Here is a 461,373-nt window from a genome sequence, read left to right as displayed (position 1 = left end):
GCATCTGCACGCCTCTCTGGCTAATGGTAGGCATAAAATTGTTTTGATCTTTTGCCCTGCAAAGATAGGGGTTAGGCAGGGCAACAAAAAAACCTTACAGCGCGCTGCTGTAAGGTTTTTAAATATTTTATCTTAACCAGAACTAGTTGTTGGCTACGGTGCCGGTCAGGTGCAGTTCTTTGTCCTGATCCACGCCTTTGAACTTCACCCAGATGGTTTTGTTCTGCTGGCCTAAACCGTTAGCACTGTAGTTGGCTGTGATTTTACCTTTTTTACCAGGAAGGATAGGCTCCTGTGTCCACTTCGGCGTTGTGCAACCACAGCTGGCACGTGCTGCTTCAATCAGGACCGGTTCTTTGGAAATGTTGGTGAATTCGAAATCAACAGTTACCGGTTTGTTCAGTGCTGTTTTACCGAAATCAACAGTTTCCTTTGCAAATTTTACTTTCGTGTCTGCCGGATTCGGCTGAGACTGTGCCCACAAAGCTGTAGTAATCAACAAGCTGGCGAATAGGGACAAGATGAATTTTTTCATTTTCATATGATGGTTTTAGCGCGACTGGTTAAAAAATATAAATTTCTTTCCGACCGTGAACAAATTTACGGCCAAAAAGTAATTGTTACCTTGTAATTTATTAAAATCTTATTAAAAAAAATCAGATTATTTTAAATGCGGTGCAGCGAGCCATTTTTCAACTGTATAATTAACCTTACTTTTGTACTTTAACCAAGAGGCATGATAGAAAATAAAGCACTATCTATGAATATAGAAAGCCGGTTGTCATTCGAAGAATTCCGCAAGGAGGTATTAAATGACTACAGGCTGGCCTGCGAAAGCAGGGAAGTGAGTCTGCTGGCCCGCAGGGAAGTTCTCACGGGCAAGGCTAAGTTTGGCATCTTCGGGGATGGTAAAGAAGTGGCGCAGGTGGCGATGTCAAAGTACTTCAAGCCCGGCGACTTCCGCTCCGGTTATTATCGCGACCAGACTGTTGCATTTGCCACTGGGATCGCTACTCCCGAACAATTCTTTTCCCAATTATACGCTGATCCCGATCAGCAGCACGAACCCTTCTCCGGCGGCCGCCAGATGAACTCGCATTTTGCAACGCCCAACCTCGGCGAGGATGGTAACTGGCTCAACCTTATGGAGATGAAGAACTCCGCGACAGACATGGCGCCTACGGCCGGACAAATGCCCCGTGCGGTAGGACTGGCATACGCCTCCAAAATGTTCCGCGAAGTGGAAGCGCTGCACGATCTCAAACACCTCTCCGACAACGGCAACGAAATCTGTTTCGCTACTATCGGTGACGCCTCTACGTCAGAAGGTCATTTCTGGGAAACCATCAATGCTGCCGGCGTACTGCAGGTGCCGCTCGCCGTTTTTGTCTGGGACGACGGCTACGGTATCTCCGTACCCCGCAAATACCAAACGACCAAAAACTCCATCAGCGCCGCACTGGAAGGCTTCCGCAAAACGGAAGGCACCAACGGCTTTGATATCTATAACGTGAAAGGATGGGACTACGCCGGCATGTGCGAAGTATTTGAAGCAGCTATCCGCAAAATACGGGAAACACACATCCCTGCGCTCTTCCACGTGGAAGAAATCACCCAGCCCCAGGGCCACTCTACCAGCGGTTCCCACGAACGCTATAAAAGCAAGGAACGCCTGTCCTGGGAAAAGGAATTCGACTGTAACCTGAAAATGCGCTCCTGGATCCTCGAAAACGCCCTGTGCGACGAGGAAACACTGGTGCAGATAGAAGCAAACGCTAAAACCACCGCGCAGGACGCACGCAAGGCTGCCTGGGAAAAATATATCACACCCATCAAGCAGGAAGTACAGCGCTTTGTTCAACTGGCAACGCCGGTGTCGGCAACACCCGGTGTCAACGCTGAACTGGTAGCCCGGCAGATACAGGAGCTGCAGGCTAACCGCGAACCACAGCGCAGGGACATCCTGAAAGCCGCTGTCACCATCCTGGTAAGGCACCGGCAGCTGAAAGCCGAACCTGCCATACAGGCTTTGCAGCAGTACTACGATCAGTACCTGCAGGCTGAAAAAGAAAACTACAGTTCCCACCTGCACGCTACCGGCGCCAACTCAGTGCACAACGTGCCGGTAGTACCGGCGGAATATAACGACGACGCCACTACGCTCAACGGCTACGAAGTGCTGAATAAATATTTCGACCAGCTGATCACCAACAACCCGAAGGTGTTTGCTTTCGGAGAAGATGTAGGCAAAATCGGCGACGTAAACCAGGCCTTTGCCGGATTACAACAGAAACACGGCCAGCTGCGTATAACGGATACGGGTATACGTGAATTGACGATCATGGGACAAGGCATCGGCATGGCGCTGCGCGGACTGCGTCCTATCGCCGAGATCCAGTACCTCGATTACCTGCTCTACGGTTTACAGCCGCTGAGCGACGACGTAGCTTCGCTGCAATACCGCACCAAAGGCATACAACACTGCCCGATCATCGTGCGTACCCGTGGCCACCGCCTGGAAGGCATCTGGCACAGCGGTTCCCCGATGGGCATGATCATCAACTCTCTCAGAGGGCTGAACGTGTGCGTGCCGCGCAACATGGTACAGGCAGCCGGTATGTACAATACGCTGCTGCAGGCCAATGAACCTGCGCTGGTGATCGAATCACTGAACGGTTACCGCCTGAAAGAAAAGCTGCCTTCCAACCTCGACACTTTCACCGTGCCTATGGGCATACCGGAAGTGCTGAAGGAAGGTGCCGATGTAACGCTGGTGACTTACGGCTCCATGACCCGCATCGTGGAAGAGGCGATAGTAACGCTGGAGGAACTGGGTATTTCCTGTGAACTGATAGATGTACAAACATTATTGCCTTTCGATATTCACCACAGTATTGTGGAGTCGCTGAAGAAAACGAACCGCATCGCCTTCATCGATGAAGACGTGCCGGGTGGCGGCACTGCCTTTATGTTCCAGCAGGTGATGGAACAGCAGGGCGGCTATCGCTGGCTGGATGTGGCGCCGCGCACACTGAGCGCGCAGGCACATCGTCCGGCTTATGGCTCTGATGGCGATTACTTCTCCAAACCCAACGTGGAAGATGTAGTGAAAATGGTCATGGAGATGATGGAAGAATAGCAAACAGACTTGCACATAATAGGCGAAGCCACCGTACATGCATCCAATCTGCATATGCGGTGGCTTCTGTGTTTAATGTAGTCAAGCAGTTATTGCAAGCTTAGTTTTGCTGTTATTATGGCGCAGCAAAGGTGTGGCATTTTTTCAAAGTGCAGAAGAAGCGCGGCCTGAGTTAATAATTATTTAATTCATCATGTATATTTAACGAACAAACAGAAATATATGAAAAACATCGTTGTACTGGACGGCTATGCTTTAAACCCCGGCGACCTGGACTGGGCGCCGCTGCAGGCTTTGGGAAAAGTGACCATCTACGACCGCACGCCGGCCGGCCAGGTGGCGGAACGGGCGAAAGACGCCCATATACTGCTGACCAACAAGGCGATTGTCAGCGCGGAAACCATCAATAGCCTGCCTTCTCTCGAATATATCGGGGTCATGGCTACAGGGTATAACGTGGTGGACGTTCCGGCCGCCACGGCCCGGAAAATACCGGTAACAAACGTTCCCGCTTACAGTACTGCTTCAGTGGCGCAGCTTACTTTTGCATTAATACTGGAATTGTGTCATCAGACCGGTTTGCACGCAGAGAGCGTAAGAGCCGGTGAATGGGCTTCCAGCGTGGATTTCAGTTATTGGAAGACACCACTGACCGAACTGGACGGCCGTACGCTCGGCATCGTAGGGTTTGGACAGATAGGGCAGGCGGCAGCAAAGATCGCGCTGGCCTTCGGAATGAAGGTGATCGTCTCCCATAAACATCCTGAAAGGGATAAAATGGAAGGGGTGACTTTCGTGGACCTGGCCACCTGTTTCCGGGAGGCGGACATCGTATCGCTGCATTGCCCCCTGAACCAGGACAACCGGGAGTTTGTGAATGCAGACCTGTTGAAAACCATGAAAAAAACGGCCTTTCTGATCAATACCAGCCGGGGACCGCTGATCCATGAGGCAGATCTGGTGGCAGCTTTAAAGAACGGCGTGATAGCGGGAGCAGGGCTGGATGTGCTTTCCTCCGAACCGCCGGCAGCTGACAATCCGCTGGTACAGGCGCCGGGCACTGTTATTACACCACATATCGCGTGGGCAACACAATCGGCACGAGGCCGGCTGATGCGCGTGGCTATAGAGAATGTTCAACAACACTTGCATGGGAAAGGTCAAAATAATATCAATAAAATACAATAAAATATTATTTTGATATTTCTATCATGTGTTTGTATATTTAAGTAATCCTCTTATAAATAACCATTATTTTTTGTCTGACCAATGAATATGCTGAACTACTCCCGTAACTTGAACAGAATGGCCACTGGTTTTAGTATAATTTTGAAAACGTATATTTTACCCTTATAGAATTAAAATATATATAAACAAGTCGGTACCTTCCGCGGCCGACCGCGTTTTATATGAAGGGGGGAGTCGCTACATTCAGAAGTCACCTTCAAAATTCAACCGAAATATGAAATCACGTATTCTATTGGTAGAGGACGATGAATTTTTTGCCAAAGTGCTCAAGCGGCAGCTGGAGCGTGCCAATTTTGAAGTAACACATGCTGCCGACGGACAGGCCGGTTGGGAGAAATTCCAGGAAACAATTTTTGATTTATGCATCCTGGACGTGGTGATGCCCAGGAAAGACGGTTTTACACTGGCGGGAGAAATACGGGCTACGGATTTTAACATCCCCATCGTATTCACTTCCTCCCGCTACATGGAGCAGGACAGACTGCAGGGATTCGATATCGGGGCGGATGACTACCTGGTAAAACCTTTCAATACGGATGAACTGATCAGCCGTATTAAAGTGTATATTAAACGCAGCCGTCTGCTTCGGAGCGAGAAGCGGATTGTCTATACTGTAGGTAACCTTGTGTTTGATTATTCCCAGCTTCAGCTGCGGCATAAAGACAATGAGGCGGAGAATCACGTACGGATTGCTCCCAAAGAGGCGGAATTACTGCGCTATCTGTGTGAAAACTCTAACAAAAAACTGAAGCGGGAGCATATCCTGGCAAGCGTCTGGGGAGCAGACGGTTACCTGGCGCAAAGGGTAATGGACGTTTACCTGAGTCGTTTACGCCGGCATATTGCCATGGACCCCTCTATCCGGATAGAGACCTTTCACGGGAAAGGTCTGATGCTGGTCATCAATGAGATGGACCGCACCCACATTATTGAGAAGGCCTGAGGCCTGATTGTTTTTTAAACCTGAAACAGAAACGTCCCGGTGTTTGCCGGGACGTTCTTTTTTTATGGAAATAACCTTTATTTCAGATTGTAGAACACCTGCTGTACGTCATCGTCCTGTTCCAGCCGGTCAACCAGTTCCAGCACCTCTTTGGCCTGTTCTTCACTCAGTTCCACGGTGGTGGTGGGGATGCGTTTCAGCTCAGAGCTGATTACTTCCAGCCCTTTGTCCTCCAGCGCTTTGGCCATATTGCCAAACTCGGCGAAAGCCGCGCGGATAATGATATTGCCTTCGCTGTCTTCCCCGATTTCTTCCAGGCCGAAGTCAATCAGTTCCAGTTCCAGCTCTTCGAGGTCCTGGCCGGCGTTTTTTACTTTGAATTCACCAACACGGTTGAACAGGAAACCTACGGAGCCGCTGTTACCCAGGCTGCCGCCACCTTTGGTGAAGTGCATGCGCAGGTTGGCCACGGTACGGGTGGTATTATCAGTAGCAGTATCGATCATCACTGCTACGCCGTGAGGGGCGTAACCTTCGTATACCACTTCCTCGTAATCAGTCTTGTCTTTACCCATGGCACGTTTGATAGCCGCTTCCACACGATCTTTGGGCATGTTGGCGCTTTTCGCGTTCAATATGCAGCGGCGCAGTGCAGGGTTATTGTCGGGGTCAGGACCACCATTTTTAACTGCGATAGCGATTTCTTTACCGACTCTTGTGAATGCTTTGGCCATCCTGTCCCAGCGGGCAAACATGGTTGACTTTCTTACTTCAAATATCCTTCCCATAATGGGTTATAAATTAATTATTTGTGAATGATAACAATTGGAGGTGATGACACCTCAAAAGGCTAATAAAGATGCAAATTTAGAGAACTTTCGGTGAAAACAGCGCCCTTTTAAACAGAAAACCGCCCGGAAAGATCGCCGGGCGGTTACTGTGAATATGTTTCAGTGACGACGGGGTCACGATTGTCAGCAGGGGACTATTTTTCGCTCTGCCCGATCTTACTGTGTTTCTTGCTGTAGGTAAAGTAAATAATGAAGCCGAGGCCCATCCAGATCGCCAGTCGTAACCATGTGTCCCAGGGCAGTGCGCCCATCATTACCACGCAGATAATGATGCCCATGATCGGAACGAAGGGTACCAGCGGTGTTCTGAATGGTCTGGGGGCATCCGGTTGTTTTTTGCGCATGATGATGATACCAACGCAAACCAGCACAAAGGCGAAGAGGGTGCCGATGCTCACCATTTCACCCACCACGTGTACCGGCACGAAAGCGGAGAACAGGCTCACGAAAACCATGAACAGGAGGTTGGATTTATACGGTGTACGGTATTTCGGATGTACTTCAGAGAAAGCTTTGGGCAGCAGGCCGTCCTGTGACATGGAGTAGAACACGCGGGACTGGCCCATGAGCATCACCAGGATCACGGAAGTATAACCGGCCAGGATAGCGAGGATGATTGCCTGTTGCAGCCAGCCGTAAGGTGTTTTCGCAATGGCGATCGCTACCGGTGCGGCGCTGTCTTTAAATTCTTTATAGTTGGCCAGGCCGGTCATCACGTGGGCAAACAGTACGTACAATATCGTACAGATTATAAGTGAGCCCAGGATACCGATAGGCATGTCTTTCTGGGGTCTTTTGGCTTCCTGCGCGGCAGTAGACACCGCGTCAAAACCGATGAACGCGAAGAACACCACAGCAGCGCCGCGCAATACGCCGGAGATGCCGAAGTGGCCGAAGCCTTCATTTTCAGGAACATAAGGAGTATAGTTGGCAGGGTCCACATGGTTCCAGCCCACTGCGATAAATACCAGTACCACGGTTACTTTCAGCGCCACCAGCAAAGCGTTGGTAAAGGCCGACTCCCGGGTGCCGCGGATCAGCAGCATGGACAACGCGCCTACGATCAGGATGGCGGGGAAGTTCATGTAGCCGTGCACGGTAGTGCCATCCACCAGGGTAACGGTTTCAAACGGGGAGGCTGTTAGCTGTGCCGGCAGGTGTATGTTGAAATGATGCAGGAATTTGACGAGGTACTGCGACCAGCTGATAGCCACGGTAGCCGCGCCCAGTGCGTATTCCAGTACGAGGTCCCATCCGATGATCCAGGCCATGAATTCACCCATGGTAGCATAGGAGTAAGTATAAGCACTTCCGGCGATAGGGATCATGGAGGCAAATTCGGCATAGCATAAACCTGCGAAAGCGCAACCGATAGCGCCTACGAGGAAAGAAATGGTAACGGCGGGACCGGCATTGTTGGCTGCTGCCAGACCAGTCAGGGAAAACAGACCTGCGCCGATGATAGCGCCTATACCCAGAGCAATCAGGTTCGTTGCGGATAAAGATCGTTTCAGTCCTTTCTCTGACTCGCTCGCCTCGTTCATGAGCTGACTTAAAGACTTGGTTCTGGAAAATAGAAGACCCATACAAAAGAAAAGTTGTGGTTGATGTTTTAAGGTAGTTTAGTTCTGTTGTGTTGTATGTCGATCCGTCAAATATAATATCTAAAATCTAGAACGGATACTTTTATTTTAGCCTGAAACGCTTATTTGTACCGGCAGAACCTTATTTTTGGGAAATTTTCCGGTTACAACAATTATTAAATTTTTTAAAGAAGAAAAATCCTGGCGTTGCATGAAGAAATCATCAAATAAGCTTACGCTGTTCATTTTTATTGCCATGTTGGTAGGCATCAGTACGGGTTACGCGGTATGGCTGGCTTATACTCCTGCTGAAGACGTGTTGAAGACCGGAGCGGCTGCGGCTACGCCAGGCACCCCTGAGGTGTTTGCTGACCGTATTTCTATCCTCACGGATATATTCCTGCGAATGGTGAAAATGATTATCGCCCCACTGGTATTTTCCACCCTCGTGGTAGGCGTGGCCAAAATGGGCGATATCAAGGCAGTAGGCCGCGTTGGCGGCAAAACCATGCTGTGGTTTATCAGTGCAACCTTTGTATCATTATTCCTGGGCCTGGTGCTGGTAAATATTATGAAGCCCGGCCTGTCTCTTAACCTTCCCCTGCCTGATACGCATGCCAGTTCCGGCATAGCCAAGGCTGATATGACGCTGAGAGGCTTTTTCCGTCACGTGGTGCCGGACAGTGTGATAGAGGCAATGGCCAAAAATGAAATTCTGCAGATCGTGGTGTTTGCGATTTTCTTTGGAGTGGCCGCGGCTGCCGTTGGCGAAAAAGCACAACCCGTTGTAAAGCTGATGGACAGCGTAGCGCATATCATGCTGAAAGTGACCGGCTTTGTTATGAACTTCGCGCCGTTTGCGGTATTTGGCGCCATGGCCGCCATTATCGCTACCAAAGGGCTTTCCGTGCTGCTGGTATATGGTAAATTTATCGTTCAGTTTTATCTGGGCCTCTTCAGCTTATGGCTGGTACTGGCATTGGTAGGATGGCTGATCCTCGGCAAACGCGTGTTCCGTTTGCTGGGCGGCATTAAAGATCCGTTGCTGCTGGCTTTCGGCACCGCGAGCAGCGAAGCGGCGTATCCGCGTACCATGGAGGAACTGGAGCGCTTCGGCTGCGACAATCGTATTGTTAGTTTTGTATTACCCCTGGGCTACTCCTTTAACCTGGACGGCTCTATGATGTATATGACGTTTGCCAGCCTGTTCATTGCACAGGCTTATGGCATGCACCTTGGCGTGGACCAGCAGATTACCATGCTGCTGGTGTTAATGATCACCAGTAAAGGGATTGCCGGCGTACCAAGGGCTTCCCTCGTGGTAATTGCCGGTACCCTGTCCATGTTCCATATCCCCGAAGCAGGCCTTTTACTGCTGCTGGGAGTAGACCACCTGCTGGACATGGGCCGCTCTGCCACCAACGTAATTGGTAATGCAATGGCCACCGCAGTGGTATCCAAATGGGAGAATAAGCTGGGCACTGGCGATAGCGACGGAATGTTAGTTAACAAATAGATAACAGTTTTATTCTTATTTTACCGATTCTGAACAGAATTTACTTAGCATGGACCAGATTTTAGAGTTTTTTAAACACCTCATTAATCCCTCGTGGATTATTGAACATGGTGGCCTGTACCTGTTACTGGCGATTATTTTTGCGGAGACCGGTTTATTTATTGGCTTTTTTCTCCCCGGCGATTCCCTGCTCTTTGTGGCAGGTATTTACAGTGAAGATCTCTGCCGGAGTTTCTTTGATATGCCGTTTTTTTTCGTGATGCTGCTGATTGCGCTGGCCGGTGTGCTGGGCAATATGGTGGGTTTTTGGTTCGGTAAAAAATCCGGCCCGCTGTTGTTTAAAAAGAAAGACACCTTCTTTTTCAAAAAGAAACACTTGCACCAGGCACATGATTTCTTCGTAAAATATGGCGGCGGCGCCATTTTCCTGGCCCGTTTCCTCCCCATTATCCGCACTTTTGCCCCTATCGTGGCAGGTATGGTGCAGATGGACAGAAAGAAATTCATGCTGTTTAACATCATCGGTTCCTTTGCCTGGGTGTTTTCCATGATGCTGGCCGGTCATTACCTGGACAAGCTTTTCCCCAACCTGAAAAACCACCTTGAGCTGATCATCCTTGTGATCATCCTGATCACCACCTTACCGGTGATCATCAAAATCGTTTTCGGAAAAGTGAAACACCACCCGGACCACGATCAGCCGGAAGTGACCAACACATCAGATACCACCTTGTAATAATTTTTTTTGAAAATGGGCTATTCATTAGCCCATTTTTTATTTTACAGTTATTTCTTTTATCAACCAAAAGTCCACATGAAAACTGATAGCCGCCCCGCTTCTATCTTTAACGTTGCCGTGATCGTAGCGTCACTGGGTTATTTTGTAGATATCTATGACCTGCTCCTCTTTACGATTGTACGTGTTCCCAGCCTGAAGGACCTGGGCCTGCCGCAGAGCGAAATTGACGCGGGCGCCGGTTTGCTGCTGATCAACGTTCAGATGCTGGGCCTGCTGATCGGAGGCATTGTCTGGGGCATTATCGGTGACAAAAAGGGGCGTCTGAGCGTGTTGTTCGGTTCTATCCTCATTTACTCCGTCGCCAATATCGCCAATGGATTTGTTCATGGCATCAACGGATATATCCTGTGGCGTTTTGTGGCCGGGTTCGGGCTGGCGGGCGAATTGGGGGCAGGTATCACCCTGGTGTCAGAGATCCTGTCTAAGGAAAAGCGGGGGTATGGTACCATGATAGTGGCCACGGTCGGTGTTTCCGGCGCTATAGCGGCCAATCTGATCGCCAAACTGGTGGGCGACTGGCGGATTTGTTATTTTATAGGAGGCGGCCTGGGGCTGTGTTTGCTGATACTGCGGGTGAGCGTGATGGAGTCGCACATGTTCAATGCTGTACGTACTTCCACGGCGGCCAGGGGTAGTTTTTTTGCTTTATTCACCAGCCGGGAGCGGTTTCTTAAGTACCTGAAATGTATTTTGTTAGGAACGCCGACCTGGTTTGTGGTAGGAATCCTGATTGTTTTTTCCAACAAGTTTGCGAAGGAAATGAATGTGGCCGGCGATATCAATCCTGGTGATGCGGTGGCTTTCTGTTATGCGGGGATCACCGTGGGGGACTTTGCCTCCGGTGTGCTCAGCCAGCTGTGGAGAAGCAGGCGTAAGGTCATGCTGGTGTTCCTGGTGCTGACAGGCGCTATGGTGGCTGTATACCTGAATATGTTCGGTGCGGCCACCTGGGTGTTTTATGCCGTTTGTTTTATCCTTGGCTTCAGTGTTGGCTTCTGGGCCATTTTTGTCACCATTGCCGCAGAGAGTTTTGGCACCAACCTGCGGGCTACGGTGGCCACGACGGTGCCTAATTTTGCACGGGGCATGTTACCGCTGATATCCCTGCTGTTTGTGCAGGTACAGCATTCTTTTTCTTTTCTGCAGAGTGGCGCTATCGTAGCCGTGATATGCATCGGCATAGCGATGATAGCGGCGTGGAAGATTGAAGAGACGTTTGGTAAGGACCTGAATTATCTGGAAGAGATTTAGTGGTAGGCTTCCAGCATTTTGTCCAGCAGCTTATTGAGCTGACTGAGTTCTTTTTCGTTCAGTGCTTTGAAGGTGTCATTCAGTTGACCGATTTCCGTGTCAATGGCACTGAGCAGTTCCAGGCCTTTGGCGGTGATTTTTACGTCTACCGCTCTTCTGTCCAGTTCACAGCTTTTACGTTCCACGAGGTCCGTTTTCCGCAGTCTTTCCACGAGGCGCGACACATCACTCATTTTGTCGAGCATGCGGTCTTTCAATACGTTGATGCTGGCGGCTTTGGGGTGTTGTCCGCGGAGAATGCGCAGTATATTGTACTGCTGCATGGTGATGTCGTAACGTTTGAAAAACTGCTGATGACGGGAGGTGATCCAGTTGCCCACGAAGATGAGGCTCACAAGTCCCCGCTGATTTTCATCTCCGAAATTTTTTTGTGTAATGAGTTTTTCAAGATTTGACATACGCTGTTGCTATGAGTTAGCGAAATGGTGCCCGTATTTGTTTTGGAAGTATTTCATTTGTACCAGTTTATGCAGGCTCTGGATCAAAATTACGAATCTTTTTTAACACTGGTTAACATTAGCAATTACGAATTACGGATTACGAATTACGAATTGAGGGTTCTCTTATAGACGGTTATTTAGTAACCTTTCCAAAAGAGAACCCTCAATTCGTAATTCGTAATCCGTAATTCGTAATTAATTAAGCAGTGGCAGACTGCATTTTATCCAGGACGTCCATTACTTCTTTCACGTGTTGGGCGGAAGTATCGAGCAGTGCTTTTTCGTCGGCATTGAGTTGCAGTTCCAGGATTTTTTCGATACCGTTTTTGCCCAGTACCACGGGAACGCCAAGGTAGATGTCTTTCAGGCCGTATTGACCGGTGAGCCAGGCGCAAACGGGGAAGATGCGTTTTTCATCTTTCACGATAGCTTCCACCATTTGGGCGGCTGCAGCGCCGGGAGCGTACCAGGCGGAAGTGCCGAGGAGGTTGACGATTTCGCCGCCGCCTACTTTGGTGCGCTGGATGATGGCATCGAGTTTATCGGCGGCCACCAGTTCAGTTACCGGGATACCGCTGACAGTGGTATAGCGGGGGAGGGGCACCATGGTGTCGCCATGGCCGCCCATAAGGATAGCCTGAATATCTTTAGGGGAACATCCGATTTCGTCTGCCAGGAAGGCGCGGTAGCGGGCGGTATCGAGGATACCGGCCATGCCGAATACTTTACTGCTGTCTTTTTTGGCAGTCAGGTAAGCGCAGTAGGTCATCACGTCCAACGGGTTGCTGACAACGATGATGATAGCGTTTGGAGAGTGTTTGGTAATATTTTCAGTAACCGATTTAACGATGTTTGCGTTGGTGGAAATCAGGTCATCGCGGCTCATACCGGGTTTGCGGGGGAGACCGGAGGTGATGACTACCACATCGCTGTTGGCGGTTTTGGCGTAATCGTTGGTAACGCCGGTCACCTTAGTGCTGTAATAATCAATGGGTGCTTGTTGCCAGGTGTCGAGGGCCTTGCCTTCAGCTGTTCCTTCCTTAATATCCAATAAAACCACTTCCTGCAGAAAATCTCTATGGGCCAGCACATTGGCGCAGGTAGCGCCCACATTTCCAGCTCCTACTACTGTAACTTTCATCTTGTCGATAGCTTTAAAAGTGAAGAATGATTATAATAAACAAATGTAATGATTCGGGATCAGATCCGGCCGCAGTACTATTTCCATTTTATGGGAGTGTAGCCGAGGTAGTGCACCAGTGAATCCAGTTTCACCGTGCCTTCAAACCCTTTGATAAACTGTTGTTTTTTATCATACAGGTAAAGTCCCGGGAAGTAGTGGAGGTCGTAGAAGTACATGATCTGGCGGGTGGGTTCGCTGGCCATTATAATATTGGGGTATTTTTTGATGTTATAATGATCATAGTATTCCTTCATCTGCTCTACTTTAAAGGGCGTTATCATCAGGATCTGTGTTTTTTTGAACTTTTCCATGTTTTTCAACATATCTTCCGTCAGTTGTTTACAGTGGTCACAGTCCACGCTGAAAACAAAAATCATGGTTTTTTCGTTTTTGCGGAGGTCATTTTTGGTGATGGTATGGCCGTCCGGCAGTGTCAGCGGGAATGCGGGGATGATGGGATACTGTAAATAGGCCGGTTTGGAGGGAGTGGTATTCTGAGCCTTCAGGAACATTGGTACACAACACAATACAAATAATAAAAACTGACGCATACTACTGTTGATTTGCTTGATTTAAAATTCAATTTAGCCCTTTAATGTCATTTATTGGAGAAAAAAGACGAAAATTGGGTCGAAAAGAGACGAATCTGCCTAATTTTAGGAATTTGTTGTTCGTTCATATGCAAAAATTTCTACTTTTGCAATCCGTATAAATTTTTAACTTAAAATCAGTAACCTATTTATGGCTACCACCGCAGATATCAGAACAGGATTAATCATCAAGCTGGATAACAGTTTGTATTCTGTTGTAGAGTTTGGTCAAAACAAAACCGCCCGTGCAGCTGCAAAAGTTTGGGCTAAATTGAAGGGCGTTGACAATAGCCGTTCTATAGAGCACACCTGGAACTCCGGTGATACCATTTTCCCGGTTCGTATCGAGAAGAAAGCATTCCAGTTTTTATATAAGGATGACACCGGTTACAATTTCATGGACAATGAGACATTTGAACAGATTGCCATGCCGGAACAGTCCATCGATGCTCCCCAGTTCCTGAAGGAAGGTCAGGAAGTAATGGTTCAGATCAACACTGAAACAGAACAGTACATGGCGGTGGAACTGCCTGACAAGATCGTGGTACTGGTCACTTACTCTGAGCCTGGTGTGAAAGGTGACACTGCCACCCGTACACTGAAACCTGCTACTGTGGAAACTGGTGCAACCGTGATGGTGCCGCTGTTTGTGGAAGAAGGCGAACTGATCCGTGTGAATGCAAAAACCGGCGAATACATCGAAAGAGTAAAGGCGTAATTCATTCCCAGAAAATTATTTATTGGCTGCCGGGCTGCCCTTTGGGTGGCCCCGGTTGTCCGGTAAAGGACCATAACGTTCATAAATTATAAACCAAAAACTGTCTACATGGACTTTAAACAGATTCAGGAACTGGTAAAAATGATCAACAAATCAAATATCAGTGAACTGAGCATTGAGCAGGACAAGTTCAAGATTACAATAAAACAGAAAGACAACGAAGTACAGCAGGTAATCGCTGTGCCTGCGGCCGCAGCGCCGATCCAGGCGGTGGCAGCTGCAGCTCCGGCAGCCGCTCCGGTACAGGCAGCAGCAGCACCCGCACCAGCTGCCGCGCCATCTGCGCCTAAAGCAGATAACCTGATCACTATCAAATCCCCGATGATCGGTACCTTCTACCGTTCAGCAGGACCTGATAAAGCTCCTTTCATCAATGTAGGCGATGAAGTAACTGCCGGCAAGGTAGTATGCATCATTGAAGCGATGAAGTTATTCAACGAAATCGAAAGTGAAGTGAGCGGTAAGATCGTCAAAGTACTTGTTGACGATGCCACTCCGGTAGAATACGATCAACCTTTGTTTTTAGTAGAACCGTAATAACAGCCATTAGTGCTTAGCAGTTAGCCTTTAGCCTCTGACATATTTTTTACAGGGTTAAAGGCTAACTACTGGGAACTAATGGCTGAATTGCTACTTAGCTATTATAATCACTTATAAGGAAAACAATGTTTAAAAAAATATTGATTGCCAACCGTGGCGAGATTGCCCTTCGGATTATCCGTACCTGTAAGGAAATGGGTATCAAAACGGTAGCAGTTTATTCTACTGCAGATAAAGACAGCCTGCATGTGAAGTTTGCGGATGAAGCTGTGTGTATTGGTAAACCACAGAGCAGCGAATCTTACCTGAACATCCCTCACCTCATGGCTGCTGCCGAGATCACCAATGCAGACGCTATCCACCCGGGCTACGGCTTCCTGGCGGAGAATGCGCGTTTTGCTGAGATCTGCGGCGAACATGGTATCAAATTCATCGGCCCTACCCCGGAAATGATCCGCAAAATGGGTGACAAGATGACTGCGAAAGAAACCATGATCGCAGCCGGCGTACCGGTTATCCCGGGATCTGACGGCCTGCTCCAGAGCGTCGAAGAAGCTAAAACCCTCGCTAAAAAAATGGGTCTCCCCGTGATCCTGAAAGCTACTGCCGGCGGCGGTGGTAAAGGTATGCGTGTGGTTTGGGACGAGAGCGAACTGGAGAACGCCTATAACATGGCTAAAAATGAAGCCCGCGCTGCTTTCAATAACGACGGCATCTACATGGAGAAATTCGTGGAAGAGCCCCGCCACATTGAAATCCAGGTTGCAGGTGACCAATATGGCAAAGTATGCCACCTGTCTGAAAGGGACTGCTCTATTCAACGCCGTCACCAGAAACTGGTGGAGGAATCTCCTTCTCCTTTCATGACGCCGGAACTGCGCGAAAAAATGGGCGAAGCCGCCATCAAGGCTGCCAGCGCCATTAACTACGAAAGCGTGGGCACCATCGAATTCCTGGTAGACAAACACCGCAACTTCTATTTCATGGAAATGAACACCCGTATCCAGGTGGAACACGGTGTGACGGAAGAAGTGATCAACTTTGACCTGGTAAAGGAACAAATCAAGATCGCGGCGGGAATTCCTATCTCCGGTAAAAACTATACGCCACAGATGCACGCCATCGAATGCCGTATCAACGCGGAAGATCCGTACAACGATTTCCGCCCTTCTCCGGGCAAAATCACGACCCTGCATATCCCGGGCGGCCACGGCGTACGCGTGGATTCCCATATCTATGCCGGTTATGTGATCCCTCCGTATTACGACTCCATGGTCGCTAAAATCATCACCATGGCGCAAACCCGCGAGGAAGCCATCAATACCATGGAGCGCGCACTGAGCGAATTCGTGATTGAAGGCGTTAAAACAACTATTCCTTTCCACCAGCAGCTGATGCGTAACGAAGACTTCCGTAAAGGCAACTTTACGACCAAGTTCACCGAAACCTTCAAACTGGTATAAGAAAGTGCACTGTATTGGAAAAGCTCCGGAGATGTCTCCGGAGCTTTTCTGTTTTATGGCCGGTACTCATACCGGATGGCGCCGCGATGATAGAAGATGCCCAGTATATTGGTGTTGGGCTGCATTTCGGTCGCCAGCCCATAAGTATCATAGCTGATGGCATTTCCCGGGTTGTTGGTGTTATAGTCCCTGTCCACAAACTGCCATACAGGATGCAGCCGGTGGAAGTTGGGCTTGTTGTCGTACACCGGATAAGTGATCGATGTGTCCGGAATAGCATGGGGATAAGGTATTTCTACCCGGATAGTCACTATTTTCCAGGCGTTGCCGGTATTGTTGTAGGAGTAGTTGACGGTTGTCCGGAAGCGGGGAATGTCCGGTACCAGGTCTGTCGTTACCGTTTGGGTGATACGGCTGTAGCTGTCGTAGTTATAGCTGGTGGTACGGACGCCCTGCCCGGTGATACGCAGCGGGGTGACGGTTGTGTCGAAGGTGCCGAAGACGAATGTGGTGTCGCTGATGATACGGCCGGCAGCGTTGAGCACGTAACGGTGTGCCATTTCAAACATATTCAGGCCGTTATCATAGGCGCCTACGCTGGCGATAAGCCGGTGCTGGTTGTCATAGCGGAACAACCACATAGGATAACCGGTGGACACACTGGAGGGGGTGATGCTGACAGGGTTGCCCAGCTGGTTGTAGGCGACGCGGGAGGAATCGCTGTATAGCGGGTCCAGTTCTTTGAGCTGAATAATCCGTGCGGTGGGGTGCCCGGGCGGAACGATAATGGGCCCGGGTTTGAGGCAGGCCGGCAGTAACAGGACGGCGATGATGGCGCAGTACAATGCGCAGGGGCGTTGGTTCATGGGTATATTGATTTTGGTGAGGAAAAACTTCCTGTGGCAGGTGTACGGGCTAATGGGGCAGGAGGGGTAACGGTCGGGGATATACTTTAATATACGCAGAAATACCAGAAAAACAAAGCCCCGGATAAAAATCCGGGGCTAATCATACACCAAAACAATCTTACGGTTTTATCGCAAGAAAAGCAGTTCTCTGTACTTAGGCAGTGCCCATCTTTTATCATCTACCAGGAACTCCAGTTTATCGGAGTGGTAGCGGATAATATCGAAGTACGGTTTAATTTTTTCGCAGTATTCGATCGCTTTCTGGCGGCTGTCGGTCAACTTGTTGGTCACTTTACGTTGCTCGATCATGGCCTGAACGTTTTCGCTGATCACATTGATGTGTTCAGAAATTTTGGCAGCGATCTGTGTTTGTGCTTTGAAGGCAGCTTCACCCATGCCAATTTCTTTCAGTCCGCGGATATTGCTGATCAGGTCGTTGAGATAGCTGATCGCAGCGGGTAAAATAGTGTTGGTGGCCAGGTCTCCGATTACACGGGCTTCGATCTGTACTTTCTTCACGTAGTCTTCCAGCAGGATCTCGTGACGGGCGTGTAATTCTTTTTCGGTATAAACACCGGTTTCGGTATACAGCTGGGCGGCTTTAGGAGTGATCATCGCATCCAGCGCTTTAGGCGTGGTTTTGATGTTCTGCAGACCTCTTCTTTCGGCTTCTTTTTCCCATTCTTCGCTGTAGCCGTCGCCTTCGAACAATATTTTTTCCGAATCTACAATATATTTCCGAAGAGTTTGCATGATGGCAATCTCTTTTTTCTCACCTTTTTCGATCAGGCCGTCCACTTCCACTTTAAAGTCGGTCAGGGTTTTGGCCACGATGGTGTTCAGAACGGTCATAGCGGAAGCGCAGTTAGCGGTAGAACCTACGGCGCGGAACTCGAACTTGTTGCCGGTGAACGCAAAAGGAGAAGTACGGTTACGGTCGGTGTTGTCCAGCATCAGTTCAGGAATGTGACGGTGCAGGTCCAGTTTGAGGATGGCTTCGTCTTGTTCGTCGAACTTATTGCTTACGCGGGATTTTACTTCCTGCAGTACATCATAGAGATATTTACCGGAGAACACGGAGATGATAGCCGGAGGCGCTTCGTTGGCACCCAGGCGGAAGTCGTTGCTGGCAGAAGCGATAGCAGCTCTCAGCAGGTCGGCGTAGTCATGTACCGCTTTGATGGTGTTCACGAAGAACGTGAGGAACATCAGGTTGGTTTTCGGGGTTTTGCCCGGAGCCAGCAGGTTTACACCGGTATCGGTGGCCATGCTCCAGTTGTTGTGTTTACCGGAACCGTTGATACCCGCAAATGGTTTTTCGTGCAGCAGCACTTTCAGTTTGTGGCGTTTGGCCACTTTATTCATGATGTCCATCAGCAGGGAGTTGTGGTCCACAGCGATGTTCACTTCTTCAAAGATAGGAGCGCATTCGAACTGGGAAGGAGCTACTTCATTGTGGCGTGTTCTCAAAGGAATGCCCAGTTTGTAAGCCTCTTCTTCGAAATCGCGCATGTAAGCATATACGCGCTCAGGGATAGAGCCAAAGTAGTGGTCTTCCAGCTGCTGGCCTTTGGAAGGAGCATGACCTACAACGGTGCGGCCGGTCATGATCAGGTCAGGACGGGCATTGGCCAGGTTTTCGTCAACGAGGAAGTATTCCTGTTCCCAACCGAGGGTAGGCGTTACTTTGGTAACGTTTTTATCGAAATAGTTACATACGTCTACAGCGGCTTTGTCGATGGCAGCCAGTGCTTTCAGCAGCGGAGCTTTATAATCGAGAGATTCGCCGGTGTAGGATACGAATATGGTAGGGATGCAGAGTGTTTTACCATAACCCTGTTCCAGGATGAAGGCAGGGGAGGAAGGGTCCCAGGCAGTGTAGCCGCGGGCTTCAAAAGTAGCTCTCAGGCCGCCGTTGGGGAAGCTGGAGGCATCAGGCTCCTGCTGTACCAGCGCATCGCCGTCAAAAGTTTCCAGTGCAGAGCCGTCGCTTTTCAGGGTGAAAAAGGAGTCATGCTTTTCTGCAGTGGTGCCGGTCAGGGGTTGGAACCAGTGAGTGTAGTGCGTCACTCCTTTTTTCATGGCCCAGGCTTTCATGCCGGAAGCAATTTGCTCCGCCATTTTGCGTTCCAGTTTGGTGCCATTTTTAATGGAGTTCATCAGGCTTTTATAAGCCTCATCACTCAGGTATTCCCTTACAATTCTTCCGGCAAAAACATTGCTGCCAAATACCTCGGTTATTTTGCCGTTGTGTTCGGTGAGTTTGGTGTCTACGCCAGCTAATCCTTCCAGCGCGGTGAAACGTAACGATTGCATGCTGTAATAATTTTAACACAAAAGAACGGCAAGCGCGTTGTAAATGCAAATAAATTGTTCAGTTTAACCAAAAAATTACATTTCGTGGTTTGTAAAGGTGTTTTTTTTAAGAAATGAATAAAAAAAAGAGCTCGTTAAGGTCTGAAACTGATAAATTAAAAAATTAATAATATGAAATGACGGATTCGGCCATTTCTCTACTTTAGGCAAATCGTATGTAAAAGAAGCTGCACAGGGAGTAGAGAGGCGTTATAGGAGCGGATTGCGCCGCATACAGACAACAGGGAGAAAGCGGCGCCGGTAACGCAGCACAGGTGCTGTTCCCCGCCGGCAGTGGAAGGTGCCGATAAGAGGGGACGCCGCGAAAAAGAGGCTGGCAGGAGTGCTGCGTTCCGCCTTCCGGTCCTCTGCTATCATTTTTAAGGCCGCCGCATCACCCCATTTCTTGGCATTTGCCATAAAATCTTGTAGGTTTGCATCTTCTTTTTAATTACTCGTTTTTTTATACTTAAACTACATGCAAACCACCGTAGAAATTGCTGAACAGCTGGGCCTTACTGCTGACGAGTTTGAACGTATTGAATCTATCTTAGGGCGTAATCCCAACTTTACCGAATTGAGTATGTACTCCGTTATGTGGAGTGAGCACTGCTCTTACAAAAACTCAATCGTATGGCTGAAGTCATTACCACGCGAAGGTGACCGCCTCCTCGTGAAGGCAGGTGAGGAAAACGCCGGCCTGGTAGATATCGGTGATGGATACGCAGTTGTATTTAAAATAGAATCCCATAACCACCCTTCTGCCATTGAGCCCTTCCAGGGCGCTGCTACCGGCGTTGGTGGTATCCACCGTGATATCTTCACCATGGGCGCCCGTCCTATCGCGGCACTGAACTCCCTGCGCTTCGGCAATATCAACGATAAAAAAACACAGCACCTGGTAAAAGGTATCGTACACGGTATCGGTCACTACGGTAACTGCTTCGGTGTCCCCACCGTAGGCGGCGAAACTTATTTTGAAGACTGTTATGGTACCAACCCGCTGGTAAACGCCATGAGCGTGGGTATCGTAAAAGTAGGACAGACCGTTTCTGCTACTTCCCACGGCGAAGGCAACCCCGTTTTCATCGTAGGCTCTGCTACCGGTAAAGACGGTATCGGCGGCGCTTCCTTTGCTTCCGCCAACATCACGGAAGACAGCGCGGAAGACCTGCCGGCTGTACAGGTAGGCGACCCCTTCCAGGAAAAGAAACTGCTGGAAGCCTGCCTCGAAGTCATCAAAACCAATGCTATCATAGGCATGCAGGATATGGGCGCTGCCGGTATCACCTGCTCCACTGCCGAAATGAGCGCTAAAGGCGAACACGGTATGAACATCTGGCTGGATAAAGTACCTACCCGCCAGGAAAACATGAAAGGATGGGAAATGCTGCTGAGCGAAAGCCAGGAACGTATGCTCATCGTAGTGAAAAAAGGCCAGGAAAAACCTATCCTCGACATCTTCGAAAAATGGGACCTGCACTGCGTTCAGATCGGTGAAGTTACCAAAGACACTAACCTGAAATTCTATATGAACGGTGAACTGGAAGCTGACGTGCCTGCTGAAAGCCTCGTGCTCGGCGGAGGCGCTCCTCAATATCACCGCGCTTATACTGAGCCTGCCTACTTCCAGAAAATCAAAGCGTTCGATATCCAGAACGTTCCCGATACTGAACATCCCCGCTTCGCGGCCGAAAGGATCCTCGCATTACCTAACATCGCTTCCAAACGCTGGATCTACAACCAGTACGACAGCATGGTAGGTACTGCCAACGCCACTACCAACGCTCCGAGCGACGCTCCGATCGTACTGGTAAAAGGCACCAGGAAGGCGCTGGCCATGACCACCGATTGTAACAGCCGCTACGTATTCGCCGATCCTCACAAAGGCGGCCAGATCGCTGTTGCAGAAGCTGCCCGCAACATCGTTTGCTCCGGCGGTGAACCACTGGCCATCACCAACTGCCTCAACTTCGGTAACCCTTACGATCCGGAAGTATACTACCAGTTCGTACACGCCGTACAAGGTATGGGCGAAGCCTGCCGTAAATTCAATACCCCCGTTACCGGCGGTAACGTGAGCTTCTACAACCAGTCACCCGACGGCGCGGTATACCCTACCCCAACCATCGGTATGGTGGGCCTGCTCGACAGCCTCGATCAGCGTATCACCCTCGACTTCAAAGAAGCCGGCGACCTGGTATACCTGCTGGGCCGCAGCCGCAACGATATCAACAGTTCCGAATACCTGCACAAAATCATCGGTATCGAATACAGCCCTGCTCCGCACTTCGATCTCGAAGAAGAACTGCAACTGCAGAAAGCTGTCGCTAAACTGAACAAAGCCGGCCTGCTCCAGTCCGCGCACGATGTCAGCGAAGGCGGCCTGTTCGTAACCATGATGGAAAGCGCCATGCCTAAAGGCCTGGGCTTTGAACTGCAGCTGAACGACAAATTCCGTAAAGACGCCTACCTCTTCGGTGAAAGCCAAAGCCGCGTAGTGATCTCCATCAAACCGGAAGACAAAGAGAAATTCGAAGCTGTCATGCATGGCCTGATCGACGCGACCGACGTTTCCGTTCGTTACGTGAAAATAGGCACCGTAACCGGCGATCACGTGAAAGTAGGTGAGGAAGACTGGGGTAAAGTAAGCGACTGGAAACAGATCTACGATACTTCTGTGGAAGAACACCTGAGATAGTTCACGCGAAAGGCGTCACGCAAAGGCGCAAAGCAGCAAAGAACGCAAAGTTTTAATAAGATTAGTAAGAAAGCAAAGGAGCGAAGATCAAATCGAATTGGTCTTCGCTCCTTTGCTTTCTTTGTTTTCTTATTTATTTTCTTTGCGTTCTTTGCTGCTTTGCGCCTTTGCGTGACGCCTTTGCGTGACTAGAAGTTATACCGGAAACCCAAATTAAACCGGGCGCCGCTGCCTTTGATATAGGAATCCGTTCTCACCCGCGCCTGCGACATTACCGGGTAATAATCGGCATTCAGCAGGTTATCCACTCCCAAACGGATGGATGCGGCAGAGTTGAACCGGTAAGCAGTATACAGGTTGACGAGTGAGAAATCACCTACCGGTCCGGCGCCCAGATCATACTCTTTGGTGTTGGGGTTCGGATCGAAGCGTTTCCGTACGCCGGAGTAGATATAATACACGCCAAGGTCCCACTGTTTCAGCGGAGAATAATTCACGTTGACTGTCATCTTATCCGGTGTGATGCGGGTGGTCGGCAGCCATGTCTTCACCCCGTTGACCTCTTTTTTACCTTCCACATGGGTATAGGCTGCATTGGCAGAGAGGTTGGGGAGGAACTGATAACCTGCTGTAATCTCAAAACCCTGTACACGCTCGGGCGCTCTCTCCGGCACGGCCACGCCGTTAACGTCTTTCAGGCTGGTACCGAGATTGGAGGTGCTGATAAAATAAGAACCTGAAGCGTTGAATTTACCGATGTTACTGTTGAAGCCCGCCTCGTAGTTATTGGTAATAATCGCTTTGGTCTCGATGGTCTTGATACTGGTGGAACCGTTGCTGACAGCCTTGGCCAGCCGCAGGGTACGGCCCAGGTCGTACAGGGAGAAGCTCTGGGAATAGCTGACAAACGGGTTGAACGCCGGGAACCGGGTATAACGCAGGCCGGCATTGAACACCAGGGCTTCGTAAGGCAGGTTGCCGCCCTTTACGAAGACACCGCCGGCATAGTTGCCGAATTTGATGGTGGTATAGTCGGGGATATCGAGCCGGATATTTTCGTAACGCAGGCCAGCTTTCACCAGGAAGTCTTTGAACAGGTAGGTTTTCAGTTGTGCATAAGGCGCCAGGTTCTTCATGTTCATCTGCGGCACGAAAGGACGGCCGTCTGTCAGCGGCTGCGCTGTTTTATCGTTCAGCACGTCGATGCCCCAGGTAACGTCGCCGTGCAGGTTCGGATGGAAGTTGAACAGCGTGTTGAAATTCACGCGGGCGCCCATTTTTTTGGAAGTAATGGCGGAATTGCCCGGTGGCGCGTAGAAATCTGAATATTCGAAGACAGTGTAAAAGTCCTGGTAGTACAGGTTTACGTTCAGCGATGTGTTGCGGAAGATGTTTTTGCTGGTAAAATTCACATAGGCGTTGTGGTTATAGGGCGTGCCTTGCTTGTCGCCTGGATTGGTGCCAATAACGCCAATGATGGGGCGTTGCCCGAATTTACCGCCGGAGTCAACATAGCTGCTGTTCTGCATGGTACGGTAATAGTTGTACATCACTTCCAGCCGGTTGTTGTCATTGAAGTTGTATCCCAGTTTGGCGAACAGGTTTACGTTTTCGTTCTGGCTGAGTGACTGGAAGGGGGCAATTACTTCGCCTTTGGCGTCTTTGTTGACACCGGTTTGCTCATAGGTGCCTGCCACTACGTAGTCGAATTTGTTCAGGCGGCCGCTGAACTGCTGCGCCACGCGTGCGCCCAGGCTGTTGGCCGCACTGGTGAGCGAGCCGCCGGCACTAATGTCGGTGCTGCCGCTGAAACGTTTATTGGGGTTGGCTTTGATGGTGATGAAGTTGATGATGCCGCCGTCGGCGCCGTTGCCATAAATGGCCGTGGAGCCTTTGATCACTTCCACTCTTTCAATGACAGACACGTCGATGCTGCGCATGTCTTTATCGCCGTTGCGCAGCGGTGTGGATTGCGGGATACCGTCAATCATGATCAGCATACCGCGGCCACGCAGGGTTTGTCCTTTGTTGGTAGAAGTATTGGTCCCCAGCGTAAGGCCCGGCACGTTCATGCTCAGCAGCTGGTTGATGTCGGTGGTGATGGCGCTTTGTTCCCGTAGTTGTTTGCCGGTGATGATGGTGATGGAAGAAGGGACGGTGCCGAGCGTTTCCCGGTTACGGCTGGCGGTGACCACTACTTCGTTCAGCCCTACGTCAGACGGTTGTATGGTGAGGGCAAGCGTGGTAATGCTGTCGGTGATGGTCACCGGTTGTTCCAGCGTATTGTAGCCGGTGCCGGTGGCAATCAGTTTGTAGCTGCCGGGTTTTATGTTATGGATGCTAAAGGTGCCGTCGGGGCCGGACAGTGCATGTTTCTGCGTTCCTGCCAGGTATATGCGCAGCATGGGAACGGCTGTTTGCGCTGTATCGCGGATAGTGCCGGTCAGTTTTTGTGCAGTTGTCTGTAGCGTAACCAGGAGTGCTATAAAACACAATACCAGGTATGGTTTCATTTTCAAAGCTGATGTTTTTTAATGATGTACTTCCGGCGGTACCATATCAGGAAACCGGATATGGACAGGATGCCGGGTGTGAGGCCCAGAAGGGCATATGGTATTTTAACGGGGATACCGCCATAGTTGCCGAAATGCAGGGGCGCCATGGCAGCGTTGAATTTGTCGCCGAGGGGGGCGTTGCTGAAATTGACTGTCTTTTTTATCTGCCCGTTGACATCGAAATGCACGGAAGAGCTGTAACGGCCCCAGATGGGCGCTTCGTGGGCATGACCCAGGATGCGCACCGGGTCGCCGGCTTTTTTAGGCGGACGGATGCCCATGGCTTCAAATCCGGGGATCTGCGCCGCGGCTTTGCCCAGCAGCGATTCATAGTCAATAGGAATGGGGGCGCCCACATTTGGAAAGGGACCGGTTGTTTTCCGGTTTTCCAGTACTTTCAGTTGCATCATGAAGCCGGTGAAGGCGATGAGGAGGTTGAACAACAACGCCCACACACCCACAATACGATGGAGGTTGCGCCAGCGCCGCGTTCGGCTGCCCCATTCGGGTTTCAGGCGGAAGGTGAGCACTTTGTAGATGGATTTCCGGTATACCCAGATGCCGGAAAGGAGGGAGATAAACAACAGGATGCTCACTACCAGCATCACTTTAGCGCCTGTTTTCCCGCTCAGCAGGGAGAAGTGCAGGTAAATCAGAAAACCCGAAAAATAGCCGGTATTGGTGTGTTGGTGAATGACTTCCCCGGTATAAGGGTTCAGGAAGATATACACTTTATGATCAGGGCCATATTCAGCTCTGACGATAGCTGGTTCTTCCGGTGTCTGCGGCAGCCGGGAGAAGAAGAGGTAAGGGGTGCCGGTTTTGAGTGACTTACCCGCTTGTTGCAGCAGTTCAAACAACGGTTTACGTTGCTGGCCCGGTGCAATGTGGTAAGTTTCATGATGCAGGGCTTCGTCTATTTCCTCGCTGAATACCAGCAGGGTGCCTGTTATGCTGGCAAAGAGCAGCATAATGCCTACGAGGAGGCCGGTGATGCGGTGAACAGTGAAAAGCTGTTTGTGCCAGTATTGTTTCAATTTCCTTATTAGTTTTTTACCTGCTGCCTGGTGCTGATTGATAGGGGGTGGGCACGAAAGTGCTATGTCCCGGCGGTTGACAGTCGTCTGTTATCTGTTGCACCAGCTATTTGCAGTCATGGCTGCAAAGGTACTGCTGTACTGCCGGAAGCGTTTACGCAATCGGGAAAATTATTGGAGAGCAGGGACTAAAACGGGGATTTTGACAGTTAGCTGATTTATTGTTGCAGTCTCATACTTTAACAACCTGTTAACAAAATACCACATTGGTGTTATATGATACTGGGAAAACTAGTCTATTTTTGAAATGTAGCAATGATACAACGCTAAATACAAAAAAAGATATTTATATAAAATAATTGGAATCACTTGGTTATTCCAAATTCTATGAAGACCATATATTCTACCATGTCCTGATGAAAATTTAGTGAAATTTTACACCTAGTGAAAGAACGATTTGAGTAAGGGCTGAGGAAACTCAGCCCTTTTGAATTTTGATATTTTCGGATTTTTTGATGTAATGATTTTTTGATTTCGCGCTGTTACAAATGAATAAATGCAAAGGCCTTCTTGAGTCACAAGAAGGCCTTTGCCATAAAAAACTAAATAAAATCTCAAAATCCGTAAATTCCAAAATCCGTAAATGGTTTTACACCATTGGAATTTCTGCCACCTGGTACACTTTCTCGTCGAGTTTCGCTTTGGTTTCGCTGAAAGCTTTCAGTGTCAGTTCAATATCCTCGTCTGTGTGAGCAGCGGTCGGGATGAGGCGGTAGATGATCTGGCCTTTTGGAATAACGGGGTATACCACGATAGAGCAGAAGATGTTGTAGTTTTCGCGGAGGTCCAGGCACATGGCGGTGGCTTCCGGAATATCACCCTGCAGGTAGATCGGGGTAACGGGGGAGTTGGTTTTACCGATGTTGAAGCCGCGGGCTTTGAGGCCGCTCTGCAGTTTATTTACGTTTTCCCACAGTTTTGCTTTCATTTCCGGGTATTTGCGCATCAGTTCCACTCTTTTCAGGTGGCCGATAACGATCGGCAGCGGAATAGATTTGGCAAATATCTGGGAGCGCATGTTATAGCGCAGGTAGTTGATGATGGCTTTTTCGCCGCTGATGAAAGCGCCGATGGAAGCACCGGATTTAGCGAAGGTGTTGAACAGGAGGTCGATTTTATCCTGAACACCTTGTTCCTCGCCGGTACCGGCACCGGTTTTACCCATGGTACCGAAGCCGTGGGCGTCGTCTACCAGCAGGCGGAATTCAAATTTATCTTTCAGGGCGGCGATTTCTTTCAGTTTACCCTGATCGCCGGCCATGCCGAAAACGCCTTCTGTAACAACGAGGATACCGCCGCCTTGTGCGTTGGCCAGTTCAGTAGCGCGTCTCAGTTGTTTTTCACAATCTTCGATGTCGTTGTGTTTGAACACATAACGTTTGCCGGGGTGGAGGCGTAAGCCGTCCAGGATGCTGGCGTGGCATTCTGCGTCGTACACAATAACGTCCCTGCGGCCGCAAACAGCGTCGATAGCACTCATAATGCCCTGGTAGCCGTAGTTCAGCAGGGTGGTATCTTCTTTACCCATGTAATCGGACAGTTCGCGCTCGAGCTGCTCGTGATAGTTGGTGTTGCCGCTCATCATGCGGGCGCCCATAGGCGCTGCCAGGCCGAAGTCGGCTGCTGCCTTTGCGTCGGTAGCCCGTACTTCCGGATGATTGGCCAGCCCCAGGTAGTTGTTGAGGCTCCAAACTATTTTTTCATTGCCCCGGAATTTCATGCGGGGGCCTATTTCTCCTTCCAGTTTAGGGAATGCGAAATAGCCATGGGCTCTGTCTGAATGCTCCCCAATGGGGCCCATGTGTTTCAGCAGTTTCTCGAAAATATCCATACGCTATATTATGTAATAGTTAAATGCTTTGGTAAAAAGAGGACACAAAGGTATTAAAATATTGCTTTTTCTAAACTTCGATTACTTTTGCCAGCGTCATTTTTAATGCAACAATGTTGCCGGACTCTGCCGGCAAAAGTACATTTATCTTATAAAAAGCAATAATATCTAATGAAAAGGATTTCCCTGCTTGCCTTTACTCTGGTGATCGCCACTATCGGCGCCCGGGCGCAGAAGGCCACATCACCAAAACCTTTCAATCATCTGGCGGCAGCCAAAAACAGCAAAACAGCGGCCAGACCTAAACTGATCGTAGGCATGGTCGTAGACCAGATGCGCTGGGACTACCTGTACCGCTACAGCAACAGGTACAGCGCCGGCGGCTTCAAAAGGTTGCTGCATGACGGGTTCTCCTGTGAAAACACACTGATCAACTATACCCCCACCATCACGGCCTGCGGCCATACCTGCGTGTATACCGGCTCCGTGCCTGCGATACACGGCATCATCGGCAACACCTGGTACAGCCCGGAAATAGGCCGTACCATGTATTGTGCGGAAGATACCACCATGACCACCGTTGGCAGCGCCTCCGCCGCCGGTAAAATGAGCCCGCGCAATATGCTGGTGACCACCATCGGCGATGAACTGCGCCTGTCCAACCAGTTCCAGAGCAAAGTAGTGGGCGTGGCCATCAAAGACCGCGGCGCCATACTGCCCGCAGGCCACAGCGCCAACGCCGCTTTCTGGTACGACGGCAGCACCGGCAACTGGGTGACCAGTTCCTACTATATGAACGAACTGCCTGCCTGGGCCCAACAGTTCAATAGCGAAAAATGGCCGCAGCAATACCTGTCCAAACCATGGACTACGCTGTATCCCATCTCCAGCTATACCCTCAGCACCGCAGATGAAAAAGCGTACGAAGGCAAGTATAAAAACAGCACCACCGGCACTTCTTTCCCGCATGACCTGAGCGGTATCGCGAATGGCGCCATCGCCGCTTCCCCCTTCGGTAACACCATGACGCTGGAGTTTGCCAAAAAGACCATGGAGGCCTATAACATGGGTAAAGGCAGCGTGACCGACTTCCTCGCCATCAGCCTGTCTTCCCCGGATTATGTAGGTCACCAGTTCGGGCCCAACTCCATTGAAGCAGAAGATACCTACCTGCGCCTGGACCACGACCTGGCTACTTTCTTCCAGTACCTGGACGCCAACATCGGCAAGGGACAGTACCTCTTCTTTATCACTGCCGACCACGGCGTAGCGCATGTACCGGGATTCCTGGAAGAAAACAAGCTGCCCGGCGGTACCTGGGACGACCGCGCCGCCATGAAAGACCTGAACGATAAGCTGGCCGCGAAATTCGGGGTGAAAGATGTAATCAGGGCGGTGGACAACTACCAGCTGTGGCTGAACCACGACGTGCTGGAGGCTTCCGGCAAAAATTACAACGATATTCAGCAGTTCATCATCGCCACCCTGCAAAAATCACCTGCTGTGGCCAAGGCTTTCCCGATCAAAGACCTGATGGTGACGGTGTTGCCTGAGCCTATGCGTACCATGATGACCAACGGTTACAATACCAAACGCAGCGGCGATATCCAGATCGTACTGTCCCCCGCTTATATCGATGGCGGCAAAACCGGCACCACACACGGTTTATGGTATCCTTACGACGCACACATCCCGCTGGTATGGATGGGATGGGGCGTGAAGCCGGGAAAAACCAACCGTACCGTGGGGATGACGGACATTGCGCCTACACTGGCCGCCCTGTTGCGTATCCAGATGCCAAGCGGTAACGTAGGACAAGTGATCCAGGAGATTACTCATTAAAAGTTTATTCCTTATATTGCTCATGGAAGTACGGATGGTAGCTCCTTTTGGCGGCCCATCTGTACTATGTAATTCTTTACCATATGGAATTCAACTTGTTGCAATATGAGGTGGCGTCCCGTGTCGCCACGATCACGCTGAACCGGCCTGACAAGCGGAATGCGCTGAACGGCCAGCTGGTAGCGGAGCTCCGGCAGGCATTTGCCCGGGCTGCCACGGCGGACGACGTGAAAGTGATTGTTTTAAAAGGCCATGGAGAAGCTTTCTGCGCCGGGGCAGATCTGGAATACCTGCAGCAGTTGCAGCAAAATACCTATGATGAAAACCTCGCTGACTCGCGGGAGCTGATGCAGCTGTTCCACGAGATCTACCAGCTCGATAAAGTAGTGATAGCGCAGGTAGAAGGCCATGCCGTAGCCGGTGGATGTGGCCTGGTGACCGTCTGTGACCTGAGTTACGCCGTGCCCGAAGCCATGATGGGCTATACCGAAGTGAAAATAGGCTTTATCCCTGCCCTGGTGGCTGTTTTCCTCGTCCGGAAAATAGGAGAGGGAAGGGCCCGGGAGTTGTTGCTCACCGGCCGGCTGGTGACCGCCGAAAAAGCCGCCCGCGACGGCCTGATCACTGCCGTTGTGCCCGCCGGGGAAATCAGGGACCATGTGGCCAAAGTGGCTGCCAGCCTGTGTAACGACGCATCCGGCAACTCCCTGAAAGTGACAAAAAAATTGATTGGCACAGTGTTGGACTTACCTATACAAGACGGGCTGGAGCATGCAGCTGAATTAAATGCCGCCACCCGTGGACATGAAGACTGTAAACGCGGGATAGCTGCGTTTCTGCATAAAGAAAAGCTGGTATGGTAATCTGTACCGGCTGTCAACCACTCACCAACACCACGACTATGTCATACCGGTTGTTTTTAACATATTTCCTGCTCTGTATCACCAGCCCTATACTGGCACAACGCGTCATTTCCGACGCCAGGATCGTTTACAAGATAGACCTGCCGCCCGAGCGCGCCCAAATGGATGCCATGCAGGAGGGGAGCACCCTCACCCAGTACATGCGGGGACAGTTGAGCAGGATAGACATGGACTTCAACATCGTCAAATACACCTACCTGATCAACAGCAAGGAGGAAACACTGACCACGCTGATAGACCAGCATGGCAACAAGTACCTGATCCGTGCCAGCAAGGCGCAGTACGAAAAGGAGCTGAAGCAGTATGAAAACGTACAGTTCAAGGACCAGCCCGGGACCCGGGAGATAGCGGGTTATACCTGTAAAAAGACGATCGGTACCATGCCGGACGGGGTGACTACCTTCGAGGTGTATTACACACCCGACCTGGTGCCCGAAAACAGGCATTATAACCGCCGTTTTGCCAATCTGAAAGGGATACCCCTGGAATTCGAGATCGTGACCAAAACCGGCTCCAAAATGCGTGTCGTGGCCACCAAGGTGGAATTGTATCCCATCCCCGCCTCTTATTTCGATGTACCAAAGACCGGTTATAAGGTAGTAAGCCCGGAAGAGCTGAAGACTATGCAGTAATATGATTGCCGGGGCGCCCGGCCCTGCGGGGCTGCGGGGATGTTCCGGCTGGCGCAGGCTGATCGGCCAGGGCGTCGTTGTCTCCCGGAAAATAATAAAAGTAAAAAGGCCTATCAAGAAGTCGTTAAACTTGTTGATAGGCCCGTATTTGTATTGAAGAAACGTTAAGGTCAGCCTTTCTTAAGCGGCAGAATAATCTGCAGTTTCTGAAAGTTCATGTTGCTGGGCTGCTGTATGGGTTGTACAGTGTAAGGCACAACATAGGTCATGTTACCTTTGGTATAGGTCATGACAGACTGAAAATTAATCACATTGGTATTGGTGAACTTAAAATTCGAATTGTAGCTGCCTGTGAATCTGTAACCGGCGTCCAGGGCCAGGTTGGTTTTGGGCATGGCGGTATTCAACACGAAATGGACGTTATCGGTCTTTTTCGCCTTTTCTTTTTCATTATCGGTCGGCAAAAGGGTATTTGCCACTGCACTGATGGCAAACAGAGCCATAGCGCCTGCTAACAAACAGGACAATGAAAAAGTCTTTGATATGTGGATTTTCGTTTTCATTGTAACACAAATATACAATATTATTGGATCTGTTATATAACAAATCCTTAACGCAATTTACAACAAATTCTTAATAAAATGTTAAAAAGTTTATAAACGGTTTTAAATGCTGCGATTTGGTGGATACAGAAATGTCTTATATTTACATTAATGAGTAAAGATTTTTCTTTTTTAAACGAGGATTTTGATGATCTGAGAGACTTGTTGCAGCAGTTTGAAAATCTGAGGGCGGGCAAATCTCACTCTTTTCTGGACGAGGACTCATTTGAGCAGATCATAGACTACTATGACGAGCAGGACGAAATGCCGACCGCATTACAAGCCGCCGAAATAGCCATAGCGCAGTTCCCCTATTCCTCTACACTCCTTCTGAAAAAGGCCAACTTACTGATAGAAACCAAAAAGTACAAAGAAGCCCTTCATTTACTGGACAAAGCCGCTTTACTGGACCGCAACGATATCAATCTGTATATCCTGCAGACCGACGTATACCTGGCGCTGAACCAGCATCAGAAGGCGGCGGACGTGCTGAATGAGCAAATTGACCAGTTTGAGGGGGAGGACAAAACGGAATTACTGCTGGAACTGGCCGATGTATATGATGACTGGGAAGAGTTTGAGAAAGTGTTCGACTGCCTGAAAATGGCGCTGGAGCACGAGCCCAACAACGAGGAAGCGTTGCACAAGATCTGTTTCTGGACGGAATTTACCGGCAGAAACGAGGAGAGTATCCGTTTGCATACCTGGATCATCGATGAGCATCCGTTTAACCAGCTGGCCTGGTTTAACCTCGGAACTGCCTATCAGGGCCTGAAACTGTATGAAAAAGCCATCGATGCTTATCAGTATGCAGTAGCTATCGACGAGAAATTTGATTACGCCTACCGTAACATGGGCGACGCCTATATCCGCCTGCGCAAGTACGCCGACGCAATAGAGGTATTGCAGAAGCACCTGGAGATTGCCAAACCGGAGGACGTGATCTATGAGGCCATCGGCCACTGTTATGAGCGGCAACGCAAGTATACCCAGGCCCGTTATTACTACCGGAAGGCCTCCCACCTGAGCCCCAACGACGATAAGCTGTATTACAAAATCGCCGTGGCCTACATGATGGAGGAGAACTGGGACAATGCCGCCAAATCACTGCTCAACGCACTGAAAATAAACAAACAGAGCGCAGAATACAACATGAGCCTCGGTGAATGTTATCTGCAGCTGGGCAAGGAAAAAGACGCGCTGCTTTATTTCGTAAACGCGGTGCGTATCCGTCCGAAGAGCATACAGCCCTGGCAGGAGCTGGTAAAAGGCTTGTATGTGTTTGGTTTTCTGGAGGAAGCGCTTGAGCAACTGGCCGCTGCTGAAGAAAAAGCCGGCCGTAAACCGGTATTCCAATATTACCGGGCCGCCATCCTGATAGCCCAGGGTAAGACAAAAGAAGGATTGCTGCACCTGGAAACCGCGCTGCAGCAGGCTCCCAAGGTCCTCAAAAAGCTGGTGGAGCTGGACCCAGCCATTTTACAACATGTGAGTGTGGTAGACCTGATCGCTCAATACCGCAGGAAACGTTAACCAATGTTATTTACTTTTAAAATAAAGTATAGTCTTCTTATTTTTGCGCCGGCTTTTTAAATTGTCATGGACATAAGCCATTGTATTTCCGGTTACTAAAATTGCAGCTAAACTATCCCGACTTGCCAGGTGAAAAATAGTGTATGTTTTACTGACCAATAAGAAGATAAAAATATTTCAAATGAATTTTAATCTGACACAAATCCCGGAAAGGACGCAGAAACCCCGCACCCATGGGCTTACCATGGTGATGGACAAGGGGCTTAGTTTGGAAGAAGCAAGAAATTTTTTATCGGCGTCGGGACCTCACGTGGATATCCTGAAGCTCGGCTTTGGTACTGCGTTTGTCACGCCCAACCTGCGCGCAAAAATTGAGCTTTACCAGTCGGCCAACATTCCGGTATATTTTGGCGGTACTTTGTTTGAAGCATTTCTGATCCGTAACCAGTTTGATGAATACGTGAAGCTGGTGAAGGATTACGGTATCAGTTACATGGAAGTGTCTGATGGCTCTATCATCATCCCGCATGCTGAAAAATGCGGCTACATCGAAAAACTGTCCAAAATTGGTCTGGTATTGAGTGAAGTAGGCTCCAAAGATGCGGAACACATTATCCCTCCCTATAAATGGATCGAATTAATGAGAGCGGAACTGTCTGCCGGCGCTACCTACGTGATCGCAGAAGCCCGCGAAAGCGGTAACGTAGGCATCTACCGCGGCACCGGTGAAGTACGCGAAGGCCTGGTTCAGGAAATCCTGACCCAGATCCCCGCCGAAAAAATCATCTGGGAAGCGCCACAGAAAGCACAGCAGCTGTACTTCCTCGAGCTGGTAGGCTGCAACGCCAACCTCGGCAACCTCGCTCCGCATGAAGTGATCTCCCTCGAAGCGATGCGCGTTGGCCTGAGAGGCGATACCTTCCACCTGTTTCTCGACAAAGAATAATTATTCCGTAAAGGAATGATATATTGGGACCTGATTATTTACAATGCAACAAAACATTCTAAATAATCAGGTCCTTTTCTGTTTTAAATCATCACGCATGAAAACGTACGGTCTTATTGGTTATCCGCTCAGTCACTCTTTCTCCAAAGGTTTTTTTACCCGGAAATTTGAAGAGGAAAATATTGCCGGATGTCAGTATGAAACCTTCCCGATACCCGCCATCACCGAACTGCCGGCACTGCTGGCGCAGCACCCGGACCTGTGCGGACTGAACGTCACCATTCCTTACAAGGAACAGGTGATCCCTTATCTCGATGAACTGAGCGATGCAGCCGCCAACATCGGTGCAGTCAACTGTATCCGCCTGAAAGACGGAAAAAAGAAAGGCTTTAACACGGACGTAATCGGGTTCCGTCATTCCCTGCAGCCCCTGCTGCAACCGCATCATAACCGGGCCCTCGTACTGGGCACCGGCGGCGCCGCCAAAGCGGTCATGTATGCCCTGCAGGAAATGGACATCCCCTACACAGTGGCCAGCCGCACGCCCGGTAATGATACCGTAGCTTACAAATCGCTGGACCAGGCCGCCATGGAGGCCCACACACTCATCGTCAATACCACGCCGCTGGGTATGTATCCTAACGTGGACGCCTGTCCGGATATTCCATACGCCTTCATCTCTTCCCGCCACCTGTTGTACGACCTGGTATACAATCCGGCGGAAACCCTGTTCCTTCAAAAAGGCGCTGCACAGGGAGCCGTTATCAAAAATGGTCATGAGATGCTGATATTGCAGGCAGAAGCGTCGTGGGATATCTGGAATGAATAGTGCCCGCAGGCTCGCGGGGTTCACGCAAAGCACGCAAAGCACGCAAAGGAGCAAAGAGCGCAAAGATTATATAAGCGAGCAGAGAAAGCAAAGGAGCGGAGATCAAATTTGATCTCCGCTCCTTTGCTTTCTTATTTAAACTTAAAAAAATCTTTGCGCTCTTTGCTCCTTTGCGTGCTTTGCGAGAACTACTGCGAGAACTACCGCGTGAACCTCCGCGAGCGTTATACAGGTTTAATCATATAATACATGCACGTAGTCACGAAATCGCGTACATAGGGAATAGCCGCCACGGGCTTCCACTGTTCGCGGGCGCTGACATTGAACTTGTATTTGTAAATGGGATTGATCAGGTAAAACCGGCGCCGGGTGATTTTATAGCCCTGGCGTTTGACGATCCGCTCAAACCGCTCGATGGAGATACCGGTAGACTTCACATCCATCAATTCCGACACGATATCGTTTTCTTCGCCGAACATCCGCAGTATGCCTCGATAAACCGGCGTGGGCAGCAGGTGGATATAAGGCACCATGCTCAGGAATTTATTATGACAGATCTGCTGGTGGCCGCCGTGCGGCATATACCAGGGTGGAAAGCCAAAGTACACCTGTCCGCGCGGCGTAAGCAGCTGCTTCAGGTGTCCCACAATTTTCTCCTGGTCCGGTATATGTTCAATGGCATCTTTGAGGATGATCACATCGAAAGCGTTACGGAACTCGCCCAGAAAATCAACGTCATAAATATTTTTGGTGATCAGCTTCAGTTGTCCGTTCGTTTCGTATTTCCCCAGGAAACTTCTGGCCAGTTCTATTCTGGCAGGCGCCAGGTCTACTCCCACACAGTGGCAGCCTTTTTCCAGCAACGGCGTCAGCACGCCGCCTTCGCCACAGCCCACTTCCATGACGCGCAGGCCTTCCAGCTGCGGAAACTCCTGCTGGATAAACGGCACTACGTAATCGCGGGAGTTGTCTACCTGCTGCTGATAACGGAGCGTTGCATTCTTATGGTGTTCTAATGACATGTTAGCAAAATTGCGTGAATTTATGCAAAAGCTTCTAGCTTTTAGTAGTTATTTGTTATAATATTTTACTATATAACCAGTAGTTATACAGGATATGGTCCGCTAAACGTGATTTAGCTATCTTTGCGGGATGCAAACAACCGATAAGACGAAATACCAGGAAGGAGCTGTAATACTGGTTAATAAACCGTTGACATGGACTTCCTTTGATGTAGTACGCAAAATAAGAAATTTAACCAAAGCGAAAATAGGTCATGCCGGCACGCTGGACCCGCTGGCTACCGGGCTGCTGATCTGCTGCACCGGTAAAATGACCAAAAAAATAAACGAATACCAGGCTCAGGAGAAAGAATATACCGGCACTTTTACCCTTGGCGCTACCACGCCTACCTTCGATATGGAATCGGAGCCGGAAAACTTCAAAGAGATCACCGGCATTGATGAAGCTGCCCTCAAAGCCGCTACGGAAGGTTTTTTAGGTGAAATTATGCAGCTGCCGCCCATTCACTCGGCTATCAAACAAAATGGCAAACCTATCTACCTGCTGGCCAGGAAAGGCGTGGATGTGAAAGTGGAACCCCGTAAGATCACCATCTCCGGGTTTGAGATCACCAAAATAGAACTGCCTGTGGTACATTTCCGCGTGGTATGCAGCACGGGCACGTATATACGCTCGCTTGCCAACGATTATGGCGCTGCTTTGGGCTGTGGTGCCTATCTGAGCAGTTTGTGCCGCACCCGTATCGGGGCATTCAGGCTGGAAGATGCGGTGGACATGGAAACTTTTATATCAGCCAACAGCGCTCCTAAAACGGATAACCAATAGCGATATTCCAGATAATATTGTCTCTGCGCCATTTGCCGTCTCCCAGGTTCCATTCGCTGAGATACCAGCCGTTGTTGCTGTCGGCATAATAAGGCACTTTCACCGGAATGCCCCAGTCGAGCCGGATCAGGAAGAAGGAGAAATCCAGTCTCAGGCCGGCGCCGGTACCGATGGCCAGATCGTGATAGAGCTGGTCGAAGCGGAATTCGGAGCCGGGCCTTGTCAGGTCCTTCTTGATCATCCAGATATTACCCATATCAAGGAAGGTGGCGCCTTTGAGATTGATGGTGCCGCCAAACATCCGCAACAGGTCGAAACGGTATTCCACGTTGCCTTCCAGTTTCATATCACCGGTCTGGTCCGGGAAAATCTGGGCGCTGGCGGAAGTGTCTTTATAGGAGCCGGGACCCAGCGTACGCAGGCGGAATGCGCGGATACTGTTAGGGCCACCGGACGTGAACTGTCTTACATAAGGCAGTACTGATGAGGTGCTGTAAGGGATGCCCACTCCCGCATATATCCTTGTCGCCAGCCCGCTATGAACGCCCAGCCGCCAGTAGTGGCGGTAGTCGGCCTCCATCTTCACAAAATTGGAAATATTTACTTTGGTGAGGGACTCGATATTGGATTTCCTGCCGGTAGCCATATCTACCAGGCTGTTGATACCGTTCAGCCACAACCCCGATTCTTCAATGTTTGCGCGGAAATAACTGTAATGCCGCTGATGCAGCAGGTCATTGTTGCTGTAAATAAACGAAACGCTTTCCCCGCCTATCAGCGCCGGCTCGAAGCTGCGCTTCAGGTATGGGTTGGGGTCTACTGTCTGCGCCTTGAAATTAGGATCGAGGTTGACTCCCACATAATTGAGGGTAAACGGTTTCACAATCCAGCGTTTGTATAAGCTTTCGTTCCAGTCGTAGCCATAGGAGAGGTTGATGCTGGTGATGTCGAACCGCTCGATACGCGACAGGTAGTTGGCGCCGAAGGTGAGCCTGGTTTTTACATTGGAGCGGGCGGCCTGCCGGATGTTGAACGGCAGTGCGAAGCGGGGCCAGGTAAAGCCCATCTCACCGCCAAATTCTCTTGATTGCAGCACCCAGCCTTCTACCTGTTTATTCACCAGTTCGATACCGGTGTTGAGGCTCATGCTCAGCTGGGTAGCGCTTTTAGCGAGATTGATATGCCGGTAGTTGAGACTGACGCCGGAGCCCAGCGTATAGTCGGAGCTGTTGCTCACCTCGAAATTGACGCCCAGTTCCTGCCGGCGGCGGGGGGTAAGGAAGAGGTAAGCGTCCAGTCCGTGTGCGGTGTCTTTGTTTTCCTTGTATTGGAGGGTGACGAACTGCCACACGCCGAGGTCATAGAGTTTGTTGACCGTATTGTTATACTGCTGCAGCGAATAGGTTTCCCCGGGTCTGAGCAGGATGGATTTAGACAGTGTTTTGGGTTTCAGAACGTCCTGGTGGGAGCGGATCGTGATGTATTTACGGTTGTCCTGCCGCAGGGTGGAATCGTTGGGATTGCCGTTCAGCGGGAAGTCCGGGTACGCATATATTTTACTGATATGATAGCGTTGCCAGGTGGCATTGGTGGAATCTTCCGGGTTTTTGATCCTTACTTCCACGTCCATCGTGGGTTTTTCGCGGCCTTTGTTTTCCGTGAAGATGTTCACAAACCCTTCGAAGGGATTGAGGGAGTTGCGGAACAGCGCTTTGTTGAGGGTATCGACTTCGAACTCAATGGCGTCGCGGCCGAATTTATAGTAACCGGCGTCACGGATGATGCGGGTGAGCCGTTCTCTTTCGGACGACAGGGTGGCTGATTTGTAAGCCACGCCTTTTTTCAGGAGAGACAGGTTCTGGTTGGCCTGCACTACAGCGAGGATGTTGGAATCGGGCACCTCGTAGGTGATTTTATCCAGTACGAAATTGCGGCCGGTGTTTACTTTATAGGTGACGCTGGTTTTGCGGCGTTTTTCGCTGGCATCGGCTTCCACGGTGGCATAGAAAAAACCCTGGTTATGCAGGTAGCTGGTCATGCGGGAAATGGACTCCCTTGTTTTAGCGGAGTCGTAGACCACCGGCTCTTCCATGTTTCTTTTAGAGAGCACCATGTTCCAGAACCAGCTGGATTTTTTCTCGTTATATTTTTGATTGTACAGCCATACCTTAATGCGGGTAGCCAGCAGTTTTTTGTTGGGCTGCTGGGTCATCAGTGACTTGGAAGAGAGGGAGCTGCGGATATCCTGTTTTTCGGAGTTGAGGATGTCCCCATTTACATCTACCGTGCTGCTGACGTACAAGGTCTGGTTCTGTTGCAGGTATTTGGTGTTGGAACATGCGCCCAAAGCCAGTATGCCCACCAGTAGCAGCAAATATCTCAGCAAAGAAATTCTCGAATTGGGTGGCGGCTGCATCACGGGCGAAAACGTTATAATATTTTAAATGGTAATACTGAACCCTACCTCCTGCCAGCCTGTTTCTTGGCTGATTAAAAGAAATCGTGTAGGTTTGGCCTCATGTTGTCAAAGGCGCAAATTAAATATATTCAATCATTACAGCACAAAAAAAACCGTCAAAAATCCAGCCAGTATATTGCGGAGGGGGATAAGATCGTACAGGAACTACTACAGGCGGGCATGCCCGTGAAAGCGGTATATGCTACCAGTGCATGGCTGCTTCAGCACCGGGAGGCGGTGGGCCGGTTACCGGCGGATGCTGTAAAGGAAGTGGATAATGCAGTCCTGAAACAACTGTCGGCGCTGACCACGCCCAACAATGCCATGGCCCTGCTGGATATGCCGGCAGCGGATACCGGCCTTCCGCCGGAAGGAGCGGTGGTACTGGCACTTGAAGCCATCCAGGACCCGGGCAACATGGGTACGCTGATTCGTATAGCCGACTGGTTTGGTATCCGTCAGCTGATCGTGTCGCCGGATTGTGTGGATGTTTACAATCCCAAAACCATACAGGCCACCATGGGCAGCATCGCCCGGGTACAGGTGAAGGAAATGGATATCCTGCAGCTGCTGGAAGAAAGCACACTGCCTTCCTATGCAGCCACCCTGCATGGGGAAGACATCACCCGTTTTACCACCCTCCGGGAAGGGATCATCCTGATCGGTAACGAAGGGAGGGGACTGTCAGACGAAGTCATTGCCCATGCCACCCACCGGATCACCATCCCGCGCCTCGGCGGGGCGGAATCCCTGAATGCCGCCGTAGCCGCCGGCGTTATCTGTGGCAGATTATTGATTTAATAGTAAGTGATGCCCCGATATCTTTTTTTGTGTTTGTTGATACTTTGCTTTGCCTGCCAACGTCCCGCACCGCGACAGGTAACTCCTGCTTTTTACTACTGGAAACAGACATGGACCGGCAATGCCGGCGAGATGCAATACCTGCGTGGACTGCCGGCTAAAAGACTGTACGTTAAAATGTTTGATACCGACAGGGACCCGGCAACGGGCCAGCCGGTGCCGGTCGCCATACTGCGGGAACAGGCGCCGCTGCCCGATAGTGTCGGCATCGTTCCGGTGGTATTTATCGTGAACGAAGTATGGGAGAAGCCGGATACGGCACTGGCCTTCAACATTAACCGGCTGCTGGAGCAGTTGTGCCGCGATATTCCCGCCGGCCGTATCCCGGAAGTGCAGATAGACTGCGACTGGACCCGCAGTTCCCGCGACGCTTACTTCGCTTTCCTGCAACAGCTGCGGAAACAATCTTTTTTCCGCCATCGTACACTTTCCGCCACCATCCGGATGCACCAGGTGAAGTTTGTGACCGCCAGCGGGGTGCCGCCGGTGGATAAAGGCCTGCTCATGTGTTATAATATGGGCGATCTCCGGAAAATGGGCAGCCATAACTCCATCCTCGATGAAAACACTATGAAATCTTATATCGGCAGTGACAGGGTATCCGCATATCCGGTACCTTTGGATATCGCTTTGCCGCTGTTTGACTGGTCGGTATTATTCCGGGATGGCCGTTATGCCGGTATTCTCCGCAGCATAGACGATGCCGTTCTGCAGGACTCCGTCCTGTTTGCGCGTTCCGGCAATCTCTATACGGTGCGGAAAGACAGTATGGTAAACGGTTACCTGCTAAAGGCCGGGAACGTGGTACGCCGCGAAACCAGCGATCCCGCGGTGCTGGAAAAGGTATCCCGCATGGTATCCCGGCAACGGCAAGACTATAACCCGGTCGTTATTTTTTATCATTTGGATTCAGTAACCCTTCATAATTATCCGTTGGATGAACTACAAAAAATTTATCGTTTTTTCCATTAGCTTTTGTGCTGTACTGTTCGGCAATGTGATCTATACCCTGTCCTGCGGACCGGATGCAGATCCTTACGATTATTACATCTCCTTCTTTAATCCTTATCAGTCAGGAAAGGGATATGAGCCGTTTTATTATACGGGCATGAGCCCTTTTTATGATGAAGCCACATCGCCTTCGGAACTGGAAGAGAATATCAGCGACTGGCAGCGTTTTACCGGTGATAAGGTAAAAGCTGCCGATATCCGGGAGTACGTTTACACCTATACGAAAGACCAGATGTCGGCTGTGGTCACCCGCAGTACGGCTGTTTTGCCCGACAGTATACGCAGCAACGCCTTTGCAAAGTTCCTGCAGGAAGAACGCAACCAGGATGCTGCCCGTTACCTGTTGTTCGCGAAAAGCTGCGAGCCGTCTGTGAACGTGGCGGACCGCTGGACGCCGCCTGACCGCGACAAGTCCGTGATGGACGCGTTGGAAAAGGAAGCGGCTGAGCTTTACGACAAAACCGGCAACAAGGAACTCCGCGAACGTTATGCATTCCAGCAGGTAAGGCTGCTGCACTACAGCGGCCGGTATGAAGATGCCTCCGCTACGTTTGATAAGTTGTTTAAGAAACCCGGTTCTTCGCTGATGTATTACAAAGCATTGGCCCTGAAAGCAGGAGCAGTGCAGCATATGGGCGATTCTGTCCAGGGGGCTTACCTGTTTTCCCGTGTGTTTGACAAAGCGCCTGCTCTGCGTGTCAGCTGTTATACCAGCATGAAATGGGGCAACGCACCCGAGGAAGCCGTTTACCATCTTTGTAAAGATAACCGGGAGAAGGCCATGGTAGCGGCTATCTACGGCATGAGAAAGGATGAGATCACACTGGAGCCGCTGAAGAAAGTATATGATTTCGATCCGGCGTCCCCGGCATTGACCGTGTTAATGGGCCGTGAGATCAGTAAGCTGGAGTCCCGTTTCCTCGACAGGGTTGTTTCGACTTCTACTGATTCTGCAGCTATGGCCGGCATCGTGGCGCTGCCGCCGGAAATGGCCACCATCGCCAATACGCAGATACGGCCGATGATCGGCTGGATGAACAGCGTGATCGAAAAAGGAAAGGTAAAGGACCTGGCTTTCTGGCAGGTGAACTCCGCCTATCTCTCTTATATGTGCCGCGACTATGACGTGGCGAGGGCACAGCTGGACAAGGTTACCAGCAAAGAGCCGGCTATCCGCAACCAGTGGGAGGTGGTCAACCTGCTGATCAATATCAATCAGCATAAAACTATCGATAAAGCGCTGGAAGATAAATTACTGGGCACCTTTAAATGGCTGGATGGCCAGCTGGGAGCCACACCGCGGCCGGAAGAATGGTGGCAAAGCGGCCGTGACAGATTTTTCAGTAAAACGTACCGTAATCTGTTAGGGGCTATCCTGGCGCCGAAATACCATCAGCAGAAAGACTTTGCGAAAGAAGCGCTGATCCGTGGCCGTTGTGACAGCCTGCATGTATATGATTATTTCCTTTCCGGCCAATCCGCCACTGAGCAGATCCGCGATGAGATGAACACCGCGCAGCTGTTGCAATTGCACGACTTCATGAAGTCCTCCGGTAAAACGCCCTATGAAACTTACCTCGCGGGCTTCTTCCCGAAAGAAGTAGATATGAACGCCAGTATCGCGGAGAGCTACCTGCGCGTGCATGACTTTAAAAATGCGCAGCAATGGTTTAAAAAGGCAGATAATATGGCCTCTTCTTTCCTGGTGTTTAAAGAGCTCTTCCAGGACTTCGGACCAGACAGCGCAGAGAGAGGCTACACGAAAGCGATCACACAGTTGCAGTTCTGCGACAGGATGCTGGCATTGCAGGACAAGATGAAAGTAACACCGGTAGATGCGAAGGTATACTATGAATATGCTACGGGGTTGTTTAACATCAGTTATTACGGCAGAACGTGGAATTTTGTAAGAAGATTCCGTCCTTCTACCCAATGGTATACTGCGGCATGTGAAAAAGATCCTTCCGAACGGCAGTATTTTGGTACCTATGCCGCGGAAAGTTATTATCTGAAAGCGGCACAGGCAGCCACAGATCCGGAGTTCAGGGCAAAATGTTTCTTTATGGCAGCGCGTTGCTACCAGAAACATGTGCCGCCGATGGATGACAGTGGCAAGTTCTACGGAGCGTTGGTACGTAATCGTTACTTCCCCGTGTTGAAAAGCAATTATTCCCAGACACGCCTGTACCAGGAGGTATACGGGCAATGCAGTTACCTGCGTGATTACATTAAAAGCGGGAAATAAAGTTATTTGAACTGGATCGCTTTTACCGGTGTGATCCTCCGGATAATCAGTGATGGGATCAGCAATACCAGCAGGCAGATGGCGAGGGTGCCCAGGTTGATCAGCAGTATCTCATGCCATCTGATATCGATAGCGGCCACCGACATGTAGTAGGACTCTTCCGGGAGTTTGAAGATGCCGGTGGCCTTTTGCAGAAAGGCCAGCCCGAGTCCGAAAAAGTCGCCGATAAGCACGCCCATGAGGATGATGTAACCCGCCTGGAAAACGAATACTTTCTGGATCTGCCAGTCGCGCATGCCCAATGCTTTGAGGATGCCCACCATATTGGTGCGTTCCAGTATCAGGATGAGGATGGCGGTGATCATGTTGATAACAGCCACGATGGTCATGATCACGATGATGATCAGTTCATTCTGGTTCTGTAGCTGCAGCCAGTCAAAGATGTTGGGGTATATATCGCGGATGGTGCGGGTAAACAGTTGATCTGGCAGTATGTTGTTGTCGATGATACGGGCGGTGGTGTCCATCAGGTGGTAGTCTGCCAGCATAATCTCATAACCGCCTACCTGTGTGGGTTCCCAGTCATTGAGGCGGCGAACGAGGTTCAGATCGCCGATAATGTAGGTTTTATCATATTCTTCGATACCTGTTTTAAAGATCCCTGACACCTGCAGTTTGCGGGCGCGGGGCGGGAGCCCGCCACCCTGGATGAAGTAGATGATCACTTTATCATCGACTTTCAATTGCAGGTCCTGCGCCATATTGGTGGAAATCATGATTTCCGGCGCGTAGCTGGTATCATTAAAGCGGGGAGGGCGGCCGCTCTGCATGAAACGCTGTAATTGAGGCCAGTCGTAGCTTTTATCTATTCCTTTGAAGATGATGCCGTTGATTTCCTTTTCAGACTTGATGATGGCAGATTTGGTGGCATAGGGGTTTACCGACTTCACACCGGGCACTCTTTTGATGCTGTCCATCAGGGTGAGGGTGGAAGTAAAGGGTATTTCTTCCGTCAGGGGACCGGCGTTGGGCTGGTATTGATTGACGTGAAGGTGGCCCCAGAAGCTGAAAATTTTGTCCTGAATGACCTGCTGAAAGCCGTTGACCAGCGCTGTTGCCAGAATCATGACCGCCACGCTGACTGCGGTGGCAGCAACAGCGATGTTGATGATGAATTTCGAAAAAGAGGAGGCTTTGTTGAAAGCAATCCTTCTGGCAATAAAAGCAGATAATTCCATTGAACTGAATTCGATTAGGACAAATGTAGGAAATCAAAAATCAAATCTCTAAATAAGCAAATAATCGTAACTTGAATACAACCAAATAGCCAGTATGCGTACAGCAGCTTTTCTTTTATGGGTGGTCCTGGCCGCCTGTCTGTTTACCGGCAGGGTGATGGCACAGGCCAATGTCATTACGCCGGACCATGTTTACCACAACAATATCAAATCCGTCAAGTTCAACCAGCTGGGAGATCCCCTGAGCATGCCCATGTATACCATTGGTACCGGGGAGAAGCTGGAGCTGTCTTTTGACGATATGGACAATGATGTGAAAAACTACTACTATTCTTTTGTGATGTGCAACGCAGACTGGACGCCGGCGCAGGTAAACCAGTTCGATTATATGCGCGGTTTCTCCGAAACGAGGATCCTCAACTATAAGATGTCGGCGGTGGCATTGCAGCGGTATACGCATTACAGTGTGCAGCTGCCGGGCACCGGCAGTTACCCGATCAAGTCGGGCAACTATCTGCTGAAGGTATACCTTGACAGTGATACCAGCCAGCTGGCTTTTACCCGGCGGATGTATGTGGTGGAATCGAAGGCCGGTATTGCCGGGTTTATCCAGCAGCCGGTGTCGCCGAAACTGTTCCGCACGCACCAGAAGATAAATTTCGAGATCAATACCGGCTCGTTGAACATCCAGAACCCTTTTGACCAGATCAAGGTGGTGATCCTGCAAAACTACCGCTGGGACAATGCCATTACTAATCTGAAGCCCCAGTTTATCAACGGCAACGTGATCAAGTACAATGCGGAGCTGGATTGTGTAATTCCCGCCGGGAAGGAGTTTCGATGGATAGACCTGCGGAGCCTGCGTTTACAGACAGAAAGGGTCCGGCATTCCGAGTACCACGCCAACAGTACCGATGTATATGCTGTTACGGATTTTGAGCGGGCGGATAAGCTGTATCAGTTCATCAAGGATGTTAACGGCAAGTATTACCTCGCCACGCTGGATGACTATGATCCCAACTTTGAGGGAGATTATGCTTCTGTGCATTTCACTTTTGCAGCGCCTGAGCCTTACGCCGGCTACGACATGTATATTTTCGGGGAGATGACCGATTATGAGTTGAACAACAACAGCAGGCTGACTTATAATGCCGCCAGCCGCGCTTATGAAGGCACACTGTTTCTGAAGCAGGGTTATTACAACTATATTTACGGACTGGTGGATAAAACGGTGACTAACGGTAAATTCAATACGGAGTTAACAGAAGGCAACTGGTGGGAGACAGAAAACAACTATACGATCCTGTTGTATTTCCGTCCGCTGGGCGGCCGTGCAGACGAGCTGGTGTCCAGCATTACGCTGAATTCGATCCTGAACCGCAAATAGGCGTTTGCGATAAGATAAAAGCAAAGACCTGATGAATTGTTCATCAGGTCTTTTGCATTTTTAACAATAAAACACCTATTATATATAACAACAAAACAACCATGTTTGGGTCACACGCCTACGGTTTGCCGTAGTTTCACGATGTTGGCGGCGCCGCGTTTGATGATGATGCGGGTACCTCTTTCGTAGGTGAAATAGCGGTAGAACCAGTTGATGAACACCACCAGTTTGTTACGGAAGCCGAGGAGGCTCATAAGGTGTACGATCATCCATACGATCCAGGCGAAGTATCCGCTGAGGCGCATGTTGGCAAATTCGGCCACAGCCCTGTTACGGCCGATGGTGGCCATACTGCCGAGGTCTTTGTAATAGAAGCCTTTGAGTGTTTTTTTCTCCAGCAGCAGGCGGATGTTGTGCGCCAGGTTTTTACCCTGCTGAATGGCTACCTGGGCCACCATGGGATATCCTTTCGGGAAGCGCTGATCATTGGTCATCTGGGCGATGTCGCCGATGGCAAATACGTTGTCGTATCCTTTCAGCTGGTTGAACTCATTGACGATGATGCGGCCGTTGGGCAGGAGGATATCCTGGGGCAGGCCTGTCACCGGTACGCCTTTTACGCCGGCAGACCAGAGCAGGGATTGTGACTGTATCGTTTCTCCGTTGCTGAGGGTGATGGTGTGGCCATCGTATTCTTTTACGCCGGTGTTGACCATCACTCTTACGCCCAGTTCCTGCAACGCTTTCATGGTGCGCTCGGATGTTTTTTCGCTGAAAGATGCCAGTAGTTTAGGACCTGCTTCTATCAGGTAAACATTCATGAGGGATTGGGGCAGATCGGGATAGTCTTTAGGCATGATATATTTCCGCAGTTCAGCGAAGGCGCCTGCCAGTTCCACACCGGTAGGACCGCCGCCGACCATGACGAAGTTGAGCTTCGGCTTTATTTCTTCCGGGTTCTTCAGCAGCAGGCTTTCTTCGAACTGTTTCACCACATAGTTTCTGATCTGTACCGCTTCGATGAGGGACTTCATGCCGATAGCGTTGTCTTCGATGGCTTTGTTGCCGAAGAAGTTAGTGTTGCTGCCGGTGGCGAACACAAGATAGTCATAGTGAATTTCCCCGATACCTGTTTCCAGTATGTTTTCTGCAGTTCTGATACCGGTCACTTCCGCCATGCGAAAGACCAGGTTTTTCTGTTTTCTGAAAATACCTCTGAGCGGGAAAGCGATGCTGTCCGGTTCCAGGCCGGCGGTAGATACCTGGTAAAGCAGCGGTTGAAAAAGGTGATAATTGTTTCTGTCGAGCAGTACGATCTGTACCGGAGCATGTTTCAGTTGCTTGGCCAGGTTGATACCGCCAAATCCTCCTCCTACAATAACTACGCGCGGTTGGGCAGACTCCGGAATGTTAGGCTGGATCATAATTCATCTGTTTATTTTGTGTTGGATATGGCATACCTCGTTATAACATTCTGATACTACCGGCAGTTCAAACGCCGTACCAGTAGTAATCTTTATCAAAGTTACAAAACTTTCAGAAAAAAATGAAAACTAAGAACATGATAAATATCAGGTTTGGAAAAATTTAACGCGGCTGTTTTTTTAATGTAGTCGTTACCGTAAAAATGGCTTGCTGACGTATGCAGGTGCTTACGGCTAAGGCTGTATTAAGAGGGATAGAAAATAGAAGAACGCTACGATTTGGCGGGCCTTACCGGGGGATGCCTCATGTAGGGGCAGTGGGCTATGGCGGAGCTGGCAGGTCATGGCTCCGCGGTTTGCCGGAGGTTATGATAATGAATTCAGCTGCCGTACAAGAATTTTGACTAAAGGGTTGATGCATCATAAATTCAGCTGCCGTACAGGAATTTTGACTAAAGGGATTGATGCATCGTGAATTCAGCTGCCGTACAGGGATTTGAACAACAACGTAGCCCAGGGCGTGAGCCCTGGGGCCATAAAATGTTTATCACGAAGCCAGGAATGCATTATATATCAGCGCCGCTGCGACAGCGCCTGCAACGGGCCCTGCGATGGGTATCCAGGCATAGGCCCAATCGCTGCTGCCTTTGCCTGAGATAGGCAGTATGGCGTGCATAATGCGTGGGCCGAGGTCCCTTGCGGGGTTGATGGCGTAGCCGGTAGGGCCGCCGAGGGAGAGGCCGATGGCGAGTACAACGAAAGCTACGGGCAGGGCATCGAGGGAGCCGATGCCGGTAGCGGGTTTGGGGATATAGAACACTGCCAGTATAAAAACGAGGGTGGCAATAAATTCTGTGAGGAAGTTATAGCCGGGTGTTCGTATAGCCGGGATGGTGCAGAACACGCCCAGTTTGCTGGCGGCGTCTGTGGTGGCGTCGAAGTGTTTTTTGTAGCAGAGCCAGACGAGGAGGGCGCCGAGCATGGCGCCCAGCATCTGGGCGGCGATGTAGGCGGGCACGAGTGTCCAGCTGAAGGAGCCTTTCACCGCCAGGGCGATGGTGACGGCGGGGTTGAGGTGTGCGCCGCTGTATTGCCCGGCGCAGAATACGCCGACAAATACGGCCATGGCCCATCCCATGGTGATGACGATCCATCCGCCCTGGTTGCCTTTGGACTGGTTGAGTACTACGTTGGCGACTACGCCGTCGCCGAGGGCGATAATAAAAGCTGTTCCGATAATTTCGGCTAAAAATGGTGACATGTGTGGAATTTTTTAGTCTTCTTCTGTCCAGGCCTGGGCCGCTTTGATAGCGCGTTTCCAGTCCTTGCAGAGTTGTTGGCGTTGTGATGTTTCCATAGATGGTTCGAACGTGGCGTCTACTTTCCACTGGCGGGCGATAGACGGGATGCTGTCCCAGAACCCTACGGCGAGTCCGGCGAGGTAGGCAGCGCCCAGCGCGGTGGTTTCAGTGATGTGCGGGCGTACCACGCTTACCTGCAGCAGGTCGGACTGGAACTGCATGAGCAGGTTATTGCTGGTGGCGCCGCCGTCGACGCGCAGTTCGCTGATAGGCATACCGGCGTCGCCTTCCATCGCTTTGAGCACGTCCATGGTCTGAAAGGCGATACTGTCGAGTGCGGCGCGGGCGATGTGGGCGGCGCTGGTACCGCGGGTGATGCCCACCATGGTACCGCGGGCATGCTGGTTCCAGTAGGGGGCGCCCAGTCCGGCGAATGCCGGCACGAAATATACGCCGTCGCTGTGGGGTACGGTGGCGGCCAGTTTCTCCACGTCGGCAGAGTGGCGGATGATACCGAGGCCGTCGCGCAGCCACTGTACTACGGCGCCGCCGATGAAGATGCTGCCTTCGAGGGCGTAGGTGGTTTTGCCGTTGATCTGCCAGGCTACGGTGGTGAGCAGGTTGTTTTTGGACGGGATGGGTTTGTCGCCGGTATTGAGTACCATAAAACAGCCGGTGCCGTAGGTATTTTTCAGCATGCCGGGCTCGGTGCACATTTGTCCGAAGAGGGCTGCCTGCTGGTCGCCGGCGATGCCGGCAATAGGAATACGGTAGGGGGTGAGTGTTGCTTCCGAGTAGCCGTACACTTCGCTGGAAGGTTTTACTTCGGGCAGCATGGAGGCGGGGATATCGAAGAGGGAGAGCAGTTCGTCATCCCATTTCATGTCGTGGATATTAAACAACAATGTGCGGGAGGCGTTGCTCACATCGGTGATATGCAGCTGTCCGTTGGAGAAGTTCCAGGTGAGCCAGCTGTCTACCGTGCCGAAGGCCAGTTCGCCGGCGGCTGCTTTTTCCCGGGCGCCGGGCACGTTGTCCAGTATCCATTTTATTTTGGTAGCGGAAAAATAGGCGTCTATCCGCAGACCGGTTTTGTCTTTGATGAGTTGTTCTTTGCCTGCTTTGATAAGGCTGTCGCAGTAGGCGGCGGTGCGGCGGTCCTGCCATACGATGGCATTGTGAATGGGCTTACCGGTTTTACGGTCCCATACGATAGTGGTTTCGCGCTGGTTGGTGATGCCGATGGCAGCGATGTTATCGCCGGTAATGCGGGCTTTGAGCAGTACTTCCGCGGCCACGCTGGCCTGGGATGTCCAGATCTCCATGGCGTCATGTTCCACCCATCCGGGTTGGGGGAATATCTGTTTGAATTCTTTTTGTGCGGTCGCTTTGATGCTGCCGTCGTGGTCGAAGATAATGGCGCGGGAGCTGGTGGTGCCCTGGTCCAGCGCAAGAATGTATTTCCCCATCCGGTTAATGGTTTTAGTGGTTAACAATTTACAAAAAAAATCCCCGGCGCAAGAACTGCACCGGGGATACACCATCTAAAAAATATCTTTGAAATTACATTTTCTTGGCGTCTTCCAGGAACTTGGCGAGGCCGATGTCCGTTAAAGGATGTTTCAGCAGGCCGAGGATGGAATCTAACGGGCAGGTACATACGTCAGCGCCTACTTCCGCGCATTTAACGATGTGGAGCGCGCTGCGGATGGAAGCTGCAAGGATCTCCGTTTTGAAGCCCTGCAGGCTGTAAATCTGCGCGATCTGTGCAATCAGCTCAACGCCATCCCAGTTGCTGTCATCGATACGACCGATGAAAGGAGATACGTAGGCAGCACCGGCTTTGGCAGCCAGGATCGCCTGACCGGCAGAGAACACCAGAGTGCAGTTGGTACGGATACCGTTCTCAGAAAACCATTTGATGGCTTTTACGCCTTCTTTGATCATCGGAACTTTCACCACGATGTTAGGGTGAATAGCGGCCAGTTTCTTTCCTTCTTCCACGATAGATTTGAAATCGGTAGAAAATACTTCCGCGCTCACATCTCCGTCCACGATTTCGCAGATGTCTGCATAATGTTTCAGGATAGCGGCTTCCCCTTTGATGCCTTCCTTGGCCATCAGCGACGGGTTGGTGGTTACACCATCCAGCACGCCGAGATCATGAGCTTCTCTTATCTGATCGAGATTGGCTGTATCGATAAAGAATTTCATACTATTAAGAATTAGTTTGTAAGGACTTGGTTTGCGTCATTTTTGTGGAGTACACTGTCATTAGTGAAGAGGTGAGCAAATAGTAACCAGATGACTACTGACGAGCGACTAATGACCTTTAAAAAAGAAAAAAGGCAAGTTACTTATATCGCACCGCTTCAACCACCTACCCTTGCTACATTCCTGTCCTGGGGAGTTCAGCAGGAGCTGGTCGTATAAGACTTGCCGGTTGCAAAGGTAATGCAATCCGCTGAAAATCCAAATTTTGTAAAAGAAATCTCAAAAAAAATGTTGGATCAGCTCTGCTGGTGTATGATTTTCCGGTAAAAAAATCAACCAAATATGTATTCACTTCATTTGTTATACTTGAATTTTTGTGTATCTTGTTGACGTTTTAATCCCCGACAGTAAGCTGAACATGTGACAGCCCCTGTCTTATCTTTCATTCAAAACTATATTCTTATGGACAACGCCAGTAATGCGGCCGTTCTAGCCCTGATGCTCCCCTTCATTATTTTCTGTCTCGCCTTCGCCGTCTTTTCCATTATCTGTATGTGGAAAGTATACAGGAAAGCGGGTTTTGAAGGCTGGGAGTCCATCATCCCCATCTACAACACCATCATCATGCTGAGAATTATCGGCAAACCATGGTGGTGGCTGCTGCTGTTCTGTATTCCTGTTGTGAACATCATTTTCGCGATCATGGCAATGGACCTGCTCAGCAAAAGTTTCGGAAAAGGCACCGGCTTCACCTTCGGGCTGATTTTCCTGAACTTCATCTTCCTCGCTATCCTGGCATTCGACCGTACCATTGTGTACCAGGGTCCGGCTGGCGACCCCAACGGCCCCCGGCCACAGCAGGACATTAATGCTATCGGTAAAAACCTCGTATAATTTTTTAACCGTTTTATATTTTAACCTATGGATACAATTAACCAAAACAAAAGTTCCGATCTGCTCTCTGATCTGCACGAAACCGCTAACCTGGAGCACGCCTCCAAAGGCCAGCGTTTTGCCAATCTGCTGATCGACGCCATTATCGTGGGCGTAGCCCAGAACATTCTTGCCGCTGTACTGACACTCGGAATGATGGAGTCTGTCATACTCAGCCTGGTCATCAACCTCGCTTATTACACTGTAATGGAAGGCTATGCCGGTGGCCGTACCGTCGGTAAAATGGTAACCGGCACGCACGTAGTGAGCACTAACGGTGTACCGCTGACCACCGGCCGTATCATGCTCCGCACCGTTTGCAGATGGGTGCCTTTTGAACCTTTCAGCATGCTGTTTGGCGATGCCCCTGGCATGACACCTGGACAGACACTGCTGTAGTAAAAGGCAAATAGTCTGTGCAATAATTTTTCTTTAAAACAACAAGGCCGAAGCAATCTGCTTCGGCCTTGTTGTTATTGATCACGTACATCAGTTGTCGCGCGTAGTGTAGTAGTTGTAATCATTCAGTACCGTTTCCAGGAAATTGGTATTGGGCAGTTCGGATTCAATATGAAGCACCTCCTTTACCCGGAAAGCCACTTTGGCCGCCAGCACCTCATCTCCGGCTTTTAGCGCCTTGTCAAGCAGGTCTTTCACCTTGTTCATGTCCCGGTCGGATAACCGCATGATCTGCGGAAACTGCGGCTGGTAGTCGGAAGCAGACATATCCCGGAAAATGGTTTCTTCAATGCTGCCCTTACGTTTGGTGTTGATCACAATGGTGCCGGCCACCAGGTCGCCCAGGCGCTGATTGTAAGGTGTGCGGGCCATCGTCACGATCGGCAGGATCACCGGAATAAAAAACAACCCGGCCATCAACGGGGATTCTATCATCCGGAATATCCACCGGATCATATGCTGGCTCACGGTAGGCTGGTTTCCCGTGAGGCTCACCGCTTTTATGTGTAATATCTTTTTTCCCGGGGAATAACCACCCATGATGCTCTCCATGACCAGGAAATACAACATGACAGGTAGCATCGCCAGTATAATCAGTACCGTCCGGGCGTCGCTGTTTATCGCAAGGGAAGAAATTACCATCATGGCCGCCAGAACATATACCCCCCGGATCGCAAAATCAATGAGCCAGGCCAGAAAACGCGTCATCGCCTCCGCCGTTTCAAATTCGAGGTCAATGTTAAAGGAAGTTGGTATTTTTATGTTGCTCATACTCAAATTTACATATTAGTTTATATATTGTTAAACGATTTAGTATGTTTGCCCGATACTCCCCTGTGCTGTAGGAAGATATCCGGATTTTTAATGGGAATTTGACTCACTATGAGAGAATCATTGTTTATCAAGAAAAATTTGCCCCGCTGGAAACAAATCCAGGAGGAGCCAACCGAGGACCCCGACGAAATGGCGGAAAGATTTGTTTCCTTGCTGGATGATCTCTCTTATGCCAAAACATTCTATAGCTTTAGTAAAGTCACCCGATATATCAACGGACTGGCGGCTGGTATTTATCAGCGTATCTACCAGAACCGCAAAGAAGAAGTAGGCCGTTTTCAGCTGTTCTTCCGGTATGAACTGCCGCTGTTGTTCCGTCAATATCACCGGCTGCTGTTGTTTACCCTCTGCTTCTTCCTGCTGTTCTGTATTATGGGCGCTTTTTCATCGGCCCATGATGAAACCTTTGTCAGAGGTTTTCTGGGAGATGAATATGTGAATATGACAGAACGGAACATTGCCAACAATGATCCGTTTGGCGTATATAAACAAGGCAATCCGCTGCTGATGTTTCTGCAGATAGCGGTCAACAATATACGGGTATCCCTGATGTGTTATGTAGGCGGTATCTTCCTGGGCGCCGGCTCTTTATACCTGTTACTGCACAATGGCATTATGCTCGGCGTATTCCAGTATATCTTCTTTTCCCATGGCCTCGGCTTCAAATCCATACTGGTGATATGGATACACGGAACACTGGAGATTTCGAGCATCGTTATCTCCGGTTGCGCCGGTATCATCCTCGGGAAAAGCCTGTTATTTCCCGGTACGCGCAAACGGCTGGACTCCCTGCGTAAAGGCGCGAAAGACGGTATCAAGATCATGGTAACGCTGATCCCCATTTTCGTGGTAGCGGCTTTCCTCGAAGGCTTCGTGACCCGGTACACCGAAATGCCTTTATGGCTTAGCCTTTTTATACTCGCCGCCTCACTGTTGTTCATGGTCGGTTACTTCGTCGTATACCCGATCCGTTTACACCGCAAAGGATATCGTTTAAGCGAGACGGGCAAAGTGATTGCCCCGTTGCCTTCAAAGCAGTTAAGTTAATATGATGAGAAGAATTTGCAGAAAATATGGCCGGCGACTGCTGTTGTTATGCCTGCTAAGTGCGCCGCTGACGGCGATTTCTCAGGATGCACCGCCGGCGGCAACAGAGGCGGTGCCGCTGCTGCCGCCGGCAGATACTGCCCCGGCGGTACCCGTGGCCGAAGATGCTGCCGTTGAAGAAACACCGGCAGAAGCTGTTCCCCTGACAGATGAATACGGCAAAGAGATAGAACTGCCTTCGTTTGACAAACGTACGGTAAACGCAAGCATTATCGAGAAGCTGAAAGCAGATAAAAACATGCACTACCGCGATAAGCCCGCGAAAGAGGCTAACTCCAAAAGCGCGGAACGATTTACCGCTTTTATCGCGATGGTGCTTTATGTCCTCTGGAAGTTCAGCTGGGTGATCCTTGCCCTCCTGTTGGCGGGCCTGGGATATCTGTTGTACCGTTTTATGAAAAACAACGGCCTGAGTATCTTCCGAAAACCCAAACTGATCGATGGCCTGGAAGAAATACAGGAAGAAGACCTGCAGAGCGCGGGAGAGTATGAAGAAAAGATCCGCGCTGCCATCGCAGCCGGAGAAATCAGGCAGGCCATCCGCTGGTGGTACCTGTACACGCTTTTCCAGCTGGCCAACCGTCAGCTGATCACGCCCGGCAGGGAAAAAACAAACAACGACTATCTCCGCAGTATGCGTAATACGCCTTACTATAAAACGTTTTCCACATTAACACTGGATTATGAATACATCTGGTACGGTGGATTTGATATCAGTGAAGACAACTTCAGGACCATGGACCAGCAGTTCAGGGATTTTAATCACCAATTAGGCAAAGCTTCGTGAAAAACAGGACCACCTATATCATCATCGGCGTTGTATTACTGCTGCTAATACTACTGGCTGTCATCAGCCAAAATGGCTCCCTGCGCGATGACAAGCTGTCCACCAAAATGGCTGCATCCTCTTTCTCCAGCAAAGATAAAAAGGCAGGCGGCGCTTACGTAGCTTTCAAAACATTGCCGGAACTATTTATCCGCCGCTCCGTACAGGTAGTGACCAAGCCCTTCGCCAGAACTTTCGCCAAAGAGCCGGAACTGCGTTATGCGGGCAACAACTACATCCTGGTGGCCAATGAACTGTTCACCACGGAAAAAGATGTGGAGGCCATGATGGATTATGTGTCCATCGGCAACTACCTGTTTTTGAGCGTCAACAGGATCGACCCGTTGCTGGCGAAGAAACTGGAATGCAAAATAGAGAATGGTTCCAACTACCAGCCAGGCACTCCTCATAAAGTGCAGGGATATAAAGACGAAACCGTGCCGCTGGACACAAGTTACAGCTACAGCGGGATGATCGCTACCAGCTATTTTTCAGGTATCGATACCGCCTATACGAAAGTGCTGGGCACCAATTTTAAAGGCAAACCCAATTTTATCCGGGTAGTGCGCGGGCGTGGTTGCTTTTTTATTTCGCTCAACCCTTACACTTTCACCAACTACTTCCTGCTGGAAAAAAATAACATAGCAGCGTTGGAAACACAGATGTCCTACATGCCGGACAATGCGTATAATATTTACTGGGACGACTTTTACAGTCACCAGTTCAGCGCACAGTCGGGCGACTTCAGCGAATGGCAGGTGCTGATGCGCTATCCTTCCATGCGATGGGCGCTATGGCTGGCGGTATTGCTACTACTGCTCTACGTGATCTTCGAAGGAAAAAGAAGGCAGCGGATCATCCCGGAGAAACCAATGCTGGCCAATAATTCCCTGGAGTTCGTGGATGCCATCGGACAGTTGTATTACCAGCAGCACGACAACTTCAACCTGGCGCATAAAATGACACTGCACCTGCTTGAATATATCCGTACCCGTTATTACCTGAATACAAACCATCTCAACCCGCAGTTCATAGAAGCACTGTCCAAAAAAGCGGCTATGCCGGAAAATGACATACGGGAACTGATGGATATGATCCACCGCATACAGCTGGCCGGCGCGGTAAGCGACGAACAACTCAAACATTTTTACGAACGCATTCAACATTTTTATTTAAATACGAAATAATGGACATCAATACCTTTCAACCCAGGACTGATTTTACCACCCTGCATGAAGGCGTGGAAGCTATCAGAGCACAGATTGGTCAAGTAATTGTGGGACAGCACCAGATGGTGGACCTGCTGATAGCAGGCCTGCTCACGCAAGGGCATGTACTGATTGAAGGGGTGCCGGGCGTGGCCAAAACACTGACCGCCAAATTGCTGGCGCAGTGTATCGACGCTGATTTTTCCAGGATACAGTTTACCCCCGACCTGATGCCGGCGGATGTGCTGGGCACATCTGTATTCAACCCTCAGACACGGGAGTTTGAATACAAAAAAGGACCTGTTTTCAGCAACCTCGTACTGATAGATGAAATTAACCGCGCCCCGGCCAAAACGCAGTCGGCGCTTTTTGAGGTGATGGAAGAAAGACAGATCACCAACGATGGTACGACTTATCAGCTGGACCGTCCGTTTATGGTGATCGCCACCCAGAACCCGATAGAACAGGAAGGTACCTACCGGTTGCCGGAAGCGCAGCTGGACCGCTTTCTTTTCAAAGTGGAAGTGAAGTATCCCGATCTAAAAGAAGAAGTAGCGGTACTGCAAAGTGTACAGCGGCTGAACGGCGCCACCGACCTGTCTGCAGTAGTCGCCAAAGTGGTGACTGCTACGCAGGTGATCGGATTCCAGAACCTGGTGCGCCAGGTGAGAATTGAAGAAAAGCTGTTGCATTATATCGCTTCTATTATCCAGGAAACCCGCATGAATGCATCGCTCTATCTCGGTGCATCACCGCGTGCGTCCATTGCCGTGATGAACTGCGCCAAAGCGATGGCCGCTATGCGCAACCGGGATTTTGTTGTTCCTGACGATATCGTGGAAATGATCCCGCACGTGCTGCGGCACCGTATTATGCTGACACCGGAAAAAGAAATGGAAGGTATCCGTACTGATGATGTGATCGCACAGATTATCAAGATGGTAGAGGTTCCCAGATAAGCTGATTATATATGTCTTCAACTGTAAAAAACAACTTGTATCAGCAGCTGTTTTTCAGCAATCGCCTGTACCTGGGGCTGGGGGCCAACATCCTGTTGTTCATCATCTCCTTTTTTGTACCGGGGCTGTTCAATGTTGCCATAGTAATTTTTGCGGTACTGCTGGCATTGTTGCTGCTCGATATCATATTGCTGGTGTTAAGGCCGGCCAATATCCTCGAAGCGGCACGTACAGCCAGCGCGCGTTTCAGCAACGGCGATGAAAACGAGGTAACCGTTACCTGTACCAGCCGTTATCCTTTTCCCGTGTTTGTTACACTGCTGGAAGAGCTGCCGTTTCAGTTCCAGGACCGTAATTTCTCTATGAAGGCAAAGCTCAATGCCGGAGAGCAATACGTGTTTAAGTATCAGCTGCGCCCGGTGGAGAGAGGAGTGTACCAGTTTGGTTATACGTACATTTTTGTACAGAGTGCGCTGGGTATCGTCAACCGCCGTTTTGTTTTTAATACCGAACAGGACATACAGGTATACCCCAGCTTTCAGCAGCTGCGGCATTTCTCGCTGTATTCGTATATGAACCGGCTCAATGAAATAGGCGTGCATAAACGCCGGGTCATCGGGCACAGTATGGAGTTTGATCACATCAAACCTTACACGAAGGGAGATGATGTGCGGATGCTCAACTGGAAAGCGACAGCCCGTTCCGGTAACCTGATGGTGAATAATTATGTGGAAGAAAAATCGCAGCAGGTGTATTGTGTGATTGACAAGGGGCGTAGCATGAAGATGCCTTTTGACGGGCTTACTTTGCTGGATTATGCAATCAACGCATCATTGGTGTTTAGTAATGTGGCGTTGGGCAAAGGCGATAAAGCGGGCCTGGCGGCTTTTAATGAAAATACCGTAGAGGTATTGCCGGCGAGCAACAAGAAAGTGCAGCTCAACAAGATACTGGAGCAGCTGTATGCGCAGGAAACGCAGTGGAAAGAGAGCGATTTTGAAGCGCTGAGCGTGCAGTTGCGCAGTCATTTGTCCCATCGTTCCCTGTTGATGTTGTTCACGAATTTTGAATCGATGTCCAGCCTGCAGCGGCAGTTGCCTTTTCTGCGGCGGCTGGCGAAATATCACCTGGTGCTGGTTATTTTCTTTGAGAATACAGAGCTGAAGCGGATAACGGAGCAGCCGGCGGCAGATGTGGAGGCTATTTACAAGCAGACTATCGCGCAGAAGTTTGCCTACGATAAAAAACTGATCGTGAAGGAGCTGGCCAAATACGGTATCATGTCTTTACTGAGTACGCCGGAGCACCTTACGCTGAATGTGGTGAATAAATACCTTGAGTTGAAGGCGCGTACGCTGATTTAATTTTATTGACGCCGGCCCCGGGACCCTGGCCGGTTTGCCGGAGGTGGCAGGTCGGGGTCGGGCATTATTTTAATGGGCACTTCCGAACGGATATAGAGGTCCGGGTTGGGTTTGTACCATGCTTCCATGAGCACTGCCTTTGCAGTATCTTTTTGTTCCACCAGTACATCTTGTCCGATAACAGCGCCGGCAGAAGTCCGGAACCGCAGCTGTACGGTATCCAGCGGCAATACGCGCCCGCTGCTGAATTTCCCTTCTACGTTCATGTAATAGCGGATGTTGCGTTTGATGCTGTCCGTATAATGATTGAAGCGCATACCTACCAGGTAGGGGAGCGTGATGGTGTTTGAAAGCGGCGTATTCCCTTCCCCGTTAACGGTGATGGTTATACGATAATGGTCTTTTGCCAGTTGAAGACGGTTGAAATAGAGGACGCCGTTCTGAATATTGCCGTTGGAGGAGCTGACCTGTATTTTATTCCAGCGGAGGTTTCCGCGTAACATGCCGGTCGTCTGGCGGCTGCTGCTGTCGGTGTACACGAGTTCCAATCCGAGGGGGACGCGATCGTACAGTTCTGCCACGGCGGTGGTATCGTACCATACGTTGACACGGGCAAGTCTGGTCTGCTGGGCGTGTGCCAGCAGGCCAGACAGTAATGATATGGACAGCAGCAGGTGTTTTTTCAAAGCTTATTGTTTATCGCACCGCCATTTGACGGGCTACGTATTTGCCCAGAATATCAAACTCCAGGTTGACCAGATGTCCCGGATGCATGAATTGTACGTTGGTGAATGCGAACGTATACGGTATGATGGCCACGGAAAATTCTTTTTCGGTGATATCGAACACGGTGAGGCTGATGCCGTTCATGCAGATGCTTCCTTTTTCCACGATCAGGCCAGCGTTGGCGGTGGGGTAGGTGAAGCGGTACAGCCAGCTGCCGTTCTGTTCTTCGCGGGCGACGCAGGTACCGGTGCCATCTACGTGGCCCTGTACCAGGTGGCCGTCGATGCGGCCGTTGAACACCATGGCCCTTTCGAGGTTCACCCTGGCGCCCGGTACGAGCAGCGACAGATTGGTTTTTTGCAGTGTTTCCGCTACGGCTACGGTCTCGTAGGTATCGCCCTGTATGTTGGTAACGGTCAGGCATACGCCGTTGTGCGAAACGCTCTGATCTATTTTCAGTTCACCGGCAATAGACGACTTGATATTGATGATGAGATTACCGCCGTCTTTGCGGGTGGATATAACTTCTCCTGTTGTTTCAATGATTCCTGTGAACATGCAGCTAATTTAAGAAAAAAACTATACCCTCGGTTTCCAGGGAATTTCTTCCACGCCCAGCTTGTGGCCGGTCCAGCGGGCCAGTACAAAGAGGTAATCGCTCAGGCGGTTGATGTATTTGAGCACCAGCGGTTCGATGAACATGTCCTGTTCCTGCATGCCTACGCAGAGTCTTTCCGTGCGGCGGCATACGCAGCGGGCGATGTGGCAGGTAGATACGGCTACATGTCCGCCCGGGAGAATGAAGTGTTTCATGGGAGGCAGTTCTTCATTCATTTTATCGATGCTGGATTCCAGCAGCCGGATATCCGCCTCGTGGAGATCGGGGATGCGCATTTTTGTTTCCTTGTCGGGATCGCAGGCCAGTGCTGCGCCGACGGTGAACAGGCGGTCCTGTATCTCCTTCAGGAGGGTTTTGGTGTCCGGATCTGCCGTATAATCGCTGACCAGCCCGATATAGGAGTTCAGTTCGTCTACGGTGCCGTAGGCATCGATGCGGAGATCGCTTTTGGGTACTTTGGTGCCGCCGATCAGGGAGGTTTTGCCTTTATCCCCTGTTTTGGTGTATATTTTAAGAGACATCTTTTTTCTGCAAAATACGAATTACGCAGCGGTCATGACTTGAGAAGGGCTTCTTTTTTCTCATTGACCCTGTCAGACTCGATGACACCATCCCTCAGCCGGATGATTCTCCTGGCGTGGTCTGCGATGTCTTCCTCGTGGGTTACCAGCACTACCGTGTTGCCGGAGGCGTGGATGCTGCCGAATATTTCCATGATTTCGATGGAGGTTTTCGTATCGAGGTTACCGGTAGGTTCGTCGGCCAGGATCAGGGAGGGGTCGTTGACAAGGGCGCGGGCAATGGCCACACGCTGGCACTGACCACCGGAGAGTTCGTTGGGTTTGTGTTTGTAACGGTCGCCCAGTTTCACCCTTTCCAGCATCATGCGTGCTTTCTCTTCTCTTTCTTTTTTGCCGATGCCGGCGTAGATAAGAGGTACTGCCACGTTTTCGAGGGCGGTGAGGCGGGGCATGAGGTTGAACTGCTGGAAAACGAAGCCGATTTCTTTGCCGCGGACGCCGGCGAGCGCGTTGTCTTCCATTTTGCTCACATCGTGGCCGCTCAGGATATATTTACCGCTGGTAGGGGTGTCCAGGCATCCGAGAATGTTCATGAGGGTGGATTTGCCGGAGCCGGAAGGTCCCATCAGGGCTACATACTCGTTTTTAAAGATGTCCAGGGATACCCCCTTGAGTACAGGTAGCTCATTTTTACCTAAAAAATAGCTTTTTTTGATGTCTTCCAGGTGGATAACGGACTTTTGCATGTGGTTATTTCTTTATGACTTTTGGTACCTCAAAGTATTCAGAGGTGGCCGCAGGTGCGTTTTGAAGGCCTTCTTCCCGGGTGATGGTGGTAATTACCTTGTCTTCCCGGAAAACGTTATAGTCAGCGGTTAGGTGCAACAACGGTTTTACATGGGTAGTATCCAGTTCATTCAGTTTCTCCACAAAGGTGATCATTCGCTGCAGATCGCCGCGGATGGCGGTTTTCTCCTGCTCGTTGAATTCCAGTCTGGCGAGATCAGCTAACTGTTGTACCAGGGCGTCGTTCACTTCCATAATCAAATTAAATCAAAAAATAATAAAATGTAATGACCAAAAAGGATGGTATCTCAAAAATAGGGATAAACGGAGAGCTTTCAACTGCCTGCCATCGCCTTTTTGCTCATTTTATGATATTTTTTTTACAGACAGGCCGACAAGGGAATATTAAAAGCTAACCGCTTATTCTTTAAATTGCGCCCTGTTATGGCTACAGAAAAAGAAATTGTGGTGAGTGGCATACGCCCCACCGGTTATTTGCATTTAGGCAATTATTTTGGCGCGATCCGTAATTATATCCGGATGCAGGAAGAGTTTGACTGCTACTTCTTTGTGGCAGACTGGCATTCGCTGACGACCCATCCGAACCCGAAAGACCTGCAAGCCAATGTGATGCGGGTACTGGCAGAGAACATTGCTTCCGGCCTGGACCCGGAAAAAGTGACCCTGTACGCACAAAGCCACGTACCGGAGATAGCGGAGCTCTACCTGCTCATGAATATGCTGGCTTATAAAGGTGAACTGGAAAAAGTACCAACCTTTAAAGACAAGGTAAGATTACAGCCGGAGAACGTTAACGCCGGCCTGTTGACCTACCCGGTCCTGATGAGCGTGGACATCCTGATCCAGCGCGCCGTGAAAGTGCCGGTGGGCAAAGACCAGGGCCAGCACCTGGAAATGGCCCGCAACTTTGCACAACGTTTTAATAACCGTTATGGCAACCTGTTCCCCGAGCCGGTGGCCTTTAACTATGGCGATAACCTCGTGCGTATCCTGAGCCTCGATGGCAAAGGCGGTAAAATGAGCAAGAGCGAAAACGAAATGTCCACCCTCTACCTGTCTGACAGCGATGAGCAGATCCGTCAGAAGCTGAAAAAGGCGAAAACCGACAGTGGTAGCGGTGTTCCGGGCGAACCGATGCCGGAATCCGTGTCCAACCTGATAGAGATCATGAAACTGGTATCGACACCCGATACCGTTCAGTTTTATACCGATGCCTTTAACGCCGGCACGATTCGTTATGGCGATATGAAAACGCAGCTGGGAGAAGATATGGTGAAATTCATCACTCCTATCCGCGAAAAGGCCAAAGGTTTGCAGGAAGATCCTACCTATCTGCGTAAGATCATGAAGGAAGGTGCTGAAAAAGCGCGGGCAAATGCGGCACAAACTTTGCAACAGGCGAGAAACCTTATGGGTTTAAACTATTTTGAGTAACCACAGCTGTCAGCAATTTTTCAGTATTCACGACCTTTTCATTAGCATGGCAAAACAAAATAAAATCAAACATATCGCGATCGCCGGCAATATCGGCGCGGGTAAAACCACCCTCACCGAAATGCTCTGCCGCCATTATAAATGGCATCCGCAGTATGAAGATGTAGAGCACAACCCTTATCTGAATGATTTCTATGAAGATATGCCCCGCTGGTCTTTCAACCTGCAGGTGTACTTTCTGAACGGCAGGCTGAAACAACTGCTCGAGATCCAGAACGGAAAAGAGACCGTGATACAGGACCGCACCATCTACGAGGATGCGCATATCTTTGCGCCCAATCTGTATGAGATGGGGCTGATGACCAAAAGAGATTTTGACAACTATTTCAACTTTTTCCAGACGCTGAAGAGCATGGTGAAGCCGCCGGACCTGCTGATTTACCTGCAGGCTTCCGTGCCTACGCTGGTAGCGCAGATACAGAAACGGGGAAGGGAATATGAGGAGAATATCCGGCTCGACTATCTCAAACGGCTAAACGAATATTATAACAACTGGATTGAGAAATATGAAGAAGGACCGCTGCTGGTGATTGATATCGATAAAAATAAATTCCCGGAGAGCGATGAAGATCTCGGGGAGATTATTTCAAAGATCGATTCCCAGTTGTACGGACTTTTCTGATCCGGTAACGATACTTTGCAGAACCCCGTCAGGCCATGGCCTGACGGGGTTTCGCTTTTTCATAAAAAAATTTCCGGCGTTAAGAAGTAATTAACATTCTTCATTTTTCCCCGTTGTATGTTTGCCGTACCAGAATTGTTTGTTAAACCCTCATCATGAAACCAATGTTACTGACCATTGTTTGTGTGCCATACTTTCTCGTAACGTATGCACAATCTTTTTGGACGCCTGCGGGGAAAGACGCCGCGGCAGGCAGCTACAGCCGCCGTTTTCAGCAGGTGGCGTCTGCGGCTTATCATCCGGCCGGGTTGTCCTGCCTGCGCACTTTTGCCGCAGGTATTTACGCCGAGCAACGTTTTTTATTAAAAGAGATACCATTCTACCAGGCCATGGCAGCCATTCCGGTGGGCGCCGGCGCTTTCGGCGTGCAGCTGGCGCGTTTGGGCAGCAGCGCTTATTACCGGCAGCAAGTGGGCCTGTCCTATGGGATACGGCTGGGGACCAAAGTGGGGCTGGGGCTGCAGGGTAGTTCTTTGACGGAAGTAACGTCCGGGTACGGCAGCCACAGCGGTCTGGCCGTTACCGGGGGACTGCTGTGGCATGCCGGGGAGCAATGGCATACGGGCATCCGCATCAGCCACTTCCGGCCCGGAACGACAGTATATAGCGCAGGTATCGGATTTGAAGCATCATCCGCTTTTTTGCTCAGCGCCGAAATAGGAAAAGCCGGCCATGAAACCGCCTGGCTGAGCGCAACAGCCAGCTACCGGATTGCTCCGCCGCTGGCATTGCAATGGGGATTCGCCACCGGTGCACCCTTTCAGCATGCCGGTATCACCATTCATTGGCACATGCTGCAGATCATGTTCGCAGCGGGCTTTCATCCGCAACTGGGCATCACCCCTTCAACCACTATCATATGGCAGCGGGATGGTGCCGAATAACCGCGGTGTTACTGCTGCTGTGTGGTAGCTGGGAGAAGGCGGCCGCCAGGCAGGAAACGGAACTGCCCGTCGTCATGGAAAACGCACTGGAAAATGCCACAGCGGTATCAGATGTTCCTTCAGACGATGATGAAAACTGGCAACAGCTGGAGGATTTCAGGCGGCACAGGATACAGCTGAATACCGCTGACGAGGCAACGCTGCAATCGTTAGGCATACTGACAGACATACAGATCGGTGAACTGCTGGCCTACCGCCGCCTGTTGGGAAACCTGGTCAGTATCTACGAACTGCAGGCCGTGCCGGGGTTTGAACCTGCGCTGATACAACAGCTGTTGCCCTACGTAAAAGTAGGGAACGACCTGATGCCGCACTATACCCTGCGTGATTATCTGCATAAGGGCGGGCATACGCTGTTGCTGCGGTACGGCCGGCAGCCGGAGAAGTCACGCGGATACCAGCGTACAGGTGCTGCGGCGACCACTTACCAGGGAAGTCCGGACAAGGTGCTGCTGCGTTACCGGTACAGCTTTCCGCGGTACGTCAGCTGGGGCGTTACCATGGAAAAAGATGCCGGCGAGCCCTGGAGCGGTTTTCCGCGGCAACGGGGATTTGACTATTACAGCGCGCATGTGTTTGTTCGTAATACTGCATGGCTGAAGACGATCGCACTGGGAGATTATACGGTGAACTTCGGCCAGGGGCTGCTGCAATGGCAGGCGCAGGCCTATGGAAAGGGCGCTGCTCCTATGCAGATAAAAAGGGAGGGCGATATTTTGCGGCCGCACACCTCCGCAGGAGAAAACAATTTTTTCCGCGGGATAGCCGCTGCCTGGGAGCAGGGGCCGTGGCAGGCCACGGCTTTTGTTTCATGGCGGCGGCTGGATGGCACGCTGGCATCTTCCGTTGATGAGGAAGACAGGAATACCACGGCTTTGCAGCGTAGCGGTTATCACCGCACGGTGGCGGAGCTGTCCCGTAAAGGCGCCGTACAGCAGTGGAGCAGTGGCGCCAATATCCGCTATCAACGCCATCGCTGGCAGGTAGGGGCCAATATGGTGGCTCACCGGCTTGATCCTTCGCTGCAAAGGGAACTGAGACCATACAGCAGTTTCGATTTTACCGGCGGACAGTTGACCGGTATCAGTATAGATTATGCCGCCTACTGCAGAAATGTTCATTTGTTTGGAGAACTGGCGGCCAGTGATAACGGGAAGCCTGCTTTTGTGCAGGGAGCACTGGCCAGCGTAGCACCCATGGTGGATGTGGCGATGGCGTACCGTTATTACGACAAAGCCTATCAGTCATTTTATGCCGCCGGCTTCGGCGACGGTTCCCGGACGGCGAATGAACAGGGCTGGTATACCGGCATCAGCCTGTTACTCAGCAGGCGGTGGAAGATAGAGGGGTATGCCGACTTCTTTCATTTTCCCTGGTTGAAATACCGCGCCGATGCGCCGTCGGGCGGGCGTGATTTTTCCGCGCAGGCGGTGTATACGCCTGATAAACGCAGCAAGTGGCTGCTGCGTGTCACTCAGGCTACACACGCTGAAAACAGCCGGCTGCCCGGCAATGCTCTGGATGTTTTATCGGATGTAACGTCAACGAATATACGTACACAGGCGGATATAGCCTGCGGCCGGAACTGGCAGTTGCGCATAAGGGGCGAACACAGTATTTATGCTGCCGATAGTGGAAGAAAAACGGGCTGGATGGGGTACCTGGAGGCAGCCTGGCATCCGCGCGCCTGCCCGCTGGCGCTGAATGCCCGGCTGGCCCGGTTCGGCACCGCAGATTATAACTCACGCATATATGCCTATGAACGCAGCGTATTATATGACAACGCCGTATCGCTGTTGTATGGTAATGGTTGGCAGTACTACCTGAATATAAAATGGAAGGTAAACCGTCGTTTGGCTTGCTGGCTGCGGGTGCACCAGGCGATTTATCCCGGGCAGCAGACGATCGGAACCGGGCCTGAAATGGTGGACGGCAACAGAAAAACGCTGTTCCAGTTCCAACTGCTCCGGTCATGGTAAGTATTACGGAATCCCGTATTAAATTTATTCAATTTAAATATTTGATTATTAGGTTGTTATGTGCTTTGTGTCTTTTGCTGTTAAAAAAATGTTAAGCGCAAAGGAGCTAGAAAGGTTTTTTTTTATAACTTGGGGATGTTCAACCAAAATCTAAATCCTAAAAAACTAATCAAACCAATGAGCCGCTTTTACCTTAAAAAAGCTGTGCCCTCTAACGGTGGCTATTCCAACGTGTTATTTTTATTTGCTTATTTGCTTGTTTGCTTGTGACCACATTGAAGTGTTTTTGCTTGTCACACCGTAACGTTTAATCAGCGCCCGATCAGGAGAACTATATGCCGGTAGTGGTATATACAATCGTATTGTATATATCAGGATTAGGACAACGATATATAAAATGCCGGACGTAGGTCCGCTTTCTTTTTCAACCAAAATTTGAATCTTTTTATGAAAAAGGTTTTACTCCTTTTTGCCATGCCTATGGCAATTGTTAGTCTGGCCTACGCGCAGGAGCGGCAGGTATCAGGCACAGTAAAGGGCAGCGACGGAAGCCCGGTACTAATGGCGACCATACAGATTAAAGGGACGACCACCGGTACCACCACTGACAAACAGGGAAATTTCCACCTCACCGTTAAAGACGCGAATACAGTACTGGTCGTAAGAAGCGTGGGCTTCCTTACCCGCGAAGTAACGGTAGGAGAGAATACTACATTAAACATCACACTGCCGGTAGATACCAAAGCACTGCAGGAAGTAGTGGTAACGGCGCTGGGTATACGCCAGGAGAAAAAGGCCCTCGGCTATGCCGCACAGGATGTAAAAGGGGAAGAACTGGTCAGAACAGCTCCTTCCAACCCACTCAGTTCCCTCTCAGGTAAAGTGGCGGGCGCCAGCATCGTTACTTCTTCCGGTACGCCCGGCGCTCCGGTGAGAGTGCAGCTTCGTGGTGCTACTACCATCATGGGCAGCAACCAACCCCTGTTTGTAATTGATGGTTTACCGGTAGATAACAGCGAATCCAACACATCCAGTGATGGCGCCGGTACTGCGGGCGTACTCCAATCCAACAGGATGGTGGACATCAACCCCGACGACATCGAAAATATCACTATCCTGAAGGGACCGGCCGCTGCCGCTTTATACGGTAGTATGGCGTCTAACGGCGCGGTGATCATCACCACAAAGAAAGGAAAGAGAAACCCTGACGGCAGGTCTTTTAATATCTCCTATGGTATTACCATGAACTTTGACAGAGTAAGCCAGCTGCCGGACAGACAAAACAAATACGCACAGGGCTACGGCGACCTTTCTCACCCCGGTGATGCCGGTGGTCCCAAAGCCTACTCGTTCGGACCGGCCATCGATACCCTGGTGTTTGACGGCAAGCCGTACCTGTGGGACAGAAACGGTATGCTGGTTGGCAAAAGCCAGAACCCCGGCGGAAAACCGGCGATCGCTTACGACCCCTATGATTTCTTTCAGACTGGCATAGGCACACAAAACAACCTGGCCATCAGCGGAGGCACGACCAACCTGACTTACCGCGTGTCTGCCTCTATCTATAATCAGAAGGGTATGATCCCGCTCACTGATTTTAAAAAGAATACCATCGCTTTCTCCACAGACTATAAGTTCTCCGATAAATTCTCTGTGTTCTCTACCATGAACTACGTGAACTCCGGCGGCAAACGTGCGCAGCAGGGTAGTAACCTGAGTGGTATCATGCTGGGCCTCCTGAGGACAACACCTACTTTCGATAACTCCAACGGCGTAACGGATCCCACCGATCCGGCAGCTTACCTCCTGGGCGACAACAGCGGCGATCAGCGCAGCTACCGCGGCAGAGGTATCTATGATAACCCTTATTGGACGGTAAATATGAACCCCTACAAAGATAACGTGCAACGTTTCTTCGGCACTGTAGGCGCTGTTTATAAACCATTTGAATGGTTGAGCATCACGGAAAGATTCGGTGGAGACTACTCACTGGACAACCGTAAACAGATCTATTCCAAAGGATCCGGCGGTTTCCCTGACGGTCAGTACTTCGAAGACCAGCTGAGCACCCTGGTGATCAACAACGACCTGTTTGCCACCTTCACCAAGAAATCAGGTAAGTTTGACTACTCCTTCCTCGTTGGTCAGAACGTGTATGACTACAAAACCAAATATCTGCACACACAAGGTGACGGCCTGAGTGGTAACGATTTTCAGGGCATCACCAACACCGGTAGCAATACTTTGTCTATCAGCAATTCCCAGCAGCGCAGGGTTGCGTTTTATGGTAAAGCAAACGTTGCATTCAACAACTACCTGTTCCTTGAGCTGACTGGCCGTTATGAAGGTAACAGTACCTTGCCCACACAGAACCAGTTCTTCTTCTATCCTTCCGGTAGCCTGGGCTACGTATTTACCGAAGGACTGGGTATCAAAAGCAATATTCTTTCCTATGGTAAAGTGCGCGTGGCTTTCTCCAGCGTAGGTCGCGGCCTGAATCCATACAGCCTGCAGACATACTACGGGCGTACTGCTCCCGGCGATGGCTGGACCAACGGTATCGTTTTCCCGTATAACGGCCTCGTAGGATATTCCAAAAGCGGCACACTGGGTAACCGCAATCTGACTGCGGAAAAAACCAACCAGTTTGAGACCGGCGCGGAATTGCGCTTCTTTGATAACAGGGTTACACTGGATTATACCTACTATAACGGTAAAAGTAAAGGCCTGCTGAACCAGGTAAGCATCGCTCCCAGCAGCGGTTACAGCTCTGCGTTCCTGAATGCTGCTTCTATGCAGAACCATGGCCATGAAGTAACACTGGGCGTGTCCCCCATTCGCAGTAAAGACCTGGACTGGACCATCACCTTCAACTACTCTCAAAACAGGAACAAGGTACTGGCGCTGGCTGAGGGTATTGACCGCTTCGACTTCAACGGCTTCACCGGTATTTTCGTTTCCGCCATTGTAGGTAAACAATACGGTTCCCTTTATGGCACCGGTTATGTGAAAGATGCGCAGGGACGCCTGGTGATCAACGACGAGGGTACGCCCGGCGACGGTTCCTATGGCTACCCGATCGTATACGATCCATTGCAATACCTGGGTGATGTAAACCCCAAATGGTCCGGCTCTGTAGGCAATACGCTCAATTACAAAGGTGTTATCCTCAGCTTCCTTATTGAAACCAAACAGGGGCAGAATATCTGGAATGGTACCTGGGGCGCTATGACCAACTTCGGTACCAGCGCCAATACGCTGGCAAGAGGTAGCCAGACCGTGTTTGAAGGTGTGAAAGGACACCTGGACGGCAACAACAACGTAGTGACCAAAGGAGAGAAAAACGATATTAAAGCAGACCTCAATGCAGACTACTACAGCGGTGTAGGCAGCGGCTTCGTGGTAAACGAACCGTTTGTTCAGGACGCCAGCTGGGTAAGGCTGCGTGAAATATCTGTCGGCTACAGACTGGCAGGCTCCAAAGTTTTCAAAAAACAAAAGCCCTGGTTCAATGCGGTAACGCTGACGGCTATCGGAAGAAACCTCTGGCTGCATACCAAATATACTGGTGTAGATCCGGAAACAAGCCTGTTTGGTACGCAGGAAGCGCAAGGGTTTGACTACTTCAACAACCCTGGCTCCAAAACCTATGGTTTCAGTGCAAAATTTGAGTTCTAATTGAAAAATCGAAAAACAGAAGTTATGACTATTCTTAATAAAACACTTGTCGCTGCCGGTTTCGCTGCCCTGCTTACTTTGGGTACCGGTTGTAAAAAGTACCTGGATGTGAATACGGACCCGGACAGACCTGTAGATGCTCCTCCTGCAGCGATCCTTACCGGCGCCGAAGTTACTGCCGGCTTTGTGCTGGGAGGCGCTGACGTTGCCCTCACCGCCAGCCTGCTGTCCAACCAGGTAGATGGTACCAGCCAGCAGTTCAGAAACTATCAGCTGTACCAGATCGTGGCGGATAACCTTTCCAACTGCTGGGGCAGTATTTATCAGGGTACGCTGAATGACCTGGTGGAACTTCGTAAAATGTCAGAACCTAAAAAATGGTATTTCTACAGCGGCGCCAGCAAGGTGTTGACTGCCTATGTATTGGGTACTGCTACAGACCTGTGGGGAGATGTGCCTTACAGCGATGCTTTTCAGGGCCTGGATGCCAAATTCAAGGCTAAATATGACAAACAGGAAGATATTTATAAAACGATCGACGGCCTGCTGACTTCGGCGATCGCTGACCTGAAACAGCCGCAGCTGGGACCGCTGCCGGGAGCCAATGACGTGATCTTTGGCGGAGATGCCGATCTTTGGATCAAGTTTGCCAACTCTTTCCGGATGAGGACAATGATCCACCTGACCAAGAAAGATCCGGCCGGTTATGCCCAGAAAGCCATTGACGCTTCCAATGCAGCCGGTGGCATCATTACCAAAGTGGAAGAGCAGGCGGCGGTAGCTTTCCTGAACGATCCCACCAGGGCCAATCCGATACAGCAGTTCAATGCGCAGCGTACCGGTTACGTTACCTACGACCAGTCGTTTATGATCCAGCAGATGACTGCTTTGGATGATCCGAGAGTAGATGCTTATCTGAACGGAGGTTTCTACGACTCCAAAAACTCACCGGTGTATTTCATCACTGTGTACGAGCTGGATTTCATCCTGGCAGAAGCACATGCCCGCCTGGGGCATGATGCGCAGGCGCAGAGCTTCTATGAAGCAGGGGTGAAAGCCTCCTTTGCTTCCGTGAAACTGGATGCCACCGACTATCTGACCAAACCGGAAGTGAAATATAATCCGGCCGCCAGCGCCACAGATAAACTGAAGCTCATCATGACGCAGAAATATTACGCGATGTACCTGCAGTCAGAAAACTTCACTGACTGGCGCCGTACAGGCTTCCCGGTGCTGACTTCCAAAAACCCGGGCAAGGAAATTCCCAGACGTTATCCTTACCCGCAGACAGAGTTGTCTTATAACAAAGCAAACGTGCCTACCGGTATTTCACTCACTACCAGAATGTGGTGGGACCAGTAAAAAAGGCCATTTAACCGCTTTCCATAAAAAAAGAGGGCTCATTGAGCCCTCTTTTTCTATTTTTGTAGGGCTAAATCATACAGATATGGAAAATCAGCACGAAGAGCAGAATCAGCTTAACATCGAGTTAAACGAAGAGATTGCAGAAGGGCAATATGCCAACCTCGCTATAATTACCCATTCCAATGCCGAATTTGTAGTGGATTTCGTCAACGTGATGCCAGGTCTGCCAAAGGCCAAAGTCAAGTCCCGCATCATTCTCACCCCTCAGCATGCCAAGCGCTTCATGAAAGCATTACAGGATAATATCAAAAAATATGAATCTGTTCACGGCACCATCCAGGACCAGGAACCGGTTTCTGTACCCATGAACTTTGGTGGTCCCACCGCTCAAGCCTGATTGTACCATGGAACATATTTATTCTTATCATCATTTGACGGAATTCACCCGCGAAGTATTCATTCGCATGGGCTGTTCCCTGGAACATGCTATGCTGGCCAGTGAAGTGCTGGTTGCGGCTGACCTTCGCGGAATTGATTCCCATGGCGTCGCCCGGCTGTCTGGTTATGTGCGCTTATGGGAAGCCAAAAGGATCAACGCCCGTCCGGACATCCGCATCGTACATGAAACGCCCAGCACCGCGGTGGTGGATGGAGACGCAGGCCTCGGCCTGGTAGTGGCGCCTTTTGCCATGGAAGTCGCCATCCGGAAAGCAGCAACAGCAGGCACCGGCTGGGTAAGCGTTAAAAATTCCAACCATTTCGGTATCGCGGGTTACCACGCTATGAAAGCGTTGGACCACGACATGATCGGAATGGCCATGACCAACGCCAGTCCGCTGGTAGCGCCCACCTTTGCGAAAGAAAGAATGCTGGGCACCAATCCTATTGCAGTGGCCATCCCGGCCAAAGAGCAACCGCCGTTCGTAGCAGATTTCGCGACAACGACCGCGGCTAACGGGAAACTGGAAATCCTGCAGCGCAAAAACCTGGAAGCACCCTATGGCTGGATCCAGGATAAAGATGGCAATCCCAGCACCAACCCGCATGAACTCAAGGACGGCGGGGCATTGCTGCCGCTGGGGGGCGACCGTGACCACGGAAGTCACAAAGGGTATTGTTTGGGAGCAATAGTTGATATATTTTCGGCCGTCCTTTCAGGGGCCAATTACGGACCATGGGCGCCTCCTTTTGTGAGCTTCCTGCCGCTGGCCCCCGATCCGGTAGGAGAAGGCCTGGGACATTTCTTCGGCGCCATGCGCGTAGACGCGTTCCGCCCGGCCGATGAGTTTAAATCCCATATGGACACGTGGATCAACCGCTTCAGAGCGGCAGTGCCCGTGGAAGGAAAAGAAGTGCTCATCCCCGGCGATCCGGAAAGGGAAATGCAACACGACCGGCTGCAGAACGGAATTCCCGTACTGGCGCCGGTAGTAAAGGATATGCAGGAGGTAGCTGCTAAATTCAAATTGAACTTTTAAATTTCTATCATTCATATAAACCGCCGGGAAGCAGGCCTGCAGGCTCATCTCCCGGTAACAGGCAAAAACAATATATTCAGATGAAAGTGTTAAAATTTGGTGGAACCTCCGTGGGAAAACCAGAGCGCATGCATTCAGTAGCGCAACTGATCACAGCAGATAATGATCAGAAAATTGTGGTACTGTCTGCCCTGTCAGGCACCACGAACGCACTCGTGGAAATCAGCCAGTCCTTGTCAGAAGGTAAAAAAGCACAGGCGAAGCAGCAGATAGACAAGCTGGAAAGCCATTACAGGTCTTTTTGCGATGAGCTGGTGAAGCAGGAGGCTGGTCGTGCCAGCGCTAAAGCCATCGTCGATGAACACTTCGAATTTCTGAACATCATCCTGAAGATATCTTTTAACGAAGCCTTGAATAAAGATATCCTCGCACAGGGTGAACTGTTGTCAACCCGCCTGTTTTGCGTATACCTCGAAGAAGCCGGTGTGGCCGCCGTATTGCTGCCGGCGCTCGATTTCATGAGCATCGACGAATACGAAGAACCGGAAATCCCTAAAATTAAAATCAAACTGGGCAACCTGATCAACCAGCATAAAGGACAATCCGTTTTCATCACACAGGGCTATATCTGCCGCAATGCAAAAGGCGAAGTAGACAACCTGAAACGTGGTGGCAGCGATTATTCCGCCTCCCTGATCGGCGCTGCTATCCAGGCAGAAGAAATTCAGATCTGGACAGACATCGACGGTATGCACAATAACGATCCGCGCGTAGTGAAAAAAACCTTCCCGATCGAGCAACTGTCCTTCGACGAAGCAGCCGAGCTGGCTTACTTCGGCGCTAAAATTCTGCACCCGGCTTCTATCTGGCCTGCCCAGCATTTTAATATCCCGGTAAAGCTGCTCAATACCATGCAGCCCGAAGCAAAAGGCACTATTATCACTGAAATGCCGAATGGCAACGGTGCAAAAGCCATCGCAGCAAAAGACGGCATCATTGCCATCAAGATCAAATCCAGCCGCATGCTGCTGGCTTACGGCTTCCTCCGGAAAATATTCGAAGTATTCGAGAAATACCGCACCCCGATCGATATGATCACCACTTCCGAAGTGGCCGTATCCCTGACGATCGACAGCCAGACGCACCTGGACCAGATCCTGAAGGAGCTGCAGCCGTTTGGCACCGTAGAACTGGACCACCACCAGAGCATCGTTTCCATCGTAGGCAACGAGGTGGCTGCTACGCCTTCTATCATCACCAAACTGTTTGATGCCATGGAAGGCATTCCTTTACGGATGATCTCCTACGGCGGCAGCAGGCATAATATTTCCATCCTGGTCAACGGCCAGTTCAAGGAAAAAACACTGCAGGTGCTGAATAAAGGGCTGTTTGGTCTGGAGTAGACCGATGCATCTCAACATTACTGTATAAAAAGGGGCGTGCCATCCGGTACGCCCCTTTCGTTTATACTTTTCTCAACCGCTGATCAAACACAAACGGCTGGGTGTCCGTAATCGTGATACGACCGGCATCCGGATGCTGCGGATTGATGAGATAGTTATTTTCTTCGGCGATCACTACGGAAGGGATCCTCAGCACGGCATAGCGTGCTGTGTCTACCCACTCGTCGCCGATGGCCTGCAGGGCCGGAAATGGCGCCAGTGATTGCCAGCCGGAGGGAAGATCTTTTTTGGTAAGGACTTTAATGGCGATATCGTCGGGGATGTGAATGGTGGCGATACAAAAGTCCTGAATGATATTTTTTAGCGGAATGTGCACCAGTACTTCCAGCGCTGACAGCGCCCTGCTGCCGGCTGTATATACCATCGAATGCCCCGGACTGTTCCAACGGCCGCCGTACAAACGGGAGCCAGTGCCTGTCAGGTCATTGATATAGGCACATTTGCTGATCCTGTAAACATCCATGATCGTTACGCGAATATTCCGTGTTCAATGCGTCCCAGTTCGTCTTCAATCAGCTGGAAGCCGAAAGTGGTGTCTAACAGGGAAATAGGAAGTTGATAGTTGAAGGCGGGAAGCGGCGTGCGCATCCACTCTTTGAAGTTTTCCAGGCTGCCGAAAACTTCCGTCCCCCGCTGATACAGCCGGGAGAGGAGGATAGCCCGCTCGGAGGTGTCGGCAGACAGTTTGGCGTCGTCTGCATAACGTTGCAGCGTTCTTTCTGAAATATGCAGCACCTGCGCCAGCTCTGCCAGTGAAAAGGAAAGCTGACGGCTCAGGTTTAGTAAGGCTCTTTTTAACACTCCACTGCGGGAGAGTTCAATAAAATCGTAATATCCACTGCCCGAAACGTAGGCTGCGCCCGGGTCTTCCACAATCATCAGGGTGTTTTCCTGCACCTGATATTTTCTTGCATGTTTCATAATTCCCGACATTTGACACAAAAATACAACAATTTGTCGTGATTTGCATTTTTTTCGCCTTTCTTCAAAAAAACTTAACGTTGGAATTTTTTATCCTCGAAATACCCGATTTTTTTCATTTGATTGATTTCCAGGGTGATAACACCGTATTCGGAGATGGCTTTTCCCTGTAGTATATAAAAGCCGCCCTTCTGAAAAGGATATTGACGCAGGCTGTCCGGGAAATGGACGGTATCAATGAAATTTCCTTCACGGTCGAGAAAGGTGCCAAAGCACATCGGCTCTCCCCGGGCTGTTCGCATGGGCTTGGTCGTAACAAGATAGCCCAGCGTAATGACCGGCTGATTAATATACCGGTGGAACTCACAGGCAGGGATATACGCCGACTGGTCATGGTCCAGCACTTCAAAGGGGGATGCCAGCGGAAAACCCAGGAGGTCTATTTCATCAAAAGCGTCTTCATGCTGATGATAGGCCAGTTCCGGCAGTTCACAGCTAACAGTTGCCGGTTTAAACAACGACAGGTTGTGAACGCCGGCAGCGCTTTGCTGTCGTACCAACAGGCTGCTTTTCCACAGCAGTTCCTTTTTGGTTTGACCGGTAAACTGGAAGCAGCCAATGCGGATCAGCAATTCCAGTTGTTCCGCTCCCGGGGAGATACGGTTGCAGAAATCTTCCAGGTGCAGATAAGGTCCGCACTGACGGCGTTCTTCCAGTATTCTTTCTGCGAGTGCCTGTTCGAGTCCTTCCACATGTATCAGGCCTACATATACCTCCTGTCCTTTGATATTGGTGGGATAGTCGCTGTTATTAATACAGGGCGGATGGATATGGACGCCGGTTTTTTTCAGTTCCCTGAAATACAGTTCCCGGTTATAAAAACCGCCGAAGTTATTAATCACCGCTACCATAAATTCCGCAGGGAAATAAGTTTTCAGATAGAGGCTCTGATAGCTCTCTACGGCAAAGCTGGCGGAATGGGCTTTGGAAAAGGAGAAGTTGGCAAAACTGGCGATCTGCCGCCATACCTCCACGGATACTTCATACGGTCGCCCCAGTTGTGCGCAGTTGCTGAAAAAACGTTCCTGTATCTTTTCAAAGTCTTTCGAACCTCTGTATTTGCCTGCCATGGCGCGCCGCAGTGAGTCTGCATCGGCCAGTTCCATGTTGGCGTACTCATGTGCCACTTTGATCACATCTTCCTGGTACACCATAATGCCGAAGGTATCGCTGAGCAGTTCCCGGATAACAGGGTGAAGATACGTTACAGTAGCGGGGTTGCGGTAACTATGGATGTATTGTTTCATCATCCCTGATTGCGCCACGCCCGGCCGGATAATAGAGCTGGCGGCCACCAGGGTGAGGTAGTTGTCACATTCCAGTTTTTGCAGCAGCTGTCGCATAGCGGGTGATTCTATATAGAAACAGCCGATGGTGTTCACCTTTCTCAGATTTTCTTTCACCTTTTCATCCACCGTAAATGCCTTTACCTGGTGGATGTCGATCTCCACCTGCTTGTTTTTCCGGATGATGTCAATGGCGTCGCGGATATGTCCCAGGCCGCGCTGGCTGAGGATGTCGAACTTATACAGGCCGATGCGGTCTGCCTGGTGCATGTCCAGTTGAGCGGTGCTGAATCCTTTGGGAGGCAGGTAGGTCGTGCAGTACTGATGGATAGGCGCATCGCTGATGAGGATGCCGCCGGCGTGAATGCTGAGGTGGTTGGGAAAAGATTTTTCCTGGTCCATCAGTCGGCTGAAATGCTGTATACTGCGCTGGATATGGTCTTCCTTCAGTTGTATGTTGAAGCCGTTCTCCAGTATCTGATCGATTTCTTTTTTAGGGAGGCCGTATACTTTGCCCATTTCCCGGATGACAGCATTGGTTTGAAACGTGGTGACGGTGCCCAGCAATGCGGTGTGGGCATCGCCGTATTTGTCAAACACATACCGGATGATAGCGTCACGGTCGCGCCAGGAAAAATCGATATCGAAATCCGGGGGCGACGTGCGGTAGGGGTTGAGGAAACGTTCAAAAAAGAGGTTGAGCTCTATCGGGTCCACATCCGTTATTTTGAGGCAGTAGGCGATGATGGAATTAGCGCCGCTGCCGCGTCCCACGTAGAAAAACTGCCGTTCCTGTGCATAGCGGATAATATCCCAGGTGATCAGGAAGTAAGCTTCAAATTCCTGTTGGGCGATGATGTCCAGCTCTTTCTCAATACGCCGTGCTGCTTCCGCATGATCTTTTCCGTAGCGGTATTCCATGCCCTGGTAAGCGAGTTGCCGCAGCAACGCCCGGTCTTCCTCTACGTTGCGCAGGAAAGATTTCCGGTTGCGGGGCGTATGCAGTTCCATGTCCACCTCGCAGGTTTCGAGGATGCGCAGGGTGTTGGCCACGATATGCGGATGCTGTTCGAAGTGCTCCACCATTTTGGCCGGATGAATGAACTGATCGAGGATAGTGCCGGTGGTATGCGGTTCCAGCCGGGAGATCAGGATATTCTGATCGATGGCGCGGAGCACGCGGTGCAGTTCGTAGTGATCATTGTCCTGGAAGGTAACGGGATGCATTACCACCAGCTGATGGCTGATGCTGGCGGTGTCCACGCGGAAGAGTTTATTGAGGTCGCGGGGTTTGATACCCAGCAGTTCGTGTGGTTGCAGTTGTGCCGGCGCCACGGCGCCCCAGTCGTACACCGCCCAGGTGCCGGGCAGGGCGGGGGCCCGGTCGGGAAACGGTGTTTCTTTGCTCAGGTGTTCAGAGAGAAAGCGGTTGATCTGATACCAGCCTTCCTGGTTACGCGCCAGCAGCAGGTATCTGAAAGTGGACTGGTTGCGGCATTCCAGGCCGAGTACAGGTTTTATCAGATGCTGGCGGCAAAGTTCCGCAAATTCCCAGGCATCGGAGGTGATGTTGATATTGGTGAGGGCCAGCGTGGTGATGCCCAGCTGTGCGGCTTTCCGTACCAGCATTTCAGCGGGCATGGTACCGTAGCGCAGGCTGAAGAATGTTTTGCAGTTCAGGTACATGTTATCCTTTATAATACGGCATGATATCTTTTTTCGGTGCGGGGTATTTTCTTTTGCCGGGAGGCACCACGTTGGTGCCTTTTAGCAGCATGTCCCAGCCGAAACGGTTTTTGATTTGATCGATGGCCTGATAGAGGGAGATCATCTCCTGGCTGTCATCGAAGAGACTGATCTGATGGTTGCCCTGTACGAGGTGGCTGAAACGTACGCCGATGAGGCGTACCAACAGGCGGCGGTCGTACAGTTTTTTAAACAGGTCTTTTACTTTTTCCAGCAGCACATGATCGGAGCAGCTGTAGGGGATGGTCATCTGTTTGGTGACTGTTTCAAAGTCGGAGTACCGTATTTTGACGGTCACGCAGCCCGTCAGTTTATTTTGCTGCCGCAGTTCAAAAGCTATTTTTTCCGTCATCCGTACCAGTTCCGCGTGCAGGAATTCCATGTCGATGGTGTCTGCGGGGAAGGTGCTTTCCGTGGAAATGGATTTTTGTTCATAGTAGGGTACCACGGGGGAATCGTCGATGCCGTTGGCTTTGCGCCAGAGGGAGAGGCCGTTTTTGCCCATCCAGGCTTCCAGCAGGGAAGGGGGCACTTCGCTGAGTATTTTCACGGTTTCCACGCCGCGTCGCCGGAGCTGTGCTGCGGTTTCTTTTCCAACCATGGGTATTTTTTCGATGGGCATGGGAGCAAGGAAATTTTTTTCGGCGCCGAAGGGGATTTCCAGTTGCCCGTTGGGTTTTGCTTCATCGGTAGCTACTTTGGACACCAGTTTGTTGGATGCGAGCCCGAAGGAGATGGGCAGGCCGGACTCTTTGATGATGGCTTTCCGCAGTTCCGTGTTCCATTTGAGGGAGCCGAAGAATTTATCCATGCCGGAGAGGTCGAGATAAAATTCATCGATGGAAGATTTTTCATACAGTGGTGCTTTGTCAGCGATGATACTGGTCACTTCGCGGGATTTTTCGCTGTAGCGGTCCATGTCGCCGCTGCGGACGATGGCATGGGGGCACAGGCGGAGGGCAGTTTTCATAGGCATCGCTGAGTGGATGCCGTAGCGGCGGGCTTCATAGCTGCAGGCCGCTACCACGGCGCGGTCGCTGCTACCGCCTATCAGCAGGGGTTTGCCTTTCAGCTGGCTGTCATGCAGGCATTCCACCGACACAAAAAAACAATCCAGATCGAAATGTGCGATGGCTCGCTGTTGTAATGTAATCATGCTGCCCTGTTTTAGTGCCGTTGTGCGGTCTTCCCGTTATTCACCGGAGCGATCTTCCTTCCTGGTTCAGGTGTCGTTGTGTGGTCTTCCCGTTATTCACCGGTTCTGTTTATAAAAGTGGTCCTTCTCTCTGCTCATAAGCGATAAGCGGATGGCAGGCCGGGCGAAGGGTCAGCACGGATAGTGATCAGCAGGGCCTGCCAGCCGTAATCACTTTGATCTGTTGTAAAGATACTAATTTATTTAGTTTTACTAAAATTATTAGCAATTTTTTATTCAGATTTTATTCCCGTTTTCAATTTTCCTAACTTTGATACAACATATCCGGGGGCCCATCTGTAGTAGATAAGAGAATGGAAATGAAGGTATAAGTAAAGCGTGAATGTTCATCTTTAAACCGTCATCTCATGAAACAGACCAATGCTTCGAAGGAAATCTTTATCCTGGCTCTGTTGCTCTTGCCCATGGCCTATCTGGCCATTATCTGGAACTACCTGCCAGCGATTATTCCCACCGATCAGGATGTATCTGAGCAGACGGAAGGCCGTAATGCATTTCTGTTACTGATGATTTTCCTTTTTGTGACCAATGCGCTGATTTACGCGTTGTTCCGTTTTATTCCCAGAACGGCGGAGGGCAGCCCGGCGCAGGCCAGCGTGGAGCAGCGGGAGTTTTACCGCATCCGTTTCATGATACATACTTACCTGGCGATTTTTACCTGTCTTTTTATTTTTATGGCGAGCCGGGGAGAGCCTTTTGCAATGGAGCGCTGGGCTTTTGTGGGAGTTGGTTTGCTGATTACGGCGATAGGATTATATTTGTGGAAGTTGCAGCTGGAACCGAATCACTACGTGGGCGTCCGTACGCCGTGGACACTGCAAAGCAAGGAGATCTGGAGGGAGACCCACCGTATGGCCGGTACGCTCTGGGTGAGCGCCGGGGTGGTGATGATGATCGCGGGTTTTTTCCTGTCGCTCGTTACCGGGGTGTTCCTGATCTTTTTTGCAGCGATCGTGCTGGCAGCGTTGCCTTACATTTATTCGTTCCGGTTATATAACAAGGACAAAGGATAAGTTTATTCATAGTGGTCAATCATAACAAAAGAAAATGGCGGTCAGCTGACCGCCATTTTTCATGCTGATAAGTTTGTGCTTAGAACCAGGCAGCACCCAGCGCCTGACGGAAAGGCCATGGAATAAGGGCCAGTATCAGGATAAATGCGATCCCGTAGAATATAAGGGCCAGCTTGTGTTTCTGGGCATCGGAAGTAGCTTTCTTTACTTTGGATTTGCCGATGTGCACCAGGGCAATGGCAATCACAGCCATCAGAGTATGTTCCACCGTGAAAAAGCGGAGCGCAGAATTTTTCATGGCGGCGCCCATGTCGGCCAGGCCGGCTTTTGCTTTCTCGCTAAATACAAAATATAACAGCAGTCCCACCAGCAGCTGAATATCGCAGAAGATCATGAAAAACAGTCCTGCTTTATTGTCGGCTGCCGTGAATGGTGTTTTTCCGGAAACGCCTTTGAATGCGCGGATCACTGCCCAAAGCCCAGCCAATACGATTGCCCATCTCAGAATAGAATGTAGATGTACCATAACAAGTTGATTTTACCGGGCAAAAATAAGCGAAGCGTCTTGAATATATTTGGGATTTTATAAAATTATTTGCTAATTTTGTTAGCAAGGTACTAAATTATTTAGGTTATGTCCGTAGTATGCCAGAATTTAAAATATCTGCGTAAGCAAAAAGGCTGGACGCAACAGGAGTTTGCAGACAAACTGGGTATCAAGCGTTCCCTGCTGGGTGCCTATGAAGAGGAACGTGCAGAGCCCCGTACGGAAGTGCTGGAACAGGTCAGCGACATGTTCCGGGTTTCCATTGACGACCTGCTCCGCCGGGACCTGGGCTCCCAGAAAGACAGTTTCCTGGAGAAACGCCGTCAGCAGAAGCTGGGCAATGCCCGTCAGGCTATCCAGTTTGTGCCGGTAAAAGCCGCTGCCGGTTACCTGGCCGGTTATAACGACGACGAGTTTATCGAGGAACTGAATACGTTTACCCTGCCGATGCTGGGCGCCGGCGACTACCGGGCTTTCGAGATCGCCGGGGACTCCATGCTGCCCGTTCCTTCCGGTTCCGTGATCGTATGTCACAAGGTGGAAGGCTGGGAGGAGATTAAAAACAACGAGACCTATGTGGTCGTGACTTCCCGCGAAGGAATCGTGTTCAAAAGGGTGCTGAAAAGCAACCGCGCCAAATCAAGGATCACACTGGTGTCTGATAACCCCCAGTTTGAACCGTACCCGGTGGAAATGGAAGAGGTACTGGAACTGTGGCAGTCTGATGCCGTTATCAGTAAATCCAGCCAGCAGAGCCGTATGAGTGTTAACCACCTGGCCGATATGGTCAGCCACCTCCAGGACCAGGTTAGCCTGCTGAAAAAGAAAATCAAGGACTAGAGAAGGGTACTGTCTGCAACAGGGCTGCGCTGGCCGCGATAATAGCGGACGGTATGTGTGGATGTGCCTGGTGGGCTTCTGCTGGTGTCCCTGCTGGTAAATGTCTGCCATTTGCCGGTGATGCCAGGTTGTTGCTGGTTCACTATTCGCCGGTCCGCCATCTGCCCATCCACTGTTCGCCCGTCCACTGTTCGCCAGTCCGCCATCTGCCGGCCCACCAGCTGCTGGTCTGCTGTTTACCGGTCCTGCGTTTCCTGGCAGCCCCTGTCTGTCGTTTGGCTATTTATCTGCCACTGGTTACACACCGGGGTCGGGAGGAGGATTTCTTCGAAAAAGGGGCCTCTGAAGTAAAGTGTATAAGCGATTCATTTCCGGGTATTTAAGCATTGTATAAAAAGGAGTGGAAGAAAAAAAAGACAACAGGCCGGTTTGGTTTTTGTTTTTATAAAATGTTGTCTTATCTTTGCATTCCTAAAAAATAAGAGGCAAAAATTATGTTGATCATTGATTCTAAAGATTGCGAAAACATAGACAAGGCGCTTAAAAAATATAAAAAGAAATTTGAGAAAGCACGCATCCTGCTGCAACTCAGATCACGCCAGTCTTTTACTAAACCATCTGTAAAACGCCGTACGCAGGTGTTGAAAGCTGTTTACAAACAACAGCTGGCCAGTGGTAAATTGGAAGCTTAGTCTGTTGTAGCCATCACAGGCTTATCAACTCGAAATATTTGATGATTGTAAGGTTATTTAATAACTTTACAATCATCAATCTTTTTGCGTTGAACGAAGTATTATATTCCTTAGCCGAGCGATTCATCTCCTATATTCAGCTCGAAAAGCGATACTCAGAGCATACCTGCACCGCCTATCGCAATGACCTCCTTCAATTCTTCGATTACACTACGGCCGCCTACGGTCCTGTGACCATAGGGGACATTACGCACATCATGGTGCGCAGCTGGCTGGCGGGCCTTATGGAAGATGCCATGACCGCCAAGAGCGTTAACCGCAAGATCTCCACCCTGAAATCTTTTTTCAAATTCTGTATCCGCCAGGAGCTGCTGCAGCAGACACCTATGGCCAAAGTAGTGGCGCCGAAAATCAGCCGCCGCCTGCCCGGATTTATCGACGAGAAAGGGATGAAGGCGCTGGAAGATAACCGCAGCCCTGTTTCCGTGACCACCCCCTTTATCTTTTCCGATGACTTTGAAGGAGCCACCCACCGGCTGATCTTTGAGATCTTTTATCAGACCGGTATCCGTTTGTCGGAGCTGATCTCCCTGCAGGAGTTCCGGGTAGACAAGGGCAACCTGTCTATCAAAGTGATGGGGAAAGGAGGGAAGGAGCGTATTATCCCGATCAGCAGCCAGCTGTGTGCGCAGATCACCACCTATATGGAGCAGAAGCGGCGGGAGCTGGAGGCGTTTGAGCCGGCGGTGCTGCTGGTGCATCCACACAGCGGCCAGCGGTTGTACCCCAAGTATGTATACCTGATGGTGCGCAAATACCTGACGGACCATGAAATCACTACCTACAGGAAAAAAAGCCCGCACTTGCTGCGGCATACTTTCGCTACGCATCTTACCAATAACGGGGCCGACCTGAAAGCGGTCAAGGACCTGTTAGGCCACGCCAGTCTTACGTCTACGCAGATCTACACCCACACTACCATCGAGCAGTTGAAGAAGGTTTACCAGCAGGCGCACCCCAAGGCGTAGCGCATTATTTTTTCATTTTAACAAAATATTACGCGTCAGAACAGCATTGCATTACAAAAGTGAGTATATTTAATACAGAAGTTCTTTCACAACCAAGAGAATGCCTATGACCATGGTTTACACACTATAACCTAGATTGTTAAATATTTAAAAAATTAGTGCTATGAACGTTCAAATTCAAACTGTGCATTTTGATGCTGATTCAAAACTGATTGATCACGTGAATAAGAAACTGCAGAAACTGAACACTTTTTATGACCGTATTGTCAGTGTGGATGTATTTTTAAAATTGGATAATTTAGCGCATCAGGTTAAAGATAAAATTGCCGAAATAAGAGTACGAATTCCCCGTCAGGACCTCTTTGTCAAGCATGAATCCAAATCCTTCGAAGAGTCCTTTGATCTTGCCTTTGATTCCTTAGTCAACCAGGTGAAACGCCAAAAGGAAAAGAAATTTCAATAATTTTTTAAAATAATTTTGGAAATATTAATCTCTTTGCTACCTTTGCCATCCCGATTCAAAAAGAGGGTCGGTAAAGGTAGCAAAGTTCTTTATGGTAGGGCGTTTTCAGGGAGACAGATAAAATTTTAAATATTTGTAACAAACTGAAAAAAAGATTTTGAGATTTGAAAAAATCGCTTAATTTTGCGCTCTCTTTCAACGAGTTACTTTTTTGAAAGAATGTTTTTTGAAAGATGCCAGCATAGCTCAGTTGGCCAGAGCTACTGATTTGTAATCAGTGGGTCGGGGGTTCGAATCCCTCTGCTGGCTCATCAAATTTTGATATTTAGCTATTTTTAAATTTTTAAATTTCAAAATAACCAAATTTCGAAATTTCAAAAACGGGCAGGTTCCAGAGCGGCCAAATGGGGCGGACTGTAAATCCGCTGTCTTTCGACTTCATAGGTTCGAATCCTATCCTGCCCACCAAAACGGCTTGTTCCGCTTTTGCCCTAGCAGAGGCGGAACAATGTTGTTGAGTGGAAGGTGAGAACAAATTCTCGGTTGACAGACAAAGTAATTCCCGGCGCCTGTGATACAACAGCCTTTTATGTTCTTTAATTTATTCAGGAAGATTCATACAGCGTTATTACCTTGCTGTGTTGGATTTGTCCGGTATGCGGGAGTAGCTCAGTTGGTAGAGCGACAGCCTTCCAAGCTGTAGGTCGCGGGTTCGAACCTCGTCTCCCGCTCGCATATCATTTCAAGCTGTTGTAGCTCAGGGGTAGAGCACTTCCTTGGTAAGGAAGAGGTCGAGAGTTCAATTCTCTTCAACAGCTCTTTTGAATTTTAGAAGAGAAGCATCGCGGTCGCAGTGATATCACTTCGCCACTACATACACTCCATAAAATTCGGATTTCGGATTCGAATTTGTTAATTCTGCACTCCGAAATAAACTTAGCGTTGTAGCTCAATGGAAGAGCATCCCACAAATTTTACTTTATCGGGAAGGACATGAGTTCAATTCTCATCAGCGGTACAAGTTTGTAAAAAGCCGTGTTTTAAAAACAACTATCAATACAATCTTTACAAACCATCTAAAAAGAAAATACAATGGCAAAAGAAACCTTTAAGCGGGATAAACCCCACGTAAACATTGGTACCATCGGCCACGTGGACCACGGTAAAACTACCTTGACTGCTGCCATTACCACAATTTTGGCAAACAAGGGTCTGGCAGAGAAAAGAGGCTATGATGAGATCGATGCTGCTCCTGAAGAAAAAGAAAGAGGTATCACTATCAATACAGCTCACGTAGAGTATCAGACAGCTAACCGTCACTATGCTCACGTTGACTGCCCTGGTCACGCTGACTATGTGAAAAACATGATCACCGGTGCTGCCCAGATGGACGGTGCTATCCTGGTGGTTGCCGCTACAGACGGTCCTATGCCACAAACCAGAGAGCACATCCTGCTGGCTCGCCAGGTAGGTGTACCTCGTATCGTAGTGTTCATGAACAAAGTTGACCTGGTTGACGACGCTGAACTGCTGGAACTGGTTGAGATTGAAATCCGTGACCTGCTGAGCTCTAACGGCTTCGACGGTGACAACGTTCCTGTAATCCAGGGTTCTGCTACCGGCGCACTGGCTGGTGACGAAAAATGGGTTGGCGCTATCGAGCAACTGATGGAAGCTGTTGACACTTACATTCCGCTGCCTCCTCGTCCGGTTGATCAGGACTTCCTGATGTCCGTAGAAGACGTATTCTCTATCACAGGTCGTGGTACCGTTGCTACAGGTCGTATCGAACGCGGTCGTATCAAAGTTGGTGAGAACGTTGAAATCGTAGGTCTGCAGGAAGAACCCCTGAAATCTACTTGTACAGGTGTTGAAATGTTCAAAAAACTCCTGGACGAAGGTGAAGCTGGTGACAACGCTGGTCTGCTGCTGCGCGGTATTGAGAAAAACCAGATCCGTCGTGGTATGGTTATCTGCAAACCCGGCTCTATCACTCCGCACACTGAATTCAAATGCGAAGTTTACGTACTGAGCAAAGAAGAAGGTGGCCGTCACACTCCGTTCTTCAACAAATACCGTCCTCAGTTCTACTTCCGTACAACTGACGTAACCGGTGAAGTTGAACTGCCTGCAGGTGTTGAAATGGTAATGCCTGGTGATAACGTTACCCTGACTGTAAAACTGATCCAGCCGATCGCGATGGACAAAGGTCTGAAATTCGCTATCCGTGAAGGTGGTCGTACAGTAGGTGCCGGTCAGGTTACTGAAATTATCAAATAAGTATTTCCAAAATACTAAAAGCCATTAGCTTCGGCTATTAAATGTCAGGATTTATTATTATATTTGCTGACTGCTGAAAGCTCAAAGCTAATGGCTTTATACACGGGTATGGTGCAACGGTAGCATACGGGTCTCCAAAACCTTTGATCTGGGTTCGAATCCTAGTACCCGTGCCAAGGTTAATTAAATGGTTGAATTGTTATTATTAAAAAATAGAACAATTCAACCATTTTTAGGCTTTAATCAATTGACCATAAATCGTTAACTTTACAGAATGAATAAGATCAGAAACTACTTCCGTGAGTCTTATCATGAGTTGGTCTACAAAGTATCCTGGCCTACCTGGCAGGAACTGCAGTCCTCTACCATGATAGTGCTGATAGCAACACTCTTTGTTACAGCACTGGTTTGGGGTATGGACGCCGCTTCCAATTTTGTGTTAGCACACTATTACGAAATATTCAAAAAATAAATAAATGGATGCAACCAATATTCCTGCGCAGGAAACAAAGTGGTATGTACTCCGCGTTGTTAGTGGCAAGGAAAAAAAAGTGAAGGAATACCTGGATATTGAAGTGCGCCGATCTGATTGGGGTAACGTAATCACACAGGTATTTCTCCCGGTGGAAAAAGTATATAAAGTGCAGGCCGGTAAAAAAGTAATGCGTGAGAAAAACTTCTATCCCGGTTATGTGATGATTGAAGCCATCGATGGTAAAATGACCGACGAAGTGATCCAGGCCATCCGTAACGTGTCTGGCGTTATTCACTTCCTGGGCAAGGAAAAACCCATTGCACTCCGTAAAGCCGAAGTCAACAAAATGTTAGGTAAAGTAGACGAACTGAGCGATCAGGGACTCACCATGAGCGAACCTTTCATCGTCGGCGAAACCATCAAGATCATCGACGGACCGTTCAACGATTTCAACGGTGTCATCGAAGAAGTGATCGAAGACAAAAAGAAACTGAAAGTAACCGTGAAAATCTTTGGCCGCGCCACCCCTGTGGAACTGAACTTCATGCAGGTGGAAAAATTAGCCTAGTTACGGTATCAAATAATTACAAAAAGCGCTCCGCACTCCGGAGCGCTTTTTTATTTTGATAGTTGTTTATTTTTGATATTTTTAGAGGGATGGCTTTCTGAGCCACGTCTAATATTATATACCCATTGTCAAAGGCCAATATCCCGAAACCCAATCATAAAATAACAAAATGAGAAAATTGCTTTGCGGCGTGGCCGGCTGCCTCTTCCTGCTGTCTGCCTCCGGGGAATGGGTGAACGGGATGTCGCGGCAGTTGGACGAAGTGGAGAGGAGGGCACGGGCCGCTGAGGGTGACAGACCCGGACAACCGCCGGGTTATTGCAGGAGGTGCTGGAGGCCAATACGCAGCTGAAGCAGCGCATTGCCGATGAGCAGGCTTTTGCGGCAAAATATATTAAGACGGGGAAGATGTTCCGGAAGTCACTTTTTTATAAAGTGGGGTTTTAGCTGTACTTTTGCATTTCTCCGGATTATAAGGTTTTTTAACGGGAATGCAATGGATTTGTAAAAAAAAGGTGACTGGTAGCAAAAAGAATGCCCAAATTCAAATACTTTTTGGCATTTTGATATTATTATTTACCTTTGCATCCCCTTTAAAAGGTTATTTCAGTTCCTTTTAGTTTTGGGAGTTCTCTGTACGGCAGAGGACGTTTTAACCAAATTAAACACATAAGAAATGGCAAAAGAGATCGCAACGTACGTGAAATTGCAGGTGAAAGGCGGCCAGGCCAACCCTGCACCTCCGATTGGTCCTGCACTGGGTTCCAAAGGTGTGAACATCATGGAGTTCTGCAAACAGTTCAATGCCCGCACCCAGGATAAAATGGGTAAAGTATTGCCTGTATTGCTGACTGTTTACACTGACAAATCATTTGACTTTGTAATTAAGACTCCTCCGGCACCGGTACAGCTGCTGGAAGCTGCTAAAATTCAAGGTGGTTCTAAAGAGCCTAACCGTAACAAGGTGGGTAAAGTGACCTGGGCACAGGTGGAAGCTATCGCGCAGGATAAAATGCCTGACCTGAACTGCTTCACACTGAACAGCGCTATGAAAATGGTAGCTGGTACTGCCCGTAGCATGGGTATTACTGTTGAAGGTAAAGCTCCCTGGGAAAACTAATTGGTTCACCCTGTTAAGGCAGGAACTTTAAATCATTTTGACAATGGCAACTAAAAAGAGAAAAGTAGCGCAGGCTAAAGTTGATAAAAACAAGGCGTATTCGCTGAAAGAAGCCTCTGCACTGGTAAAGGATATCAACTGCACTAAATTCGACAGTTCTGTCGATATACATATCCGCTTAGGCGTTGATCCTAAGAAAGCTGACCAGGCTATCCGTGGTTCCGTAACGCTTCCCCACGGTACTGGTAAAACAAAGAAAGTTTTAGTGCTCTGCACACCTGACAAAGAAGCTGCCGCTAAAGAAGCTGGTGCTGATTTCGTTGGTTTGGACGAGTTTATCCAGAAGATTGAAGCTGGCTGGACTGAGATCGATGTGATCATCGCTACTCCGGCTGTAATGCCTAAAATCGGTAAACTGGGTAAAATCCTGGGTCCCCGCAACCTGATGCCGAACCCGAAAACCGGTACTGTTACCAACGACGTAGCTGCTGCTGTGAACGAGGTGAAAGGTGGTAAAATTACCTTCAAGGTAGATAAAGCTGGTATCATCCACGCTTCTATCGGTCGCGTATCTTTTGCTGCTGATAAAATCGAACAGAACTCTCAGGAGCTGATCAATGCTATCATCAAGCTGAAACCGGCTACTGCAAAAGGCACTTACCTGAAAGGTCTGTCCATGGCTTCTACTATGAGCCCTGGTATCGCCATCGACACTAAATCTGTTCAAAACTAATTGATCACGCGTGTGTAGCCTTATCTGCAAGGAGGGGCTTGCTACAAACGGTAAAATATGAATAAAGATCAAAAAAATGAAGTGATCGAACTGCTGAAAAGTAAGTTCTCTCAATATAACAACTTCTACATCACTAACACCGAATCATTAACGGTAGCGCAGGTTAACGACCTGAGGAAGACTTGCTTTGACAAGCAGGTGGAAATGAAGGTGGCTAAAAACACCCTGATCCGCAAAGCACTGGAATCTCTGGACAGCGAGAAATATGCAGGTATTTTTGATGCACTGCACGGTGTAACTGCCCTGATGTTCTCTGACAGCCCGAAAGAGCCGGCCCTGATCATCTCCAGCTTCCGTAAAGCAAACGCTAAACTGGAAAAACCAGTACTGAAAGCAGCGTTCGTAGCTGACGAAATCTTCATCGGCGACAACCAGCTGACTGCCCTGACCAACATCAAGACCAAAAACGAGCTCATTGGCGAAGTTATCGGTCTGCTGCAATCTCCTGCAAAACGCGTTATCGCTGCTTTGCTGGAAAAAGGCAAGAAAGAAGGCGCAGTGGAAGAAGCTCCTGCTGCAGAATAATTGGAATTTGTGGATTTACGGATTTAGAAATTTTGGAATTTATTCCTCCGTTTAAATCAAAAAATCCGAAAATCAGAAAATTCCTACATAACAATGGCTTCCAAGTCACAATATAATTAACAAACATTACAAACATTACATTAAAACATTATAAAATGGCAGACGTAAAAGCATTAGCCGAACAATTAGTAGGTTTAACTGTTAAGGAAGTACAAGAACTCGCAGACGTACTGAAAAACGAGTACGGCATTGAACCAGCAGCTGCTGCTGTTGTAGTTTCCGGCGGTGGCGACGGCGCTCCTGCTGCTGAAGAAAAAACTGCTTTCAACGTAGTTCTGAAATCCGCAGGTGCATCCAAACTGAACGTTGTTAAGGTTGTAAAAGACCTGACCGGTCTGGGTCTGAAAGAAGCGAAAGAACTGGTTGACGGCGCTCCTAAATCTGTGAAAGAAGGCGTTAGCAAAGCAGAAGCTGAAGATCTGAAAGCTAAGCTGACTGAAGCAGGTGCTGAAGTTGAAATTCAGTAATTCTTTGCTTAGTATACATCTTTTAAAGGTCAAAAGTGCCCATGGTACTTTTGGCCTTATTCCCTTTGGGAAAGTGTCTTTTTCAGAGAGTCAAAACGGGGAATCACCCAGGGTGACTTTGACCATGTGCAGAAGGCATCGTTAAAATCAGGATGGATATTGGCAAAGAAATCTTAATTTCCCTAATTCTTACAAAGTCATATAACTGCTAACTTCGAATATGTCTCTAAAAAAAGCCCAAACAAGCGAAAGAGTAAATTTTGGAAAGATCAAACAAGTTACTGAGACACCGGATCTGTTGGCTATCCAAATCCAATCTTTCAAGGATTTCTTCCAATTAGAAACCACACCAGACAAACGAAATAACGAAGGCCTTTTTAAAGTATTTAAGGAGAACTTCCCGATTACAGATACCCGCAATATCTTCAATCTGGAGTTCCTTGATTATTTCGTAGACCCTCCGCGCTATACCATTGAGGAGTGTATTGAACGTGGGCTTACCTATTCCGTACCGTTGAAGGCGAAACTGCGCCTCAGCTGTAATGATGAGGAGCATGTGGATTTCCAGACTATTGTGCAGGACGTGTTCTTAGGTAACATTCCCTACATGACCCCAAGAGGTACTTTCGTTATTAATGGTGCTGAGCGCGTAGTTGTATCCCAGCTGCACCGCTCTCCTGGTGTATTCTTTGGTCAATCTGTTCACCCGAACGGAACCAAGATCTACTCTGCAAGAGTGATCCCGTTCAAAGGGGCCTGGATGGAGTTTGCAACCGACATCAACAACGTGATGTATGCTTACATTGACCGTAAGAAGAAATTCCCTGTTACCACCCTGCTGCGTGCCATCGGTTATGAAACCGATAAGGACATCCTGCAGCTGTTTGGTATGGCTGATGAAGTAAAAGCAGACAAGAAAAGTCTTGATAAATACGCCGGCAAAAAGCTGGCTGCCCGTGTTTTAAGAAGCTGGGTGGAAGACTTCGTGGATGAGGACACCGGTGAAGTGGTAAGTATCGAGCGTAACGAGATTATGCTCGAGCGTGACAGCATCCTGGACGAAGCGAACATTGAGACCATCGTTGATATGGGTCTGAAGAGCGTATTCGTACAGAAAGAAGAGGTGAGCGGCGATTTCTCCATCATCTACAACACATTAAACAAGGATACATCCAACTCCGAGCTGGAAGCCGTTCAGCATATCTACCGCCAGCTGCGCGGTGCCGATGCGCCGGATGATGAAACAGCAAGGGGTATCATCGATAAATTATTCTTCTCCGACAAACGTTATGACCTCGGAGACGTAGGCCGTTACAAAATCAACCGGAAACTGGGTCTGTCTACCCCGCTGGACATGAAAGTGCTGACGAAAGACGACATCATTTCCATCATCAAATACCTGGTACAGCTCACCAACGGTAAAGCTGAGATCGACGATATCGATCACCTGAGCAACCGTCGTGTACGTACCGTGGGCGAACAGCTGTACGCTCAGTTCGGCGTAGGTCTGGCCCGTATGGCCCGTACCATCCGCGAACGTATGAACGTACGCGACAACGAGGTGTTTACGCCGGTAGACCTGATCAATGCGAGGACCCTGTCTTCCGTGATCAACTCCTTCTTCGGTACCTCCCAGCTGTCACAGTTCCTCGACCAAACCAACCCGCTGTCTGAGATCACGCACAAGCGCCGTATCTCCGCTCTCGGTCCCGGTGGTCTGAGCCGTGAAAGAGCAGGCTTTGAGGTGCGTGACGTTCACTACAGCCACTACGGCCGTCTGTGTACCATCGAAACACCGGAAGGCCCGAACATCGGTCTGATTTCCACCCTTTGCGTACACGCGAAGGTGAACGAAATGGGCTTCATCGAAACTCCTTACCGTAAAGTAAACGCGGGCAAGGTAGACATGGTGAAAGTAGAGTTCCTGAGCGCTGAAGAAGAAGATACCGTGAAGATCGCACAGGCCAACGCTCCGCTCGATGACAAAGGCAACTTCCTCAACGATAAAGTAAAATCCCGCGAAACCGGCGACTTCCCGATCCTGGACAAACAGGAAGTGGAGTTCATGGACGTAGCGCCTAACCAGATCGTAGGTCTGAGTGCTTCTTTGATTCCGTTCCTCGAACATGATGACGCCAACCGTGCGTTGATGGGATCAAACATGCAACGTCAGGCTGTGCCGCTGCTGAACCCGGAAGTACCTATCGTGGGCACCGGCCTCGAAGCAAAGGCTGCACGCGACTCCCGCCTGCAGATCACCGCAGAAGGCAAAGGCGTGATCGAATTCGTGGACGCCAAGGAAATCCATGTTCGTTACGAGCGTGACGAGCTGCAGAAACTGGTGAGCTTCGAAGACGACCTGGTGATCTATAACCTGACCAAATTCGTTAAAACGAACCAGAGCACCTGTATCAACCTCAGACCTTGCGTGAAGAAAGGCCAGCGCGTGGAAATAGGCGACTTCCTCACGGAAGGTTACGCAACCCGCGGTGGTGAACTGGCGCTGGGCCGTAACATGAAAGTGGCGTTCATGCCTTGGAAAGGTTACAACTTTGAGGATGCGATCGTAATCTCTGAGCGTGTGGCACGTGAAGACCTCTTTACCTCCATCCACATCGACGAATACGAACTGGAAGTACGTGACACCAAACTGGGTGAAGAAGAACTGACCCCGGATATCCCGAACGTGAGCGAAGAGGCTACCAAAGACCTCGACCAGAACGGTATCATCCGTGTGGGCGCCCACATCAAGGAAGGTGACATCCTGATCGGTAAAATCACACCGCGTGGTGAATCTGATCCTTCTCCAGAAGAAAAACTCCTCAGAGCGATCTTCGGTGACAAGGCATCCGATGCGAAAGACGCTTCCCTGAAAGCACCTCCGTCCACAGAAGGCGTGGTGATCGACAAGAAGCTGTTCAGCCGCGCTAAGAAAGATAAAAACTCCAAGACCCGTGAAAAAGCGGCGATTGAGAAACTGGAGAAAATACACCAGAAAAATACAGAGGACCTGCTGGAAGTGCTGATGGGCAAACTGCTGGTATTGCTGAAAGACAAGGTGTCCCAGGGCGTTACCAACACTTACGGTGAAGTGCTGATCTCCAAAGGTTCCAAGTTCTCCCAGAAAAACCTGGTGAACGTTGATTTCATGAACGTGAACCCGCTGGGCTGGACTACCGACGAGGTGACCAACGACCAGATCAACACCCTGCTGCACAACTACAACATCAAGTACAACGAAGAGCTGGGCCGTTACAAACGTGAGAAATTCAACATCTCCATCGGTGACGAACTGCCTGCCGGCGTACTGAAACTGGCGAAGGTTTACCTGGCCAGCAAACGTAAGCTGAAAGTAGGGGATAAGATGGCGGGCCGCCACGGTAACAAGGGTATCGTTGCCAAGATCGTGCGTGACGAAGACATGCCGTTCCTGGAAGACGGTACACCGCTGGACATCGTACTGAACCCGCTGGGCGTACCTTCCCGTATGAACCTCGGACAGATCTACGAAACCGTACTGGGCTGGGCCGGTCTGAAATTGGGCGTACGTTTCGCTACCCCGATCTTTGACGGTGCTACTACCGAAGAAATAGCCAAATATATCAACGACGCAGGACTGCCGAGCTTTGGCCACACTTATCTGTATGATGGTGAAACCGGCGACCGCTTCCACCAGAAAGCAACCGTGGGTGTGATCTACATGCTCAAACTGAGCCACATGGTGGACGACAAAATGCACGCCCGTTCTATCGGACCGTACAGCCTCATCACGCAACAGCCGCTGGGTGGTAAAGCCCAGTTTGGTGGTCAGCGTTTTGGTGAGATGGAGGTGTGGGCACTGGAAGCTTACGGTGCAGCCAACATTCTGCAGGAACTGCTTACCATCAAATCCGATGATATCGTTGGCCGTGCCAAAGCATATGAATCTATCGTGAAAGGTGACAACATCCCGAAAGCCGGTGTGCCTGAATCCTTCAACGTATTGATCCATGAGCTGCGTGGCCTGGGTCTGGATCTGAAATTTGACTAAGAGCTTTTAGCTACCAGCCATTAGCTTCCGGGCTAATGGCTGATAGCTTGGATATTTCGCAGGAATAAAATTTTTGTCGCTGGCTTAACACCAACGGCTAACAGCTAAAAGCTAATAACAGATGGCTATCAAAAAAGAAAATCGTCCTAAATCTAATTTTAACAGCATCACCATCAGTCTGGCTTCTCCCGATGTAATTCTGGAGCGTTCATACGGTGAGGTGCTGAAACCTGAAACCATCAACTACCGTACTTACAAGCCGGAACGTGATGGTTTGTTCTGCGAAAGAATATTCGGGCCTGTAAAGGATTACGAATGCTATTGCGGAAAATATAAACGTATCCGTTATAAGGGTATCGTGTGCGACCGCTGCGGTGTGGAAGTAACGGAGAAAAAAGTACGTCGTGAAAGAATGGGTCACATCCGTCTGGTAGTGCCCGTTGTACATATATGGTATTTCAAATCCCTCCCTAACAAGATCGGTTACCTGCTGGGAATGTCTTCCAAAAAGCTGGAAACCATCGTTTACTACGAAAGATACGTGGTAATCCAGGCGGGTGCGAAACAGGAGAAAGGAATGAACTACGGTGATCTGCTCACAGAAGAAGAATACCTGGACATCCTGGATACCCTGCCTAAAGACAATCAGCTGTTGCCGGATGAAGATCCCAACAAGTTCATTGCCAAAATGGGTGCCGAAGCAGTGGAAATGATGCTGGCCCGTATTGACCTGGACAGCCTCTCTTACCAGCTGCGTAACCAGGCCGCTACTGAAACTTCCCAGCAACGTAAAGCGGAAGCGCTGAAACGTCTGAGCGTAGTGGAAGCTTTCCGTGACGCCAACAGCCGCGTGGAAAACCGTCCTGAATGGATGGTGATGCAATATATCCCTGTAGTACCGCCTGAACTGCGTCCGTTAGTGCCGCTGGATGGTGGCCGTTTCGCGTCTTCCGACCTGAACGATCTGTACCGCAGGGTGATCATTCGTAACAACCGTCTGAAACGTCTGATCGAAATTAAAGCACCGGAAGTGATCCTGCGTAACGAAAAACGTATGCTGCAGGAAGCGGTGGATTCCCTGTTCGACAACTCCCGTAAATCCAATGCGGTGAAAGCGGAAGGTGGTCGTGCGCTGAAATCCCTCTCCGACGTGCTGAAAGGTAAACAAGGCCGTTTCCGTCAGAACCTCCTCGGTAAACGTGTGGACTACTCCGGTCGTTCCGTTATCGTGGTAGGCCCTGAGCTGAAACTGCACGAGTGCGGTCTGCCGAAAGACATGGCTGCCGAACTGTTCAAACCGTTTATTATCCGTAAACTGATAGAAAGAGGCATCGTGAAAACCGTGAAATCAGCGAAAAAGCTGGTAGACCGGAAAGAAGCGGTGGTTTGGGACATCCTGGAAAACGTGCTGAAAGGTCACCCGGTATTGTTAAACCGTGCTCCGACCCTGCACCGTCTGTCTATCCAGGCATTCCAGCCTAAACTGGTGGAAGGTAAAGCGATCCAGCTGCACCCGCTCGTGTGTTCTGCGTTCAACGCCGACTTCGACGGTGACCAGATGGCGGTACACGTGCCGCTGAGCAACGCTGCTATCCTGGAAGCCCAACTGCTGATGCTGTCTTCCCACAACATCCTCAACCCGCAGAACGGTACGCCGATCACCCTGCCTTCCCAGGACATGGTGCTCGGTCTGTATTACATTACCAAGGGTAAGAAAACCATGGGTGATGTAGTGGTAAGAGGTGAAGGCAAAGCATTCTATTCTGCTGAAGAGGTGATCATCGCCCTGAACGAAGACAGAATCGACCTGCACGCTCACATCCGTGTGAAAACCACGGTGAGAACGGCTGAAGGCAACCTGGAAAACAAACTCGTGGAAACAACTGTAGGCCGCGTACTGTTCAACCAGTTTGTACCGAAAGAAGCAGGTTATGTAAATGCGCTGCTGACCAAGAAATCACTGCGTGAAATCATCGGTGATATCATCAAATACACAGATATTCCCAAAACAGCCAAATTCCTGGACGACATCAAACAATTAGGTTTCCGCATGGCGTTCCGCGGTGGTCTGTCATTTAACATCAATGACCTGATCATCCCGGAAGTTAAGCAGGAAATGATTGATGCTGCTGCCGGTGAGGTGGACGAAGTTTGGGATAACTATAACATGGGGCTGATCACCAACAACGAACGTTACAACCAGATCATCGATATCTGGTCCCGCGTGGATACCAAGGTGACAGAAACCCTGATCCGTGAGCTGGCGACAGACAAACAGGGCTTCAACTCTGTATATATGATGCTGGACTCCGGTGCGCGTGGTTCCAAACAGCAGATCAAACAGCTGGCAGGTATCAGGGGTCTGATGGCCAAGCCGCGTAAGAGTGGTTCTACCGGTTCCGAGATCATCGAAAACCCGGTATTGTCCAACTTTAAAGATGGTCTGAACGTATTGGAATACTTCATCTCTACCCACGGTGCCCGTAAGGGTCTTGCGGATACGGCGCTGAAAACGGCGGATGCGGGTTACCTGACCCGTCGTCTGGTAGACGTTGCCCAGGACGTGGTGATCAACGAAGAGGATTGCGGCACCCTGCGTGGTATTGCTACCGCTGCGTTGAAAGACAACGAAGAGGTGATCGAAACACTGTACGACCGTATCCTTGGCCGTACTTCCCTGCACGACGTATTCGATCCTCATACCGAGGAGCTGATGGTAGCTGCGGGTGAAGAAATCACCGAGGACATCGCTCATAGAATTGAATCCAGCGCTATTGAAACCGTAGAGATCCGTTCCGTACTGACTTGCGAAAGCCGTCGTGGCGTGTGCGTGAAATGTTACGGTAAAAACCTCGCTACCGGTTACACCGCACAGCGTGGTGATGCAGTGGGTATCATCGCTGCACAGTCCATCGGTGAGCCTGGTACACAGCTGACACTGCGTACGTTCCACGTGGGTGGTGTTGCAGGTTCCACTTCCGTTGAATCCGGCCTCCAGGCTAAATTTGACGGTACTATCCAGTTCGATGGCCTGCGTACTACCACTTACGAAAACAACGAAGGTGAAAAAGTACAGGTGGTTATCGGCCGTACCGGTGAGTTGCGTATCATGGACGTGAAAAACGACCGTCTGCTGGTAACCAACAACATTCCTTACGGTTCCACCCTGCTGGTGAAAGACGGACAGAAAGTGGCCAAAGGCGACCAGATTTGTACCTGGGACCCCTTCAACGCCGTTATCGTGTCTGAAATCCCGGGTAACATCCGTTTCGACAGCATCGTGGAAGGTATCACCTACCGTGAAGAGGCGGACGAACAAACCGGTCACCGCGAGAAAGTGGTTATCGAAACCAAAGACAAGAACAAGATCCCGTCTATCTATGTAGATGGCAATAAAGAAGTAAAATCCTACAACCTGCCGGTAGGTTCCCACATCGTGATCTCTGAAGGTGATCATGTGAGAGCTGGTCAGGTAATCGTAAAAATACCACGCATTATCGGTAAACTGCGGGACATCACCGGTGGTCTGCCACGTGTAACCGAGCTGTTTGAAGCACGTAACCCGAGCAACCCTGCCATCGTTTCTGAAATCGACGGTGTGGTAGCCTTTGGTAACATCAAACGCGGTAACCGTGAGATCATCATCGAAAGCCGTGAAGGTCAGATCAAGAAATACCTGGTGCCTTTGACCCGTCACATCCTGGTACAGGACGGTGACTTCGTGAAGGCCGGTACTTCCCTGTCTGACGGTTCTACTACTCCTGCAGACATCCTGGCGATTAAAGGTCCGTTTGCCGTACAGGAATACCTGGTAAATGAAATCCAGGAAGTATACCGTTTACAGGGTGTAAAGATCAACGACAAACACATCGAGGTGATTGTTCGCCAGATGATGCGCAAAGTGAACATCGAGGATCCCGGAGATACCCGCTTCCTGGAAGGCGATACCGAAGACAGGTTCGACTTCTTCGAAGAGAACGACATGATCTTTGATAAGAAAGTGGTAACAGAAGCTGGTGACTCCACCACCCTGAAAGCCGGTCAGATCGTGACCCTGCGTCAGGTACGTGAAGAGAACTCCCTGCTGCGCCGCGCCGATAAGAAACTGGTAGAATTCCGTGATGCACAACCGGCTACTTCCAGCCCGCTGCTCCAGGGTATTACCAAAGCGTCTCTCGGCACCCGTAGCTGGATCTCCGCTGCGTCCTTCCAGGAAACCACGAAAGTACTGTCTCAGGCAGCGATCAACGGTAAGATCGACGATATGACCGGTCTGAAGGAAAATATCGTTACAGGTCACCTGATCCCGGCTGGTACCGGTCTGCGTGAATTCGAAAACATGATCGTAGGTTCCAAAGAAGAATACGACATCCTGGCCTCTTCCAAAGAAGTGTTCCAGTTTGACGAAGAAGAATAAACTGTGATGGCCATGATGATTACTGATTTCGCCGATTGTGCGAAGACGGGTAATGGCTGATCAGTTGGAAGTTTAAAAGAGGACGCCCTCATTGATGAAAATCGATGAGGGCGTCCTCTTTTTTGCCTGTGGTGCCGGCAGACTATATCACCTGAAGGCAACAGCTGATAAAAGCAGGCAGGCTCCGTGAAATCAGTAATAATCATGGCCATCATAGTTCTTTTTAGTACTTTACAGCCGGTTTTAAAAACGATCCGGAAATTCATGAAAAAACTGCTTATTGTAGTATTGGGATGGCTGATGGTGATGACAGCCTGTAAAAAGAACAGCGATTCTGCCATTCCTGTGACCTCTTCCAGCTTTATGTTTTTTAACGGTGTGCCGGACGTTACGTATGATATCTGGCTGGATTCCACACTTATTATGAAAGACCTGACTTTCGGCCAAAGTACGCCCTACCGGGAAATGCGGGCCCAGCTGTATACGATCTATCTGATAGATCATAATCGCCCGAAGGATACCATAAGGGTAGGGCAGATCAACCTGCGCAACAAGCGGCTTTTCTCTGCTTATATAGCGGTTGATTCGGCCAACAATGGGCAGAGAGTAGTGACGGCTGCTGAAGATGACCTGACGGCGCCGCCGGCGGAGCATATGAAGCTCCGGATAGTGAATCTCAGCTGGGCTTTCCGGCCCAACGGCCAGTCGTCCAGCATGGACCTGTTTTCAAAGACCACGCCTGTATTCAGGGGCATGGGATTCTCTGCAGTGACTGAGTTTGCCACATTGCCCGGAGACAGTACCTATCCGTTTAATTTCCGGCGTAATGATGATACTACCAAAGTGCCCAATCAGTTTCCCTTTAAATCGCAGAGCGGGAAAATCTATACCGTGGTGATGCTGGGGAATGCATTGACGTCGACCCTATTTAAGACTTTTACAATCACTCATAATTGACACATCTGGCTGTAACGCGCCGGGCTGTAGCAAAAAGCTTCGTTAAAAATGGGAATCCGGATTTGAAAATCCGGTAAAAGCTTTATTTTAGCCCTTCAATTTTAAAACCTTAAAAGGAGTAATCTACCTATTAACATGCGCACTTGTAAACAATTCGTATCAAAAGCATTCTTAGCGGCATTAGCAGCCGGTTTATTTATGGCCTGCAACGGCAACAAAGCTGGCAACAACAACAATGCGCCTGCTAACACTCCCGCCGCGGGTACGAACGCTCCCGCAACAGGTTTCAAAATTGCTTATGTGGACCTGGACTCCCTGGAAGCACATTTCGAATACTTCAAACAAAAGAAATCGGAACTGGAGCAGAAACAACAAGGTATGGAAAACCAGCTGAAAGCGAAGGCAAGAGCTTTACAGGCGGAATACCAGGACCTGCAGCGTAAAGCATCCACGCTGACCCAGGAGCAGGGCGAGGCAGCACAACGCAGTCTGATGGCTAAACAGCAGCAACTGGAGCAGGAAGCACAGAATATGCGTGCAGACTATGCCCAGAGCGAAACCAAGTTCAACGAAGAGCTGCAGAAAAGGCTGGACGATTTTCTGAAATCCTTTAATTCAGACAAACGTTATGCGTATATCTTCTCTTTCCGTACCGGGCAGAGCAACATTCTGTATGCAGATCCGGCTTATGATGTGACAGCAGATGTGATCAAAGGCATGAACGATAAAGGCGCTGAAGCACCTGCCGCCAAATAAAGAAAATAACAGGCAAACATTAAAAATTTTGTCTACCTTATAGTCCCGGTTTCCCAAAAGAGCCGGGACTTTTTAATTTTTACCGTTATATGGACATCAACCAAAACAATTCATTCAAGCCCACGCTGGGCTTATTAGATGCTACAATGATCGTTGCCGGTTCCATGATAGGTTCCGGTATTTTTATTGTCACTGCAGAGATAGCCCGCAGTGTGGGCGGCGCCGGATGGGTGACCGCCATGTGGGTACTGGCTGGTGTGGTAACGCTCATTGCGGCGCTCAGTTACGGCGAATTATCCGGGATGTTTCCCAAAGCAGGCGGGCAATACGTATACCTGCGCGAGGCCTACAACCCCTTTATCGCTTTTTTATTTGGCTGGACGCAGTTCGGTGTTATCCAGACAGGCACCATCGCCGCGGTGGCCGTGGCTTTCGCCAAATTTACCGCTTACCTCATACCGGGCTTCAGCGAGAAAAATATCCTCCTGTCGTTCAATGTGGAGCTGAAACCGTTCTTCCAGGTGTCCGCAGCACAGGTAGTGGCCATCATCTCCATTATCCTGCTCACCTACATTAATACACGTGGCGTAAAACACGGAAAGGCGATACAGACCGTATTTACCCTTGCCAAACTGTTGTCCCTGTTTGGGTTGATTATTTTTGGCTTCCTGCTGGGCGCTAAAGCAGATATCTGGAATGCCAACTGGCAGGACCCGTGGAACCATTTTTCCATGGAGGCAGTGAATGGGGATACCATTGTTAAATCCTTATCGGGGCTGGCTTTCTTCGGCGCAGTGGCCGTATCCATGAAGGGATCGTTATTTTCCAGCGATGCTTGGAATAACGTGACTTTTATTGCCGCAGAGATTAAGAACCCGGCCCGCAACATCGGCCGTTCGCTGTTTCTGGGCACCCTGATCGTGACCATTATCTATGTGAGCTGTAACCTGATGTACCTGGCGGTATTGCCGCTGCACGACATCGCTTTCGCAGCCAACGACAGGGTGGGGGTGGCCGCCGCAGAGAAAATCTTCGGGGGCATTGGTTCCGGCATTATCGCAGTGATGATCATGATTTCCACCTTTGGCTGTAACAACGGCCTGATCCTGTCCGGCGCCCGTATCTATTACACCATGGCGCAGGACGGACTGTTTTTCCGTAAGGCAGGCGAGCTGAACAAACATGCAGTACCCGCCCGCGGACTGTGGATACAATGTTTCTGGGCATCGCTGCTGTGTCTGACCGGCCGGTATAACGACCTGCTGGCGCTGGTGATCTTCGGTGTACTGATCTTTTACGTGCTGACCATCCTGGGCATTTTTGTGCTGAGAAGGAAACGTCCGGACCTGGAAAGGCCTTACAAAGCCATCGGTTACCCGGTGCTGCCGATGATCTATGTGTTGGTAGCGCTTTCACTGGCCACACTGCTGCTGATTTTCGAATCTAACTATACTTTACCGGGCCTGGGCATCATTTTACTGGGTATTCCCCTCTATTTTCTGGCAATGCGGAGCAAGGGAAAAGCGCTCTCCTAGCTAAAAAGGACAATAAAAAAGAAAATTTAACACAAACGTTGTATAAGATTTCGGGGCCACTGCGGTTTTATTAGCAGTGGCCCCTCTTAATTTGCATAAGACAAACGGAGGACTAGTGAAGGAGAACCCTACTGGATCGCAGAAAACCCTATAGCAGAAAAGCTAAAATAAAAATCGGCATTGCCACATCACAACGGAGTAAACGCTGCATGCAGCATCAGTTTTTTATTGAACTAAAATGTATGCCCTGAGTATTTGTTAGAATAGTTGTTAGATAAGTTGTATGTCATTTTATGGACCCTCAAATTATATAAGCCATCGGAGTATTATATATTTCTACATCTAAAGAAATTACCAGAAAAATATTTATTGCCAACAATGGTGTTCTATGGACATCATCATCATAGAGTATGAAAAAATATCAGGCGATAGAAAGGTATCTCAACCCCAAGATAACCATTAAAAGCCTACACGATTTGCATTCTCGAACATTCACATGACAATCTTTTACAACAAGCGTATGGTTTCTACCATGCGCTTCTTTTTTATTTTGATATTTAGTCATTTGATTATTTGATTATTGGAGGGTATTGGCGTGGTTTAAAATATTCAAATGATTAAATAATCAAATAATCAAATGATGGTTATTTTTGCAGCATGTTTACAACCACCTCCAACAGTATATTTGACCGGAGCATACAGGATTATCACCGGTACAACGATGTGCATCAGGCCATCAGCAATCCCTATGAAAAAAGCAGTATTGAACACCTGCTGTATATGAAAAACTGGATCGACACGGTACAATGGCACCTGGAAGACATCATCCGTGATCCGCAGATAAATCCTGCAGAGGCGCTGCACATCAAGCGTTGGATTGACCGGTCTAACCAGGAGCGCACCGATGTGGTGGAATATATTGACAGTTACTTCCTGGAGCAGTACAAAAACGTAAAGCCGGCTGCAGACGCGGAGATCAATACCGAAAGCCCTGCATGGGCCATCGACCGTTTGTCTATTCTGGCACTGAAAATATATCACATGCAGGAAGAAGCTACCCGTGCAGACGCTACGCCGGAGCACCGTGAAGCTTGTCAGCGTAAGCTCGACATCCTGCTGGAGCAACGCACCGATCTGAGTACTGCCATCGAAACGCTGCTGGCAGACATCGCGGCGGGCAAAAAGTACATGAAAGTGTACAAGCAGATGAAGATGTATAACGATCCTTCACTGAACCCTGTATTATACAAAGGGGAAAAATAAACGGATTCTTGGCAATTACTACCACTATACTGGTCACCCGTTTTTCCGCCCTCGGGGACGTGGCGATGACCGTGCCGGTCATGAAGCAGGTGCTGGACGAAAATCCGCAGGTGCAGATCGTTTTTGTGACAAACAGGAACTGGGGCGCCCTGTGCGCCGGTATTCCGCGGCTGGTATTTTTCCCGGCCGATGTAAAAGGCGAACATAAAGGCGTGCCCGGGCTGTACCGTTTATTCCGCAGCATCAGCCGTCAGTACCGGATTGACGCTGTGGCGGACCTGCACAATGTGCTGCGGTCCAGGATCGTGCGTACCTTTTTCCGGCTGACAGGCAAGCGGGTAGCTGCTATCGATAAAGGCCGCGCCGGTAAAAAAGCGCTTACCCGCCGGGAAAACAAGGTTTTAGAACCGCAAACCAGCACTATTGAGCGGTATGCGATCGTTTTCCGGCAGCTGGGCCTGCATTGTACCATGGGAACGCGGCCGGTTTTTGCACCGCAGCCTCTTCCGGAGCGGGTATTGGCGGTTACCGGCCCTAAAAACACCCAGCGGTGGATCGGGCTGGCTCCTTTTGCCACCTACCGGGAGAAAATGTATCCGCTGTCCAAAATGGAGATGACACTGGCGGCGCTGGCCGCGTCCGGCAACTGCCGGGTATTGCTTTTTGGCGGAGGACAAAAGGAAGTAGGACAGCTGAATGAGCTGGCCGCGCGTTATCCGCAGGCGCTCTCTGTAGCTGGCCGCTTCCCGCTGGAAGAAGAGCTGGCGCTGATCAGTCAATTGGACGGGATGATCAGCATGGATTCGGCCAATATGCACCTGGCTTCCCTGTATGGGGTGCCGGTGGTATCTGTATGGGGCGCTACCCATCCGTATGCCGGTTTTATGGGCTACGGGCAGTCGGAGCAGCGGGCGGTGCAAATCACCGATCTGGGCTGCCGGCCGTGTTCTGTTTTCGGGAATAAGCCCTGTTTCCGGGGCGATCATGCCTGTATGGAATGGATCAAACCGGAACAGATAACAGAAAAAGTAATAAGTGTTATCCGTTGAAATGCTTCACCATAGCTGGTTTAGGTGGATATTTGAAAAATATTGCAAGTTTTTTTTGCAGAAAAAAAAAAAGTTATACTTTTGCCATCCCAAACAACAAGGTGATTGCCCAATAGTATAATGGTAGTACGACAGATTTTGGTTCTGTTTGTCTAGGTTCGAATCCTGGTTGGGCAACAAGAAACGCGAAAAGCCGGAGAAATTTTCTCCGGCTTTTTTGTTGTGCTACCCCAGGGGGAACCAGTAAGAAAATTACCTAGTTTTACAGCTCCAAAAACGAGGATGCATGAATTTCTACACACGCAAATGGGTAAAACCAGAAGATCTCAATGCGCACGGTACTTTATTCGGAGGCAGTTTGCTGCGGTGGATCGATGAAGAAGCGGCCATCTATTCTATTATTCAGCTGGGCACCAACCGGTGTGTGACCAAGTACATGTCGGAGATCAATTTTATCAATTCCGCCCGGCAGGGGGACATTGTGGAATTGGGCATCAAGGCGGTGCATTTTGGCCGCACGTCGCTGACGCTGACCTGCGAGGTACGGAATAAGATCACCCAGAAGAGTATCCTGACGATCGATAAGATTGTATTTGTGAGTGTGGATGAAAGCGGGACACCAACGCCGCATGGTAAAACTGCCATTACCTATACCGATGAACGGTTAAGGGAAGAATAGGATTTACAGGTTTCATTTAATAAAAATGCAGCAGCGGGAGGACCACTGCTGCATTATCTTTTTTAGATAGTATAAAAAAGAGGGTGGGTAAACTACAACGGACCAGGCCGGTTAAATATTCGCTCGCGGAGTTCTGCGTGAGGCAGGCAGGTTTTTCAATCCATCTTCTTTCATGATCACTGCAAATGAACTCTGTGAAGCAAAAGTACTTACCAGTAGCGGATCTTCGGCATTTGTAGCATCTACATGGCTACTACAACCCCATTTTTTACCCATCTACAAAACCTCTACAAGTTGTATTTTTGGCGGATGAACCATAGCCTAAAGACGAGAGGAATAATCGCGTTTGTAACCCTGTTTTCCCTACTGACAGCCAGTAGTTTTGCACAAACCGTGCAGGATTCCCTGAAGCGGGTACTGCAACAGCCGGGGTTAACACCGGAAGAGCAGGTGATGACACGGATCAGGATGGGACGGGCGCTGGTAGACGGCAGCCGGAAAGACGCCATTGCCAGCACGCGCACAGCGCTGGAGATGAGCCGCTCCCTGAAAGACAAAAAGTACGAAGCACTGGCGCATTCCGCGCTGGTATCGCTGGAGTACACCGCAGAAGACACCGCGCTGGCATCGCATCACCTGGACAGCGCCTTCCGGTTGGCCCGCGAATCGGGCGACCAGCTGACACTGTCCAGCATATGGTACCGTAAAGGATGGCTGGAAAGCCGTACCGGCAAACCGCATGAAGCGGTGAAGAGCTTCCAGGAGTCGCTGAAGCTGGGCAAAGCCTTTCCCGGCAACATTTACGAGACCAATGTATATTATAACCTTGCGGCTATCTATGCCGACTGGAACGATACGGAAACACAGTACCGTTACGCGAAGGCCTGTCTGGCTTCCGCTATGTCCCGTTCAGACCCTGACGATATCTGCAACGGCTACCAGGCGATGGCCACCAGTTTTGAATACCAGTTCAACGGAGACACCACTAAACGGGAGCTGCTGGATTCCGCGCTTTACTACAACCGTAAAGCCATCGGCGTTTATGAAGCCAATGCGCAGCGTATCAGCTTTCGCAGCATGATCGCCCTGCTGGCGCTGAATACGGCCAACCTGTACGACCAGTTTTTTCCACGTACCTACCGGGACACGGCGCAGCATTACCTGAACATTGCCTTGAAGATTGGTAAGGAAACCGACCAACAGGAGGTAGTGGCCAGCAGTTATGGCATGATGAGCACCTTTGCCATGAATGACGGGAATTACAACCAGGCATCCGAACTGTTGCTGGCCGGACTGATTGCTTTAAAAACCTATCCGGCGCCCGACAACCGGCTGATGGCCCGCCTGATGGAAGCCTTGTCCGATGTGGCGGAGAGAAAGGGCGACTTGCCTAAGGCGCTTGAATATGCCCGGGAATACAGCCACTATTACGCCAAGGCTTTTGACGCCGATCGTATGGCGATCGCCAAAAAGCTGGAAGCCCAGTACCAGGCCCGGCAACGGGAGCAGGAGCTGGTGACGCTCCAGGAGAAAGCGGCGTTTAACCGTAAACTTAATATTGTATATATCGGGTTGATTGTCGCCTGTCTGGTGGCGTTGCTCTACCTTTTCCGGTCCTATCACTTCCGTTTGCAGACCACTATCCAGCAACAGCAGCTGCTGGAAAAGGAAAAACAGGACGGGGTGTTGCAGATACGCCTGAAAGAAGAAGAGGCGATGCGCCTGCAGCTGGAAAAGCAGGAAGCCGAATTGCAGGCCCGCCTGCAGGCGGAAGAAGCGGCACGTTTGCAGGCAGAACAGGAGCTGATACAAACGCAGAAGGAGCAGTTGCAGAAAGACCTGCTGGCTGGTACCTTGCAGGTGGAGCAGAAAAATGAGCTGCTCGAAACGCTGCAGGAAAAGCTGCGCGACAAGGCGGTACAGCCCGACCTGGTGAAGCAGATCTCCCGGATGATCGAAACGCATAAACGGATGGATAAAAACTTTGAGACCACGCGGACAGAGTTTGAAAACATTCATCCCGAGTTTTTCCGGAAGCTGCAGGAGAAGGCCAACAACAGCCTTACAAAGCTGGATTTAAAGCACTGTTCGTATATCTCCATCGGTTTGTCCACCAAAGAAATTGCGTCCCACCTGGGCGTAGCGCCGAAGAGCATCCTGATGTCGCGGTACCGTATTAAACAGAAGCTGGGACTGGCCAAAGAAGAGGGGCTGGATGCGTGGCTGATGGCCTGGAGAGAAAATAACCCGCTGAGTGAAGACGCAGCGGGTTAAAGGAATTGGGGCCGGATGAAATGTTCGGGCTAAGTTTATTGTTGCAGGAAAACGAACCGGTTCTCAAAGAACTTTCCGATGACCGGTATCGGTTTCTGCACACCGCTGTTGGCATTGATAATACCAAATACCAGGAATATCAGCGGCAGCAGGCTCAGTACAGAGAACACCGCGGACAGCGCGGGGATAATGCTCAACAGGATGCCGGCTGCTATAGACCAGATAAGTCCTGCTACCGCAAGGCCGAGTGCCTGTTCCAGATGGTAGTTAACAAAATTGTCCCTGTTCTCCTTGCTCTTTACATAGGCGATAATCCATCCGATGATCGTAATGTAAGCGACGATAGCCCATTGTTTTGTCTTCATAAGTTGCGCTGATGTTGATGATTAAAAAATGATAAAAGGATAAAATGGAATCAGCACAAAGGTAGGCGGCCATAAAGCCGTTCCTGCTTTTGTAGATACTACAGTGGGTCTACAGGGGGTAAAAGAGCACATCTACAAAAGATCTACAGTTTTTGTAATTAATTGATAATCAATTATATAACCGTAGTGCATAGTATGCACTTGTTTGCCGGGCGGCGCCGTCAACAGGATCTCCGCAGTGCCGGAATTTGCGAGCAGCCTTGCGGTATCTTTCGGTAACCCCGGCATATTTGCCGGTACAGCCGTGAGCGGCATGGTGATAGCGACACATTGTGTGGCTTATACACCATGGGTGGGGATGGCTTTCAGCGTGGCCGCCATCATGCGGGTATGGTTACTGGCCTCTCTCCGCACTGTGTAGCGGGACCGCTATGCGTGGCACAATGATTGTGCCCCTGCCGGTATGAAAAAATCCATTCTTTCCACATTCATAAGGGCCATTGGCCTTGGAGTAGTATCTGGTATGCGCAGCGCCATGGGACCTGCGTTTGCGAGCCAGTATGCCAACCGTTACCCTTCACGGCAGCTGAAAGGCAGCCCGCTGGGATTTATGCAGCGGGATACGGTGATGCGTGGTTTGCAGACCATAGCTGCCGGTGAGATGGTGGTAGACAAGGTGCCCGGCGTTAAAGACCGTATTATTCCCGGTGCGCTCGCCGGGCGGGCCGTAGCAGGGGGACTGGCAGGTGCTACTATGTACCAGGCCCATGGCGACAAAGCCTGGCGGGGCGCGCTGGTAGGCGCTGCGGCTGCGGTGGCTGCCTCTTACGCCTGTTTTTACCTGCGCAAATATGCCGGAAAAAAATATAAAATGAAAGACGGCTTCGCCGGCGGCGTGGAAGACCTGCTGGCGGTGAGCATCGGCGCCGGTGCTACGGCCGGAAAATAATTATTCGTATATCCTTTTACGTTATATGATGTCCCGGTATCGCCGGGGCAACCGTACTGTATCCTGCACACGAATACAGGACCCCGGCCCTGCTGCCCCGGACGGCAGCGGGGCTTTTTGATTTTAATTTATATATTTGGCATATTCCTTTCGAATGCAAACTTGAACCAACTGAACCAATCGGAAAATTACTCCTGGGAGCAACTGCAACTTGATCCGGCCGCCTTTGAACAGTTTTTTAAAAGCACGGCTGCGGCGTTGTGTGTCTACGCCCTCCGTATCGTAAAAGACAAACAGGCGGCGGAAGATATTGTACAGGATTTTTTTTCACGCTTGTGGCAGAAACGCGGCCAGCTCCATATCCAGGCGCCTCCCCAACGCTATGCCTACCGGGCCATACATAACGCCTGTCTTAATTATTTAAGGGACAACCCTGTTGTTTCGGACATCACCTTGCCGGAGCACATCCCGGTCGATGAAGAAGCTATTGAACGGGAGCTCCGTTTACAGCAGCGGGTACAGCAGCTGGAGCGGGTGGTGGCCGGGCTGCCACAGCAATGCAGGACGGTATTCGAAAAAGTATGCCTGGAGCAAAAGAAATACAAAGTGGTAGCCGAAGAGCTGGGGATATCAGTGTTTACCGTCAGGAACCAGGTGGCCAAGGCATATGAGATATTAAGGAATAATATTCTTTTAGAACTGATTTGCTTGCTGGTGTTGGATTTGGCAGGAAGATGAAAAAAAAACTTTAAAAAAATCCCTAACTGGCGTAGTACATTTTAAACCTATTCGTGTCATCATAACAACGGCCCTTCATCCATGGAAGAAACAGACATCCACATATTATCCGGCATACTGAGCGGCGAACTTCAACGGGAAGATCCTGCCGTGCAGTCGTGGTTGCAGGAAGATCCTGCAAGGGGCCTGCTGCTGGAGGAACCGGAGCAACTACGGAAAGTGATGGAGGAGTGGCGTTTACAGCAATCTTTCGATACCCATCGTATGTGGGCGGGTATTGCACAGGAGGCGGGGCCCGCCGTGGTCAGGCATCGTAACATCCGGATATGGTGGCGTGCCGCCGCAGCGGTGCTGTTGCTGGCCGCAGGAGCTTACTGGTTCCTGCAGCGGACAAAGCAACCTGTATCGCCTGCAGATACGCTGGCTGCCGCCAAACAGAAGCCTGCCGGTAATTTTGCGATACTGCAGGCGGGGGATGAAACGGTGTCATTGCATGGTAAAGACAGCAGCTTTGTGCTGGGGGGCAACCAGGTGAATGTACATAATGGCCATATGCAGGTAGCGGCAGACAAACCAGTGAACTATATCCTGCGTACGCCCCGTGGCGCCAATTACCAGGTACAACTGCCCGATGGCTCCAAAGTGTGGCTGAACGCAGCATCCAGCATTGCCTATCCTTCTGTTTTTACCGGCAGTGAGCGGCGGGTGACGGTAACCGGCGAAGTGTATTTTGAAGTGGCAGCCCTGGCGCAACAACCATTTGTGGTGCAGGCAGGCATACAGGAGATCACCGTGCTCGGAACGGCGTTTGGCATCCGCCAGTATGAAAAAGAACAACAAGGGCTTACTACGCTGGTCAATGGTAAGGTAAAAATACAGGCCGCCGGAAAAGACCAGGTACTGCAACCGGGAGAACAGGCCATTGTAAGCGGCAGCCAGTTGCAGGTGGTACAGGTGGACACGGAAGAATTTACCTCGTGGAAAGACGGCTGGATACGTTTCCGCAACAAACCATTAACATCCATACTACAAACAATTTCAAGGTGGTATGATATAGATATACAGGCAGATGACCAACAACTGAGAGGACAATATTTTACTTGTTATATTAATAAAGAACAGGGACTGGGAGAATGCATCCAGTCATTGAACAACAGCACCAACCAATTTTTGTTTTCGTTGCAGGGATCAACCATAATAGTGACAAAAAAATAGTCTGCGGGTATTTACAGCTCAGCTGATTTTTAAATTAACCAAAATTAATAGTGATGAAACTAAAGGGGATACCTATGCCTTTCCTGAAAGGCTGGTCACTACGTTTTCATGCCGTATTGCTTTGTTCCTGTATGACTGTCTTCGCAGGAACAATAACTGTCAGTGCCCAGTCGGCCAAAGCCACCATTACTTTGTCTGTCAAAGACAGAACAGTAAAAGCTGTGCTGAAAGAAATTCAGCAAAAAACCGCTTATGAATTTTTTTACAGTGACACGGAAGTAGACCTGAACAGGCAAATATCTGTCAACCTGCAGCAAGCCTCCCTGCAGGAAGCTTTGCAGACGGTATTGGGAAAACAATACAACTGGCGCATACAGGGAAAATACGTGTATATCACTTCCCCGCAACCTTCTAAAAACAGCCATCCCGGTAGTTCGCAGGAGCCCTCCGGCGATGACCGGCTGGTGAGCGGTACCGTTACCACCATATCCGGCGCACCGCTGACAGGTGTGACCATCCGGGTAAAAGGCACCGGCAACGGCGCTGTCACCGATGGTAATGGCCGTTTTCAGTTGTATGCGGGCAACGGCCGGCAGCTGGAGTTTTCTTTCATCGGTTACGACAGCAGGAAGATAAAAACCGACACGGTAGGAGGCCCGCTGACAGTGGCTTTATCTGAAACGCCCCGTGCGCTGAACCAGGTAGTGGTGACCGGTTACAGCAACAAACGTATGGGAGAGCTGACAGGTGCAGTATCGCAGGTAACTTCAGAAGAATTACAGACGACGACCACGCAATCTGTCTTCGATAATCTGCAGGGGAAAGTAGCGGGTATGAACGTCTCACTTAGCGGCAGTAACAGTGGTGGTAACACTTCTTCCACCATCGTTATCCGCGGTAAGGGGTCTATGGGATATAATACCACACAGCCGCTGGTGGTGATTGATGGTATTATCCAGGAATATATCAGTGACAAAGATCCGCTCAGTAATATTTCTCCGACAGATATAGCTTCCGTTACCGTATTGAAAGATGCGGCTTCCGCAGCCTTGTATGGTTCCAGGGCTGCCAACGGCGTACTGGTGATCACCACCAAACGCGGCGGCGCCGGTGGTGGCGGCACGAAAGTAGGGGCTAATGTTACCTACGGTCTGAATAGGGCGTCGCTGGGAAAATTCAGGGTGATGAACAGCCAGGAGCGTTTCGATCTGCAGCAGCAGATTTACCGCAATCAGTATATGGATGCCAATCCTGGCGCCAGCGAAACGGCCATCAATGATTATGTCCATGCTATGGTTCCGGACAGCGTGTTGAAATATAACACCGACTGGCGCGATCTGTTTCTGCGGACAGGCCAGACACAGAATTATAATGTGTGGATATCCGGTGGCGACCAGCGGGTAAAATATTACGCCTCCGGCGATTATTTCAATGAAGTCGCTCCCCTGATAACAGACAGCTACCGAAAATATAACTTCCGTTTTAACGTGGATTTCCAGGCCACAGAAAGATTATCGCTTTCCACCAATGCGAGCATTTCCCATTCCAATGGTAAGTCAGGCGGCTTTTATACGCCTTACGGCGATGCGTTTAACATCATGCCGTGGGATACGCCCTTTTATACAGACGGTACGCCCAAGATCGGCGGCCCGGATGAAAAGGGCTGGTACAGCGGCGCCAACTTCAACCCTGTGTATGGTAAAGGGCACAGCGACGCTACCACGAAAGCGATTATCGGCGCTTTCGATCTGAACCTGCGTTACAAGCTGACCGACTGGCTGAGCTTTAGCTCGCGCAACCGGTACAGCTACATCAACATGGACAGAGAGCGTTATTCGGACCCTTTGGACCCTACCAGCTTTTTCAATACCCGTGGCGGCTATTACTCCCTTGCTCCCGGCAATACCAATAATATCATCACTACCGAGATGTTGCAGGTAGAAAAGTCTTTCAACCGGCATCATATTTCCGGTTTGGCAGCATTTGAATTCAACAAGGTGATTGCCAAAAACGACAATGTTTCTGTAAACGGGCTGAAGCCCGGCATACGGGCCATCAGCGCGGGAGATCCTGCTACTTTGGTGTTCAGGAATGACATTACCGAAACAGCCTACCTGTCCCTGTTCTCTGAACTAAACTATAGCTATGACGGAAAATATTTTGCCACAGCCAGCTTCAGAAGGGATGGCTCTTCCAAGTTCGGGCAGAACAACAAGTATGGTAATTTTTATGCCTTCAGCGGCGCCTGGCAGTTGAGCAGAGAGAATTTTCTGCGTAACGCCAAAAAACTTGATCTGCTGAAACTCCGCTTCAGCTATGGCGTTTCCGGGAACGACCTGCCATTGGGGGCTTATCAGTACCTCACGCTGTACCGCTATATTGACGCCACAGAGATATATGACCGCCAGAGCGGTACCCTGCAAAAGTCACAGGGTAACCCCGATCTGCATTGGGAGATGCAGTATACCACCAACATCGGCATTGATGCGGGCTTCTGGGACAGGGTGAACGTTTCGGTGGACTTGTATAACAAGCTGAATAAAGGACTGCTGCTGAGCGTTACACCGCCAGCTACCAGCGGCGGTAACACCTATTATCAGAACATGGGCCGCATCCGTAACCAGGGTATTGAAGTGACCATGAACACCCGGCAGTTTAAAAATACGGCCGTGAAATGGTCTACCGATCTCACTTTTGCCTACAATAACAACAAGGTATTGGAACTGCAGCCGGGCGCCAGATTGTTGTATGACGGCCAGTATAGCGGTTCAGCCAAGATCGTGGGCAGCCCGATGAACAGTTATTATATGCCGGTATACGCCGGCGTGGACCCTAATACCGGCGAGTCCCGCTTTGAAGTGCTGGAAAAAGATGCCAATGGTAATTATACCGGAAAGGTGGATTACACCAATAACCCCGGCGCTGCCACGCTGCAGGTTTTGGGCAACAGCAATCCCAAATACATTGCCGGTATGACGAATAACCTCAGTTATAAAAACTTTACCCTGAGCGTGATGCTCAGTTATTTCGGCGGTTTAAAAATGCTGAACCGCACCCGTGCGGACCAGGACCTCGATGGGGCTGATATTCAATCCAACAACGCAGCGCCGGCGCCCGGACAGGTAAGGTGGCAGCGCCCCGGCGACATTGCCAGCCTGCCGAAGGCTGGTAATAAAGTAGATAGCTATTTCCCTACGTCGAGATATGTGGAAGACGGAAGTTTCCTGCGACTGAAAAATGTGCGGTTGGGTTATGCGCTCGCTGAAAATGTTGTAAAGAAAATGGGCGTATCCAAAGTCAATGTTTTTCTTTCCGGAGATAACCTGGCTACCTGGACGAAGTTTACCGGGACAGACCCCGAGAACAATTTCGGGGAAGAGAATTCGGGCAAGATACCTTTTGCCAGGCGCTTCCTCGCAGGTATACAAGTGACATTTTAATCTAACACAGTAAAAACAAACGGCTATGAATATAAAATGGTTAAGCATCATTGGTGTTACGGCACTCATGCTGATCTGTTCCTGCAAAAGTGCACTGGACCTCAAGCCTAAGACCGATCTGGACGCCGGAACAGCGTTGACCGGTTATGAAAACCTGAAAGCGGCATTGAACGGCGTGTATTCGTTGGTAAACGATTTCAAATACCTGCCGCGTTATATGAACCTGGTAGAGTTAAGCACAGATAATACAGAGGTCATGAAGGCCGGCAATAATGCTACTACTGCCGGTATCGAGTGTTATTCGTTTAAACGTACAGCCTCCATGCTGGACATAGGTGCATGGAATGCCGCTTATAAAGCCATTTACCACGCTAATATGGTGATCAATGCTATCGCGGACGATGCTGCGCCCAACATGCTGCAGTTAAAGGGGGAGGCCCTTTTTCTCCGCGCTATGCTGCACATGCAGCTGGTACAGGTTTTCGGTAAACCGTATGCACAAAATGCGGGCGCTCATCCCGGTATCCCGTATGTGTTTTCCACGGATGCTGCCTTGCGCCCTTCCAGGAACACTGTAAAAGAAGTGTACTCGCTTGCGGCGGCGGACTATGAAAAGGCCGCCGGTATGATTGCTGAAACGAAATCCAATGCCTACGCTGGTAAAGCCGCTTGCTGGGCTGCGCTGGCTGATCTGTATCTGAATGCGGGCGATGCTGCCAAAGCGATCAGTTATGCGGATAAAGTCATTAACAGTAACCAATACACGCTGATGACAGGTAGTAACTACCTTACTTATTTCAGTACCGATCATAGCAGCGCGGCAGATAAAGAAACCATCTTTACCATTAAAAACCTGGACAGCCAGGGTAAAGGATTTTACGGTCTGGGCTATAGCTACACCCAGACGAAGTACGCGGCGGTTTCGGCGCCTCTGCTGAGCTTACTCACGGAAACAGCCGGCGACGTGCGGCTGGCGTTTTACACGAAGTTGTCTACCCCGGGCGGCGACCGGTATTTCACCAACAAGTTTGTGCAGAATGGCAATCCGGCGGTGAGTTCCCCGGTGATGTACCGTTTGACAGATATGTACCTGGTCCGGGCGGAAGCTAATGCTAAAACCAATCCGCAGGCATCGCTGGATGACGTGAACCTGTTGCGTAAGCGTGCAGGCATTACCGGTAGTGGGCTGTACCAGCTGTCGGATCTTCACGGCAGGGCAAGTGTTTTACAGGTAGTGCTGGACGAAGCACGGATAGAGTGTGCCTTTGAGAACGGCCGCCGCCGGGCAGCGTTGCTGCGCAACGGTTTGCCGATGGTCCGCGATTACGCCGGCAGCACTGTGCCGGGAAGCCATGTCAATATTGCCGCCACCGACAACAGCGTAATTTACCCGCTTCCCGCAACGGAGATTACGGTCAATCCTAACCTCACCCAAAATCCATTTTAATCCGTTATATGAAAAAGATCACCACTACTATCATCGGCTGTCTTGCGCTTACCGCCTTCGCTTATGCGCAGCAGAAAAAGCCATTTGTGCTGAACGGCACAGTTACCGGTCAGCCTGACGGTAAGCTCTATATATCGTATGAAGACGTTGCCGATAACAGGAAATTTGATTCGCTGACAGTCAAAAACGGCAGCTTTACCCTGAAAGGAGAGATCGCAGGAGCAGCAGTGGCATATGTGCGGTCTGCAAACAGGGAGGATAGTCCCGCCACGTTTGTGCTGATGCCCGGTACCCAGCAGTTCACCGCCGCAGGGGACAAGCTGAGCCTCGGCATCGTCACCGGTAACAATGCCAATGAAGGCGTTTTGGAGCTACAGCAGGAGAAAGCGTCCATCCAGCAGAAATATCAATCCAAACTGGATTCCATGCGGAATGAGAAAGATCATGAAGCGGCAGCGGCCATCCGGGAGCGGCTGGCGCCATTCTTTGAAGGCAACGACCAGGCCGACTACCACTATTTCCGGAAGTACCCGACGTCTGTGCTGACAGCCTACCTGTTGCGGTTTCATGTGGCAGATCTTTCCCTTGAAGCGTTGCAGGGATATTACGACAAACTCGGCGCCACCACCCAAAAGACCAGCTTTGCCCAATACATTGCAGACGAAATCAAACAGCTCCGCCAGGGTTCACCAGGGTCAACAGCCGCTGATTTTACCGCAAAGGATATAGCCGGTAAAGACCTGTCGCTGCATGACTATAAAGGAAAGTATGTGCTGCTCGATTTCTGGGCCAGCTGGTGTGTGCCTTGCAGGAAAGGCAATCCTCACCTCAAAACGCTGTATAGCCGCTACCAACCGAAAGGTTGGGAGATCATCGGCATCGCTGACGACGACAGGAATGAGAACGCCTGGAAGACAGCAGTAGCCAAAGACGATCTGCCGTGGAAGCATGTGCGGAGAGGGCTGGACATGTCCAGGTTAAAAAACAACCCGAAGGATATTTCATTGAAATACGGTATTCATTCACTGCCTACCAAAATCCTGATCAACCCCGAAGGCGTGATCATAGGGCGTTACGGCAGCGAAGGCGATGAGCTGGACAAGAAACTGAAAGAGATATACGGAGAGTAAGTTAAAAACCAACCATCCCGTAAAGGCTGAGCGGCAGGGCCGTTCAGCCTTTTTTTCAAGAAAATTTTTGTGATAGTTGTTTTTTATGAAAAAAAATTTACTTTTGCGACCCATTAGTGATTGCCCAATAGTATAATGGTAGTACGACAGATTTTGGTTCTGTTTGTCTAGGTTCGAATCCTGGTTGGGCAACGGAAAAACAAAGAAGCCGCTCAGAGAGCGGCTTCTTTGTTTTTGCACATCCCTTCAGGCATGCCGTGAAAAATAAATTGTTCGCAAATGAACACCCCCGCGTTAAAACCGGACAAAGAGAATTTCTTAATTTATTGATTTTTAGTTGTTTAAGTCGATGGCATTTTATTAGCGCGCTTGGAGTGTCTTTCAAAAAATATTCCCCATGCTTCGTAATTATCTGAAAACCGCCTGGCGCAATGTTGTTAATAATAAAGTGTACAGCGCGCTGAATATTGTAGGTCTGGGTATCGGTATGGCCGTGGGTTTGCTGATCATCCTGTGGGTAGCAAACGAATATTCGTATGACCGGTTTTTACCGGGTCATGAACAGTTGTACCAGGTGATGAAAAACAACCCTGATAACAACGGGGGTATCAGGACGGTCAGTACCGTATCTCTTCCGCTGACGGATGTATTACGGAAAGATATTCCCGGTATCCGGTATGTGGCCGTAACGGACTGGTCTATCAATCACGGGCTGGTGGCAGGTGATAAAAAGCTGTATCTCCGCGGCAGCGGTGTAAGTGAAGATTACCTGCGTATGTTCCGCTTTTCGATGCTGGAGGGCGATGCCGGCAGCGCATTACAGGGCCCCAATTCCATTGTGTTGTGCGCTTCTACGGCCAGGGCATTGTTTGGGACCACAGATGTGGTAAATAAACTTGTTCGTATCGATAACCAACATGACCTGAAAGTGACGGGCGTGGTACAGGACGTACCCGCCAATTCCACCCTGCAGTTTAAATACCTGATACCTTATTCCTACCTGATACAGACGCAGCCCTGGCTGCAGGCGGCGCGTAACGACTGGGGCGATAACTCTTCCCAGGCCTTTGTAGCGCTGGAGCCGGGCGTATCTTTCGAAAAAGTGTCGGCGCAGATAAAAGATATTATCCATCGTTATGATGCCAAAAGGAAAGAGGAAATTTTCCTGCATCCGATGGACAGGTGGCGGCTTTACAGCGATTTTGAGAACGGAAAAGCGAGCGGCGGTTTTATCACCTATGTGCAGATGTTTACGCTGATAGGCGTATTGGTGTTACTGATTGCCTGTATCAATTTTGTGAATCTGTCGACCGCGCGTTCGGAAAAGCGTGCCAGGGAAGTGGGCGTGCGTAAGGCCATTGGTTCGGGGCGGCGTGACCTGGTGATGCAGTTTTTGCTGGAGTCGCTAATGCTGACGGGACTGGCCGCTGTGTTGAGCATTGGTATGCTGCAATTGGCATTGCCGCTCTTTAACAGGGTGATCGACGGTAGCCTGCACGTTCCTTACGATAAGTTGTCTGCCTGGGGCATACTGTTGTTATTTATTGTAGTTACGGCTGTTATGGCAGGGAGCAGGCCTGCTTTTTATTTATCGTCTTTTGAACCGGTGAAGGTGCTGAAAGGTGGTCAACAGGCGGGCAAATCGGCGGTGCTGCCCCGCAAGGTGATGGTAGTGGCGCAGTTTGCGGCCTCTGTAGCTTTGATCATTAGTACCATCATTATTTATCAGCAGATTCAATATGCAAAGAAACGACCGGCGGGATATAACGCTTCCGGTTTGTTATACACTTATATCAGTGAAGATATGAAACGGAACTATCACGCGTTGCGGCAGGAATTACTGCAGAGCGGCGTGGTGGAAAGCGTGGTAAGGGCATCCAATCCGGTCACTTCCATCTGGTCGCGTACGGTGGTGGAAGAGTGGCAGGGGCGCCGGGAAAATCAGCCGCTGATGGTGTCAGAAATTGCGGTATCGGCAGGTTATTTCTCTGCGATGGGTATGCACCTCAAGGAAGGGCGTGATTTTTATCCGTTACCGGCTAATGATTCAGGGTATGTGATCATCAATGAAGCGGCCGTTAAGCGTATGGGGCTTACAGCGCCTGTGGCCGGCCAGCATATCCGCTGGAGAGGAGGGGAGCCTGCTGTTATCGCGGGCGTGATAAAAGATGCTGTGATGGAGTCGCCGTTCAAGCCTGTGGAACCGGCGGTATTCGCTCATCGTGATGATGATGCTATTACCCTGTTATACCGGCTGACAGACAAAGTGGACATGCATACGGCGCTGGCGAAGATCGCCCCGGTTTTTAATAAATATAACCCGGGTTACGCTTATGACTATACGTTTGCGGCTGACAGCTATAATAAGAAGTTTAAGCTGGAGGCCTTGTCTGGTCAGCTGGCGGCTATTTTTGCGGTGCTGGCCGTTTTTATTTCGTGCCTGGGTTTGTTTGGCCTGGCGGCTTATGTGGCTGCACAGCGGACCCGTGAGATCGCCATCCGTAAAGTAATGGGGGCCTCTATTGTACAACTGTGGCTGATGTTATCGAAGGATTTTGTCACGCTGGTGTTTATTGGTTGTTGCATCGCGGTGCCGGTATCCTTTTACAGCCTGCAGCACTGGCTGGATAAGTATGCCTATCGTATCCATATCGGTCCGGGTGTGTTTATGGTGGCGGCAGGAGCTGCGCTGCTCATTACTATCTGCACTATCAGCTATCAGACTATCCGTGCAGCGCTGGCCAACCCGATGCACAGTCTGAAAGCGGAATAATTATGGAATTGGTTTCGTCAGCTTTATGCTGGGCAGATGTTTTCGGATGATGTCCACCAGTTCTCTTCTTGTAAAAGGTTTTAGCAGGAAGTCAGTAGCGCCGGCGGCCATAAACTCTTCCTGCTCCTGCAGAAATGTTTCTCCGGAGGAAACGATCGCGGGAATGTGGCGGGTGGCATCGTCGGTGGCCCGCAGCGCCAGCAGGAAATTTTTGCCATCCATGACGGGCATTTTACCGTCGGTGATGATCAGGTCGGGGGTGATCATCTTCAGCAGTTCCAGCGCTTCTACGCCGTTTTCCGCAAAGTAGGGCGTGGCGCCCATGCTTTTAATGGCTGCGCGGAAAGAGGCCTGGTTGAGTTTATCATCTTCCAGCACGAGGATAATATAATCCTGGTATATTTCGTCCACCGGTTCAGGGTGAACGTTCTCCTGTATTTTAAAGCCTGCTTTCAGCGGAAGGACCAGCAGGAAGCTGGTCGTACCGCTTGAATTGGTGGCGGTGATGGTACCGTTGATTTTCTCTACCAGTTGTTTGGTGATGGATAACCCAAGGCCTGTGCTTTCCACCATATGCTCCTTGCCGGCGTGCGACACGAAAGGAAGAAAGATGTCATGCAGCTGCTCCGGGTCCAGCGAACTCACATTGTGTGTTTCCAGGTGGATATGATCGCCGGCCTTTAACACGTTGAACCGCACAACGGAATTTTTGACGGCGTATTTCAGTGCGTTGGACGCCAGGTTGTTGATGATTTTGCTGAGGATGGTGCTGTCGGAAAGAATGTATTCCGGCAGTTGTGCGTCGTAGTTGAGCACGACGTTGATTTTCCGCGATGATGCAATGGGGCGCAGCATCAGGATACATTCGTTCATGCATTCCCGTAAGCTGAAGCTTTCATTTTTCACTTCGTTGAACTGATGTTCTTCTATCTTGGCAAGGTCGAGTTGATTGTTGATAATTTCCCTGATGAGCAGCGACGCCACCTGCAAATGCTCTGTTTCTTTACGGATAGCGGCTACCAGCGCTTTGTCTGCCGGATGTACCGCCTTTTCCAGTTTTGCTACATTTTCGTTGAGCCCTTCCGCGATACCCATGATCGATGTCAGCGGTGTCCTGATTTCATGGTTGGTTTCCCGCAGGTACCTGGTTTTGGCTTCGGATGCCTTTTTCTGTTCCGCCATCATGGTACGTACCTGTTTGATATAGAAATAAAGCATGATGCCATTCAACGCGGTGCCGGTAAGCACTACTATCAGCCGGATGGCCAGCATACTGCTTTTGCTGAAGGCGATGGGGGTAACCAGATGATAGGAATAGTTGACCTCGAGCAATACTACCATTAATCCCACATAAGCCCAGAAAAGGTTCCGCAGTTTCCGGCTGGTTATCAGCAGGTCGGAGGCGCCCATCAGGAAAGCGGCGAGCAGGTGTATTTCTGATACAGGCCCCAGCACGATACCGTAGAATACCAGTGCCGCGTCGAGCACTATAAAAAATATCAGGATAACGTTATCCACGCCGATGCGGCGATGCAGGAACGGCAGGCAAAAAAACAGCACTCCCACAAACAGTTCGAGGTAGAAGGCCGGTGCAAAATCGATCAGGTAAAACACGGCCATGCCAAGGGTGAGTGACAGGACGGCCAGCAGGAGACAGATCGTATTAAAAAAGGATACTGGTTTATCCGAATAGGCAGCAATTTTCATAGTCGTTTTTCATTATTCAGGGATGGCATGGATAATGTATTCCCGAAATTAGTTTTTTCTATTTTAGGAATACTAATCCTTATGGTTATTTTTGTTCAGATACTTACAATACCTGTATCCTGAATGCCGGTATAAATGAATGTTCCTTTTTTCCATTGACATGATACCCGAAAGCAACACTATCAGTTACAGTTACCCGGCGCCATCGGCCTTTATTGCAGGGGGCGAATCCCGCCTGCTGCTGGCGGGTTACAGTGAATTAGAAAAATCGTCCGGTCCGGCTTTCTTCGAAGGCAGCCTGGAACAACCTTATATCACCGCCCGTTGCCTGATCGCTTTATCCAATGTGGTGCGGTCGTCATTTACCTTGTCACCGGCGCAGGCCGGCCTGATGAAAGACCCGATTGTGACGGCAGGTGCGGAGAAATTGCGTTTTGAAGGCTTTTCGCAATGTGCCGGCGTGTATGCGCGGGTGGATGTGCTGCCGGGCGGCCATCGTGGTACTTTCCCTGCCAACGGCACGGTGAACGTGGATTTTAATCAGCCGATGATCAATGCGCTGCATGCTGTGGGGAGAAGTGATACCATGCAGCTGACAGTGAATGCCACAGCGATCAGCGTACAAAGCCAGCCGGAGGAGCGTATTACAGAGAAGAAGGTGCCTTTGCCGGTGAAATGGATCAAAGGCCTGACGACGGTGCAGCTGTTCCTGGCGGCATCGGAGAAAGTGCATACGTTGAATAAAGTGCAGCTGCGGCAGCTGTTTCAGGGCATCCCGGCGGGTACCGTGAAGGCAGATTATTACCTGGCCGTGCGGGGCAACAGGCCCGCTTTTTCGCCGGTGAAAACAGCGAATGCCGTTTGTGTGGGCGGTATACACCGGCTGCGTTTACTGGAGCCACTGCTGCCACTGGCAGAAGCGCTGCAGGTGTTTGTGCATCCCGACATGCAGAGCACTACATGGCAACTGTATTTTGGTAACGTACGCTTCAGTCTTAGCCTGTCGCGCGAAGCCTGGCGCGGTTTTTCCGGTGAAGGCGCCGCGCTGGACGCGCTGGTGGCAGACGTGCCTGAACGGCTGATCAGCGCTATGGATAAATATGGTCATGTGAACCAGGAGTTCAACGCCACGTTGCTGGCGGTGGAGGAACAAGCCGGCTTTGAACAGATAGACCAGCTGACGGCCCGCCTCGCAGCGATGGGTTTACTCGGGTTTGACCTTGACGACAATGTCTACTTTTACCGCCGTCTGCCTTTTAAGCTCAACAGGATCATGAGCCTGAACCCGCGCATGAAAGATGCGGAGCAGCTGCTGGCAGAAGACAAGGTGGGCATCGTTTCACAAAAAGAAAACAAAACGGAAGCGCGGGTTGCCGGCAGCGGTGTTACCCACACCGTGGTGATAGAAGACGATCTGGCCCGCTGTACCTGCACGTGGTTTGCCAAACACCAGGGAGAACGCGGTCCGTGTAAACATATTCTTGCTGTACGAAAAAAAATAAACTGACACTTAACCCAAAATGATTGTATGACTCATCTGGAAGAACTGGAACAGCTGTTAACCGCAGAACGGGAACAGGACATTGTGCCGTTCCTGCAACGATTAACCCCCGAAGAAAGAAAAACGCTTACACCAGGGCTGGCCAAACTGGTGACATATTACTCAGAATTTGTGTCTCCGCGCCCGAACACAATGACGTCGCGTATGACCGTCCTGCAGGCGAAGATGTTGACGATCGCCACTTTTGTATGTTATGATAAAGCCGCTTTCCAGCGCACGAATTTTTCTTTTACGCTTTTCCGGGAACGTTTGCCGGAGAAAATCATTTCCTGGTACATGCCCGGCTGGTTCAATGAATGGATGCAGGAGATGGCGGAAAAGGACGCATTGCCCGGAGACCTGGACTACTGGCAGCTGCTGGACCTCCAGGCGAGAGGAGCGCTCACGCTGACACCTGCTATGGTAGTAAGCCGGCTCCCTATGGCGATCAACGGTAAGCACCGGCTATACGAACCGGCCAGGTTGTTTGAAGCGCCGGCTACCCTGTCGGAACATTTCTGGTACCTGTTCGAATATCCGTCAAACATACATTTCAGCGATAATTGGACCAACAGTAAGAAAACAGGAGATACGGAACCCAACTGGAAAGGTTTTATCCTGCAGTATACCGGTGATGGTACCATCGATCGCCTGCGGGTGCTGGAAGAATGCCTGAAGGCGGTGAACCGGAATTTCAATAAACTGCAGGTGGGCTGGTTTGTGGATATGCTAACGTTACTGAAACCATCCCAGGCAGAGTTGGAGCAGCTGCAGCCCCTGTTGTTGCAGGCACTGAACTCGCCGCAGTCCAAAGCAGTGGGCACTGCGCTGGGTTACCTGAAAGCCCTGGCCGGCAATAAGGAGTTTAACCATCAGGCTTTGCTTGATCATCTGCCGCAGGTGATGGCCGCCGATAAAAAGAACATTATTACTACCACGCTGCAAATACTGGAAAAAGCAGTTAAAGTGCGTCCGGAGATTAAACAGCGGGCTTCCCTGGAGCTGTGTGCCGCTTTCCTCTCAAAGGATGAGGACCTGCAGGCGAAAGCCGCCAAACTGATAATGCAGTGGGCGGATAAGCATGATGCTGCCTTACGGGAGCAACTTTCACAATACAGCAGCAGTATGCTCGCCAGTACCCGGAATACATTCAAAGACCTGTTGGCAGAAGAACAGGCAGACGTGCCAGCAGAAGCGCCGGAAGTTACAGAGCGGCTGCCTTTGACCGGAGAACATAACCGGATTGTTACCGGGGACCTGGTATTTTTTGCCAGCCAGGTATTTGAAAATAATGCCACCTGGCATTTTGATCTGCTGCCGGCCATGCTGTTGGCAGCGCAGGATAACATCACCACCGAAACACTGTTGCAGCTGGAACCGGCTTTGCAACGGGCGGCTACCATACTGAAACGCCCATCCGGTAACACGGGGTTGCTGGATATGACACTGGCTGTCTTCTTCCTGAATTACGGTAAATGGATGGCGGATAACGATGCCGCCTATACGGCCCGGCTGAATGAAGTGAAACAATCACAGCACTGGTGGCGTGGCCGTCATGAGTTGCCGGAGCTGGAGCACTGGAAGACGTCCCGCACGGAGAGCGCAGTATATGCGCCACACCGGAGACTACTGATACTGGCACTGAAAAAGGTCCGTGAGAAAGACCCGTTGCCGCTGCTTTCAACGCCCACGCATGAACCGGGGTGGATAGCTCCGGAGGTGCTGGTACAACGATTGGGCTTGTACCAGTCGGCCGGCGTATCACCGGACGGGCTGGACCTGCAGATAGCGATAGCACGTTGTGCGCTGCAGGATACTGCCGCTGCCCTGGCATTGGTGGCGCAATGGCCTGCCGGCGAATATCGGCAGTTACTGACTTTCCTGCTGGACACCGCTGCCATGCCGCAGGGCCCCTTCACCATGGAAGACGCCTGGATGCAGGCGGGGCTTACCAAAGCGCCCCGGACGATCTATGACGCTTTTGCCGGGTTTTCGTATAACCGCTTGCCGATAGCGCTGCTGAACGGAGACTTTGAATGGAAGACAGGCGGCAAGCCGTATTTGGCATATGGCAAGTATAACGCCGAGAAAAGGGATTACGACCGGTATATGTCAGAAGAGCTGGTGATGGATATCACTTTCCCTGAAGGGGAAATCCTGAAAGGGAAGTTGCCGTTATTGCAGGAATACCTGAACGGAGTGGGTGAGTATTTCTCCGTTTCCATTACGGATGTAGCCAGGCTGCTGCTGCTTACGCCCAATCATCCGGATGTGTTGCTGGCGCGGGTCATGAGATCCTGTCAGCGTTCTTCGGGATATTACGAGGTGAATGAAACAGGCATCGTGTTAAACACGCTGAAAACCCTGCACAGCCTGGACATACCGCCTTCAGAAATGATGTACCTCTGCATTGCGCTGAGTATGTTGCATGCCGATAAAACAGTCAAAGGATATGCCGCCGAATACTGGAGCAGCCGTATTCCTGACCGTATCAGCAGTGAGAAGCTGGGACAGACCATTGGTCTGCAGCAGCGGGTGGGCTGGGCGCCGATGAAACGCTTTACCGACCTGGTAGCTACGCAAACGCAAATCAGCCGGCAGCAGAACGAGGCGTTGGAAACACTGCTGACAGCCTGTCTTGCCGTGTTTACCGAAACACCGGTAAAAGACCTTAAAAAGCTGCTGGAAGTGTATGGCGAAGTGCTGGCGATCAACAACAGCAGTATCAGCAATACTGCTGTTATACAGCTGCTGACTGCATGGCAGGGCAGCAGTACCGTGAAAAAAACAGCGCAGCAGCTGTTAAAACGGGTAGTGCAGGCATAGCCGTTTTTTCTGTGTACTTTTGGAAAAATATCAGATGTCCGTGTCCAAAAAACTGGTTGTTATCGTAGCAATGGAGGGTACCGCCCTGCTGGACATTGCGGGGCCCTGCGATGTTTTCTCGCAGGCCAATAAAATACTCCGCAACGACGCGCAGCAACCGGGGGATGGTTATGAGATACTGCTGGCTTCGGCAGTAGAAGATCATCACCTGAAAACGCAGAGCGGCGTGGAGCTGGTATGCCCGGTAACGATCGAAGAACTGGACCGCCCTATCGATACGCTGCTGATTGCCGGGCTGGGCACAGAATTTCTGCAATACAACCTGCACCATTTTTACGAATGGCTGAATAAAGTATATCCCCGCCTGCGCCGTATAGGCTCCGTCTGTATCGGCGCTTACGCGCTGGCGCGGGCAGGGATACTGCGTGGTCGCCGCGCCACTACCCACTGGCAATACACGCAGGATTTCCAGGACCGGCATCCTGAGGTACAGCTGGACACCAACCCGTTTTATACACGTGACGGGAACGTATATACGTCCGGTGGCCTGGCTTCCGGTATCGACCTGGCTTTTGCCCTGCTGGAAGAAGATTATGGCCGGGACCTGGCAGCCCAGGTCGCCAAAAGGATGGTCATCTACCTGAAAAGGCCAGGGTACCAAACGCAGTTCGGAGAGCTGCTGGACCACCACCGGCTGGCCAATACGCTCGCCGGTAAATTGCGGCCCTGGATGACACAAGAGCTGCATCAGGACCTGAGCGTGGAGCGCCTGGCCGCACAGGCCAATATGAGCCCCCGTAACTTCGCCCGCGTTTTCCTCCGTGAGTCTGGCCTCACTCCCGCCAAATTTGTGGAAAAGCTACGGGTGGAAACCGCCCGCAAGTATCTCGAAGAAAGCGACCTCAGTATAGAACAGATCGCCGAAAAATGCGGCCTCGGCGGGATGGTCTCCATGCGCCGCGTCTTCCTCCGCCATATCTCCGTTTCCCCGAGCGACTACCGCCGCAATTTCCGCACCTCCCTGCACGCTTGAGTTGGCAGAAATTGTATATTTTTCGTCATTTGAGACAGATGACGGTTGGAGTACTTTTGTACTGTAACCAAAATTATTCAAGCGATGAAAATAGCTATCAACGGATTCGGCCGTATCGGAAGAATGACCCTCAGAGCTTTACAGCATAAAGACAATGTGGAGGTAGTAGCCATCAATGACCTGATGGGCGCAGACATCCTCGCTCACCTTTTCAAATATGACACCGCCCACGGAAAGTTTCCCGGCACGGTTTCCCATACCAGCCAACAACTGATCGTTAACGGAAAAGAGATCCTGCTTACCAGCGAAAAAGACCCTGCTAACCTGCCCTGGGGGCAACTGGGGGTAGATATGGTGATAGAATCCACCGGGAGATTTACCAGCAAAGACCAGGCGCAGGCACATATCCGCGCAGGCGCCCGCCGCGTACTGATCACAGCACCTGCCTCCGGTGGCGTGAAAACCATCGTAGCCGGTGTAAATGAAGATATTATCGAGCCGACAGATGAAATACTGTCTACCGCTTCCTGCACCACTAACAGTATCGCCCCTCCGTTGTTTTTGCTGGACAAGGCATTTGGTATTGAATCCGGTTTTATGACCACGGTACATGCTTTCACTATGGACCAGATGCTGCAGGACGGTCCGCATAAAGATTTCAGAAGGGCCCGTGCAGCCACACAGTCTATTATTCCCACCACCACCGGTGCGGCCAAAGCGATCGGCGATGTGTTGCCGGCGCTGAAAGGTAAGCTGGACGGCGTTTCTTACCGGGTACCGGTAATTGACGGCTCTATCGCGGAATTGTCACTGGTGCTGAAGCAACCGGCTACGGCGGCGGAAATCAACGCCCTGCTGAAACACCATGCGGCAACGGACCTGAAAGGTGTCCTCGAATACACAGAAGAACCTTTTGTATCTGCGGATATCGTGGGGAATACCCACTCTTCCATTGTAGACGGCAGCATGACGAAAGTCATCGGCAACCTGGTCAAAGTAGTGGCCTGGTACGACAATGAAGCCGGTATTTCCAACCGCATCGCGGAACTGGTGACAGCGGAGATCTTTGATACCGCTGTTATTTAGGGATTTTTTGATTTACGATTTTTTGATTTCGTGGATCAAGGAGCATATAAAAAAGGAGACCAAAGCGATCATCTATTCGCTTTGGTCTCCTTTTTTATTATCCGCAAAATCAAAAAATCGTAAATCAAAAAATCCTTAAATAGATTACTGGTAGTTGTAATTGTCCCAGTAAGGTATTACGCCGCGTTGATTGGCCGGTACCCAGAAGATCGGGGAAGTAGCGTTGTTTTCGTTGGCTACTTTCGCGAAGTTGTCCGGGTTGTTGGTCAGCTCCACGGTAGGGTAGTGCACCCTTTCCGGCATTGGTTTCCATACGGAAGAATGCCAGGTGAAAGGCTCCAGTTTCGGGTGGCGGGTCCTTCTCAGTTCTGCCCACAGTTCATATGGCTGCAACAGGTTGAGGTGGATGTATTTCTGTTGCATCAGGATCTCCATTTTGTCTTCCAGTGTAGCCGCTGCCGTGAATTTGGTTTTGATGTTTTCGCCCCATGCGCTGACGATGGCGTCGGTAGGTTTGGATGGATACAATACGGAATCCAGCGTACCCCTGGCGTAGGTGCTGAGCTGGTTGAGATAGTACCAGAAATTGGTGCTATGCATTACTTCGTCCTTGATATGATCGCCAGCTGTTTTGCCGGTATTACCCAGGTTTTTCAGTGCGATCTCTGCGAGCAGCAGGTCCAGTTCACCCAGCGTGGCCATATACACCGGCATATTTTCATTGCGGTGCAGCGTGATATGGCTGTACATGGATTTAGCATTATTGGCCAGAGAAGAATTGATATTATCTGCAAAAGCGTAGTAACGCTGGCCGCTGCTGTAGAGTGCCTGCTGTTGTTCGATATCGCCGGACACGCCACGATAGTCTTTGAATTTGGTGGGCATGGCCAGTACCGGCAGGCGTGGATCATCAATACCGGGTTGATAGGAAGAGTCGCCGTAATTCAACCGTTTCATGATGATATTGGGAATGAAAGACGCATAGGTGTTTTCATACAGGCCCCGTTGCCAGGTGCCGCCACCGAAAACATCGATCTTATACCACATGGTCCATGTGAGGTCGGTGGTGGGCAAGGGTTTGCTCAGTGCGTCCTGGATCAGTGGTTTGGCATATGCTTCATCCACGCCGGCGATGCGGACCAGCATTTTCAGGCGGGTGAAGTTGATGAAGGCCACCCATTTGCTGATATCTCCCTTGAATGCAAAGTCTTGTTGCTGGAAGACTGTTTTAGCGGCGGGTGACATTTGGGTGAAAGCAGTTGGCAGGGTGTTTACCAGTCCGCCCAGGTCTGCAATGATAGATTGATATACCTGTTTGGGATCGTCATACTTCGGGAAGAGATATTGTGTTCCGCCTTTTACGCCCTGGAAAGCGTCGAAGTAGGGGATGGAGTTGAACAGGTCCACCAGTTTGCCGCATTGGTACAATTTTACGAAGGTGGCCAGTTTCAGGTATACGTCGCCATCCTGTTTCAGTTGCCCGGTACGCAGTTCTACGGAGTCTTTAATGACTTCATAGTTTTTGAGCCGGGTGTAGCTGTTCTGGAAGAAGGACTGGCCGGAGATCGGGTAATCATCGAAGCCGTTGCCGCTTACCAGGTCGTTGTAGCTGCTGAACCAGTCGTAGCGGTAGGAGATATACCGTTGCGCCACCTGACTGTAGCCGGTGATGCTGGTACCGCCGTTGAGGAGGTAATACCATTCACCATAGTCCTGGACAAACAGTTTGTTGTTGGTGATCATCTGTGTGAACAACCCGGGTATGACGTCGGTAACGGTGGCGTTCAGTTTGTCCGGGTCATAGAATCTTTTCTCCACATCTTTTTTACAGGCGCTGAAGGTAGCGGAGAGCGCCATCACGGCTATATATAAATATGATTTTTTCATGTTGTAGTTTTTTATTCGTTAGAAAGCTACGTTCAGCCCCAGGGAGAAAGTACGCAGTGTCGGGTAAATGGTGTTTTCCACATAGGTGTCCGCACCCAATGCGCCTTCCGGATCGATGTTGGGGATGGATTTATAGAGGTAGAACAGGTTACGTGCTGCTGCGGTGATGGTGAGTTTTTGCAGTTTCATGCGTCTTGCCACATCGCGGGGCACGTCGTAGGAGAGGGCCACTTCCCTTACTTTGATATAGTTGTTTTTGTACAGACGGTCCGGAGGGAATGAGGTGGCCAGGTCGTTGGCGTAGCTCATATAGTAGCTGCTGGCGTTGGTCATCTGTGTGTTAGGCACATATTTGCCGTTCGCGTCCTGCATTACACCGGGGAGAATGAGGCCGTCGTGGTATACGCGGCCGTTCTGGGCGCCGGCAGGAGCGGGCTGGTTATGTTGCCAGGGCACCATGTTGCCGCCTGCATCGTAATAGTAGGCCAGGCCGCCGTGTGCCTCATCTCTGTATTGCAGTGTGCTTTCCAGTTGACCTACACCGGTAAGACGGTTGTTGGTATAGGAGAAGATGGTACCGCCGGATTTGTAATCGAGGCCGATGCGGAGGTTAAAGTCCCTGTAACGGAAATCGGAGAGGATACCGCCGTAGAATTTAGGCATGATGTTACCGGCAGCAATAGATTTCTGATTGTTGAGGGAATACATACCGTTGGAACCTACGATTTTGTTACCGGCATCATCGCGCAGGTAGTCGTACATGATGATTTCGCCGTAGGGACGTCCTTCGTCGGCATGTACAGAGGCTGCGGAGCCGTTGATCAGGTTAGAGATGGGATTGTTGGTAACGCCGGGATAGAGGCGTACTACTTTAGAACCCTGGCTGGCTGCGTTTACGGTGATGTCCCATCTGTAGTTTTTGCCGAGGAGCGGGGTACCGGTGAGGCCCAGTTCGAGACCCCAGGCTTTCACGTCGCCCACGTTGATTTTAAGCCCTGTAGAGCTGGAAGCGGAAGATATCGGCAGATTGAAGATCTGGTTATAACGGTGATTGCTATACGCAGAGAAGTCAATAGTGAGGCGGTTGTCTTTAAAGAAGGAGTTGTTGATACCGATTTCAAACTCTCTTTTGCGTTCCGGTTTCAGTGCGCCGGGAAGGATGGCTTCCGGCGGCGTGATAGAGAGCGCGGTGGTGTTGGACAACCGGGTGAAGCTGTACAGGTTGTTGGCGAAATACCGGTTGGTACCGTTACCTACGTCGGCCCAGGACAGGCGTACGGTACCGCTGTTCATGCCGGGGATGGAGAAACGTTCGGTGTAGTTCCAGTTAAGGGCTACGCCGGGATAGAAGTATTTATTGTTTGCCGGGGGCAGGGTAGAGTTCCAGTCCATACGGCCCTGGACCTCGAGGGTGAGTTCACTTTTCCAGGACAGGGAGGCAGAAGCCAGCCAGCTGTACAGTACGTCGTTGCCGCGGTTAAAGCTTCTGATCTGATACAGGTTGGCGGCAGAAGGTGTACCGGATTCGTTGTTGAAAGAGTACAGGTCTGCAAAGTTGAGGCCGCCGATGGTATTGCTGCCGAGATAGTCGGAAGAGCGCAGGCGGTAAGCGCCGCCGGTGTAGGCAAACAGGTGGAGCCTGTCCTGCATAAAGGAGCGGTTATAGTTGAGCAGCGCCTGGTAAGTTTGCACCGTTGAATTTTCTTTCGCAATACCGAAGGAGCCGTTGGCTACGCTGGGTAGTATCCTGGTCACACTTCTTTCGGTGGTGTAGGTGGTGTTGTCGTAGTCAAGACCGGCCTGTCCCACGAGGAAGAGGTGAGGGGTAAAGTTCAGCGTTACCTTGGCGGAGGTGATCATGTGGATTTTATCATCCTTCAGGGAATTTTTGGAGCGGTCCCACATAAATCCTCCGAGGTTGGAGAATGCGGTGGGGACGCCGGCATTGGAGAGGTCCCGTTTGTACCCTGTCTGATCGGTGTAGAAAGGATAGATCAGGCCATAATCGTAATCCAGCGGCAGGCCCCATGCAACGGAGCCGTCGTTGGGACCGCGGCGGTTCAAGCTGGTGATGTTGTAGATATTGGAGATCACTTCAAAGCTGGCGAGGTTGGAAGCTTTGATGTTACCATTAAAGCTGAAGGTGTTTCTTTTCTGCCAGGAGTTATCGCCGTTGATATCTTTATAATAGTAGTTGGTATAGGAAGCACGCACATTACCTTTCTCGTTGCTGCCGGAGATAGCCACGTTGCCGGTGGTGGAGTGGCCGGGATTGAAGAGCGACAGGAAGTTATTGGTATGGGGAGAATTCTTTACCATGGAGCTGTCGTAGAACATGGCGTTGGCGCCGTCGAATTTAGGACCGAAGCTGAAGCGTTTGTTGGGGATGGTCCTGATTTTCTGTCCGTTGACCGTAGCATACACCGTATCGTAGATGTTATCACCGAGGCCGTACTGGTCCTGCAGTTTCAGGTAAGATACCGGTCGTTCTGTGGTATACTGGATGGAGCCGGTCATGCCCATGCCGGTGGCATTGCGGCCGCTTTTGGTGGTGATGAGCACTACGCCGTTGGCCGCGTCGCTGCCATACAGTACGGTGGCTTTGGCGCCTTTCAGGATCACCATGGATTCGATATCGGAGGGGTTGATATCGTTGATGCCTGCGCCATAGTCGAAACCCTGGCCTACGGGGCCGCCGATGGAGGTTTTACGGTCGCTGAGGATAACACCGTCCACCACGAACATCGGGCGGATGTTCTGGTCGGGGTTCATACTGGCGGCGCCGCGGATATTGATTTTGATACCACCCTGGGGGCCGGAGGCGCCCATATTCACGCCCACGCCGGCAGCTTTACCGTAGAGGGAGAGGAAGGGGTTCATGGTGGTACCGGCTTTGGTCAGTTCTTCGCCCTGTATGCTGCTGATGGCGTAGCCCAGCGTTCCTTTGGGGCGTTTGATACCGAGGGCGGTCACCACCATTTCATTGAGGCCGCTGGAGGCGGCGTGCAGCACTACGTTGACGGTGTTGGAGCTGCCGACGGTGATGGTGGCGGGCTGGAAACCGATAGAGGAGAACACCAGTACCACATTGCCTTGTGGTACTTCGATGGAGAAGCGTCCGGCAGCATCCGTTGCGCCTCCGGTTTTAGTCCCTTTTACGAGGTAGGTAACGCCGGGGATAGGGGTGCCGGTGCTGTCCTTTACCACGCCGGTTATTTTCCGCTTATCCTGTGTAACCTCAGCCACATTGATTTCACGTTCTTCTTTCCTGGTTTCTTTTTCTTTCAGGGCGATCACTTTTCCGATGATTTCGTAGGAGAAAGGTTGATCCCGGAAGATGGCTGCCAGTGTATGTTCGAGGGTAGCGTTTTGTACCTGTATGTCTACCGGTTTGCTTTTTTTCAACATGATGTCTTCGTACCAGAAACTGTACCCTGACTGTTTTTTGATGTCTTCGAAGACGCTCAGGAGGGTGGCATGTTTCCGGGATAGTGTGATCTGTTGTGACATAGACCGCGCGCTGATTTGCAGGCAGGCCACCGTCAACAGCAGGGTGACTATTTTAAGTCGCATGATCAGTCTTTTTTTGAAGGTGAGATGTGCACCGGATGTGCCTGTACGGTCAGGCGTGATTAGGCGTAGCCCTGGCACACAAAAGGGCCGTGCATGACGTTGATATTTCATACATTTGGGATGTTTGAGTTGATAAAATTTTGATACTGCGTAGTGTCATACCAGCTTAGACATTTTACCGGGGGCGGGTGAGAGCGCTCCTGGTTTTTTTATGCTATGCCGGCACAGATCTTTTAGGGACCTTTGTGCATGTCGTACAATTTGATTTTGGTTGTGTGTTTAATTGATACTAAAGTTGTTTTACTACATGACGATTAATTTCTCTTCTTCCAGTTTGAAATGAATTTTACTGATTTCGAGCAGGCGTAAAAGTGCCGACAGATCTGCTGTTCTGGGAATGTCGCCGGTGAAGGTACGGGTGGGCACTTCTCCTTTAAATACCACTTCAATATTGTACCAGCGTTCCACCTGCCGCATGATGGTGCGGATATCGGCGCTTCTGAAAGATATCAGGCCGTTTTTCCACGCTACAGCGAGGTCGGTGTCTGCATGGTCAATGACTTCCATGGTACCGTTTTGATTGATGAGTGATTGTTGCCCCGGTTTAAGGAGATGATGTGCCGTTTGCCGGCTTACCCTGACGGATCCCTGTAAAAGAGTTGTTCTGATGCTATTTTCGTTGTTGTAGGCCATGATGTTAAAGCTGGTGCCGAGTACGGCTACCGCTGTTTCGCCGGTGTTGACAAAGAACGGTTGGGCGGCGTTGGGCTGTATTTCGAAGTAGGCTTCTCCGGAAAGCGACACCTGTCTTGTTGGCCCGGCGAAGGAGGTGGGGTATTGCAGCGAGGAGGCTGCGTTGAGCCATACCCGTGATCCATCCGGTAATACAAGACTGTACTGACCGCCTTTGGGGGTACGGAGCGTGTTCCAGCTGACCGCTGTTTCGGACGAGGCGGCCTGTGGTTTATATACCAGTTGACCGGCTTTCGTTTGCAGGCTTACGTGCCCTTGTTGCGCTATCTGCCCGTTCATGTTACTGTCCAGCTCAATGGTTTTGCCGTTGGCGAGGGTGAGGATGGCTTTGTCTGATCCGGGTAGAAACACTTTATGCTGCGTTGTTGCAACGGGCGCCGGTTTTTTGCGCTGGCGCGTCCAGAGAGCGCCGCCGCCGGCCAGTACCAGCAGCAGGATAGCTGCTGCAGCCCTGTAGTTGCGATAAAACGTTTTAACCAACGGGCGTTTAGTAGTTTTTGCAGAGAGGATACGAGCCAGCATGTCATCCGACCGGGTACCGAAAACCTTTGTTTCCGTTTCGGCGGATTGTATCCATGCTTCTTCTATCATCCATTCGAGCTGTGCGTCCTGGTCATCTGAGCCGAGAAATGCGCTCAGCTCTTCCAGTTCAGCGGAAGTGGCGGTACGGGTGGTATACTGGCTTAACAGGTATTTTAATCTGTTGTTGTCCATCTGCAAAAGTGAATCTATCTATATAGACAGCAGGGGGAGGTAAAAAGAGGTAATGGGGTAAAAAAAATTTTTTGGCCAGGGGTGGTGGGCGTCTGCCGAAGGAAAAAAAGCGCAGGGGATAAATAGCGATGGCATCTCCCGAAGGGCAAAAAGCGCTGGTGAGCAAATGGCGATGGTATCTCCCGAAGGGGAAAAATTATTGCGGCAGGAACAACAGCAGGAGGAGGTTTGTTTCCGGGTGGGTAAGCGCGTAGCTGCGGATAGCCCGGAGGGCCAGGACCATATGTTTTTTCACGGTTTCCCGGGAGATCGCCATCCGCTCTGCTATTTCGGCTTGTCGCAGTCCTTCATCGCGGCTGAGCAGGTATACCCGTTGCCGCTGTGCCGGCAGTTCAGCGATGGCCTGATCGATGATACGGCGATAGCGGGCGTCCATGGTCTCTTCGAACGGGTTGCCGGTATCGGCGGCGATGGTCATTTCCCATTGCTGTTTATGTTCCAGTTCGCGGCCCAGTTTTTTAAGGAAAGAGAACGTATAGTTTTTGGCTACGGTGTAGAGGTAAGGGTGGAAGTGACTGACGTGACTGAGTTTGTCGCGCTTTTCCCAGATGCGGATAAACACTTCCTGTACAATTTCTTCCGCCATGGAGAGGGAGCCGGTCAGTTGATATACGAAAGCGCCCAGTCGCTGATGATAGGCATGAAACAACTGCGCAAACGCAGCCTCATCGCCTTGCGATACTAATAATAGTAAATCGTGTTCACTATTTAATCGTTGATGCTCCAAGTGAATATCTGTAAACGCTCTGTATTTTGGTTGACTTGCATGATAAATATAGACAATTACGAATTACCAACATCGAAATGAGAAAAAATGCACATAAAAAAGCGAAGATCATACAGGGATTGGCTGTCTGACCTCCGCTTTTGGTTAACGGGTTGTTATTTTTTCTCTTCGTGATATTCCTGTTCGGTGTTGATAGACCATATGTTGGCTTTGTCGGTGATGCCGGCGGCGATGTTGTCTACCGCCACCATGGCAGTCAGCATGGAGTGGTCTGAGTTATTGTATTTATGCATGCCGTTACGGCCTACGAGGAAGAGGTTGCCGAAGGTGTCGAGGTAATGGCGTACTTCATCGAACCGGGTATAGGTGCCGAAGTAGGCGGGGTATGTTTTCTCCATGCGGAGTACGGTGGCGTCGAGCACGTCTTCCTTGCGGGCGAGTCCTATTTTGCAGAGTTCGTGTATGGCGGTCTCCCTGATGTCGTTATCTGTCAGTTCCCAGAAATCATCGCCTTTGTTACAGAAGTATTCCATGCCTACCCAGGTAGTGTCCGGGTCTTTTACCATGAAGGGGCTCCAGTTGTTGAACAGTTGCAGCCTGCCTACTTTCACATCTTTTTCCTGGATATAGATCCAGGTGTCTTTGAGGGTGATGGGCTGGTGTGTGCGTGTTTTCGCATCTTCGAAGCTCAGGTTTTTCAGCAGGATGCCGATGGTGATGAAGTCGCGGTATTGAAGGCCGGCGGCTATTTCGCGGACATGGGCCGGCACATCGGCTTTCAGGCCGGCTACCAGTTCCTGTACCGGCATGGTGGAGAAGAAGTAATCGCCTTCCAGTACGGTCGTTTCGCCGGTTGTTTTGTCCAGTGCTTCGATGGCGGTGATGCGGTTGCCCTCTGTGCGGATGCCTACCACATCGTGTTGCATCAACAGGGTGGCGCCCTGTGTTGTCACCTGCCGGGCTACTTCTTCCCAGAGCTGGCCGGGGCCATGTTTGGGGTAGAGGAACTGTTCGATCAGGCTGGTCTCCACATTTTTCTGTTTGATGTCTTTGGGTTTGCTGGCATTCCAGGCGGCTTTGGCCGCATGTGCGATCGCTTTACCGATGGAGATGCCTTTAATGCGTTGTGCTCCCCATTCGGCGGATATTTCATTACAGGGAACGCCCCATACTTTTTCGGTATAGTGTTTAAAAAACAGCAGGTAGAGTGTTTTGCCGAAGCGGTTGATCATAAAATCTTCCAGCGATTTTTCCGGTTTTTTAGGAAAAAGCTGTGCATAGAGGTAGGAGATCATGATCCGGATGGTGGTTATGATACCCAGCTTACGCAGCGTATCGACAGACAGTTGCACGGGGTAGGTAAAGAATTTTTTCAGGAAGTAGATGCGGGACAGGCGTTTTCTGACCAGCATCACAAGATCTGGGTTTTCAGCCACGAGGGTATCGGTATCGCTGTGAGGCTGTGGTGCTTTTATTTCCCTTGTTTTTTGCTGGTAGCTGATGGTGAATATTTCGGCAGCTTCCTTGTCCAGTGGCATGACTGTCATCCACCAGTCCATCACCCGGTCGGACTTTGAGAAGAACCGGTGGCCGCCGATATCGATACGGTTTCCTTTATAGTTGACCGTTTTGGAGATGCCGCCGATATCTGTGCTTTTTTCCAGGATGATGGGCATTATATCTGTGCGTTGAAGAAGTTCATAGGCAGCAGTAAGGCCGGCGGGCCCTGCACCGATGATAATCGCTTTCTTTTGCATGAGATAACATCGATTGATGGTGAAGAGTTATTTGAGGGGTAGTAAGTAGCGCGTCTTGTTACACCGGAGTGTTTTGGGGTATCGGCGAAAGCGGGGGCGCACCCCGGACATGCAAAAGAATAGTGGAGGCTAAAGCTGGCATAATATAATGGTTTATCACAGGCTGTTCCTCTGTTTACGGACAGCCTGGTTTTTTGAGGGTTTTATTACAGGGTCACGCGGCAGCGCTTAATTTGCCACGTATACAATTATAAAAAACAGTACTGAAATAGCGGTTCAGCAACGGTAATGGTTCTTAGAATTTCCACTTGTAGAAGTTGACCGGCGTGTCTTTGCCTTCGCTGATGGTAACGTAACCATCGTTACCGGGAGTGATGGTGATGCCTTCGCCTTGTTTCTCCACGGTATAGGGGAGCCGTTGTGCGGGGCGTGCCATGGCCTGTTCCACCGTTTCGTTGGTGTTACGGTGCCAGTAGTAAACGTCTGTCAGGGTTTTGATCACAATATGGCGGCCGTCTTTCGAAATATCGCCGGAGGTGACCCAGGTATAAGGGAGGGTGATGAGTTGTTCCAGCGTGGCGTTGTCGCCGTCTTTAAACAGCAGGTGATCGGTTTTATAGAGGCTGACATTACCTTCTCTTTTGCTGACGATATAGATCTTTTTGCCGATGGGATCGATGAGGAGTGTTTCCGCATCTCTCGGTCCGTCAGGATATTCGAGGGTGAGCACGTCCGGACGGATATGCAGCGATTTGCCCGGAATTTTTGCGGGTTCCCGGAAGCGGTAGATGCGGATATGTTTGCGTTTGCCGCCGTTGTCGCCGATATCCCCCACATACACGTAATGTTTGCCTTTTGCGGGCCCTATGCCTTCCGCAATTTCTTCCATATCGCGGTTGGTAACATCGTCCAGTTTGACCGTACAGGCGAGACGGGCCTGCGGGTCCAGCAGGAAGACATCCGGCTTGTTGCCGCTGTCGTTGTGCGTCCAGTAATAGCCGGGCATCGTACTGCTGGAGGCAATACCGGAAGCTTCCGTGATCTTGCCGGAAGTGACATAGCCTAAGATAACAGGTTTAACCGTGGTATTGTCTTTGGTAGCCTGTGCAAGAGCGCCGGAGCATACGCCGGTCAGCAACAGGGCAGTCAGCATAACTGGTAATCGCATAGGGCAATTTACTAAAAAACAGGATGTCGCGGTGGGAGGCTGTTCTAAAGGTACCTCCGGAGGAGGCTATACCGCGGCAGGGCTTGTGGCGGGCTTTCGTTGCAGAAATTTGAAAAAAAATTTGGTAATTAATGGAAATGTTATACCTTCGCGTTCCCGAATTGATAATGCCCGATAGTATAATGGTAGTACGACAGACTCTGACTCTGTTTGTCTTGGTTCGAATCCAGGTCGGGCAACAAAAAAGCCGAAGCACAAGCTTCGGCTTTTTTTATGGTGTTATGCGAACACCAATGGTACTAACCGGTCCCTATCTCCGGCATAAGAGCATACCCGTGCTGATATGTTTACTTTTTAACCGCGCCTAATACATCCTTTACCAGCACCTGGTTTGCCTGGTCCGTTACATCGTTATAATAACCGGCGGTCATCACTATTTCCAGGTCCAGCGAAGGTATCATGACGATGGTTTGGCCGCCGTTACCTTCCGCCTGCGCTATATTTACCTGTTGACCGGCGACTTGCTGTTTGGTGCACCAGAACTGGAAGCCGTAGCCGACGTTCTTTTCGTCGGAATCGACAGTCCATCTGGTGGATTGGGTAATCCATCCGGCGGGGATCAGTTGTTGCCCTTTCCATTGTCCCTGCTGCATATAGAGGCGTCCTACGCGCGCCATATCGATGGGGCGCATACGTAGCCCTGAAGGCATCCAGTATATGCCATCCGTACGGGCGCTCCAGAGGAATGTTGTAATGCCCAGCGGCTGGAAAAGATAGCGGCCGGCGAAATCCCGTATACTCATGCCCGTAGTTTTTTCAACAATTTGTCCGAGCAGGTGGGTGTTGCCGCCGTTGTAGTTAAAGACGGTGCCTGGTTTCGCTGCGCTTTTACATTGCAATACGAAACCGGTAGGGTCCTGTGCCTCCAGCATTTGCCGCTCGCTATTGGCGGGATCATCATAGGAAACCCGTTCGTTCCATTCGAGCCCCGAATTCATTGTCAGTAAGTGCCGGACGGTGATATTGGCTTTGTCGCCGGTGGCATACTGCCGGTAGGCCGGGAAGTAGTCGAAAATTTTATCGTCGATGCTTTTGATCTTCCCTTGTGCCAGCGCAATGCCCACGCAGGCGGATACAATGCTTTTGGTCACGCTCCGGCAGTCATGCAGGCTGTCGCGTGTATGCGGTATTTTCCCTACCGGCGTGGGGAAAACTGCATCTTCGCCGGCAAAGTATTGTTCGTAGATGAGCTTGTTTTTTCGAAGGATAATAAGGCTGTGGATATTGTATTGGCCACTACTGATTTGATTTTCCAGTGCGATGATTTTCTGCTTGTCGATATTGGCTTCCTCGAAAGTACCTGTTTCCTGGTCGGGTGTTTCAGGGACGGGCTTGTCATCATTGTTATGGCAGGCGTATAACAGGAAGGCTAAAAGAATGGGAATAGCGTTTCTCATAATAATAGATTTTTCAATGGTGAGATAAGCATGTCATTATACGACGGAGAGCTATCTGCTTACCCCTATGAGAAACGGGGAATTATTACAAAGTTGTGAGCATGGAAAGATGGTATTAGGCGGAAGCCATTATTTCTTTTCGTCCTGTAGACATAATCCCGCTTTGGTAGTGGGTGCTTCACTGGTTAACGTGAGAAGAGCTGGCTGATATTATGTGAACCTGGATTGCGATGTAGTTTCCCATTTTGTTTTTTTTCGGGATTTTTTCGATAAAAAAACTGATTTCTATTTTAATGATCTGTGTAAGTGCATCTTATTTTGAACAAAAAGTTCTTATTTTTGATAGTATCATTTGATACTATCAAATGATACTATCAAAACTGAAATATGAATCCTCCATATGATATTACTGATAACATTCTGAAATTAATTGCCTCAATTTCAGAAAAAATAGGCGCCATTAACGCCACTCATTTGCAAAAGGTACCGGCAACGTTACGTAAGGCGAATAGGATCAGAACAATACAATCTTCTCTTGAAATAGAGGGAAATACCCTTTCAGAGGAGCAGGTAACGGCTATTTTAAATAATAAACGGGTGCTGGCGCCGCAAAAAGATATACTTGAAGTAATGAATGCCATCAAACTATATGATAGTTTGCCGGAGTTTAAGTCTGCAAGTTTACCATCATTTTTAAAAGCGCACCGGATATTAATGTCGGGACTGGTGACTTCTGCGGGTCAGCTGAGAAGTAAAGAAGTAGGTATTGTGAAAGGGTCTCAGATAACTCATCTGGCGCCTCGGGGAACGATGGTGAAATCGCTGGTGAATGACTTATTTGCCTACCTGAAAAAAAGTAAAGAACTAGCCTTAATTAAAAGCTGTGTTTTTCACTATGAGATAGAATTTATTCACCCCTTTATAGATGGCAATGGCAGAATGGGCCGTTTTTGGCAGACTGTTATTTTGAAAGAGCAATATCCGGTGTTTGAATTTCTGCCTGTGGAGCATATTGTTAAAAGCAGGCAAGCCGATTATTACAAAGCACTTGGTATCGCTGATAAAACGGGAAAATCCACCGTGTTCATTGAATTCATGCTGTCTGTTATAGAAGAAGCTCTTGATGAATTGTCGGAAGTCAAACCTGCCAAATTGACTATAAATGACCGGATTGCAGGCTTTCAAAGGATTATAGGTGATACTGCCTTTACGAGAAAAGATTATATGAAACAATACCCTGAACTATCTGCAGCGACAGCCAGTCGGGACCTGAAGGCGGCCGTTGATGAAGGAATTTTGAAAAAGCAAGGTGAAAAAGCCACTGCGACTTACAAGTTTACTTAGACGTCTATCGATCACCGGAAAACACTAAGACCATTTCAATCCTTAAGTTCTGCCGCTGCGGCGATGAATATTTTATCGTGGAATGTGGTTGCATGAATTCCGCCGGGTTTTATGCGGCGGACATTGAAGCGATCGTTACTGCGGTGACGGCTTATTTCGCGGATAAACAATAAAAAGGCAGGCCGTCCAGCGGCCCGCCTGCGATATACTATATTACGGGCTCAAGTTCATTTAGTTCATCTGTTGTAAAGACTTCCGATCTGATATAAAATCGCACACCCAGCGGGATCTCCAGCGAGAAACTGCTGCCTCTTCCGGGTGTGACATCCAGGATTAAACGGGTATGTTTCCAGTATTCGAACTGGTCGCGGTGCATATAAAACCGGCAGCCCTCTACTTCTCCGAGACATACGTCACTGCTGCCGGTAATAAATTCACCTGCGCTAAAGCACATAGGCTGGCTCCCGTCGCAACAGCCACCGCTCTGATGGAACATCAGCGGCCCGTGGCTGCGTTGTAGTTGATGGATCAATGCGACAGCCTTTTCGGTGGCAATAACACGGGCTACGCTCATCTTCGTATATTGTTACAGGTGGACATGATGTCGGCTATCAAAAGAAACCCAGCTTGTTCTTGCTGTAAGAGATCAGCATGTTTTTAGTCTGCCGGTAATGGGCCAGCATCATCTTATGGTTTTCCCTGCCAAACCCTGATTTCTTATAACCGCCAAAAGGAGCGTGGGCGGGGTAGGCATGATAACAGTTGACCCAGACGCGCCCTGCCTGAATGGCTCTCGGCACCTGGTACAGCTCATGCGCATCGCGGGTCCATACGCCGGCGCCAAGGCCGTACAACGTATCGTTGGCAATGGCGATAGCTTCTTCGGTGGTGCGGAATGTCGTTACGCAGCTGACAGGCCCGAATATCTCTTCCTGGAAAACGCGCATTTTATTGGTGCCCTTAAAGAGCGTAGGCTGGATATAATAACCGTGTTCCAGCCCGCTGTTCTGATGAAAGGCTTCACCGCCGCAGAGCACCTGTGCGCCTTCTTTTTTGCCGATCTCGAGGTAACTGAGGATTTTATTGTACTGATCTTCGGAAGCCTGCGCGCCCATCATCACAGTGCCATCCAGCGGATTGCCCATTTTGATGCCTTTGGTGCGGCTGATGACTTTGTCCATGAACTTGTCATAGATATTTTCATGCACCAGGATACGGCTGGGGCAGGTACACACTTCACCCTGGTTAAGTGCAAACATCACCGCGCCTTCCACGGCTTTGTCGAAAAATTCATCGTCGGCATCGGCCACGGACTCAAAGAAAATATTGGGGCTTTTGCCGCCCAGTTCCATGGTGACCGGTATCAGGTTTTCTGAGGCGTACTGCATAATCAGCCGGCCGGTAGTGGTTTCACCGGTAAAAGCCACTTTCTGTATGCGGGGAGAGGATGCCAGCGGTTTACCCGCTTCTGGGCCAAAACCGGTGACGATGTTCAGTACCCCGGGAGGCAGCAGGTCACCGATCAGTTCCATGAGGCACATGATGCTGGTAGGCGTCTGCTCTGCGGGTTTTACTACTACGCAGCAGCCGGCAGCCAGTGCCGGCGCTATTTTCCAGGCGGCCATCAGCAGGGGGAAGTTCCAGGGAATGATCTGGCCTACCACACCGATGGGCTCGTGGATGTTGATGCAGACAGTCGTTTCGTCATGCTCGCTGATACTGCCTTCTTCGCTGCGGATGACACCGGCAAAATACCGGAAATGGTCCACTACAAGGGGGAGATCGGCGGCACGGGTTTCCCGGAGGGCTTTCCCGTTGTCGATAGTCTCGATGATGGCCAGGTATTCCAGGTTGTCTTCAATCACCTGCGCGATCTTTATCAGCAGGTTGCTGCGATAGGTAGGCGATGTCCTGCTCCAGCTCACAAATGCTTCATGAGCGGCGTCAATGGCTTTTTCCACGTCCTTTGCATTGCCCCGGGCGGCCTGCGTAAACGCTTTGCCGTCAATAGGTGATATATTGTCAAAATATTCGCCCCTGTCGGGCTTTACCCATTTCCCTCCTATATAATGATCATATCTGGCTTTGAATTCCGGTCTTTGCGCTACGGTAGATGCCGGCGCGGCGGTAGTGGTGGAATCTTTCATAACGGAACGGTTTACGTGAAACAATAGGCTAATATGCTAAACCTGCCGGGGATGACCGGAAACTTTCGTACTTATCTATAGCACAATCGTACCTGTCTTTTCCGGCCGACGGAAAATTTCAGTAAATTGTAGGTAGTAAAATATGATGGTGATGCCGGCGAAAAAGTATTTAAACCCAATCGATTTTACCCATCCGAAATTCCTGCAGCAACAGGTAGAGAACCGGCGTATCTATAACCTGAAAAACTGTGAGCTGAATATCTTCGAGAGCTATCAGCAAGCGTACCAGGTACCCTTGTCTTTCGGCGACTTCGTGATCACCAGCATGGTGCAGGGCAAAAAGATCATGCACCTGCCGGAGCAACCGGCGTTTGAATACGTTCCCGGTGAATCCGTGATCGTGCCGGCCAATGAAACCATGACCATCGATTTCCCGGAAGCTACGCCCGATAACCCCACCCAGTGCATCGCCCTTACTGTGGATGATGCCTATATCCGTAACACTCTCCAGTATCTGAATGAACATTATAACAGCGACCACGCAGAGAAAAGCGAATGGCGCCTGCATTTCAGTAAATATCATTTTGATAACGACGCGGACGTAGCGGACACCATCAATAAGCTGGTGCGCATCTGTCACGGCTCCAACCCGGGGAAAGATATCTATGCAGACCTCAGCATGAAGGAACTACTGATACGGATACTGCAAAGTCAGCAGCTCCGGCGGATTTCAGATGAGTATACCGTCAGCAGTAACAACAGCCGCCTGCATTTTGTACTGCATTACATACAGGAGCACCTGACGGAAAAAATAGCAGTAGACACCCTCTGCAAAAAAGCTTACCTCAGCCGCAACATCTTCTTTAAATGGTTTAAAGAGCAGTTTGGCATCACCCCACTTGAATACATCAACAGGGAAAGGATCAAGCTGGCCAAGCAACTGCTGGCCGACAACGGCAACAGCGTCAGCCAGGTAAGTATGCGCTGCGGCTTCAATGACACCAACTATTTCGTACGCCTCTTCAAAAACGCAGAAGGTATCACCCCCGGCGCTTATCAGCTCATCTGCCGGAAATAAAACAGGTATCCTGTTTATTTTTTATCTGCCGTGAGTTTCTCCCGGTAGACAGCTTTGAGTTCCGCCAGCTGTTTATCATAGTCTTCCCTGCCGGCAAAGGCCGACGGGTTGTACGGGTCGCCATCCTTATGTTTTTCATGCAGATTGAACTGACTGGCGTGTGCAGCCAGCCACAGATCGAAGTTGACTTTAGGCATGGTATCCAGCGTGTAGGCGTAGTCTTTCGCGATGGCCGGATAAGCTTTTACAGCTGCAAACTTCCCGTCGATAATGATAGTGGGCATATTGGCCAGCAGTACCTTGTAGGAGCGGTTATCATCTTTTACGTCGAAAATAAAACTGCAGGAACCCATGGTGTGCCCCGGATGATGCAGCATCACCAGCTGCATGTCTCCCAGGCGGATGGTGTCTTTATCATGCAATACGCGGTCCACGCTCACCGGCCGGAAGGTGCTGCCATATTTCCCCATCTCATAGTCTGTTTTCCCACCTGATTTGCATACGCTCTCGTCGCCGGCATCTACCATGAACCGGGCGCCCGTTTTTTCCTGTATGGCAGCCATAGCGCCCATGTGATCATAGTGGGCCTGCATGGTCAGCAGTATTTTGATGTCCCGGAACCGGAACCCTAATGCTTCAATATTGTTTTTAATCGTTTTTTCCGAGGCTGCCAGGCCGGTGTTGATCAGGATGTTCCCGGCATTGGTGGTGATGAGGTAACTGGCCAGGTCGTAGGTGCCTACATAATAGAGGTTCCCGGCAATGCGGAAAGGTTGCTGCGGCCGGTTCCACCCGGGATTTACCCGCGTGGGTTCTTTTACCTGCTGCGCATAGGTGGTACTCAGCATGCAAAGTCCTGTCATCAGTAAAAACAGGTTTCTTACAAACTTATGTTGCATAGATGGAATGGGTTATGGGAATTGAATTCCAAAAATAACCGTTAATGCTTACCCCGGAAAATCTTTCATGTTTTTTCTGAAAATTTTTCCGGATTCCTTGCTGTCTGTCGCCGCCCAGTTGGCCATGGCCCAGAGTACGTCCCGCAGCGCCCTTCCGGATTTGGTAAGGCTGTAGGTGACATGCGGCGGCACTACCGGTTCCGCTTTGCGGTTCACCAATCCGTCTGTTTCCAGCTGCTTCAGTTGCTGGATCAATACCTTCTCGGTAATGGCGGACACGGCTCTCCTTAGTTCCCCATAGCGTTTGGGCCCGGATAACAGCTGGAACAAAATAATGGGTTTCCAGTAACCGCCGATTTTTTCCATTACGTAGGTAACAGGGCAATGCTGGTATGCCTGCTGTTTGTTGGCCTGTATTACAGAGCTTTCTTTGATGGCTGTCATGGTACATACTTTAGGGTAAGTACTGGTAAAAAAGTATGTACAAATTTACCTTTGTTATCACAAATAAAAAAACAACGACTATGAAAATTACCATCATCGGATCATTAGGAAATGTCAGCAGGCCGTTAGCCGCTACTTTGATAAACAAAGGCCATCAGGTGACGCTTATCACACAGGATGCCCGTAAAGCGGAACAGATAGCCGCAATGGGCGCTGTAGCTGCGGTCGGCTCCGTAACAGACAGCGCATTTTTAACAACTGCCTTTACAGGCGCAGACGCCGCATATACAATGATTCCTCCGCTGGCGGCCGCGGAGAACTACTATGGGGAAGTAGCCGCCATCGCCACCGGTTACAGGCAGGCTTTGGCTGCAGCGGGTGTGAAATATGTGGTGAATCTCAGCAGTATCGGTGCGGAACAGCCCTCGGGTAATGGTTTGTCCAGTGCTTTTTACCAGGTGGAAGATATCCTCAACCAATTGCCCGATACACCTATCGTGCATCTGCGCGCCGGTATGTTTTACACCAATTTTTACGGAAACCTGGAGATGATCCTGCAGCAGCAGATAGTTGGAAATAACTTCCCGGGAGATATCCCGCTGGGGCTGGTGCATCCGCATGATATTGCAGATACCGCCGCGGCGCTGCTGGCAGCACCGGTATTTACAGGCAAGTCTTTCCGGTATATTACCAGCGATGAGCAAACCGGCGCCGGGATAGCGGATATCTTCAGCCGGGTAACAGGGCAACCCGTTTCATGGGTCCCTTTCCCTGATGAGGCGTTACAACAGGGCGCCATGCAGAATGGATTTTCCGCCCATATGGCTTCGCTGCTGATGCAGGTGGGCGTCAGCATCCGGGAAGGCCGGTTGTTTACGGCGTATGAGAAAAACAAGGAAATTGCCGGCAGGAGAAAGTTTGACGCTTTTGCCGCAGAGATGATGAAAGCTGTCGTGAATAGCTGATGCCGGGCCAAAGCCGCCGGTATTACTGGTATAGCGATGCCGGCGGCTTTTATTATTTAATAACGGTCACCGTTCCCGTTTTTCGGATGACGTCCGGGAATTCGAAGCTTTCGTATTCGATGGTCCACAGGTAACCGGCTGTCGCTGCGACGCCACCTCCCGGCAGCACGCCGTTCCAGCCTTCACGGGGATTGGTGGTGCTAAAGATCAGTTGTCCCCATCTGTTATACACCTGGAAGAGGAACCTTTTGGTGACGCAGTAGACCACCGGCCTGAAAACGTCATTCTTCCCGTCTCCATTGGGAGAGAAAGCGGTAGGCAGGTACACGTCGCAGCCACAGTATTTTTCGGTGATGCGGATATCGTCGGAGGCTTTACAACCCCATTCATTTTTCACGGTGACTTTATAATTGCCTGATGTGCTCACCGGCAGCCCCGCTGCCGCGGTGAAGGGACCGTCCTGCCAGCTAAAGGCTATGGCGTCGGTACTGTAACGGGGCCGGAGCATGAACTGTATCCCACGGCAGATGAGGGTGTCCCTGCCCAGTGCTACAGTCGGTAACGCCCTCACGATGGCTGGTTGGGGGCTGTAACTTCCACTACGCCACAAGCGCCGTCGATGGCGTATTTCACGGGGTACGCGCCTGACCTGTTCCAGGTGACGGCCAGTTTATTTTGTGTGCCCTGTATGTCGGGTTGTCCTGCGATCTGCCACCGGATAGCGCTGCCTGTGTAATTTTTTACTTCGACCTCCAGCGGTTCACCCGGGCATACGCCATCGTTGAAGGTGATCTCTCCCGGGTCTGTGGCAGCAAGGACGTTGATGGTATGACTGACGGGTTGTGCTGCGATACAGTAGCCTGTGCTCTTCAGGGTAACTGTTTGTATACCCGCCTGGTGCCAGGTGATTTCGGGAGAAGCGGTGGTGCCGCCGGTAATGGCGCCGTTGCCTGTGGTCCAGCTGTAGGTATCTGCCTGTACGCTGTTGTCGGCCCTGACTTGTACGGGGGTGCCCATACATACCTCGGGGGCGAGGGTAAAACCAATGTTTTTTTCTTCCAGGATGGACACTTCATGGCTAACGGGTTCTTTCGATATGCAGTCACCGGTGACTTTCAGGGTCACGGTCTGTTTGCCACCGGTAGTAAAGGTTATTTCGGGCGCAGCGGTATTATTGCCGGCGATAGTGCCATTGGCGGCGCTCCACTGATAAGCGTTGATAACGCCGGCGCCGGAAGCCTGTACTTTTACCGGCAGGCCAACACATACCGCCGCATCCGGTACGGTGAAATCGAAGCGGCTTCTTTCCTGCACGGTAACCTGCGTTTTTGCGGTGGTGGTGCAACCATCCGAAAACTGAGCGGTGAGCACATAGTCGCCCGTATGTTGTGTGGTGGCGCTACCCGTGATCTGTGCGTTCAGCCCGTTGTAGCTGTTGCCATCGGGTCCCTGCCAGGTGACCGTTGAAGGGGTGGCCGCAGTTGAAGCCTGCATTTTCAGGGGTTCGCCGTTGCATACTTTGATAGCGCCGGCTGCCGTCACCACCGGAGGGTCTTTCAGCCGGAGCACGGCTGCCGCGGAAACGGCTTCTTTAGCACAGGGGGCGGCACTCCCTTCTTTAAGCTGCACCCTGTATTGCCCGGCATCGGTAGCCTTGAAACTGCTCAGTATAAATACCTCTCCCCGGGCATTGGGGATATCTTTCCATTGTCCGTCTGTTTCGTCCAGTTTCTGCCAGGCAAACACCGGGTTGCTCAGGGAGATGCCGGTGCGGTCGGCTGTAAAGGACACCGTGCCGCCGGTGCAGGTGGCAGCAGGACTGTTATTGCCGTTGATTTTCACCGGGAGTACCGGTTTACAGGTGCTTAGCAGGATGTCGTCCACAGCGAGGTCATTACCGCACCCGCCGGGAGCGTCGTTCAGCAGCACTATCTGTATGTTCTGTACATTCTCCGGCAGGGTGAAGATCATTCCATATTCTTTCCATTTGCCTTTAGGGTCAGGGTCTGCCGCGATATACCTTTCTGAGAGTTGTCCGAGAATATGACCGTTTTCATCCTCTATGCGAAACCGGATACGGGAAGGAACCGGCGTGGTGTTGGCGCCGCATGACACGAGCGGGGAAATAACGGAGCAGGCGCTGACGGAGAGCGCATATTGCAGTCCGCCGCAAAGGCCGGTAATTTTCTTCCGGTAAAATTCTCCCGGGAGAAAAGAGCCGTTGATAACCATCATACGGCCACCGGGTTTGCCGCTGTGGTCAGTCATCTGCTTCCAGGTTGGAGCTCCCTGTGCCAGCTGCGGGTTGCTGACCACGGTATAATAGCCGTCCTGCAGCGGAGCGGTAGTGGAGAACTGGTAAGCGCCATTGCCCAGGCCGGGTAAAGGTGCGCCGAACCCGGTCCCTGTTCCGAAATCTTCGCGGAAAATTTCCCTGCTGTCGGAATCGCAGGTGCCGCGCCTCAGCCGGCATGCCATGTCTTCTCCATCGGTCCGGCCGTTATGATCATCATCAATACCGTTGCCGCATACTTCAATGTCTCTGTCGTTTCCGCCTTCTCCTTCCATGGCAATGCCCCATACATCCCGCATGCTGCCTTTTATCGAATTACTGATCACGTAGGTGGTAGCATCTTCCAGGTCTATCAGCGCCAGCTCTTTTGCGGTGCTGATCAGGTAACAAATGCCGTATTGGTTCGTACCGATACTAAATACGCTGCCCCGCACGTTCAGCGGTCCTACCAGCCGTTGGGAAATGATCCTGTTCCTGTCGGCCGACAGGGTGATCTCTACCAGCGTATTGCCACTCGTGACCATGTACAGTTTACCGTCACTGAAACACAGATCACCGCCGGGGGAAGCGATCATATTTCCTATAAAAGAGGTAGTGCGGGTTTTCATGTTGATTCTATACAGCATGTTGCCGTTGCCTGCTACGTACAGGTCTCCGTTTCTGTCGCTGACGAGGGAATTGCCAACGCCAAAGGAAGGAGTGACGGTCACAGTGCTGCTGCTGCCGGTGGCAGGGTTTACTTCGTAGAGCGATCCCCCGTATACTGCGTAAAATTTTCCGTCGGGCGTAATAGCAAGATCGGTGAATGTTGCCGGTATGGTGGCCAGCTTCTTATAGGAGTAGTCTCCCATATTCACATAACCCAGTTCATAGCCATTAACTACATATAGTTTGTCCTGTGAATAACTGCGGCAACAGAGTAACAGCAGCAGTGTGAACAGGGGTAAGCAACGCAATGGTGGAACTTTCATCTGGTACGGGTATTGTCGGTATGCCGGCAAAATTAGAGAAATGGCTGGTTCTTTTCAATGACATAGCACCATCGTTGTTGGGTTACATGATAAGTATCGTCACTTTTCTTTCTGTGATGCATCTTTTTTATATCTTGCCCGAAAATTATTACCTATGGGATTTTTTTCAGCACTGCTGGGCAATGCAGGGACCGTCAGCCAACAGGACCTGGTAAAGGACTATGGCAAATTACTCACTGACACGGAAGTGATTGAATTGGGGTTTAAGCTGATCCGGGACACATTTATTTTTACGAATAAGCGGTTGATCCTGGTAGATAAACAAGGTATTACCGGCAGCAAGACGGAATATAAGAGCGTGTCCTATAAGAGCATCAGCAGGTTCAGCGTGGAAACAGCCGGTACCTTTGACCTCGATGCCGAGCTGAAGATCTGGGTGAGCAGCGAGGCTACGCCCAGTATCGTAAAGACATTCAATAAATCGGTGAACGTGTACGAAGTACAGAAAGTACTGGCACATCATGTGTTAGGATAAAAAGTAAATCATCTCCTGATAAAAAATCCGGCTGTTCATACCAGCCGGATTTTTTTGTTGCCCGTTGTTTTTGGGGGATATGGTTGTTTCATGTCCCTTATAAGCATGAAGGTGTCTGCAACAGGCAGCGCTAAAATTTTTTTGGATGACTTGCCTATGAAAGAGGGCACAGCTATCTGATACGTTGTACACTGTGCCAAGCAGAAAGGGGCGCTTTTTCCAGGGCGGCCTGTTTATCCTGTTATCCCCGGGCGGGCTGGCAAATGCCGATAAAAAAATATAATTTGGCCGCTTACCCGGCATTATATTCTTAAAACCAGCCCATGTCAACGGAAGAAGATCATCATGACCTGCAATGGGAGCGACTGCGAAGCGGCGACAAACAGGCACTGTTTGCGCTGTATAACAGTCATTATCCCCACCTGTTGCGCTTTGGGCTGAAACTATGCGGCAACGACGAGCTGGTAAAAGACTGTATCACCCAGTTGTTTCTGCAGCTGTGGAGCAAACAGGCCCAACTGAGGCCGGTGACCAACGTGCCCGCCTACCTGTTTACCGCCCTGAAACGGCAGCTGCTCGACCAGCTGGACTATCAGTCACGTATGCACGATGCCCTCAGCCGGATGACCAGCAAAGAGGCCGAAAACGAATTGTCCTATGAAGAGATCATCATCCGGGTGCAGCAGGACGACGAGATAAAACAACGCCTGCGCGAAGCCATGAAATCCCTCACGCCCCGGCAGATCGAGCTGGTACGCCTCAAATTCTTTGAAGGGCTCAGTTATGAAGAGATTGCCGCCCGGACCTCCCAAACCGTGAAAACGGCCTACAACACCATTTATGACGCCATCAGGACCCTCCGGAAAAAACTTTCCTGAAAAAAAATGCTTTTCGTCTAGGAAAAACGGCAGCTCCTGCCGTCTGTATAAAAAAGGGTTAACTGCATGAACTTCCAGGATTACGAGGCAATCGATTTTGCCTGTGATGCATCTTTCCAGCGTTATTGCCGGGAGGAACATGAAGCGGACATGGCTTTCTGGGCGGAATGGGCCCGGCAGCATCCCGAAAAAACAGCCGTATTGGCCGAGGCGCGTCAGCTGGTAGCGTTGTTGTCTGCCCGCCAGGGTGGGCGTACCGAACAGCTGAAGCAGCTGCAGGATGGGCTGACGCAATATGAGCGGCTGCAACAGGCGCTGGAGGGGACTTTACCTGTTCCTGCCGATGAGCTGCCGTCTTCCGGCCCCCGCCGGCTGTATGGGCGCTATGCCGCCGTAGTGGCCGGCGCGTTGCTTCTTGCCGCCGGAGGGTATTTCCTGAGCCGGCAGCCACGTACCACGCCTGCCGTTACTGAAATGGCCGCAGCCACCATCATTACCGCCGGCGACGAGCCCCGTAAATCGGTGGTGCTGCCCGATGGCTCCTCACTCGTGCTGCGAAAAAACAGCCGCGTAGAACTGGCAGAAGGGTTCAACCGCGAAAACCGGGAACTGACGCTGACCGGCGAAGCCTTTTTTGATGTGGCACAGGATGTCCGCAAACCTTTTTTGGTACATACCAGCGCGTTCGATATCAAAGTGCTGGGCACCGTGTTTAACGTCAGCGCCTATACGGGACATCCCACGATGGAAGCAGCCCTGTTCCGCGGAAAAGTAGAGATCACCTGTATGCAGGAACCTGCGCGGAAGATAGTGCTGCAGCCCAACCAGAAACTGACGGTGGCAACGCCGGAAACAGGCAAAACCGCCGCTGCGCCCGTACTGAAGGTAGTGCCGCTGGATGCCGACCCCGTCAATCATAAAGCCCGGGAAATAGCGTGGGTACGCAACCGGCTGGAGATAGAGAACGAACCGCTGGAAGATATTGCGGTGAAACTGGAAAAGTGGTATGGCATCCGGATCGCCTTTGCCGACGATGCCGTGAAACAATACCGTTATTCCGGCACGTTTGAGAGTGAAACCGTACTAAAAGCACTGGACGCGCTGCAGCTGTCCTATCCCTTCAATTTCAAAATGGTAAACGACACAATTATTATCAGTAAATAAATATCAACCAGTAACAACCAAAATAAGAAGGGGAGGTGTTCGCACCACCTCCCCGGAATTAGGCCAGATAATGTCCTGAACGATCATTAACTAAACCAACATCAAAGGTATGGTAAAACTTGTATTCCTGAAATGGAAAGGGAAGGCTGTTCCCGCCGGCAAACTGCTGCTCACTATGAAATTGACCATCTTACTTTTTTTAACCTGTCTGCAGGTGCAGGCGGTATGCCTGGCACAGGAAACGATCACCCTGCAGGTGAGGGAAACCAGTATCAAACAGTTCCTGAAGACACTGGAACATCAGACTTCCTACCGGTTTGTTTTTCATGACAAAACACTGCCTGAAAACAGCAAAGTGTCTGTTTCCGCCAAAGGCGCCACGCTGGATGCCGTGCTGACACAGGCGCTGGCTGGCACCAACCTGGCCTGGTCCCAACGGGAAGACGGGCTGGTAGTACTCTACGCCGCAGATGCCACCCACCGGCCGGCCGCAGACATTACCATCCGCGGAAAGGTGAGGGGGATCGACAACCTTCCCCTGCCGGGCGTTACGGTGAGGGCCGTAGGCTCCAACGCCGGCGCGCTTACCGCTGCCGACGGCAGTTACACGCTTACCGCTCCCGACCAGGTGCGCGTGTTGCAGTTCTCCCTCGTAGGCTATACCACCCGCCAGGTGGATATCAACGGCCGCCGCGAAATCAACATCACCCTCGAAGAAGATGTGAAAACACTGAACGCGGTAACGGTTACCGGTTATACGAATTATGCCCGCGATAAATCCACCGCCTCCGCAGGCATCGTGGGCAGCGATAAGATCACACAGGTGCCTATGGCCAGCTTTGAACAGATATTACAGGGCCGCGTACCAGGTATGGTGATATCCGCAGGCTCCGGTCAGCCGGGAGCGGCGGCCACCGTCACTGTCCGCGGCGTGGGCACCATCAACGGCAGCTCCTCCGTGCTCTACGTTATGGACGGTATCCCCATCGAAGCGGGACAGTTTCAGGGCATCAACCCCGAAGACATTGCTTCCGTGACCGTGCTTAAAGACGCCTCCGCAAAAGCGCTGTACGGCTCCCGTGGCTCCAACGGCGTGATCGTGATCACCACCAAAAAAGGACAGGCAGGCAAACTGTCGTTTTCCTATAAATCACAGTACGGCTTCTCCAATATGACCACCCCGAAGTTCAAAATGATGAACTCCGTGGAACACCTGCAGTATGAAGAAGAGATAGGGCTGGAAACCGGTTCCAACGTAGGCCCCGGCTGGGAGTTCTCTCCCAAAAATCCGGACTACGCCACTAAAACCCCCGAAGAGAAAAGACTGGCCGATCACATCCTCGACAGCCTGCGTAATACCAACACCGACTGGCGTAAAATATTCCTGCGTACCGGTAAGTTCCAGGAACATCAGCTGAGCGCCAGCGGCGGCAATGACAATATCCGCTTCTACAGCTCGGTGAACTATTTCGATCAGCAGGGGATCGCGTTGGGCACCGGCCTGAAACGTTACAGCCTGAAGAACAATGTGGACTTCAGCGCAGGCCGGTTGACCGGTAACGTGAACGTCGGCCTCGCCTATTCCGAATCTTCCTATCTGCCGGTAGAAGCTTCCAGCAGCGGCACTAACCCGCTGGCAGCCGTATATTACGCACTGCCCTACGAATATCCGTACCTGCCCGACGGCACGCTGGTCACCAACTGGAACGACGATGTATATCCCGTTTATGACCTGCGCGAAGGCAGTAACGCCCTGGAAGCACTACTCAATACCAGCACGAAAGACAACCAGCTGAAAAGTATCATCGGTACCTCGCTGAACTTTACCATCGCCAAAGGGCTGGTGGCGAAAACCAGGCTGGGGCTCGATTTCCGGGAGACTACCACAGAAAAGTGGGTGAACCCCGATTCCTATTCCGGCTACAAAGTAGATAACGGAGAGAAAGGCAGCTTCGGCGAAGGCTCCACGCGCAACTTTACGCTGGTGACCACTTCCGGCCTGACATACACTAAAAACATCGCTGACCGCCACGACTTCGAAGTGTCCGGTTATTTTGAATTCACCAAAAACAACTACCGCGCTTTCAACTATACCGGTTTTGACCTGGACGGCCGCCTGCCGGCAACACCGGCGGCCATTACGCCCGGATCGCCCTTTGGGCCGGTGGTGGGCGGCAGCCGCACCCGCAGTGCGCTGGCTTCCTACATCGCCGTAGGCCGTTATACTTTCGACGAGAAATATACCCTTAACGCCTCCTTCCGCTATGATGGTGCGTCTACCGTGCCGCCCTCCAACCGGTGGCACGGTTTCTATTCCCTCGGTATCGGGTGGGAAGTGAAAAAAGAGAACTTCCTCAAAGACGTGAGCTTTGTGGATAACCTGCGCTTCCGCGCCAGCTACGGTACTTCCGCCAACCCGTTTTCCACGCTCGGGCCCTTCGCCTATTTCCGTACCTATGGTACTGACCAGTATGCAGGCCGTCCGGCAATTGTGCCCTCACAACCCGGTAACCCCGGTTATGACTGGGAATACGCCAAAGAGCTGAACATCGGTTTCGACCTGGGCATCTGGAACAACCGTATCCGCGTGGTGACTGACGTGTACAATAAAATCACCAACAACCTGTTCATCGAACAACCACTGTCCATCACTTCCGGCTTCAGCAGCATGTTCCTCAACTCCGGCGCCATGCGCAACCGCGGCATCGAAATGGACGTGCAGGCAGATATCATCCGCGGGAAAGACTTCACCTGGAACGTAGGCTTCAATTTCGCTTACAATAAAAACGTGATCACCGACCTGGGCGGCGCCAGCGAGTTCACGCAGGGCGATTCAAAAATTGTACGCGTAGGCCTGCCTTACGGCTCCCACTACGCGCCAAAATGGGCCGGCGTAGATCCGCAGACCGGCGACCCGCTGTATTATGACCGTACCGGCAAGACCACCAGCGATTATAATGAAACAGCCCTGAGCGTCGCTGAATTCGGCACCTATATCCCGCCTTTCACCGGTGGTTTTAATACCGGCATCACCTATAAAGGGATTTACCTGAATGCGCTGTTCACCTTTGCAGATAAAACCATGCGTTATCTCAACGAAGATTATTACAACGAGAACCCGGCATTTGCCAGCAGCAACCAGTCCGTACGCATGTTGTACAACCGCTGGAAGAAACCCGGCGACAACGCCATCCTGCCACGGTTCGACGCCAAGCGCGGTTACTCTTCCCGCGACATTCAGGACGCCTCCTATCTCCGCCTGAGAAATGTGAGCATCGGGTACAATTTCCCGAAAGCGTTGTTGTCGCATCTGAAATTCATCCAGGGCGTACAGGTGTTTGCACAGGGGCAGAACCTCCTCACCTTCACCAAATGGAAAAGCTTCGATCCGGAAAACAACAACGGCGAAGGACGTTTCGACTACCCCGCCGCACGGACTTACACCTTTGGCCTGAATGTTAACTTTTAAATCCTGCTGTTCATGATCCGTTATATTCAACATACCGTTAAATACCTGGCGCTGATGCTGCCGGTATGCCTGCTTTCGTGCAACAAACAACTGGACCTGTCGCCTACCGACAATATCATTGACCCCGGAAGAACGTTCCGCAATGTGGCCGACCTGAACGGCGGCTTGCTGGGCGCTTATACCCGGTTGACCTACAATACCATCTACAACGTGTCGCTGGTCACCGACGAGTGTATGCTGCCCAGTGAAAACGGTACCGGCGGCGGTGTTGCGTCTTACCGCTGGCAGATAGACCCCAGCAATGGCACCATCACATCTTCTTTCAACGAATACTATATCACTATCGACCGTGCCAACCGTGTGCTGGCGGCCCTGCCGCAGGTACCGGCCAAAGGTGATGAGATAGCGCAGCGCGACCAGTACCACGGTGAGCTGCTGGCGCTGAGGGCTTATTGCCATTTCCAGCTCCTGCAGAGCTACGCACAGGACTATACGCCCAATGCGCTGGGCGTGCCCTATATGGATATTTCCAAAATCAGTTCACCTGCCCGGAATACCTTTGCGGAAGTAACAACACGTATCGAAGATGATCTCAAAGCAGCGAAGAAGCTGATCCCTGCTTCATTTGACGATAATACGCATATCACCCTCGCTGCCGTTGCTGCTATCCAGGCACGGGTAGCCCTGTACGGAAAAAAATGGACCGATGCGGTGACCTATGCCACAGAGGCTATCCAGGCGATGCCGCTGGCGGCGCGGAACAAGTTTCCCGCCATCTGGAAAGACACGGATGAATCTGAAGTGATCTGGAAACTGAAGCAGATGGCCGGTACCAACGACGATCTGATTGGCGGTGTTTATTTCAAAAAGCGTGTAGCCTTGTACGTGCCCTCTTTTGAGCTGATCAAACTGTTTGATAAAGTGAACGATATACGTTACCCTGCGTACATTGAGTTTGATGACAGCCGTGGCGCCGGTAAATCCGCTTACCTGGTGAACAAGTATGCCGGCAGCGACGGTAACCCCGGCCTGGCGGACCTGAAGCTGTTCCGTACCGGTGAGATGTACCTGGTCCGTGCAGAGGCAGCCGCCGAACTGGGACAGCTGGCCAATGCCGCCGCTGACCTGAACAACCTGCGCGCCGCCCGTATCGAAGGATACACGCCGCAGCCGTTCGCCGATAAAGACGCGCTGATCACCGCCATATACACCGAACGTTTTAAAGAACTGGCTTTTGAAGGCCATCGTTTGTTTGACCTGCGCCGGCGTTCCCTGCCGGTAACCCGTGAACCGGAAGATGCCGTCAATGCGCTGGGCGCCGTGCTGCTGAAGCCCGGTCAGCGCGGTTATGTGTTTCCCATACCGGACGCCGAAACCAAAGCCAATAAAAACATGGAGCAGAATAAACCTTATTAATTACGAATTACGAATTACGAATTACGAATTACGAATTTGAGGGTATCCACTAATTTAAAAACGATCAGTAAATGAATGGGGTAAGAATATTGGGCTTAATAGGCATCATAGCGCCGTATTTCAGCAGTTGCGGGGATGCGGCAAATGCTTCGGAAAACATTTCCGGCCGTCCGGCTTCCATTGGTATTGTCGGTGATACGGCCGATGTGGTGAAGCCCGTAACAGGAGGCGTAGCGCTGATAGGTGGCGGTGGTAATGTAGACGGCGCTTTTAAGTGGATGATAGCCCGCAGCGGCGGTGGCGACGTAGTGGTGCTCACAGCTTCCAACAACGGAGGTTACAATGTGGATATCGATTCCCTGGGAGAGGTGAACTCCGTGGAGACGCTGAACATCACCAGCCGGGAACTGGCGGACAACGATACTGTGGCGCAAATCATCCGTAATGCTGAAATGCTGTTTATCGCCGGCGGGGACCAGTCCCGGTATATGAACAACTGGCGGGGCACCAAAACGGCCGCCGCGATCAATTACCTGCTGACGGAGAAGAAGGCGCCGGTGGGAGGCACCAGTGCTGGCTGCGCCGTCCTTAGCGGCTTGTACTACAGCGGGGAAGGCGGTAGCGCCGTGTCTGACAGCGTGCTGGCCAATCCCTATGACACACTGGTGAAAGTATATAACAATGATTTCCTGCAGGCGCCGTACCTGTCCAGGGTGATCAGCGACCAGCATTATATGAAGCGCGGACGCCAGGGCCGGCATGTGACTTTTATGAGCCGCATTATCACCGACTACGGCATTTTCCCCGTGGGCATCGCCCCTGATGAGAAGACCGCCGTGTGTATCGATGAAAACGGCATCGCCAAAGTTTTTGGTGTCAGCAAAGCTTATTTTATCTTAACAGATAGTCTCAAAAAACCTGAACTTTGTGTGAAAGGGCAGCCGCTGCAATGGAACTGTAACGGGGAAGCGCTCAAAGTATACGAAATACCCGCTTCCGCTACCGGCAATGGCAGCTTCCGGGTATCGGACTTCGATACGGCGGCGGCCAGCGGCGGCACCTGGTACTGGTGGTGGGTAGACAACGGTGTATTGAAGACGAAGCAGGTCCCGTGATGGTCATGATTATTACAGATGCTCCTGGTGAACGGGGATGAAAGCGATTGGATGATTTTATAAAATAAGATGTCAGATGAAAAGAAGTTTTTGCTATTTGTTACTGTCCTGCTGCCTGATGATGACCTGGAATACCGTATCAGCGCAGAAAAAAGCCGGTCAGTATGTACTGGTGATACATGGAGGTGCGGGCACGATCCTGAAAAAGAATATGTCGCCTGCCATGGAGGAAGCTTATAAGGCGTCCCTGAAGCGTGCGCTGGAAAAGGGCTATGGCGTACTGCAATCCGGCGGCAGCAGTCTCGATGCCGTGGAAGCCACTGTGCGCGTGCTGGAAGACGACTCTCTTTTTAACGCCGGTAAAGGCGCGGTGTTTACCCATGAAGGCCGCAACGAGCTGGATGCCGCGATTATGAGCGGTAAAACGGGAGCGGCCGGCGCCGTAGCGGGCATAACGGTAGTGAAAAACCCGATCAGCGCCGCCCGTGCCGTGATGGAGAAATCCGAGCATGTGATGATGATAGGCCCGGGCGCGGAGAAATTCGCCAAAGAAGCCGGACTGGAAATCGTGGACCCTTCTTATTTCCGGACCGAGTCCCGCTGGAAAGGCCTGCAGAAAGCAATACAGGAAGACTCGCTGGCGACTGCGCGGTCCAACGCCTATACGAATCCCGCGAAGCTCGGCATTATCAACAAGGACAATAAATTCGGCACCGTAGGGGCGGTAGCGCTGGACAAGCAGGGCAACCTGGCGGCTGCCACCTCTACCGGCGGTATGACCAACAAAAAGTACGGCCGTGTGGGAGACTCCCCGATTATCGGCGCCGGCACCTATGCCAATAATAACACTGTGGCAGTGTCCTGCACCGGCTGGGGGGAGTATTATATCCGTAACGTGGTAGCTTACGACCTGTCCGCCCTGATGGAATACAAAGGGTTGTCTGTACAGGATGCCGGCAAAACGGTGATCAAAAAAGTAGGCGATATGGGTGGCGATGGCGGTCTGATTGCGCTGGACAAAAACGGCCATATGGCCATGCCTTTTAACACAGAAGGGATGTACCGCGGCGCTGTTACCCAGGATGGCAAAATTGAAATTTATATCTATAAATAGACAGACGATTTTGTCCTAAGATAGTTCCTGTTTGAAGGGCTGGCCATCGGGTCAGCCCTTTTGTTTTTCATTTCCCAGCGGACCCTCCCCAGGGAAGTTGTCTTGTTAATCCAGCATTAGTATCCGCTAAATTTCAGGTATTGTGGATAAGTGGACTAGCCTACCTTACCAAAGCCATCTTTATCAATGGGAATGCTGTTCACAATCATTTGCAGATGCAGGATCTGTTAGACAAAATATACAGGGACAATGATCAACTTGCTTTTCGCCAGCTGTTTTTGCAGTATAGCGACCGGCTGATCGTGTTTGCCGCATCGCTGTTACCTTCCCGGGAAGAAGCAGAAGAAGCGGTGTCCGATGTTTTTGTGAAGATATGGCAGAACCGCGCCGGCCTTGCCACAGTGCGTAACCTCAACACTTATCTCTACACGGCTGTCCGTAACACTGCCTGTAATTACCGCATCCGCGCCGGCAGAATGCCGGAGATGCTCACAGGCGAGCATATACAGGTAACTGTCAACGCCATGGCTGCCTCCCCGGAAGATATGCTGATCAGCAAGGAGAACCTGCGGAAGATAGAATCAGCCATCAACCTGCTGCCCGCCCGCTGTAAACTTATATTTCGCCTGGTAAAAGAAGACGGTCTCAAATACAGGGAGGTGGCTGAGATCCTCGAAGTATCCATTAATACCGTGAACACCCAAATGGCGATCGCCCTGAAAAAGCTCGGCGAGGTGATCGATATCCGTCAGCATTTCGGCTGGATGGAATAAATAAATAAAAAAATAAAAAATTTCTCCCCGCTTCATAGTATTTCTCCAAAATACTGTCTTATCTGTTACATCACCGTAATATCAATTTAATGGAACAACACGAAAGGCTTTGGGAACTGATGGCCAAACGGACGGCAGGCGCCCTGTCGCCGGCTGAGGAGGTGGAGCTGGAAGTCCTGCTGGAAGCCTCCCCGGAGGTAGCCCGGCAACAGGCGTTGTTGGACAAGATATTCCTGCAAAGCACCGGCAAGCCCACGCCGGAACGGAAAGAAATGCTGTTGGACCGCATCATGGGGGATATCGCCGCCGGCGGAAGCCAGGAAGCGCTGCCGGAAGTGACGGAAGACAGTCTGCCGGTACGCCGGGGCCGCTGGCGGGTCATGGCCGCCGCATCGCTGGTGTTGCTGCTGGGCGCCGCCATGGCGTTATACCTGCGTAGCAGCACCGCTACCAACGCCGTGGTATGGAGTACGGTACAGACACGGCCCGGTTCCAAAACCCGCATCACCCTCCCGGATGGTACCCTGGTGATGCTCAATGCCGGCAGCACGCTATCTTATCCCAGCAATTTTGCCAAGTCGGGCAGGGTGGTGAAACTGACGGGAGAAGGGTATTTTGATGTGACCAGGATGCCCAACGATCCTTTTGTGATCCACACCCATACGGTAGATATAAAGGTGCTGGGCACCACCTTCAACGTGCGGGCTTATGCGGATGAATCACATACTGAAACAGCACTGATCAGCGGCGCGGTGGAGGTGACCGTGAAAGACGGCGGCAAACAGCATATCACTCTGAGCCCTAAACAGAAACTACTGGTGGCCAACGCTATCGCCGATACGGTGAAGCCGGCAACGGTAGCCCGTCCGGACGACCTGAAGTCGCTGATCGTGCTGGAAAGCATTGAAAAAGAACGTGGCGGTGCCGAGATAGCAGAAACAGCCTGGGTGGAAAACAGGTTTGTATACCGCAACGAAACTTTTTTACAACTGATAAAAAGAATGGAAAGATGGTATGGGATTACCATCGAATGTCATAATCAATCTTTATTACAGACCTCTTTTACCGGTAATGTACAGGGGGAATCGCTGGACCAGCTGCTAGGCATGTTAAAACAGACCAAACAATTCGAATATAACATCACCGCAGGAAAAGTCTTTATTCATTAATCAAAGTCTAAATCGATAGTTATGAAAGTACCATCAGGATTTACCTGATATCACCTGTAACATCTTTTAAAAAAAACGGGAAATGCGCGCACATTCCCCGTTGTCAAGTAGCAGGAGACCTTTACGCTTGAAGGTTTCAGGGACTCCTATTGTATCAACTCAACAAATCCAAGGTATGAAAAAATTTACTAAGTCGGGACCTCCCCCCGTATGGGCGAAGGTCCAGCAGATGTTATTGATTATGAAATTCACCACGTTGTTGCTATTGCTGGTAGCGCAGGTTTCTGCCAGTGTTTATTCCCAGAAAAAGATCAATATCCGGGCAGAGGCCACCCTGCTGGATAAAATGCTGATCATGCTGGAGAAAAAATCCAATTACCGTTTTTTCTTCAACAATGATGAGTTGAAAGACATAGCCCCGCTATCTGTTGATATGAGCGGCGTGACGGTGACGGAAGTGCTGGACCGCCTGCTGCCACCTCTCCGCCTGCACTACAAAGTACTGGACAATAACGTGGTGGTGGTGAGCCGCGCCGGTAACGAGATCCGCGACAAACATATCAAAGGAAAGGTGGTCAACGCCAAAGGGGAACCGCTGCCCGGCGTAACGGTAAAAGTCTCCGGCGCTAATGCCGGCGCTGTTACCAACGCTAACGGCGAATATGAGCTGAATGCCCCGGACAACGCCACACTGGTGTTCTCCTTTATCGGGCACATCCAGCAGACCGTCGCCGTGGAAGGCCGTACCACCCTTAACATCACCTTACAGGAAGATACCCAGGGCCTCAACGAGGTGGTGGTGGTAGGTTACGGTACCCAGAAAAAAGGGGACCTCACCGGCGCCGTAGCCACGCTGGATGGTAAAAAGCTGGAGAGCCGTCCGCTGGTGAACCTGGCGCAGGGGCTGCAGGGCATGGTGCCCAACCTCAACGTGAACCTGAACAACGGCGCTCCCGGCAAAGGCGCCACCTTCAACGTACGCGGTAACACCTCTATCAACGGCGGTGGCCCGCTGGTACTGGTAGATGGCGTACAGATGGATCCCAACCTCATCAATCCGGCTGACGTGGCCAATGTGACCGTATTAAAAGACGCCGCATCCGCCGCTATCTACGGGGTAAGAGGCGCTTACGGCGTGATCCTCATCACCACCAAAAAGCCCGGTAAAGATGCGCCGCTGCGGCTCAACTACTCCACCTCCTATACCATCACCCGCCCCACCCGTATGCCGAAATACCTCAATTCGGTAGACTATATCCGTATGCACCGCGAGGCAGACCGCACCGGCCAGCTTTCTGGCGGTAACGCAGCCTCTGAACCCTTTACCACAGAAGATTCTACCCGGTCGGTCGCCTATTTCAAAGACCCGGCCAACAACCTGCCGGTGTATGTGGACCCGGCCAACCCCTCCAAGTACCGCTATGTAGGCAATACCGACTGGATCAAAGAACTGTACCCCGGATGGGCCCCCATGATGGACCATAACGTGTCTATCTCCGGCGGCCAGGGTAAAACCGGCTACGTCGCCTCTCTCGGTTACTTCGATCAGAAAGGGTTGCTGAAAGTGGCCAATGAAGATTTTAAAAGATATAACGCCAGCCTGAAGCTGAACACTGAAGCTACTTCCTGGCTGGAACTGAATATGAAAATGATGCTCAACCGCACCGAGAGCAATAAACCCACTCCTGCCAGCCATGGCGGCCTTTCATCCGGCTGGATCTCCGGTGACCTCCGCCCGATCATGCCTGTATACCACCCCGACGGCCACTTCTCCGGACAGGGCTCGTTTACCAACATCGTGGCCCTCGCCACCCTTAACGGCCGCACCAAAGAAACGGCCAATGATCTCTGGCTCACCGGCGGCTTCGTGCTGAAACCCCTGAAAAACCTGCGTATCGTAGGCGATTACACCTGGAACAGCTACGGGCTGAACAACCAGCAGCATTATAAAGAATACCAGGAATACGGCGCCAACGGCATACTGCTGGGCACTTTCCCCTGGAGTAAACCCAGCAGCGTAAAGGAAAGCAATAACAACGACTATTATACGGCGCTGAATGCCTACGCGGAATACTCCCGCCAGTTTGGACAACATTTCCTGAAAGCCATGGTGGGCTACAACCAGGAAAAGAAACAGGTGAAAGGGTTTAATGTAAAAGTGAAAAACCTTATCGATCAGACCATGCCGGCTATCAACCTCAACAACGATAACAGCCCGCTGGCCGACGGCCGCCAGTACAGCTGGGCGCTGGCAGGTTCTTTCTTCCGCCTGAACTATGATTATGCCAACAAATACCTGCTGGAAGTCAACGGCCGCTATGATGGCACCTCCCGTTTCCCGGCCAGCAGCCGCTATGTGTTCCTGCCCTCCGTATCTGCCGGCTGGCGCGTATCGGAAGAAGGATTTTTCAAACCATTGCTGGAGGTGATCAACGACCTGAAGCTGCGCGCGTCTTACGGTACGCTGGGCAACCAGGCGCTGAATCCTGACCAGAACGCGAATACTGATATTTACCCCTACATCCCCACGATGCCAGGCGGTAAAGTGGATTATATCTTCGACGATCAGAAAGGCGTGTACGTAGGCGTTCCCGGCCTGGTAAGCCAGAACTTCACCTGGGAAAAAGTAAGCACCCGCAACTTCGGTATTGATGTCACCCTGCTGAAAAACCGCCTCAGTGCTACGTTTGACTGGTACATCCGCGATACCAAAGACATGTTGCTGAACGGTTATCCGCTGCCCGGCATCCTCGGTACCTCCGCTCCGAAAGTGAACACCGGTGAAATGCGTACCAAAGGCTGGGAGCTGGGCGTTAACTGGAGAGATAAAATCAATGACGATCTTTCCTATGAAGTTAACCTCGCGTTATCCGACTATTCCGCTACCATCACCCGCTATGACCTCAATCCCACCAAAACACTGGGCAGCAATTCCTATTATGTAGGCCAGAAGCTGGACGAGATATGGGGATATGTGACCGACGGCTTCTTCCAGTCAGATGCAGAAGCAGCGTCCGCAGACCAGTCCAACCTGTGGAACGGCAAATGGCTGGCCGGCGATATCCGGTTCAAAGACCTGAACGACGACAAAAAAATCACCAGGGGCCAGAATACCGCCGTAGATCCGGGCGACCGCCGCGTGATCGGTAACAAAACACCTCGTTACCAGTTCGGCCTGAACCTCTCCGTACAGTATAAAAACTTCGACTTCAATATCCTCATCCAGGGCGTCGGCAAACGGGACGTGATGCTCGACGGCAACACTTTCTGGGGCTTCAAAAGCGAATGGGACGTACCGATGGTATACCAGCTGGATTACTGGACGCCTGAAAATCCCAACGCTTATTACCCCCGTCAGCGTTTCGGTGGCGGCGGCAATTTCCAGGCGCAAACCAAATACCTGCAGAACGCCGCTTATGCCCGTATGAAAAACCTGTCTGTCGGGTATACTTTGCCCGCTTCTGCTATGCGCGCCATGCGGATGCAGAAACTGCGTGTATACGTGTCTGCTCAGAACCTGTTCGAAGTCACTAAACTGCATAAAGCCTACGATCCGGAAATATTTGAGGCGAAAGATTATCCACTCAACAGGGCCATTTCTTTCGGTTTGCAACTGGGCTTATAATCCATCCAAAACATGATAATGATGAAAAGAAAAAATATCATATATGCGTTAACGTTATCAGTCATGGCAGTAACCGGCTGTAAGCGTGATTCTTTCCTCGACCTTAACCCGGACGACGCTTTCAGCGATCCGACCTTTTTTAAGAATGAGTCTGACCTGAAATTGTACTGCAACGGTTTTTACAGTACGCTGCCGGTCATGGATAACAACTCCGACAATAACTCCGATAATATGGTGCCGCGCAGTAAGGACCCGTTTTTGTCCGGTCAGTACATCGTGCCTATTGTAAAAGATGATGATAGCGGGGAGTGGAGCTGGAAGAACGAGAGAAGTGTGAACTACTTCCTGGCCCGTTATCAGCGTGCCCAGGCAGGAGATGAGGTGAAAAACAAATATGCCGCCGAGGCACGTTTCTTCCGTGCGTTGTATTTCTGGCAGAAAGTGAAACGTTATGGCGATGTGCCCTGGTTCTCCACAGACCTGAATGAAAATTCACCGGAGCTGAACCTGCCGCGGACGCCGCATAAGCAGGTGATGGACTCCGTGCTGGCCGACCTTAATTTTGCTGTGGCCAATCTGCCGGTACCGGGCAGCGCGGAGAAAGGCCGCCTGCATAAATATGCGGCCGCCGCGCTGAAAGCGCGTATCTGCCTGTGGGAGGGCACCTACCGCAAGTATCACAACCTGGGAGATGACCAGCCCATGATAAGGGAAGCTGCCAACGCAGCCCAGCTGGTGATCACCGGCGGAGGGTACGACCTGTATAGCACCGGCCATCCCACGACCGACTATTACAACCTGTTTATTCAGGAAGAACTGCAGGGCAACAAAGAAGCGATTATGCCCAAACGTTTTATCAAAGACGTGTTCATGCACAACCTCACCCGTCAGCTGGGAGAGGGCAACACCGGTTTCAGTAAGAGCTTTGTGCGTTCTTTCCTGTGCACCGATGGCCTGCCTGCGTCGCTCAGTCCCTCTTATAAAGGAGATGATTCCATCCAGGCGGAGATCACCAACCGTGATCCCCGTTTCGGGCAGCTGATCGCCACGCCGGGTTTTGTGTTCCAGGTAGACGCCAGCGGGAATAAGGATATTATCACCCTGCCGCGTATAGGCACCAGCGTTACAAGCACCGGTTATCAGCGCGTGAAGGGCCGTTCTTCCAGCCTCGAACAGTGGAATGCCAACCAGTCTACGCTGGACCTGTTCATTTTCCGTTACGCAGAGGTGTTGCTGGTATACGCCGAAGCCAAGGCAGAGCTCAACGAGTGCGATCAGAGCGTGATCGACCAGACGATCAGCCGTTTGCGGGCGAGAGTGGGAATGCCGGCCATGCAAATTGCTGCGTTGAGAAAAGACCCGGAATCCGACTTCCCGGGACTGCCGGTGCTGCTGGACGAAATACGCCGTGAGAGAAGGATAGAGCTGGCCGCCGAAGGTTTCCGTTTTGACGACCTGCTACGCTGGAATGCCGGTAAACTCATTGAAGACCCCGAATCCATCCTCGGTATGAAACTGCGGCCCGAAGTAAAAGCCCAGTATCCTAACCAGGGACAGGTGAAAGACATCGTACTGGACGCCAACGGCTACATCCGGGTGTATCCGGATATCAACAACAGGATATGGAACGAGAAAATGTACCTGTATCCTATCCCTACACAGGAGCTGACGCTGAATCCCAGGCTGTTGCCGCAGAATAAAGGCTGGTAATCAATTACGAATTACGAATTACGAATTTGGGGCATGTATGAACAAACGGTTTGTTCGTACATGCCCCAAATAGTTTTTATCACTTTGGTATTTGTGTGTAGTTATCTAGATAAGTATTTTAATGTCCCGATGTTGTTTTTCAGGGGAGTGTTTTATATTTTAAGCGTCTTGTAAGAAGTTGCCAGGAAAGCAACCTCAATTCGTAATCCGTAATCCGTAATTCGTAATTGCCTGTGTTATTTAATTATGAAATCCAGTCGCGGCGGGCCTGAACGGGAAGCGATGAAAGCGGCTGCCACTGGCGGATTTACAGCAGCAACCAAAATTTCACGTACCATCGGATTTTCCGATAGCCATTACAGTGACAGTATCGCCATATTATATTTGTGACCAAAATCTATCTGGATGACCGCCCACGAGCTACATACGGACAACGACCTGTTCCGGGCGATTGCCAACGGAGATGAGAAGGCGTTTGAGACGCTTTTTCATCAGTATCGTAACAAAGTATACACCATCGCCTGGAAGATCACCGGCTCAGAAGCGGTGGCGGAGGAGATCGTATTGGACGTATTTTTAAAAGTATGGTTGAAGAGGGCGCAGCTGCCGGAGTTGCAATACTTTACCGCCTGGCTGTTCACCATTACCCGTAACCGCGTATTTAAAACACTGAAGCAGCTGGCACAGCAGGCTACCAGTCACGCTATCTCCGACCAGGAAGAGTGGTTGTTGCCGGCCGTGGCCTCTTCCAGCGAGCGGCTGCTGGAGAAGGAATACCGGCAGATACTCCATGATGCCGTATCCCGGCTGTCGCCGCAGCAACAGAAAGTTTACCAACTGATCAAAGAACATGGCATGAAGCGGGAAGAGGCGGCCAGGGTGCTGAACCTGTCGCCTGAAACCGTGAAGCGCCATTTGGCGGAGGCGATGCACTTCATTCGTACCTATTGCAGCTATCATCTGGGCACCTACGCCACCCTGCTTCTTATTAAGGAATTGTTATGAAGCATATTTTTTCTGTTTTCCACTGACCCATTTTTCTTTTTCAGGGATTTCTTTTGATATACCCGGCATAAATCCGGCTTACCGCATGTCCCGTTTTGAATCATTATTCCGCAAATCGCTGGAAAATACCAGCACCGAAGCAGAGCGACAGGAGCTTATGCAACTGATTGCCCGGTCACAACACGACGGGGAGCTGTTGCAGCTGCTGGATGAAGTGATCGCCGGCTCCGGCGACGAACGGGCGCTGCCTGATCAGCGGGCGAAGGAGATACTGGCCCTCATCGTACAGGCCGGTGGGCAGCCGCAGGTGAGGGGCAGGGCCGTGCGTATGCGCTGGTGGGCAGCCGCGGCCTCGCTGCTGTTGCTGGCAGGCGCCGCAGGATATTTGCTCCGCCGTCCGTCAGTACCTGTCACCGCTACGTTGACGCCGCAGACGATGGAGGAGATACGTCCCGCATCGCAAAGCGCCATCCTCACCCTCGACGACGGCAGCCAGGTGATGCTCGACAGCCTGCACCAGGGCAGTATCCGTAACGCTGCCGGCGCCGCTATTCATCTTGGAGAGAATACACTGGCTTATAGTGGCAGCAAAGCCGGAGCCGCGGCTTACAACACCTTGTCCACGCCGCGTGGAAAACTATTTCACCTTGTTTTGCCGGACGGTACGGAAGTATGGCTCAACGCCGCCAGTTCACTGCGTTACCCGGTCAGCTTTAACGCCGCCGAGCGCACGGTGGAACTGAACGGCGAAGCCTATTTTGAAGTGAAACAGGCCGCCACAAGACCTTTCCGGGTAAAGACAGGGCCACAGGGCGAAGTCAGGGTACTGGGCACCGGTTTTAACGTGAACGCCTATACTAACGAGCCGGCCGTTACCACTACGTTGTTGCACGGCAGCGTGCAGGTGGTGGCAGCAGAACGGCCAACGCTGTTAAAGCCTGGACAGCAGGCGGCTGTAACGGGGGCGGACGTTAAAATACAAACGGCCGATACCAGCCAGGTGACCGCCTGGAAAGAAGGCCTGTTCCAGTTCGACAACGCCGGCATTCAGCAGGTGATGAACCAACTGGAACGGTGGTACGATATCACCGTAGTTTACGAAAAAGGCGTCCCGGACATCCGCTTCGGCGGTAAGATGGAGCGTGACCTGGACCTGCGCAGCGTATTGAGAATACTGGAAATATCTAACGTACATTATCGCCTGGAGGAACGAAAACTAATCATCACTCAATAACAAAAAAGATTGTCATACCAGCCATTACTGCGCCCCGGGAGCGCAGCGGGGCATCGTATGCCTGTAATGATCCTTTAAATACTGAAACACCATCATGATGTCCAATCAGCTTTACGCAACAAGACCTTCTCTTCTGCCGGACAATACCACCCGGCAGGACAGCAGCCGGACAGCCGGCCGCCGCACGCTGTGGCCATGCATGCTGCTATTGTCTGCCATCCTGTGCCTGCAGGTGCAGGCCCGCACGCTGGGCCAGTCCGTCACCCTGACGGGTAAAAATCTCTCTTTTAAAGAGATTTTCCAGGCGCTGGAAAAACAAACCGGTTACGTCGTGTTTTACAACACCGCCATGTTAAGCCATACAAAACCGGTGACCATCACCGTGAAGAACATGCACATCACGGAGTTCCTGCGTACCGTGATGGCCGACCAGCCGATCGATTTTGAGATCAGCGCCAAAACCATTACTATTAAAGAGAAAGCGAAGCCCGCTGCAGCAGCAGCGCCGGCACAACCAGACAAGGAGCCGGCCCAGGACCCGCCTGTAAAAGGGAAGGTGCTGGACAACGAAGGCAATCCCCTTCCCGGCGCTACCGTGGCTGTTGCCGGGAGTGCTCATGGCGTGCAGACCAACGAGAAAGGGGAATTCAGCATCGCGGCAGGGAAAAATGCCACACTGCTGATCACCTATATCGGCTTCGAAAGAAAAGTGGTAGTGCTCGCCCGGGAACAACAGCCGCTGAGCATACGACTGACGCTGGCTAAAAAGGATATCAATGAAGTAGTGGTGATCGGCTACGGTGCAGTAGCTAAAAAAGATCTGACAGGCGCCGTTTCCATTGTGCGCCCCGCGGATATTGAAGGCATCCCCGCCACCCGGGTAGACCAGATGCTGCAAGGCCGCATTGCCGGTGCGGAAATCGTTTCCACCGACGGAGAGCCCGGCGCCGCTACGTCCGTGCGCATCCGCGGCACCCGCTCCATCACCGCCAGCAACGAACCGCTGTATATTGTGGACGGCCTGATGGATGGCATCACCAGCCTCAATGAACTGAACCCTTCCGATATCGCGTCCATCAACGTACTGAAAGACGCGTCCTCTACGGCCATCTACGGCTCCCGCGGCAGCAATGGTGTGATCATCATTACCACCAAATCCGGCGCCAACAGGGCAGGGAAGACCAATTTCACTTTCCGCTCCGATCTCGGCAGCTCCGTACTGCCCCGTTACCTGGACCTCATGAATGCCACAGAATTTGCCCAGCTGCAAAACGACCGTTTTTATTTCAGTAACTCCGCCAATCCCACAAAGCCGCTGGAAGAGTATCCCTATCCCAACCCGTTGTCATTGGGAGAAGGCACTAACTGGACAAAAGAGATCACCCGCACGGCTCCATACCAGAACTATACATTGTCGGCCAACGGCGGCGACAAAGCCACGCAGTATTACTTCTCCGCCAACTACAATAACAACCAGGGTATCATCAAAAACAGCGGCCTGCAACGTTACCAGGTGCGCCTCAACCTGGACAGGACCATCAGCCGTTATGTGAAAGCGGGCGTGCGTTTCAACTATTCGCAGATAGCGCGTAAACTCAATAACGCCGACGTAGGCACGAGTACGTTATGGTACCGCTCTACCATCTTCCTGTCGCCCACCATGCCGGCCTATAAGCCGGACGGCAGCTTCAACGACTGGAACACCCAGTGGTACAGCGGCACCCTCTTCGATTCACCGCTGGCCAATGTGGAGCTCAAACAAAACGATGCCCTGGAAAAAAGCCTGAGCTCCATGGGATACATCGAAATCACCCCGGTGAAAAATATCCTGGTCAGGTCCACTGTTTCATATACTGACTACAGTAAGAATGACAACCAGTTCATTCCTTCCACCATGCCGTCCCGTGCGAACGCCAACACCGGCGCTTATGCATACAAGCGCAGCTACTACGATAACAACATCCTGAACGAGAACACCATTACCTATAAAAACAGCTGGAACAAAAGGCACAACTTCGATGCGATGTATGGTTTTACCGTGCAGAAGAAAAAGTTCAATAACATGACCGCCAGCGGCAACGGTTATTTTATCGATGACGTAGGCACGAACGATATGGGCGCCCTGCCCTCCAAAGAAACGATCAATATCGGTTCCTCGCTGGAAAACCTGGGCCGTATGTCGCACCTGGCGCGTATCAACTACAACTATCGCAACAGGTACTATTTGACTGCTACCGGACGGGCTGACGGCGCTTCCAACTTCTCGCAGCACAATAAATGGGCGTACTTCCCATCTGCCGCCGTGAAATGGAATATCGCCAACGAAACGTTCATGCGCCGTTTCCGGGATATCAGCGAGTTGTCCGTCCGCCTGAGCGCCGGCACTTCCGGTAATGACGCTATCTCCCGGTATCAGTCACTTTCCCGCCTTAATTCCACTTCTTCGGGTTACCTGTTCGGCGGTATACAGCCGGTGGCCTATTATCCGGCACGTATCGAAAATGAAGGGCTTACCTGGGAAAAAACGACATCCTATAACGCAGGATTGGATTTGTCATTCCTCAACAAGCGGATAGACATCTCCCTGGAAGTATATAAGAGCAATACCTCCGACCTCCTGCTGACCGTGCAGCTGCCTACACATACCGGTTTTGGTTCGAGGCTGGCCAATATCGGAAAGACGTCCAACAAAGGCATTGAGTTGACAGTCAACACAGAAAATATCCGGCGGAAAAATTTCTCCTGGTCTACCACCTTTACCATCGCTCACAACAGGCAACTGGTAGAAGATATCGGCGGACTGGACAGGGTGTCTGTGTATGACAACCCTTATGGCGCCCAGTATATGATGTATGGTTATGTGAAAGGGCAGCCGCTGAATGCCTTGTGGGGCATGGAGTATGCCGGTGTATGGAAAAGCCAGGCAGAGATAGAGCAGGATAAAAAAGACAGGCAATACGCTTCGTCGGCGGTAAGTTATTATTCGCCCGGCCGTCAGCGTTACGTCGATCAGAACCATGACGGTATCCTCGACAACAACGACCTGGTATACCTGGGGAATGCCGATCCTGATTTCTATGGCGGTATTCAGAATACGATAAGGATTAAAAAACTGATGGTCTCTTTTTATTTTAACTACAGTGTGGGCGGACAGATTTATAATCCTACGGAATTGTTCATGGGCACCGGTACCTACCTGAGTAACCAGTACCGTTACATGGTAAATGCGTGGCATCCTGTGCGGAATCCCAATTCCGATTACCCGCGCGCCGATTCCAAAGACGATATTCCCAACGACCGGTTTGTGCATTCCGCTACCTTCCTGCGGTTCAAAAATTTCTCCATTGCCTATCCTTTTGACCTTAGCAGGATTACGGGTAAGCGGCTGCAGTCCGTCTCCCTGTCACTGGGGGGCAACAATCTGGTGCTGTGGAAGCACTACAACGGCTACGACCCTGAGGTGTCCACACAGAGCGGTGGTTCTACCATGCGCCGTATGGACAACGGTGCGTATCCGTCCAGCCGCACCATCACTTTCGGTGCAGAACTAAAATTTTAAAGTATTGGGTATGAAAAGAAAACTGAATTATATCGTTGCCTTACTGTTGTTGGCCGGAGCTACCGCGTTGACCGGTTGCAGCAAGCTGTTGGAAGAAGAGCCTGGCAGCTTCGTGAGCCCCGGTGATTTTTTCAAAAACGAAAACCAGTGTATTGCTGCGCTGAACGGATGTTACATGCCGCTCAACAGTATCTATATTTCCGATCTGATCATTCCGCTGGAAGGTTCTACCGACCTGGCTTTCCTCAATTCTTCGCAGCTGGATGCCAAATTCGAAATATCACCTGCCAATCCGGGTATGGGAGATAACATCTGGACTGCCTGCTATAATGGTGTGATGTATTGCAACGCCGCTATCGAGGGCATTGACAACGCTACTATTCCGGCAGACAGAAAGCCGCCGCTGAAAGCAGAAGCCGTGGCACTACGGGCTTTGTACTATTACATCCTTACCAGCACGTTCAACGATGTGCCTTATTATACACAGAACGTTAACAGTCTGACCGCCCTCAACGAAGTGATGAAGCTGGGCAGGATGAGTGCTGTGGAGACAAGGGACAAGCTGATCAAAGAACTGCAGGAATATGCGCCCAAACTGCCGCAGGTCCGTACTTCCGAAGTGCCGCAGAACCGCATTTCCGCCGCGATGGCGTATATGCTGATCGGTAAGATGGCGCTGTGGAACAAGCAGTACCCGGTATGCGTGGAGGCGATGGAGGCCATCCGCCAGGTGTATGGCCAGCTGGCGCAGTATCCTTTGGAGGACACCTGGTTCCGCAATAAAAACACAGCGGAATCCATTTTTGAGGTGCAGTACACCTGGTCGGCCACCGGCCTGAAAAAGACGACCAACGTAGCAGCATTCTTCACGCCCACCAAGGCTTCCGGCACCAGCACCTATGACGGGGTGAACATCCCGGAGCTGGGTTCCAAAGCCAATCCCTTTAACTCTGTAACGCCGACCGAATATTTCATGCAACTCTATGATTATGCCGATCCGCGCAGGGAGATGATCCTGGCTTACAGCTACAACGGTGCGTACTTCAAGCGCCCCATGCAGAACAACGGTACCGGTAAAGCATGGATGGGACCTAAATTCTGGTGTCCTGCTATGGACAACATCGCCGATGGCAATAACCAGAAAGTGTTCCGTTATGCAGACGCGTTGCTGATGCTGGCGGAAGCCGCCAACGAGACCGGTGATGCGGGGCTCGCACTCCAATGCCTCAACGAAGTAAAAAGCCGTGCGTATGATGCGTTAAAGCTGCCGGCTTATCCGGGCAAGACGGAGTTCTTCGAAGAGGTGAAAAAAGAGCGTGCCCGTGAGCTGATGGGCGAATACGGCCGTAAATGGGACCTCGTGAGGTGGGGCGTTTTCTTCCGGGCTGTCAGTGAAACAGCCGGCGCAGAGTATGAAGTGATCAAAAATAACCTGCGGCCTTACCATGAATATTACCCGATACCGGACAAGGAAGTAGTACGTTCCGGTGGTATTTTGACTAATCCAGCTTATAAATAATTGTTTATCATGAATCGTTTTTTAATATCGCTGTTTTTCTGCCTGTACATAGCCGGTGCGCAGGCGCAGGCGCCGCTTCGCGTGTTGAGTTACAACATACTGGAAGGAATGGTGACCGACACTACCAAAGGGAAGGAAGTCTTTGTGCAATGGGTGAAACAATTCAACCCGGATATTGTGGCCTTGCAGGAATGTAATAAGTTCACCCAGAAGACGCTGGAGGAGCTGGCCGCTACCTGGGGACATCCCTATGCCGTAATTGTAAAAGAGAACGGTTTTCCTACCGGACTCACTTCGCGGTATCCCATCACCAATATCAACAAGGTGACGGAGAACATGACCCATGGCTTTATTATGGCCAATGTACTGGATTATAACATCGTGGTATTGCATCTTAACCCGCATAGGTTCCGCAAACGCCGCGAGGAGATCTCCGGTATACTGGCGAACATTGCCCAAAAGAAAGACAAACGTGGCTGGATACTGATGGGTGATTTTAATTCCAACACCCCGCTGGACATGGCGCGGCTGGACACTAACCGCATCAAGGCAGCCCATCTCAATGCTGTGAAGAAAAATCCTAAAATTGAAAACCTGGACGATGGCAGTATCGACTTCAAGGTACAGCAGCACCTGCTGGATGCCGGTTTTGTGGATGCTCTTTACGAATACGACCGGGCGGAGCGCGCTACCGGCGGTAAGGACACCATCCGGAGTAAGTCGCGCATAGACTATATCTATCTCAGTAAAGACCTGGCGAAGAAGGTAAAGACCTGTCATTTTATTTATGATGATTTCACGGCCAGATACTCCGACCACCGGCCGGTTTACATGGAACTGAAAAAATAGATGCTGCTATGAAAAAATATTTATTCAACTATTACACCCTCATCGCAGCAGGTATCTTACTGATGGTGGCAGCTTGCCGTAAAACGGAAGACTACCGCTTCAGCACACCGCTGGCAATTGATGCCCGCATCATCCGGCTGGGCGCCGCCGCCGATACTACCCGCTTTATCGTATATGCCGATGGCGACTGGAACCTGGAGCTGGCGGCCGAAACGCCGTGGCTGCAGTTGCAGACCACCAGCGGCCACGGTAAGAGTGATGCCCTCGTGGAGGTAACAGACAACAGCGGTCAGCTGCCCCGCGCTGCCAAACTGGTGGTGAAAGGCGGTGGCAAATCAGATACTATCGTGCTGCAGCAAAAGGGACTTACCCCTGCGCTGGCCATTATGGATGAAACAGCGCAGACCATCGCCAACGGCGGTACGTATAAATCTGTCATCAACACCAATGTGCCGCTGGATTTGATGACAGTGGGGTACGGGTACGACTCTACGGGAACGGTCAACTGGTTGTCCGGCCTCCAGGTGAAAGACGGTTACCTGTTCTTTAAGGTAGACACCAACCAGCTGCCTGTGGCCCGGACGGTGATGCTCCGCCTCAGTTACCTCGATGCGCTGGGCACTACCACCAAAGACAGCATCGTTATCAAACAGCAGCCGGGGATGAGCTATGAAGGAGCCGTGCAGAAAGACTTCGCCTATGTGAAACAGTCGCTGGCCAATGGGCTTGTCAGCGAGAATATCTTTGTGGAAGGTATTGTGATCAGTGATAAAGGTCATCCTAATATGGCACAGAACCTCAATAAGCCTACCGACAAACATAGTCTCGATAAAACTGAAAACAGTATAGCCGTATACGTGCAAAGCGTGGATGGCAGCAGCGGCCTGTACTTTAAGACGAAGACGGCGGGTGATAATATCTTCAACTTCAACGACCGGGTGAAGATATGGCTGAAAGGCGTTACCGTGCAGCAGCTGCAGAACCCGTCCCGGACGATTGTTTCCGGTATTGATGTACATCACATTATGAAGAAGGATGCCGGTACCGGCTTGTTACAGCCGAGGGAGAAGTATATGTCCGCATTAACAGACAATGATCTCTATACCTATGTGAAACTGAAAGACGTGGAGATTTCCGTTCCCAGCGGCGCCTTTACCAATATCAACGAGGGCTATGCGGCCCGTATGGACTGTTATCCGCTCAATATCCGCGATATACAGGGCAGCAGCATGTATATGCTTACCAACCTGGATGTGCTGTACCGCCGCGATGGCAGAAGGGTGCCGCAGGGTTCCGGGACTGTTGCCGGTATCGTGGTCCATGAAACGTATGACCGTTACGGTGGTAACATCGGAAAGTACGCTATCCGTCATCTGAAACGGGAAGACATTGCGCTCAACGAAGACAGGGCCAATGGTTTCTCGCAGGTGCTGGTGGAATGGAGCCGGTTTAAAACCGAATACGCTGCCACGCCCACAGAAACACAGAACCCGCTGACACCGGATGCAGGCAGCGGCCGTATTTACCAGAGCGGGAAAAAATACCTTGACTTCACCAGTAGTGGGATTACCCCTACCACGGACTACAACGGCCTGCTGCAGGAGCCGACCACCAACAAAGGGGCCGTCAGCAACGGAGGCTGGGGTTGTAAAGGCTGGTGGAACGCTGCCACTAATGCAGGGGAGTCCTGGATGATAGAAGTATCTACAAAAGGTATCAGTTCGCCGTTGTCACTGCAGGTAGAGGGGAACAGCGACATTGGCGGGCCGCGTAATTTTGTGGCCGAATGGTCGGCGGACAACGCTGCCTGGAACGGTCTTGGTAACTTTACTTTCCAGGATGTGGCCAACTGGTCCAACACCTTGCTGACGCAGGTAGCAGGGCAGAAGGTGCTGAATTTCCAGCTGCCGCAGGCGGCGTCCGGTCAGGATAAGTTATACATCCGGTTGCGGGTGGCCAATAAAACCGCTGGCACTACGAATGCTGCTACAGGCGGATCGATAACGGCGACGGCTACGTGCCGGTTGTCGCATGTGTCGCTGAAGTATAACAAGTAGGATATTATTATCTGCTGATAAAGGAGACTACGGACGAAGTAGTCTCCTTTATTATTTATCTGCCGGTAACTTTGTATCTTTAGATGGTTAGCGTAATCGTGAAGTAACATGCCCAAAAATAAACTGGACACATTCAAAAACTACCTTGGATACGACGGGAAAAAAGTCAATGTGGAAAAAGCCCTTGGGAGAGAAAATGTAACCTGTGATAGGTACACCTATGATTCGGTGAAAAACACAGTGGCTTTACGTAAGGGTGTTATAATATCCGGATGGCACGTTCCTAAGTAAAAGTTAAGCGAATCAACCATGATATTCCCTACCTTCGCGCCATGAACGAAGAACAACTGATTTCCTGGGTGAGAAAATGTATGCAGCCTATTGGTCCTATCAGCACGCGGCCAATTATGCAGGGACAGGCTATCTATCTGGAAGGTGTTCTCTTCGCTTGTGTGGCGGGAGAGCAGCTTTGGTTCCGGACTGACGACGAAAGCGACCTGGTATGGGACGCGGCCGGCAGCGAATGGTTGCGGGGGACGAAAAAAGATGGTTCAGCTACCTATGAACCATACCGCAGCGCACCGGAATCGGCCTATACGGACGAGAAAGAAATGCGCAAATGGGCCAAGCAGGGCATGGCCGCCGGCAGACGGGCGAAGAAAAATTAATCGTTAAAGCGGGAGGTTGTAGCTCATCTTTACCTTGTCCATCACCACATGAGTATAGAAATGTTTCAGGTTCGGATTGTCCATGAGATGTTTTTTGGAGAACGACTCAAAATGGGCCATGTCCCGCGTATGAACGATGAGCACAAAATCGTAGGTGCCCGTCACATAATAGCATTGCGCCACTTCGGCGCAATTTTTCATGGCAGCTTTGAATTTATCTATGGACTTAGAGCTGCCTTCGTGCAATACCACATCCACCACGCAGCTAATGCCTACGCCTGCGGCCAGTGGTGAGATAACCGCCACTTCCGCTTCGATGACCTTTTCATTCCGCAGCCTGGTGAGGCGCCGTTGCACGGCGCTCTGGCTCAGGTTTACCTGCTCGCTGAGCTGTTCCGTAGTGAGTCGGTTGTTTTGCTGCAACAGGCGGAGCAGCGCTTTGTCATATTCATCAAGTTGGAACATAATTTACCCGTTTAAAACAGGAAAATAGGTAAAATATACCGGTTATAGTGTGATAACGGATAATTTAGTCGCAATAGCGCCGGTAATTTTGTGGTATAGCAAACAACAATATACCATGACGTCCGCATTATCTGTTCCAACGCCACTCAATACGGTGTTTTCTCCGGAAGAAATTCAACGCTTCAGGAAAGAGACTGCCGGTACCCGCCATGTCATCCACCTCAACAACGCAGGGGCCGGGCTGATGCCCGATGTGGTGACGCAGGCGCAGCTGGACCATATTTCCCTGGAATCCCGCATCGGAGGGTATGAAGCCTCGGCGTTGCAGGCTGAAGCGGTAAAAGCTTTCTACCAGCAATGCGCCCTGCTGCTGAACTGTAAACCTTCCAATATCGCCTTTACGGCCAGCGCTACCGATTCCTATACGCGGGCGTTGTCGGCCATCCCCTTTGAAAAAGATGATGTGATACTGACGGACCGCGACGATTTCGTTTCCAACCAGATCCAGTTTCTTTCTCTTCAGAAACGGATAGGCGTCAGGATCGTACACATCAACAATGCTGCCGTCGGTGGGGTGGACCTGAACGATCTGAAGGAAAAGCTGTATCACTACCGGCCCAAACTACTGGCGATTACACATATTCCCACCAATTCAGGACTGGTGCAACCGGTGCATGAGATCGCCGCTGTTTACAGTGACTATGTAAAAGCGCATCCGGGTAAAACGTGGTACATCCTCGACGCCTGCCAGAGCGCCGGACAGATGAAACTGGATGTAAAGGCGCTGCAATGCGATTTTTTAAGCATGACCTGCCGGAAATTTCTGCGAGGCCCCCGCGGTACCGGCGCACTATACATTGCAGACCGTGCGCTGGAAGCAGGGTTGGAGCCGATGTACATCGATATGCGCGGAGCCGAATGGACAACGAAAGACACCTATCAGCAGCAGCCCGATGCAAAGCGCTTTGAGGATTGGGAGTTTGCCTATGCCACAGTCATCGGTACCAAAGCCGCCATTGAATATTGCCTGCAGATAGGGGAGGAACGTATCTGGCAACAGGTACGGCTGATGGCCGCTATCACAAGGGAAAAGCTGGCGGCGATTGACAAGGTCGCCGTACTGGACCGCGGACCGGAAAAAGGGGGACTGGTAACTTTTCATGTAGCCGGTAGTGACCCGGTGCACATCGTAAGCGGACTGTCAAAAAGAAAGATCAACGTCGTGCCCAGCTACCGCGCATTCGGCCTGCTGGACTTCGATGATAAAGGTGTGAAATGGGCTGTACGAGCTTCGCCACATTATTATAATACCGTGGAAGAAATAGATGCGTTCATCGCATCGCTGAGAGAAATTATCTGAATACAAAGCCGGGCATCTTGCTGACAAAAGATGCCCGGCTTTTCTATTAACATCCTGGCAGCGAAAAAAGTACACGTCTTGGGTAAAATCAGATGAATAACCTACACTATTTTTCTTCATATTTGTTATGAGATTCAACCGAAATTTAATGACCTTGCGCAAACAGAACCAAGAAACCCGTGAATCCCGAAAGGCGCTGTAAATTCCAAGCAGAACTGTATTTCCACTGACTGACAAAAGCTGATCCTTGTACTGACAGGCGTTATGAAATTCTAAAGACGACTACTTATCCACAGATCTTTCGCTGACTAATGCCGACGAGAAAAGACGATGTTGCGGCTATTTTAATGCAAACGATTGCATTTCAAATGGTTAACGGCCGACGCGCTGCTGCAGATTATCACAGTAGCAGGTGCTTTTTCTGCATTTTTAATGCAAACGATTGCAATATTAAACAGTTATTTATCAATTCTAAAAACAGTACGCATGTACGAAACACTACCAGTACCACGATAAAAACAATACAACACTGATATCAACCAAAACAGTTTAATGACCGGCAGCGTGATAACCGCTCCCTGCCCGGGAGGCCTATGCCCATATGCAAGGTCTGCCTAAATAAATTTCACATGAAAAACAGCATTCCCTTCCTCCTGTGTTGCACATGGATATCATTACTGCTACTCCTGCCAGGAAAAACGCCCGCGCAGCACAAGCAGACGTCCGGCGCCGTCACGGAAAAAATCCGAAAAGAAGTCCGCGGACTGGTGACCGATACCTCCGGCGCACCTATGCCCGGCGTTACCGTGCTGGTGAAAAACAGCCCGAACATCGGAACCACCACCGACATGAACGGCCGCTACATTCTCGCCGTACCGGACAACACTACCGTCATCGTCTATACGATGGTAGGGTATACGCCACAGGAATTGCCACTCAACGCCCGCGGTGTCATCAACGTACAACTGAAAACATCTTCCAGTCAGCTGAATGAAACCGTCGTGGTAGCCTATGGCAAACAGAAAAAGGCGTCCGTCATCGGTTCCATCACCACCATCAATCCGGGTGAACTGAAAGTGCCCTCCAGCAATCTCACCACCGCACTGGCAGGCCGCCTCGCCGGCGTCATCGCTTATCAGCGCAGCGGCGAGCCCGGCATGGACAACGCAGAATTTTTCATCCGCGGCGCCACCACCTTCGGCTACAAAAAAAGTCCGCTCATCCTCATCGATGGTATCGAATACGATGTCACAGAACTGGCCCGCCTTACGACAGACGATATCGCCAGTTTCTCCATCATGAAAGACGCAACGGCCAACGCCCTTTACGGCGCCAGGGGCGCCAACGGCGTCATCCTCGTCACCACCAAGGAAGGGAAAGAAGGGAAGGCCAGATTTAACCTGCGCCTCGAAAACTCTATCTCCGCACCTACCCGCGATGTGGAGCTGGCAGACCCCATCACTTATATGGAACTGAACAACGAAGCAGTGCTCACCCGCAACCCGCTGGCGCCGGTTACCTACCCGCAAAGTAAAATAGACAACACTAAAGCCGGTACAAACAGAGACGTATTTCCTACCACCAACTGGAAAGAAATGCTCTTTAAAAAACAGACGGTCAACAAACGCGCTAACTTCAACCTCAGCGGCGGCGGACAAATAGCGACCTACTTTGTCTCCGGCGGCTATACGAAAGACAACGGTATCCTCAACGTAGACGGCCGTAATAACTTTAACAACAACATCGACCTCACTACCTATACGCTGCGCTCCAACGTCAACATACGGGTGACGAAATCTACTTCCGCCATGGTCCGTCTCCATGGCACCTTCGACGAATACAAAGGTCCCATCGACGGCGGTGAAAAACTTTATCAGAAAATGATCTGGTCCAACCAGGTACTCTTCCCCGCTTACTACCCGGCCGACGACGCCCACCAGTTCGTTGCCCACCCGCTGTTTGGTAACTTCAACAACGGCGAATACCTTAATCCCTACGCCGACATGGTGAAAGGGTATAAACAATATTCCCGCTCCCTGATGCTGGCACAGTTCGAACTAAAACAAGACCTGTCTTCTTTCATCACCAAAGGACTGTCTGTCCGCGCCATGATGAATACCAACCGCCAGGCTTACTTCGATGTGTCCCGCCAGTACACGCCCTTCTGGTATGCCGCCAATAACTACGATAAACTCAGCAACACCTATGTATTGCGCGACATCAACCCTGACCAGGGTACAGATTACCTGAACTATGTACCCGGTAAAAGGACCGTGGCGTCTACCTTCTACCTGGAATCTGCGGTTGACTATAACCGGACTTTTGATAAACATGGCCTCGCTGGTATGCTCATCTTCATTGCCCGCAACAACCTCCAGACCATCGACGATATTTCCAACCCCAGTGTCAACCTGCTGCAGAAATCACTGCCGTCCCGCAACCTGGGCTTGTCCGGCCGCGTTACCTATTCTTACGACAACCGCTTCTTCGGGGAATTTAACTTCGGCTATAACGGCTCCGAACGTTTTTATAAAACGGAACGCTACGGCTTCTTCCCCTCCGCAGGAGCAGCCTGGTTCGTTTCCAACGAAAAATTCTTCCAGCCGCTGGAAAAGGTCATCACCAAACTCAAGGTCAGAGCCAATTATGGCCTTGTAGGCAATGACGCGATCGGCAATGAAGACGACCGCTTCTTTTACCTCTCCAACGTCAACATGAACGACAGTAAACGTGGCGCTACCTTTGGCGTAAACGGCGGCTATAACCGCCCGGGCATCTCCATCGGCCGGTATGACAACCAGGCTATCACCTGGGAAACGGCCAGGAACTCCACTTTCGGGCTGGAGATCAGCCTGTTCAACAAACTGGACATCATCGCGGAGTATTTCACGGAACAACGTTACAATATCCTCATGGACAGGGCCTCCACGCCCAAAACCATGGGCCTTCAGGCTACGCCCAAAGCCAATGTGGGCAAGGCGCAGTCCAATGCTTTCGACTTCACCGCTGATTTTAATACCAACATCGGCAGGGAATTTTTCCTGACCATGCGCGGTAACTTCACCTTCGCCCGCAACAAGTTCAAAGCGTACGAAGAACCGCGTTACGACGAGTGGTACCGCTACCATGTAGGCTACCCGATTTCCCAACGCTGGGGATATATCGCGGAACGTCTCTTTATCGATGATGAAGAAGTAAGAAGCTCCCCACAACAAGCTTTCGGCAATTTCAAAACCATGGGCGGCGATATCAAATTCCGCGATGTGAACGGCGACGGGCAAATTACGCCCAGCGATATGGTGCCCATCGGTTACCCGACCACGCCGGAAATCATCTACGGCTTCGGCTTCAGCGCTAAATACAAAGGCGTGGACTTCTCCGCTTTCTTCCAGGGCTCTGCGCGGTCGTCTTTCTGGATTGATGTAAACGCTACCTCTCCTTTCATCGATGTGGACGACAACAGCGCTGTCACCTCTGAAACACAGCTGCTGAAAGCATATGCAGACAGCCACTGGTCGGAGGAGGACCGCAACCTGTACGCCCTCTGGCCCCGCCTCAGCCCTGTGCTCAATACCAACAGCACCCAAAGCAGCACCTGGTTCATGCGCAACGGCGCCTTCCTCCGCCTCAAACAGGTGGAACTGGGGTACACGGTGCCACAGCACCTTATAAAACGTATCCATATGTCTAACCTGCGGGTGTATGCCAATGCCACCAACCTGGTCACTTTCTCAAAGTTCAGGCTGTGGGACATCGAAATGGGCGGCAAGGGCCTTGGGTATCCCATCCAGCGGGTAGTCAACTTTGGTTTGATGGTGGGCTTCTGATAACGACTAAAAATATAATCATGAGATATAAAATAATGATCGCGCTGGTATGGACAGGTGTTTTGTGTTCCTGCAGCAAATATCTCGATGTGGTGCCGGACAACGTGCCTACGATCGACAATGCTTTTACCCTGCGCTCTTCCGCAGAGAAATACCTGTTCACCTGTTTCTCCTATATGCCCCGGAACGGGCATTTCAACGATAACGTAGCTTTCAACGGGGCTGATGAAGTATGGTATGATGACCCCATCCGCGATGTGGACCCTACCAATTTCAATATCGCCAGAGGACTGCAAAGCATGACCAGTCCGCTGGCCAACTACTGGAGCGGCACCGCCCGCGGTACTTCACTTTTTACAGGCATCCGCGACTGTAACACTTTCCTTGCCAATATCGGTAAGGTGAGAGAGTTACGGCCGTACGAGCGGGAGCGGTGGACCGCAGAGGTAAAATTCCTGAAAGCCTATTACCATTTCTTCCTGCTCCGCTGCTACGGACCTATCCCCCTGATCAAAGAAAACCTGCCGGTATCGGCAGGCTCCGAAGAAGTACAGGTATACCGTCAACCGATAGATACCTGTATCAACTACATTGTGCAATTGCTGGATGAAGCTGCGGGCAACGAGTTCCTGCCGGCTAAACTGGAAGGCACCGAGAACACCGAACTCGGAAGGATCACCAAATGCATCGCACTGGCGCTGAAAGCCAAAGTGCTGGTAACCGCCGCCAGTCCCTTCTTCAACGGCAACCCCGATTACAGCCGTATGGTGGACAACCGTGGTGTACAGTTGTTTCCCGCCAGCTACAGCGCCGAAAAATGGGCCAGGGCGGCGCAGGCCTGTAAGGAAGCGATCGAGCTTTGTCACGCGAATGGTTACACGCTGTATCACTTCCCCGGTAACTTCGGCTATAAGATCAACGACACGTTACAGACGCAGCTGGATATCCGTGCAGCCATGACCGATAAACAGAACAATACAGAGGTGATCTGGCCCAATACCAACAGCACCGCCGGCGATATACAACGCTGGTCTATGCCGCTGATCGCCAATGGCGCCAGCACTTCCGGTCCTAAAGGCATCATCGCGCCCACGCTGAAAATGATAGAAATGTTTTACAGCAAAAACGGGGTGCCCATTACCGAAGACAGGACCTGGGATTACAGTAAACGTTATACCCTGCGTACCGCTGCTGCTGCCGATAAATATTACATCCGCACCGGTGAGCAGACCGTGGAGCTGCATTATGACCGTGAACCGCGTTTCTACGCTGACGTAGCCTTTGACCGCGCTGTATGGTTTGGCAACTGGATACTGAACTACAACAAAGACAGCGCCCTGTATTTCGTGAAAGCCCGCGCTACGGAAATCGCCTCCAGAAGAGGTATCAGCAACTACTCCGTGACCGGCTACTGGGTGAAGAAAACGGTCAACATAGAAAGCAGCGCAGCTACCGATGGTAACATCACCAGTGGGCTGGTTGCTTATCCGTGGCCCGAAATGCGGCTCGCTGATCTTTACCTGCTGTATTCGGAAGCGCTTAATGAAGTAGACGGTCCGGGCGCAGCTACCACGCAGTGGATCAACCTCGTACGGGCGAGGGCAGGACTCAGATCCATAGAAGAATCCTGGACCAACTTCTCCAAAAATCCGGTGAAATATACCACCAAAGAAGGCCTGCGAGAGATTATCCAGCAGGAGAGGGGCATAGAGTTGTGTTTCGAAGGCCAGCGTTTCTGGGACCTGAGGCGGTGGAAGACCGCCCATGTGGCGCTCAACAACCCGATCAAAGGCTGGGACATCACACAGAATGCCGCGCCCTCCTATTACAAGGAAGTCCTGTTGTTCAACCAGCGCTTCGGCATGCGTGATTACCTGTGGCCAATAGAAAACGGGGAGATGATCATCAACAAAAACCTGGTACAGAATCCCGGGTGGTAAAATTTTTCATGATGCTAAAACTTACTGAAATGAAACGTTTTCATATTCTCTTGTGTATTATGCTGGCTACCCTCAGTGCCTGTAAACAGGACCATATAGGACCAATTTCCGGCGATAAAACGCCTCCTAATCCGATCAGGAACCCCACCGCTGTGGCTATGGCGGGAGCGGCGGAAATTTCCTATTCCCTTCCGGACGATCAAAACCTCTCCTATGTGCGGGCTGAATTTGAGATCAATGGCGTAAAGAAAGAGGCGAAATCTTCCTATTTCAGAAGATCGGTGCGGGTGGAAGGTTTCGGTGATACCGCGGAACATACCGTAACGCTTTATGCCGTTAGCCGCGCAGAGGTGGCTTCTTCGCCTGTGCAGATCAAGGTGAAACCACTGCCGCCGGCTATCTGGAAAGTATATAAATCGCTGGAGGTGGCGGAGGCTTTCGGCGGACTGCAGGTGAAATTCAGCAATGAAGATAAGGGCAAGATTGTGATCGTTACGCTGCTTTATGATCCTGCCGCCAGGGAGTGGCGTAATGTGAATAACTTTTATTACGGGCTCGACTCCGGCAAATTCACCGTGCGCGGGCTGCAGCCGGTGAAGCAGCAGTTCGGCATCTATATCAGAGACCGCTGGGACAATAAAAGCGATACCCTCCGGTTTGAACTGACACCTATATACGAAGAAGAGCTGGACAAGTCGAAGTTCGCCAGCGCTATGAAGAAAAAGTATCCCATACCGCAGGTGGCGCCATTGCCGAAAACGCCCGGCGTACAGATCGTAGAGCCGGGCAACCTGTCATCCTGGCCCATTGATAACATGTGGAACGGCATCATTGGCAACGAAGGGTATCATACCACGGAAAACAAAGATGTGCCTGTCTGGATACCGATAGACCTTGGCGTAAAGGCGGTGATCAGCCGCTACAAGATCTGGCAGCGGCAGGCGGCCTATATCTACAACCATGGCAATCCGCATGAATGGGAATTGTGGGGCACCAATACCCCCACAGATGTGAACAGCTGGGTGAAGCTGGACCATCAGGTCATGGAGAAGCCTTCCGGCTTGCCACTGGGCCAGAATTCCAACGAAGACATCGATGCTGCCGCGGCGGGGCAGGAGTATGAACTGCCGATCGGTGCGCCGGCGGTACGGTACATTGCCTGGAAACACATCGATAGCTGGGCGGCTGTTGACGGTATTATCGGGCATCTTCACATCAGTGAAATCGCTATCTGGGGACAAATCAAAAAATAATCAAAACAGTTATCATGAAAAATATAAAAGCCCGGTGGCTGCTGCCGGCGATGGTATTGCTACTGACAGCCTGCAGTAAAATGGACGATACCTATAGGCAGTTCCTGGACGGAGGGGAGATTATCTATACCGGTAAGGTGGATTTCCTGGAAGTATTCCCGGGAAAGAACAGGGTATTGTTATCCTGGTACCTGGTATCCGACCCCAAGATCACGATGTGCCGCGTATACTGGAACCAGCGGAGGGATTCAACGGAAGTGGCCGTAAAACGTACAGGCGGTACCGATACAATCCGGCTGATACTGGATAAGCTGCCGGAAAATATATACACTTTCCAGGTGTATACCTACGACAATGCGGGGCATTCGTCCGTAAAGGAAGAGGCGATAGGTAACGCTTACGGCGACGCCTATATCTCCACGCTGTCTAACCGGCCCGTGCGGGCGGCCAAATATGACGCGGCTAAAAACGAAGCGACCATCTGGTGGTTTGGTGTGAATAATCAGGTACAATATGTGGAGGTATTATATACTAATTCCGCCGGTATGGAAACGAAAGTGGTGCAGCGAGCTGACAGTGTACCGGAAAACCCGCGCGATCCGCTGGAGTTCCGCGCCTCACTGAAACTGCCGGATTACAAGGCAGGCACATCCTTCCGCTTCAGGACCGCCTATAAACCGGTGAAGATAGCGATCGACACATTTTATACTGCTTATGAAACGCGGGCGGTGCAATAATGAAGGCTCCATAGGCCTGATTGCCGGATTGGTGTTCGCGTGTTTCGTGTTGCATGTTCCATGTTCAGTGTTCGCGTTTTTTGTGTCCCGTGTCCCGTGTTCCGTGTTTCGTGTTGCCTGTTCGTGTTGCCTGTTGCATGTTGCATGTTCCGTGTGCCGTGTTCCATGTTGCCTGTTGCATGTTCCATGTTCCGCGTTCCGCGTTCCATGTTGCATGTTCCGCGTCACGCGTATTCCACGTCACGCGTATTCGGCGTCACGCGTATTCGGCGTCACGCGTATTCGGCGTCACGCGTATTCGACGTCACGCGTATTCGACGTTACGCATTTAGATTCCCCGGGCTCACGCCCGGGGCTACGATGTCATTCGGGTCTGTTATCCGCAATATGGTAGTCTATAGGCCTCCATACAAGTCGAGCTGCAAAAAATGCCTGGATAACATCGTAGCCCAGGGCGTGAGCCCTGGGTTTCATGGGTTTCATGGGTTTCATGGGTTTCATGGGTTTCATGGATTTCGTGGGTTTCATGGATTTCGTGGATTTCATGGATTTCGTGGGATTTCGCGGTATTTCACGGGGTTTCTTGAATTTCACAAGATTTCACGGTATTTCACGCGTTTCACAGCGTTTTTACAGCAAAAAAATTGTAACCGGAAATGTGTATTTTGGCAGAACATGACGACGCACCCGTCGTATAGCTTTTCCCGTTATAAAATACAGTCACTGATACAGAGAAAAACAATCCACTATATGAAAACAATGATGGCAGGCCTGTTGACACTGCTGGTGTTCAACACAGGAATGGCTACAGCACAGAAAAAATCCGCCGCTGCGGACCTGACACATTTTCCCAAGGGAAGTACGCCGAAAGAAATCGGTAAAAGAGTGGCGGAGCGTTTTGTCGCCTCGCCGCACCCTAACTTCGGAAAGCCTACGTCGCCGAAGAAAATCACCTATCCGGAAGTTTGCACGTGGTATGGTGCGCTAACGTTTGCACAAGAAAGCGGCGACAAGGCGCTGACCGACAAGCTGGCTCAGCGTTTTGAGCCTTTCTTTACCACAGAAGCCGCGTTGGTGCCGGCTGCCGACCATGTAGACCACACCGTTTTCGGCGCGGTACCACTGGAGCTGTATATACAGACAAAAGACAAACGTTACCTGGACATGGGAAAAGCCATTGCTGACAAGCAGTGGGGCACACCGGAAGGTCCGCACGTAAAGCCGCAATCCCAGGGATATGCCGACCGGGGGCTGACCTGGCAAACGCGTATGTGGATTGACGATATGTTTATGATTACCGCTGTGCAGTCGCAGGCTTACCGTGCAACCGGCGATAAGGCATACATTGACCGTGCCGCAAAGGAGATGGTCGTTTATCTGGATTCCTTACAGCAGCCTAACGGCCTTTTTTATCATGCGCCGGACGTGCCTTATTTCTGGGGCCGCGGCGACGGCTGGATGGCGGCAGGTATGAGCGAACTGCTGCGTTCCCTGTCCAAAGACAATCCCGACCGGGAGCGTATCATGAAAGGATACAAAATCATGATGGCATCCCTGCTGAAGTACCAGGCGCCGGATGGCATGTGGCGCCAGTTGATCGATGATCCGGAAGCATGGCCGGAGACTTCCGCTACAGGTATGTTTACTTTCGCCATGATCACCGGTGTAAAGAACGGCTGGCTGGATGCGGCCACTTATGGCCCTGCGGCGCGCAAGGCCTGGCTGGCGCTGGTGAAGTATATCGATGACAACGCGGATGTACGGGAGGTATGTGAAGGCACCAATAAAAAGAATGACCGGCAGTATTATCTCGACCGCGGCCGTATTACCGGTGACATGCACGGACAAGCGCCCGTGTTGTGGTGTGCCACGGCATTGCTGAGAAAATAGAAATTTTGAAATTATTGATTTACGGATGTTGGAATTTATTTGACCATCTGGCTATTTTAAAATGCTCAATAGTCAAATAAATTCCAACATCCGTAAATCAATAAATTCGTAAATGCGCCGCTTCATCAGTGATCTCGTCTTCCTCCTCTTCCTCCCGTTCCTGCTGCTTTTCCGCCGCCTCTGCTGCGGTATCCCTTCTGTCTTCTTCCTCCATTAATTCGTCTATTTCAAGATCGTCTTCTTCTTCGTTCAGAATATCTTCAGAAGCATCTGTACTGCGTGACTGCTCATCCTGGTTGCCCCGCTGAGGCACCGGTTCCTGTTGATGATTGATGACTTCGTCCGGTTGAATATCATCTTCACGCAGGGGTCCTATGGGTGTGTGCTGCGTAGTCATATCGGATCGTTTTTACTGGTAACCCCCCAAAAGACACGCCGTATTTTCGCAACGATTTTTGCTATTAATTCTAACTATGTATATAATAATTTATAATTATAACTAATACGAATTTAATTATTAAATAATAATATTTGTTACTAATTTATACGGTCGAATGAATGGCCATTGTATGAGAAACCTGGCTTTTTCTTAGCCATATAAATTGTATTCCACGGTATGATTTATATAAAAGAAAAGATATGAACATAACAGATGCTGAATTGGTTTTACGGCTCCGGAACAACGACGTGAGCGCTTTTGACAGCCTATATCGGAACTATCATCAGGCCGTATACCGCAATATCCTCAAGTTTGTAAAAGATGCTGCCGTTGCGGAAGACATCTTACAGGAAGTGTTTGCCAGGTTGTGGGAGAAACGCCAGGAGATACAGGCGGAGCAGTCGGTAGGCGGCTGGCTGTTTGTGATCAGCTTCAACCTCTCGGTCAGCTGGGTGCGCAAAAAACTCAAAGAGCAGGCGCTGCATAAAAACCTGCTGGACCTCGGGCCGGAAGATCATATGATGATTGACCGGAAAAACATGGACGAGGAACAGTACAGCCTGCTTGAGCAGGCCATCGCCCAGTTATCTCCCAAAAAAAGAACGATTGTTACCCGCTGCAAGCTGGAAGGCAAAACCTATGATGAAGTCGCCAGCGAACTCAATATTTCCCGCAACACCGTTAAAGAACATCTCTCTGCCGCTATGGTCAAATTAAATGACTATATGCTCCGCAATGGTGACCATAAATACATCGTTCTTTTCCTTTTTTTCTTTACCTGTCACAACGCTTCCAATTAAGTTTCTGATAAGAAATGAATTAGGATAAAATAAATATGTTTTTTCTCCGGGAATTACCCCCCCACTTTTTATCAACCTGCGTATTTAAATTAAACCGTCACGATAGTGCACAACAGAAAGGAATACCTCAGACAACTGCTACATACGGAGAACTGGTCTGCCACAGAGCAGGAATGGATGCTACAGTACCTGGAAGAAAACGATCTGTCTGACCTGGAAGCGGTAGCCAAAGAGTACTTTCAGGCGGAAGGCCCTGAAATAAAGAATTTACTGGACGAACGGTTATCAGCCCGACTGCTGAAAAAAATACATCGCCGTGCAGGCATTTCGCAGCCGGGTATCTTCGCCCTATACGGAAGAAAAATAGCTGCTGCTGCAGCCGTAGTACTACTCGCCGGCGCATCCTGGTACCTGCTGGTACGCCAGCAGGTGAAACAACTGGTGATGAGCAGCGGCAACCAACATAAAACAGTGACATTGCCCGACGGATCTATGGTATACCTGGAAAAAAGTTCCAGCATCACCTATCCCGAAAACTTCGGAAAAAAAAACAGAACGCTGCAACTCAACGGTGAAGCCTTCTTCGACGTAAAACAGAACAGTAAACATCCGTTTGTGATATCCTCAGCCCTGATCAACACCACCGTACTGGGCACCTCTTTCAACATGGAAGCCCGTAACAACGGTGTCGCGAAAGTAGTGGTGGTATCCGGCAGCGTACAGGTAAATACCCGTACCGGTGAAACCAGTCCGCAGCATCAACTGGTGCTCGGCGCCAACAAGAGCGCAGTTTACCATGCCGCTTCCCGGGGACTGGAATTGATAGACGCTACAGACGATGCACGCTTTTTCCGGCAGAAACAGAGCGGAAAATTTACCTATAAAGGACAGCCATTGTCCGCAGTGCTCAACGACCTGCAACGCTTTTACAACGTGCCGGTCAGCGCCGACAAAAAAATGGAACGCTGTAGCTTCTTTGGCGACTTTAATACCACCGATGATCTGCAGGAAACACTCACAATCATTGCCGTGACCTTGAACGCCAGCATTAAAAAGGATGCTAACGGAAACGGATATGTTATAGTTGATGGCAATTGCCACTAATAACCGATTAAAGAAGAAAATACCGTTAACCAAAATCAAATGCAAGATGGAATACTTGTTTTGTAGCTGAAGACCTGACTTACTTAGAGAAATAAAAGTTGTATTGCTGGTAAGCTATCCTGTGTAACTTTTAGCCTGGAAATGGTTCTCATCCCTGGTTATCTGCCATTGATGGAATACGCCTGTATTCTTTCAACAGGGCCCCTATTGCCAATACATTCCCGATATTTTTTCATTTCACAACCAAACTAAATTGCTATTATGAATCATATCGCTTCTTTCTCGTCTGGTTAATAATAATTGTCTTATAGACACTAAAAAATGAACTGCACAGCAGAAGGCCCTTTATTGCCCGGTTTTCCAGCAAAGCCGGATAGGGATTCCTATTACCCGGAATGAAACAAACATTTATTCAATATGCATAGTAAAACCCGATACTACATTTGTTGTCTGACGCTCTTCCTGTCGCTGTTCCACCTGCAGGCGGGCGCCGTGGATCTCCAGGATGCGCTCGACAAAAAAATAACCCTCCACCTGCACGATGTGGTACTGAAAGATGCACTGGAGAAAATCAGCAACCTCGCGGAAGTATCTTTTGTATACGTAGGCAGCGAAGTACTGAATGCCAACAAAATCAGCATCTCCGCCCGTAATGAAAAAGTCGGTGATCTGCTGCACAAAATATTAACGCCCTACGCCCTGTCCTATAGCGTTATCTACGATCGTATCGTCATTAAACACGACGCCTCCCGGAAAGTACCTGCCCTCGCTACTGTCAGTACTACACGGCAGGTCACGCCGCGCTTCACGGACGTGAAAGGTGTGGTAACCTCTGAAAAGAAAGAACCGTTGCCTGGTGTGACCATCATCGTGAAAGGATCTTCCAGGGGTACCACCACCAACGCGAAAGGTGAATTTGAAATCCGCAGAGTGCCCGGCGACGCTGTACTGGTGTTCAACTTCACCGGGTATAAAATGGAAGAAGTTCACTCCAGCGAATTCAAAAGCGGCAACCTCACCATCGTTATGAAAGAAAAACCCACCCGCCTCCAGGAAGTGGTGGTCACCGGCTTTCAAAGCATCGATAAAAGTAAATTCTCCGGAGCGGCTACCCGCCTCAAAGGCGACGATGTAAAAATTGACGGGATAACAGATGTCAGCCGTATGCTCGAAGGCCGCGTAGCCGGTGTCGCCATACAGAACGTGTCCGGTACCTTCGGCACCGCGCCGAAAGTAAGGGTGCGCGGCGCTACTTCCATCAACGGCGACAACAAACCGCTCTGGGTGGTAGACGGCGTGGTGCTGGAAGATGTGGTGAACATCTCCAACGATCAGCTGTCCAGCGGAGATCCCACCACTTTGCTGGGTTCGGCGGTGGCCGGCCTCAACGCCAATGATATTGAAAGTTTTGATATCCTGAAAGACGCCGCCGCTACCGCATTGTACGGCGCCCGCGCGATGAACGGCGTCGTGGTGATCACCACCAAAAAAGGTCGTGCAGGCAAACCCGTTATTGCCTACAGCGGCAACTTCAGCACCCAGCTGAAACCGAACTATAACAATTTCAATATCATGAACTCCGGCCAGCAGATGTCTGTGCTGGCGGAGTTGGAACGTAAAGGCATCCTCACTTCGGATATCCTTTCCCGTGGTGATATCGGCGTTTTCGGCAAACTTTACGAATCACTGGATGCAGACGGTGACGGCAATTTCCCCGTGCAGAACGATCCTGCCGCCATGAAAGCCTTCCTGCTGCGCTATGCCAACGCCAATACCGATTGGTTTGGCCTGCTGTTCCGCAACAACTTTGTTCAGGAACATTCGCTCAGCATCTCTTCCGGTACCGATAAATCACAGTCCTATTTCTCCACCAGCTTCTACAGTGACAATGGCTGGACACTCGCCGATAAAGTAAACCGCTATACCCTCAATTACCGTAATACCTATAAATTCTCTGACCGGCTGACCGCCGGTTTCTCCGCTTTGGCATCTGTGCGTCAGCAAAAAGCGCCGGGAGCACTAACCCGCAGCAGTAATCCGGTGGAAGGACAATATGACCGTGACTTTGACATCAACCCGTTCAGCTACTCGCTCAATACCAGCCGTACCCTCACCGCCTATGATCAGAATGGCCACCTCGAGTACTTCCGGAGAAACTTCGCACCGTTCAACATCATCAACGAGCTGCGCAACAACTCCCTCAACCTGAACATGATGGACCTGCGCCTCCAGGGCGATCTCGGCTGGAGGCTCACCCGTAACATCCGTTACGAATTTACCGGCGCCATCCGCTATGTAAAATCCTCCCGCGAACACCAGATCACGGAGAACGCCAACATGGCCAACGCATACCGCGCCGCCGGCAACGCCACCATTGCGCGGAACAACAAATTCCTCTACCGCAATCCTGATGATCCGGACGCGCAGCCCGTCATCGTACTGCCCGCCGGCGGTTTCTACAACCGCACGGAAGACCAGCTGATGAACTTCGATTTCCGTAACGGCCTTACCTATGCCGACACGTTTGCACAGAAGCATAACATCAACCTGCTGGTAGGACAACAGGTGAAGTATGCCGACCGGCAGAACGCATCCAACACAGGCTACGGCTATCAGTACGAAAACGGAGGAACACCGTTTGTCGATTACCGTATCCTCAAGCAGACCATCGAGTCCAATTTCCCTTACTACGGCATGGGCCGCGACTATGACCGCTTCGCGGCCTTTTATGCTTCCGGCACCTATGCCTACAACAACAAATACAACCTCACCGCTACCGGTCGTTACGACGGCTCCAACAGGCTGGGACAATCCCGCAAAGCCCGCTGGCTGCCCACCTGGAGCGTGGCCGGTTCGTGGAACATGGAGCAGGAACCCTTCCTGCAGAAAGTGAACTGGCTCAACTACCTCACGCTGCGCGCCAGCTACGGTCTGACCGCCAGCATGGGCCCCGCTACCAATTCCAATATCGTTTTCCAGACTATCAACACCCGCAGGCCGCACCTCAATGAAGTGGAATCTGTGATCGCCCTCGCGCACCTGCAAAATGATGATCTCACCTGGGAAAAGCTCTATACTACCAACCTCGGACTGGACGGCGGTTTTTTCAACAACCGGCTCAATATCTCACTGGATTTCTACACCCGCAAGAGCTTCGATCTTATCAGTATTATCAAAACATCCGGCATAGGTGGCGAAATGTACAAAGCGGCCAACTATGCCGATATGACTTCCAAAGGAGTGGAACTGCTGATCGGAGGGGATGTGGTGCGTAAAAAGGACTGGGGTTGGAAAGCCAACATCACCTTCGGTTACAATACCAATAAGATCACCAATGCCAAGAACATCCCGGCCATTTTTGATCTGGTAGTAGCGGAAGGCGGCAACAAAGAAGGATACCCGGTGCATAGCCTGTTTTCCTTACAGTACAAAGGCCTTTCTCCGAAAACAGGCATGCCCTCCTTCATCAACCAGGATGGTGTGGTAAGTCCCGATGTTAACCTGCAGGACCTCAAAACAGCCCAACTGGTGTATGAAGGACCGGTAGATCCCCCGGTGACCGGCGGTTTCTCCAATACTTTCCGCTATAAAGCCCTTTCACTCAATGTCTTCTTTACCTATCAATGGGGAAACAAAATCCGCTTGTACCCGGCTTTTAAAACCGCCTATTCCGATCTGGATGCCATGCCCAAAGAGTTTTACGACCGCTGGGTAATGCCGGGAGATGAAGGGACCACCCGCGTGCCTTCCATCCTGGATGCCTATGAGCAAACACTGATCCGGGGCGCTTATCCGTACAACAACTACAACTATTCCACTGAACGGGTGGCTAAAGGTGATTTTATCCGGTTGAAAACCGTATCACTGACTTATCAGCTGCCCGTTTCCCTCATCCGCCGTGTTGGTTTCAACAGCATGTCGGTGAGCGGCGCCGCTATCAACCCCTGGCTCATCTATGCCGATAAGAACCTGCATGGCCAGGACCCGGAATTTTTTAACTCCGGCGGCGTAGCCCAGCCTATTCAGAAGCAATTCACCCTGTCAATAAAAGTTGGTATTTAAAAATGGACCTATGGAACTGAGATATATAACTGTTTCGACTACACGTTTTATAAGACCCTTTGTGACAGCTGCGCTGACGGTAGGCCTGCTCTCACTGGGCGGCTGCCGCAAGTACCTTGAGCAGGTGCCTGACAGCACCTGGACAGACCTCAGCACGCCCGACAAGGTATCTAAACTGCTGGGGACCGCTTACCCGCAGTCGTCCTATGTCACCATGTGCGAAGCGATGACAGACAACGTGTCCGACAAAGGCGCCGGTGTCATCAGCCGCCCCAACCAGGACGCATACTTCTTCCGGGATATCCAGTCCATCGAACAGGATTCTCCCGAAGCTTACTGGACGGCCTGTTATGTGGCCATTGCCGCTGCCAACCAGGCATTGCAGGCCTGCGATAAAGCCTCCGATAAAAAAGCGTACACCACACAACGGGGAGAGGCGCTGGTAGCCCGTGCCTATGCACACTTCATGCTGGTGAACATCTTCTCCCGGATGTACGATGCAGCTACCGCTGCCAATGATCCCGGCATCCCTTATGTGACCGTTCCGGAAACCGTGGTGATCAAACAGTACGAGCGCAAGACCGTGGCCTATGTGTATGATATGGTGGAGAAAGACCTGCTGGAAGGCCTGCCGTTGATCAGCGATGATGCATACAAAGTACCGCGTTACCATTTCAACCGCAGCGCTGCCTATGCTTTCGCTACCCGTTTCTATCTCTACAAAAAAGACTATGCGAAGGTGGTGCAATATGCCGACATGGCCTTTGCCAACAACGATGTGGCCAACAATATGCGCGGCTGGAACACTTCTTACAGCAGCCTGTCACCCGAACAGATCTTCGACCTTTACGCCAACGCCAAAGAGAACGCCAACCTGTTACTCGTGGAAACACAGTCCCTCTATGGCCGCAGCGTGGGCCAGTACCGCTATGACCTGGACTATGCCAAACAGATACAGATTCTCGGGTACAACGTAACCGGCGGCCGCTGGGCTTACCCGGTGTATTACACCGGCTCCCAGAACTATTTCGTGCCCAAGCTGACGGAATACTTTGTGAAGTCTTCTGTTAATGCAACTATCGGACAGCCTTATGTAATGGTGCCTTTGTTCACCACCGAAGAGGTGTTGTTCAACCGGGCGGAAGCCAATGCCCACCTGGGAAAGACGGCTGCCACACTGAAAGATCTTAACCTCTTTGCCAGCAAGCGTATCCGGAACTACGATCCGGCTGTTCACACCATCACCACTTCCTCCATCCGGAGCTTCTACGGTATCAGCAATGAAAAGGACGGCCTGGTTCATACCATTCTCGACTTCAAAAGAGCAGAGTACCTGCAGGAAGGTATGCGCTGGTTTGACCTGCAGCGCTATAAAATGACGGTGGTGCATACCACCCGTGAAGGAGAGGTGCTGGAGCTGAAGCCCGGAGATAAGCAATGGTTGTTCCAGATACCTCAATCCGCCACCACCTCCGGCATCGCATTAAATCCAAGATAATAATCAACCAAACCAAAATCGCTGCATATGAAACTTTTTCTTCTCGCTTTGTCCTTTCTGCTGCTGATGTCATGCAGCAAGAAGGATGACCTGGGCAAGGTAGACGACATCCCCGGACTGGGAGGCGACACCTGGGTGAAAGGCCCGCTGGACCGTTGGCTTTTTGATACGCTTACCGTACCCTATAATATCGCCGTAAAATACAAATGGGACCAGTTTGAATTTGAACTGAATAAAACGTTGGTGCCTCCCCGTGAGGACAAGATCATCCCGGTGATGAGCGCTATTAAAAAAGTATGGATGAGCACTTATATCGCGGAAGCCGGTGAGTTGTTCTTCCGCCGCTACTGCCCGAAGTATTTTATCCTCAGCGGTAGCGCCAGCTGGAACGAAAACGGCACCATCACGCTGGGTACCGCGGAAGGCGGCCGCAAAGTAGTGCTGTACCTCGTCAACGATTTCGTTACCCGCGACATGCCCAATTATAAACCCGGCGACTCTGCCAACGTAAAACAGATGTTCCATGTCATTGAACATGAATTTGGCCATATCCTGCACCAGACAGTGATGTACCCGGTGGAGTTCAAACGCATATCCGCCGGTCTGTATACGGCCAACTGGAACAATATCGATGATATGTCCGCCCGCAGGGACGGCTTTGTAACACCTTATGCCATGTCCGGTTACGATGAAGATTTTGTGGAGATGATATCTACCATGCTCGTAGAAGGCAGGGCCGGATTCGACAAGATCGTGAACAGCATACCTCCGGGATACAGTATCAACGGTACGCCGCAGGCAGAAGCCAAAGCGCGGCTCCGCCGCAAGGAAGCCATGGTGGTCAGCTACTACCAGACCGTATGGCACATCGATTTTTACAGCCTGCAATCCCGCACCAGAAGAGAAATCAACAAGCTATTGTATTAACCACTTGGGTATGAGAAAGAAACTTTTGTACTTATTACTGGTCCTTGCAGGGTTCTGTTCCTGCAGGAAAGAATCGGACCCGCTGTTTAGCAAATCGCCGGATGAGCGTCTCAACGACACCTTACAGCGATATCAGCAGATACTGACCCACGCACCTTACGGCTGGAAAGCCATGGTGTATCCGGGCGGCTCTCCCAAGTCGGTGTACAGCTTTTATTTCCGGTTCAACGACTCGAACCGGGTACAGATGTACAGCGACTTTGAAGCTTCTTCCACTGTCACTGCCAAAGAAAGCAGCTGGCGGCTTAAAGCATTACAGCAGCCGAGCCTACTGTTCGATACCTACTCTTACCTGCACGTGCTCTGTGATCCCGATGCGGGCGAGAACGGCGGCGAATACGGCAGAGGGCTGGGATCGGACTTCGAGTTTGCCATCAACGGCATGACCGGCGACACGATGGTACTGACCGGCCGTTTCAACAGGAGCCGGGCCATATTGGTAAAGGCCACTCAGCAGGAACAGGCAGATTATTACCAGCAGCATATCAACCGTAGCATCGACAGCGTTCGGAACATACTTACCTATTTCCATAAGCTGACCACCGGTACGGGGCGCTACGATGTGGATGTCAATACGCTGACCCACCGCATCACCTTTACCTGGGTGGCAGGCGGACAGGTAAAAACCGCAACTACCGGTTACTACTATACGGCTAAAGGCATTGCCCTGTCGCCGGCGTTTTCCGATGGTACCACTACTATCAGCCACTTCGATAACATCAGGTTTGAAGACGGCGCCGTTAAAGGCACCATCAACGGGCAGCCTGCCAGTATCTCCGAAACAGTAAGGCCGCTGGCCATAGACGCGGCTGCGCCCAGGCGCTGGTACCAGTATGCGCTTAATCAGCGCCGTTACTGGATTGCTGAAAGAGGCTTCCATGTCAACGGGGTGGATGACGCTTACGGGCTGCATACGCTGCCGGATTACATCGCAGCCACTTTCTGGCCTGAAGCAGCCGGTCCGGGTTCCGGTATCGATGCCTTTGGCATCATCGTGCCGGACGAAGGCCAGCCCACGCTGATGTATGGCGTACTGCACGCTACCCCCACCTTCACCAGTGATGGCCGTGTGATCTTCAACGACGGGGGCATGTTTGGCGACCCGCCGCCGGACCCTACGCCGTTGTTGCGTACGCGTGCGCTGATGGCGGAACAGACAGGTTTCTTCCTTGTACAGACAGGCGCCACCACCTATGACATGGTCAGCGCCAAAGACGGTAAATCATGGATCACCTGGGTGTTCTGATAAAAGATTAACCCCTTCTGAAAACCAGCAAATGTTTTTCTATATGAGAAATTATACGCTTTCGTTTATTCACAAAACCATCCTCGTGGCCGGAATGCTGCTGATGTTGAGCAGTCGTCTGCTGGCGCAGACCGATATCAACATCGGCACCGGGACCACGGGGAACAGCGATATCGGGTATCCCTGTCCGTTACAGGACTATTTCGAAGGCAACAGGGCACAGTACCTGTTTACCGCAGCGGAGCTCTCCGCTGCCGGTATGGCCCCGGGATATATTACCGGTATCAAGTTCGTCGTTAAAAACCTGAATACTGCCGATGTGATCGAAAGATACGGGATCAGCATCGGCGGCACTACCGTGAGCTCCCTCGATGAAACCTCCTGGGTGCCCGGCACCACCGTGGTACGCACCCCGGCGGACTATACCATCCTCAGTGGTGTGAACAACTTTCCCTTCAGCAATAACTTTTTCTGGAACGGAACAGACAACATTGTGGTGGAAGTGTGCAGCGGCGCTACGGTCACCGATCCCGGTACCTTCTATTCCAACAATCCCGAAGTGGCCTTCACCACCGGATTGGCGTTTAACGGCTCGCATACCTATCGCGCCGATAACGAAAATAACCTCTGCGGTACCATAGAAACCGACAACACCGGTACGATGACCACCCGTCCGAACATTACCTTCTCCTGGATACCTGCCACGCCCTGTACCGGTACACCCACCGCAGGCACCGCAGTTTCCAGTATGAGCACCGTATGTCTGAACGGTACCTTTGATCTGCGGCTGACCGGCGCCACCGTGGCTTCCGGGCTGACTTATCAATGGCAGCAGTCTGCCAACAATACTACCTGGACCAACATCGCAGGAGCCACCAAGAGCATGCTGACTACTACGCAGTCTGCCTCCACCTGGTACCGTTGCATCGTTACCTGTACTACCAGCACACAGTCCGCTACCTCTGCCAGCGTAAACGTAACATCGCCCACCCTGGTGTCCGGTACGTTTACCATCAATAAGGGAGCGCCTACGGGAGGTACCAACTTTGCTTCCTTCAACGATGCTTACAACTATCTCAAATGCGGTATCAGCGGTCCCGTGACATTTAACGTGGTGGCTAACAGCGGCCCCTATACGGAGCAGCTGTTACTGAAGCCCGTACCCGGCGCTTCTGCCACCAATACCATTACCTTTAACGGTAACGGTGACACGCTGCAGTTCGCCGGCACCTCTGCCAACAGGGGAGTAATCCAGCTGGATAACGCCGACTATTTCACCTTTAACAACCTGGTGATAAAAGCTACCGGCACCGGTTCTTCCGGTTATGGCTGGGGCGTTTTCCTGACCAACGACGCAGATTTTAATACCATTAAGAACTCCACTATCCTGGTGGATTCAACATCTACCAGCAGTACCGCCTATGCCGGTATCGTGATCAGCAGCTCCTACTCATCACCTACCACCTCCGGTGATGCCAGGTGCGACAACAATACTTTCACCTCCAACAAAATTGTGGGTGGCTATTATGGTATTGTGCTCACCGGAAGCAGTACTATGGCCAATATGAGCAATAAGATCACCAACAATACGATCACAGAATTCTACAACTCCGGGGTGAACGCCAGCGGATCATTTAACACGTTAGTAGAGAATAATATCATCAGCAGGCCGGCCCGTGCTACGGTGTCGACCTTCTATGGTATTAATTTCTCTAACCTGAATACCAAAGCCAATATTACCCGCAACCGCATCAGTAATCCCTTTGGCGGCGCGCCCACCAGCGTGAGCGCCAGCTATGGTATTTATTTTTCCGGTACGGACGCGTTGTCTCAACTGGAAAATGTGGTGTCCAACAACCTGATCTATAACTTCACCGGCAGGGGAGATGCTTACGGTATCTACAACTCCAGCTCCGACAACGTATGGTATTTCCATAATACCATTGCGCTGGACGGTACTTCTACCAGCACCACCACCTATACGGCGCGTGGTTTCTATCAGACCTCCAAAGCGGATGGTATTGAATTTGTCAACAACCTCATCGCGGTTACCCGTGGTGGCGGCGGCAGCAAATACGCTGTATATTTCGGTGCCACCACCGGTACTATCCATGCCAATAATAACCTGTATTATATGGCCGCACCCGGCGGCACCAGCTTTACCGGTTATTATAATGCTAACCGCGGCTCACTGCTTGACTGGAAGACCGCTTCCCTGCAGGATACTGCTTCGCTGGCCTCCAACCCGTTGTTTGCAGGCGTGGCTTCCGGTAACTACCAGCCTACCAGCGCTTCTGTGGATAACAAAGGGCTGCCGGCGGGCATCACTGTCGATATTAACAGCAATACCCGCAGCACCACCACACCGGACATCGGCGCCTATGAGTTTACGCCCGGTCCGTGTACAGCGCCCCCCACGCCCGGCGAGGCTACCGTGAGCACCACACCGGTATGTATCAACCGTAAGGTGTCACTCAGCCTGATCAACAACAGCATCGGCCTGGGACAGAGCTACCAGTGGCAAACAGCCAGTGCAGCAGGAGGCCCCTATTCCAACATCGGCAACCCGATGACCAATCCGGATACCACGATAACATCGACGGCTACCCTGTATTACCGCGTGGCAGTCACCTGCAGCGGCAACACAGCCTACAGTGCGCCGGTACTGCTCACCGTGAACCCGGCTTTCCCTGGTGGTACCTATACCATCAACAAGGGAGCACCGTCCGGCGCCACTAACTTTGTCAGCTTTAACGCTGCCAAAGCGGCGATGGAATGCGGTATAGCAGGCCCGGTGGTATTCAACGTAGTAGCCGGCTCCGGCCCTTACGCCGAACAGCTGGTCCTCGATTCCATCGCTGGTATGTCCGCTGTCAATACCGTTACTTTTAACGGTAATGGCAACACGATCAAGTTCGCATCGGATGATGATAATGAAAGAGCCGTGATCAAACTGCGTGGCGCGGACTATTTCACTTTCGATAATCTTGTGATCGACGCCCGTGGCGGTTCTTATGGCTACGGCGTACAACTGCTGGCCAATGCGGACAAGAACAGGATTACCCATAGCCGCATCCTGACGGATAATACCTCTTCCAGCTCCAGCGTGGCCGGCGTAGTGATCAACGGCGCAGATGCCAGCACCAGCAGCGGTACCAACAACCTTTGCGACAGTAACCTGGTACGCGGCAATAAGATCGACGGCGGTTATTACGGCGTGATCATCTACGGCGCTTCAACGGGCTCTCCGGCGGGCAACCGTATTGACAGCAACGCCATCAGCGAGTTCTATTCCTACGGCGTGTACCTGTCCAATGCGGAAAATACCATCGTAGACCAAAACGACATCTTCCGCACCGCACGCAGCAGCGTGTCTTACTCCAACTATGGCGTTAGCGTGAGCAGCAAAGGTGATGGCAACATTGTCAGCAACAACCGTATCCACGGTCTCTTTAACGGCGCCACCGGCACGACCAACTCCTTCTATGGTATTGAGTTCACCAGCGCCGACGCTACGGCTGCCAACCCGGCGAAGATCATCAACAACGTGATCTATGATATCCGCGGCAATGGTACCCAGCGTGGATTCTATAACTACAGCAGCGACTTTACGCTGTATTACCATAATACAGTCGCACTGAACGATGCCGTTAATACCGGCAGCGCAGAAGCCACCGGTATTTACCAGTCCAGCACGGTGGCCGGCGTTCAGTTCCTCGATAATATTCTCGATATCAGCCGCGCAGGCGGTGGCAGCAGGACAGGTATCTCTATTGCCGCTTCTGCAGAGTTCAAATCCGATTACAACGATATCTTCGTGAAGAGCAGCCGTTCTACCGCCTATACCGGTAACAACGGCACCAACTACGCTACACTGGCCGACTGGCGTGCAGGGGCCAAACTGGATAGTAACTCCCTCGCTGTAGAGCCGGTATTTGCGGACCCTTCCGCCGGTAATTTCGCGCCGGTAATTTCTCCGCTGGATAACAGCGGCCGCCCGGCAGGTGTTACCAAAGATATCCTGGGTGTTACCCGCAGCACCACCACGCCGGATATGGGTGCTTTTGAAATCAACATCCCGGAATGTACTTCTCCGCCGGTAGCCGGCAACGCTACGGTAGACCCGACTACGCCGATTTGTATGGGCACCGCCATCAAGCTGGACCTCGTGGGCAACAGCAAGGGCGGTCATCAGACCTATCAGTGGCAGGTATCCGCCAATGCTGCGGGTCCATGGAAATATGTGAGCGACACCCAGTATGTGAGCGTTTACAATACCATCGCCGGCGCCGAGAAATACTACCGTTGCGCCGTGGTGTGCAGCAACAGGGACACAGTATACTCCACGCCCGTGAAAGTGAACCTGAATGATCCGTTACTGGCAGGCACTTACACCATCAACCCGGCGCAGCCTTCCAGTACCACCAACTTCCAGTCCTTCGCCGCTGCCGTATCCAAACTGGAATGCGGTATCGCAGGACCGGTGCTGTTCCTCGCTGCCAACGGTACATATACCGAACAGCTGACCATGCGGCATATCCCCGGCGCCTCCGCCGTGAACAGGGTGACCTTCAGCAGCGCCTCCGGTAATGCGGCAGACGTGGTCCTTACCTATGCAGGTACTTCCGCACGGAACTACGTGCTGAAGCTCGACAGCGTGGATTATGTGACCTGGAGAAAGATCACCTTCAAACCAACCGGCACTACATATGCAAGGGCAGTAGAGTTTGCGAAGAAAGCTTCCTTCGACAGCCTGCAGCTTTGTGCCATTACATTGCCGGTAACAACTTCTTCCGGCACCAACAGCGCCGGCGTATACGCCAATAACTGTCTTGGCCAGGGTAACGTGATCACCGGTAATACCATCACCGAAGGTGGTAACGGCGTGTACTGGCTGAACAGCTACGGCGACAATATGTCTCCCGGCGTGACTGTCGACAGCAATACCATTACCCGTTCCTATAGTTACGGTATCTATGCCGAGTATGTCAACAGGCTGGTGGCACAAAAGAACACCATCACCCTGAGCGGCACCCTGGCGGGTACTGCGTACGGTATCTATGCGGATGATTGCGATACCGCCATTGCCCTTGTGGGGAATAAAGTCAATATCAATAATACCGGTTCCAAAGGATATGCGATCTACCTTACTTACTGCCAGCCGGGAGCAGGTGCTCCGGGCCGCGTGACCGGCAACGAGATCTACGCCCGCACCGCCAATACCGGTGAGCTGAGAGGTATTACGCTGACATATTCCAACCGGATAAGTGTGAACAACAACGTGGTGAGCATTCATACCACCGCCAGCAATTCGTATGGTGTTTACAGTGAGTCCGGCAATAACCTCAATTATCTCAACAACAGTATTCTCAATACCTCCACCAGCAGCGGCAACAACTATGCAGCTTATTTCTCGCATACGTCGTCTTCTGCATCACCGGTGAAAGTGAGAAATAACATCTTCGCCGCCGATACCGGCCGTACGATGTACGTAGCCAATCCGAACTTCCTGAACAGCGATTACAACACGCTGTATACAAGAGGTTCTGTGTTGGTAAGACAAAATACACCGGGCACCTCTTACGGCACACTGGCGGCTTACCGTACCGGTAGCGGTCTGGATGCCAATTCACTGGTGTATAAACCCGCCTTTGTTAGTCCGGCTGACCTGCATCCGGTGCTCACCGATCCGGAAGTATGGGCTATCCATGGCCGTGGCGTACAGGTAGCGGGCAACGATAAAGACATCGACGGTAAACCGAGGCCGGTAACATTGCAGGAAGGCGTGCCGGACATGGGCGCCTATGAGTTCCTGCCTACCTCCGTACCGCCGGCATTACCTGCTTTCCCGGCAGCTCCGGCAGCAGGTGTTACCCAGACGTTCATGTTTGGTACCGATACCGTGACGAAGGTCACCTGGAACGATGCCACCTTGCCCTCCAATATGACCGTGCGCCGTTATTCAGGTGTGAAACCACCGAATATCGCCCCGGGAACAGACTTCATGTATTTCTATACAGACGTGGACGTTACCCCGGCCAGCGGCGTGTACAACTTCAATATCCAGCAGTTCTACCTGGACCCATGGCAGGGATATATCAAGCGGCAGAAAGATATCCGGCTGGCGATGACCGACAGCACGGACAAATGGAAGACAGATTCGCTCAGCAAGGTGAACGACATCACCAACGTGATCACCGACAGCACCCTGCATTATTTCGATAAGTTCACCGGCCTGAATGGCGGCACTTCTGCACCGCAGCAGCTGCAGCCGGCAGACAGCTCCAACAGAGGCACCCGCTTCTGGGTGGGCTACGGCCATCACCAGTTCTTCACCGGTGACAACAGCCAGCAGATGGTACTGTACCTGAATGCGAAAGATTCCTCTAACGTAACCGTCAGAGTGAATGGTACCGCGTGGGAACGTACCTATCATATTCCGGCCAATAAAACCATCACCACGGAAACGCTGCCCAAAGGCGGTATGAACGATGCCCGTCTGCTGGAAGAAGGCTGGTCCGACAGAGGTATCAGCATCGAAAGCGACGTGCCCATTGTAGCCTATGCGCATATTTATGGCAGCGCCTCTTCCGGCGCCTCCATGCTGCTGCCGGTAGGTACTTATGGTTACGATTATTATGCCCTCACCTCCAGGCAGAATTATTCTACAGATACCTACTCCTGGTTCTATGTGGTGGCGGATTATGACAATACCACCCTGGAAATCACGCCGAGCGTGCCTACGTTGTCCGGCAGACCTGCCAACCAGACGTTTACCGTGACGCTGAACAAAGGTGAGGTGTACCAGGTACTGGGCGCACTGCAAGCCGGTTCTGACGGATACGACGTGTCCGGCTCCCATGTACGCTCCATCGTCAACAGCGACGGTAAATGCTTCCCGGTAGCTTTCTTCTCCGGCAGCAGCCGCACAGGCATCGGATGCGGTAACAGCACCGGTTCTTCCGGCGATAACCTGATCCAGCAGAATTTCCCGTCACAGGCGTGGGGTAAAAAATACCTGACAGCGCCGACTTCCATCGACGATGACGCTGCCAGCTTTATGACCAACATCTTCCGCGTGCTGGTAAAAGACCCGGCCACGGTAGTGAAACGAAACGGCATAACGTTGACAGGCCTGATCAACAACCGCTTCTACCAGTTTGAAAGCAATACCGCTGACTACATCGAAGCCAATCAGCCGGTGATGGTAGCGCAGTATATGTCATCCAGCGGCTCCTGTGACAATACAAACGGCGACGGGGATCCGGAAATGATCTATGTCAGCCCGCTGGAACAAGGTATCAAACAAGTCGGTTTGTACCGCAACACCGTTGAGTCTATCAACACCAACTATCTTACCCTCATCATACCAACAGGCGGATTGAGTTCTTTACGGATCGACGGCAGCAACGTGTTTGACCATACTTATCCGCATCCTAACTACCAGGGTTACACGGTGGTGATAAAACGGTGGGATGCTGACGCCGCACAATGTAATGTTGTCGCCGACTCGGCCTTCACCGCTATCACCTACGGTCTTGGCAGCGTGGAAAGCTACGGTTACAATGCCGGAACACTCGTAAAGAACCTCAATATCCTGCCGGCTTTCAGCAACGTGCTGAACCCGTCAAGCGGCAGCAACAACACTTACACCTGCGTGAAAACGCCGTTCCGTTTCTCCATGCTGATACCGGTGAAACCTACCAAACTCACGTGGAAGCTGAGCGCCGTGAAGAACCTGACACCTGCGGTGGACGTGGTCCAGAACAACCCGGTGCCGAAAGATTCGCTGATCGCCAACGAACGCACTTACTACCGTTTCGTGCTGCCGGATGAATATGTGTTCTCTGCGCCGGGCACTTACCACGTGCCGATCCAGATCTCACATCCGGACATCGAAAGCTGTAATAACACTTTTGAGGCCATTCTTACCATGAAGGTAATACCTGCGCCGGTGGTGAACTTCACCAGCAACTACTCCGGTTGTGTGGGCGACGTGGCCCAGTTCACGGGCAGCGCCACTACGAGCAATAACGTGGGCATCAGCACCTGGAACTGGAATTTTGGGGATACTACCTACGCTTACCGGAAGGATACCACCAAACAGTTTAAATATCCCGGCATCCATAAAGTGAAGCTCAGCATTGTTGCTGCGGAAGGGTGTATCGGCGATACCACGAAAGATGTGGAAGTGTATACGCCGGGCGTAGCCGCAGTGGTGAAAGACTCCCTGACGGTGTGCAGCGGCAGCGACGCTTCGCTGGCCGTGAAAGATCCGGAGGCAGGCGTACTGTACAACTGGTACGACGCTCCTGCAGGGGGTAACCTGCTGTTTACCGGCAACGTATACACGATCACCGCCGTCACTGTCAGCGGCACCTACTATCTCGAAGCCATCAACCATGGCTGTCCGGGCGCTACCCGTGCCAAAGTGGTCGTACATGTGCTGCCATTGCTGACGACGCCTGTCGTGAAAGTGGATACTGTGGGCGTAAACCTGATCCGCTTTAAATGGGCTGCGGTGCCTAATGCTACCAGCTACGAAGTGTCCACTGACGGAGGCCTTACCTGGACGCAGCCGTCTTCCGGCAGAGAAGGACTGGAGCATGTGATCAGCGGCCTGCAGCCTTCCCAGAGCGTGAAGCTCCTTGTGAAGGTGAGAGGTTGCGAAGACAAAATCTCCGATCCGGCCGAAGGCAAAACCCTGCCGGATGGTATCTACATCCCCAATACGTTCACGCCGAACAACGATGGCAAGAATGACGTGCTGAAAGTATATGGCTATATCATCAACAAATTACACATCGCCATATTCGATCAGTGGGGAGAAAAAGTGTTTGAGTCCAACAGCCAGGATATGGGATGGGACGGTACTTACAAAGGCAAAACCTTGCCTTCAGGGGTATACATCTATGTATGTCACCTTGTACTGAAAGACGGTTCCACCCTGGAGAAGAAAGGAGTGATCAACCTGATCCGATAACCCGAAAATGTAAGGTGATGAAGTACTTGCTTGCTTTCATAATTACAGCTGCGTTGCTGCATGGGGCGTTTCCCCGTGCAGCAGCTACCAGCTGCCGGCAGGGAATAGACAGCCTGGTCAACAGCGCCCGGTCTATCACTGCCTATCCTAACCCGGCCTCTGTGTCCGTGCGCGTGAAATCTGTGAAAAACCTGCGTGAGCTGGTGATCTATGCGCTGGACGGCAGGCAGGTGAAGAGAATAGCCGCGCCGGGGAAAGACAACCTGGTGCAGGTTTCAGGACTGGGACAAGGTCCTTATATGTTGCGGGCCTTATTTGAAGATGGGACAAGGACCTCAAAGATGATCATCAAACAATAATCATTTCAAGATGAAAAATTGTACAAGATGTTTACCAAAATAACCAATCATCCTGGTAGCCAACGGCTACAGCGATGTCTCATGGCCATATCTGTGTTAGTGTTGCAGTTCGTAGCCTTTAGTTCGCACGCCCAGAATCTTTCCAACAAAGGGAAAGACTTCTGGGTTGGCTACGGACATCACCAGTTCATGGAGCCGGGAGGCGGTAATTCACAGGAGATGATCCTGTACCTGAGCGCCGAACAGGCCGCTACGGTAACAGTGAGTATCACCGGCACCGCCTGGACCCGGACCTATACCATTCCCGCCAATACGGTCATAGCAACAGACCTGATCCCAAAAACAGGCGCCAACGACGCCCGTTTGTATTCACCGCCGCCTTCGTTCGGCGGCACCGGCGGTGAAGGTACCTTCACCAATAAATCGATCCATATTCACAGTAATGTGCCGATCGTAGCCTATGCACACATCTTCGGCAGCGCCTCTTCCGGCGCCACCATGCTGATGCCGGAAGAAACGTGGGGCTATTCCTATATCTCGGTTAACAGTCAGCAGGATTATGCCTCTGACTGTTTTTCCTGGATGTTTGTGGTAGCCAACCAAAACAATACCGTAGTGGAAATCACCCCTTCGGTATTGACCCGTAACGGCCGTGCGCCGGGCGTTCCGTTTACCGTTACCCTCAACCGCGGCGATATCTACCAGCTGGTAGGCGGTGCGCTGTCAGGTTCCAAAGGACGGGAGCTCACCGGTACGACCGTTAAGTCTATCGGTAATTCCGCCGGGGAATGTTATCCCGTGGCCGTTTTCTCCGGCAGCAGCCGTACGTCGCAGTCGTGTACCAACAGCGGCGGCAGCGGTGATAACAATATCCAGCAGGTGTTCCCTTTCCAGGCATGGGGTAAACGTTACCTGACGGCGCCCTATTCTCATTCCAATACGCCTACCTCCAACCAGACATCCATGTATAAGGTGGTGGTGAAAGATCCCGCTACCGTGGTGAAAAAGAATGGCGCGGTCATGGGCCCGTTGATTGCCAACTCTTACTATGAGTACAACAGTAATACCGCTGATTATATCGAAGCCGATAAACCTATACTGGTAGCCCAATATATGCCGTCTTCCGGTTCCTGCGGCAACAGTGATCCGCTGGGAGATCCGGAGATGGTGTACCTCAGCCCGATAGAACAGGCTGTTAAAAGAACAGGTTTTTACCGTAACAACCGGGAGTTTATTACGGTCAACTACCTCACGCTGATTATCCCCACCGGCGGTATCGGATCGTTGTTGATCGACGGTAGCCCGGTGTTCAATACCTCCTATCTGCACCCCAACCTCTCCGGTTATTCTGTGGTGGTGAAACGCTGGAGCGCGGCGCAGGCACAATGTATTGTGACCAGCGATTCCGCCTTTACCGCCACCACCTACGGTCTTGGCAGCGTAGAAAGTTATGGCTACAACGCCGGTACGCTGATCAATAACCTGAACGCAGTGGGTTCTATTCACAACGAGTACGATACATCTAAAGCCACCAATGATTTTACCTGTACACAAACACCGGTGCAACTGTCTATCCTGATGGCTTACAAGCCCACCAAAATGGTGTGGAAACTGAGCCTGCTGGGAGCGGCCATTACACCCAATACAGATGTGACCGTAAATGCGCCGGTGCCCGCCGCCACCGTGGTGATCAACGGCATCACATACTATAAATACACCTTGCCCGGATCCTATAAATTCACCAATACCGGGGAATTTGATATTACGGTAATGTCTACCCATCCTTCCATTGAGAACTGTACCAATACAGAAAAGGTGGGATATACCATTTCCGTGAAGCCTAAGCCCCGTGCGATATCCAGCTATGCCTATTCGGGTTGTACGCTGGACAGCGCCATCTTCAAAGGACAAAACAATCAGCCCGATTATAAGATCGACCGCTGGAAATGGGAGTTCCCCGGCCCGGCGCTGGACAGCGGCATCGAAGTGCACCATGCTTTCCAGCCGGGACAGGCCAACGTGAAACTGACGGTGATCTCCACCGATGGTTGCGTGGGCGACACCTCTTTCCAGGTGAAGGCTGTAGCCAAACCGGTGGCTGATTTCACGAGCGATGTGCCGTCGCTGTGCGAAGGCGCGCCCGTGAAGCTGACAGATAATTCCACCTACGGTGGGACAACCCCGCTGAAAGAATGGTACTGGGACTTTGGCAACGATTCTGTAAAGAAAGCCACTACCAACGCGCCGGAGTCTATGACATATGGCGGCCATAAATCCTATACCGTTAAGCATATGGTAAAGGTGAGCGATCTGTGTATCAGTGACACCGTTACCAAAACCATTACGGTATACGCGAAGCCATATGCCGCATTTACTTTCCCCGGCGATTGCCTGCCGGTAAATGGTGTGGTGCAGTTTACCAGTACCGCCACGGTACCCGATGCGCAAACGCTGGCCGGCCACAGCTGGGATTTTGGCGACGCAGGCGCTACGCCCGCCAATCCTAACACTTCGCTGCTGGCGTCGCCTACGCATGCCTATACGAAGTTTGGCACCTATACGATCAAATACAAGGTAACTACCGATAAAGGCTGTACGAAAGATACGACCGTCACTGCCAGCTTCAAGCTGAAACCACAACTGGCATATGCACCGGTAAACGGGGTATGCGTAAACGTGAAAGGAAGTATCAAAGTGGCCAATGCGACCGTACAGAACGGGGTAACCGGCAAGGGCTACTACAAAGGCCCGGCGACCGATTCTTCCGGTAATTTCACGCCTTCCGTGGCGGGAGCAGGCACGCATAAAATCTGGTATGTGTTCAATACCAGCACGGGCTGTGCGGACTCCGTGGCGGCAGACGTGGTGGTATATCCTAAACCCACGGCCACCTTTACCGCTACGGCCAATGTCTGCCTTGGCCAGCCAGCCCTGATCACTGACCAGTCCACCATTACCGGTGGCGTCATCAGTACCTGGAAATGGGACGATGGTAAAGGGCAGCAGACACAGGTCAATAACAACACACCGTTTAACGTGGTGTATACCGCCGAGGGCAGTTACACTGTGAAACTGGTGGCTGTCAGCGATCATCAGTGCCTGAGTGATACCGCCTCCATGACGGTGGGCGTGCATCCGCTGCCTGAAGTGAACTTCCGGTTGCCGGCGGCGATATGTATGCCGGAAGGCAGTGCGCAGTTCACCAACCTGAGCACAATTACTGATAAGTCAACGCTTACATGGCAGTGGAACTTTGGAGATGGCAGCGCTACCTCCGCGCTGAAAGACCCGCTGCATAACTATACCGCCTATGGTCCGTTTGATGTAGTATTGACCGCCACATCCTCCTTCGGTTGCAGCGCCAGCGCCACCAAGCGCATGGAAGCCTTCTTCGGCCAGCCGGTCGCTTCTTTCAAAGTATCTCCGGACACCTTATGTCAGGGAACAGACAACACGTTCACCGACCAGAGTACCGACGCTAAAAGCAATATCACCACCTGGGCATGGGAGTTTGGCGATGGTTCTGTTTCCAGTGCGCAGAACCCGGTGAAGAAATATACCGAGCCCGGTGAATACGGCGTAAAACTGAAAGTGACCAACGCCGCGGGCTGCACGTCAGCACCGTTCACCAGCAAAGTGGTGGTGTACCTGCAACCCGTGATCGATGCCGGACAGTCTTTTGTAGTGCCGCAGGGAACGGTGATCACTTTCAGGCCTACGGCCAATGATTCCGTGAACCTGAAGTTCCGGTGGGAACCAGCGGCCGATTTCCCGAACCCGACGCTGCTGTCGCCCTCTATCCCGGCTATGCACGACCAGGTATACACGCTGACTGCTACCGGTAAACACAACTGTACTGCTAAAGACCAGCTGTCTGTCAAAGTGCTGAAACCGGTGCTGCCGCCGAATGCGTTCTCTCCCAACGGCGATAATATCAATGATAAATGGGTGATCTATAACCTGAGCGACTATCCGGACAGCAAAGTGGAGGTCTTCAACCGCTATGGCCAACGGGTGTACCAGTCCACCGGTTATCCACAGCCATGGGACGGCAGCTTTAAAGGCAACCCGCTGCCGGTCGGCACCTACTATTACGTCATCACCCTGCGTAACGGGTTTGCGCCGCTGTCAGGGTATGTAGCCATCATCCGATAACGAACATTATTCACATAAAACACGGACACAAAATGAGAATAAAAATTGCAACATGGCTCATGTCAGTGACAGCCCTCTTCGCCTGCTCCAGGGCGATGGCCCAGGCTGACCCGCATTTCTCGCAGTACTATACCTATCCGTCGTGGCTCAACCCGGCGCTGACCGGCGCTTTTGACGGAGACTACCGGATAGCTGCGATATACCGCACGCAATGGGGAAATATCAGCCCGTTTAAAACATACGGTATCACGGCCGAAGTGCCGACCGCCAAAAATATCAACTTCGGCGCCAGTGTGCTGAACCAGGCTGCCGGTGATGGCGGGTACAACTATACCACCGGTTATATAAGCGCCGCTTACACCGGTGTGAAGCTGGACGCCGCGCATTATCACCAGCTCAACTTCGGGCTGCAGCTGGGGTTTATCCAGCGCCGTTTCGATCCTTCCAAGCTCACCTTCGGTGAGCAGTGGAACCCGGTAACCGGTTATAACCCCGGTAACCCGGTGACGGACGTGCTCACCCGGACATCCTCGCTTTCTTTTGATGCCGGCGCCGGCGCACTCTATTACGACGCCACGCCCGGTAAGAAGTTCAATATCTACGGCGGTTTTTCCGTAATACATCTCACCCGCCCGCAGGACCAGTTCGCTGCTGCCGGTGATGCCCGTTTCCCGATGCGCTTTAATGTGCATGGTGGTGTGAAGCTAACGTTGTCGGATATCCTGAGTATTACGCCCAACTTCCTGTTTATGGCACAGGGACCGGCACAGGAGAAAATGATCGGCGCCTATGGACAGCTGAAAGCGGCGCCCGAAACGGATTTTCTGCTGGGCCTGAACTATCGCTTAAAAGATGCCTTCACCACCCATGCCGGTTTTATTTACAAGAGCATGATGCTGGGTGTGAGCTATGATATCAATACCTCAGACCTGAGCAAGATGGCCCGCGGTTCCAACAGCTTCGAAGTGTCGCTCACTTTTATCGGACGGAGGAAAGTGAAGACACCGGAAGTGGAATTTGTATGCCCGCGTTTGTAATTCATCTCTACATGTAACAGACATCTCATGAAAAAAATATTATTTACCGCATCCGTTTTACTGGCCGCTATGACACTACAGGCGCAGTTTACCTACGATTACCTGAAAGCGGCCGATCAATACTATAAAAAGGAAGACTATAGTTCGGCGGTGCAGTATTATGAAAAATACCTCGGCACCCGGAACAAATCTTTCCGGCAGGACTCCTATAAACCTTATGCGGCGGTGAATGCCAGCCGTAGAACGACGGTGCCGGTAAGCAGCGCGCAGCAGGCGGTATACAAACTGGCGGAGAGCTACCGCAACCTGCATAACTACGAGAAGGCGGCGCCGCATTACGAAGCGGCGCTCGAAGCCGACGCGAAAAATTTCCCGCTGGCAGCCTATTATTATGCTGTTTCCCTCCGTGCCCTCGGTAAATATGAAGACGCAGAGAAAGCGTTCCGCAATTTTCTGCAGGGCTACGGCTCCAAAGATGGTTACAGTGCAGCTGCCGAACGGGAAGTGAATAACCTCGCATTTGTCAATGCTCAATTGAAACGGTCTGACCTTTCCCTCTATGAAATACGCAAAGCGCCGGCGGCACTGAATACCACCGGCGCCAGCTACGCGCCGCTATGGACGGCCGATGGTGCGTTGCTGTTTACCTCCACCCGTCCGGACCCTGCCAAAAACAAAGGTTTCGTCAACAGGGTGTACACCGCCGATTATACAGACGGACAGGCTGCCAATATTAAACTGCTGCCGGTGGCTCAGCCTGAATCCCTGCACCAGGGAGCTGTCAGCATCACGCCCGACGGGCAGCAGTTGTTTCTTACCCGCTGGCAGATAGATCATGGTAAAAAAGTTACTTCCCTCTGGGTGTCCCGTAAAAGCGGCGACGGCTGGAGCGAGCCGGTAGCGCTGGATGCGGTGATCAATGTGCCGGGCAGCAATACACAGCAGCCTTTTGTATTGCCTGACGGCAAACACCTGCTGTATTCCAGCGACCGCCCCGGCGGCCAGGGAGGGTTTGACCTGTGGTACGCCACCCTGGATGAAACCGGCAAGCCTGTGAGCACCGCTAATCTCGGTGAGGTGATCAATACGGCGGATAATGAACAGGCGCCCTACTATCATGCGGCTACCCGCACGCTGGTGTTTTCTACCGATGGAAGGACCGGCATGGGCGGCTATGATTTCTTTAGCAGCAAAGGAGAGCCGGGCAACTTTCAGGCGCCGGTGAATATGGGCTATCCGGTCAACTCCGTTAAAGATGACATTTATTTCGCCAGCAGGAGCAACAACCGTAATCTGCTCGACGATGTGCTGCTGGGTACAGACAGGGCGGCGGAATGTTGCCTCGAACTTTTCTTCCTGCATAAAACCCGTCCTGCGCGGCAGCTGAGCGGTGTTGTAGTGGCGTGTAACAGTAACACGCCTGTAGCGGGAGCAGAAGTGCGTATCATCGATACCGTTAGCCACCAGGTGGTCACCACCCGCAGCACCGGCGCCGATGGCAGCTATGCCTTTACGCTGGATGAATATCAACCGCTGGTAGCCATTGCTAACGCCGTGGGTTATACGCAGGGAACGCAACATATCGACCTGCCGCAAAATGAAGATACCGCCGCTATTACCGCGCCGGCGCTGTGCCTTACCCCAATTGTGACGCCACCGTCGCCGGTAACGCTTGAAAATGTGTACTACGACTATGATAAAGCCACGTTGAAACCCGAATCCTCTGCGTCGCTGGATAAACTGGTAACACTACTGCAGGAGAACCCCGAAATGGAGATTGAACTGGCGGCCCATACCGACAGCAAAGGTGGCAAACGCTACAACCAAAGGTTGTCTGAAGCACGCGCCAAAAGTTGCGTAGACTATCTCGTGGAAAAAGGAATCGAGGCGCGCCGCCTCACCTACAAAGGTTATGGCGCCACCATGCCGATAGCGCCGAATACGCTGCCGGATGGATCTGACAACCCGGAAGGAAGACAGCAGAACAGAAGGACCATCTTCACGATACTGAAGAAATAGGAGCGGGCCTGTTTTTAACCTAAAACATTGAGTCATGAAAAAGTTTGTGTTAACTGGTCTGATAGGATTGATGGCGATGTGGGTGCAGGCACAGCAACAGCCGCACTACACACAGTATATCATGAATCCTTTCATCATCAATCCTGCTGTGGCAGGAATAGAAAACTACTGGGACCTGCGCCTGAGCCACCGGCATCAATGGGCGGGATTGAATGGTGCGCCGGTGACCACCTACCTGACGGTGCACGGGCCGTTGCGCAAATCGGATTACAGCAGTGCTTCGCCTACAGGTTTTGAGATGCAGGGAGAAAACCCGCGGGGCAAAGCCTACTGGCGCGACTATACGACACCTCCGCCGCACCCCGGCGCAGGCCTGACCATCCTGAATGACAAGGCCGGCCCGCTCAACCGCTTCGCCATCAGCGCCGCTTATGCGCATCATATCAACCTGTCGCCCACGATGAGCCTGAGTGCCGGTTTGTCGCTCGGTATGCAGCAGGTGAGCCTCGATGCCGGCAAGGTAGGTTTCCTGGACCCTAACGATCCCGCCATCAACGGCACGGGTATCCTGAACCGCTGGCGCCCGGACATCGGCGCTGGCCTGTGGCTGTATGCCGCTGATTTCTTTGCGGGGGCTTCCGCACAGAATATCATCCCGCAGAAAATCGGTTTCGATAACGGCAAGCTGGCGGGCGACAGCCTGTACCAGGGGAAGCTGGTGCCACACCTCTTCTTCACGACAGGTTACCGCTTATGGATCAACGATGATATCAACGTGCTGCCTTCTGTGATGGTGAAGTTCATTACGGCTATGCCGGTAAGCGTGGATGTTAATGCGCGCATGATGTTCCGCGACCGTTTCTGGGCCGGGGCGTCATATCGCCTGCATGACGGCGTGGCGGGCATGTTCGGGGTGAACATCAATTCCACTTTCAATATCGGTTACTCGTATGACTATACGGCGTCGACGCTGAACACTGTCAGCAAGGGATCGCATGAGATCATGATCGGATTCCTGCTGGGAAACAAATACGGGGACACCTGTCCGCGGAATGTATGGTAGAAATATCAATCAAAATAAACACTTAAACTCAAATTGTAATGATGAAACAAGTATTGCGCTGCATGCCCTATGCACTTATTCTTTCTGTTGTAGTATGCTTCATGTCCTGCTCTAAAGACGGTCCGCAGGGGCCTGCCGGTCCTGCCGGTTCCAATGGCACACAGGGCCCGCAGGGCCCTAAAGGTGATCCGGGCGATCCGGGATCTGCCAACGTTATTTATTCCGGCTGGCTGGATGTTCGTTTTCAGGGCGCGCAGACAGTGACCAATCCTGATGGCACGGTAGACACGGTGTTGTACGCTGCCGCTATCAATGCACCTAAACTGGATTCTGCCGTATTGGCCAATGCGCTGGTGAACGTGTATATCAATCTCGGGACGGCTTCCCAGCAGAGCATCGTGCTGTTGCCCTACACCGATGAGTTTGGCACGCTGATCCGTTACGTGGCTGCTTCCAAATCCATCAATCTTATTTCCAATGGTAATCCCAGTACCCAGACAACTACCGCTGGTAAACGTTATCAGTACCGTTACGTGATCGTGCCGGGTGGCGTGTCTGCCCGTTCCGCCGGCAGTCTGGACTGGAAAAATTATAGCCAGGTTCGGCAGGCGCTGAACCTGCAAGACTAGGTTATTTACTCATAGCCTCCAGCATATAGAAACTATGGTCTCCCTGTCGAGGGAGACCGTTTCCTGAACCTATTTTTTTAACGCTTGAAACCTGTGTATGAACAAGTATTCTGATTTTACCGACCACGAGTTGATTCGCCTGTACGTAGACGGCGATAACCATGCGTTCACCACGCTGGTACATCGTCATAAAAACAGATTATATACCACTATCGTGCTGCTGGTACGCAACCGCGATCTGGCAGAAGATATTTTTCAGGAAGTATTCATCAAGATTGTCAACGCCCTGCATAGCGGGCAATATGCCGACAACAACCGTTTCCTGGCCTGGGCGGTACGGATTGCCCACAACTGCTGTATCAGCCATTTCCGTAAAGCCAGCGCCTGGGGTAAAACGATGGTAGCTCCCTATAATGATGAGATGGGTGACAGCCTGGACCTGATGGAACACAGCGCCGAACATCACCTGATCACGCATGAGACCAACCAGGAGATCGGCGCTATGCTGGACCAGCTGCCGCCGGTGCAGCGCGAAGCGGTGATCTTGCGATATTATGCAGACCTGAGTTACAAAGAGATGGCCCAAACGATTGGTATCAGTATCAATACCGCCTTAGGCAGGGTACGTTACGCGATCATGAACCTGCGGAAACAGATGTTGGTGGAAGGGGAGTAATTGTCCAAATACAGATATATATAAGAGAAAGCTAGTTCAAAATATTGATGAGGTTAACCACTACTTTGATCATCATGTCCATCTCGTCCGCTTTACTTTCTGCAATCATTAATGTCAATGCTACGAGTGCATTGTCTGCAATACGCTTTGAACCATCGGGCTTGTAAAGCAGATTGTTTTTCTCCATAAACCATATGAAGAGAAAAGCAGCAATCCGTTTGTTGCCATCTGAAAAAGAATGGTTTTTAATTACAAAATATAACAGGTGCGCTGCTTTTTCTTCAATGCTGGGATATAGTTCCTTGCCATCGAAGGTTTGATAGATGGTAGTCAGTGAGCTGCGAAATGAATCATCTTTCTCGTTACCAAATAAACTGCTGCCTCCAAACTTGTCTTTCAGGCCGTGAATCGCTTCCATGGCGGTTGAGTAGGTGATCTGAAAGATAGCATTAGTAGTAGTTTCCGCTATAGCGAGTTGTTGATGGTCGTATTTGTCTAATACGTCCAATGCATAGGCATAGTCAGTTAAGACCCTCAACAGACCGGTTGCTTCGTCAGCTTGCAGGGGCTGACTTTCCATTACGTTCCCCAATAGCCGGATGGTGTTTTTGAGCGACGTCAGTTGCTCGCTCTGTTCTTTCAGCCGTTGCTCGTTCAAGGCATAGCCTTGTACCAGATAATCTTTAAGCACCTTGTTGGCCCAGATCCTGAATTGGGTGCCTCGACGTGATTTAACACGATAACCTACTGAAATGACGACGTCAAGAGAGTAAAAATTGGTTTGTTTGGTTACTTGTCGGGTGCCTTCCGCTCGTGTAATCAATGATTCTTTGATTGTAGCGGTTTTTTCTAATTCTTCCTCCTTGTAAATGTTGTTGATGTGAAGGCTAATGTTTTGTTTAGTTTGTTGAAATAACTCAACCATCTGAACCTGAGTAAGCCATATTGTGTCATCTTCCAGTTTGACATCAATAGACGTTTGTCCATCCTGTGTTTGATAGATAAGCATATGTTTGTTGTTTAATGACGAAAGATGAACCATGTGCTTATTTTTTATGAACATGAGTTATATGGTGCATTTCTGCAAAGTAATTTTGTTTTGACAAATCGACCATATTTTACTCTGCTTTTAGCAACATGTTTACTTTTGTTGTATTTAATTTATTGGTTTTTAATTTCTTATGCGAGCTGTCAAGGATTACTTGACAGCTCGATTTGAAAGTTTTCCTGCGTTTACGTTTTTACCAGCGGACAAACATTATCCGGTTGTTTTTGTTAATATTCCGCAATATCCGTCAATCCATTTCCTTAAATGTTAACCACTTGTAAATGATCGAAAACCGATCCAGGTGATCCTCCGGGGATCATTTTTTTGAAAATTGCAGTATTGTGTAAAAAGGCCGGAATGTAGTGCCACAGTGAATTTATACCGCCCCATAACAGTCCATGACAGCCCGGCCCGCTGATTTATCTACTTTAGTAAAAAACAGATACAAAAATTCCACATGGCTGTAATCGCAGGTATTATATTCCACTTCATAGGCGGCTTCGCCTCGGGCAGTTTCTACATGCCCTTCAAGAAAGTAAAAGGCTGGCAATGGGAATCGTATTGGCTCGCCGGCGGCCTGTTCTCCTGGCTGATAGCACCCCCGTTAGCGGCATGGCTCACCCTGCCGGGGTTCGCTGAACTGATAGCGCAGGCGTCCTGGAGCACACTGGGAGCCACCTATATGTTCGGGCTCCTCTGGGGCATCGGCGGCCTCACCTATGGGCTGGGCATCCGTTACCTGGGCATGTCGCTCGGTAACTCGGTGATGCTGGGCTGCTGCTCGCTGTTCGGCGCACTGGTGCCGGCAATATACTATAACATAGCGCCTGCGGCCGGGAAAACATCGTTGTCGGACATGATCGGCAGTACCTGGGGGCAGGTGGTATTGGCAGGCATGCTGGTATGCCTCGTGGGCATCTGTATCTGCGGCAAAGCAGGCATGATGAAGGAAAAGGAACTGCCGGAAGAAGAAAAGAAAAAAGCGGTGGCAGAGTTTAATGTGATAAAGGGACTGATAGTAGGCGTCATCTCGGGCATTCTCAGTTCCTGCTTTGTATACGGCATAGAGGCGGGAAAGAGCATGGCGGAGATGGCGGTGGCACGCGGACTTGAACCTTTATACCAGAACAACGTTACCTATGTGGTGCTCCTTTGGGGCGGCCTTACCACCAACCTGGTATGGTGCCTGCTGCTGAATGTACGCAACCGCTCCTATAAGGATTATACGGATAAAAAGACCCCGCTGGCGGCCAACTACTTTTTCTCTGCGCTGGCGGGGGTGACCTGGTTCCTGCAGTTTTTCTTTTATGGCATGGGTGAAAGCAAACTGGGCAACGGCGCCAGCTCCTGGATACTGCACATGGCTTTTATCATCCTGATCGCTAACCTGTGGGGACTGGTACTGAAAGAGTGGAAAGGCGTCAGCACAAAAGCCAAAGCTACCATCATCGCCGGTAATCTCACTATCCTCCTTTCTGTATTAATCGTTGGTTACGGAAATTCTCTTAAATAAATATTTGTATGTCGCTGGAAAGAACACAGTTTAAAAATGTCAGTTATTTATGGGATGAAGCTACAGCGGCGGCTATGGCCGGCGATGAGGTAGCGCTGCTGATATACCGCTCCAATCTGCTGGGCGCCGATCTGCGCCTCACCAATTACGGCGGCGGCAACACTTCCTGTAAAGCCGTGGTGCCGGACCCGCTCACCGGCAGCAAAACGGAAGTCATGTGGGTGAAGGGCTCCGGCGGCGACCTCGGCACCCTGAAACGCAACGGCCTCGCGGCGTTATATACTGACCGCCTCCGCAACCTGGAGAACGTATACCGCGGCATCGCCTTTGAAGACGAGATGGTGGAGCTGTTCAACCTCTGTTTGTATGATCCTGCCTCCCGGCCTCCATCCATCGATACCCCGCTGCATGCGTTCCTGCCCTTCAAACATATCGACCACCTGCACCCCGATGCGGTGATTGCGATCGCTGCCGCGAAAAACGGGCAACAGATCACGCAGGAACTGTTCGGAGGCGCCATCGGATGGGTGCCCTGGCAGCGCCCTGGCTTCGACCTGGGACTGCAGCTACGGAAATGCCTGCACGACAACCCGGGGATCCGGGGCATCATTCTCGGCTCCCACGGCCTCTTTACCTGGGGCGATACGGCGTATGAATGTTACCTGAACACACTGGAGGTGATCGACAAAGCGGCGGATTATATCGATGCGAAAGTAGCGCAGCAACCTGCCGTATTCGGTGGCCGCGCGATACCGGAACTGCCGGCGGAACAACGCCACAGCCAGGCCGCCGCACTGGCTCCGGTATTGAGAGGCTTCGCGTCTTCTTACCAGTCGATGGTCGGCCATTTTACGGACGCGCCGGACGTGATGGAATTCATCAACGCGAAAGACCTGCACCGCCTGGCGCCCATGGGCACCAGTTGCCCCGACCATTTCCTGCGGACGAAAATCTCCCCCCTCGTGCTGGACCTCGCCCCGGAGGAGGACCTCCATGACCTGCCGGCCATAAAGAACAGGATAGCTCCCCTGTTTGAAGCCTACCGTCGCATGTACGCGGAATATTATCAGCAGTGCAAACATGATAACAGCCCCGCTATGCGCGATCCCAACCCGGTCGTGATACTGTGGCCCGGCGTCGGCATGTTCTCCTTCGCCAAAGACAAACAGACAGCCCGCGTGGCCGCTGAATTTTATATCAACGCTATCCATGTAATGCGTGGATCTGAAGCAATTTCTGAGTATATTTCGTTACCAAGGCAGGAAGCTTTCAATATAGAATACTGGTTGCTGGAAGAAGCCAAACTGCAACGGATGCCGAAGCCCAAAGCGCTCAGCGGCCGTGTGGCTCTGGTGACCGGCAGCGCCGGCGGCATCGGTAAAGCCATCGCCCGCAAGTTTGTGGCGGAAGGCGCCGTGGTAGTGATCAGCGATAACGATGAAGCCCGCCTGCAGAACGCAGGCCGCGAATTTGAACAGCAGGTCGGTAAAGACGCATTTGCGGCCGCACTGCTCGACGTTACCCGCCCGGCCACCATCCATCAGGCTTTCGCTCAGGCGGCCCTCAGCTTCGGCGGGGTAGACCTGATCGTAAACTGCGCAGGCCTCTCTATCTCCAAACCGCTGGAAGCCCATACGGAGGCGGACTGGGACCTACTCTACGACGTGCTCGTAAAAGGACAGTTCCTCGTTACCCAGGCAGGCGTGGAAGTGATGAGAAAACAACAGCTCGGCGGCGACGTGATCAACATCGTCAGCAAAAACGCCCTCATGAGCGGCCCGGATAATGCCGCCTATGGCTCGGCTAAAGCAGCGCAACTGCACCTTAGCAGGCTCAACGCAGCAGAACTGGGGAAAGATCGTATACGCGTCAACGTTGTCAACCCGGATGCGGTCATCTCCGATAGTAAAATATGGGAAGGCGCCTGGGCGGAAGGCCGCGCCAAAGCATACGGCATCACCGTAGCCGAACTGCCCGCCTTCTATGCCAAACGTACCCTGCTGAATGAGATCATCCTGCCGGAAGATATCGCCAACGCGTGCTTCGCCCTGGCCGGAGGCCTCCTTCACAAGTCCACCGGCAACGTACTCAACGTGGATGGCGGTATCGCCGCCGCTTTTGTCAGATAACAAAAAACCGTTTGTATGCAGATAGACCAACATCGGATCACGGCCTGTAACGAGCCCCTCACGGCGGCGCACCAACGCCGGCTTCAATTTCTCCGGCAGGAAATACCACATACGGAAGAGATCATCGGTAAACTGACCGCTTTCCAGGTAGCTATCCCCAGCTGGGCGCTGGGCACCGGCGGCACCCGCTTCGGCCGCTTCCCCGGCGGCGGGGAGCCCCGCTCGCTGGAAGAAAAACTGGAAGACATCGGCCTCCTGCACGCGCTCAACCGCGGCAGCGGCGCGGTATCCCTGCATATCCCCTGGGACATTCCCTCCAATGCGGCACATATACGCGCCGTAGCCTCCCAGCTGGGACTGCAGTTCGATGCCATGAATTCCAATACCTTCCAGGACCAGCCCGGCCAGGAACACAGCTATAAATTCGGCTCTCTCTCCCATACGGACAAGGCTACACGTCAACAGGCGATAGCCCATAACCTGGAAGTAATGCATTATGGCCGGGAACTGGGCTCCAAAGCACTCACCATCTGGCTGAGCGATGGCTCCTGCTTCCCCGGCCAGCTGAATTTCCGCCGCGCTTTCGACCATGCGCTGGAAAGCTTTGGCGAAATTTACCACGCATTGCCGGATGACTGGAAACTATTCATCGAATACAAAGCTTTTGAACCTAACTTTTATTCCACTACCGTGGGCGACTGGGGCCAGTCGCTGCTGTATGCTTCCAGGCTGGGGCCTAAAGCCTTTACCCTCGTAGACCTGGGGCATCATCTGCCCAACGCCAACATCGAACAGATCGTAGCGCTGCTGCTCCGCGAAGGCAAACTGGGCGGCTTCCATTTCAACGATTCCAAATATGGGGACGACGACCTTACCGTTGGCTGCATCCGCCCTTATCAGCTGTTTCTCATCTTCAACGAACTGATAGACGGTATGGACGCCCGCCACATGGAACACGCCACCGGCCTGGGCTGGATGATCGATGCCAGTCATAATGTGAAAGACCCGCTGGAAGACCTGCTGCAATCCGTGGAGGCCATCCGCATCGCTTATGCACAGGCGCTGCTGGTAGACCGCGACCGGCTCACGGCCGCACAAAACAACAACGATACCGTACTGGCGCAGGAAATACTGCAACATGCTTTCCGTACGGATGTGCGCCCCCTCATAGCAGAAGCCCGCCTCCGCACCGGTGGCGCGCTGGACCCGCTGGCGGTTTTCAGAAAAGAAAAAGTACGCGATCAGCTGGTCGGTGAGAGAGGTAAAACCACCATCGCTACCGGGCTGTAATCACAGCCCGACGCCTAAATAAATTCCACATGCCCGTTCCCGTTATAGCTGTTTTTGATATAGGCAAAACGAATAAAAAACTGTTGCTGCTCAATGAACAATACCATATTGTCTTTGAGCAGCAAACCTGTATGCAGGAGACTACCGATGATACAGGCGATCCCTGCGAAGACCTGCCGCTGCTGATAAATAATATGCGTCAACAGCTGGCTGCTGTGCTGACGATGACGGACGTTGAAATAAAAGCCGTCAATGTGTCCGCCTATGGCGCCAGTCTTGTATATATCGATGAAAATGGCGAGCCCGCCGGCCCGCTGTACAATTACCTGAAGCCATACCCGGAAGAGCTGTCGGCCCGCTTCTACAGCTCCTCCGGCCACCGGGAGCAGTTCTCCCACCAGACAGCCTCGCCGGCCCTCGGCAGCCTCAATGCCGGTCTGCAGCTCTATCGCGTAAAGCACCAGTTGCCCTCACTGTATAACCGTACCCGTTATGTGCTGCATCTGCCGCAGTTCCTGAGCTACCTGTTTTCCCACGAGCCGTTTTCGGAGATGACCAGCATAGGTTGCCATACCGGTCTCTGGGACTTTGCCGGACAACAGTATCATCCGTGGGTAAGCCGGGAAGGGTGGCTCGGCAAGTTGCCGCCGATAGCGCCCACCCATCACACTACGCAGGTACAGCTGGGGGATAAAACCGTACAGGCAGGCATCGGCATACATGACAGCTCCGCTGCACTGGTCCCTTACCTGCTGCAGTTCCGGGAGCCTTTTATATTGCTGTCTACCGGCACCTGGTGCATCAGTATGAATCCGTTTAACCACGAACCGCTCACCACGGAAGAGCTGCAGCAGGACTGTCTGTGTTATCTCCGTTATGACGGCCGCCCGGTGAAGTCGTCGCGTTTGTTTGCCGGGCATGCCCACGAAATGGCGGTGCAGCAGATCGCGGCATTTTTCGGGGAAGACCCGCAGCATTTTAAAGAACTGCCGTACGATCCGCAGATAGCCGCACGGTTAGCATCCTCACCGGAATTTAGTATTTTGGCGCTGTCGCGTTATGAAAACAGCAGCACCGCCTATCACCACCTGGTCCTATCGCTGGTGAAACAGCAATACCACGCCACGCGGTTGGTGATGGGCCATACGGCGGTGCGGCGGCTGTTCGTGGACGGCGGCTTTGCCCGTAATAACATCTACATGCACCTCCTGGCCAAAGCCTTCCCGGAGATGGAAGTGTACGCCGCCACAGTATCCCAGGCCTCCGCTGTGGGCGCCGCGCTGGTGATACACGACAGCTGGAATACCGGACCGGTGCCCGTTCACCTGGTACAACTGAAACGCTACGCCGAAACTTTGTAAGCTATGAAAGCACCAAGACTAATAGACCTGATTGTGATAGATGAGTACTCGGCCACACCGAAATACCTGCAGCTGGCCAACTCTATCCTGAAAGGGCTGGAGAACGGGCAGATCCAACCTGCAGACGTGTTGCCTTCTATCAATGAACTGAGCTTTGAACTCGACATCTCACGGGATACGGCGGAGAAAGGATACCGCTATCTTAAAAAAGCCGGCGTGCTGGGCTCTGTGCCCGGTAAAGGATATTTTATCCCGGATAGTGAAGTGCCCGCCATCCCGCGTATATTCCTGCTGTTCAATAAACTGAGCGCACACAAAAAAATTGTGTACGATGCGTTTATGGCAGCGCTCGGAAACCAGGTGGTAGTGGACTTTTATATTTACAACAATGACTACACGTTGTTTAAAAAGCTGCTGACCAATAAAAGGGAAGATTATTCTTATTATGTCATCATCCCCCATTTTACAGAAAGAGGGGAGAAGGCGCACGCGATCATCAACACATTACCCAAAGACAAACTGGTGATCCTGGATAAAAAAGTAGATGGCATCACCGGCGATTTTGGCGCGGTGTATGAAAATTTTGAAGAAGATATCTATAATGCCCTGCGGGAGGCGCGTCCGGCGTTAAGCAAATATCATACGCTGAAGATCATCTTCCCGGATGATTGTTATATCCCGTCGGAACTGCTGACCGGCTTTACCCGCTTTTGCCAGGATTACGCCTTCTCTTACAAGATCCTGCACGACGCTGCCGACGAACCAATTGATGCGGGTGAAGTGTATATAACACTGATGGAAGACGACCTGGTAAAGCTGATAGAAAGGATCAATGCCTTATCGTTGACCGTAGGTGAACAGGTGGGCGTTATTTCCTACAACGAAACACCGCTGAAAAGAATCATCCTGAATGGCATCACCACTATCTCCACTGATTTCCAGAAGATGGGAGAACTGGCTGCCCGCGTGGTGCTGGAACGTTCGGTGGCGCATATGGAAGTGCCTTTCCGGCTCCGTTTAAGGGCTTCTCTATGATATTATAGTTTGCGTGTATATACGTAATCGAAGAATGCGTATTTACAGATCGCTTTTTATGTTGCTGAAGCTGTAATTTCGTATCGCAGTTTCCGGAAAACGCATACAGTTCACTTTACCCCAAAACCCCAAAACTACAAGGTACGCCTGTGCAATACCTCGTTGTGCTTAAACCCCAACATCATGAAAAAGTTAGCAGCAAGTCTGGCCGGCGCTATCGGTTCGCGCTACCTGAAAAACAGGAACCAGCTTATTTTCGTCGAATACGGCGGGTTCATCTCCACTATTGATCTCTCTCCTGCCGCCGCTACCATCGTATCCCAGGGGACCGTCGATATAAAAGGCACCTGGTCGTTTGACTGTGAAAGCGGTACCAATGTCGCCATGGGCGGCCCTGCCGATATCTGGTGGGAGCAGATTGACAGCGTTAAAAGGCAGATGGTGCCGCAAGGAACTGCCCGCATTGTCAATCTCGGCATAACGGATTTTAACCTCGTAACGGCAGCTTCCCTGCAATCCTACACCTACACCAGTACGCCCATCATCGGAAATAACGACGCCTCCAATAAGTTAGTCAACGGTGATGTCTTTTGCGTGAAAACCAAAGAAGGCAACTACTGCAAGTTAAAAGTGATCGCTTACGGTTACAATCTCAAGGTGCAGTGGGTGACCTACAAACTGAATCCCATCTACAAACGTATCGGCAGCGGCTATAACCAGCCGGAAGATATTGCGGTAACAGCCAATGAACAAACGGCTTACGTGACTGAACGTACCGGCAATATATTAAGAGTGAGCCTTGCCGCGGCCAACCGCGCATCAGCCACCGTAGTATGTTCCGGGCTGAATGCACCACAGCAGCTGTGGCTGGATGAAGCGCATATGCAGGCTTATGTGGTGGAATATGCCAATCCCGGTAACCTCGTACGCGTAGACTTGAATACCGGCGTCAAAACCGTGTTGTTCAGTGGTTTGCAATTTGCAGTAGGCATAACGCTCACCGCCGATCTTTCCGCTGCCTATGTCACAGAACAAGGCATCGGCGGTATTAGCCGCATCATATTGGCTACCCGCGCCAAAACACTCATCGCCGGCGGTTTAACCGCCCCCTTCTTCCTGACCTGGGCCGATAACACCGAAAGCAGGCTGCTGGTGGCTGAACGCGACCCGGCTAACCGGATCACTGCGGTAGATGTCACCAAAACAGCCGGCAACACGAACGTATTTATCGGGGGTACTGCTGCAAGGCCTTCCAGCATTGCGGTGATACAGCCCGGTAACTACTGCGTGTGCTGCAACGATGAAGTAGACCAGTACACCCTGACCGCCACCACCGGCAACTGGTTGTACAAAGGCATCGGTTACGTGCCCTGGAACCTCATTACTGCTGCAGGGAAGGCCGATACTACTTCACAACCCGCCTACCCGTTCCAGTTCCCGAAAGACTCTCCTTTCGGTGGTACCCTGCCGGTGAACATCGATCACTACAACGCCTGGAACAACAGCGTACGCTACTACAAAGTACTGATAGATGGCAGTCCGCGGTTTGATTCCTGGAATGATCTCCGCCTTAACCCGGTGAACGGACATTACGATATCATCGAGCTGCAAAAGCCTGATATCAGTGGTTTTTACAATATTCACAATCCGGCGTTGGTGTATTACAATCCGGATCTGGGTTGTTTGCTCAACAGCCTGTCTGTTCCCAACGGTGCGCATACGCTCCGGCTGGAGTTCTATGACGCCGCGCATGTGCTGCTGTCTTCCATGAGTAACGCGCTGCTGGTGAATAACGATCAGTGTGTGGCCAGCATGGATATACCACTGTTGAATACTACGCCGGCCGATCCGAATTGCGGTTACCTGAAATACACCAATACGGCGGATATCGTGAAGCTGCACTGGACAGCTTCGCACCCGCAGGGATTTGCCACCTGGTCTTTTGGTATCATCAAAGGGGCTCACGGTTATTTTGGCAGCTCCGGAGCTTTATTCCCGGCTACATCGCATACAGAAACCTTCACCAAAAGTGTGGCGGATATGCTGGGCGCCTGCCCGGGCGTAGCGGCATTTGCGGAGTCGCTGTATGTAGCGTCAACAGTGATTAATGGCGTGGGTCGCCAAAGCCAGTATGATGCTTCGGCATCTATTGCTTTCTGCCTGGCACCGTGACTATTTGATTTACGGATTTTGGAATTTTTTGATGTTGGAATTTATTCACGAAGATCATATTTTGTTATACAATGCCGGTCTCCGCTGCATTTTAAATGTCAAAATCAAAAAATTCCAAAATCCGTAAATCAATTTCCTATGGCCGGTAAATTTTCATATTGAACCCTTGCTATGACAGATTCATCGTCGGGCTTGGCTTTCCGGACGGAATTGACCGGCCAGTATTCCAGCTTTTCTGCGGGGTACTCGTGCTGAATGATATTACGTATATCTGTTTCCGTTAGATCTTTTTTAACCCATTGCAGCGCCAGGTCGTCCGGTAACATCAGCGGCATTCTGCCGGCATTGTCGCCCCCGTTATGTATCTGTTTCATGACGGGGTTGGCGGCCCGGGTAAGCAGGGTGAAGGTGGGGATGCGTTCCGGTTTATCCACGTCCCAGGAGTTGGAGTAGGCCCATAATCCGGCGATGAAGAAAATGTCCTCCTCGCGGGAATGGATAAAGTAAGGCACTTTATTTTTCCAGCCGGGTATCTGCCTGTATTCGAAGAAACCGGTGACAGGCACCAGGCAGCGCTGGTGACGGATAGCGTTCCACATGGTGCCGCTTTCCGGTACTTTTTCGCTGCGGGCGTTCAGATACATCTGCCGTTGCCGTTTTACCTTTTCTGCCGTGTCCAGCAGTTTGGGGATAGGCCCCCAGGTAAACCGGTCCAGCTGCAGCCCGTCGTTATCAACAACAACAGGCCACTGCGGAAAAGACATGCCTATTTTATGATAGGTGGCGGTAAAATCGAAATTCGGGTTGACGCCGGTCTGCAGCAGCGGTACCCGCTTCAGTATCTTTTGCAGGTTGGCATTCAGCGCAATATCGTAACACATTATTTTAATAGCTTTCGATTGCGGGTAAAGGTACTTTTATTTCTTCATCTCCATATTTCAGGGAGAGATATAATTCTCCGTATTGCAGCCCGTATTCGATCCGGATATGGTCTGTGGGCCAGGTGGTGTATTGGCTGATATAATGTTTTACATGCTGTATCAGTTGCAGATCGGGCATCTGGCGTTCCGGGTCTATCTGCGCGGCATATATTTTATAACCTGCCGGCTGTGCCGCCGCCTGGTACAGTTTCTCTTTTTCTTCCGGGTGACTGGTCTGGTAGATATACTTGCGCCGGTCGAACCGGATATGCTGGAAATGCGCGTTGGCGCTGACAATGTCTTTATATGGCGTGATCAGGAAGACCTCCCGGATATGGGGATCGGCAGGGGAGAAGCCCACAGCACAGGACTGGCGCACAAAAAAGCCATATCCTTCCTGTAGCAGCGCGGATAACAGCGCCGCAGAAAATATCATTAACGGAGGATGCATAACAGTCGGCATTTCACTATTTACGCATGTCCATGATCACCGCCGTTACAATACCCCATACCTGGAAATCCGCGTCTTCCGTGATGACCATCGGTTTGTGAAACGGATTCTCCGGATGGAGCACCCAGTTACGTCCCGCTTTTACCAGCCGTTTGATGGTAAACTCCCCGTTGAGCGTACCGGCGATAATATCACCGGTAGAAGGCCGGACGGACCGGTCCACCACGGCCAGCGAGCCGTCCGGGATATGCGCTTCGCTCATGCTGTCGCCTTTGACCCGTACAACAAAGGCATTGCGGGCGTCGGTGGATATAATACGGGAGAGATCAATGTTTTCCTGTTCGTTCAGGGCAGGTGAGGGAAGACCCGCGGAAATACCGGTATCAAAATATGGCAGGGTCATGTTAGGCTCACTCCACTTCAATGCTTCCATACAACTATCGCTTTAAATGAATACTAATATTATTAGCAAATAAAAGCTAAATAATTTAGTTTAAAAAATACATTAACAGATCGTTTGCAAAGGCGCGAATGCCCGTTGGATGCTAACTGCCGGCAAATCAACCGGATGGGGAAAGTGGCCGCTAAAACAGGCGCACCGGGAAATTTTTAGCCTGAATACAGATGGCAGCCGGCTGCGGCGGCATAACAGAATATGGAAATTTTTTCTATATTTGCGTATAATTTGAACGGAGGAACAGATTTTTAAGTTCCCGGATTAACCAACATAGCCCCAGCCCACAGCTATCATCCCGCTTACATTCAGTTATTCCGTCGATATTTTTATGAACCCGCATCAGGGAGATATCTTTGTGTGCCACATCGCTGTGCCGCCATGGTTGTCTGTTCCCGGATGCACATTTGTTAACAACTTAATACGATCCACCTATGGCTTACATAATGGTAGATGTAGAATCAGACGGCCCCATCCCCGGAGATTATTCCATGATCTCTTTCGGCGCCGTACTGGTGAACGAAGCCCTGGATACCACGTTCTACGGGCAGTTAAAACCCATTTCTGAGAATTATATTCCCGAAGCACTGGCCGTATCCGGTCATACAAGGGAAGAGACCCTGCAATTCAATGACCCCAAAAAAGTGATGTCAGATTTTGCCGCCTGGCTGCGCAGGAACTGCCAGGACAGGCCCATCTTCATCAGCGACAATAACGGCTTTGACTGGATGTTTGTCTGTTGGTACTTTCATCATTTCACGGGCAGCAACCCCTTCGGCTTCAGCTCCCAGAACCTCGGCAGCCTCTATAAAGGACTGATGAACGATACCTTTAAAAACTTCAAACATCTGCGGAAGACCCGGCACACGCATCATCCCGTGGACGACGCCCGCGGCAACGCAGAAGCCCTGCTGACACTCAAAAAAGAATATGGCCTGAAAATTAAATGGTGATTAACAAAAAAATAAGTTTGATTTCCCGATTTACTTATTATTTTTGTACCCGACATTATGATTAGCAACGTACATATCCATCATCACCATCATTCTTACCGGACAGGTAGGCTGGGATGATAATGTGTATACAACCATATTAGATTCATCATCAGGGGCTTACCACACGGTAAGCCCCTTTTTTATTTTAGCACATCATGAAACTAAAGATCGCCATCCAGAAATCCGGCCGCCTGCACGATGATTCCATCAAATTGCTGAAGGAATGCGGCATCGACATTAACAATGGTGTTAACAAACTGAAAACGGAAGCCAGCAACTTCCCACTGGAAGTGTTTTTCCTCCGTGATGATGATATCCCGCAGTATATAGAAGACGGCGTGGCGGATATTGGTATCGTCGGCGAAAACGTAGTGCTGGAGAAGAAAAAACAGGTCAACATCGTTGAGAAACTGGGCTTCGGCAAATGCCGCCTGTCCATGGCGGTGCCCAAATCCTTTGAGTACACTACGGTAAAAGACCTGGAGAACACCCGCATCGCTACCAGCTACCCCGTGATCGTACAGGAGTTCCTGCAACGCAACGATATCAAAGCCGAGATCCACGAGATCAGCGGATCGGTGGAAATAGCCCCCGGCATCGGCCTTGCAGACGCTATCTGCGACCTCGTCAGCAGCGGTTCCACCCTCTTTATGAACGGCCTCAAAGAAGTAGAGACCGTCCTTAAGTCTGAAGCGGTGCTCGCTGCCTGTCACAATCTGCAGCCGGAGCAACAGCTGTTGCTCGACAAGCTGGTGTTCCGCATCCAGGCGGTGAAAAGAGCCAAGAACACCAAATACATCCTGCTCAACGCGCCCAATGAAAAACTCAACGAGATCATCGGCCTGCTGCCGGGCATGAAAAGCCCTACAGTATTGCCTTTGGCGCAGGAAGGATGGAGCTCTGTTCACTCCGTGCTCAACGAAAATGATTTCTGGGACATCATCGAAAACCTGAAAGCCGCCGGCGCACAAGGTATTCTCGTGGTGCCCATCGAAAAAATGGTGATCTGATAAAAAGCGACGACAAACATGCAAACAATAAAATTTCCCGATAAAGCTGCCTGGAACACTTTGCTGCAACGCCCGGTGATGGATACCACCGCACTGGAAGCCAAAGTGGAAGCTATTCTCCGCGATGTGCAGGAGAACGGTGACCAGGCAGTGAAAAAATATGCAGCCGAGTTTGACAAGGTGGAACTGACCGATTTTGCGGTAAAACCGGCGGCGTTCGCCGCAGCAGAGGCCGCGCTGGAACCGGCGCTGAAAGCGGCGATCCAACAGGCAGCCCAAAATATCATCACCTTTCACAAAGCACAACAGGAGAAAACACAGATCATAGAGACCATGCCCGGTGTACAGTGCTGGCGCAAGCCGGTCGGCATCGAAAAAGTGGGACTGTATATCCCCGGCGGCTCCGCACCGCTGTTCTCCACCATCCTTATGCTGGGTATCCCCGCTACTATCGCGGGCTGTAAGGAGATCGTCCTCTGTACGCCGTCCTTACATCCGGCTATCCTGTATACGGCTCAACTGGTGGGCATCTCCCGGGTGTTTACCATCGGCGGGGTACAGGCTATCGGCGCGATGGCTTATGGTACGGAAACGGTGCCCAGGGTATTTAAAATCTTCGGTCCGGGCAACCAGTACGTGACCTGCGCCAAACAGCTGGTCAACAAAAGAGGCGTGGCCATCGATATGCCGGCAGGCCCTTCTGAAGTGGCGGTGCTGGCAGATGAGAGCTGCGTGCCTGCTTTCGTGGCGGCCGATCTGCTCTCCCAGGCGGAACACGGCCCGGACAGCCAGGTGGTACTGGTCACCACCAGCGAAAAAGTGCTGGCCGATGTGGAAAAAGCCTTACAGGCACAGCTGGACAAGCTGCCCCGTAAGTCTATTGCCACCGCAGCCCTGGACAATAGCAAAATGATACTGGTACAGGATATTGATACGGCTATGGAGATGCTCAACGCGTATGCGCCGGAACATCTTATCCTGGCCTGCCGTAACGAGCTCAACGTGGCGGATAAAGTCACCAACGCAGGCTCCGTATTCCTTGGCAACTATACACCGGAAAGCGCGGGGGACTACGCCTCCGGCACGAACCATACCCTGCCGACCAACGGTTATGCTACCGCATATAGCGGCGTATCTTTGGACAGTTTCGTAAAGAAAATTACCTTCCAGCAGATAACACCGCAGGGCCTTCAGCAAATCGGTCCCACTATCGAAGCCATGGCCGCGGCAGAAGGACTGGATGCGCACAGGAACGCCGTCACTGTCAGACTAAATAACTAAGTACCCAAATATCAAAATATCAAAATGTTTAATCTGGAATCCCTGCTCAGGGAAAATATAAAAAGACTGGTGCCATACTCTTCCGCCAGGGACGAATTCAAAGGACAGGCGTCCGTGTTCCTGGATGCCAATGAAAACGCTTTCGGATCGCCGCTGCCGGTGAATTATAACCGCTACCCCGATCCGATGCAGTGGCCGCTGAAATACAAACTGGCCGACATCAAAGGCGTACCGCCGCAGAATATCTTCCTCGGCAATGGCAGCGACGAACCTATCGATCTGCTGTACCGCGCTTTCTGCAATCCCGGCGGCCGTGATAACGTGGTGCTGTGCCCGCCTACCTACGGTATGTACGAAGTGAGCGCCCACATCAATGATGTGACCATCCGTAAAGTAAGCCTCACACCTGAGTTCCAGCTGGACATCGAAGGACTGCAACAGGCCATCGATGAAAATACCAAGCTGGTGTTTATCTGCTCTCCCAACAATCCTACCGGCAACTCCATCAACCGGTCAGATATAGAACTGCTGCTGAATAACTTCGACGGCATCGTGGTGATCGATGAAGCGTATATCAACTTCTCCCGCCAGAAATCCTTTATACAGGAGCTGACCGAATATCCTAACCTTGTGGTGCTGCAAACCCTGTCCAAAGCATGGGGACTGGCAGGCCTGCGCGTAGGCATGGCTTTCGCCGGTGAAGATATCATCAGCGTTTTCAACAAGGTAAAACCGCCTTACAATATCAGTCAGGCTACGCAGGAACTGGCGCTGCAGGCGCTGGACAACGTGGCGCGCGTGAATGAATGGATCCGCGAGGTAGTGGTAGAGCGCGACCTGCTCTCCGCCGGCCTGGAGCAACTGCCGCAGGTCCTCAAAGTATATCCCAGCGACGCCAACTTCATCCTGGTACAGACCACTGACGCCAAAGGCATCTATCAGTACCTGACAGAACACGGCATCGTGGTACGCGACCGCTCCAAAGTAGAGCTCTGCATGGGCTGCCTCCGCATCACCGTGGGCACGCCGGCAGAAAACGTACAACTGCTCGACGCCTTAAAATCTTTTAACCTGAAAACTGAAACACCGGTATCTGCATGAAACGAGTGCTCTTTATAGACCGCGACGGTACCCTGATCAAAGAAGTGCCGCCTACCTACCAGATCGATAGTCTGGATAAAGTGGAGTTTTATCCCAAAGTATTTGTAAACATGGCCCGCATCGCGGCGGAGCTGGACTACGAGCTGGTGATGGTCACCAACCAGGACGGGCTGGGTACCGCCTCCTTCCCGGAAGATACGTTCTGGCCTGCACAGAATATGATCATGAAAGCGTTCGAAAACGAGGGCGTGACGTTCAGCGAAATTTTCATTGACCGCAGTTTCCCCGCCGACAACGCGCCAACACGCAAGCCCGGTACCGGCATGCTCACCCGCTTCTTCTCCGATGGTTACGACCTGGCCAATTCTTTCGTGATCGGCGACCGCATCACCGATGTGCAGCTGGCCAAGAACCTCGGCGCCAGGGCTATCTGGCTCAACGAGGGCAATAACCTCGGCGGCGCAGAGATCAGCGATACCGTACAGGCGCTGGAGTCCGTGATAGCACTGGAGTCTACCGACTGGAACCGTATCTATGAATTCCTGAAGCTGGGGCTTAGAACGGTAACGCATGTACGAAAAACAAACGAAACCGATATCACCATCAGCCTCAACCTGGATGGCAGTGGTAAAGCCAGCGTACACACCGGTCTCGGTTTCTTTGACCACATGCTGGACCAGATCGCCCGTCACGGCTCCATCGACCTTGACATCACCGCCAAAGGCGACCTGCATATTGACGAACATCATACCATTGAAGATACCGGTATCGCCCTCGGTGAAGCTATCGCCAGAGCGCTGGGAGATAAACGCGGCATCGAGCGGTATGGCTTCTGCCTGCCAATGGACGACTGCCTGGCACAGGTAGGCATCGACTTTGGCGGCCGTAACTGGCTGGTATGGGACGCGGAATTCAAACGCGAGAAAATAGGAGAGATGCCCACCGAGATGTTCTTCCACTTCTTTAAGTCCTTCTCCGACGGGGCTAAAGCCAACCTGAACATCAAAGCGGAAGGCGAAAACGAACATCATAAGATAGAAGCGATCTTTAAATGTTTCGCCAAAGCGATCCGGATGGCGGTAAAACGTAATCCGTATAATATGCAGCTGCCAAGCACCAAGGGGTTATTATAGCGAGTGGTTTTTCTCGCAGAGACGCAAAGATTTTTGATCACGTTTAAGATAGATTAAGAACGCAAAGAGGAGCGGAGATCACATCAGATGATCCCATTTTATTACAGTATACATTATATAATAATATTATATATTTGTATTGTGTGAATATTATGTAATCTTCGCTCCTCTTTGCGTTCTTAATTTTTCTAAGAACAATGGGTAAAAAACTTAGCGCCTTTGCGAGAAACTCCGCGAAAAAAAATTTGCATTTGTTATAAAAATGTTCCAATTTTGTCTCGCTATGAAAAATATCATGACAAATAAACATTGGTGGTGGCACGGAATCAATTCCTGATCTGTGTTACAGTGCCATGTTTCGTCTGAAATATACTTGGAAAGGCTCGCTGTTACACAGCGGGCCTTTCGGCTTTTCAGGCACATCCTTTTTCTAACAAACAGCAAACACTTTCACCCTGAATATCATGCGTACCATTCAAGTAAAAACAAGATCCAAACAGATGCTGGCGGACATCTTCACGCCAGTGGGCATCTATCTGCGGTTGCGCGACAAGTTCCCCGGCTCTATCCTCCTGGAAAGTACGGACTACCGCGCCAGCGAAAACAGCTATTCCTATATCTGTATCAAGCCTATTGCGGGCATAGAAGTTACCTCCACCAGCCACTTCGAATTTAAATATCCCAATCTGCCGGTGGAAAAAAAGGAGCTGAAAGACACCCAGAAGGTACTGGACGAATTACAGAAGTTCCTCGGCAGCTTCACCTTCAACGGCAACCACCCCGTACCGCTTGCCCAGACACTCTTTGGATACAGCACGTTTGACTCGGTACAGTTCTTTGAAACCATCGAATTCGATAAAAATAAAAAAGGCGGTAACGCACAGATACCCCTGATGCGGTACCGGTTTTACCAATATGTGATCGCCATCAACCACTTCAAAGATGAACTTTACCTCTGCGAAAACCAGATAGAAGGCCTTGACAGTGAGTTTGACCTGGTAGAATCACTCATCCGCCACAAGGACTCTCCCGGTTATCCTTTCGCCACCACCGGGGAAGAAACCAGTAACATGACGGACGCGGAATATATGCAGATGGTGGAACAGGGCAAACAACACTGTTTTCGCGGAGATGTCTTCCAGGTGGTCCTTTCCCGCGCCTTTAAAAGGTCTTTCACCGGTGATGAATTCAACGTATACCGCGCCCTCCGCTCTATCAATCCCTCCCCTTATCTCTTCTTCTTCGATTACGGCGATTATAAATTAATGGGTTCTTCTCCGGAAGCACAAATAGTGATCAAGGACGGCACTGCCGCTATCCATCCGATTGCAGGCACTTTCCGCCGTACCGGCGATGACCGGCAGGATAAAATACTGGCCGATAAACTGCTGCAGGACCCGAAAGAAAATGCTGAACACGTGATGCTGGTAGACCTTGCCCGCAATGACCTCAGCAGAAACGCCACCAATGTGGAAGTGACCAATTACCGCCAGGTACAGTACTACTCTCACGTGATCCACCTGGTGAGCGAAGTGAAGGGGAAAGTAGACCCTGCCATCAATCCTTTTGCGTTGCTGGCCTCTTCCTTTCCGGCAGGCACCCTCTCCGGAGCGCCCAAGTACCGCGCCATGGAGATCATTGATGCGCTGGAACCTACGCCGCGAGGCTTCTATGGCGGCTGTATCGGTTGGGTGGGCTTTAACGGCAACTTCAACCACGCTATTATGATCCGCTCCATCCTCAGTAAAATGAACACGCTTTACTATCAGGCCGGCGCCGGCGTAGTGGCTAAATCAGTGGCTTCTTCAGAACTGGAGGAAGTAGGCAATAAACTCAATGCATTAAAACAAGCCATCCTGCTGGCACAAAAAATCTGACATGAACATCCTCGTTTTCGATAATTACGACTCTTTTACCTATAACCTCGTTCACCTCGTGGAAAAGCTGGTCAACGGCAAAGTGACTGTTGTCCGTAACGATGAAATACCCCTCGAAAAAGTGAACGGCTACGATAAGATCATCCTGTCGCCCGGTCCCGGTATCCCGGAAGAAGCCGGCCTGCTGCTACCGCTGATCAAAGAATATGCGCCGTCCAAATCCATCTTCGGCGTATGCCTCGGCTTACAGGCCATCGGCCAGGCTTTCGGCGGCTCGCTCATCAACCTCCGGGAAGTGTACCACGGCGTGGCCACCAACGTGAAAATCATCTCCGATGAAGGCCGCCTCTTCAAAGGCATGCCCCGCGATATACAGGCCGGCCGTTATCACTCCTGGGTGATCGACAAAGCCACCCTCCCTGCAGACTTTACCCTGACGGCAGAAGACGAGGAAGGCTTTATCATGGCCCTTCAGCATAACAAATACGATGTAAGCGGCGTACAGTTCCACCCGGAAAGTGTACTCACGCCACAGGGAGAACAGATACTGAAAAACTGGCTGGCGTTATAATACCACCGCCGTTTTCCAACTTCTCTTTGCTCATTTTAAATACATCATCCTGGTATGAAAAAGATACTTAACTACCTGTTCGAACATAAAACCTTTACCCGCGAAGGGGCTAAAGATATCCTGATCAACATCTCCAAAGGCATGTACAACGAGAGTGAACTCGCTGCCTTCATGACCGTGTTCCTCATGCGCAGCATCACCATCGATGAACTGCTGGGCTTCCGCGACGCCCTGCTGGAGCTGTGCATCCCGGTAAAACTGAACGGTTACGACGTGCTGGACATCGTGGGCACCGGCGGAGATGCAAAAAATACCTTTAATATTTCTACCTTGTCGTGCTTTATCGTGGCCGGCGCAGGTGGTAAAGTGGCCAAACACGGCAACTATGGCGTGTCTTCCATCAGCGGCGCCTCCAACCTCATGGAGCTGGTAGGCTATAAGTTCAAGGCCGACGACGCCAAACTCCGCACAGAGCTGGAAGAAGCAGGCCTCTGTTTCCTGCACGCGCCCCTGTTCCACCCGGCACTTAAAAATGTGGCCGGTATCCGCCGCTCACTCGGCATCCGCACGTTCTTTAACATGCTTGGCCCGCTGGTAAACCCGGCTTTCGCCCAGCACCAGCTGATCGGCGTATACAGCCTCGAAATGGCCCGCGTGTACAACTACCTGTTCCAGCAGACCGACAAAAAATTTGTCATCGTGCACAGCCTCGACGGTTATGATGAGATTTCACTCACCGCCGACACCAAAGTCATCACCAATGACGGAGAACAGGACTGGACACCGGAACAGCTCGGCAAACGCAAAGTACATCCGGAAGATATCTACGGGGGTAACTCCGTAGAAGAAGCCGCGAAGATCTTTATGAAAATACTCAAAGGCGAAGGCACCTGGGCACAGAACTCCGTAGTGCTGGCCAACGCCGCCATGGGCCTCTACAGCCTCGGTAAACACGGCTCTTACAACGACGCTTTTGCCGCCGCCGTAGAATCCCTTGAATCCGGTAATGCCCATAAAGCATTCAAAAAACTGATTGAATTACAATAAGGCTGATGAAAAACATACTAGCAGAAATAGTCGCCCATAAACAGGTGGAAGTAGCGGCCCGCAAACAACAACGCAGCGCAGAAGAACTGCAGCAGACCTCCGTGTTCGACCGTGAACCGTTGTCGCTCCGCAGCTTCCTGCAGAACCCGGAAAAAACCGGCATCATCGCGGAATTCAAACGGCGCTCTCCTTCCAAAGGGCTGATCAACGGCGAAGTAACGGTACAGCAGGTCACCACGGCCTATACCCGCTACGGCGCTTCCGGCCTCTCCGTACTGACGGACGAGAAATATTTCGGCGGTTCTTCCGACGATCTGCAACAGGCACGCAGCTTCAACCAGATCCCCATCCTGCGCAAGGATTTTGTGATCGATGAATACCAGATCCTCGAAGCCAAAGCCATCGGCGCCGATGTGATACTGCTCATCGCAGAATGCCTCGACGCTGCACAGGTAGCGCACCTCTCCCGGTTCGCACACAACCTCGGCCTCGAAGTGCTGCTGGAGGTACACAGCGAAGCACAGCTGGAGAAAGTAACGGACCATACCCACCTCGTGGGCGTGAACAACCGCGACCTGATCACTTTCCAGGTGGACTTCAACCGCTCCTGCGAACTGGCGCCGAAAATTCCGGCCGATAAAATCAAAGTGGCGGAAAGCGGTATCAACGACCCGGCAGCCATCGTCACACTGAAAGCCGCCGGCTTCCAGGGCTTCCTGATCGGAGAACACTTCATGAAACAGGAAGACCCTGCCCGCGCCTTCGAAAATTTTGTACAGACATTAAACGACCTGCAGGCTAAATAATCTCATCATGCGTATTAAAGTGTGCGGTATCACCAGGGCGGCGGATTTACAGGGACTGACTGACAACCAGGTGGATTACGCCGGGTTTATCTTCTACGAGAAATCACCCCGTTTCGCCGCCAACAGGATAGACGCCCGTACCGTGCGGGAAACCACCGGTATCCGTAAAGTAGGCGTGTTCGTGAACGCCACGGCGGAACAGATACAGCGTACCGTGGCAGACTATGCGCTGGACATGGTGCAGCTGCACGGCGATGAATCACCGGCCTTCTGCGCGGCCATCCGGGAGACCGTGCCGGTAATCAAAGCTTTTCGTATAGGCGACAACGCAGACTGGCAAACACTGCTGACGCCTTATGTACCGGTAACGGATTATTTCCTCTTCGATACCGCTTCCGTAAAGGGGTATGGCGGCACCGGAGAGCGGTTCAACTGGGAACTGCTGCAGCAATACCCGTTCGATCACCCTTTCCTGCTCAGCGGCGGCATCACCCCGGAAGATGCGGACATCATCCGTGAACTGGAGCTGCCTGCGCTTTTTGCAGTAGACATCAACAGCAAATTTGAAGACGCTCCCGGCATTAAGAATATGGAGAAAGTGACGCTGTTCATTGACGGAATACATAAAATAACTAAATAACTAAATTCAAAAATATTTTCCATGGACATTGCAATTGACACCAGCAAATCCAGGTATCACATAGACAAGAACGGCTATTACGGCAGATTTGGCGGCGCCTATGTTCCTGAAATGCTGTTCCCCAATGTGGACGAACTGCAACACAAGTATATGGAAGTGCTCCGTGATCCTGCCTTTCAGCAGGAGTTCGAAGCCCTGCTGCGTGATTATGTAGGCCGCCCTTCACCGCTGTACTTCGCCAAACGCCTCTCTGAAAAATACCAGGCGAAGATTTTCCTTAAAAGGGAAGACCTGAACCATACCGGCGCACACAAGATAAACAACACCATCGGGCAGATCCTGCTGGCAAAGCGGCTCGGCAAAAAACGTATCATCGCTGAAACCGGCGCCGGTCAGCATGGAGTGGCCACCGCCACCGTATGTGCGCTGATGGGCATGGAATGCGTGGTGTACATGGGAAGCGTCGACATCGAAAGACAGGCGCCCAACGTATCCCGCATGAAGATGCTGGGCGCCACCGTAGTGGCAGCCACCAGCGGCAGTCAGACCTTAAAAGACGCTACCAACGAAGCGATCCGTGACTGGATCAACAACCCGGTAGACACGCATTATATCCTCGGCACCGCCGCCGGACCACACCCTTATCCTGATATGGTAGCCCGCCTCCAGTCAGTGATCAGCGAAGAGATCCGCAAGCAGCTGCAGGAAAAAACCGGCAGCGGGCTTCCTGATTATGTGGTGGCCTGCATCGGTGGCGGCAGTAACGCCGCCGGCGCTTTCTTCCATTACCTCGATGAAGAAGAAGTGAAACTGGTAGCCGTAGAAGCCGGTGGTAAAGGAGTACATAGCGGTCACTCTGCCGCTACCACCCAGCTGGGCAAAATAGGTATTATCCACGCCTCCAAAACACTGCTCATGCAAACGGAAGACGGCCAGATCACAGAGCCGTATTCTATCTCCGCCGGACTGGATTATCCTGGCATCGGGCCCATGCATGCGCACCTGTACGAAACAGGCCGCGCCATGTTCCTCGACGCCACCGACGATGAAGCCCTGGCCGCTGCCTATGAGCTGTGCAAACTGGAAGGTATTATCCCCGCCATGGAATCAGCCCATGCGCTGGCCAAACTGAAAGACCTGCCATTCAACCCCGACGATGTGGTGGTGGTATGCCTGTCAGGCCGCGGTGATAAAGACCTGAATACCTATATCCGTCACATGAATAAATAATCTGGAGTATGCAAAACCGTATTGACCAATTGTTTGCAGCCAAACAACACGGTGTTCTGAATATATATTGTACCGCCGGGTATCCGGAGCTGAACGATACCCTGCCGGTGATGACAGCCCTGCAGCAACACGGGGCAGACCTCATCGAGCTGGGCATGCCTTTTTCCGACCCGCTGGCCGACGGCCCTGTTATCCAGGACAGCGGTACCCGTGCGTTGAAAAATGGCATGAGCGTGCACAAACTCTTTGAACAGCTGGCCGGCTTCCGGGACCGTATACACGTCCCCGTTATCCTGATGGGGTACTTCAACCCGGTATTGCTGTACGGCGTGGAAGCCTTCGTGAAGAAATGTGCGGAAGTAGGCGTCGATGGCGTTATCCTGCCCGATCTGCCCATGGCGGAATACGTGGCGGAGTACAAAACCATCTTCGAAGAAAACAACGTAAACCTCATCTTCCTGGTGACCCCGGAAACCAGCGATGAGCGTATTCGCCAGCTGGACAGCCTGAGCAAAGGTTTCCTGTATGCCGTGTCTTCTTCTTCTACTACCGGAAAAGACAAAGACATGTCGCACCAGCAGGCTTATTTCGAAAGACTGCAGCAGCTGAAGCTGCAAAACCCGGTGCTCATCGGTTTTGGCATTAAAGACAAAGCCACCTTCGACGCCGCCTGCCGTTATACCAACGGCGCTATTATCGGCACCGCGTTTATCAAAGCGTTGGGAGAAGGCAAGGATATTGACGATACAGTTCGTAATTTTATAGGATCCATTAAATAGAATTACGAATTACGAATTACGAATTACGAATTTGGCGGCTGCTGAAGCCTCCATGCGGATTCGAAGTTCTTCATTCGTAATTCGTAATTCCTAATTCGTAATTATGAAAACAGCTATCATAAAATACAATGCCGGGAATATCCGCTCCGTACAGTTTGCGCTGGAGCGTTTGGGCGTAAACGGTATTGTGACGGATAATCCGGAAGAGATCCTGTCGGCCGACAGGGTGATTTTCCCTGGGGTAGGCGAAGCCAGTACTGCCATGCGGTACCTGCAGGAGCGTAACCTCGACAAGCTGATTGCCGGCCTGCAACAGCCGGTGCTGGGCATCTGCCTGGGTATGCAGTTGCTGTGCCGCCACTCGGAAGAGAACGATACGCCGTGCATCGGTGTATTTGATGTGGAAGTGAAACGTTTCACTTCTCCGGTAGAAAACCTGCTGAAGATACCACAGATAGGATGGAATAACATTACCGGTCTGCACAGCGTGATGTTTGAGCATGTGCCGGAAAACAGCTACATGTACTTCGTGCACAGTTATTATGCAGCGCTGGGCGCAGACACGGTGGCCATCACCAATTATGTGATCAACTACAGTGCTGCGTTGCAGAAAGATAATTTTTATGCGGTGCAGTTCCACCCCGAAAAATCGGCGGAACACGGCGCCCGTATCATCGAAAACTTTTTGAACTTATAAAATGCAAATCAGAAGGATCAGTGTGGATGACGCCCTGTTACGCATACGCAGAGATGTGTTGTATCCCAACGCAACGCTGGAGGCAGTAACGGTAGACCATGACGCCGACGGCCTGCATTTCGGCGTGTTCGACGGCGGACAGCTGGTGACGGTGGTGTCGCTGTTTCCCGGAAAAGGAGAGGCGCAGTTCCGCAAGCTGGCCACATTGCCGGCAGCGCAGGGCAAAGGGTATGGAAAAGCCATACTGGCACACCTGGCAGACATCTGCCGGAAAGAAAATATCCAGCTCCTCTGGTGCAACGCCCGTGAAACGGCAGTATCTTTTTACCACCGCCTCGGGTACACCACCCGGGGCAATTATTTTGTAAAAGACGGCATCAATTTCATCCGTATGGAACTATCATTGGAAAAGCCTGCAGCCAAACGTTTTGAGGTAATCCCTGCCATCGATATTATCGATGGCAAATGTGTGCGCCTCACGCAGGGCGATTACAGCCAGCAGAAAGTGTATAACGAACATCCGCTGGAAGTGGCGAAAGAATTTGAGGCGCTGGGCGTTCGCCGCCTGCACCTGGTAGACCTCGACGGCGCCAAAAAAGGTGCTGTGGTGAACTGGAAAGTGCTGGAAAATATCGCCGGTAAAACATCGCTGGTAACAGATTTTGGCGGCGGCATCAAAACGGACAAAGACCTGGAGATCGTATATGAGTGCGGCGCCGCGCTGGCGACCATCGGCAGCGTGGCCGTGAAATCGCCTGAGCTGTTTTTCAGCTGGGTGGAACGTTACGGGGCAGATAAAATTTTCCTCGGCGCCGATGTAAAAGAAGAAAAAATAGCGGTGGGCGGATGGTTGGAAACGACCGGCCTGTCTGTATTTGATTTTCTGGAGTCTAATATAGACCGTGGTGTGCAAAACATCTTCTGTACAGACATCGCGAAAGACGGTCTGCTGGCCGGCCCTTCCATCGACCTGTATAAAAAGATCATCAGCGGGTTCCCGGGCATCAACTTTGTGGCCAGCGGTGGCGTCAGCAACATCGGTGATGTGGCCGCCCTGCAGGAGATAGGTTGCCACGGCGTGATCATCGGCAAAGCTATCTACGAAGGCAAAATTTCAACAGCGGAATTAAAATCATTCCTCTAAAATTATTAACGTATGCTGACCAAACGTATCATACCCTGTCTGGATATCAAAGACGGCCGTACCGTGAAAGGTATCAATTTTGAAAATATCCGGGATGCAGGCGATCCCATTGAGCTGGGCGCTTTATATGCCTCGCAGGGAGCGGATGAACTGGTGTTCCTGGATATAACGGCAACGAACGAACGAAGAAAGACGCTGGCCGAACTGGTCACCCGTATTGCGCGGCATGTCAATATCCCGTTTACCGTAGGCGGCGGTATTGCCGAAGTGGAAGATGTGTATGCTCTCCTGCAATCCGGCGCCGACAAGATTTCTGTGAATACTGCTGCTTTTAAAAATCCGGAGCTGGTAGACACGCTGGCGCGCGAATTTGGCAGTCAGTGTATTGTGCTGGCTATTGACACGCGTTTCGAAGACGGTGACTGGTATGTGTATCTGAACGGCGGTCGTGTAAAAACGGACCGCAAGGCGTTTGACTGGGCCAAAGAGGCGGTAGACCGCGGCGCGGGAGAGATCCTGCTCACCTCTATGAACAACGACGGTACCAAGCAGGGCTTTGCGCTGGACATCACGGCGCAGCTGTCACAAAACCTGCATGTACCGGTGATTGCTTCCGGAGGTGCAGGCACCATGCAACACTTCGTGGACGTATTCGAAAACGCACAGGCAGATGCAGCGCTGGCCGCCAGCATCTTCCACTATAAAGAAATTGAAATTCCGGCGCTTAAAACTTTCCTGTACGAGAAAGGCGTGAACGTCCGGTTCTAACCACAGCTGAAATTGCTTATCATGCAGATAGATTTTGAAAAATCGGCCGATGGCCTGGTACCGGCCATCATCCAGGATGCCGCCACCGGCAAAGTGCTTATGCTCGGATATATGAACCGTGAAGCACTGGACAAAACACTGGCTGACAACAAAGTCACCTTCTACAGCCGTTCCAAAAAACGCCTGTGGACAAAAGGGGAGGAGAGTGGTAACTTCCTCCTGTTGCAGGACCTCCGGGTGGACTGTGACTCTGATACCATCCTTATCAAGGCTAACCCGGTAGGCCCGGTATGCCACACCGGCGCTGATACCTGCTGGAATGAAGTGAATACCAGCAACGATTTCCTGGCACGCCTCGAAAGCATCATCACCGACCGGAAAAACAACCCTTCCGATAAATCCTACACCTCCCAGCTGTTTGCCAGAGGCATCAACAAAGTGGCGCAGAAAGTAGGCGAGGAAGCGGTGGAAGTGGTGATTGAAGCCAAAGATGATAACGATGAACTGTTTCTCAACGAATCCGCCGATCTGCTGTATCACTACCTGGTCCTCCTGCAGGCCAAAGGTTTTACGCTGGCAGACGTTATAAAGGTGTTAAAAGAAAGACATAAGTAATTACGAATTAGGAATTACGAATTACGAATTTGGAGTTTGCCGGTAGTTATGAACGTTTTATACATGTTTATTTTGTATAGACACTCTTGCTGCCAGCAAACTCCAAATTCGTAATTCGTAATTCGTAATTCGTAATTGTTTATATTCGTCCTGAGTAACTAATTAAAATAAATTATAATGAAAGGAATTTTCCTGTTAGCGGCAGGTGCTTTATTATCTGCCGGAGTTTATGCCCAGCAGGTGTCCGGAACGGTGAAAGGAGCAAATGGCAAAAAGCTGTATCTGTTTGATGACCAGGATAACAATCCGGATGACTCCCTGACCATACAAAATGAGCAGTTTACATTTAAGGTAAAAGCAGGCAAGGAGCCTTCGGTATATGCGCTGATTCTGCAGGATGTGAATTATCCCATGTTGTTCGTGTCCGGTGGAGACCCGATCCATTTTACGACCACCACGGCCACTTTCCCGCTGGCTTCTGCCGTGAAAGGCAACGAAAACACGGTTGCCATGCAGGCCTATCAGAAAGCTTTCGATCCGTTGATCAAACGCGCGCAGGACCTGAACCAGGAAGCACGCGAAATCAACCCGGAAGACGAACCGACGAAAAATGCTTTCCGTAAAAAGGCAGACCAGTTCAGCAAGGATATCGTGAAAACCGGCACTGATTTTATCAAGGCGCATCCTAAAAGCATTGCCAGCATCTGGCTGATGATGAACGAGCTGCGTTCCCGTGTAGAGCCCGCTGAGTTCCAGCAGCTGTTTGACTCGCTCGACAAATCTGTCCGCGAAAGCGCTTACGGGAACAGTGTTACCGCCTACATAAAAAGCCTGAAAGCGAATGCAGTGAATATTCCCGCGGATGATTTCTCCCAGGAAGATGCTAAAGGTAACCCGGTAAAACTGTCTTCTTTCAGGGGAAAATATGTGCTTGTGGATTTCTGGGCCAGCTGGTGCGGTCCGTGCAGACAGGAAAATCCAAATGTGGTAAAAGCGTTTAACAAGTATAAAAGCAAGAATTTCACTATCCTCGGCGTATCGCTGGATAATGACCGGGACCGCTGGCTACGGGCCGTTCAGCAGGATGGGCTCGCCTGGACCCAGGTATCCGATCTGAAAGGCTGGGGCAACGAAGTAGCGGTGCAGTATGGTATTCAGTCCATCCCGGCCAATATGCTGATTGGCCCCGACGGCACCATCCTGGCGCGTAACCTGCGCGGAGAGGAACTGGAACAGAAACTCCAGGAAATCCTGAAATAGCCGCTTATCAAAATCAGGTTGACAATACGCGGCTGATTCACCAAATTTGTTATTCGTTAAAAAATTAAAAACCAATGAAGAAATATTTTGTAGGGATCGCCCTACTGATGCCAGCTGTAGCGTTGTTTGCCCAGGATAAAAAGGCAGGAGCTGCAGGCAAACCGTTCACTATCCAGGGAACCATTTCTCAACAGGAGAAACCCGCTGTTATCTTCCTCAGAATGCGCAAAGGCGGCGAATGGCTGACGGACAGCGCGCAGGTGAAAGAAGGTAAGTTCACCCTGAACGGTACTTTGGAAGAACCCCTGCTGGCCAGCCTGATGCTGGTACAACGCAGTGGTGAAAAACCAGTTTCCATGGGCCGCGATATGCTCGCCGTATTCCTGGACAAAGGCAACATTGTGGTAACCACCACCGACTCCATCAGCAAGGCTACCGTTAGCGGTTCCCGCGCTCATGAAGATTATAAACAACTTCAGGAGCAACTGAAAGATGTAAACGAGAAAGGCACCGCGCTGCAACAACAGTACCGCGAACTGGCCAAAAACAAAGATGAAGAGGGTATCAAAAAGCTGGAATCCGCTTTCGATGCACTGGACGCAGAAGAGAAAAAAATCGAAAACGAGTTCTTCACTAAAAACGCGGGTTCTCCCATCGCACTGTATGTGCTGAACCAGGTGGCCGGTTATGACATCAAACCTGAACAGGTAACACCGCTCTACAAAAAGCTGAGCAAGGAAGCGAAAAACTCTCCCTCCGGTAAAGAGTTCGCCAAACGCCTCGAATCAGCCCGTAAAACAGCCGTAGGCCAGTCTGCACTGGAATTCGCGCAGGCAGATGCCAACGGTAAAAATATCAGTCTGTCTTCCTTCCGCGGAAAATATGTGCTGGTAGACTTCTGGGCCAGCTGGTGCGGTCCCTGCCGCGCTGAAAACCCTAATGTGGTAAAAGCATATGGCAAATTCAAAGACAAAGGTTTTGAAATCCTGGGCGTTTCCCTCGATGATAAAAAAGATAAATGGCTGGCCGCTGTAGAAGCCGACAAGCTCACCTGGGCACACGTTTCCGACCTGAAAGGCTGGAAAAATGCCGCTGCTGAACTGTACGGCGTACGCGCCATCCCGCAGAACGTGCTGATCGATCCCAAAGGAAAGATCGTTGCTAAAAACCTGCGCGGCGAAGACCTCGAAAAGAAATTAGCAGAGGTGCTGCCTTAGTCAATCCGAAGGTTTAAAACAATATATACCGGGCTGGCCTCATGAGGTCAGCCCTTTTCATTTACCGTTGTTGCGCATGCACAGCGCTTACCGCGCCGGCGCGCGCTGTACGTGTCCCGCTGCCCGCCTGCCACAACGCTGGCCCTCTGCCCCGCACCCTGCCTTCCTTCTCACTCAGTACTGTATCGGCTGCGTTTCACCCTGCCTTCCTTCTCACTCAGTACTGCATCGGCTGCGTTTTTACCCTGCCTTCCTTCTCACTCAGTACTGTATCGGCTGCGTTTCACCCTGCCTTCCTTCTCACTCACTACTGCATCGCCTGCGTTTCACCCTGCCTTTACCCCGTGCCCTTCATTGCATTTTTTTCTTATCATGACTATAATTTTATCTGTTGATAATTAACGCTTTGTGCTTAAATCCCTCCTTTCCGCCTAAAAATATATTTTTAATTACGAAACTTTCGTAGATTTACGAAACATTCGTAGTTGATTAAATAGGCACTATATGGAAAAACTCACACAGCAGGAAGAAGCGGCCATGCTGGCGATATGGAAAACAGAGAAAGGGTTTGTGAAGGATTTTCTGGAAAATCATCCGGCCCCGGCGCCGCCCTATACCACGCTGGCATCTACCATCAAAAATTTAGAGAAAAAAGGATATGTGGAAAGCCGGAAGGTAGGTAACGTATATGAATATACGCCGGTGATCGCGGAAGCAACTTACAAAAACAAATTCATGAATGGTTTTGTGAAGGACTACTTCGAGAACTCCTACAAAGAGCTGGTTTCGTTTTTTGCGAAGGAGAAAAAGATCAGCCCGGAAGAGCTGAAAGAGATCATTAAGATGATTGAAAATGGTAAATAACCCAAACCCGGAACAATGATACCTGCCATACTGATTTATCTGCTCAAGGCCAATGTGGCGCTTGCCTTGTTTTTCCTGGCTTACCGGCTGGGGCTGCGGCGACTGACCTTTTACACGCTCAATCGCGTATTCCTGTTGTGCGGCATCGTCTGTTCTTCCCTGTTCCCGCTGGTGTCTGTCAACACGTTTGTGGAGCGGCATGAAACGCTTGCCGGCGGTATCGCTTACCTGCCGGACCTCACCGCACTAACGGCGCCGGCCGAACGATTTACCATGTGGACTGTCCTTGTGTACGTCTTCTGGGCAGGGGTGGCGGTCATGACCATACGCTTCGCCATTCAGCTGCTGTCGCTGTGGAGGATACACCTGCGTTCCACCCCGGCCAATGTGGACGGCGTTCCTGTAAGGGCTTTGCAACAGCAGGTAAACCCGTTCTCGTTTTTCCGCCATATTTATATCAACCCTTCCCTGCATCTGCCGGAAGAACGGCAGGGCATCCTCAGCCACGAGAAAGTACATGTGCGGCAGTGGCACAGCGCAGATGTGGTGCTGGGAGAAGTGAATAACATCTTCTACTGGTTTAACCCCGGCGCATGGCTTATGAAAACGGCCATCCGGGAAAACCTGGAGTTTATTACTGACCGCCATCTGCTGAAGGAAGGCGTGGACAAAACCGCTTATCAATACAGTCTTATAAAAGTTAGTGGGATCCCATATGCGACGGCCATCGCAAACAATTTCAATTTCTCACATTTAAAAAACAGGATCATTATGATGAACAGGAAAAAATCATCCACCTTCCAGCTGGTGCGCTATGTGGCACTCGGCGCAGTGGTGGGAGGCCTGGTATTATCGCTCAACTACAGCAGGGCTTCCGTTGGTCCGCAGGTGGTGAAGGCTGTCCGCGACTCTCAACCGGTAGTGGCGGCTGTTCCCATGGGAGTAACGCCGGTGAAAGAGGGTGACGAAATGAAGGTTACCACGCCCGATGCGCAAAGCGCTCCCACAGCCCAACCCGCTGCAGCCGCTGAAAATGCGGCTCCCAAAGCCAACCGCCAGCCCGCGCCGGCGCCGCAACCTAACGCAGCCCCGGCGCCACAGGCAAAACCTGCCATAGCGGTAAGGACCGGCGGTGAACAACCGCTTTATCTGCTCAACGACAGGGTGATCTCCCAGGAGGAAATGAACAGCCTCAACCCGGATGACATAGAGTCCGTCAGCGTATTCAAAGGCGGCGGCATTACTGATGACGTCATTGCCCAGTATGGCGAAAAAGCCCGCAATGGTATTGTGGCAATTTATACCCGCACCTGGGCAGACACCGGGAAAAAACGTTTCGGCGCAGCTTCCACAACAACTGTTGCCGGTACGGGCACTGCTTCTTCCGGCAGTACCTCCACTTTCACTGCTACCAGCCAGGATGGCCGCGTACGCACAGCAAACGCCACAACGAATGTGAAAGTAAACGCCAATGCTAATACCAATATCAACACCAATACGAACGTCAGCACCAACACCAATCCGAATGTAAATGTTAAAGTTGTTGCTGAAGGTAATCCGGTAGCGAATATTACCTCTGAAAACACTGTTACCATCAATGTTGATAAGATCATCGTCCGGGACAAGAAAAGCGCGCAAAATACCGGAAAACAATAGTAAACAATGCACTGCGCATATTGAACACAAAAAGCCACGGTCCGCCACCGTGGCATTTTTGTTGAAAGACAACTTTCTCCGGAACTTAACGTTATACTAGAGCACCCGGATAAAATTGTTGTCTATGTTACAGAAAGGCGATAAAGCACCCGATTTTACCCTCGCGGCATCTCCCGACAAAACGGTATCACTTTCAGAACTCCGTGGTAAGAATGTGATACTGGCATTTTACCCGGCCGACTGGAGCCCGGTGTGTACCGACCAGATGGCGCTGTACAACGAAACTCTCCGTTTTTTTGAGCGCCATAATGCAGTACTGCTGGGTATCTCCGTAGACGGAAAATGGTGTCACCAGGCTTTTGCAAAGGACAGGAACCTGCATTTTGACCTGCTGGCCGATTTTGAGCCGAAAGGAGCTGTCTCCCGGCAATATGGCGTGTATAAAGATGGTGAGAGCCAGCGCGCGCTGTTTGTTATAGACGATCAGGGTGTAATACAATGGAGCTATCTGTCGCCCATCGGGGAAAACCCGGGCGCGGATGGTATCCTGCAGGCACTTGAAACAGTGAACGCAACGGCCTGATGCCGCTCTTTCGTCATTTGTAACTGAAACATATGCTTACACCTCCCATTACCAGCCGGGACCATGTCACCGGTAACCAGCAAGGCTCCACGGAGATTGTGGAGTATGGCGATTTTCAATGTCCTTATTGTGGGGAAGCTTTCGGAGTAGTCCGCGGTTTGCTGCAGGCGCTCGGCGATGTAAAGTTTGTCTTCCGCCACTTTCCACTGTCAGAATCGCACGAATTTGCCATGGACGCTGCTATAGCGGCCGAAGCAGCCGCCCGGCAACAACAGTTCTGGCCCATGCACGACGCCCTGTACCAGCATCAGCAGGAACTTTCCGATGAGTTGTTCACCGAACTGGCGCAACAACTGCAGCTCGACCTGGAGCGGTTCCGGGAAGACATGCAGGACAACTCGCTGGTCAGCAAAGTGGAAGCTGATTTTGAAAGCGGCATCCGCAGCGGCGTAAATGGCACGCCCACCTTTTTTATCAATGGAAAGCGGTTTAACGGTGATTACCGGAACCTACTGGCCGTGGTTCGCCACTGACCGCACACAACGGAAACCGAGATTTGCAAGCCCCGATTCCGGCGTTGTCTTCATTCTGGCAGACACCCGGTAGCCCCGGCAGTATTCATCGCTGCACATGTAGGAACCACCACGGATGACATGTTTCTGTTGTCCCGGATCTTCCGGATCATATCCTTTGGCCGGCCCGGCAGGGTTGGCAGTACCATTCCCCACCTGCGCGTAGTAGTTGACATCGTACAGGTCGGACACCCATTCCCATACGTTTCCCGCCATATCGTACAGCTGATAACCGTTAGGCCTATACGATTTTACCGGCGCTGTGGCGGTGAAACCGTCCGTGGTAGTGGTATCGTAAGGGAAATGACCGTTCCAGGTATTGGCCTTCGCCACCCCGGTGGTGAGCGCTTCGCTGCCCCAGGGATATAACTGGTTGGAAAGACCGCCCCTGGCGGCATATTCCCACTCTGCCTCCGTAGGCAGCCGCTTGCCAGCCCATTGCGCATAAGCCTGCGCATCCAGGTAGGAGACCTGGGTCACCGGATGATCTTCCCGGCCTTTGATATCACTGCCCGGCCCCTCCGGATGCCGCCAGCTGGCGCCGGCAATAAAACTCCACCATTGAGACACATCATTCAGCGGCACCCGGTGATGGGGCGGCGTGAATACCAGCGCCCCCGCCGCCAGCATACTACTGTCAGGCTCCGGAGAGCCCGGAGGCAGACTGGCCATCAGCTCTTCCTTTGAAATCGGCTTCTCGGCAGTGGTGACATAACCGGTGGCGGCCACAAAAGCAGCAAACTCACGGTTAGTGACCTCATGTTCGTCCATCCAGAAACTGTCTACCCTGACGGTATGCTTAGGATACTCGTCCGGCATGCCCGTACTGTCATCTGCGCCCATACTGAAACTGCCGCCCGGTATCAATACCATCCGGTTCAAAGTATCCGGTCCCCCGGTGGCAGCAATAACCGTGTCCTGCTGAACGGGCGCTTTACCGCCGTCCCCGCAGGCCGTAAAGGCCGCCATTATGCTGAGATATATCAAATGCCTGGTCATCTGCACAAAATAAGGCTTTCCCGCAAAGAAGCAAAAGCTTCCCACGGAGTTCTCGCGGAGTTCTCGCAAAGCACGCAAAGGAGCAAAGAGCGCAAAGATTTTTTTAAGATTAATAAGAAAGCAAAGGAGCGGAGAGCAAAAGGAGACCAAATTTGATCTCCTTTTGCTCTCCGCTCCTTTGCTTTCTCTGCTCGCTTATGTAACCTTTGCGCTCTTTGCTCCTTTGCGTGCTTTGCGAGAACTCGGCGGGGGCCGTTAACAATAAAATAATCACTTTTTTACGCAAAGTGTCGTAAACTGCAGGTTGATCTGATGCAGCCTGGCTGCACCATTTATTCAGCTATTAGATATGCTACAATCAGCCATCCCTTTCACCCGGAAGGATTTCGGGGATGATTTCCTGTGGGGCGTCACCATTTCTGCCTTTCAAAATGAAGGCGCACACGACCTCGACGGCAAAGGCGCCTCCATCTGGGACACCTTTTCCCGCCGCAAAGGAAAAATCCGCGATAAAACCCATGCACAGGTGGCGTGCGATTTCTATAACCGTTATACACAGGATATTCTGCTGGCGAAAATGCTGGGATTTAATGTGTTCCGCTTCTCCCTGTCCTGGGCGAGGATCATCCCCGGCGGTACCGGCGCCGTCAACCAGGCGGGTATCGACTTCTACCATCGCGTGATAGACGCCTGCCTGGAACTGGGCCTGGAACCCTATGTGACGCTGTATCACTGGGACCTGCCACAGGCGCTGGAAAACAAAGGCGGTTGGTGCCACCGCGGCGTGGTATTCGCTTTCGAAAACTATGTGCGGGTATGTGCAAAAGCATTCGGCAACAAAGTGAAAAACTGGATCATCCTGAACGAACCTTTTGGCTTTACGGCGCTAGGGTATATGCTGGGCGTACATGCGCCCGGCAAAATCGGGATGTCCTGGTTTCTGCCGGCCGTGCATCACGCAGTGATGGCACAGGCGGAAGGCGGCCGCGTGATACGCGAAGAAGTGGCCGGCGCCAATATCGGTACGGCCCTGTCCTGTTCACAGGTCATCCCGTTTACCAACAACGAAAAAGACCTGCAGGCGGCCCGCAAAGCAGATGCCCTCTTTAACCGGCTGTTCCTGGAACCCTCGCTGGGCATGGGTTACCCGGTAGATGACTTCCCGCTGTTAAAACGTATTGAGCGACGCTATGCGCTGTGGCGCGATTGGGATAAACTGGCGTTTGACTTCGATTTTATCGGGGTACAGAACTATTTTCCGCTCGTGGTAAAATACAATGCTTTTATGCCGGTGGTCAACATATCGGAGGTGAAACCACGGGCGCGCAATGTGCCCACTACTGCGCTGGGATGGGAAATCAACGGCAACGGGCTGTATGAAGTGCTCAAACAGTTTGCTGCCTATGACGGCGTGAAGAAACTGATTGTGACGGAAGGCGGCGCCGCCTTCCCCGATCTGCGCGCGGAAGATGGCTCCATTCATGACACGGACCGCATCCAATATTTCAGTGAATATCTTGAAGGCGTCCTCAAAGCCAAAAAGGAAGGAATCCCGGTAGATGGCTACTTCGCCTGGACCCTCACAGATAATTTCGAATGGGCCGAAGGGTACCGCGCCCGCTTCGGCCTGGTGCATATCGATTTTGAAACACAGCACCGCACCATCAAAAGCTCCGGTTACTGGTTCCGCGAATTGTTAAATTTAACCACTTGATTATTTGGGTATTTGATTATTTGGTTATTTCTAAATTTCAAAATTCCAAAATCTCAAAATCCGTAAATCAAATAAAAAAATAACCAAATAAAAAAAATAACCAAATATCATTGGTTTAGACGCTTGAGGAACCAGATATCCCGCAGGCTGAAGTTAAAGACTGCATTGACGTAATTTTCCTTGATCAGCCCATTGGCGGTAGTGCCCCGCTGCCCGGCCTCCAGTCCTACATAATAGCGCAATTGTCCCGTTTTGCTGGGTAAGGAAAGCCCCAGCGTGCCGGAGATATCCTTTATTGTCGTGTTTTTGATCACGAGCGGCGACTCGTTGTAGCTGAAGCCTGCCTGCAGGATCAATCCCTCTATGGGCCGGTTGTAATACTGTTTGTTGATAGCGTATTCGACGCCGGTGGAAAAACGCTGCCCATCCTGGTAGTAATAGTTCAGTCCTTTGTTGCCAAGGCCGTTCCATTGCTGGCGCCGGTAGTCGGCCACCCAGGTAATGGTGTTGTTGGTGAGGGAGATACCACCGCCGAATTCCGCTGGCAGGGTAAAGTAGCCCGGCGCCAGCTGTTCTGTGTAGTAAGGCGTGTTGTCCTGGTTGACGATGTTGAGCTTTTGTTGCAGCTTCATCTTCGTTTCGAAGCGGTAGGTGGCGCCCAGGCCCAGCTGCCAGTCTTTGGACAGTTTGGTGACATACTGTGCGCCTGCCGTGAAATTGGGTTTGAAGGTGTACTGGTTGTGTTGCGTGGCGAGGGAGTCGGAACCCACGGTCTGACTGATATTGACAGGACCGAACAGGAATCCGGTGGAAACGCCGACGGAAAAATGTTCGTTGAGCTGAAAACCATTGGAGATATAGGCCCGGTTCAGGCCGCCGGTACCGGTGGTGGTGGCGGTGATAGGGTTGCCTGTGCCGGTGATGAACTTGTTGTTGAGCAGTTTGTAGTCTACCGTGCTGAAAGGGGTGACGCCGGCGCCGATGCCCCACCAGCGGGCCGCTTTGAAGCCGAGTGCCAGCCGTTTAAAATTGAGGTCGGCGGCTGTCTGCGAGATATTGCTGCCGGAGTAGGTGAGGTATTGCCCCTTCAGCGAGGCGTCGAACATGAAGTTCTGTGTGGGTAAAGCGCTGTAGGAGGCCGGATTCAGCTCGTTCAGGTAGCCGCTGTTGCGGCGGCCTATGCCGGTGCTGCCGAGCCCGAAATTGCGGCTGTAATCCCTTGTTTCGAGATCGCCGATGCCATAGGCGGAATAAATAGAGTTGATGCCGTGTTGTGCTTCCGCGGCGGTGGCGAGCAGCAACAGCGCGGCGGCACCGGTATATATTTTTTTGCGCATAGTCATGTCCGTTATTTATACAGCAGGTAGTAGACCTGTATTTTGATTTTCTTTTTGGGTACCTGCTGGTCGTTGATCACCAGTCTGTCTAAACTGTTTCTTCCGGAGCCGCCGGGCGTTGTCAGCAGCAGGCCCCGGAGGGCGGTGCCGTCGGCGGTGAGCTGTGTATTGCAGTAGTTGGTGATGTCGTAGGTGTAGTATGTGTTTTCGTTGTACATGTTGTCTACCGTCAGGTTGCCATAGGAGAGGGTATCGGTGACGGTATTGGTTTTGTCTACCTGGCACAGGGCGAGATTGGCCGGTATCTGGCTGCTGCCGCTAAAAGTGCCGGTTGCAGGGTAAACGGTAAGGATCACTTTCATGATTTTAAAAAACTGCCCCAGCTGTGACATGTTTTTGAGATAAGGAAGATCGATGCGGGTCCCCACGCCGGTCAGCGACTGCGTGAAAGACATATTGCCGGTAGCGGAGGAAGGCAGTTCCTTTACAGTGCCCTGCAGCTGTTCAAGGGGCGTGCCGCTGCGGTTGACGCTGATCTGGTTGAACTGCAGTTCGCTGGCGTTCATCTTAAAATCCACATATTTCGCGGTAGGTACGATCTCGTTGATATGATAATACAGGCGCATCGTCAGCGAAGTGTCCTGGGCCATGAAAGCCATCAGGGAAGCGCTTCCCGGGCCGGGCGCCACTTTCAGGCCGCGGAAGAAATCCAGGAAGTTGGGCCCTGCGGAGACCTCCGGTTTTTTATCGCGCAGCAGGGTGAAGAGCTGGCTGCCGAGTGCGTCGGACAGAGGGATGCGCACGGTTTTATCCGTCTTCGGGCGGATGATGCCGGTGAAGGTGCCCAAGGGCGTGCTTTCGGTGGCGAAGTTACTGTTGTTGTAGAGGTTGTAAAATGTTTTGGCGAACTGGATGGTTTGTGTCACCCGGTATACCTGCAGGCTTAGTGGTTGCAGGGAATCGCCGGCAATGTAGCCGGTGGGGCGCAGCAGGAGCCGCAATGAATCGAAGCCGGAGCCGTTGACAGGTATGTCCGTTCCTGTTGGCTGTATAAGCTGGAAGTAAGAGCCGGCGGTGACGGCGCCCAGGTAGGGGTCTGATTTGGCGCCTACCAGCAGCATGCCGGTGCCGGAGGTAGGCACTGAATCATACCGGATGGTTTTCATGGCTACCGACAGGGTGTCGGTAAGGATATAATCGGTTTGCTGGTCGTCTATCACATTATCATAGGAGAAGCCGGCTTTCTGGCAGGCTGCCATACCGGTCAGCAATAACAATAGCAGCCAGTTGCTTATGCTGCTTTGCCGCTTAGCGCCTTTGCGGGAAACAAAATACGTTAAAGCCAAAGGCCTTATGTTCCTTTGTTCCCTTCTTATTCCTTTGTGTGAAAAAAAATCGTGGTTCATGGTGCGCAATTTTAGACACGATCGATACTTGCCGTTGCTGTAATATGCCAATGGGCATTATTTATCGATGAAACTATTATTCTGTTCTTTGTGCCGCCCAAAGGGCTTGTATTGCGGCTAAATGCAAAAGATTACTGCTGGCAGATGAAAAAGCGGTATCCGTCAGTTAAAAAGAGGGGAATGTCTATTTCCTGTTTGCCGGAATGCTTCCACGGATAATTTTGGCAACAGTAAAACGAACATGCGAATGCGTTATTTAAAAGGTTACAGTTTATTATTGGTCGCTTCCCTGGTGGCCTGTTCCAAGGACTCCTCCACGACTACTAAAGTGGGCAACTGGATCAAACGTTCTGAGTTTGAAGGCGTAGGCAGAAGCGCTGCCGCTTCCTTTGTGATAGATAATAAAGCTTATGTTGGCACCGGTTACGATGGTGAAAACAGGCTGCAGGATTTCTGGGTGTTTGATGTGACCCTGAACCAGTGGACGCAGAAAGCGCCGTTCCCCGGCGTAGGCCGCAGTGGCGCGGTCGGTATGGCCATGGCCGGAAAAGGATACATCGGTACGGGGTATGATGGCCTTAACAAGCTGAATGATTTTTACCAGTACGATCCCGTTGCTAATACCTGGGCCCGTAAAGCGGATTTTGCCGGTACGGCGCGGTATGGCGCCGTCGCTTTTGCACTGAACGATAAAGGATATATCGCCACAGGGTATGACGGCAACTGGCTGAAAGACAACTGGCGCTACGATCCGGTGGCCAATGCATGGACACAGGTACAAAGCCTTACCAGCGGTAAAAGACAGGATGCCAACGTTTTTGTGATCAATAATAAGGCTTACCTGTGCATGGGTGTCGCTAATGGCAGCTATGTGTCGGATTTCTATTCGTTTGACGGCACTTCCGAAACGTGGACGCAGCTGCGTGCTATCGATAATGTGACCGATCAGAGCTTCGACGACGACTATAATTTCAAAGGCAGCGGCGCCGCGTCTTTCGCGATGCGCGGCCTGGGATACGTGGTGTCCGGTACCAAAACAAGCCTGTCGTCTGCCGTATGGGAGTACAACCCGGGTACGGACCTGTGGGTACAGAAAACGGATTTTGAAGGGGCGGCGCGCAACGGAGCTACCGGCTTCGCGGTGAAAGACAGGGGCTTTGTGGTGCTGGGTACCAGCTCCAGCCAGCCATTCGATAATATGTTTGAATTTGACCCAACGGCGGAATATAACCAGTATGACTAAACGAAAATTAATCTGGGCCGTTCCGGTGGCGCTACTGCTGTTGCTGGCAGCATACCGGCGTCATCTGTATTCTTCGCAGGATGCAGATATGGTGCAGCTGACAGTCGTTCCCTTTGAAACGGCTGGTGGCTGGGGCTACCGGGTAATGGTGGACCATCGTTCCTTCATCTGCCAGGATGTGATTCCCGGTATCGCGGGCAACAGGCCCTTCCGCACAAAAGAAGATGCGCAAAAGGTAGGGCAGGCAGTGGTGGAAAAACTGATGGCGCGCCAAAGACCAACGATGACACTAACGGAATTAATAAAGATGCAGGTGGCTGGCGTGCAATAAGAATGTTGTCTGTTCAGAGGCGTAATCCCGCCTGGTTTTAAGTGATCTTAGGACCGGGTGGGATTCCCTATGGGTGCAATTTTAAGAAGATTTTAAGAAGCTGTTTTTCTCATTCCAATTTTAACAATCCGTTATACCAGGATTAACAAACTTTAACACACGCTATACCGGATACCGTTGTATGTTTATCGCATCAATTACAATGATGCTCCATTTCAAACGTATATTAAAGAATCGCCCGGTCGTCGTCTCCCTGCACATATTGGGATGGGTATGTTTTTTATTCTTTCCTTTTTTTATTTACCGCATCCAGATCCTGCATAAAACTTTTTTTGTCAAGGAGCTGATTGACAACCTCTTTCTGATCGCCATTTTCTACCTGAATATCTATGTGCTGATACCACGTTATTTCAACCGGCAGAAGATTGTACAGTACCTCTGCACCGTGATATTGCTGGTGGTGTTTATTACCGCACAGCAGGCGGCGCTTGACTTTTATTTTTTCCGCAACTTCATCGGCCGTGGCCCGATGATGACCGTGCGGATGGATAAAGCCAAATTGGCCAATGATGTAACAACCAGGGCGTTTCCTTCGTTTAACCAACGTTACGACATGAGAGAGGAGGAAGGAGTGCGGTTAACTGCCAGCGCAATGGCCACACCGCTGGGTAGTACCAAAGTACATATCGCCACCATGGCCAAACCGGTGGTGACTACCATGCCAATGCCGCCGCCACGCTGGTTCCGGGTCATCGAAGACAAAGTCTCTTTCTGGGATTACCTGTTGTTCCCGGAAGTACTTCGCCGCTCTGGTTTTTTTGCGTTGCTGATGCTGTTTATGAGCGGATTCATCAAAATTGCCGTGGAGTGGTTTGAAAGTGAAAAACAACGGGAAGCGTTGAAAGTGGAAAAACTGAATGCAGAACTGAAATTCCTGAAGTCGCAAATAAATCCGCATTTTCTTTTTAATTGTCTGAATACTATCTATTCACTGGCACATAAACAATCAGGACAAACAGAACATGCGATCCTGAAGTTGTCAACCATTATGCGGTATATGATCTACGAATCCAACGAGGATAAAGTACAACTGGAACAGGAACTGAAATATCTACAGGACTACATCGATATACAACGGTTGCGGCTGTCACAGGACATTGACATCTCCTGTCATTTAAAAGGCCAGGCGTCGGGCTTCCTGATAGAACCTATGCTGCTGGTGCCTTTTGTGGAGAATGCTTTTAAGCACGGCGTCAGCTACGCAGAGGAATCCTTTATCAACATCGATATCACTATTACCGAAAATATGATCAGATTAATTGTCAGAAACAGCCTCTTTAAAGAGCGGGTATCCGAAAGAGGCGGTATCGGGTTACAGAACGTATTGAAAAGACTGGACATGCTCTATCACGGAGACCATGAAATCACTATCACGGAAACAGACAACCAGTTTATTGTGGATCTTAAAATAGTATTGAAAAAATGATAAAGTGTATCGCTGTGGATGACGAGCCGCTGGCACTGGAAATACTGGAGGACTATATCCGCAAAGTACCTTTCCTTCAGCTGGCCGGTAAGTTTGAAAACGCCGCCAATGCCCTGCGCTTTATCCAGGAAGAACCGGTGGACCTGGTGTTTCTGGATATAAAAATGCCGGATATTACCGGCATACAGTTCCTGAAGTCCCTGAAGTATCCGCCGATGGTCATCTTTACCACCGCGTATGGTGAATATGCGCTCGACGGCTTTAACCTCGATGTAGTGGATTATCTGTTGAAACCCGTTCCGTTCGAACGTTTCCTGAAAGCGGCCGCCAAAGCCGGAGAGACGTTTACGGCCAACCAGCAGAAGGCGGCTCCCTCCGATACGGCCACCTTTGCCAACGACTACATCTTTATCAAAACGGAATATAAAATCATCAAGATCAATCTTGAAGACATTCTTTTCATCGAAGCACTCAAAGACTATACGAAAATTTATACTCCCAATCTGCCCGTGCTGACGCTGCGCAGCCTCAAGTCATTCGAAACCCGCCTGCCGGCCGATAAGTTTATCCGCGTGCACCGCTCTTACCTGGTGTCACTCAATAAAATCAATTCGGTGGAAAAAAATACGGTGATGATCGCCAACCAGTCCATCCCCATCAGCGACGGCTACCGCGACCGGTTTTATGACCTCATCAACAGGAACTCTTGATCATTTGGTTATTTTGATATTTGGTTATTGGGTTTATTTAGGGAAAGGGACATTTAGTGATAATATATAAATACCTAAATAGTTAAATATAAAAATAGCTAAATGTCAAAATAGCTAAATTTTTCGGAACTTTGGTGGCACCATTATAAAAGCCATCAAAAACCACCCACATTGGAAAGAATTTATTTTGATAATGCAGCAACCACCTCTCTTGACCCGGTGGTATTGGATGCCATGCTGCCTTATATGACGGAAAAGTTTGGAAACCCTTCATCTATCTACTCCTATGGAAGAGAAACCAGGCTGGGTATAGAAAATGCGCGTAAATCAGTGGCCAAAATCCTGAACGCGCACCCGGGAGAAATCTTTTTTACTTCCGGCGGTACCGAAAGCAGCAACACGGCTATCAATGCTGCGGTGAATGATCTGGGATGCAAACACATCATCTCTTCCCCGATAGAGCATCATGCTACCCTGCACACCGTGGAGTACCTGCATCACCATCGTGGTGTCGGGCTGTCTTTTGTCAAAATACTGCCATCCGGCCATATTGACATGGACCATCTCCGCGAACTGTTGCAAAATGCCGGCGGCAAATGCCTGGTAACGCTGATGCACGCCAACAACGAAATCGGCAACCTGCTGGACCTGAACGCCGTAGGCACGCTGTGCAAAGAATTTGACGCTATCTTCCATTCAGATACTGTACAAACCGTAGGGCACTATCCGTTCGACCTGCGTAATACGCCTGTCCATTTCATCACCGGTGCAGGACACAAGTTCCATGGCCCTAAAGGCGTGGGCATCCTGTACATCAATGAAAACGTGAAAATAAACCCTTACATCCAGGGTGGCAGCCAGGAACGCAACATGCGCGCCGGCACGGAAAACCTCTACGGTATCATCGGGTTTGCCAAAGCGCTGGAACTGGCCACTGAACACCAGGCAGAGCACAGCGCCTACATCAATGACCTGCGTCTGTACATGGCGGCCGAACTGGAAAAGAATATTCCGGGTGTTACCTTCAACGGCGACCTGAAAGGCCGCAGCCTGTACACGGTGCTGAATGTATCTTTCCCGAAATCAGAGAAGAGCGAAATGATCCTGTTCAACCTGGATATCAACGGTATCTGCGCTTCCGGCGGCAGCGCCTGCACTTCCGGGGCCAGTGCGGGCTCTCATGTGATCCGCGCCATCAATAGCAATCCTAACCAGATCGCGGTGCGTTTCTCCTTCTCCAAAAACAATACAAGAACAGAAGTAGATAGGGTGATTGCCAAGTTGAAGGAGTTGATTTAGAGATTTTTTGATTTACGATTTTTAAATTTCGAGAATAAAAAAGGAGACCAAAGCGGATAAAACTCGCTTTGGTCTCCTTTTTTATCAATCTATGAAATCAAAAAATCGTAAATCAAAAAATCGTAAATCAAAAAATCTCTACATGAATTCTTTGATGTCCTGCATGATCCTTTTGGCGATGTTATCTGCCGTGGTCTCATTCTGGCTTTCCGCGTAGATACGGATAATAGGTTCCGTATTGGAGGTGCGCAGGTGTACCCAGTCCTTGTCGAATTCGATCTTCAGGCCGTCTTCCGTGTTTACCGGTTGATTTTTGTATTTGCCTTTGATTTTTTCGAAGATGGTTTTTACATCCACCCCTTTGTCCAGCTCGATTTTATTTTTGGAGATGAAATAGTCGGGGTAGCTGTTACGCAGTGCTTTGATGCTTTTTTTGCTGTGTGCGAGGTGGGTCAGGAAAAGACCGATGCCGATAAGTGCATCGCGGCCGTAGTGCAGGTCCGGCACGATAATGCCGCCGTTGCCTTCACCGCCGATGACAGCGTTGGTCGCTTTCATTTTTCTCACCACGTTTACTTCTCCTACGGCAGAAGGATTGTACTCACCGCCGTTTTTCAGCGTCACATCTTTCAAAGCCTGTGTGGAAGACATGTTGGAAACGGTGTTGCCTTTGCGTTTGCTGAGTACATAGTCGGCCACCGCTACGAGGGTATATTCTTCACCGAACATGCTGCCGTCTTCACAAACGAAGCAGAGGCGGTCTACGTCCGGATCTACAGCGATGCCCAGGTCGGCGTTGGATTTATTCACTTCGTTGGACAGTGCGGTCAGGTTTTCCGGCAGCGGTTCAGGGTTATGGCTGAATTTGCCGGTCACTTCCGGGAACAGCACTTCTACTTCGTTGACGCCCAGCGCTTTCAGCAACGGGGGAACGAACAGTGCGCCGGTGGAGTTAACGGCGTCCACCACCACTTTGAAATTACGCTCCCTGATAGCGGCCACATCCACCAAAGGATAGTTCACTATAAGGTCTACATGTTTTTGCAGGTAAGAATCGTCCTGTGTGTAGGAACCGAGTTTGTTCACGTCCACAAAGGTGAAGTCTTCACGTGCTGCAATGTCGAGCAGGATTGCGCCGTCTTCGCCGGAGATGAATTCGCCTTCTGCATTCAGCAGTTTCAGGGCGTTCCATTCTTTCGGATTATGGCTGGCGGTAAGGATGATACCACCGGCGGCATTTTCCATTTTTACAGCAATTTCTACTGTTGGCGTAGTAGACAGGCCCAGATCAACTACATCGATTCCCAGGCTGTTGAGCGTGGATACTACCAGGTTTTTCACCATTTCGCCGGAAATACGGCCATCACGGCCTATTACCACTTTGCGGTTGTCGGTCTGGGAGGAGAGCCAGGTCCCGTATGCTGCAGTAAATTTCACCACATCAAGGGGAGAGAGTCCTTCACCGGGTTTGCCGCCTATGGTTCCGCGAATACCGGATATTGATTTGATCAGTGCCACGAGATTCAATTTTTTAAGGAAGGCAAATATAAAAAAAACCGTTCCAGATTTCCTAATTATCAAAAGATGAGGAGCCTTACCGGCAGATCGACCATTTTCCCCATTCAGTTTTCATTATATTTGCAGCTACGCTTTTAAAAAAACAGCTATACGTTGCATGCAATATTATTGGAAGAATATACCCCGGTATATTCGTTATGTGCTTGTTCAAACGCTCTATCTCTTCCTGCTGATGGTGTTGTTCAGGCTCGTATTTTACCTGTTCTTCTTTAAAACCACCATTACCGACAATGCGACGATCGCAAAAGCGTGGTATCTGGGCACCAAGTTCGATCTCCGGCTGGCGCTCATCCTGGTGATCCCTGTCGCCCTCACGGCGGTGATCGCCCGTAACGGCTTCTTTACGTCGAAGGTTATACGTAAAGCAGTGGCCGTCTACCTCTTCATCGTTTTTACCGCCCTCACCTTATTATATATCCTTGATCTGGGACACTACGACTATCTCGGCATCCGCCTGGACCCTTCCATCCTGCGCTTCCTTGCCAAAGGGGAACGGGCAGACAACGCCCGGATGGTATGGCAAAGCTACCCGGTGGTACGGGGCTTCCTCGGCCTTTTCGTGTTCCTGTTCCTCGTTTTCCGGTTGCAACGCCGCACCTGGAACCGCTTTGCAGCGCAGCCGCCGGTATACCTGCGCAACTGGCCCTTTACCGCCTGGGTGATCGGACTGACACTGTTCGTTGCCGCCGGTATCTATGGCAACTTCGCCTATTTCCCGCTGCGCTGGAGCCAGGCCATGTTCACCCGCGACAACGGTGTCACCAGCCTCGGACTCAACCCCATCCTGTATTTTGCCTCCAATTTCTCCGTAGAGGGAGATACCTACGATATTAACCGCACCAAAACCTTTTACCCGTATATCGCCCATTACCTCAAAGTAGATAAGGCCGATACGGAAAAACTGGACTTTGTGCGCACCGTGCCCGGCGATCCGGCCAAACCGAAGCTCAACGTGGTACTGGTGATGCTGGAATCCACCGGCGCCGCCCCCACCAGCATGTACGGCAATCCCATGCAGGCCACGCCGAATATGCAACGGCTGGCCGACAGCGGCGTGCTCTTCAAAAATTTCTACGTGCCGGCCATCAGCACGGCCAAAACCGTTTTCGGCGTCACCACCGGCCTGCCGGACATCACCGCCGTGAAAACAGCCAGCCGCCATCCTAAAATGCTGGACCAGCGTATTATCATGGACCAGTTCAAAGGCTACGAAAAACTGTACCTCCTCGGCGGCAATACCAACTGGGCCAATATCCGTGCGGTATTCACCAACAACGTGGAAGGGATCAGCATCCATGAAGAAGGGATGTACAAATCCGCTAAAGCCGATGTGTGGGGCATCTCCGATTATGACCTGATCACCGAGGCCAGCGAAATCTTCAAAGCGAACAACGACCAGAAAAAGCCGTTCGTGGCTTTCCTCCAGCTGGCAGACAACCACCCGCCGTATACCACCACCAGCGGCGCCGGCGACTTCAAAAAAGTAACGGAGAAAGACATCGACATGGAGAAATTCAAAAAATCCGGCTTCGTGTCCATCGATCAGTTCAACGCCCTGCGGTATGAAGACTATAACGTGGGCCACCTGATAAATATGGCCCGCAAAGACGGTTACCTCGATAATACCATCTTCATGTTCTTCGGCGACCATAACTGTATCCTTAACCCGTACTCATTTATGCCGCTGCCGGAATATGAACTGGCTACCGGCGGCGTACATGTGACGGCCTTTATGTACAGCCCTGCCCACGTGAAGCCGCAGGTGGTGAATACGCCCGGCAGCCTGCTGGACGTATACCCGACCATGGCCAGCCTGGTGGGCCTGCCATATAAGAACTATACGCTCGGCCTCAATCTGTTCGACAGCACGCGGACAGACAGCAAATACGCGTTCATCACGTATCTGCGCAACCAGCAGCCGTATTACGGCCTGATAGGGGACCAGTACCTCTACGAGGTCAACCTGGTCACCGACGCCACCGCCCTGTACGACCTGAAGGGCGATCCGCTGAAGAACATACAGGCTCAGCAGTCAGACACTGCAAAAAATCTGGATAATTTAACACGGGGCTTCTACGAAAGCACGCGATATTTGATGTTTAATAACAAAAAGTAATATTTGCCGCTGGCACGATTGCATTATGGACATAGATATAGACAAAAGCTGGTTTAAAGATTGGTTTAATTCTCCTTACTACCACCTGCTCTACAACAACCGCGACGAGCAGGAGGCTGCCGCATTTATCGATAAACTGCTGGCCTATCTCCAGCCGCCCGCTCACGCAGCTATGCTGGACGTGGCCTGTGGCAGGGGACGTCATGCCAAATACCTGGCAGACAAAGGGTATGATGTGACCGGCATAGATCTCTCCATAGAAAGCATTAACATCGCCAAGAAACTGGAAAATGAACACCTGAGCTTCTTCCAGCACGATATGCGGTTGCCTTTCCGGGTCAACTATTTCGATGTGGTGTTCAATTTCTTCACCAGCTTCGGCTACTTCGAATCACAGCGCGACAATGACAACGCCCTGCGGACACTGACCAACGCGCTGCGCCCCGGCGGAAAACTCGTGCTGGATTATCTCAACAGCCCCTACGTGGAACAACACCTGGTGTACGACGAGGTGAAAGAAAAGGAGAACGTGGTGTTTGACATCCGGCGCGAAGTGAAAAATCATAAATTCCTCAAAAAAATCAATATTCTCGATAAAACCCTCATGAGAAGGGCCACTTTCGCGGAGAGCGTGAATGCTTTCACCCGTGCGGATTTTGAGCGGATGTTCGCCAAACAGGGCCTCGTGATCACGGAAATATTCGGAGACTATCATTTTAACAGCTATGACGAGCAGCGTTCGCCGCGTATGGTCCTCATTGCTCAAAAACCTTAGCCATGCTTGAAAGTATCCTGAAACAGGACCTTCGTTTATTCCTGCATATCAACGGGCAATGGTATAATGCTGTACTGGACGTGGTCCTGCCCTTTGTGCGGGAACCGTATGTATGGGCGCCGCTGTACCTGTTCCTGGCGCTGTTTGTCACCATTAACTACGGCTGGAAAGGATTTTTCTGGATCCTGTTTTTCCTGCTGTGTTTTGCGCTGGCAGACCAGAGCAGCCTGTATATCAAACAGGCCTTCGGCCGGGTCCGGCCCTGCCGCGATCCTATCGTATCGCACTACGCGCGGGTACTGGTCGTGTATTGCCCCATGAGCGGCAGCTTTACCTCTAACCATGCCGCGAACCATTTTGCGTTGGCGACGTTTTGTTTCTTAACTTTAAAATCAGCATTTGGCCGGTACGCCCTGTTATTTTTCCTGTGGGCGGCTGTTATCGGCTACGCACAGGTATATGTGGGCGTACACTATCCGCTCGACGTAGTGGGAGGGGGCCTGCTGGGTACCCTGATCGGGCTGCTGAGCGGTAGTTTTTTCCAGCGCCGCATAAGACTGGAGCCTGAACATACATCATGAACTGGACATATCTGATACTCATACTGTTGGCTACGCTCGCCGGTGGGGTTATTCCCATGACGATCAGGCGTATCAACGCCAATTTTACCATTTACCTGCTGGCTTTCACCGGGGCTTTCCTCTTTGGTGTGACCATTATGCACCTGCTGCCGGAAGTGTACCATGAACTGGGCCATAGCGCAGGTATTTACGTGGTACTGGGCTTCTTCCTGCAGGTGTTCCTGCAACAGCTGTCGCACGGTATGGAACACGGGCACACCCACTTACCGGGCGAGCACCATCACCATATTGCCGTAACGCCGCTGCTGCTGGGACTCTCTATCCATGCTTTTATGGAAGGCATCCCGCTGGGCTTTCAATACGAAGACCAGTCGGCGCTCCCCTCCCTGATCATCGGGGTGGCCGCCCATAAGGTACCGGAAGCGCTGACGCTGATCACCGTCATGATCCACGCCCATAAATCAAAAACACAACTCTGGCAGATACTCACCGCCTTCGCCGTGGTAACGCCGCTGGCAGCCATGCTGGCCTGGTGGATGGGTAACCGCTTCGATATCGTATCCCACTATTTACTGTACGTGGTGGCATTGGTGATAGGTGCATTCCTGCACATTTCCACGACCATTTTTTATGAAAGTGGTACCAAACACCATGAACTGAGTGGTAAAAAAGTACTGGCCATCGCAACAGGGCTGGTACTGGCATTTCTTACGTTGATATTTGAATAATTTTTTATTTTTAGACTTTAAATCATGGAAGTCGTCGTCATTATCCTCATCCTTATTTTAGTTAACGGCATTTTCGCAATGTCGGAAACGGCGTTGGTCTCGGCCCGCAAGAGCCGACTGGAACAACAAGCCAATAAAGGGGATGAAAAAGCAAAGGCCGCACTGAAGCTGGCCAACCATCCGGACACCTTTCTTTCTACCGTTCAGATCGGGCTCACGCTCATCGGTATCCTGATCGGTATCTATTCCGGTGGCACTATGAAAGACGAGGTAATGGCCTGGCTCAACCAGTTTCCCGCAGTAGCCGCCTATAGCAGCATTCTCTCCACCGTTATCGTCGTTATCGTTATCACTTACTTTTTACTGGTACTGGGAGAACTGGTGCCTAAAAGACTGGGCGCCGCCCGGCCCGAAGGTATCGCCAAAAGAATGGCCAAACCCATGCAGGTCGTTTCCTGGCTCACCTTCCCCTTCATCTGGCTGTTAACCGCCTCCACCAACGTGTTGGTAAAGATCTTCAACCTGCATCCGGAAGGAGCGCATGTGACAGAAGAAGAAATCAAAGCGATCATCAGCGAAGGCACTACCTCCGGCGCTATTGAAGAAACCGAACAGGAAATCATTGAGCGGGTATTCCACCTGGGCGACCGTAACATCACCTCGCTGATGACCTACCGTAACGATATCACCTGGCTGGACATCAACGAACCACCGGCCGCGTACCAGGAGAAAATTCATGAGAGCCTGCACAACGTATACCCGGTATGCGAAGGGCAGATAGACAGCATCAAAGGCATCGTGTCCATCAAAGACCTGTATGCCGTAAGCGGCAAATCCACGCCGCTGGCGCAGATTATCCGTAAACCGCTGTTCGTTCCTGAAAACAATACCGCCTACCAGGTGCTGGAGAAATTTAAGGAAACACACGTGCACGCCGCGTTTATCGTAGATGAATATGGCACGTTTCTGGGTATGATCACGCTCAACGATATTCTCGAAGCCATCGTGGGCGACATGCCGGAAACGGAAGAAACAGACGATTATGAAATGGTGATCCGCGACGACGGCTCCTGGCTGGTAGACGCACAGATACCGTTTTATGATTTCCTGGCAGAATTTGATAAGGAAGACTGGATGACGGAATTTGAGCAGGACTTTGATACCCTGGCCGGATTTATCCTGCACCACCTGGAACATATTCCCAAAACAGGAGAGAAGTTCCTCTGGCGCGGTTTTGAATTCGAGATAGTGGATATGGACGCTCACCGCATAGATAAAGTGCTGGTGACGCCGCCTGCGCCAACTGAAGAAGAGTAACACCAACTGTCCCCCAAAGAAGTATTTGTCACATGCGTACTTACCCGTAATTCGTGAATGTCCGGGTGGATTTATTTGATTAAATCCATCTTTGTACTATTTTTGAGCACTTTTTCACATAAATAAATAAATAATATAATATAAAATGGTTGTATTAGGAAGTAAGTCGCTGACCCTCGATGAGGTGTACAGAGTGCTTTACGCCGGCGAAGAGCTGAGCCTGGAAGCAGCGGCATTACAGCAGGTGGAAGCCAGCTTTTTGTTTCTGAAAAAATTTTCTGCCAAAAAGCTGATTTATGGTATCAACACTGGTTTTGGTCCGATGGCCCAATATCGCATCAGCGACAGCGATACTTTTCAGCTGCAATATAACCTGATCCGCAGTCACAGCACCGGCGCCGGCAAACCGCTTTCCCCGGTGATCACCAAAGCGCTGATGATTGCGCGTTTGAGCAGCTTCATGCAGGCGCATTCCGGTATTCATCCGGAGGTGGCTATCCTGCTGAAAGACCTCATCAACAAAAACGTATACCCCTGTGTGTTTGAACATGGCGGCGTAGGCGCCAGCGGCGACCTCGTACAGCTGGCCCACCTGGCGCTGGTACTGATCGGCGAAGGAGAAGTGTGGTATGAAGATAAAATGCAACCTACCGCGGAAGTCTTTGCCCGCCTCGGTTTGAAACCCATCGGCATTCATGTGCGCGAAGGGCTGGCCATCATCAACGGCACTTCCGCCATGACCGGCGCAGGCCTGGTAAACCTGATACAGGCCCGGCAGCTGCTCGGATGGGCGGTAACCCTCTCGGCCATGATCAACGAAATCGTGGAAGCGTTCGACGACCACCTGTCTGCCGAACTGAACGCCGTGAAAATGCACGTAGGCCAGAACACCGTAGCAGCTAAAATGCGGGAGGTGCTGCAGGGCAGCAAAATGGTAAGGCACCGTCCGGACCACCTCTACAAAGAACTGGAAGAAGAAATCTTTAAAGATAAAGTACAGGAATACTATTCCCTGCGTTGCGTGCCCCAGATCCTGGGCCCTGTGTATGATACCCTCATACAGGCAGAGAAAGTAGTGATACACGAACTTAATTCCGTGAGCGATAACCCGGTGGTGGACCACGAGCTGGAAAACGTGTTCCATGGCGGCAACTTCCACGGCGATTACATCTCCCTGGAGATGGACAAGCTGAAGATAGCCACCACCCGTTTGTCTATGCTGGCAGAGCGGCAGCTCAACTACCTGCTGAACGAGAAGCTGAACCACAAGTTCCCGCCGTTTATGAACCTTGGCAAACTGGGCTTCAACTTCGGCATGCAGGGCGCACAGTTCACTGCTACCTCTACCGTGGCGGAAAACCAGACGCTGTCCTTCCCGATGTATGTGCACAGCATTCCGAATAACAACGATAACCAGGACATTGTGAGCATGGGCTGTAACTCCGCGCTGATGGCCAATAAGGTGATCGCCAATACCTTTGAGGTACTGGCTATCCACACGCTGACCATCATGCAGGCGGTGGATTACCTGCAGTGCCAGGACAGGCTGGCAGGCTTCTCCCATAAGGTGTACCAGGAAGTAAGAGCAATTTATCCTAAATTTATTGAGGACAGTCCGATGTACAAGGACCTCGGCAAGATTAAGGAGTACCTGTTGTGTAATGAGCCGGTAAAAATGTTCTGATTTCCCCCTCAGGAAGGAAAAACAAATGTGGCTGGTCGTAATTCGTAATCCGTAATTCGTAATTTCATGAAGAGTGCCTTGATTACAGGAGGCTCCCGCGGTATAGGCAGGGCAGTATGTATTAAAATGGCAGAATTGGGATATCATGTCCTGATCAATTATAAAGGCAATGAAGCCGCCGCACAGGACACCCTGGAGGCGGTGAAGGCCAAAGGCAGCAGTGGCGAACTGTTGCAGTTCAATGTGGGAGATGCCGCCGAAGTGCAGACCGTACTGGGCGGATGGATAGAGCAAAACAAAGACCAGCATCACATTGAAGTACTGGTGAACAATGCAGGCGTCCGGGAAGACTCCCTGATGTTCTGGATGGCCGAAGCACAATGGAATAATGTATTGAATATCAGCCTGAACGGCTTCTATCACGTCACCAAACAGGTGCTGAATGCGATGCTGTTGAAGCGTTATGGCCGTATTATCAACATGGTGTCACTCTCCGGTATTAAAGGGCTTCCGGGGCAAACCAACTACTCCGCCGCCAAGGCAGGTGTGATTGGCGCTACCAAAGCGCTGGCGCAGGAAGTGGCCAAAAGGGGCGTTACCGTGAATGCCATTGCGCCCGGCTTTATCAAAACAGATATGACCGCTGAGCTGAACGAAAAGGAGCTGGCCGCACAGGTGCCCATGAACCGCTTCGGCACCCCCGAAGAGGTGGCGGAAGCCGTAGCCTTCCTGTCGTCCAAAGCCGCCGGTTACATCACAGGAGAGGTGCTCAACATCAACGGCGGTCTCCATACTTAAAAGCAGTTTATACATGAACCGAGTCGTGATCACTGGAATGGGAATCTACTCCTGCATTGGTAAAGATATGCAGGAGGTAAGGGATTCATTGTATAAGGGCAAATCCGGTATTGTACTGGACCAGGAGCGTAAGGCATTCGGCTACCGTTCCGGCCTGACCGGCTACCTGGAGCGCCCTGAACTGAAAGGGCTGCTGGACCGCCGCGCCAGGCTGATGATGCCCGAACAGGCAGAATTTGCGTATATGGCCACCCGTGAGGCACTTGCCCAGGCGGGAATGGACCAGGACTATATCGACCAAACCCCGGTGGGCCTGTTGTACGGCAACGACAGCTCGGCCAAACCGGTAGTGGAGGCGAATGATATCATGCGCGAGAAGAAAGACACCATGCTGGTAGGTTCCGGCTCGGTGTTCCAGACCATGAACTCCACCGTGAACATGAACCTGGCTACTATTTTTAAGCTGCGGGGCGTTAACTTCACCGTGAGCGCAGCCTGCGCCAGCGGTTCCCATGCTATCGGCCTCGGCTATATGTTTATCCGCAACGGCATGCAGGACGCGGTAATCTGTGGCGGCGCACAGGAAGTGAATGTGTACGCCATGGGTAATTTCGACGCCATCGCCGCGTTCTCCGTCCGCGAAAACGACCCCACCCGTGCTTCCCGGCCTTTCGACCGCGACCGCGACGGCCTGGTGCCCAGCGGCGGCGCCGCTACCGTGATCCTGGAAAGCCTGGAATCCGCCCAGCGCAGAGGCGCTACCATCCTCGGCGAAGTAATGGGCTACGGGTTCTCCTCCAATGGCAGCCATATCTCCAACCCCACTGTGGACGGACCCGTGCGTTCCCTGCAAATCGCCCTGCAGGATGCCGGCCTGAAAGCAGCCGATATCGGTTATATCAACGCGCACGCAACGTCCACTCCGGCCGGAGACGCCAGTGAGGCCAGCGCCATCTACCAGGTGTTTGGCGCCTCCAATCCCTACGTCAGCTCCACCAAATCCATGACAGGCCATGAATGCTGGATGGCCGGCGCCAGCGAAATTGTTTACTCCATGCTGATGATGCAAAACGATTTTATCGCCCCCAACATCAATCTGGAAAACCCGGACGGGGATGCGGCCAAACTGAATATCGCTACTAAGACAATTGATAAAAAATTTAATATATTTTTGTCCAACTCTTTCGGCTTTGGAGGTACCAACTCGTCCCTCATTGTCAGGAAATGGACCGGAATATAGGATTTGGATATTTTGTTATTGAATTATTTGATGATGTAAATGGGGCCGTACGGCTGAAAATGACCAAATAACGAAATAACCAAATAGCCAAATTCTGTAAATGTTTTAACTTTGAAGGATAAAATCAGGATTGGGTAAGATTAACCGCTATAAATTATTTTAAAACGACCTATATCTGATTCGCACATTTATGGATATCAAGGAAATAATAACTGTTACGAACAAGTTTCTGGTGGAGGAGTTTGAAGCGAACCCCACGGACATTAAACCTGAAGCTAACCTCAAATCTACGCTGGATCTCGACAGCCTGGATTATATTGACATGGTGGTGGTGATAGAAGATAATTTCGGTTTTAAAGTAAAACCGGAAGACTTCCAGTCTATCGTTACCTTCCAGGATTTCTACGATTATGTAACGGCTCGTGTTCAACAAAAAGAACTGGTATAATGCCATCCTGGCAGGGAAAGTCGAAGGGAAATAAGCTGGGTTACAGTATTTTTATTTTCATATTACGGTATGGAGGTGTTTACCCTGCTTATTTTCTGTTGAGATTTGTCGCTTTTTATTACTTTTTATTTTCCTGGAGCTCTTCCAAACCCATCTATCAATACTTTCATACCAAAATAGGCTATGGCAGGTGGAAGTCCTTACGCAGCCTGTACCGTAACTATTACATATTCGGTCAGACGCTGATCGACAAGATCGTCGTGATGGCGGATATGGCCAACAAGTTTACCTTCGATTTTGACGGTGAACATCACCTGCGCGGGATGGTGGCCGGAGGGCGCGGCGGTATTATGCTGAGCGCCCACCTGGGCAACTGGGAAGTGGCCGGACACCTGTTTAAACGGCTGCAGACCCGTATCAATATTGTCATGTTCGATGGGGAGCACCAGCGTATCAAGGAATACCTGTCTTCCGTGACCGGAGACCGGAATGTGAACATCATCGTGATCAAGGACGACCTGTCGCATATCTACGCCATCAACGAAGCCCTGAGCAACCAGGAGCTGGTATGTATGCACGCAGACCGTTTCCTGCCGGGCAATAAAACAGTGACGGCCCCGCTGCTGGGCCATGATGCCCGCTTCCCTATGGGCCCTTTCCTGCTGGCCGCCACTTTCCGGGTACCCGTGTGCGTGGTGTTTGCTTTCAAGGAAACGGCCACCCATTATCATTTTTATGCAACGGAGCCACGCACCTACCATGGCCGCCGTCAGCAGGGTATCGAAACAGCCGTGGCAGACTTCACGGTTTTACTGGAGGAAAAAATCCACCGTTACCCGGAACAATGGTTCAACTATTATGATTTTTGGGAATAATCCGTGTTTTTACGCTTAATAATGTCGCGGAATTCAATTTATTTCGTGTTTTGTCTATAAATAATAACTTGTGCAGATGTTCATTCATTCAGACGATATTACTGCTTACATCCCCCAGCGCACACCGATTGTCATGATCAGTGGCATCCTGGAAGTGGACGGCCCGAAAACCCGTACCGCCCTGCATATAGCACCCGATAACGTATTTGTGGAAAACGGAGTGCTCATGCCTCCGGGCCTCATGGAAAATATAGCCCAGACCGCCGCCGCACGCATCGGCTACATCGCCAAACAGGAAAACAGCCCCGTTCCGCTGGGCTTTATCGGTGCGGTGAATAACCTGGAAATATTAGAACTGCCACCCGCCGGGCAGACCATCGAAACCACCACGGAGATAGGAGGAGAAGTATTTAATGCGACCATGGTGACCGGGAAAGTGATGTACGACGGCAGAGTGATGGCACAATGTGAAATGAAAATTTTCATCAACCCCCTTAATAAATAAAATAAGTTATGATCCGTAAAGTTTTTACCCTGACCATCCTTATCTGTAGCTGCTTTATCGGGACAATGCACGCCCAGAAACTGAAAAACTTTCTGGAAAATACAGAGACGCCGTTTACCTGGCTGGGGGTGGATTTCACTCAGGCACGCCTGCTGGGTGACGCTGCCGCCAGCGACATCAACCGCCACTTCGCCGGTATCAACGACGTCATCAGAAATGAGCCCAAAAAATACGATGTGAAAGGCGCTTTCCACCGCTCCAGCGTAGAGTTCGACCTCAGTGAAACCAATGCGCGGAACGCTGGCATCAACGTCGACCAAATGAAGTCGGAAAATAGCGCTGACTACAATCGCTTAAAGCCGGAAGACATCACCAAACTGGTGAAAGGCTACAAATTCGGCGATAAAAAAGGCATCGGCGTGCTGTTTGTCATGGAAGCGATGAGCAAAACAGAGAAAGAAGCCGCCATGTACGTTACCGTAGTGGATATGGACACCCGCAACGTGCTGATGACAGAACGCATGACCGGTAAGGCACAGGGCTTTGGCTTCCGCAATTACTGGGCTTACACCGTGCACAAAGTGCTGGAACACATCGACTATAAAAAACTGAAAGAAAAATACGCCGACGCGAAAGATCCTGTGGAAGAAGTGCCGGTAGCACCTAAGAAAGACACTAAAACGGCCGTGGCTAAAGAAGAAAAAGCCAAAAAAACGCCGAAGAAGAAAGGATAAACCATTTAGAGATTTTTTGATTTACGACTTTTTGATTTCGGGATTGATAAGAGAGAAGAACAAAGTGATTTTTTATTCGCTTTTTATAAGCCCGAAATCAAAAAATTGTAAATCAAAAAATCCGAAAATAGCTTGATATGGACGCCATAACCGAATGCACCGAATTTCCGGTGAAGTTTAATGAAGTGGATTCACTGAGCATAGTCTGGCATGGCCACTATGTGCGGTATTTTGAAGACGGGAGAGAGGCTTTCGGTGAAAAGTATGCTTTACGTTACCTGGATATTTTTAATGCCGGATTTACAGCGCCGGTGGTGAATATACAGTGCGACTATAAACGTCCGTTGCGTTATGGCGACCGTGTAAAGGTGGAAACTACCTTCGTGGACGACCTCGCGGCAAAGATCAGATTTGAGTACGTGCTTTCCAATCCCGCTACCGGTGAAATCATCGCCAAAGGCTCCTCCGTGCAGGTTTTCCTGGACAAAGAGACCGAGCTGCTGCAGCTGACCACCCCGGCATTCTTCAGCGATTGGAAAAAAAGATACTTGTATAACCACCTATAGATAATGGATGATGGTCTTTGTAGTTGCAGATAATATTGTTGGACCGCTGGGTGTAAATACGGATGAAAATTTTGAGCAGGTCATCCGTGGCAACAGCGGCATCCGTTTACAGGACCGTGAAGACTATGGCCCTGCACCTTTTCATGGCGCTATGATACCCCATGAGCTGCTGGAGAAAGCTATTCAGGGGCTTCACCTGGAAGATTATACGAAATTTGAACAGCTGGTGATCGCTTCCGTTACGGAAGCGTTGTCACATACAGCCATCCGGCTGTCGGACCCCCGTACAGGGCTGATTATTTCCACTACCAAAGGCAATATAGAACTGCTGGAACAGCAGGAAGAAGGGATAACGCCGCCGCACGGGCAGCTGCAACCTGCCGCAACGGCGCGTAAAATAGCGGCCCGCCTGGGCGCCGTCAATACGCCGCTCGTAATCAGCAGCGCCTGCATATCCGGACTGGTGGCTATATTAACCGGTCAACGGCTGATCGCTTCGGGGCAATACGACCATGTGGTGGTTACCGGCGCCGATGTGCTCACCCGTTTTGTGTTGTCCGGTTTCCAGTCGTTCCAGGCAGTGAGCGCAGTACCCTGCCGGCCTTTCGATGCCAACCGCACCGGCGTTTCGCTGGGAGAGGCGGCTGCCACCATGGTCCTCAGCAAAGATCCGCACAACGCGGACATCCTGTTGGGCGCCGGTGCTATCAGCAACGACGCCAACCATATTTCCGGTCCTTCCCGTACCGGCCTGGAGCTGGCATCGGCTATGCAACTGGCCCTCAGCGGCAGCGGCCTCCAACCGGAAGATATCGGGTTTGTATCGGCACACGGCACCGCCACGCTCTACAACGATGAAATGGAAGCCAAAGCGCTGCATCACGCAGGACTGGCAGCAGTGCCGGTCAACAGCCTCAAAGGTTACTACGGCCATACCCTCGGCGCCGCCGGGCTGGTGGAAGCCATTATCAGTGTAAAAGCCATGAAAACAGGCGTTATACTGCCCACCAAAGGATACGAAACACCCGGTGTGAGTATGCCTGTCAACGTTAGCAATACCCTGCGCCACCAACCCTCCCGCCACTTCCTCAAAACAGTGTCCGGGTTCGGCGGTTGCAACGCAGCCATGATATTCAGCAATTACGAATTACGAATTACGAATTACGAATGAGGGACTGTTTGTGCTGATTAGTAGCCAACTGATCCTTCAATGATAGTTTGTAGTTCTTAATTCGATAGATTGTATTTCATAACTCATAAATTCGTAATTCGTAATTCGTAATTTTTATATGTTTAACAAGGAAACGAAAACAGCATTACAGGCAAAAGAAGCAGCATTATGGCTGGCCTTCGCACCGATAGCTTTTCAGGCTACAAGGGCGTTGCGCGACATGGGCATTCTGAAAGCAGTGAGTGACAGCGGATCTGCGGGCATCACCATTGAGGAGATAATGGAAAAAACCAATATGAATCGCTACGCAGTAAGAGTATTGCTGGAAGCCGGTTTAGGAATGGAACTGGTGATCGTGAACGATAAAAAATATACGCTGACCAAAACAGGCTACTTTATCCTGCACGATCAGCTGACCCGCATCAACATGGACTTTACCCAGGATATCTGCTATAAAGGCATGTATCACCTGGAAGACAGCCTGCGCAACGGTAAACCGGAAGGGCTGAAAGAACTGGGCCCCTGGGACACCATCTATCCCGGCCTGTCGCTGCTGCCGCCGGCCGTAGGTAAAAGCTGGTTCGACTTCGATCACTACTATTCCGACCTCGCCACCCCCGGCGCGCTGGACATCGTTTTCGAAAATAAACCCAAACGCCTGCTCGATATCGGCGGTAACACCGGTAAATGGGCGCTGGCCTGCACTGCCAAAGATCCGGAAGTGGAAGTGACCATCTTCGATATCCCCGGCCAGGCCAACATCGCGCAGCAAAAGATGAAAGACGCCGGCGTGGCCGACCGCGTGCATTTTCATATTGCCAACATCCTGCATGAAGAGATCCCCTTCCCTAAAGGCTTTGACGCCATCTGGATGAGCCAGTTCCTCGACTGCTTCTCCGAAGCGGAAATCGTATCCATCCTTTCCCGCTGCCGCGAAGCGCTCAACGACAACGGCACCATCTACATCCTGGAACCGTTCTGGAACCGCCAGCAGTTTAAATCAGCAGCTTTCTGCCTCCAGCAGACATCCCTGTATTTCACCGCTATGGCCAATGGTAACAGCCAGATGTACCATACCGACGACTTCTTTAAGTGCATCACCGATGCTGGACTGGTAGTGGCGGAAGAAAACGATAAGATGGGGCTCAACTATACACTGCTTAAAGTTAAAAAACCATAAAAAACAATTTTCGATTTTTTGATTTTGGGATTTTTGATCTCAGAATCCCAAAATCGGAAATCCCCAAATTTCTAAATCGTAAATGTTTTAACCGTATGAAAACTGAACAAGTAGATGTTTTAGTGATAGGTGCGGGACCTGCCGGTACAGTAGCGGCGTCTATTATCCACCAGGCAGGTTATAAGGTGAAAATCGTGGAGAAGATGAAATTTCCCCGGTTCGTAATCGGTGAGAGTCTGCTGCCCCGCAGTATGGACGCGCTGAACGAAGCCGGTTTCATCGATGCCATCAAAGCCAAAGGTTTTCAGGAAAAATTCGGCGCCAAGTTCGTCAAGGGCGATGCGCTCTGCGATTTTACTTTCAAAGAGCAATATACACCGGGCTGGACCTGGACCTGGCAGGTGACAAGGGCCGATTTCGATAAAACACTGGCAGATACCGTGGAAAGTATGGGCGTACCGGTAGCATATGAAACTACGGTAACGGATATACGTTTCAATGGCTCTGATTCCGTTACTACGATAGAAGATAAAGACGGGAACAAATCTACCATAGAAGCCCGCTTTATCGTGGATGGGAGCGGCTATGGCCGGGTAATCCCCCGCTTGTTCAACCTGGAAAAAAATTCCAGCCTTCAGCCCCGTAAAGCACTCTTCTCCCATACGGTAGACACACGCCGCTCTATGGCCGATGAACCTAACCGTATCACGGCGGTGGTGCATAAAAAAGGCGTCTGGATCTGGATCATTCCGTTTTCCACCGGCGTTACCTCCCTTGGTTTCGTTGGCGATCCGGAATTTTTTGCCCAGTACCCCGGTACCGATGAGGAAGTATACCGCGCCCTGCTGGAAGCAGAACCATATACCCGCGAGCGTTTCCGGGATGTGGAACTGGTATTTGAACCCAGGGTACTCCAGTCCTGGTCCGCCACCACCGATAAGTTTTACGGAGATGGTTTTGTGCTGACCGGCAACGTAACAGAATTTTTGGACCCGATTTTCTCTTCTGGCGTAACTTTGGCCTGCGTTTCCAGCCAAACGGCTGCTAAACTGGTGATCAAAAAGCTGCGCGGAGAGGATGTGGACTGGGAAAAAGAATATATGGAACCCACCCTGCAGGGGGTAAACACCTTCCGTTCCTATGTAATGGCATGGTACGAAGGCACGCTGGATACCATTTTCTTCAAGAAAGACGCAGACCCGGTGATCAAGGGACAGATCTGTTCCGTACTGGCAGGATATGTCTGGGATATGAGCAACCCGTTTGTGAAAAACCACGACACGGCGCTGAAGCGGCTGGCCAGGACCATAGAATTAACAGAAAAATTAAAAAGCAGTTCAGAGATTGAATAGCGCGGAAGCATATATTACAGGAAGTTGTATTATCAGGGACCACGGCATCTGGTTGAACGGTACATTGCTGTGGGAAGCAGACCGGAGCATGGACTTACAGGAGTGGCTGCGGGCGGGATATGACCGGTTTTCCGGGCAGTATCCCAAGTTCCATAAAATGGACGCCCTCAGCAAACTGGGGTGGCTGGCAGCGGAAGTACTGCTCAAACATGCGCCTGTACAGGCGCTGCCGCCGGAAGCAGTGGGAATGGTGTTGTCTAACCGCAGTGGCAGCCTCGATACGGACATCCGGTACTATGCCACCGTGAAGGAGATCGCCAGTCCGGCCCTCTTTGTATACACCCTCCCCAATATCGTAATGGGGGAAATCTGCATCCGGCACGGTTTTAAAGGGGAGAATACCTTCTTCGTGTCTGAAAATTTTGATCCGGAGCTGATGAGCAGCTACCCTGCGCAGCTGCTCCACACCACGCCGCTACAGGCTTGCCTCTGCGGCTGGGTGGAAGTAATGGGCGACGATTACGAAGTGGCCCTGTTCCTGTTGGAAGGCCAGCCTAAAGACATGTCCAGGCCATTAACAGCTGAGGCGCTAAATGAACTTTATCTAAATAACAAAATATCAAAATAACAAAATACCAAAATTGCGATGGAACAGCTGATGGCAGATCTGAAAAAACAGATCATCGAACAATTGAATTTGCAGGAAGTAACACCGGAAAGCATCGGCAACGATGAACCGTTGTTTAAAGAAGGGCTGGGTCTCGATTCTATCGATGCGCTGGAACTGATCGTATTGCTGCAACAGCATTATAACATCCGTATTGCTAACCCTGAACAGGGACCGGAGATATTTTACTCCATCCGTTCCATGGCGGAATTTATTGTTGCTCAAAAAGCCAAAGCATGAGTGAAAAGGTGTGGATAGCGGGTGGCGGTGTCATCAGCGGCATAGGCCTGAACTTACGGGAGAGCCTGCAGGCTTTCCGTGAGATGCAACCGGGCATGGGCGCCATGAAATACCTGTCATCCGTGCACCGTAGCACTTTTCCCGTAGCGGAAGTGAAAGCTGATAACGACACGCTGGCCGATATGGCCGGGCTGCCGGAAAATATCAGCCGCACGGCCCTGCTTAGCCTGATTGCCGCCAGGGAAGCATGGCAATCGTCCGGTTTGGGCGATATCTCCCGTTACCGTGTCGGGCTCGTGTCCGGCAACACGGTAGGAGGCATGGACAAAACGGAAGACTTTTTCGCGGAATACCTGGCAGACAACCGCAAAGGGCGTCTGCGACAGGTGATGCACCACGAATGCGGCAGCATCACCGAAATAGTGGCCGATGCCCTGGGCATCCGGCACCATGTGTCTACCATCAGCACCGCCTGTTCATCCGGCGCTAATGCCCTGATGTACGGCTATCGCCTTATACGCAACAATATCGTGGACGTAGTGATCGCCGGTGGCACAGACTCCCTGACCCGCTTTACGCTCAACGGTTTTAACACCCTCATGATCCTGGACCAGCAACCTTGCCGTCCCTTCGACGAAACCCGCACCGGGCTTAATCTGGGCGAAGGCGCCGGTTACGTGGTGCTGGTGTCCGACAGCCTGGCCGCCCAGCTGCAGCCATGGTGCCGCCTCAGCGGCTTCGCCAACGCCAACGACGCCTATCACCAGACAGCCTCATCGCCCGACGGTACAGGCAACTACCTGGCCATGAAAGGCGCACTGGACATGAGCGGACTGCAGCCACAGCAGATAGGGTACATCAATCTGCATGGTACGGGTACCGGTAACAACGATGTGTCGGAAGGCATAGCCATCAACCGCATCTTTGCGCCGCATTTTCCGGCCATGAGCTCCACCAAATCGTTCACAGGGCATACCCTGGGCGCCAGCGGCGGTATTGAAGCGGTATTGTCGGCCGTAGCGGTGAAAGAAGGGATCATCTATCCCAACGCACGTTTTGAGCACCAGATGAAGGAACTGCCGTTTGCACCGGCCACCACCTGGTCTGAAGGAAATGACCTTCGCCATGTGATGTCCAATTCCTTCGGTTTTGGCGGTAACTGTTCCAGCCTGGTTTTTTCCAGCTTTTAGTGATTAAATGAGATTATGTTGAGCATCTATATAAACGGCGCCGGTTGTATTTCTCCGCAGGAAACTGCGGCAGGAGGACCTATGCTGGCCAATCTGCGCGAATATGAGCAGGTAAAGCTGGCAACGGTAGACCCGGACTATAAACAGTGGATCGACGTGAAACAGATCCGCCGCATGAGCCGTGTGGTAAAAATGGGTGTTGGCGCAGCTAACCTCAGCCTGCAGGCAGCAGGCATCACCATGCCGGACGCCATCGTAACGGGCACGGCCTACGGCTGTCTCGACGACACCGGCGTATTCCTCACCAAAATGGTGAATCAACAGGAAGAAATGCTGACGCCTACCGCTTTTATCCAGAGCACACATAATACGGTAGGCGGACAGATAGCGCTGCTGCTGGGCTGCAACGCTTACAACAATACTTTCGTACACCGTGGGTTCTCTTTTGAAAACGCCCTGCTGGACACCATCATGATGCTCCGCGAAGGCAGCGCACAACAGATACTGGTCGGCGGACTGGATGAACTGACGCAACATAGTTACCAGATACTGTCCCGCTTCGGGATCTATAAAAAAGAACCCGTGAAAACCATGGAGCTGCTGAACAGCCCCACCCGCGGCACCATAGCCGGAGAAGGCGCTGCTTTCTTCACCCTGGGCACACAGCCGGGAGCCAACACCGCTGCGGAGCTCACCGGTATCAGCACCCTGTACAAACCCATGTGGGAAGGGGAAGTGATCGGCCATATCATGAAGTTCCTCGAAGACAATAACTGTACCCCCAACGATATCGACCTGCTGATCACCGGCAGGAACGGCGACATCGACCAGGATGAAATTTATGAGGAAATAGTGGAAGCGCTGTTTCCCGAACATCCGGAAGCGAGCTTCAAACACCTCTGCGGAGAATATCCTACAGCCGCCGGTTTCGGCATGTGGCTGGCCAACGGCATCCTGGCAGACCAGGCAGTGCCCGACGCAGCCATGTTTTACGGCCAGGCGCCCCGCAGCATCAAAAAAATATTATTGTATAACCATCACCAGGGTACGCATCATTCCCTCGTTCTGCTCTCCCATGTTGAATAACCGGACTGCAAATATCATCATCATTGCGGCCATCGCCGTACTGCTGGGCATCAGATTGTCCGGCCTGTACCCGTCTTTGTCGCTCTGGTGGCTGGCAGCGCCGCCGCTGTTACTGTTGCCTTTTTATATCAGGGGCGCCATGAACATCCGCTCCGGCTTCTTCATTAAAACCGTCTGCGCAGCATCTACCTCCGAAAACGTGGTGGCGCTCTCCTTCGACGACGGGCCGGAGGCTACGCATACCCCGCTGATCCTCGATATCCTCGATAAACACCAGGTGAAAGCAGCTTTCTTCTGCATCGGGAAAAACATAGAAGGCAATGCGCACTTACTGCAACGGATACACGCAGAAGGACATATGATCGGTAACCATACCTATTCCCATGATTTCTGGTTCGATATGCATACCAGCAGTTCTATGGGAAAGGATATGGAAAAGATGGACACCGTTACCATCAACGCCACCGGGCTGCAACCGCGCCTGTTCCGCCCGCCATACGGCGTCACCAATCCCAACCTGGCAAGGGCCATTAAAAAAAACAACTACGTGCCGGTGGGCTGGAGCATCCGCTCTATGGACACCGTGGCCACAGATGAAAATAAATTACTGCAGAAAATTATGTCGGAACTGCACCCCGGTGCAGTGATCCTTTTGCATGACACCTGCAGCATCACCGCCAGTATCCTGCCCCGGCTGATCAGCGCCATCAAAGCGGAAGGCTACCGGCTGGAAAGGATGGATAAAATGTTAAAAGTGCCAGCTTATGTGTAAATGGATGATGATATACCTGATTTCCCTGCTATCGCTGCAATTGCAGGCGCAGTCCGGCTTTAAACCGGTGACCGACCTGCAGGGCGTGAAAAGGGAATTCGCGAAAGCCGCGCAGCAGACACAGAGCATACAATGCGATTTTGTGCAGGAAAAGAACCTGAGCATGCTTTCCGATAAAATTGTATCGAAAGGGAAGTTCTGGTTCAAGCGGGATAATAAAGTCCGCATGGAATACCAGCAGCCGTCCTATTACCTGCTGGTCATGAACGGAAAAGACATCCGCATCAAAGACAACCAGAAGGAAAGCAAAGTGTCCGGTAAGAACAACAAGCTGTTTGAACAGATCAATAAAATCACGGTCGACTGTGTACGCGGTACAGTGCTGGACAATGCGGACTTTACCACCAAAGCGTTTGAAAACGCGCAGCACTACCGCCTGGAAATGGTGCCCGTCAACAAAGCCATGGCCGGTTATTTCAGGATGATCACCCTGCTGGTGGATAAAAAAGATTTTACCGTAGCGAGCATCACGATGGCAGAGCCTTCCGGTGATGACACCAACATCAGCTTTTTACACAAACAAGTGAATGCGAATATTCCGGATGCGGTATTTATGGTTAAATAGTGTGCTGTTTTGCGTTTTGCTGACCAGCTGTACGTCCGTTTATAAGGGGTTGCAGCGCACGGAAGGCAAGGTGGACTGCATACAGCAGTTCAGTCCGGCTTTCGACGCTACACTGTACAGCACGCAGGTCAATATCCTGAAGCATCACCTGAGCGGACTGCTGTTTTTCAAGCAGATGCCCGACAGTAGCCTCCGGGTGGTGTTTGCCAATGAGATGGGATTCAAATTTTTCGATTTTGAATTTGACAAACAGGGAAATTTTACGAAACATTACCTGTTGCCCAAAATGGATAAAAAAGCGGTGGTGACGACGTTGCGCCAGGATTTTGAACTGGTGCTGCTGCGGCCGGACCTGCGTCAGGCGCATGTGGCTACGGACGGCCGGTACCGTTATACCGTAGTGCCTACAGCTAAAGGCAATAACTACTACATCACGGATACCGCCTGTACGCAATTGGTACGTATCGAAAAATCGTCTGAACGTAAACCGGTGGTGAAAGTGTGGATGGAGCATTACACACAGGGAACACCGGATACGGTCCGCATCGAGCATCAGAACTTCCGGTTCAATATCTCGCTGCAGAAGACCCATAGATAATTACGAATTACGAATTGATCAGAGCGGATAAAACAATATCAAAATATCAAAATATCAATACCAAAATATCAAAATGCTGAAAGGGAACTTTTATAACATAACCACCATCGCAAATGAAGAGGGTCAGGTAAACCTCACGCTGGAACTGAATGCGGCGCATCCTATTTTCGGTGGTCACTTTCCGGAACAGCCGGTAGTGCCCGGCGTATGTATGATGCAGATCATCACGGAAACGCTGGAAGATGCGGTGCAACAGAAAGTAGTGCTGCAAAAAGCCGGTCTGATGAAATTCCTGAATATGATAGATCCGGTACAACAGCCGCAGGTGGATGTAAACCTGACGTATAAAGCGGAAGAGAACGGAGGATGGAAAGTGAATGCTACCCTGAAAAAGGAAGCGACCACATTTATGAAATTTCAGGGAGTATTTAAATAAGTGACAACCAACAGTACACATAACGAACATTTTGAGCGTCACCGCGCTGCCGTGCTCATACCTACCTACAACAACGCCACTACGCTGGAAGAGGTAGTAAAGGGCGCACTGTCCTATACCTCCCACGTAATTGTCGTTAATGACGGCGCCACAGACCATACCAGCGCCATCCTCGAGAAATATCCCGCCATTCATAAAGTATCGTATAACCCTAACCGTGGTAAAGGCATTGCCCTCCGACGCGGTTTTGAATATGCGCTGGCACAGGGATATGACTATGTGATCACCATGGATGCGGACGGACAGCACTTTGCTTCCGATCTGCCCGGTATGCTGGAGAAAATCAGCACACATCCGGATACGCTGGTAATAGGCGCCCGTAATCTGAACGAAGAAAACATGCCAGGCAAAAACACTTTTGCCAACAAGTTTTCCAACTTCTGGTTTTATGTGGAAACAGGTCTGAAAGGGCCCGACACCCAGTCGGGCTACCGGTTGTACCCTCTGCGCCGCATGGGCCGTACCCGCTGGTGGTGCAGCAAATATGAATTTGAAATAGAAGTGCTGGTGCGCAGTGCCTGGAAAGGCGTAAAAATAGACTGGACGCCGGTGAAGGTATATTATCCCCCCGCAGAGGAGAGGATATCCCACTTCAGGCCGTTCCGGGATTTTTCGCGTATCAGCGTATTAAATACCGTACTGGTACTCATTACCTTCCTGTATATCAAGCCGCGCGACCTTTTCCTGTGGATGCTTAAAAAGGAAAACTGGAAGAAGTTCTGGAAGGAAGAGATATTAAAGTCCGATGAATCCAATGCGCGCAAAGCCGCTGCCATTGGTTTGGGCGTATTCATGGGCATAGTGCCCATTTGGGGATTCCAGCTGCTGGTGGCTTTCCTGCTGTCCGTTAAACTAAAGCTCAATAAAGCGCTGGTGTTCCTGGCGGCCCATGTGAGCACGCCGCCCTTAACACCCTTCGTGATCTTCTTCAGTTTCCTGGCAGGGAAAGTATGGATGGGAAGGTCCGCCAAAGACCTGTTGTTTGATAAACAGATTAGTGTGGCAGCAGTAAGAGACAACCTGCTGCAGTATGTTTTCGGCGCCATTACACTGGCCATTGCCGGCGGACTGGCTGCCTGGGCGATCAGTTATATATTATTGGCCATATTCAGAAAAAACAAATAAAATAGTTACGGATTACCTGTTACTACTGGCTCCCCCAATCGTAATTCGTAATTCGTAATTCGTAATTGAATCACATATGAGCAGTCTTTTCGTAGCGATCTATAACTTTTTTGACCGGCACAAACTTGCGTTATGGTGTTGCACCATCGTCAGCTTCGTACTGGTCGGTTTTTTAGCATCGCGTATCAGGCTGGAAGAAGATATTACCAAAATACTGCCGCAGGACAGGAAGCTGGATAAGCTGCAACAGGTTTTCCAGGATTCCAGATTTGCGGATAAACTGGTAGTGACGCTGTCACAAAAAGACACCACCAAAGCGCCCGTACCGGATAGCCTTACCGCCTGCGCCGCCTCCCTGGTGGCTTCCGCCGGTAACCAGCTGTCGCCCTACATCCGGGAGATACAGGGACAGACAGAAGACGCACAGGTCATGGGGATGATGGACCTCATTCAGCAGAACCTGCCTGTTTTCCTGGAGGCCGGCGACTATACGAAAATTGACAGCCTGCTGGCGCCGGAACAGCTGCAACGTTCCCTGCAGTATGACTATAATACGCTGATTTCTCCTGCCGGACTGGTGCTGAAGCGGGTGATACAAGCCGACCCGGTAGGCATTTCCTGGATAGGCATCAAAAAATTGCAGCACCTTCAGTACGATGATCATTTTGAGTTGTACGATAATTATGTGATGACGAAAGATCATCGTCACCTGATGTTGTTTATTACACCGGCTAACCCTCCCGGCGCTACGAAAATCAATGCTAAATTCCTGGCAGGGCTGGATCTCATCAAAGACAGCCTGTCCCGCCAGTATCCCGATGTCAGCGTCAGCTATTTCGGCGGTACGGCCGTTTCGGCGGGCAACGCCACCCAGCTGCGGCAGGACACGCTGCTCACACAAGGTATAACCGTGGTGCTGCTGGTAGCGCTGATAGGGCTGTTCTTCCGGAAGAAACGCGCACCGGTATTGGTGATGCTGCCGGTAATCTTCGGTGGGCTCTTTTCACTGGCCTGCATCTACCTGGTCAAAGGACATATTTCCGTAATGGCATTGGGTGCCGGCGCGGTGGTGCTGGGTATTGCCGTCAATTATTCCCTGCATGTGTTCAATCACTACCGCCATACCCACGACATCCGGGAAGTGATTGCCGACCTGGCCACGCCTATGACGCTGGGCAGCTTTACCACCATTGGCGGTTTCCTGTGTTTGCAGTTTGTGCATTCGCCCATGCTGCGCGATGTGGGGCTGTTTGCCGCGCTCAGCCTTGTAGGCGCCGCCTTGTTTTCTCTTATCTTTTTACCGCACTGGATCGTGCTGGGCAAACGCGACGGCAAACCAGCGGAACATCATGACAACTGGCTGGACCGCTTCTCCGCCCTCAGGCCGGAGCGTAACAAATACCTGGTAGGCGCTATCTTCCTGCTGACCATCGTGTTTTTCTTTACCGCCCGTAACGTGTCTTTCGAAAGTGACATGATGCGCATGAACTTCATGTCGCCGGAGCTGAAAGCTGCAGAAGCGCACCTGAACGCTATCAACGCCTATACTGCGCAATCAGTGTATGTGGTGTCTGAAGGGGATAACCTGGAAACGGCGCTGCAGCATACTGAACAACTGACGCCCGCTATCAGCAGGTTACAGGCGGAAGGCGTAGTGAAAAAATACGCCGGCGTACAAACGTTGCTGCTGTCGGAGAAGGAACAGCAGGCGCGCATTGATCGCTGGAAACACTACTGGACGCCTGAAAAAAAAGCGCAGCTGCTTTCCTGGCTCCGGACGCATGGGGCTGAAGTGGGTTTCAGCGCTACTGCTTTCGATAAGTTCGCCGCGTTGCTGAATACTTCCTACCAGCCCATGGCAAAAGCTGATGTAGATACTTTCCGCAAAGGCACCCTGGGGGATTTTATCATAGAGAAGAACGGGCGCACCGGGATCGTAACGTTGCTGAAAGTGGACCCTGCCCGTAAGAAAGAAGTATACGCCGCCCTTGACCAGCACGCACATACGACCGTACTGGATAAACAGTACGCTGCCAACCGGCTGGTGGAAGTGATCAAAGATGAATTTAACAGTATAGCCTGGATGACCTCTACGCTGGTGTTCCTGGCGCTGCTATTGTCATACGGCCGCATAGAACTGGCGCTGATCACCTTTATCCCGATGGCTATCAGCTGGGTGTGGATATTGGGCATCATGGGATTGTTCGGTATTAAGTTTAATATTGTTAACATCATCCTTTCCACTTTTATCTTTGGTTTGGGGGATGATTACAGCATATTTATGATGGACGGGCTGTTGCAGGAATACAAGACCGGCAAAAAAACGCTGTCGTCTTTCAAGTCCTCTATCTTCCTGTCGGCCATCACCACTATCCTGGGCCTGGGCGTACTGATCTTCGCGCAGCACCCGTCTCTGAAGTCTATTGCGCTGATCTCCATCATTGGTATCGGAACGGTGGTATTGATTTCGCAGGTAATGATACCGGTGTTGTTCAACTGGCTGATCACCAACCGTGTAAAAAAAGGATATGCCCCCTGGACTTTTAAAGGCTGGACGCTGTCTGTTTTTTCTTTCACCTACTTTACCACCGGCTGCCTGATCATGACGCTGCTGGGCAATATCCTGATCCGCCTTAATCCGTTCAACAAAGAGAAAGGGAAACTGGTGTATCACCGTATCCTTTCTGCCTATACGCACAGCGTGCTGTATATCATGACCAACGTGAAAAAGCGGATCATCAATCCGGCCAATGAGCAATTACAGAAGCCGGCGGTGATCATCAGCAACCACCAGTCTTTCCTCGATATTCTCGTGTCTACCATGCTGCATCCCAGGGTGATCCTGCTGACGAACCAGTGGGTGTGGCGCTCGCCGGTATTCGGCGCCGTAGTGCGGCTGGCGGACTATTACCCGGTGGCCGACGGAGCGGAAGGGGCTATCGACAAACTGAGAGCGCGTGTGCAAGAAGGATATTCCATCGTGGTATACCCGGAAGGTACCCGTTCCCCTGACCCGGTGATTAAACGTTTCCATAAAGGAGCTTTCTATATTGCAGAACAACTGGGCCTGGACATTCTGCCAATGGTTATCCACGGTACCGCCTATACGATGTCTAAAGGAGATTTTCTCCTGAAAGACGGGCATGTGACGGTGAAATACCTTCCGCGTATCACGCAGGACGATAAAAGCTGGGGAGATGGCTACAGCGCCCGCACGAAATCCATCAGCCGTTATTTTAAACAGGAGTACGAAAATTTACGGCAGGAGATTGAAGTGCCATCTTATTTCCGCGAGCAGCTGAAATACAATTTCATCTATAAAGGGCCTGTGCTGGAGTGGTACATGAAGGTGAAGACCAGCCTGGAGCGTAACTACGAGGTGTTTAATCAGCTGCTGCCACAGGAAGGCCGTATCCTTGACATCGGCTGCGGATATGGTTTTATGAGCTATATGCTGGCCTATGTGGCGCCAGGCCGCGATATTACCGGCATCGACTACGATGAAGAGAAAATCGCCACCGCCGCACATTGTTACGCGAAACCAAAGAACCTGCAGTTTATCCACGGCGATATCGCTGATACGCCGTTCGAAAAATACGATGCTTTCATCCTGAGTGATGTGCTGCATTACCTGCAGCCGGACGAGCAGGAGCAGCTGTTGCAGCAGTGCATAGCACGGCTTACCCCTGATGGCGTGATCGTGGTAAGGGACGGTGATGCTGATAAATCCAAACGTCACGAGGGCACAAGATTTACTGAATTTTTATCAACCCGGGTAATAGGATTTAATAAAACGAAGAACAAGGAACTATCGTTCTTTTCGGCTGCGCATGTGCGTGGCCTGGTAGGCAAATATGGCGCTGTAGCAGAAGAAATAGACAACACCCGTTATACATCCAACGTAATATTTGTTATTAAAAAATCACCCCAAAAAAATTATGCAGAACTATGATGTGATCATTATCGGCAGTGGTCTTGGCGGACTGGTATGTGGAGCCATCCTCAGCCGGAATGGTTATAAAGTACGCATATACGAAAAGAACCGTCAACCCGGCGGTTGCCTCCAGACTTTTTCCCGTGATAAGGTCATCTTTGATTCCGGCGTGCATTATATCGGCGGGCTGGGAGCAGGAGAGAACCTGAACAAGGTATTTTCCTATCTGGGCATTATGGACAAGCTGAAGCTGAAACGGATGGACCCTGAGGGCTTCGATCATATTAACTTTGGCGCAGAAGAAAAGGTATATCGTATCGCGGAGGGCCGGGACCGTTTTATCCGAACGCTGGTGGCTGATTTCCCGGGAGAAACAGATGCGCTGCATGCCTATTGTGACAAGATCAGCGAGGTATGCAGCAAGTTCCCGCTGTATAACCTGCGGCTCGGCGATTATGAAGAGAAGCGCAGCGTACTGACCCTGAATGCTGCCAGCGTCATTGAAAGTTTTACAGGTAACCCCCGTTTGCGACAGGTGCTGGCCGGTAATAACCTGTTATACGCCGGCGTGAAGGAGAAAACGCCCTTCTACGTACATGCGTTGGTGTTAAACAGTTACATGCAGAGCTCCTGGAAATGCGTGGATGGCGGCTCACAGATTGCGCGGCTGTTATGCCGGCGCATCACGGAGAACGGCGGAGCGGTGATCCGTAATACGGAGGTGAAGAAGATCGTGGGCCAGGGCGACCGGGTAGATCACCTGATACTGGAGAACGGGGAGAAAGTGACGGCAGATCATTATATATCCAACCTGCATCCGGCGCAAACTACGGCCATTACGGAAAGCGATGCCATACGCGGCGCCTACCGCAGCCGTATGCAGAACCTGGAGAATTCCGCCGGTGGTTTTGTATTGAACGTTGTCCTGAAGCCTGGTACTTTCCCTTATATCAATCACAATTACTATCACCACGCCACAGACGACGCCTGGGCGGGGATTAACTATACACCGGACCAGTGGCCGCAGACCTATGCTATTTATGTGTCTGCCGGCTCCCGGCATGAAACCTATGCTGATAGCCTCTCGGTGATGACGTATATGCGTTACGATGAGCTGGCGCCGTGGCAGCATACCTTTAATACAGAAAGGCAGGAAGCCAGCCGTGGTGCCGACTATGAAGCGTTTAAAGTCCGGAAAGCCGAACAACTCATCGACGCCGTGGAGAAGAAATTTCCCGGCTTCCGTAACTGTGTGCAGTCGTATTACGTGGCCACCCCGCTTTCCTACCGGGATTATATCGGTACCGGCGACGGCAGCATGTACGGCATCATGAAAGACAGTACAGACCCGCTACGGACCATGGTTTCGGCCCGCACCCGGTTGTCTAATTTGTATCTTACCGGACAAAACCTGAACTTGCATGGAATTCTGGGGGTCACCATCAGCAGTGTGATCACCTCGGCAGAACTATTGGGAATGGAATTCCTGGTAGAAGAAATTAATCAGTCAATACTCAAATAAAAGTGGAAAAGAAAAAAAGAAGCGGATGGCGGAGACTGGGGCGGGTGCTGTTGTTTACAGTGGGCGCCTTCCTGTTGTTGTTTGTCGCGCTGGCGATATACCTGGTGTCTGTCAGCCGTATGACACCGCCGGAGATCGCCGATAAATCGGCTTTACAGCTGCAACGCAAAGCGCTGGACAGCACCTCCTGGACTATCGGCAACAATTGGTTCCGCAAGAGCAACAGCGGATTGTACGAGATGTATGTGGAGGGAGCGCCTTTTGAAAGAGGGGTGATCAATGGCAAGCTGTCCGGAGAACTGATCCGTCACCAGGAAGATGTTTTTGTGGAGCAGATCAAAAAGATGATCCCTTCTCCCTTTTACCTTCGTTTTCTGCGTTACTTTACCGGCTGGTTCAACAGGAACCTGAGCGATCATGTGGACGAGGAGTTTAAGGAAGAGATCTATGGCGAGTCATTCTCCGCTGCCAGCGGTTACGACTGGGTAGGCAGCAATTATGAAAGGCTGATGAACTACCACGGTGCGCACGATATTGGTCATGCGCTGCAAGGGATGATGCTGGTGGGTTGCACCTCTTTCGGCACCTGGAATGACAATTCCGCCGACAGTAACCTGATCATCGGCCGCAACTTTGACTTCTACATGGGCGATAAGTTCGCCGAAGATAAAATGGTGGTGTTTTATCACCCTGATAAAGGCCATAACTTCATGTTCGTTACCTGGGGCGGTTTTACCGGCGTAGTGTCCGGCATGAATGATAAAGGGCTGACCGTTACCATCAATGCTGCCAAAACCAGCGTACCTACCGGGGCAGCCACACCTGTGTCGCTGGTGGCCAGGGAAATACTGCAATATGCCCGCAATATCCGCGAAGCGTGGGCTATCGCGCAGAAAAGGAAGATGTTCGTGTCTGAATCTTTCCTGATCGGATCAGCAGAAGATAACAAGGCTGTCCTGATTGAAAAGACACCGGAAGGCATGGACCTCTACGATCCAAAGAAGAATTTTATCACCTGCACCAACCACTTCCAGGGAGACTCACTGGGCAGCCTGGAATCCAACAAATTGCAGATCAGGGAGAGCGCTTCAGCATACCGTTATGAACGCCTTAACGAACTGCTGAAAGCGAATGGTCCCAATACCGTACAGAAGACCATCAGCATTCTGCGCGACCGCAAAGGGCTGCATGGCGCAGATATCGGTCTGGGTAATGAAAAAGCGATCAACCAGTTCATTGCGCACCATGGCATTGTGTTTGAGCCGAAGAAGAAAATGGTATGGGTGTCTGCAGCGCCGTGGCAGCTGGGGCAGTTTGTAGCATACGACCTGAATAAGATCTTCAGCATGCATGGCCTGGACAGTGATCATGAAGTGTATGACAGCGTACAGAGCGTACCTGCCGACAGCTTCCTGCTGACCAGGGAATACACGTCATTCCAGGTGTTCCGCCAGTTGAAAGCGCAGCTGATGGATGGCGGCGACGTCGATACCAAGGCGCTGGTGGTATCTAACCCGGAGTATTATCACACGTACGTGCTGGCAGGTGATTACGACTTCAAAAAAGGTAACTTCGCAGCAGCGAAGCAATATTATGAGACAGCGCTCACCAAGGTGATAGCCACCAAAGGCGAGGAAAGGCATATACGCCAGCAGCTGGAAAAATGTAATGCTAAACTGTCCGGGAAATGATTGTCGGTATAGGAACAGATATCACTGATGTAGCGCGTATCGCTGCGAGACTGGCCAAAGGCGCCGGTTTCCGCGACCTCGTGTTTACGCCAGGGGAGATCGCCTACTGCGAGCAGCAGGCGTCGCCGCAGGAGAGTTATGCTGCGCGCTTTGCCGCCAAAGAAGCCTTTCTGAAAGCGCTGGGCACCGGATGGGGCAACGGTGGCGTGAACTTCAACGAGATAGAGATACGCAACGACGCCGCCGGAAAACCGGAGCTGTTTCTGTTGACAGACAATCCCCGGTATACCTCGCTGGGCGTAAAAAAAATATGGGTGTCATTGTCGCATGAAAAAAATGCGGCTGTGGCAATGGTAATTCTTGAAAGCTGAATATCGTAACATATGTACATTCCCGATATAGAACTACAGTCGAAGACCGCCATCCGGGCATTCCAGGAGAAAGAAGTGATGCGGCTGCTCGGTTATCTGCGTGAGTTCTCTCCCTTCTACAGGTCGTGGTTCAAACAACATGATATACATCCGGAGAAAGTCCGCTCGCTGGAAGACTTCAGCCTGATTCCGCCGGTGACCAAGCAGGACCTGCAGGAGCATAACTGGGAGTTCCTGTGTGTAGATAAAAGCCATATCGCGGAATATACCACCACTTCCGGCACTTTAGGCCGTCCGGTGATCATTGCGCTGACAGAGAAAGATTTGCAGCGTCTCAGCTATAACGAATACATCTCTTTCTGCTGCGCCGATGGTACCGACAGCGATATCTTCCAGCTTATGCTGACACTGGACCGTCAGTTTATGGCCGGTATGGCGTATTACAACGGTATCCGTAAACTGGGCGCCGGCGTGCTGCGTGTAGGCCCGGGCGTGCCCAGCATGCAGTGGGAGAACATCCAGCGTATCAAACCAACGACGATCGTCGGTGTACCTTCTTTCATCGTGAAGCTGATCGCCTACGCCAAAGAACATCATATCAATATCAACGAAACCTCCGTCCGCAAAGCAGTGTGCATCGGTGAAAATATCCGTAACACCGATTTTTCACTGAACGTGCTGGGCAAAAAAATAACCGAACAGTGGAATATCCAGCTGTATTCCACCTACGCATCCACCGAAATGCAGACAGCGTTCACCGAATGCAAAGCCGGTAAAGGCGGACATCATCATCCTGAATTACTCTATGTGGAACTGCTGGACGAAAACAACCAGCCCGTCGCGCCCGGACAGGAAGGAGAGGTGACCATCACCACGCTGGGCGTGGAAGGCATGCCACTGCTGCGCTATAAAACCGGCGATATCTGCCAGTACCACGAGGAAACATGCAGCTGCGGAAGACATACGCTGCGCCTGTCTCCCGTCATCGGCAGGAAAAAACAAATGATCAAATACAAAGGCACCACCCTGTATCCGCCTGCCCTCTTCGACCTGCTCAATGACATGGAAGAAGTAAGGGAGTTCGTGGTGGAAGTATACGCCAACGAACTCGGCACCGACGAGATCGTACTGCATGTATGGCCTACCGAAGAATCGGAAGAGATGGACCGTAAGATCAAATCCTACCTGCAGGCTAAACTGCGTGTAATACCACAGGTGAAATATTGCGGTCAGCAGGATATCATGCGGATGCAGTTTCCGGAGAACAGCCGGAAACCGGTGAAGTTTGTGGATAATAGGAGTTAGAAAGCTTCTAAACCATGCTTTGCCCGATATTTATCGAGCACCTGGTTTTGATTCAGGGTATCAATTTCATCGTTAGTGAATTGTTGCCCGGTATCTTCACAAACATAATAGTGATAGGTAATATCAAAAAGCTCCTTTCGGAATTCTAATGTCATCGGTTCTTTTTGGAGTTTTGCGTGCCCTCCTGTAAATGGACTTTGCATGGTTATCAATTTGTTTTATCGCCGTGATATTTTTGCAGGCGCTCAGGAGCGAAGTGGTGTAGTATGCCTGCCCTGCATGGCAGTCCGTTAAATGTCTGCGAGAAACAATTACTTTGTAGACGACAGTAGCTCCCTGGCAGGAACAGTTTTGACAGTGCCGTCTTTATCACCTATGACAAGCTCTTCATTATTAGCTGCACTTTTTTCCACTAACTTTCGCAAGGCTATTTTCATACCTTTCATCACTTTGCTAGATAGCTCTTGAAGTTCTTTTTCTTTAGCTGTCATGGTGATTGCTTTGTTTTAGAATGACCTCCCAAATATCGTTATTTTTTATCACTTTCTCTTTGTTCTCGTTACCACTACCAATTTCTTCCGGCTCTGCATTTTCGTTTTTGACAACTATCCAATTATCAGATATCGGGATGTATAAATAAATGAGATTATATATGCCCCTATAATACCTGCGTTCAATCACCTCATCAGGGATATTGTGTCCTCCCTTTTTTACTCTGCTGGCAACCCGTCGTTTAGCCAGTTCCGGTGAACTCAGCCAGAAATACAACAGCGTCACCCGATACCCTTCCGCCTTTGCTTTTTTTATCAAAGACTGATAGCTCCGGGTGGCCAATGTTGTCTCAAACGCAAAGTCGGCCTTTTCTTCCAGCAGCTGATGTATTCTTTTCAGCATCAGTCTCCCTGCCTCCACGGCCACACTTTCGGGGTTAAACGGGGATAACCCTGCAGCGATATTGTCTGCATTCACAAATTCCCGGCAATGCAGTATTTCCGGGAGGATGGTATAGCTGGCAGTGGTTTTACCGGCGCCATTGCAACCTGCTATGATATAAAGATTCGGCATAATTCATCATTTAAAACGCCATCACCGCATTTGCTTTCGGATTGTCCAGCTTGGTACTTTGTCTTTTTCCGTCTACGATCACATGTATCATATTGATCTGCGAGGGATGTTGCTGGTATAACAGGTCATTCATCACGGTTACTTTTTTGGGTGCGGGGATATTATCGGCGGAAAGGAAGCTCCAGACGGCATCTTCTTCTATCTTGTAGCCCAGGAAGTGCAGGGGGATTTTTTTCCCGTCGAGGGTAACCTGCAGATGTTTGGAGAGATAGTCCGCCATTATTTTTTCCACCTGTTGGCGGTTAGCGGGTTTGATAATGTCGAAAGAGGTGTTGTATTGAGCTTTCAGTGTGTTTTCCAGGTCGTCGGCGAAAATGCGGCAGCTGACTTCCAGCTCCTTTTTGGCAGTGTTGTGCGTAATCTCTGTCACACTCACGTAGAACGGGTGCAGAAGGGCCATCCAGGCCACTGTCCACCATTTACATAATAATAAACCCACTAGACTAATTTTATTGGGAAAATTAATTTTTACTTTCTATAATTACCAAATTTAGACAAAAGAAGGGCAATGGACCTGATGTATTTTGAGCTGGGGTGGCAGCATATTCTCAACTGGGAAGGTTATGATCATATACTTTTTGTGATTGCCCTGAGTGCTGTTTATGTGGTGAACGAATGGAAAAAGCTGCTGGTCCTGGTGACCGCCTTCACCATCGGACATTCTATTACACTGGCGTTGAGTGCGTTACATATTATCAAAGTGTCCAGCTCGCTGGTGGAATTCCTGATCCCGGTAACGATCTGTATTACCGCGCTGTCCAACATCTTCAGGAGAAGCGAAGCGCCGCAGCATCTGCAGCTGAACTATTTCTACGCGTTATTTTTCGGGCTGATACACGGACTGGGGTTCTCCAACTACCTGAAAAGTCTGCTGGGCAGCCAGGCCAACATCGTAAAGCCATTGCTGGGATTCAATATCGGACTGGAATTTGGCCAGCTCCTGATCGTAGGCGTGGTGATGCTGATATCTGCCATCATCGTTAATATCGGACGGGTAAGCCGTCGTGACTGGAACATGTTTTTATCATCTGCCACCTTTGGCGTCGCCTTCCTGATGGTGATCCAGGGCGTGCGGGAGCTGTTGACATAAAATCTGAAATCTAAATCCTCTATGAGAAAAAATCTTTATCTCCTCGGTATCTTATGCAGCACTGCAATAGCGCTGCATGCACAGAACCCGGGGTCTAACCATGGTAACCGCTTTGAGCAACTGGGCACCATGCTCCAGTCGCCCAACATGTACCGCTCCGCTTCCGGCGCGCCCGGTCCCAAATACTGGCAGCAGCGGGCCGACTATGAGATCAGTGCAGAACTGGATGATAATAAACAGCGGCTCACCGGCGCTGAGACAGTCACCTATTTCAATAACTCTCCGGACCCGCTGACCTACATCTGGCTGCAGCTGGACGAGAACGAGCACGATCCGAAAAGCGACAACCGCAGCTTCGACGGCAGCAAAATATCAGACAAAATGAGCCTGCGGGATATCCGCGGCATCCTGCCGCCTACCGGCGACCTGGGCGTGAAAATCGTGAAAGTGACCGATGCCGGCGGCAAACCGCTGCCCTACACCATCAATCAGACCATGATGCGTATCGACCTGCCTAAAACACTGATGCCAGGCGAGAAATACCGCTTCAAAGTGGATTGGTGGTACAACCTGTCCGACCGTATGGTGACCGGCGGCCGCGGTGGGTACGAATATTTCCCGGAAGATAAAAACTACCTGTATACCATCACCCAATGGTATCCCCGGCTGGCGGTGTATTCCGACTTCCAGGGATGGCAAAACAAACAGTTCACCGGCAGAGGCGAATTCGCCCTTACCTTTGGTAACTTTAAAGTACGCCTGACCGTACCTTCCGACCATATCGTAGGCGCCACCGGCGAATGCCAGAACTATAAAGAAGTACTTTCTCCCGCTCAATACCAGCGCTGGCAACAGGCGCAGAGCAGCAAGGAACCCATCGAAGTAGTAACGCTCGATGAAGCAAAGAAAGCCCTGCAAAACAAATCCGGCAGCCGTAAAACATGGGTATATGAAGCGCAGAACGTGCGCGACTTTGCCCTTGTTTCCTCCCGCCGCCTCGTATGGGACGCGATGGCTGCCAACGTGGAAGGCAATAAGGTAATGGCAATGTCCTACTACGGTCCGGAAGCCTACCCGCTCTACCGCCGCTATTCCACCAAAGTGGTAGCGCATACCGTAAAATCCTACTCCAGCCATACCATCCCGTACCCTTACCCGGTGGCGATCTCCGTAGAAGCGGCCAACGGTATGGAATACCCGATGATCTGCTTCAACTACGGCCGTGCGGATAAAGACGGCACCTATTCTGAATCTACTAAAAACGGCATGATCGGCGTTATCATCCATGAAGTAGGCCACAACTTCTTCCCGATGATCGTTAACTCCGACGAACGCCAGTGGTCCTGGATGGATGAAGGCCTTAATACTTTCTACCAGTTCATGGCCGAACAGGAATGGGATAACAATTTCCCCTCTTCCCGCGGCCCCGCGCATAAGATCGTGGACTATATGAAAATGCCGAAAGATCAGCTGGAACCTATCATGACCAACTCGGAAAATATTATCCAGTTTGGACCGAATGCTTACGCTAAACCTGCCACCGCACTCAATATCCTCCGGGAAACCGTGATGGGCCGCGAACTGTTCGACTTCGCCTTCCGTGAATATGCGCGCCGCTGGGCCTTTAAACACCCAACACCGGCCGATTTCTTCCGTACCATGGAAGACGCTTCGGCTGTTGACCTGGACTGGTTCTGGCGTGGATGGTTCTTCTCCATCGAACCGGTGGATATCTCCATCGATAACGTAAAATGGTATAACCTCAATACGAAAAACCCGGCAGCCAACAGCCAGGAAGCGAAAGCTGCCTATGACCGGAATATGGACCATGTGGCCCGTCAACGCAATAAGGCGGCAGGCGTTAAATTTGCGGTAGACCAGGATACCAGCCTGCAGGATTTTTACAGTAAATGGGACCGCTTTGAAGTGGCGCCGGAAGACAAAGCGGCCTACGATCAGTTCTACAGCAACCTGACACCGGCAGAAAAAGAAATGTATGACAGCAAAAAGAACTTCTATGAAGTGACGCTTTCCAACGCAGGCGGACTGGTAATGCCGGTAATCCTCGAATGGACATTTGCCGACGGTACAAAGGAAACAGACCGTATCTCCGCCTATATCTGGCGCAAGAACGAAAATCAGGTGACCAAGGTGTTTGCTAAAGATAAAAAAGTGGTAGCCCTTAAACTGGACCCGCTCCGCGAAACAGCCGATATTGATGAAAGCAACAACAGCTGGCCACGGGAAGCAGCGCCCTCCCGGTTCGACATGTTCAGGGAAGGTGGTGCAGTGAGAGGAGCCTCCTCCGGCGATAACCCGATGAAAAAAGCCCTTAATAAATAACGTTGATGAAACACACGCTCACCCTCTTACTGTTATTTTGCTCTCTGCAGACGCTCCGCGCAGGTAATGCGGACACCGTCAGTATTCCCAGCGCCGCTATGCACCGCAGCTACAAATGCGTAGTCGTAACGCCGGAGTCCTACAAGGAAGGCAACCGGCGATATCCCGTGGTGTACCTGCTGCATGGTTACAGCGGTAACTATGCCAACTGGGTCACCAAAGTGCCGTCCATCAAAGAACTGGCGGATACCTACCAATGCATGATCGTATGCCCCGACGGCGCTTTCATGAGCTGGTACCTCGACAGTCCCCTTGACAGCTCCATGCGCTTTGAAACCTATGTAGGGAAAGAAATACCGGCGTATATAGACCAGCACTACCAGACATTGCCCGACCCGCGCCACCGCGCTATTACCGGGCTCAGCATGGGAGGCCATGGCGCGCTGTACCTGGCGATGCGGCACCCGGAAGTGTTCGGCGCTGCCGGCAGCATGAGCGGAGGAGTGGATTTCAGACCGTTCCCCAAAAGCTGGGAAATAGTAAAGCTGCTGGGAGACCCGGGTAAAGACGGCACTAACTGGACCGCCTATACGGTAATGGCACAGGCCGATAAGCTCAAGCCAGGCACCCTGCCCATGGTCATCGACTGCGGTGTGAAGGACTTTTTTATCGACGTAAACCGCGCCTTACATCAGAAACTGCTCGAAAAAGGCATCGACCACGATTATACTGAACGGCCAGGCCAGCATGACTGGAACTACTGGAGTAATTCCATCCACTATCACCTGTTGTTCTTCCACCGTTTCTTCCAATAATCACCACAAACGCATAATCACCACAAAGGCATAAAAATGAAGCCGTCCCGGGAACGGGGCGGCTTTTTTAACTTGCTAATATGTCCTGTTGATCTATGAAAATTTGATGGTGGTTTTTTTTGAAAAAAGCGGCCGTAAGCAGGACTGCAAGCGGCCGGATTATTTTCATGTGACCTAAGTTGAATGCTAAGCGAAATCAGTTGCTTTGTACAGACCCGGATAGATTCGGGCGACAATGACTTTGGCATAGGTCTGTTTGTTGTTGATGACGTAGTACGCTCTGTACACCGGATAGCAATGAATCGCAACAGCTCAGTTATAGGTACCCATGTTTCATTACGTGTTATTATCAGAACTATTTTCGTTATTCGCCAGGAAGTCGTGCGGATATCAGAATAGTACCATCAGGAATGAAATTTTTTTAATGTGTGATGTGTACACATTGCAAGGCAAAGAACAGCAGGCATACCGTTAAATGTTAAGTACCCGGCCTCTGGTGAAGAGGCGCTCCCTGCATAGCTCCCCCGGCATCGTAGCCAGGGCGTGGGCCCCGGGATTCCATGGGATGCCCCGACAAAAACGCCAAAAAAAAGCCGGTCCTCGATAGGACCGGCATTTTTTTTTTATGCACGCGATTCAAAATAAGTATTTGTCAGGCTCAGTGCGGTATATCCCACCAAAGCCTCACACCGCCGTTGTCTACGGCGCCGGGGCCCAGCAGCTTGATGGCTTTTTCCACTTCCGCTTTGTTGGAAGTGTACTCTGTAGAGGGGAATGGGATCCTTCTGATCTGTATATCGGTATTGATAGTACCATTGCTGTAGTTGGTAACTACCGGGAAAAGTTTAGGATAGCCGGTTCTGCGGTATTCGCTCCAGGCTTCCTGCCCTTCAGGGTAGATAGCAATCCATTTCTGGGTAATAATACGCTCCATTTTCACTGCCTTGCTGGCGGCATCATCCCATTTGATGGTGATGCTGGTCATGGCAGGATGGTTATTGACTGCGTTACGCGGGTCTACGTAATCAATCGGTTTGGCAGTATTGTTTGCCACATAATTGTTAACCGCAACAGGATCTGCATCCCACTGGCTAAAGGAAGCACGTATGCCTTTTTCGTACAGTTCACCGGGAGTGCCGCCGGTGTTGGCCCAGCCGTTGAGGGCTGCTTCTGCGCGAAGGAACCATACTTCTGCCGCAGTCATCAGCTGAAGCGGAGTAGTCGCTTTAAAGGTCTTGGTTTCCGCGGTAGCCGGAACAGAATAACCGTTATAAGCCGGTTTGGCTTCCACCAGGCTGCCGATACGAATACCTTTATATTTTCCGGGATAAGCAGTGGCATGATCGAAATATTTCGGCAGACGCGGATCATTATACCCTACCAGGAAAGACTCCATGGAAGCGTTCATGGCGTTGTCGGTCCAGGCCGTCACAATGGTGAACAACGGGTGTTTCAGCCCGAAACCAGATACGTTCGCATTATCTTTGGTGATCTCCATAACACCGCCATTAGCCGGGTTCAGGGCCTTTTCGGCTTCAGCCTGCGCTTTGGCAGCAGCTACGCCGGAGATACGGATAGCAAGGCGCAAACGCAGCGAGTTGGCAAACTTGATCCACTGTTTGTAATCACCACCGTACAACATATCGAATTTGGCGAAGAGGGATACGCCCGGATGCTGGGTCACATAAGTGTTCAGCGTGGTTACGGCTGTATCCAGCTCTTTAAAGAAGCGGTTATATACGTCCTCCTGCTTGTCATAGGAAGAAGTGGTGCCACCGCTGCCGTAGCTGCTGTATGGAATAGGACCGTAGATATCGGTTACCCGGTGCATCGCTTCTACTTTCAGGATCAGCGCTATTGCCCAGAACTCAGGTGCAGACACCGGCGCGCCTCTTCTCCTCACTTCATAAATAGGCGCCATCACGTTGTTGTACGCCAGGTTAAAAGGTGCAGCGTTCCAGCCGTCTACCAGGGAGTAGGTCATGTTGTTAACGTTACCGCGGAAGTTGTTCGGCGGCATCATATAACCGGAATACACGTCGCCCATCAGGTTTTGTTGCAGCTGATAGTCGGCTGTGGTATTATTGAAGTTGAAGTAGATAGAGGACTGTATCTGCGGGAAGAAACCACCGATATAGTTGAAGTCGGCCTTCAGGTCTTCTTCGGTCAAACCGGTATTGTCCGTGTTATAATCCTCGAAGTTTTTGGTACAGGCGTTAAGGCCCAGGATACCAGCCGCCAGCGCGATGATGGCTAACGGCTTATATAGTTTGAATCTTAATTTTTTCATCTGTGTTGAATTAAAGGTGAACATGATTAGAAACCAACATTCAGGTTAAAGCCAAAGCTGCGGGTGGCCGGTAAGCCGAACATATCCACACCGGAAAGACCGTTATTGGTAGCCATAGCGATTTCCGGATCATACGGCGCTTTTTTGGAGATATACCAGAGATTTCTGCCCACCAGGGAGAAACGGAGGCTCTTTACAAAACCATTGCCCAGCACCCTGGAAGGAATACCATAACCGAGCGACAGTTCCCTTAATCTTACCACGCTGGCATCGTACATATATTCACCGCTCACACCGTCACGGCCACCGATAGTACCAAACCATTTTTCAGCATCTACTTTGGTAACAGGTTGTTTGGTAGTTTCAGACACGCCGTTAACGATTACACCGCCTGCTTTACGGGCTTCACCGGTACGGGCGGATACACCGTATTTGTCCATCACGGCTTCGGTCATAGACATTACCTTGCCGCCAAATTTACCGTCAACCAGGAAGCTCAGGCTGAAGTTTTTGTAGGAGAAGCGGTTGCTCCAGCCAGCCTGCCATTTGGGGTTAGGATTGCCGACGAATACGAGGTCGGAAGTTACCAGCGGCGTACCGTCAGCACCGATGATCACACGGCCGCTTTCGTCTCTCTTCAGCGCTTTACCAAAGATGTCGCCATAAGAACCGCCTTTCTCAATGATAGAAGCGAAAGTGTTGGAACCGGCAGGCGTCAGGATAAACTGGTCAATGTTATCCGCCAGCTCCACTACCTTGTTTTTGTTCTGGGAATAGTTCACGGTAGTATTCCAGGTGAAGTCTTTAGACTGGAAAACGTTGTAACCCAATACTACTTCGAAACCGCTGTTCTGGATATTGCCGGCGTTGATGAAACGGAAGCTGTAACCTGTTCCCGGCGGTACGGCGATCTGGAAATACTGGTTGGTGGTATTGGTTTTATAGTAGGTAAAGTCGAAGTTCAGCCTGTTGTTCAGCAAACGCCATTCTGTACCGATCTCCAGTGACTTGGTCCTTTCCGGTTTCAGGTCGGTGAAAGGCGCCTGGTTGTTGAACAGGAAAGTTCCACCCACCTGGCCCAGCCTGTTGAGCGGGTTGGTTACATACAGGGGAACGGAGTTGCCTACTACAGCGTAAGAGCCGCGGAGTTTAGCATAGCTAACCGGCTCCGGCATGTTAAACAATTGATGGAGCATGAAGGAAAGGCCGGCAGAGGGATAAAAGTAGGAGCCATTTGGCGTAAACGCCAGGTTGGAAGACCAGTCATTACGTCCGCTGAGGTCCAGGAACACCAGGTCTTTAAAAGAGAGGTTTACGTTGCCGAATACGGCCTGCAGCTGGCTGTGGTTTTCCGGGGCAGTCTGGATCAGGCTGCCGGCAGTCATGTTCTGCAGCGTAAATTTATTGGCTACATAGAGATCACCGAGGTAGCTGTCGGCAGTCATGCCTTTGGTACGGGTATCGTTAACGCTGGTACCTACCAGTGCGTTCAGTTTGAAATTAGTACCGAGGTTGCGGTTCAGGTTCAGGATCAGATCACCGTAGAACTGGGTGGTGGTGAGATCGCTCATGATGTAACGACCGTTAGCGCCTGCCAGTACCGGGTTGGTGCCTGCATAGAACTGACCGTCGTAAGTATCGTTGGTACGGTCCATGTTACCGCGGGCCTGCAGGTACAACCAGTCATTGAAATCGTATTTGGCGCTGACATTGAAGAGCGTTCTGTTACGTACGGCCTGGCTGTTGTTTCTGTTAACGATCCAGTAAGGGTTCTGTTGTACGTCTTCATTGAAAGGCCAGTTCTGCAAGTTGATCTGGCGGACAGGATCGAACTTGTTATAAGTTTTATATGGTGACAGGTCGCGGCCTCTTGGGAATAAATAAAGACCGGTGAGCGGGTTGAAGTATAAACCGGTTACAGGACCATTATCTGTTTTCTGTGTGATGATGTTCACGTTACCATCCAGGGTCAGCTTATCGTTGAGGAACTTGGCCGTTTCCCGGAAAGAGAAGTTGTGGCGGTTGAGGTCATTGCCAGGCATCACCGCTTTGGCATTGGTATTGGCATAGGAGAAATAAGACTGCGCTTTTTCTGTGCCTGCAGTGAAGTTGATGGCGTTGATCCAGGTGTTGCCGCTGCGGAAGAAATCAGACACATTATCCTGTGCGTTGTTGATTTCCGGGCCCCAGCTTTGTGTAGCACCGTCTTTAGTAGCGCCGTAGGAGTTCTGCAGCTCGGGTTTATAGGCAACTTTATCGAGTGTAAAACCGCTGGAGAATTCTACTTTGGCGTTGCCTGCTTTACCTTTTTTAGTGGTGATGAGAATAACACCGTTAGCGGCCTGGCTGCCGTACAGTGCGGCTGCAGAAGCGCCTTTCAGTACGGATACGCTTTCGATATCATCAGGGTTCATGTTGGAGATACCGTCGCCACCATCACGGCCAGGGGTGAAGGTAGAGGTACCATCGCCACCCCAGGTGCTGTTAGGCTGCTGGGTAGTGTAGTTGGTCATGGGGATACCATCGATCACGTACAGCGGCTGGTTGGTGCTTTGAGCGGATTTGTTGCCACGCAGGGTTACTTTAACGGAACCACCTACGCCGGAACCGCTTCTGCTCACGGTGATACCGGCAGCTTTACCGGAGATGGAGTTCATAACGTTCGCATCTTTGGCGGTAGTCAGTTCTTCATTGCCCAGCCGTTGTGTAGAGTAGGTCAGGGACTTGGCGGCTTTTTTCACACCGAGCGCGGTCACCACCAGTTCATTCAGTCCTTTTACGTTTTCGTCCAGTCGTACATCAACAGTAGCGCTGCTGCCTACGGTTACTTCATGTGAACCGAAGCCGATGGAGGAAAATACCAATACGTCGCCGGCCTTGGCATTAAGGTGGTATTGGCCGTTGGCATTGGTTTGTGCGCCTTTGGTAGTTCCTTTTACCTGAACGGAAACACCGGGCAATGGCGCACCTTTGGTATCACGCACCGTACCACTGATTTCCTTTTCCTGTAAAATGCTACGGAATGAAGCTGTGGGCGTATAAGTATAGCCGGCAGCCTTCGCATATGCATTGTCTGCTAATATGGAAGTGAGCGCCATTCCGGTTACAGCACACACTTTCATAAGGCGTAGGTTTTTTTTCATACTTGCCTTTTTTTTGGTTAATAATTGGTATTTAAATGTTGTGGATAAGATCTGACCTATGTATCGCGTGCCTGCTGATACAATACGCTGTCACGTGCTGCCTGGAAAAAATACACTCCCCATTAGCATGGCGAAAGCCATCCTTTACCACCTTTTTTTATTGAATTGACGTGGTTTGTTAGCACAGGTATCCCCTTCGGAACCGCAACACACTTTTTCGTGCTGATTCCGTTATAATTTTTCGTGCCTGTTCTTCTTACATGAAATTTTTATTTTGAATGATATTACCTCGCTGATGTTTTCATTTGGATGACGCATTATAAGCGCTACAGGAAGGATGTCGTACGTTAATTGAAATGGTACTACTGTAAATGAAAAAAAATTACGAATTACGAATTGAGGGCCTGCTTACAGCAAGGTCACTTAATAACCTTTCCATAAACAAGCCCTCAATTCGTAATTCGTAATTATTTGGTGTCCCACCATAACCGCGTGCCGCCATTATCGCCCGCGCTCAGCATCTTCCTGGCGCGGCCCAGCGCCTGCGGGTTGGTGACTTCTTCTATCTGGGGGAACGGCAGGCGGCGGATGAATTTCTCCGTGCTGATCGTATTGTTGCTGTTATTGATTACCACCGGAAATAGTTTCGGATAACCCGTTCTGCGGAATTCCGTCCAGGCTTCCTGTCCCTCGGGGAACATGGCGATCCACTTCTGGGTAATGATTCGCTCCAGCTTTTCTTCCTGTGTGGCCTGCTCCTCCCACTTAATGGTAATCCTGCTGAGATGTTTGCTGCCCGCTGGTACATTGTTTTCCTTATTGTTGGGGTCTACATAAGGCTTCGGCCGGCTGCTGTCATTTTTCAGATAGTCGTCAACGTTAGTGATGCTGTATTGGTCAAAAGAAGTGCTGACGCCTTTTTCGTAATTATAGACCGCGCTGCCGGCGCCCTCCCAGCCGTTCAGCGCCGCTTCTGCCTTGAGAAACCAGGCTTCTGCCGCCGCCATGAACTGGATCCTGTTTTCCAGGCGTGCCAGCTTGGAATAACCGGTATACTGCTCTTTCAAAGAAATACGGATACCGTTGCGGATACCATGATAGATGTCCTGCCCTTCGTCGGTATGCACAAAATAATGCGGCAGGCGGGGATCGTTGTATCCCGTGAGTATCGATTCCATGGGAGCGCTCATGCGCAGGTCGGCCCAGGTGTAACACATGATGTTGAGCGGATGGGTGACCGGCGAAATGTCCACTGCGAAATTCTCTTTCGCCTCCTGCAACAACCCCAGCGGATGTTTCAGCGCCGCTTCCCCTTCTTTTCTGGCTTTGGCTGCATCTGCGCCGTTGATGCGGATTGCCAGCCGCAACCGCAGGGTGTTGGCAAACTTTATCCATTTGATATAGTCGCCTTTATATACCAGGTCAAACGCCTGAAAACGCTGCGGGTTGCCACGGTTCACATAATCGGTCAGCAGGTTGATGGCGGTGTCCAGGTCATGGAAAAAAGTATAGTAGGCCTGCTGCTGGGAATCGTACTCAAAAACATTGTCGTTGTTGATCTCCCCGAAATGTTTGTAAATAATAGGCCCGAAGATATCACTGATACGGTGCATGGCCTCTACTTTCATGATGGTGGCCCAGGCGTAGAAATCAGGATACTTGTCCCCGGCCTTTTGCTGTGTAAACACACAGGGCTTCATCACCCAGCGATACGCCTCGTTCCACGGATGAACGTTCCAGTAGTAGAGCAGGCCGTAGTTCATATTGTTGATATTGCCTTCAAAAGGCGTAGGCGACATCATATACCCCGAAAAAATATCAGCGTTGAGATTCTGCTGCAGCTGCGCTGTGGGCGGATCATTATAGCGCAACAGGTACAGCTGCGCCTGTGTGATAGGAGCGCCCATCAGCTGAAAATCACCTTTCAGGTCACTCTCGGAAAAATCATATGGATTTTTGTTGATATCGGTGAATTTTCCGGTACAGCCACTGCCCAACGCGAGGGAGGCTATCGCCAGCAGCATGCTATGGATCCGTTTACGCATGATAGTTAGATTTTAGAATCCGAATTTTAAGTTGATGCCCATACTCCGTAAGGGCGGTAATCCGAATACATCCACGCCCTGAAGACCGTTGCCGGAACCCATGGAGACTTCCGGGTCAAAAGGAGCGTCGAGCTTAAAGAAAAAGAGGTTCCTGCCGATAATGCCTGCCCGCATACTGCGCAGCCATTTCCATTTTAGCGGGACCAGGTAGCTGAGGCTTAGCTCCCGCAGCCGGATGTTGGTGGCATTGTACATATACATTTCTCCGATGCCGGAGCGGCCGCCGATAATGGTGTAGTAGTTGGCGGCGTCTACTTTCCCGGTGTAAGGGGTGCCGTCCGCCAGCACGGCATTGAGCGCCACACCGCCGTTGTCGCGGGCTTTGGCGGTCACTTCGCTCACGCCGTAATAATCCAGCACTGCCTGTGTAACGCTCATGACTTTACCACCGAAACGGCCGTCTACCAGGAAGCTCAAAGTGAAATTGCGGTAGTAGAAGCTGTTGTTCCATCCGAGCATGAAGTCAGGATTGGGGTTGCCCACTTTCTTGAAAGTGCCTGTGGTAGAAAGCTTCCCGTTTTCGTCCACAATCACCTGGCCTTTGTCATTTCGCTTCAGTTCTTTGTTGGAATAGATATCGCCCCAGGAACCGCCTTCCTGGATAAAGGAGCCAAACATATTAACGCCAAAGTCGGTAAGCGTAAACATATTGCTGGTATCGGCGCCGGCGATTTTCTTATTGCTCAGCTGCAATACAATGTTGCGGTTGGTGGAGAAGTTGATGGTGCTGGTCCAGGTGAACCCCTTGGCCTGTACGGGTGTCGCGCTTATGGATGCTTCCAGCCCCTTGTTCTGGATATTGCCCATATTGAGGTAATAGGTCATGAATCCGGAACCGGGAGGCGCGGGCACTTCCATGTATTGTTTGTAGTTATTGTTTTTGTAGACGGTGATGTCCGCATTGAGCCTGTTGTTGAACAGGTGTACTTCCAGTCCGGCCTCGAAAGAGCGGTTGTCTTCCGGTTCCAGGTGTATGCCGGGGTAGGGGGTGCGGAGGTTGAGCAGTACCCTGCTTACGCCGGCGGTGGTCTGCATGGTAAACGGCGCCGGATTGGAGGCGTAGCTGGCGATGTCGTTGCCTACTTTGGCGTAGGAGATGCGTGTGCGCAGGAGGTTAAAGACTTTCGGCAGCTTAAACATATCGGTCCATATGGCCGACAGTCCCAGTGAGTAATAAAAGTAGCCTTTCGCGAGGGTAGGTGTAAAGGCGAAGGTGCTGGACCAGTCATTGCGTCCGGTAAGGTCGAGGAACAGGAAGTTTTTGATGCCCAGCTGGGCATTGCCGAAAATGGCCTGTAATTGTTTTTGTTCCACGCTGTGCTGCGCGTCCAGCGATTTTTCGGCGATGTTGGACAGGGAGAATTTATTGGGATAAATAAGGCCGGGTTCTGCATTGGGATTGGCGCCATTGAAAGCGCGTTCGTGCGCTTTGATGTCGGTGATGCTGGCGCCCACATTACCGGCAAGATGCAGCCACTGGTTCACTTTTCCGCTGGCATTGACCATCAGATCGGCATATAGCTGGGTGTTGAATTCTTTTTCGAGAATATAGCGGCCGTTGGAATCTGACAGTACGCGCTGGGTGCCGGCGTAGGCTTCCAGTTCGTACTGGTCCAGCGATTTGTCGAAGCTGGCGCGTCCCTTGAAGGAAAGCCAGTTGTTGAGCTGATAATTAAGCGCCAGGGAGGCCATGCCCCGGTAGCGGTTGTCCAGCCGGCGGTTGCGTTGCAACGCCCACATGGGATTCTGCTGATCGTCCTGGCCTATCCATTCTTTATCGTGCCGGATGTTCCACCAGTTCTGCATGTAGAGGCTCCGGGCGGTGTCGTAATATTCGAACTGGTTTTTATAGGCGTTGAAATCGAGGCCGCGGGGAAGACATACAGGCCGGAGATAGGGCTGTAGTACAGCCCGGACGAGAGGCGGTTGACAGACGACTGTGCCAGGAAAGAAGCGTTGGCGTCCATCACCAGCTTATTATTGAGCAGGCGGAGCGTCTCCCGGAAATTGATCGTATGCCGGTTGAATTTGCCGGTGGGCAGGATGCCTTTATTGGTAGTATTGGAGTAGGAGAAATAGGTTTGTGCCGTTTCTGTACCGCCGCTGAAGGAAATGGTATTGATCCAGGTAGCGCCGGTGTTATAGAAGTCTTTTACATGATCAGGGGCTTTTACCGGGGCGCCCCAACTGCCCAGGGAGCCGGGTTTGGGTTTGTTGACAGAATCGTAGGGCGCTTCTGTTTGTCCGTAGCGGTATTGAAGGCTGGGTAACATAGAAGGCTTTTCGATGGTGAAGTCGGATGCTACGGCTATGTGGCTTCTGCCAGGTTTCCCTTTTTTGGTGGTGATAAGGATAACGCCGTTGGCCGCCTGGCTGCCGTATAATGCGGCGGCGGAAGCGCCTTTGAGGATACTGACACTTTCTATATCGTCGGAGTTGATGTTGGAGATGCCGTCGCCACCGTCGCGGCCGCCGCCGCCGATAGTGTTGTTGGCCTGTCCCCATACGTCCTGTGGTTGCGACGGGGTATAATTGGCATATGGTACGCCGTCAACGATGTACAGGGGCTGGTTTTCGCGGGTGGATTTATTGCCGCGCAATACTACCCTGACGGTGCCGCCGATACCGGAGGCGTTGCGGGTAATGGATACCCCGGCAGCTTTACCGGAGATGCAGTTCATGAAATTGGCGTCTTTGACGAGGGAGAGGTCGTCGCCATCCAGCTGCTGGGTGGAGTAGGGCAGTTCCCTCGATTTTTTCTGTATGCCGAGGGCAGTGACAACCAGTTCCCCGAGTGCCTTGATGTTTTCGTGAAGTGTAATATTGATTTGGCTGTTGGTGCCTACGGTGACTTCGCGTGTCAGATATCCCACGTAACTGAATAACAATACGTCGCCGGGGTTGGCACTAATGCTGAACCCGGCGTCGGCGTCTGTTTGTGTTCCTTTGCTGCTGTTCCTGATTTGAACGGTTACTCCCTGAAGCGGCGTGCCTTTATTATCGCGTACGGTACCGGTGATTTCTCTTTCCAGTGAAACGTGCTTTAACAGGTCGACGGTTGACGTGCCGCCTGTTTCAATGTCGGCTCCTACAATGATTTTGTTGCTGATGCGGGTAAACTTCAATCCGGTTTGTGCTGATAACAACGCCAGAACTTCATCTATAGGTGTTTTGGTGCAGTTGAGCGTAACCTTTTTCTTCAGGTTAAGATCAGTTTTGTCGTAGTGGAAGTTCAGCCCGGTTTTTACCGATATTTCGGTCATCACGTCTTCCAGGTTTTTGTTTTTAGCCTGGATACTGACAACAATTGTCGATGGCGGCTGCTGTATTTCCTCGGCAAACGCGCTACTCAGGGTGTTCAAGCTACCGGCCAGCAGCAGTGTCAGCATTAACCCCATGGATATAAACCATGTTATGGGGTAAGGCTTTACCCTCATATGAGTCTATTTTTTATTTACAAGATAAACGGTGTCTTTTTTAATGGTATATGATAAGGATTTAGCGATACAGATAATGTCCATTACTTCGGATAAGCTTTCATTTCTGAAATTGCCGGTATAATTCCATGCTGTTTTGCTGCTTTCATTGATGATGGTCACACCGTAACGGTTCTCGATACCGGTCATGAGCTCAATATAAGGTGCGTCTTTGAATACAAGATAACCTTGCTTCCAGCCGGTAATTTCTTCCGGTTTGGCAAAAGATGTTTTGACGATGCTCAGCAGCTGGCGATCGTAGCTGATTTGTTCGCTCGGGAGCAGCACAAAAGAGCGGGCGGACTGGCTGTTCTGCAGCGGGTCTATTTTCACTTTGCCGGTGAGCAGGGCTACCGTGACTTTATTTTCAGTACTATAGGCGCGGATGTTAAAGGTGGTGCCTAATGCGGTGGTGGCCAGTTCGGTGGTGCGTACCACAAAATGTCGGTTGGCGTCGGGCGCTGCATTAAAGAAAGCTTCCCCTTCGTCGAGGTACACGCTTCTTTCGGTGGCGCTGAATTTCTCAGGATAACGCAGCTTACTGTTGGCATTGAGGGCCACGGTACTGCCGTCTTCCAGTGTGATATTTTCCTGGTGTCCTTTGAGCGTCGTAATTTCCACGAAGCCGTCTTTCACCACGCGGTTACTGCCGGTGGCCGGGTGATGGGCCAGCGGTGCGTTGGCGGGAGTGGCCGTATGTCGGTTGCTGTTAAACCAGAACAGGCCTGCCGCCACGATAATGGCAGCAGCAGCGGCAGCTGATAGCAGCCAGGGCCGCAGGCGGCGCACCCGGGGCGCCGGCGTGATCTGTTCCCGGATACGCAGTTTCACCTCTTCCAGCTCCAGATCGAGCGCCTGCTCGTCTGCGATGGTTGACTGGTGACTGTTGATCTGTTCAAACCACTGTTCTATGATTTTCGCTTCCTCCGGTGAGCAGTCCCCCTGTTGATATCGCTCCAGCAATATTTTTATCTGTTCTGTGTCCACCTGATAGCGTTTTTGGATGATAGTAAGTCGTGGTAACGTGGAATTAGTACCATGGCAATACAGGAATATTTTGCAAAAATTAACGGTTGGCAGTGAAAATAACCGAAATGACAAGCAATATAACGTCGGTTTGCGCATAGCTGGCCCGTAATATCTTGAGGGCTTTGGTGATCTGGTTCTTCACCGTTTGCTGGGAAAGTCCCAGATGGTTGGAAATCTGTTCTATAGAGAGATTTTCAAACCTGCTCAGCATGAAAATTTCCTTCATTTTTTCCGGCAAATGGTTGATTGCTTCAAACAGCTCCTGCGATCTGGCTTTGTAATCCACCGTGTCTTCCACAGAATGCGGCTGTGCGTCAAAGTGTTCAATCAATTGCTGCAGGTATTTCCGGTAGGTGGCGTTTTTCCGGTAAATATCGATGATCTTGTGCCGGGCCGCCTGGTAGAGGTAGGATTTAAGCGATTCTTTCAGTACAAGGGAATGACGTTTCTCCCACAGGGAAATAAACAGGTCCTGCAGCACGTCCTTACTGATCTCCCCCGCATCCAGCTTGCTGTATATAAAGAGATACAACATTTTACTGTAGCGGTCATAGATGGCATTGAAGGCAGCACTGTCGTCGCTTTTGAGCAGCGACACTAACTGGTTATCTGAATAACTGCTCAACATTGAATTACAGTAGCAATTAGATGTTTTGGTTGAATTACTACCGTTGAAAGTAAGAAGAAATTTCCATTTAGGGATTTTTTGATTTGCGGATTTTGGGATTTATCGAACAATTTTATCTAGCAGCTATCATTCGATGGATCCCAAAATCCGTAAATCAAAAAATCCCTAAATATTTTATGCTTCCTTCAGCCGCAGCTCGTTCTTGTATTCCTTGGGTGTTTTTCCCACAATCTCTTTAAAAAACCGGTTAAAATTGGACAGGTTCTTGAATCCGCAGGAGTAAGCGATTTCTGCAATAGACCAGTCCTCTTCGGTCAAACGCTTGCAGGCATGACCTATCCGTACTTCGTTCAGGAACTGTACAAAAGATTTTTTGGTGCGGTTCTTAAAGAAACGGCAGAAAGACTGCGGCGAGAGGTTCGTGATGCTGGCCACATCCTGCAGGGATATCTCCTTGGAGAAGTTGTTCATCACATATTTAAATACCTCGTCTATTTTATGGTTGTCTTTTACGTTGTAGGCGTGGGAATACCCTGTGCTGGCCAGATAGTAGCAGTCGCGCGTTTCTGACAGCGTTTTCAGGATGCTGAGCAGCGAAATAATCCTGTCCAGCCCCTCTTTTTTGGGAAGGGACAGTATTTCCGGTTTCAGTTTGTCATACGTGGGCCCTATAATTTTCATCCCGCGCTGCGCGCGATGAAACAGCTCGCTCAGCGCTTTGGTTTCCGGGAGACCGTAAAACTTCTCACCAAAAATATCTTTAGGAAAATAAATCACCACAGAACGGGCCTTCAGGTTCTCATCGCCCTTATAGTACTCTTCCTCATTATACCAAACGTGGGGATGTGCGGCCCCAGAAACACCATATCGCCCTCCTCAAAGCTCTCGATGCTGTCCCCAACAATCCTCTTCCCGTGGCTCTCCGTAACAAACACCAGTTCGCACTCCGGGTGGAAGTGGAAAGGCGTGTTAAAATACGGATCACATCGTTCTATGATGGTGATCTGATTATCGGCAAAAGCCCCAACTTTAATAAGAATGGGTTTCATTCAAGTATTAATTTTTAAACGAGTGTTATCCTGGCAATTCCCTTGTTTAGTATTGCCATTGTCCTATGAATGTTGCCAAATTATTAAAAATTGGTTAAAAAAATATCATTATTGCGAAAATGACCCTTAAATGTCATATACCTGCCGCTTATCCCTGTTTATAAGATTTAGCAAGTTTTTTGGAATAATTGGCGCAAGAATGTAAATTTCAGCTTTCATTTTGTAAATTACGCTGGGCTAAATCGATATAGCATTTGTTGTCTATGAAAGGAATCTCTATTAAAGATATCGCAAAACAGGCAGGGGTTTCTCCTACGACTGTCTCGTTTGTGCTAAACGGCAAAGCGAAAGAGAAGCGGATCAGCGAGCAGGTAAGCAAAAAAATCCAGAAAATAGCTTCCCGGCTCAAGTACAAACCAAATCAGCTGGCACGCGGCCTTCGCACAGGAAAAACCAAAACCATCGGCCTCATTGTGGAAGATATTGCCAATAACTTCTTCGCCAGCCTTGCGAAAGTAATGGAAGACGAAGCGGACAAGCACGGCTATAAAGTGCTGTACGGCAGTACGGAAGACAATACCGAAAAAGCGAAAGGACTCCTGGAAGTACTCAAGTACCGCCAGGTAGACGCCTATATCGTAACGCCTACCAAAAACCTGGACAAGGACATAGAACAACTCAAGGCCACTTCCAAACCGGTAGTGCTCATGGACCGCTATTTCCCGCATGTGAGCTCCCACTACGTGGTGGTCGACAACTACCAGGGCGCCTACAACGTCACCAGCCACCTGGCCAACCAGGGCTATAAAAAAATCGCGATCGTCACCATCACCTCCGACCAGATACAGATGAAAGACCGTCTCGATGGATTTACAGCGGCTCTCAAAGATCATCATCTCCCTTTTAATAAAAGCCTCGTTAAAAAAATACCGTTTGAACTGGAACGCGAAGCTTTCAACACGGAAATCAAAAAATTCCTCACCTCCATCAAAGGCCTCGATGCGGTATTCTTCGCTACCAACTACCTCGGTATCTACGGCATCGAAAGCATCCGCTCCCTCGGCTGGGAAATAGGACCGCAGATCGGCGTGGCCAGCTTCGACGACCACGACCTCTTCCGCCTCCACAGCCCGTCTATCACCTGCGTGGCGCAACCGATTACAGAAATAGGCAAAAACATCGTGGAAGTGCTGATGCAGGAACTCAATCACCCATCCGCTACTCCCCGCCAGATTGTACTGGAACCTGCCTTGATCGTCAGGGCTTCTTCCGATCCCGGTAAAAAATAACCCACCCATCCTCATCATATCTTCCTGTTCCTGTGATACTTGCGGGAACAAAAAGCCGTGTCCTGTTGTTATCTGATACAGTTCCGGTTTTGTGGCACCTCACCCCCTCTGCCGGAACACTTTCAACCAAAACCATCCCCGGTTTATTTCTTCACTTTTATCGCATTAAACATGATCAGAAACGCTACTCATGTGCTGTTGTTCGCGTTATTGTTGCTGGCCACTCCCGTGGTTTGGGCGCAACAGGCCATTACCGGTAAGGTAACAGACGATACCGGTCAACCCCTCTCAGGTGTGAACATCCTCGTGAAAGGCACCTCAAAAGGAACCACTACCAACGCGGAAGGAAACTTCTCCCTGTCTGTGGCCCCGGGCAGTACGCTGGTGTTTCGTTATCTTGGCTTCCTCCCCGGGAAGTACCCGTAGGCAACGAATCCCAGCTGACCATCACCCTAAAAACAGACGAAAAAAGCCTGGGAGAAGTGGTGGTGACCGCACTCGGTATCAGGAAAGAAAAGAAAGCGCTGGGCTACTCGGTGTCTGAAGTAAAAGGAGAGGAGCTCACACAGGCACGCAGCACCAATATCGCCAATACCCTCTCCGGTAAAGTGGCCGGCCTCAACGTCACCTCCACCGCCACCGGGCCCGCAGGCTCCAGCCGTATTATCCTCCGCGGCAATACCTCCATCGATAAAAACAGGAACAACCAACCCCTTATCGTGGTAGATGGGATTCCTATCAATAATGACAACCTCGGCTCTGCCGGTGAATATGGCGGTACAGACGCCGGCGACGGTATCTCCAGCATCAACCCCGACGATATCGCTACCATCTCCGTGCTGAAAGGCGGCACCGCCGCCGCTCTGTACGGCTCCCGCGCTTCCAACGGGGTAATACTGATCACCACCAAAGGCGGCGCCAGCCGTAAAGGCGTAGGCGTGGAGTTCAGCAGCAACATCGTCATCGATCGCCCGGTTGTGGAAAACCTCGACTGGCAATATGACTACGGTATGGGCCTCAACGGCCTCAAACCACAAACAGCCGCAGAAGCCCGGGCAGCCGGACTTTTCAGCTGGGGCGCCCCGCTGGACGGCTCCTCCGTGATCCAGTACGACGGGATCAGCAGGCCCTATAACGCCGTGAAAAACAATTTCAAAAAATTCTACCGCAGCGGTTACACCTTCACCAACTCCATCGCCGCCAGCGGAGGCAACGAAAAGGTGACCTGGCGCTTCGGGGCCACCGATATGAAAAACGAAGCCACGTTGCCCAATTCCGGTATCCGCCGCGACAACCTGTCGCTCAACGTATCAGCATGGCTCGGAAAAAAACTGCATCTCAACGTATACGCCAAATATATCCGCGAACGCACCACCAACAGGCCCCGCGTATCCGACTCCCCCGGTAACGCCAACTTCGCCCTCTACCTGTTGCCCACCTCCCTCGCCGTACAAACGCTGAAAGACAGTAAACTGAATGCCGATGGCAACGAATTCCGGTGGAACGCCAATGAGTACATCACCAACCCCTGGTTCTCGGTCTACGACTTTGAACAGGCCGATAAAAAAGACCGCTTCATCAACTCCGCGGAACTGCGTTACGATATCCTCGACTGGCTCTATGTCAAAGGCCGCATCGGCGCAGACATGTTCTTCCGCGACAACAAAGCGGTCACCCCTAACGGTACCGCCTATATCCCCGGCGGCCAGATCAATGACCAGACACGCCAGAACTTCTACGAACTGAATGCCGATGTGATGGTGGGCGTGGAAAAAGGGTTCTCCGAAACATGGCGTATCTCCGGTTTTGTAGGCGCCAACGTGATGCGGAACAAAAATGATAAACTGTACCTGACCGGCAATACCTTCAATATCCCGTATTTCTACGATCAGAGCAACCTGCAGACGAAAACCGTTACCAACGATATTTTCGAAAAGAGGATCAATTCGCTGTATGCCTCCGCTGAACTGTCTTTTAAAAGTTACCTCTACCTGACGCTCACCGGCCGCAACGACTGGTTCTCTACGCTGCCGGTCAACAGCAACAGCATCTTCTACCCGTCCGCCGGTCTCAGCTTTGTGCTCTCCGACGCAGTGACCATGCCCAAATGGATCAACTACGCCAAGCTGCGTACCTCCTGGGCACAGGTGGGCGGCGATACAGACCCTTACCGCCTCCGGCTGGCCTACCAGGTGCAGAACCCGCTGGTACTGGGCACTACCAGCCTCCCGGTTGCAGACGTAAAGAAAGCGCAGGATGGCAGCTATGCAGTACCCAACGCTAATCTTAAACCCTACGTCAATACCAGCTATGAAGCCGGCTTTGAAGCCCGCTTCTTCGACAACCGGCTGTCTGTTGACTTCTCCTGGTATACCCGCAAAACAAAGGATGATATCGTGCAAACCACTATCTCCAACGCTTCAGGGTACAACACCGCCTTCATCAACGTTGGTAAAGTAAGCAACAAGGGAATAGAGCTGATGATAACAGGTACGCCTGTACGTAGCAAAAATTTCACCTGGGATATTACACCCAACTTCGCGTACAACAAGAGCGAAGTAATTCAGCTCGACGGTAAGCTGAACGCACTGAAAGTATCTGACGTGCGTACTTTTAACGTTACCATCCAGCAGGTGCCGCACCAGCCTTTTGGCGTTATCCAGGGATACAGCTTCCAGCGCGATGACCAGGGCAACATTCTCTTTAACGCCGCCGGTAAGCCTTTGCAGGGGCCGCTGACGATCTTCGGAACAGGCGTGGCGCCGTATACGCTGGGCGTGACCAATACTTTTACCTATAAAGCTTTCTCGCTGGGCGTGCTGATAGATTCCCGCTGGGGCAACAAGCTGTACTCCGGCACCAACGACTACGGGTACTATTTCGGTTTGCAGAAAGCGACGCTCGACGGCCGCTCCGGTGGGGTGACTATCAAAGCACAGGACCCCAACGATCCCACCAAGTATACAGACAAAGTGGTGGATGCACAGGATTATTACCAGAACATCGCATTCAACATTGCGGAGCCGTTTATCTACAGCGGCGCTTTTGTAAAGCTGCGCCAGGTGATACTGACTTACAGCCTGCCTTCAGCCACCCTGAACAAAACACCGTTCACCGGGGCATCACTTTCCTTTGTGGCGAGAAACCTCTGGATCATCTATAAAGATGTGCCCAATGTGGACCCCGAATCCACCTACAGCAACGGCGCTGGCCAGGGGGCTGAACTGTTGGGCTATCCGCAGTCCAGAAGTTTTGGTTTGAACCTGAATGTAAAATTCTAAATCGCTTTGATCATGGTTAAATCAATATATACATATGGAACAGCAGTATTGCTGCTATGGCTGTCGCTGGTTTCCTGCACCAAAAACTTTGAGAAAATCAATACCGACCCGACGGCCGCCCCGGTGGTGGCGCCGGGCATCCTGCTCACGAGAGGGCTGCTGTATGTCTCCGGCGGCGAGTTCGAAGCATGGCGGGCCAACCTTATCTACTGCGGTCCTATGGTACAGCATCTTTCCTCCACCAGCCTCACTTACGTGGGAGACAAATACCTGTATAACGATGGTTACAGCGGGTCGGCGTTCAACTCGTTTTATCCCAACGGCGTGAAAATTCTTACCACGCTGATAGAACAGACAAAGACAGATCCGTCACAGGCAAATTTCACAGCCATGGCCAAGATCGCCCGGGTGATCATGTTACAGCGGCTGACGGACCTGTACGGCAATGTGCCTTACGTGGCTGCCGGCAGGGGATTTATCGATCAGAACTTTACGCCCGCCTACGACGCGCAGGATGCTATCTATGCCGGTTTTGCGGCGGAACTGCAGGAGGCTGCGGGCATGCTCGACGCCGGTAAGCCCACCCCGGGCAATGCCGATATTTCCGGCTACGGCGGCGTGCCGGGCCAGTGGAAGAAGCTGGCCTATTCGCTGCTGTTGCGGGTGGGGCTGCGGCTCTCCAAAAAAACAGACCCTTCGGCGGGCAGGGGATGGGTACAGAAAGCGCTGGCTGGTGGCGTGTTTACGGCCAACGCCGATGCGTTTTATATTCAGCATGCCGCCGGTGATTATGATAATCCCAACAGTCACGTGATCGGAGTGTACCCCGGCAGCAGGGCCGAAACCGGGAAAGACAACCAGGGCATTAAACTGTCGAAGTTCTTTGTGGACTTGCTGAAAACCAAAGCAGATCCGCGGTTGCGGATCATTTCCGAATTGCCTAAAGCCGATTCCACCCCCGGCGGTTCCAATGACCCGGCGGTGCAGAAAGGGCTGCCCAACGGGTTTGACAACACTTCAGACCCGGTGTACGGCATCGGCTCCACCGGCGATGCCAACCTGGCGCATTATTCACAGCCGCGGCAGGTCATCGCGCAACCCAATTCCCCGAACATCTTCATCACCTATTCCGAAGTACAGCTGATGCTGGCCGAAGCTGCGGCCCGTGGCTGGATCGCCGGCGACCCCGTGGCTTATTTTACCACCGGTGTAAAGTCCGGCATCTGGCAATGGACGCTGTATTCCTCCTCCATATCGTATGACGATGCAGCAGCCACCGCGTATGCCACCGCGCAGGCGGCGCCGCTGGCGGGAACGCTGGCCGCGAAGCTGGAGGCGATCAATACCCAGTATTATATCACCACTTTCCTGAATGAATACGAAGCTTATGCCAACTGGCGCCGCAGCGGTTACCCGGTACTGAAGCCGGTGAACTACAAGAATAATGAAACCAACGGCCGGATACCGCGCCGGTTGCGTTATCCGAGGAACGATTATGATGTAAACCGCACGAACGTGGAGGCAGCTAATACCGCACAGGGCCCGGATATTTTTATGACGCCGGTGTGGTGGGACAAACCCTGACCGTCTATTCAAAAACAGTAATAAAAAACGCCATGACAAAACACATCCTGTTTTCAGCCATTTTTGTATTAGCCTGCCTGTCGCTTCCGGCGCAGGATTCCCTGGGGCTTTCCCGGACTGTCAGCTTCCGGAATGCGGTAGACAATAATTTAGGCGTCAGGTTCGGCACTGCGCTAAGTTTTCATCCAAAGGACAATACCGTTGGCACTCCTTATCTGTATGCCGATTGGGGCCGTTTGCGGATCGATTCGATGGACAATAAGCCGGTGGCCCGTTCGGTGGTATACGACGCCAATCTGGACCTGGAAAAAAATATGGTGATCGTGAAAGGCGGCGATGGAAGGGCCTATGCACCGGAAGTGAATAATGTGCAGGCGCTCCATTTCAGTAAAGGGGAGGAGCAGCATGCCTTTGTGGCCCTGCAGATCGACGGGATGCAGAAGTTTGTGGAGCAGCTGGCTGCGGGCAGGTACCGGTTGGTGAAAGATGCCAAAGTGGTATTCCATCCGGCCGATTTTGTAGACAAAGGGATGGTGCAGAGCGGCAAAAACTACGATGAGTACAAGAAATCGTACACGTATTACCTGGTGAAAGACCAGGCGCCGATGAAGGTGGTGCTGCGTAAAAAGCAATTCCTGGAGGCGTTGCAGCAGGACCCGGCAGCGCAGGCGGCGGCCAGGAAGTTCCTCTCCGAATATAAGGGAGCTTTCGATGAAACAGCCGCCAGGCTGGCGATTGAGGCGGTGAATAAATAACCGGAGGATACCTTTCCCAATATATTAGCCCTGGCATAAGTTTCCGGGGCTAATATGGGTATCAAACATTTTCCAAGCCCACAGAAGTTTTCAGCCCGGCGGTTGTCAGGACTGATAGTATTTTCTTTCTTAGCTATATTATTTTATTGGATTTAACGACTTGTTAACCAAACATCAAAAAATTGTTAAATCTTTTTTGCACTTCTCATAATTATCCCTAAGTTTGAAACCAATATTTCTGTTGAGAAAACTTGTTGTGAAATGAAAATGAAGGATGCACGGGCGAACAGGTTTTTTTTTGGAACGAATTGCTAAAACGTTTTACTACTGTAGCAATACGGGGAACAGTGAACAATGAATTGCCAATGGAGTAAGTCCATCTTAAATGCGGAAAACGGAAACTATGTTTTGCCTGCCTATTGTGCTGCGTTCTGCAGACAGTTGCTGGTAAAAAGTTTACCATGCACTTATGTAATTGCCATGTGACTGATCACTTTGTTATAATTAAAACCAAAAGGAAGCTATGCGAAGATCATTTCTTCTCACCACGTTGCTTTTCTTATGCTGCTGCTTTGCTGCATGGGCGCAGGATAAAAAAGCTGTTACGGGAACCGTAAAAGATGAAAAAGGAACGCCTTTGCCGGGTGTAACGGTAAAGGAAAAAGGAACCGCCAACGGCGCCATGTCGGGTGCTGATGGTACCTTTAAAGTACAGGTGGCTTCCGATGCTACACTGGTCCTCTCTTACATCGGTTTTATGAATCAGGAGGTGCCGGTAAACGGGCAAACCACCCTGACCATCGTCTTGAAAGAAGACAACAAAAATCTGAACGAAGTAGTGGTTACCGCCATGGGTATGAAACGTGAACAACGTAAACTCGGCTATGCGGTAACAGAATTGAAAGGTGCGGACGTGGCCAAAACCAACTCCATCAACCCGGTGTCTGCCCTGCAGGGTAAAGTGGCCGGCCTTGATATCTCCGCTGCTGCCGGTGGCCCTGCCGCAGCTCCCCGTATCGTGCTGCGCGGCGCCAAATCACTGAACGGTAAAGATCAGCCGATCTTCATCGTGGATGGTGTGATCTTCGAAAACGATGAAAGTGCTGCCGACGTAAACTTCGGTAACGTACTGAAAAATCTCAACCCGGACGATTACGAGTCAGTAACTGTGCTGAAAGGCGCTGCTGCTACCGCTCTTTATGGTTCCCGCGCTATTAACGGCGCCATCCTCATTACCACCAAAAAAGGTAATGCAAGAAAAGGAATAGGCGTTACCGTTAGCCAGACCGCCCAGATCGAAAAAGTATACCGTGGCGCTATCGACCTGCAAAATGGTTACGGCCAGGGTATCGACGGTACCTACGACAACACTGCCGGCGGTTACAGCTTCGGTCCTAAAATGGACGGCAGAATGGTGCAGCTGCCCAACGGCACAAGCGTACCCTTTACGCCTAAACCCAACAACGCCAAAGATCTTTACCAAACCGGTAAATACTTTAACACCAACGTGGCCATGGAAGGCGGTAACGACAAAGGAACTTTCCGCTTGTCTTACTCCCACCTGGACAATAACTCCGTTTCTCCGAACAACAGCTTCGGCAGAAACACTTTCGCTTTCCGTGGTTCTTCCCAGATCTCCAGAGTGCTGAGCGCAGACGCGGGCGTAACCTATGCCACTTCCAAAACACTGAACCCCGACCGTCAGGGTGGTGACTATACCAACTACAACATCGGCCGTAAATGGGTATATGTGTTTCCGCGTAACTACGATCCTTCTATCTGGAGCAAACCGGAAAACTACCTCGGGCCCAACGGTGGCCGTGCCAACCTGAGCACCAACCCGGGCGCTGACTATTTCTATCAGCAGGCTTACAACAGCTGGACCCGTAAAGAGTCCCTGATCACCGGTAACTTCTCCCTCACCGCAGAAGCTACAAGCTGGCTGAAATTCGTTGGTAAAGCCAACTTCAGCAGCGAACAGTCTACCGATGAACGTAAAGAAGTTGGTACTGCCGCCTTCTTTAAAGGTTCGGATGGTTTCTACTCTGTAGCAGGCGTGAACAAGTCCCAGTACACCTTCACCGGTATGGCGATCATCACACCGAAACTCGGTAAGAAATTCGATGGTAACCTGAACCTGGGTGCTGAAACATGGAACAGCGGTATCGGTAAACAATACAACAACTACTCCCAGGGTGGTCTCCGTATCCCCTTCCTGTATGACATCTCCAATAGCGTGGGCGCACCAATTGTAAAGAATGATCCGCTGCTCCGCAAACGTATCAACTCCGTATTTTTCGCGGCTAGCCTCGCGTATAATAACGAATTGTTCCTGGACGTGACCGGCCGTAACGACTGGTCTTCTGCCCTGACTTATCCTAAAGGCAGCAAAGGAACTACCACCAACTCTTATTTCTATCCTTCCGTAAGTGCTGCGTGGGAATTCACCCAGACACTGAAAGAAGAAATGCCTTCCTGGATCAGCTACGGTAAACTGCGCGCCTCTTATGCGATGGTGGGTGGTGACCTCGATCCTTATCAGATCAACACCGGCTATTATACCACCGGTCTGTTCCAGGGCTCTTCTACCGGCGAGAACCTGCCGCTGGTAAACATCTTCAACTCAGACATCCTGCCGAATATGGCCCTGAAACCTTCCATCTCCAAAAGCTGGGAGCTGGGTGCCAATGTTCGCTTCTTCAACAACCGTCTGGGCTTTGACTTCGCCTGGTACCGCACCAATATCACCAACCAGATCATCAATCTGCCGACGCCGATTGAATCCGGTGTTACTTCCCGTTACATCAACGCGGGTAGCATGATCAACAGAGGTATCGAACTGTCTATCAACGGTACGCCTATCCAGAATAAAAACTTTACCTGGGACGTAACGCTGAACGGCAGCCGCAATAAAAACAAAATCGTAAGCCTCACACCGGGTGTTGACCAGCTGCAGCTGAACGAAGACCAGGGCGTAAAAGCCATTGCTTCTGTAGGCGGTAGCTACGGTAACCTGGTAACTGACTACGGTTATACCCGCGACGCCAACGGCAAACCGATCATCACCCTCGGCGGCAGCGACTTCCCTTACAAATTTGTACGCGGTAACGCAGTAGTAGGTAACATCATGCCTGACTTCAACCTGGGCCTGCAGAATAACTTCACCTACAAAAACTGGAGCCTCGGCGTATTGATCCAGGCACGTATCGGTGGTGACTTCTTCTCTGCTTCCCATCAGTATGGTACCGGTCGTGGTACTACTGCCAACACCATGTATGGTCGTGATTCCGAACACGGCGGTATCACCTTTACCGATGGTTCCGGCGTTACCCGCAATGACGGTATGATCCCCGATGCGGTGTTCCAGAAAGGTACCACCATCTCCAAAGATGGCCAGAATATCGTGCTGGATGGTATGACTTACCAGCAGGCGTATGAAAAAGGTTACGTATCCCCGCTGACACCCTTCCAATATTATGGTATGATTGGCGACTGGGGTATCGGTATCCGCGAGGCTTCCGTATTCGATGCTTCTTATGTAGCGCTGCGTGAAGTATCTCTCGGCTACTCCCTGCCTACAGACCTGGTACAACGCTGGAGACTGAACAGCCTGCGTGTATCGCTCGTAGGCCGTAACCTGGGTTACCTGTTCAACAATCTGCCGGACCACATCAACCCGGAAGCAGTACGTAACAACAAAACATCTGCCTTCTCTGAGTATGGCGCTGTACCGTTTGTACGTAACATGGGCCTGACTGTACAGGTAGGATTCTAATAACCGTTTAACAATTGAGTAACATGAAACATGTAAATAAATGGGGTTTGGGCGTAGCAGTAGCAGGTATGATGCTGACCGCCTGTACCAAAAACTTTGAAGATATCAACCAAAACCCGCAGGTAAGTGAAGACGTACCACCGGAAATGTTGATCACCCAGTCTGCCAAAAGCATTGTAGACCGCGATTTTGACTGGTTCTATGACGGCTACACCTACCAGCTGCAATGGATGCAGTTTGGTGTGGCGGCTCCGGGATCGTCTCCCACCGGTCTTTTCAGCCCAACCAACACCAACGACTTCTATAATGCCTTTTACAAAAGCATTGGCCGCAACCTTGTGGAAATAGAAGCGGTAGTGTCCAGGAAAGCCGAAGCAGAACGCGCACAGTATGGTAACGTACTGGCGATCGCTAAAATACTGAAGGTGTACAGCGCCTGGAGAGCTTCTGACGCCAACGGCAGTATGCCGTACACCAACGCATTCCAGGCCCGGTCCGATGCCAACTTTACGCCTACTTATGATACGCAGGAAAAGCTGTTCCCCATCTGGGAAGCCGAGCTGAAAGCCGCTATCACTACCCTGCAAAGCGGTCTCTCCGGACAGGCCTCTCCGGGTAACGCCGACATCTTTTACAAAGGTGATGTCAAAAGTTGGGTGAAAGCTGCCAATGTGCTCCGTATCAAACTGGCGATGCGTCAGCTGAAAAGATCAGCAGACAAAGCAACCGCTATCATTAAGGACGCAATGACCGTTACCGACGGCCTCTTCGTAAGCAATGCCGAGGAATGGAAGTTCCTTTCTGCTGACGAAAACTTTGCCCGCGCCGGTAACTGGGCAATGGACAACAATCCGCTGTCTGCCAGCAAAAATATGCTGGACTACATGTACAATAACAATGATCCCCGCCTGGGTATCTTCTACGAAAAAAACAGCTATACCAAAGAACTGGTGGACAGCCTTATCAAAGGAGGTGTTTTTCCGGCTACCGCTACATATAATGAACGCCGTTACTTTGGTCTGCCGGCCAGCCCCGACAGAAGAAAAGCGCCGGCGGATGCCGAGGTATTCAAGGTAAAACGTTATACCATGACTTTCATGGTGGACGGCGAGTCGCAGAAAGTGACCCGTACGCTGGACACCGTGTCCGCTGTACAACGCCGTTTGTTTGACCTCGATGCTGAAAATGGCAACCAGAACGGCGCCCGCTATACGCAGCCGATCCTGAGTTATGCTGAACAGTGCTTCATGCTGGCTGAACTGGCTGTAAGAGGTATCATCACCGGTACTGCGGAAACCTACTATAAAAATGGTGTGGAAGCTTCTATCAAAGCGTATGACGATATGGGCCGCGAAGCTAAAATCCGCGACTATGCGCCGCTGGACGCTGCTGCTATCGCCGCCTACCTGGAAAAACCGAATGTTGCCTTTACCGGTACCAACGACGTGCTGCTGGAAAAAATCAACATCCAGAACTTCCTGAACCTGTTCAAATCTCCCTGGGAAGCCTGGGGCGCCTGGAAAAGAGCCGGTATCCCCAAAGTGGGCGGTATCCTGCCTTTTGAACCGATGCAGGTAGCCGGCCAGACCGTGGCGATCCCCCGCCGCTGGGCACTGCCGCAGCCAACCATCGCCAACCAGACCAACTGGAGAAACGCTATCAACGAAATGCAGCAAACCGGTGAATACGGCAACGCCGATAACGATTTCACCGGCCGCGTATGGTGGGATAAAAAATAGCCTGGCAACAAATTCGCATACATAGCTGACTTTGCTGAAATACATAAAAGCGGCTGTTCCTCTTAGGAACAGCCGCTTTTTGCTTTCCGTCCTGAAAGAAATACAACTCCGCTCCGGATGTAGTAGTATTATGACTACGGTATTGAAGAACTACTACAAATGTGTTGGCTGTGAAGCGGTAAATTTACGTGATTGGTTAGTTTTGAGCCAACTTACCAGAGCGTCAGTGAACCATATCTTTTGGGGGCTATTGTAGTTGTTCGTAACGATGTTTAATGCTGTTTCCGAAGATACCGGATAATAACTTTTCATTTTTTGAAATCACTATCCATCATACTATCATTCAATAAAGCATGACGGATAGTGAAATCGCTATATGGTTACCCGTCGGCGAAAGCCGTATGGGTAATGTTAACCCTAATTTGGCAAGCATAGGACCAGATATGGCAGCTCCGGGGTGGTAGCCGGATGCTGCTACTATCACTTATCAGATATAAAAGCGGCTGGCTGTGTCCACAGTTCAGCACTATCTTTTAATTGATCATCTCTTTGATCTCGTTCAGTTTCAGCAAAGCTTCCACAGGGGTCAGCCTGTTGATGTCCACCGTACCCAGCTTCTCCCGTATCTGCTGGAACGTATCGCTATGCGCGTCAAAAATATTGAGCTGCAGTTTTTGCGTGGGCGTCGTAATATTTTTGATATTTTTCTGTAAGGATGTGTCGATATGTTTTTCCTCCAGGTTGGCCAGTACTTCATTGGCGCGGTTGATCAGTTCCGGCGGCATACCGGCCATACGGGCCACATGGATACCGAAGCTGTGGCGGCTGCCACCTGGCGCCAGCTTACGCAGGAAAATGATCTTGTTACCGGATTCCATATTGGTGATATGGAAGTTTTTCACCCGGGCATGTTTGTTTTCCAGCTCATTGAGTTCGTGATAGTGCGTGGCAAACAGCGTTTTCGGGCGGTGGTCGGTCATATCATGCAGGTATTCCACGATGCTCCATGCGATGGAAATGCCGTCGTAGGTGCTGGTGCCGCGGCCGATCTCGTCCAGTATCACGAGGCTGCGGGGCGTAATGGTATTGATAATGCTGGCGGTTTCGTTCATTTCCACCATAAAGGTAGATTCGCCGCCGCTCAGGTTATCGGAAGCGCCTACACGCGTAAATATTTTGTCGGTCAGCCCGATCTCGGCACTGGTGGCGGGTACGAAGCTACCCATATGCGCCATCAGGGTGATGAGGGCGGTTTGCCGCAGCAGCGCCGATTTACCGCTCATGTTGGGACCGGTCAGGATGATGATCTGCTGATCGTCTTTATTGAGCTGGATATCGTTGGCCACATAGCTTTCGCCGGCTGGCAGGCCTCTTTCTATCACCGGGTGGCGGCCTTCGCGGATGTCCAGCTGGTAACCGTCGGTGATGACCGGCCGGCGGTATTTATATTGCAGCGCGTTGTTGGCGAAGCAAAGAAGGCAGTCGAGCTGCGCAAATACCTGCGCGTCCTGCTGCACCGGTTCTATAAATGGTTGCAGCGCTGCCAGCAGTTCGTCGAACAGCCGTGTTTCCAGCGCCAGTATTTTATCTTCGGCGCCCACGATTTTTTCTTCATACTCTTTCAGCTCCGGCGTAATATAACGTTCGGCGTTGGCCAGCGTTTGTTTACGTATCCAGGTATCGGGTACTTTGTTCTTGTGGGTGTTGGTCACTTCCAGGTAATAGCCGAAAACGTTGTTGAACGCTATTTTCAGGGAAGGGATGCCGGTGGCTTCTGATTCTTTCTGCTGTATCTGCAGGAGGTAGTCTTTGCCTTTGGTGGCGATGCCGCGCAGCTCGTCCAGTTCCTTATTGACGCCATCACGGATAACGCCGCCCTTGTTGACCAGCACCGGCGGATTCTCCATCACTTCATTGAGGATCCTGGTGAGGATAGGCGCGCAGGCGTCCAGTTTTTCGTTGAGGCGTAACAGGTAGTCGTTTCCGCTTTTCCCCAGCAGCTCCTGTACGGCCTGTACCTGTTCGAGGGAGCGGGCCAGCTGCATTACTTCCCGTGGGTTGATTTTACGCAGCGGGATTTTGGATACCAGCCTTTCCAGGTCGCCGGTAAGTTTGAGGTGATGCACCAGTTGCTGGGCCAGTTCCGTTTCTTTGATGAAGAAGGTGAGCGTGTCCAGCCGTTGGTTGATCTGGGCGATGTCGCGGAGGGGAAATACCAGCCAGCGTTTGAGCAGGCGGGCGCCCATGGGGGTGACGGTGTTGTCCAGCACTTTAAGCAGGGTGTGACCGTTTTCCACGCTGCTGTGCAGCAGTTCCAGGTTACGCACGGTGAAGCGGTCCATCCAGAGGAAGTCCTCCTGGCTGATGCGCTGTATGCGGGTGATATGTTGCAGGTGCGGATGTTCGGTGTCTTTCAGATAGTGCATGGTAGCGCCGGCCGCGATGATGGCGGCGTCCATGCCTTCTACGCCAAACCCTTTGAGGGAGTGGGTCTGAAAATGTTTCAGCAGGATGTCTTCTGCGTAACTGGTGGTAAAGATCCACTCGTCGAGGTTATACGTATAAAAGCGGCTGCCGAAGGTAGCTTTGAAATGTTTCTGTTGCTGGCGGGCAAACACTACTTCTGCCGGGCGGAAGCTCTGCAGGAGCTTGTCCACATACTCGGTGCTGCCTTCGGCGATGATGAATTCGCCGGTGGAGATATCGAGAAAGGAAACGCCGGTGATGTCTTTGCCGAAGTGAACGGCTGCTAGGAAGTTGTTGCTGGCGTTCTCCAGTAGTTTGTCATTCACCGCTACGCCGGGCGTTACCATTTCTGTCACCCCGCGTTTTACAATGCCTTTAACGGTTTTAGGGTCTTCCAGCTGGTCGCAGACGGCCACACGATGACCGGCTTTTACCAGTTTGTGCAGATAGGTGTCCAGCGAGTGATGGGGAAAACCTGCGAGGTCAACGTAAGAAGCAGATCCATTGGCTCTTTTGGTTAACACAATGCCCAGTACCCTTGAGGCAATCACTGCGTCTTCGTTGAAGGTTTCGTAAAAGTCGCCCACGCGGAATAATAGTACTGCATCCGGGTATTTGTCTTTGATAGCCTTATGCTGTAGCATCAGTGGCGTTTCTTCTGATTTACTTTTTGCCATGGCGCAAATATATAAAACTCATCCGATCCGGTTATCTTTGCAGATCATGAGAAAGTTAAGCATGGATGAACTGGGCCGTAAAACGGTGGACGAGTTCAAGGCAGCAGATAAGACGCCTGTGGTACTGGTGCTGGACAATGTGCGCAGTATGCACAATGTGGGATCGGTTTTCCGTACGGCAGACGCGTTCCTGTTACAGGGCATTGTGTTGTGTGGCTATACGCCGGTGCCTCCGCACCGGGATATTAACAAAACAGCGCTCGGCGCCACCGAAACGGTGGACTGGCAATATTTCCCTACTACCCTGGAGGCCGTAGAGGCCCTGAAAAACGCCGGCTACCTCATTATGACCATCGAACAGGCCGCCGGCAGCGTGATGCTCGACGCTTTCACCCCTCCGGCCGGTCAGCCATTGGCCCTCGTGTTCGGCAACGAGGTGAGCGGTGTGGACGCCGGTGTCATGAAAATGGCCGACGGCTGCATCGAAATCCCCCAGTCAGGCATGAAACACTCCCTGAACATTTCCGTGAGCACCGGTATCGTAGTTTGGGATATCTTTGTAAAACTGAAAGCCGCCGCTGGCCGGTAAAATTATATTTAAGAGCTGATGGCTCAACTGTTTACATATGATTACTACTATTAACAAGTATCTGTCGCTGGTAAAGTTCAGTCACACCATCTTTGCCATGCCGTTTGCACTGACCGGTTATTTTATGGCTACCACCAAAGGAGGAGGCAGTTTTAGCTGGACAACCTTCGGGCTGGTGGTGCTGTGCATGGTATTTGCCCGCAGCGCCGCCATGGCGTTCAACCGCTGGCTGGACATGGACATTGACAAGCTGAACCCCCGGACGGCCAAAAGGGAAATCCCGGCGGGCATTATCTCTCCGCAGAATGCCATGTTTTTCATCCTGATCAACGTGATGCTGTTCATCCTAACGACCTGGTTCATCAACCGCATCTGTTTTTTCCTGTCGCCCATAGCACTGATAGTGGTGCTGGGATATAGCTATACCAAACGTTTTACGGCCATGTGCCATATGGTGCTGGGCGTAGGGCTGTCGCTGGCGCCGATAGGGGCATACCTGGCGGTAACGGGCGAGTTTGCCCTGCTGCCGGTGCTGGTATCCGTGCTGGTGCTGTGCTGGGTATCCGGTTTCGATATTATCTATTCACTGCAGGATGAAGATTTTGACAAGTCGCAGCAGCTGAACTCCATCCCGGCATGGCTGGGACTTTCCGGCGCCCTGCGTTTTTCCGAGCTGCTGCATGTGATATCCGCTGCACTGGTGATCACCATCGGCATATACGGACACTATCACTGGCTGTTCTGGATAGGCGCCGCCGTATTCATCGCCATGCTGATATCCCAGCACCTGCTGGTAAAACCGCACGACCTCAGCAAGGTCAATGTGATGTTTATGACCACCAATGGTATTGCCAGCGTGGTGTTTGCCGTTTTTGTGATTGCAGACATGCTGATCATTTAGGGATTTTTTGATTTACGGATTTTTTGATTTTGGGGATAACCAGCGTATCCACATATCAGAATAAATCAATCAGAAAGTCGCACTGATCAACAATTTCAAAATAACTAATTCAAATCAAAAAATCCGTAAATCAAAAAATCCCTAAATGGTATGGCGCGTGTAATGGCTATCGATTATGGAAAAAAAAGGACCGGACTGGCCGTGACAGATCCGCTGCAGCTGATTGCCAGCGGACTTACCACTATCCCTACCCATGAATTGATCCCTTATCTGAAAAAATATTTTGCCGCCGAAGAAGTGGAGGCGATTATCATCGGGGAGCCCAAAAACCTGGATGGTAACGCTACCCATGCCACGCCGCTGGTGGAAGAGTGCGTCCGCATCCTCCGGAAAAATTTCCCCCAGGTGCCGGTGAAAAAGGTGGATGAACGCTTTACCTCCAAAATTGCTTTCCAGAGTATGATAGACAGCGGGCTGAAGAAAAAGGACCGCCAGAATAAAGGCCTGGTGGATGAAATCAGCGCCACCATTATCTTACAGGAGTACCTGCAAAATAAAATATAGACATTTATTTATTTTTTCATTTAAATATTTTGATATTTAACTGCGGAAACCCGTTCAAATAACTAAATATCAAAATATCAAAATCTCAAAATAGCCAAATGTCGTACCTTTGCAGATCAATAAAAAACAGCACAAGATCATGATATTGCCAATTGTTGCATACGGGCACCCGGTACTGAGAAAAGTAGCAGATGATATTACGCCCGATTATCCCCAGTTGAAGGAACTTATCGCCAATATGTGGGAAACAATGTACGGCTCCAACGGAGTAGGCATTGCGGCCCCTCAGGTCAACAAATCCATCCGCCTGTTTGTGGTAGACAGCAAACAGATCATCGACAACCTGGAAGACGACGAGAAAAGCGAATATCCGGGAGATGAAGGGATCAAAGAAGTGTTTATCAACGCGCACATCGTGGAAACCGGCGGTAAGGAATGGGCCTACAACGAAGGTTGCCTGAGCATTCCCAAAGTACGGGAAGACGTATACCGCGACGAGACCGTGACCCTTTCCTATGTAAATGAGAATTTCGAACCGCAGCAGAAAACCTTTACCGGCGTGACTGCGCGCGTGATCCTGCATGAATATGACCACATCGATGGCAAACTGTTTATCGATCACCTCAAGCCGCTGAAACGCAGGATGTTGAAAAGCAAACTCGATGATATCACCAAAGGAAAGATAAGGGTAGACTACAAAATGACGTTTCCTAAATAGGAAATAATTTTGTAATGTAAAGAAAACCCTTTATTTTGGTATTGTAAAGATTAACCATCCGTATCCATTTTGGGAACTACCTTATCATATACTGAAATAGAACTCATTCAGGGACTGCAAGCCAGGGATGAAAAGTTATTCAGTTATTTATATGACCACTACTCACCGGCGTTGTATGGGGTGGCGCTCAAAATAGTTACGGATGATGCTTCCGCGGGAGATGTGCTCCAGGAAGTATTTATAAAGATCTGGAAAAATATAGACCGATACGATCCCTCCAAAGGCCGCCTTTTTACCTGGATGCTCAATATTGCCAGGAATACCGCTATCGACAGTTTAAGGTCAAAAGCCCACAAACTTGACCAGAAAGTACAAGACGTAACCAGCGCCAATCTGATGTATGAGCCACAACTGGCCGTACACCTGTCCGTGGACCATCTCGGGTTAACAAAGGTGATTGAGGGCCTTCCAAAAGATCAGCGTGTTATCATCGATCTGGCCTATTTCAAAGGATGCACACAGGAAGAAATCGCCAAAACCCTTGATATCCCCCTGGGAACGGTGAAGACCAGAATGCGCAATGCGATTATGCAGTTGAGAATCCTATTAAAACAATTATAGCACACAGTGGATGTACAACGTTACATATCATCCGGTATCCTGGAGAGTTATGTGTTTGGGCTGCTTCCCGAAGCAGAACATAACGAGGTGGAAACAATCGTAGCACAGTATCCTCAGGTAAAAGCCGCTGTCCAGGAGTTACAGCTGGACAGGGAACGGTTTGTACAGTTGTACGCCATGGCGCCGCCAGCCGGTATCAAAGACCGCCTGCTGGATATCATCCGGGAAGAAGAAACACCCGCAGGCCATGCGTTGTTACCGGAAGAACTGCGTACACCGGCCGCGGCCAACGGTTCCCGTGAAACACCGGTGAAACGGCTCAACGGCAACAGCCGTAAATCCGGTACCGAAAGAGTCTGGAAATACATCGCTGCTGCTATTATCCTGTTGTTCCTCGGAAGCGTTATACTCAACTTCTTTTTCTTCAGCCGCTCTACAGATTATAAGAGCCGCTACCAGTCGCTGGTAGCCGCCAAAGAAAAACTGGACGCTGAAAAGGAGAGCCAGTCGCTCACCGCCAGCCGCGAAATGGAGAAAGAGCTGGACATGCTGAAAGACCCGGCCTTTAAATGGATCAAGCTGGAAGGCTTCGGCGCCAACGCCGGACAAATAGTGACGGTTTGCTGGAACCCCGTGTCCCACGCCGTTTTCCTCATTGCACAGTCTTTACCGCTGCCTCCGGCCGGTAAACAATATCAGTTATGGGCTATTCATAACAAAAAGCTGGTGGACGCCGGCGTGTTCCATGGCGGAGCACAGGTAACACAGAAAATCCAGCCGATGAAGCCGGCGGAAGCGGCAGAAGGCTTTGCCATCACTCTCGAGAACGAAGGCGGCAGCACACAGCCTACTATGGACCAGCTGCAGCTCTCAGCCAAAATACAGAAATAGTAACAGGTAACTACGGGTTGTAATTGATTAATCCGTAAATTGCCCCCGATACCTCGGAAAACCATTAGTTACACGCTCGGCACAGTTTACTCAGATTAGCAAGGTAGTTTATATTGATTTTTTTTCAGCTGCGGATGGCGCTACCTATGATGTCATGGAATGAATTCAACCAAATATAACGATCAACCAAACCTGGCTGTCTGTCTTGGATTATCATGTAACATATACAGAAGCAGAACTGGTACATGGCCTTCATGCCCGCGACCAGAAAGTATTCAGTTTCCTCTATGATCACTATTCGCCCGCTCTCTATGGCGTGATCGTAAAGGTGCTGAACGACCCCACGCAGGCTATTGACGTACTGCAGGACGTATTCCTGAAAATATGGCGTCATGCGGACCAGTACGACGAAGACAAAGGCCGCCTGTTTACCTGGATGCTGAATATCGCCCGCAATACCGCGATCGATGTACTGCGCTCCAAAGCCTACAAACTCGAACAGAAAATCCAAAATATTACGGACGACGTACATCTGAACGGTGGCCCGCTAACCGTGTACCAATCCGTAGATTACCTAGGTTTCTCCAAAGTCCTGGACAAGCTGACCAAAGAACAACGTACCCTTATCGACCTGGCTTATTATAAAGGCTGTACCCAGGAAGAAATTTCCCGGGCGCTCGATATTCCGCTGGGTACCGTGAAAACCAGACTGCGTAATGCCATCATCCAGTTAAGGAGCATTTTGAACAAATAAACCTTTTGCGTGGACGCCCAATTCATCATATCGTCCGGACTGATAGAATTGTATACTGCCGGCCTGGTCTCCGAAAAGGAAGGCCTGGAGCTGGAGGCTGCCATGCAACAATTCCCCGAAGTGGCAGCAGCAGTGGCCGCCTGCCAGCGCAACCTGGAAGAATATGTAAAGCTCCAGTCCGTATCCCCGCCGAAAAGCATTAAAATACGCCTGCTCAACCTCATTCATACAGATCCCCTCATACAGGATACAGCAACCACTGCTGATAACCTGCAATTCACTAAAACCTCCCCCATGGAACAAACCAACGTCCTGTCCGTTCCGGAAACCAAAGGTGTTTCCTGGAAATGGATCGCTGTTGCAGCCGCCGTACTGCTTATTGGCAGCGTCATCCTCAACTTTTTTTATTTCAACCGGTGGAAGGAATTCCGGGAGTACAAAGACAAATACCAGTCGCTGCTCCTCTCACAGAACTCCATCATCTCCAAAACCAATGAGTACAAGACCAGACTGGAACAACTCCAGGAATCCATGCAGGTCATGGAAGATCCGAAAGTCATGAAAGTGACCATGCCGGGTACTGCGTCCTTCCCGACGGCCATCGCAACGGTCTTCTGGAACCAGGACAACAAACAGGTATACCTGAAGGTCAACAACCTGCCGGAACCGGCCGCCGACAAACAATATCAGCTGTGGGCCATCGTAGACGGCAAACCGGTAGATATGGGCGTGTTCGAAATGGGCGATACAGCAAGCCTGCTGCAGAAAATGAAGATCACCGGCAAAGCACAAATGTTTGCCGTAACCCTGGAAAAGAAAGGCGGCGCCGCTTCTCCAACCATGGAGCAGATGTACGTAGCCGGCAAAATCCCGGGCTGATAATAACATCAACAGCCGGCAGCCCCCGCTGCCGGCCCGTATACACCACTGATCCCGGCGGAGATGACAGGGCCTTCGGCACCCCTGTTGTCTCCGCTGTTTTTTTAACGAATTCCTAACACCGGAAAGCTTACAGCTTTTCCCTAAATTGCAGCATGTCACATTTTTGGAAAAGTATAGCCGCAACCGTTGTTGCGGGATTCCTGCAACTAACACACCTGGCCGCTCAGGATACAGCCAGGTACAAAGGAATGACTGTTAACCTGGACGAAGTGATCGTAGAAGCGAAACGTATAGGCTTCGACGTTAATAGTTTTATCAAACGGGTGGAGGAAGACACCACCTTTTACCGTGCCTTTAAAAACCTGCACATAGTAGGGTTTCAGGCCGACAATGACATCCGTATCCTCGATAAAAAAGGCGGCGTACAGGCCTCCCTTAAAAGCAAAACCCGCCAGCATGTGAAAGGCCGCTGCCGTAACATGGAAGTGCTCGACCAGCAGGTGACCGGCGACTTCTACACCCGCAAGGGAGATTACAACTACTATACGGCGGAACTGTACGGCAACCTGTTCTTTACCACCGGCACCGTATGCGAAGGCAGCAGCGGCGAAAAAACCAGCGCCGGCGGCGCCATGGCCCGCCATAAAGCCCAGCTCAAACAACTCATCTTCAACCCCGGCAAACCCGTAAAAGGCGTGCCCATCGTAGGTCCGAAAGTGGCCATCTTTGATCACGATGTAATGCGGTTTTACGACTTTTCCATCAGCGCGGAAACTTATGTGGACGGCACCCCCTGCTATGTGTTTTCCGCCAAAGCCAAACCGGACCTCGGACGCATAGACCGCGGCGACGTGGTGGTAGACGAGCTGATCACCTGGTTCAACAAGGAGAATTTTGAAATAGTAGGCCGTAAATACGCCCTGTCCTACAAAACGATGCTGTTTGATTTTAATGTGAAGATGAACGTGCAGATGACCAAACAGTTCGGCCTGCTGATACCCGCACTGGTAACCTACAACGGTACCTGGGACGTGGCCTTCAAAAAGCGGGAAACAGCCGCTTTTGTCGCTAAATTCTATGATTTTAAAGCAGCGGAATAATTAATACAACACCGTCACCGTACCGGTCTTATGCACCGGTATACGGGTATATACTTCACGGTAATCCACAATCCAGACATAGGTGCCCAGGTCTGCCTGCAGGCCTTTCACGCGGCCTGTCCAGCCTATCTGCGGGTCTGTCGTGTAAAACACCCGCTCGCCCCACCGGTTGTAAATGCTGAGGGTATATTGCTCTATCGGGCACCGGTACCGCGGCCGGAAATAGTCGTTACGCCCATCGCCGTTAGGGGTAAACGCATTGGGGAAATGCACGGTGCACTCACAATCATGATAATCCACCCTTACTGAATCCACACTCTTGCCACAGGCATTCCAGGCGGTCAGGGAATAGATGCCCGGCTGCCTCGCCACGAACTGCGGAATACTGGTGCTGTCCTGCCACTTGAAAGGCGCACCGCCGGCGCCCACTACCGGTATCTGGTATACTTCATTACGGCACAACAGGGTGTCCGGCCCCAGGTTGACCCGCAATGTATCATTGAATGACACGTGGATAGTGTCCGACGATTCGCATCGCCCGATCTGCGCATGCACAAAATAGTTGCCCGGTTTGGTCACATAATAGGTAGCCTGGTCGGAGCCGTCCTGCCAGCGGTATAATCCGTTGCCGAAATCGGCGGTCAATACCAGAAAATTGCCTTTACAGATAGTAGTATCGTTGCCCAGGTTGAGTTTGCGCAGCCGGTTGAAATTCACGAAAATAGTGTCTACCACATTGCAGATATGGTTGATCTCTACCAACGCCCAGATATTGGCTTCATAGTTCACGCTGATAGAGGGTGTGGTGGCGCCGTTGCTCCATTTCCAGGCGGTAGCCTCCGGAACGGAAGGCGCCAGGGTAATGGATTCGCCCGGACAGAGCAGCGTATCGGGGCCCAGGCTGAAAGGGTAGGGCGGACCGGTAAAAGTGATGGTGATGGCATCTGTTATTTCGGCGCAGCCTTTGGGGAATACCCGCACGCTGTAAGTGCCGGTGGTCCGTACATCCTGCACGGGATCGGTGTTGCCGGTGTTCCAGAGATAGGTGCAGTTCTGCGCGGTGGCGTCGAGCTGCAGCTGCTCGCCGGAGCATAACACCAGGTCAGGGCCCAGCTCTATCTTCGGTATCGGTGTATAAAACACGTTGACGGAATCGGGAACAAGGCAGCCATTGATCTTTACTTTATAGGTGGCGGAGGTGTCTACCAGGATGTCCGGCGACGTGGAGCTGTCCTGCCACAGGTAAGTGGCGCCGGGTATCACAGGCGCGCTGAGGGTCATGGTACCGCCTTCACAAAGTGTCACGTCCTGGGGGCCCAAGTCGAAGATTACCGGTGTAACGATGGTGACAGGCTGTGTGGTAATATCCCGTACACCGCTGCGCCACGCGACCAGTGTGATGGTGTAGGTGCCTGTTTGCTGATAAACGTGAAAAGCGCCGCGTATTTTATCGGAAGAGTCTTTTTCTGCTGAAGGGGGATCTCCAAAATACCATTTCACAGAGTCGATGCCTGCCGGTTGCCGGATAACAAGGAACACACTGTCCTGCACACAAGTGGATGATACTGTAAAAGGGGTGACTGCGCTGGATTTCAGGGCGACCGGCAACAGGGCCAGCAGTAGTAAAAGGATGCGAGATAAACGGCGTGTTTGGAGGCTTCTCATGTTTGTTGACATGGTAATGGCCGCTAAGATAATCGAAATATATAAATAAATAGTAATAATTTAGCATGAAATAAAAAGCCTCCGGAGATCGGTGTCTGCGGAGGCTTTTACTATTTTAATCTTCCCATTTTTGTTGTTTGCCTTCTTCTTCCTGCAGGGGCCTTGCGGTAGTATACCGGCTCCATTTTTCCAGCACCTGGGTAAAGTCCGGTGGGAGCGGGCTTTCGAAGTACATCTGCTTGCGGGTGCGGGGGTGGATGAAGCCCAGTTGCTGGGCGTGGAGCGCATGCCGGGGCATGATCTCGAAGCAGTTTTCCACAAACTGTTTGTATTTGGCGAAGATGGTGCCTTTCAGGATGCGGTTGCCGCCGTAGGTATCGTCATTAAAAAGGGAGTGCCCGATATGTTGCATGTGTACGCGGATCTGGTGGGTACGGCCTGTTTCGAGGCGGCACTCTACCTTGGTAACGTAGTTGAAACGCTCCAGCACGCGGTAATGGGTAATGGCTTCCTTGCCATACTCGCCGTCGGGATAGGCGTCCATGATCTTGCGCAGGCGCTGGTGACGGCCAACGTGGGCTACCACAGTGCCTTCATCTTCCTCGAAGTCACCCCATACGAGCGCAATATAACGACGGTGAACGGTATGGTCGAAAAACTGTTTGGCCAGGTCGGTCATCGCTTTCTCTGATTTGGCCACTACCAGCAGGCCGGAAGTGTTTTTGTCGATACGGTGTACCAGCCCGAAGCGCGGGATCTCCGGCGTGGTCGCCTGTGTTTTGTCACCCAGGTACCAGGAAAGGCCGTTGACCAGCGTGCCGGTATAATTGCCGCAACCGGGGTGTACGACCATACCGGCGGGCTTATCGATAATCAGCACATCTTCGTCTTCGTAAACAATATTGAGGGGTATCTCCTCGGGCACCACTTCGGTGCTTTCGGGGTTTTTGTTGGAAAATACGACGATCCTGTCCAGCGGTCTGATCTTATAGTTGGCTTTAACAGGTTTGTCATTGACCAACACCATCTCCGTGTCCAGTGCATTCTGGACCTTATTGCGGGTAGCGCCTTCGATACGGGCGGTCAGGAATTTGTCGATACGGACAGGTTCCTGGCCTTTGTCCACCACCATATTGATCTTCTCATACAGTTCCTCACTGCCCTCCCCGTTTTCGAGCTCGTCTTCCAGTTCCAGCAATTCTTCTGCCATTACAGTAAATTTTGGCAAAGGTAAAATAAAATACCCGTCCTGCCCGCCCTGATACGCCTTAGCGCTTTGTTTTATATCTTTGCACCCGGGATTTTTCTCTTTAAACACGGACCACGGTGGTCCGGAAAAAAGCATAGGAGTGTAGCACTTTTCAGTATGGAAAAGCAGGAGATCATCGTCAGAGACCTTGGCAAAATAGATTATCAGGAAGCCTGGGACTACCAGGAACAACTATTGAAGGACAACGTACAACGGAAGGCCCAGGCGCCGGACCAATGGCCCAAACCAACCACCAATTACCTCCTTTTCTGTGAGCACCTGCCCGTATATACCCTCGGAAAAAGCGGCCATATGGAAAACCTGCTGCTCAGCCAGGAAGAGCTGGCGCAACAGGGGATCGGCTTTGTGCCTACCAACCGCGGCGGCGATATCACCTTCCACGGCCCCGGCCAGATTGTAGGGTATCCCATCCTCGACCTCGAAAATTTTTTCACAGATATCGGAAAATACCTGCGCTGCCTCGAAGAGGTGGTGATCCGCACCCTGGCCGAATACGGCGTTACCGGCGACCGGTCGCCCGGGGAAACCGGCGTGTGGCTGGACCCGCAGGATAAAACCAAAGCCCGTAAGATCTGCGCCATGGGCGTGCGCTGCAGCCGCTGGGTGACCATGCACGGTTTTGCGCTCAATGTGAATACGCCCATGAACTACTTCAATAACATCATTCCCTGCGGTATCGCCGACAAACAGGTGGCTTCCCTGGACCAGGAAGTCGGCCGCGAAGTACCGGTGGCTGAAGTGAAAGAGAAGCTGAAAAAACACTTTGCGGAGGTATTTGGCGCCATACTTATTTAGGGATTTTTTGATTTACGATTTTGAAATTTCAGCGACTATAACCCAGGCCGCTATTGAGAATAAAGCAAGAAGACCGAAGCGATTTTATACTCGCTTCGGTCTTCTTGCTTTATCAATTTATGAAATCTCAAAATCGTAAATCAAAAAATCTCTATATCTACATGCGGTAGTTCAGCGGAATATAAAAATTCCATTTTTCCTTCAGACGGCCGTCTTCAAACAGTTCAAAGTTGAACCAGCCGGCGTGCATGAAAATAGCCTTCTCCAGTATGAGGGACGGTCCTTTTACATGCTCTATCTCAAACAGGAAAGCGCCGTTAGGCTCATAAAATTTGACAGAATATTTTTTCTGCGGCGCATCATTCAGTTTGATGTTGATGTTACCGTCGGCGGTGGTGTAAATATAGTTGGAAGGGTGCCATACCACTTTCGGTTCTTTGTTTTCCTCGGAGGCGGGTTTGTTGGGATTGCGGGTGGCATCCTTGATATCCGCGTACTGCAGCTTCATGTCTGCCCTGATAGTGCTGTCGGGCAGGGCCAGCACGGTTTTGCTGTACATAAACCGGCCGTTGTTAAACAGGATGAAGAGGCGGTAATAGTTGGTGCCGGGCAATGGTTTATTGTCCAGGTATGCATTCCGGGTTTGAGTGGGATAGCTCGCGTAACCGATGGTATTAAAGTTCAGCACGCTGTCCAGTGAGCGCTGAATGCCGATCTCTTTCACCTCCATGAATCCGGATATCCAGTCCAGCTGGATTTTACCGGTTTTAATGGTGGCGGTGAATTCAGGCAATACCGGGGCAGTATTTCCTGCCCTTTACCTGTGAGTGCTATCGATATAAAAAGTCCAATGGCGAATGTTAAACGCGCGACCTGCTTCATACTTAAAATCCGTGATCTCTTAAAGTTGGCAAAAATACACTACCGTCCAAATATAATGAACAGTTTTTATAGGGAGAGAACGCCCGGAGGCAGGGAAAGATTGCCCTGTAGCCCGCCGGTATGTATTAATAATACTTTGCTATTGTCAGGAAAGTAGCGCTGATGGATTAATTCACGGAAAGCACGGACCAGTTTCCCGGTATAAATGATGTCGGTCGGGATGCCTGTTTCTGCAAAAAAGGTATTGATAAAATCTATAAGGTCCGGTTTCACTTTTGCGTAGCCGCCTCCATGAAAATCATGCAATAGCTGCCAGTGGCTTGTTGGGCCGGGATGCAGCAGGGCTTTCACTTCTGCTTCCAGGTAGCCTGCGCCTTTAAGCACAGGGATGCCGATGACGGTTTGTGCCGCAGCGGCGCTGTTGATAAGGCCGGCCAGGGTAGTGCCGGTCCCCACGGCGCAGAGGATATGGGTAAAATGCCCGGTGGGGAACAGGGAGAGGATCTCTTCGCAGCCACGGGCGCCGGCGGCGTTGTGCCCGCCTTCCGGTATGATGTAGGTGCCCGGGCGGTTTTCAAAGGAGATGCGGTGATGGCGGTAGGCTTCCCGGCTGACGAACTCCAGCTGCATACCCTTGTCCACAGCGGTCTGCAGCGTATGACTCAGCACAGCGGGCTGCTCGCCCCGGATGATACCCGTGCAGTGCAGTCCGGCTTCGCGGCAGGCTGCGGCAGTAGCCGCAATATGATTGGAGAAGGCGCCGCCAAAAGTCAGGATGTGTTGTTTCCCTTCGCTACGGGCCGCTTCCAGGTTGTATTTGAGCTTAAACCATTTGTTGCCGGAAATTTCCGTGTCCAGCTTATCAAGTCGTAACATCGCCGCTTCCTGGCGCGCAGGCAGCCAGGAAGCAGTGATGTTATCTAATGTGATATTGCTGGTGTTCATTGTCTCAAATTGGCCCGTTCGAATTGTCTGCGGCCCGGGCGCTGAATGCGCACCATTAGCCTTTTAACAATGCAGCCCGGTGCATGAGTACCGGGAACCGAAACGCCGGTGGTTATTCGTTCGTCAGAAAGCCGCCTTTGCCGCGGTACAGCTTCACAGGTTTGTCCAGTTTCACTTTCAGCACAGTAACATATTTATCCTGCACACTTTCCGGTACATCGATGTAAACGAGGCCGGGCACGGGGCTCCAGGATATTTTACCGACTACTTTGTGATTCAGTTTAGTGCCGTTGCCTACTACGCTGATCTCTTCAATTTTGTTGCTCAGTCCTTTGATCACGGTCTGTCCGCTGGTTTTGCCGGGCAGGAAGAGATACAGGGTGGCAGAGTCTTTGGAGAGGGTGGTAGGGCCATAGAAGTGTCCCAGGGGCAGGCCGGCGATGGTATTGAACACGGCTTCGCCGTTCTTTTTATTCCAGGCGCCCAGTTCTTTCAGAACGTTCACCTGTTCTGCCGGGATAGTACCGTCGGCTTTGGGGCCGATGTCGAGCAGGAGGTTGCCGCCGTTGGCTACAGCGTCTACGAAGATGGTGATGATCTCGAACGGTGTTTTCCAGTTGGTGTCCTGTGGCTGCCATCCCCAGTTATTGTTGATGGTCATGCAGAGTTCCCACCAGTGGTAGTGGGGGCGGGTCACCGGGAAGTTTTGTTCGGGGGTATCGTAGTCGCCATAACCCTGTAAGCGCCCGTTGATAATGGTGTTGGGATTATGGGTGGTGAGCATTTTACGCATTTTGGCGGCTTCCCATTCTTCTGCAGAGTGCTCCCAGTCGCCATCAAACCACCAGAGGTCGGGGTTGAATTTGGTCATGACTTCTTCCATCTGGCCTTCATAGAATTTCAGGAAACGTTGCCAGCGGGCGGGTTGTGTCTTGATATCATAGCGGTTGCTGTCTTTGAGGAACTGGGGATAATCAGGATAACTCCAGTCGATCAGCGAAAAATAGGCACCACATTTGATACTGTCGCGCCGCAAAGCGGTGTACAGGGGCGTGAGCACATCCCGTTTGGCAGGGGTGCTGTTAACCACGTCGAGCTTGCTGTATTTGCTGTCCCACAGCGCCACGCCGTCGTGGTGTTTGGTGGTAACGACCGCGTAACGGGCGCCGGATTCTTTGATGAGATCGGCCCACTCCTGCGGGTTGTAATTACTGGCAGTAAAGCCTTTCAGCTGCTGCATGTAATCGGGGTAGGAGATTTTTTTGTTGTGGAATGACCAGGATTCATCGATTCCTTTCACTGAGTAAATGCCCCAGTGGATGAAGATGCCGAGTTTGGCGTCGGCAAACCATTGCATTTTGTTTTTGATGTCGTCCGGATTGGTTTTCTGTTGCGCATTGGCAGTCATACAAAGCTGCATGGCACAGGCGCCCAGCACAAGTAATCTTTTCATCGTTCCGTTTAAATTAATTATTAATATATGTGTTGTCCACAAAAAGAAAGCGTGAAAATAGGTTTAATGATTATATTTAGCGCCGATATTTTCAGGCAAAACATTGAAAATTCTAAAATAATATCAGAAAAATGCAACCGACTTTATTGATTTTAGCGGCCGGTATGGCCAGTCGATATGGCAGTTTGAAGCAAATCCAGGCTTTCGGGCCCAGCGGTGAGACTATCATTGACTACTCTATTTACGATGCTATCCGTGCCGGCTTTGGCAAGATCGTATTTATTATCCGGGAGAATTTTGCCTCAGAGTTCAGAGAGATTTTTGAACCTAAGCTCAAAGGCCGTGTAGCAACGGATTACGTATTCCAGAACATGGATTCATTCACCGGCGGTTACCAGATCCCGGCAGAACGTACCAAACCCTGGGGCACTGCGCACGCCATCCTGTGTGCGAAAGACGCCATCAATGAGCCTTTTGCCGTGATCAATGCGGATGACTTTTACGGAGCGGATGCTTTCGTGAAAATGGCTGCATTTCTGAAGGGCGAGGCTAAAGCGGACATCTACAGCGTAGTAGGTTACGAGCTGGGCAAAACAGTAAGCGAGCACGGTTCCGTGTCCCGCGGCGTTTGCGCAGTGGACGGCGCCGGTTTCCTCTCTGCCATCAATGAAAGAACAAAGATTTATACTGACAATGGCCAGATCGTTTATGAAGAAGCCGATGGCAGCAAACACCCGCTGGGTGCTGATACGCCGGTTTCCATGAACTTCTGGGGCTTCCATCCCAGCGTATTTGACATGAGCCAGTCGCTGTTCAACGAGTTCCTGGAGAAAAACGGCACCAACCCGAAATCGGAGTTCTTTATTCCGATTGTGGCTGACGAATTTATCCGTCGTGGTATCGGCAAGGTAAAAGTATTGCCTACCACAGCGAAATGGTTTGGGGTTACTTACAAGGAAGATGCACCCGGTGTTCAGGCCAGTCTGTCGGAATTGGTTAAAAACGGAGCATATCCCGACAATTTATGGAAATAACACCCAACAAATTAATCCTTCAGGCTTTTGGACTGGAGCCTGAAGGATTAAACGTCCGAAGATTCGGATCAGGACACATCAACAACACTTTTCTGCTCGAAAAGAAGGAGGACGGCAGCAAATATGTTTTACAGAGAATCAATGTAAACGTATTTAAGGAACCCGGGGTAATAGCCGCCAACCAGCGAATGGCAGCCGATTATCTCGCAGCACATCATCCGGGGTATCTGTTCATTACGCCCATACCCACAGTCAGCGGGGAAGAGCTCTTTGTAATGGACAACGAATACTGGCGAATGATTCCGTTTATTGCCGGGTCCGTGACGGTAGATCAGGCAGATAACCCAAAGCAGGCATATGAAGCCGCCAAACAGTTTGGCCGCCTTGCCAGTTACCTTTCGGGCATCGACCTGAAGCCGTTTAAAGCTTCGATTCCGAACTTTCACAACCTTACCCTCCGTTACGCCGCTTTCCAGGAAGCTATCCGTAACGCCAGGGAAGACAGGAAGGCAGCAGCAGAAGAGCTGATTGACGAATTCCTCCGCTACTCCGACATCGCAGTCACCTACGAACAGCTGAAAACAAATCCCGAATTCAGGGACCATCTGATGCACCATGATACCAAAATCAACAATGTGCTGCTCAACAAAGACACATATGAAGGTATCTGCGTCTGTGACCTGGATACACTGATGCCGGGAAAAATCATCTCAGACCTCGGAGACATGGTACGCACCTACGTCTGCCCCGTTTCCGAAGAAGAACCGGATGTCAGCCAGATCGTTATCCGCGAGGCGTACTTCGAAGCCCTCATGCAGGGATACCTCGAAGAAATCGGCGGCACTTTAACCAAAGTGGAAAAAGAACAGCTCTTTTTTGCAGGAAAGTTCATGATCTACATGCAGGGGATCCGGTTCCTCACCGACTATCTCAATGGCGATGTGTATTACCCGATCAGGTACGCCCTGCACAATTTTGACCGCGCTCACAACCAGCTCGTACTGCTGAAGCGCCTCATCGAAAAACAAGACACTTTGCAGGCTATTATCAACAAATGCCTCCATGTCAGTGAACAGGTTTAGACTAGTGAACAATTAAATGAAATCTTTAAAAATCCCGGTACAGCCCTGTACCGGGATTTTTTTTGCCCATTATCCCGCTTTTCCCTGCTTTCGGGCTGACCGGAATTGTTAGTATTTGGTAACCGGTTCCGGTGGTTTGTTAGAAACGAATCAATATTCGACTTCTTTTTTTGAATATTTTCAAAAACATATAAAGGGATTAATTTTTGACGAAATATTTAGCCCTTTGTTGTTTTTTATTTTTTTCACGAATACATTTGTACTGATAGAAACAATTATCGCCTCCTTATGTGGGAAAATAAAGACAATATAAAACTTAATCACATCGTACCTCAGCTCAACTGGGCTATCACGAAGGTCGTGATTATCGTCGTTGTCATTATTAGCCACCATTTCGGAGGATAGGTACACGTGCATAATCAAAATCGATATAACGCCTTCCTCCGCAAAGAGGAAGGCTTTTTTTTTGACCACTGACTACATTTTGACGCTAATAATTCAATTTTATGTATAGCTATTACAACAACGACACCATTCTCTATCTCGACGGTGAGTATCTGAAAGCAACAGCAGCCACCACAGACCTCTTCGGTCAATCCCTCCACTACGGCTATGCCGTGTTTGAAGGCATCCGCGCTTATAAAACGGCCAGCGGAGAAGTAAAAATCTTTAAAGCCAAGGAACACTTCGACCGCCTGAAGCGCTCCTGCGAACTGATCCACATCCCTTACAACTTTGACAACGATGAGCTGATCGCCGCGAGTTACAAGGTGCTGGAGATGAACAACATGGAGGAAGCCTATATCCGCCCGCTGGTGTTCTGTCCGCCTAACATGACCCTGAAAGCAGCGAGCCAGTCCAATATACTCATCTGCGCATGGGAATGGGGCGCTTACCTCGGCGAAAAGCTCCTGCGCATCATGACTTCCTCTTTTGAAAGGCCGAACCCGAAAGCGTTCCAGATAGAATCCAAATCGGCCGGCCTGTATGTAAACTCGATACTCGCCTCCCAGGAAGCCAAACAAAAAGGATACGACGAAGCGCTGCTGCTGGATATGAATGGAAACGTTGCGGAAGGCCCGGGTGCTAACATCTTCTTTGAAAAAGACGGCAAAATCTTCACTCCTCCTCCCGGTAACATTCTCCCCGGCATTACCCGCGCCACTGTTATCGAACTTTGCCAGGAACTGCAAATCCCGCTCGAAGAAAAACTGTTCACCATCGATGAATTAAAACAGGCAGACGCCGCTTTCTTCTGCGGTACCGCTGCAGAGGTAGTAGGCCTCGAATCTATCGACGGACAAGCTTTCGCCAAACCATGGGCTTCTTCTCTCGGAAAAGTATTACAACAGGCATATAAAGCGAAAGTGCTCGAAAAAACCTTTCAACGCGAAGCACAATTAGCATAGCCTTTAGCTGTTAGTATTTTAGCTGTCAGTGCTAAATGCTGGCAGCTAAAAGCTAAAAGCTTCCCTTGGACCTTGTAAAACGAAAAATAGAGAATCATCTACAGTAAAGGATTTGAGCGTTCCAAAGGCAGATTTGAAGACCGGTTTACCGGAAATATTTGGTTTGAATTTGCCGGCCTCACCGGGTATTTTGTGAAGGATTTTTAAAATGGGGTTACTATCAAACAGTTGGTAATCCGGGAAATATTAACAGCAATGGAATTAAATAAATACAGCAAGACGATTACTCAGGACCCTACGCAGCCCGCTGCGCAGGCACAGCTCTATGCTATCGGCCTTACAGAAACAGACCTGGCAAAAGCACAGGTCGGTATCGCCTCCATGGGCTATGATGGCAATCCGTGCAATATGCACCTCAATGACCTCGCACAACAAGTGAAAAAAAGCGTCTGGGGCAGCGACCTGGTCGGCCTTACTTTTCACACGATCGGGGTCAGCGACGGTATGAGCAACGGTACCCCCGGTATGCGCTATTCCCTGGTAAGCCGTGACCTGATCGCTGATTCCATTGAAACCGTTTGTGGCGCACAATACTACGATGCCCTCATCACCGTGCCCGGCTGCGATAAAAATATGCCCGGCTCCCTGATGGCCATGGGCCGCCTCAACCGCCCCGCTATCATGGTATACGGCGGTTCTATCGCGCCCGGCAAATACAAAGGCCAGGACCTCAACATCATCTCCGCCTTCGAAGCGCTTGGTCAGAAAATGGCCGGCAAACTCGATGAAGGCGACTTTAAAGGCATCGTACAAAACTCCTGCCCCGGCGCCGGCGCCTGTGGCGGTATGTACACGGCCAATACCATGTCTTCCGCTATCGAAGCACTCGGTATGAGCCTGCCCTACAGCTCATCCAGCCCCGCACTCAGCAAGGAAAAACAGGAAGAATGCGCCAGCGTTGGCAAATACATCCGCCTGCTCCTTGAAAAAGATATTAAACCCAGAGACATCATGACCAAAGAGGCTTTTGAAAATGCCCTCACCGTGATCATGGCCCTGGGCGGCAGCACCAACGCAGTGCTGCACTTTATCGCCATCGCAAAATCTGTGGGCGTGCCGCTGACACTGGAAGATTTCCAGCAGTCCAGCAACAAAACCCCGCTGATTGCAGACCTGAAGCCCAGCGGTAAGTATCTCATGGAAGACCTCCACAACATCGGCGGCGTTCCCTTAGTGATGAAATACCTGCTGAAACAAGGCTATCTGCACGGTCATTGCCTGACCGTGACCGGCAAAACACTCGCTGAAAACCTGGAAAACGTTCCGGATATCGACTTCAGCAACCAGGATATAATCGTTCCCATGGAGAAGCCGCTGAAAGCCAACGGCCATATCCAGATATTATACGGCAACCTCGCTGAAAAAGGCTCCGTTGCCAAAATCACCGGTAAGGAAGGCGAACAGTTCAGAGGACCTGCCCGCGTGTTCGACGGTGAATTTGAACTCATCGCCGGCATCCAGTCCGGACGAGTGAAACAAGGCGATGTAGTGGTGATCCGCCAGGTAGGCCCGAAAGGCGCCCCCGGCATGCCGGAAATGCTGAAACCTACCAGCGCCATCATGGGCGTGGGCCTGGGTAAAAGCGTGGCACTGATCACCGATGGCCGCTTCTCCGGTGGTACCCACGGTTTCGTGGTAGGACATATCACCCCCGAAGCTTTCGAAGGCGGTAACATCGCTCTGGTAGAAGACGGTGACATGATCGAGATAGATGCAGTGAACAATACCATCAATATGGAGGTGAGCAACGAAGAGCTGGCAGCCCGCAGGGCCCGGTGGACCGCTCCCGCCCTGAAGGTATCCAATGGAATCTTATTTAAGTACGCAAAACTTGTTAAAAATGCAACAGAAGGATGTGTTACCGATGAAAGCTGAGAAAGCCGATAAGCGGTTGTCTGCAAAGCCTGTTATCTCCGGCTCAGAAGCTGTGATCCGTTCCCTCATCGCAGAAGGTGTGGACACCATCTTCGGTTATCCCGGCGGGGCCATCATGCCTATCTATGATGCCCTGTATGATTTCCAGGACAAAGTACATCACATACTGGTAAGGCATGAACAGGGTGCTACACATGCGGCCCAGGGTTATGCCCGCAGCTCCGGCAAAGTAGGAGTGGCTTTCGCCACCTCCGGCCCGGGCGCTACCAACCTGGTCACCGGCCTTGCAGACGCTTATATGGACAGCACTCCCATGGTGTGCATCACCGGCCAGGTGGCTGCCTCCCTGCTGGGCACAGACGCTTTTCAGGAAACAGACGTGATCGGTATCACCATGCCCATCACTAAATGGAATATACAGGTGACCCGCCAGGAAGACATTCCCGCGGCTATCGCCAAAGCTTTTTATATCGCCCGCAGTGGCCGTCCAGGCCCCGTTCTGGTGGATATCACCAAAAACGCGCAGGTAGGCGAATGTGAATATGAGTATGTACCGTGCACGCATATACGTAGTTATCAGCCGGTGCCTGAACTCAGACAGGACGCGGTAAAAGAAGCTGCTGCGCTGATCAATGCAGCGAAGAAGCCGTATCTGCTGGTGGGACACGGCGTACTGCTGTCCGGCGCTGAAAAAGAACTGATAGCGCTGGCGGAAAAAGCACAGATCCCCATGGCCTCTACACTGCTCGGCTTATCTGCTGTTCCGGTAGATCATCCGCTGTATGTAGGTTTGCTGGGAATGCACGGCAACTACGCTCCAAACATCCTCACGGGTGAATGCGATACCGTTATCGCGGTAGGCATGCGTTTCGATGACCGTGTAACGGGGGATGTGAGCACTTATGTGGCCAACGCAAAAGTTATCCACATCGAAATCGATGCCGCTGAAATCAATAAGATCATCAAAGCGGACGTAGCACTGCATGCTGACGCCAAAACCGCCTTGCAGGCGCTGCTGAAAGAAGTACAGCCCGCCAGGCATGAAGAATGGCTTGCCGAGTTCAGGGCTGCCGACAAAAAGGAATACGACAAAGTTCAGCATAATGAACTGTATCCTGAAACCGGTGAACTGAAAATGGCAGAAGTGGTACGCCTCATCTCCGAAAAAACAAAAGGAGAAGCCGTACTGGTAACAGACGTAGGACAGCATCAGATGATCGCTTCCCGTTACTACCGCTTCAAAAATCCAAATACCAACATCACTTCCGGAGGCATGGGTACCATGGGCTTCTCGCTGCCGGCAGCCATGGGCGCTAAAATGGGCACGCCGGAAAAAGAAGTGGTGGCCGTGATCGGTGATGGCTGCTTCCAGATGACCCTCCAGGAACTGGGCACCATCTACCAATCCAAAATAGGTGTGAAGATCGTGATCCTGAACAACAACTTCCTTGGCATGGTACGCCAGTGGCAGCAACTGTTCTTCGATAAACGTTATTCTTCCACTGAAATGGTCAACCCTGATTTCGTTCAGATTGCCAAAGGATTTTTTATCCCGGGCAAAAAAGTTACCGCCAGAGAAGATATCTCCGCTGCTATTGATGAAATGCTGGCCACCGATGGCGCTTACCTGCTGGAAGTAGTGGTGGAAAAAGAAGACAACGTGTTCCCGATGATCCCTGCCGGTACTCCTGTTACCACTATCAGACTGGAATAGCACCACCCGGTTATAACAGACAAGTAAATAATTTTTTTACAAGAAATGCCTCTCTTTTTCACCGGTCAAAACGCCGTAAAAAGGAGGGAGGATGCCCAAGCTGTTTTTATGCAAAAAGAATATACAGTCACGGTTTATACGGAAGACCGTATAGGTATTACCAACCGTATCACTATTATATTTACCCGCAGAGGGATCAATATCACCAGCCTGACAACTGCTGAAACAGAGATCCCCGGCGTGTATAAGTTTATCATAACGGTGATGTCTACACGTGAAAAACTGGATAAGGTGGTCGGTCAGATCGAAAGACTGATTGAAATTCACCGTGCCTTTGTACACGAGGAAGATGAAGTGGTGTACCAGGAACTGGCATTGTATAAGATTTCCACCAAGTCGCTGGAGTCCGGCGATATCGAACGGCTGATCCGTGAAAACCAGGCGCGCATCCTGACGATCACGGCAGACTATTTCGTGATCGAAAAAACCGGTCACCAGCAGGAGCTGACAGCCTTCATCAAAAAGCTGGAGCCCTATGGTCTGATAGAATATTCCAAAAGCGGAAGGGTGGCCATTGTAAAATGGAGCCGCCGTTTCCACGACCACCTGAAAGAACTGCAGGCCTCATCGGAAGCGTAAGCGCCGGGAGCCGCAACATAAACAAGCCTTTATTCACATTTACTTAAAATTTACAGCTAATAGCTAATGGCTAGTAGCTAAAAGCTAAAATCACAAAACATGGCAACCATCAATTTTGGAGGTGTACTCGAAGAAGTAGTAACCAGGGAAGAATTCCCAATGGAAAAAGCAAGGGAAGTCCTGAAAAACGAAGTCATCGCTGTTATCGGCTATGGTGTACAAGGCCCCGGCCAGGCACTGAACCTGAAAGATAACGGCTTCAACGTTATCGTAGGTCAGCGTAAAAATTCCAAAACATGGGATAAAGCAGTCGCTGATGGCTGGGTTCCGGGCGAAACTTTATTCGATATCGAAGAAGCAGCTGCCAAAGGTACCATCATTCAGTTCCTGTTGTCCGACGCTGGGCAGATCACCCTGTGGCCTACCCTGAAACAACACCTGACTCCTGGTAAAGCACTGTACTTCTCCCATGGATTTGGTATCACCTATAAAGAACAAACCGGTATTATACCGCCTGCTGACGTAGACGTGATCCTGGTAGCCCCCAAAGGTTCCGGTACCTCCCTGCGCCGCCTGTTCCTGGCTGGTCAGGGCCTGAACTCCAGCTACGCTATCTTCCAGGACGCTACCGGCCGTGCTAAAGAACGCGTAGTAGCACTGGGTATCGGCGTAGGCTCCGGTTACCTGTTCGAAACAGACTTCAAAAAAGAAGTATTCTCCGACCTCACCGGCGAACGTGGTTCACTGATGGGTTGTATCCAGGGTATCTTCGCCGCTCAATACGAAACACTGCGCAGAAACGGTCACTCTCCGTCTGAAGCATTCAACGAAACTGTTGAAGAACTGACACAGTCTCTCATGCCGCTCGTTGCTGAAAACGGGATGGACTGGATGTACGCTAACTGCTCTACTACCGCTCAGCGTGGTGCGCTCGACTGGTGGAAGAAGTTTAAAGACGCTACCCAGCCTGTATTTGACGAGCTGTACGCCAGCGTAGCCGCCGGTAAAGAAGCTGCCCGCTCTATCGCTTCCAACAGCACTCCGGATTACCGCGAGAAACTGAACGAAGAACTGAAAGAACTGCGCGAAAGCGAAATGTGGCAGGCCGGTGCAGCTGTTCGTAAGCTGAGACCGAACGCATAATTGATTTTTTGATTTTCGATTTTTTGATTTTTTGATTTTGTGGAGTGGTAACCAGGGTCTAATCTTGGTTGACAAACCACAAAATCAAAAAATCGAAAATCAAAAAATCTACAAATAGATTCTAATATGTCCTCTAATGTAATATCTGGCGTTAGCCCGCTCAATATCCTCGATGCGTCGGTGAAATTGAAGCCTGTGGTGAACCGCACCCCGTTGACTTATAGCGCTACGCTCTCCCGTCGCTATAACTGTGATGTATATCTGAAAAGAGAGGATATGCAGATTGTACGCTCCTACAAACTCCGCGGCGCCTATAATCTGATCAGCAGCCTGCCTGCCGATCTGCTGGCTAAAGGCGTTACCTGCGCCAGCGCCGGTAACCATGCACAGGGTTTTGCCTATGCCTGTAAAGCCATGAACATCAAAGGCGTGGTTTTCATGCCGATCATCACACCAAAGCAAAAAGTAAATCAGGTCAATATGTTCGGCGGCGATAACATCGAAATACGCCTCACCGGCGACACCTTCGATGACTGCTCCGCCGAAGCTCAGGCCTTCACCGCCGCCAGCGGCATGACCTTCATTCCCCCCTTCGATAATGCTAAAATCGTGGAAGGACAAGGCACCGTGGCCGTAGAAATTCTGGAAGACCAGAACAACATCGATTATTTATTTGTACCCGTAGGAGGTGGCGGCCTCGCCGCAGGCGCAGGCACCTACTTCAAAACCTATAGCCCTAAAACCCGCATTATCGGCGTAGAACCGGAAGGCGCTCCTTCTATGACGCGCGCTTTCGAAAACGGCGGCCCGGTAACCCTGGATGAAATCGAACGTTTCGTGGACGGCGCCGCTGTGAAAAGAGTAGGGGCGCTCAACTACGAAGTATGCCGCGAAGTGCTGGATAAAATGCACCTCGTTCCGGAAGGCATGGTATGCTCCACCATCCTCAAGCTGTATAATGAAGACGCTATCGTGGTAGAACCTGCCGGCGCGCTCTCTATCACCGCCCTTCAGGACCACGCGGAAGAAATCAAAGGGAAAAAAGTGGTCTGCATCATCAGCGGCAGCAATAACGATATCGACCGTATGCAGGAAATAAAGGAACGCTCACTCCTCTACGAAGGGCTGAAACACTACTTTATCGTCCGCTTTGCACAACGTCCGGGCGCACTCAGGGAATTCCTGAACCATATTCTCGGCCCCAACGACGATATCACCCGCTTTGAATTTATTCAGAAACATAATAAGGAAACAGGCCCCGCATTGGTCGGCATAGAGCTGAAATGCAGGGAGGATTATGATACCCTCATCGCCAATTTCCGGAAATATAATTTCCAATTTACCGAATTGAATAAAGACGATAACCTGTTTGGTTATCTGGTTTAGCGTTTGACAAATAGTTGTTTTAAGAGTAATACATGCCTGGTCATTTTTATGAGCGGGCTTTTTTATTGCTCCACTATTGCGTGTATGGTGGCCAGGTAGTCGTCTTTCAGATAAGGATGCAGGTTTTCATCCTGCAGCTGGGCCTGGATTTTTTTGATAATTACCTGCTTCACTGCCAGCGGCATCATATCCCGTTTCTCCAGCTGCTGTTTTACCGTGTCGTAAAAAACGACAAAAGCCTTTTTTCGGGGCGCAATGTCCGGCACCGACAAAAGATATTCCCACTTCCTGTCCCATGTCTGGTACTGTGGAAAAACACGGATATGCAACGCCACATAAAAGTTGACCTTCCTGTTATCAACGGTGGCGACCAGGTAGTCGAACATGGCATCTGTGGGGGTAAGCCCATACCGCCATACCATATTACCTAATGCGGACACTACATTGACCTGTAGTTTGGTGTTTTCCGGGAATTGCCTGCCGATAGCCACCAATATGGCTCCCAGGTCATTGTTGGATAATACCGGGGTATAAAAGGTGGACACTTCCGCGCGTGGTATTTTTTCAAATTCCCGGACAGATGTTTCCAGTTCCGGTTCAGTGAGGTGCTGCCAGTTGAGCAATTTGTCTTTTAGTGCGTGTAAAACGTCAGTTTGTAGTGCCATGGTTGGTGCGGTGATCTTCTTGTGTGAATCAGTTTAATAGTGCTGCTTACAGCACGGACTTTAGCCGGTTGAATACTCCTAATTTTACATGATAGCATTCACTGCTGTCAGATCAGTCTTCCTGATCCAGTATTTCATCGTATAAATTCCCTGTTTTTACTTGTTTCCAATCTTTGCCATATTGTTCGTTTACGACAACGAGCGCCAGTAATGACAAAGGATTGAAGGCGGAAATGGTCACGTCTTCTTTGATGGCCAGCCATGAAATAATTTCTTCCTTCGCATCATCCGGTTCCAGCTTTATGGAATAGCCTTTTTCCTTGATGGTATACAAGGCAATATTGTAGGTGTTCATTGCTTCAGCTAACATGGCAGAATTTAAAGAATGGATTTAATCCAGTTAAAGACTTGTCGGGAAAATTTTGATTTGTCAATTTCTTTAGGGAGAACCAATGTTACCCTATTGCGATCGGGAGCATACTTGCTGTTGAACATGACTAAAAAAGGACCTTCGCCGGAGCCTCTTGTTGTATAATACCCTTTTTCATCCATAAGTTGAAACATCTTTTCGTCTTTCGCAACAAAAATGTCAGTTGTTTCGTCTTCTGTATCTATTACATAATAGGAGTTGTCCCAAAATGGGAGCGAATCTTTCATTTTCTGAATAAAAACATCTTGTTTATTTCGGGTATATAAAATGTAGTCGATTCCTGTGATCATAAATTTGAAATTTATCTGCAAGGTGTTACCCCATGTCTGAGAAGATTTTTTTTCGGAATTTCGAAGTCTCCTTCTATAAATTTAATAAAATCACCTCTATCTCCTTGCTGTCTCGTACAGATGTGTAAAAATTTAGATTCTCTCCTTCCGGTCCAAGTGGGTCCTGACTGATGTATACGCCTGTAGAGGCGTCGTAATATCGGAAACGGTTGTAAGCAAGTCCTGTTTCGGCATCTTCGTGTGTCCTGCGTACCGGAAAGGCTCAAAGGACTTGTCTGCTTGTGATGACTGAACCTGCCCATAAATATCAATCTTACCTATCCACACCGGGGTGAAGTGTTGGCTGCTGATAAGCATTAGATATGGTTTACAAAGCCTGGGGCCGGGTATTAACAATCGGAAATGATAATTAAATATAGGAACAATGCGGGGTTGAAAAAGAATAAAATGATCTTTTCATGTGGACAGGAAGTACTGTAGGCCAGCATTGCATCTGCGTTTTAAGATCTCTGCGGTATGTTTGCAGTCCGATCAATCCTGTGGCGCCTGAAAAAGATAAAGGCAGGCGCCCGCCTGCCTTTATCAGGATAATTTCGTAAAACGGTTATTTTCTCAGACTAGCGATATCTATCACAAAACGATATTTCACATCACCTTTCATCATACGGTCATACGCAGTATTGATATCTTTGATATCAATAACTTCCACATCACTGACAATATTATGCTCGGCGCAGTAGTCCAGCATCTCCTGTGTTTCCCGGATACCGCCTATCAGCGAACCGGCGATACTGCGGCGCCCCATAATAAGGTTGAATGCGGGCACAGTGGAAGGCTCCGGCGGTATGCCCAGACAGATCATCACGCCGTCGAGCGTCAGCAGCCGAAGGAACTGGTTATAGTCGTGCGGGGCGGATACGGTATTGATGATGAAGTCAAAAGTGTTGCGCAGGCTTTTCATCTGCTCCTTGTCTTTGATCAGGGCGAAGTGATGTGCTCCCAGCTTTTTGGCGTCTGCCTCTTTGGAAGGAGAGGTGCTCAGCATGGTCACTTCGGCGCCCATGGAATGGGCCAGTTTAACTGCCATATGCCCGAGGCCGCCCAGCCCGAGTACGCCTACCTTATGCCCTTTGCCTACTTTCCAGTGACGCAGCGGGGAGTAGGTAGTGATACCGGCGCAGAGCAGCGGTGCTACACCTTCGAGGGGCAGCTTGTCAGAAATTTTTAACGTATATTTTTCATCTGTCACGATCTGCGTGGAATAGCCGCCGTAGGTCAGCGTTTTACGGTCCATCTCGGTGCCGTTGTAAGTGCTGGCGTTGCCTTTCTCGCAGTATTGTTCTTCTCCGGCCCGGCAGGGGGTACATTCCCGGCAGGAATCCACAAAACAGCCGATGCCCGCCAGGTCGCCTACCTTGAATTTGGTGACATGGTCGCCTGTTTTCACGATACGGCCCACGATCTCATGGCCGGGCACCATCGGGTACACGGAACCGCCCCATTCATCCCGTACCTGGTGAATATCTGAATGACATACGCCACAATAAAGGATTTCAATCTGTACATCGTGGGGACCGACCTCTCTCCGCTGAAAGTTCCACGGACCGAGAGGCGAAGTAGCACTTTGTGCTGCATAAGCTTGGGTATCAATCATGGTCGTTGATTTTGGATTCCGAAACTACTGATTTTTAAACAGTTTTACGCTGACTGCGATCCTGTTGCCAATTGATTAACTTAGTAGGATGTTAAGCTATTGGGAGAAGCAAAGCCTGCTTCAGTACGACTATATCATCGCCGGAAGCGGCATCGTAGGCCTCTCTGCGGCCATCAGCCTGCGGGAACGGGAGCCAGCCGCCCGGGTGCTGGTGCTGGAAAGAGAGGTGCTGCCTACCGGGGCCAGCACCAAAAATGCCGGCTTCGCCTGTATCGGCAGCCTGACCGAAATACTGGCCGACCTGCAGACCATGCCCGCAGAAGCGGTGCTGGAGCTGGTGGCTATGCGGCGGGCCGGCCTGCAACTGCTCCGCCGTCGCCTCGGCGACGACCGGATCGGCTACCGGGAAAACGGAAGCTATGAACTGATCGGCGCCCGGGAAGAATGGGCACTCCATCAGTTGGACGAGGTCAACCGTATGCTGGCCGGCATACTCGGCGAAACGCCCGCTTTCTCCCTGGCCACTCATAAAATTGCGCCATTCGGATTTGCACCGGGCCATGTAAAGGCCATGGTCAGCAATAATCATGAAGGGGAACTGCATACCGGGAAAATGATGCGTGCACTCATCGATAAAACGATCGCCATGGGGGTGGAGATAAAAACCGGCTGCCCTGTTACCCGCATTGAAGACCTGCGCTCCGGGGTGAATGTGATGGTCACCCATCACCTCCTGAAAGAAGAAGTGGTGTTCCGTGCCCGGAAGCTGCTGGTATGTACCAATGCTTTTACCCGGCAGCTGTTGCCGGAGCTGGAAGTCACCCCGGGAAGGGGACAGGTGCTCATCACCGGGCCTATCCCAGGCCTGCCTTTTAAAGGCATTTTCCACCTGGAAGAAGGTTATTTCTATTTCCGTGAGCTCGATGGCCGCGTACTGCTCGGTGGCGGGCGCCAACTGGATTTTTCCGGCGAAACCTCCACCGAGTTCCGCTACAACGACCGTATCCAGCACGAACTGGAGGAAATGCTGCGCCACCTGATACTCCCCGGGCGGCCTTTTACCATCGCCGACCGGTGGACCGGCATTATGGCCTTCGGCAGCACCAAACAACCGATCGTGCGCGCCCATTCCGGGAATATTATTCTCGGGGTCCGCATGGGCGGTATGGGCGTGGCAATAGGGTCGCTCATAGGAGATAAAATAGCGGCCATGGCGCTGCAGTGACGTTGCCCTGCGACGACCGGACCGCCGCCCACACGCTGGCAGCGTCCGGGCAACAGCTCGTCGGCCGGGCCTCCCCCTGGCAGCAGCTATGTACCCGCCGGGCCTCCCGGGACAACCCATCGCGGGCCTCTCCGGACAACCTCCCGCATGCCTTCCCGCTGGCCGCCGCGCCCTAACGCCAACGGCTCTCCGGTTTTTTGTTAAAGTGCTTTGATAGCAATTTTAAATGTATAGATTTGATCTCCCGGGAAAACCGCAGTCACGCTGCGGTTTTTAGTTTTTGCTTTTTTATGGTGCATAAGTGTATTAAATACATTTATTTCACTATATTGATCCGCCAAATTTATTATACAAACCACGTTTGAACATTTATGCAACCAAACTTACTTCACTACGTCGATTACCTGGTATTCCTGGTATATTTTGTAATAGTGGCCGGCTACGGGTATTATATCTACCAGAAAAAGAAGAAGGCGACAACAGACTCCAAAGACTTTTTCCTGGCGGAAGGCTCCCTTACCTGGTGGGCGATCGGCGCTTCCCTCATTGCCTCCAATATCTCTGCGGAACAGTTCATCGGTATGTCCGGCTCCGGTTTCTCCATGGGCCTGGCTATCTCCACCTATGAATGGATGGCGGCGGCCACGCTGATCGTGGTAGCGGTCTTTTTTCTTCCTATCTACCTGAAAAATAAGATCTATACAATGCCCCAGTTCCTGGAACGCCGGTACAACCAAACGGTGAGTACGATCATGGCGGTGTTCTGGCTGTTGCTGTACGTGGTGGTAAACCTCACGTCCATCCTTTACCTGGGCGCATTGGCGATCAATAAAATCTCCGGTATCGATTTCTACGTCTGCATGGTGGCGCTGTCTTTTTTTGCGGTGCTCATCACCCTCGGCGGTATGAAAGTGATCGGTTATACAGACGTTATCCAGGTATTCTTCCTCATCCTGGGCGGTCTGGCTACCACCTACCTGGCGCTGGACCTCGTGGCGCAGCACTTCGGCGAAAGCGGTGTAATGAAAGGCTTCAGCCTCCTCCATCAGCATGCGGACGACCACTTCCATATGATCTTCAAAAAAGAGGACGCCCACTACCTCGACCTGCCGGGATTAAGTATACTGGTAGGGGGTATGTGGATCGTGAACCTCAACTACTGGGGGTGTAACCAGTACATCACGCAACGCGCGCTGGGCGCCGATCTGAAAACCGCCCGCAGCGGCCTGCTGTTTGCCGGCTTCCTCAAACTGCTCATGCCTATCATCGTGGTGCTGCCGGGTATTGCGGCTTATGTGCTGTACCAGCAGGGCCAGTTCCACACAGAGATGATGCAGGGCGGCTCCCTGAACCCGGACAACGCTTATCCTGTGCTGCTCAACCTGCTGCCCAGTGGCCTGAAGGGCCTGGCCTTCGCGGCACTCACCGCTGCGGTGGTGGCCTCGCTGGCAGGTAAAGCCAACAGTATCTCCACCATTTTTACTTTGGATATTTATAAGAAGATATATCATAAAGAGGCCGATGAACAGAAAGTGGTGCGGGTAGGGCGTGTGACGGTGATCGTCGCCATGGTGCTCGCTATCGTCCTGTCCAACTTCCTCGGTATCGACAAAAAAGGCGGTTTCCAGTTTATCCAGGAATATACCGGCTTCGTATCCCCGGGCGTATTTGCCATGTTCATCATGGGCTTCTTCTGGAAACGGACCACTTCCAACGCCGCCCTCTTTGCGATGATCGTCGGACTGCTGATGTCTTTTGTGCTGAAGTTCCTGCCCAACTGGGTAGACCTGCAGCCCCTCTACCAGTTTGGCTGGGCCGCCCCCAACGCGGCAGGCGTTTATGAAATGGCTTTCATCGACCGTATGGGTATTGTGTTCGTGATCTGTGTAGTAGGTATGATCATCATTTCCCTCGCTGATCCTTCCAGCAAAAAAAATCCGAAAGGACTGGAAATCGACAGCAGCATGTTTAAAACTGCCATGCCGTTCACTATCGGCGCATTGTTCATCATCGGTATCCTCATTGCGCTGTATACCGTTTATTGGTAATCGTTATTCACAACAGATATGTATTTTATTGGTTACGATATCGGCTCGTCTTCTATTAAAGCCGCACTACTGGACGCAGACACCGGCCGTTGCCTGGCAACGGCCACCAGTCCGTCCCGTGAGATGCCCATTGTAGTGCCGCATCCCGGCTGGGCGGAACAGGACCCGGAAAGCTGGTGGCAGGAGGTGGTGAACGCCACCGCGCTCCTGCGCCGGCAGCACGCTTTTGATCCTGCCATGATAAAAGGGATCGGCATTGCCTACCAGATGCATGGCCTCGTGTGCGTCGACAAAGACATGCAGGTGCTGCGCCCCGCCATTATCTGGTGCGACAGCCGCGCGGTAGAAACAGGACGCAAAGCATTCTCCGCACTGGGAGAATCCTATTGCCTCTCTCACCTGCTTAACTCCCCCGGCAATTTTACCGCTTCCAAACTGCGATGGATACACGAAAACGAACCGCAGGTGTACGAACGGATCCATAAGGTAATGCTGCCTGGTGATTTTATCGCCCTGAAGCTCACCGGTGAAGCTACTACCACGGTATCCGGCCTCTCCGAGGGCACGTTCTGGGATTTCCCGGGTAATGCTGTCAGCAGCCAGCTGCTGGACTACTACCAGATCAGCCCGCAGCTGCTGTCGGCCATAGTGCCTACTTTTGGCATACAGGGCCAGCTTACCGCCGCAGCTGCTGAGACTTTACAACTGGCGCCCGGCACACCGGTCACCTACCGAGCCGGCGACCAGCCCAACAACGCTTTTTCACTCAACGTGCTCGAACCCGGCGAAGCAGCTACCACCGCCGGCACCTCCGGCGTAGTATATGCCGTTCACGACCAGCATACCTTCGATCGCGAAAGCCGCGTCAATACTTTTGTGCATGTGAACAACGACGCGCAGCATACCCGCGACGGCGTGCTCATGTGCCTCAATGGCACCGGCATCGCCAACTCCTGGCTACGCAACATGATCGGCGATATCAGTTACACCGACATGAACGAAATGGCAGCACAGGCCCCGCCGGGAGCCGATGGCTTGCGGGTATTCCCCTTTGGCAACGGCGCAGAGAGAATACTGGGCAACAAAAGCACCGGCGCTACCGTCAGCGGTCTTGATTTCAACCGGCATCAACGGGCGCACATGCTGAGGGCCGTGCAGGAAGGCATCGTCTTCGGACTGAATTACGGCCTCGACATCATGACGGACATGGGCCTCGGCATACACCGTATGCGCGCCGGTCATGCCAATATGTTCCTCAGCCCGCTCTTCCGGGAAGCTTTTGCTAACACGGCCAATGTAGTCATCGAACTATATAATACAGACGGGGCGCAGGGCGCAGCAAGAGGAGCCGCCGTCGGCGCCGGTTACCTGTCTGTCAAAGAAGCCTTCAGAGGCATGGAATGTCTCGCAGTAATTGAACCGGATAACCGGCTCCGCGACCACTATACAGAAGCATACAGCCACTGGCTGTCTGGCCTGCATTCATTGCTGGCTAACGGTTAATGATATACGACATTTTAAAATCCACTTTTATGAGCATTACACTAGGAAATCACGAGTATTTTAAAGGCATTGGGCAGATCCGCTACGAAGGGCCGGAATCAGACAACCCGCTGGCCTACCGCTGGTATGACGAAAACCGCCTCATCGCCGGCAAATCCATGAAAGAACTGTTCCGCTTCGCGGTAAGCTACTGGCACACCTTCTGCGGCACCGGCGGCGACCCCTTCGGCCCAGGCACCAAACACTTCCCCTGGCTGGTAGCCACAGACGCTGTTCAAAGCGCAAAGGATAAAATGGATGCCGCTTTCGAATTTATCACCAAACTGGGACTGCCTTATTATTGTTTCCACGACATAGACCTGGTGGACGAAGGCGCTACCATCGCCGAATACGAAAGCAGGATGCAGCAGATCGTGGATTACGCCAAACAGAAACAGGACGTCAGCGGCGTGAAACTGCTCTGGGGCACAGCCAACGTGTTCAGCAATCCCCGCTACATGAACGGAGCAGCCACCAATCCGGATTTTGCCGCGCTGGCTTATGCCGGCACACAGGTTAAAAACGCGCTCGACGCCACCATCGCACTGAAAGGAGAGAACTATGTTTTCTGGGGCGGCCGCGAAGGTTATATGACCCTGCTCAATACCAACATGAAAAGAGAACAGGAACACCTGGCGCAATTCCTGACCATCGCCCGCGATTATGCCCGTAAACAAGGCTTCAAAGGCACTTTCTTTATCGAACCGAAACCCTGCGAGCCTACCAAACATCAGTATGACTACGATAGTGCCACTGTTATCGGTTTCCTGCGCCATTACGGACTGGACAAAGATTTTAAACTGAATATAGAAGTGAACCACGCCACCCTGGCCGGCCATACCTTCCAGCATGAGCTGCAGGTGGCTGCCGATGCCGGAATGCTGGGCAGCATCGACGCCAACCGCGGCGATTATCAGAACGGCTGGGACACCGACCAGTTCCCCACCCATCTCAATGAACTGGTGGAAAGCATGCTCGTTATCCTCGAAGCAGGCGGCTTCGCCGGCGGCGGCGTTAACTTCGACGCTAAAACCCGCCGTAACTCCACCGATCTGGAAGATATCTTCCACGCACACATCGGTGGCATCGACGCCTTCGCCAGGGCCGCCATCATCGCTGAAAAAGTACTGACGAAAACAGCCTATAAAAAATTCAGGGCAGACCGCTACGCCTCTTTCGATTCCGGCAACGGGAAAGCCTTCGAAGAGGGCAGGCTCACCCTGGAAGACCTGCGTAATATCGCCGCCGCTAACGGAGAACCCGCCCAGATCAGCGGCAAGCAGGAATGGCTCGAAAATATGATCAACAACTGTATTTAATCACGCAAAGACGCAAAGGAGCAAAGCAGCAAAGAACTTTCGCTGCCTTTGCTATCTTTGCGTCTTTGCTGCTTTGCGCCTTTGCGTGAACAAAACAATGAACAATGACAATCAACACTTTTCATGAGGCGGGATTTGATATCATTGCCCTCACTGACGAACAAAGCGGCACACAGGTGGAGATCGTGCCGTCCCATGGCGCATTGCTGCACGCTTTTAAAGTGCGCCGCCAGGGTAAACTTATCAACCTTATCGACAGCTACAGCAGCCTCGAAGATCTCCGGGAGAACCTGCACAGCAGTTTTAAAAGCGTAAAACTCAGCCCTTTTGCCTGCCGTATCAAAGATGCTGCCTACGAATGGCAGGGCAATACCTATAGCATCGAAAAAACAATAGCGCCCGGAAACGCCATCCATGGCCTGCTGTATGATGCAAAATTCACCGTCACCGCACAGGATGCTACCGCAAAGGAAGCTACTGTGACGCTGTCTTACAGCTTCCGCGAGGAAGATACCGGTTACCCCTTCAGCTACGATTGCCACGCTACCTATACGCTGCGCCAGGGCAATGAACTTCAGGTGACCACTAAAATTGTCAACAACAGCCAGACTTCCATCCCGGTGATGGACGGATGGCACCCTTATTTCTCTACCGGCACGCCGGTGGATGAACTGGTGCTGACCTTCGCCTCCAAAGAAATCGTAGAGTTCGATGCCAAACTGATCCCGACAGGAAAAGTATTGCCCTACACGGAATTTGAAAAAGGTAAAAAACTGGCAGGCGTGGAGCTGGACAACTCATTTGTGCTGGACTTTTCCCAGGCACAACCGCTTGCCTCCCTGCTGGACCCGGTGAAAAATATCCAGATCGATTTCTTTCCGGGAGATCACTATCCTGTTTTACAGGTATATATTCCGCCACACCGCAACAGTATCGCTGTGGAGAACCTCAGTGGAGCGCCCAACGCCTTTAATAACGGGATTGGCCTGGTAACGCTGGCCACCGGTGAAAGTCGCACATTTGACACCAGGATGAGAATTACAGCATAACCACAGTAATGCTGCCAGATATTAAGGTCCTCCGGTCATCCGCCGGAGGATTTGTTTTTTAACAACCGCCTCAATTTATTTAAATTGTGGGCTGGAATGGATATGAACAATACACGCAGTATTGGTTGTTCAGGGAGAGGAAGGATAGTCAGGATTTAAAAACACACATAATTTATGAAGGCTCACATGCGCATGCTGTTGCTGGGTTGCATTGCCGGGATGTTGTTCCCTTTTGTTGCAAAAGCACAGGTCATCGTAACCGGACAGATTTCAGACAGCAACAAACTGGTGCTGCCTTATGCCACTATTACCAACCTGACCACAGGCAAACATGCACTGTCAGACCAGGGTGGTTTTTACAGGATAGACGCTACCCGGAATGATAAGATCGTTTTCACTTTCGTGGGCTACCTGCCGGATACCGTGAAAGTGACGCAGACCACCGGCACGCAGACGCTCAATGTAAAACTGGTGGTGGCCAGCCGTTTCCTGAAAGGAGTGGAAATTTCCTCTCAGTATACTCCTTATCAGCTGGACTCTATTGAGCGCCGCCGGCAGTACGGTTATCTGCTGGACCTCCCCAATAAGCCGCTGGCCGGCGGCAGTACGCCGCAGGGCGCCGGTATTGTCTTCAGTCCGTTTACCCGCTATTCCAAAAGCGAAAAACAGAAAAGACAGTTCAAGAAGAATTACGAGGAGATGGAGAAAGAGAAATATATCGATTCCCGCTTTACACCGGTACTGGTAAGCCAGGTGACCGGACTCAAAGGGGATTCTCTGCAGCTGTTTATGCGGGACAATTATCCGGATTACGAAACGATGCGGACCATCGGCCATAACGACCTGCTGTACTGGATCACGGACAAATACAAAGCCTGGCAGAAGAAATAACCAAATACCAAAATATCAAAATTCGAAAATGAAAAAAGGGTGAAGAACAAGCCGAAGTCTTCACCCTTTTGATTTATAGGCTATTGTGTTCAAAAACTTAGTTATAAACCTTCACCATATATACAAACTCTTCCAGTTTTTTGATCTGATCTATTCTGTTCACTCCTTCCAGGTGGCTTTTGTTACGGGCCATTTCTTTTTTCATGCCTTTGTCTTTCGGCATTTCATCCAGCAGGCGTTTCAGGTGAGCTGATTTCACTGCGAAAGCGATACCGTCGGAGGTGGTTTGTTTGCCGGTAACGATACCCACCACATCGCCCTGGTTGTCTAACAGGGGAGCGCCGCTATTGCCTGGATTGACAGGGATAGACACCTGGTAGGCGGTCGTATCGCCGTTGAAGCCGGTTTTGGCGCTGATGTACCCTTTGCCGTAAACGATTTCATCGCGGGGGAAACCCATGGTGAAAACTTCTTCGCCCAGCCTTGCGTTCTGGGGTTTCAGTGCGTAGGGCAGGGGCTGGCTTTTGAAGGTGGAGTCGGCAATTTTCAGTACCGCCAGATCGCTGGAGATGTCTTCAAAAACGCTGACAGCTTTAAAAGCTTCCCCTTTATTATTCTGCACATATACCGAATCTGCGCCCGCTACTACATGATAGTTGGTAACAATGTAGCCGTTGCCGGATACTGCAAAACCAGTGCCGCCATAAGTACCGGGATTTACCGGTGCTCTGTTTTTATTATTGATATCGTTGATGAGTGCATTCTGGGAGCGCTGGATATTGTTCAGTACCCTTCTGACGTCCTCGTACTGTGCGGTGGATTTGTTTTTGGCTGCATTCTGCAGGATAGCGATGGTAGACAGGGACGTCACCAGGGCTATACAGGCAGCGGCTGCCAGGTTGGTGATGGTGCGGCGGCGGATGGATACCCTTTTGGCGGCCAGGTTCTCTTCCTGGGCCTGTTTACGGAGGGTAGGCATGTCCAGCTGCCGGTGAAGATGGTCCATTTTAGCCTTCAGCGACTGCCGCTGGCCAAAATGTTGCAGCTGCTGCAGGAAAAACGCCTGCTCCTCCACCTGACGGTTGATTTGCGGATTGTTTTTACGCAGTTCCTCAAAAACGGCTTTTTCCTGTCCGCTCATTTCCCCTTCCAGGTAACGTTCAATTTCACGTAGTAAGTTCATGTCTTCTTTCATGGCCGTTGCTGCTTATAAGGATGTATTATACTGATCAAAAAATAACTTTTTCAGGCGCATCAGACATTTATACTTCTGATTTTTAGCATTTTCGGCGTTGGTATAACCAAATTTCTCCGCTATTTCCTGCATGGACAGTTTCTGTATATAATAGTCTTCCAGAATTGTCCTGCAGGGTTCGCCTATGCTGCCCATCGCACTTTCCATGACGCGGAACTGTTCGTCCCTGGTGTTGTGCTCGTCTACCACCTCCGTGGCCGGGATCGTTTCTTCCATTTCCGGCGGGATAGCATAAAGCCCGTAAGTGCTTTGTACTTTTTTCAGCCATAAATGGCGGCATACCGAATAGAGGAAAGTCTTTAGACGGCTGGTCAGGTTAAAATTACCCTCGCAGGCCTTTTCATATAAAATGATGATCGCTTCCTGGAAAACATCCTTGGCGTCGTCTTCGCTGCCATTGTGTTGTAAAATCATGCGCAGCACTACCGGAAAATTCTCAGAATAGATGGTTTCCAATGACTTATCATCACTTCTTGCCAATCCCAGCAATAATTCCCTGTCTCTTGTTATGTCTTGATGTTGCTTCACTCTTAATACGATTATTAGGCATTTGGTAACCCAAAGTACCGAAAAAAAAATTTTTTAAAAGTTTGGGTTACCTTTTGGGTGATCCCGGTATAAAGGGTAAATCATTCAAAAAACACCTTAAATTATTTGTACGATGAAGAACGTAATTAAACTTGGTTTCCTGGCTCTGTCTTTCGGTCTGTTCGCTGTAGCTTGCGGCGGTGGTGAAAAACCTGCTACCGACTCTACTGCAACTAACGCTGGCGCTGTAATCGACTCTGCTGCTGCTAAAGTTGATTCTGCTGCTGCTAACACTGCTGCTGTTGTTGACTCTGCTGCTGCAAAAATCGACTCAGTTGCTGCTAAAGTTGACTCTGCTGCTGCTAAACACTAATTAGCAAACTCTGATTAAATTTATATGACCGCTATGGCTATCGCTGTAGCGGTCTTTTTTTGTGCCCTCCTGTATTGTTGATGAGCCCGCTAACGATATTTTTTTAAAATGATGCCCCCGCTGCCGTTTTAATATGTATGACTGCCTCCATTTTTCTGCAATTTTAGATTAAATTCAATAATCTCCCCTTATTATTTAAAAAAATGTATTTTTTATATCAGACGCTTGGATAATTAAAACCGTGCCGTATTTTTGTAACACGTTCAAAAAGAGCATATGACTACACAAGCGACTTTCGGATTTTTTGGCTTCTATTATTTCTGGTACCAGGAATAGGGAGGTCGTTTGTAAGTAAAAGATAAAAGAAACTACAAAAAGCCTCCCGCGAAAACGGGAGGCTTTTTAATTATCAAAATATTGTATATGTCAAACCGTCACTTTAACACTTATTATTTTTATTACTTCTTTTTTGCGAAGAAGCAGGGGACTCGTTTGCAATAAAATACTTTACATACAGGTAAATAAAGCAAAGGGTCCCGGAGACGGGGCCCTTCTTGTTTCAAATAGCTAGTTGCTACAGCAACTATAAAACAATAAAAAATCAACTCCATACACATGAAAATTGCCATACAAGGGTTTGAAGGTGCTTTCCACCAGATCGCTGCACAGAGTTTCTTCGGAAAACAGACCGATATTGAAGCCTGTGCCACCTTTTCCGAGCTGGTGCGTAAGGTAAAACAGGACCCCGGCGTGGACGCCGGTATCATGGCCATCGAAAATTCCATCGCCGGCAGCATTTTACCGAACTACAGCCTCCTTAAAAACTCCGGTCTGCATGTGACCGGTGAAGTATACCTGCAGATCAACCAGCACCTGATGGTACTGCCCGGTCAGCAACTGGAAGATATCCGCGAGGTACATTCCCACCCTATGGCTCTTTTACAGTGTATAGACTTCCTCGAAAAACATCCGCACATCAAACTGGTGGAAACAGAGGATACCGCACTCAGCGCCAAACACGTACGTCAGAAGAAACTGAAGAGCGTAGCCGCCATCGCCGGTAAACTGGCCGCTGAAATTTATGAGCTGGACATCATCGCGCCCAATATCCAGACCAACAAAAACAACTACACCCGCTTCCTGGCGCTGTCCCGTACCGCCGTGCCTGTCGCCCCGGACGCCAATAAAGCCTCTGTTTATTTTCATACCAGCCATGATAGAGGTACGCTCGCCAGGGTGCTGACCAAAATAGCAGATGCCGGTATCAACTTATCCAAGCTGCAGTCTTTTCCCATCCCGGCCAAAGAGTGGAACTATTACTTCCACGCCGATATGGAATTCGAAAATCCGGCACACTTTGAAAAAGCGCTCGGAAAAATAGCGCCGCTTACCGAAAACCTCAAAGTGCTGGGCATCTACAGAAAAGGCAAAACACATTAATCAGTATTCAGAAAACAGGCATATGCAGATACAGGTTGCTAAAAGATTACAGGGAACAGAAGAATACTATTTCTCCAAAAAACTGCGGGAAATAGATGAAATGAACCAAAACGGTCCCAAAGTGATTAATCTGGGTATCGGAAGCCCGGACCTGCCCCCGCACCCGTCCGTGGTGGAGGCGCTCCATGAACAGGCTGCCCTGCCCAATACACACGCCTACCAGGGCTACAAAGGTATCCCGGCGCTGCGTAAAGCGATGGCTGACTGGTACCAGCGCTACTATGCGGTAACACTGAATCCGGACACGGAAGTGCTGCCCCTCATCGGTTCAAAGGAAGGTATCATGCACATCTGCATGACCTACCTCCAGGCAGGCGATGAAGCGCTGATCCCCAATCCGGGTTACCCTACCTACCGCTCTGCGGTCAACCTGAGCGGCGCCATCGTGGTGGATTATGACCTGGTAGCGGAAAACGGCTGGCTCCCCGACCTGGACGCACTGGCAAAAAAAGACCTGAGCCGGGTGAAACTCATGTGGGTCAACTATCCCCATATGCCTACCGGCGCCAAAGTGAACAAGGCGTTTGCCGCAAAGCTGATCGCTTTCGCCAAACAGCATAATATCCTGATCTGCCACGATAACCCGTACAGTTTTATCCTCAACGAACAGCCCGAAAGCCTGTTGCAGTTTGAAGGTGCACGCGATGTGGTGCTGGAACTCAACTCGCTCAGCAAATCATCCAACATGGCCGGCTGGCGCGTTGGCATGCTGGTAGGTAAAGCTGAATGCATCGCTGATGTGCTCCGCTTTAAAAGCAATATGGACTCCGGTATGTTCCAGCCCCTGCAGATGGCCGCCGTAAAAGCACTGCAGCTGGGCCGCGAATGGTACGACGGGCTCAATAAAATATACCGCGCCCGCCGCGAAAAAGTATTCCAGCTGCTGGACCTGCTGCAATGCGCGTACGATAAAAACCAGGTAGGCATGTTCGTTTGGGCACGCATCCCGGCTACTATCGACAGCGGCTATACGCTGAGTGACGAAGTGCTGCAGAAAGCACGTGTATTCATTACGCCCGGCGGTATTTTCGGAAGTAACGGTAACGGCTATGTCCGCGTAAGCCTCTGCCAGGATGAGAAGGTTTTCCAGGAGGCCATTGACCGTATAAAAACTGCGATAAAATGATTGTAACAATAATAGGAACAGGCTTGATCGGCGGCTCGCTGGCTATCACCCTCCGGGAAAAAGGAGCGGCGGAGAAGATCATCGGCGTGGACCAGCACCAAGAACACCTGCAACGGGCCAAAGAGCTGAACATCATCGATGAAGGCATGCCGCTCAACGATGCGCTGCAATGCTCCGACCTCGTGATACTCGCCATTCCCGTAGATGCGGTATTGCAGGTGTTGCCCGCCCTGATGGACAAAGTACGTCCCAACCAGGTGATCATGGACGTAGGTTCTACCAAAGAAAAAATATTACAACTCGTTGCCGGTCATCCCAACCGCGGCCGTTTTGTGGCGGCCCACCCGATGGCCGGCACCGAGTACTCCGGCCCCGATGCTGCTATACGCAACCTCTTCACCCACAAAACCATGGTGCTCTGCGATGTGAAAAACAGCGATGAAGACGCCCTGGAAATGGTGGAAGACATGGTAGACAAGCTGCAGATGCGCACCGTATATATGAATGGACAGGAGCATGACCTGCACACGGCTTACGTGTCGCATATCTCTCACATCACGTCTTTCGCGCTGGCGCTCACCGTACTCAAAAAAGAGAAAGAGTCCGGCCGCATCTTTGAACTGGCCAGCGGCGGTTTCGAATCTACCGTGCGCCTCGCCAAAAGCTCACCGGACATGTGGGTGCCCATCTTCAAACACAACCGCGGCAACGTGCTCGATGTGCTCGATGAACACATCCACCAGCTGCAACAGATGAAGTCACTGCTCGAGAACGAAGACTACGACACCTTCTACAAACTGATTCAGAAATCAAACAAAATCAGGAAAATCCTGAAATAAACATAAATTCTAACAATCTACTTAACTTCAATACTTATGGTACAGACAATGGAAGAAATATTATCCAAAACCAAATTCTCAGATCCTTCATCTGATAAAAAGCCGTTGATCATCTCCGGCCCCTGCAGCGCTGAAACAGAAGAGCAGGTTTTAGCCACCGCGCTGGCATTACAAAAAACCGGTAAAGTGGACGTATTGCGCGCCGGCATCTGGAAACCCCGCACCCGCCCTGGCTCTTTCGAAGGCATCGGCACCAAAGGCCTCGCATGGCTGCAAAAAGCCCGCGAACTGACCGGCCTGCCGCTGGCAGTGGAAGTGGCTACCGCTAAACAGGTGGAAGACGCGCTGCACTTTGGTGTGGATATCCTGTGGGTAGGAGCCCGAACCACAGTAAACCCCTTCTCTGTACAGGAAGTGGCAGACGCTCTGAAAGGCGTGGACACCACCGTACTGATCAAAAACCCGATCAACCCGGACCTGGAACTGTGGATTGGCGCCGTGGAAAGAATCCAGAAAGCAGGCATCAACAAAGTAGGCCTCATCCACCGCGGTTTCTCCAGCTACGGTAATACCCAGTACCGCAATGCTCCCATGTGGCACCTCGCTATCGAGCTGAAACGCCGTATGCCTGAACTGCCCATGATCTGCGACCCCAGCCACATCTCCGGCCGCCGCGATATCCTGCAGGAAGTTTCCCAGGAAGCGATCGACCTGGATTACGATGGTCTGATGCTCGAAACACACGTAGATCCGGACAACGCCTGGAGCGATGCCAAACAACAGGTTACTCCTGAAAAACTGGCTGAACTGCTCGACGGCATCGTTTGGAGAAGAGAACACACCGATAAAAAAGATTTCAATACCGCCCTCGAAAAACTGCGTGCGCAGATCAACCAGGTGGACGATGAAATCATGCTGCTGCTCGGCAACCGTATGAAAATCGCTGAGAAAATCGGTATGTACAAAAAAGAAAATAACATCACCATCCTGCAAACCAACCGCTGGAATGAAATCCTGGACCGCAACATCGCTAAAGGCGAAAAACTGGGCCTGACAAAAGAGTTCATCCTGAAATACTTCGACGCGGTACACCTGGAATCCATCAACCGCCAGAACAGGGTGATGAACGAAGAAAAATAAACAGCATCATCGGCTGATCGCTAAAATCAATGAATGAAAAAGCTAACCAATAATTTTCAGCAGCAGGCAACGACCTATTTCATGGGAGAAAGCCTGCTGCAGTTGGGAAACCATGTGGACCGGAACCGGTCGGTGCTCGTGATCGATGAAAATGTGGAAAGACTGCACGGGCATCATCTGCATGACTGGAAAAAGATCGTGGTGCCTGCCGGCGAAGAAGTGAAAAACATGGCCACCGTGGAACTGGTCATCGACGGACTGGCGGCCCATGAGGCCGACCGCAAAACCACCCTCATCGGTATCGGCGGCGGCATGATCACCGACGTGGCAGGCTTCGCCGCCAGCATCTATATGAGAGGCATCCCCTTCGGGTTTGTACCCTCCACGCTGCTGGCTCAGGTAGACGCTTCCATCGGCGGCAAAAACGGCGTCAGTCATGGTAAACATAAAAACCTGCTGGGCACTATCCGTCAACCGGAATTCATCCTCTTCGACTACGCCCTGCCGCTCACCATGCCCGCAGAAGAATGGCACAACGGTTTCGCAGAGATCATCAAATACGCCTGCATTATGGATGCCGAACTGTTTGATTACCTCGAAACCAACCGGGAAAAGGCGCTGGCAAGAGATGTGGCCGTACTGGAATACCTGGTGGAAAAATCGGTGGCTGCCAAAACCAAAGTAGTGCTGGAAGATGAGTTCGAAAACGGCCCGCGCCGCTGGCTCAATTTCGGTCACACGCTGGGACATGCCGTCGAAAAACTGGAGCATATAGCACACGGTAAAGCAGTGGCCATCGGTATGATCGCCGCCGCGCGCTTTTCCGAACAACTGATGGGCTTCTCCAATGACGAGACCCTGCGGCTGATAAAACTGCTCACCGATTACCAGTTGCCGGTAGCTTTCACCTCCGACAAAGCAGCCGTGTTTGATATCTTTAAGCTGGACAAAAAACGGGAAAAAGACGCCATCCATTTTGTGCTGCTGGAGAAAATAGGAAAAGCCACCACCATGCCTGTTCCTATCACAGACCTGCAACTGCTGCTGCAGGCGTTGTAATTATTTTCTAAACATCTAAAGGCGGACGACACATATATATGCAAGTAACTGTATCACCCGGCATCGTTAAAGGCACCGTTACGGCCAATCCATCCAAAAGCGCCATGCAACGCGCCGTAGCCGCTGCGCTGCTGGCCAATGGCACGACTATCATCCGTAACCCCGGCCTGAGCAACGATTGCCTGGCTGCGCTGGAGGTAGCTGAAAACCTCGGCGCCAGAATAAAAAGGGGAGATGATCATTTTGAAATCACCAGCCACGGCGTAAAACCATTTTACGATGAAATCAACTGCGGAGAATCCGGCCTCGGTATCCGTATGTTTACGCCCATCGCTGCACTGGCTTCCATTCCGATCACCATCGTTGGGCATGGCAGCCTCACCACCCGCCCCATGCACTTCTTCGAAGAAGTGCTGCCGCAGCTGGACGTGAAATGCACTACCCAGGACGGTAAACTGCCCCTGCATATACAGGGCCCGCTGCAACCGAAAAATATCACCATCGACGGCTCGCTCAGTTCACAGTTCCTCACCGGCCTGCTGATGGCCTATGGCGCCGCAGCCGAAGAGGTGACCATCACCGTAAAAGATCTTAAAAGCAAACCTTACATCGCGTTGACCCTGCAACTGATGGAACACTTCGGGGTAAAGGTGGAAGAACAGAACTTTGAGCAGTTCCGTTTCGGTAAAAAACAGTCCTATAACGCTACCGACTATACGGTAGAAGGCGACTGGAGCGGGGCCGCATTTCTGCTGGTAGCCGCCGCCGTAGCCGGTAATGCTGAAGTACAGCACCTCAATACCGCTTCTGCCCAGTCGGACAAAGCGATCCTGGAAGCGCTGGAAAAAGCCGGCACCCACATCCTGCCGGGCGTCTTTACCGTGAATATTCATAAAAACGGGCTCAATGCCTTCGAAATAGATGCAACGGACTGCCCGGACCTGTTCCCGCCGCTCGTAGCGCTGGCAGCTAACTGTAACGGCATTACGAAAATAAAAGGCGTGAGCCGCCTCGCACATAAAGAAAGCGACCGCGGTCTTACCCTGCAGGAAGAATTCGGCAAAATGGGCATCCGCATAGACCTCGAGGGAGACGTCATGCTGGTGCATGGTGGTACCGGCATCAAAGGCGCACAGGTACATTCCCATAACGACCACCGCATCGCCATGGCCTGCGCCGTGGCAGCCCTCACGGCTGATGGTCCGGTGACGATCGAAAACGCGGAAGCGGTGAACAAATCGTATCCTGAATTTTACGACCACCTGCAGCTGCTGGGCGGTCAGATAGCCGTAGCTGCCAACAGCTAACGGCATCCCTTTTTATTCAATTTTAAATCATCAGTGTGTGAACAGTTTTGGCAGATTATTCAGGGTGAATGTTTTCGGAGAATCCCACGGCGCCAGTGTAGGGATTAACATCGACGGCGTACCGGCTGGTATTCCGCTCAGACAGGAAGATTTCCTGCACGACCTGGAACGGCGTAAAGGCGGCTCCAGAGGCACTACCCCCGCAAGGAGGAAGACCTGCCCTTTATCAAGTCAGGCGTATTTAACGATCATACTACCGGCGCACCGGTCACCATCCTCTTTGAAAATAACAACACCCGCAGCACCGACTATGAGAAACTGCGCGAATTTCCGCGGCCCGGTCATGCTGACTTTGTGGCTACCCGTAAATTCGGCGGCTTCGAAGATTACCGTGGCGGCGGCCACTTCAGCGGCAGGCTGACGCTCAATCTCGTGGCGGCTGGTGTCATCGCCAAAAAAATCCTGGGCGACAGCATCCAGGTAAAAGCCACCATCACAGAGGTAGGCGGTTATACCAACCCGGAAGAAGGACTGGAAGCGGCCATCGCAGCCAAAGACTCTGTCGGTGGTATCGTGGAATGTGTGGTAGACGGGCTGCCCATCGGCCTCGGAGAACCTTTCTTCGATTCGCTGGAATCCGGCCTGGCGCATGCCGTATTTGCAATTCCCGCAGTAAAAGGTATTGAATTCGGCGCCGGCTTCGCCGCTGCTAAAATGAAAGGACTGGAGCACAACGACCCTATCCTCGATGCTACCGGAAAAACCGCTACCAATAATGCCGGCGGCGTGGTAGGCGGTATCACCAACGGCAACCCGCTGGTGTTCCGTATCGCTGTCAAACCCACGTCCAGCACACCTAAAGAACAACAAACACTGAACATCGCCAGCGGACAGGTGGAAACTTTCAGCGTGAAAGGCCGCCACGATCTGTGCATTGCGCTGCGGGTACCAGTGGTACTGGAAGCGGTGACCGCTATGGTACTGGCCGACTTTATGCTGCTGGAGCAGATGCGCCCGCGGGTATATAAACCATAAGGAATTACGAATTACGGATTACGAATTACGAATTGAGGGCTTTCTTATAGAGCGGTTACTAAATAACCTTTCCATATGAAAGCCCTCAATTCGTAATTCGTAATCCGTAATTATTTTACGATGTCCAGCAGCTCCACATCGAACACCAGCGCGCTGCCGGGGCCGATTTTCGGACCAGCGCCACGGTCGCCGTAAGCGAGGTCTGATGGGATAAAGAGGCGCCATTTGGAGCCTACCGGCATCAGCTGCAGGGCCTCTGTCCAGCCTTTGATCACACCGCTCACCGGGAAGGAGATGGGTTCGCCTCTGTCCACAGAGCTGTCGAATACAGTACCATCGATGAGCGTACCGTGATAGTGTGTTTTCACTTTATCGTTGATAGTAGGTTTGGGCCCGGTACCTTCTTTCAGGATCTGGTACTGCAGACCGCTGGGGAGGGCTACCACACCCGGCTTGGTTTTGTTTTCCGCCAGGAATTTGTCGCTGGCTTCGCGGTTTTTAGCCACTTTTTCCGCTTTCAGTTGCTGAAGGTAATTGCTGATGCTCATCTCACTCTGGTCTTTTGATAATGTTAATGTTTTATTGGTCAGCATGTCCTGGATGGCTTTGGCCAGCAGGGTCGTGTTGACATTCGTTAATCCCTGTGCTTTCAGGTTCTCGGCGATGTTGACACCGATACCATAGCTTACGGAGTCCATCCTGTTTTTCAGTAAAGCAGGTTTTGCAGCGGTATGGGACACCGGTTTGGCTTTGGGCACAGGTTTCTTCTGGCTGAAGCCTTGCAGGCCCAGCAAGCCCAACACACCGGTAAAAATGTATTTTTTGTACATAAATTTGTGGTTGTCAATAACTTTTATACAAATAAGGGTTTATTAAAGCCTTCGCAAGTTAAGGAATTAACTTTTTAGAAGCGCTGTTGCTCTGGTACAACAAAAGGGAGACTTGCTTTGTTGGCGTAATAATAAAACCGCATGTTAACCGTTCAGACGTCTATGAAGTTCAGTATTCTAACAACAATGGCAGCAGCATTGCTGGCAGGCAGCCTGCAGGCACAGGATTCAACAGATTTATGGTCAAAGGCCAAAGCCAACCCCAACCTGGGCAGGCAGAAATTTATAGAGCTAAAGCTGCATACAGGAGGACACCTGTATAATGGCGAGGAACTATCGAATGCGCTGAAACATGGTTACGAATCGGTGGAACTGCGGATGGCGTGGATGTCTACCGGTAAACAGGAATGGCAGCGGGCGCTTAATTATCCCAGTTACGGCATCGGTTTCTATACCGGCAATATCGGCGATGCCACTGTATTGGGCAATCCCAGCGGTATATACGGGTTCTTTTATGCGCCTTTCCATCGCCGGAAAAGACATCATTTTGAAGCAGGGCTGTCGCTGGGCTTCACCTATGACCTCAATCCATATGACCAGGATAAAAATCCGCTCAACGACGCTATCAGTTCCAAGGTAGACGTCTATTTTAACGTGAACGCCAGCGGCATATGGCGATTGTCTGAACTGTTCGATTTCGTTTACGGCGTAGACCTCACACATTTCTCCAACGGCCGTACCCATACGCCCAACCTGGGACTCAATATGGCGGGCCTCCACGCCGGCCTGCGGGTACATTACAACACGATCCGCAATATTGTACAGCAACAGATAGATCCGCACTATGAAGCGCGTATCCGGCCGACTTACATCGACAGCCCGCTGTCTAAACTGAAACATAAGCAGGACTGGAGCCTCTACGGCGCTTTCGGAGTGGTGCAGGCAGACAGCCGTTACGGTGTGAGGGCATTTTACGGCACCGCCTCGGCTGTATTGGACTGGAGTTACCTGTACAGTCATGTATGCAGCTTTGGCGCCGGCCTCGACGGATTTTACGATGGTTCGCTGGGACTGGTTTACGGGCAGAAATACGGTAAAGTGTCCACCTTTGATAAAATGCTGCTGGGCGCTCATATAGGCCATACACTTCACTTACAGCGCTTCGATATCGTAACGCAGGCAGGTACTTATCTATGGCGGCGCGATAGTGAAAAAGGGAACTGGTTCCTGCGGGTGGCGCTTCGTTATAACGTCAGCAAACACGGCTTCCTGCAGATAGGGCTCAAAACACAGAACGGCGCAGCGGCGGACTGGATAGAGTGGGGTGGCGGGGGAAGACTATAATCCCGCGGAGTTCACGCAAAGCACGCAAAGGAGCAAAGAGCGCAAAGATCATATAAGCGAGCAGAGAAAGCAAAGGAGCGGAGATCAAATTTGATCTCCGCTCCTTTGCTTTCTTATTTAAACTTAAAAAAATCTTTGCGCTCTTTGCTCCTTTGCGTGCTTTGCGAGAACTCCGCGAGAACTCCGCGGGATTATTGTGTTATCGGCAGCATCACTTTAGACGCATGCGTGGCATCATGGTAGATCCTGATATCCGCTTTTTTGAAATCTTTATCAGTGGCTTTATAGATATCCATGAACTGCTGCGGGTTGCGGTCTGCCAGCGGGAACCAGCTGCTTTGTATCTGGATCATGATACGGTGGCCTTTCTGGAAGGTATGGGCCACGTCGGGCAGGGTGAACTTCACCGGTGTAGGCTGACCGGGAACAAACGCTTCCGGTTTTTCAAAGCTGTTGCGGAATTTGCCACGCATGATCTCGCCGCGTACCAGCATTTGGTAGCCTCCCATAGGATAGGTGGAGGAAGGAACACGACGATGTTCTGAAGCGGCGTCGTCTTCATATTTGAAATCATTCGGGAACACGTCGATCAGCTTTACCACGAAATCGGCGTCAGTACCGGTGGTGCTGGCCACGATGTCGGCGATTACAGGGCCGGCGAGGGTGATGTCTTTGTCCAGCACTTCGGATTCAAACACTGCTACGTCTGGTCTGCGGGAAGCAAAACGCTGGTCGTCAGTCATGTAGTTGATGGTACGGCTGAAGTGTACGTCTTCTGTATAAGGCACCGGTTTGGCCGGATCGCTGATATATTCGCTGAAGCTGTTGCCGGCGGAAGGTTGTGTAAAGGCCAGTTTACCGTCGGGCTGCAGGTAAATGGGTTGTTCCTTCATATCCGCCGGAGGCCATTGCGGCAGCCTCTTCCATTCGTTTTTGCCGGTAAAGAAGATAGTGGCTTCTGCAATATCAGGCGCCTGTCCTTTGCCTTTCAGGTAATAGTTGAAGAAAGGAATTTCGATATTGTTCGCATAATACTCGGAGGTGTTGCTGCCGAAGCGGACGTTGCCCAGATGGGTACCGTCGTTGGAAGCCCACTGACCATGGTACCAGGGGCCCATCACAATGCGGTTGTTGGTGCCGGGGCTTTGTGTTTCAATGCTCTTATAGGTATTCCAGGCGCCAAAGCAGTCTTCTGCGTCGAACACGCCGCCTACTACCAGCATGGTGGGTTTTACGTTTTTCAGGAAGTTACGCACGTTACGCGCCTGCCAGTAGCTGTCGTAGGTAGGGTGAGCGTACATCTCATGCCAGAAGGCAACGCTGTCGCCGATAATTTTGGAAAAATTAGGCAGCGCGCCGGTTTCGAGATAGTACTTGTAGTTGTCACGGGTGTAGTATTCGATACCTTTAGGCCCTACAGTAGTGGGCTTCGGGTGAGGGTGGTCAAATACGGTGTAGAAAGAAAATGCATCCGACAGCATGAAAGCGCCGTTGTGGTGGAAGTCGTCTCCGATGAACCAGTCTGTTACCGGCGCCTGCGGGCTGACTGCTTTCAGTGCAGGGTGATTGCTCAGCGCGCCCATGGTAGAATAAAAGCCCGGATAGGAAATACCGAAGATGCCCACGTTACCATTGTTGCCAGCAAGGTTTTTCACCAGCCAGTCGATGGTGTCGTAGGTGTCGCTGGCCTCATCGATCTCATTTTTACCCTTTTTAGTGGTGTTGAAAGGACGCACGTTCACAAACTTACCTTCGCTCATCCAGGTGCCTCTTACGTCCTGGACCACCATGATATAACCTTCGTGCAGGTATTGGTTATAGTGGTTCCTGTACAGCGGACGGAAGTTGCCTTCGCCGTAAGGCGCGCAGGAGTACGGAGTACGCGTCATCAGGATGGGGTGTTTCTCCGACTGGTCTTTGGGAAGATAGATGGAGGTAAACAGTTTGACCCCGTCCCGCATGGGGATATACACTTCTTTTTTAGTGTAATGGGTATACATCCAGAGGGAATCCTGGTTAACGGCTTTCGTAACAGCAGGAAAGACGAACAGCGCGGCGCAGGCCAGCAGCAGCCATTTTCTCATAAACGGTTTATTTTAGACGGGGACTAAAGTAGCAAAAAAATAAGGTAATATAGCCGCAGAAATGGGTGAGCGGTCAACCGGCCAGCTTTTCGCGCTCTTTTTTAGGCAGACTGGCCACCACAAGATCATAAGAGTTTTTGATCCACTGCAATATCAGTTTGTTGGGAATATTGGAGTGCATATCTACCGTGTTCCAGTGTTTTTTGTTCATATGCCAGCCGGGAGTAACGCCCTCGTAGCGCTCCCGCAGCTCTACCGCTTCATCCGGATCACATTTCAGGTTTACGCTGCTGAACTCCTCAAGGTCGGTGAGGGCAAACATCTTACCACAGACTTTATACACAAGGGTCTGTTCCCCGAAAGGGAATTCTTCCGTAACGCCCGGAAGTGAAATGCAGTATTGACAGAATTGTTCGATGTCCATGTATGACTGGGTTTTATGGACGACAAAGATAAAAAAAAGTAAGGGCCGGTTATGGTTTAATGATCTTGTACCGGTAACTGATAACAGTATTGTTGCCTATACGCTGTTCCTTCGCATAAGCCGAAGTATCAAACGGTGTATAGGTCACCGGCAGGGTCGTTGATGCACCGTTGACTTCTTCATACCGGATACTGGTGACGTAATGTTCGCTGGCCAGGTAGGGATAGCCTTTCCAGTTGTTTTGCAGATCGGCGGTGACAGCCTGGAGCAGCAGCGGATTTTTGGAGAGATAGCGATGCAAAGGATTTATCTGGCTATTGTAGGTCATGGTATACTGATACCCTTCCAGTACAAGGGTGCCACCGATAACATTGACATAATTATGCGTGATGAATAGCGAAATATCCTGTTGCTGGTAGCTGTATTCCTTGAACTGGACCATATCTCCGAAAATGCCGTTGTCGAAAATGAAGGTATCCTTTGAGCCGGCCAGGGTGAACTGCCGGATGGCGTTCACCTGCAACGAGGTGGTATCGTACCCTGAAATTTCTTCGCCAAGGTTGCGGTACCGGGTACTGTAGATCATCAGCCTGCCGGATGTCCAGGCCAGTGAATCGGTCTGGCTCAGGCTTTTGAGCGTATTATTATTTTCATTATAATAACGCGCTGTTTTCACATATCCGTCCGCGTTATAATCAAACGCGATGTAGTTCTGCCATTGGCGGTAGGAGGGATTGTAGTCCCAGCGTTGCGTTAGCTGCAGCCGGTTGTTGTAGACAAAACTGTCTTTCGGAATGCCGTTGAGGCGGATGGAGGTGACCAGATAGGTGTCCTGTGGCAGGACTGGTGGCGACGGCGGATCGACATGTTCTTTTTTACACTGACAGGAATGTGTCAGCAACAGGAGTGTGGTGAGCAGGCACCAGCCATATTTTCTCAGGCAGGGCATGAAGGGTATCATGAAGGATCCTAAGATAAGGATTAATGGGCATATTTACCTGGGGTTCCGGCAGTAGATAAGTTGAAAAAATATACCGGTACGTCGGACAGCCAACGTACCGGTTTAAGGTGTAGGTTAAAGCTATTTTTTGTTGATGGCGATGATCACGCGGGAATAACGGGCATAAGTGATTTCCACTTCCTGGCCGGCACGGTAACCTTCGAGGGCGCCCCGCATCCAGTAAAACAGGCGTTTTTTCTGGTTATCCAGTTTTATCATGATGTTGGTCTGCGTATCGTTGTTTTCCAGGTATACTGCTTCCATAGGGGCCTGCAGGGTGGCTTTCTGCAAGGCTACCAGGTCTTTCTTCAACGCCCAGTAACGGATATCGGTTACCTTGATCAGCGCAAACACAAGAGCTATCACAAAACTGATCATCCATACCCAAAACCAGATGTTTTTATAGGAGAATAAAGACTCATCCGCATCGCCCAGTGTATTATGCGTATACAGGTAAATCTGCGGTATAATAGCCGCTACTAATAATACAATAAAACCTATTAACGCAAATTTCCGTAACTGCTGTTTGTTCCGCTTCAGTGCTTGTTGTAGTAAAAAGTTCTCCTCAGTTGTAATAAAGGTGTAGTCGGACATAGTTCGATGGTTTTTCAGTTGGCTAATATATAGATAAACAATCAATTAATTAAATTTATATATATAATATTTTAATCGATGATTGTTATTTTGCTATTTTTTCAATAGAATGATGTTTTTTTAGATAAAATATTATCATATATATTGACCGGTACATTAACGTTTATATAATTCCCGGCGCGAACGGAAATGGAATAAGTTTTCTAATTTGCGCGTTTTTAACCCATCCTGTTATTATTCCCCAACATCAGCATCATATAAACTAAAACAACGATCGTGAAGCGGATTTTCATTTTACTGACGGCAGCATTTCTCATGACGACCGGCCTGCAGGCGCAGGACACGGCACAACTGATGGTGGAAGGCCGGAAAAACAGCGCCTCCCAGCAAACAAAACCCTACGTGATCATGATCTCGATCGACGGGTTCCGGTATGATTACGCAGAGAAATACAACGCGCAAAACCTGCTCCGTCTCTCCGGCCAGGGTGTAAGGGCCACGGCCATGCAACCTTCTTTTCCTACGTTGACGTTCCCTAACCACTATACACTGGCTACCGGCATGTACCCGGCACATCACGGGCTGGTAGACAACCATTTCTATGACCGTAAGCGGGACGCGGTCTATAAAGTAGGCGACCGCGACGCAGTGGAAGACGGCACCTGGTATGGCGGCGTACCCCTCTGGGTGCTGGCAGAAAAACAACAGCTGGTCAGCGCCAGCTATTTCTGGGTAGGCTCTGAAAGCGCCATCCAGAACATCCGGCCTACCTATTATTTTAAGTACCAGGAAAAAAACAACATCGACCAGCGTATTCAGACAGTGGTGAACTGGCTGCAGCTGCCGGCAGAGCAACGCCCGCACCTTATTACTTTTTACTTCCCGGAAGTAGACCATATGGGGCATCGTTACGGTCCTGAAAGCGACAGCGTGAAAAGCGCCGTACAGTTTGTGGACGCCGCCATCGGCCGCATGCAGGAAGCAGTGAACAAACTGAACCTGCCCGTCAACTTTATCATCGTGTCAGATCATGGCATGGCGCGCGCAGACACGGAACACACGCTCTCCCTGCCGGACAACCCTGCATTAAAACCGCTGCGTATCGTTTCCACCAACGAGAAAATAATGCTCTATGGTAATAATGAAGCGGAAATCAAAGCTGCTTACGATTTCCTGAAGCAGCATGAGCATCACTACACTGCCTACCTGAAAAAAGAAACGCCGGAAAGATGGCACTACGGCCAGGAAGACGTGTATAACCGCATCGGCGACATCGTGGTAGTGGCAGAGGCCAACTACGCTTTCGCCAACCCTGCTAAAAAAATGTCTCCCGGTCACCATGGCTTCGATAACAATCTTACGGAGATGAATGCTATCTTCATGGCCTGGGGACCAGCCTTCAAACCGAATACACGCGTCGCCACTTTCGAAAACATACATGTGTACCCGTTAGTAGCCCGTATTCTCGGCCTTGATATCACCCAGCCGATAGATGGTAAACTGGAAGTGCTGGAACCGGTATTAAACCAATAGTCATGGACCAGCAAGACATGTACGGGCTGCTGTTGCAGCACGTGGCCCGGCATATACAGCTTACAGCGGAAGAACAGCAATATTTCGTCAGCCTGCTGAAACCACGCCGCCTGCAGCGGCGCCAGTGGTTGCTGCAGGCCGGCGACACCTGCCGCTATGAAAACTTCATCGTGGAAGGATGCCTGCGTTCCTATATCACCGACCGGAACGACGCTGAGCACGTATTGCATTTTGCGGTAGAAGACTGGTGGATCACCGACCTGGAAAGTCTGCTCACACAAACCCCCTCACAGGTGAGCATCGAGGCGCTGGAGCCTTCGCTGGTATTGCAGCTGGAACGCGACGCCCTGCAGGCCCTTTATCAGCAGGTTCCCTCATTTGAACGGTTTTTCAGGATACTCCACCAAAATGCCTATCTGGCGCAGAACCGCCGCATCCTGCAGAATATCAGCCATACGGCGGCCGAACGTTACGATGCTTTCCTGCAACAATACCCTGCCATTGCCGCCCGTGTACCCCAGAAATACCTCGCTTCCTACCTGGGCATGACCCCTGTTTTCCTCAGCCAGCTGCGGCAGCAGAAGGCCGGGAGATTAAAGTAGTTGAACACCATTTATTAAAGTAGTTGAACATTTACCGGCAACGGGTAAAATAGCTTTGCAGGTAAATAACAACGACATGAAAATATCCAGCATTCAACTTCAGCCCGATCCGTATAAACCTTTCCATCTCTCACAAGGGTACCGCGCGGGCGACCTGCTCTTTATCAGCGGACAGACGGCCATTGGCGACGACGGACAGTTACAGGGTATCGGTGACTTTGACGTACAGGCCGAGAAAGCCTTTCAGAACCTCGAAAAGGTGCTGAAGGCCGGCGGCTCCAGTCTGCCTAATGTGATCAAAGTGACTATCCTGCTGCGCGATATGGGCAACTTTAACAAGATCGTGGCCCTGCGTAAACGGTTCTTTACGGCGCCTTATCCGGCAGACACCATCATGGAAGTATCCTCGTTGTATTCTCCGGACGCGCTGATAGAAATTGAAGCGGTGGCGGTGGCCGACGACGCGGCAGCGCGATAAACGAACAATACCATATAAAATAAAAAAAGCTGCTCCGGGACGGAGCAGCTTTTTGTTGCTGAAATGAGCTGTTACGCTACAGATTCCTCGTAAGCACTTACGGGTTCGCAGGTGCAGATCAGGTTTCTGTCGCCGTGGGTGTTATTCACACGGCTTACGGAAGGCCAGAATTTATTGGCTTTCACGTATTCCAGCGGGTAAGCTGCCTGTTGACGGCCGTAAGGACGGTTCCATTCATCGGCAGTGATCACGTGCTGGGTATGAGGCGCGTTTTTAAGTACGTTGTTTTGTTTGTCGGCAGTACCTTCTTCCACGGCGCGGATCTCTTCGCGGATTGCCAGCAGGGCGTCGCAGAAGCGGTCCAGTTCTCCTTTGTCTTCACTTTCGGTAGGCTCGATCATGATGGTGCCCGGTACCGGGAAGCTCATGGTAGGAGCGTGGAAGCCGTAGTCCATCAGGCGTTTGGCCACATCTTCCGCTTCAATGCCGGCAGATGCTTTAAACGGACGGAGGTCTACGATGAACTCGTGGGCGCAGGTGCCGTTCACACCGGTGTACAGGATATCGTATGCTTTTTCCAGTCTGGCCTTCATGTAGTTGGCGTTCAGGATAGCGTATTCGGAAGCCTGTTTCAGACCGGTGTTGCCGAGCATGCGGATATAAGCGTAAGAAATGAGCAGGATGCTGGCAGAACCGAACGGTGCTGCAGATACGGCGTGGGATACTTTACCGTTGTTCAGTTCCACATGGCCTGGCAGGAACGGTGCCAGGTGTTTGGCCACGCAGATGGGGCCCATGCCGGGACCGCCGCCACCGTGAGGGATAGCGAAGGTTTTGTGCAGGTTCAGGTGGCATACGTCTGCGCCGATGATACCAGGAGCGGTAAGGCCTACCTGTGCGTTCATATTGGCGCCGTCCATGTATACCTGGCCACCGTGTTCGTGGATGGTAGCGCAGATTTCTTTCACTGATTCTTCATATACGCCGTAGGTGGAAGGATAAGTGATCATGATACCGGCAAGGTCATTAGCGTGTAAAGCAGCTTTGGCTTTGAGGTCGGCCACGTCGATGTAACCGTTTTCCAGCGCTTTGACCACTACTACCTTGAAGCCAGCCATTACTGCGGAAGCAGGGTTGGTACCGTGGGCGCTGATAGGGATCAGCATCACGTTGCGGTGTCCTTCGCCTCTGCTTTCATGGTATTGACGGATCACCAGCAGACCGGCGTATTCGCCCTGTGCGCCGCTGTTAGGCTGCAGGCTGCACGCGTCGAAACCAGTGATCTGGCTGAGGTATTCGCCCAGTTCGGCAGTCATTTGCAGGTAACCGCCGGCCTGTTCTTTCGGGGCAAACGGGTGCATCTTGCTCCAGTGGGCCCAGCTCAGCGGGATCATTTCGGAAGCTGCATTCAGTTTCATGGTGCAGGAACCGAGGGAGATCATGGAGGTGTTCAGGGACAGGTCTTTGTTTTCCAGCATTTTCAGGTAACGCATCATCAGCGATTCGCTGTGGTAGCTGTTGAACACCGGGTGCTGCAGGTAAGCGGAAGTACGTTGCAGGCCGGCCGGGATAGCGGCTTTGCCGTTGGAAACACCGGCTGCGTCCACGCTACCGGCGCCGAATACACGCAGAATGTCGTTTACGTCGGCAATGGTGGCGGTTTCATCGAGGGAGATACCTACCTGGCCATTGGCGAAGTAACGGAAGTTGATACCGGCTGCTTCAGCGGCTGCCTTCACATCGCTGGCGCCTTCTACTACGATGGTGTCGAAGAAGTTGCCTGCGGCCAGTTTCAGTCCTTTTGCCTGTAATTTTTCTGCCAGCGCAGTGGTGAGCAACGCTACGCGGGTAGCGATGTTCTTCAGTCCCTCTGGGCCATGGTATACAGCGTACATTGCCGCCATGTTAGCCAGCAGGGCCTGTGCTGTACAGATATTGGAAGTTGCTTTTTCGCGTTTGATATGCTGTTCACGTGTCTGCAGCGCCATACGCAGTGCACGCTGGCCTTGTGCGTCGATGCTCACACCAATGATACGGCCGGGGATAGAACGTTTAAAGTCGTCTTTCACGGAGAAGAAAGCCGCGTGAGGACCACCAAAACCCAAAGGAACGCCAAAACGTTGTGCGGAGCCAAAAGCGGCGTCTGCACCCAGCTCACCCGGAGAAGCCAGCAGCGTCAGTGCCAGCAGGTCGGTAGCTACGCCTGCAAAAGCGCCCACGGTGTGTACTTTCTGGATAAACTCCTGGTAGTCTTCAACACCACCCACATTGTTGGGGTATTGAATCAGCGCGCCAAAGTAATCGGCGTCGAACTGCGCGGTTTTGTAATCGCCCACCACTACTTCGATGTGCAGCGGCGTAGCACGGGTCTGGATAACGTCCAGCGTTTGGGGATAAACGTTGGTATCTACAAAAAACTTAGGCCTGGTTACATGGTCATGGTCTTTGTTAAGCGCGTTGAAGAACATGGTCATCGCTTCCGCAGCAGCAGTGGCTTCATCCAGCAATGACGCGTTGGAGATCGGCAAACCCGTCAGGTCGCTGACCATCGTCTGGTAGTTCAACAGGCTTTCCAGTCTTCCCTGGGAAATCTCCGCCTGGTACGGCGTGTACTGCGTGTACCATCCCGGGTTCTCAAATACGTTGCGCAGGATCACGCTCGGCGTGATCGTGTCGAAATAACCCTGGCCAATGTAATTACGCATTACTTTGTTTTTCAGGGAGATCTCCTTCAGATGGCGTAGGTAGTCGCTCTCGCTCATCGCTGCCGGAACGGCCAGAGGGTGCTGCATGCGGATGGCGCCGGGAACAGTTTTGTTAATCAGCTCATCCAGATTGGCGGTGCCAATGTTTTCCAGCATCTGGTTCTTCTCAGCTTCATTCGGACCAATGTGACGGTGCACGAATTCAATTTGTTGGATATCAAAAAGATTCATGATGTAAGCAGGTATTTGAAATAGAATGCGCAAAGCTATGCAGATTTTAAGCAACCGCCAAACAACGGGCCGGAGAGAAGGAAAACAGTGATAAATGACAGCACCCCCCGCAGGGCTTCTGTCATGATTTTGTCCACCGGGTATTTGCTTATCTTTGCGCCAATGAGCAAGATTTTAGAAGATTGGGAACAAAAGGCCAAAGACAAACAAAAGGCCAACAAACAATTCCTGCAGAAACTGCAAACACGCCGCGGTAAAGGGGTGGAAAAGCTCCTGCCGGACCTTCATGAGGAAGCCTTCAGCCATATCGACTGCATGGACTGCGCCCGCTGCTGCAAGTCTATCAGCCCCCGCTTCAAAGCACCGGACATCAAAAGGATCTCCAAATACCTGGGGATGAAAGAGGGCGCTTTTATTGACACCTACCTGCGCATAGACAAAGATGAGGATTATGTGGTGAAATCAAGCCCCTGCCCGTTTTTAGGGGGAGACAACGGCTGCAGCATCTACGACGTGCGCCCGGGCGACTGCGCCAACTACCCTTATACCGATAGTTACGACTTTTTCAAACGGCCCAATATCACTTACGAGAACAGCACCATCTGTCCCGCCGTATTTTACATACTGGAAAAGTTGAAAGACACCATGAAAATTTAAGAATTTTCTGATTTAGGGATTTTTTGATGTCTGTGATTTTAATTCCCGAAATTCCAACATCCGTAAATCAAAAAATCCCCAAATCTGTTACGGTTTGAGGTCCAGCTTACGCATGGCCGGACTGATAACATAGGTGGTGACCACCACGGCGAGCGTAACACAACCGCCAAAGACCACTGAAGTGACCAGTCCCATCTTCCTGGCCATAAAGCCGCTCTCAAAAGCTCCCAGTTCATTGGAGGAGCCCACGAACATGGAACTGACAGCGGCAACACGGCCGCGCATGTCGTCCGGCGTCTTCAGCTGAAGGATCGTCTGGCGGATGATCACACTGATACCGTCCAGCGCCCCGCTGACCAGCAGCGCGGCCATAGACAGCCAGAAGCTGGTAGACACTCCGAAAAGAATGATGGTCAGGCCAAAGCCAAACACGGCCGCCAGCAGTTTAATACCCGGTTTGTTGACCAGTGGCCGGTGCGCTATGATGAACATGGTGATCAGCGCGCCCACCGCCGGTGCGGAACGTAGCAGGCCATATCCCAGCGAGCCCACGTGCAGCACATCTGTGGCAAAAGCCGGCAGCATCGCCACCGCCCCGCCAAACAACACCGCGAACATATCCAGCGCCATCGCTCCCAGTACTACCTTGGTCCGCCACACGAAACGCATCCCGCTGGTAAGCCCCTGGAAAAAAGTCTCTCCTCGCTCCTGGTAGTAAATAGGTTTCGGTTTGATCTGTATCAGGCTGTAAAGCGGCGCCAGGAAAACAGCTACTACCAGCAACATCGACCAGTGTACGCCGAACCAGTAGATACAAAGCCCGCCCAGCGCAGGTCCCAGCACACCGCCAATCTGCCAGGCTGAACTGCTCCAGGTGGAAGCGTTGGCATACAAAGCACGAGGCACCAATAAAGACAACAGGGAGAAATTGGACGGACTCACAAAAGCTCGCACCACTCCGCCGGCAAATACCAGGAAATAGATCAGGATCAGTATCCAATTGGTGGAAATGCCTGCCACCGCTTTGTCCCACGTGAGGAGAAACAAACCGGTGCTGATAAAAAGATAGGCAATGATACATTTCAGCAACAGTCCCCGCTTCTCCCGCTTGTCTACCAGGTGCCCGGCAAAAGGGGCCAGCGTAACGGCAGGGATGACTTCAGACAACCCGATTAACCCCAGGGAAAACGGGTCGTGCGAGAGGGCATATACTTTCCATTCGATGATGGCGAACTGCATGGCCAGCGCAAATACCAGTGCAAAGCGGATGACCAGATAGTAGTTAAACTCCTTATAACGTAGCGAAGCGTATGGGTCGTTTCTGGGTGTAGAGGCCGTTGTGTCCAAGCGGGTGTAATTTCCTGCTAAGGTAAAAACCAGCAGGGAAAAAGCAAAAAGTCATCAGTCAGGGAATAATAATCCGCTATTTTTAGTGCTTCTTAAATTCCGCACTACTATGAAAATACGAGGGTTGTTATGTGGGATGTTTATTCCCCTGCTGGTTACCCACGCTGCCTGTGCCGGTGAACCGGACAAAGCGGCGCCTCCCGCCAGAAAAGCGAGGCTGCAGCTGGTTACCGATAAGTTTATTTCTCCGGTGAACATGGCCGTACCGCACGACGGAACAGGCCGGTTGTTTTTCTGTCAGAAAGAAGGGAAAGTATGGATCGTGGACAAGAAAGGCAACCAGTTGCAGGAACCCTTCCTGGACGTGAGCGGGGATATGGTGAAAGTTAATCCTGCCTATGACGAAAGAGGTTTGCTGGGCATGGCTTTCCATCCCGACTTCAGGAAGAACCGCAAATTATATGTGTACTACAGCGCTCCGGTGCCTAACCCGGTCAAGCGGGTGCTGGACCATAAAAGCCGGCTGGTGGAGTTTACAGCATCTGCTACCAACCCCAACGTGGCCGACCCGGCATCCAAACGGGTGCTAATGGAGGTCAACCAGCCGGAATCCAACCACAACGGCGGCCAGCTGGCCTTTGGCCGTGATGGCTACCTCTATATCGGCCTGGGTGACGGTGGCGGCGGCGGCGACAAACACGGCACCATCGGCAACGGGCAGGACCTCGGCACCGTACTGGGAAAAATACTGCGTATCGACGTGAATGGCACTCCCTATAAAGTGCCGGCTGACAACCCGTTTGTGAAGACTGCCGGGGCAAAGCCGGAGATATGGGCCTATGGCCTGCGCAACCCGTGGCGCTTCTCTTTTGACAGGGCCACCGGCCGGCTGTTTGCCGGCGATGTGGGACAAGCCAAATACGAAGAAGTGGACATCATCACCAAAGGCGGCAACTACGGCTGGCGCATCATGGAAGGATATCATGAGTTCAATGTGCCGGCCGGTGCAGACCGCAACAAACTGCTGCCCCCGATACACGAGTACGACCACGATCTGGGCATCAGCATCACCGGCGGTTATGTGTACAGGGGAAACGCCATCCCTTCCCTGAAGGGACTCTACATCTTCGGCGACTACAACGGCAAAACGTTTGTGCTGGCGCCGAAAGGCAATAAATGGGAACGCGCCGACCTGGAACTGTCCGGCCGCCCTGCTGATAACCCCTTCATTCTCAGCTGGGGGGAAGATGAGCAGGGGGAAATCTATATGCTCACCAGTATGTCTGCCAAAGACGGCTTTAAAGGCGCGGTATACAAGCTGGTCAAAGACTAGCTTCTCGCAAAGACGCTAGGTTTTTTGGCTTGTTTTTAAGTTGAAAATTTAAGAGCGCAAAGGAGCGGAGACTACTTGTCAGATCTTTTTGGATTGATCATTTTTACACCATGTTTTGCTCGATATACACTGATTATTATCTCTAAATAAAAATAAAACAAAACTATATAAGCTGATCTCCGCTCCTTTGCGCTCTTAAATTTTCAACTTAAAAACAAGCCAAAAAACCTAGCGTCTTTGCGAGAAATCCCTCCGTGCGACCGTTTGGCCCAATTTTTTGTTAAAAGGAAATAATTTCAAGTGGCAACGGACGATTTTATTTTATATTTGATCAGACAACGTTTACGTTAATAGAGATACATATGAGACTGAAAGTGATTATCCCGGTTGTGCTCCTCAGCATATCCGCCGGTGTGTTGGCTTTTAACAAGCTAGGCCATGCAGACGACCCCCCTGGCCGTTACGAAGTCATCATGAACCTGGTAGGCCAGATGCTGAAGGAAGGGCACTACCAACCCAAACCCATCGATGATGCCTTCTCCAAAGAGGTTTTCAATAAATATGTGCGCAGCCTGGACGTGGAAAAGAAATTTTTCCTCAAATCAGACATCACCCGTCTGGAACCGCTGGCCACCCATATTGACGACGAGTTGAAAGGCGCGCCGGTAGACTGTTTCCGCAATATCAACACCCTTATCAAGCAAAGGGTGGCAGAAGCGGCAGCTATCTACCCCGAACTGCTCTCCAAACCGTTCGACTTCTCCGTGGACGAGAAAGTGACCCTCGACCCCGATAAGCTGGACTACCCGGCCGACGAAAACGCACGGAAGGAAGCCTGGCGCAAAGTGCTGAAATACCGCACGCTCGAAAAACTGACTGACCTCCAGGACATGAGAGAGAAAGCCAAAGACGGCGACAGCGCCAAAACCAAAACCGACGCCCAGCTGGAAAGCGAAGCCCGCGTGAAAGTAAAACAGCTGTACGACCGCTACTTTGAGCGCCTGAAAAACAGGCAAAACGACAACGACCGCTTCAATTTATACGTGAATGCCATCACCACCACGATGGACCCGCATACCGACTACTTCCCGCCGGATGAAAAACGTGCCTTCGAAGAACAGATGGCCGGTAAATTCTTCGGTATCGGCGCACAGCTGAAAGAAGAAGGCGACCGTATCAAAGTGATCAGCATCGTGACCGGCAGCCCCAGCTGGAAACAAGGCCAGCTGAAAGCCAACGACGTGATCCAGAAAGTAGCACAGGGCAACGCCGAACCCGTAGATATCACCGGCTACCCGGTAGAAGATGCCGTGAAACTGATCCGTGGTAAAAAAGGCACCCCGGTGAAACTCACCGTGAAGAGCGTTGACGGTACCATCAAAGATATCACCATCGTCCGCGATGAAATCGTGACAGAAGAAACCTTTGCGAAATCCGCCATCATCAATGGCCAGCATAAAATCGGCTATATCTATCTGCCGGAATTCTACGCCGACTTCAACGACCGCAACGGCGCCCGCAGCGCGGAAGACGTGGCCAAAGAAGTAGCTAAACTGAAAGCAGAAAAAGTGGAAGGTATCATCCTCGACCTGCGTTTCAATGGCGGCGGTTCCCTCCAGGACGTAGTACAGATGGCCGGCCTCTTCATCCCGGAAGGCCCTGTGGTACAGGTGCGCTCCAGGGGTGGTGATGCAGTGGTGCTGCGCGACCGCGATAAAAACGTACAATACGACGGCCCGCTGGCCATCATGGTCAACGAATACAGCGCCTCCGCTTCTGAAATCATGGCCGCTGCCATGCAGGACTATAAACGCGCCGTGATCATCGGCAGTGGTCAAACCTTCGGTAAGGGTACGGTACAACGCCTGTTCAACCTCGATGATTTCTACCCGGTAAAAGACGGTGGCAGCCTCGGCGCGCTGAAACTGACCCAGCAGAAATTCTACCGGGCCAATGGCGGTTCCACCCAGCTGAAAGGCGTGGCTTCAGATGTTGTGCTGCCAGACCCATATTATGATGTGGCAGAACGTAAAGACAGCGACGCGCTGGCATGGGACGAAATTCCCCGCGCAGCCCTCACACCGTGGATTAACCCGGTGCCGACAGAAGCGCTGAAAAAGAACAGCGAGAAAAGAATGGCTAACAGCCAGGCTTTCAAACTGCTCAACGAAAACCTGAACACACTGAAAAAACTGGAAAAGCAGGAGACATATTCACTGAACCTGCAGACCTTTAAGTCCGAACAGAAAAGCAACAGCGCCGCATTGAAAAAATATGACGCTGTAAACGATAAGGTGAAAGAACTGAGCATCGTAAACATCAGGTCGGATATGGAAAAACTCGGCAATGACTCCTCCAAGATCGCCCGTAACAAGGACTGGATCAAAGTAAGGACCAAAGACATCTACCTCGATGAAGCCGTAAATGTGATGAACGATCTGATCGCCATGTCACTGCCGAAGATGGAACGCAAACCGAACCGCTAAGCAGGCCACCAGCAAAAAAAGAGAATATATAAAAAGCGAATCGCCCATTGATACTGTATCAATGGGCGATTCGCTTTTATGCAATGCTGTTGGTTATTTCTGTTTGCTCAGTTCTTCCAGCGCTTTCTTCACCACCGGATCAGTAGCGTTGATGGTTTCATAAAACCCTTCCGTGCGATACAGCTGGCGGGCCAGCATGGCTTTCAGGCGGGTCCTGATTTCAATGTCGTCATGACTGCTGAGCTGCTGAAGACCGGGTACGCTGTCTTTCTGTGCGTAGGCTTTGAATTCTTCAAACAGGGCCGGGCTGGTCTGGAAGTTTTTCGTGAAATCTTCCGCGTCCTTGTATTGTTTGAAGGTTTCCTTGTTGTTGGTGTAGTACTGATAAGCAAAGTTGCTCAGCGTATTACGTGTATAGATAGCCGTTAGCGCACGGGAGTAGCGGGAGGTATCGAACGGAACGAAGATGTCCGGGGTGATACCGCCGCCGCCGTACACACGGCGTCCGGAGGCGGTCTTGTAGGGGACGGTATCGGTGATTTTAATACTGTCTTTGTTGACCAGTTCACCGTGGTGGTAGCGTTCCATGATGTCATCGTCATAGGCGGTACCGTTGCCGTAAGGCTTCTGGATGCTTCTGCCGGAGGGAATATAGTACCGGGCTACGGTGAGGCGGAGGGCGCCACCGTTGTCCAGATCGTATTGTTCCTGAACGAGGCCTTTACCGAAGGTGCGGCGGCCGATAACGGCGCCACGGTCCCAGTCCTGGATAGCGCCCGCGAGTATTTCACTGGCGGAGGCGGAGCCTTCATCGGTGAGGATGGCCAATGCGCCACGTTCGAACATGCCGGGGCGTTTGGTTTTATAATCGGTGCGGGGATAGTCTTTCCCTTTGGTATATACCACCAGTTTGTTGTCGGGCAGCAGTTCATCGGCGATGCGGACAGCGGCGTCCATGAATCCGCCGGGGTTCTGGCGTACGTCGATGATCAGTTTTTCCATGCCCTGTTGTTGCAGTTTACGCATGGCTTTCATGAACTCGTCGAAAGTGGTGGCGGAGAACTTGTTGATTTTGATATAACCGATGCCGGGAGCAGCCATGTAGCTGGCGTCGAGGCTATAGATGGGGATAACGCCTCTTTTGATAGGCACCTGTATCTGTTTCTGCTGGCGCAGCAGGGTGGTGTTCACCAGGGAGCCTGCAGGGCCGCGCAGCAGTTTACGGATTTTGTCCGGGGTGATACCGTTGCCCGCCACCAGGCTGTCGTTGACCCGGAGGATCTTGTCGCCGGTTTGTACGCCGGCCGCTTCTGAGGGGCCGCCGCTCAGTACGGATATTACGTTTACGGTGTCGGCAGTGATATTAAACTCTACGCCGATGCCCTGAAAATTACCTTCCATATCTTCGTTGACAGCCTGCAGTGCGGAAGGAGGAATATAGATGGAGTGCGGATCGAGGTGGCTCAGCAGTCCTTCGATGGCTTCCTGTTGTACTTTATCGGCATCCAGTGTATCTACATATTTTGTTTTGATAAGGTCCATCACTTCCTGTAACGGTCCCCGGGTGGGTTTGGTGAAGAAGACGGTGGTCCCGCCTGTGTTGGACCCGGGCATTTTATGGCCGAGGAACATCCCGATGGCCAGTACTACCGCAAAGAGAAGAGGTAAAAAAACATTCAGCTTCCTGTTTGACATAATTTGATTATTATCCCGCTAATTTATGACCAATCTAACCATGTAATATAAGCCGCAGGCGGAAGGAAATCTGCTGCGTGCATGCATCATCATAGCTTAAACTCGGGGGTGGCATTTGTTTTTATGACACCCTTTTGTTTAAATTGTGACAAAAATAGCATAAATCAGGAGCAAACGCTTACGATTCTTTAATTTCATAAATTACAGGATGGCTGCAAGAACAAAGCTGATCGCTGACAGCGGATCTACAAAGACGGAATGGGCCCTGCTGGGAGACCACGAGCCCGGGATCTATCATACGCAGGGCGTGAGCCCGTATTTTCAGACGGCGGAACAGATCCGGCAGATCATGGAGGTGGAGTTGATCCCCCAGCTGCCGGCGGGCACCGCGATAGACGAGGTCTATTTTTATGGTACCGGTCTAGCCCAGCAGAAAAATACGCAGCTGGTGACCGACTGCCTGAAGGCTGTCTGGCCTTCTGCCGTGGTAGATGTGAACCATGACCTGATGGGAGCCGCCCGCGCGCTCTGCGGCCGTACGCCGGGCATTGCCAGTATCCTGGGCACCGGCTCCAATTCCTGCTATTTCGATGGCACCGGCATCGTCAAAAACAATCCGGGCCTGGGGTATATCCTGGGCGACGAGGGCAGCGGCGCCTACCTCGGCAGAAAAGTACTGCAGTACTACCTGTACAACACCTTCGATGAAGAACTGATGGCCCGTTTCGACCAGAAGTACAATACCAATAAAGACGAGATCCTCGAAAACGTGTACCGTAAGCCGCTGGCGAACCGTTACCTGTCAACATATTCCACGTTCCTCTCTGAAAACAGGGGGCACTTCCTGATTGAAAATATCCTGGAAGATGGCCTGAATGACTTTTTCTTCAACCATCTGTACAAATACCGGGAGAGCTGGACCACCGCGCTGCACTTTACCGGCGGCATCGCCTGGCATTTCCAGGATATCCTGAAAGAGTTGTGTGAACTGTATGAACTGCCGCTCGGCAAGATTCTGCGCACGCCTATGGAAGGGCTCATTGAATATCACCATCGTTAATTAATTCTACAACAGAACATATATGGCATTTGTAAAAGTAACTGAACAGACTTCAAATTATCGTCACCTCGAGAAGATGAGCCTGACGGAATTATTGACCAACATCAATAACGAAGACCGGTCAGTTCCCGTGGCCGTGGAAAAATCCATCCCACAGATTGAAAAACTTGTAGCCGCGATCGCAGACAAAATGCTGGCAGGCGGACGTTTGTTTTATATCGGCGCCGGTACCAGCGGCCGCCTCGGCATCGTGGATGCCTCCGAATGCCCGCCTACTTTCGGCGTACCGCAGGGACTGGTCATTGGCCTGATCGCCGGTGGCGACGCCGCCATCCGCAAAGCCGTGGAGTTTGCCGAAGACGACCGGGAACAGGGATGGAAAGACTTACAGGAATTCAATATCACCGATAAAGACGTCGTGGTAGGCATCGCTGCCAGCGGTACTACCCCCTATGTGATCGGTGCGCTCGATAAATGCCGCAGCAACGGTATCATTACCGGCAGCATCAGCTGTAACCCCGATTCGCCCGTGTCCGCCGCCGCCGATTTCCCGGTGGAAGTAGTGGTAGGACCGGAGTTTGTGACCGGCAGCACCCGCATGAAAAGCGGTACCGCACAGAAACTGGTGCTCAATATGGTGTCTACCGCGGTGATGATCCAGCTGGGAAGAGTAGAAGATAATAAAATGGTAAACATGCAGCTGAGCAACGAGAAATTAGTGGACAGAGGCGTGAAAATGCTGATGGAGAAACTGTCTATCACCGATTACGAACAGGCACAGCAGCTGCTGCTGAAGGCCGGCAGCGTGAAAAAGGCGGTGGACGATTTTGCCAAAGCCTGATTTAATCTGACATTTGTAGCCGGAAACTAAGCATGCATACAATCGAACCATATTATAACTGGAGGCACCTGTACGCCGCTGAGGAAGACGAACTCTCGCCCTTCTACGGGAGAGAATACAGTGAATTTGAATTCTCCAACACGGTCTACAATTACTATGTTCACCCGCAGTGGGACGACTTCGGGTCTCGCAACCTGTACCTGAAAATCCTCTTCGCCGACTACCAGTACAACTTCGCTATCATAGAACTGCTGGGAGAATGGAACGATGCGATCGACAACGACATCATGACCCTCAAACGGGAAATCATCGATGTGCTCATCGCCGAAGGGATCTACAAGTTTATCCTTATCGCCGAAAATGTGATGAATTTCCACTCTTCCGACGACTGTTACTATGAAGAATGGTGGGATGATATCAAAGATGAAGGCGGATGGATCGTCGCCCTTAATATGCCTGAACAAACCAGGCAGGAGTTTGAAAAAGCGCGCCTGCACCACTATGTCCACCTGCTGGATGACGACAAATGGCGAACATATCAACCACTGCATTTGTATAATATGATAGACAACATCATGCTAAAACGTTTGGAATAATTTATATTATATTTTCAGTACAAAATGAAAGATAATTTGCATAAAAGAATTGATTTTAAATTATTTATGCATTATTAATTGTCATTACATATTTGAAAACCTGATAAATATCATTTGGTTTTTATTTTTCCTGCGCTAAATTTGCCCGACATTTCAATCAACTTTTTATACAAGGAAGCTTAGAATTTTACTTATGAAGTGGTCACAGTTTTTTAATACATCTATCGGTAAGAAGTTATTGGTAGGTGCTACCGGTTTGTTTCTTTGCAGTTTTGTTATTGTGCATCTGGCGGGCAACTTCCAGCTGCTGTATAACGACGAAGGCAAGGCATTTAACGCATATGCCCAGTTCATGGGGCATAACGGCCTGATTCAGTTCATCGCCTGGGGCCTTAAAGTAGTGATCATTATCCACGCACTGATCGCGCTGAAGCTCACTTTTTCCAACAGGGCTGCCCGTCCGGTGAAATACGCCATCAACCCGGGTAACCAGACATCTTCCTGGTTCAGCCGTCAGATGGCGATCATGGGAAGCATCCTCCTTATCTTTATTGTGATCCACCTGGCCAATTTCTGGGGCAAGTTCCACTACACTGAAATGCCTACCCGTACTTACGAAGGCATCAGCGAACCACTGAAAGATCTCTATGCGCTGAGCTATGAAACCTTCCAGAACGTATGGCTGGTACTCCTCTATGTAGTGGGCATGATCGGCCTCTCTTTCCACCTGATCCACGGTTTTAAGAGCGCCTTCCAGACTTTCGGTCTGAATCACAAAAAATACAACGGTTTGATCAATTTCGTGGGCGTATGGATCTTCGGTATCCTGATCCCTATTGGCTTTGCCCTGATCCCGATTGTTATCTATTTAAAAAAATAATTCTGAAAAGTAAGGATATATGTTGAACGCAAAAATTCCAGCCGGCCCATTAAATTCCAAATGGGAAGACTATAAAGGACATTGTAAACTGGTAAACCCTGCCAACAAGCGCAGCCTCGAAGTGATCGTGATTGGTACTGGTTTGGCCGGCGCTTCAGCAGCGGCTTCATTAGGTGAGTTGGGGTATAAGGTTAAAGCATTCTGCTTTCAGGATAGTCCGCGCCGCGCGCATAGTATTGCTGCCCAGGGTGGTATCAATGCGGCCAAGAACTACCAGAACGACGGTGACTCCGTTTACCGCCTGTTCTATGATACAGTAAAAGGTGGCGACTACCGCGCCCGCGAAGCCAACGTGCATCGCCTGGCGGAGGTGAGTGGCAACATTATAGATCAATGCGTGGCACAGGGTGTTCCCTTTGCCCGTGAATACGGCGGCCTGCTGAGCAACCGCTCTTTCGGCGGTACACAGGTACAACGTACTTTCTACGCTGCCGGTCAGACCGGCCAGCAGCTCCTGCTCGGCGCTTACTCCGCACTGGAACGCCAGGTGGCATTGGGTAACGTGAAAATGTACTCCCGCCACGAAATGCTGGACATCGTAAAAATCGACGGCAAAGCACGCGGTATCATCGCCCGCGACCTGATCACCGGTGAACTGGAACGCCATTTCGGCCATGCGGTACTGATCTGCAGCGGCGGCTACGGCAACGTGTTCTTCCTGTCCACCAATGCAATGGGTTCTAACGTAACGGCTGCCTGGAAAGCCACTAAAAACGGCGCTTACTTCGCCAACCCCTGCTTTACACAGATCCACCCTACCTGTATCCCGGTTTCCGGCGACCACCAGTCCAAACTGACCCTCATGTCAGAATCACTGCGTAACGACGGCCGTATCTGGGTGCCCAAAAAACAAAACGATACCCGCAAAGCCAGCGATATCCCGGAAGACGAAAGAGACTACTACCTGGAAAGAAGATACCCAGCCTTCGGTAACCTCGTTCCCCGCGACGTGGCCTCCCGCGCTGCCAAAGAAAGATGCGACGCCGGCTATGGCGTGGGTACCTCCAAACAGGCGGTATACCTCGACTTCGCCGCGGCCATCGAACGTTACGGTAACATCGAAGCCGGTAAACGCCAGCTCAACAATCTCCCTAAAACAGAGATCATTAAACTGGGTAAAGAAGTAGTAGCAGAAAAATATGGTAACCTGTTCGATATGTACGCTAAAATCACCGGCGAAAACCCATACGAACAACCCATGCGTATCTATCCTGCCGTACACTATACCATGGGCGGCCTGTGGGTAGACTACGAACTGCAGACCACCGTTCCCGGTCTGTACTCCCTCGGTGAAGCCAACTTCTCCGACCACGGCGCTAACCGCCTCGGCGCTTCCGCTCTGATGCAGGGCCTGGCAGACGGTTACTTCGTGATCCCTTACACACTCGGTAACTACCTGGCAGACGAAATCCGCACCAAAGCCATCCCGGTAGACCACCCGGCCTTCACAGAAGCCGAAAACAGGGTGAAAGAAACGATCTCCAAACTGATGGGCATCAAAGGAACCAAGTCTGTAGACCACTTCCATAAAAAGCTCGGTAAGATCATGTGGGACAAGTGCGGTATGGCACGTAACGAAAAAGGTCTGAAAGAAGCGATTGAAGAAATCAAAGCGCTGCGCGCCGAATTCTGGAAAGACGTTCGCGTACCGGGCAGTGAAAAAGAATTCAACCCCGAACTGGAAAAAGCCGGCCGTGTGGCTGACTTCCTGGAACTGGGTGAACTGATGTGCATCGACGCACTGGAACGCCGCGAATCATGCGGCGGCCACTTCCGCGAAGAGTCCCAGACTCCGGACGGCGAAGCACAACGTGACGACGCTAACTTCAGCTACGTAGCAGCATGGGAATACAAAGGCCCCGGTCAGTTCGAACTGCACAAGGAACCATTGGAATTCGTTGAATGTAAACCTACGCAACGTAGCTATAAATAAGGGTATTGGCCCATTGCTTTACAAAGGGCCGGGATTGTAAAATAAAATAATTGTCCAGCGAATATGGAACATTATAACATGAACCTCACCTTAAAGGTGTGGAAACAACAAAATACAAACGCTCAGGGTAGATTTGAAACATATTCCGTAAAAGATATCTCTTCTGAAATGTCTTTCCTCGAAATGTTTGACGTATTGAACGAGCAACTGATCAACGAAGGAAAAGAACCGATCGCATTCGACCATGACTGCCGTGAAGGTATCTGTGGTATGTGCTCCATGCACATCAACGGCCGGGCACACGGTCCCTGGGCCGGCACCACTACCTGCCAGCTGCACATGCGCGCTTTCAAAGACGGCGATACCATCACGGTAGAACCGTGGAGAGCAGGCGCTTTCCCTGTACTGAAAGACCTCACCGTTGACAGACGCGCATTTGACCGTATCATCGAAGCGGGTGGTTATATCTCTGTAAACACCGGCAACGCACAGGACGCCAACTGCCTCCCTGTTGATAAACACAAAGCAGACCTGGCTTTCGCGGCTGCTGCCTGTATCGGTTGCGGCGCCTGCGTAGCAGCATGTAAGAACTCTTCTGCCATGCTCTTCGTATCCGCCAAAGTATCCCAGCTGGCATTGCTGCCACAGGGAGATCCTGAGCGCCATACCCGTGCCCTCAACATGGTAGCCCAGATGGATAAGGAAGGTTTCGGTAGCTGTACCAACACCGGTGCCTGCGAAGCAGAATGCCCGAAAGAAATCTCCCTCACCAATATCGCCCGCCTGAACAGAGAGTTCATCGGCGCCGGCTTCGGTTCTGAGAAATAGTCTTGACTATATAATGCAAAAACGGCGCAGGTATCATACCTGCGCCGTTTTTTTATGCCTGCACGATCTTCTATTTAATCCTCCCGGCAATATCACGCCAGTCGTACAGGTGGAATGTCTTATCCGTACTCATCACCACAAAAATACCCTGCGGATATTTCGGGCCCAGGTTCACATTCACCACATCGGACCCGTCACTGTTAATAGCAGCTACCGGTATCTTCGCCAGTAATACCGGCTGCGCGGCCTCCCGGCGGTAAATATTAAAACTGTTGGCCTCCTGGTCAGATACGAGGATATAACCCGTACTGTCCCCCGTTTTATAAATACTGATGCCTTCATTGTCGGCCTTGAAATCGCCGCTGCCAAACAACGCCAGCTCCTGGTCGCCACGCGCAGGATCTGCATAGTAACGGCGAACGCCCGTTTGCTCGTCGGAATAATACACATACCCCAGCTCATTGTCCACCGCTACGCTCTCTATTTCCTTTTTGCCGCTGTAAGCGCCAAATTTACGTACAACCGTTCCCGTTACTTGTCCTTTGCCGTTGCCGGTCAACTGGTATTGCCACAGGTAACCCTGCGCCGGGCCGGATTTGCGGCTGACGATGGCGAAAATAGCCTTGTCTGCCGGGCGGGTATACAGGCTGATGCCCATAGGGCCGCGCTCTTCTTCGCCGGCAAATACTTCCAGCCCGCCATTGTCGACAGGCTCCATATCGGGCAACCGGTAGATGCGCAGTTTATTGGTTTCGCGCTCCGTCGTCACGGCAATGTCCACCGGCTGGTTGTTCAGCAGCAGGCCATAGGCGATATCCACGTTGTTAGGGCGTTTCAGGCCACCTATTTTCTTCACGATCTGACCATCCAGATTGTACACATACAACGCGCCGTCGGTATTTTTATCGGTGCCGATGATAAGGCTTTTGCTGCTGTCTGCCCTATTGATCCAGATAGCCGGGTCATCGCTGTCGTATTGGGTGGCCGGCGTAACTGCCACCGGCTTTACCGCATCGGCAGCCGCCGGGGGAATGGACTTGTGTTGTTTATTGTTGCAGGCAGTGAAGCCGGCAATGATGCCGGCCACCGCTACGATTCTTCTATATCTCATATAAAATCCCAAAATCAAAAAATTCCGAAATCCGTAAATCCAATAACCAAATAAAAAAATAACCAAATAACCCAATTAGTGCTGGTTTCCGCTGCCATCCTGCTGATAGGCGCCTATGTCTTTGCCGGGACGTGTTACATCGGCAGCAGCTTCGGTCTTGATGGTGGTGGCGTTCATCGGGGCAAACTGGCTGTTGCCTTTGCCTACGGCCGGTGAAGCGGGCTTCACGCGGAAGTTGGAGGCGCCTTGCTGCAATAATGCTAATGGCTGTTGTTTCCAGCTCACCGGCGGCGCCTTCACGGTACCTCCTAAGGTAGTGTAATCAAACTGATCTACATCATAAGCATAGAAAACAGGGTTGTTTTGTTTGATTTCTCCATGAATGTCAGTAGGTGTGAAAACAGCAACTCCGTCGGTAGCGTAGAACTGGTTAACCAGCGTAGGGGCGTTGCCGTAAAACAGGTTGTTGCCGTACGTAAGGTTGGCCAGGTCCGCGCCGGTGCCGGCGCCGCCGACTACGCGCAGGCTTACGCGGCAGTTGATGAAGAGATTGTTGAATGCTTTTCCTTTGGCGAACGCTTCGAAGTTGATACCACCGCCGCGGCCTTCTTTGGTTTGGCGGAAGCCGCAGTTGATCATGGTGTTGTTGTAGATATACACGTTGGCCTGCGTGGTCTTGTCACCGGAGTTGGATACTTTGAAAGCGTTGGTAGCAGTGCCGATAGCAACATTATAAGCCACATCGCCGATGGTGCCTGATTTCATGTTCAGCGCTTCGCCGCCTTTTTCACCGCACATCTCAAACGTGTTGCGCAGGATGCTGATACGGCCGCCATCCGTACGGATAGCATCGTCTTTGCTGCCCCTGATCCAGCAGTCTTCCAGGATGAAGTTTTTGTCTACATTGGCGAAATAGATCATGTACCGCGGATCACCGGCTTTATACACATCATTACCGATAGCCACCGGGCCGCCGGCAAATTCAACATGGGTCCATTTCAGGATAAGGTCGCCGCCTTGTTTGTCTTTGGCGTGCGTACACTGGATACCACCCCAGATACCTTTGAAAGCGTTGTCGCTGGTACGCAGGTTTTCTGAGACGGTGATGTAGTTAGGCGCTTCTTTGGTACCGAGACTGATAAAGCTGCCGTTGACGGTGATCTGCGGGCTTTTCAGCTGGCTGCTGCCGTCGCCGAGAGCGATGAGTTTAACACCGCTTTGCATGAAGAGGGTATCGCCATCGTTGATGGTGATATCGGTAGCGAAATAGTATGTTTTGCCGGCTAACAGCGTGCCCTGGATACTGCCGGATAAAGTATCGGAAGTAATAGGTTTGCTGGGGGTGATGACCGGTTTGGAGATCGTCACCTCCGCCTCTTTATGGCAGGAGGTGAAGAGGGCGCCGGTGGCTGCGGCAAGTATATAGTGATGTAATTTCATGTTCGTAAGATTTTAGAGTTTGAAGCGGAGGCCCAGCAGGTAGGTCTGGCCGTAGGTGTTTTTGCGAACGAATAAATTTTTGCCCACCACCTGTTCCGGTACACCGGCAGCGGACTTTTCCGTGTTGGGGCTCTTGATGAACAGCTCATACGGTGTGTTCAGCAGGTTGCCCACTTTAGCGTATGCGTACAGTTTTTTCCAGACTCTTTTCTCTGTGGAAAAATCCAGCTGCACGAAACCTTTCTGCCAGATATCGTTGTTATAAAACTGGGAAACGATGTCGATACGTTCGCCGGTATATACCATCGCCAGCTGTGCATCGAAGCCTGCATGAGCGTCCTTGTACAGCAGGGAGAGGTTGCCGATATGTTTGGACTGCCCTTGTAAAGGACGTTCCTGGTTAACGGTTTTCTGGGTGATGTTACCGTTGTCTTCCCGGTACCACTGCATTTTGTTGCTGGTGATAGAAGAGTTGGTGTAGGTATAGTTCAGGCGTATGCCGAATTTACGGATATACTTGGCGGCTTCCAGCTCAAAACCATAGTTGGTGGCAGTACCGAAGTTGCCGCTCATGAGGTTGATGCTGCGGCCGTTTTGTACGAGTGCCGATTCAATCGGGTCTTTGATCCGTTTGTAGAAAATGCCTGCCAGCAGTTCATCCAGCGCTTTCGGGAAGTACTCGTAACGCAGGTCGAAGTTATTGGAGGTGGCTCTTTTCAGGAAAGGGTTACCCACTTCGTCATAGTCCTGGTCAGGATCTCCGCCGCGGTGAGGAATAGTTTCATAAAAACCGGGGCGGCTGATGGCAGAGTAGTAGGAGAGACGGATGTTCCGCTTGCTGTCCGGCATATATTTGAAGTGGATGCCTGGCAGCACGTCCACGTATTTAATGGTCCCTGTTTTACCTTCCACGGTAGATGGTACGGCAGATTCCCAGAGCGCTTTGGTATGCTCTACTCTCACGCCGGCGAGGGTTTGCAGGCGGCCGATCTGGAATTTCACCTGGCCGTAATAGGCGCCCACGTTTTCGGTAAAATCATAGTTCAACGCATCGTCAGGCGCGCCTAACCTGTTAAACAGGGAGAGTTTATGCGCGTCGATATCGCCATTGAAGTGTTGTGTAGTGGAGTCCGGACGGAGAACGTATTTGTCGTAGTAGCTATGACGCTGTTTGTTGCGGTACATGCCGCCTACGGAGATCTCCGTTTTGATACCGCCGATTTTAGGGGTATAAACGAAATTGAGATAACCGCTTTTGTCCTGGTCTGAGTTGCGGGTCCATTCGTGGGTAACGCCGCCCAGCGCATCCAGCAGCACAGGTTCCTGTTTAAGTGTATTGTCTTTCTGCGGTGTGACGCCGGTGCTTACATGCAGTTCGGTGCGGTCAGGTACGTTGGCGGTGGCTTTGGAATACGCGGCCGACCAGTTCATATGCAGGTGGTCCGCCAGTTTGTGGTGGCCCTGTAAGGTGAAGTTGCTGATTTGCTGCACGCTGCGCTCACTGCGATAGTTGTTGCTTACCCTGCCGGAACCCGGTATCGTGCGGCCCAGTTCAAGGCTGGTGTCTGAACTGAAACGGAACAGGTTCTGGCCGAGGTTCATATAAGCGGCGTATAAGGACAGCTGCTGGTCGTCGTTGAACTGGTAATCCACTTTGGCGTGCATGCCTGCCCGTTGCTGCTGGATGGAATACTGCCTGTTTTTAGCCGCGGTGAAAGCTGGTTCGTTGTTGTTTTTATCTACTTCTGTCTGCAGGTACAGGGATTGATTGGAACGGTAAGTATTCTGATAGCTGATGCCTGCGATGGCGCCCAGTTTCCCGTTTTTGCTGCGGCCGCCGGCGCTGATGCCAAACACGCTGGCTACCGGGGCTTTGCCGGTATTGAGATGCAGCGGGTTGTTGGTGAAATCGCTGAGACTGGCTTCGAAGTTATTGCCGTTGCGAAGACGCGGGGAGGTTTTGGTGGAGCCGCTGCTGCTGAAACGGGTGAAGTCGTTGTCGAACAGCGTTTGTGCGTAACCGATAGCTGCATTGGCATTCAGCATAAAATGTTTCGGTGCGTCTTTCATTACCATGTTGGTGGCGCCGCCGATGGCATCGCCTTCCATATTGGGGGTAATGGCTTTGTATACCTCGAGGCGGTCTATCAGGTCGGCCGGGAAGATATCGAGGGGAACGTACCTGTTTTTGTTGTCCGGGCTGGGGATTTTGATACCGTTGATCAGGGTGTACTGGTATCTTTTATCCATACCGCGGATGATAGCGTACTGGCCGTCGCCGTTGTTGCTGCGTTCCAGGGATACGCCGGAGATACGTTGCATAACGTTGGCGATGGTGATGTCGGGGGATACCTGTATAGCGGCGGCTGATACGGCGTTCAGCACCATATCCGCTTTCTGCACCGTTTTCAGGGCGCTTTTTTCGCTGCCTTTGTCTCCTTTGCCGGTGACGGTCAGTGTTTTCAGCGCTACGTCTTTGGATTCCATTTCGATGTTCAGGGTGCTTACCTGTCCTTCGCAACGGATTTTCTTTTCCACTTCATGATGCCCGAGGTCCTTCACTTTGATTTCATAGTCACCCGCAGGTACGTTGCGGAAAACGAAACTGCCGTCCAGGCCGGTGGTGCCGCTGACGGTATAATGTTCATTTTTCAGCTTTACCGCTGCCCCTGTCAGCGGTTGCCCTGTTTGTTTGTCGGTTACGGTCCCTTTCACGCCGGTGGTTGTTTGCGCCAGAGCGCAAAATCCCGACATGATAAAGAGGAGCAGTGGTAAAAATATCTTCATACAGACTGGTTTTGTCGGGGGCGAAATAACCGTTCTTCCAGCACTGTAGCACCATAGAGGCCGTTAAGTCTTTATGAAGGAATTATGAAGTTTGTATTAAGTTTCCGCAAACACGCTGAAGCGTTTTAGCAGGCCATCAAAATATCTTATTGACCGCTCATAATTCGGATCTATGATTGCTGATATTTTTTATTATCATAGAGCTTCTTTTGAAATCTTATTAAAATCCTATTGCTATATGTCAGACCAATCCCGTAGGAAGTTTATCAAACACATTGGCAGCACTGCGGCGCTGCTGGGCATCGGCCAGCTGGCGGCCCTTGGCCGGGAAAACGGACCGGTGACCCTCCTGCAACCGGAACAGCCATTTTCCGCTAACGACAAGATCCGCCTGGCCTGCGTAGGCATGGGCATCATGGGCTTTGGCGACGTGGATACGGCCATCAAGGTACCAGGCGTGGAATTCGTGGCGGCAGCCGACCTGTACACCGGCCACCTGGACCGTGTAAAAGAGGTCTACGGCTCCAACATATTCACCACCCGCGACTACCGCGAACTGCTGCAACGCAAAGACATCGACGCCATTATCGTGGCTACGCCCGACCACTGGCACGACACCATCTCCATCGCCGCCATGGAAGCAGGTAAAGCAGTCTATTGCGAGAAACCCATGGTACAGCAGGTGGAAGAAGGGCATAAAGTGATTGCCACCCAGCAGCGTACCAAAGCCGTGTTCCAGGTAGGCAGCCAGCGGGTGAGCAGCATCGCCCTGGCGGAGGCGCGTAAACGTTACCAGGCCGGTGAAATCGGTCAGCTGAACGTGGTGGAAGCACGGATGGACCGCCACAGCGCACTCGGCGCCTGGCAGTACTCCATTCCTACAGACGCTTCTCCCGCCACGGTGGACTTTGACACCTTCCTGAAGGATACCGCTAAAGTGCCTTTCGACGCCAAACGTTTTTTCCGCTGGCGCAACTACCAGGCATATGGCACCGGCATCCCCGGCGACCTTTTCGTACACCTGATCTCCGGCCTGCACTTTATCACCGGTTCACTCGGTCCTACCAGCATCTACGCCAGCGGCAGCCTGTCGCAATGGAAAGACGGCCGCGACGTGCCGGACGTAGTGGTCGCGATTTTCGACTACCCTGAAACCAAAGAACATCCGGCCTTCCAGATGACCCTCCGCGTGAACTTTGCCGACGGCAGCGGCGGCGGTGAATACACCCGCCTGATCGGCACCGACGGCGTGATGGAAATTGGATGGAACGACTTTAAAATCAAAAAACATAAACTGCCCGAAGCACCCGGCTATGGCGGTTGGGATACCTTCCGCACTTTCTCTGAAAAACAACAGGCGGAGTTTGTGAAAGACTATAACGCCCATTACGGCGGCAATAAGGGCAAAGCAGTGGAAACGACCAGCAACTATGCTGCGCCCTCAGGATATGACGACCGCCTGGACCACTTCAAAAATTTCTTTGAATCCATGCGTACAGGCAAGACCGTAGTGGAAGACGCCACCTTCGGCCTGCGCGCCGCCGGACCGGCCCTGGTAACGAACCAGAGCTACTTCAGCAAAAAAATGCTCCGCTGGGACCCGGTCAAAATGCGCGTAATAGCTTAGTCAGCATCAGGGGCAAAAACATGTTCAGTATACGGGCGTCATGGCAATCTTTCCATGGCGCTTTTTTATGCGGAAAATATCGGCCGCAATTGCTTAAATTGAGTAAAACCTGTTTTACATGAAGAAGGTAAGTTTACTTGTACTCGCAGGAATAGTGTTAATGTCTTGTCAAGAAAAGAAAAAAAATATGAACAATCAGGAGAACTTCCAGCCACCAGTTGCGGAAAAGATACCGAAAGAACTAACGATACATGGTGACACCAGGATCGACAACTACTACTGGATGAACAACCGGGAAGATCCCAAAGTACTGTCTTGGCTAACCGCCGAAAATGCCTACCTCGACTCTGTAATGGCCCCCGAAAAGGAACTGCGGACCAAACTGTTTGAAGAGATGAAAGGCCGCATCAAGGAAACGGATATGAGCGTGCCCTATCTCAAAAACGGGTATTACTACTACTCCCGTTTTGAAAAAGGAAAAGAGTATCCCATCTACTGCCGTAAAAAAGGCAGCCTCGAGGCGGAAGAGGAAATCATCCTCAATGTCAACGACCTCGCCGTGGGACATACCTACTGCGCCGTAACAGGACTGAGCGTCAGCCCCGATACCAAACTGCTGGCCTACGGCATCGATACGGTTAGCCGTCGCCGTTATACCATCCACGTAAAGAACCTGGAAACAGGAGAAGTCTTTGCCGACGCCATCACCGAAACAACCGGCGGTTCCTGCTGGGCCAACGATAACAAAACATTCTTCTACAGTCGCAAGGATACCGTTACCCTAAGGGCCGACCGTATCATGAAACACGTACTGGGCAACAACGCGGACAAAGAAGTATACCACGAGAAAGACGAAACGTTCAGCCTCAGTTTACAGAAAACAAAATCCGGTAAATACATCATTATCCACAGCGGCAGCACTCTTTCGTCCGAAAGCCGCGTGCTCGACGCCTCCAAACCCGATGGTGCTTTCACCGTGTTTCAGCCGCGCACCAAAGACATGTTGTACGACATCGATCATAAAGACGATAAGTTTTACATCATCACCAACTGGAACGCACTGAACTTCCGGCTGATGGAAACGCCACTGGACAAGACCGGCCGAGATCACTGGAAAGAAGTCATTCCGCACCGCAGCGACGTGCTGTTGTCCGGCATGGACGTGTTCAAGGACTACATGGTGCTGGAAGAGAGAAAAAACGGTCTTACCCAGATCCGTGTGATCAACGATAAAACACACCAGGACAAATACCTCACTTTCGCAGAACCGGCATACGACGCCTACCTGGGCAACAACCCGGAAATGGACAGCAAAGAGCTGCGCTACCACTATACTTCCATGATCACGCCCAATTCCGTGTATGACTACAACATGGAAACCGGCAAGCAGGAACTGAAGCGCCAGCAGGAAGTACTGGGCGGCTACGATCCGAAAAACTATACCACCGAAAGGCTGATGGCCACCGCTACAGACGGTACCAAAGTGCCCATTTCCATAGTCTATAAAAAAGATTTCCACAAAAACGGGAAAGCGCCATTGTTGCTCTACGGATACGGTTCCTACGGCAACAGCATCGATGCCGGCTTCAGCTCCAACAGGATCAGCCTGCTGGACCGTGGCTTTGCTTTCGCAATAGCGCACGTACGTGGCGGGCAGGAGATGGGACGCCAGTGGTATGAAGATGGCAAGATGTTCAAGAAGAAAAACACGTTTACCGACTTCATCGACTGCGCCGATTTTCTCGTAAAACAAAACTACACCAACCCGGGCCAGTTATACGCTATGGGCGGCAGCGCCGGTGGCCTGCTGATGGGCGCGGTAATAAATATGCGGCCCGAGCTGTTCCACGGCGTAGTGGCAGCGGTGCCGTTCGTGGATGTGGTGACGACCATGCTGGATGAAAGCATTCCGCTCACCACCGGCGAATTCGATGAATGGGGCAATCCTAAGAACAAAGATTCCTATGAGTACATGAAATCGTATTCACCGTACGATAACGTGACTGCCAAAGACTATCCCAATATGCTGGTCACTACCGGTCTGCACGATTCGCAGGTACAATACTGGGAGCCTGCCAAATGGGTGGCCAAACTGCGGGAACTGAAAACAGACCACAATATGCTGTTACTGCATACGAATATGGAAGCCGGCCACGGCGGCGCTTCCGGGCGGTTTGAAGCGTTGAAGGAAGTAGCGCTGGAATACGCGTTTTTCCTGAAGCTGGCGAAGTAGTCACGCAAAGGCGCTAAGTTGTTGAACTTTTTTTTAAGATAAATTTAAGAACGCAAAGAGACCCGAAGATTACGTTTTGCTGATCATGTTCTAAACTGGATTTGGTTGTTATCGACCAGTTTAACCATTATAAAATGTGATCAATAAAATGCGATCTTCGGGTCTCTTTGCGTTCTTAAATTTATCTTAAAAAAAAGTTCAACAACTTAGCGCCTTTGCGTGAGAAAAAGACTACACCAGTATCTTCTCCGACTCTACCGCCTTGCCAAAGAATATCTCCGCCATCACGTCAAAGATGCCCGGATCGTCCGTGGTAAAGAACCTGCGCTGGCCGCTGCGGCCCAGGCGGGATTCCATTTCCGGATGACGCTTCAGGTAGTCTTTAAGGCTGTGCGCCACTATTTTCCCTTGTGACAGTACGGTGATGCCACCCGGAAGGTGCTGCCGTATTTTCTTCATCAGCAGGGGGTAGTGGGTGCATCCCAGCACCAGCGTGTCTATGTTGGACGACTGGGACAGGATCTTGTCCAGGTACTCTTTCACGAAATAATCGGCGCCGGCGCTTTCGTGTTCGTTATTTTCCACCAGCGGCACCCACATGGGGCAGGCCAGCTGGTACGTTTGTACTTCCGGGAAGAACTTTTTGATTTCTATCGGATACGATTCTGAAGCTACGGTCCCTTTGGTGGCCAGGATGCCCACCTCACCGGTTTGAGTGAGGGTTCCTACCATTTCGGTGGTGGGGCGTATCACGCCCAGCACGCGCCTGTCGGGGGCTATCCGGGGCAGGTCTTTCTGCTGTATGGTGCGCAGCGCTTTGGCGGAGGCGGTGTTACAGGCCAGGATGACCAGCGGGCAGCCCATATCGAACAGCTGCTGTACGCATTGCAGCGTATAGGCGTGAATGGTGTCAAAGCCGCGGTTGCCATAGGGCGCGCGGGCGTTGTCGCCGAGATAGATGTAGTCGTATTGCGGCAGTTCCGCGATGATTTCTTTCAGCACGGTAAGGCCGCCATAGCCGGAGTCGAAAACGCCGATAGGGCCCATGACGGTATGGTTTATTGGTTAATGTCTTTCTGCATCATGCCGGAGCCGGTCAGATCGTAGATCTTCTGGATCTCGTGCAGTACGCCTTCAAAATCGATCTGCAGGTCTGTCAGCTGACCGTTTTTGAGATCGTACACCCAGCCGTGTACCGTGGGGAAACCTTTGGCCAGGTAGGATTTCTGTACTGCCGCTGTTTTGATGACGTTGATGGCTTGTTCCTGCACATTCAGTTCCACGAGGCGGTTGTAGCGGTCGTGCTCATCCGGGATAGCATTGAGCTCATCCATATGCAGGCGGTATACATCGCGGATGTTACGCAGCCAGGGGTTGAGGATGCCAAGGTCTTTGGGCTGCATGGCGGCTTTAACGCCTCCGCAGTTGTAGTGCCCGCAGACAACGATGTGCTTCACCTCGAGGTGTACCACGGCATAGTTGATGACTGCCATCACGTTCAGGTCGGTGTTGGGCACCACGTTGGCGATGTTGCGGTGTACAAATACTTCACCGGCTCCCAGCCCCATGATTTCATTGGTAGGCACCCGGCTGTCACTGCAACCGATATAAAGGTACTCAGGCGTCTGGGTGTCCGCCATCTTTTCAAAGAACTCCGCATCGGTGGCCAGCTTGGACGATATCCACCGGCGGTTGTTTTCAAATACCTGGTTATAACTTGTCATTGCCGTAATATTTTGGACTAAAGATACGCACAGAATGATTAAACGAACACAAACCCTTAAAAATCAATCATTAAATATTGATTTTGATATAGATCTGTTAACTTGGAATCCAGTTATAGTATTCGTACCTTTGCAGCTTCAAAATTTACATAGCCAGCATGATCAGTGTTAAAAACGTAACGCTCTCTTTTGGAAAGAGAGTATTGTTTGACGAAGTAAACCTCAATTTCACGAAAGGGAACTGTTATGGTGTGATTGGGGCTAATGGAGCGGGTAAATCTACCTTCCTGAAGATATTGTCCGGCGAAATAGAGCCGAACAAAGGCACCGTGGAAATCACTCCCGGCGAGCGCATGAGCGTACTGAAACAGAACCACTTCGAGTTTGACGAGGTTACGGTACTGAATGCAGTATTGATGGGCAACAAGAAGCTGTGGGAAATCGCCAAGGAAAAGGATGCTATCTACGCCAAAGAAGATTTTTCTGAGGAAGACGGTATGCGTGCCGGTGAACTGGAAGCTGAATACGGCGAAATGGGCGGTTATACGGCAGAAAGCGATGCTGGTGTACTGCTGGGCGACCTCGGCGTTAAAGAAGAGTTCCACAGCGTGCTCATGAAAGATATCCCCGGTAGCCTGAAAGTAAGGGTGCTGCTGGCCCAGGCCTTGTTCGGCAACCCCGACATCCTGCTGCTGGATGAGCCCACGAACGACCTGGACGTGGAAACCATCGGATGGCTGGAAAACTTCCTGGCCGACTACGAAAATATCGTGATCGTAGTATCCCACGACCGTCACTTCCTCGATGCCGTATGTACGCATGTGGCCGACGTAGACCGTGCCAAAATCCAGATATTCTCCGGTAACTACTCCTTCTGGTACGAGTCATCCCAGCTGATGGCCCGCCAGATCGCTGATAAGAACAAGAAAATGGAAGATAAGCGGAAAGACCTCATGGACTTTATCGCCCGCTTTAGCGCGAACGCTTCCAAAAGTAAACAGGCCACTTCCCGTAAGAAAGCCCTCGAAAAACTGGTTATCGAAGATATTCAGCCTTCCAACCGGAAATACCCCGGCATTATCTTCAAACAACAGCGTGAGGTAGGTAACCAGATCCTGAATGTGGAAAAACTGGAAAAAGCGGTAGATGGCCGTAAACTCTTTACGGATGTGACTTTCTCCGTGAATAAAAACGATAAGATCGCTTTCCTGTCTAAAGACCACCTGGCGCTGACTACTTTCTTCCAGATCATCGCCGGCGAAGTGGAAGCAGACAGTGGTAAGCTGGAATGGGGCACTACCGTTACCAACGCTTATCTGCCCAACGATAACTCCGCTTATTTCACCAAAGAATCTTCGCTGAACCTGCTGGACTGGCTGCGTCAGTACGTGCCTGCGCATGTGACCGATGTGGATGAGCCTTTCCTGCGCGGCTTCCTGGGTAAAATGCTGTTTGCCGGCGACGAGATCATGAAGAAAACTTCCGTACTCAGCGGTGGTGAAAAAGTGCGTTGCATGGTGAGCCGTATGATGCTGCAGGACCCGAACGTGGTGATCCTCGATGAACCGACCAACCACCTGGACCTGGAATCTATCCAGTCTTTCAACGAAAGCATGATCAACTACAAAGGCATCGTGCTGTTTACCACACATGACCATACGTTCATGCAGTCCGTAGCTAACCGTATCATCGAACTGACGCCTAAAGGCATCATCGACCGTATGATGACCTTCGACGAGTACCTGGCCGATGATCGTGTGAAAACACTGCGCGAAGAGATGTACAGCAACGCCGTTTTTGCATAAAATCATCAATAAAGCATAAAAGCGAAGACCTGAGCATTCCGCTCAGGTCTTTGCTTTTTAGTTGGAATAGTAGTCAGTAAGCAAGGACTAAAGGTATTCTTCTATTACCTTCATTTTATTCTTGTCCAGTGGCTTGGTAATATACGCCATCAGTTCAGGGGTATGTTGTACTTTCTGCATGTCACGTACGTCCACGGAAGAGGAGCACATGATAATAGGAATATTGTTTTTGAGTGATGATTTCAGCCCGCGGTATGCCTCTATAAAATCCCATCCGTTCATCCGCTGCATGTTCATGTCCAGGATGATGAGAGAAGGGAGTGTGGGTTGTGGATTACTGGACAGCTGCTCCAGCGCTTCTTCCGCGCACAGGAAGGAATTAATGACAAGATTATCGTCCTGTTGCACCAACATCTTTTTGATAATGAAGTGAAAAATTTCATCATCATCTACAACGTACACTATTTTGTTCATGTCTTCCATGCTTATGGTTTAATTCGGCTGCTGAACTGGTCCGGTCAAATAGCATCGGCACACAAAAAGGAGGGAATGCAATTCCTGTATCAGAGTTCCTGTCCGCATTCAATGACCACGATTCAGGGCATAACAAAAACTGAAATCGCAGATCGTTTTCATGACATAAAACGGGTTAAAGCTGGTACATATACTCAGGTCACATCCTCGATTCAAAGCATTGGTCCCGGTAATTCCACCATTTTTGGGTGGCCTTAGGCTATTTTGTAATTATAGTCGCAAAGAACGTTAATTTAATTTTATTTTTATATATAACTTTTTATCAATAACTAATCGTTAACAATTAGCGGCTGTTGAAAATTTATCGGCCATCTGCGCTGGTGGCTGCTTTGCGAGGGAATCTAATCTTGATCGGAGGAGTGTAACCATGGTGGTCCTGTTCATTTGTGCGTCCGCTAACCGCAGCTGTGGAACGGTATGCCGTTGACGTGCTGCTGTTAAAACCGGTATAAAAAAAGCAGGACGTACCGTCCTGCTTTTTTGTTGATTATCTTTTATCAGACTAGAAGAGACCACCTTTTTTGAGGGTAACTTTACCCTGACCGATTTTATAACCGTTGTGATAGATTTCAACGGTATAATCACCTACTTTATAGTCAGAGTTCTGTTTCCAGTCCATGGATACGGATTGTTTCTGACCAGTTACATAAGCGACTGTCTTTTTGGTGGTGTACAGTTTCTCGGTACCGTCTTCCAGGGTGAACCTGCCGGAACCCAGCGCTTCTACAGCCAGCGGGGTGTTATCAGGAGCCGTGATCGCCACGAAAATTTCCTTGTCACCGGTAGGTGCAATTCTGTTATCATCCAGGTCGAAGCTCACCCGCATCATGTCTGCGCGTTTAGCTTTGGAAGTTTCCACTTCTTTGCCGTTGTGTTTTACACGGAGCGGCAGCAGCTGGATGTTGGATGCGTGTAACACAGAGCCGAGGTCTACTTTTTTGTTCAGGCTGTCTTTTACCACGCTCACAGAGTCCCTTTCCTTGCGGGCTACGTCTCTTTCACCGGCCAGTACAATTTTTTCACCTTCCAGGCGCTCGATGGTCTGCTGATAACCTTCGATGTTCGTTTTCAGCTGTTCAATCAGGCGACGTGCTTCCGCCAGTTGTGCCTGCGTTGCATTTTTATTACTCAGGATGCTGGAAATGCGGGCTTTCATATCCTGAATTTCTTTGTCCTTGGTTTTAACAAGGCTATCCATGCGGGTATTCTGGGAAACCAGGTCGTCCAGACGGGCGTTGGCAGCATTATATTCCTGTTGTAAGGCATCACGGGAAGAAGAAATGGAATCTATCTGAACAGTCTTTTGGGCGATTTGCTCGCTGGATTTATTTTTGTCGTACAACATGTAAATCCAGGTACCTGCCAGTGCAGCAATTAAAATACCGTAAATTAGACCATTGCGGCTGCGTGGTTTTTCTGGTCCGGGTGAACCCGGTGCAGGTGTGTTAAAAGTGTTCTCAGTCATAGTTGTTTGTTTTATGTTTAATTGTTATATGGTTAAAAATCGTTATTCAAAAATAGTATAATAATATCTATATTTTATCAAACCCATAAAAGTCTTCAAAACGTGTTACCTAATATAGGATTAGATCAATTATTACTGTTGGACATAGAGACCACTCCGGCTACGGCGGCATTGGAGCAGTTGCCGGATAACTTGCAACGGCTCTGGGGAGAAAAAATTGCAAAAACTGCGCCAGAATCCGAAAACGAAGCGGAAGTATACGCGGACAGGGCTGGGATCTACGCCGAATTTGGAAAAATTATATGTATATCTGTTGGCTTCTTCAGCCTGGAAAATAATGCCTATCATTTGCGGATGAAATCGTTTTATGATGACGATGAATCAATTGTGCTCAATGGTTTTTTAGCATTAGTGGATAAATTTCATGCGAAGTACCCCCACTTCCAGTTCGCCGGCCACAACATAAAAGAATTTGATATTCCGTTTATTTGCCGCCGGTCTGTTATTCATCAGTTATCTTTGCCCAAACCTTTGCAACTGCACGGGTTCAAACCATGGGAAATGCCCATGCTCGATACCCTGCATCTCTGGCGCTTCGGAGATATCCGCCATTATATCTCCCTGAAACTGCTCACCGCCGTACTGGGCATCGAAACGCCCAAAGATGATATCGACGGCAGCATGGTAGGGAAAGTATACTGGAAAGACCACGACCTGGAAAGGATAGTGGCCTACTGCCAGAAAGATGTAACAGCCGTGGCCCAGCTACTGCTCCGGTTTAAAAGACTACCCCTGTTGCGGGAAGAACAGGTGACCCTGGTAAAGTAAACCAGGCAAAACCCACAAACACAGATCATGGAATATCAGGATATCATACGAGACTGGAAACAAAAGAAATTCAAGCCGCTCTACTGGCTGGAAGGAGAAGAAGAGTTTTTTATCGACCAGGTGACCACCTACGCGGAACACAACCTGCTCGATGAAGCGGAGAAAGGATTTAACCTCACGGTACTCTATGGAAAAGATACCGACTGGACCGCCGTGGTCAACGCCTGCCGCCGCTATCCCATGTTCGCGGAGAAACAGGTGGTGGTGCTCAAGGAAGCCCAGTCCATGCGCGACCTGCTCAAGCTGGAAGGCTATATAGATAACCTCATGCCGTCGACCGTATTTGTGGTGGCCCATAAACAGGGCAAAATCGACGGCCGCAGCAAAATGGCCAAACTTATCAAAGAGAGAGGCGTACTGCTGTCTACCAAAAAAATGTACGACAACCAGCTGCCGGCCTGGGTGGAAGCCTACGTCAGCAGCCGGGAACTGGCCATCACGCAAAAAGCGGCCATCCTGCTGGTAGACCATATCGGCAACGACCTTTCCCGTATCGCCAACGAAATAGATAAACTGCTGGTCAATCTGCCGGCAGGCAAAAAAATAGATGAAGGGGATATCGAGAAATATGTCGGGATCAGCAAAGAATACAATGTATTTGAACTGCAGAACGCCCTCGGGCAGAAGAACGCCGACAAGGTATTCCGCATCATCGCTTACTTCGCTGCCAATCCCAAAGCGGCGCCCATCCAGATGACACTGCCCGCCCTGTATAACTTCTTCGCCAAAGTAAACCTGATCTTCGGGGTGAAAGGCGGCGAAAAGGAAGTCGCCGCAGCACTGGGGGTACACCCGTTTTTTGTAAAGGATTATATGGCCGCCGCCCGCCAATACGGGCCGGAAGGCGCGGAAAAAGCCATCCTGCTGCTGCAGCAGTATAACCTGCGAAGCATCGGTATCAACGATGCCGGCGTGGAGGACGGGGAGCTGATGAAGGAACTGATGTATAAAGTAATGAACTGATTAAATTATTGTCACAATGCATCCCGTACTACGTATCATTCTTGGCATTGTCGTACTGATGGCCGGACTATATGCATTATTCTCCACCATCATGTTTATCAGGGTAATGATAAATATCCACCCGGTAGTCAGAAACGGTGGTTATACGACGGATTACCTGCTTCGGTCGGGAGGAATGCTGGCCGGCGGGCTGGTATTGACCGGTTACTTTTTTTACAGGGCCTATAAGCTGTTGAAACCCCGGAAAAAAGAAGCGCCCATCGAATTGCTCGGGGAAGAGTTTTAAGCCTTTGCCTTCAATATTTCCCTGGACTTTGCAGAATCCTTGTCCATCTGTACAACCAGGTCTTTGATGTCGTCAAACTTCTGATTGGCGCGGATATACTCCACGAAACAGACGGTCAGTTCCTTGCCGTACAGGTCTTCATTAAAATCAAACAGGTGTACTTCGAGGCGCAGGTCGGTGCCGTTGAAGGTAGGACGGAAGCCGATGCTCATGACGGCCGGCTGCGGAGCGTCGTGCCCGGGAACATCTACCCATACGGCATAAATCCCTTCTGCGGGAATGAGTTTGCGTTCGTCCTTCAGGTGCAGGTTGGCGGTGGGATAACCCAGCTGGCGGCCCATTTTGTCGCCATGCACCACCGTACCGCTCAGGAAATAGGGATATTCCAGCAGTTGATTGGCCAGCAGTACCTCGCCTTCCTGCAGGCTTTTACGGATTTTGGTAGAACTCACCGTAAGGTCGTTGACTACCTGCTGGGGTATTTCCACCAGCCGGAAACCATACTGCTGCTGTTCTGCTTCCAGCAGTTCCAGTCCGCCTTCGCGGTTGTGCCCAAAACGGTGGTCATAACCAATAATAATGGTATGCGGCTTGAAACGCGCTACCAGGAAGTCTTCCAGGTATTCGCGGGCAGAGAGTTCAGAAAAAGCTTTGGTGAAGGGTACCACCACCAGGTGATCGATGCCTGCCCGGTCCAGCAGGGAGATCTTTTCCGGCAGGGTGGTAAGCAACCGGATATTGTTGGGGCGCGGCGCCAGTACTTCCCGCGGATGCGGGTCAAAGGTGACGATCACGGTCTCTCCGTCACACTCCGCAGCGGCCTGCTCCAGTTGTTGTATAATGAAGCGGTGTCCTGCATGTACGCCATCAAAAGTGCCTATCGTGATAATTGCATTACGGAATTCCGGTAAATGCTTTAAGTCCCTGTGAACCTGCATATAATTCAATAACATCAAAAATGCCATGCAAATCTAACACATTCAGCGGGCATTATGCAGGGAATCTGTTACTTTTGCAGCCAGATTGTTTCTTTATTTTCATTTTTATTTGATTTCCGGTGGATAATAATATTTACGCCAAACGTGGTGTTTCAGCTGGCAAGGAAGATGTGCACAATGCCATTAAAAATATTGATAAAGGCCTGTTTCCGAAGGCGTTCTGCAAAATAGTGCCGGATATCCTGGGCGGCGACGAAGCTTATTGCAATATCATGCATGCGGACGGCGCCGGTACCAAATCCTCCCTGGCCTACATGTACTGGAAGGAAACCGGCGATCTGAGCGTATGGAAAGGTATTGCACAGGATGCTATTATCATGAACATGGACGACCTGCTCTGCGTAGGGGCCACAGACAATATCCTGCTGTCTTCCACCATCGGCCGTAACAAACAGCTGCTGCCCGGCGAAGTGATCGCTGCTATTATCAACGGCACCGAAGAAATCCTCGCGGAGCTGCGCAGGCACGGTATCAGCATCTATTCCACCGGCGGAGAAACCGCGGATGTGGGCGACCTGGTACGTACTATCATCGTGGATTCTACGGTGACCGCCCGCATGAAACGCAGCGATGTGATCTCCAACGACCGCATTCAGGCCGGCGATGTGGTAGTAGGACTGGCTTCCTACGGACAAGCCTCCTACGAAACTGAATACAACGGCGGCATGGGCAGCAACGGCCTTACCAGCGCCCGTCACGACGTGTTCAACAAAGCCATGGCCGCAAAATATCCCGAAAGCTACGATCCGGGCATCCCGGCTGAACTGGTGTTCAGCGGTAAAAAAGCCCTGACAGATAAAATAGACATTCCAGGCTTTGGCGCCATAGACGCCGGTAAACTGGTACTGTCACCCACCCGTACCTATGCGCCGGTGATCAAAAAAGTGCTGGAGCAGTTCCGTCCGCAGATACATGGTATGGTACACTGCAGCGGCGGCGCGCAGACAAAAGTGCTGCATTTCATCGAAAACCTGCATGTCATTAAAGATAACCTGTTCCCCGTACCGCCGCTGTTTACCCTGATCCAGGAACAATCCGGCACTTCCTGGAAAGAAATGTACCAGGTATTCAACATGGGCCACCGGATGGAATTGTACGTTCCGGAAGCGATTGCGGCGGATATTATCAGCATCTCCAAAAGTTTTAATATCGACGCACAGATCATCGGAAGGGTAGAAGCTGCGGAGCAGAAGCAAGTCACCGTAAAAGCGCCGGCAGGCACTTTTATCTACCAGTAACAATAACTTGTTGTAAGATAAAAAATAAGCGCCGGACCTGACAGGCCCGGCGCTGTTGTTTTAGTCTTAGCAAAAATGGATTGTTATTGTTGCATTGTAAAGCGTATGGGCAGGTTAAATTGCACATTTACATTCCTGCCGTTTTGTTTGCCGGCTATCCACTCAGGCATTTCCTTTACCACCCGGAGGGCTTCTTCTTCCAGGCCGTAACCTTTGGCGGCGCCTATTGTCCTGGGATCGAGGACTTTCCCTTCCTTGTTTACCACAAACTGCACGAACACGGTGCCTGACTTGCCTTTCTCCATGGCTTCTTTGGGATAGCGGATATTCTTTGACAGGTATAGTGCCAGTGCATTTTCACCGCCCCGGAATGTAGGTGGGGTTTCCACAAAGGTGAAGACTTCGTCTTTGACAGCAGCGGGCTGCAGCGCCACCGTATCGGGACGCTGGGCTGTAACTACGGGCGTTTGTTCCTGCAGGGTGAACCGGATGGGCAGCACATATTCAACGGCTACTTTTTTCCCCTTGATCTCTCCTGGTTTCCATTGGGGCATATCTTTTACCACGCGGATGCCCTCTTCTTCCAGGCCGCCGCCAAGAGGGCGGTTAACGGCTACAGGCTGTATAACGTTGCCCTGAGCGTCGATAACGAAGCGAATTTGAATAGTGCCCTGAATATCATTTGTCTGGGCTTCTTTCGGGTAACGGATGGTTCTGGTGAGGTAGCGGGCGAGGCCTTTTTCCCCTTCGGGGAAGGAAGGCTGGACTGTCAGCTTTGCCTTTTCCTGTACTTTCCCGAGACCAGAGCTATAGGAGGTGACATGCACAGGCGGAAGCGTATCTATTTTGGATAATACCGGATTGCCGGAGGGGACGAGCGCCCGAATGGCGGAAGGGCGCTGGTCTACCACAAAGGCTAGTGAGCAGAAAATAAGGACGCTGACAGGCAGCACCAGTATCCTGCGCAAATAACTGAACCGGGGTTGGCGGAATTGAGTAAGCATAAAAATTCTGCGTTTTATGGGCGGATGAAAAAAATCATTGGTAATGGAAAACTGCCGGCTGTTAAAGGCGTTGCGGAGAATGTTTTCGGCATAACCCGCTACTTCGTTGCCCGCTGCTTTCTGATCGGCGATAAATTCATGCACGAGCGACAATTCGCGTTTGATGAGGTGGAAGAAAGGGTTGATCCAGCAGAAGGCGGTCACTACTTCCAGCAGCATTTTGTCGATGCTGTGTTTCTCGCGCAGGTGCACCAGTTCGTGCTGCAGTACCTGTTTGTTTTCCGGACTGTCGAGGTTCACGTCCGTGTCCCAGAAGATATACCGGAAGAAGGAAAAGGGCGCTTTCACCCGGGGACTGCGCGCAAACCGGAAAGGGGGGATTTCCTGCACTTCGCTGCTGCGTATCAGCCGGCGGATGCCGATGATGCCGTAGAGTAAGCGGTATAGCAGGAAGACCACTATTAACGCGTAAATAACGGTAAGGGATATACGTAAATAGTCGGAGGGGCTTGTTGCCGGCGTGGCGGCCACCGCTTCCCGGAGGGTAATGATTTTGCTGGTGTATACCACTACGGCAGACGGTTGCTCCGAACTGCCGGGCAGCGGTATCTGCAGCAGCGGGGTAACTAACGACACCAGGGTGATGAGCACCAGGTAGTAGCGGTTCCAGTGATGAAACCGGTTGTTACGCAGGGCCAGATGGTAATAACCATACAATAGGGCGCTGCACAGTACGACTTTCTCCAGATAGATAAGCGCTGTCATGTGGAATGCTTTTGATGCGGGTGGATGCTGTTATTGTTTGTCGTGGTCCTTGATCTTTTTTATCAGCTGCTCCAGGTCGTTCACGCTGATTTCTTTTTCTTTCACGAAAAAGGACACCATGTTGCTGAAAGAACCGCCGAAATAGCTTTTGGCCAGGCTGTTCAGTGTTTTGTGGCTATAGGCTTCCTTGGTGATCAGGGCATGGTACTGGTGGGATTTGCCAAACGCCTTAAAATCGACAAACCCCTTTTCGATCAGGATTTTAACCAGCGTGGAGACGGTATTATAATGCGGTTTGGGTTCGGGCAGGGCTTCGATAATATCTTTTACGAAGGCGGGCCCTGTTTGCCAGAGCGCCTGCATGATCTGCTCTTCCGCTTTGGTAAGCTGTTTCATAACGAATGTCGATTGTTACCTCTAAGATATAACTAAGTTTTTAGTTTAACAACTATTTTTTTAGTTTTTAGAAGGAAAACAAGGGTGATCTTCACAAATCAGGTGAATCAGGAGCCATCATGTTGTCAGTTGTTGAAAGAAGACGCAACGAATTATTTTTTAATTGGTTATTTTTGTCGCCATAACGCAGTTTTGCATTAAACAGAACAAGTACATGACACCCGAACAGCCGATTATCCAGTTAACGAATGCCAGTATTTACCAGGGAAATTCTTTGATTTTGTCTGATGTGAATATTACGGTGAATAAAGGAGAGTTTGTATATCTTATTGGTAAAACGGGGACGGGCAAGTCCAGCCTGCTGAAAACGCTGTACGGGGATTTGCCTTTAAAGGACGGTACCGGCCAGGTAGTGGGTTTCGATCTGAAGAAGATGGACTGGAAGAAGGTACCTTACCTGCGTCGTAACCTGGGCGTGGTATTCCAGGATTTCCAGCTGCTGACGGACCGTAACGTGCACGACAACCTGAAATTTGCGCTGCGGGCCACCGGTTGGCAGGATGCCAAGCAGATGGAAGATAAAATTGCGGATGTGCTGGACAAGGTGGGGCTGAGCACCAAAGGCTTTAAAATGCCCTATGAACTGTCGGGCGGCGAGCAGCAGCGTATCGACATTGCGCGGGCGATGCTCAATTCTCCCAAACTGATCCTGGCAGATGAGCCTACGGGCAACCTGGACCCGGAGACTTCGGATGGTATCATGCAGTTGTTGTTCCGTATTTGCCGGGAGGGTACCGCCATCGTGATGGCCACCCATGATTATATCGTTTTACAAAAGTTCCCATCCAGGGTGCTGCGCACCGAAAATGGCCATGTGACCGACAATGCCGCGCTGAATTTCTCTGCTTAGTTGGTTAGGAGTGGATTACAGATATAAATTATTCAGAATTAATTATAAATTCCGGCTTTATTGGTAATTCGTATTTTTTAAATTACCTTTGCACCGGAAAAATAGCGACAAAAAACATTATTATTACTTATTATTATTAAAGATGTCTTACTTAACTGTTGAAAAGAAAGCCAATATTTTTAAGGAATTTGGTGGAAGCGAGAAAAATACAGGCTCCGTGGAAGCGCAAATTGCCCTGCTGACTGAGCGTATCAACAGCATTTCCGGTCACCTGAAACAAAACAAAAAAGATTTCTCCACTCATCGTGGTCTGATGAAAATGGTAGGTCAGAGAAAGCGTCTGCTCGCTTATCTGTCTAAAACCAACCTCACCGGCTATCGTGCCCTCATTGAGAAGTTAGGTATCAGGAAGTAACCAAGACTTAATTATAGCGCTATTCCCAACTTTTATGTTGGGAATAGTTTTTTTGTATGTATACGTTTTGTTATCCTTGTGATTGTAAATGGATAACGTTATCAATTAATCCTCACTTTTTTATGAATCTGACACCTATCTCAGTGAAATTCGATATAGGAGACGGTCGTATCGTGACCATCGAGACCGGCAAGTTGGCCCGTCAGGCTGACGGAGCGGTAACGGTGCGTTTGGGGAATGCAATTCTGCTGGCCACTGTGGTAGCGAATAAAGAACCTAAACCAGGCCAGTCCTTCTTCCCGCTTACTGTTGACTACCAGGAAAAATTTGCTTCTGCCGGCCGCATACCCGGATCTTTTTTCAAACGCGAAGGCAGACTATCCGATTATGAAGTCCTGATCTCCCGACTGATCGACCGTGCATTACGCCCGCTGTTCCCCGACAACTATTTCTGCGAAGTACAGGTACTGGTTACACTCATCTCTTCTGATCCTGAAGTAATGCCCGATGCACTGGCCTGCCTGGCTGCATCTGCTGCACTTGCCGTTTCTGACGTGCCCATCCAGGAGATCATCTCCGAAGTACGGGTAGCCCGCATTGAAGGTAAATATGTGATCAACCCGAACCGCTCCGATCTGGCCAAAGCCGACATGGACTTCATCATCGGTGCCACTGAAAAGAACATCATGATGGTGGAAGGCGAGAGCAAGGAGTGCCAGGAAGAAGACCTGATCGCTGCTATCGAAGCTGCACACGCCGCTATCAGGGTACAGGTAAAAGCCCAGGAAGAACTGCGCGACCTGAAAGGCGTGAAAGGCAAACGTGAATACACGCTGCCTCACCAGAACGAAGAACTGAAAGCGAAAGTGATCGCTTTTGCGAAAGATAAAATTTACGCGGTAGCGAAATCCGCTTCTGCCAAACATGACCGCAGCGATGCGTTCAAAAAAATCGCGGAAGAGCTGAAAGAAAGCCTCGGCGAACTGCCGGAAGAAGATGCACCACTCGTAGGTGAATACTTCCACGACCTGGAAAAAGAGGTGATCCGTAACATGATCCTCGACGAGTCTGTCCGCCTGGACGGCCGCGCCCTCGACCAGGTACGCCCGCTGGCGATGGAAACAGACATCCTGCCTTCCCCGCACGGCTCCGCCCTGTTCACCCGCGGTGAGACACAGTCCCTCACTACCGTGACCCTGGGTACGCCTGAAGATGAGCTGCTGATCGAAAGCGCTGCTACTTCCAACTATTCCAAATTCATCCTGCACTACAACTTCCCGCCATTCTCCACCGGTGAGGTGAAAATGATGCGCGGCCCCGGCCGTCGTGAAGTAGGGCACGGTAACCTGGCCATGCGCTCCCTGAAGCAAATGATGCCCGGCTCCGATTACGCCTATACCGTACGTGTAGTATCCGATATCCTCGAATCTAACGGTTCTTCCTCTATGGCGACCGTATGTGCCGGTTCACTGGCGCTGATGGACGCAGGTGTGCCGCTGCCGAAACACGTGTCCGGCGTGGCTATGGGCCTTATCTCCCGCGCGTCTGACGGCAAATGGGCGGTACTGACCGACATCCTGGGTGATGAAGACCACCTCGGTGATATGGACTTTAAAGTAACCGGTACCCGCGACGGTATCGTAGGTATCCAGATGGATATCAAAGTGGACGGCCTGAGCATGGACGTAATGCGTTCCGCGCTGGCACAGGCAAAGAAAGGACGCCTGCACATCGTGGAAGCGATGTATGCGGTTGTTCCTGCTGCCCGTCCTGAACCGAAACCACATGCACCACGTATGGAGAAGATCATCATCGACCGCGAATTTATCGGCGCGGTGATCGGACCGGGTGGTAAAATCATACAGGAAATCCAACGCGAAACCGGTACTACCATCAATATCGAAGAGGTAGGCGAAACCGGCGAAGTGAGCATCTTCTCTTCACAGAAAGAGAGCCTGGACAAAGCCGTGGCATGGGTGAAAGGCATCGTAGCCGTTCCGGAAGTAGGAGAGGTATACGAGTCTGTTGTTAAATCCATCATGCCATACGGCGCTTTCGTAGAGTTCATGCCTGGCAAACAAGGCCTGCTGCACATCTCCGAAGTGTCCTGGAAACGCCTCGAAACCATGGAAGGCGTACTGTCTGAAGGTGAAAAGGTAAAAGTAAAACTCACCGGTACTGATCCTAAAACCGGTAAGTTTAAACTGAGCCGCAAAGTGCTGATGCCTAAACCGGATGGTTATGTAGAACGCGAAGAAGGTGATCGCGGCGAACGCCGTGACCGTGGAGACCGCGGTGACCGTGGCGATCGCGGTGACAGACGTGACCGTGGACCCCGCGACGACAGACGTGGTGGCGGCGACCGTGACCGTGGAGACAGACGTGGTCCCCGTGATGACCGTGGCCCCCGTGAAGACCGCGGCCCTCGCCCTGAACGCCAGGACTTCCCGGAAAAACCACAGGAACCAACCTTCGATGAAGAATAGTTCCGGGTTTTGCCCTACACAGTCTTTATAACTGAAATTAAATAAACGAGAAAGCAGCTACTGTCTAGTGGCTGCTTTTTCGTTTACAAGCTACAAAAAAGGCATCCTTCCGGACGCCTTCGTATAATTCGTAATTCGTGATTCGTAATTCGTAATTGTCTACCGGTGAGTGATCTGCTCCACACAAAAGGTACTTTCCCGGAAAATCTCTTTGCCGTTGTTCATCCGAAATACCCGGTAGTTGTTGTTATTGATAGGCTCAAAGATGAGCTTGTACGCCGGTTGTACTATTTTACTGCCTCTTTCCACGATTTTCAGGTTGCCGGTGGCCAGCAGGTCGGGCAGTATCTCTTCCACATAAGGCATCAGGATGCCGCAGTCTTCCGCCCACAGCAGGTTCATCCTGTCCGTCCGGAAGTTGATTTCCTTGTTGAGCGTGTCTTCCAGGAAACAATAGGCTTTCAGGAAGTGGTTAGCCATATCGTTGGCGTTGAGCTTTGCAAACTGGATGTTCCGAAATACTTTATTGCTGTTCTTGTTGTTGCGCAGCGTGGTATCCATCGTGATCATATAATCGAGCAGATGCTGCCGGTCGAAGATAAGGACAACATTGTCTCCCTGGTATACCACAGAGTCTCTGAAGGGTTCGGAGGGCGGTTGCACTTTAATCACTGTTTGTGCCGTGGCGGCCCATGAGCAGGCGATGCCTGCGAGCAGGAGCAGTAATGTTTTCATAGGTAATATTGGTTAAATTTTACATGTCAAATATAATGATATTAATATAAAATGTTATAAATTGGGCCCGGGTAAATATTTTCTTACTATTGTTCCGTACGGCGGTTGTTTCGGGCAAATCATTATATTTGCCACATATGTCACATATTGCTATTACGCTGCAGGCCAGCGCTGAACAGGCCGACCTGCTGGTTGCACAGTTATCGGATGCAGGTTATGAGGGATTTGAGGAGCAAACAGACCAACTGATCGCCTATATTCCGGAAGCTGATTTTGAAGAAGCATTATTGCAGTCGATTCTTTTACCTTACGGTATATCCTATACGAAAGAGACCATTCAGCAGACAAACTGGAATGCAGTGTGGGAGAGCAATTTTGAGCCTGTGCGGGTAGATGGCTTTTGTGGCATCAGGGCCGGGTTTCATCCGCCTTTTACACCGGCGCCTGTCTATGAGATCGTGATCACACCCAAGATGTCGTTCGGTACCGGGCATCACGCCACTACCTCGTCTATGATACGGTTGATGCAACATCTTTCATTTGAGGGGAAGAAAGTGTTCGATTTCGGTACCGGTACAGGGATCCTGGCCATCCTGGCAGACAAGATGGGGGCGGCTAAAACAGATGCGATCGACTATGATGAGTGGGCAGTAAACAATACGCTGGAGAACATTCATACCAATCATACGCAGCATACAACGGTATGGCAGGCGGACAACCTGGATGCGGTGACGGACACATATGATATCATACTGGCCAACATCAATCTGAACGTACTGTTGCGGTTTATGAGCGATATGCGCCGTTTAATGGCGCCCGATGGTATCCTGCTGCTGAGCGGTATCATGCCGTCAGACGAACAGCAAATACTGGCATCGGCGGTCCCGGCCGGCTTTGTGCTGCTGGATAAAATAGAAAAAGACAACTGGCTGGCACTGAAACTTCAGGCGGCTGACAAGGAATAGTTTTAAATTTTATATGAAAAGTGCTGATAATCCAACTTTTGTGTTACAAACTTTTCTAATGTTTGCTTAATTTTAACACAGAATTTGTTATCTTAGCAATCCTAACTTATAGTGATGACAGAAATTTTATTGCTTTTTTGTGCTTATCTGATCGGTTCTGTACCTACGGCTGTATGGGTAAGTAAAGGCGTTTTCGGGATGGACATCAGGGAATATGGCAGCGGCAATGCCGGTGCTACCAATACATTCCGGGTACTGGGCCCCAAAGCAGGAACTTTTGTGATGGTAGTAGACATGTTGAAAGGTGTACTGGCGGTACGGTTAGCGTACCTCGTTTCCTACTATCATGATCCCGAGCATCTGACACAGCTGGTAAACCTCCAGATCGGACTGGGCCTGGCTGCCGTGGTAGGGCATATTTTCCCTGTCTGGGCCAATTTCCGGGGCGGTAAAGGCATCGCTACGCTGTTCGGCCTGGTACTGGCCATCCAGCCGGTAGTAGCCCTGTGCTGCGTCGGCGTATTTTTAATGATCCTGTTCCTGACACGTTATGTGTCCTTAAGTTCTATCATCGCCAGCATCGCATTTCCTGTCCTCATCCTGTATATCTTTAATGAACCTGAAATATACTACCGCATTTTTGCCATCGCCGTGGCACTGATGGTAGTGTTAACACATCAGAAAAACATCACCCGTCTGTTGAAAGGTAACGAGAGCAAAGTACCGTTGTTCAGGAACAGAAAGGAAAAACACTAATTCAACTATTAGGTTATAAATATCGAAGCATAAAGCAGAAAGCCGGGCCAGCTGAAGTGTGCACGCTTTTTGCTTTATGCTTTTCTGCATTATAAATTTGATTCACCCATGAAAAAGATCGCACTTATCTTTACTGCCGGCGTCGGGCTGTTAGCAGCGTGTTCACGCGTACCTATAACAGGCCGCAGCCAGTTAAACCTGCTCCCCGAAAGCACCATGCAATCCATGGCCCTCCAGGAATATCAGTCATTTCTCTCTTCCAACAAGGTAGTGTCGCAAAGCACCAATAAGGACGCGGAAATGGTGAAAAGAGTGGGACAACGGATTGCCGCCGCCGTTACTGCCTACATGAACCAGAATAATATGGGCAACCAGATAGCGGACTATAAATGGGAATTCAACCTGGTGGACAGTAAAGAAGTGAACGCCTGGTGTATGCCGGGTGGTAAAGTAGTCGTATACACCGGACTGCTGCCCGTAACCCAGAATGAAACGGCTTTAGCCTGCGTAATGGGACACGAAATCGCCCACGCCATCGCCCGTCACGGTAACGAACGTATGAGCCAGGGACTGGTGGCGCAAGGCATCCAGGTGGCAGGCTCCGTAGCCCTGGGTAAAAACCCTACTGCCGTTAACCTGTTCAACCAGGCTTTCGGCGTAGGCGGTAACCTCGGCATCATGGCTTTCTCCCGCCAGAACGAACTGGAAGCAGATCACCTCGGTGTGATATTCATGGCCATGGCCGGTTACAACCCGCAGGAGTCCATTCCCTTCTGGCAACGCATGGCCAACATGAGCCAGGGCCAGAAACCACCCGAATTCATGAGCACCCACCCCAGCGACGCCAGACGCGTACAACAGCTTCAGCAACTAATGCCGGAAGCCATGAAATACTACAGGCCCAGATAATATCATTTGGGGATTTTTTGATTTACGATTTTTTGATTTCATAAACTGACAAAAAAAGGAGACCAAAGCTGTTATTACTGCTTTGGTCTCCTTTTTTTGAATTTCCCAAAATCTCAAAATCCGTAAATCTTAAAATCCGTAAATCCCCTACATGTCTATCTCAATAATCTTTTTGTTCTTCTGCACCTTGGTTTTCTCCGGCACATGTGCCAGGATTTCCTTTTTAAAAGCTTCTATCAGCGCCTTTTTAATAAAATGGCGATGGGTGACCAGGCTGATTTCCCTTACCGGCTCCGGCGCTTTAAAGTAACGGACCATATTCAGCTGGCGGCTGCTCAGGTCCTGTAAAGACAGTTCCGGTAAAATGGTATAACCTTCGTTGAGGTCTACCATCCGCTTGAGTGTTTCCACGCTGCCGGTATTGTACTCAAGGTTCTTATGCTCACCCATGGTAAACTTGTCCTTGCAGATGTTCAGCACCTGGTTGCGCATACAGTGCCCTTCATTGAGCAGCCACACATCCTTGAGTTCCAGCTCTTCGGCCCGCACGATTTTCTTTTCATACAGCGGGTTGCTTTTAGCGGCATATACGACAAACGATTCATAAAACAACGGATGTTCCTCCAGGTGCGGATTATGCAGCGGCGTGGCCAGCAGGCCGCAATCCAGCAGTTCCTGCTTCAGTTGCTGAATGATCTGCTCTGTAGGATACTCCCATATTTCCAGCTTTACCTTCGGATATTTTTTCATGAAGCCCGTCAGGATACGAGGGAGAAGGTAAGGCGCAAGGGTCGGGATGATGCCCACTTTCAGGTTGCCCTGTACTTCCTTTTTCTGGTCGGCGATAATTTCCCGGATACGGGCGTTTTCTTTCAGGATAATCCTTGCCTGCGCTACTACTGCAATACCGATTTCGGTGGGTACCACAGGCAGTTTACTGCGGTCAAATAATTTAATGCCCAGCTCATCTTCCAGTTTTTGTATCTGCATGCTCAGCGTGGGCTGGGTTACGAAGCATTTTTCCGCCGCTATCACAAAGCTGCGGTAAGTGTCTACCGCAACAATGTACTCCAATTGAACCGTTGTCATGCTACAAAGATATTGATAAAATCTATAGAAAGACAATTACGAATTACGGATTACGAATTACGAATTGAGGGTCATCTTACAGCGAGATTACTTACTAACCCCTCCATAAAAGGACCCTCAATTCGTAATTCGTAATCCGTAATTCGTAATTAAAATATACGGTAGCGATACTTGATTTTTTCTGTATTGCTGTACAGTTCCCTGATATTGATGGATGCCTGTATCTCTTGTACGGCGTCGGTTTTCAGGTTGCGGAATTCCGCCTGTTTGTTGTCGATAACGCTTTTATCGGCCAGGCCGTTGTCCTGCGCGATCTTCAGCGAGTTGTTCACCTTGGTGTAATAAGAATCCAGCAGGGTGAAGTACTCGTTATAAAGATTTTCGAAACGTTTGGTCTGCAGCACCAGGTCTTCCAGCTGGTTGTTCACCTCTTTCAGGTTGGGATTTTCCCGCAGCAGCGATTCATAATCGATGCGTTTGTTTTTGGTGTACTTCGTTTCCAGCTGATTAAAATATTCCACCACTTTCTCTTTTTTGAACTCGTAGAAGTACTCGTTCATCGTCTGGCTCAGCGGCTTGGCGCCTTTCTGCGGTGCCGGAAACTTCAGGGAGGTGGTGGTAAAGGAGAGGTGGTCGAACAAATTGTCCTGCAACAGGCTGAGCTGGTCCTTGTTGAAGTTGAGGCCATACTCAAATTTCTGGTTGGCATCGTTCAGCGCCGTATAGTACACAACATATTTGTTCAGTTCCTTTTCAAAATCCTGCAGTGACTTCTGGTTAATCTGCTTGTTGTTCACGCTGACGCTGTGCAGGAAGTTCATCACGGAGTTGGCGATGGCCAGCGGTGGCGTCAGGGAGGTAAAGCTCTGGAAGATAGGGCTGTTGATAATGGATTTGGTAGACTCCACTATCTTGGAATTTTTTTCACCCTTATCGGATTTGTTTTTCAGGATGATTTTTTCCACCAGTTCCACGATGCGGTCGCTCAGGGAGAACCCTAAAGCCTTGCTTTCGGGGTTGTTGAGCGAGGTAATAAATACATCGAGGTTATTGGTGGTGGTACGTGATTTCAGGTCAATGATTTTTTTGTTGAGCAGGTAATACGTCTCGCTGGCGTTGATAACATTGTTTTTAATGAGATCGTACTTGCTCATATTGTCGATCTCTTTACCCTGCAGCAGGGCCTGGATCGCGTTGGAGTTGGTTTTATCATTGTCTGTGATACGCTGCATTTCTTCCACCAGCTTGCGGATGGTGGTGTCCTGCGTTTTGATGACCGGAGAGGTGATGGCTTTTAATTCCGGGTCCTGGGCTTGTGCGGCCTGAAAGGTTAACAAAAAGATAAAGGGTGCAGGCAGCACTTTCATCCATTTGATAGCGCGGGAAGTTTTTCCGGGCTGTACTAACGGTAACGAATTATTACAAGTGGCCTCCAAACCATTGCCATGCTTCATTTCCGTTGGTAGGTGTTTTAACATGTTCTTTTTGCTTTTTGTTAACAAAAATTTTAGAAAATATGATGCCAAAATCATCAAGCTACAAAGATAAATAATTAATAATAGTTAAAATTAAATCATGATGACTGGTACGTATGGGCATTTGAGCAATATATTTTGAATTATCCGCAGGTGAGTTACCTTTGCACCCAAATTTGATCCACTTTCATGCTGAATGACAAAAAGATAGTGGTTGTATTACCGGCCTACAACGCAGCACTTACACTGGAAAAGACATTCCGGGAGATCCCTTTCGACATCGTGGACGATGTGGTACTGGTAGACGATGCCAGCAAGGACGACACCCTGGAGATAGGAAGACAACTGGGGATTAAGCACCTGATCCGCCATGACAACAACAAAGGATATGGCGGTAACCAGAAATCCTGTTACAACAAGGCGCTGGAACTGGGAGCCGATGTGGTGGTGATGCTTCACCCGGACTACCAGTACACCCCCAAGCTGATCACTGCCATGTGCAGCATCATTGCCAACGGGCTGTATCCGGTTGTTTTCGGGTCCCGCATTCTGGGCAAAGGCGCCCTCAAAGGAGGAATGCCGCTGTATAAGTACGTATTCAACCGCATGCTCACGCTCACGCAGAACATCCTGATCGGTCAGAAGCTGAGCGAGTACCATACCGGTTACCGCACCTTTTCGGGAGAAGTGCTCCGGAATATCAACTACATGGCCAACAGCGATGACTTTGTCTTTGATAATGAAATGATTTCGCAGATATTCATGAAAGGATACGATATTGCGGAAATAACCTGCCCGACCAAGTATTTTGAAGAGGCTTCCAGCATCAACTTCAAAAGGAGCGCCATTTACGGCCTGGGTGTATTAAGGGTGTCTTTACAGCACCGCATGCACATGTGGGGCCTTTATAAAGGAAAGATTTATTAAAAAATTCGTATAGTCAGTGAGTTTAGCGCAGCAGTATCGATTAGCTACCAAATATATCCGGTATTATTTTACCGCAGGAAACCGTCATGATGTTCATTCCCCCTTCGTTTTTTCGCTGATAGAAGACGTATTGCTGGATAAAACCCGTCATGCCGCCTTCGGCGAGATAGAACAGCTGCGCAAACAACTGCTGGCCAGCACCGAAACCCTGCAGGTCACCGACCTGGGGGCCGGTTCCCTTATTTCTTCCGGCAACGAACGGAAAGTGAGCGACATCACCCGTTATGCCGCCAAACAGCCCAAATTCGGGCAGCTGTTCTACAGGCTGGCCCAATACCTTCAACCGAAGCAACTGCTCGAATTAGGCACTTCTATGGGCCTTTCTACGGCTTATATGGCCAAAGCCGTACCCGACGCACAGGTATATACCATTGAAGGCTGTCCCAATATAGCCGCCAGAGCCCGCAAAAACTTTGATGCGCTGCAGCTGCATAACATTACGCAGGTGACCGGCAATTTTGATACGGTGCTGCCCGACGTGCTTCGCCGGATACAGCGGCCCGACTGGGTATATATCGACGGCAACCACCGCAAAGACCCTACACTGGCCTACTTTGAGCAGTGCCTGCAATATGTGCATGAGCATTCCCTGCTCATTTTTGACGACATCCACTGGACGCCGGACATGGAAGCGGCCTGGCATACCATCCAGCAACACCCGCAGGTGACCATGACCATCGACCTGTTTTTTATAGGGCTGGTATTTTTCCGGAAAGACTTCAAAGTAAAACAGCACTTCACGCTGAAATATTAAGAAATTTTAAAAATACCGGTCTACAGGTAGTATATTAGGAACAAATTCCTCATATGAACTACTTCAGATACCTGCTGGTTGGCTGTTGCCTCCTGATGACAGCCATCGGAAGCCGGGCACAGGACCTAAGCGTCTTCAGCTACGAAGGTTATTACCACCAGGGCGATACCCTGCGCTACCGCCTGCTGATGCCGGCGAATTACGACATCCATAAAAAATATCCGCTCATCGTTTTCCTGCACGGCGCAGGGGAACGGGGCTACGACAACAACGCGCAACTGCTGCATGGCGGCACCATGTTCCTGCGCGACAGTCTCCGCACCGGTTACCCCGCCTTTGTGCTGGCCCCGCAATGCCCTGCCAGCAGCTCCTGGGCGCCCATGAAACTCAAACGCGACAGCCTGGGCAGGATCGTGGCAGGCGAATTTCCGCTGGATGCCCCGGCGCCACCAGCCATGGCGGCCCTCAATTCGCTGCTGGACAGCCTGCTGGCCACCGGTAAAATCGATACCAAAAGAGTATACATCGGCGGCCTGTCGATGGGTGGCATGGGCACCTTCTATATGATCACCAAAAGACCTGAACTGTTTGCCGCCGCCTTCCCGATCTGTGGCGCAGGTAACACAGAAGAAGCCGGCCGCTTTGCCCGTAAGGTGCCAGTATGGATTTTCCACGGCGGCGCCGACAACGTAGTGCCCGTGGAAGCGTCCCGCGCTTACGATACTAAGCTGAAATCACTGCGCGCGGAATACAAATACACGGAATACCCCGGCGTGGGCCACAACAGCTGGGACAATGTGTTTGTGGAACCAGACCTTTTCCGGTGGCTGTTCTCCCATAAAAAGAAATAACAGGAAACCCCGGCGACAAATTACCGTCCCGGTAATCAGAAGATATCCCAAAATAAAACAGGCAGCCCAAACGGGCTGCCTGTCTGCTTTGTAAAACCTTCCGGGTCAAACCAATATCACTTTATCATCCAAAAAAGAAGGTTTTGTTCATCACATTCATCCATACTTCTCTTGCCATTCTAATCTTCATTTTATCATCTGATGATACCATCTCCTCTTAGCGGGCTGCCGAGCCACCCAGCGATCTGTACAGGGATACCAGTCCCTGGTACATGCCTTTGCGGGTGTTCACCAGCGCCAGTTCCGCTTCCAGCACGCTCTTCTGCGCGGTGATCACCTCCAGGTAATTGGCATACCCGGTGGTGAACAGGATATTGGCGGTGGATACAGCCTGTTGCAATACCAGCACCTCTTTGGATTTGAGGGAATAGGTCTGTTGCTGGTTCTCCACTTTATTCAGCGCGGTGGCCACTTCCTGGTAACCGTTCACAATAGCCTGCTGGTATTCGTAAAATGCCGTATAGGCATTGGCGGTAGAAATGTTGTATTGTGCCTTCAGCTGTTTTTTATTGAAGATGGGAGCGGTAATGCTGCCCAGTGCGCCCCATGCGACAGACGCAGGGGATTTAAACAGCAGGCCGGCCTTGAACGCATTGAAGCCCGCATATGGCGAAATGGTGAGGCCGGGAAAGAAAGCGGCCCTTGCGGCTTTTACGTCGGCCTTGGTGGCGCTCAGTTCCAGTTCTGCCCGCTGGATATCGGGCCGGTTCAGCAGCAGGTTGGCCGGGATGCCGGAAGGGATCACCGGTGGCTGATAGGCGCTGTCGACCACATCCGATACGGGGCTGCGCTCAATATGTTGCGGCAGCCTGCCCATCAGGGCGTTGAGTTGGTTTTCGATCGAAGCTATTTCCTGTTTTACGCCGTATTCCAGTGCCTGGGTGCTCAGCAGCTGGGCGGTGAACTGCTGTACGGCTAGTTCGGTGGCGCGGCCGGCATCTTTCTGTATATGCACCGTGGCCACAGCTGTCTCCTGTAATTTGATGTTGCGGTGGATGATCGCCAGTTCATTGTCCATGGCCAGCAGCTCATAATAGAGGCTGGTGATGCCTGCCACTATCTGCGTGGTAAGCAGGCGGCGGGCTTCGCTGGTGGCCAGAAAGCGGGCCATGGTGGCCTGCCGCTGTTGCTTCAGCTTACCCCAGAGATCAATTTCCCAGGAACTTCTGATACCTACGAAATACTCCGGGGTCAGGTCTGTTCCTACCCGCTGGTCCTCGTTAATGTTGGGCGACTTGTTGGTATCGAAGTTACCCACGCCGGTCATGGTATAATCTGCAAAGTGGTCTGCGCCGGCGGTCACCGACAGGTTGACGGAGGGCAGCCATGCATTTCGGGCCATCATCAGGTTGGCCTGTGCGGCGGAAATGCGGCGGGAGGCGGCCAGCAGGTCGTAGTTGTTCTGCAGCGCGCTGTCGACCAGGTTTTTCAGGTACGGGTCCTGAAAGATACGGTCGAAACTCGCCAGCGTTATGGTATCAGCAGCCGGCGCGGTGGTAACGGGCGTTACCTTGCGTTCCGGCAGCTGCAGTTCTTTCTGGGTGGTGCAGGCGCCGGCACCCGTCAGCAGACAGGCGCCCAGCGCATATTGATATATTCGTTTATTCATTGGTGTAAGCTTTCAGTTCAACATTCTTTTTCGGAATCATAGAGGCAAACAGCACATAGAGGCCGGGGATGACGATTACACCGAAGAGGGTGCCTATCAGCATGCCGCCGGCAGCAGCGGTACCAATGGACCTGTTGCCCATAGCGCCCGCACCTGAAGCGATACACAACGGGATCAGACCGGCGATGAAGGCAAAGGATGTCATCAGAATGGGCCTTAGCCTGGACACCGCGCCTTCTTTGGCGGCTTCGAGCACGGAAGCGCCATGTTTATTACGCAGGATGGCGAATTCCACGATGAGGATGGCGTTTTTACCGAGCAGCCCCACGAGCATTACCAGTGCCACCTGTGCATAGATGTTGTTTTCCAGTCCTACCAGTTTCAGGGAGATGAAAGCTCCGAAGATGCCTGCAGGGAGCGACAGCAGTACCGGCAGCGGAAGAAGGAAGCTTTCGTACTGCGCTGCCAGCAGCAGGTATACGAATACCAGTACGATGGCAAAAATGTAGATGGCCTGGTTGCCGGAAAGGATCTGTTCCCGGGTCATGCCGCTCCATTCGTAGCTGAAGCCCCTGGGCAGTTCTTTGGCGGCCACTTCCTGTACCGCTTCAATCGCCTGGCTGCTGCTGTAGCCTGGCGCAGCGTCACCGTTGATCATCGCGGCGGTGTACATGTTGTAGCGGGTAAGCTGTTCCGGTCCGTATACGCGTTCCAGTTTTACGAAGTCCGCGTAGGACACCATCTCGCCCCGGTCGTTTTTAACATGCAGTTTCAGCAGGTCTTCCGGTTTGCTTCTGTAGGCAGGGTCGGCCTGTACCATCACTTTATACATCTGTCCGAAGCGGATGAAGTTGGAGGCGTAGTAGCTACCCATCAGCGTCTGCAGGTTTTTCATGGCATTTTCGATGCTGACGCCTTTTTTGGCGGCCATGCCCTGGTCCACGTGGATGAGGTATTGCGGGAACTCGGCGTCGAAGCTGGTGAAGGCGGCGCCTATTTCGGGGCGTTTCTTCAGGGCGTCGATGAAGTTATTGGTGATTTGTGCCGTCTGTCGCAGGTCGCCGCTGCCGCTGCGGTCCAGCAGGCGCAGTTCGAAACCGCTGGCGTTACCGAAACCGGGCACGGTAGGCGGCGGGAAGAACTCGATGCTGGCGTCTGCGATGCCGGCGGAGAGTTTCTGCAGTTTGGCGATGATGTCGCTTACGGTGGCTTTACGATCGTCCCATGGTTTAAGGTTTACCATGCCCATGCCGTAAGAGGCGCCTGCCACTTCGTTTACAAGGCTGTAGCCGGCCAGGGTGGATACGGACTCCACTTCATCCAGCTGGGCGGCGATGGCCTGTATCTGGTCCAGCACTTCTTCCGTACGTTCCACGGTAGCGCCCGGAGGAGCTGTCACGTTGACGTAGATCATGCCCTGGTCTTCTGTGGGGATGAAGCCGGAAGGCAGGATGGCGCTGGCGCCCCAGGTAGCCACAAAGAAGCCTGCGAGGGCAATCAGGGTAATAATTTTGCGGCCGGCGATGAAGCTGACCAGCCTGGCGTATTTATTTTCCGTAGCGGTATAGCCTTTGTTGAACCCGTTGAAGAAACGCTGCAGCAGGTTCTTTTTACGCGGTTTGCCGTGCGTGTCTTTGAGCATGATAGCGCAGAGTGCAGGTGTTAACGTTACCGCGTTGATACCGGATATGACGATGGAGATGGCGAGGGTGAGGGAGAACTGCCGGTAGAACACGCCCACAGGGCCGGAGAGGAATGCTACCGGGATAAACACGGCAGACATTACCAGCGTGATGGCCACGAGCGCGCCGCTGATCTCTCTCATCGCGGCGATGGTGGCTTCCATGGGCGGGAGGTGGTCTTCACTCATTTTCACGTGCACCGCCTCCACCACCACAATGGCGTTGTCCACTACGATACCGATGGCCAGTACCAGCGCGAAGAGGGTGAGCAGGTTGATGGAGAAGCCCATCATCTGCATGAAGGCGAGCGTACCGATGAGGGCTACCGGTACCGCCAGCGCGGGGATGAGGGTAGAGCGGAAGTCCTGCAGGAAGATAAACACCACCACGAATACGAGCAGGAACGCTTCAAAGAGGGTGCGCACCACCTCATGGATGGAGGCGTCGAGGAAGCGGGACACGTCGTAGTTGAAGTTGTAGGTCATGCCCGGAGGGAAAGAGGTGTTTTTCATCTCTTCCATCTTTTTCTTCACGTTGTTGATAACGTCGCGGGCGTTTGAACCGGGCCTTTGTTTAAGCATGATGGAGGCGGAGGGTTTGCCATCAGTTTTAGACACCATGCTGTAGGTGAGGGAGCCGAATTCCACGTCAGCAATGTCTTTGAGGTGGAGCACCGATCCGTCGGCGCCGGCTCTCAGGACGATCTGCTTGTATTGTTCCGGTTCAAAGAACTTACCGGTATAGCGGAGCACATATTGCAGCAACAGGGGGTTTTTATCGGAGCTTTCGCCGGTTTTACCGGGGGCGGCTTCGATGTTCTGTTTGCGGATAGCGTCGATGACTTCATCGGAAGATACGTTGTAGGCCAGCATGCGGTCCGGCTTGAGCCATACGCGCATGGCGTATTCCTTGGCGCCCATGATTTCGGCGCGGCCTACACCGTCAATACGTTTCAGTTCCTGCAATACGTTAATATCAGCGAAGTTGTAGATGAACTGCTCGTCCAGCGAGGTGTCTTCACTCATGACGTTGAGGTACAGCAGCATACTGTTCACTTCCTTCTCTGTGGTAACACCGGCTTTGATCACCTCTTCGGGTAATTCGTCGATCACGGTGGCCACCCTGTTCTGTACGTTTACAGCAGCCTGGTCGGGGTCTATGCCTACCTGGAAAAATATCTGGATAACGGTAATACCGTCGTTACTGGACACGGACGACATGTAGGTCATGCCGGGAACCCCGTTGATAGCGCGTTCCAGCTGTGTGGACACCGCTTTGGCGGATACTTCGGCGTTGGCGCCGGTATATTTGGCCGTCACGGTCACGGAGGGCGGTACGATATCCGGGAACTGGGTGACCGGCAGCGTGAAAAGCGCCAGCAGGCCTACCAGCGTGATAATAAGCGATATGACCAGTGATAACACCGGTCTTTTAATAAATATTTCAAACATTGATCTCTCTTTTACAGCTAATAAGCAGGGTGATTTATATTCTCAGCAGACTGTCCATCGGCACCGTGCGGGGGGCGATCTGTACGCCGTCGCGGATATTGCGTACGCCTTCGCATACGATGCGTTCACCGGCTTTGAGGCCGGATTTTACGATGTAGAAATGAGAGAACCGGGCCTGCGGAACGAAATTCCGCATCGTTACCTTGTTGGAAGCGTCTACTACGAAGACATAGTTTTTGTCCTGCATTTCGAATACCGCTTTCTGCGGGATGATGATAGCGCTGTCGATTTCTGAGGTGAGCCGCACTTTACCGCTGGCGCCGTGTTTCAGGAGCTTGGCGGGATTGGAGAAGCGGGCCCTGAAGGCGATGGAGCCGGTGTTTTCCTCAAATTCGCTTTCCATGGTTTCGATTTTGCCGACGTTCGGATAATCACTGCCGTCAGCGAGTACGAGATGTACCTGGCTGTAGCTGTTATCGCCTTTGGCGATAGCTTTGCTGTATTGGAGATATTCTGTTTCGGATACGTTGAAGTAAGCGTACACCTCACGGGTGTCTGACACGGTGGTCAGCAGGGCGCCTTCGCTGATCAGGCTTCCTTTTTTCAGCGGTATACGGTCGATGACGCCATCGAACGGCGCACGGATGCTGGTATAGGAAAGACGCATGGAGGCGTTGCTTTCAGCGGAACGGGCTTCGTCGATTTTAGCCTGTGCAGCGGCAAGGCGGGCCTTGGCTACTTCCAGTTCGGAGGCGGCGATTACCTTTTTCTCTACCAGCATTTTCACGCGTTCCAGCTCCAGAGAGGCTGATTTCGCTTCTGCCACCATGTTACTGAGGACTGCTTTGGCTTTGGTAAGTTCGGCGCTGTATTCGGCATCGTTGATGCCAAACAGCAGCTGTCCTTTTTTAACTTCCTGTCCCTCGTCCACGTAAATTTTATCCAGAAAACCACTCACACGGGCGCGTATTTCCACATTCTGAACGGCTTGTATATCGGTAACATATGTACGGTGCAGCATGGTGTCCTTTACCATAAGACTGGTAACAGGTAATGATTTCAGGTCCTCATTTCCGGTACTTTCTCCTTTGGTGACGCAACCTGCCACGAATAACGCGAGCAGTGATGCGTAAATCCCTGTATTTTGACGCATAGATATAATAGTATTGTTTCCGGTGAATGCCGGAAGTTTAGTTCTAACACATAGGAAGGCTCATTCCGCGTCAAAAGCGGCGATGGTTGTCATCTCCCTAAAAAAGTAAAAAAAGAAAACAGTGAAAAACGAAAGGGAGGGTGTACTCAGAACGGTGTAAACCGGAAGAGAAAACTGTAGTAGGCGGGTAAAAAAGCCTTCTGCCGGGCATATTCGCCGGGCAGGTTTTCTTTGATGAGACAGTATTGGGACGGGCCACTGCCGTCCATATAACCTACACGGGTGGCAATACTGAACTGTTGGGAAGAAGCGCTGAGGTAGTACCGTGTTTTACGGCGGTGTTTGGTTGCGTGGATGCACTCCCTGTCGTCTGCGGCATCATCCGTTTCGATATGCGGCGGCAGTTTGGAAGCCAGGTGTTCAAGATAATCTTCGAGCGCCGCCTGCCGGTGGATCTGTTCAAACAACAGGTGTTTGTGTGCAGCCAGCGAGGGCAGCACGCTTGCTGTTAGCTGTGCGATTAACAACAGACAAACAAACATCCAACGTTTTTGTATGTGTGACGATATGCTCACGGAGCACAAAATTAATTTTATTTTTTGATTTGCTTATTTGGTATTTGATAATCGGTATGTTACCTTTTTAAAAACGGCATGAAAAAGGGTTGGCAAGCGCCAACCCTTCGCTGTTGAATAAGATAATATTGTAAACTATTGTTTGATGGCCTGCATTGCGGCTTTGGCAGCCTGAATGGTGGCATCGAGCTCTTCTGTTGTCAGCGCATTGCACATAAACCAGCTTTCAAATGCCGATGGCGGCAGATATACGCCGCGTTCGAGCATGGCATGGAAGAAGCGGCGGAATAATTCGTTATTGGCAGCGGAGGCGCTGGTGAAGTCAATAATCGGATATTCGGTAAAGTGCACGCTGAGCATGGAGCCCAGGTTATTGATCTGGTACACGCTGCCGGAGGCGCCGAAGGCTTCCCGGAGGCCTTTCACCAGGTAATCGGCTTTTTCCTGCAGCTGCTGGTAGATAACCGGGTTATCATTCAGCGTCTGCAGCAGGGTATAACCGGCGATCATGGCGATCGGGTTACCGCTCAGGGTGCCTGCCTGGTATACTTTGCCGGCGGGGGCCAGGTGCTCCATAATTGTTTTGGGGCCGGCCACGGCACCAACGGGCATACCGGCGCCGATGATTTTACCGAAGGTCACCAGGTCGGCACGGATGCCGAACAGTTCCTGTGCGCCGCCACGGGCGAGGCGGAAGCCTGTCATCACTTCGTCAAAAATAAGGAGAATGCCGTTGGCATCGCAGAGCTGGCGCAGCCCTTCGAGGAATCCCGGCTGAGGCAGGATACAGCCCATATTGCCGGCCACCGGTTCTACGATGATGGCGGCGATCTGGTCCGGGTGGTCGGCGATCAGCTGTTCCACGGCCGGAAGGTTGTTATAGGGCGCAGTCAGCGTATCGTCTGCCACGGTGGCAGTCACTCCGGGAACAGACTGTATGCCGAGTGTGGCCACGCCGCTGCCGGCGCTTACCAGGAATGCGTCTGCATGGCCATGGTAGCAGCCTTCAAACTTGATGAATTTGTTGCGGCCGGTATAACCACGGGCCAGTCGGATGGCGGTCATACAGGCTTCAGTACCGGAGTTCACCATACGCACCATGTCGATATTGGGAACCATGCTCACGATGAGCTCCGCGATTTTTATTTCCAGTTCTGTAGGCGCGCCAAAGGAAGTGGAGAAGGCGGCATATTCCTGGATGGCTTTTACCACTGGTTCGTAGGCATGGCCGAGGATCATAGGGCCCCAGGAATTGATATAATCAATATAGCTGTTGCCGTCCACATCATACATGAAGGCGCCCTGTGCGCGCTGCATGAACACCGGTACACCACCTACGCTTTTGAATGCACGTACGGGGGAGTTTACGCCGCCGGGGATGACCTCTTTGGCTTTCCCGAATAACATTTCACTTTTGCTGTAGCTGTACATGAAAAGATTTTGTTATTTAGTTATTTTGTTATTTTTCTTATTGTAAGATACGGAATTAAGCATTCAGCAATCTTACGGCATCTTTCGCGAAATAGGTGGCGATCAGATCGGCGCCGGCACGTTTGATGCTGGTCATGCTTTCCAGGATGGCCTTGTTCTCGTCGAGCCAGCCGTTTTGTGCTGCCGCTTTGATCATAGCATATTCGCCGCTGACATGATAGGCGCTAACGGGGACGGTTGTACGGTCTTTGATGATGCGCATGATATCGAGGTAAGCCATAGCAGGCTTTACCATCACGATATCGGCGCCTTCTTCGATGTCCATCAGCGTTTCCTTGATCGCTTCGCGGGAATTGGCGTAGTCCATCTGGTAGGTCTTTTTGTCGCCGAAGCCGGGGGCGGAGTCCAGCGCATCGCGGAAAGGACCGTAGAAGCAGGAGGCGTATTTGGCGCTGTAGGCCATGATGCCTGTTTTATCGAAACCGTTTTGTTCAAGGATATTACGGATGGCGAGGATGCGGCCGTCCATCATATCGCTGGGCGCCACGAAATCGGCGCCGGCCTGTGCATGGCTGAGGCTCATGCGGGCCAGTACCTCCACCGTAGGATCGTTGACGATTTCGGTGCCTTCCACGATACCATCGTGGCCGTAGCTGGAGTAGGGGTCGAGCGCCACGTCTGTCATCACTACCATATCCGGAACGGCCTCTTTAATACCACGGATGGCACGTTGCATCAACCCGTTGGGATTCACCGCTTCGGTACCTTTGTTATCTTTAACGCTATCGGGCGCTTTCACAAAAAGCAATACACTTTTAATGCCGAGGCTCCATAATTCTTTGGCCTCCCGGATGGTGAGGTCCAGAGAATACCGGAAATAACCGGGCATTGAGCTGATCTCTTCCTGCACATTTTCTCCTTCAGTCACAAACAGAGGGGCGATGAAATCACTCGGCCGCAATATTGTTTCTGCTACCATTGCACGAATGGCAGGGGAGGTGCGCAGGATACGGTTTCTTCTTATCATCATTGTATTTTCGAATTTTTTGATTTACGGATTTTTTGATTTGCTTAAGTTATCCTTAGCAGTTTTGTCTGTTGCATTGAATATCAGCACCAGTTCTTTCGCTTCATTTATTAGTGTGCTGGCCATTGTAGAAGTAACAATCCGTGTGGCTGTCAGAATTTCCAGCCAGTATAACGATTCATCAGCTTCTTCCAGCACTACCTTTATTTTATATATAAAATCGGTTCTGGATTTGGCACGGCAGGCAGCCCGGTAATTGGCGCCAACACTACCGGCAGATCTGATTAACTGTTTGGCGATTTCATATGCAGCAGCATTTTTAGGTAAAGTCTCACATAGTTGAATAACAGCAATATGAAACTTTTTTGTTCTATCCTGTAAAGTGAATTTATTCATGGAATATTGAGGGTTGGTTAACAAATCAATTGTTATTCAATTTACCCAATAACCTCCATATTTCGTATTCACTTCCTTTCCATTTCATTCTTCCCGAAATCCCAAAATCAAAAAATCCCCAAATCTCTAAATATTAATCCAGTCGCGCGGCTTCAGCCATTCAGTGAGCTGTGCCTCGGGGCTTCCGGGGACCGGATGGAAATCGTATTCCCAGCGGGCTACCGGCGGAAGGCTCATCAGGATGGACTCTGTACGGCCATTGGTTTTTAGTCCGAACAAAGTGCCGCGGTCGTGAATAAGATTGAATTCCACATAACGGCCACGCCTATACGCCTGCCAGCTTCTGTGGGCTTCGGTATAGGGAAGGTCTTTGGTTTTCTCCACGATGGGCAGGTAAGCCTTCAGGAAAGCTTTACCGTTGGCTTTGGAGAAAGCGAAGAGTTCTTCTGCGGTTTTTTCCGCATTGGGGCGGAGGTAGTCGTAGAAGATACCGCCTATGCCGCGGGCTTCGTTATTGCGGTGTTTATTCACGAAATATTCATCGCAGTGTTTTTTGTATTTCGGATAGAGGTCTGCGCCGAAAGGGTCACAGGCTTCTTTGAAAGTGCGGTGGAAGTGGCTGCCGTCTTTTTCTTCGAGATAATACGGCGTAAGATCGGCGCCGCCGCCGAACCAGCTGTCTTTCAGCTGTCCGTCCTGGTCATACAGTTCGAAATAGCGGAAATTGGCATGTACGGTGGGCACGAACGGGTTGAGCGGATGGATCACCAGGGAGATGCCGCAGGCCATGAATTTGCTGTTGCTCACGCCAAACTGCTGCGCCATCACTTCGGGCAGGTCGCCATGTACCACGGAGGTGCTGACGCCGCCTTTTTCAAACACGTTGCCATCGGCGATCACGCGGGAGCGGCCGCCACCGCCGCCGGGGCGTTCCCAGTGGTCTTCCCGGAAGGTGGCTTTGCCATCTGTTTTTTCGAAGGCGCTGCATATTTCATCCTGCAGGTCCCGTATAAAGGCGATGAATTCGTTTTTGATGCTCATGATAGGTTTAGCCGTGTGCTTTAACTGTTTCAACAAATGCTTTGGCATGGTCTACCGGTACGTTGGGCAGGATGCCGTGGCCGAGGTTGGCGATATAACGCTGGCGGCCGAAGCCTTTCAGCATTTCCTTCACTGATTTCTCGATTTCAGGGATGGGCGCCAGCAGTTTGGCCGGGTCGAAGTTGCCCTGCAGGGTGATGTTGCTGCCGGCAAACTGGCGGGCCAGCTCCGGTTTAATGCACCAGTCGATGCCGAGGCCATGGGCGCCGGTGGCTGCCATGTCTTCCAGCGCAAACCAGGCGCCTTTGGCGAAAACGATGGTCGGACAAACATCTTTCATCGCTGCCACGATCTGGCGGATGTATTGCAGGGAGAACGTTTCAAAGTCCACCGGGCTGAGCAGGCCACCCCAGGAGTCGAATACCTGAACGGTGTCTGCACCGGCGGCTACCTGTGCTTTCAGGTAAGCGATGGTGGTATCGGTGATCATCTGCAGCAGCTGATGCGCTACGGCAGGTTGCTGGTAACAGAAAGCTTTGGCCTCATCGAATGTTTTGGAGCCTTTGCCCTGTACCATATAACAGAGTAATGTCCATGGCGCACCGGCGAAACCGATCAGCGGCACGCGGCCGGCGAGGGTTTGTTTGGTGAGCTTCAGGGCATCGAATACATAATGCAGTCTTTCGTGTACATCGGGAACGCATAAACGTTGAAGGTCGTTTGCGCCTTTTACCGGCTGTGGCAGCAGGGGACCTACTTTTTCCACCAGCTGTACTTCCATGCCCATTGCCTGCGGTACCACGAGGATATCGGAGAAAATGATGGCGGCGTCCACACCTACCTGGTCTACCGGCATCACGGTGATTTCAGTGGCCAGTTCAGGATTTTCACAGCGTTCAAAGAAGCTATATTTATCACGCAGTTTGATATAATCCGGTAAATAGCGGCCTGCCTGACGCATCATCCATACGGGCGTGCGGGAAACAGTTTCGCCTCTAAGGGCCTTCAGCAATAAATCATTCTTCAATGCGCTCATTCGTAGCAATTAATGTTGTTAAAGTAAAATATAGCTGTTTTCACCATAGACTCCGCATCAGTGAAGGGGGCCATGATGATCTTGTTATCAGTGTATTCCCTCAGGAGGGTGGCGGTTGTTCTGCCGATGGCAAAACACACGGTCTTCAGCGGCAGCCTGTTGGCGGAAAAATAGCTTTTTACCGCGCTGGGGCTGAAAAACATGATCCCATCGTATTCATCGGCCACCACGGTGGGCGTGGGAATGTTTTCGTAGATCACGTATTCGTTGACCGTAATGCCTGCGTCCCGTAAGCTTTGCGGCAGTTCATCGCGGCGCTGGTTGCCGCAGAAAAAATGTACTTCGCGGATATTGTCCAGTGCGATAATGGCCGCTGCCAGGTCTTTGCCATAGGAGGCTTCCGCGAGGATGGGGTTCTCCGGCAGTTCCTGCTGCAGAAGTTTTTTTGTGTTACCGTTTATGCAGCAGACTGGGTTGCTGATGATATAAAAGGTATCACTATTATGAAGATAATATCTGAGGAAGATGTCTGCCGCATGTGCACTGGTAAAAACGATCGGTATCGTGTTGTCGCTGAATATACGGATCATATTTTCCTCCCCCAGCAGGTCTTTGTTGGCCAGCGGTTTTATCTGGATAAAATCCTGTACTTCCACAGTAATACCGTGATCGCCGGCTTCGGCGATCAGGTTTCCAGGCAGGGGCCTGGTACACAGTATACGGTATTTGGCATTATCCGGCATTTCTGATTTCAGCTACTAATTCAGCGCCGCCCTGCGCCATGATTTCTTCCGCGGCGGACTGGCCGAGGTGTTGTGCGGCTGTTGCTGGCACTTCGCGGCTGATGGAGAAGAACCGGGAGCCGTCGAGGCTGCAGAGTTCCCCGCTGAAGTGTACGGTATTATTATCAATATGGGCGTAGGCGCTGATAGGGGTGGTGCATCCGCCCATCAGGGTACGCAGGAATTCGCGTTCAATAGCGGTGGCGAGGGCTGTTTCCGCATGGTTAAAGGCGGCGCAGGCTTCGCGGCAGAAGGTATCGTCTTCGCGGCATACGGCCACCACGGCGCCCTGTGCGGGAGCGGGCAGCATCCAGTCCAGGTCTATGGAATTGGCCGGGCGTACGTTGATCCTTTCCAGTCCGGCCACGGCGAAGATGGCGCCGTCCCAGTTCTCTGCCGCCAGTTTTTGGAGGCGGGTGTTGACGTTGCCGCGCAGGTTGTGCAGCTGGTGTTGCGGATATTTCCGCAGCCACTGTGCCTTGCGGCGTACGCTGCTGGTGGCGATGTTGGCCACATAGTCCGGCTGATCGAGGAAAGAAGTATCGTTTTTATATACCAGCAGGTCTTTTACCGGTCCGCGCTTTAACACGGCTGCCTGTACAATCTGTTGGGGCAGCTGGGTGGGCACGTCTTTGAAAGAGTGAACGGCAATGTCGATGCGGTTGTTGAGCAGCGCCAGGTCGAGGCTTTTGGTGAAGATGCCCTGAACGCCGATTTCGTACAGCGGAGTAACGAGGTCGATGTCGCCTTCGCTTTTGATGGGCACGAGGGTAGTTTTGTAGCCCTGTGCATTGAGCAGATCATTGACCTGGTGTGCCTGCCATAAGGCCAGCTGGCTTTCTCGTGTGCCTATCCTGATAATTTTGTCCATGATGATTAGTCCTGCTTGACGCCTGCTTCGAAAATATCGTTGATCATGGCGATATACAGGTCGCTTTTGTCGGTTTCCTTGCGGACCTTGCCTGCCATGAGATTGATCATTTTCTGGATGATACGGGAAGACACCTGTTCCATGTCTTCCACTTTATAGCCGGAGCCATTTTTCTGTTGTTGTATTTCGCGGGTGTGGATCTCCTGTAATTTGTCTTTTACTGCTTTGAGTACTACGGCATGTTTGCGCATTTTGTACCAGTAGAGGAATTCGGCCATATACTCCTCGATGATGGCGAGGGCTTTGGGCACTTCACCCAGCCTGTTTTGCAGGGTTTCGTCCTGTACTTTGGACAGTTCATCGACGTTGATCAGGGACACATGTTCCAGGTCGCCTACAGCCGATTCCACGTTGAACGGGATGGAGAGGTCGACAATCAGTTTAGGGGAGGACTGATGGAAGTGGGATGCCAGTACCGTAGGTTCGGGGGCATTGGAGGCTACGAGCACTACATCGGCGGCCTGCATTTCAGGGACCATGTTTTCGTAGGGTGCGTAGCGGAGTCCGTGCTGGCCGGCGAAATCGGCGGCCACCTGGAGCGTGCGGTTGATGAGGGTGATCTCTTTCACGCCCAGGTATTCTATCATGTTCTTGCAGGTGTTGCGGCCTATTTTGCCTACGCCTACGAGTACGATTTTTTTATTGCGGATGTCCGGGCATTGGCGTTCCAGCAGGCGCACGGTGGCGAAAGCCACTGATACGGTGCCTTTGCTAAGGCCGGTTTCTGTCTTGATCAGTTTGGAGACTTGCAGTACGCTGTTGACCAGTCTTTCAAGGAAGCTGCCGAGGCATTGCTGCGCCTTGGCGAATTTGGCGGCGTTGCGTATCTGGCCGATGATCTCATAATCGCCGAGGATCTGTGAGTCGAGGCCGGTGCCTACCTGGTACAGGTGACGGATGGCTTCTTCGCCGGATTTAACATAGGCCAGTTCTTCCAGCTGCGCACGATCGCCGTGCGTCTCGCGGGACAGCAGGTCCAGCAGGTCGCCGGCAGAATTGGCGAACCCGTATACTTCTGTTCTGTTACAAGTGGAGAGTACAAAGAGATCATCTAATTGCACAGTCCTGGCATGCTCCAGGAGTTGTTGGTATTGGGCCGGATTAATGGCGTATAATCCCCTGATAGCAGCGTCGGTTTTCTTATAGTTGATGCCAACGATATGAAAATTTGCTATTTCTTTTGAGTGACTGACCTGCATGTTTTTGAATAAGCTTCCGGCTGCAAAAATACTTGCATACGCCGCAAACAAAAGGGATTAGGCTGTCATTAGTGTGTCATTTCTCCTACTGGTGTTCTGTACGATGAAAAAATGATTTTTATCAGTTTTTTGCCTGTTTGGCGTCATAGCGCGGATAGCGGCACGAATATACGAAAAATACCATTGGATTCATTACAAACACATGACATTAGGGCCGGCGACGGGGCTTTGCAGGCCCTTCCTGAAAAAGCATTTTGTGTGGATTTGTTATTTACTTTTGCAGCAATTTATTAAGCACCATGGTATCTAAATCTGAAGTTGGCATTATTCTGATGAATCTGGGTTCGCCCGACAGTACGGCAGTTCCCGATGTAAAACGTTATCTGCTGGAGTTTCTGATGGACAAGCGCGTGATTGATTATCCATGGCTGTTCCGTAAAATACTCATAGAAGGCATCATTGTTCCCCGCCGTGCGGAGAAGTCTGCCGAAGCTTATTCCTCTATCTGGTGGGAAGACGGCTCTCCGCTGATCGTGCTTACCAAACAATTACAGGCGGCTGTGCAGCATGATATGGATGTACCCGTGGAGATAGCCATGCGTTACGGCAATCCGCACCCGGAAGTGGCGTTCGGCAACCTGCTGAAGAAGAACCCGCAGCTGAAGGAAGTGATCCTGCTGCCGCTGTATCCGCATTACGCCATGTCTTCATACGAAACAGCGGCGGAGTATGCGAAAGAAATCCACAAAAAGAAAAAATATAAATTTAAACTCTCCGTCATACCGCCTTTCTACGATGAGCCTGCCTATATTGACGCCGTCGCAGAGAGCATGCGCCCTTTCCTGCAACAAAGTCACGATTATGTGCTGTTCAGCTACCATGGGGTACCGGAACGGCATATCCGTAAAGGCGATGTCACCGGTCATCATTGCATGAAGGTGACGGATTGTTGCCATGTGAAGTCGCCGGCCCATGAGTTCTGTTACCGGCACCAGGTGACGATCACGGCGGAGCTGGTAGCGGCTAAACTGGGGCTGCCCCGTGAGAAATGGGGCATCTCTTTCCAGTCGCGCCTCGGCCGGGAGGAATGGCTGAAGCCTTATACCGCCGGTTTGCTGGAGACGTTGCCCAAAGAGGGAAAGAAAAAGCTGCTGGTCGTGTGTCCGGCGTTTGTGTCTGACTGCCTGGAAACACTGGAGGAGATCGCCGTAGAAGGGAAACACTCGTTTATGAACAACGGCGGCGATAGTTTTACCATGATCCCTTGTCTGAACGTGCATCCGATGTGGGTAAACGCTATCGTCAAATACTGTAACCAGATCATGCAAGCGGAAACCGTATAATCTTGTCCATATGCCACAAAAACCCGTTTTGATCATCGGGGCCGGTGTTTCCGGCCTGAGCATCGCCTACGAGCTGCAGAAAAGAGGAGTGCCTTACCAGGTGCTGGAAGCAGCCGGTCATAGCGGCGGTGTGATACAGTCATTCAACAAAGAAGGTTTTGAGCTGGACGCCGGTCCGAATACCATCGCCGCTACGCCGGAAACGATGGCGTTTCTGCGGGAAATCGGCCTGGAGCAGGAGATACTGACTGCTACCGCTGCCAGCAAGAACCGTTTCCTGGTAAGAAACAACCGGTTGCATGCTGTATCGCCTCATCCGTTCAAGATCATGGGATCTGATTATATCAGTCGTGGCAGCAAATGGCGCCTGTTTACCGAACGGTTCCGCAAACCCGCGCCGGTACAGGGCGAAGAGACGGTCACACATTTCGTGGAGCGCCGGTTCAACAAAGAGATAGCCGATTATTTATTCGATCCGATATTATCCGGTATTTATGCCGGTGATCCCGACCATCTCAGCATTGCCGAGGTATTGCCCGCATTGCCGCGCTGGGAAAGGGAATATGGCAGCGTCACCAAAGGGCTCATGAAAGAAAAGGGGGTGATGGCGGGCCGTAAGATCATCAGCCTCGCGGGTGGTAACCAAACGCTGACGCGGCGTTTGCAGGAACGTCTGCAAACACCGGTGCGTTTTCAGACGACCGTGAAAAAAATCGTAGTGGCGCCTGATGGCGGCTACCAGGCGGTTTGCGACGGGCAGCACGGGGAATCCCTGCTGGAGGCCGACCGTATTATCCTGACCACGCCGGCTTATGCCGCTGCGCGGCAGCTGGCGGCGCTGGACGAAGGGCTGTCCGCCTTGTTGCAACAGGTACGTTACCCGCGCATGGGCGTACTGCACCTGGGCTTCGACGCCAGCGCGCTGCCACAGCCGCTGGAAGGGTTTGGTTTCCTGGTGCCGCATGCAGAAAAACTGCATTTCCTCGGCGCCATCTGCAATTCGGCCATCTTCCCGCATAAAGCGCCCGATGGGAAACTGCTGCTGACCGTTTTTACAGGCGGTTCCCGGCAGGAACATTATTTCGATGAACTGGGCGTTGCGCAGTTACAGGAAACGGTGGTCAGAGAGGTCCGTTCCCTGCTGGGGTTGACAGCAGGTCCGGTGATGCAGCATTTTAGTTTTATTCAACAGGCTATTCCGCAACTGAATACCGGACATGCAAAGTTGCGTGCTGCCGTTGCCGCCATGGAACATAACTATCCCGGTATACTGCTCAGGAGTAATTTTGTGCAGGGGGTAGCCTTACCTGCGCTGATACAGCATGCCGTGTCGCTGGCAGATAAACTGAAGAAAAATTAATCAGCGATTTTGTTTCGTAGTTGCCGTTTTTTCTTTATATTCCATTATAAATTTCCACCAGATGATTGCAGGAATTTTAAAAGAAAAAAACGGTGAAACCCGGGTGTCCCTCACGCCTGAAATCGTGAAACAGCTGCAGCAGATGTCGGTAACCGTGTGGGTGGAGCAGGGTGCCGGCGCACAGGCTTTCTATAACGATGACGCCTATATGCAGGCGGGTGCGCAGATAAAAACTGCCGCCGAGATTCTTTCCCTGTCTGATATTATTTTTACGTTGCAACCGCCTCCGCGGGAGGTGGTGGCGCAGATACCCGCCGGGAAAGTGATCCTGGGCGTATTGCAGCCGCTGTTCCGCCCGGAAGAGGTGGAATACTGGGCCACGCGGCAGATTACGGCCCTCAGCCTCGATGCCATCCCCCGCACCACCCGTGCGCAGGTGATGGACGTGCTCAGCTCCCAGGCCAATATTGCCGGCTATAAGGCGGTCCTCCTTGCTGCGTATACCTATTCCCGTTATTTCCCCATGTTCATGACAGCTGCGGGCAGTATTGCTCCTGCCAAAGTGCTGATACTGGGCGCCGGCGTGGCCGGCTTGCAGGCTATCGCCACCGCCAGGAGACTGGGCGCAGTGGTAGAAGTATTTGACACCCGCCCGGCCGTAAAAGAAGAAGTGATAAGCCTCGGCGCCCGCTTCGTGGAAGTGGACGGCGCCGCCGACGCCTCTGCCGCCGGTGGTTATGCCGTGGAACAGAGCGCTGACTACCAGCAAAAACAACAGGCTAAAATCGCCGAAAGCATCGCCAAAGCAGATATTGTTATCACCACCGCCCAGATACCGGGCAAAAAAGCGCCGGTGCTGGTCACCCAACCCATGCTGGACCAGATGCGCAGCGGTGCCGTGATCATAGATATGGCCGCCGCCACCGGTGGTAACACCGCCCTTACCCGGAACAATGAAACTGTGCTTTACCAGGGTGTTACCATTATCGGTAATTCCAACCTCGCCGCCTCCATGCCGGCGGACGCCAGCAAACTATACGCTAAAAACGTTTTCAATTTCCTGAAACTCATATTGACCAAAGAGGGAAACCTGCAGCTGAATTTTGAGGATGACATCGTGAAGGGCGCCTGCATCACCCACAATGGCGAGATCGTCCACGAGCGCCTGAAAAGCGCAAAACCGGCTGCCAGCATCTGATCGCTGCCAGCGGGACTGTACCGACTAATCAAATACCGCAAGCATGGAACATATTCTTTCTTTTATTCAACAACATATAGAGCTGATCTATATCGTGATCCTCTCCGTTTTCCTCGGCGTGGAAGTGATTTCACGGGTGCCTTCTGTGTTGCACACGCCGCTGATGAGCGGCGCCAACGCAATTCACGGGGTGGTGATCATCGGCGCGATCATCGTGATGGGGCAGGCGGAGCAGGACAACTATCTGGCGCTGATGCTCGGTTTTCTGGCGGTTATTCTGGGTACGGTCAATGTGGTGGGCGGTTTCGTGGTAACAGACCGTATGCTGGAGATGTTCAAAAAGAAAAAGAAATAACGGTTTAAAGCGCAATGTTTATGGGACTCAGTGTACTATCTGTTATCTATCTGATCGGCTCTGTTACGTTTATCCTTGGCCTGAAAATGCTCAGTAAACCGGATACTGCCCGTAAAGGCAACCTGGTGGCGGCAGCCGGCATGGCACTCGCCATTCTGGGCACCATCTTCCTGTATAAATCCGACGGAAAACATCTGCATAACTACGGCTGGATAGCGGCCGGCCTCCTGATAGGCAGCGTCATCGGCGTGATGGCCGCCAGGAAAGTAAAGATGACGGCTATGCCGGAAATGGTGAGTATGTTCAACGGTATGGGAGGCGCCTGCGCCGCCCTTATCTCCGTGGTGGAGTTTGATCATCTGGTACATTCAAGGTTTAATCCCGGGGAGGTGTTCTCCGGGATGGCGGAACAGGCGGTGCTGCAGCTGCACCGGCTTCTCCAATCCAAGATTGAAGGCGGCGATCTGTCGGTGGACCTGAGCCCGGACCTGCGCGGGCATCTGCTGATTATCCTGCTGGGCCTGATCATCGGCGCTGTTTCGTTTGCAGGCAGCGTGGTGGCCTGGGGAAAACTCAATGGCCGTATCCGCGATTTTGCTTTCAAAGGACAACATATCGTCAACCTGGTGGTGATGGCGATAGTAGTGATCGGTGCGGCAGTGCTGGTACTGACGGTCAACCAGCGCGTGGAAGAAGCGATGAAAGCGGGTACCGCGGATGCATTGCTTGGTTTTCAACTGTTATTTTATCTGATACTGGTCTGCGCGCTGATCTATGGCGTGTTGTTCGTGCTGCCCATTGGCGGGGCTGACATGCCGGTGGTGATATCCCTGCTCAATTCCTTTACCGGCGTGGCCGCCGCCTGTGGCGGTTTCCTGTACGACAACCCGGTGATGCTTACCGGTGGCATCCTGGTAGGATCTGCCGGTACTATTCTGACGATCCTGATGTGCCGGGCGATGAACCGTTCGCTGAAAAATGTGCTGATCGGCTCTTTTGGCGGCGGCGCTGCGGCGGCCGCGGCGGGTGGCAAGGAACAGGGCAGCTACAAGGAAATCAGTTTGTCAGATGCCGCCGTGGTGATGGCTTATGCCAGTAAAGTGATGATCGTTCCCGGTTACGGCCTTGCCGTAGCACAGGCGCAACATGCCTGCCATGAACTGGAAAAACTGCTGGAAGATAAAGGGGTGGAGGTGAAGTATGCCATCCATCCGGTGGCAGGCCGTATGCCGGGCCATATGAACGTACTGCTGGCCGAAGCGGACGTGCCCTATGAGAAACTGCTGGAGATGGAAGACGCCAACGCCGAAATGCCCACGACCGACGCAGTGCTGGTATTGGGAGCCAATGACGTGGTGAACCCCGCCGCTAAAAGCGATCCTGCCAGTCCTATCTATGGGATGCCCATCCTGGAAGTGGAAAATGCCAAACTGGTAATCGTGAATAAACGCAGTATGAAGCCAGGTTATGCCGGCATCGAAAATGAGTTGTTTTTTCAACCAAAAACATCCATGCTGTTTGGTGATGCCAAACAGGTATTGCAGCAGCTGGTGGCAGAAATCAAGCAGGTATAGTTCCCGCAAAGGCGCAAAGCAGCAAAGCACGCAAAGATGATGTAAGCGGGCAGAGAAAGCAAAGGAGCGAAGTCCATACTATTTGATCTTCGCTCCTTTGCTTTCTTATAGTTCTTATTAATCCTTTGCGTGCTTTGCTGCTTTGCGCCTTTGCGGGAACCATGAACCTTCGTATTTTTGCCGGAAAAAGCGCATTGTCCAATCAATTACCCGAAGCACTGATAGCCTCCCTGGAAGGCCTTCCCGGTTTTGACCGGGCGCCGTTTGAGCAGGTGCACGCAGCAGCAGAAAAAATCACTTCCCTGAGATTTAATCCATTGAAAGTACCTGATGCAGCAGCACAGGGGAATATTCTGTCTGCTTTGACGGCCGGCGGCGCCACGCAGGTGCCGTGGAGCACAGCGGGGTACTACCTGCCGCAGCGTCCTTCCTTTACGCTGGACCCCTACTTTCACGCAGGCGCGTATTATGTGCAGGAGGCTTCTTCCATGTTCCTGGAATATGCGGTGCGGGCAACGACCAACCTGGGCCAGCCGTTAAAGGTGCTGGACCTCTGCGCTGCGCCGGGCGGTAAATCCACGTTGCTGCAGTCTTTGCTCAACGGGCAAAGCCTGCTGGTGGCCAATGAGGTTATCAAGCCGAGAGCGGCGCTGCTGGCGGATAATCTGAGCAAATGGGGTGGCGCCAACGTAGTGGTGAGCAACAATGATCCGCGTGATTTCAGCCGGCTGCCGGGTTATTTTGACCTGGTGGTCATTGATGCGCCCTGCTCCGGTTCCGGCCTTTTCCGCAGGGACCCCGAGCTGATACCGGAATGGTCGCCGGAAAATGTGCAGCTCTGCAGCCAGCGCCAGCAAAGGATACTGGCCGATGTGCTGCCTGCGCTGAAAGAAGACGGTATCCTGATCTATTCCACCTGCTCTTTCTCAAAAGAAGAAGATGAGGTGATACTGGACTGGCTGGCCAATCATTTTGAACTGGAAAATATACCGCTGAATATCCCGGAAGAATGGCAGATAGTCACAACGGTAACGGATAAACGAAATTGTACCGGTTACCGTTTTTATCCCAACCGGCTGAAGGGGGAAGGTTTTTTTATCAGCTGTTTCCGCAAGAAGGAAAAGGCTCACGCGGCGAAGCGTAAAGAGGCAAAGTCCGCGGCCGTGAATGCAAAAGAAAAGGAGCTGTTAGCCTCCTGGGTACAGTTGCCCGACGGGTATGGCTATCTGCCCCACCAGGACGAAATGTTGATTTTATCCCCATTGTTAACAACAGAAATCGCATTCTTGCAACAACAGTTGTATATTCGCAAGGCGGGCGTTAAAGCCGGCCAGGCAGGAAAGAAGGAACTGATACCGGACCATCAGCTGGCCATGAGCCCACTGGTAGCGGATAAAGTGCCGGTAGTGGACCTGGAGCTGAAAGCAGCGTTGCAATATCTGCGCAAGGAAGATCCGGGCATCGATACCCCTGTCAGAGGCTGGGCGTTGATGCGTTACGGCCAGATGGCCCTGGGATGGGCCAAAATACTCCCCAACCGCATGAACAACTATTATCCTAAAGAACTCCGTATTTTGAAAGATATCAGCGGGTTGTAAAAATCATCCGCGCTATTTGTTCCCGCTGTTACATATTTGTGAAATAGGCTGCCAACAAGTGTTTGCCGGTGAGGTGCAATCGAGCGCGTCTCATCACGACAAACAACAAAAAGCATGTTTTTTCGTTTGTTTTATTAAATATTTTTGTCAATTTTATCGCATATATTCGTTGCCCGAAAAAGGACGGTCATTCAATCATAAAAAGAGTTAGTATGGTAAAATCGATTCTATCAATAGCCTTGTTTGGTTTAAGTGCAGGAGTGGTAAAAGCGCAGGACACACTGCTGGTACAGGGTACCACACCGGCTCTTTACATCTCTCACGTTGTTAAAAAAGGAGAGAACTTCTATAGCCTGAGCCGTGCTTATGGCGTGCCCCCCAAAGAAATTGCTGCCGCCAACAAGATAACGATGGATCACGGATTGCAGTTAGGACATCTGCTGCATATCCCGCTGACAAATGCCAATTTCTCCCAGAAAGCGGATGCCAGCGGAACGCCGGTATATCACAAGGTATCTGAAAAAGAAACTTTATACCGCGTCAGTGTTAACCACAACAAAGTACCCCTGGACAACATTCGTCAATGGAACAGCTTTCAGGGCGACGGCCTGAAGAAAGACAGCTACATCATCGTTGGCTACCTGAAAGGTGGCAGCGGCGCTGCTGTTGCTGCTCCGGCGCCGGCTCCCGCCCCTCGCAAAGAGGTGGTGAAAAACGAGCCGAAAGAACAGGCGCCACCGGTTGAACCTGTAACGCCTCCGGCTACGGAAGCACCCCGGAAGGAAGTAAAAAAAGAAGCCGAAGCACGCCCGGTGACAGACACCCCGGAAACAACGCCTGCGCCTGCCCCGGCTCCGAAACCGGCAGCACCGGTAGTGGCCAGCGGCGACTTTGAAAAACTGTACGATCAGCAGACCAACGGCGGTAAAAAAGCTACGACAGAGAAAGGCCCCGGCACCTGGTTTAAAAGCAATGCTGTTGGTAAATACTACGCGCTGCACAACACAGCGGCACGCGGTACGATCATCAAAGTCACCAACCCGCTGAATGGCAAAGCCATCTACGCCAAAGTACTGGACGTGATCCCGCAGATGAAATCCAATGCAGGCCTCATCGTAAAACTGAGCGATGGCGCTATGCAGGCGCTCGGCACTACTGACGCACGTTTCTACTGCGAACTGAGCTACGATAATTAGTCACGCAAAGCGCGCAAAGGACTTTATAAATAAGTAAGAACGCAAAGGAGCGAAGAATAACATTTATTGATTACAGTATATATCAACTTACATATTGTAATCGGTAAACGTCGGTCTTCGCTCCTTTGCGTTCTTACTTATTTATAAAGTCCTTTGCGCGCTTTGCGAGACTAAAAACGATATCCCCGCAGAAACGCCTCGATATCCATGCGTTTCTTGCCTTCCAGCTGCACTTCATCGAGATAAAGGTAACCATCCGGCGCAGCCATCCTCACATAGGTTTTCTGGTCTGTGTCGAATTCTCCGGGAGCGATGGAAGGTTTTCCCGGTTCTTTATGCGCTCTGTATATTTTGATGCTTTTGCCCTGTAACGTTGTCCAGGCGGCGGGGTAGGGGCTCAGGCCCCGTACGAGATTATATATCTTGTCCAACGGCTCATTCCAGTAGATCTGACAGGTTTCCTTGAATATTTTCGGCGCATGTTTGATATCAGCAGCGGGGATGTTTGCCTGTGGTGTTTCCTGTGCATTGCCGGCTGCAATAGCCTGTACGGTTTTCAACAGCAGGCGGGCGCCGGTATGCATCAGTTCATCATGCAGTTCGCCGGCGGTCTCATCTTCGCGGATAGTCACTTTGTCCGCCAGGAGGATATCGCCGGTGTCGATTTCATGCTGCAATTTAAACGTAGTGACGCCGGACACCGTTTCACCGTTGATGATGGCCCAGTTGATGGGTGCTGCGCCGCGGTAATTGGGCAACAGTGACGCATGTACGTTGATGGTACCTTCGGGCGGCATATTCCAGACGACCTCCGGCAGCATACGGAAAGCCACCACTACCTGCAGGTCTGCTTTGAGGGCGGCCAGCTGCGCGATGAATTCGGGATTTTTCAGTTTCTCCGGTTGCAATACCGGTAAGCCTTTGCTGACAGCATATTTTTTAACGGCGCTCTCCTGCAGTTGCAGGCCACGGCCGGCGGGTTTGTCGGGCGCTGTGATTACGCCGACGATGTTAAATCCGTTCTCTACCAGTATATCAAGGGATGCTACTGCGAAATCAGGCGTCCCCATAAAAACGATGCGAAGCTGTTTATTCATAGAAAGCAAAAGTAAATCAATTATTCCTCGTACAGCAGGTATTTTGCACGGATGGCTTTAAACCGTTGCAGCCCCGGTTCCCAGCTTTTACGGATGTCGGCTTCCGACAGGCCGTTTTTGATCTGCTGCTGTAACTGCGCATTGCCGGCCAGTTTATTGAAGAAGTTGTTGAAGAATTTATCTTTTTCGGGATATAAGGCATACGCCTGCAACAACCATTTCAATGCTATCCGGCGGCCTTTTGCAGGCGTTGCTTCGGGCGCTTTGCTCAGGTCGAAGCCATAACACTGCTGGTCTTTCAGCGGCGGATTTTTAGCGCCGGGAACGCTGCGGGGTGTAAAAGAAAAACCTTTTTTAGGGAACGACGGCGAGCCAAACAGCTGGAAAGGCTTGTCGGTGCCGCGTCCCAGGCTGATAGGCGTGCCCTCGAAGAAACAGAGGGAGGTATACAGATTCACCGCCGCCATATCGGGCAGGTTGGGTGACGGTGCTATGGGCAGACGATAATACGTGTGGTGGGTGTAGTTTTCGCAGGGAATGACGGTCAACCTGCATTTAACGCCTTTGCTGAGCCAGCCTTCACCGTTGAGCATCTGTGCGTATTCTCCCACGGTCATGCCGTGTACAACGGGAATGGGCTGCATGCCTACAAAAGAGCGGAAAGCTGTGTCCAGTACGGGGCCATCTATATAATCCCCGTTGGGGTTGGGCCTGTCGAGCACGATGATGGGTTTGTTGTTGGCTGCGGCAGACTCCATCAGTTCCTGCAGGGAGGAGATGTAAGTGTAGAAACGGGCGCCCACGTCCTGTACATCGAAGATGAGCACGTCTACGTCCTGCAGGTCTGCTGCCGTGGCTTTCCGGTGCTGGCCATACAGGGATACGACGGGCAGGCCGGTATTTTTATCGGTGCTGTTGCCTACTTTTTCGCCGGCGTCAGCCTGGCCGCGGAAGCCATGCTCGGGGCTGAAGATCTTAACGATGCGCACCTGCCGTTTCAGCAGGGAGTCTACGAGGTGGGTCTGGCCGATGGTAGCGGTTTGGTTGACGAGCAGGGCCACCCGCTTGTTTTGCAGCAGCGGCAGGTACTGGCTGGTTTGCGCGGCTCCCGGCACTACATGGGAGGCGTACTGCGCCTGCGTGGAGGTCAGCAGGCAGCATAAAAGCGTGCAGAGGATTAATATACGGTTCATGCCCGTTAAGATACGGCAAAACCTGTATGGCAGTGAGAAAAAATGGTGATATATGGCCGGTTTTAGTATCTTGCGGCTATTATTCACTATAAACAACTAATTTATGCAAGCTGTTAAAAACGGG

At 51.0% G+C, this 461,373-nt stretch carries 372 protein-coding genes, 9 tRNA genes, 1 other RNA gene and 2 pseudogenes (2 of these 384 only partly in view); 264 read left to right on the top strand and 120 right to left on the bottom strand.

Annotation, left to right across the window (positions count from 1 at the left end):
• Positions 1–34: the beginning of a pyridoxal phosphate-dependent aminotransferase gene (locus HF324_RS29395; RefSeq protein WP_168806929.1), read on the bottom strand. Its footprint begins 1,166 nt before the window's first position; 34 of the gene's 1,200 nt are visible here — the first part of the coding sequence; its start codon is at positions 32–34; the stop codon falls past the left edge of the window.
• A gap of 108 nt (positions 35–142) precedes the next feature.
• Positions 143–535 carry a DUF1573 domain-containing protein gene (locus HF324_RS29390; RefSeq protein WP_078668493.1) on the bottom strand — a complete coding sequence of 131 codons (393 nt, stop codon included), beginning with the start codon at positions 533–535 and terminating at the stop codon, positions 143–145.
• A gap of 225 nt (positions 536–760) precedes the next feature.
• Between HF324_RS29390 and HF324_RS29385 the strand changes: the two genes are divergently transcribed.
• From HF324_RS29385 to HF324_RS29375, 3 genes are all read left to right on the top strand, one after another.
• Positions 761–3,139 carry an alpha-ketoacid dehydrogenase subunit alpha/beta gene (locus HF324_RS29385; RefSeq protein ID WP_246269319.1) on the top strand — a complete coding sequence of 793 codons (2,379 nt, stop codon included), beginning with the start codon at positions 761–763 and terminating at the stop codon, positions 3,137–3,139.
• Positions 3,140–3,361: 222 nt separating this feature from the next.
• Positions 3,362–4,327 carry a D-2-hydroxyacid dehydrogenase gene (locus tag HF324_RS29380; protein ID WP_168861473.1) on the top strand — a complete coding sequence of 322 codons (966 nt, stop codon included), beginning with the start codon at positions 3,362–3,364 and terminating at the stop codon, positions 4,325–4,327.
• Between the two features lie 274 nt (positions 4,328–4,601).
• A complete protein-coding gene (locus HF324_RS29375; RefSeq protein WP_168861472.1) occupies positions 4,602–5,330 on the top strand; it encodes a response regulator transcription factor in 729 nt (242 codons plus the stop codon).
• Between the two features lie 77 nt (positions 5,331–5,407).
• On the opposite strand, the gene HF324_RS29370 is transcribed toward HF324_RS29375, so the two are convergent.
• Together HF324_RS29370 and HF324_RS29365 are read right to left on the bottom strand one after the other, a co-directional pair.
• Positions 5,408–6,118 (bottom strand): YebC/PmpR family DNA-binding transcriptional regulator, encoded by a 711-nt coding sequence (locus HF324_RS29370; RefSeq protein WP_168806921.1) that lies wholly within the window; start codon positions 6,116–6,118, stop codon positions 5,408–5,410.
• Positions 6,119–6,315: 197 nt separating this feature from the next.
• Positions 6,316–7,767, bottom strand: coding sequence for an amino acid permease (locus HF324_RS29365; protein WP_168861471.1), 1,452 nt, complete (start codon positions 7,765–7,767; stop codon positions 6,316–6,318).
• Between the two features lie 208 nt (positions 7,768–7,975).
• Here HF324_RS29365 and HF324_RS29360 point away from each other — a divergent pair, with 208 nt between their 5' ends.
• The 3 genes from HF324_RS29360 to HF324_RS29350 all read left to right on the top strand — a co-directional run bounded on the left by HF324_RS29360 (position 7,976) and on the right by HF324_RS29350 (position 11,330).
• Positions 7,976–9,280 (top strand): dicarboxylate/amino acid:cation symporter, encoded by a 1,305-nt coding sequence (locus tag HF324_RS29360; protein ID WP_168806917.1) that lies wholly within the window; start codon positions 7,976–7,978, stop codon positions 9,278–9,280.
• Positions 9,281–9,329: 49 nt separating this feature from the next.
• A complete protein-coding gene (locus HF324_RS29355; RefSeq protein ID WP_168806915.1) occupies positions 9,330–10,016 on the top strand; it encodes a DedA family protein in 687 nt (228 codons plus the stop codon).
• Between the two features lie 78 nt (positions 10,017–10,094).
• Entirely contained in the window at positions 10,095–11,330 is a 1,236-nt protein-coding gene (locus HF324_RS29350) for an MFS transporter (protein ID WP_168806914.1), read from the top strand.
• On the opposite strand, the gene HF324_RS29345 is transcribed toward HF324_RS29350, so the two are convergent.
• The 3 genes from HF324_RS29345 to HF324_RS29335 form a co-directional block, all read right to left on the bottom strand.
• Entirely contained in the window at positions 11,327–11,788 is a 462-nt protein-coding gene (locus HF324_RS29345; protein WP_168806912.1) for a MarR family winged helix-turn-helix transcriptional regulator, read from the bottom strand. The two genes, HF324_RS29350 and HF324_RS29345, sit on opposite strands and share 4 nt — an antisense overlap.
• 241 nt (positions 11,789–12,029) lie before the next feature.
• The gene (mdh, locus tag HF324_RS29340) at positions 12,030–12,971 is read right to left on the bottom strand and encodes a malate dehydrogenase (protein WP_168806911.1); all 942 of its coding nucleotides are present in this window, start codon (positions 12,969–12,971) and stop codon (positions 12,030–12,032) included.
• 77 nt (positions 12,972–13,048) lie between these two features.
• On the bottom strand, positions 13,049–13,564 hold the full coding sequence (locus HF324_RS29335; RefSeq protein ID WP_168806910.1) for a peroxiredoxin family protein: 516 nt from the start codon (positions 13,562–13,564) through the stop codon (positions 13,049–13,051).
• Positions 13,565–13,754: 190 nt separating this feature from the next.
• Between HF324_RS29335 and efp the strand changes: the two genes are divergently transcribed.
• The 3 genes from efp to accC all read left to right on the top strand — a co-directional run bounded on the left by efp (position 13,755) and on the right by accC (position 16,384).
• A complete protein-coding gene (gene efp, locus HF324_RS29330; RefSeq protein ID WP_168806909.1) occupies positions 13,755–14,321 on the top strand; it encodes an elongation factor P in 567 nt (188 codons plus the stop codon).
• A 108-nt stretch (positions 14,322–14,429) separates the two neighbouring features.
• Positions 14,430–14,918 (top strand): acetyl-CoA carboxylase biotin carboxyl carrier protein, encoded by a 489-nt coding sequence (gene accB / locus HF324_RS29325; RefSeq protein WP_168806908.1) that lies wholly within the window; start codon positions 14,430–14,432, stop codon positions 14,916–14,918.
• Between the two features lie 128 nt (positions 14,919–15,046).
• The gene (gene accC, locus HF324_RS29320; protein WP_168806907.1) at positions 15,047–16,384 is read left to right on the top strand and encodes an acetyl-CoA carboxylase biotin carboxylase subunit; all 1,338 of its coding nucleotides are present in this window, start codon (positions 15,047–15,049) and stop codon (positions 16,382–16,384) included.
• Between the two features lie 53 nt (positions 16,385–16,437).
• Here accC and HF324_RS29315 read toward each other — a convergent pair whose 3' ends face one another.
• From HF324_RS29315 to HF324_RS29305, 3 genes are all read right to left on the bottom strand, one after another.
• Positions 16,438–17,250, bottom strand: a complete 813-nt coding sequence (locus HF324_RS29315; RefSeq protein ID WP_168861470.1) for a hypothetical protein — start codon at positions 17,248–17,250, stop codon at positions 16,438–16,440.
• 168 nt (positions 17,251–17,418) lie between these two features.
• Positions 17,419–19,608, bottom strand: coding sequence for a glutamine synthetase III family protein (locus HF324_RS29310; protein WP_168806905.1), 2,190 nt, complete (start codon positions 19,606–19,608; stop codon positions 17,419–17,421).
• Between the two features lie 249 nt (positions 19,609–19,857).
• Entirely contained in the window at positions 19,858–20,067 is a 210-nt protein-coding gene (locus HF324_RS29305) for a hypothetical protein (protein WP_168861469.1), read from the bottom strand.
• Positions 20,068–20,125: 58 nt separating this feature from the next.
• Here HF324_RS29305 and purL point away from each other — a divergent pair, with 58 nt between their 5' ends.
• Positions 20,126–22,348: a phosphoribosylformylglycinamidine synthase subunit PurL gene (gene purL, locus HF324_RS29300; protein WP_168806902.1), complete on the top strand. Its 2,223-nt coding sequence runs from the start codon at positions 20,126–20,128 to the stop codon at positions 22,346–22,348.
• A 188-nt stretch (positions 22,349–22,536) separates the two neighbouring features.
• Here purL and HF324_RS29295 read toward each other — a convergent pair whose 3' ends face one another.
• The 3 genes from HF324_RS29295 to HF324_RS29285 form a co-directional block, all read right to left on the bottom strand.
• Positions 22,537–24,861, bottom strand: a complete 2,325-nt coding sequence (locus tag HF324_RS29295; RefSeq protein WP_258539563.1) for a TonB-dependent receptor — start codon at positions 24,859–24,861, stop codon at positions 22,537–22,539.
• Between the two features lie 2 nt (positions 24,862–24,863).
• Positions 24,864–25,940: a PepSY-associated TM helix domain-containing protein gene (locus HF324_RS29290; RefSeq protein ID WP_168861467.1), complete on the bottom strand. Its 1,077-nt coding sequence runs from the start codon at positions 25,938–25,940 to the stop codon at positions 24,864–24,866.
• Between the two features lie 649 nt (positions 25,941–26,589).
• Positions 26,590–27,831, bottom strand: a complete 1,242-nt coding sequence (locus HF324_RS29285; RefSeq protein ID WP_168806896.1) for an aminotransferase class I/II-fold pyridoxal phosphate-dependent enzyme — start codon at positions 27,829–27,831, stop codon at positions 26,590–26,592.
• 171 nt (positions 27,832–28,002) lie between these two features.
• Between HF324_RS29285 and pafA the strand changes: the two genes are divergently transcribed.
• The 3 genes from pafA to HF324_RS29270 all read left to right on the top strand — a co-directional run bounded on the left by pafA (position 28,003) and on the right by HF324_RS29270 (position 31,228).
• Entirely contained in the window at positions 28,003–29,673 is a 1,671-nt protein-coding gene (pafA, locus tag HF324_RS29280; protein WP_168861466.1) for an alkaline phosphatase PafA, read from the top strand.
• Positions 29,674–29,756: 83 nt separating this feature from the next.
• A complete protein-coding gene (locus HF324_RS29275; RefSeq protein ID WP_168861465.1) occupies positions 29,757–30,536 on the top strand; it encodes an enoyl-CoA hydratase/isomerase family protein in 780 nt (259 codons plus the stop codon).
• Positions 30,530–31,228: a DUF4412 domain-containing protein gene (locus tag HF324_RS29270; RefSeq protein WP_168806893.1), complete on the top strand. Its 699-nt coding sequence runs from the start codon at positions 30,530–30,532 to the stop codon at positions 31,226–31,228. Before HF324_RS29275 ends, HF324_RS29270 begins: the two co-directional genes overlap by 7 nt.
• Positions 31,229–31,398: 170 nt before the next feature.
• On the opposite strand, the gene HF324_RS29265 is transcribed toward HF324_RS29270, so the two are convergent.
• Complete coding sequence (locus tag HF324_RS29265) at positions 31,399–31,791, bottom strand: hypothetical protein (protein WP_168806892.1); 393 nt, start codon at positions 31,789–31,791, stop codon at positions 31,399–31,401.
• Between the two features lie 150 nt (positions 31,792–31,941).
• Between HF324_RS29265 and HF324_RS29260 the strand changes: the two genes are divergently transcribed.
• From HF324_RS29260 to HF324_RS29250, 3 genes are all read left to right on the top strand, one after another.
• Positions 31,942–33,363 carry a tetratricopeptide repeat protein gene (locus tag HF324_RS29260; protein ID WP_168861464.1) on the top strand — a complete coding sequence of 474 codons (1,422 nt, stop codon included), beginning with the start codon at positions 31,942–31,944 and terminating at the stop codon, positions 33,361–33,363.
• Between the two features lie 181 nt (positions 33,364–33,544).
• Complete coding sequence (locus HF324_RS29255) at positions 33,545–34,309, top strand: phosphosulfolactate synthase (RefSeq protein WP_078667031.1); 765 nt, start codon at positions 33,545–33,547, stop codon at positions 34,307–34,309.
• Positions 34,310–34,406: 97 nt separating this feature from the next.
• The gene (locus HF324_RS29250) at positions 34,407–35,138 is read left to right on the top strand and encodes a shikimate dehydrogenase family protein (protein ID WP_168806890.1); all 732 of its coding nucleotides are present in this window, start codon (positions 34,407–34,409) and stop codon (positions 35,136–35,138) included.
• Between the two features lie 224 nt (positions 35,139–35,362).
• Here the strand turns inward: HF324_RS29250 and HF324_RS29245 are convergent, their stop codons facing one another.
• The gene (locus HF324_RS29245) at positions 35,363–36,160 is read right to left on the bottom strand and encodes a class I SAM-dependent methyltransferase (protein WP_168806889.1); all 798 of its coding nucleotides are present in this window, start codon (positions 36,158–36,160) and stop codon (positions 35,363–35,365) included.
• Positions 36,161–36,290: 130 nt separating this feature from the next.
• Here HF324_RS29245 and truB point away from each other — a divergent pair, with 130 nt between their 5' ends.
• Positions 36,291–36,986, top strand: a complete 696-nt coding sequence (gene truB, locus HF324_RS29240) for a tRNA pseudouridine(55) synthase TruB (RefSeq protein WP_168806888.1) — start codon at positions 36,291–36,293, stop codon at positions 36,984–36,986.
• Here the strand turns inward: truB and tamL are convergent.
• A complete protein-coding gene (gene tamL, locus HF324_RS29235; RefSeq protein ID WP_168806887.1) occupies positions 36,967–39,372 on the bottom strand; it encodes a translocation and assembly module lipoprotein TamL in 2,406 nt (801 codons plus the stop codon). The genes truB and tamL overlap by 20 nt on opposite strands.
• Positions 39,373–39,504: 132 nt before the next feature.
• Here tamL and HF324_RS29230 point away from each other — a divergent pair, with 132 nt between their 5' ends.
• Genes HF324_RS29230 through HF324_RS29220 form a run of 3 tightly spaced genes read left to right on the top strand, consistent with a single transcriptional unit; the run spans position 39,505 to position 43,561 of the window.
• Entirely contained in the window at positions 39,505–40,245 is a 741-nt protein-coding gene (locus HF324_RS29230; RefSeq protein ID WP_373997293.1) for a TrmH family RNA methyltransferase, read from the top strand.
• Positions 40,246–40,278: 33 nt separating this feature from the next.
• Positions 40,279–41,277, top strand: a complete 999-nt coding sequence (locus tag HF324_RS29225) for a hypothetical protein (RefSeq protein WP_168806885.1) — start codon at positions 40,279–40,281, stop codon at positions 41,275–41,277.
• Entirely contained in the window at positions 41,243–43,561 is a 2,319-nt protein-coding gene (locus tag HF324_RS29220) for a hypothetical protein (protein ID WP_168861463.1), read from the top strand. The genes HF324_RS29225 and HF324_RS29220 overlap by 35 nt, the downstream gene beginning before the upstream one ends.
• Positions 43,562–43,563: 2 nt before the next feature.
• Here HF324_RS29220 and HF324_RS29215 read toward each other — a convergent pair whose 3' ends face one another.
• The gene (locus HF324_RS29215) at positions 43,564–44,799 is read right to left on the bottom strand and encodes an ABC transporter permease (protein WP_168861462.1); all 1,236 of its coding nucleotides are present in this window, start codon (positions 44,797–44,799) and stop codon (positions 43,564–43,566) included.
• Between the two features lie 94 nt (positions 44,800–44,893).
• Here HF324_RS29215 and HF324_RS29210 point away from each other — a divergent pair, with 94 nt between their 5' ends.
• A complete protein-coding gene (locus tag HF324_RS29210; protein ID WP_168806882.1) occupies positions 44,894–46,186 on the top strand; it encodes a type IX secretion system plug protein in 1,293 nt (430 codons plus the stop codon).
• A gap of 110 nt (positions 46,187–46,296) precedes the next feature.
• Here the strand turns inward: HF324_RS29210 and HF324_RS29205 are convergent, their stop codons facing one another.
• From HF324_RS29205 to ffs, 5 genes are all read right to left on the bottom strand, one after another.
• Positions 46,297–47,610: an NAD(P)/FAD-dependent oxidoreductase gene (locus HF324_RS29205; protein ID WP_168806881.1), complete on the bottom strand. Its 1,314-nt coding sequence runs from the start codon at positions 47,608–47,610 to the stop codon at positions 46,297–46,299.
• 547 nt (positions 47,611–48,157) lie between these two features.
• Complete coding sequence (locus tag HF324_RS29200) at positions 48,158–48,871, bottom strand: MIP/aquaporin family protein (protein ID WP_168861461.1); 714 nt, start codon at positions 48,869–48,871, stop codon at positions 48,158–48,160.
• Between the two features lie 12 nt (positions 48,872–48,883).
• Complete coding sequence (gene glpK, locus HF324_RS29195; RefSeq protein ID WP_168861460.1) at positions 48,884–50,380, bottom strand: glycerol kinase GlpK; 1,497 nt, start codon at positions 50,378–50,380, stop codon at positions 48,884–48,886.
• A 94-nt stretch (positions 50,381–50,474) separates the two neighbouring features.
• On the bottom strand, positions 50,475–51,125 hold the full coding sequence (gene fsa / locus HF324_RS29190) for a fructose-6-phosphate aldolase (protein ID WP_078667044.1): 651 nt from the start codon (positions 51,123–51,125) through the stop codon (positions 50,475–50,477).
• 129 nt (positions 51,126–51,254) lie between these two features.
• Positions 51,255–51,353: signal recognition particle sRNA small type (gene ffs, locus HF324_RS29185), an RNA gene on the bottom strand.
• A gap of 234 nt (positions 51,354–51,587) precedes the next feature.
• Between ffs and HF324_RS29180 the strand changes: the two genes are divergently transcribed.
• Positions 51,588–52,019 carry a DUF5684 domain-containing protein gene (locus HF324_RS29180; protein ID WP_168806878.1) on the top strand — a complete coding sequence of 144 codons (432 nt, stop codon included), beginning with the start codon at positions 51,588–51,590 and terminating at the stop codon, positions 52,017–52,019.
• A 27-nt stretch (positions 52,020–52,046) separates the two neighbouring features.
• On the top strand, positions 52,047–52,457 hold the full coding sequence (locus tag HF324_RS29175; protein ID WP_168861459.1) for an RDD family protein: 411 nt from the start codon (positions 52,047–52,049) through the stop codon (positions 52,455–52,457).
• Between the two features lie 90 nt (positions 52,458–52,547).
• Here the strand turns inward: HF324_RS29175 and HF324_RS29170 are convergent, their stop codons facing one another.
• Positions 52,548–53,288: an RDD family protein gene (locus HF324_RS29170; protein WP_168806876.1), complete on the bottom strand. Its 741-nt coding sequence runs from the start codon at positions 53,286–53,288 to the stop codon at positions 52,548–52,550.
• Between the two features lie 111 nt (positions 53,289–53,399).
• On the opposite strand from HF324_RS29170, the gene HF324_RS29165 reads away from it, so the two are divergent.
• Genes HF324_RS29165 through HF324_RS29145 form a run of 5 tightly spaced genes read left to right on the top strand, consistent with a single transcriptional unit; the run spans position 53,400 to position 58,815 of the window.
• On the top strand, positions 53,400–54,398 hold the full coding sequence (locus tag HF324_RS29165) for a stage II sporulation protein M (protein WP_168806875.1): 999 nt from the start codon (positions 53,400–53,402) through the stop codon (positions 54,396–54,398).
• Between the two features lies 1 nt (position 54,399).
• Entirely contained in the window at positions 54,400–55,245 is an 846-nt protein-coding gene (locus HF324_RS29160; RefSeq protein ID WP_168806874.1) for a DUF4129 domain-containing protein, read from the top strand.
• Positions 55,242–56,471, top strand: a complete 1,230-nt coding sequence (locus HF324_RS29155) for a DUF4350 domain-containing protein (protein ID WP_168806873.1) — start codon at positions 55,242–55,244, stop codon at positions 56,469–56,471. Before HF324_RS29160 ends, HF324_RS29155 begins: the two co-directional genes overlap by 4 nt.
• Entirely contained in the window at positions 56,471–57,451 is a 981-nt protein-coding gene (locus tag HF324_RS29150; RefSeq protein ID WP_168806872.1) for an AAA family ATPase, read from the top strand. Before HF324_RS29155 ends, HF324_RS29150 begins: the two co-directional genes overlap by 1 nt.
• 11 nt (positions 57,452–57,462) lie before the next feature.
• Positions 57,463–58,815 (top strand): DUF58 domain-containing protein, encoded by a 1,353-nt coding sequence (locus tag HF324_RS29145; RefSeq protein WP_168806871.1) that lies wholly within the window; start codon positions 57,463–57,465, stop codon positions 58,813–58,815.
• A gap of 2 nt (positions 58,816–58,817) precedes the next feature.
• On the opposite strand, the gene HF324_RS29140 is transcribed toward HF324_RS29145, so the two are convergent.
• From HF324_RS29140 to gatC, 5 genes are read right to left on the bottom strand one after another with little or no spacing between them, the layout of a single operon-like run.
• A complete protein-coding gene (locus HF324_RS29140; protein ID WP_168806870.1) occupies positions 58,818–59,501 on the bottom strand; it encodes a hypothetical protein in 684 nt (227 codons plus the stop codon).
• A 10-nt stretch (positions 59,502–59,511) separates the two neighbouring features.
• Positions 59,512–60,099: a riboflavin synthase gene (locus HF324_RS29135; RefSeq protein ID WP_168806869.1), complete on the bottom strand. Its 588-nt coding sequence runs from the start codon at positions 60,097–60,099 to the stop codon at positions 59,512–59,514.
• 21 nt (positions 60,100–60,120) lie between these two features.
• Positions 60,121–60,681, bottom strand: coding sequence for a cob(I)yrinic acid a,c-diamide adenosyltransferase (locus HF324_RS29130; RefSeq protein ID WP_168806868.1), 561 nt, complete (start codon positions 60,679–60,681; stop codon positions 60,121–60,123).
• 32 nt (positions 60,682–60,713) lie between these two features.
• Positions 60,714–61,427, bottom strand: coding sequence for an ABC transporter ATP-binding protein (locus HF324_RS29125; RefSeq protein WP_078667055.1), 714 nt, complete (start codon positions 61,425–61,427; stop codon positions 60,714–60,716).
• Positions 61,428–61,431: 4 nt separating this feature from the next.
• Positions 61,432–61,722: an Asp-tRNA(Asn)/Glu-tRNA(Gln) amidotransferase subunit GatC gene (gatC, locus tag HF324_RS29120; protein ID WP_168806866.1), complete on the bottom strand. Its 291-nt coding sequence runs from the start codon at positions 61,720–61,722 to the stop codon at positions 61,432–61,434.
• 189 nt (positions 61,723–61,911) lie between these two features.
• On the opposite strand from gatC, the gene trpS reads away from it, so the two are divergent.
• From trpS to HF324_RS29075, 9 genes are all read left to right on the top strand, one after another.
• Positions 61,912–62,922, top strand: coding sequence for a tryptophan--tRNA ligase (gene trpS / locus HF324_RS29115; RefSeq protein ID WP_168861458.1), 1,011 nt, complete (start codon positions 61,912–61,914; stop codon positions 62,920–62,922).
• 46 nt (positions 62,923–62,968) lie between these two features.
• Complete coding sequence (locus HF324_RS29110; RefSeq protein WP_078667058.1) at positions 62,969–63,604, top strand: deoxynucleoside kinase; 636 nt, start codon at positions 62,969–62,971, stop codon at positions 63,602–63,604.
• Positions 63,605–63,759: 155 nt separating this feature from the next.
• The gene (locus HF324_RS29105; protein WP_168806862.1) at positions 63,760–64,548 is read left to right on the top strand and encodes a hypothetical protein; all 789 of its coding nucleotides are present in this window, start codon (positions 63,760–63,762) and stop codon (positions 64,546–64,548) included.
• Positions 64,524–66,587, top strand: coding sequence for a ComEA family DNA-binding protein (locus tag HF324_RS29100; protein ID WP_168861457.1), 2,064 nt, complete (start codon positions 64,524–64,526; stop codon positions 66,585–66,587). Before HF324_RS29105 ends, HF324_RS29100 begins: the two co-directional genes overlap by 25 nt.
• A 447-nt stretch (positions 66,588–67,034) precedes the next feature.
• The gene (locus HF324_RS29095; protein WP_168806857.1) at positions 67,035–70,265 is read left to right on the top strand and encodes a SusC/RagA family TonB-linked outer membrane protein; all 3,231 of its coding nucleotides are present in this window, start codon (positions 67,035–67,037) and stop codon (positions 70,263–70,265) included.
• 24 nt (positions 70,266–70,289) lie between these two features.
• Positions 70,290–71,627 (top strand): SusD/RagB family nutrient-binding outer membrane lipoprotein, encoded by a 1,338-nt coding sequence (locus tag HF324_RS29090; RefSeq protein ID WP_168806847.1) that lies wholly within the window; start codon positions 70,290–70,292, stop codon positions 71,625–71,627.
• Between the two features lie 85 nt (positions 71,628–71,712).
• The gene (locus HF324_RS29085; protein WP_078667062.1) at positions 71,713–72,027 is read left to right on the top strand and encodes a DUF3467 domain-containing protein; all 315 of its coding nucleotides are present in this window, start codon (positions 71,713–71,715) and stop codon (positions 72,025–72,027) included.
• A gap of 7 nt (positions 72,028–72,034) precedes the next feature.
• Positions 72,035–73,108, top strand: coding sequence for an Ldh family oxidoreductase (locus HF324_RS29080; protein ID WP_168806845.1), 1,074 nt, complete (start codon positions 72,035–72,037; stop codon positions 73,106–73,108).
• Between the two features lie 128 nt (positions 73,109–73,236).
• Entirely contained in the window at positions 73,237–74,511 is a 1,275-nt protein-coding gene (locus tag HF324_RS29075; protein WP_246269318.1) for an aspartate kinase, read from the top strand.
• 61 nt (positions 74,512–74,572) lie between these two features.
• On the opposite strand, the gene HF324_RS29070 is transcribed toward HF324_RS29075, so the two are convergent.
• The 4 genes from HF324_RS29070 to dinB form a co-directional block, all read right to left on the bottom strand.
• Positions 74,573–75,034, bottom strand: coding sequence for an RES family NAD+ phosphorylase (locus HF324_RS29070; protein WP_168806841.1), 462 nt, complete (start codon positions 75,032–75,034; stop codon positions 74,573–74,575).
• A 5-nt stretch (positions 75,035–75,039) separates the two neighbouring features.
• A complete protein-coding gene (locus HF324_RS29065) occupies positions 75,040–75,492 on the bottom strand; it encodes an Xre family toxin-antitoxin system antitoxin (protein WP_168806839.1) in 453 nt (150 codons plus the stop codon).
• A 74-nt stretch (positions 75,493–75,566) separates the two neighbouring features.
• Positions 75,567–78,524: a DNA polymerase III subunit alpha gene (locus tag HF324_RS29060; protein WP_168806837.1), complete on the bottom strand. Its 2,958-nt coding sequence runs from the start codon at positions 78,522–78,524 to the stop codon at positions 75,567–75,569.
• Between the two features lies 1 nt (position 78,525).
• Positions 78,526–79,740 carry a DNA polymerase IV gene (dinB, locus tag HF324_RS29055; protein WP_168861456.1) on the bottom strand — a complete coding sequence of 405 codons (1,215 nt, stop codon included), beginning with the start codon at positions 79,738–79,740 and terminating at the stop codon, positions 78,526–78,528.
• Between the two features lie 407 nt (positions 79,741–80,147).
• Between dinB and HF324_RS29050 the strand changes: the two genes are divergently transcribed.
• Positions 80,148–80,813 (top strand): SdpI family protein, encoded by a 666-nt coding sequence (locus HF324_RS29050; protein WP_168861455.1) that lies wholly within the window; start codon positions 80,148–80,150, stop codon positions 80,811–80,813.
• A gap of 79 nt (positions 80,814–80,892) precedes the next feature.
• Here HF324_RS29050 and HF324_RS29045 read toward each other — a convergent pair whose 3' ends face one another.
• A complete protein-coding gene (locus tag HF324_RS29045; protein ID WP_078667069.1) occupies positions 80,893–81,339 on the bottom strand; it encodes a hypothetical protein in 447 nt (148 codons plus the stop codon).
• A 108-nt stretch (positions 81,340–81,447) separates the two neighbouring features.
• On the opposite strand from HF324_RS29045, the gene HF324_RS29040 reads away from it, so the two are divergent.
• Entirely contained in the window at positions 81,448–82,200 is a 753-nt protein-coding gene (locus HF324_RS29040; RefSeq protein ID WP_168806823.1) for an XRE family transcriptional regulator, read from the top strand.
• Here the strand turns inward: HF324_RS29040 and HF324_RS29035 are convergent.
• Positions 82,197–82,406 (bottom strand): hypothetical protein, encoded by a 210-nt coding sequence (locus HF324_RS29035; protein WP_220101250.1) that lies wholly within the window; start codon positions 82,404–82,406, stop codon positions 82,197–82,199. The genes HF324_RS29040 and HF324_RS29035 overlap by 4 nt on opposite strands.
• 288 nt (positions 82,407–82,694) lie before the next feature.
• Between HF324_RS29035 and rpsU the strand changes: the two genes are divergently transcribed.
• From rpsU to HF324_RS28900, 27 genes are all read left to right on the top strand, one after another.
• A complete protein-coding gene (gene rpsU, locus HF324_RS29030; RefSeq protein WP_078667072.1) occupies positions 82,695–82,892 on the top strand; it encodes a 30S ribosomal protein S21 in 198 nt (65 codons plus the stop codon).
• 89 nt (positions 82,893–82,981) lie between these two features.
• A complete protein-coding gene (locus tag HF324_RS29025; RefSeq protein ID WP_258539325.1) occupies positions 82,982–83,920 on the top strand; it encodes a tyrosine-type recombinase/integrase in 939 nt (312 codons plus the stop codon).
• Positions 83,921–84,083: 163 nt separating this feature from the next.
• On the top strand, positions 84,084–84,383 hold the full coding sequence (locus HF324_RS29020) for an HPF/RaiA family ribosome-associated protein (RefSeq protein WP_078667073.1): 300 nt from the start codon (positions 84,084–84,086) through the stop codon (positions 84,381–84,383).
• Positions 84,384–84,618: 235 nt separating this feature from the next.
• Positions 84,619–84,692 (top strand) — tRNA-Thr (locus HF324_RS29015).
• Positions 84,693–84,765: 73 nt separating this feature from the next.
• Positions 84,766–84,851, top strand: a tRNA-Tyr gene (locus HF324_RS29010).
• A gap of 190 nt (positions 84,852–85,041) precedes the next feature.
• Positions 85,042–85,114, top strand: a tRNA-Gly gene (locus tag HF324_RS29005).
• A gap of 15 nt (positions 85,115–85,129) precedes the next feature.
• Positions 85,130–85,201, top strand: a tRNA-Thr gene (locus HF324_RS29000).
• A gap of 120 nt (positions 85,202–85,321) precedes the next feature.
• A tRNA-OTHER gene (locus HF324_RS28995) sits at positions 85,322–85,401 on the top strand.
• 74 nt (positions 85,402–85,475) lie between these two features.
• Complete coding sequence (gene tuf, locus HF324_RS28990) at positions 85,476–86,663, top strand: elongation factor Tu (protein WP_078667074.1); 1,188 nt, start codon at positions 85,476–85,478, stop codon at positions 86,661–86,663.
• A gap of 102 nt (positions 86,664–86,765) precedes the next feature.
• Positions 86,766–86,839: transfer RNA gene (locus tag HF324_RS28985), tRNA-Trp, on the top strand.
• A 98-nt stretch (positions 86,840–86,937) separates the two neighbouring features.
• Positions 86,938–87,135, top strand: a complete 198-nt coding sequence (gene secE / locus HF324_RS28980; protein ID WP_113617219.1) for a preprotein translocase subunit SecE — start codon at positions 86,938–86,940, stop codon at positions 87,133–87,135.
• 4 nt (positions 87,136–87,139) lie between these two features.
• Complete coding sequence (gene nusG, locus HF324_RS28975; protein ID WP_078667076.1) at positions 87,140–87,706, top strand: transcription termination/antitermination protein NusG; 567 nt, start codon at positions 87,140–87,142, stop codon at positions 87,704–87,706.
• Between the two features lie 169 nt (positions 87,707–87,875).
• Positions 87,876–88,058: a hypothetical protein gene (locus HF324_RS28970; protein WP_168861452.1), complete on the top strand. Its 183-nt coding sequence runs from the start codon at positions 87,876–87,878 to the stop codon at positions 88,056–88,058.
• Positions 88,059–88,382: 324 nt separating this feature from the next.
• On the top strand, positions 88,383–88,826 hold the full coding sequence (gene rplK / locus HF324_RS28965) for a 50S ribosomal protein L11 (protein WP_078667078.1): 444 nt from the start codon (positions 88,383–88,385) through the stop codon (positions 88,824–88,826).
• Between the two features lie 43 nt (positions 88,827–88,869).
• The gene (gene rplA, locus HF324_RS28960; RefSeq protein ID WP_192023207.1) at positions 88,870–89,559 is read left to right on the top strand and encodes a 50S ribosomal protein L1; all 690 of its coding nucleotides are present in this window, start codon (positions 88,870–88,872) and stop codon (positions 89,557–89,559) included.
• Between the two features lie 57 nt (positions 89,560–89,616).
• Complete coding sequence (gene rplJ / locus HF324_RS28955) at positions 89,617–90,144, top strand: 50S ribosomal protein L10 (RefSeq protein ID WP_168806814.1); 528 nt, start codon at positions 89,617–89,619, stop codon at positions 90,142–90,144.
• A gap of 155 nt (positions 90,145–90,299) precedes the next feature.
• On the top strand, positions 90,300–90,671 hold the full coding sequence (gene rplL, locus HF324_RS28950; RefSeq protein ID WP_168806813.1) for a 50S ribosomal protein L7/L12: 372 nt from the start codon (positions 90,300–90,302) through the stop codon (positions 90,669–90,671).
• Between the two features lie 298 nt (positions 90,672–90,969).
• Positions 90,970–94,701, top strand: coding sequence for a DNA-directed RNA polymerase subunit beta (gene rpoB / locus HF324_RS28945; RefSeq protein ID WP_246269316.1), 3,732 nt, complete (start codon positions 90,970–90,972; stop codon positions 94,699–94,701).
• A gap of 121 nt (positions 94,702–94,822) precedes the next feature.
• Positions 94,823–99,118, top strand: coding sequence for a DNA-directed RNA polymerase subunit beta' (rpoC, locus tag HF324_RS28940; RefSeq protein ID WP_168806809.1), 4,296 nt, complete (start codon positions 94,823–94,825; stop codon positions 99,116–99,118).
• 264 nt (positions 99,119–99,382) lie between these two features.
• Positions 99,383–100,075 (top strand): DUF4397 domain-containing protein, encoded by a 693-nt coding sequence (locus tag HF324_RS28935; RefSeq protein WP_168861451.1) that lies wholly within the window; start codon positions 99,383–99,385, stop codon positions 100,073–100,075.
• 135 nt (positions 100,076–100,210) lie between these two features.
• A complete protein-coding gene (locus tag HF324_RS28930; protein WP_168806805.1) occupies positions 100,211–100,831 on the top strand; it encodes an OmpH/Skp family outer membrane protein in 621 nt (206 codons plus the stop codon).
• 89 nt (positions 100,832–100,920) lie between these two features.
• Positions 100,921–102,366, top strand: coding sequence for an APC family permease (locus HF324_RS28925; RefSeq protein WP_168806803.1), 1,446 nt, complete (start codon positions 100,921–100,923; stop codon positions 102,364–102,366).
• 657 nt (positions 102,367–103,023) lie between these two features.
• Complete coding sequence (locus tag HF324_RS28920; protein WP_168806801.1) at positions 103,024–103,629, top strand: DUF4254 domain-containing protein; 606 nt, start codon at positions 103,024–103,026, stop codon at positions 103,627–103,629.
• An 8-nt stretch (positions 103,630–103,637) separates the two neighbouring features.
• The gene (locus HF324_RS28915) at positions 103,638–104,678 is read left to right on the top strand and encodes a glycosyltransferase family 9 protein (protein WP_220100640.1); all 1,041 of its coding nucleotides are present in this window, start codon (positions 103,638–103,640) and stop codon (positions 104,676–104,678) included.
• Positions 104,679–104,784: 106 nt separating this feature from the next.
• A tRNA-Gln gene (locus HF324_RS28910) sits at positions 104,785–104,855 on the top strand.
• 109 nt (positions 104,856–104,964) lie between these two features.
• Positions 104,965–105,357 carry an acyl-CoA thioesterase gene (locus HF324_RS28905; RefSeq protein WP_168806799.1) on the top strand — a complete coding sequence of 131 codons (393 nt, stop codon included), beginning with the start codon at positions 104,965–104,967 and terminating at the stop codon, positions 105,355–105,357.
• A gap of 309 nt (positions 105,358–105,666) precedes the next feature.
• Complete coding sequence (locus HF324_RS28900; protein ID WP_168806797.1) at positions 105,667–107,631, top strand: LuxR C-terminal-related transcriptional regulator; 1,965 nt, start codon at positions 105,667–105,669, stop codon at positions 107,629–107,631.
• A gap of 35 nt (positions 107,632–107,666) precedes the next feature.
• Here the strand turns inward: HF324_RS28900 and HF324_RS28895 are convergent, their stop codons facing one another.
• On the bottom strand, positions 107,667–107,996 hold the full coding sequence (locus HF324_RS28895) for a magnetosome magnetite crystal formation protein family (protein WP_168806795.1): 330 nt from the start codon (positions 107,994–107,996) through the stop codon (positions 107,667–107,669).
• A 205-nt stretch (positions 107,997–108,201) separates the two neighbouring features.
• Here HF324_RS28895 and HF324_RS28890 point away from each other — a divergent pair, with 205 nt between their 5' ends.
• The 9 genes from HF324_RS28890 (at position 108,202) to HF324_RS28850 (ending at position 119,688) form a co-directional block, all read left to right on the top strand.
• On the top strand, positions 108,202–108,417 hold the full coding sequence (locus HF324_RS28890) for a hypothetical protein (RefSeq protein ID WP_193114972.1): 216 nt from the start codon (positions 108,202–108,204) through the stop codon (positions 108,415–108,417).
• 42 nt (positions 108,418–108,459) lie between these two features.
• Positions 108,460–108,945 (top strand): DUF4126 family protein, encoded by a 486-nt coding sequence (locus HF324_RS28885; protein WP_168806791.1) that lies wholly within the window; start codon positions 108,460–108,462, stop codon positions 108,943–108,945.
• Positions 108,946–109,107: 162 nt separating this feature from the next.
• Positions 109,108–109,683: an RNA polymerase sigma-70 factor gene (locus HF324_RS28880; protein ID WP_168806789.1), complete on the top strand. Its 576-nt coding sequence runs from the start codon at positions 109,108–109,110 to the stop codon at positions 109,681–109,683.
• An 81-nt stretch (positions 109,684–109,764) separates the two neighbouring features.
• Positions 109,765–110,898, top strand: coding sequence for a FecR family protein (locus tag HF324_RS28875; RefSeq protein WP_168861449.1), 1,134 nt, complete (start codon positions 109,765–109,767; stop codon positions 110,896–110,898).
• 53 nt (positions 110,899–110,951) lie between these two features.
• Positions 110,952–114,338 (top strand): SusC/RagA family TonB-linked outer membrane protein, encoded by a 3,387-nt coding sequence (locus tag HF324_RS28870; protein WP_168861448.1) that lies wholly within the window; start codon positions 110,952–110,954, stop codon positions 114,336–114,338.
• Between the two features lie 25 nt (positions 114,339–114,363).
• The gene (locus HF324_RS28865; protein WP_168806783.1) at positions 114,364–115,785 is read left to right on the top strand and encodes a RagB/SusD family nutrient uptake outer membrane protein; all 1,422 of its coding nucleotides are present in this window, start codon (positions 114,364–114,366) and stop codon (positions 115,783–115,785) included.
• Between the two features lie 8 nt (positions 115,786–115,793).
• Positions 115,794–116,915 (top strand): TlpA disulfide reductase family protein, encoded by a 1,122-nt coding sequence (locus HF324_RS28860; protein WP_168861447.1) that lies wholly within the window; start codon positions 115,794–115,796, stop codon positions 116,913–116,915.
• Positions 116,916–117,036: 121 nt separating this feature from the next.
• Positions 117,037–117,107: transfer RNA gene (locus HF324_RS28855), tRNA-Gln, on the top strand.
• A gap of 205 nt (positions 117,108–117,312) precedes the next feature.
• On the top strand, positions 117,313–119,688 hold the full coding sequence (locus tag HF324_RS28850; protein WP_168861446.1) for an ABC transporter permease: 2,376 nt from the start codon (positions 117,313–117,315) through the stop codon (positions 119,686–119,688).
• Here HF324_RS28850 and HF324_RS28845 read toward each other — a convergent pair whose 3' ends face one another.
• Complete coding sequence (locus HF324_RS28845; protein ID WP_168861445.1) at positions 119,689–121,395, bottom strand: ATP-binding response regulator; 1,707 nt, start codon at positions 121,393–121,395, stop codon at positions 119,689–119,691. It abuts the gene before it with no gap.
• A gap of 160 nt (positions 121,396–121,555) precedes the next feature.
• Here HF324_RS28845 and HF324_RS28840 point away from each other — a divergent pair, with 160 nt between their 5' ends.
• The 4 genes from HF324_RS28840 (at position 121,556) to gap (ending at position 127,880) form a co-directional block, all read left to right on the top strand.
• Positions 121,556–122,902, top strand: coding sequence for an SWIM zinc finger family protein (locus HF324_RS28840; protein ID WP_168861444.1), 1,347 nt, complete (start codon positions 121,556–121,558; stop codon positions 122,900–122,902).
• 21 nt (positions 122,903–122,923) lie between these two features.
• A complete protein-coding gene (locus HF324_RS28835; RefSeq protein ID WP_168861443.1) occupies positions 122,924–125,761 on the top strand; it encodes a DUF6493 family protein in 2,838 nt (945 codons plus the stop codon).
• A gap of 34 nt (positions 125,762–125,795) precedes the next feature.
• Positions 125,796–126,794, top strand: a complete 999-nt coding sequence (locus tag HF324_RS28830; RefSeq protein ID WP_168806773.1) for a GlxA family transcriptional regulator — start codon at positions 125,796–125,798, stop codon at positions 126,792–126,794.
• 84 nt (positions 126,795–126,878) lie between these two features.
• Positions 126,879–127,880: a type I glyceraldehyde-3-phosphate dehydrogenase gene (gap, locus tag HF324_RS28825; protein ID WP_168806771.1), complete on the top strand. Its 1,002-nt coding sequence runs from the start codon at positions 126,879–126,881 to the stop codon at positions 127,878–127,880.
• Between the two features lie 144 nt (positions 127,881–128,024).
• Here gap and HF324_RS28820 read toward each other — a convergent pair whose 3' ends face one another.
• From HF324_RS28820 to HF324_RS28795, 6 genes are all read right to left on the bottom strand, one after another.
• Positions 128,025–129,767 carry a SusD/RagB family nutrient-binding outer membrane lipoprotein gene (locus HF324_RS28820; RefSeq protein WP_168861442.1) on the bottom strand — a complete coding sequence of 581 codons (1,743 nt, stop codon included), beginning with the start codon at positions 129,765–129,767 and terminating at the stop codon, positions 128,025–128,027.
• 18 nt (positions 129,768–129,785) lie between these two features.
• Positions 129,786–133,340, bottom strand: a complete 3,555-nt coding sequence (locus HF324_RS28815; RefSeq protein ID WP_168861441.1) for a SusC/RagA family TonB-linked outer membrane protein — start codon at positions 133,338–133,340, stop codon at positions 129,786–129,788.
• 303 nt (positions 133,341–133,643) lie between these two features.
• A complete protein-coding gene (locus HF324_RS28810) occupies positions 133,644–134,807 on the bottom strand; it encodes a FecR family protein (RefSeq protein ID WP_168861440.1) in 1,164 nt (387 codons plus the stop codon).
• A gap of 196 nt (positions 134,808–135,003) precedes the next feature.
• Positions 135,004–135,594: an RNA polymerase sigma-70 factor gene (locus HF324_RS28805; protein WP_168806756.1), complete on the bottom strand. Its 591-nt coding sequence runs from the start codon at positions 135,592–135,594 to the stop codon at positions 135,004–135,006.
• Between the two features lie 155 nt (positions 135,595–135,749).
• Complete coding sequence (locus tag HF324_RS28800; RefSeq protein ID WP_168861439.1) at positions 135,750–137,351, bottom strand: NAD(P)/FAD-dependent oxidoreductase; 1,602 nt, start codon at positions 137,349–137,351, stop codon at positions 135,750–135,752.
• Positions 137,352–137,646: 295 nt separating this feature from the next.
• Positions 137,647–138,519, bottom strand: coding sequence for a TolB-like translocation protein (locus HF324_RS28795; protein WP_168861438.1), 873 nt, complete (start codon positions 138,517–138,519; stop codon positions 137,647–137,649).
• A gap of 168 nt (positions 138,520–138,687) precedes the next feature.
• Here HF324_RS28795 and HF324_RS28790 point away from each other — a divergent pair.
• A tRNA-Gln gene (locus tag HF324_RS28790) sits at positions 138,688–138,758 on the top strand.
• A 108-nt stretch (positions 138,759–138,866) separates the two neighbouring features.
• Here HF324_RS28790 and HF324_RS28785 read toward each other — a convergent pair.
• Complete coding sequence (locus tag HF324_RS28785) at positions 138,867–139,976, bottom strand: serine hydrolase domain-containing protein (RefSeq protein ID WP_168806751.1); 1,110 nt, start codon at positions 139,974–139,976, stop codon at positions 138,867–138,869.
• 387 nt (positions 139,977–140,363) lie between these two features.
• Here HF324_RS28785 and HF324_RS28780 point away from each other — a divergent pair, with 387 nt between their 5' ends.
• On the top strand, positions 140,364–141,320 hold the full coding sequence (locus HF324_RS28780; RefSeq protein ID WP_168806749.1) for a Fic family protein: 957 nt from the start codon (positions 140,364–140,366) through the stop codon (positions 141,318–141,320).
• 208 nt (positions 141,321–141,528) lie between these two features.
• On the opposite strand, the gene HF324_RS28775 is transcribed toward HF324_RS28780, so the two are convergent.
• Positions 141,529–141,894, bottom strand: a complete 366-nt coding sequence (locus tag HF324_RS28775) for a DUF779 domain-containing protein (RefSeq protein WP_168806747.1) — start codon at positions 141,892–141,894, stop codon at positions 141,529–141,531.
• Between the two features lie 37 nt (positions 141,895–141,931).
• Positions 141,932–143,467 (bottom strand): aldehyde dehydrogenase family protein, encoded by a 1,536-nt coding sequence (locus HF324_RS28770; RefSeq protein ID WP_168806745.1) that lies wholly within the window; start codon positions 143,465–143,467, stop codon positions 141,932–141,934.
• A gap of 151 nt (positions 143,468–143,618) precedes the next feature.
• Between HF324_RS28770 and HF324_RS28765 the strand changes: the two genes are divergently transcribed.
• A complete protein-coding gene (locus HF324_RS28765) occupies positions 143,619–144,545 on the top strand; it encodes an AraC family transcriptional regulator (RefSeq protein WP_168806743.1) in 927 nt (308 codons plus the stop codon).
• 14 nt (positions 144,546–144,559) lie between these two features.
• On the opposite strand, the gene bla is transcribed toward HF324_RS28765, so the two are convergent.
• Entirely contained in the window at positions 144,560–145,444 is an 885-nt protein-coding gene (gene bla / locus HF324_RS28760; RefSeq protein ID WP_258539297.1) for a subclass B3 metallo-beta-lactamase, read from the bottom strand.
• A 48-nt stretch (positions 145,445–145,492) separates the two neighbouring features.
• Entirely contained in the window at positions 145,493–145,888 is a 396-nt protein-coding gene (locus HF324_RS28755) for a winged helix-turn-helix transcriptional regulator (protein WP_168806741.1), read from the bottom strand.
• 80 nt (positions 145,889–145,968) lie between these two features.
• Between HF324_RS28755 and HF324_RS28750 the strand changes: the two genes are divergently transcribed.
• On the top strand, positions 145,969–146,853 hold the full coding sequence (locus HF324_RS28750) for an NmrA family NAD(P)-binding protein (protein WP_168861437.1): 885 nt from the start codon (positions 145,969–145,971) through the stop codon (positions 146,851–146,853).
• 52 nt (positions 146,854–146,905) lie between these two features.
• Here the strand turns inward: HF324_RS28750 and HF324_RS28745 are convergent, their stop codons facing one another.
• Both HF324_RS28745 and HF324_RS28740 read right to left on the bottom strand, forming a co-directional pair.
• The gene (locus HF324_RS28745) at positions 146,906–147,424 is read right to left on the bottom strand and encodes a T9SS type B sorting domain-containing protein (RefSeq protein WP_168861436.1); all 519 of its coding nucleotides are present in this window, start codon (positions 147,422–147,424) and stop codon (positions 146,906–146,908) included.
• Entirely contained in the window at positions 147,421–150,117 is a 2,697-nt protein-coding gene (locus HF324_RS28740; RefSeq protein WP_168861435.1) for a PKD domain-containing protein, read from the bottom strand. The genes HF324_RS28745 and HF324_RS28740 overlap by 4 nt, the downstream gene beginning before the upstream one ends.
• Positions 150,118–150,271: 154 nt before the next feature.
• Between HF324_RS28740 and HF324_RS28735 the strand changes: the two genes are divergently transcribed.
• The 18 genes from HF324_RS28735 to HF324_RS28650 all read left to right on the top strand — a co-directional run bounded on the left by HF324_RS28735 (position 150,272) and on the right by HF324_RS28650 (position 177,976).
• Positions 150,272–150,652, top strand: a complete 381-nt coding sequence (locus HF324_RS28735) for a PH domain-containing protein (protein WP_168806735.1) — start codon at positions 150,272–150,274, stop codon at positions 150,650–150,652.
• 323 nt (positions 150,653–150,975) lie between these two features.
• Complete coding sequence (locus HF324_RS28730; RefSeq protein WP_168806733.1) at positions 150,976–151,530, top strand: RNA polymerase sigma factor; 555 nt, start codon at positions 150,976–150,978, stop codon at positions 151,528–151,530.
• A 66-nt stretch (positions 151,531–151,596) separates the two neighbouring features.
• A complete protein-coding gene (locus HF324_RS28725) occupies positions 151,597–152,694 on the top strand; it encodes a FecR family protein (RefSeq protein ID WP_168861434.1) in 1,098 nt (365 codons plus the stop codon).
• 109 nt (positions 152,695–152,803) lie between these two features.
• Positions 152,804–156,163 carry a TonB-dependent receptor gene (locus tag HF324_RS28720; RefSeq protein ID WP_220101249.1) on the top strand — a complete coding sequence of 1,120 codons (3,360 nt, stop codon included), beginning with the start codon at positions 152,804–152,806 and terminating at the stop codon, positions 156,161–156,163.
• Positions 156,164–156,175: 12 nt separating this feature from the next.
• Positions 156,176–157,579 carry a RagB/SusD family nutrient uptake outer membrane protein gene (locus HF324_RS28715; protein WP_168806729.1) on the top strand — a complete coding sequence of 468 codons (1,404 nt, stop codon included), beginning with the start codon at positions 156,176–156,178 and terminating at the stop codon, positions 157,577–157,579.
• A 71-nt stretch (positions 157,580–157,650) separates the two neighbouring features.
• The gene (locus HF324_RS28710) at positions 157,651–158,694 is read left to right on the top strand and encodes a cyanophycinase (protein ID WP_168861433.1); all 1,044 of its coding nucleotides are present in this window, start codon (positions 157,651–157,653) and stop codon (positions 158,692–158,694) included.
• Between the two features lie 76 nt (positions 158,695–158,770).
• Positions 158,771–159,808 carry an isoaspartyl peptidase/L-asparaginase family protein gene (locus tag HF324_RS28705; RefSeq protein ID WP_168806725.1) on the top strand — a complete coding sequence of 346 codons (1,038 nt, stop codon included), beginning with the start codon at positions 158,771–158,773 and terminating at the stop codon, positions 159,806–159,808.
• Between the two features lie 215 nt (positions 159,809–160,023).
• Positions 160,024–160,581: an RNA polymerase sigma factor gene (locus HF324_RS28700; RefSeq protein WP_168861432.1), complete on the top strand. Its 558-nt coding sequence runs from the start codon at positions 160,024–160,026 to the stop codon at positions 160,579–160,581.
• A gap of 89 nt (positions 160,582–160,670) precedes the next feature.
• Positions 160,671–161,750 carry a FecR family protein gene (locus HF324_RS28695; protein ID WP_168861431.1) on the top strand — a complete coding sequence of 360 codons (1,080 nt, stop codon included), beginning with the start codon at positions 160,671–160,673 and terminating at the stop codon, positions 161,748–161,750.
• 175 nt (positions 161,751–161,925) lie between these two features.
• Positions 161,926–165,375, top strand: coding sequence for a SusC/RagA family TonB-linked outer membrane protein (locus tag HF324_RS28690; RefSeq protein ID WP_168861430.1), 3,450 nt, complete (start codon positions 161,926–161,928; stop codon positions 165,373–165,375).
• Positions 165,376–165,393: 18 nt separating this feature from the next.
• Positions 165,394–167,085, top strand: a complete 1,692-nt coding sequence (locus HF324_RS28685; RefSeq protein ID WP_220101248.1) for a RagB/SusD family nutrient uptake outer membrane protein — start codon at positions 165,394–165,396, stop codon at positions 167,083–167,085.
• Positions 167,086–167,490: 405 nt separating this feature from the next.
• The gene (locus HF324_RS28680; protein WP_168806717.1) at positions 167,491–168,090 is read left to right on the top strand and encodes an RNA polymerase sigma factor; all 600 of its coding nucleotides are present in this window, start codon (positions 167,491–167,493) and stop codon (positions 168,088–168,090) included.
• Between the two features lie 85 nt (positions 168,091–168,175).
• Positions 168,176–169,324 carry a FecR family protein gene (locus HF324_RS28675; RefSeq protein WP_168861429.1) on the top strand — a complete coding sequence of 383 codons (1,149 nt, stop codon included), beginning with the start codon at positions 168,176–168,178 and terminating at the stop codon, positions 169,322–169,324.
• A 94-nt stretch (positions 169,325–169,418) separates the two neighbouring features.
• On the top strand, positions 169,419–172,883 hold the full coding sequence (locus tag HF324_RS28670; RefSeq protein ID WP_168861428.1) for a SusC/RagA family TonB-linked outer membrane protein: 3,465 nt from the start codon (positions 169,419–169,421) through the stop codon (positions 172,881–172,883).
• Positions 172,884–172,893: 10 nt separating this feature from the next.
• Positions 172,894–174,402 carry a RagB/SusD family nutrient uptake outer membrane protein gene (locus HF324_RS28665; protein ID WP_168861427.1) on the top strand — a complete coding sequence of 503 codons (1,509 nt, stop codon included), beginning with the start codon at positions 172,894–172,896 and terminating at the stop codon, positions 174,400–174,402.
• A 9-nt stretch (positions 174,403–174,411) separates the two neighbouring features.
• A complete protein-coding gene (locus HF324_RS28660; RefSeq protein ID WP_168861426.1) occupies positions 174,412–175,251 on the top strand; it encodes an endonuclease/exonuclease/phosphatase family protein in 840 nt (279 codons plus the stop codon).
• Positions 175,252–175,259: 8 nt separating this feature from the next.
• Positions 175,260–177,308: a BACON domain-containing protein gene (locus tag HF324_RS28655; protein ID WP_168806707.1), complete on the top strand. Its 2,049-nt coding sequence runs from the start codon at positions 175,260–175,262 to the stop codon at positions 177,306–177,308.
• A gap of 332 nt (positions 177,309–177,640) precedes the next feature.
• Positions 177,641–177,976, top strand: a complete 336-nt coding sequence (locus HF324_RS28650; RefSeq protein WP_168861425.1) for a TfoX/Sxy family protein — start codon at positions 177,641–177,643, stop codon at positions 177,974–177,976.
• Between the two features lie 3 nt (positions 177,977–177,979).
• On the opposite strand, the gene HF324_RS28645 is transcribed toward HF324_RS28650, so the two are convergent.
• A complete protein-coding gene (locus HF324_RS28645; protein WP_168806703.1) occupies positions 177,980–178,441 on the bottom strand; it encodes an Lrp/AsnC family transcriptional regulator in 462 nt (153 codons plus the stop codon).
• Positions 178,442–178,556: 115 nt separating this feature from the next.
• On the opposite strand from HF324_RS28645, the gene HF324_RS28640 reads away from it, so the two are divergent.
• The 6 genes from HF324_RS28640 to HF324_RS28615 all read left to right on the top strand — a co-directional run bounded on the left by HF324_RS28640 (position 178,557) and on the right by HF324_RS28615 (position 189,448).
• The gene (locus HF324_RS28640; protein ID WP_168806701.1) at positions 178,557–179,801 is read left to right on the top strand and encodes an aminotransferase class V-fold PLP-dependent enzyme; all 1,245 of its coding nucleotides are present in this window, start codon (positions 178,557–178,559) and stop codon (positions 179,799–179,801) included.
• Between the two features lie 629 nt (positions 179,802–180,430).
• Positions 180,431–183,628 (top strand): SusC/RagA family TonB-linked outer membrane protein, encoded by a 3,198-nt coding sequence (locus HF324_RS28635; RefSeq protein ID WP_168861424.1) that lies wholly within the window; start codon positions 180,431–180,433, stop codon positions 183,626–183,628.
• A 20-nt stretch (positions 183,629–183,648) separates the two neighbouring features.
• Complete coding sequence (locus HF324_RS28630; RefSeq protein WP_193114971.1) at positions 183,649–185,568, top strand: RagB/SusD family nutrient uptake outer membrane protein; 1,920 nt, start codon at positions 183,649–183,651, stop codon at positions 185,566–185,568.
• A gap of 29 nt (positions 185,569–185,597) precedes the next feature.
• Positions 185,598–186,821 (top strand): DUF5000 domain-containing lipoprotein, encoded by a 1,224-nt coding sequence (locus tag HF324_RS28625; RefSeq protein WP_168861423.1) that lies wholly within the window; start codon positions 185,598–185,600, stop codon positions 186,819–186,821.
• 14 nt (positions 186,822–186,835) lie between these two features.
• On the top strand, positions 186,836–187,558 hold the full coding sequence (locus tag HF324_RS28620; RefSeq protein WP_168861422.1) for a DUF4998 domain-containing protein: 723 nt from the start codon (positions 186,836–186,838) through the stop codon (positions 187,556–187,558).
• A 750-nt stretch (positions 187,559–188,308) separates the two neighbouring features.
• Positions 188,309–189,448, top strand: coding sequence for a glycoside hydrolase family 88/105 protein (locus HF324_RS28615; protein ID WP_168861421.1), 1,140 nt, complete (start codon positions 188,309–188,311; stop codon positions 189,446–189,448).
• 97 nt (positions 189,449–189,545) lie between these two features.
• Here HF324_RS28615 and HF324_RS28610 read toward each other — a convergent pair whose 3' ends face one another.
• Positions 189,546–189,845, bottom strand: a complete 300-nt coding sequence (locus tag HF324_RS28610) for a hypothetical protein (RefSeq protein WP_168806694.1) — start codon at positions 189,843–189,845, stop codon at positions 189,546–189,548.
• Positions 189,846–190,087: 242 nt separating this feature from the next.
• Here HF324_RS28610 and HF324_RS28605 point away from each other — a divergent pair, with 242 nt between their 5' ends.
• The 14 genes from HF324_RS28605 to HF324_RS28540 all read left to right on the top strand — a co-directional run bounded on the left by HF324_RS28605 (position 190,088) and on the right by HF324_RS28540 (position 218,505).
• A complete protein-coding gene (locus tag HF324_RS28605; RefSeq protein ID WP_168806692.1) occupies positions 190,088–190,687 on the top strand; it encodes an RNA polymerase sigma factor in 600 nt (199 codons plus the stop codon).
• A gap of 105 nt (positions 190,688–190,792) precedes the next feature.
• A complete protein-coding gene (locus tag HF324_RS28600; RefSeq protein WP_168806690.1) occupies positions 190,793–191,791 on the top strand; it encodes a FecR family protein in 999 nt (332 codons plus the stop codon).
• Between the two features lie 417 nt (positions 191,792–192,208).
• Positions 192,209–195,853: a SusC/RagA family TonB-linked outer membrane protein gene (locus tag HF324_RS28595; protein WP_168861420.1), complete on the top strand. Its 3,645-nt coding sequence runs from the start codon at positions 192,209–192,211 to the stop codon at positions 195,851–195,853.
• 10 nt (positions 195,854–195,863) lie between these two features.
• Positions 195,864–197,351, top strand: coding sequence for a RagB/SusD family nutrient uptake outer membrane protein (locus HF324_RS28590; RefSeq protein ID WP_168861419.1), 1,488 nt, complete (start codon positions 195,864–195,866; stop codon positions 197,349–197,351).
• Between the two features lie 27 nt (positions 197,352–197,378).
• On the top strand, positions 197,379–198,278 hold the full coding sequence (locus HF324_RS28585; protein WP_168806684.1) for a zinc-binding metallopeptidase: 900 nt from the start codon (positions 197,379–197,381) through the stop codon (positions 198,276–198,278).
• Between the two features lie 10 nt (positions 198,279–198,288).
• On the top strand, positions 198,289–199,584 hold the full coding sequence (locus tag HF324_RS28580; RefSeq protein ID WP_168806682.1) for a DUF4302 domain-containing protein: 1,296 nt from the start codon (positions 198,289–198,291) through the stop codon (positions 199,582–199,584).
• A gap of 43 nt (positions 199,585–199,627) precedes the next feature.
• On the top strand, positions 199,628–208,567 hold the full coding sequence (locus HF324_RS28575) for an Ig-like domain-containing protein (RefSeq protein WP_168861418.1): 8,940 nt from the start codon (positions 199,628–199,630) through the stop codon (positions 208,565–208,567).
• A gap of 17 nt (positions 208,568–208,584) precedes the next feature.
• Positions 208,585–208,926, top strand: coding sequence for a T9SS type A sorting domain-containing protein (locus tag HF324_RS28570; protein WP_168806678.1), 342 nt, complete (start codon positions 208,585–208,587; stop codon positions 208,924–208,926).
• 27 nt (positions 208,927–208,953) lie between these two features.
• Entirely contained in the window at positions 208,954–213,081 is a 4,128-nt protein-coding gene (locus HF324_RS28565; protein WP_168861417.1) for a PKD domain-containing protein, read from the top strand.
• Positions 213,082–213,113: 32 nt separating this feature from the next.
• Complete coding sequence (locus tag HF324_RS28560) at positions 213,114–214,118, top strand: PorP/SprF family type IX secretion system membrane protein (protein WP_168861416.1); 1,005 nt, start codon at positions 213,114–213,116, stop codon at positions 214,116–214,118.
• A 27-nt stretch (positions 214,119–214,145) separates the two neighbouring features.
• Positions 214,146–216,137 (top strand): OmpA family protein, encoded by a 1,992-nt coding sequence (locus HF324_RS28555; protein ID WP_168861415.1) that lies wholly within the window; start codon positions 214,146–214,148, stop codon positions 216,135–216,137.
• 34 nt (positions 216,138–216,171) lie between these two features.
• Entirely contained in the window at positions 216,172–217,200 is a 1,029-nt protein-coding gene (locus tag HF324_RS28550; protein WP_168806670.1) for a PorP/SprF family type IX secretion system membrane protein, read from the top strand.
• A gap of 38 nt (positions 217,201–217,238) precedes the next feature.
• Complete coding sequence (locus tag HF324_RS28545; protein ID WP_168806668.1) at positions 217,239–217,829, top strand: collagen-like triple helix repeat-containing protein; 591 nt, start codon at positions 217,239–217,241, stop codon at positions 217,827–217,829.
• Positions 217,830–217,926: 97 nt separating this feature from the next.
• Positions 217,927–218,505, top strand: coding sequence for an RNA polymerase sigma factor (locus HF324_RS28540; RefSeq protein ID WP_168806666.1), 579 nt, complete (start codon positions 217,927–217,929; stop codon positions 218,503–218,505).
• Between the two features lie 31 nt (positions 218,506–218,536).
• Here HF324_RS28540 and HF324_RS28535 read toward each other — a convergent pair whose 3' ends face one another.
• Positions 218,537–219,514, bottom strand: a complete 978-nt coding sequence (locus tag HF324_RS28535; protein WP_246269312.1) for a virulence RhuM family protein/type II toxin-antitoxin system death-on-curing family toxin — start codon at positions 219,512–219,514, stop codon at positions 218,537–218,539.
• 496 nt (positions 219,515–220,010) lie between these two features.
• On the opposite strand from HF324_RS28535, the gene rhaT reads away from it, so the two are divergent.
• The 6 genes from rhaT to HF324_RS28505 all read left to right on the top strand — a co-directional run bounded on the left by rhaT (position 220,011) and on the right by HF324_RS28505 (position 229,053).
• Positions 220,011–221,066 (top strand): L-rhamnose/proton symporter RhaT, encoded by a 1,056-nt coding sequence (gene rhaT / locus HF324_RS28530; RefSeq protein WP_168806662.1) that lies wholly within the window; start codon positions 220,011–220,013, stop codon positions 221,064–221,066.
• A gap of 8 nt (positions 221,067–221,074) precedes the next feature.
• On the top strand, positions 221,075–223,195 hold the full coding sequence (locus HF324_RS28525) for a bifunctional aldolase/short-chain dehydrogenase (RefSeq protein WP_168806660.1): 2,121 nt from the start codon (positions 221,075–221,077) through the stop codon (positions 223,193–223,195).
• Positions 223,196–223,210: 15 nt separating this feature from the next.
• On the top strand, positions 223,211–224,485 hold the full coding sequence (locus HF324_RS28520; RefSeq protein WP_168861414.1) for a sugar isomerase: 1,275 nt from the start codon (positions 223,211–223,213) through the stop codon (positions 224,483–224,485).
• Positions 224,486–224,514: 29 nt separating this feature from the next.
• On the top strand, positions 224,515–225,846 hold the full coding sequence (locus HF324_RS28515) for an FGGY-family carbohydrate kinase (protein ID WP_168806655.1): 1,332 nt from the start codon (positions 224,515–224,517) through the stop codon (positions 225,844–225,846).
• Between the two features lie 3 nt (positions 225,847–225,849).
• On the top strand, positions 225,850–226,881 hold the full coding sequence (locus tag HF324_RS28510; protein ID WP_168806653.1) for a GntR family transcriptional regulator: 1,032 nt from the start codon (positions 225,850–225,852) through the stop codon (positions 226,879–226,881).
• A 183-nt stretch (positions 226,882–227,064) separates the two neighbouring features.
• Entirely contained in the window at positions 227,065–229,053 is a 1,989-nt protein-coding gene (locus HF324_RS28505) for an NHL repeat-containing protein (RefSeq protein ID WP_168861413.1), read from the top strand.
• A 128-nt stretch (positions 229,054–229,181) separates the two neighbouring features.
• Here the strand turns inward: HF324_RS28505 and HF324_RS28500 are convergent, their stop codons facing one another.
• From HF324_RS28500 to HF324_RS28490, 3 genes are read right to left on the bottom strand one after another with little or no spacing between them, the layout of a single operon-like run.
• Complete coding sequence (locus HF324_RS28500; protein ID WP_168806649.1) at positions 229,182–229,934, bottom strand: SOS response-associated peptidase; 753 nt, start codon at positions 229,932–229,934, stop codon at positions 229,182–229,184.
• Positions 229,935–229,938: 4 nt separating this feature from the next.
• A complete protein-coding gene (locus HF324_RS28495) occupies positions 229,939–230,424 on the bottom strand; it encodes a hypothetical protein (protein ID WP_168806647.1) in 486 nt (161 codons plus the stop codon).
• A gap of 16 nt (positions 230,425–230,440) precedes the next feature.
• Positions 230,441–230,857, bottom strand: coding sequence for a LexA family protein (locus HF324_RS28490; RefSeq protein WP_246269311.1), 417 nt, complete (start codon positions 230,855–230,857; stop codon positions 230,441–230,443).
• A 455-nt stretch (positions 230,858–231,312) separates the two neighbouring features.
• Here HF324_RS28490 and HF324_RS28485 point away from each other — a divergent pair, with 455 nt between their 5' ends.
• From HF324_RS28485 to HF324_RS28380, 22 genes are all read left to right on the top strand, one after another.
• Positions 231,313–231,831: a 3'-5' exoribonuclease domain-containing protein gene (locus tag HF324_RS28485; RefSeq protein WP_168806645.1), complete on the top strand. Its 519-nt coding sequence runs from the start codon at positions 231,313–231,315 to the stop codon at positions 231,829–231,831.
• A gap of 197 nt (positions 231,832–232,028) precedes the next feature.
• Positions 232,029–232,883: an ATP phosphoribosyltransferase gene (gene hisG / locus HF324_RS28480; RefSeq protein ID WP_220100636.1), complete on the top strand. Its 855-nt coding sequence runs from the start codon at positions 232,029–232,031 to the stop codon at positions 232,881–232,883.
• An 18-nt stretch (positions 232,884–232,901) separates the two neighbouring features.
• Complete coding sequence (gene hisD / locus HF324_RS28475; protein ID WP_168861412.1) at positions 232,902–234,164, top strand: histidinol dehydrogenase; 1,263 nt, start codon at positions 232,902–232,904, stop codon at positions 234,162–234,164.
• A gap of 24 nt (positions 234,165–234,188) precedes the next feature.
• Positions 234,189–235,265: a histidinol-phosphate transaminase gene (gene hisC / locus HF324_RS28470; protein WP_168806641.1), complete on the top strand. Its 1,077-nt coding sequence runs from the start codon at positions 234,189–234,191 to the stop codon at positions 235,263–235,265.
• Positions 235,262–236,398, top strand: a complete 1,137-nt coding sequence (hisB, locus tag HF324_RS28465) for a bifunctional histidinol-phosphatase/imidazoleglycerol-phosphate dehydratase HisB (RefSeq protein ID WP_168806639.1) — start codon at positions 235,262–235,264, stop codon at positions 236,396–236,398. The genes hisC and hisB overlap by 4 nt, the downstream gene beginning before the upstream one ends.
• Positions 236,399–236,862: 464 nt before the next feature.
• Positions 236,863–238,275: an anthranilate synthase component I family protein gene (locus HF324_RS28460; RefSeq protein WP_168806637.1), complete on the top strand. Its 1,413-nt coding sequence runs from the start codon at positions 236,863–236,865 to the stop codon at positions 238,273–238,275.
• Between the two features lies 1 nt (position 238,276).
• Positions 238,277–238,846, top strand: coding sequence for an anthranilate synthase component II (locus HF324_RS28455; protein ID WP_168806635.1), 570 nt, complete (start codon positions 238,277–238,279; stop codon positions 238,844–238,846).
• Between the two features lie 54 nt (positions 238,847–238,900).
• Positions 238,901–239,893, top strand: a complete 993-nt coding sequence (gene trpD, locus HF324_RS28450; protein ID WP_168806633.1) for an anthranilate phosphoribosyltransferase — start codon at positions 238,901–238,903, stop codon at positions 239,891–239,893.
• Between the two features lie 5 nt (positions 239,894–239,898).
• Complete coding sequence (gene trpC, locus HF324_RS28445; protein ID WP_168806632.1) at positions 239,899–240,699, top strand: indole-3-glycerol phosphate synthase TrpC; 801 nt, start codon at positions 239,899–239,901, stop codon at positions 240,697–240,699.
• A 7-nt stretch (positions 240,700–240,706) separates the two neighbouring features.
• Entirely contained in the window at positions 240,707–241,339 is a 633-nt protein-coding gene (locus HF324_RS28440) for a phosphoribosylanthranilate isomerase (RefSeq protein WP_168806630.1), read from the top strand.
• 21 nt (positions 241,340–241,360) lie between these two features.
• The gene (trpB, locus tag HF324_RS28435) at positions 241,361–242,569 is read left to right on the top strand and encodes a tryptophan synthase subunit beta (protein ID WP_168861411.1); all 1,209 of its coding nucleotides are present in this window, start codon (positions 241,361–241,363) and stop codon (positions 242,567–242,569) included.
• 8 nt (positions 242,570–242,577) lie between these two features.
• A complete protein-coding gene (gene trpA / locus HF324_RS28430) occupies positions 242,578–243,348 on the top strand; it encodes a tryptophan synthase subunit alpha (RefSeq protein WP_168806626.1) in 771 nt (256 codons plus the stop codon).
• Positions 243,349–243,451: 103 nt separating this feature from the next.
• Positions 243,452–244,045 carry an imidazole glycerol phosphate synthase subunit HisH gene (gene hisH, locus HF324_RS28425; RefSeq protein WP_168806624.1) on the top strand — a complete coding sequence of 198 codons (594 nt, stop codon included), beginning with the start codon at positions 243,452–243,454 and terminating at the stop codon, positions 244,043–244,045.
• A 1-nt stretch (position 244,046) separates the two neighbouring features.
• Entirely contained in the window at positions 244,047–245,189 is a 1,143-nt protein-coding gene (hisA, locus tag HF324_RS28420; protein WP_168861410.1) for a 1-(5-phosphoribosyl)-5-[(5-phosphoribosylamino)methylideneamino]imidazole-4-carboxamide isomerase, read from the top strand.
• Positions 245,190–245,201: 12 nt separating this feature from the next.
• Entirely contained in the window at positions 245,202–245,957 is a 756-nt protein-coding gene (gene hisF, locus HF324_RS28415; protein WP_168806620.1) for an imidazole glycerol phosphate synthase subunit HisF, read from the top strand.
• A 21-nt stretch (positions 245,958–245,978) separates the two neighbouring features.
• The gene (gene hisIE / locus HF324_RS28410) at positions 245,979–246,572 is read left to right on the top strand and encodes a bifunctional phosphoribosyl-AMP cyclohydrolase/phosphoribosyl-ATP diphosphatase HisIE (RefSeq protein WP_168806618.1); all 594 of its coding nucleotides are present in this window, start codon (positions 245,979–245,981) and stop codon (positions 246,570–246,572) included.
• Positions 246,573–246,749: 177 nt separating this feature from the next.
• Entirely contained in the window at positions 246,750–247,832 is a 1,083-nt protein-coding gene (locus HF324_RS28405; RefSeq protein WP_246269310.1) for a TlpA disulfide reductase family protein, read from the top strand.
• 74 nt (positions 247,833–247,906) lie between these two features.
• Complete coding sequence (locus HF324_RS28400; RefSeq protein WP_168806616.1) at positions 247,907–249,049, top strand: redoxin domain-containing protein; 1,143 nt, start codon at positions 247,907–247,909, stop codon at positions 249,047–249,049.
• Between the two features lie 504 nt (positions 249,050–249,553).
• The gene (locus HF324_RS28395) at positions 249,554–249,913 is read left to right on the top strand and encodes a BlaI/MecI/CopY family transcriptional regulator (RefSeq protein ID WP_168861409.1); all 360 of its coding nucleotides are present in this window, start codon (positions 249,554–249,556) and stop codon (positions 249,911–249,913) included.
• A 15-nt stretch (positions 249,914–249,928) separates the two neighbouring features.
• A complete protein-coding gene (locus HF324_RS28390) occupies positions 249,929–251,569 on the top strand; it encodes a M56 family metallopeptidase (RefSeq protein WP_168861408.1) in 1,641 nt (546 codons plus the stop codon).
• 124 nt (positions 251,570–251,693) lie between these two features.
• On the top strand, positions 251,694–252,152 hold the full coding sequence (locus HF324_RS28385; protein WP_168806608.1) for a peroxiredoxin: 459 nt from the start codon (positions 251,694–251,696) through the stop codon (positions 252,150–252,152).
• 32 nt (positions 252,153–252,184) lie between these two features.
• The gene (locus tag HF324_RS28380; protein WP_168806606.1) at positions 252,185–252,685 is read left to right on the top strand and encodes a DsbA family protein; all 501 of its coding nucleotides are present in this window, start codon (positions 252,185–252,187) and stop codon (positions 252,683–252,685) included.
• On the opposite strand, the gene HF324_RS28375 is transcribed toward HF324_RS28380, so the two are convergent.
• Positions 252,662–253,723, bottom strand: coding sequence for a formylglycine-generating enzyme family protein (locus HF324_RS28375; protein WP_168861407.1), 1,062 nt, complete (start codon positions 253,721–253,723; stop codon positions 252,662–252,664). The genes HF324_RS28380 and HF324_RS28375 overlap by 24 nt on opposite strands.
• Positions 253,724–254,072: 349 nt before the next feature.
• On the opposite strand from HF324_RS28375, the gene HF324_RS28370 reads away from it, so the two are divergent.
• Complete coding sequence (locus tag HF324_RS28370; RefSeq protein ID WP_168861406.1) at positions 254,073–255,437, top strand: GH1 family beta-glucosidase; 1,365 nt, start codon at positions 254,073–254,075, stop codon at positions 255,435–255,437.
• 107 nt (positions 255,438–255,544) lie between these two features.
• On the opposite strand, the gene bamG is transcribed toward HF324_RS28370, so the two are convergent.
• Together bamG and HF324_RS28360 are read right to left on the bottom strand one after the other, a co-directional pair.
• Positions 255,545–256,774 (bottom strand): BamG family beta-barrel-assembly machinery protein, encoded by a 1,230-nt coding sequence (gene bamG / locus HF324_RS28365; RefSeq protein WP_168861405.1) that lies wholly within the window; start codon positions 256,772–256,774, stop codon positions 255,545–255,547.
• A gap of 11 nt (positions 256,775–256,785) precedes the next feature.
• Positions 256,786–258,120, bottom strand: coding sequence for a DUF4270 family protein (locus HF324_RS28360; protein ID WP_193114970.1), 1,335 nt, complete (start codon positions 258,118–258,120; stop codon positions 256,786–256,788).
• A 307-nt stretch (positions 258,121–258,427) separates the two neighbouring features.
• On the opposite strand from HF324_RS28360, the gene HF324_RS28355 reads away from it, so the two are divergent.
• From HF324_RS28355 to HF324_RS28335, 5 genes are all read left to right on the top strand, one after another.
• Positions 258,428–259,423: a Kelch repeat-containing protein gene (locus tag HF324_RS28355; RefSeq protein WP_220100635.1), complete on the top strand. Its 996-nt coding sequence runs from the start codon at positions 258,428–258,430 to the stop codon at positions 259,421–259,423.
• Positions 259,416–259,754: a DUF4907 domain-containing protein gene (locus HF324_RS28350; RefSeq protein WP_168806594.1), complete on the top strand. Its 339-nt coding sequence runs from the start codon at positions 259,416–259,418 to the stop codon at positions 259,752–259,754. The genes HF324_RS28355 and HF324_RS28350 overlap by 8 nt, the downstream gene beginning before the upstream one ends.
• Before the next feature lie 181 nt (positions 259,755–259,935).
• The gene (locus HF324_RS28345; RefSeq protein ID WP_168806592.1) at positions 259,936–261,240 is read left to right on the top strand and encodes a sensor histidine kinase; all 1,305 of its coding nucleotides are present in this window, start codon (positions 259,936–259,938) and stop codon (positions 261,238–261,240) included.
• Positions 261,237–261,950, top strand: coding sequence for a LytR/AlgR family response regulator transcription factor (locus tag HF324_RS28340; RefSeq protein WP_168806590.1), 714 nt, complete (start codon positions 261,237–261,239; stop codon positions 261,948–261,950). Before HF324_RS28345 ends, HF324_RS28340 begins: the two co-directional genes overlap by 4 nt.
• Before the next feature lie 171 nt (positions 261,951–262,121).
• A complete protein-coding gene (locus tag HF324_RS28335; RefSeq protein WP_168861403.1) occupies positions 262,122–263,249 on the top strand; it encodes a cysteine desulfurase family protein in 1,128 nt (375 codons plus the stop codon).
• Between the two features lie 138 nt (positions 263,250–263,387).
• On the opposite strand, the gene glmM is transcribed toward HF324_RS28335, so the two are convergent.
• Positions 263,388–264,767: a phosphoglucosamine mutase gene (glmM, locus tag HF324_RS28330; protein ID WP_168806586.1), complete on the bottom strand. Its 1,380-nt coding sequence runs from the start codon at positions 264,765–264,767 to the stop codon at positions 263,388–263,390.
• A 157-nt stretch (positions 264,768–264,924) separates the two neighbouring features.
• Here glmM and HF324_RS28325 point away from each other — a divergent pair, with 157 nt between their 5' ends.
• The 30 genes from HF324_RS28325 to flxY all read left to right on the top strand — a co-directional run bounded on the left by HF324_RS28325 (position 264,925) and on the right by flxY (position 296,519).
• Positions 264,925–266,943, top strand: a complete 2,019-nt coding sequence (locus tag HF324_RS28325) for an LTA synthase family protein (RefSeq protein WP_168806584.1) — start codon at positions 264,925–264,927, stop codon at positions 266,941–266,943.
• A gap of 25 nt (positions 266,944–266,968) precedes the next feature.
• Complete coding sequence (locus HF324_RS28320; protein WP_168806582.1) at positions 266,969–267,718, top strand: class I SAM-dependent methyltransferase; 750 nt, start codon at positions 266,969–266,971, stop codon at positions 267,716–267,718.
• A 2-nt stretch (positions 267,719–267,720) separates the two neighbouring features.
• Positions 267,721–268,299, top strand: coding sequence for a phosphatase PAP2 family protein (locus HF324_RS28315; protein WP_168806580.1), 579 nt, complete (start codon positions 267,721–267,723; stop codon positions 268,297–268,299).
• On the top strand, positions 268,296–269,027 hold the full coding sequence (locus HF324_RS28310) for a ZIP family metal transporter (protein WP_168861402.1): 732 nt from the start codon (positions 268,296–268,298) through the stop codon (positions 269,025–269,027). The genes HF324_RS28315 and HF324_RS28310 overlap by 4 nt, the downstream gene beginning before the upstream one ends.
• A 24-nt stretch (positions 269,028–269,051) precedes the next feature.
• Positions 269,052–270,344 carry a hemolysin family protein gene (locus tag HF324_RS28305; RefSeq protein WP_168806576.1) on the top strand — a complete coding sequence of 431 codons (1,293 nt, stop codon included), beginning with the start codon at positions 269,052–269,054 and terminating at the stop codon, positions 270,342–270,344.
• A 145-nt stretch (positions 270,345–270,489) separates the two neighbouring features.
• Entirely contained in the window at positions 270,490–272,028 is a 1,539-nt protein-coding gene (flxA, locus tag HF324_RS28300; RefSeq protein WP_168806574.1) for a flexirubin biosynthesis tyrosine ammonia-lyase FlxA, read from the top strand.
• A gap of 66 nt (positions 272,029–272,094) precedes the next feature.
• Entirely contained in the window at positions 272,095–272,826 is a 732-nt protein-coding gene (gene flxB, locus HF324_RS28295; protein ID WP_168861401.1) for a flexirubin biosynthesis SDR family reductase FlxB, read from the top strand.
• Positions 272,827–272,839: 13 nt separating this feature from the next.
• The gene (locus HF324_RS28290; protein WP_168806570.1) at positions 272,840–274,066 is read left to right on the top strand and encodes a beta-ketoacyl-[acyl-carrier-protein] synthase family protein; all 1,227 of its coding nucleotides are present in this window, start codon (positions 272,840–272,842) and stop codon (positions 274,064–274,066) included.
• A gap of 190 nt (positions 274,067–274,256) precedes the next feature.
• A complete protein-coding gene (locus tag HF324_RS28285; RefSeq protein WP_078667209.1) occupies positions 274,257–274,514 on the top strand; it encodes an acyl carrier protein in 258 nt (85 codons plus the stop codon).
• A 98-nt stretch (positions 274,515–274,612) separates the two neighbouring features.
• A complete protein-coding gene (locus tag HF324_RS28280; RefSeq protein WP_246269309.1) occupies positions 274,613–275,389 on the top strand; it encodes a lysophospholipid acyltransferase family protein in 777 nt (258 codons plus the stop codon).
• A 76-nt stretch (positions 275,390–275,465) separates the two neighbouring features.
• Positions 275,466–275,894, top strand: a complete 429-nt coding sequence (locus HF324_RS28275) for a hotdog family protein (protein ID WP_168806566.1) — start codon at positions 275,466–275,468, stop codon at positions 275,892–275,894.
• An 8-nt stretch (positions 275,895–275,902) separates the two neighbouring features.
• Positions 275,903–276,628: a hypothetical protein gene (locus HF324_RS28270; RefSeq protein WP_168806564.1), complete on the top strand. Its 726-nt coding sequence runs from the start codon at positions 275,903–275,905 to the stop codon at positions 276,626–276,628.
• A gap of 137 nt (positions 276,629–276,765) precedes the next feature.
• On the top strand, positions 276,766–277,194 hold the full coding sequence (locus HF324_RS28265; RefSeq protein WP_168806563.1) for an acyl-CoA thioesterase: 429 nt from the start codon (positions 276,766–276,768) through the stop codon (positions 277,192–277,194).
• Positions 277,195–277,201: 7 nt separating this feature from the next.
• On the top strand, positions 277,202–278,365 hold the full coding sequence (locus HF324_RS28260; protein ID WP_168806561.1) for a beta-ketoacyl-[acyl-carrier-protein] synthase family protein: 1,164 nt from the start codon (positions 277,202–277,204) through the stop codon (positions 278,363–278,365).
• Between the two features lie 118 nt (positions 278,366–278,483).
• Complete coding sequence (locus tag HF324_RS28255) at positions 278,484–279,545, top strand: class I SAM-dependent methyltransferase (RefSeq protein WP_078667215.1); 1,062 nt, start codon at positions 278,484–278,486, stop codon at positions 279,543–279,545.
• A 95-nt stretch (positions 279,546–279,640) separates the two neighbouring features.
• Positions 279,641–280,897, top strand: a complete 1,257-nt coding sequence (locus tag HF324_RS28250) for an NAD(P)/FAD-dependent oxidoreductase (RefSeq protein ID WP_168861400.1) — start codon at positions 279,641–279,643, stop codon at positions 280,895–280,897.
• Positions 280,890–281,525 carry a hypothetical protein gene (locus HF324_RS28245; protein ID WP_168806557.1) on the top strand — a complete coding sequence of 212 codons (636 nt, stop codon included), beginning with the start codon at positions 280,890–280,892 and terminating at the stop codon, positions 281,523–281,525. Before HF324_RS28250 ends, HF324_RS28245 begins: the two co-directional genes overlap by 8 nt.
• A gap of 18 nt (positions 281,526–281,543) precedes the next feature.
• Positions 281,544–281,804: a phosphopantetheine-binding protein gene (locus HF324_RS28240; protein ID WP_168806555.1), complete on the top strand. Its 261-nt coding sequence runs from the start codon at positions 281,544–281,546 to the stop codon at positions 281,802–281,804.
• Entirely contained in the window at positions 281,801–282,994 is a 1,194-nt protein-coding gene (locus HF324_RS28235; protein WP_168806553.1) for a beta-ketoacyl-[acyl-carrier-protein] synthase family protein, read from the top strand. The genes HF324_RS28240 and HF324_RS28235 overlap by 4 nt, the downstream gene beginning before the upstream one ends.
• A 15-nt stretch (positions 282,995–283,009) precedes the next feature.
• Entirely contained in the window at positions 283,010–284,080 is a 1,071-nt protein-coding gene (locus tag HF324_RS28230; RefSeq protein ID WP_168806551.1) for a beta-ketoacyl synthase chain length factor, read from the top strand.
• Positions 284,070–284,852 carry a polysaccharide deacetylase family protein gene (locus HF324_RS28225; protein ID WP_168861399.1) on the top strand — a complete coding sequence of 261 codons (783 nt, stop codon included), beginning with the start codon at positions 284,070–284,072 and terminating at the stop codon, positions 284,850–284,852. The genes HF324_RS28230 and HF324_RS28225 overlap by 11 nt, the downstream gene beginning before the upstream one ends.
• Entirely contained in the window at positions 284,845–285,477 is a 633-nt protein-coding gene (lolA2, locus tag HF324_RS28220; RefSeq protein WP_168861398.1) for a flexirubin biosynthesis/transport protein LolA2, read from the top strand. Before HF324_RS28225 ends, lolA2 begins: the two co-directional genes overlap by 8 nt.
• Positions 285,455–286,075, top strand: coding sequence for a flexirubin biosynthesis protein LolB2 (gene lolB2, locus HF324_RS28215; protein WP_484482092.1), 621 nt, complete (start codon positions 285,455–285,457; stop codon positions 286,073–286,075). The genes lolA2 and lolB2 overlap by 23 nt, the downstream gene beginning before the upstream one ends.
• 73 nt (positions 286,076–286,148) lie before the next feature.
• Positions 286,149–286,511 (top strand): ApeI family dehydratase, encoded by a 363-nt coding sequence (locus HF324_RS28210; RefSeq protein WP_168806544.1) that lies wholly within the window; start codon positions 286,149–286,151, stop codon positions 286,509–286,511.
• Entirely contained in the window at positions 286,512–287,696 is a 1,185-nt protein-coding gene (locus tag HF324_RS28205; RefSeq protein ID WP_168806541.1) for a DUF2062 domain-containing protein, read from the top strand.
• A 76-nt stretch (positions 287,697–287,772) separates the two neighbouring features.
• Positions 287,773–291,648 (top strand): trifunctional MMPL family transporter/lysophospholipid acyltransferase/class I SAM-dependent methyltransferase, encoded by a 3,876-nt coding sequence (locus tag HF324_RS28200; protein ID WP_168861397.1) that lies wholly within the window; start codon positions 287,773–287,775, stop codon positions 291,646–291,648.
• Complete coding sequence (locus HF324_RS28195; protein ID WP_168806537.1) at positions 291,635–293,152, top strand: phytoene desaturase family protein; 1,518 nt, start codon at positions 291,635–291,637, stop codon at positions 293,150–293,152. The genes HF324_RS28200 and HF324_RS28195 overlap by 14 nt, the downstream gene beginning before the upstream one ends.
• A 2-nt stretch (positions 293,153–293,154) precedes the next feature.
• Positions 293,155–294,843, top strand: coding sequence for a C45 family autoproteolytic acyltransferase/hydrolase (locus HF324_RS28190; RefSeq protein ID WP_258539210.1), 1,689 nt, complete (start codon positions 293,155–293,157; stop codon positions 294,841–294,843).
• A complete protein-coding gene (gene acpS, locus HF324_RS28185) occupies positions 294,840–295,214 on the top strand; it encodes a holo-ACP synthase (RefSeq protein ID WP_168806535.1) in 375 nt (124 codons plus the stop codon). Before HF324_RS28190 ends, acpS begins: the two co-directional genes overlap by 4 nt.
• A gap of 12 nt (positions 295,215–295,226) precedes the next feature.
• Entirely contained in the window at positions 295,227–296,519 is a 1,293-nt protein-coding gene (gene flxY / locus HF324_RS28180; RefSeq protein WP_168861396.1) for a flexirubin biosynthesis putative acyl-CoA ligase FlxY, read from the top strand.
• On the opposite strand, the gene HF324_RS28175 is transcribed toward flxY, so the two are convergent.
• From HF324_RS28175 to HF324_RS28160, 4 genes are all read right to left on the bottom strand, one after another.
• Entirely contained in the window at positions 296,516–296,722 is a 207-nt protein-coding gene (locus HF324_RS28175; RefSeq protein WP_168806531.1) for a hypothetical protein, read from the bottom strand. The genes flxY and HF324_RS28175 overlap by 4 nt on opposite strands.
• Before the next feature lie 108 nt (positions 296,723–296,830).
• Positions 296,831–297,010, bottom strand: coding sequence for a DUF8506 family protein (locus tag HF324_RS28170; protein WP_168861395.1), 180 nt, complete (start codon positions 297,008–297,010; stop codon positions 296,831–296,833).
• Positions 297,000–297,584, bottom strand: a complete 585-nt coding sequence (locus HF324_RS28165) for an ATPase (protein WP_168861394.1) — start codon at positions 297,582–297,584, stop codon at positions 297,000–297,002. Before HF324_RS28165 ends, HF324_RS28170 begins: the two co-directional genes overlap by 11 nt.
• A gap of 10 nt (positions 297,585–297,594) precedes the next feature.
• On the bottom strand, positions 297,595–298,083 hold the full coding sequence (locus HF324_RS28160; RefSeq protein WP_168861393.1) for a DUF6702 family protein: 489 nt from the start codon (positions 298,081–298,083) through the stop codon (positions 297,595–297,597).
• A 69-nt stretch (positions 298,084–298,152) separates the two neighbouring features.
• Between HF324_RS28160 and HF324_RS28155 the strand changes: the two genes are divergently transcribed.
• Genes HF324_RS28155 through HF324_RS28145 form a run of 3 tightly spaced genes read left to right on the top strand, consistent with a single transcriptional unit; the run spans position 298,153 to position 301,892 of the window.
• Positions 298,153–298,734 (top strand): HupE/UreJ family protein, encoded by a 582-nt coding sequence (locus tag HF324_RS28155; RefSeq protein WP_168806525.1) that lies wholly within the window; start codon positions 298,153–298,155, stop codon positions 298,732–298,734.
• A gap of 21 nt (positions 298,735–298,755) precedes the next feature.
• Positions 298,756–301,077, top strand: a complete 2,322-nt coding sequence (locus tag HF324_RS28150) for a M1 family metallopeptidase (RefSeq protein WP_168861392.1) — start codon at positions 298,756–298,758, stop codon at positions 301,075–301,077.
• Between the two features lie 5 nt (positions 301,078–301,082).
• Positions 301,083–301,892 carry an alpha/beta hydrolase gene (locus HF324_RS28145; protein WP_168861391.1) on the top strand — a complete coding sequence of 270 codons (810 nt, stop codon included), beginning with the start codon at positions 301,083–301,085 and terminating at the stop codon, positions 301,890–301,892.
• Positions 301,893–302,550: 658 nt separating this feature from the next.
• On the opposite strand, the gene HF324_RS28140 is transcribed toward HF324_RS28145, so the two are convergent.
• The 9 genes from HF324_RS28140 to HF324_RS28100 all read right to left on the bottom strand — a co-directional run bounded on the left by HF324_RS28140 (position 302,551) and on the right by HF324_RS28100 (position 315,612).
• The gene (locus HF324_RS28140; RefSeq protein WP_168806519.1) at positions 302,551–304,182 is read right to left on the bottom strand and encodes a RagB/SusD family nutrient uptake outer membrane protein; all 1,632 of its coding nucleotides are present in this window, start codon (positions 304,180–304,182) and stop codon (positions 302,551–302,553) included.
• Between the two features lie 26 nt (positions 304,183–304,208).
• Positions 304,209–307,304 carry a SusC/RagA family TonB-linked outer membrane protein gene (locus HF324_RS28135; protein WP_168806517.1) on the bottom strand — a complete coding sequence of 1,032 codons (3,096 nt, stop codon included), beginning with the start codon at positions 307,302–307,304 and terminating at the stop codon, positions 304,209–304,211.
• Positions 307,305–307,792: 488 nt separating this feature from the next.
• A complete protein-coding gene (locus tag HF324_RS28130; RefSeq protein ID WP_168861390.1) occupies positions 307,793–309,370 on the bottom strand; it encodes a SusD/RagB family nutrient-binding outer membrane lipoprotein in 1,578 nt (525 codons plus the stop codon).
• Between the two features lie 12 nt (positions 309,371–309,382).
• Complete coding sequence (locus HF324_RS28125; protein WP_258539209.1) at positions 309,383–311,236, bottom strand: SusC/RagA family TonB-linked outer membrane protein; 1,854 nt, start codon at positions 311,234–311,236, stop codon at positions 309,383–309,385.
• A complete protein-coding gene (locus HF324_RS28120; RefSeq protein ID WP_168861389.1) occupies positions 311,194–312,867 on the bottom strand; it encodes a SusC/RagA family TonB-linked outer membrane protein in 1,674 nt (557 codons plus the stop codon). Before HF324_RS28120 ends, HF324_RS28125 begins: the two co-directional genes overlap by 43 nt.
• 6 nt (positions 312,868–312,873) lie before the next feature.
• Positions 312,874–313,893: a FecR family protein gene (locus HF324_RS28115; RefSeq protein WP_168861388.1), complete on the bottom strand. Its 1,020-nt coding sequence runs from the start codon at positions 313,891–313,893 to the stop codon at positions 312,874–312,876.
• 79 nt (positions 313,894–313,972) lie between these two features.
• A complete protein-coding gene (locus HF324_RS28110; protein ID WP_168806508.1) occupies positions 313,973–314,563 on the bottom strand; it encodes an RNA polymerase sigma factor in 591 nt (196 codons plus the stop codon).
• 174 nt (positions 314,564–314,737) lie between these two features.
• Complete coding sequence (locus tag HF324_RS28105) at positions 314,738–315,343, bottom strand: helix-turn-helix domain-containing protein (protein WP_168861387.1); 606 nt, start codon at positions 315,341–315,343, stop codon at positions 314,738–314,740.
• An 11-nt stretch (positions 315,344–315,354) separates the two neighbouring features.
• Positions 315,355–315,612 carry a cupin domain-containing protein gene (locus tag HF324_RS28100; RefSeq protein WP_168861386.1) on the bottom strand — a complete coding sequence of 86 codons (258 nt, stop codon included), beginning with the start codon at positions 315,610–315,612 and terminating at the stop codon, positions 315,355–315,357.
• Positions 315,613–315,875: 263 nt separating this feature from the next.
• On the opposite strand from HF324_RS28100, the gene HF324_RS28095 reads away from it, so the two are divergent.
• The 7 genes from HF324_RS28095 to HF324_RS28070 all read left to right on the top strand — a co-directional run bounded on the left by HF324_RS28095 (position 315,876) and on the right by HF324_RS28070 (position 328,035).
• Complete coding sequence (locus tag HF324_RS28095) at positions 315,876–316,901, top strand: LacI family DNA-binding transcriptional regulator (RefSeq protein WP_168806504.1); 1,026 nt, start codon at positions 315,876–315,878, stop codon at positions 316,899–316,901.
• Positions 316,902–317,072: 171 nt separating this feature from the next.
• A complete protein-coding gene (locus tag HF324_RS33465; protein ID WP_220101247.1) occupies positions 317,073–317,327 on the top strand; it encodes a carboxypeptidase-like regulatory domain-containing protein in 255 nt (84 codons plus the stop codon).
• 14 nt (positions 317,328–317,341) lie between these two features.
• Positions 317,342–320,182, top strand: a complete 2,841-nt coding sequence (locus tag HF324_RS28090; RefSeq protein ID WP_220101361.1) for a SusC/RagA family TonB-linked outer membrane protein — start codon at positions 317,342–317,344, stop codon at positions 320,180–320,182.
• A 12-nt stretch (positions 320,183–320,194) separates the two neighbouring features.
• A complete protein-coding gene (locus HF324_RS28085; protein ID WP_168806500.1) occupies positions 320,195–321,766 on the top strand; it encodes a SusD/RagB family nutrient-binding outer membrane lipoprotein in 1,572 nt (523 codons plus the stop codon).
• A gap of 32 nt (positions 321,767–321,798) precedes the next feature.
• Entirely contained in the window at positions 321,799–322,521 is a 723-nt protein-coding gene (locus HF324_RS28080; RefSeq protein WP_168806498.1) for a hypothetical protein, read from the top strand.
• Between the two features lie 523 nt (positions 322,522–323,044).
• Positions 323,045–326,296 (top strand): SusC/RagA family TonB-linked outer membrane protein, encoded by a 3,252-nt coding sequence (locus HF324_RS28075; protein WP_168806496.1) that lies wholly within the window; start codon positions 323,045–323,047, stop codon positions 326,294–326,296.
• A gap of 23 nt (positions 326,297–326,319) precedes the next feature.
• Positions 326,320–328,035 carry a SusD/RagB family nutrient-binding outer membrane lipoprotein gene (locus HF324_RS28070; protein WP_168806494.1) on the top strand — a complete coding sequence of 572 codons (1,716 nt, stop codon included), beginning with the start codon at positions 326,320–326,322 and terminating at the stop codon, positions 328,033–328,035.
• Between the two features lie 533 nt (positions 328,036–328,568).
• On the opposite strand, the gene mutS is transcribed toward HF324_RS28070, so the two are convergent.
• Positions 328,569–331,178, bottom strand: coding sequence for a DNA mismatch repair protein MutS (gene mutS, locus HF324_RS28065; protein ID WP_168806492.1), 2,610 nt, complete (start codon positions 331,176–331,178; stop codon positions 328,569–328,571).
• Between the two features lie 46 nt (positions 331,179–331,224).
• Between mutS and HF324_RS28060 the strand changes: the two genes are divergently transcribed.
• From HF324_RS28060 to HF324_RS28020, 9 genes are all read left to right on the top strand, one after another.
• Positions 331,225–331,767: an RNA methyltransferase gene (locus HF324_RS28060; RefSeq protein WP_168806489.1), complete on the top strand. Its 543-nt coding sequence runs from the start codon at positions 331,225–331,227 to the stop codon at positions 331,765–331,767.
• Between the two features lie 37 nt (positions 331,768–331,804).
• A complete protein-coding gene (locus tag HF324_RS28055) occupies positions 331,805–332,668 on the top strand; it encodes a UbiA-like polyprenyltransferase (protein WP_168806487.1) in 864 nt (287 codons plus the stop codon).
• Positions 332,669–332,818: 150 nt separating this feature from the next.
• Positions 332,819–333,232, top strand: coding sequence for a Holliday junction resolvase RuvX (gene ruvX / locus HF324_RS28050; RefSeq protein WP_078667251.1), 414 nt, complete (start codon positions 332,819–332,821; stop codon positions 333,230–333,232).
• A 139-nt stretch (positions 333,233–333,371) separates the two neighbouring features.
• Positions 333,372–333,950 (top strand): peptide deformylase, encoded by a 579-nt coding sequence (def, locus tag HF324_RS28045; RefSeq protein WP_168806485.1) that lies wholly within the window; start codon positions 333,372–333,374, stop codon positions 333,948–333,950.
• A gap of 69 nt (positions 333,951–334,019) precedes the next feature.
• Positions 334,020–334,571: an RNA polymerase sigma factor gene (locus HF324_RS28040; protein WP_078667252.1), complete on the top strand. Its 552-nt coding sequence runs from the start codon at positions 334,020–334,022 to the stop codon at positions 334,569–334,571.
• A 6-nt stretch (positions 334,572–334,577) separates the two neighbouring features.
• Positions 334,578–335,462 carry an anti-sigma factor gene (locus HF324_RS28035; RefSeq protein ID WP_168806483.1) on the top strand — a complete coding sequence of 295 codons (885 nt, stop codon included), beginning with the start codon at positions 334,578–334,580 and terminating at the stop codon, positions 335,460–335,462.
• A gap of 205 nt (positions 335,463–335,667) precedes the next feature.
• Positions 335,668–336,216, top strand: a complete 549-nt coding sequence (locus HF324_RS28030) for an RNA polymerase sigma factor (RefSeq protein ID WP_168806481.1) — start codon at positions 335,668–335,670, stop codon at positions 336,214–336,216.
• Between the two features lie 9 nt (positions 336,217–336,225).
• The gene (locus tag HF324_RS28025) at positions 336,226–337,095 is read left to right on the top strand and encodes an anti-sigma factor (protein ID WP_168861385.1); all 870 of its coding nucleotides are present in this window, start codon (positions 336,226–336,228) and stop codon (positions 337,093–337,095) included.
• A gap of 155 nt (positions 337,096–337,250) precedes the next feature.
• Complete coding sequence (locus HF324_RS28020; RefSeq protein ID WP_168806477.1) at positions 337,251–338,198, top strand: outer membrane lipoprotein-sorting protein; 948 nt, start codon at positions 337,251–337,253, stop codon at positions 338,196–338,198.
• Here the strand turns inward: HF324_RS28020 and HF324_RS28015 are convergent, their stop codons facing one another.
• Positions 338,199–339,863 (bottom strand): T9SS type B sorting domain-containing protein, encoded by a 1,665-nt coding sequence (locus tag HF324_RS28015; RefSeq protein ID WP_168861384.1) that lies wholly within the window; start codon positions 339,861–339,863, stop codon positions 338,199–338,201.
• Positions 339,864–339,978: 115 nt separating this feature from the next.
• A complete protein-coding gene (locus tag HF324_RS28010) occupies positions 339,979–341,073 on the bottom strand; it encodes an RluA family pseudouridine synthase (RefSeq protein WP_168806473.1) in 1,095 nt (364 codons plus the stop codon).
• Between the two features lie 156 nt (positions 341,074–341,229).
• Between HF324_RS28010 and lipB the strand changes: the two genes are divergently transcribed.
• Positions 341,230–341,928 carry a lipoyl(octanoyl) transferase LipB gene (lipB, locus tag HF324_RS28005; protein ID WP_168861383.1) on the top strand — a complete coding sequence of 233 codons (699 nt, stop codon included), beginning with the start codon at positions 341,230–341,232 and terminating at the stop codon, positions 341,926–341,928.
• A gap of 157 nt (positions 341,929–342,085) precedes the next feature.
• Here lipB and HF324_RS28000 read toward each other — a convergent pair whose 3' ends face one another.
• The 3 genes from HF324_RS28000 to HF324_RS27990 form a co-directional block, all read right to left on the bottom strand.
• The gene (locus HF324_RS28000; RefSeq protein WP_168861382.1) at positions 342,086–342,721 is read right to left on the bottom strand and encodes a hypothetical protein; all 636 of its coding nucleotides are present in this window, start codon (positions 342,719–342,721) and stop codon (positions 342,086–342,088) included.
• A gap of 155 nt (positions 342,722–342,876) precedes the next feature.
• Positions 342,877–343,755 carry a 1-aminocyclopropane-1-carboxylate deaminase/D-cysteine desulfhydrase gene (locus tag HF324_RS27995; RefSeq protein WP_168806467.1) on the bottom strand — a complete coding sequence of 293 codons (879 nt, stop codon included), beginning with the start codon at positions 343,753–343,755 and terminating at the stop codon, positions 342,877–342,879.
• 112 nt (positions 343,756–343,867) lie between these two features.
• Positions 343,868–345,208 carry an alpha-L-fucosidase gene (locus HF324_RS27990; protein WP_168806465.1) on the bottom strand — a complete coding sequence of 447 codons (1,341 nt, stop codon included), beginning with the start codon at positions 345,206–345,208 and terminating at the stop codon, positions 343,868–343,870.
• Between the two features lie 131 nt (positions 345,209–345,339).
• On the opposite strand from HF324_RS27990, the gene HF324_RS27985 reads away from it, so the two are divergent.
• The 8 genes from HF324_RS27985 (at position 345,340) to ilvA (ending at position 355,550) form a co-directional block, all read left to right on the top strand.
• Entirely contained in the window at positions 345,340–346,242 is a 903-nt protein-coding gene (locus tag HF324_RS27985) for a nucleotidyltransferase family protein (RefSeq protein WP_168806463.1), read from the top strand.
• Positions 346,233–347,324, top strand: coding sequence for a phosphotransferase enzyme family protein (locus tag HF324_RS27980; RefSeq protein ID WP_168806461.1), 1,092 nt, complete (start codon positions 346,233–346,235; stop codon positions 347,322–347,324). The genes HF324_RS27985 and HF324_RS27980 overlap by 10 nt, the downstream gene beginning before the upstream one ends.
• A gap of 506 nt (positions 347,325–347,830) precedes the next feature.
• Complete coding sequence (locus HF324_RS27975; RefSeq protein ID WP_168806459.1) at positions 347,831–348,733, top strand: branched-chain amino acid transaminase; 903 nt, start codon at positions 347,831–347,833, stop codon at positions 348,731–348,733.
• A 255-nt stretch (positions 348,734–348,988) separates the two neighbouring features.
• Positions 348,989–350,668, top strand: coding sequence for a dihydroxy-acid dehydratase (ilvD, locus tag HF324_RS27970; protein WP_168806457.1), 1,680 nt, complete (start codon positions 348,989–348,991; stop codon positions 350,666–350,668).
• Positions 350,634–352,382, top strand: a complete 1,749-nt coding sequence (gene ilvB / locus HF324_RS27965) for a biosynthetic-type acetolactate synthase large subunit (RefSeq protein WP_258539207.1) — start codon at positions 350,634–350,636, stop codon at positions 352,380–352,382. The genes ilvD and ilvB overlap by 35 nt, the downstream gene beginning before the upstream one ends.
• Positions 352,383–352,490: 108 nt before the next feature.
• Positions 352,491–353,021: an acetolactate synthase small subunit gene (ilvN, locus tag HF324_RS27960; protein ID WP_168806455.1), complete on the top strand. Its 531-nt coding sequence runs from the start codon at positions 352,491–352,493 to the stop codon at positions 353,019–353,021.
• Between the two features lie 99 nt (positions 353,022–353,120).
• Positions 353,121–354,164, top strand: a complete 1,044-nt coding sequence (gene ilvC / locus HF324_RS27955) for a ketol-acid reductoisomerase (RefSeq protein ID WP_078667268.1) — start codon at positions 353,121–353,123, stop codon at positions 354,162–354,164.
• A 126-nt stretch (positions 354,165–354,290) separates the two neighbouring features.
• Complete coding sequence (gene ilvA, locus HF324_RS27950; protein ID WP_168861381.1) at positions 354,291–355,550, top strand: threonine ammonia-lyase IlvA; 1,260 nt, start codon at positions 354,291–354,293, stop codon at positions 355,548–355,550.
• 62 nt (positions 355,551–355,612) lie between these two features.
• On the opposite strand, the gene HF324_RS27945 is transcribed toward ilvA, so the two are convergent.
• The 5 genes and pseudogenes from HF324_RS27945 to HF324_RS27925 all read right to left on the bottom strand — a co-directional run bounded on the left by HF324_RS27945 (position 355,613) and on the right by HF324_RS27925 (position 358,589).
• On the bottom strand, positions 355,613–356,215 hold the full coding sequence (locus HF324_RS27945) for a hypothetical protein (RefSeq protein ID WP_168861380.1): 603 nt from the start codon (positions 356,213–356,215) through the stop codon (positions 355,613–355,615).
• A gap of 112 nt (positions 356,216–356,327) precedes the next feature.
• Positions 356,328–356,585, bottom strand: coding sequence for a hypothetical protein (locus tag HF324_RS27940; protein WP_168806449.1), 258 nt, complete (start codon positions 356,583–356,585; stop codon positions 356,328–356,330).
• A gap of 8 nt (positions 356,586–356,593) precedes the next feature.
• Positions 356,594–356,935 (bottom strand): hypothetical protein, encoded by a 342-nt coding sequence (locus tag HF324_RS27935; protein WP_168806447.1) that lies wholly within the window; start codon positions 356,933–356,935, stop codon positions 356,594–356,596.
• A 73-nt stretch (positions 356,936–357,008) separates the two neighbouring features.
• Positions 357,009–357,116 (bottom strand): annotated as a pseudogene (locus tag HF324_RS33915) (hypothetical protein); the annotation flags it as partial.
• A 423-nt stretch (positions 357,117–357,539) separates the two neighbouring features.
• On the bottom strand, positions 357,540–358,589 hold the full coding sequence (locus HF324_RS27925) for an NAD(P)-dependent alcohol dehydrogenase (RefSeq protein ID WP_220100634.1): 1,050 nt from the start codon (positions 358,587–358,589) through the stop codon (positions 357,540–357,542).
• A gap of 88 nt (positions 358,590–358,677) precedes the next feature.
• Here HF324_RS27925 and HF324_RS27920 point away from each other — a divergent pair, with 88 nt between their 5' ends.
• The 6 genes from HF324_RS27920 to HF324_RS27895 all read left to right on the top strand — a co-directional run bounded on the left by HF324_RS27920 (position 358,678) and on the right by HF324_RS27895 (position 366,663).
• Entirely contained in the window at positions 358,678–359,814 is a 1,137-nt protein-coding gene (locus tag HF324_RS27920) for an NAD(P)/FAD-dependent oxidoreductase (RefSeq protein ID WP_168806443.1), read from the top strand.
• 371 nt (positions 359,815–360,185) lie between these two features.
• On the top strand, positions 360,186–361,862 hold the full coding sequence (locus tag HF324_RS27915) for a sodium/sugar symporter (RefSeq protein WP_168806441.1): 1,677 nt from the start codon (positions 360,186–360,188) through the stop codon (positions 361,860–361,862).
• An 18-nt stretch (positions 361,863–361,880) separates the two neighbouring features.
• The gene (locus HF324_RS27910) at positions 361,881–363,365 is read left to right on the top strand and encodes a xylulokinase (protein WP_168806439.1); all 1,485 of its coding nucleotides are present in this window, start codon (positions 361,881–361,883) and stop codon (positions 363,363–363,365) included.
• A gap of 29 nt (positions 363,366–363,394) precedes the next feature.
• On the top strand, positions 363,395–364,723 hold the full coding sequence (xylA, locus tag HF324_RS27905; RefSeq protein ID WP_168861379.1) for a xylose isomerase: 1,329 nt from the start codon (positions 363,395–363,397) through the stop codon (positions 364,721–364,723).
• A gap of 104 nt (positions 364,724–364,827) precedes the next feature.
• A complete protein-coding gene (locus HF324_RS27900; RefSeq protein ID WP_168861378.1) occupies positions 364,828–365,772 on the top strand; it encodes an aldose 1-epimerase in 945 nt (314 codons plus the stop codon).
• 174 nt (positions 365,773–365,946) lie between these two features.
• Positions 365,947–366,663, top strand: coding sequence for a carboxypeptidase-like regulatory domain-containing protein (locus tag HF324_RS27895; protein ID WP_168806433.1), 717 nt, complete (start codon positions 365,947–365,949; stop codon positions 366,661–366,663).
• A 97-nt stretch (positions 366,664–366,760) separates the two neighbouring features.
• Here HF324_RS27895 and HF324_RS27890 read toward each other — a convergent pair whose 3' ends face one another.
• Both HF324_RS27890 and HF324_RS27885 read right to left on the bottom strand, forming a co-directional pair.
• Positions 366,761–367,846 (bottom strand): S1C family serine protease, encoded by a 1,086-nt coding sequence (locus tag HF324_RS27890; protein ID WP_168806432.1) that lies wholly within the window; start codon positions 367,844–367,846, stop codon positions 366,761–366,763.
• A gap of 24 nt (positions 367,847–367,870) precedes the next feature.
• Positions 367,871–368,446, bottom strand: coding sequence for an RNA polymerase sigma factor (locus tag HF324_RS27885; protein WP_168806429.1), 576 nt, complete (start codon positions 368,444–368,446; stop codon positions 367,871–367,873).
• Positions 368,447–368,579: 133 nt separating this feature from the next.
• Here HF324_RS27885 and HF324_RS27880 point away from each other — a divergent pair, with 133 nt between their 5' ends.
• The 8 genes and pseudogenes from HF324_RS27880 to HF324_RS27850 all read left to right on the top strand — a co-directional run bounded on the left by HF324_RS27880 (position 368,580) and on the right by HF324_RS27850 (position 376,825).
• Positions 368,580–368,819: a hypothetical protein gene (locus tag HF324_RS27880; RefSeq protein WP_168806427.1), complete on the top strand. Its 240-nt coding sequence runs from the start codon at positions 368,580–368,582 to the stop codon at positions 368,817–368,819.
• A gap of 615 nt (positions 368,820–369,434) precedes the next feature.
• Positions 369,435–370,259 carry a prephenate dehydratase gene (locus HF324_RS27875; protein ID WP_168806425.1) on the top strand — a complete coding sequence of 275 codons (825 nt, stop codon included), beginning with the start codon at positions 369,435–369,437 and terminating at the stop codon, positions 370,257–370,259.
• Positions 370,260–370,281: 22 nt separating this feature from the next.
• Positions 370,282–371,445, top strand: a complete 1,164-nt coding sequence (locus HF324_RS27870) for a pyridoxal phosphate-dependent aminotransferase (protein ID WP_168861377.1) — start codon at positions 370,282–370,284, stop codon at positions 371,443–371,445.
• Positions 371,442–372,284: a prephenate dehydrogenase gene (locus HF324_RS33460; RefSeq protein WP_168806421.1), complete on the top strand. Its 843-nt coding sequence runs from the start codon at positions 371,442–371,444 to the stop codon at positions 372,282–372,284. The genes HF324_RS27870 and HF324_RS33460 overlap by 4 nt, the downstream gene beginning before the upstream one ends.
• Before the next feature lie 36 nt (positions 372,285–372,320).
• Positions 372,321–373,424, top strand: a complete 1,104-nt coding sequence (locus HF324_RS33455; protein WP_246269306.1) for a chorismate mutase — start codon at positions 372,321–372,323, stop codon at positions 373,422–373,424.
• A gap of 33 nt (positions 373,425–373,457) precedes the next feature.
• Positions 373,458–374,483 (top strand): 3-dehydroquinate synthase, encoded by a 1,026-nt coding sequence (gene aroB / locus HF324_RS27860; RefSeq protein WP_168806419.1) that lies wholly within the window; start codon positions 373,458–373,460, stop codon positions 374,481–374,483.
• A 38-nt stretch (positions 374,484–374,521) separates the two neighbouring features.
• Positions 374,522–375,790, top strand: a complete 1,269-nt coding sequence (gene aroA / locus HF324_RS27855) for a 3-phosphoshikimate 1-carboxyvinyltransferase (RefSeq protein ID WP_168861376.1) — start codon at positions 374,522–374,524, stop codon at positions 375,788–375,790.
• Positions 375,791–375,827: 37 nt separating this feature from the next.
• Positions 375,828–376,825, top strand: a pseudogene (locus tag HF324_RS27850) (chorismate synthase).
• A 110-nt stretch (positions 376,826–376,935) separates the two neighbouring features.
• Here the strand turns inward: HF324_RS27850 and bamJ are convergent.
• On the bottom strand, positions 376,936–377,655 hold the full coding sequence (bamJ, locus tag HF324_RS27845) for a BamJ family beta-barrel-assembly machinery protein (RefSeq protein WP_168806413.1): 720 nt from the start codon (positions 377,653–377,655) through the stop codon (positions 376,936–376,938).
• A 162-nt stretch (positions 377,656–377,817) separates the two neighbouring features.
• Here bamJ and HF324_RS27840 point away from each other — a divergent pair, with 162 nt between their 5' ends.
• Positions 377,818–378,999, top strand: a complete 1,182-nt coding sequence (locus tag HF324_RS27840) for an acyloxyacyl hydrolase (protein ID WP_168806411.1) — start codon at positions 377,818–377,820, stop codon at positions 378,997–378,999.
• Positions 379,000–379,190: 191 nt separating this feature from the next.
• On the opposite strand, the gene HF324_RS27835 is transcribed toward HF324_RS27840, so the two are convergent.
• From HF324_RS27835 to HF324_RS27820, 4 genes are all read right to left on the bottom strand, one after another.
• On the bottom strand, positions 379,191–381,083 hold the full coding sequence (locus HF324_RS27835; protein WP_168861375.1) for a CocE/NonD family hydrolase: 1,893 nt from the start codon (positions 381,081–381,083) through the stop codon (positions 379,191–379,193).
• Positions 381,084–381,156: 73 nt separating this feature from the next.
• Positions 381,157–381,507: an MmcQ/YjbR family DNA-binding protein gene (locus HF324_RS27830; protein ID WP_168806407.1), complete on the bottom strand. Its 351-nt coding sequence runs from the start codon at positions 381,505–381,507 to the stop codon at positions 381,157–381,159.
• 49 nt (positions 381,508–381,556) lie between these two features.
• On the bottom strand, positions 381,557–382,468 hold the full coding sequence (locus HF324_RS27825) for a hypothetical protein (protein ID WP_168861374.1): 912 nt from the start codon (positions 382,466–382,468) through the stop codon (positions 381,557–381,559).
• A gap of 120 nt (positions 382,469–382,588) precedes the next feature.
• Positions 382,589–383,101 (bottom strand): hypothetical protein, encoded by a 513-nt coding sequence (locus HF324_RS27820; protein WP_078667292.1) that lies wholly within the window; start codon positions 383,099–383,101, stop codon positions 382,589–382,591.
• Between the two features lie 276 nt (positions 383,102–383,377).
• Here HF324_RS27820 and HF324_RS27815 point away from each other — a divergent pair, with 276 nt between their 5' ends.
• The 3 genes from HF324_RS27815 (at position 383,378) to HF324_RS27805 (ending at position 385,714) form a co-directional block, all read left to right on the top strand.
• Positions 383,378–384,634: an alkaline phosphatase family protein gene (locus HF324_RS27815; protein ID WP_220101246.1), complete on the top strand. Its 1,257-nt coding sequence runs from the start codon at positions 383,378–383,380 to the stop codon at positions 384,632–384,634.
• Positions 384,635–384,636: 2 nt separating this feature from the next.
• Positions 384,637–385,236 (top strand): Crp/Fnr family transcriptional regulator, encoded by a 600-nt coding sequence (locus tag HF324_RS27810; RefSeq protein WP_168806403.1) that lies wholly within the window; start codon positions 384,637–384,639, stop codon positions 385,234–385,236.
• 76 nt (positions 385,237–385,312) lie between these two features.
• The gene (locus HF324_RS27805) at positions 385,313–385,714 is read left to right on the top strand and encodes a RidA family protein (RefSeq protein WP_168806401.1); all 402 of its coding nucleotides are present in this window, start codon (positions 385,313–385,315) and stop codon (positions 385,712–385,714) included.
• Between the two features lie 71 nt (positions 385,715–385,785).
• Here the strand turns inward: HF324_RS27805 and gcvP are convergent, their stop codons facing one another.
• On the bottom strand, positions 385,786–388,650 hold the full coding sequence (gene gcvP / locus HF324_RS27800) for an aminomethyl-transferring glycine dehydrogenase (protein ID WP_168806399.1): 2,865 nt from the start codon (positions 388,648–388,650) through the stop codon (positions 385,786–385,788).
• 162 nt (positions 388,651–388,812) lie between these two features.
• Between gcvP and HF324_RS27795 the strand changes: the two genes are divergently transcribed.
• Positions 388,813–389,307: a YkgJ family cysteine cluster protein gene (locus HF324_RS27795; protein ID WP_168806397.1), complete on the top strand. Its 495-nt coding sequence runs from the start codon at positions 388,813–388,815 to the stop codon at positions 389,305–389,307.
• 87 nt (positions 389,308–389,394) lie between these two features.
• Here HF324_RS27795 and HF324_RS27790 read toward each other — a convergent pair whose 3' ends face one another.
• Positions 389,395–390,654 carry an MFS transporter gene (locus HF324_RS27790; protein WP_168806395.1) on the bottom strand — a complete coding sequence of 420 codons (1,260 nt, stop codon included), beginning with the start codon at positions 390,652–390,654 and terminating at the stop codon, positions 389,395–389,397.
• A gap of 109 nt (positions 390,655–390,763) precedes the next feature.
• Between HF324_RS27790 and HF324_RS27785 the strand changes: the two genes are divergently transcribed.
• Together HF324_RS27785 and HF324_RS27780 are read left to right on the top strand one after the other, a co-directional pair.
• On the top strand, positions 390,764–391,987 hold the full coding sequence (locus tag HF324_RS27785) for a PQQ-dependent sugar dehydrogenase (protein WP_220101245.1): 1,224 nt from the start codon (positions 390,764–390,766) through the stop codon (positions 391,985–391,987).
• 362 nt (positions 391,988–392,349) lie between these two features.
• Entirely contained in the window at positions 392,350–394,473 is a 2,124-nt protein-coding gene (locus HF324_RS27780; RefSeq protein WP_168806393.1) for a carboxy terminal-processing peptidase, read from the top strand.
• A gap of 93 nt (positions 394,474–394,566) precedes the next feature.
• On the opposite strand, the gene HF324_RS27775 is transcribed toward HF324_RS27780, so the two are convergent.
• Positions 394,567–396,168, bottom strand: a complete 1,602-nt coding sequence (locus tag HF324_RS27775; RefSeq protein ID WP_168806391.1) for a S41 family peptidase — start codon at positions 396,166–396,168, stop codon at positions 394,567–394,569.
• 208 nt (positions 396,169–396,376) lie between these two features.
• Between HF324_RS27775 and HF324_RS27770 the strand changes: the two genes are divergently transcribed.
• The 6 genes from HF324_RS27770 (at position 396,377) to HF324_RS27745 (ending at position 402,366) form a co-directional block, all read left to right on the top strand.
• Positions 396,377–397,228, top strand: coding sequence for a BadF/BadG/BcrA/BcrD ATPase family protein (locus tag HF324_RS27770; protein ID WP_168806389.1), 852 nt, complete (start codon positions 396,377–396,379; stop codon positions 397,226–397,228).
• A gap of 22 nt (positions 397,229–397,250) precedes the next feature.
• Positions 397,251–398,069 carry an N-acetylmuramic acid 6-phosphate etherase gene (gene murQ / locus HF324_RS27765; RefSeq protein WP_168806387.1) on the top strand — a complete coding sequence of 273 codons (819 nt, stop codon included), beginning with the start codon at positions 397,251–397,253 and terminating at the stop codon, positions 398,067–398,069.
• 32 nt (positions 398,070–398,101) lie between these two features.
• Positions 398,102–398,665 (top strand): hypothetical protein, encoded by a 564-nt coding sequence (locus HF324_RS27760; RefSeq protein WP_168806385.1) that lies wholly within the window; start codon positions 398,102–398,104, stop codon positions 398,663–398,665.
• Positions 398,666–398,858: 193 nt separating this feature from the next.
• Positions 398,859–399,545 carry a succinate dehydrogenase cytochrome b subunit gene (locus tag HF324_RS27755; RefSeq protein WP_168806383.1) on the top strand — a complete coding sequence of 229 codons (687 nt, stop codon included), beginning with the start codon at positions 398,859–398,861 and terminating at the stop codon, positions 399,543–399,545.
• A 19-nt stretch (positions 399,546–399,564) separates the two neighbouring features.
• Positions 399,565–401,538: a fumarate reductase/succinate dehydrogenase flavoprotein subunit gene (locus HF324_RS27750; RefSeq protein WP_168806381.1), complete on the top strand. Its 1,974-nt coding sequence runs from the start codon at positions 399,565–399,567 to the stop codon at positions 401,536–401,538.
• 63 nt (positions 401,539–401,601) lie between these two features.
• Positions 401,602–402,366, top strand: coding sequence for a succinate dehydrogenase/fumarate reductase iron-sulfur subunit (locus HF324_RS27745; protein ID WP_168806379.1), 765 nt, complete (start codon positions 401,602–401,604; stop codon positions 402,364–402,366).
• Between the two features lie 70 nt (positions 402,367–402,436).
• Here HF324_RS27745 and HF324_RS27740 read toward each other — a convergent pair whose 3' ends face one another.
• From HF324_RS27740 to HF324_RS27730, 3 genes are all read right to left on the bottom strand, one after another.
• The gene (locus HF324_RS27740) at positions 402,437–403,477 is read right to left on the bottom strand and encodes a phytase (protein ID WP_168861373.1); all 1,041 of its coding nucleotides are present in this window, start codon (positions 403,475–403,477) and stop codon (positions 402,437–402,439) included.
• Between the two features lie 75 nt (positions 403,478–403,552).
• On the bottom strand, positions 403,553–404,917 hold the full coding sequence (locus tag HF324_RS27735; protein ID WP_168806375.1) for a hypothetical protein: 1,365 nt from the start codon (positions 404,915–404,917) through the stop codon (positions 403,553–403,555).
• Between the two features lie 12 nt (positions 404,918–404,929).
• Positions 404,930–407,704 (bottom strand): TonB-dependent receptor domain-containing protein, encoded by a 2,775-nt coding sequence (locus tag HF324_RS27730; protein WP_168861372.1) that lies wholly within the window; start codon positions 407,702–407,704, stop codon positions 404,930–404,932.
• A 238-nt stretch (positions 407,705–407,942) separates the two neighbouring features.
• On the opposite strand from HF324_RS27730, the gene HF324_RS27725 reads away from it, so the two are divergent.
• Both HF324_RS27725 and HF324_RS27720 read left to right on the top strand, forming a co-directional pair.
• Positions 407,943–409,331, top strand: coding sequence for a Gfo/Idh/MocA family protein (locus HF324_RS27725; RefSeq protein WP_168806371.1), 1,389 nt, complete (start codon positions 407,943–407,945; stop codon positions 409,329–409,331).
• A gap of 187 nt (positions 409,332–409,518) precedes the next feature.
• Complete coding sequence (locus HF324_RS27720) at positions 409,519–411,564, top strand: S9 family peptidase (RefSeq protein WP_246269305.1); 2,046 nt, start codon at positions 409,519–409,521, stop codon at positions 411,562–411,564.
• Between the two features lie 231 nt (positions 411,565–411,795).
• On the opposite strand, the gene murI is transcribed toward HF324_RS27720, so the two are convergent.
• On the bottom strand, positions 411,796–412,611 hold the full coding sequence (gene murI, locus HF324_RS27715) for a glutamate racemase (protein WP_168806367.1): 816 nt from the start codon (positions 412,609–412,611) through the stop codon (positions 411,796–411,798).
• Positions 412,612–412,622: 11 nt separating this feature from the next.
• Entirely contained in the window at positions 412,623–413,288 is a 666-nt protein-coding gene (locus tag HF324_RS27710) for a carbonic anhydrase (RefSeq protein ID WP_168806365.1), read from the bottom strand.
• Positions 413,289–413,446: 158 nt separating this feature from the next.
• On the opposite strand from HF324_RS27710, the gene HF324_RS27705 reads away from it, so the two are divergent.
• Positions 413,447–415,093 carry an ABC-F family ATP-binding cassette domain-containing protein gene (locus HF324_RS27705; protein WP_168806363.1) on the top strand — a complete coding sequence of 549 codons (1,647 nt, stop codon included), beginning with the start codon at positions 413,447–413,449 and terminating at the stop codon, positions 415,091–415,093.
• Positions 415,094–415,180: 87 nt separating this feature from the next.
• Here the strand turns inward: HF324_RS27705 and HF324_RS27700 are convergent, their stop codons facing one another.
• Both HF324_RS27700 and HF324_RS27695 read right to left on the bottom strand, forming a co-directional pair.
• Positions 415,181–415,576 (bottom strand): response regulator, encoded by a 396-nt coding sequence (locus HF324_RS27700; protein ID WP_168806354.1) that lies wholly within the window; start codon positions 415,574–415,576, stop codon positions 415,181–415,183.
• A gap of 553 nt (positions 415,577–416,129) precedes the next feature.
• Complete coding sequence (locus HF324_RS27695) at positions 416,130–417,092, bottom strand: DUF8428 domain-containing protein (protein WP_168806352.1); 963 nt, start codon at positions 417,090–417,092, stop codon at positions 416,130–416,132.
• A 102-nt stretch (positions 417,093–417,194) separates the two neighbouring features.
• Here HF324_RS27695 and HF324_RS27690 point away from each other — a divergent pair, with 102 nt between their 5' ends.
• Genes HF324_RS27690 through HF324_RS27680 form a run of 3 tightly spaced genes read left to right on the top strand, consistent with a single transcriptional unit; the run spans position 417,195 to position 419,229 of the window.
• On the top strand, positions 417,195–417,920 hold the full coding sequence (locus HF324_RS27690) for a ribonuclease H-like domain-containing protein (RefSeq protein WP_168806350.1): 726 nt from the start codon (positions 417,195–417,197) through the stop codon (positions 417,918–417,920).
• Positions 417,921–417,947: 27 nt separating this feature from the next.
• Positions 417,948–418,943, top strand: a complete 996-nt coding sequence (holA, locus tag HF324_RS27685; RefSeq protein WP_168861371.1) for a DNA polymerase III subunit delta — start codon at positions 417,948–417,950, stop codon at positions 418,941–418,943.
• A gap of 16 nt (positions 418,944–418,959) precedes the next feature.
• Complete coding sequence (locus tag HF324_RS27680; RefSeq protein WP_168806346.1) at positions 418,960–419,229, top strand: hypothetical protein; 270 nt, start codon at positions 418,960–418,962, stop codon at positions 419,227–419,229.
• On the opposite strand, the gene HF324_RS27675 is transcribed toward HF324_RS27680, so the two are convergent.
• Positions 419,226–420,167 carry a bifunctional riboflavin kinase/FAD synthetase gene (locus HF324_RS27675; protein WP_168861370.1) on the bottom strand — a complete coding sequence of 314 codons (942 nt, stop codon included), beginning with the start codon at positions 420,165–420,167 and terminating at the stop codon, positions 419,226–419,228. The two genes, HF324_RS27680 and HF324_RS27675, sit on opposite strands and share 4 nt — an antisense overlap.
• 119 nt (positions 420,168–420,286) lie before the next feature.
• On the opposite strand from HF324_RS27675, the gene HF324_RS27670 reads away from it, so the two are divergent.
• A complete protein-coding gene (locus tag HF324_RS27670) occupies positions 420,287–421,465 on the top strand; it encodes an AIR synthase related protein (RefSeq protein WP_168861369.1) in 1,179 nt (392 codons plus the stop codon).
• 83 nt (positions 421,466–421,548) lie between these two features.
• Here the strand turns inward: HF324_RS27670 and HF324_RS27665 are convergent, their stop codons facing one another.
• Together HF324_RS27665 and HF324_RS27660 are read right to left on the bottom strand one after the other, a co-directional pair.
• Positions 421,549–423,234, bottom strand: coding sequence for a M56 family metallopeptidase (locus HF324_RS27665; protein ID WP_168861368.1), 1,686 nt, complete (start codon positions 423,232–423,234; stop codon positions 421,549–421,551).
• Between the two features lie 30 nt (positions 423,235–423,264).
• On the bottom strand, positions 423,265–423,630 hold the full coding sequence (locus tag HF324_RS27660; protein WP_168806338.1) for a BlaI/MecI/CopY family transcriptional regulator: 366 nt from the start codon (positions 423,628–423,630) through the stop codon (positions 423,265–423,267).
• A 214-nt stretch (positions 423,631–423,844) separates the two neighbouring features.
• On the opposite strand from HF324_RS27660, the gene HF324_RS27655 reads away from it, so the two are divergent.
• The 3 genes from HF324_RS27655 to HF324_RS27645 all read left to right on the top strand — a co-directional run bounded on the left by HF324_RS27655 (position 423,845) and on the right by HF324_RS27645 (position 427,441).
• Positions 423,845–424,540, top strand: a complete 696-nt coding sequence (locus HF324_RS27655; protein ID WP_168806336.1) for a cell division ATP-binding protein FtsE — start codon at positions 423,845–423,847, stop codon at positions 424,538–424,540.
• A gap of 142 nt (positions 424,541–424,682) precedes the next feature.
• Complete coding sequence (gene rpsO, locus HF324_RS27650; RefSeq protein WP_168806334.1) at positions 424,683–424,955, top strand: 30S ribosomal protein S15; 273 nt, start codon at positions 424,683–424,685, stop codon at positions 424,953–424,955.
• Positions 424,956–425,077: 122 nt separating this feature from the next.
• Complete coding sequence (locus HF324_RS27645) at positions 425,078–427,441, top strand: polyribonucleotide nucleotidyltransferase (RefSeq protein WP_168806323.1); 2,364 nt, start codon at positions 425,078–425,080, stop codon at positions 427,439–427,441.
• 159 nt (positions 427,442–427,600) lie between these two features.
• Here the strand turns inward: HF324_RS27645 and HF324_RS27640 are convergent, their stop codons facing one another.
• On the bottom strand, positions 427,601–428,176 hold the full coding sequence (locus tag HF324_RS27640) for a hypothetical protein (RefSeq protein ID WP_168806321.1): 576 nt from the start codon (positions 428,174–428,176) through the stop codon (positions 427,601–427,603).
• 137 nt (positions 428,177–428,313) lie between these two features.
• On the opposite strand from HF324_RS27640, the gene prmA reads away from it, so the two are divergent.
• The 3 genes from prmA to HF324_RS27625 all read left to right on the top strand — a co-directional run bounded on the left by prmA (position 428,314) and on the right by HF324_RS27625 (position 430,806).
• Positions 428,314–429,141: a 50S ribosomal protein L11 methyltransferase gene (prmA, locus tag HF324_RS27635; protein WP_168861367.1), complete on the top strand. Its 828-nt coding sequence runs from the start codon at positions 428,314–428,316 to the stop codon at positions 429,139–429,141.
• 114 nt (positions 429,142–429,255) lie between these two features.
• Positions 429,256–429,897, top strand: coding sequence for a glycerol-3-phosphate 1-O-acyltransferase PlsY (gene plsY, locus HF324_RS27630; RefSeq protein WP_168806317.1), 642 nt, complete (start codon positions 429,256–429,258; stop codon positions 429,895–429,897).
• Between the two features lie 108 nt (positions 429,898–430,005).
• A complete protein-coding gene (locus tag HF324_RS27625) occupies positions 430,006–430,806 on the top strand; it encodes a M48 family metallopeptidase (RefSeq protein ID WP_168806315.1) in 801 nt (266 codons plus the stop codon).
• Positions 430,807–430,953: 147 nt separating this feature from the next.
• Here the strand turns inward: HF324_RS27625 and HF324_RS27620 are convergent, their stop codons facing one another.
• A complete protein-coding gene (locus HF324_RS27620; protein ID WP_168806313.1) occupies positions 430,954–431,895 on the bottom strand; it encodes a hydrogen peroxide-inducible genes activator in 942 nt (313 codons plus the stop codon).
• A 149-nt stretch (positions 431,896–432,044) separates the two neighbouring features.
• Positions 432,045–433,373 (bottom strand): hypothetical protein, encoded by a 1,329-nt coding sequence (locus HF324_RS27615; RefSeq protein ID WP_168806311.1) that lies wholly within the window; start codon positions 433,371–433,373, stop codon positions 432,045–432,047.
• A gap of 186 nt (positions 433,374–433,559) precedes the next feature.
• Here HF324_RS27615 and HF324_RS27610 point away from each other — a divergent pair, with 186 nt between their 5' ends.
• From HF324_RS27610 to HF324_RS27600, 3 genes are read left to right on the top strand one after another with little or no spacing between them, the layout of a single operon-like run.
• Positions 433,560–434,297: a glycosyltransferase family 2 protein gene (locus HF324_RS27610; protein ID WP_168806309.1), complete on the top strand. Its 738-nt coding sequence runs from the start codon at positions 433,560–433,562 to the stop codon at positions 434,295–434,297.
• A 16-nt stretch (positions 434,298–434,313) separates the two neighbouring features.
• Positions 434,314–435,111 carry an O-methyltransferase gene (locus HF324_RS27605; protein WP_168806308.1) on the top strand — a complete coding sequence of 266 codons (798 nt, stop codon included), beginning with the start codon at positions 434,314–434,316 and terminating at the stop codon, positions 435,109–435,111.
• A gap of 53 nt (positions 435,112–435,164) precedes the next feature.
• Positions 435,165–435,962, top strand: a complete 798-nt coding sequence (locus HF324_RS27600; RefSeq protein WP_220101244.1) for a carboxylesterase family protein — start codon at positions 435,165–435,167, stop codon at positions 435,960–435,962.
• A gap of 217 nt (positions 435,963–436,179) precedes the next feature.
• Here the strand turns inward: HF324_RS27600 and HF324_RS27595 are convergent, their stop codons facing one another.
• The 12 genes from HF324_RS27595 to hemA all read right to left on the bottom strand — a co-directional run bounded on the left by HF324_RS27595 (position 436,180) and on the right by hemA (position 450,335).
• Positions 436,180–437,631, bottom strand: coding sequence for a TolC family protein (locus tag HF324_RS27595; RefSeq protein WP_168806306.1), 1,452 nt, complete (start codon positions 437,629–437,631; stop codon positions 436,180–436,182).
• Positions 437,624–440,764 (bottom strand): efflux RND transporter permease subunit, encoded by a 3,141-nt coding sequence (locus HF324_RS27590; protein ID WP_168861366.1) that lies wholly within the window; start codon positions 440,762–440,764, stop codon positions 437,624–437,626. Before HF324_RS27590 ends, HF324_RS27595 begins: the two co-directional genes overlap by 8 nt.
• A gap of 34 nt (positions 440,765–440,798) precedes the next feature.
• Positions 440,799–441,917 carry an efflux RND transporter periplasmic adaptor subunit gene (locus HF324_RS27585; protein WP_168806302.1) on the bottom strand — a complete coding sequence of 373 codons (1,119 nt, stop codon included), beginning with the start codon at positions 441,915–441,917 and terminating at the stop codon, positions 440,799–440,801.
• 146 nt (positions 441,918–442,063) lie between these two features.
• Positions 442,064–442,459 (bottom strand): hypothetical protein, encoded by a 396-nt coding sequence (locus HF324_RS27580; RefSeq protein WP_168806300.1) that lies wholly within the window; start codon positions 442,457–442,459, stop codon positions 442,064–442,066.
• A gap of 168 nt (positions 442,460–442,627) precedes the next feature.
• Complete coding sequence (gene hemL, locus HF324_RS27575; protein WP_168806298.1) at positions 442,628–443,923, bottom strand: glutamate-1-semialdehyde 2,1-aminomutase; 1,296 nt, start codon at positions 443,921–443,923, stop codon at positions 442,628–442,630.
• A 55-nt stretch (positions 443,924–443,978) separates the two neighbouring features.
• Complete coding sequence (hemB, locus tag HF324_RS27570; protein ID WP_258539206.1) at positions 443,979–444,953, bottom strand: porphobilinogen synthase; 975 nt, start codon at positions 444,951–444,953, stop codon at positions 443,979–443,981.
• 21 nt (positions 444,954–444,974) lie between these two features.
• Positions 444,975–445,346: a four helix bundle protein gene (locus HF324_RS27565; protein ID WP_168861365.1), complete on the bottom strand. Its 372-nt coding sequence runs from the start codon at positions 445,344–445,346 to the stop codon at positions 444,975–444,977.
• Between the two features lie 126 nt (positions 445,347–445,472).
• A complete protein-coding gene (gene hemF, locus HF324_RS27560; protein WP_168806294.1) occupies positions 445,473–446,387 on the bottom strand; it encodes an oxygen-dependent coproporphyrinogen oxidase in 915 nt (304 codons plus the stop codon).
• Positions 446,388–446,394: 7 nt separating this feature from the next.
• Complete coding sequence (hemE, locus tag HF324_RS27555) at positions 446,395–447,423, bottom strand: uroporphyrinogen decarboxylase (RefSeq protein ID WP_168806292.1); 1,029 nt, start codon at positions 447,421–447,423, stop codon at positions 446,395–446,397.
• The gene (locus HF324_RS27550) at positions 447,420–448,166 is read right to left on the bottom strand and encodes a uroporphyrinogen-III synthase (RefSeq protein ID WP_168861364.1); all 747 of its coding nucleotides are present in this window, start codon (positions 448,164–448,166) and stop codon (positions 447,420–447,422) included. The genes hemE and HF324_RS27550 overlap by 4 nt, the downstream gene beginning before the upstream one ends.
• Positions 448,156–449,076 carry a hydroxymethylbilane synthase gene (gene hemC / locus HF324_RS27545; protein ID WP_168861363.1) on the bottom strand — a complete coding sequence of 307 codons (921 nt, stop codon included), beginning with the start codon at positions 449,074–449,076 and terminating at the stop codon, positions 448,156–448,158. The genes HF324_RS27550 and hemC overlap by 11 nt, the downstream gene beginning before the upstream one ends.
• Positions 449,077–449,081: 5 nt before the next feature.
• Complete coding sequence (gene hemA / locus HF324_RS27540) at positions 449,082–450,335, bottom strand: glutamyl-tRNA reductase (RefSeq protein ID WP_168806286.1); 1,254 nt, start codon at positions 450,333–450,335, stop codon at positions 449,082–449,084.
• A gap of 299 nt (positions 450,336–450,634) precedes the next feature.
• On the opposite strand from hemA, the gene hemH reads away from it, so the two are divergent.
• The 7 genes from hemH (at position 450,635) to HF324_RS27505 (ending at position 458,959) form a co-directional block, all read left to right on the top strand.
• A complete protein-coding gene (gene hemH, locus HF324_RS27535) occupies positions 450,635–451,678 on the top strand; it encodes a ferrochelatase (protein ID WP_168806284.1) in 1,044 nt (347 codons plus the stop codon).
• A gap of 10 nt (positions 451,679–451,688) precedes the next feature.
• Positions 451,689–453,038, top strand: a complete 1,350-nt coding sequence (hemG, locus tag HF324_RS27530; protein ID WP_168806282.1) for a protoporphyrinogen oxidase — start codon at positions 451,689–451,691, stop codon at positions 453,036–453,038.
• A 61-nt stretch (positions 453,039–453,099) separates the two neighbouring features.
• A complete protein-coding gene (locus HF324_RS27525; RefSeq protein ID WP_168861362.1) occupies positions 453,100–454,236 on the top strand; it encodes a Re/Si-specific NAD(P)(+) transhydrogenase subunit alpha in 1,137 nt (378 codons plus the stop codon).
• Positions 454,237–454,279: 43 nt separating this feature from the next.
• Positions 454,280–454,591, top strand: a complete 312-nt coding sequence (locus HF324_RS27520; protein WP_168806278.1) for an NAD(P) transhydrogenase subunit alpha part 2 — start codon at positions 454,280–454,282, stop codon at positions 454,589–454,591.
• Between the two features lie 20 nt (positions 454,592–454,611).
• Positions 454,612–456,165: an NAD(P)(+) transhydrogenase (Re/Si-specific) subunit beta gene (locus HF324_RS27515; RefSeq protein ID WP_168806276.1), complete on the top strand. Its 1,554-nt coding sequence runs from the start codon at positions 454,612–454,614 to the stop codon at positions 456,163–456,165.
• A gap of 161 nt (positions 456,166–456,326) precedes the next feature.
• Complete coding sequence (locus HF324_RS27510; protein WP_168806273.1) at positions 456,327–457,763, top strand: methyltransferase RsmF C-terminal domain-like protein; 1,437 nt, start codon at positions 456,327–456,329, stop codon at positions 457,761–457,763.
• 212 nt (positions 457,764–457,975) lie between these two features.
• Positions 457,976–458,959, top strand: coding sequence for a DPBB and LysM peptidoglycan-binding domain-containing protein (locus HF324_RS27505; RefSeq protein WP_168806271.1), 984 nt, complete (start codon positions 457,976–457,978; stop codon positions 458,957–458,959).
• 170 nt (positions 458,960–459,129) lie between these two features.
• On the opposite strand, the gene fmt is transcribed toward HF324_RS27505, so the two are convergent.
• A complete protein-coding gene (fmt, locus tag HF324_RS27500) occupies positions 459,130–460,056 on the bottom strand; it encodes a methionyl-tRNA formyltransferase (protein WP_246269304.1) in 927 nt (308 codons plus the stop codon).
• A 20-nt stretch (positions 460,057–460,076) separates the two neighbouring features.
• A complete protein-coding gene (locus HF324_RS27495) occupies positions 460,077–461,249 on the bottom strand; it encodes an exo-beta-N-acetylmuramidase NamZ family protein (protein ID WP_168806268.1) in 1,173 nt (390 codons plus the stop codon).
• Between the two features lie 103 nt (positions 461,250–461,352).
• Between HF324_RS27495 and HF324_RS27490 the strand changes: the two genes are divergently transcribed.
• Positions 461,353–461,373, top strand: partial view of an FKBP-type peptidyl-prolyl cis-trans isomerase gene (locus HF324_RS27490; protein WP_168806266.1) — the start only. It continues 408 nt past the right edge of the window; the window shows 21 of its 429 coding nt (coding positions 1–21); its start codon is at positions 461,353–461,355; its stop codon lies off the right edge, out of view.

It is taken from the genome of Chitinophaga oryzae (assembly GCF_012516375.2).
GTDB lineage: Bacteria > Bacteroidota > Bacteroidia > Chitinophagales > Chitinophagaceae > Chitinophaga > Chitinophaga oryzae.
This window is presented reverse-complemented; position numbering and strand designations above follow the sequence as displayed.

Coding starts and splice junctions, on each gene's coding strand:
- HF324_RS28595 (WP_168861420.1), top strand. CDS start 192,209: ATGCATAGTAAAACCCGATACTACATTTGTTGTCTGACGCTCTTCCTG.
- HF324_RS29125 (WP_078667055.1), bottom strand. CDS start 61,427: ATGCAAAAGTCCGTTATCCACCTGGAAGACATCAAAAAAAGCTATTTT.
- HF324_RS29085 (WP_078667062.1), top strand. CDS start 71,713: ATGGAAAATCAGCACGAAGAGCAGAATCAGCTTAACATCGAGTTAAAC.
- HF324_RS29260 (WP_168861464.1), top strand. CDS start 31,942: ATGAGTAAAGATTTTTCTTTTTTAAACGAGGATTTTGATGATCTGAGA.
- HF324_RS28820 (WP_168861442.1), bottom strand. CDS start 129,767: ATGAAAAAATCATATTTATATATAGCCGTGATGGCGCTCTCCGCTACC.
- HF324_RS28235 (WP_168806553.1), top strand. CDS start 281,801: ATGAGTGAAAAGGTGTGGATAGCGGGTGGCGGTGTCATCAGCGGCATA.
- HF324_RS28705 (WP_168806725.1), top strand. CDS start 158,771: ATGAAAAGAAGTTTTTGCTATTTGTTACTGTCCTGCTGCCTGATGATG.
- HF324_RS28130 (WP_168861390.1), bottom strand. CDS start 309,370: ATGCGTAAACGGATCCATAGCATGCTGCTGGCGATAGCCTCCCTCGCG.
- HF324_RS28645 (WP_168806703.1), bottom strand. CDS start 178,441: ATGTTCCAACTTGATGAATATGACAAAGCGCTGCTCCGCCTGTTGCAG.
- HF324_RS29050 (WP_168861455.1), top strand. CDS start 80,148: ATGAAACAGACCAATGCTTCGAAGGAAATCTTTATCCTGGCTCTGTTG.
- HF324_RS28535 (WP_246269312.1), bottom strand. CDS start 219,514: ATGCTTATCTATCAAACACAGGATGGACAAACGTCTATTGATGTCAAA.
- HF324_RS28170 (WP_168861395.1), bottom strand. CDS start 297,010: ATGACAGCTAAAGAAAAAGAACTTCAAGAGCTATCTAGCAAAGTGATG.
- HF324_RS28675 (WP_168861429.1), top strand. CDS start 168,176: ATGTCCCGTTTTGAATCATTATTCCGCAAATCGCTGGAAAATACCAGC.
- HF324_RS28765 (WP_168806743.1), top strand. CDS start 143,619: ATGCCGGCGAAAAAGTATTTAAACCCAATCGATTTTACCCATCCGAAA.
- HF324_RS27900 (WP_168861378.1), top strand. CDS start 364,828: ATGACAATCAACACTTTTCATGAGGCGGGATTTGATATCATTGCCCTC.
- HF324_RS27665 (WP_168861368.1), bottom strand. CDS start 423,234: ATGACAGCGCTTATCTATCTGGAGAAAGTCGTACTGTGCAGCGCCCTA.
- HF324_RS28750 (WP_168861437.1), top strand. CDS start 145,969: ATGAAAATTACCATCATCGGATCATTAGGAAATGTCAGCAGGCCGTTA.
- HF324_RS29250 (WP_168806890.1), top strand. CDS start 34,407: ATGAAAACGTACGGTCTTATTGGTTATCCGCTCAGTCACTCTTTCTCC.
- HF324_RS28210 (WP_168806544.1), top strand. CDS start 286,149: ATGCTGAAAGGGAACTTTTATAACATAACCACCATCGCAAATGAAGAG.
- HF324_RS28265 (WP_168806563.1), top strand. CDS start 276,766: ATGGACGCCATAACCGAATGCACCGAATTTCCGGTGAAGTTTAATGAA.
- HF324_RS29220 (WP_168861463.1), top strand. CDS start 41,243: ATGAACTACAAAAAATTTATCGTTTTTTCCATTAGCTTTTGTGCTGTA.
- HF324_RS29265 (WP_168806892.1), bottom strand. CDS start 31,791: ATGAAAACGAAAATCCACATATCAAAGACTTTTTCATTGTCCTGTTTG.
- HF324_RS28440 (WP_168806630.1), top strand. CDS start 240,707: ATGCGTATTAAAGTGTGCGGTATCACCAGGGCGGCGGATTTACAGGGA.
- HF324_RS28795 (WP_168861438.1), bottom strand. CDS start 138,519: ATGCGATTACCAGTTATGCTGACTGCCCTGTTGCTGACCGGCGTATGC.
- HF324_RS27675 (WP_168861370.1), bottom strand. CDS start 420,167: ATGCAGGTTCACAGGGACTTAAAGCATTTACCGGAATTCCGTAATGCA.
- accB (WP_168806908.1), top strand. CDS start 14,430: ATGGACTTTAAACAGATTCAGGAACTGGTAAAAATGATCAACAAATCA.
- HF324_RS28815 (WP_168861441.1), bottom strand. CDS start 133,340: ATGCGACTTAAAATAGTCACCCTGCTGTTGACGGTGGCCTGCCTGCAA.
- HF324_RS27785 (WP_220101245.1), top strand. CDS start 390,764: ATGAAAATACGAGGGTTGTTATGTGGGATGTTTATTCCCCTGCTGGTT.
- HF324_RS27895 (WP_168806433.1), top strand. CDS start 365,947: ATGAAGGCTCACATGCGCATGCTGTTGCTGGGTTGCATTGCCGGGATG.
- HF324_RS28010 (WP_168806473.1), bottom strand. CDS start 341,073: ATGGCAGAAGAATTGCTGGAACTGGAAGACGAGCTCGAAAACGGGGAG.
- HF324_RS28780 (WP_168806749.1), top strand. CDS start 140,364: ATGAATCCTCCATATGATATTACTGATAACATTCTGAAATTAATTGCC.
- HF324_RS28605 (WP_168806692.1), top strand. CDS start 190,088: ATGAACATAACAGATGCTGAATTGGTTTTACGGCTCCGGAACAACGAC.
- HF324_RS28080 (WP_168806498.1), top strand. CDS start 321,799: ATGACAAAACACATCCTGTTTTCAGCCATTTTTGTATTAGCCTGCCTG.
- HF324_RS29095 (WP_168806857.1), top strand. CDS start 67,035: ATGAAAAAGGTTTTACTCCTTTTTGCCATGCCTATGGCAATTGTTAGT.
- rhaT (WP_168806662.1), top strand. CDS start 220,011: ATGGCTGTAATCGCAGGTATTATATTCCACTTCATAGGCGGCTTCGCC.
- HF324_RS28735 (WP_168806735.1), top strand. CDS start 150,272: ATGGGATTTTTTTCAGCACTGCTGGGCAATGCAGGGACCGTCAGCCAA.
- plsY (WP_168806317.1), top strand. CDS start 429,256: ATGACAGAAATTTTATTGCTTTTTTGTGCTTATCTGATCGGTTCTGTA.
- HF324_RS28635 (WP_168861424.1), top strand. CDS start 180,431: ATGAAAAACAGCATTCCCTTCCTCCTGTGTTGCACATGGATATCATTA.
- HF324_RS27755 (WP_168806383.1), top strand. CDS start 398,859: ATGAAGTGGTCACAGTTTTTTAATACATCTATCGGTAAGAAGTTATTG.
- HF324_RS29350 (WP_168806914.1), top strand. CDS start 10,095: ATGAAAACTGATAGCCGCCCCGCTTCTATCTTTAACGTTGCCGTGATC.
- HF324_RS28680 (WP_168806717.1), top strand. CDS start 167,491: ATGACCGCCCACGAGCTACATACGGACAACGACCTGTTCCGGGCGATT.
- HF324_RS27990 (WP_168806465.1), bottom strand. CDS start 345,208: ATGAAAAGATTACTTGTGCTGGGCGCCTGTGCCATGCAGCTTTGTATG.
- HF324_RS28710 (WP_168861433.1), top strand. CDS start 157,651: ATGAATGGGGTAAGAATATTGGGCTTAATAGGCATCATAGCGCCGTAT.
- HF324_RS27520 (WP_168806278.1), top strand. CDS start 454,280: ATGGAACATATTCTTTCTTTTATTCAACAACATATAGAGCTGATCTAT.
- HF324_RS28900 (WP_168806797.1), top strand. CDS start 105,667: ATGAACCATAGCCTAAAGACGAGAGGAATAATCGCGTTTGTAACCCTG.
- glpK (WP_168861460.1), bottom strand. CDS start 50,380: ATGGGGAAATACATTCTTGCGCTGGACCAGGGCACCACCAGCTCCCGC.
- HF324_RS27825 (WP_168861374.1), bottom strand. CDS start 382,468: ATGATACCCTTCATGCCCTGCCTGAGAAAATATGGCTGGTGCCTGCTC.
- HF324_RS28500 (WP_168806649.1), bottom strand. CDS start 229,934: ATGTGTTACGATATTGCGCTGAATGCCAACCTGCAAAAGATACTGAAG.
- HF324_RS28075 (WP_168806496.1), top strand. CDS start 323,045: ATGCGAAGATCATTTCTTCTCACCACGTTGCTTTTCTTATGCTGCTGC.
- HF324_RS29385 (WP_246269319.1), top strand. CDS start 761: ATGAATATAGAAAGCCGGTTGTCATTCGAAGAATTCCGCAAGGAGGTA.
- HF324_RS28070 (WP_168806494.1), top strand. CDS start 326,320: ATGAAACATGTAAATAAATGGGGTTTGGGCGTAGCAGTAGCAGGTATG.
- trpC (WP_168806632.1), top strand. CDS start 239,899: ATGAAAAACATACTAGCAGAAATAGTCGCCCATAAACAGGTGGAAGTA.
- HF324_RS27975 (WP_168806459.1), top strand. CDS start 347,831: ATGTATAGCTATTACAACAACGACACCATTCTCTATCTCGACGGTGAG.
- HF324_RS29295 (WP_258539563.1), bottom strand. CDS start 24,861: ATGAAACCATACCTGGTATTGTGTTTTATAGCACTCCTGGTTACGCTA.
- pafA (WP_168861466.1), top strand. CDS start 28,003: ATGAAAAGGATTTCCCTGCTTGCCTTTACTCTGGTGATCGCCACTATC.
- HF324_RS27710 (WP_168806365.1), bottom strand. CDS start 413,288: ATGACAAGTTATAACCAGGTATTTGAAAACAACCGCCGGTGGATATCG.
- HF324_RS28085 (WP_168806500.1), top strand. CDS start 320,195: ATGGTTAAATCAATATATACATATGGAACAGCAGTATTGCTGCTATGG.
- HF324_RS28100 (WP_168861386.1), bottom strand. CDS start 315,612: ATGAAACCCATTCTTATTAAAGTTGGGGCTTTTGCCGATAATCAGATC.
- HF324_RS27910 (WP_168806439.1), top strand. CDS start 361,881: ATGTATTTTATTGGTTACGATATCGGCTCGTCTTCTATTAAAGCCGCA.
- HF324_RS29175 (WP_168861459.1), top strand. CDS start 52,047: ATGGATACAATTAACCAAAACAAAAGTTCCGATCTGCTCTCTGATCTG.
- ilvC (WP_078667268.1), top strand. CDS start 353,121: ATGGCAACCATCAATTTTGGAGGTGTACTCGAAGAAGTAGTAACCAGG.
- HF324_RS27730 (WP_168861372.1), bottom strand. CDS start 407,704: ATGAAGATATTTTTACCACTGCTCCTCTTTATCATGTCGGGATTTTGC.
- HF324_RS29245 (WP_168806889.1), bottom strand. CDS start 36,160: ATGTCATTAGAACACCATAAGAATGCAACGCTCCGTTATCAGCAGCAG.
- hemB (WP_258539206.1), bottom strand. CDS start 444,953: ATGATGATAAGAAGAAACCGTATCCTGCGCACCTCCCCTGCCATTCGT.
- HF324_RS27935 (WP_168806447.1), bottom strand. CDS start 356,935: ATGATCACAGGAATCGACTACATTTTATATACCCGAAATAAACAAGAT.
- hemL (WP_168806298.1), bottom strand. CDS start 443,923: ATGTACAGCTACAGCAAAAGTGAAATGTTATTCGGGAAAGCCAAAGAG.
- ilvD (WP_168806457.1), top strand. CDS start 348,989: ATGGAATTAAATAAATACAGCAAGACGATTACTCAGGACCCTACGCAG.
- rplL (WP_168806813.1), top strand. CDS start 90,300: ATGGCAGACGTAAAAGCATTAGCCGAACAATTAGTAGGTTTAACTGTT.
- HF324_RS28725 (WP_168861434.1), top strand. CDS start 151,597: ATGAACTTCCAGGATTACGAGGCAATCGATTTTGCCTGTGATGCATCT.
- HF324_RS28590 (WP_168861419.1), top strand. CDS start 195,864: ATGGAACTGAGATATATAACTGTTTCGACTACACGTTTTATAAGACCC.
- lolB2 (WP_484482092.1), top strand. CDS start 285,455: ATGCGGTATTTATGGTTAAATAGTGTGCTGTTTTGCGTTTTGCTGACC.
- hisG (WP_220100636.1), top strand. CDS start 232,029: ATGAAACTAAAGATCGCCATCCAGAAATCCGGCCGCCTGCACGATGAT.
- HF324_RS28460 (WP_168806637.1), top strand. CDS start 236,863: ATGCGTACCATTCAAGTAAAAACAAGATCCAAACAGATGCTGGCGGAC.
- HF324_RS29335 (WP_168806910.1), bottom strand. CDS start 13,564: ATGCGTCAGTTTTTATTATTTGTATTGTGTTGTGTACCAATGTTCCTG.
- HF324_RS29275 (WP_168861465.1), top strand. CDS start 29,757: ATGGAATTCAACTTGTTGCAATATGAGGTGGCGTCCCGTGTCGCCACG.
- bamG (WP_168861405.1), bottom strand. CDS start 256,774: ATGCGCAAAAAAATATATACCGGTGCCGCCGCGCTGTTGCTGCTCGCC.
- HF324_RS29060 (WP_168806837.1), bottom strand. CDS start 78,524: ATGTACCTGAACTGCAAAACATTCTTCAGCCTGCGCTACGGTACCATG.
- HF324_RS29135 (WP_168806869.1), bottom strand. CDS start 60,099: ATGTTCACAGGAATCATTGAAACAACAGGAGAAGTTATATCCACCCGC.
- HF324_RS28555 (WP_168861415.1), top strand. CDS start 214,146: ATGAAAAAAATATTATTTACCGCATCCGTTTTACTGGCCGCTATGACA.
- rpsO (WP_168806334.1), top strand. CDS start 424,683: ATGTCTTACTTAACTGTTGAAAAGAAAGCCAATATTTTTAAGGAATTT.
- HF324_RS28260 (WP_168806561.1), top strand. CDS start 277,202: ATGATGGTCTTTGTAGTTGCAGATAATATTGTTGGACCGCTGGGTGTA.
- HF324_RS28585 (WP_168806684.1), top strand. CDS start 197,379: ATGAAACTTTTTCTTCTCGCTTTGTCCTTTCTGCTGCTGATGTCATGC.
- rpsU (WP_078667072.1), top strand. CDS start 82,695: ATGTTGATCATTGATTCTAAAGATTGCGAAAACATAGACAAGGCGCTT.
- HF324_RS28310 (WP_168861402.1), top strand. CDS start 268,296: ATGAACTGGACATATCTGATACTCATACTGTTGGCTACGCTCGCCGGT.
- trpD (WP_168806633.1), top strand. CDS start 238,901: ATGAAAAAGATACTTAACTACCTGTTCGAACATAAAACCTTTACCCGC.
- HF324_RS28850 (WP_168861446.1), top strand. CDS start 117,313: ATGCTTCGTAATTATCTGAAAACCGCCTGGCGCAATGTTGTTAATAAT.
- HF324_RS29035 (WP_220101250.1), bottom strand. CDS start 82,406: ATGGCGGACTGGCGAACAGTGGACGGGCGAACAGTGGATGGGCAGATG.
- HF324_RS28340 (WP_168806590.1), top strand. CDS start 261,237: ATGATAAAGTGTATCGCTGTGGATGACGAGCCGCTGGCACTGGAAATA.
- fmt (WP_246269304.1), bottom strand. CDS start 460,056: ATGAATAAACAGCTTCGCATCGTTTTTATGGGGACGCCTGATTTCGCA.
- HF324_RS29315 (WP_168861470.1), bottom strand. CDS start 17,250: ATGAACCAACGCCCCTGCGCATTGTACTGCGCCATCATCGCCGTCCTG.
- HF324_RS28355 (WP_220100635.1), top strand. CDS start 258,428: ATGCGTTATTTAAAAGGTTACAGTTTATTATTGGTCGCTTCCCTGGTG.
- tuf (WP_078667074.1), top strand. CDS start 85,476: ATGGCAAAAGAAACCTTTAAGCGGGATAAACCCCACGTAAACATTGGT.
- HF324_RS28195 (WP_168806537.1), top strand. CDS start 291,635: ATGCAGAACTATGATGTGATCATTATCGGCAGTGGTCTTGGCGGACTG.
- HF324_RS28835 (WP_168861443.1), top strand. CDS start 122,924: ATGACTCATCTGGAAGAACTGGAACAGCTGTTAACCGCAGAACGGGAA.
- HF324_RS28840 (WP_168861444.1), top strand. CDS start 121,556: ATGATACCCGAAAGCAACACTATCAGTTACAGTTACCCGGCGCCATCG.
- HF324_RS28580 (WP_168806682.1), top strand. CDS start 198,289: ATGAGAAAGAAACTTTTGTACTTATTACTGGTCCTTGCAGGGTTCTGT.
- hisH (WP_168806624.1), top strand. CDS start 243,452: ATGAAAACAGCTATCATAAAATACAATGCCGGGAATATCCGCTCCGTA.
- acpS (WP_168806535.1), top strand. CDS start 294,840: ATGATTGTCGGTATAGGAACAGATATCACTGATGTAGCGCGTATCGCT.
- HF324_RS28560 (WP_168861416.1), top strand. CDS start 213,114: ATGAGAATAAAAATTGCAACATGGCTCATGTCAGTGACAGCCCTCTTC.
- HF324_RS27795 (WP_168806397.1), top strand. CDS start 388,813: ATGAGCAAGATTTTAGAAGATTGGGAACAAAAGGCCAAAGACAAACAA.
- HF324_RS27760 (WP_168806385.1), top strand. CDS start 398,102: ATGCATACAATCGAACCATATTATAACTGGAGGCACCTGTACGCCGCT.
- HF324_RS28485 (WP_168806645.1), top strand. CDS start 231,313: ATGGCTTACATAATGGTAGATGTAGAATCAGACGGCCCCATCCCCGGA.
- ruvX (WP_078667251.1), top strand. CDS start 332,819: ATGGCGCGTGTAATGGCTATCGATTATGGAAAAAAAAGGACCGGACTG.
- HF324_RS28165 (WP_168861394.1), bottom strand. CDS start 297,584: ATGCCGAATCTTTATATCATAGCAGGTTGCAATGGCGCCGGTAAAACC.
- HF324_RS28570 (WP_168806678.1), top strand. CDS start 208,585: ATGAAGTACTTGCTTGCTTTCATAATTACAGCTGCGTTGCTGCATGGG.
- HF324_RS27805 (WP_168806401.1), top strand. CDS start 385,313: ATGAAAATATCCAGCATTCAACTTCAGCCCGATCCGTATAAACCTTTC.
- HF324_RS29160 (WP_168806874.1), top strand. CDS start 54,400: ATGATGAGAAGAATTTGCAGAAAATATGGCCGGCGACTGCTGTTGTTA.
- HF324_RS28650 (WP_168861425.1), top strand. CDS start 177,641: ATGAACGAAGAACAACTGATTTCCTGGGTGAGAAAATGTATGCAGCCT.
- HF324_RS28325 (WP_168806584.1), top strand. CDS start 264,925: ATGCAATATTATTGGAAGAATATACCCCGGTATATTCGTTATGTGCTT.
- HF324_RS28740 (WP_168861435.1), bottom strand. CDS start 150,117: ATGAAAGTTCCACCATTGCGTTGCTTACCCCTGTTCACACTGCTGCTG.
- HF324_RS29075 (WP_246269318.1), top strand. CDS start 73,237: ATGCATTCAGTAGCGCAACTGATCACAGCAGATAATGATCAGAAAATT.
- HF324_RS28620 (WP_168861422.1), top strand. CDS start 186,836: ATGAAAAATATAAAAGCCCGGTGGCTGCTGCCGGCGATGGTATTGCTA.
- HF324_RS28250 (WP_168861400.1), top strand. CDS start 279,641: ATGAAAACTGAACAAGTAGATGTTTTAGTGATAGGTGCGGGACCTGCC.
- HF324_RS28275 (WP_168806566.1), top strand. CDS start 275,466: ATGTTCATTCATTCAGACGATATTACTGCTTACATCCCCCAGCGCACA.
- HF324_RS28655 (WP_168806707.1), top strand. CDS start 175,260: ATGAAAAAATATTTATTCAACTATTACACCCTCATCGCAGCAGGTATC.
- HF324_RS28540 (WP_168806666.1), top strand. CDS start 217,927: ATGAACAAGTATTCTGATTTTACCGACCACGAGTTGATTCGCCTGTAC.
- HF324_RS28015 (WP_168861384.1), bottom strand. CDS start 339,863: ATGAGAAGCCTCCAAACACGCCGTTTATCTCGCATCCTTTTACTACTG.
- HF324_RS28695 (WP_168861431.1), top strand. CDS start 160,671: ATGGAACAACACGAAAGGCTTTGGGAACTGATGGCCAAACGGACGGCA.
- HF324_RS27495 (WP_168806268.1), bottom strand. CDS start 461,249: ATGAACCGTATATTAATCCTCTGCACGCTTTTATGCTGCCTGCTGACC.
- murI (WP_168806367.1), bottom strand. CDS start 412,611: ATGGGCCCTATCGGCGTTTTCGACTCCGGCTATGGCGGCCTTACCGTG.
- HF324_RS27735 (WP_168806375.1), bottom strand. CDS start 404,917: ATGAAATTACATCACTATATACTTGCCGCAGCCACCGGCGCCCTCTTC.
- HF324_RS33465 (WP_220101247.1), top strand. CDS start 317,073: ATGATCAGAAACGCTACTCATGTGCTGTTGTTCGCGTTATTGTTGCTG.
- ilvA (WP_168861381.1), top strand. CDS start 354,291: ATGTCCTCTAATGTAATATCTGGCGTTAGCCCGCTCAATATCCTCGAT.
- ilvB (WP_258539207.1), top strand. CDS start 350,634: ATGCAACAGAAGGATGTGTTACCGATGAAAGCTGAGAAAGCCGATAAG.
- xylA (WP_168861379.1), top strand. CDS start 363,395: ATGAGCATTACACTAGGAAATCACGAGTATTTTAAAGGCATTGGGCAG.
- HF324_RS27740 (WP_168861373.1), bottom strand. CDS start 403,477: ATGAGATATAGAAGAATCGTAGCGGTGGCCGGCATCATTGCCGGCTTC.
- flxA (WP_168806574.1), top strand. CDS start 270,490: ATGGTTGTATTAGGAAGTAAGTCGCTGACCCTCGATGAGGTGTACAGA.
- HF324_RS27700 (WP_168806354.1), bottom strand. CDS start 415,576: ATGGAAGACATGAACAAAATAGTGTACGTTGTAGATGATGATGAAATT.
- flxY (WP_168861396.1), top strand. CDS start 295,227: ATGTACATTCCCGATATAGAACTACAGTCGAAGACCGCCATCCGGGCA.
- HF324_RS29090 (WP_168806847.1), top strand. CDS start 70,290: ATGACTATTCTTAATAAAACACTTGTCGCTGCCGGTTTCGCTGCCCTG.
- HF324_RS27875 (WP_168806425.1), top strand. CDS start 369,435: ATGAAAATTGCCATACAAGGGTTTGAAGGTGCTTTCCACCAGATCGCT.
- HF324_RS28120 (WP_168861389.1), bottom strand. CDS start 312,867: ATGAGGGTAAAGCCTTACCCCATAACATGGTTTATATCCATGGGGTTA.
- HF324_RS28920 (WP_168806801.1), top strand. CDS start 103,024: ATGTTTACAACCACCTCCAACAGTATATTTGACCGGAGCATACAGGAT.
- HF324_RS28685 (WP_220101248.1), top strand. CDS start 165,394: ATGATGAAAAGAAAAAATATCATATATGCGTTAACGTTATCAGTCATG.
- HF324_RS28625 (WP_168861423.1), top strand. CDS start 185,598: ATGAAACGTTTTCATATTCTCTTGTGTATTATGCTGGCTACCCTCAGT.
- gap (WP_168806771.1), top strand. CDS start 126,879: ATGAAAATAGCTATCAACGGATTCGGCCGTATCGGAAGAATGACCCTC.
- HF324_RS27590 (WP_168861366.1), bottom strand. CDS start 440,764: ATGTTTGAAATATTTATTAAAAGACCGGTGTTATCACTGGTCATATCG.
- HF324_RS28565 (WP_168861417.1), top strand. CDS start 208,954: ATGTTTACCAAAATAACCAATCATCCTGGTAGCCAACGGCTACAGCGA.
- prmA (WP_168861367.1), top strand. CDS start 428,314: ATGTCACATATTGCTATTACGCTGCAGGCCAGCGCTGAACAGGCCGAC.
- HF324_RS27820 (WP_078667292.1), bottom strand. CDS start 383,101: ATGTCCGACTACACCTTTATTACAACTGAGGAGAACTTTTTACTACAA.
- HF324_RS29310 (WP_168806905.1), bottom strand. CDS start 19,608: ATGCAATCGTTACGTTTCACCGCGCTGGAAGGATTAGCTGGCGTAGAC.
- HF324_RS28670 (WP_168861428.1), top strand. CDS start 169,419: ATGATGTCCAATCAGCTTTACGCAACAAGACCTTCTCTTCTGCCGGAC.
- HF324_RS28775 (WP_168806747.1), bottom strand. CDS start 141,894: ATGAGCGTAGCCCGTGTTATTGCCACCGAAAAGGCTGTCGCATTGATC.
- HF324_RS28515 (WP_168806655.1), top strand. CDS start 224,515: ATGCCCGTTCCCGTTATAGCTGTTTTTGATATAGGCAAAACGAATAAA.
- lipB (WP_168861383.1), top strand. CDS start 341,230: ATGGAAAAGCAGGAGATCATCGTCAGAGACCTTGGCAAAATAGATTAT.
- murQ (WP_168806387.1), top strand. CDS start 397,251: ATGGCATTTGTAAAAGTAACTGAACAGACTTCAAATTATCGTCACCTC.
- def (WP_168806485.1), top strand. CDS start 333,372: ATGATATTGCCAATTGTTGCATACGGGCACCCGGTACTGAGAAAAGTA.
- HF324_RS27725 (WP_168806371.1), top strand. CDS start 407,943: ATGTCAGACCAATCCCGTAGGAAGTTTATCAAACACATTGGCAGCACT.
- HF324_RS27770 (WP_168806389.1), top strand. CDS start 396,377: ATGGCTGCAAGAACAAAGCTGATCGCTGACAGCGGATCTACAAAGACG.
- trpS (WP_168861458.1), top strand. CDS start 61,912: ATGGCTACAGAAAAAGAAATTGTGGTGAGTGGCATACGCCCCACCGGT.
- HF324_RS28495 (WP_168806647.1), bottom strand. CDS start 230,424: ATGCATCCTCCGTTAATGATATTTTCTGCGGCGCTGTTATCCGCGCTG.
- HF324_RS28895 (WP_168806795.1), bottom strand. CDS start 107,996: ATGAAGACAAAACAATGGGCTATCGTCGCTTACATTACGATCATCGGA.
- bla (WP_258539297.1), bottom strand. CDS start 145,444: ATGCAACATAAGTTTGTAAGAAACCTGTTTTTACTGATGACAGGACTT.
- HF324_RS29165 (WP_168806875.1), top strand. CDS start 53,400: ATGAGAGAATCATTGTTTATCAAGAAAAATTTGCCCCGCTGGAAACAA.
- HF324_RS28925 (WP_168806803.1), top strand. CDS start 100,921: ATGGACATCAACCAAAACAATTCATTCAAGCCCACGCTGGGCTTATTA.
- HF324_RS28610 (WP_168806694.1), bottom strand. CDS start 189,845: ATGACTACGCAGCACACACCCATAGGACCCCTGCGTGAAGATGATATT.
- HF324_RS28665 (WP_168861427.1), top strand. CDS start 172,894: ATGAAAAGAAAACTGAATTATATCGTTGCCTTACTGTTGTTGGCCGGA.
- HF324_RS28830 (WP_168806773.1), top strand. CDS start 125,796: ATGTCCGTGTCCAAAAAACTGGTTGTTATCGTAGCAATGGAGGGTACC.
- hemG (WP_168806282.1), top strand. CDS start 451,689: ATGCCACAAAAACCCGTTTTGATCATCGGGGCCGGTGTTTCCGGCCTG.
- HF324_RS27655 (WP_168806336.1), top strand. CDS start 423,845: ATGACACCCGAACAGCCGATTATCCAGTTAACGAATGCCAGTATTTAC.
- HF324_RS28520 (WP_168861414.1), top strand. CDS start 223,211: ATGCAGATAGACCAACATCGGATCACGGCCTGTAACGAGCCCCTCACG.
- HF324_RS29145 (WP_168806871.1), top strand. CDS start 57,463: ATGTCTTCAACTGTAAAAAACAACTTGTATCAGCAGCTGTTTTTCAGC.
- HF324_RS28285 (WP_078667209.1), top strand. CDS start 274,257: ATGGATATCAAGGAAATAATAACTGTTACGAACAAGTTTCTGGTGGAG.
- HF324_RS29045 (WP_078667069.1), bottom strand. CDS start 81,339: ATGGTACATCTACATTCTATTCTGAGATGGGCAATCGTATTGGCTGGG.
- HF324_RS28690 (WP_168861430.1), top strand. CDS start 161,926: ATGAAAAAATTTACTAAGTCGGGACCTCCCCCCGTATGGGCGAAGGTC.
- HF324_RS27915 (WP_168806441.1), top strand. CDS start 360,186: ATGCAACCAAACTTACTTCACTACGTCGATTACCTGGTATTCCTGGTA.
- HF324_RS29380 (WP_168861473.1), top strand. CDS start 3,362: ATGAAAAACATCGTTGTACTGGACGGCTATGCTTTAAACCCCGGCGAC.
- HF324_RS28135 (WP_168806517.1), bottom strand. CDS start 307,304: ATGAAAGTGTGTGCTGTAACCGGAATGGCGCTCACTTCCATATTAGCA.
- lolA2 (WP_168861398.1), top strand. CDS start 284,845: ATGTGTAAATGGATGATGATATACCTGATTTCCCTGCTATCGCTGCAA.
- HF324_RS28390 (WP_168861408.1), top strand. CDS start 249,929: ATGATACCTGCCATACTGATTTATCTGCTCAAGGCCAATGTGGCGCTT.
- hisB (WP_168806639.1), top strand. CDS start 235,262: ATGAAACGAGTGCTCTTTATAGACCGCGACGGTACCCTGATCAAAGAA.
- HF324_RS29390 (WP_078668493.1), bottom strand. CDS start 535: ATGAAAAAATTCATCTTGTCCCTATTCGCCAGCTTGTTGATTACTACA.
- hisD (WP_168861412.1), top strand. CDS start 232,902: ATGCAAACAATAAAATTTCCCGATAAAGCTGCCTGGAACACTTTGCTG.
- HF324_RS28395 (WP_168861409.1), top strand. CDS start 249,554: ATGGAAAAACTCACACAGCAGGAAGAAGCGGCCATGCTGGCGATATGG.
- hemC (WP_168861363.1), bottom strand. CDS start 449,076: ATGGACAAAATTATCAGGATAGGCACACGAGAAAGCCAGCTGGCCTTA.
- HF324_RS28640 (WP_168806701.1), top strand. CDS start 178,557: ATGACGTCCGCATTATCTGTTCCAACGCCACTCAATACGGTGTTTTCT.
- HF324_RS28935 (WP_168861451.1), top strand. CDS start 99,383: ATGAAAAAACTGCTTATTGTAGTATTGGGATGGCTGATGGTGATGACA.
- HF324_RS28055 (WP_168806487.1), top strand. CDS start 331,805: ATGATTACTACTATTAACAAGTATCTGTCGCTGGTAAAGTTCAGTCAC.
- HF324_RS28720 (WP_220101249.1), top strand. CDS start 152,804: ATGGTAAAACTTGTATTCCTGAAATGGAAAGGGAAGGCTGTTCCCGCC.
- HF324_RS27600 (WP_220101244.1), top strand. CDS start 435,165: ATGAACTACTTCAGATACCTGCTGGTTGGCTGTTGCCTCCTGATGACA.
- fsa (WP_078667044.1), bottom strand. CDS start 51,125: ATGAAATTCTTTATCGATACAGCCAATCTCGATCAGATAAGAGAAGCT.
- HF324_RS27920 (WP_168806443.1), top strand. CDS start 358,678: ATGTTAAGCTATTGGGAGAAGCAAAGCCTGCTTCAGTACGACTATATC.
- HF324_RS28755 (WP_168806741.1), bottom strand. CDS start 145,888: ATGACAGCCATCAAAGAAAGCTCTGTAATACAGGCCAACAAACAGCAG.
- HF324_RS29270 (WP_168806893.1), top strand. CDS start 30,530: ATGGTAATCTGTACCGGCTGTCAACCACTCACCAACACCACGACTATG.
- HF324_RS27705 (WP_168806363.1), top strand. CDS start 413,447: ATGATCAGTGTTAAAAACGTAACGCTCTCTTTTGGAAAGAGAGTATTG.
- trpB (WP_168861411.1), top strand. CDS start 241,361: ATGGACATTGCAATTGACACCAGCAAATCCAGGTATCACATAGACAAG.
- aroA (WP_168861376.1), top strand. CDS start 374,522: ATGCAAGTAACTGTATCACCCGGCATCGTTAAAGGCACCGTTACGGCC.
- HF324_RS28575 (WP_168861418.1), top strand. CDS start 199,628: ATGAGAAATTATACGCTTTCGTTTATTCACAAAACCATCCTCGTGGCC.
- HF324_RS28315 (WP_168806580.1), top strand. CDS start 267,721: ATGCTTGAAAGTATCCTGAAACAGGACCTTCGTTTATTCCTGCATATC.
- HF324_RS29020 (WP_078667073.1), top strand. CDS start 84,084: ATGAACGTTCAAATTCAAACTGTGCATTTTGATGCTGATTCAAAACTG.
- HF324_RS28525 (WP_168806660.1), top strand. CDS start 221,075: ATGTCGCTGGAAAGAACACAGTTTAAAAATGTCAGTTATTTATGGGAT.
- HF324_RS29205 (WP_168806881.1), bottom strand. CDS start 47,610: ATGATCCAGCCTAACATTCCGGAGTCTGCCCAACCGCGCGTAGTTATT.
- HF324_RS27565 (WP_168861365.1), bottom strand. CDS start 445,346: ATGAATAAATTCACTTTACAGGATAGAACAAAAAAGTTTCATATTGCT.
- HF324_RS29305 (WP_168861469.1), bottom strand. CDS start 20,067: ATGGCAAATGCCAAGAAATGGGGTGATGCGGCGGCCTTAAAAATGATA.
- HF324_RS29150 (WP_168806872.1), top strand. CDS start 56,471: ATGGACATCAATACCTTTCAACCCAGGACTGATTTTACCACCCTGCAT.
- HF324_RS27940 (WP_168806449.1), bottom strand. CDS start 356,585: ATGTTAGCTGAAGCAATGAACACCTACAATATTGCCTTGTATACCATC.
- HF324_RS28385 (WP_168806608.1), top strand. CDS start 251,694: ATGTTACAGAAAGGCGATAAAGCACCCGATTTTACCCTCGCGGCATCT.
- HF324_RS28320 (WP_168806582.1), top strand. CDS start 266,969: ATGGACATAGATATAGACAAAAGCTGGTTTAAAGATTGGTTTAATTCT.
- HF324_RS27660 (WP_168806338.1), bottom strand. CDS start 423,630: ATGAAACAGCTTACCAAAGCGGAAGAGCAGATCATGCAGGCGCTCTGG.
- HF324_RS28400 (WP_168806616.1), top strand. CDS start 247,907: ATGAAGAAATATTTTGTAGGGATCGCCCTACTGATGCCAGCTGTAGCG.
- HF324_RS27780 (WP_168806393.1), top strand. CDS start 392,350: ATGAGACTGAAAGTGATTATCCCGGTTGTGCTCCTCAGCATATCCGCC.
- HF324_RS28730 (WP_168806733.1), top strand. CDS start 150,976: ATGTCAACGGAAGAAGATCATCATGACCTGCAATGGGAGCGACTGCGA.
- HF324_RS29130 (WP_168806868.1), bottom strand. CDS start 60,681: ATGTCTCTTAAAATATACACCAAAACAGGGGATAAAGGCAAAACCTCC.
- HF324_RS29170 (WP_168806876.1), bottom strand. CDS start 53,288: ATGAGCAACATAAAAATACCAACTTCCTTTAACATTGACCTCGAATTT.
- HF324_RS27680 (WP_168806346.1), top strand. CDS start 418,960: ATGCATCCCGTACTACGTATCATTCTTGGCATTGTCGTACTGATGGCC.
- HF324_RS27890 (WP_168806432.1), bottom strand. CDS start 367,846: ATGAACTTACTACGTGAAATTGAACGTTACCTGGAAGGGGAAATGAGC.
- HF324_RS28510 (WP_168806653.1), top strand. CDS start 225,850: ATGAAAGCACCAAGACTAATAGACCTGATTGTGATAGATGAGTACTCG.
- HF324_RS29110 (WP_078667058.1), top strand. CDS start 62,969: ATGGCAAAACAAAATAAAATCAAACATATCGCGATCGCCGGCAATATC.
- HF324_RS27585 (WP_168806302.1), bottom strand. CDS start 441,917: ATGCGTCAAAATACAGGGATTTACGCATCACTGCTCGCGTTATTCGTG.
- HF324_RS27835 (WP_168861375.1), bottom strand. CDS start 381,083: ATGAGAAAATGGCTGCTGCTGGCCTGCGCCGCGCTGTTCGTCTTTCCT.
- HF324_RS29255 (WP_078667031.1), top strand. CDS start 33,545: ATGAATTTTAATCTGACACAAATCCCGGAAAGGACGCAGAAACCCCGC.
- HF324_RS28615 (WP_168861421.1), top strand. CDS start 188,309: ATGAAAACAATGATGGCAGGCCTGTTGACACTGCTGGTGTTCAACACA.
- HF324_RS29365 (WP_168861471.1), bottom strand. CDS start 7,767: ATGGGTCTTCTATTTTCCAGAACCAAGTCTTTAAGTCAGCTCATGAAC.
- HF324_RS28905 (WP_168806799.1), top strand. CDS start 104,965: ATGAATTTCTACACACGCAAATGGGTAAAACCAGAAGATCTCAATGCG.
- HF324_RS27775 (WP_168806391.1), bottom strand. CDS start 396,168: ATGTCAAACAGGAAGCTGAATGTTTTTTTACCTCTTCTCTTTGCGGTA.
- HF324_RS27870 (WP_168861377.1), top strand. CDS start 370,282: ATGCAGATACAGGTTGCTAAAAGATTACAGGGAACAGAAGAATACTAT.
- HF324_RS29200 (WP_168861461.1), bottom strand. CDS start 48,871: ATGTCACCATTTTTAGCCGAAATTATCGGAACAGCTTTTATTATCGCC.
- nusG (WP_078667076.1), top strand. CDS start 87,140: ATGGATGCAACCAATATTCCTGCGCAGGAAACAAAGTGGTATGTACTC.
- HF324_RS29230 (WP_373997293.1), top strand. CDS start 39,505: ATGTTGTCAAAGGCGCAAATTAAATATATTCAATCATTACAGCACAAA.
- hisIE (WP_168806618.1), top strand. CDS start 245,979: ATGCAGATAGATTTTGAAAAATCGGCCGATGGCCTGGTACCGGCCATC.
- hemA (WP_168806286.1), bottom strand. CDS start 450,335: ATGCAGGTCAGTCACTCAAAAGAAATAGCAAATTTTCATATCGTTGGC.
- HF324_RS27615 (WP_168806311.1), bottom strand. CDS start 433,373: ATGTTAAAACACCTACCAACGGAAATGAAGCATGGCAATGGTTTGGAG.
- HF324_RS28225 (WP_168861399.1), top strand. CDS start 284,070: ATGTTGAATAACCGGACTGCAAATATCATCATCATTGCGGCCATCGCC.
- ilvN (WP_168806455.1), top strand. CDS start 352,491: ATGCAAAAAGAATATACAGTCACGGTTTATACGGAAGACCGTATAGGT.
- HF324_RS27995 (WP_168806467.1), bottom strand. CDS start 343,755: ATGAACACCAGCAATATCACATTAGATAACATCACTGCTTCCTGGCTG.
- HF324_RS29180 (WP_168806878.1), top strand. CDS start 51,588: ATGGACAACGCCAGTAATGCGGCCGTTCTAGCCCTGATGCTCCCCTTC.
- HF324_RS28150 (WP_168861392.1), top strand. CDS start 298,756: ATGAGAAAAAATCTTTATCTCCTCGGTATCTTATGCAGCACTGCAATA.
- HF324_RS28060 (WP_168806489.1), top strand. CDS start 331,225: ATGAGAAAGTTAAGCATGGATGAACTGGGCCGTAAAACGGTGGACGAG.
- HF324_RS28155 (WP_168806525.1), top strand. CDS start 298,153: ATGGACCTGATGTATTTTGAGCTGGGGTGGCAGCATATTCTCAACTGG.
- rpoC (WP_168806809.1), top strand. CDS start 94,823: ATGGCTATCAAAAAAGAAAATCGTCCTAAATCTAATTTTAACAGCATC.
- HF324_RS29070 (WP_168806841.1), bottom strand. CDS start 75,034: ATGGATGTTTACAGGATCAGCAAATGTGCCTATATCAATGACCTGACA.
- HF324_RS28810 (WP_168861440.1), bottom strand. CDS start 134,807: ATGGACAACAACAGATTAAAATACCTGTTAAGCCAGTATACCACCCGT.
- trpA (WP_168806626.1), top strand. CDS start 242,578: ATGCAAAACCGTATTGACCAATTGTTTGCAGCCAAACAACACGGTGTT.
- HF324_RS28875 (WP_168861449.1), top strand. CDS start 109,765: ATGGAAGAAACAGACATCCACATATTATCCGGCATACTGAGCGGCGAA.
- HF324_RS27810 (WP_168806403.1), top strand. CDS start 384,637: ATGGACCAGCAAGACATGTACGGGCTGCTGTTGCAGCACGTGGCCCGG.
- flxB (WP_168861401.1), top strand. CDS start 272,095: ATGAAGAGTGCCTTGATTACAGGAGGCTCCCGCGGTATAGGCAGGGCA.
- HF324_RS28770 (WP_168806745.1), bottom strand. CDS start 143,467: ATGAAAGATTCCACCACTACCGCCGCGCCGGCATCTACCGTAGCGCAA.
- mdh (WP_168806911.1), bottom strand. CDS start 12,971: ATGAAAGTTACAGTAGTAGGAGCTGGAAATGTGGGCGCTACCTGCGCC.
- HF324_RS29040 (WP_168806823.1), top strand. CDS start 81,448: ATGTCCGTAGTATGCCAGAATTTAAAATATCTGCGTAAGCAAAAAGGC.
- HF324_RS28175 (WP_168806531.1), bottom strand. CDS start 296,722: ATGCAAAGTCCATTTACAGGAGGGCACGCAAAACTCCAAAAAGAACCG.
- HF324_RS27880 (WP_168806427.1), top strand. CDS start 368,580: ATGAAGAACGTAATTAAACTTGGTTTCCTGGCTCTGTCTTTCGGTCTG.
- HF324_RS28370 (WP_168861406.1), top strand. CDS start 254,073: ATGCTACAATCAGCCATCCCTTTCACCCGGAAGGATTTCGGGGATGAT.
- HF324_RS29360 (WP_168806917.1), top strand. CDS start 7,976: ATGAAGAAATCATCAAATAAGCTTACGCTGTTCATTTTTATTGCCATG.
- HF324_RS27625 (WP_168806315.1), top strand. CDS start 430,006: ATGAAAAAGATCGCACTTATCTTTACTGCCGGCGTCGGGCTGTTAGCA.
- HF324_RS28240 (WP_168806555.1), top strand. CDS start 281,544: ATGGAACAGCTGATGGCAGATCTGAAAAAACAGATCATCGAACAATTG.
- HF324_RS29355 (WP_168806915.1), top strand. CDS start 9,330: ATGGACCAGATTTTAGAGTTTTTTAAACACCTCATTAATCCCTCGTGG.
- HF324_RS28405 (WP_246269310.1), top strand. CDS start 246,750: ATGAAAGGAATTTTCCTGTTAGCGGCAGGTGCTTTATTATCTGCCGGA.
- HF324_RS27525 (WP_168861362.1), top strand. CDS start 453,100: ATGATTGCAGGAATTTTAAAAGAAAAAAACGGTGAAACCCGGGTGTCC.
- hemH (WP_168806284.1), top strand. CDS start 450,635: ATGGTATCTAAATCTGAAGTTGGCATTATTCTGATGAATCTGGGTTCG.
- HF324_RS28350 (WP_168806594.1), top strand. CDS start 259,416: ATGACTAAACGAAAATTAATCTGGGCCGTTCCGGTGGCGCTACTGCTG.
- HF324_RS27830 (WP_168806407.1), bottom strand. CDS start 381,507: ATGGACATCGAACAATTCTGTCAATACTGCATTTCACTTCCGGGCGTT.
- HF324_RS27720 (WP_246269305.1), top strand. CDS start 409,519: ATGAACAATCAGGAGAACTTCCAGCCACCAGTTGCGGAAAAGATACCG.
- HF324_RS28230 (WP_168806551.1), top strand. CDS start 283,010: ATGTTGAGCATCTATATAAACGGCGCCGGTTGTATTTCTCCGCAGGAA.
- HF324_RS28455 (WP_168806635.1), top strand. CDS start 238,277: ATGAACATCCTCGTTTTCGATAATTACGACTCTTTTACCTATAACCTC.
- HF324_RS28380 (WP_168806606.1), top strand. CDS start 252,185: ATGCTTACACCTCCCATTACCAGCCGGGACCATGTCACCGGTAACCAG.
- HF324_RS27695 (WP_168806352.1), bottom strand. CDS start 417,092: ATGACTGAGAACACTTTTAACACACCTGCACCGGGTTCACCCGGACCA.
- HF324_RS27595 (WP_168806306.1), bottom strand. CDS start 437,631: ATGAATAAACGAATATATCAATATGCGCTGGGCGCCTGTCTGCTGACG.
- HF324_RS28545 (WP_168806668.1), top strand. CDS start 217,239: ATGATGAAACAAGTATTGCGCTGCATGCCCTATGCACTTATTCTTTCT.
- HF324_RS27985 (WP_168806463.1), top strand. CDS start 345,340: ATGCAACCGACTTTATTGATTTTAGCGGCCGGTATGGCCAGTCGATAT.
- purL (WP_168806902.1), top strand. CDS start 20,126: ATGCAAACCACCGTAGAAATTGCTGAACAGCTGGGCCTTACTGCTGAC.
- HF324_RS29370 (WP_168806921.1), bottom strand. CDS start 6,118: ATGGGAAGGATATTTGAAGTAAGAAAGTCAACCATGTTTGCCCGCTGG.
- HF324_RS28870 (WP_168861448.1), top strand. CDS start 110,952: ATGAAACTAAAGGGGATACCTATGCCTTTCCTGAAAGGCTGGTCACTA.
- bamJ (WP_168806413.1), bottom strand. CDS start 377,655: ATGTACAAAAAATACATTTTTACCGGTGTGTTGGGCTTGCTGGGCCTG.
- HF324_RS27750 (WP_168806381.1), top strand. CDS start 399,565: ATGTTGAACGCAAAAATTCCAGCCGGCCCATTAAATTCCAAATGGGAA.
- HF324_RS29080 (WP_168806845.1), top strand. CDS start 72,035: ATGGAACATATTTATTCTTATCATCATTTGACGGAATTCACCCGCGAA.
- HF324_RS33455 (WP_246269306.1), top strand. CDS start 372,321: ATGGTACAGACAATGGAAGAAATATTATCCAAAACCAAATTCTCAGAT.
- HF324_RS29215 (WP_168861462.1), bottom strand. CDS start 44,799: ATGGAATTATCTGCTTTTATTGCCAGAAGGATTGCTTTCAACAAAGCC.
- HF324_RS27840 (WP_168806411.1), top strand. CDS start 377,818: ATGAAGTTCAGTATTCTAACAACAATGGCAGCAGCATTGCTGGCAGGC.
- HF324_RS29345 (WP_168806912.1), bottom strand. CDS start 11,788: ATGTCAAATCTTGAAAAACTCATTACACAAAAAAATTTCGGAGATGAA.
- HF324_RS28020 (WP_168806477.1), top strand. CDS start 337,251: ATGTCACATTTTTGGAAAAGTATAGCCGCAACCGTTGTTGCGGGATTC.
- HF324_RS28550 (WP_168806670.1), top strand. CDS start 216,172: ATGAAAAAGTTTGTGTTAACTGGTCTGATAGGATTGATGGCGATGTGG.
- HF324_RS27510 (WP_168806273.1), top strand. CDS start 456,327: ATGAACCTTCGTATTTTTGCCGGAAAAAGCGCATTGTCCAATCAATTA.
- HF324_RS29285 (WP_168806896.1), bottom strand. CDS start 27,831: ATGGATATTTTCGAGAAACTGCTGAAACACATGGGCCCCATTGGGGAG.
- aroB (WP_168806419.1), top strand. CDS start 373,458: ATGAAAAAGCTAACCAATAATTTTCAGCAGCAGGCAACGACCTATTTC.
- HF324_RS28125 (WP_258539209.1), bottom strand. CDS start 311,236: ATGCAGAACTGGTGGAACATCCGGCACGATAAAGAATGGATAGGCCAG.
- accC (WP_168806907.1), top strand. CDS start 15,047: ATGTTTAAAAAAATATTGATTGCCAACCGTGGCGAGATTGCCCTTCGG.
- hisC (WP_168806641.1), top strand. CDS start 234,189: ATGTTTAATCTGGAATCCCTGCTCAGGGAAAATATAAAAAGACTGGTG.
- HF324_RS29375 (WP_168861472.1), top strand. CDS start 4,602: ATGAAATCACGTATTCTATTGGTAGAGGACGATGAATTTTTTGCCAAA.
- HF324_RS28490 (WP_246269311.1), bottom strand. CDS start 230,857: ATGGAAGCATTGAAGTGGAGTGAGCCTAACATGACCCTGCCATATTTT.
- holA (WP_168861371.1), top strand. CDS start 417,948: ATGGAATATCAGGATATCATACGAGACTGGAAACAAAAGAAATTCAAG.
- HF324_RS27945 (WP_168861380.1), bottom strand. CDS start 356,215: ATGGCACTACAAACTGACGTTTTACACGCACTAAAAGACAAATTGCTC.
- HF324_RS28375 (WP_168861407.1), bottom strand. CDS start 253,723: ATGACCAGGCATTTGATATATCTCAGCATAATGGCGGCCTTTACGGCC.
- HF324_RS28200 (WP_168861397.1), top strand. CDS start 287,773: ATGAGCAGTCTTTTCGTAGCGATCTATAACTTTTTTGACCGGCACAAA.
- HF324_RS28845 (WP_168861445.1), bottom strand. CDS start 121,395: ATGAAAATTGCTGCCTATTCGGATAAACCAGTATCCTTTTTTAATACG.
- HF324_RS28930 (WP_168806805.1), top strand. CDS start 100,211: ATGCGCACTTGTAAACAATTCGTATCAAAAGCATTCTTAGCGGCATTA.
- efp (WP_168806909.1), top strand. CDS start 13,755: ATGGCTACCACCGCAGATATCAGAACAGGATTAATCATCAAGCTGGAT.
- HF324_RS28865 (WP_168806783.1), top strand. CDS start 114,364: ATGAATATAAAATGGTTAAGCATCATTGGTGTTACGGCACTCATGCTG.
- HF324_RS27645 (WP_168806323.1), top strand. CDS start 425,078: ATGAATCTGACACCTATCTCAGTGAAATTCGATATAGGAGACGGTCGT.
- HF324_RS29100 (WP_168861457.1), top strand. CDS start 64,524: ATGGCAGCGGGATGGTGCCGAATAACCGCGGTGTTACTGCTGCTGTGT.
- rplK (WP_078667078.1), top strand. CDS start 88,383: ATGGCAAAAGAGATCGCAACGTACGTGAAATTGCAGGTGAAAGGCGGC.
- HF324_RS27925 (WP_220100634.1), bottom strand. CDS start 358,589: ATGATTGATACCCAAGCTTATGCAGCACAAAGTGCTACTTCGCCTCTC.
- HF324_RS28800 (WP_168861439.1), bottom strand. CDS start 137,351: ATGCAAAAGAAAGCGATTATCATCGGTGCAGGGCCCGCCGGCCTTACT.
- HF324_RS28970 (WP_168861452.1), top strand. CDS start 87,876: ATGAGAAAATTGCTTTGCGGCGTGGCCGGCTGCCTCTTCCTGCTGTCT.
- HF324_RS28860 (WP_168861447.1), top strand. CDS start 115,794: ATGAAAAAGATCACCACTACTATCATCGGCTGTCTTGCGCTTACCGCC.
- HF324_RS28145 (WP_168861391.1), top strand. CDS start 301,083: ATGAAACACACGCTCACCCTCTTACTGTTATTTTGCTCTCTGCAGACG.
- HF324_RS28660 (WP_168861426.1), top strand. CDS start 174,412: ATGAATCGTTTTTTAATATCGCTGTTTTTCTGCCTGTACATAGCCGGT.
- gatC (WP_168806866.1), bottom strand. CDS start 61,722: ATGGAAGTGAACGACGCCCTGGTACAACAGTTAGCTGATCTCGCCAGA.
- HF324_RS27745 (WP_168806379.1), top strand. CDS start 401,602: ATGGAACATTATAACATGAACCTCACCTTAAAGGTGTGGAAACAACAA.
- hemF (WP_168806294.1), bottom strand. CDS start 446,387: ATGAGCATCAAAAACGAATTCATCGCCTTTATACGGGACCTGCAGGAT.
- HF324_RS28785 (WP_168806751.1), bottom strand. CDS start 139,976: ATGAGAAACGCTATTCCCATTCTTTTAGCCTTCCTGTTATACGCCTGC.
- HF324_RS29210 (WP_168806882.1), top strand. CDS start 44,894: ATGCGTACAGCAGCTTTTCTTTTATGGGTGGTCCTGGCCGCCTGTCTG.
- hisF (WP_168806620.1), top strand. CDS start 245,202: ATGCTGACCAAACGTATCATACCCTGTCTGGATATCAAAGACGGCCGT.
- HF324_RS33460 (WP_168806421.1), top strand. CDS start 371,442: ATGATTGTAACAATAATAGGAACAGGCTTGATCGGCGGCTCGCTGGCT.
- HF324_RS27580 (WP_168806300.1), bottom strand. CDS start 442,459: ATGTTTGTTTGTCTGTTGTTAATCGCACAGCTAACAGCAAGCGTGCTG.
- HF324_RS28630 (WP_193114971.1), top strand. CDS start 183,649: ATGAGATATAAAATAATGATCGCGCTGGTATGGACAGGTGTTTTGTGT.
- HF324_RS27610 (WP_168806309.1), top strand. CDS start 433,560: ATGCTGAATGACAAAAAGATAGTGGTTGTATTACCGGCCTACAACGCA.
- HF324_RS29065 (WP_168806839.1), bottom strand. CDS start 75,492: ATGAAACATGCAAGAAAATATCAGGTGCAGGAAAACACCCTGATGATT.
- HF324_RS27550 (WP_168861364.1), bottom strand. CDS start 448,166: ATGCCGGATAATGCCAAATACCGTATACTGTGTACCAGGCCCCTGCCT.
- secE (WP_113617219.1), top strand. CDS start 86,938: ATGAATAAGATCAGAAACTACTTCCGTGAGTCTTATCATGAGTTGGTC.
- rplJ (WP_168806814.1), top strand. CDS start 89,617: ATGAATAAAGATCAAAAAAATGAAGTGATCGAACTGCTGAAAAGTAAG.
- dinB (WP_168861456.1), bottom strand. CDS start 79,740: ATGATTACATTACAACAGCGAGCCATCGCACATTTCGATCTGGATTGT.
- HF324_RS28715 (WP_168806729.1), top strand. CDS start 156,176: ATGATCCGTTATATTCAACATACCGTTAAATACCTGGCGCTGATGCTG.
- HF324_RS28505 (WP_168861413.1), top strand. CDS start 227,065: ATGAAAAAGTTAGCAGCAAGTCTGGCCGGCGCTATCGGTTCGCGCTAC.
- gcvP (WP_168806399.1), bottom strand. CDS start 388,650: ATGAATCTTTTTGATATCCAACAAATTGAATTCGTGCACCGTCACATT.
- HF324_RS28290 (WP_168806570.1), top strand. CDS start 272,840: ATGAACCGAGTCGTGATCACTGGAATGGGAATCTACTCCTGCATTGGT.
- HF324_RS27980 (WP_168806461.1), top strand. CDS start 346,233: ATGGAAATAACACCCAACAAATTAATCCTTCAGGCTTTTGGACTGGAG.
- HF324_RS27515 (WP_168806276.1), top strand. CDS start 454,612: ATGGGACTCAGTGTACTATCTGTTATCTATCTGATCGGCTCTGTTACG.
- HF324_RS28140 (WP_168806519.1), bottom strand. CDS start 304,182: ATGAAAAAATTAAGATTCAAACTATATAAGCCGTTAGCCATCATCGCG.
- HF324_RS29105 (WP_168806862.1), top strand. CDS start 63,760: ATGAAACCAATGTTACTGACCATTGTTTGTGTGCCATACTTTCTCGTA.
- HF324_RS28255 (WP_078667215.1), top strand. CDS start 278,484: ATGTTTAACAAGGAAACGAAAACAGCATTACAGGCAAAAGAAGCAGCA.
- HF324_RS28110 (WP_168806508.1), bottom strand. CDS start 314,563: ATGTTGAGCAGTTATTCAGATAACCAGTTAGTGTCGCTGCTCAAAAGC.
- mutS (WP_168806492.1), bottom strand. CDS start 331,178: ATGGCAAAAAGTAAATCAGAAGAAACGCCACTGATGCTACAGCATAAG.
- hisA (WP_168861410.1), top strand. CDS start 244,047: ATGCAAATCAGAAGGATCAGTGTGGATGACGCCCTGTTACGCATACGC.
- HF324_RS28700 (WP_168861432.1), top strand. CDS start 160,024: ATGCAGGATCTGTTAGACAAAATATACAGGGACAATGATCAACTTGCT.
- HF324_RS28095 (WP_168806504.1), top strand. CDS start 315,876: ATGAAAGGAATCTCTATTAAAGATATCGCAAAACAGGCAGGGGTTTCT.
- HF324_RS27505 (WP_168806271.1), top strand. CDS start 457,976: ATGGTAAAATCGATTCTATCAATAGCCTTGTTTGGTTTAAGTGCAGGA.
- HF324_RS28885 (WP_168806791.1), top strand. CDS start 108,460: ATGAAAAAATCCATTCTTTCCACATTCATAAGGGCCATTGGCCTTGGA.
- hemE (WP_168806292.1), bottom strand. CDS start 447,423: ATGAGCGCATTGAAGAATGATTTATTGCTGAAGGCCCTTAGAGGCGAA.
- truB (WP_168806888.1), top strand. CDS start 36,291: ATGCAAACAACCGATAAGACGAAATACCAGGAAGGAGCTGTAATACTG.
- rplA (WP_192023207.1), top strand. CDS start 88,870: ATGGCAACTAAAAAGAGAAAAGTAGCGCAGGCTAAAGTTGATAAAAAC.
- HF324_RS27640 (WP_168806321.1), bottom strand. CDS start 428,176: ATGAAAACATTACTGCTCCTGCTCGCAGGCATCGCCTGCTCATGGGCC.
- HF324_RS28305 (WP_168806576.1), top strand. CDS start 269,052: ATGGAAGTCGTCGTCATTATCCTCATCCTTATTTTAGTTAACGGCATT.
- HF324_RS28270 (WP_168806564.1), top strand. CDS start 275,903: ATGATCCGTAAAGTTTTTACCCTGACCATCCTTATCTGTAGCTGCTTT.
- HF324_RS27620 (WP_168806313.1), bottom strand. CDS start 431,895: ATGACAACGGTTCAATTGGAGTACATTGTTGCGGTAGACACTTACCGC.
- HF324_RS28345 (WP_168806592.1), top strand. CDS start 259,936: ATGTTTATCGCATCAATTACAATGATGCTCCATTTCAAACGTATATTA.